The organism is Dyadobacter arcticus (assembly GCF_011762185.1).
GTDB lineage: Bacteria > Bacteroidota > Bacteroidia > Cytophagales > Spirosomataceae > Dyadobacter > Dyadobacter arcticus.
Genome location: NZ_JAASQJ010000003.1, coordinates 230,686 through 692,058, shown reverse-complemented (window position 1 = coordinate 692,058; position 461,373 = coordinate 230,686). Strand labels below are relative to the sequence as shown.

397 protein-coding genes, 2 tRNA genes and 1 pseudogene (1 of these 400 only partly in view) are annotated in these 461,373 nt (G+C 44.2%); 183 read left to right on the top strand and 217 right to left on the bottom strand.

The annotated features are described in order from the left end of the window. Window positions 1–79: 79 nt before the first annotated feature. The 6 genes from FHS68_RS16410 to FHS68_RS16385 all read right to left on the bottom strand — a co-directional run bounded on the left by FHS68_RS16410 (window position 80) and on the right by FHS68_RS16385 (window position 6,202). Complete coding sequence (locus FHS68_RS16410; RefSeq protein ID WP_167272020.1) at window positions 80–1,363, bottom strand: citrate synthase; 1,284 nt, start codon at window positions 1,361–1,363, stop codon at window positions 80–82. 310 nt (window positions 1,364–1,673) lie between these two features. Then, the gene (locus tag FHS68_RS16405; protein WP_167272012.1) at window positions 1,674–2,132 is read right to left on the bottom strand and encodes a hypothetical protein; all 459 of its coding nucleotides are present in this window, start codon (window positions 2,130–2,132) and stop codon (window positions 1,674–1,676) included. 35 nt (window positions 2,133–2,167) lie between these two features. Next, window positions 2,168–3,136, bottom strand: coding sequence for a tRNA (adenosine(37)-N6)-dimethylallyltransferase MiaA (miaA, locus tag FHS68_RS16400; protein ID WP_167272010.1), 969 nt, complete (start codon window positions 3,134–3,136; stop codon window positions 2,168–2,170). Next, window positions 3,133–3,957, bottom strand: a complete 825-nt coding sequence (locus tag FHS68_RS16395) for a hypothetical protein (protein WP_167272008.1) — start codon at window positions 3,955–3,957, stop codon at window positions 3,133–3,135. The genes miaA and FHS68_RS16395 overlap by 4 nt, the downstream gene beginning before the upstream one ends. A 93-nt stretch (window positions 3,958–4,050) precedes the next feature. Next, complete coding sequence (locus FHS68_RS16390) at window positions 4,051–4,887, bottom strand: bifunctional helix-turn-helix domain-containing protein/methylated-DNA--[protein]-cysteine S-methyltransferase (protein WP_167272006.1); 837 nt, start codon at window positions 4,885–4,887, stop codon at window positions 4,051–4,053. A gap of 331 nt (window positions 4,888–5,218) precedes the next feature. Then, window positions 5,219–6,202, bottom strand: a complete 984-nt coding sequence (locus tag FHS68_RS16385; protein ID WP_167273333.1) for a Gfo/Idh/MocA family protein — start codon at window positions 6,200–6,202, stop codon at window positions 5,219–5,221. 95 nt (window positions 6,203–6,297) lie between these two features. Between FHS68_RS16385 and FHS68_RS16380 the strand changes: the two genes are divergently transcribed. Genes FHS68_RS16380 through FHS68_RS16370 form a run of 3 tightly spaced genes read left to right on the top strand, consistent with a single transcriptional unit; the run spans window position 6,298 to window position 8,726 of the window. Next, window positions 6,298–6,522 (top strand): VF530 family protein, encoded by a 225-nt coding sequence (locus tag FHS68_RS16380; RefSeq protein WP_167273331.1) that lies wholly within the window; start codon window positions 6,298–6,300, stop codon window positions 6,520–6,522. A 41-nt stretch (window positions 6,523–6,563) separates the two neighbouring features. Beyond that, complete coding sequence (locus FHS68_RS16375) at window positions 6,564–7,454, top strand: DnaJ C-terminal domain-containing protein (RefSeq protein WP_167272004.1); 891 nt, start codon at window positions 6,564–6,566, stop codon at window positions 7,452–7,454. A gap of 36 nt (window positions 7,455–7,490) precedes the next feature. Beyond that, entirely contained in the window at window positions 7,491–8,726 is a 1,236-nt protein-coding gene (locus FHS68_RS16370) for a DEAD/DEAH box helicase (RefSeq protein ID WP_167272002.1), read from the top strand. A gap of 57 nt (window positions 8,727–8,783) precedes the next feature. On the opposite strand, the gene FHS68_RS16365 is transcribed toward FHS68_RS16370, so the two are convergent. Both FHS68_RS16365 and FHS68_RS16360 read right to left on the bottom strand, forming a co-directional pair. Beyond that, window positions 8,784–9,248, bottom strand: coding sequence for a CHRD domain-containing protein (locus tag FHS68_RS16365; RefSeq protein WP_167272000.1), 465 nt, complete (start codon window positions 9,246–9,248; stop codon window positions 8,784–8,786). A 76-nt stretch (window positions 9,249–9,324) separates the two neighbouring features. Further along, complete coding sequence (locus FHS68_RS16360; RefSeq protein ID WP_229211929.1) at window positions 9,325–10,059, bottom strand: SH3 domain-containing protein; 735 nt, start codon at window positions 10,057–10,059, stop codon at window positions 9,325–9,327. 217 nt (window positions 10,060–10,276) lie between these two features. On the opposite strand from FHS68_RS16360, the gene FHS68_RS16355 reads away from it, so the two are divergent. Beyond that, window positions 10,277–10,349 (top strand) — tRNA-Lys (locus FHS68_RS16355). A gap of 138 nt (window positions 10,350–10,487) precedes the next feature. Here the strand turns inward: FHS68_RS16355 and FHS68_RS16350 are convergent. Genes FHS68_RS16350 through FHS68_RS16335 form a run of 4 tightly spaced genes read right to left on the bottom strand, consistent with a single transcriptional unit; the run spans window position 10,488 to window position 13,922 of the window. Further along, window positions 10,488–11,138, bottom strand: a complete 651-nt coding sequence (locus tag FHS68_RS16350) for a DNA-3-methyladenine glycosylase family protein (RefSeq protein WP_208408331.1) — start codon at window positions 11,136–11,138, stop codon at window positions 10,488–10,490. A 28-nt stretch (window positions 11,139–11,166) separates the two neighbouring features. Then, complete coding sequence (locus FHS68_RS16345) at window positions 11,167–11,655, bottom strand: methylated-DNA--[protein]-cysteine S-methyltransferase (RefSeq protein WP_167271998.1); 489 nt, start codon at window positions 11,653–11,655, stop codon at window positions 11,167–11,169. Between the two features lie 47 nt (window positions 11,656–11,702). After that, entirely contained in the window at window positions 11,703–12,176 is a 474-nt protein-coding gene (locus tag FHS68_RS16340) for a DUF1440 domain-containing protein (protein ID WP_167271997.1), read from the bottom strand. A gap of 27 nt (window positions 12,177–12,203) precedes the next feature. After that, window positions 12,204–13,922, bottom strand: a complete 1,719-nt coding sequence (locus tag FHS68_RS16335) for a tetratricopeptide repeat protein (protein WP_167271995.1) — start codon at window positions 13,920–13,922, stop codon at window positions 12,204–12,206. Between the two features lie 252 nt (window positions 13,923–14,174). On the opposite strand from FHS68_RS16335, the gene FHS68_RS16330 reads away from it, so the two are divergent. Further along, on the top strand, window positions 14,175–17,279 hold the full coding sequence (locus FHS68_RS16330; protein ID WP_167271993.1) for a PAS domain-containing protein: 3,105 nt from the start codon (window positions 14,175–14,177) through the stop codon (window positions 17,277–17,279). 5 nt (window positions 17,280–17,284) lie between these two features. Here the strand turns inward: FHS68_RS16330 and FHS68_RS16325 are convergent, their stop codons facing one another. After that, window positions 17,285–17,893, bottom strand: coding sequence for a hypothetical protein (locus FHS68_RS16325; RefSeq protein ID WP_167271991.1), 609 nt, complete (start codon window positions 17,891–17,893; stop codon window positions 17,285–17,287). After that, window positions 17,890–18,696: a metallophosphoesterase family protein gene (locus FHS68_RS16320; protein WP_229211928.1), complete on the bottom strand. Its 807-nt coding sequence runs from the start codon at window positions 18,694–18,696 to the stop codon at window positions 17,890–17,892. Before FHS68_RS16320 ends, FHS68_RS16325 begins: the two co-directional genes overlap by 4 nt. A gap of 168 nt (window positions 18,697–18,864) precedes the next feature. Here FHS68_RS16320 and FHS68_RS16315 point away from each other — a divergent pair, with 168 nt between their 5' ends. Further along, the gene (locus FHS68_RS16315) at window positions 18,865–19,314 is read left to right on the top strand and encodes a hypothetical protein (protein WP_167271989.1); all 450 of its coding nucleotides are present in this window, start codon (window positions 18,865–18,867) and stop codon (window positions 19,312–19,314) included. A 53-nt stretch (window positions 19,315–19,367) separates the two neighbouring features. Here the strand turns inward: FHS68_RS16315 and FHS68_RS16310 are convergent, their stop codons facing one another. After that, complete coding sequence (locus tag FHS68_RS16310) at window positions 19,368–19,952, bottom strand: hypothetical protein (protein ID WP_167271987.1); 585 nt, start codon at window positions 19,950–19,952, stop codon at window positions 19,368–19,370. Between the two features lie 170 nt (window positions 19,953–20,122). Between FHS68_RS16310 and FHS68_RS16305 the strand changes: the two genes are divergently transcribed. From FHS68_RS16305 to FHS68_RS16280, 6 genes are all read left to right on the top strand, one after another. After that, window positions 20,123–20,737 carry a TetR/AcrR family transcriptional regulator gene (locus FHS68_RS16305; protein WP_167271985.1) on the top strand — a complete coding sequence of 205 codons (615 nt, stop codon included), beginning with the start codon at window positions 20,123–20,125 and terminating at the stop codon, window positions 20,735–20,737. A 51-nt stretch (window positions 20,738–20,788) separates the two neighbouring features. Beyond that, on the top strand, window positions 20,789–22,153 hold the full coding sequence (locus tag FHS68_RS16300) for a TolC family protein (RefSeq protein ID WP_229211927.1): 1,365 nt from the start codon (window positions 20,789–20,791) through the stop codon (window positions 22,151–22,153). A 7-nt stretch (window positions 22,154–22,160) separates the two neighbouring features. Then, on the top strand, window positions 22,161–23,198 hold the full coding sequence (locus FHS68_RS16295; RefSeq protein WP_167271983.1) for an efflux RND transporter periplasmic adaptor subunit: 1,038 nt from the start codon (window positions 22,161–22,163) through the stop codon (window positions 23,196–23,198). 18 nt (window positions 23,199–23,216) lie between these two features. Then, the gene (locus FHS68_RS16290) at window positions 23,217–26,306 is read left to right on the top strand and encodes an efflux RND transporter permease subunit (protein ID WP_167271981.1); all 3,090 of its coding nucleotides are present in this window, start codon (window positions 23,217–23,219) and stop codon (window positions 26,304–26,306) included. A gap of 307 nt (window positions 26,307–26,613) precedes the next feature. Next, window positions 26,614–27,252 (top strand): bifunctional 4-hydroxy-2-oxoglutarate aldolase/2-dehydro-3-deoxy-phosphogluconate aldolase, encoded by a 639-nt coding sequence (locus FHS68_RS16285; protein WP_167271979.1) that lies wholly within the window; start codon window positions 26,614–26,616, stop codon window positions 27,250–27,252. After that, complete coding sequence (locus FHS68_RS16280) at window positions 27,252–28,547, top strand: MFS transporter (RefSeq protein WP_167271977.1); 1,296 nt, start codon at window positions 27,252–27,254, stop codon at window positions 28,545–28,547. Before FHS68_RS16285 ends, FHS68_RS16280 begins: the two co-directional genes overlap by 1 nt. Window positions 28,548–28,549: 2 nt before the next feature. On the opposite strand, the gene FHS68_RS16275 is transcribed toward FHS68_RS16280, so the two are convergent. Then, window positions 28,550–29,317, bottom strand: a complete 768-nt coding sequence (locus FHS68_RS16275; RefSeq protein ID WP_167271975.1) for a class I SAM-dependent methyltransferase — start codon at window positions 29,315–29,317, stop codon at window positions 28,550–28,552. A 60-nt stretch (window positions 29,318–29,377) separates the two neighbouring features. Here FHS68_RS16275 and FHS68_RS16270 point away from each other — a divergent pair, with 60 nt between their 5' ends. Continuing rightward, window positions 29,378–29,827 (top strand): GNAT family N-acetyltransferase, encoded by a 450-nt coding sequence (locus tag FHS68_RS16270; protein ID WP_167271973.1) that lies wholly within the window; start codon window positions 29,378–29,380, stop codon window positions 29,825–29,827. 75 nt (window positions 29,828–29,902) lie between these two features. Here FHS68_RS16270 and FHS68_RS16265 read toward each other — a convergent pair whose 3' ends face one another. Continuing rightward, window positions 29,903–30,217 carry a helix-turn-helix domain-containing protein gene (locus FHS68_RS16265; RefSeq protein WP_167271971.1) on the bottom strand — a complete coding sequence of 105 codons (315 nt, stop codon included), beginning with the start codon at window positions 30,215–30,217 and terminating at the stop codon, window positions 29,903–29,905. A 200-nt stretch (window positions 30,218–30,417) separates the two neighbouring features. On the opposite strand from FHS68_RS16265, the gene FHS68_RS16260 reads away from it, so the two are divergent. Further along, entirely contained in the window at window positions 30,418–30,870 is a 453-nt protein-coding gene (locus FHS68_RS16260; RefSeq protein WP_167271969.1) for a DUF1569 domain-containing protein, read from the top strand. Window positions 30,871–30,876: 6 nt separating this feature from the next. Here FHS68_RS16260 and FHS68_RS16255 read toward each other — a convergent pair whose 3' ends face one another. Together FHS68_RS16255 and FHS68_RS16250 are read right to left on the bottom strand one after the other, a co-directional pair. Next, on the bottom strand, window positions 30,877–31,716 hold the full coding sequence (locus FHS68_RS16255; protein ID WP_167271967.1) for a hypothetical protein: 840 nt from the start codon (window positions 31,714–31,716) through the stop codon (window positions 30,877–30,879). Window positions 31,717–31,790: 74 nt separating this feature from the next. Then, a complete protein-coding gene (locus tag FHS68_RS16250) occupies window positions 31,791–32,198 on the bottom strand; it encodes a DUF1801 domain-containing protein (RefSeq protein ID WP_167271965.1) in 408 nt (135 codons plus the stop codon). Window positions 32,199–32,317: 119 nt separating this feature from the next. On the opposite strand from FHS68_RS16250, the gene FHS68_RS16245 reads away from it, so the two are divergent. Further along, window positions 32,318–32,773 carry a nuclear transport factor 2 family protein gene (locus FHS68_RS16245; protein WP_208408330.1) on the top strand — a complete coding sequence of 152 codons (456 nt, stop codon included), beginning with the start codon at window positions 32,318–32,320 and terminating at the stop codon, window positions 32,771–32,773. Window positions 32,774–33,141: 368 nt separating this feature from the next. Here the strand turns inward: FHS68_RS16245 and FHS68_RS16240 are convergent, their stop codons facing one another. From FHS68_RS16240 to FHS68_RS16215, 6 genes are all read right to left on the bottom strand, one after another. Continuing rightward, window positions 33,142–34,860 carry a tetratricopeptide repeat protein gene (locus tag FHS68_RS16240; protein ID WP_167271963.1) on the bottom strand — a complete coding sequence of 573 codons (1,719 nt, stop codon included), beginning with the start codon at window positions 34,858–34,860 and terminating at the stop codon, window positions 33,142–33,144. A 407-nt stretch (window positions 34,861–35,267) separates the two neighbouring features. Next, window positions 35,268–35,519 carry a hypothetical protein gene (locus FHS68_RS16235; RefSeq protein ID WP_167271961.1) on the bottom strand — a complete coding sequence of 84 codons (252 nt, stop codon included), beginning with the start codon at window positions 35,517–35,519 and terminating at the stop codon, window positions 35,268–35,270. 254 nt (window positions 35,520–35,773) lie between these two features. Further along, window positions 35,774–36,844, bottom strand: coding sequence for a dipeptidase (locus FHS68_RS16230; protein ID WP_167271959.1), 1,071 nt, complete (start codon window positions 36,842–36,844; stop codon window positions 35,774–35,776). A gap of 23 nt (window positions 36,845–36,867) precedes the next feature. Beyond that, the gene (locus tag FHS68_RS16225; protein ID WP_167271957.1) at window positions 36,868–37,980 is read right to left on the bottom strand and encodes a D-TA family PLP-dependent enzyme; all 1,113 of its coding nucleotides are present in this window, start codon (window positions 37,978–37,980) and stop codon (window positions 36,868–36,870) included. A gap of 68 nt (window positions 37,981–38,048) precedes the next feature. Then, entirely contained in the window at window positions 38,049–38,525 is a 477-nt protein-coding gene (locus FHS68_RS16220; RefSeq protein ID WP_167273318.1) for a RidA family protein, read from the bottom strand. A gap of 105 nt (window positions 38,526–38,630) precedes the next feature. After that, window positions 38,631–39,935 carry a GntT/GntP/DsdX family permease gene (locus FHS68_RS16215; RefSeq protein WP_167271955.1) on the bottom strand — a complete coding sequence of 435 codons (1,305 nt, stop codon included), beginning with the start codon at window positions 39,933–39,935 and terminating at the stop codon, window positions 38,631–38,633. A 281-nt stretch (window positions 39,936–40,216) separates the two neighbouring features. On the opposite strand from FHS68_RS16215, the gene gyrA reads away from it, so the two are divergent. Together gyrA and FHS68_RS16205 are read left to right on the top strand one after the other, a co-directional pair. Beyond that, window positions 40,217–42,862, top strand: coding sequence for a DNA gyrase subunit A (gene gyrA, locus FHS68_RS16210; RefSeq protein WP_167271954.1), 2,646 nt, complete (start codon window positions 40,217–40,219; stop codon window positions 42,860–42,862). 72 nt (window positions 42,863–42,934) lie between these two features. Then, a complete protein-coding gene (locus FHS68_RS16205; RefSeq protein WP_167271952.1) occupies window positions 42,935–44,410 on the top strand; it encodes a tetratricopeptide repeat protein in 1,476 nt (491 codons plus the stop codon). Between the two features lie 32 nt (window positions 44,411–44,442). Here FHS68_RS16205 and FHS68_RS16200 read toward each other — a convergent pair whose 3' ends face one another. The 9 genes from FHS68_RS16200 to FHS68_RS16160 all read right to left on the bottom strand — a co-directional run bounded on the left by FHS68_RS16200 (window position 44,443) and on the right by FHS68_RS16160 (window position 64,386). After that, window positions 44,443–45,789, bottom strand: a complete 1,347-nt coding sequence (locus FHS68_RS16200) for a hypothetical protein (RefSeq protein ID WP_167271950.1) — start codon at window positions 45,787–45,789, stop codon at window positions 44,443–44,445. A 248-nt stretch (window positions 45,790–46,037) separates the two neighbouring features. Next, window positions 46,038–46,907, bottom strand: coding sequence for a hydroxypyruvate isomerase family protein (locus FHS68_RS16195; protein ID WP_167271948.1), 870 nt, complete (start codon window positions 46,905–46,907; stop codon window positions 46,038–46,040). A gap of 132 nt (window positions 46,908–47,039) precedes the next feature. Beyond that, window positions 47,040–49,739, bottom strand: coding sequence for a c-type cytochrome (locus tag FHS68_RS16190; protein ID WP_167271946.1), 2,700 nt, complete (start codon window positions 49,737–49,739; stop codon window positions 47,040–47,042). Between the two features lie 519 nt (window positions 49,740–50,258). Further along, on the bottom strand, window positions 50,259–51,767 hold the full coding sequence (locus FHS68_RS16185) for a RagB/SusD family nutrient uptake outer membrane protein (RefSeq protein WP_167271944.1): 1,509 nt from the start codon (window positions 51,765–51,767) through the stop codon (window positions 50,259–50,261). 39 nt (window positions 51,768–51,806) lie between these two features. Then, window positions 51,807–55,010, bottom strand: coding sequence for a SusC/RagA family TonB-linked outer membrane protein (locus FHS68_RS16180; RefSeq protein ID WP_167271942.1), 3,204 nt, complete (start codon window positions 55,008–55,010; stop codon window positions 51,807–51,809). 384 nt (window positions 55,011–55,394) lie between these two features. Further along, a complete protein-coding gene (locus tag FHS68_RS16175; protein WP_167271940.1) occupies window positions 55,395–56,822 on the bottom strand; it encodes a DUF1501 domain-containing protein in 1,428 nt (475 codons plus the stop codon). 161 nt (window positions 56,823–56,983) lie between these two features. Beyond that, entirely contained in the window at window positions 56,984–59,284 is a 2,301-nt protein-coding gene (locus tag FHS68_RS16170; protein WP_167273316.1) for a DUF1549 domain-containing protein, read from the bottom strand. A gap of 346 nt (window positions 59,285–59,630) precedes the next feature. Further along, window positions 59,631–61,139: a RagB/SusD family nutrient uptake outer membrane protein gene (locus FHS68_RS16165; RefSeq protein ID WP_167271938.1), complete on the bottom strand. Its 1,509-nt coding sequence runs from the start codon at window positions 61,137–61,139 to the stop codon at window positions 59,631–59,633. Window positions 61,140–61,152: 13 nt separating this feature from the next. Beyond that, a complete protein-coding gene (locus FHS68_RS16160) occupies window positions 61,153–64,386 on the bottom strand; it encodes a SusC/RagA family TonB-linked outer membrane protein (RefSeq protein WP_229211926.1) in 3,234 nt (1,077 codons plus the stop codon). Window positions 64,387–64,653: 267 nt separating this feature from the next. Between FHS68_RS16160 and FHS68_RS16155 the strand changes: the two genes are divergently transcribed. Then, on the top strand, window positions 64,654–66,561 hold the full coding sequence (locus tag FHS68_RS16155; RefSeq protein ID WP_167271936.1) for a T9SS type B sorting domain-containing protein: 1,908 nt from the start codon (window positions 64,654–64,656) through the stop codon (window positions 66,559–66,561). A gap of 36 nt (window positions 66,562–66,597) precedes the next feature. Here FHS68_RS16155 and FHS68_RS16150 read toward each other — a convergent pair whose 3' ends face one another. Then, window positions 66,598–66,978, bottom strand: coding sequence for a helix-turn-helix transcriptional regulator (locus FHS68_RS16150; RefSeq protein ID WP_167271935.1), 381 nt, complete (start codon window positions 66,976–66,978; stop codon window positions 66,598–66,600). A gap of 185 nt (window positions 66,979–67,163) precedes the next feature. Beyond that, window positions 67,164–67,979, bottom strand: a complete 816-nt coding sequence (locus FHS68_RS16145; RefSeq protein WP_167271933.1) for a 2,3,4,5-tetrahydropyridine-2,6-dicarboxylate N-succinyltransferase — start codon at window positions 67,977–67,979, stop codon at window positions 67,164–67,166. A 391-nt stretch (window positions 67,980–68,370) separates the two neighbouring features. Here FHS68_RS16145 and gap point away from each other — a divergent pair, with 391 nt between their 5' ends. Continuing rightward, window positions 68,371–69,384, top strand: coding sequence for a type I glyceraldehyde-3-phosphate dehydrogenase (gene gap / locus FHS68_RS16140; RefSeq protein WP_167271931.1), 1,014 nt, complete (start codon window positions 68,371–68,373; stop codon window positions 69,382–69,384). 54 nt (window positions 69,385–69,438) lie between these two features. Here the strand turns inward: gap and trmB are convergent, their stop codons facing one another. The 7 genes from trmB to FHS68_RS16105 all read right to left on the bottom strand — a co-directional run bounded on the left by trmB (window position 69,439) and on the right by FHS68_RS16105 (window position 78,667). Next, complete coding sequence (gene trmB / locus FHS68_RS16135; RefSeq protein ID WP_167271929.1) at window positions 69,439–70,098, bottom strand: tRNA (guanosine(46)-N7)-methyltransferase TrmB; 660 nt, start codon at window positions 70,096–70,098, stop codon at window positions 69,439–69,441. A gap of 6 nt (window positions 70,099–70,104) precedes the next feature. Next, window positions 70,105–71,409, bottom strand: a complete 1,305-nt coding sequence (locus FHS68_RS16130) for a bifunctional folylpolyglutamate synthase/dihydrofolate synthase (protein ID WP_167271928.1) — start codon at window positions 71,407–71,409, stop codon at window positions 70,105–70,107. A gap of 6 nt (window positions 71,410–71,415) precedes the next feature. Next, window positions 71,416–72,342 carry a hypothetical protein gene (locus tag FHS68_RS16125; RefSeq protein WP_167271926.1) on the bottom strand — a complete coding sequence of 309 codons (927 nt, stop codon included), beginning with the start codon at window positions 72,340–72,342 and terminating at the stop codon, window positions 71,416–71,418. A gap of 99 nt (window positions 72,343–72,441) precedes the next feature. Continuing rightward, on the bottom strand, window positions 72,442–73,509 hold the full coding sequence (locus FHS68_RS16120) for an HU domain-containing protein (RefSeq protein ID WP_167271924.1): 1,068 nt from the start codon (window positions 73,507–73,509) through the stop codon (window positions 72,442–72,444). A gap of 30 nt (window positions 73,510–73,539) precedes the next feature. Then, a complete protein-coding gene (locus tag FHS68_RS16115; RefSeq protein WP_167271922.1) occupies window positions 73,540–75,210 on the bottom strand; it encodes a TonB-dependent receptor in 1,671 nt (556 codons plus the stop codon). A 38-nt stretch (window positions 75,211–75,248) separates the two neighbouring features. Beyond that, window positions 75,249–78,254, bottom strand: a complete 3,006-nt coding sequence (locus FHS68_RS16110) for a tetratricopeptide repeat protein (RefSeq protein WP_229211925.1) — start codon at window positions 78,252–78,254, stop codon at window positions 75,249–75,251. Window positions 78,255–78,415: 161 nt separating this feature from the next. Then, the gene (locus FHS68_RS16105) at window positions 78,416–78,667 is read right to left on the bottom strand and encodes a hypothetical protein (RefSeq protein ID WP_167271920.1); all 252 of its coding nucleotides are present in this window, start codon (window positions 78,665–78,667) and stop codon (window positions 78,416–78,418) included. Between the two features lie 16 nt (window positions 78,668–78,683). On the opposite strand from FHS68_RS16105, the gene FHS68_RS16100 reads away from it, so the two are divergent. After that, window positions 78,684–79,721: a tetratricopeptide repeat protein gene (locus tag FHS68_RS16100; protein ID WP_229211924.1), complete on the top strand. Its 1,038-nt coding sequence runs from the start codon at window positions 78,684–78,686 to the stop codon at window positions 79,719–79,721. On the opposite strand, the gene menD is transcribed toward FHS68_RS16100, so the two are convergent. The 6 genes from menD to FHS68_RS16070 all read right to left on the bottom strand — a co-directional run bounded on the left by menD (window position 79,718) and on the right by FHS68_RS16070 (window position 86,955). Beyond that, window positions 79,718–81,436, bottom strand: a complete 1,719-nt coding sequence (gene menD / locus FHS68_RS16095) for a 2-succinyl-5-enolpyruvyl-6-hydroxy-3-cyclohexene-1-carboxylic-acid synthase (RefSeq protein ID WP_167271917.1) — start codon at window positions 81,434–81,436, stop codon at window positions 79,718–79,720. The two genes, FHS68_RS16100 and menD, sit on opposite strands and share 4 nt — an antisense overlap. 86 nt (window positions 81,437–81,522) lie before the next feature. Then, window positions 81,523–82,386, bottom strand: a complete 864-nt coding sequence (locus tag FHS68_RS16090; RefSeq protein WP_131957614.1) for a sigma-70 family RNA polymerase sigma factor — start codon at window positions 82,384–82,386, stop codon at window positions 81,523–81,525. Window positions 82,387–82,449: 63 nt separating this feature from the next. Then, window positions 82,450–84,585, bottom strand: coding sequence for a polyribonucleotide nucleotidyltransferase (pnp, locus tag FHS68_RS16085; protein WP_167271915.1), 2,136 nt, complete (start codon window positions 84,583–84,585; stop codon window positions 82,450–82,452). 105 nt (window positions 84,586–84,690) lie between these two features. After that, window positions 84,691–84,966 (bottom strand): 30S ribosomal protein S15, encoded by a 276-nt coding sequence (gene rpsO / locus FHS68_RS16080; RefSeq protein ID WP_167271913.1) that lies wholly within the window; start codon window positions 84,964–84,966, stop codon window positions 84,691–84,693. Window positions 84,967–85,069: 103 nt separating this feature from the next. Then, a complete protein-coding gene (locus FHS68_RS16075) occupies window positions 85,070–86,563 on the bottom strand; it encodes an LptF/LptG family permease (RefSeq protein ID WP_167271911.1) in 1,494 nt (497 codons plus the stop codon). Next, the gene (locus FHS68_RS16070; RefSeq protein ID WP_167271909.1) at window positions 86,563–86,955 is read right to left on the bottom strand and encodes an START-like domain-containing protein; all 393 of its coding nucleotides are present in this window, start codon (window positions 86,953–86,955) and stop codon (window positions 86,563–86,565) included. The genes FHS68_RS16075 and FHS68_RS16070 overlap by 1 nt, the downstream gene beginning before the upstream one ends. Window positions 86,956–87,153: 198 nt before the next feature. On the opposite strand from FHS68_RS16070, the gene FHS68_RS16065 reads away from it, so the two are divergent. The 4 genes from FHS68_RS16065 (at window position 87,154) to FHS68_RS16050 (ending at window position 90,191) form a co-directional block, all read left to right on the top strand. Beyond that, a tRNA-Met gene (locus FHS68_RS16065) sits at window positions 87,154–87,227 on the top strand. 122 nt (window positions 87,228–87,349) lie between these two features. After that, window positions 87,350–89,128 (top strand): ABC transporter ATP-binding protein, encoded by a 1,779-nt coding sequence (locus FHS68_RS16060; protein ID WP_167271907.1) that lies wholly within the window; start codon window positions 87,350–87,352, stop codon window positions 89,126–89,128. Window positions 89,129–89,218: 90 nt separating this feature from the next. Further along, window positions 89,219–89,920, top strand: coding sequence for a 2OG-Fe(II) oxygenase (locus FHS68_RS16055; RefSeq protein ID WP_167271906.1), 702 nt, complete (start codon window positions 89,219–89,221; stop codon window positions 89,918–89,920). 7 nt (window positions 89,921–89,927) lie between these two features. Beyond that, window positions 89,928–90,191 carry an Ada metal-binding domain-containing protein gene (locus FHS68_RS16050; RefSeq protein WP_167271904.1) on the top strand — a complete coding sequence of 88 codons (264 nt, stop codon included), beginning with the start codon at window positions 89,928–89,930 and terminating at the stop codon, window positions 90,189–90,191. On the opposite strand, the gene FHS68_RS16045 is transcribed toward FHS68_RS16050, so the two are convergent. The 3 genes from FHS68_RS16045 to FHS68_RS16035 are packed head-to-tail and all read right to left on the bottom strand — an operon-like array spanning window position 90,183 to window position 92,849. Then, complete coding sequence (locus FHS68_RS16045) at window positions 90,183–91,091, bottom strand: DNA-3-methyladenine glycosylase family protein (protein ID WP_167271902.1); 909 nt, start codon at window positions 91,089–91,091, stop codon at window positions 90,183–90,185. The genes FHS68_RS16050 and FHS68_RS16045 overlap by 9 nt on opposite strands. A 57-nt stretch (window positions 91,092–91,148) precedes the next feature. Then, window positions 91,149–92,168 carry a DNA polymerase III subunit delta gene (gene holA / locus FHS68_RS16040; RefSeq protein WP_167271899.1) on the bottom strand — a complete coding sequence of 340 codons (1,020 nt, stop codon included), beginning with the start codon at window positions 92,166–92,168 and terminating at the stop codon, window positions 91,149–91,151. Window positions 92,169–92,219: 51 nt separating this feature from the next. Next, entirely contained in the window at window positions 92,220–92,849 is a 630-nt protein-coding gene (locus tag FHS68_RS16035) for an acyl carrier protein phosphodiesterase (RefSeq protein WP_167271897.1), read from the bottom strand. Between the two features lie 98 nt (window positions 92,850–92,947). Here FHS68_RS16035 and FHS68_RS16030 point away from each other — a divergent pair, with 98 nt between their 5' ends. Then, window positions 92,948–93,463: an FKBP-type peptidyl-prolyl cis-trans isomerase gene (locus FHS68_RS16030; RefSeq protein WP_167271895.1), complete on the top strand. Its 516-nt coding sequence runs from the start codon at window positions 92,948–92,950 to the stop codon at window positions 93,461–93,463. A gap of 89 nt (window positions 93,464–93,552) precedes the next feature. Here FHS68_RS16030 and FHS68_RS16025 read toward each other — a convergent pair whose 3' ends face one another. Beyond that, window positions 93,553–94,032: a deoxycytidylate deaminase gene (locus FHS68_RS16025; RefSeq protein WP_167271894.1), complete on the bottom strand. Its 480-nt coding sequence runs from the start codon at window positions 94,030–94,032 to the stop codon at window positions 93,553–93,555. A 68-nt stretch (window positions 94,033–94,100) separates the two neighbouring features. On the opposite strand from FHS68_RS16025, the gene FHS68_RS16020 reads away from it, so the two are divergent. Further along, entirely contained in the window at window positions 94,101–95,183 is a 1,083-nt protein-coding gene (locus tag FHS68_RS16020) for a DUF922 domain-containing protein (RefSeq protein ID WP_167271892.1), read from the top strand. A 2-nt stretch (window positions 95,184–95,185) separates the two neighbouring features. Here the strand turns inward: FHS68_RS16020 and FHS68_RS16015 are convergent, their stop codons facing one another. The 3 genes from FHS68_RS16015 to FHS68_RS16005 are packed head-to-tail and all read right to left on the bottom strand — an operon-like array spanning window position 95,186 to window position 99,203. Then, a complete protein-coding gene (locus tag FHS68_RS16015) occupies window positions 95,186–96,982 on the bottom strand; it encodes a ComEC/Rec2 family competence protein (RefSeq protein WP_167271890.1) in 1,797 nt (598 codons plus the stop codon). Window positions 96,983–96,985: 3 nt separating this feature from the next. Beyond that, window positions 96,986–98,275, bottom strand: a complete 1,290-nt coding sequence (locus FHS68_RS16010) for a M43 family zinc metalloprotease (RefSeq protein WP_229211923.1) — start codon at window positions 98,273–98,275, stop codon at window positions 96,986–96,988. Then, window positions 98,256–99,203, bottom strand: a complete 948-nt coding sequence (locus FHS68_RS16005; RefSeq protein WP_167271888.1) for a PhoH family protein — start codon at window positions 99,201–99,203, stop codon at window positions 98,256–98,258. Before FHS68_RS16005 ends, FHS68_RS16010 begins: the two co-directional genes overlap by 20 nt. A gap of 247 nt (window positions 99,204–99,450) precedes the next feature. On the opposite strand from FHS68_RS16005, the gene dnaB reads away from it, so the two are divergent. After that, a complete protein-coding gene (gene dnaB / locus FHS68_RS16000) occupies window positions 99,451–101,067 on the top strand; it encodes a replicative DNA helicase (protein ID WP_167271886.1) in 1,617 nt (538 codons plus the stop codon). Window positions 101,068–101,120: 53 nt separating this feature from the next. On the opposite strand, the gene rlmD is transcribed toward dnaB, so the two are convergent. Continuing rightward, window positions 101,121–102,518: a 23S rRNA (uracil(1939)-C(5))-methyltransferase RlmD gene (gene rlmD, locus FHS68_RS15995; RefSeq protein WP_167273304.1), complete on the bottom strand. Its 1,398-nt coding sequence runs from the start codon at window positions 102,516–102,518 to the stop codon at window positions 101,121–101,123. A 63-nt stretch (window positions 102,519–102,581) separates the two neighbouring features. On the opposite strand from rlmD, the gene FHS68_RS15990 reads away from it, so the two are divergent. Continuing rightward, window positions 102,582–104,789, top strand: a complete 2,208-nt coding sequence (locus FHS68_RS15990; RefSeq protein ID WP_167271884.1) for a T9SS type B sorting domain-containing protein — start codon at window positions 102,582–102,584, stop codon at window positions 104,787–104,789. Between the two features lie 578 nt (window positions 104,790–105,367). Here the strand turns inward: FHS68_RS15990 and FHS68_RS15985 are convergent. Continuing rightward, the gene (locus tag FHS68_RS15985; protein WP_167271882.1) at window positions 105,368–105,823 is read right to left on the bottom strand and encodes an SRPBCC family protein; all 456 of its coding nucleotides are present in this window, start codon (window positions 105,821–105,823) and stop codon (window positions 105,368–105,370) included. Window positions 105,824–105,930: 107 nt separating this feature from the next. On the opposite strand from FHS68_RS15985, the gene FHS68_RS15980 reads away from it, so the two are divergent. Next, a complete protein-coding gene (locus FHS68_RS15980; protein ID WP_167271880.1) occupies window positions 105,931–106,377 on the top strand; it encodes an SRPBCC family protein in 447 nt (148 codons plus the stop codon). Between the two features lie 48 nt (window positions 106,378–106,425). Here the strand turns inward: FHS68_RS15980 and FHS68_RS15975 are convergent, their stop codons facing one another. Then, entirely contained in the window at window positions 106,426–108,543 is a 2,118-nt protein-coding gene (locus FHS68_RS15975) for a Tex family protein (RefSeq protein WP_167271878.1), read from the bottom strand. Window positions 108,544–108,641: 98 nt separating this feature from the next. Between FHS68_RS15975 and FHS68_RS15970 the strand changes: the two genes are divergently transcribed. The 3 genes from FHS68_RS15970 to FHS68_RS15960 all read left to right on the top strand — a co-directional run bounded on the left by FHS68_RS15970 (window position 108,642) and on the right by FHS68_RS15960 (window position 110,898). Continuing rightward, window positions 108,642–109,334 carry an MBL fold metallo-hydrolase gene (locus tag FHS68_RS15970; protein ID WP_167271870.1) on the top strand — a complete coding sequence of 231 codons (693 nt, stop codon included), beginning with the start codon at window positions 108,642–108,644 and terminating at the stop codon, window positions 109,332–109,334. A 132-nt stretch (window positions 109,335–109,466) separates the two neighbouring features. Further along, window positions 109,467–110,372 carry a helix-turn-helix transcriptional regulator gene (locus FHS68_RS15965; RefSeq protein ID WP_167271869.1) on the top strand — a complete coding sequence of 302 codons (906 nt, stop codon included), beginning with the start codon at window positions 109,467–109,469 and terminating at the stop codon, window positions 110,370–110,372. A 70-nt stretch (window positions 110,373–110,442) separates the two neighbouring features. Next, complete coding sequence (locus FHS68_RS15960; RefSeq protein WP_167271867.1) at window positions 110,443–110,898, top strand: SRPBCC domain-containing protein; 456 nt, start codon at window positions 110,443–110,445, stop codon at window positions 110,896–110,898. An 8-nt stretch (window positions 110,899–110,906) separates the two neighbouring features. Here FHS68_RS15960 and FHS68_RS15955 read toward each other — a convergent pair whose 3' ends face one another. From FHS68_RS15955 to FHS68_RS15945, 3 genes are all read right to left on the bottom strand, one after another. Further along, entirely contained in the window at window positions 110,907–111,140 is a 234-nt protein-coding gene (locus FHS68_RS15955) for a hypothetical protein (protein WP_167271865.1), read from the bottom strand. Between the two features lie 64 nt (window positions 111,141–111,204). After that, on the bottom strand, window positions 111,205–112,431 hold the full coding sequence (locus tag FHS68_RS15950; protein ID WP_167271863.1) for an RsmB/NOP family class I SAM-dependent RNA methyltransferase: 1,227 nt from the start codon (window positions 112,429–112,431) through the stop codon (window positions 111,205–111,207). Between the two features lie 14 nt (window positions 112,432–112,445). Continuing rightward, window positions 112,446–113,675: a GAF domain-containing sensor histidine kinase gene (locus tag FHS68_RS15945; RefSeq protein ID WP_310588583.1), complete on the bottom strand. Its 1,230-nt coding sequence runs from the start codon at window positions 113,673–113,675 to the stop codon at window positions 112,446–112,448. Window positions 113,676–114,136: 461 nt separating this feature from the next. Between FHS68_RS15945 and FHS68_RS15940 the strand changes: the two genes are divergently transcribed. The 5 genes from FHS68_RS15940 (at window position 114,137) to FHS68_RS15920 (ending at window position 118,680) form a co-directional block, all read left to right on the top strand. Next, window positions 114,137–114,538, top strand: coding sequence for a DUF2147 domain-containing protein (locus FHS68_RS15940; protein WP_229211922.1), 402 nt, complete (start codon window positions 114,137–114,139; stop codon window positions 114,536–114,538). Between the two features lie 94 nt (window positions 114,539–114,632). Then, the gene (locus tag FHS68_RS15935; RefSeq protein ID WP_167271859.1) at window positions 114,633–115,646 is read left to right on the top strand and encodes an LLM class flavin-dependent oxidoreductase; all 1,014 of its coding nucleotides are present in this window, start codon (window positions 114,633–114,635) and stop codon (window positions 115,644–115,646) included. A gap of 35 nt (window positions 115,647–115,681) precedes the next feature. Then, window positions 115,682–116,626, top strand: a complete 945-nt coding sequence (locus tag FHS68_RS15930) for a helix-turn-helix transcriptional regulator (RefSeq protein WP_167271857.1) — start codon at window positions 115,682–115,684, stop codon at window positions 116,624–116,626. A gap of 115 nt (window positions 116,627–116,741) precedes the next feature. Then, a complete protein-coding gene (locus FHS68_RS15925) occupies window positions 116,742–117,287 on the top strand; it encodes an NADPH-dependent FMN reductase (RefSeq protein ID WP_208408329.1) in 546 nt (181 codons plus the stop codon). A 106-nt stretch (window positions 117,288–117,393) separates the two neighbouring features. Continuing rightward, window positions 117,394–118,680, top strand: a complete 1,287-nt coding sequence (locus FHS68_RS15920; protein ID WP_167271855.1) for an O-acetylhomoserine aminocarboxypropyltransferase/cysteine synthase family protein — start codon at window positions 117,394–117,396, stop codon at window positions 118,678–118,680. Window positions 118,681–118,848: 168 nt separating this feature from the next. Here FHS68_RS15920 and FHS68_RS15915 read toward each other — a convergent pair whose 3' ends face one another. Beyond that, window positions 118,849–120,993: a S9 family peptidase gene (locus tag FHS68_RS15915; RefSeq protein ID WP_167271854.1), complete on the bottom strand. Its 2,145-nt coding sequence runs from the start codon at window positions 120,991–120,993 to the stop codon at window positions 118,849–118,851. A 330-nt stretch (window positions 120,994–121,323) separates the two neighbouring features. Here FHS68_RS15915 and polA point away from each other — a divergent pair, with 330 nt between their 5' ends. Beyond that, complete coding sequence (gene polA / locus FHS68_RS15910) at window positions 121,324–124,203, top strand: DNA polymerase I (protein WP_167271852.1); 2,880 nt, start codon at window positions 121,324–121,326, stop codon at window positions 124,201–124,203. 244 nt (window positions 124,204–124,447) lie between these two features. Here the strand turns inward: polA and FHS68_RS15905 are convergent, their stop codons facing one another. After that, entirely contained in the window at window positions 124,448–126,043 is a 1,596-nt protein-coding gene (locus tag FHS68_RS15905; protein WP_167271850.1) for a SusD/RagB family nutrient-binding outer membrane lipoprotein, read from the bottom strand. Between the two features lie 52 nt (window positions 126,044–126,095). Next, window positions 126,096–129,287 carry a SusC/RagA family TonB-linked outer membrane protein gene (locus tag FHS68_RS15900; RefSeq protein ID WP_208408361.1) on the bottom strand — a complete coding sequence of 1,064 codons (3,192 nt, stop codon included), beginning with the start codon at window positions 129,285–129,287 and terminating at the stop codon, window positions 126,096–126,098. 699 nt (window positions 129,288–129,986) lie between these two features. On the opposite strand from FHS68_RS15900, the gene FHS68_RS15895 reads away from it, so the two are divergent. The 10 genes from FHS68_RS15895 to FHS68_RS15850 all read left to right on the top strand — a co-directional run bounded on the left by FHS68_RS15895 (window position 129,987) and on the right by FHS68_RS15850 (window position 144,750). Beyond that, complete coding sequence (locus FHS68_RS15895) at window positions 129,987–130,214, top strand: response regulator transcription factor (protein WP_167271845.1); 228 nt, start codon at window positions 129,987–129,989, stop codon at window positions 130,212–130,214. 52 nt (window positions 130,215–130,266) lie between these two features. Further along, window positions 130,267–130,908, top strand: a complete 642-nt coding sequence (locus FHS68_RS15890) for a hypothetical protein (RefSeq protein ID WP_167271843.1) — start codon at window positions 130,267–130,269, stop codon at window positions 130,906–130,908. Window positions 130,909–131,081: 173 nt separating this feature from the next. Next, the gene (locus FHS68_RS15885) at window positions 131,082–132,809 is read left to right on the top strand and encodes a 3-keto-alpha-glucoside-1,2-lyase-like domain-containing protein (protein WP_167271841.1); all 1,728 of its coding nucleotides are present in this window, start codon (window positions 131,082–131,084) and stop codon (window positions 132,807–132,809) included. 40 nt (window positions 132,810–132,849) lie between these two features. Beyond that, window positions 132,850–134,844: a plastocyanin/azurin family copper-binding protein gene (locus tag FHS68_RS15880; protein WP_167271839.1), complete on the top strand. Its 1,995-nt coding sequence runs from the start codon at window positions 132,850–132,852 to the stop codon at window positions 134,842–134,844. Between the two features lie 205 nt (window positions 134,845–135,049). Continuing rightward, window positions 135,050–135,619: an RNA polymerase sigma factor gene (locus FHS68_RS15875; protein ID WP_310588582.1), complete on the top strand. Its 570-nt coding sequence runs from the start codon at window positions 135,050–135,052 to the stop codon at window positions 135,617–135,619. A 130-nt stretch (window positions 135,620–135,749) separates the two neighbouring features. Beyond that, window positions 135,750–136,847, top strand: a complete 1,098-nt coding sequence (locus tag FHS68_RS15870; RefSeq protein ID WP_167271835.1) for a FecR family protein — start codon at window positions 135,750–135,752, stop codon at window positions 136,845–136,847. 108 nt (window positions 136,848–136,955) lie between these two features. Next, the gene (locus FHS68_RS15865) at window positions 136,956–140,414 is read left to right on the top strand and encodes a SusC/RagA family TonB-linked outer membrane protein (RefSeq protein ID WP_167271833.1); all 3,459 of its coding nucleotides are present in this window, start codon (window positions 136,956–136,958) and stop codon (window positions 140,412–140,414) included. A 136-nt stretch (window positions 140,415–140,550) separates the two neighbouring features. Continuing rightward, window positions 140,551–142,083, top strand: coding sequence for a SusD/RagB family nutrient-binding outer membrane lipoprotein (locus tag FHS68_RS15860; protein ID WP_167271832.1), 1,533 nt, complete (start codon window positions 140,551–140,553; stop codon window positions 142,081–142,083). Between the two features lie 27 nt (window positions 142,084–142,110). Then, window positions 142,111–143,043, top strand: coding sequence for an RraA family protein (locus tag FHS68_RS15855; RefSeq protein WP_167271830.1), 933 nt, complete (start codon window positions 142,111–142,113; stop codon window positions 143,041–143,043). Window positions 143,044–143,265: 222 nt separating this feature from the next. Further along, window positions 143,266–144,750, top strand: a complete 1,485-nt coding sequence (locus tag FHS68_RS15850; RefSeq protein ID WP_167271828.1) for a mandelate racemase/muconate lactonizing enzyme family protein — start codon at window positions 143,266–143,268, stop codon at window positions 144,748–144,750. A gap of 63 nt (window positions 144,751–144,813) precedes the next feature. Here FHS68_RS15850 and FHS68_RS15845 read toward each other — a convergent pair whose 3' ends face one another. Continuing rightward, window positions 144,814–145,452, bottom strand: a complete 639-nt coding sequence (locus FHS68_RS15845; RefSeq protein ID WP_167271827.1) for a hypothetical protein — start codon at window positions 145,450–145,452, stop codon at window positions 144,814–144,816. A gap of 165 nt (window positions 145,453–145,617) precedes the next feature. Here FHS68_RS15845 and FHS68_RS15840 point away from each other — a divergent pair, with 165 nt between their 5' ends. Further along, complete coding sequence (locus tag FHS68_RS15840) at window positions 145,618–147,891, top strand: cation:proton antiporter (protein WP_167271825.1); 2,274 nt, start codon at window positions 145,618–145,620, stop codon at window positions 147,889–147,891. 37 nt (window positions 147,892–147,928) lie between these two features. After that, window positions 147,929–151,183 carry a cyclic nucleotide-binding domain-containing protein gene (locus tag FHS68_RS15835; protein WP_167271823.1) on the top strand — a complete coding sequence of 1,085 codons (3,255 nt, stop codon included), beginning with the start codon at window positions 147,929–147,931 and terminating at the stop codon, window positions 151,181–151,183. Here FHS68_RS15835 and FHS68_RS15830 read toward each other — a convergent pair. The 7 genes from FHS68_RS15830 to FHS68_RS15800 all read right to left on the bottom strand — a co-directional run bounded on the left by FHS68_RS15830 (window position 151,172) and on the right by FHS68_RS15800 (window position 157,050). Then, window positions 151,172–151,744 (bottom strand): HD domain-containing protein, encoded by a 573-nt coding sequence (locus FHS68_RS15830; RefSeq protein WP_167271821.1) that lies wholly within the window; start codon window positions 151,742–151,744, stop codon window positions 151,172–151,174. The two genes, FHS68_RS15835 and FHS68_RS15830, sit on opposite strands and share 12 nt — an antisense overlap. Window positions 151,745–151,746: 2 nt before the next feature. Next, entirely contained in the window at window positions 151,747–152,793 is a 1,047-nt protein-coding gene (locus FHS68_RS15825) for an adenylate/guanylate cyclase domain-containing response regulator (protein WP_167271819.1), read from the bottom strand. Then, entirely contained in the window at window positions 152,790–153,164 is a 375-nt protein-coding gene (locus FHS68_RS15820; protein WP_167271817.1) for a response regulator, read from the bottom strand. The genes FHS68_RS15825 and FHS68_RS15820 overlap by 4 nt, the downstream gene beginning before the upstream one ends. Before the next feature lie 35 nt (window positions 153,165–153,199). Further along, on the bottom strand, window positions 153,200–154,576 hold the full coding sequence (locus FHS68_RS15815) for a sensor histidine kinase (protein WP_167271815.1): 1,377 nt from the start codon (window positions 154,574–154,576) through the stop codon (window positions 153,200–153,202). A 160-nt stretch (window positions 154,577–154,736) separates the two neighbouring features. Next, window positions 154,737–155,591: an oxidoreductase gene (locus FHS68_RS15810; protein ID WP_167271813.1), complete on the bottom strand. Its 855-nt coding sequence runs from the start codon at window positions 155,589–155,591 to the stop codon at window positions 154,737–154,739. An 85-nt stretch (window positions 155,592–155,676) separates the two neighbouring features. Then, a complete protein-coding gene (locus FHS68_RS15805; RefSeq protein WP_167271811.1) occupies window positions 155,677–156,579 on the bottom strand; it encodes a helix-turn-helix domain-containing protein in 903 nt (300 codons plus the stop codon). A gap of 39 nt (window positions 156,580–156,618) precedes the next feature. Next, complete coding sequence (locus FHS68_RS15800; protein WP_167271810.1) at window positions 156,619–157,050, bottom strand: hypothetical protein; 432 nt, start codon at window positions 157,048–157,050, stop codon at window positions 156,619–156,621. Window positions 157,051–157,225: 175 nt separating this feature from the next. On the opposite strand from FHS68_RS15800, the gene FHS68_RS15795 reads away from it, so the two are divergent. Further along, window positions 157,226–159,736 (top strand): glycoside hydrolase family 95 protein, encoded by a 2,511-nt coding sequence (locus tag FHS68_RS15795; protein WP_167271801.1) that lies wholly within the window; start codon window positions 157,226–157,228, stop codon window positions 159,734–159,736. Here the strand turns inward: FHS68_RS15795 and FHS68_RS15790 are convergent. Both FHS68_RS15790 and FHS68_RS15785 read right to left on the bottom strand, forming a co-directional pair. Then, window positions 159,720–160,388 (bottom strand): hypothetical protein, encoded by a 669-nt coding sequence (locus tag FHS68_RS15790; protein ID WP_167271799.1) that lies wholly within the window; start codon window positions 160,386–160,388, stop codon window positions 159,720–159,722. The genes FHS68_RS15795 and FHS68_RS15790 overlap by 17 nt on opposite strands. Before the next feature lie 76 nt (window positions 160,389–160,464). Then, window positions 160,465–161,034, bottom strand: coding sequence for a Crp/Fnr family transcriptional regulator (locus FHS68_RS15785; protein ID WP_167271797.1), 570 nt, complete (start codon window positions 161,032–161,034; stop codon window positions 160,465–160,467). A gap of 221 nt (window positions 161,035–161,255) precedes the next feature. On the opposite strand from FHS68_RS15785, the gene FHS68_RS15780 reads away from it, so the two are divergent. From FHS68_RS15780 to FHS68_RS15760, 5 genes are all read left to right on the top strand, one after another. Next, window positions 161,256–163,688 carry an ABC transporter permease gene (locus FHS68_RS15780; protein WP_167271795.1) on the top strand — a complete coding sequence of 811 codons (2,433 nt, stop codon included), beginning with the start codon at window positions 161,256–161,258 and terminating at the stop codon, window positions 163,686–163,688. Between the two features lie 126 nt (window positions 163,689–163,814). Further along, a complete protein-coding gene (locus FHS68_RS15775; protein WP_167273296.1) occupies window positions 163,815–164,339 on the top strand; it encodes an RNA polymerase sigma factor in 525 nt (174 codons plus the stop codon). Continuing rightward, complete coding sequence (locus tag FHS68_RS15770) at window positions 164,326–165,165, top strand: HEAT repeat domain-containing protein (RefSeq protein ID WP_167271793.1); 840 nt, start codon at window positions 164,326–164,328, stop codon at window positions 165,163–165,165. Before FHS68_RS15775 ends, FHS68_RS15770 begins: the two co-directional genes overlap by 14 nt. A gap of 24 nt (window positions 165,166–165,189) precedes the next feature. Beyond that, the gene (locus FHS68_RS15765; protein ID WP_167271791.1) at window positions 165,190–166,053 is read left to right on the top strand and encodes a DUF4097 family beta strand repeat-containing protein; all 864 of its coding nucleotides are present in this window, start codon (window positions 165,190–165,192) and stop codon (window positions 166,051–166,053) included. Between the two features lie 5 nt (window positions 166,054–166,058). Then, complete coding sequence (locus tag FHS68_RS15760; protein WP_167271789.1) at window positions 166,059–166,895, top strand: DUF4097 family beta strand repeat-containing protein; 837 nt, start codon at window positions 166,059–166,061, stop codon at window positions 166,893–166,895. 2 nt (window positions 166,896–166,897) lie between these two features. Here FHS68_RS15760 and FHS68_RS15755 read toward each other — a convergent pair whose 3' ends face one another. The 15 genes from FHS68_RS15755 to hisS form a co-directional block, all read right to left on the bottom strand. Next, window positions 166,898–167,332 carry a MarR family winged helix-turn-helix transcriptional regulator gene (locus FHS68_RS15755; protein WP_229211921.1) on the bottom strand — a complete coding sequence of 145 codons (435 nt, stop codon included), beginning with the start codon at window positions 167,330–167,332 and terminating at the stop codon, window positions 166,898–166,900. A 138-nt stretch (window positions 167,333–167,470) separates the two neighbouring features. Next, complete coding sequence (locus FHS68_RS15750; RefSeq protein WP_229211920.1) at window positions 167,471–168,184, bottom strand: CBS domain-containing protein; 714 nt, start codon at window positions 168,182–168,184, stop codon at window positions 167,471–167,473. A 220-nt stretch (window positions 168,185–168,404) separates the two neighbouring features. After that, window positions 168,405–169,172, bottom strand: coding sequence for a hypothetical protein (locus tag FHS68_RS15745; RefSeq protein ID WP_167271787.1), 768 nt, complete (start codon window positions 169,170–169,172; stop codon window positions 168,405–168,407). Between the two features lie 87 nt (window positions 169,173–169,259). Beyond that, window positions 169,260–171,188 carry a response regulator gene (locus FHS68_RS15740; protein ID WP_167271785.1) on the bottom strand — a complete coding sequence of 643 codons (1,929 nt, stop codon included), beginning with the start codon at window positions 171,186–171,188 and terminating at the stop codon, window positions 169,260–169,262. Between the two features lie 2 nt (window positions 171,189–171,190). Further along, the gene (locus FHS68_RS15735; protein WP_167271783.1) at window positions 171,191–171,784 is read right to left on the bottom strand and encodes a chemotaxis protein CheB; all 594 of its coding nucleotides are present in this window, start codon (window positions 171,782–171,784) and stop codon (window positions 171,191–171,193) included. Then, entirely contained in the window at window positions 171,781–172,596 is an 816-nt protein-coding gene (locus tag FHS68_RS15730; RefSeq protein ID WP_167271781.1) for a CheR family methyltransferase, read from the bottom strand. Before FHS68_RS15730 ends, FHS68_RS15735 begins: the two co-directional genes overlap by 4 nt. Before the next feature lies 1 nt (window position 172,597). Beyond that, complete coding sequence (locus tag FHS68_RS15725; protein WP_167271779.1) at window positions 172,598–176,020, bottom strand: response regulator; 3,423 nt, start codon at window positions 176,018–176,020, stop codon at window positions 172,598–172,600. Window positions 176,021–176,170: 150 nt separating this feature from the next. Beyond that, entirely contained in the window at window positions 176,171–179,485 is a 3,315-nt protein-coding gene (locus tag FHS68_RS26670; protein WP_167271777.1) for a UvrD-helicase domain-containing protein, read from the bottom strand. 95 nt (window positions 179,486–179,580) lie between these two features. Further along, window positions 179,581–180,102 carry a hypothetical protein gene (locus FHS68_RS15715; protein ID WP_167271775.1) on the bottom strand — a complete coding sequence of 174 codons (522 nt, stop codon included), beginning with the start codon at window positions 180,100–180,102 and terminating at the stop codon, window positions 179,581–179,583. 49 nt (window positions 180,103–180,151) lie between these two features. Then, window positions 180,152–181,225: a histidinol-phosphate transaminase gene (hisC, locus tag FHS68_RS15710; protein WP_167271773.1), complete on the bottom strand. Its 1,074-nt coding sequence runs from the start codon at window positions 181,223–181,225 to the stop codon at window positions 180,152–180,154. A gap of 33 nt (window positions 181,226–181,258) precedes the next feature. Further along, window positions 181,259–181,696 carry an RES family NAD+ phosphorylase gene (locus tag FHS68_RS15705; RefSeq protein WP_167271771.1) on the bottom strand — a complete coding sequence of 146 codons (438 nt, stop codon included), beginning with the start codon at window positions 181,694–181,696 and terminating at the stop codon, window positions 181,259–181,261. A 17-nt stretch (window positions 181,697–181,713) separates the two neighbouring features. After that, window positions 181,714–182,142 (bottom strand): Xre family toxin-antitoxin system antitoxin, encoded by a 429-nt coding sequence (locus tag FHS68_RS15700; RefSeq protein ID WP_167271769.1) that lies wholly within the window; start codon window positions 182,140–182,142, stop codon window positions 181,714–181,716. 66 nt (window positions 182,143–182,208) lie between these two features. Continuing rightward, on the bottom strand, window positions 182,209–183,477 hold the full coding sequence (gene hisD, locus FHS68_RS15695) for a histidinol dehydrogenase (RefSeq protein WP_167271767.1): 1,269 nt from the start codon (window positions 183,475–183,477) through the stop codon (window positions 182,209–182,211). A 3-nt stretch (window positions 183,478–183,480) separates the two neighbouring features. Then, window positions 183,481–184,347, bottom strand: coding sequence for an ATP phosphoribosyltransferase (hisG, locus tag FHS68_RS15690; RefSeq protein WP_167271765.1), 867 nt, complete (start codon window positions 184,345–184,347; stop codon window positions 183,481–183,483). Window positions 184,348–184,398: 51 nt separating this feature from the next. Then, complete coding sequence (hisS, locus tag FHS68_RS15685) at window positions 184,399–185,769, bottom strand: histidine--tRNA ligase (protein WP_167271763.1); 1,371 nt, start codon at window positions 185,767–185,769, stop codon at window positions 184,399–184,401. Window positions 185,770–185,913: 144 nt separating this feature from the next. On the opposite strand from hisS, the gene FHS68_RS15680 reads away from it, so the two are divergent. Then, window positions 185,914–186,066: a hypothetical protein gene (locus FHS68_RS15680; RefSeq protein ID WP_166444435.1), complete on the top strand. Its 153-nt coding sequence runs from the start codon at window positions 185,914–185,916 to the stop codon at window positions 186,064–186,066. A gap of 35 nt (window positions 186,067–186,101) precedes the next feature. On the opposite strand, the gene FHS68_RS15675 is transcribed toward FHS68_RS15680, so the two are convergent. Next, window positions 186,102–186,425, bottom strand: a complete 324-nt coding sequence (locus FHS68_RS15675; protein ID WP_229211919.1) for a hypothetical protein — start codon at window positions 186,423–186,425, stop codon at window positions 186,102–186,104. A gap of 108 nt (window positions 186,426–186,533) precedes the next feature. On the opposite strand from FHS68_RS15675, the gene FHS68_RS15670 reads away from it, so the two are divergent. Beyond that, on the top strand, window positions 186,534–187,304 hold the full coding sequence (locus FHS68_RS15670) for a class I SAM-dependent methyltransferase (RefSeq protein WP_167271760.1): 771 nt from the start codon (window positions 186,534–186,536) through the stop codon (window positions 187,302–187,304). A 99-nt stretch (window positions 187,305–187,403) separates the two neighbouring features. On the opposite strand, the gene FHS68_RS15665 is transcribed toward FHS68_RS15670, so the two are convergent. The 5 genes from FHS68_RS15665 to pyrG all read right to left on the bottom strand — a co-directional run bounded on the left by FHS68_RS15665 (window position 187,404) and on the right by pyrG (window position 195,135). Then, complete coding sequence (locus tag FHS68_RS15665) at window positions 187,404–188,414, bottom strand: glycosyltransferase family 2 protein (protein WP_167271758.1); 1,011 nt, start codon at window positions 188,412–188,414, stop codon at window positions 187,404–187,406. A 10-nt stretch (window positions 188,415–188,424) separates the two neighbouring features. Then, window positions 188,425–189,720, bottom strand: a complete 1,296-nt coding sequence (gene hemL, locus FHS68_RS15660) for a glutamate-1-semialdehyde 2,1-aminomutase (RefSeq protein ID WP_167271756.1) — start codon at window positions 189,718–189,720, stop codon at window positions 188,425–188,427. A gap of 19 nt (window positions 189,721–189,739) precedes the next feature. After that, window positions 189,740–191,452 (bottom strand): ABC transporter substrate-binding protein, encoded by a 1,713-nt coding sequence (locus FHS68_RS15655; protein WP_167271754.1) that lies wholly within the window; start codon window positions 191,450–191,452, stop codon window positions 189,740–189,742. Window positions 191,453–191,570: 118 nt separating this feature from the next. Next, window positions 191,571–193,391, bottom strand: a complete 1,821-nt coding sequence (yidC, locus tag FHS68_RS15650) for a membrane protein insertase YidC (RefSeq protein WP_167271752.1) — start codon at window positions 193,389–193,391, stop codon at window positions 191,571–191,573. Between the two features lie 79 nt (window positions 193,392–193,470). After that, window positions 193,471–195,135 (bottom strand): CTP synthase, encoded by a 1,665-nt coding sequence (pyrG, locus tag FHS68_RS15645; protein WP_167271750.1) that lies wholly within the window; start codon window positions 195,133–195,135, stop codon window positions 193,471–193,473. 194 nt (window positions 195,136–195,329) lie between these two features. On the opposite strand from pyrG, the gene FHS68_RS15640 reads away from it, so the two are divergent. After that, the gene (locus FHS68_RS15640; protein WP_208408328.1) at window positions 195,330–196,226 is read left to right on the top strand and encodes a PIG-L deacetylase family protein; all 897 of its coding nucleotides are present in this window, start codon (window positions 195,330–195,332) and stop codon (window positions 196,224–196,226) included. A 119-nt stretch (window positions 196,227–196,345) separates the two neighbouring features. Here the strand turns inward: FHS68_RS15640 and nspC are convergent, their stop codons facing one another. Beyond that, a complete protein-coding gene (gene nspC, locus FHS68_RS15635; protein WP_167271748.1) occupies window positions 196,346–197,503 on the bottom strand; it encodes a carboxynorspermidine decarboxylase in 1,158 nt (385 codons plus the stop codon). A gap of 110 nt (window positions 197,504–197,613) precedes the next feature. Between nspC and FHS68_RS15630 the strand changes: the two genes are divergently transcribed. Together FHS68_RS15630 and FHS68_RS15625 are read left to right on the top strand one after the other, a co-directional pair. Beyond that, entirely contained in the window at window positions 197,614–198,201 is a 588-nt protein-coding gene (locus FHS68_RS15630; RefSeq protein ID WP_167271746.1) for a 3'-5' exonuclease, read from the top strand. Further along, window positions 198,198–199,079, top strand: a complete 882-nt coding sequence (locus FHS68_RS15625) for a bestrophin family protein (RefSeq protein ID WP_167271744.1) — start codon at window positions 198,198–198,200, stop codon at window positions 199,077–199,079. Before FHS68_RS15630 ends, FHS68_RS15625 begins: the two co-directional genes overlap by 4 nt. Window positions 199,080–199,167: 88 nt before the next feature. Here the strand turns inward: FHS68_RS15625 and FHS68_RS15620 are convergent, their stop codons facing one another. After that, window positions 199,168–199,782, bottom strand: a complete 615-nt coding sequence (locus FHS68_RS15620; RefSeq protein ID WP_229211918.1) for a DUF6134 family protein — start codon at window positions 199,780–199,782, stop codon at window positions 199,168–199,170. A gap of 245 nt (window positions 199,783–200,027) precedes the next feature. Further along, on the bottom strand, window positions 200,028–201,584 hold the full coding sequence (locus FHS68_RS15615; protein WP_229211917.1) for a serine hydrolase domain-containing protein: 1,557 nt from the start codon (window positions 201,582–201,584) through the stop codon (window positions 200,028–200,030). A gap of 290 nt (window positions 201,585–201,874) precedes the next feature. Here FHS68_RS15615 and FHS68_RS15610 point away from each other — a divergent pair, with 290 nt between their 5' ends. After that, window positions 201,875–203,038 carry an MFS transporter gene (locus FHS68_RS15610; RefSeq protein WP_167271742.1) on the top strand — a complete coding sequence of 388 codons (1,164 nt, stop codon included), beginning with the start codon at window positions 201,875–201,877 and terminating at the stop codon, window positions 203,036–203,038. Window positions 203,039–203,141: 103 nt separating this feature from the next. Here FHS68_RS15610 and FHS68_RS15605 read toward each other — a convergent pair whose 3' ends face one another. Beyond that, a complete protein-coding gene (locus FHS68_RS15605) occupies window positions 203,142–204,062 on the bottom strand; it encodes a sugar phosphate isomerase/epimerase family protein (RefSeq protein WP_167271740.1) in 921 nt (306 codons plus the stop codon). A 190-nt stretch (window positions 204,063–204,252) separates the two neighbouring features. Here FHS68_RS15605 and FHS68_RS15600 point away from each other — a divergent pair, with 190 nt between their 5' ends. From FHS68_RS15600 to FHS68_RS15530, 15 genes are all read left to right on the top strand, one after another. Then, a complete protein-coding gene (locus FHS68_RS15600; protein WP_167271738.1) occupies window positions 204,253–204,930 on the top strand; it encodes a hypothetical protein in 678 nt (225 codons plus the stop codon). Window positions 204,931–204,947: 17 nt separating this feature from the next. Next, complete coding sequence (locus FHS68_RS15595; RefSeq protein WP_167271736.1) at window positions 204,948–205,961, top strand: hypothetical protein; 1,014 nt, start codon at window positions 204,948–204,950, stop codon at window positions 205,959–205,961. A gap of 49 nt (window positions 205,962–206,010) precedes the next feature. Further along, on the top strand, window positions 206,011–207,033 hold the full coding sequence (locus FHS68_RS15590) for a hypothetical protein (protein WP_167271735.1): 1,023 nt from the start codon (window positions 206,011–206,013) through the stop codon (window positions 207,031–207,033). Between the two features lie 76 nt (window positions 207,034–207,109). Further along, window positions 207,110–207,610: a hypothetical protein gene (locus FHS68_RS15585; protein ID WP_167271733.1), complete on the top strand. Its 501-nt coding sequence runs from the start codon at window positions 207,110–207,112 to the stop codon at window positions 207,608–207,610. Further along, window positions 207,592–208,254 (top strand): hypothetical protein, encoded by a 663-nt coding sequence (locus FHS68_RS15580; RefSeq protein ID WP_167271731.1) that lies wholly within the window; start codon window positions 207,592–207,594, stop codon window positions 208,252–208,254. Before FHS68_RS15585 ends, FHS68_RS15580 begins: the two co-directional genes overlap by 19 nt. A 35-nt stretch (window positions 208,255–208,289) precedes the next feature. Continuing rightward, entirely contained in the window at window positions 208,290–208,472 is a 183-nt protein-coding gene (locus FHS68_RS15575) for a hypothetical protein (RefSeq protein WP_167271729.1), read from the top strand. 68 nt (window positions 208,473–208,540) lie between these two features. Further along, complete coding sequence (locus FHS68_RS15570; protein ID WP_167271727.1) at window positions 208,541–210,016, top strand: HsdM family class I SAM-dependent methyltransferase; 1,476 nt, start codon at window positions 208,541–208,543, stop codon at window positions 210,014–210,016. An 89-nt stretch (window positions 210,017–210,105) separates the two neighbouring features. After that, complete coding sequence (locus FHS68_RS15565) at window positions 210,106–212,544, top strand: sensor histidine kinase (RefSeq protein WP_167271725.1); 2,439 nt, start codon at window positions 210,106–210,108, stop codon at window positions 212,542–212,544. Between the two features lie 12 nt (window positions 212,545–212,556). Next, window positions 212,557–213,198: a hypothetical protein gene (locus FHS68_RS15560; RefSeq protein WP_167271723.1), complete on the top strand. Its 642-nt coding sequence runs from the start codon at window positions 212,557–212,559 to the stop codon at window positions 213,196–213,198. Beyond that, window positions 213,179–213,739, top strand: coding sequence for an HNH endonuclease (locus FHS68_RS15555; RefSeq protein ID WP_167271721.1), 561 nt, complete (start codon window positions 213,179–213,181; stop codon window positions 213,737–213,739). Before FHS68_RS15560 ends, FHS68_RS15555 begins: the two co-directional genes overlap by 20 nt. A 351-nt stretch (window positions 213,740–214,090) precedes the next feature. Further along, the gene (locus FHS68_RS15550) at window positions 214,091–214,678 is read left to right on the top strand and encodes a TetR/AcrR family transcriptional regulator (protein ID WP_208408327.1); all 588 of its coding nucleotides are present in this window, start codon (window positions 214,091–214,093) and stop codon (window positions 214,676–214,678) included. Between the two features lie 44 nt (window positions 214,679–214,722). Continuing rightward, window positions 214,723–214,962, top strand: a complete 240-nt coding sequence (locus FHS68_RS15545; protein ID WP_167271719.1) for a hypothetical protein — start codon at window positions 214,723–214,725, stop codon at window positions 214,960–214,962. A gap of 17 nt (window positions 214,963–214,979) precedes the next feature. After that, entirely contained in the window at window positions 214,980–216,236 is a 1,257-nt protein-coding gene (locus FHS68_RS15540) for an MFS transporter (protein WP_167271717.1), read from the top strand. A 300-nt stretch (window positions 216,237–216,536) separates the two neighbouring features. Then, the gene (locus FHS68_RS15535) at window positions 216,537–217,301 is read left to right on the top strand and encodes a ParA family protein (RefSeq protein ID WP_167271715.1); all 765 of its coding nucleotides are present in this window, start codon (window positions 216,537–216,539) and stop codon (window positions 217,299–217,301) included. Window positions 217,302–217,305: 4 nt separating this feature from the next. Then, complete coding sequence (locus tag FHS68_RS15530; RefSeq protein WP_167271713.1) at window positions 217,306–217,605, top strand: hypothetical protein; 300 nt, start codon at window positions 217,306–217,308, stop codon at window positions 217,603–217,605. Here the strand turns inward: FHS68_RS15530 and FHS68_RS15525 are convergent. Genes FHS68_RS15525 through FHS68_RS15505 form a run of 5 tightly spaced genes read right to left on the bottom strand, consistent with a single transcriptional unit; the run spans window position 217,595 to window position 220,994 of the window. Then, entirely contained in the window at window positions 217,595–219,406 is a 1,812-nt protein-coding gene (locus FHS68_RS15525; protein ID WP_167271711.1) for a M64 family metallopeptidase, read from the bottom strand. The two genes, FHS68_RS15530 and FHS68_RS15525, sit on opposite strands and share 11 nt — an antisense overlap. Then, on the bottom strand, window positions 219,403–219,903 hold the full coding sequence (locus FHS68_RS15520; RefSeq protein WP_167271709.1) for a hypothetical protein: 501 nt from the start codon (window positions 219,901–219,903) through the stop codon (window positions 219,403–219,405). The genes FHS68_RS15525 and FHS68_RS15520 overlap by 4 nt, the downstream gene beginning before the upstream one ends. 28 nt (window positions 219,904–219,931) lie before the next feature. Continuing rightward, window positions 219,932–220,399: a DUF1572 family protein gene (locus tag FHS68_RS15515; protein ID WP_167271708.1), complete on the bottom strand. Its 468-nt coding sequence runs from the start codon at window positions 220,397–220,399 to the stop codon at window positions 219,932–219,934. Between the two features lie 32 nt (window positions 220,400–220,431). Continuing rightward, window positions 220,432–220,752: a type II toxin-antitoxin system PemK/MazF family toxin gene (locus FHS68_RS15510; protein WP_208408326.1), complete on the bottom strand. Its 321-nt coding sequence runs from the start codon at window positions 220,750–220,752 to the stop codon at window positions 220,432–220,434. After that, window positions 220,746–220,994: an AbrB/MazE/SpoVT family DNA-binding domain-containing protein gene (locus FHS68_RS15505; RefSeq protein WP_167271706.1), complete on the bottom strand. Its 249-nt coding sequence runs from the start codon at window positions 220,992–220,994 to the stop codon at window positions 220,746–220,748. The genes FHS68_RS15510 and FHS68_RS15505 overlap by 7 nt, the downstream gene beginning before the upstream one ends. A gap of 197 nt (window positions 220,995–221,191) precedes the next feature. Between FHS68_RS15505 and FHS68_RS15500 the strand changes: the two genes are divergently transcribed. Together FHS68_RS15500 and FHS68_RS15495 are read left to right on the top strand one after the other, a co-directional pair. Then, entirely contained in the window at window positions 221,192–223,222 is a 2,031-nt protein-coding gene (locus FHS68_RS15500) for a heavy metal translocating P-type ATPase (protein WP_167271704.1), read from the top strand. 22 nt (window positions 223,223–223,244) lie between these two features. Continuing rightward, window positions 223,245–223,790, top strand: coding sequence for a pyridoxamine 5'-phosphate oxidase family protein (locus tag FHS68_RS15495; protein ID WP_167271702.1), 546 nt, complete (start codon window positions 223,245–223,247; stop codon window positions 223,788–223,790). 8 nt (window positions 223,791–223,798) lie between these two features. Here the strand turns inward: FHS68_RS15495 and FHS68_RS15490 are convergent, their stop codons facing one another. After that, a complete protein-coding gene (locus FHS68_RS15490) occupies window positions 223,799–223,939 on the bottom strand; it encodes a hypothetical protein (RefSeq protein ID WP_167271700.1) in 141 nt (46 codons plus the stop codon). A gap of 4 nt (window positions 223,940–223,943) precedes the next feature. Next, window positions 223,944–224,222 carry a hypothetical protein gene (locus FHS68_RS15485; protein ID WP_167271698.1) on the bottom strand — a complete coding sequence of 93 codons (279 nt, stop codon included), beginning with the start codon at window positions 224,220–224,222 and terminating at the stop codon, window positions 223,944–223,946. A 118-nt stretch (window positions 224,223–224,340) separates the two neighbouring features. On the opposite strand from FHS68_RS15485, the gene FHS68_RS15480 reads away from it, so the two are divergent. Next, window positions 224,341–224,730 carry a helix-turn-helix transcriptional regulator gene (locus tag FHS68_RS15480; RefSeq protein ID WP_167271696.1) on the top strand — a complete coding sequence of 130 codons (390 nt, stop codon included), beginning with the start codon at window positions 224,341–224,343 and terminating at the stop codon, window positions 224,728–224,730. Here FHS68_RS15480 and FHS68_RS15475 read toward each other — a convergent pair. Together FHS68_RS15475 and pdxR are read right to left on the bottom strand one after the other, a co-directional pair. Then, window positions 224,701–225,915 carry an MFS transporter gene (locus FHS68_RS15475; RefSeq protein ID WP_167271695.1) on the bottom strand — a complete coding sequence of 405 codons (1,215 nt, stop codon included), beginning with the start codon at window positions 225,913–225,915 and terminating at the stop codon, window positions 224,701–224,703. The two genes, FHS68_RS15480 and FHS68_RS15475, sit on opposite strands and share 30 nt — an antisense overlap. Window positions 225,916–225,943: 28 nt before the next feature. Further along, a complete protein-coding gene (gene pdxR / locus FHS68_RS15470) occupies window positions 225,944–227,407 on the bottom strand; it encodes a MocR-like pyridoxine biosynthesis transcription factor PdxR (RefSeq protein ID WP_167271693.1) in 1,464 nt (487 codons plus the stop codon). An 82-nt stretch (window positions 227,408–227,489) separates the two neighbouring features. Between pdxR and FHS68_RS15465 the strand changes: the two genes are divergently transcribed. The 7 genes from FHS68_RS15465 (at window position 227,490) to FHS68_RS15435 (ending at window position 231,768) form a co-directional block, all read left to right on the top strand. Further along, window positions 227,490–228,119, top strand: coding sequence for a pyridoxamine 5'-phosphate oxidase family protein (locus tag FHS68_RS15465; protein WP_167271691.1), 630 nt, complete (start codon window positions 227,490–227,492; stop codon window positions 228,117–228,119). Window positions 228,120–228,198: 79 nt separating this feature from the next. Then, a complete protein-coding gene (locus tag FHS68_RS15460) occupies window positions 228,199–228,432 on the top strand; it encodes a hypothetical protein (RefSeq protein ID WP_208408325.1) in 234 nt (77 codons plus the stop codon). A 122-nt stretch (window positions 228,433–228,554) separates the two neighbouring features. After that, a complete protein-coding gene (locus FHS68_RS15455; protein WP_167271689.1) occupies window positions 228,555–228,902 on the top strand; it encodes a hypothetical protein in 348 nt (115 codons plus the stop codon). A 4-nt stretch (window positions 228,903–228,906) separates the two neighbouring features. Then, a complete protein-coding gene (locus FHS68_RS15450; RefSeq protein ID WP_167271687.1) occupies window positions 228,907–229,128 on the top strand; it encodes a hypothetical protein in 222 nt (73 codons plus the stop codon). A gap of 53 nt (window positions 229,129–229,181) precedes the next feature. Continuing rightward, a complete protein-coding gene (locus FHS68_RS15445; protein WP_167271685.1) occupies window positions 229,182–229,403 on the top strand; it encodes a hypothetical protein in 222 nt (73 codons plus the stop codon). Further along, window positions 229,387–229,605 (top strand): cytochrome c peroxidase, encoded by a 219-nt coding sequence (locus FHS68_RS26780; RefSeq protein ID WP_167271683.1) that lies wholly within the window; start codon window positions 229,387–229,389, stop codon window positions 229,603–229,605. The genes FHS68_RS15445 and FHS68_RS26780 overlap by 17 nt, the downstream gene beginning before the upstream one ends. A gap of 69 nt (window positions 229,606–229,674) precedes the next feature. Then, entirely contained in the window at window positions 229,675–231,768 is a 2,094-nt protein-coding gene (locus tag FHS68_RS15435) for a metallophosphoesterase (RefSeq protein ID WP_167271681.1), read from the top strand. Between the two features lie 79 nt (window positions 231,769–231,847). On the opposite strand, the gene FHS68_RS15430 is transcribed toward FHS68_RS15435, so the two are convergent. Further along, complete coding sequence (locus FHS68_RS15430; protein WP_167271679.1) at window positions 231,848–235,474, bottom strand: FG-GAP-like repeat-containing protein; 3,627 nt, start codon at window positions 235,472–235,474, stop codon at window positions 231,848–231,850. Between the two features lie 44 nt (window positions 235,475–235,518). Then, window positions 235,519–235,935, bottom strand: coding sequence for a hypothetical protein (locus FHS68_RS15425; RefSeq protein ID WP_167271677.1), 417 nt, complete (start codon window positions 235,933–235,935; stop codon window positions 235,519–235,521). 201 nt (window positions 235,936–236,136) lie between these two features. On the opposite strand from FHS68_RS15425, the gene FHS68_RS15420 reads away from it, so the two are divergent. Then, window positions 236,137–236,403, top strand: coding sequence for a hypothetical protein (locus FHS68_RS15420; RefSeq protein ID WP_167271675.1), 267 nt, complete (start codon window positions 236,137–236,139; stop codon window positions 236,401–236,403). On the opposite strand, the gene FHS68_RS15415 is transcribed toward FHS68_RS15420, so the two are convergent. Genes FHS68_RS15415 through FHS68_RS15405 form a run of 3 tightly spaced genes read right to left on the bottom strand, consistent with a single transcriptional unit; the run spans window position 236,400 to window position 238,124 of the window. After that, entirely contained in the window at window positions 236,400–236,675 is a 276-nt protein-coding gene (locus tag FHS68_RS15415; RefSeq protein ID WP_167271673.1) for a hypothetical protein, read from the bottom strand. The genes FHS68_RS15420 and FHS68_RS15415 overlap by 4 nt on opposite strands. Before the next feature lie 56 nt (window positions 236,676–236,731). Beyond that, a complete protein-coding gene (locus FHS68_RS15410) occupies window positions 236,732–237,259 on the bottom strand; it encodes a YceI family protein (protein ID WP_167271672.1) in 528 nt (175 codons plus the stop codon). Window positions 237,260–237,284: 25 nt separating this feature from the next. Beyond that, the gene (locus FHS68_RS15405) at window positions 237,285–238,124 is read right to left on the bottom strand and encodes a sulfurtransferase (RefSeq protein WP_167271670.1); all 840 of its coding nucleotides are present in this window, start codon (window positions 238,122–238,124) and stop codon (window positions 237,285–237,287) included. Window positions 238,125–238,470: 346 nt separating this feature from the next. Here FHS68_RS15405 and FHS68_RS15400 point away from each other — a divergent pair, with 346 nt between their 5' ends. Both FHS68_RS15400 and FHS68_RS15395 read left to right on the top strand, forming a co-directional pair. Next, window positions 238,471–238,707 (top strand): DUF4926 domain-containing protein, encoded by a 237-nt coding sequence (locus FHS68_RS15400; protein WP_167271668.1) that lies wholly within the window; start codon window positions 238,471–238,473, stop codon window positions 238,705–238,707. Window positions 238,708–238,744: 37 nt separating this feature from the next. Then, window positions 238,745–239,545 (top strand): GNAT family N-acetyltransferase, encoded by an 801-nt coding sequence (locus tag FHS68_RS15395; protein WP_167271666.1) that lies wholly within the window; start codon window positions 238,745–238,747, stop codon window positions 239,543–239,545. On the opposite strand, the gene FHS68_RS15390 is transcribed toward FHS68_RS15395, so the two are convergent. Next, complete coding sequence (locus FHS68_RS15390) at window positions 239,546–240,295, bottom strand: TlpA family protein disulfide reductase (protein ID WP_167271664.1); 750 nt, start codon at window positions 240,293–240,295, stop codon at window positions 239,546–239,548. Between the two features lie 141 nt (window positions 240,296–240,436). On the opposite strand from FHS68_RS15390, the gene FHS68_RS15385 reads away from it, so the two are divergent. From FHS68_RS15385 to FHS68_RS15375, 3 genes are all read left to right on the top strand, one after another. Then, window positions 240,437–241,693: a putative DNA modification/repair radical SAM protein gene (locus FHS68_RS15385; protein ID WP_167271662.1), complete on the top strand. Its 1,257-nt coding sequence runs from the start codon at window positions 240,437–240,439 to the stop codon at window positions 241,691–241,693. Beyond that, window positions 241,693–242,463 carry a TIGR03915 family putative DNA repair protein gene (locus FHS68_RS15380; RefSeq protein WP_167271660.1) on the top strand — a complete coding sequence of 257 codons (771 nt, stop codon included), beginning with the start codon at window positions 241,693–241,695 and terminating at the stop codon, window positions 242,461–242,463. Before FHS68_RS15385 ends, FHS68_RS15380 begins: the two co-directional genes overlap by 1 nt. Before the next feature lie 204 nt (window positions 242,464–242,667). Next, the gene (locus FHS68_RS15375) at window positions 242,668–246,762 is read left to right on the top strand and encodes a T9SS type A sorting domain-containing protein (RefSeq protein ID WP_167271658.1); all 4,095 of its coding nucleotides are present in this window, start codon (window positions 242,668–242,670) and stop codon (window positions 246,760–246,762) included. A gap of 77 nt (window positions 246,763–246,839) precedes the next feature. Here the strand turns inward: FHS68_RS15375 and FHS68_RS15370 are convergent, their stop codons facing one another. Beyond that, window positions 246,840–248,666, bottom strand: coding sequence for a M61 family metallopeptidase (locus tag FHS68_RS15370; protein WP_167271656.1), 1,827 nt, complete (start codon window positions 248,664–248,666; stop codon window positions 246,840–246,842). Window positions 248,667–248,803: 137 nt separating this feature from the next. Between FHS68_RS15370 and FHS68_RS15365 the strand changes: the two genes are divergently transcribed. Then, window positions 248,804–249,490 (top strand): 3-keto-disaccharide hydrolase, encoded by a 687-nt coding sequence (locus tag FHS68_RS15365; RefSeq protein ID WP_167271654.1) that lies wholly within the window; start codon window positions 248,804–248,806, stop codon window positions 249,488–249,490. Next, entirely contained in the window at window positions 249,490–250,002 is a 513-nt protein-coding gene (lspA, locus tag FHS68_RS15360) for a signal peptidase II (protein ID WP_167271652.1), read from the top strand. The genes FHS68_RS15365 and lspA overlap by 1 nt, the downstream gene beginning before the upstream one ends. A 77-nt stretch (window positions 250,003–250,079) precedes the next feature. Here lspA and FHS68_RS15355 read toward each other — a convergent pair whose 3' ends face one another. After that, the gene (locus FHS68_RS15355) at window positions 250,080–252,347 is read right to left on the bottom strand and encodes an aconitate hydratase (RefSeq protein WP_167271650.1); all 2,268 of its coding nucleotides are present in this window, start codon (window positions 252,345–252,347) and stop codon (window positions 250,080–250,082) included. Between the two features lie 334 nt (window positions 252,348–252,681). Here FHS68_RS15355 and topA point away from each other — a divergent pair, with 334 nt between their 5' ends. The 4 genes from topA to FHS68_RS15335 all read left to right on the top strand — a co-directional run bounded on the left by topA (window position 252,682) and on the right by FHS68_RS15335 (window position 257,807). After that, a complete protein-coding gene (gene topA / locus FHS68_RS15350) occupies window positions 252,682–255,075 on the top strand; it encodes a type I DNA topoisomerase (protein WP_167271648.1) in 2,394 nt (797 codons plus the stop codon). A gap of 29 nt (window positions 255,076–255,104) precedes the next feature. After that, window positions 255,105–255,797, top strand: a complete 693-nt coding sequence (locus FHS68_RS15345) for an SIR2 family NAD-dependent protein deacylase (protein ID WP_167271646.1) — start codon at window positions 255,105–255,107, stop codon at window positions 255,795–255,797. Then, window positions 255,797–256,678, top strand: a complete 882-nt coding sequence (locus FHS68_RS15340) for a bifunctional 5,10-methylenetetrahydrofolate dehydrogenase/5,10-methenyltetrahydrofolate cyclohydrolase (RefSeq protein ID WP_167271644.1) — start codon at window positions 255,797–255,799, stop codon at window positions 256,676–256,678. The genes FHS68_RS15345 and FHS68_RS15340 overlap by 1 nt, the downstream gene beginning before the upstream one ends. Window positions 256,679–256,751: 73 nt before the next feature. Continuing rightward, window positions 256,752–257,807: a helix-turn-helix domain-containing protein gene (locus FHS68_RS15335; RefSeq protein WP_167271642.1), complete on the top strand. Its 1,056-nt coding sequence runs from the start codon at window positions 256,752–256,754 to the stop codon at window positions 257,805–257,807. Window positions 257,808–257,814: 7 nt separating this feature from the next. On the opposite strand, the gene FHS68_RS15330 is transcribed toward FHS68_RS15335, so the two are convergent. Both FHS68_RS15330 and FHS68_RS15325 read right to left on the bottom strand, forming a co-directional pair. Continuing rightward, the gene (locus tag FHS68_RS15330) at window positions 257,815–258,594 is read right to left on the bottom strand and encodes a hypothetical protein (RefSeq protein ID WP_167271640.1); all 780 of its coding nucleotides are present in this window, start codon (window positions 258,592–258,594) and stop codon (window positions 257,815–257,817) included. Further along, window positions 258,595–259,656 carry an AMP-binding protein gene (locus FHS68_RS15325; protein ID WP_167271638.1) on the bottom strand — a complete coding sequence of 354 codons (1,062 nt, stop codon included), beginning with the start codon at window positions 259,654–259,656 and terminating at the stop codon, window positions 258,595–258,597. It abuts the gene before it with no gap. Window positions 259,657–259,801: 145 nt separating this feature from the next. Here FHS68_RS15325 and menB point away from each other — a divergent pair, with 145 nt between their 5' ends. The 14 genes from menB (at window position 259,802) to FHS68_RS15255 (ending at window position 274,705) form a co-directional block, all read left to right on the top strand. Next, the gene (gene menB, locus FHS68_RS15320; protein WP_167271635.1) at window positions 259,802–260,626 is read left to right on the top strand and encodes a 1,4-dihydroxy-2-naphthoyl-CoA synthase; all 825 of its coding nucleotides are present in this window, start codon (window positions 259,802–259,804) and stop codon (window positions 260,624–260,626) included. 51 nt (window positions 260,627–260,677) lie between these two features. Next, complete coding sequence (locus FHS68_RS15315) at window positions 260,678–261,091, top strand: EVE domain-containing protein (RefSeq protein WP_167271634.1); 414 nt, start codon at window positions 260,678–260,680, stop codon at window positions 261,089–261,091. A 10-nt stretch (window positions 261,092–261,101) separates the two neighbouring features. After that, window positions 261,102–262,655, top strand: coding sequence for a hypothetical protein (locus FHS68_RS15310; protein WP_229211915.1), 1,554 nt, complete (start codon window positions 261,102–261,104; stop codon window positions 262,653–262,655). Window positions 262,656–262,812: 157 nt separating this feature from the next. After that, on the top strand, window positions 262,813–263,700 hold the full coding sequence (locus FHS68_RS15305) for a class I SAM-dependent methyltransferase (protein ID WP_167271629.1): 888 nt from the start codon (window positions 262,813–262,815) through the stop codon (window positions 263,698–263,700). A gap of 31 nt (window positions 263,701–263,731) precedes the next feature. After that, window positions 263,732–264,931 (top strand): tetratricopeptide repeat protein, encoded by a 1,200-nt coding sequence (locus FHS68_RS15300; protein WP_167271627.1) that lies wholly within the window; start codon window positions 263,732–263,734, stop codon window positions 264,929–264,931. 42 nt (window positions 264,932–264,973) lie between these two features. Continuing rightward, window positions 264,974–266,917 carry a threonine--tRNA ligase gene (gene thrS, locus FHS68_RS15295; protein ID WP_167271625.1) on the top strand — a complete coding sequence of 648 codons (1,944 nt, stop codon included), beginning with the start codon at window positions 264,974–264,976 and terminating at the stop codon, window positions 266,915–266,917. A gap of 110 nt (window positions 266,918–267,027) precedes the next feature. Next, on the top strand, window positions 267,028–267,576 hold the full coding sequence (gene infC / locus FHS68_RS15290) for a translation initiation factor IF-3 (protein ID WP_167271623.1): 549 nt from the start codon (window positions 267,028–267,030) through the stop codon (window positions 267,574–267,576). Between the two features lie 138 nt (window positions 267,577–267,714). Beyond that, the gene (gene rpmI, locus FHS68_RS15285) at window positions 267,715–267,909 is read left to right on the top strand and encodes a 50S ribosomal protein L35 (RefSeq protein WP_167271621.1); all 195 of its coding nucleotides are present in this window, start codon (window positions 267,715–267,717) and stop codon (window positions 267,907–267,909) included. 103 nt (window positions 267,910–268,012) lie between these two features. Continuing rightward, a complete protein-coding gene (gene rplT, locus FHS68_RS15280) occupies window positions 268,013–268,357 on the top strand; it encodes a 50S ribosomal protein L20 (protein WP_167271619.1) in 345 nt (114 codons plus the stop codon). A gap of 42 nt (window positions 268,358–268,399) precedes the next feature. After that, window positions 268,400–270,937, top strand: a complete 2,538-nt coding sequence (locus FHS68_RS15275; protein WP_167271617.1) for a phosphocholine-specific phospholipase C — start codon at window positions 268,400–268,402, stop codon at window positions 270,935–270,937. Window positions 270,938–271,098: 161 nt separating this feature from the next. After that, complete coding sequence (gene dnaK, locus FHS68_RS15270; RefSeq protein WP_167271615.1) at window positions 271,099–273,021, top strand: molecular chaperone DnaK; 1,923 nt, start codon at window positions 271,099–271,101, stop codon at window positions 273,019–273,021. Between the two features lie 185 nt (window positions 273,022–273,206). Then, on the top strand, window positions 273,207–273,425 hold the full coding sequence (locus FHS68_RS15265) for a hypothetical protein (protein WP_167271613.1): 219 nt from the start codon (window positions 273,207–273,209) through the stop codon (window positions 273,423–273,425). After that, window positions 273,422–274,246 (top strand): SDR family oxidoreductase, encoded by an 825-nt coding sequence (locus tag FHS68_RS15260; protein ID WP_167271611.1) that lies wholly within the window; start codon window positions 273,422–273,424, stop codon window positions 274,244–274,246. The genes FHS68_RS15265 and FHS68_RS15260 overlap by 4 nt, the downstream gene beginning before the upstream one ends. A gap of 84 nt (window positions 274,247–274,330) precedes the next feature. Next, window positions 274,331–274,705: a VanZ family protein gene (locus tag FHS68_RS15255; RefSeq protein ID WP_167271609.1), complete on the top strand. Its 375-nt coding sequence runs from the start codon at window positions 274,331–274,333 to the stop codon at window positions 274,703–274,705. Here FHS68_RS15255 and pgi read toward each other — a convergent pair. Next, window positions 274,684–276,333, bottom strand: coding sequence for a glucose-6-phosphate isomerase (gene pgi, locus FHS68_RS15250; RefSeq protein ID WP_167271607.1), 1,650 nt, complete (start codon window positions 276,331–276,333; stop codon window positions 274,684–274,686). The genes FHS68_RS15255 and pgi overlap by 22 nt on opposite strands. 142 nt (window positions 276,334–276,475) lie before the next feature. Then, window positions 276,476–277,672 carry a DUF5009 domain-containing protein gene (locus FHS68_RS15245; protein ID WP_167271605.1) on the bottom strand — a complete coding sequence of 399 codons (1,197 nt, stop codon included), beginning with the start codon at window positions 277,670–277,672 and terminating at the stop codon, window positions 276,476–276,478. Window positions 277,673–277,878: 206 nt separating this feature from the next. Here FHS68_RS15245 and FHS68_RS15240 point away from each other — a divergent pair, with 206 nt between their 5' ends. Next, entirely contained in the window at window positions 277,879–279,693 is a 1,815-nt protein-coding gene (locus tag FHS68_RS15240) for a glycosyltransferase (RefSeq protein WP_167271604.1), read from the top strand. A gap of 7 nt (window positions 279,694–279,700) precedes the next feature. Here the strand turns inward: FHS68_RS15240 and FHS68_RS15235 are convergent, their stop codons facing one another. The 20 genes from FHS68_RS15235 to FHS68_RS15140 all read right to left on the bottom strand — a co-directional run bounded on the left by FHS68_RS15235 (window position 279,701) and on the right by FHS68_RS15140 (window position 307,214). Beyond that, entirely contained in the window at window positions 279,701–280,882 is a 1,182-nt protein-coding gene (locus FHS68_RS15235; protein ID WP_167271602.1) for a PP2C family protein-serine/threonine phosphatase, read from the bottom strand. Window positions 280,883–280,924: 42 nt separating this feature from the next. After that, a complete protein-coding gene (locus FHS68_RS15230) occupies window positions 280,925–281,755 on the bottom strand; it encodes a sensor histidine kinase (protein WP_167271600.1) in 831 nt (276 codons plus the stop codon). 34 nt (window positions 281,756–281,789) lie between these two features. Continuing rightward, on the bottom strand, window positions 281,790–285,524 hold the full coding sequence (locus FHS68_RS15225) for a sensor histidine kinase (protein ID WP_167271598.1): 3,735 nt from the start codon (window positions 285,522–285,524) through the stop codon (window positions 281,790–281,792). Further along, entirely contained in the window at window positions 285,496–288,315 is a 2,820-nt protein-coding gene (locus tag FHS68_RS15220) for a HEAT repeat domain-containing protein (protein WP_167271596.1), read from the bottom strand. The genes FHS68_RS15225 and FHS68_RS15220 overlap by 29 nt, the downstream gene beginning before the upstream one ends. A 23-nt stretch (window positions 288,316–288,338) precedes the next feature. Then, window positions 288,339–288,896 carry a GNAT family N-acetyltransferase gene (locus FHS68_RS15215; protein ID WP_167271594.1) on the bottom strand — a complete coding sequence of 186 codons (558 nt, stop codon included), beginning with the start codon at window positions 288,894–288,896 and terminating at the stop codon, window positions 288,339–288,341. Window positions 288,897–288,943: 47 nt separating this feature from the next. Further along, the gene (locus FHS68_RS15210) at window positions 288,944–291,571 is read right to left on the bottom strand and encodes a TonB-dependent receptor plug domain-containing protein (protein WP_167271592.1); all 2,628 of its coding nucleotides are present in this window, start codon (window positions 291,569–291,571) and stop codon (window positions 288,944–288,946) included. Between the two features lie 4 nt (window positions 291,572–291,575). Beyond that, complete coding sequence (locus FHS68_RS15205) at window positions 291,576–294,743, bottom strand: WD40 repeat domain-containing protein (protein ID WP_167271590.1); 3,168 nt, start codon at window positions 294,741–294,743, stop codon at window positions 291,576–291,578. 5 nt (window positions 294,744–294,748) lie between these two features. Further along, the gene (locus FHS68_RS15200) at window positions 294,749–295,174 is read right to left on the bottom strand and encodes an ATP-binding protein (RefSeq protein WP_167271588.1); all 426 of its coding nucleotides are present in this window, start codon (window positions 295,172–295,174) and stop codon (window positions 294,749–294,751) included. Between the two features lie 11 nt (window positions 295,175–295,185). Next, window positions 295,186–295,506, bottom strand: a complete 321-nt coding sequence (locus FHS68_RS15195; RefSeq protein WP_167271587.1) for an anti-sigma factor antagonist — start codon at window positions 295,504–295,506, stop codon at window positions 295,186–295,188. 266 nt (window positions 295,507–295,772) lie between these two features. After that, on the bottom strand, window positions 295,773–297,893 hold the full coding sequence (gene glgX, locus FHS68_RS15190; RefSeq protein ID WP_167271585.1) for a glycogen debranching protein GlgX: 2,121 nt from the start codon (window positions 297,891–297,893) through the stop codon (window positions 295,773–295,775). Between the two features lie 3 nt (window positions 297,894–297,896). Continuing rightward, window positions 297,897–298,235, bottom strand: a complete 339-nt coding sequence (locus tag FHS68_RS15185) for an STAS domain-containing protein (protein ID WP_167271584.1) — start codon at window positions 298,233–298,235, stop codon at window positions 297,897–297,899. A 43-nt stretch (window positions 298,236–298,278) separates the two neighbouring features. Then, window positions 298,279–300,105: an AGE family epimerase/isomerase gene (locus FHS68_RS15180; protein ID WP_167271582.1), complete on the bottom strand. Its 1,827-nt coding sequence runs from the start codon at window positions 300,103–300,105 to the stop codon at window positions 298,279–298,281. Window positions 300,106–300,262: 157 nt separating this feature from the next. Then, window positions 300,263–300,688, bottom strand: coding sequence for a VOC family protein (locus FHS68_RS15175; RefSeq protein ID WP_167271580.1), 426 nt, complete (start codon window positions 300,686–300,688; stop codon window positions 300,263–300,265). Window position 300,689: 1 nt separating this feature from the next. Then, entirely contained in the window at window positions 300,690–301,265 is a 576-nt protein-coding gene (locus FHS68_RS15170; RefSeq protein ID WP_167271578.1) for a DJ-1/PfpI family protein, read from the bottom strand. A gap of 26 nt (window positions 301,266–301,291) precedes the next feature. Then, complete coding sequence (locus FHS68_RS15165) at window positions 301,292–301,684, bottom strand: nuclear transport factor 2 family protein (RefSeq protein WP_167271576.1); 393 nt, start codon at window positions 301,682–301,684, stop codon at window positions 301,292–301,294. Between the two features lie 30 nt (window positions 301,685–301,714). Then, a complete protein-coding gene (locus FHS68_RS15160) occupies window positions 301,715–302,140 on the bottom strand; it encodes a hypothetical protein (RefSeq protein WP_167271574.1) in 426 nt (141 codons plus the stop codon). 33 nt (window positions 302,141–302,173) lie between these two features. After that, the gene (locus tag FHS68_RS15155) at window positions 302,174–303,730 is read right to left on the bottom strand and encodes a GMC family oxidoreductase (protein ID WP_167271573.1); all 1,557 of its coding nucleotides are present in this window, start codon (window positions 303,728–303,730) and stop codon (window positions 302,174–302,176) included. 26 nt (window positions 303,731–303,756) lie between these two features. Continuing rightward, entirely contained in the window at window positions 303,757–305,493 is a 1,737-nt protein-coding gene (locus FHS68_RS15150; protein WP_208408324.1) for a thiamine pyrophosphate-binding protein, read from the bottom strand. Beyond that, window positions 305,456–306,283: a type 1 glutamine amidotransferase domain-containing protein gene (locus FHS68_RS15145; protein ID WP_167271570.1), complete on the bottom strand. Its 828-nt coding sequence runs from the start codon at window positions 306,281–306,283 to the stop codon at window positions 305,456–305,458. The genes FHS68_RS15150 and FHS68_RS15145 overlap by 38 nt, the downstream gene beginning before the upstream one ends. Before the next feature lie 67 nt (window positions 306,284–306,350). Next, window positions 306,351–307,214 carry an ester cyclase gene (locus FHS68_RS15140; protein WP_167271569.1) on the bottom strand — a complete coding sequence of 288 codons (864 nt, stop codon included), beginning with the start codon at window positions 307,212–307,214 and terminating at the stop codon, window positions 306,351–306,353. Window positions 307,215–307,560: 346 nt separating this feature from the next. Here FHS68_RS15140 and FHS68_RS15135 point away from each other — a divergent pair, with 346 nt between their 5' ends. From FHS68_RS15135 to FHS68_RS15115, 5 genes are all read left to right on the top strand, one after another. After that, window positions 307,561–308,514, top strand: coding sequence for a GAF domain-containing protein (locus FHS68_RS15135; protein WP_167271567.1), 954 nt, complete (start codon window positions 307,561–307,563; stop codon window positions 308,512–308,514). Further along, window positions 308,511–309,557, top strand: coding sequence for a sensor histidine kinase (locus FHS68_RS15130; RefSeq protein ID WP_167271565.1), 1,047 nt, complete (start codon window positions 308,511–308,513; stop codon window positions 309,555–309,557). Before FHS68_RS15135 ends, FHS68_RS15130 begins: the two co-directional genes overlap by 4 nt. Continuing rightward, window positions 309,554–310,327, top strand: coding sequence for a LytR/AlgR family response regulator transcription factor (locus tag FHS68_RS15125; RefSeq protein WP_167271563.1), 774 nt, complete (start codon window positions 309,554–309,556; stop codon window positions 310,325–310,327). The genes FHS68_RS15130 and FHS68_RS15125 overlap by 4 nt, the downstream gene beginning before the upstream one ends. 134 nt (window positions 310,328–310,461) lie before the next feature. Continuing rightward, window positions 310,462–311,445 carry a bestrophin family protein gene (locus tag FHS68_RS15120; RefSeq protein WP_167271561.1) on the top strand — a complete coding sequence of 328 codons (984 nt, stop codon included), beginning with the start codon at window positions 310,462–310,464 and terminating at the stop codon, window positions 311,443–311,445. Between the two features lie 5 nt (window positions 311,446–311,450). Then, window positions 311,451–312,191, top strand: a complete 741-nt coding sequence (locus tag FHS68_RS15115; RefSeq protein WP_167271559.1) for an LCIB family protein — start codon at window positions 311,451–311,453, stop codon at window positions 312,189–312,191. Here the strand turns inward: FHS68_RS15115 and FHS68_RS15110 are convergent. From FHS68_RS15110 to rluF, 3 genes are all read right to left on the bottom strand, one after another. Beyond that, window positions 312,167–314,356: an alpha-galactosidase gene (locus tag FHS68_RS15110; protein ID WP_167271557.1), complete on the bottom strand. Its 2,190-nt coding sequence runs from the start codon at window positions 314,354–314,356 to the stop codon at window positions 312,167–312,169. The genes FHS68_RS15115 and FHS68_RS15110 overlap by 25 nt on opposite strands. 69 nt (window positions 314,357–314,425) lie before the next feature. Then, complete coding sequence (locus FHS68_RS15105) at window positions 314,426–315,130, bottom strand: hypothetical protein (RefSeq protein WP_167271555.1); 705 nt, start codon at window positions 315,128–315,130, stop codon at window positions 314,426–314,428. A gap of 149 nt (window positions 315,131–315,279) precedes the next feature. Beyond that, on the bottom strand, window positions 315,280–316,026 hold the full coding sequence (rluF, locus tag FHS68_RS15100) for a 23S rRNA pseudouridine(2604) synthase RluF (RefSeq protein WP_167271552.1): 747 nt from the start codon (window positions 316,024–316,026) through the stop codon (window positions 315,280–315,282). A gap of 105 nt (window positions 316,027–316,131) precedes the next feature. Here rluF and FHS68_RS15095 point away from each other — a divergent pair, with 105 nt between their 5' ends. Further along, entirely contained in the window at window positions 316,132–317,430 is a 1,299-nt protein-coding gene (locus FHS68_RS15095) for an acetylxylan esterase (protein ID WP_167271551.1), read from the top strand. 29 nt (window positions 317,431–317,459) lie between these two features. Then, window positions 317,460–318,764, top strand: coding sequence for a Gfo/Idh/MocA family protein (locus FHS68_RS15090; RefSeq protein WP_167271549.1), 1,305 nt, complete (start codon window positions 317,460–317,462; stop codon window positions 318,762–318,764). Between the two features lie 284 nt (window positions 318,765–319,048). Here the strand turns inward: FHS68_RS15090 and FHS68_RS15085 are convergent, their stop codons facing one another. Both FHS68_RS15085 and FHS68_RS15080 read right to left on the bottom strand, forming a co-directional pair. After that, window positions 319,049–319,405, bottom strand: a complete 357-nt coding sequence (locus FHS68_RS15085; protein WP_167271547.1) for a hypothetical protein — start codon at window positions 319,403–319,405, stop codon at window positions 319,049–319,051. Between the two features lie 168 nt (window positions 319,406–319,573). Continuing rightward, a complete protein-coding gene (locus FHS68_RS15080) occupies window positions 319,574–319,900 on the bottom strand; it encodes a tetratricopeptide repeat protein (protein ID WP_167271545.1) in 327 nt (108 codons plus the stop codon). 96 nt (window positions 319,901–319,996) lie between these two features. Between FHS68_RS15080 and FHS68_RS15075 the strand changes: the two genes are divergently transcribed. From FHS68_RS15075 to FHS68_RS14985, 19 genes are all read left to right on the top strand, one after another. Further along, window positions 319,997–320,734, top strand: coding sequence for an electron transfer flavoprotein subunit beta/FixA family protein (locus tag FHS68_RS15075; protein WP_167271542.1), 738 nt, complete (start codon window positions 319,997–319,999; stop codon window positions 320,732–320,734). Between the two features lie 37 nt (window positions 320,735–320,771). Next, window positions 320,772–321,746 carry an electron transfer flavoprotein subunit alpha/FixB family protein gene (locus tag FHS68_RS15070; protein WP_167271540.1) on the top strand — a complete coding sequence of 325 codons (975 nt, stop codon included), beginning with the start codon at window positions 320,772–320,774 and terminating at the stop codon, window positions 321,744–321,746. Window positions 321,747–321,975: 229 nt separating this feature from the next. Then, window positions 321,976–322,569, top strand: a complete 594-nt coding sequence (locus FHS68_RS15065) for a bifunctional nuclease family protein (protein ID WP_167271538.1) — start codon at window positions 321,976–321,978, stop codon at window positions 322,567–322,569. Window positions 322,570–322,698: 129 nt separating this feature from the next. After that, on the top strand, window positions 322,699–323,577 hold the full coding sequence (locus FHS68_RS15060; protein WP_167271524.1) for a cell division protein FtsX: 879 nt from the start codon (window positions 322,699–322,701) through the stop codon (window positions 323,575–323,577). 46 nt (window positions 323,578–323,623) lie between these two features. Next, on the top strand, window positions 323,624–323,839 hold the full coding sequence (locus FHS68_RS15055; RefSeq protein WP_167271522.1) for a DUF3098 domain-containing protein: 216 nt from the start codon (window positions 323,624–323,626) through the stop codon (window positions 323,837–323,839). Beyond that, window positions 323,836–324,615 (top strand): undecaprenyl-diphosphate phosphatase, encoded by a 780-nt coding sequence (locus FHS68_RS15050; protein ID WP_167271520.1) that lies wholly within the window; start codon window positions 323,836–323,838, stop codon window positions 324,613–324,615. Before FHS68_RS15055 ends, FHS68_RS15050 begins: the two co-directional genes overlap by 4 nt. Before the next feature lie 34 nt (window positions 324,616–324,649). Further along, complete coding sequence (gene truB / locus FHS68_RS15045) at window positions 324,650–325,345, top strand: tRNA pseudouridine(55) synthase TruB (RefSeq protein WP_167271518.1); 696 nt, start codon at window positions 324,650–324,652, stop codon at window positions 325,343–325,345. Window positions 325,346–325,348: 3 nt separating this feature from the next. After that, on the top strand, window positions 325,349–326,275 hold the full coding sequence (locus tag FHS68_RS15040; protein WP_167271516.1) for a bifunctional riboflavin kinase/FAD synthetase: 927 nt from the start codon (window positions 325,349–325,351) through the stop codon (window positions 326,273–326,275). Window positions 326,276–326,350: 75 nt separating this feature from the next. Beyond that, window positions 326,351–327,733 carry a mercuric reductase gene (locus FHS68_RS15035; protein ID WP_167271514.1) on the top strand — a complete coding sequence of 461 codons (1,383 nt, stop codon included), beginning with the start codon at window positions 326,351–326,353 and terminating at the stop codon, window positions 327,731–327,733. 18 nt (window positions 327,734–327,751) lie between these two features. Beyond that, window positions 327,752–328,708, top strand: a complete 957-nt coding sequence (locus tag FHS68_RS15030) for an ABC transporter ATP-binding protein (protein WP_167271512.1) — start codon at window positions 327,752–327,754, stop codon at window positions 328,706–328,708. After that, window positions 328,708–330,285, top strand: coding sequence for an ABC transporter permease/substrate-binding protein (locus tag FHS68_RS15025; RefSeq protein WP_167271510.1), 1,578 nt, complete (start codon window positions 328,708–328,710; stop codon window positions 330,283–330,285). The genes FHS68_RS15030 and FHS68_RS15025 overlap by 1 nt, the downstream gene beginning before the upstream one ends. Beyond that, window positions 330,266–331,423: an ergothioneine biosynthesis protein EgtB gene (gene egtB, locus FHS68_RS15020; protein WP_167271508.1), complete on the top strand. Its 1,158-nt coding sequence runs from the start codon at window positions 330,266–330,268 to the stop codon at window positions 331,421–331,423. Before FHS68_RS15025 ends, egtB begins: the two co-directional genes overlap by 20 nt. A 17-nt stretch (window positions 331,424–331,440) precedes the next feature. After that, window positions 331,441–332,382 (top strand): L-histidine N(alpha)-methyltransferase, encoded by a 942-nt coding sequence (locus tag FHS68_RS15015; protein WP_167271506.1) that lies wholly within the window; start codon window positions 331,441–331,443, stop codon window positions 332,380–332,382. 136 nt (window positions 332,383–332,518) lie between these two features. Continuing rightward, entirely contained in the window at window positions 332,519–333,040 is a 522-nt protein-coding gene (locus tag FHS68_RS15010) for a DinB family protein (RefSeq protein WP_167271504.1), read from the top strand. 171 nt (window positions 333,041–333,211) lie between these two features. Then, a complete protein-coding gene (locus FHS68_RS15005; protein WP_167271502.1) occupies window positions 333,212–333,742 on the top strand; it encodes a hypothetical protein in 531 nt (176 codons plus the stop codon). Window positions 333,743–333,901: 159 nt separating this feature from the next. Continuing rightward, window positions 333,902–335,236, top strand: a complete 1,335-nt coding sequence (locus FHS68_RS15000; protein WP_167271500.1) for an MFS transporter — start codon at window positions 333,902–333,904, stop codon at window positions 335,234–335,236. A gap of 39 nt (window positions 335,237–335,275) precedes the next feature. Further along, a complete protein-coding gene (locus FHS68_RS14995; RefSeq protein WP_167271498.1) occupies window positions 335,276–335,656 on the top strand; it encodes a VOC family protein in 381 nt (126 codons plus the stop codon). 29 nt (window positions 335,657–335,685) lie between these two features. Further along, window positions 335,686–336,180: a DinB family protein gene (locus FHS68_RS14990; protein WP_167271496.1), complete on the top strand. Its 495-nt coding sequence runs from the start codon at window positions 335,686–335,688 to the stop codon at window positions 336,178–336,180. 26 nt (window positions 336,181–336,206) lie between these two features. Then, complete coding sequence (locus FHS68_RS14985) at window positions 336,207–336,785, top strand: dihydrofolate reductase family protein (protein WP_167271495.1); 579 nt, start codon at window positions 336,207–336,209, stop codon at window positions 336,783–336,785. Window positions 336,786–336,855: 70 nt separating this feature from the next. Here FHS68_RS14985 and FHS68_RS14980 read toward each other — a convergent pair whose 3' ends face one another. Together FHS68_RS14980 and FHS68_RS14975 are read right to left on the bottom strand one after the other, a co-directional pair. Continuing rightward, on the bottom strand, window positions 336,856–338,871 hold the full coding sequence (locus FHS68_RS14980; protein ID WP_167271493.1) for a tetratricopeptide repeat-containing sensor histidine kinase: 2,016 nt from the start codon (window positions 338,869–338,871) through the stop codon (window positions 336,856–336,858). An 8-nt stretch (window positions 338,872–338,879) separates the two neighbouring features. Further along, a complete protein-coding gene (locus FHS68_RS14975) occupies window positions 338,880–339,593 on the bottom strand; it encodes a LytR/AlgR family response regulator transcription factor (RefSeq protein ID WP_167271491.1) in 714 nt (237 codons plus the stop codon). Window positions 339,594–339,763: 170 nt separating this feature from the next. Between FHS68_RS14975 and FHS68_RS14970 the strand changes: the two genes are divergently transcribed. Together FHS68_RS14970 and FHS68_RS14965 are read left to right on the top strand one after the other, a co-directional pair. Beyond that, complete coding sequence (locus FHS68_RS14970) at window positions 339,764–340,615, top strand: hypothetical protein (protein WP_167271489.1); 852 nt, start codon at window positions 339,764–339,766, stop codon at window positions 340,613–340,615. After that, entirely contained in the window at window positions 340,612–342,168 is a 1,557-nt protein-coding gene (locus tag FHS68_RS14965; protein WP_167271487.1) for a right-handed parallel beta-helix repeat-containing protein, read from the top strand. The genes FHS68_RS14970 and FHS68_RS14965 overlap by 4 nt, the downstream gene beginning before the upstream one ends. Window positions 342,169–342,343: 175 nt before the next feature. Here the strand turns inward: FHS68_RS14965 and FHS68_RS14960 are convergent, their stop codons facing one another. Further along, entirely contained in the window at window positions 342,344–342,886 is a 543-nt protein-coding gene (locus FHS68_RS14960) for an REP-associated tyrosine transposase (RefSeq protein ID WP_167271485.1), read from the bottom strand. Window positions 342,887–343,132: 246 nt separating this feature from the next. Between FHS68_RS14960 and FHS68_RS14955 the strand changes: the two genes are divergently transcribed. The 6 genes from FHS68_RS14955 to FHS68_RS14930 are packed head-to-tail and all read left to right on the top strand — an operon-like array spanning window position 343,133 to window position 345,873. After that, window positions 343,133–343,585, top strand: coding sequence for a DUF1579 family protein (locus tag FHS68_RS14955; protein ID WP_167271483.1), 453 nt, complete (start codon window positions 343,133–343,135; stop codon window positions 343,583–343,585). 12 nt (window positions 343,586–343,597) lie between these two features. Next, on the top strand, window positions 343,598–343,873 hold the full coding sequence (locus tag FHS68_RS14950; protein ID WP_208408323.1) for a hypothetical protein: 276 nt from the start codon (window positions 343,598–343,600) through the stop codon (window positions 343,871–343,873). Between the two features lie 49 nt (window positions 343,874–343,922). Next, entirely contained in the window at window positions 343,923–344,303 is a 381-nt protein-coding gene (locus tag FHS68_RS14945) for a DoxX family protein (protein ID WP_167271481.1), read from the top strand. 44 nt (window positions 344,304–344,347) lie between these two features. Continuing rightward, a complete protein-coding gene (locus FHS68_RS14940; protein ID WP_167271479.1) occupies window positions 344,348–344,794 on the top strand; it encodes an SRPBCC family protein in 447 nt (148 codons plus the stop codon). Window positions 344,795–344,814: 20 nt separating this feature from the next. Continuing rightward, on the top strand, window positions 344,815–345,336 hold the full coding sequence (locus tag FHS68_RS14935) for a DinB family protein (protein ID WP_167271477.1): 522 nt from the start codon (window positions 344,815–344,817) through the stop codon (window positions 345,334–345,336). Window positions 345,337–345,387: 51 nt separating this feature from the next. Further along, on the top strand, window positions 345,388–345,873 hold the full coding sequence (locus FHS68_RS14930) for a TlpA family protein disulfide reductase (RefSeq protein WP_167271475.1): 486 nt from the start codon (window positions 345,388–345,390) through the stop codon (window positions 345,871–345,873). Window positions 345,874–345,888: 15 nt separating this feature from the next. Here the strand turns inward: FHS68_RS14930 and FHS68_RS14925 are convergent. Together FHS68_RS14925 and FHS68_RS14920 are read right to left on the bottom strand one after the other, a co-directional pair. Then, window positions 345,889–347,293, bottom strand: a pseudogene (locus tag FHS68_RS14925) (enolase C-terminal domain-like protein). Window positions 347,294–347,471: 178 nt separating this feature from the next. Then, complete coding sequence (locus FHS68_RS14920; protein ID WP_167271473.1) at window positions 347,472–348,647, bottom strand: hypothetical protein; 1,176 nt, start codon at window positions 348,645–348,647, stop codon at window positions 347,472–347,474. A 120-nt stretch (window positions 348,648–348,767) separates the two neighbouring features. Here FHS68_RS14920 and FHS68_RS14915 point away from each other — a divergent pair, with 120 nt between their 5' ends. From FHS68_RS14915 to FHS68_RS14870, 10 genes are all read left to right on the top strand, one after another. Beyond that, on the top strand, window positions 348,768–349,487 hold the full coding sequence (locus FHS68_RS14915; RefSeq protein ID WP_167271471.1) for a DUF5020 family protein: 720 nt from the start codon (window positions 348,768–348,770) through the stop codon (window positions 349,485–349,487). A gap of 100 nt (window positions 349,488–349,587) precedes the next feature. After that, entirely contained in the window at window positions 349,588–350,748 is a 1,161-nt protein-coding gene (locus FHS68_RS14910) for an alpha/beta hydrolase (protein WP_167271469.1), read from the top strand. 103 nt (window positions 350,749–350,851) lie between these two features. Further along, complete coding sequence (locus FHS68_RS14905; protein WP_208408322.1) at window positions 350,852–351,535, top strand: DinB family protein; 684 nt, start codon at window positions 350,852–350,854, stop codon at window positions 351,533–351,535. Window positions 351,536–351,539: 4 nt separating this feature from the next. After that, the gene (locus FHS68_RS14900) at window positions 351,540–352,394 is read left to right on the top strand and encodes a polysaccharide deacetylase family protein (RefSeq protein WP_167271467.1); all 855 of its coding nucleotides are present in this window, start codon (window positions 351,540–351,542) and stop codon (window positions 352,392–352,394) included. A gap of 92 nt (window positions 352,395–352,486) precedes the next feature. Continuing rightward, window positions 352,487–355,051: a TonB-dependent receptor gene (locus tag FHS68_RS14895; RefSeq protein ID WP_167271466.1), complete on the top strand. Its 2,565-nt coding sequence runs from the start codon at window positions 352,487–352,489 to the stop codon at window positions 355,049–355,051. A gap of 59 nt (window positions 355,052–355,110) precedes the next feature. Further along, on the top strand, window positions 355,111–355,827 hold the full coding sequence (locus FHS68_RS14890) for an outer membrane lipoprotein-sorting protein (protein WP_167271464.1): 717 nt from the start codon (window positions 355,111–355,113) through the stop codon (window positions 355,825–355,827). 267 nt (window positions 355,828–356,094) lie between these two features. Further along, window positions 356,095–356,742, top strand: a complete 648-nt coding sequence (locus tag FHS68_RS14885; RefSeq protein WP_167271462.1) for a response regulator transcription factor — start codon at window positions 356,095–356,097, stop codon at window positions 356,740–356,742. Window positions 356,743–356,804: 62 nt separating this feature from the next. Then, window positions 356,805–357,164 (top strand): BlaI/MecI/CopY family transcriptional regulator, encoded by a 360-nt coding sequence (locus FHS68_RS14880; protein WP_167271460.1) that lies wholly within the window; start codon window positions 356,805–356,807, stop codon window positions 357,162–357,164. A 22-nt stretch (window positions 357,165–357,186) separates the two neighbouring features. Beyond that, complete coding sequence (locus FHS68_RS14875; RefSeq protein WP_167271458.1) at window positions 357,187–359,142, top strand: M56 family metallopeptidase; 1,956 nt, start codon at window positions 357,187–357,189, stop codon at window positions 359,140–359,142. Between the two features lie 116 nt (window positions 359,143–359,258). Continuing rightward, window positions 359,259–360,908: an ArnT family glycosyltransferase gene (locus FHS68_RS14870; protein WP_167271456.1), complete on the top strand. Its 1,650-nt coding sequence runs from the start codon at window positions 359,259–359,261 to the stop codon at window positions 360,906–360,908. Window positions 360,909–360,917: 9 nt separating this feature from the next. Here the strand turns inward: FHS68_RS14870 and FHS68_RS14865 are convergent, their stop codons facing one another. Further along, window positions 360,918–361,799, bottom strand: a complete 882-nt coding sequence (locus FHS68_RS14865) for a mechanosensitive ion channel family protein (protein WP_229211914.1) — start codon at window positions 361,797–361,799, stop codon at window positions 360,918–360,920. Window positions 361,800–361,840: 41 nt separating this feature from the next. Here FHS68_RS14865 and FHS68_RS14860 point away from each other — a divergent pair, with 41 nt between their 5' ends. Continuing rightward, a complete protein-coding gene (locus FHS68_RS14860) occupies window positions 361,841–362,491 on the top strand; it encodes a hypothetical protein (RefSeq protein WP_229211913.1) in 651 nt (216 codons plus the stop codon). A 106-nt stretch (window positions 362,492–362,597) separates the two neighbouring features. Here FHS68_RS14860 and FHS68_RS14855 read toward each other — a convergent pair whose 3' ends face one another. The 5 genes from FHS68_RS14855 to FHS68_RS14835 all read right to left on the bottom strand — a co-directional run bounded on the left by FHS68_RS14855 (window position 362,598) and on the right by FHS68_RS14835 (window position 368,096). Next, entirely contained in the window at window positions 362,598–364,835 is a 2,238-nt protein-coding gene (locus tag FHS68_RS14855; RefSeq protein WP_167271454.1) for a xanthine dehydrogenase family protein molybdopterin-binding subunit, read from the bottom strand. 14 nt (window positions 364,836–364,849) lie between these two features. After that, the gene (locus FHS68_RS14850) at window positions 364,850–365,869 is read right to left on the bottom strand and encodes an FAD binding domain-containing protein (protein ID WP_167271452.1); all 1,020 of its coding nucleotides are present in this window, start codon (window positions 365,867–365,869) and stop codon (window positions 364,850–364,852) included. Further along, a complete protein-coding gene (locus FHS68_RS14845) occupies window positions 365,862–366,383 on the bottom strand; it encodes a (2Fe-2S)-binding protein (protein WP_208408358.1) in 522 nt (173 codons plus the stop codon). Before FHS68_RS14845 ends, FHS68_RS14850 begins: the two co-directional genes overlap by 8 nt. A gap of 436 nt (window positions 366,384–366,819) precedes the next feature. Next, window positions 366,820–367,290 (bottom strand): hypothetical protein, encoded by a 471-nt coding sequence (locus tag FHS68_RS14840; protein ID WP_167271449.1) that lies wholly within the window; start codon window positions 367,288–367,290, stop codon window positions 366,820–366,822. A gap of 350 nt (window positions 367,291–367,640) precedes the next feature. Then, window positions 367,641–368,096, bottom strand: a complete 456-nt coding sequence (locus tag FHS68_RS14835) for an NUDIX hydrolase (RefSeq protein ID WP_167271447.1) — start codon at window positions 368,094–368,096, stop codon at window positions 367,641–367,643. Window positions 368,097–368,339: 243 nt separating this feature from the next. On the opposite strand from FHS68_RS14835, the gene FHS68_RS14830 reads away from it, so the two are divergent. Beyond that, window positions 368,340–371,105, top strand: a complete 2,766-nt coding sequence (locus FHS68_RS14830) for a PQQ-dependent sugar dehydrogenase (protein WP_374757523.1) — start codon at window positions 368,340–368,342, stop codon at window positions 371,103–371,105. A gap of 11 nt (window positions 371,106–371,116) precedes the next feature. Here FHS68_RS14830 and FHS68_RS14825 read toward each other — a convergent pair whose 3' ends face one another. The 3 genes from FHS68_RS14825 to FHS68_RS14815 form a co-directional block, all read right to left on the bottom strand. Further along, the gene (locus tag FHS68_RS14825) at window positions 371,117–372,268 is read right to left on the bottom strand and encodes a metallophosphoesterase family protein (RefSeq protein ID WP_167271443.1); all 1,152 of its coding nucleotides are present in this window, start codon (window positions 372,266–372,268) and stop codon (window positions 371,117–371,119) included. Between the two features lie 196 nt (window positions 372,269–372,464). Further along, window positions 372,465–373,538 (bottom strand): sulfatase-like hydrolase/transferase, encoded by a 1,074-nt coding sequence (locus tag FHS68_RS14820; protein WP_208408321.1) that lies wholly within the window; start codon window positions 373,536–373,538, stop codon window positions 372,465–372,467. Window positions 373,539–373,666: 128 nt separating this feature from the next. Then, complete coding sequence (locus tag FHS68_RS14815; RefSeq protein WP_167271439.1) at window positions 373,667–374,086, bottom strand: VOC family protein; 420 nt, start codon at window positions 374,084–374,086, stop codon at window positions 373,667–373,669. Window positions 374,087–374,248: 162 nt separating this feature from the next. On the opposite strand from FHS68_RS14815, the gene FHS68_RS14810 reads away from it, so the two are divergent. Both FHS68_RS14810 and FHS68_RS14805 read left to right on the top strand, forming a co-directional pair. Then, entirely contained in the window at window positions 374,249–375,220 is a 972-nt protein-coding gene (locus tag FHS68_RS14810) for a GlxA family transcriptional regulator (protein WP_167271437.1), read from the top strand. 137 nt (window positions 375,221–375,357) lie between these two features. Next, entirely contained in the window at window positions 375,358–375,810 is a 453-nt protein-coding gene (locus FHS68_RS14805; protein WP_167271435.1) for a DUF4468 domain-containing protein, read from the top strand. Between the two features lie 23 nt (window positions 375,811–375,833). On the opposite strand, the gene FHS68_RS26435 is transcribed toward FHS68_RS14805, so the two are convergent. Genes FHS68_RS26435 through FHS68_RS14770 form a run of 6 tightly spaced genes read right to left on the bottom strand, consistent with a single transcriptional unit; the run spans window position 375,834 to window position 383,840 of the window. Then, window positions 375,834–377,783, bottom strand: coding sequence for a substrate-binding domain-containing protein (locus FHS68_RS26435; protein ID WP_229211912.1), 1,950 nt, complete (start codon window positions 377,781–377,783; stop codon window positions 375,834–375,836). 10 nt (window positions 377,784–377,793) lie between these two features. Then, the gene (locus tag FHS68_RS14790) at window positions 377,794–379,263 is read right to left on the bottom strand and encodes a sugar ABC transporter ATP-binding protein (RefSeq protein ID WP_167271433.1); all 1,470 of its coding nucleotides are present in this window, start codon (window positions 379,261–379,263) and stop codon (window positions 377,794–377,796) included. A 39-nt stretch (window positions 379,264–379,302) separates the two neighbouring features. Then, window positions 379,303–380,136: a phosphogluconate dehydrogenase C-terminal domain-containing protein gene (locus tag FHS68_RS14785; RefSeq protein WP_167271431.1), complete on the bottom strand. Its 834-nt coding sequence runs from the start codon at window positions 380,134–380,136 to the stop codon at window positions 379,303–379,305. Window positions 380,137–380,148: 12 nt separating this feature from the next. Next, window positions 380,149–380,976 carry a sugar phosphate isomerase/epimerase family protein gene (locus tag FHS68_RS14780; RefSeq protein WP_167271429.1) on the bottom strand — a complete coding sequence of 276 codons (828 nt, stop codon included), beginning with the start codon at window positions 380,974–380,976 and terminating at the stop codon, window positions 380,149–380,151. Beyond that, window positions 380,957–382,471 (bottom strand): D-apionate lactonase family protein, encoded by a 1,515-nt coding sequence (locus FHS68_RS14775; protein ID WP_167271427.1) that lies wholly within the window; start codon window positions 382,469–382,471, stop codon window positions 380,957–380,959. The genes FHS68_RS14780 and FHS68_RS14775 overlap by 20 nt, the downstream gene beginning before the upstream one ends. A gap of 1 nt (window position 382,472) precedes the next feature. Next, window positions 382,473–383,840: a glycoside hydrolase family 140 protein gene (locus FHS68_RS14770; protein ID WP_167271425.1), complete on the bottom strand. Its 1,368-nt coding sequence runs from the start codon at window positions 383,838–383,840 to the stop codon at window positions 382,473–382,475. Between the two features lie 138 nt (window positions 383,841–383,978). Between FHS68_RS14770 and FHS68_RS14765 the strand changes: the two genes are divergently transcribed. The 3 genes from FHS68_RS14765 (at window position 383,979) to FHS68_RS14755 (ending at window position 387,659) form a co-directional block, all read left to right on the top strand. Next, entirely contained in the window at window positions 383,979–384,857 is an 879-nt protein-coding gene (locus tag FHS68_RS14765) for an AraC family transcriptional regulator (protein ID WP_167271423.1), read from the top strand. A 194-nt stretch (window positions 384,858–385,051) separates the two neighbouring features. Beyond that, window positions 385,052–386,002, top strand: a complete 951-nt coding sequence (locus tag FHS68_RS14760) for a nucleotide-diphospho-sugar transferase (protein ID WP_167271421.1) — start codon at window positions 385,052–385,054, stop codon at window positions 386,000–386,002. 97 nt (window positions 386,003–386,099) lie between these two features. Then, complete coding sequence (locus tag FHS68_RS14755; RefSeq protein WP_167271419.1) at window positions 386,100–387,659, top strand: M81 family metallopeptidase; 1,560 nt, start codon at window positions 386,100–386,102, stop codon at window positions 387,657–387,659. A gap of 4 nt (window positions 387,660–387,663) precedes the next feature. Here the strand turns inward: FHS68_RS14755 and FHS68_RS14750 are convergent, their stop codons facing one another. The 13 genes from FHS68_RS14750 to FHS68_RS14690 all read right to left on the bottom strand — a co-directional run bounded on the left by FHS68_RS14750 (window position 387,664) and on the right by FHS68_RS14690 (window position 400,071). Beyond that, window positions 387,664–389,322 carry a PQQ-dependent sugar dehydrogenase gene (locus FHS68_RS14750; RefSeq protein ID WP_167271417.1) on the bottom strand — a complete coding sequence of 553 codons (1,659 nt, stop codon included), beginning with the start codon at window positions 389,320–389,322 and terminating at the stop codon, window positions 387,664–387,666. A gap of 3 nt (window positions 389,323–389,325) precedes the next feature. Further along, window positions 389,326–390,006, bottom strand: coding sequence for an aspartate/glutamate racemase family protein (locus FHS68_RS14745; RefSeq protein ID WP_167271415.1), 681 nt, complete (start codon window positions 390,004–390,006; stop codon window positions 389,326–389,328). 8 nt (window positions 390,007–390,014) lie between these two features. Then, window positions 390,015–390,362, bottom strand: a complete 348-nt coding sequence (locus FHS68_RS14740; protein ID WP_167271413.1) for an MmcQ/YjbR family DNA-binding protein — start codon at window positions 390,360–390,362, stop codon at window positions 390,015–390,017. After that, window positions 390,359–390,829: a helix-hairpin-helix domain-containing protein gene (locus tag FHS68_RS14735; protein WP_167271411.1), complete on the bottom strand. Its 471-nt coding sequence runs from the start codon at window positions 390,827–390,829 to the stop codon at window positions 390,359–390,361. The genes FHS68_RS14740 and FHS68_RS14735 overlap by 4 nt, the downstream gene beginning before the upstream one ends. 73 nt (window positions 390,830–390,902) lie before the next feature. After that, window positions 390,903–392,612 carry an alpha/beta hydrolase gene (locus FHS68_RS14730; RefSeq protein ID WP_167271409.1) on the bottom strand — a complete coding sequence of 570 codons (1,710 nt, stop codon included), beginning with the start codon at window positions 392,610–392,612 and terminating at the stop codon, window positions 390,903–390,905. Window positions 392,613–392,745: 133 nt separating this feature from the next. Beyond that, window positions 392,746–393,564, bottom strand: coding sequence for an EcsC family protein (locus tag FHS68_RS14725; RefSeq protein WP_167271408.1), 819 nt, complete (start codon window positions 393,562–393,564; stop codon window positions 392,746–392,748). A 21-nt stretch (window positions 393,565–393,585) separates the two neighbouring features. Next, window positions 393,586–394,080: a GNAT family N-acetyltransferase gene (locus tag FHS68_RS14720; RefSeq protein ID WP_167271407.1), complete on the bottom strand. Its 495-nt coding sequence runs from the start codon at window positions 394,078–394,080 to the stop codon at window positions 393,586–393,588. Continuing rightward, the gene (locus FHS68_RS14715) at window positions 394,077–394,289 is read right to left on the bottom strand and encodes a hypothetical protein (protein WP_167271405.1); all 213 of its coding nucleotides are present in this window, start codon (window positions 394,287–394,289) and stop codon (window positions 394,077–394,079) included. Before FHS68_RS14715 ends, FHS68_RS14720 begins: the two co-directional genes overlap by 4 nt. 48 nt (window positions 394,290–394,337) lie before the next feature. Next, window positions 394,338–394,904, bottom strand: a complete 567-nt coding sequence (locus tag FHS68_RS14710; RefSeq protein WP_167271403.1) for a putative glycolipid-binding domain-containing protein — start codon at window positions 394,902–394,904, stop codon at window positions 394,338–394,340. A 62-nt stretch (window positions 394,905–394,966) separates the two neighbouring features. Beyond that, window positions 394,967–395,731 (bottom strand): methyltransferase domain-containing protein, encoded by a 765-nt coding sequence (locus FHS68_RS14705; protein WP_167271401.1) that lies wholly within the window; start codon window positions 395,729–395,731, stop codon window positions 394,967–394,969. 11 nt (window positions 395,732–395,742) lie between these two features. Continuing rightward, window positions 395,743–396,180 carry a YMGG-like glycine zipper-containing protein gene (locus FHS68_RS14700; RefSeq protein ID WP_229211911.1) on the bottom strand — a complete coding sequence of 146 codons (438 nt, stop codon included), beginning with the start codon at window positions 396,178–396,180 and terminating at the stop codon, window positions 395,743–395,745. A gap of 52 nt (window positions 396,181–396,232) precedes the next feature. Then, the gene (locus FHS68_RS14695) at window positions 396,233–397,300 is read right to left on the bottom strand and encodes an NAD(P)H-dependent flavin oxidoreductase (RefSeq protein WP_167271399.1); all 1,068 of its coding nucleotides are present in this window, start codon (window positions 397,298–397,300) and stop codon (window positions 396,233–396,235) included. A 527-nt stretch (window positions 397,301–397,827) separates the two neighbouring features. Continuing rightward, window positions 397,828–400,071: a transferrin receptor-like dimerization domain-containing protein gene (locus FHS68_RS14690; RefSeq protein ID WP_167271397.1), complete on the bottom strand. Its 2,244-nt coding sequence runs from the start codon at window positions 400,069–400,071 to the stop codon at window positions 397,828–397,830. A gap of 148 nt (window positions 400,072–400,219) precedes the next feature. On the opposite strand from FHS68_RS14690, the gene FHS68_RS14685 reads away from it, so the two are divergent. Next, window positions 400,220–400,810, top strand: coding sequence for a helix-turn-helix domain-containing protein (locus FHS68_RS14685; protein WP_167271395.1), 591 nt, complete (start codon window positions 400,220–400,222; stop codon window positions 400,808–400,810). On the opposite strand, the gene FHS68_RS14680 is transcribed toward FHS68_RS14685, so the two are convergent. The 3 genes from FHS68_RS14680 to FHS68_RS14670 form a co-directional block, all read right to left on the bottom strand. After that, a complete protein-coding gene (locus FHS68_RS14680) occupies window positions 400,800–402,041 on the bottom strand; it encodes an alpha/beta hydrolase-fold protein (RefSeq protein WP_167271393.1) in 1,242 nt (413 codons plus the stop codon). The two genes, FHS68_RS14685 and FHS68_RS14680, sit on opposite strands and share 11 nt — an antisense overlap. A gap of 201 nt (window positions 402,042–402,242) precedes the next feature. Beyond that, window positions 402,243–402,851, bottom strand: coding sequence for a dihydrofolate reductase family protein (locus FHS68_RS14675; RefSeq protein WP_167271391.1), 609 nt, complete (start codon window positions 402,849–402,851; stop codon window positions 402,243–402,245). Window positions 402,852–403,091: 240 nt separating this feature from the next. After that, on the bottom strand, window positions 403,092–404,795 hold the full coding sequence (locus tag FHS68_RS14670) for a tetratricopeptide repeat protein (protein WP_167271389.1): 1,704 nt from the start codon (window positions 404,793–404,795) through the stop codon (window positions 403,092–403,094). Between the two features lie 383 nt (window positions 404,796–405,178). On the opposite strand from FHS68_RS14670, the gene FHS68_RS14665 reads away from it, so the two are divergent. Then, window positions 405,179–405,709: a hypothetical protein gene (locus FHS68_RS14665; protein WP_167271387.1), complete on the top strand. Its 531-nt coding sequence runs from the start codon at window positions 405,179–405,181 to the stop codon at window positions 405,707–405,709. A gap of 494 nt (window positions 405,710–406,203) precedes the next feature. Here the strand turns inward: FHS68_RS14665 and FHS68_RS14660 are convergent, their stop codons facing one another. Continuing rightward, the gene (locus tag FHS68_RS14660) at window positions 406,204–406,488 is read right to left on the bottom strand and encodes a SymE family type I addiction module toxin (protein ID WP_167271385.1); all 285 of its coding nucleotides are present in this window, start codon (window positions 406,486–406,488) and stop codon (window positions 406,204–406,206) included. Between the two features lie 160 nt (window positions 406,489–406,648). Here FHS68_RS14660 and FHS68_RS14655 point away from each other — a divergent pair, with 160 nt between their 5' ends. The 6 genes from FHS68_RS14655 (at window position 406,649) to FHS68_RS14630 (ending at window position 411,916) form a co-directional block, all read left to right on the top strand. Beyond that, on the top strand, window positions 406,649–406,852 hold the full coding sequence (locus tag FHS68_RS14655) for a helix-turn-helix transcriptional regulator (RefSeq protein ID WP_167273259.1): 204 nt from the start codon (window positions 406,649–406,651) through the stop codon (window positions 406,850–406,852). Between the two features lie 72 nt (window positions 406,853–406,924). After that, window positions 406,925–407,392, top strand: coding sequence for a hypothetical protein (locus FHS68_RS14650; protein ID WP_167271384.1), 468 nt, complete (start codon window positions 406,925–406,927; stop codon window positions 407,390–407,392). A gap of 11 nt (window positions 407,393–407,403) precedes the next feature. Then, window positions 407,404–407,895, top strand: coding sequence for a HEPN domain-containing protein (locus tag FHS68_RS14645; protein ID WP_167271383.1), 492 nt, complete (start codon window positions 407,404–407,406; stop codon window positions 407,893–407,895). Between the two features lie 146 nt (window positions 407,896–408,041). Then, window positions 408,042–410,687, top strand: a complete 2,646-nt coding sequence (locus FHS68_RS14640; protein ID WP_167271382.1) for an Eco57I restriction-modification methylase domain-containing protein — start codon at window positions 408,042–408,044, stop codon at window positions 410,685–410,687. Between the two features lie 6 nt (window positions 410,688–410,693). Continuing rightward, entirely contained in the window at window positions 410,694–411,269 is a 576-nt protein-coding gene (locus FHS68_RS14635) for a hypothetical protein (RefSeq protein ID WP_167271381.1), read from the top strand. Window positions 411,270–411,544: 275 nt separating this feature from the next. Continuing rightward, window positions 411,545–411,916 carry a hypothetical protein gene (locus FHS68_RS14630; protein WP_167271380.1) on the top strand — a complete coding sequence of 124 codons (372 nt, stop codon included), beginning with the start codon at window positions 411,545–411,547 and terminating at the stop codon, window positions 411,914–411,916. Window positions 411,917–412,051: 135 nt separating this feature from the next. Here FHS68_RS14630 and FHS68_RS14625 read toward each other — a convergent pair whose 3' ends face one another. From FHS68_RS14625 to FHS68_RS14595, 7 genes are all read right to left on the bottom strand, one after another. Next, entirely contained in the window at window positions 412,052–412,378 is a 327-nt protein-coding gene (locus FHS68_RS14625; protein ID WP_167271379.1) for a nucleotidyltransferase domain-containing protein, read from the bottom strand. A 2-nt stretch (window positions 412,379–412,380) separates the two neighbouring features. Continuing rightward, a complete protein-coding gene (locus FHS68_RS14620; RefSeq protein ID WP_167271378.1) occupies window positions 412,381–412,803 on the bottom strand; it encodes a nucleotidyltransferase substrate binding protein in 423 nt (140 codons plus the stop codon). A gap of 49 nt (window positions 412,804–412,852) precedes the next feature. Then, complete coding sequence (locus FHS68_RS14615; RefSeq protein WP_167271377.1) at window positions 412,853–413,218, bottom strand: DUF1304 domain-containing protein; 366 nt, start codon at window positions 413,216–413,218, stop codon at window positions 412,853–412,855. A 15-nt stretch (window positions 413,219–413,233) separates the two neighbouring features. Beyond that, entirely contained in the window at window positions 413,234–413,782 is a 549-nt protein-coding gene (locus FHS68_RS14610; RefSeq protein WP_167271376.1) for a hypothetical protein, read from the bottom strand. A 141-nt stretch (window positions 413,783–413,923) separates the two neighbouring features. Then, window positions 413,924–414,097 carry a DUF1059 domain-containing protein gene (locus FHS68_RS14605; RefSeq protein ID WP_167271374.1) on the bottom strand — a complete coding sequence of 58 codons (174 nt, stop codon included), beginning with the start codon at window positions 414,095–414,097 and terminating at the stop codon, window positions 413,924–413,926. Window positions 414,098–414,117: 20 nt separating this feature from the next. Next, window positions 414,118–414,576, bottom strand: coding sequence for a DsrE family protein (locus FHS68_RS14600; protein WP_229211910.1), 459 nt, complete (start codon window positions 414,574–414,576; stop codon window positions 414,118–414,120). A gap of 89 nt (window positions 414,577–414,665) precedes the next feature. Then, window positions 414,666–415,415: a ThuA domain-containing protein gene (locus FHS68_RS14595; protein WP_167271372.1), complete on the bottom strand. Its 750-nt coding sequence runs from the start codon at window positions 415,413–415,415 to the stop codon at window positions 414,666–414,668. A 219-nt stretch (window positions 415,416–415,634) separates the two neighbouring features. Between FHS68_RS14595 and FHS68_RS14590 the strand changes: the two genes are divergently transcribed. After that, complete coding sequence (locus FHS68_RS14590) at window positions 415,635–416,756, top strand: Fic family protein (RefSeq protein WP_167271370.1); 1,122 nt, start codon at window positions 415,635–415,637, stop codon at window positions 416,754–416,756. A gap of 9 nt (window positions 416,757–416,765) precedes the next feature. On the opposite strand, the gene FHS68_RS14585 is transcribed toward FHS68_RS14590, so the two are convergent. Continuing rightward, on the bottom strand, window positions 416,766–417,128 hold the full coding sequence (locus FHS68_RS14585; protein ID WP_167271368.1) for a winged helix-turn-helix transcriptional regulator: 363 nt from the start codon (window positions 417,126–417,128) through the stop codon (window positions 416,766–416,768). A gap of 77 nt (window positions 417,129–417,205) precedes the next feature. Between FHS68_RS14585 and FHS68_RS14580 the strand changes: the two genes are divergently transcribed. Beyond that, the gene (locus FHS68_RS14580) at window positions 417,206–418,099 is read left to right on the top strand and encodes an NAD(P)H-binding protein (RefSeq protein WP_167271367.1); all 894 of its coding nucleotides are present in this window, start codon (window positions 417,206–417,208) and stop codon (window positions 418,097–418,099) included. Window positions 418,100–418,186: 87 nt separating this feature from the next. On the opposite strand, the gene FHS68_RS14575 is transcribed toward FHS68_RS14580, so the two are convergent. The 3 genes from FHS68_RS14575 to FHS68_RS14565 all read right to left on the bottom strand — a co-directional run bounded on the left by FHS68_RS14575 (window position 418,187) and on the right by FHS68_RS14565 (window position 424,270). Beyond that, entirely contained in the window at window positions 418,187–421,648 is a 3,462-nt protein-coding gene (locus FHS68_RS14575; protein ID WP_167271365.1) for a PVC-type heme-binding CxxCH protein, read from the bottom strand. A gap of 11 nt (window positions 421,649–421,659) precedes the next feature. Beyond that, entirely contained in the window at window positions 421,660–422,901 is a 1,242-nt protein-coding gene (locus tag FHS68_RS14570) for a GDSL-type esterase/lipase family protein (RefSeq protein WP_167271363.1), read from the bottom strand. An 85-nt stretch (window positions 422,902–422,986) separates the two neighbouring features. Then, window positions 422,987–424,270, bottom strand: a complete 1,284-nt coding sequence (locus tag FHS68_RS14565; RefSeq protein ID WP_167271361.1) for an MFS transporter — start codon at window positions 424,268–424,270, stop codon at window positions 422,987–422,989. Between the two features lie 160 nt (window positions 424,271–424,430). Between FHS68_RS14565 and FHS68_RS14560 the strand changes: the two genes are divergently transcribed. Further along, window positions 424,431–425,162, top strand: a complete 732-nt coding sequence (locus tag FHS68_RS14560; protein WP_167271359.1) for a 3-keto-disaccharide hydrolase — start codon at window positions 424,431–424,433, stop codon at window positions 425,160–425,162. Between the two features lie 45 nt (window positions 425,163–425,207). Here FHS68_RS14560 and FHS68_RS14555 read toward each other — a convergent pair whose 3' ends face one another. The 8 genes from FHS68_RS14555 to FHS68_RS14520 form a co-directional block, all read right to left on the bottom strand. Beyond that, window positions 425,208–426,284: an alkene reductase gene (locus tag FHS68_RS14555; protein ID WP_167271357.1), complete on the bottom strand. Its 1,077-nt coding sequence runs from the start codon at window positions 426,282–426,284 to the stop codon at window positions 425,208–425,210. An 81-nt stretch (window positions 426,285–426,365) separates the two neighbouring features. After that, the gene (locus FHS68_RS14550; protein WP_167271355.1) at window positions 426,366–427,349 is read right to left on the bottom strand and encodes a helix-turn-helix transcriptional regulator; all 984 of its coding nucleotides are present in this window, start codon (window positions 427,347–427,349) and stop codon (window positions 426,366–426,368) included. A 17-nt stretch (window positions 427,350–427,366) separates the two neighbouring features. After that, window positions 427,367–427,843 (bottom strand): ankyrin repeat domain-containing protein, encoded by a 477-nt coding sequence (locus tag FHS68_RS14545; protein ID WP_167271353.1) that lies wholly within the window; start codon window positions 427,841–427,843, stop codon window positions 427,367–427,369. 235 nt (window positions 427,844–428,078) lie between these two features. After that, on the bottom strand, window positions 428,079–430,439 hold the full coding sequence (locus FHS68_RS14540; RefSeq protein ID WP_167271352.1) for an ABC transporter permease: 2,361 nt from the start codon (window positions 430,437–430,439) through the stop codon (window positions 428,079–428,081). A 254-nt stretch (window positions 430,440–430,693) separates the two neighbouring features. Next, a complete protein-coding gene (locus FHS68_RS14535; RefSeq protein WP_167271350.1) occupies window positions 430,694–433,798 on the bottom strand; it encodes a sensor histidine kinase in 3,105 nt (1,034 codons plus the stop codon). Window positions 433,799–433,839: 41 nt separating this feature from the next. Next, on the bottom strand, window positions 433,840–434,454 hold the full coding sequence (locus tag FHS68_RS14530) for a LuxR C-terminal-related transcriptional regulator (protein ID WP_167271348.1): 615 nt from the start codon (window positions 434,452–434,454) through the stop codon (window positions 433,840–433,842). A 153-nt stretch (window positions 434,455–434,607) separates the two neighbouring features. Beyond that, the gene (locus FHS68_RS14525; RefSeq protein WP_167271346.1) at window positions 434,608–436,986 is read right to left on the bottom strand and encodes a T9SS type A sorting domain-containing protein; all 2,379 of its coding nucleotides are present in this window, start codon (window positions 436,984–436,986) and stop codon (window positions 434,608–434,610) included. Between the two features lie 135 nt (window positions 436,987–437,121). Continuing rightward, complete coding sequence (locus tag FHS68_RS14520; protein ID WP_167271344.1) at window positions 437,122–439,083, bottom strand: Ig-like domain-containing protein; 1,962 nt, start codon at window positions 439,081–439,083, stop codon at window positions 437,122–437,124. Between the two features lie 107 nt (window positions 439,084–439,190). Between FHS68_RS14520 and FHS68_RS14515 the strand changes: the two genes are divergently transcribed. Then, window positions 439,191–439,478, top strand: coding sequence for a hypothetical protein (locus tag FHS68_RS14515; RefSeq protein WP_167271342.1), 288 nt, complete (start codon window positions 439,191–439,193; stop codon window positions 439,476–439,478). On the opposite strand, the gene FHS68_RS14510 is transcribed toward FHS68_RS14515, so the two are convergent. Then, window positions 439,475–440,215 (bottom strand): DUF4440 domain-containing protein, encoded by a 741-nt coding sequence (locus FHS68_RS14510; protein ID WP_167271340.1) that lies wholly within the window; start codon window positions 440,213–440,215, stop codon window positions 439,475–439,477. The genes FHS68_RS14515 and FHS68_RS14510 overlap by 4 nt on opposite strands. Before the next feature lie 246 nt (window positions 440,216–440,461). On the opposite strand from FHS68_RS14510, the gene FHS68_RS14505 reads away from it, so the two are divergent. Further along, entirely contained in the window at window positions 440,462–444,307 is a 3,846-nt protein-coding gene (locus tag FHS68_RS14505) for a PVC-type heme-binding CxxCH protein (protein ID WP_167271338.1), read from the top strand. A gap of 16 nt (window positions 444,308–444,323) precedes the next feature. Here the strand turns inward: FHS68_RS14505 and FHS68_RS14500 are convergent, their stop codons facing one another. From FHS68_RS14500 to FHS68_RS14490, 3 genes are all read right to left on the bottom strand, one after another. Next, on the bottom strand, window positions 444,324–444,761 hold the full coding sequence (locus tag FHS68_RS14500) for a hypothetical protein (protein WP_167271336.1): 438 nt from the start codon (window positions 444,759–444,761) through the stop codon (window positions 444,324–444,326). 156 nt (window positions 444,762–444,917) lie between these two features. Next, window positions 444,918–445,649: a LytR/AlgR family response regulator transcription factor gene (locus FHS68_RS14495; RefSeq protein ID WP_167271335.1), complete on the bottom strand. Its 732-nt coding sequence runs from the start codon at window positions 445,647–445,649 to the stop codon at window positions 444,918–444,920. Next, a complete protein-coding gene (locus tag FHS68_RS14490; protein WP_167271333.1) occupies window positions 445,633–446,682 on the bottom strand; it encodes a sensor histidine kinase in 1,050 nt (349 codons plus the stop codon). Before FHS68_RS14490 ends, FHS68_RS14495 begins: the two co-directional genes overlap by 17 nt. Before the next feature lie 147 nt (window positions 446,683–446,829). Here FHS68_RS14490 and FHS68_RS14485 point away from each other — a divergent pair, with 147 nt between their 5' ends. The 4 genes from FHS68_RS14485 (at window position 446,830) to FHS68_RS14465 (ending at window position 450,884) form a co-directional block, all read left to right on the top strand. Next, a complete protein-coding gene (locus FHS68_RS14485; RefSeq protein WP_167271331.1) occupies window positions 446,830–447,375 on the top strand; it encodes a hypothetical protein in 546 nt (181 codons plus the stop codon). A 514-nt stretch (window positions 447,376–447,889) separates the two neighbouring features. Continuing rightward, window positions 447,890–448,903, top strand: a complete 1,014-nt coding sequence (locus tag FHS68_RS14475; protein WP_167271328.1) for an aldo/keto reductase — start codon at window positions 447,890–447,892, stop codon at window positions 448,901–448,903. A gap of 131 nt (window positions 448,904–449,034) precedes the next feature. Beyond that, window positions 449,035–449,898 (top strand): phytanoyl-CoA dioxygenase family protein, encoded by an 864-nt coding sequence (locus FHS68_RS14470; protein WP_229211909.1) that lies wholly within the window; start codon window positions 449,035–449,037, stop codon window positions 449,896–449,898. A gap of 2 nt (window positions 449,899–449,900) precedes the next feature. Beyond that, window positions 449,901–450,884, top strand: a complete 984-nt coding sequence (locus FHS68_RS14465; RefSeq protein ID WP_167271326.1) for a glycosyltransferase family 2 protein — start codon at window positions 449,901–449,903, stop codon at window positions 450,882–450,884. A gap of 35 nt (window positions 450,885–450,919) precedes the next feature. Here the strand turns inward: FHS68_RS14465 and FHS68_RS14460 are convergent, their stop codons facing one another. The 11 genes from FHS68_RS14460 to FHS68_RS14410 all read right to left on the bottom strand — a co-directional run bounded on the left by FHS68_RS14460 (window position 450,920) and on the right by FHS68_RS14410 (window position 460,943). Continuing rightward, complete coding sequence (locus tag FHS68_RS14460) at window positions 450,920–452,176, bottom strand: hypothetical protein (protein WP_167271324.1); 1,257 nt, start codon at window positions 452,174–452,176, stop codon at window positions 450,920–450,922. Beyond that, a complete protein-coding gene (locus FHS68_RS14455) occupies window positions 452,163–452,747 on the bottom strand; it encodes an RNA polymerase sigma factor (protein ID WP_167271322.1) in 585 nt (194 codons plus the stop codon). The genes FHS68_RS14460 and FHS68_RS14455 overlap by 14 nt, the downstream gene beginning before the upstream one ends. Window positions 452,748–452,753: 6 nt before the next feature. Continuing rightward, a complete protein-coding gene (locus FHS68_RS14450; RefSeq protein ID WP_167271320.1) occupies window positions 452,754–453,707 on the bottom strand; it encodes a hypothetical protein in 954 nt (317 codons plus the stop codon). Window positions 453,708–453,710: 3 nt separating this feature from the next. Continuing rightward, window positions 453,711–454,325, bottom strand: a complete 615-nt coding sequence (locus FHS68_RS14445; RefSeq protein ID WP_167271318.1) for a hypothetical protein — start codon at window positions 454,323–454,325, stop codon at window positions 453,711–453,713. Window positions 454,326–454,430: 105 nt separating this feature from the next. Beyond that, a complete protein-coding gene (locus tag FHS68_RS14440; protein WP_167271316.1) occupies window positions 454,431–454,916 on the bottom strand; it encodes a cytidine deaminase in 486 nt (161 codons plus the stop codon). A 42-nt stretch (window positions 454,917–454,958) separates the two neighbouring features. Further along, window positions 454,959–455,318, bottom strand: coding sequence for a helix-turn-helix transcriptional regulator (locus FHS68_RS14435; protein WP_167271314.1), 360 nt, complete (start codon window positions 455,316–455,318; stop codon window positions 454,959–454,961). A gap of 145 nt (window positions 455,319–455,463) precedes the next feature. Beyond that, on the bottom strand, window positions 455,464–456,231 hold the full coding sequence (locus FHS68_RS14430) for a LytR/AlgR family response regulator transcription factor (protein ID WP_167271313.1): 768 nt from the start codon (window positions 456,229–456,231) through the stop codon (window positions 455,464–455,466). Beyond that, complete coding sequence (locus FHS68_RS14425) at window positions 456,228–457,343, bottom strand: sensor histidine kinase (RefSeq protein WP_167271311.1); 1,116 nt, start codon at window positions 457,341–457,343, stop codon at window positions 456,228–456,230. The genes FHS68_RS14430 and FHS68_RS14425 overlap by 4 nt, the downstream gene beginning before the upstream one ends. A gap of 102 nt (window positions 457,344–457,445) precedes the next feature. After that, window positions 457,446–458,912, bottom strand: a complete 1,467-nt coding sequence (locus tag FHS68_RS14420) for a Gfo/Idh/MocA family oxidoreductase (protein ID WP_167271309.1) — start codon at window positions 458,910–458,912, stop codon at window positions 457,446–457,448. 222 nt (window positions 458,913–459,134) lie between these two features. Further along, complete coding sequence (locus FHS68_RS14415) at window positions 459,135–459,704, bottom strand: DNA-3-methyladenine glycosylase I (protein ID WP_167271307.1); 570 nt, start codon at window positions 459,702–459,704, stop codon at window positions 459,135–459,137. A 60-nt stretch (window positions 459,705–459,764) separates the two neighbouring features. Next, window positions 459,765–460,943 carry an acyltransferase family protein gene (locus tag FHS68_RS14410; RefSeq protein WP_167271305.1) on the bottom strand — a complete coding sequence of 393 codons (1,179 nt, stop codon included), beginning with the start codon at window positions 460,941–460,943 and terminating at the stop codon, window positions 459,765–459,767. 110 nt (window positions 460,944–461,053) lie between these two features. Here FHS68_RS14410 and FHS68_RS14405 point away from each other — a divergent pair, with 110 nt between their 5' ends. Beyond that, window positions 461,054–461,373 carry the 5' portion of an RNA polymerase sigma factor gene (locus FHS68_RS14405; RefSeq protein WP_167271303.1) on the top strand. 280 nt of this gene lie beyond the right edge of the window, so only the first 320 of its 600 coding nucleotides appear in the window; it begins with the start codon at window positions 461,054–461,056; the stop codon falls past the right edge of the window.

The following is a 461,373-nucleotide window of genomic DNA, read 5'->3' as shown; positions in this document are numbered from 1 at the left end:
TTGTATCGACCTTCGACTTCGCTCAAGAGGACAAAGTAACCTTACAGGAAGAAAAAGATACCTGCTGAGGAAGACAGTGCTATCGCTCGCTTATCGAAACGAAATCTCTTTTGGGGGCGCCTACGTAAACTTGACGGGGGCGACCGATTGGTTCTTTATTAGCCCGCATCTCCTTCCATTGGGCTATCCAACCCGGTAGCCTGCCGATTGCAAACATGACGGTGAACATATTGGTAGGGATTCCCAAAGCACGATAAATGATACCAGAATAGAAATCCACATTCGGATAAAGCTTGCGGTTAACAAAATATTCATCTTCCAATGCAGCTTTTTCCAGTTTCTGAGCGATTTCCAGAACCGGATCATTGATACCCAACTTATTTAAAACATCGTCAGCAGCCTTTTTGATGATCCGCGCTCTTGGATCAAAATTCTTGTAAACACGGTGCCCAAAGCCGAACAAACGGAAACCGCTGCTCTTGTCTTTGGCCATATCAATGTATTTCTGCGTATCGCCACCATCATTCTTAATTGCTTCGAGCATTTCAATCACTTCCTGATTGGCCCCACCATGAAGCGGCCCCCACAATGCACTGATTCCCGAAGAAATAGAAGAATAAATGTTGGCATGAGAGGAACCTACCAGCCTGACCGTCGAGGTGGAGCAGTTTTGTTCATGATCTGCGTGCAAAATCAGCAATTTGTTAAGCGCCGCTGAAACAACCGGATCTACATTGTATTTCGCAACGGGAAGCGAGAACATCATGTTCAGGAAATTGGAACAATAATCGAGGTCATTCTGCGGATAATTTACCGGATGTCCCTGTGATTTTTTGTAAGACCATGTCGCTATTGTCGGCAGCTTGGAAAGCAAACGGATGATGTGCAGTTGTATAACTTCCTCTGTATTAGACTCTGATGTTTCCGGGTAAAACGAGCTCATGGCACTCACCAGCGATGAAAGAACACCCATTGGATGCGCATTGACCGGAAATCCTTCAAAAATTTTCCGCATATCCTCATTGACTAGGGTATGGGTTCTTATGGCATGCTCAAATTCGGCAAACTGCTTTTCGGTAGGAAGTTCTCCATAGATCAAAAGGTAAGCTACTTCAAGAAATGAAGCTTTTTCGGCCAGATCTTCAATCGAATAGCCCCTGTAATTTAGTATACCTTCTTCACCATCTAAGAATGTTATAGCACTTTTGGTAGCGCCTGTGTTTTTGTAACCTGCATCAATTGTAATGTATCCCGTCTGGTCACGTAATTTTGCAATATCTATCGCCTTTTCATGTTCACTTCCTTCAATAATGGGGAACTCGTACTTTTGACCATCAAGGATTAATTCAGCTGTTTGGGACATATAAATCAAGAATAAATTTAAAAAGGTTAAAGCCAAGATAGGCGCAAATCAGGCCAATTCAATGCAAAGATTTCCGCGGTTGCTGATTTACTTATCCAACAAATTAATTTTGTGTTAATACGGCCAGAATCAACCTTTTTTCGAGCCGACACAAGTCGCAATATCCTAAAAAAAGCGTGTACTTTCTATTAAAATCAGTGTTTTATTTGTGAAAATTCCCGACTTAAACAATAATATTTCACAATAAGATCAAATAATAATAAAATTCTACTGTCATGAAAAGTTGGCCAAATGGCAAGCTTAGACTTGCTTATAGAGGCTTTTTCTCATTGTTTTTCGGTGTATCAAATGCAGCTTGTGGCTCATGCCCGACCATGATCTTTTTGAAGAAATACCTGGCATACATTCCCTGCAAAATCACAGGAAGTAAATGTGCGCCATAGATAAAGGCCTTTCCTGTGATCCGGTATGAAAATGTCGAAAACGTGATATAGACATAGATGAACCAGCTCAACGCAATCAGTGCCAGTGAAAGATATACGGCCAACGCATTCTTCTTGGATAAAAAACGATAGGCCAGCTCGCAAATCAGTAGCGATATGGAAACCACCAATGCTACAGTCAATAAAGCGCTCGGGAAATTTTTGATGTAGGAATGCTTATACACAAGCACACCAATTCTCCCGATTAAATTAGGATGAGCCAATAAATACGCATCCGTTACACTTAAAATCAAAAGCAGCAGTATACTGCTCAATTTCCTGTTCATTGGTTGTATGGCGTTTTTTTACCTTTTATTCTTTGCTATATACCCGCCAATTTGCTTTTAAATTCCCTGTACCTATCCAAAATGAGTCTAATTTTTTCTTCCTGACTCATTTCTTCCGACAGCCAGTTAATGTGAAATCCGTCTTTTTCCATTTTTCGGAAAAAAGTCATCTGCCGTTTAGCAAACCGGTGAATTTCGGTTTCCAGCTTGATTTTCATGGAATTGTAGCCTATTTCTCCTGTGAGATATTGGGTTATATATTTGTATTCCAAGCCGTAGTAAACTAATTGTTCTTTGGATAATCCGCGATTTAGAAGCCGTTGCACCTCTTCCACCATGCCATTTTGCAGTCTTTGATTTAAACGATGAGTGATCCGGTCCCTCCTCACTTCGACATTAGGATTTAAGCCAAAAATAATCGCATCATAATCAGAAGACTGTTCAGACAATGAGAACTGCTCGTCTGGGTTTGCAATCAGGAAATCAGCAATTTCAATGGCCCTTATCAATCTTTTTCTTGTTGAAATATCCGCAACGCGATAATAAGCCGTCTCCGCTGACCGAAATTTTGCAACGAGGGCTTCATTAGGTAAAGTTTCGAGGTCATTTCTAAGTGGGTCATCCACAGGGATTGAAGCATATGCATGACCTTTTAGCAGCGAATAAATATAAAATCCAGTCCCGCCGCACACGATAGGAACATGGTTCACGGAAATAATTTGCTGACAAACCTTTTCAAAATCGTGCTGGAAATCGTTGACATTATATCGGCCGCCCGCATCCAGAATGTTGATCAAATGATAAGGGATAGTTATCCCTTCGACGGTATATTCATTCAGGTCCTTGCCAGTTCCGATATCCATATCTCGGTAAACCTGCCGTGAGTCTGCGCTTAAGATTTCACCATTAATTCTCAATGCAACCTGAACAGCGAGCTGCGTTTTCCCGGAAGCCGTAGGGCCGAGGATGATCAACAATGGAGATTTTTTTGACTGTTCGTTCATTGAAGTGCGTCCATAACTTTGACATACTTTATGCTTCCCATATTGTAAATCAAGGTATACGGCTTAGTCAGCGGAAAGGTATTAGTCGATCCATCTGACCTGGACGATCTGGTCATGGTTTCGTCATCTAGTAAGAATGGCTCTGGTTGCTTAATACCCCTTACTTCAAAGCCTAATTTGGAATAACTTTCCCCACCTGACCATTCCAAATCGGCATAAGTCATGATATCGCCAGGATGACGGTCGTTTATAAATGCATGCATTAACTTATCCAAGCCACCGACAACATTTGTATGCAAAAGGCTGGCAGAACGAATGAGTTCATAAGATTTGTAATCCTTACCTTCTTGCTGAAAAATGCGTGGATAACTGAATGTAGCGGCTGCGACCAGCAATTCCTCGGCTTCTTCATCAATTTCAAAGCCTGACTGCAATACCCGAAAATAACGCCTAGGCAAAAACAGTCCAAACTTGAATTTAGACGTTATGGCGCCATTTAAATGATTGTTTTCTAAAAAGCGGGAGGCAATATTTAAATCAATACGCCGGGCGGTGGTGAGCCTGCCCGGGATTCTCTGAGAAACTCCAAGTAAAAACATTAACCTGGATTGTACAATCCTTTGCTTATTACTCCAACAATCTTCCCAAAGCAGAGCGCATTTATTTCCAACATTCCTTTGGTTTGCGACTTCTTCAAAACATTTGGAAAGCTCGGCCAGTGAGCCGTGTTTTCGCCAATCGTCTAGTCTGACTAGGATTAAGACAAGGGCAGAATTTTCGCTTTTGTAAACGATAACCCTGCCCGAAAATCCATTTTCCATGTTTGAAAGTTTACATTGAAATCCCATGTCGGAAAACCAAATGCAAAGCTCCTCAGGAAATAATGATTCTAATTTCAATTTTGAATTATTTTTCTATTGACGTGCCGCTTCCCATCCGATCAATGCCTTTTTTCTCAGACTCCCCCAGCGGTACTCTCCAAGCACTCCTTCTTTCCGGATCACCCTATGGCAAGGAATAAGGTAAGCAATGGGATTGTCGCCGACTGCACTTCCTACTGCCCTTACGGCGCCAGGATTGCCAATGCTACGGGCGATTTGCTGGTAAGTGGTAACGGCGCCTTTTGGAATGTTAAGCAATGCTTCCCAAACTTTCAACTGAAAATTGGTGCCCTGGACAAGAAGCGGTAATTTTTCGAGAGAGTTTTCGGCAGGCTGAAAAATACGCCCAATATAAATTTTCGTTGCCGCTTGATTCGGAGCAATGTTGGCGTAATGCCATTTTTTTGCCAATTGAATGAGCTGTTCGTCTTTGGAATCCTCGTCTATAAAGGCCATCGCACATATTCCACGTTCAGTTACTGCGATAAAGCAACCGCCAAATGGAGTGTCATGAATGCCATAGTTAATATCCAGTCCCTTGCCCGAACTTTTAAATTCCTGAGGCGTAACTGCCTCAATAGAGGTAAAATGGTCATACACGCGGCTTTGGCTCGAAAGCCCGGCTAGCTCAGCAAGTTCCACCAGATTGGAGGATTCCTTAATTTTCTCTTTGAGGTAACCTGCGGTAATGTACTGAAGAAATTTTTTCGGGCTCACCCCGGCCCATTCAGTGAAAACGCGTTGAAAGTGAAACTGGCTGATGCTCACCTCTTCGGCCACTTCAACAAGTGAAGGCTGTTCTTTTGCATTAGCGACGATAAATTCGATCGCTTTGGCAATTTTCCCGTAATTATAAGTTTGCTGGTCCATATGGATTAATGATTTGTTGAACAAATTTGGCCCATATTTTGAAGGACTTCAACCTGAAACTTGCTGGACATCATCAAGCTTTCCATTTTAAGCCCTACTAACGAAAAGAGCTTCCTGTTATGAGGAAGCTCCTTGCTATCGGATTAGTAATCCTTTTTTCCATCTTTTTTTGCCTTTTTGTCGGCGCGCTTTTCTTTCAGGGATTTCTCAGGATCCTTTTTGGTGCTCCCTTTGTCAAGATTTTTACCTTTAGCCATGACTACTGCGTTTTAAGATTAGATTTTTACAAATAACTGAAATAGTAAGAAAATTTGTATCCGAAAATACTGAATTATTGCTTTTGCGTGATCCAGTCCATGATGTGATTGGCCCGGGCGCCTGTCTCGCCGCTGCTCGGACACTTGCCTTCGCCACGTAATTCCTTCACGATCGAATCTATAAGTTGCTGCTGCACATGTTTCGGATATGGAATGTTAAAAACCTCGGTTCCTTCGGCAGTTTCAACAATAATGTCAAATTTCTCAAAGAATGAAAAGGTGATCCTGCCTTTCGATCCAATGATCTGGGCCTTATCTTCCCGCTGTTCCTTATTAATGGTGTAGCACCAGCTTCCCTTGCCAACCACGCCTGATTCAAATTCAAAATTGGCCATTACGATGTCATCAGCCGCATAAAATCCTGCCTGGTTTCTTGCAATACCACTGGCATATTTGATTGGGCCAAGAACAAATTCAAGAAAATCAAACTGGTGCGAGGCGAGGTCATGAAAATGCCCGCCGCCCGAGATCTCGGGATCTACCCGCCAGCGTGGCTTCGGATTTTCACCAACTTCTTCATCATAAGGCTGCCATTGCAAGCAAATGTCCACGAACCGAATTTCGCCAATGACCTTTTGATCAATCAACTCTTTCACTTTTAAAAAATAGTCGAGCGACCTCCGATAGAAAGCTACAAAAACCGGGACGCCCGTTCTCTTGCTTTCCGCGTTGATCCGATCGCATTCAGCGCCATTCCTTCCCATTGGTTTCTCAATATATACCGGCTTTCCGGCGGCCATTGCTTTAAAGGCGAGACTTTCATGCGCGTCGGGCGGTGTCGCGATGTATATTGCATTGACATCAGGATCATTGATGAGTTTGTCAGCATCTGAATACCATTCGGGAACACCGTGGCGCGAGGCATAGTCGGCAGCAAGATTCGCATTCCGGCGCATCACAGCGAGCAACTCAGAATTGTCGACAATGTCGAATGCGGGGCCGCTTTTTACTTCGGTTACATTACCGCAGCCGATGATCCCCCATTTTATTTGATCCATCATAAGGTGGTAAGATTTGAACTAAACAATCAGCTTAATAATTATTTAAGAGAGAAAATCTACTTTAAATGGATAGCAAGATTTTGAACCAAGATATGGAAACGCAGCCCAACAACCCACTTCACGGAAAGACACTGGAAGCAATCCTCAATGAATTGGTATCTTATTATGGTTGGGAGCAAATGAGTTATCACGTAAATGTTAATAGTTTCCAAAATGAGTCCAGCGTCCAATCCAGTCTTAAATTTTTAAGGAAAACACCTTGGGCAAGAAAGAAAGTGGAGGACCTTTATATCAAGATGCAGGAACGGAAACAGTAACTTGAAAAAATAAATATCTACATTAATTCAGTTGAAACATTATGCCTTTTGTAGATTATTATCAAATATTAGGTCTTGATAAAACCGCCGACGACAAGGCCATCAAAAATGCTTACCGCAAGCTGGCCAGGAAATATCATCCCGATCTTAACCCAAACGACAAAGAAGCGGAGAAAAAATTTCAGGAACTCAACGAGGCAAATGAGGTTTTGAGCGATCCCGAAAAACGGAAAAAATATGATCAATACGGGAAGGATTGGCAGCATAGTGAAGAGTTTGAAAGAGCACGTCAGTCACGGGGGAATGCGGGCCGTCAGGATGGACAATGGCATTCAGGAAGTGGCGGAGACGGTTTTTCCGATTTTTTTGAATCTATGTTTGGTTCTTCCAGTGGTTTTGGAGGGGGTGGTGGACGCCAGGCTAGATTCCGCGGGCAGGATTACCAGGCTGAGGCGCAACTTTCTTTGCGCGATGCATTCGAAACCCATAAACAAACACTTTCGGTCAATGGTAAGAACATAAGGATAACCGTTCCTGCGGGAATCGAAAATGGCCAAACCATCAAAATTCCTGGTCATGGCGGTAAAGGATCGAATGGCGGAACCGATGGCGATTTATACCTGACCTTCAACATTCAGCCGGATGAAAAATTCAGAAGATCTGGCAATGATCTTCACTTCAAAGCTGACCTGGACCTTTATACTGCTGTTTTGGGAGGCGAATTGATTGTTGAGACCCTTGGCGGTAAGGTTAAACTGAATGTTAATTCCGAAACTCAGAATGGAAGTGTCGTCAGATTAAAAGGTAAGGGATTTCCTGTATATAAAAAAGAAGGCGTGTTTGGAGACCTGTATGTTACATTCGATGTAAAAATCCCAACCAACCTCAGTGAAAGGCAAAGGGAATTGTTTTCAGAATTATCTAAATCGTAATCGGCGGGCATAACTGCATTTGCTAAATACCTTAACATGAAATTTGACGATTATCACATTGCCCCGGAAATCAAAAGGAGCCTTGAAGATTTCGGGTTCAAACGTCCTACTGATATACAGTTCAAAGCGATTCCAGCCATTATGAAGGGGGAAGATGTGCTTGCGATCGCGCAGACTGGTACCGGAAAAACGGCAGCCTTCGCAATTCCAGTCATTGATAAATTACATAAACAGAAATCGTCGAGCCGCTCCGAAGGTATAAAGTGTCTCGTAATGGTGCCTACCAGGGAGCTGGCAATACAGATTACAGAAGTTTTTAATAAAATAGCTGAACATACCAGGGTAAAGACATTCAGTATTTTTGGAGGTGTGGAACAGGAACCGCAAATTGAAAGGCTTGAAAAAGGCATTGATGTGCTTGTTTCAACGCCAGGCCGCATGTTCGATCTAGTGAGCCAGGGTCACATTAACTTCAACAGCATTGAAATCCTGATCCTCGATGAAGCCGACCATATGCTGGACTTGGGCTTTATTAAGGATATTCAGGATTTGATCAAATTCCTTCCCAAGAACCGGCAAACGTTGTTTTTTTCAGCGACCATCAATGAAAAGATCAAGAAGCTGGCTTATTCTCTGGTCAGGAATGCGATCAGGATACAAATTTCACCTAATAATCCGGTGGCCAGGAATATTACACATTCCGTCGCTTTTATCGGAATGGATGACAAGCGGTTCTTTCTGGAAAGGGTTATTAAGGAAAACCCTGACAGTAAAATTTTAGTATTTGTTCGAACAAAAGTGCGTGCGGAAAGAGTGTTTAATGCGCTTGAAAGAATGGAAATTAAGAGCTCTACTATTCATGGAGACAAGGAGCAGGCCGACAGGCTTATTGCGATGAATGAGTTTAAAAAAGGAGATGTGAAGGTGCTTATTGCAACGGACGTCAGCGCTAGGGGAATCGATATTCCGGGTGTGGACTATGTTGTTAACTACGATTTGCCAGAGCAACCTGAGAATTACGTCCATAGAGTCGGCCGGACAGGCAGAGGGACGCAAAAAGGCCTGGCTGTTTCGTTTTGCAGCCCCGAGGAAAAACCATTGCTGGAAGAAATTCAGCAATACTTAGACAAACCAATTGATGTCCTGAAAATAACGGGTACGGAATATTCACAAACACTCGATTTTACTGCCGTCACCACCGATGATATAAAATCCTTGATGCAGGAGGTGGAGGATTATGAGAATTTCAAAAAGAAGAAGAAAAAAAAATAGCATTAAAAAAGGGTTGCAGAAACTTTTCTGCAACCCTTTTTTAATGCTATTGACATATTAATCCTCAAATTCATCAGCCAGGATTTGGCCACGAATTTCGCCATAAATGTTTTCTGCTGTTGGAATATTCACATAAAACTGACCAATTATAAGCATTGTTTGCTGCTCTGTGTTCAGTCTCTGAGTTCCCTGAACCTGATTTCCAGCTGGCTTATCAGCAAGAGTAAACAAAATTGGACCTGCTTCCCAAACCGGATTTGCACTGTTGAGGGTAACAGACGTCGGCACAATATTCTGATAAGTAATGTTGTATTTAAGCTCCATGGTCGCTTTGTTGTACTCAAAAATTCCGGTACCCTGACCAGCCGACGTCGCCTTTGGAACAGTGGGGCCACTATTAATGACTGCCGAGAATTTGACGATGTCATCTTTGTGAGGTCCTTTTTCTGAACAGGAAGAAACAAATCCTAACATTACAACTCCCGCGATCAATAGTAAAAAACGTTTCATTGGCTTTTTCATACAGCGTTTAATTTAAAATTTAATCCTTAAATATACATACAAACTGATGCGTTGCAAAAATGATACCACGCTGAACCTATATATTCCAAAGGTCGCTTTTCCGGATATAAACGATTCTGTTGTTCCAGAGAACCCGATTCCAATGATCCACTGAACCTACTATGATGAGTTTGTGCCCTTTGCCAATCTGCTCTACCACCGATGACGCCGAAGAAGGCTCATTCCTCAAAAAAGTATTTTCGTTTACAATAATACAAGTCTGGTAGAGAGACGGAACATTCAGGATAGCCAGTAGCAACAACAGATAAACGACAATGGAAACCTTATGTACCTGCAAAATCGGCTCTCGTCTCCTCGCTTTTGTCACCATTATTACTACGATGTATGTACCCAAAGTTAGAAGCAAGATTGGAATGTAGTCGCCGTATCTTCGATAAAATATGATAAAATAATTGTAGTCATCGAACTCATAGCCCGTTAGATTCTGCTCCTCAGCCAGTTTGTCCATTTTTTCAAATAACCGCCTGGAAGGATTAATAAGCGCAAGTTTGCTGAGGTAATAGAGACAATCGGTATAATTATTGGTCTTCTCAGCAAGGAAGGCGAGTTTTAGGAGAACGCTCTGGCTGTTTTTTTCTTCACGGTTGAAGTTTTTTTTGTAGAGGATCAGCGATTCCGGATACTTCGCCATAGCGAACAGAGAATCAGCTGTTTTTAACTCCTTTTTATTAACGGAATAAGCTGGCTGAAAAGCAAAAACCGACCCTAACACGATCCAGAGCAACAGGTATTTCTTTTTCAGGGCTTGCATTATACTATTAAGAATTCTACTTTTGCATCGCAATTACGGAAAAGGCCCCGGTTAATCCAATAAATTGCTCTTTTCTAAAATCAACGACAGCCAAAGAAAGGATTCCATAACTCAGCTGGTAGAGCAATACACCGCGAGGCGTCCGCTTTTAATGTATGGGTCCTGGGTTGGCATAAAGGGGAAACACTGAGGTTGAACATAAAAAAATAATAAATAAGATTCCGTAGCTCAGCTGGTAGAGCAATACACTTTTAATGTATGGGTCCTGGGTTCGAATCCCAGCGGGATCACTTGAAGAAATAGCAAAAAAGATCAGAAGCCTGCTAATCTATCGATTTGCAGGCTTTTTTGTTTTCCCGATTATCCCAAAAGATTCAATTTTTACAAATTTTGGTGAGTAATTGTATGATGTCGTCTAAACTTTGAAGTCAAATGAATTTTCTCGAAAGTTTTGTCCGAAGCGGCGAAGAGAGATAATAGTGCCACAAAATCATCGTAGCCACGGTGCGGTTCGGTTTCCATTTCACCGTTATTTCCATAAGCGCTTCACGTGTAATGTCCTTTGGAAGGGTTTTGGCTCTTTTGAGGGCATTCACCGCCGCCAGGTCGCCAATCGGGAAGATATCGGACCTTTGCAGCACAAACATGAGATAGATATCCGTCGTCCAGTTGCCAATTCCTTTCAGTGCTGTAAGCCGGGCGCGGATCTCGTCGTCAGCCATTTTCTCAAAGCTTTCCAAGTCCAGCGTTCGGTTTGCGAGTGCAAGGGCGAGTGCCCGGATGTAGACGGCTTTCTGCCGACTTACGTAACATGCTCTTAATTCTTCATCATTCAGCGAAAGGATATTTTCAGGAATTAAGTCGATTGTTTTTTTCCTCAACTTATTTAAGGCTGAAAGCGCAGAAGCCAGCGAAACCTGCTGTTCCAGAATAATGTGGACGAGTGTCTCGAAAGTGTTGGGCCTGGTCCACATGGGCGGGTAGCCATGCGCTTTGATAATCGCCGACAAATCATTGTCTAAGGCTGCCAGCTGATCGCAGATTTGATGAAAATTCGAGGAGGAGAAGGTTTGAAGCACTATTAGAAAAGAAGCGAGTTTGATTTTGTTACCACAAAGAAAGCTGACTTGGGACGCTCTCGATGTTCAAAAGAATTGTCTTATTTGCAATGCCTCCTCCAAAACCGACCAGCTTCCCGGTAGCACCGATTACCCTGTGGCAGGGCGCTATGATTGCGATCGGATTTTTGTTGGCAGCACCTCCCACCGCCCGGACTGCGTCGGGATTTTCGATTTGCCGGGCAATATCCCCGTAAGTTCTTGTTTCGCCAAAGGGGATTGTAAGCAATGCTTCCCAAACCTTTTTTTGGAATTCGGTACCTTCAAAATCGAGTGGGAGGGAAAACGATTTTCGGTTTTTTGAAAAATACTCTCCCAATTGCTTTTCCGCTTCCAAAATGATCGGGTGATCGTGATTTTCCGATCCAACAAGCTGCTGACCAACTCTTTCCCAGCGAACAGCATTTAAACCTTTTTCACTGGCAATCAATGTTAATCTGCCAACTGGTGAGTCTATTGTCTTGAAATAATATTCCATTTCTTGTTTAATCGTAAGGCAATTAATTACCAAAAATCACAAATCATTTACCGCCGGTTCGCTGAAATAATGTAGGAAATAGGAATACCCACGGCAACGATCAGGATCGACATTCCAATGAGCGAAGATCGCGGATCGGGGAATGGCATTTTAGGAAATGTGATCCGTAACACGCCAACGTTCATGACGAGCCAGACAAAAATCCCATACAAAATACCGCATACCAACTTTTGTTTTCGAAGCATTCTCAGATAGGGAAAAATGCGATAGTAAAATGTTGAAAAAAGAAACGCAATGAAGAAATGTAGCAGCAAACCCGTAAGAACCATTGGTACTCCACCGGAATAAGCTTCTTTTCCGAAAATGCCGCTGGCAATGGACATGCAGATGCGGGACGGAGTAGTTTGCTCCATGATGATGGAATAAATTAATATGGCAGCCAGAATATCCAGGGCACCTGCTATGATTGTGGCCGACGCGATCGTCTTGAATGCGGAACTAGAAGACCTGATCGTACTCATGGCTATATAGAAAGAATAAATGACCAGCTATTTCATCCAGACGGATGATGACGGAATCTCATCTGCATGTGCGAAGGATTCCTGGAATTTTGTTTTGTAACCGGCTGCCTGTTTTGTTTTTCTTTGCGCTACTAGGCTGTTGTACAATCCTAATCCCGACCACCCATTTCCTGGATTATAAACAAGGTCTAGCCTGTATACTTTCTCTGCGAGCGCTGGTTTACCCGCCTTTAATAAATAAGCGCCCAGGAACTGGCGGGTAGGTACGGGCCAATCTTTTGGCTCGGTATAAATGAGCTTATCTTCCAGTTCAACCGCTTTTTCCAAGCTTGCAATGGCTTTAATATGTTGTTTTTGAGAAAATAGAATAGCTCCTTCCAACGTTTTTTCGGCAATTTTCGCAATCTGCACGGGTGAATTGAATGGTATCCGCCGTTTAGTTAGGATAGGATCTTTCGATTTCAATCGGAGTCGTTCCAGATTCGCTGAGGCAGAATCAATCTGATCCGTATTTAGAAATGCAAGCCCTTTTGCAAAATCCGACAGCAGGCTCGCATAAGTCCAGCGACTGTCGATACGAATGCTATCCCGCAATATCTCTTCCCATTTTCCATGGCGGACCAGCGTCATTACTGGTAGCATATACAAATACTGGTCGTAAGTTGTTTCATAAGTGGGCATCACGCTTTTGCGTGTACGTAATGCATAGCGCATGGCTTCCTTATACATTCCCCCGGTAAGAGCGCAATAGGTCTGAACCGCAAAATAGTGTGGTGAAGCTTTGGCAAGAGATAAATTTTTGGCGAGCAGATCATAATATTTCAGATTATCGTCCGCCAGATTGTTCACTTCAACCCCTTTCGCATACAACCCGTTTCTTTCATATTCGTGGCTCGACATATGTACCATGTGCGCAACACCCGGAAGCAGGTCGCGCAATGTTTCCGCACTTCCCAATGCCACTTCCGGATGTTGCGATGCCTCGGTCAGGTGAATGTAATAGTGAAGCGCAGCAGGATGTTTCGGATTTCTTTCAAGGACTTTTTTGCAAACATCAACCAGTTCCGCTGTCCATGCTTTCGGCGTGCCGTTCTTGTTCCAAAAATCCCAGGCATGTATCAGCATGTTAGCGTCGACGTATAAAATATGGATGTCATCATTGCCGGGCTCGGCAACCATTGCATTTTTTAGTTTCTCTGCATAAGCTATATTAAGGGACTCTCTCTGCGAATCCGTCGCATCATTTGAATAACGGCTGTTCATTGCATCAATCAGCAATTTTTCCTTTGGGGTAGTACGTGCTATCTTACCATTCATTTCTTTCAAAACCGACACCAGTTCTGCCGGTTTGGTGTAGCTGTGCGCAGCATTGTAGTAGGGTCCCATTGCCAGGGCTTGTCCCCAAAAGGCCATCGCATTTTCGGGATCAAATCGAGCGGATTCCTTGAACGAAGCGACCGCTTCCTTGAAGTGATAGCCGTAATACATGCTTAGGCCCTGATCAAAGAAGAACTGGGAGCTATCAGTTTTGGTAGAAACAGGGTAGGAGTGATGTCCCCATCCAGGCAGAGGTACTATAAATTTTCCGTCAGCTGCGGGCTGGATTTCTGAATTATAGACGGGTCCGCACACTGCAATATCTGCAATTGTAGTTTTGGAAGATTTTCGACCAATGGGCTTTAGAAAAAGTACGGTCAGACCAAAAAGAAATATGAGGAATGCGACGGAAATGAAGGCAACTTTCATTGTAGACAAATTGATTTGGGACCGGAGATAATAACCGGAACAACCAGGTCGAAAAGAGATTAATTTAAATATAGCAATTATTACTTAATCCCTGAATGACCGGGAGCATTGTTTTAGGTTTGTGTAAATTTTAGCCTATCTGTTTTCTGTCAAATGATTTCAGTAAGCTGTATATTAAAGAAATCTCAAAAAAATTATAACTAAATTAGCAATCGTCCTACCACAGAAAATGTCGTCATATGACTTACGTTTATGGCATTCAGTCAGGAACTACACAACACACTTTGGTGTACATTGGTCAATGATATGAGTCAGAATTATATCAATCAGGTTTTCAAGGCATTACCGGCTCCTAGTGTAATATTGTTGGCAGATTCTCCAAAGTTTACGATCAAGGATGCGAATGATGCTTATTTTTCTTTTACCGGCGAGACTGGCGAATCACTGATCGGAAAGGGTTTTTTTGAAGCATTCCCGGATTTGCCTACGCCCAGAACCGATGTATGGGGTTCGCTTCTGGAAAAGGTATTACAAGAAGGGCATAGTAACCAAACTCCTGTTTTTCGCTTTCTTCCCAACTCTCTGAAAGGAAAAACTTCGAAAGAGCATTTTTATATAGCTACAAATACGCCAATCTTCGATGGTGACGGCGAAATTGAGTTTATTGTCAGGTCTATTGCAGATGTCACCCACATTGCAGCTGACGGTGAAAATGGTAGTAATTTTGGCGCCGAAAAATTTCTTGACGAAACACAGCGGGTCGCAAAAGTCGGGGGCTGGGATGCAGACCTTCTCACAGGAGTAGTTACGTGGTCGGAAGTTGTGAAAGAAATATATGAGGTAGGACCTGATTATCAGCCGGATATTGAATTTCCAGAAAGTTTTTATAAAGAAGGGCTAGACAGGGACCGCTTTGTGTGGGCCGTACAAGAAACAATCGCCCATGGGGCCATCATTGATCTCGAACTGATCGCTATTACTGCAAAAGGGAATGAGAAGTGGATCCGGATTACAGGTCGGGCCGAATTTAACGGCGGCGTTTGCACGCGTGTTTACGGGGCCGTACAGGATATCCATGATCGTAAAATGGTAGAAGAGGAGCTGATTGCTTCCCACAACAAATTGGAATCGCTGATACAAACGATCGATGGGATTGTTTGGGAAGTAGATATAACTACTTTCGGATTTTATTTTGTAAGCGATCAGGTCGGGAATATTCTGGGCTATGAACCACAGCAGTGGTTAGATGATCCGGAATTCTGGAAAACCCAGATCCATCCCGAAGACCGGGAAAAAGTACCAGGGTTTTGCCAGAGACTGGCAGGTGAGGGCAGAAATAGCACGTTTGTTTACCGGATGTTTCATGCAGATGGGGATATTGTATGGATCAGGGACCAGGTCACTGTAATCCGTGAAAATGGTAAACCTGTTCTACTGCGGGGATTGATGCTGGACATCACGGAAACGAAGCGATTGGAAGATATGGAGCATCTTGAGAAAACGGTGCTCGAACTTAATTCAAGCAGCGAATCATCCCTGCAGACTATCCTAATCAAATACCTCACCGGCATTGAGCAAATTTTCCCTCAGATGAAATGCTCCATACTCGGGCTCAAAAATAACAGACTCCGGAATTGGGCGGCGCCCTCATTGCCTGAAACATACACGAGCGCAATTGAAAATCGGGAAATCGGTGATAATGAAGGCTCCTGCGGCACTGCTGCCTTCCGCAAAGAGAAGGTAGTAGTAAGTGATATCGGCACCGATCCAAGGTGGGCTAATTACAAGGAGTTAGCTTTGAAACATGATTTAAGGGCCTGCTGGTCACACCCGATTATCATTCTAGATGATGTTGTAGTGGCGACATTTGCGGTTTACTATAAAAAGATAAAATTTCCTGAAGAGGAAGAAATCAAGATCATCGACCGCGCTGTTGCCATTCTCAAGGTGATCCTGGAAAGCAGACAAATTGCCGAAATGGCCAGCGAAACAACACTGGTGATGGCCCAGGGGCAGGAGTTGGCAAGATTTGGGAACTGGCAATGGGATGTCGCAAGCAATGTGGTAACCTGGTCGGATACATTGTTTACGATATATGGGGTGAGCCGGAACGAATTTACACCAACTTTCGAAGGGTATCTCTCAAAAGTTAGTGGCAGTGACCGTGAGCGCGTCGCGGCAGGCATTCAAAATGCATTGGAGAACAGGAGCGATTTTGGATTTGAAGAAACGATCATCCACTCATCAGGAGAAGAACGATATTTGCGTACCTGGGGAAAAACGACAGTCAACGAACAAGGTGAGCCGGTCAAAATGATAGGAGCCTGTCTCGATATAACAGATAGCAAGAAAATCCAGAAAGAGCTATTGGCTAGTGAATCGCGGTTGCGCAGCCTCGTTGATTCCCAAACCAATTATGTGATCAGGACTGATTTGATGGGTAATTACACCTATTATAACAATAAGTTCGAAGAGGATTTTGGCTGGTTTTATGGCTACCGGAATTTTATGGGCGTCAACTGTATGCAGATCGTCCGGCATGATGATCGCAAGCGTGTAATGGAAACAGTGGCCTTCTGCTTAAATAACCCAAACACGGTATGTCCACTTGAAATTGAGCACATTAGCCCGGATGATGAACGGAAGTCGGGTTATTGGCATTTTATTGCGCTGCCGGATGCCAATGGAAAAGCAACGGAAATTCAGTGCATAGGTGTGGATGTTTCTGATCGTAAACGGGCGGTGGATGCATTGAAGAAAAGCAACGAACGTTATGAGTTGCTCAACAAAGCTACCAATGACGCCATTTATGACTGGGACCTTATCCGTGACCGCATTCAATGGGGAGACGGGTTCTACCGGCTTTTTGGATTTGATATCGGGACGGACAGATATCCGATGGAGAATTGGGCAAAGCATATTCATCCCGCAGATAAGGAGAGGATAGAACAAGACCTTTTGATGCAGCTAGGAGATTACAGCCAGAGTAAATGGACCGCTAAATACAGGTTTCGTAAAGCCGACGGGCATTATGCGTTTATCGAGGAAACGGGCTACATCAGGAGGAACCGCGTTGGCAACGCAGTGCGGATGATTGGCGTATTACGTGACGTCACAGATCGCCTGAGGCATATCAGTGAAATTGAGGAACGCAACCAGAAGCTCCAGGAAATCGCATGGCTTCAATCGCATGTGATCAGGGCGCCGCTGGCCAGGTTAATGGGGCTTGTGGATCTGATAAGGAATTACGAAAATTCAGAGGAGGAGAAAGTTGAATTGCTAGACCATATCATGACATCGGCTAACGATTTAGACGAAATTATCAGGAATATTTCTTCCAAAGCGGCGCAGGTATGACCCGTCTAAAAACCATATTTTACACCTAACGACAAGTTTACAATGTCGCTGACATCCAGGTAACCGCGGTTTTGTACGTAGCTTATCAACATCAGGTCATAAGTGCCCAGTTCATAATAAAACTCAAATCCTCGTTTCCGATCTTTGACAATGAAGTTTTTCCCTAATTTCCCACCAATATATGCGGCAGGCCTGAATGTCGTTGCCCACCAATAATAACCTTTTGGATAGTATGCCGGCCACTTAGTGTCAAACTGAGGTCCGAAGGTATAACTCAGATAGAAGCCCAGGGAAAATGGCGCGACATAGTAGCTTTCCCGCCTTAGTGGTATCCGCCAGGGCGAATAAGTCGTTTTTCCAGTTATCGTAATCAGCGCATCTCCTCCGAATTTTTGTGGTAAAAACCCAAAAAGCACATCCGTTTCCAATGTTTCGTTTTTTGAAAGGTACCCAGGCCCGCCCGACAGAAATCCAATGCCGCCCGCAAACTGTAATTTGAGATGGTCTGGAAGATACCATTTGCGGCTTTGCTGAAAAGCTTCAGCGCGCTGGGCAAAAGCCGCAGACGGGATCAGCAAAATCAGGAACAGTAAAAACTTATGCGAATTTTTCAAAACTCAATTTTTTCTAAATAATACCCGTCTTTCCAAACCCTCACTACCCAGTATCCACGGGCACCCATGCTTGTTGTGACGTAATAATGCACGCCATCATTGTAAAACTCGCCATTATTGAAACTGTGTTTATGACCATATAAACTCATTTTCACATTCGGATTTGAGCCCAGTAAATCTGAGAAATCCTTTTCTAACTTTTTATCAAAATCACCGTCAAATGGAGGTACGTGCCCAATTACAATAATATTCTTATTCTCCGGATTATTGCTGAGTTGTGATTTCAGCCAGGAGAGATTAGGTACAGTCCCATCAAATGCATATTCACGGGAGTTGGTATTAATGAACACAAACCTGTGATTGCCGTAGTCAAAGGAATAATCCAGCGAGCCATACATTTTGCGATAGGAAATCGGGCCGTTTGCAACAATATCGTGGTTGCCAATCACGGTCAGATACGGTGAATTCAGTTTCACCATGATCTCGTTAACCCATTTGAATTCCTGGTTGATACCAAAATCGGAAATGTCGCCTGCGTGGAGCACGAATGCGATGTCTTTTTGGCTATTCGCACTTTTAACAAAATCGGCCGATTCGTCATACCAACGTTGGGTGTCACCCATAAGGATAAATTTCAGCGTGTCACGCAATGGGATAGCCTGAATTTTTTTGATATTCATCTCACTCAGGTTGCGCTCATCTCTATCCAGATTGATTTCATTGGGATTGTATAGAATGAAACTATCGCAGGAGAGCGTTAGAGTGGCCAGACATGATAGGGCTAGGCTTATATATTTTTTCAATTCAGGATATTTTAAGTAAACGAGAGTATAAGGGCCAGGCGGCTTTTAGGATTTAACCCGCAAATTCGAGCTAAAATTCCAACTTGAACGGATTGTTGTTGACCGAACAAAACGGCACGGTTTTTGCAATGTGAATGTTTGATTATTACCTCTAAATTATTGTCAGTTATGAAAATCAAAGCAGTTGTAGGTGCACTAGGTCTCCTGCTAATTACCTTCTCACTGTCAGCCCAGGTTGTTTCGAAGGATTCTATAAATATTTTGAAGGATCAGAAAGAGGCATTGGAGTTGAGCAAAAAGTTGAATGAGCGTAAGTTGGAACTTGCGAAACTGGAAAATGAGCTGCAAAGCAAATCGGATGAGGCTGCGAAGGCGGCTGAGGATGCGCAGAGGTCAGCGGATCAGAATAGAGACGCCGCAGAGAAACTAGACGACGACGCTCAAAGCAGGAAATTGGCCAAAAGGGCAAGTAAAAGTGCAGGTTCGGCTCACAGAGACTCGAAGAGGGCCAGGAGAGCGGCTGACAACCTTGAAGATCTGAGAAAGGATATCGAATCTTTACGAGAAAAGATCAGCAGCGACGAGGCTAAACTCGCTACGCTGCCCGGCGGCAATTAATTTTAGTAAGGGGCTTTCGCAAGCCCCTTTTTTTTGTGTCAAAAAGCTATTTTTTAAGCTTCCCGAACATGCTGAGGCAGTCTGTTAGCAAACCAAAGGAGCAAAGTAGCATTAAAAACGAGCGTAAAGGGGATGACGGAAATATTTTTGAAAAACAGAATAATTGCCCATTCAGAAGAATCCGCAGAAAGGAGGCCATCCCGCTTCAACGTAAGATAAAGGCAGGTTTCATATGCAATGTGATCAATCATCAGGTTGATCAGGAAAGAAATAAACAGAAAAGCAGCCATATTAAGAGTTACTGCCACCCACTCTGTCTTAAGTTTCGCCCAAGCTGATTTCCAGTTTTTGCTTGTGCCGGTTTCAAATGAAAATACTGAAACGAATCTGGTAATCCCTTTTTTCACATTTGTTAAACCCAGACTAAATAGAAAAATAAGGATTCTGGCAGTCTGGATTGTGATTTCAAGGAAAGTATCCAGCCACGGAGCAATTGCTCCGAATGCACGGAGCTGCGCTGCCCGTCCGAGTCCTGCAATCAATCCGAGAATAAGGATTATAAGAAAATGCTTTCTGACGAATCGCAAGGAATTTAATGTCGAGTCGAATTTTTGCGTAACCCGAAGTAAAGTGTTCATAGAGGAATAAAGTTGGAAGTGTAGAAAAATTAATTTCTACTAAAATACGCTTGTAGAAGGCTATTGAAAGACTTATGTGATAAATGGTGCATTCTTTTTTGCCGTTCATCATTTAAAATTTGCATATACTAAACAGTGTTTATTATATTCACATCGTATTTAATATCATCATGGCAATTAAAGAAAGAAAAGAGCGGGAGAAACAAGACATGAGAAACCTGATTATTGAGTCAGCAACTCAGTTATTTCTGAAGCACGGTTACGATAAGACGTCCATTCGTAACATGGCCGATGACATCGAATACAGTCCCGCTACGATCTACCTTTATTTTAAAGACAAGGATGAGATTTTTTATGTGATCCATGAGAACGGTTTTGCGCTTCTGGATACAGAGTTACGAAAGAACGATGCGATCAAAAACCCATTTGAACGTCTGGGTGCAATTGGGCGGACTTACATGAAATTTGCATTTGATAATCCGGATTATTACGACCTGATGTTTATCATGCGTGCGCCATTATCGCAGATTAAAAGTGAGGCGGAATGGAAAGCGGGTGAATGTGCTTTTGGATACGTTACCCAAACCATCGGTGAATGTCTTGAACAAAAGTTGATCAAACCGGCGGACGTGTTGCTAATTTCTATTTCGGTCTGGTCATTTGTTCATGGTTTGGTTTCATTGTATCTCCGCGGCCGGATGTGTATTGTGCCTATGCCCGACGATGTCATTGAAGCAATGCTGGACAGTGCGGTTACTAATTATCTGATTGGTCTTAAAGCCTAAAAAAATTTGCTGTTTGATAAACAGTGTTCACTAAATAAACATTGAATTGCCATGAATTGGATTTCCAAGAATATGCTCCGGCATGTCCTGTTCACGATGCTGTTGTCTGGGCTGGCATTTAAAGTCAGCGCACAGGAAGCTGCTTTACAGAAATACATTGAGCAAGGCCTGAAAAATAATCAGGGGCTGCGTCAGCAGGGGTTCATCCTGGAAAAGAATATCTATGCATTGAAAGAAGCGAAATCATTTTTCCTTCCCGAAGTCAATTTTAATACTACTTATCTGGATTCCAGGGGTGGCCGGAAGATCAGCATCCCGATCGGGGATTTGCTTAACCCCGTGTACTCTTCACTCAACCAACTGACCAATTCTTCTGCTTTTCCACAGGTAGAGAATGTAAATCAGACCTTCAACCCGAATAATTATTACGACGCAAAATTCAGGACTTCATTGCCACTTTATAATGCTGAAATCACATACAATACCGGTATTCGCAAAGAACAGATCAATTTCCAGCAAGCCGAAGTGGATGTGTATAAAAGGGAACTAGTAAAGGAAATTAAGGTTGCCTATTATGCTTGTTTACAATCGGACGAAGCGATCCATATCCTCGAAAGCGCTGTGTCGCTGGCTACTGAAAATTTAAAATTTAATCAGTTGCTCGTTAAAAATGATAAGGCAATCCGGACGGTGGTCAGCCGCTCGGAAAATGAATTGATTGGGTTACAGGCCAAATTGGATGATTCAAAAAATCAGGCAGCCACTGCTATTGCTTATCTTAATTTCCTATTAAACAGCCCACTGGATACCAAAATCGACCTGCAAAAAAGCGGGGAAGTCCTTATCGATGCTGATTCTCTGGCTACGGGACGGAGAGAGGAATTGGTAAAACTCGAATCACTTTACAAGATCAATGCACTTTCGGGGCAATTAGCCAGAGCTGCGGCATTACCAAAATTGGCGACGTTTATAGACCTGGGAACGCAGGGTGATTTTATCAAATTCAATAACGATACCCGTTATTACCTCTTTGGCCTAACACTCGATTGGCGGATTTTTGCAGGAAACCGGGGACAGTACAAGGCGAAGCAGGCTATGCTGGAAGGCCAGGCAACGGGTGAGCAGATTAGCCAGGTGGAGCAGCAATTACAATTGCAGACGCAAACCTCGTCGAACCGCCTGAAATCAGCCTTTCAAATTTACCAGGCATCAAAAAGCCAGACTGCATTGTCGCAGCAATATTACCAGGACCAGCAGAAATTGTATCGAGAAGGACAACTGCTTTATATAGAGCTGCTGGATGCGCAGAACCGCTTAATCAATGATCAGCTTCAACAAAGTATTTCTTATCTAAATGTACAAACCCGCTCCGCTGAGCTGGAACGGGCAAAAGCGAGCTATGTATTCTCAAACTAAAAATGAAATGAAAACTACCATTCAAATTGGCATATCCATTCTCTTGCTGGCCGTTACGCTCGGCTGCAAGGAGGAGAAAAAGAAAGCGGAGGTCACGGATAACACGATTCCTGTGAAAATTATCAGCTCTTCGTCCCTTAATCAGGCGCAGGCAGTTGAAACTTCAGGTTTGCTGGGTTCTGAAAATGAGGCCCGACTTTCCTTCAAGGTTGGCGGGATTATTAAGGATATCTTGGTCAAAGAAGGAGATAAGGTTCGGCGGGGTCAAGTCCTGGCGACTTTGAACACCACGGAAGTCAATGCCCAAATGGGGCAGGCAGAGGAAAATTTTCTGAAAGCAAAACGGGACGCCCAGCGGATCCAAAATCTTTACAGGGACAGTGTCGCGACCAAGGAGCAAGTAGAAAACAGCATCACCACATTGAACCTGGCCGAAAAGCAATTGGACATTGTGAAATTTAATCTCTCTCAATCCAAGATTATTTCCACGACAGACGGAGTGGTGATCCAAAAATTGCAGAATGCAGGCGAACAGGTGCAGGGAGGGACTGCGGTTTTATTCATCAGCGGAACGGGAAACCAAGATTGGGTTATCAAATGCGGTCTTACAGACAAAGACTGGGCGCGATTGAAAGGCGGTGAAAAGGCCGACATTACCTTTGATGCTTATCCTCAGACTTTTACAGGAAATGTTAAAACGCTGGCGCAGGGAAGCGACGCGGTGTCTGGACTTTACCAGGCCGAAATTCACCTGAACAAACATGGTGCAAAACTGGCAAATGGCCTTTTTGCCAAGGTGAGTATTTACCCAAAAGAAAAAAGCAGTATGGTATCTATTCCGGTCGATGCATTGATTGAGGGGGAGAATGACAGTGCTTTTGTATTTGTTGCCCAAAACAATAAAGCGGTTCGGAAGTCTGTAAAAATAGCTTATCTGGAAGGCGATAAGGCATTTATACTTTCGGGTGTAGCAAGCGGGGCACAGGTAATCCGGGAAGGTTCCGCCTACCTGGCGGATGGTGCGTCAATCAAAATAGTTCAGTAACATTCAACAGACGAAATCATGAAATTACCTGAATTCGCAGTAAAGAATTATCAGTTTACCCTGGTCGTTTTCCTGGCCGTTCTTGCAATGGGCATCTATTCGCTTTTCACAATGCCGCGCAGTGAGGACCCCGACATTCATCCGCCCCAATTTTCTGTCATTGTGATCTACCCAGGCACCAGCCCGAAGGATATGGAGCAGTTGATCGTGGATCCGATGGAGAAGAAAATGAATGAGCTTGACGATATGAAGCACGTTATTACGGATATCCGCGACGGCCTGGCCGTGATGCAGATCCAATATAAGTACAGCTCCGATCCCGACGACAAGTACCAGGAAGTAGTCCGGGAAATTAACAGCCTGCGTCCGCAGCTTCCGGCAGACGTGGCAGATATTCGCATCAATAAGCAGATCCCTTCTGATGTGAGTATCTATCAATACGCATTGATCAGCGAAAATGCGACTTATACCCAATTGAAGAAGTATTCCAAGGACTTTAAGGAACGTCTTGAGAAAGTAAAAACACTAAAAAGGGTAGAATTCTCGGGTATTCCAGAGCGACAGGTTAAAGTAAACCTGAACCTGCACAAGATTGCGCAGCAGAAACTTACACAGGACCAGGTCATTGGCGCATTGCAAAGTGAAAATGTCAACATTCCCGGTGGAAGCATTAGTATGGCTACCAAAAAGCTGAACATTAAGACGAGCGGCAACTACCGCACATTGGATGAGGTCGCCAATACCGTGGTCTCTGCGTCGGGTGGTAAAGTGGTGTATCTCAAAGACGTAGCTGATGTGAAGCTGGGTTATGAAGATGAAACCCATATTACCCGCCTCAATGGTTACCGTTGCAGTTTTGTCAATGTTAGCCAAAAGGAAGGCGAGAACATTATAGCCGTGCAGGGCCAGGTTGAACCGATTGTTGCAAAGTTTGAAAAAGAACTTCCGTCTAACATTGAGCTTGTAAAAGTTTTTGATCAGGCAAAAAGTGTGGATACACGTCTGTCGCATTTCGCCCGGGACTTCGGGATCGCCATCTTGTTGGTACTGCTTACTTTATTACCATTGGGCACCCGTGCATCGGTTGTGGTGATGATTTCCATTCCGCTCTCGTTGGCCATCGGGCTCACATTGATGAACCTGCTTGGTTACAATATTAATCAATTAAGCATAGTTGGAATGATCGTTGCATTGGGTATTTTGGTCGATGACAGCATTGTGGTGGTCGAAAATATTGAACGTTACCTGCGAATGGGATACAGCCGGGTGGAAGCTTCCATTAAAGCGTCTTCGCAAATTAGCCTAGCGGTTGTGGGCTGCACGATTCTGCTGATTTTTGCCTTTCTACCACTGGTCTTCCTCCCGGAAGGTGCGGGAGATTTTATCCGGAGTTTGCCTCTTTCAGTGATCACAACTGTTTTTGCTTCTATGCTGGTTTCGCTGACGGTTGTTCCGTTTTTATCAAGTGTAATTTTGAAACCCCATATGAATGCGGAAGGTAACTTTCTTTTGAGGGGAATGAAGAAGGTCATTCACACCACATATGGCAGCTTGCTGGACAAGGCTTTGAAACGGCCAGCCATCACATTACTCGTGGCAGGTGCCATCTTTGTCGGATCGCTGGCATTGGTACCATTAATTGGAAACAGCCTTTTCCCCAAATCTGAAAAGCCAATGTTCCTGGTGGATATTGAGACGCCACAGGGCACCAATCTTAAAAAAACCAATCAGGTTGCACGTTATGTGGAAGGGGTTTTGAAAAAAGAACCATTAATTACTTCTTTCTCAACCAACGTTGGCAAGGGAAACCCGCGGGTTTATTATAATGTGATCCAACGCAATGAAAGTGAGAATTTTGCAGAGATTTTCGTACAGGTAGAAGGTTTGGAAACCGACGAAAAAGTGGAGGTTATTGAAAGGTTAAGAAAAAAATTGGAACGATATCCGGGCGCAGAGATCAAGGTAAAGGATTTTGAACAAGGGCCTCTGATCGAAGCCCCACTGGCTTATCGCGTTTATGGTGAAGACCTCGACGATTTACGTAAAACAGCTTTTCGGGTGGCGGATTTGTTAGCTAAGACCGAAGGAACCATTTATGTGAACAATCCGCTCCTGGTTCAGCCGACCGATCTCAGGGTGCATGTCAACAAAGAAAAGGCCGGAAGTCTGGGGATTTCCGCGTCTGAAATTGACCGAACCGTTCGCCTTGGCGCCGCAGGATTGAATGTGGCCACTTACAGAGAAGATGTTGGCAAGGCCGACAATTACGATGTGAATGTTTCGGTGTCAAGAAACGCAGCGATTCAAGATTACAGCGTTTTTGACAAGCTATATGTGCCGTCCGCAAGTGGTGTGAGCATTCCGCTCAAAAGCATTGCCAGCATTGAGCTCGAAAGCTCACCAAACCAAATCAGGCATTATGACAAAGACCGATATGTGACAGTTTCTGCATTCGTGAAGCCCGAATACAACGTGCAGCGCCTGAATGAAGAGATTACCAATAAATTGAATGTTTTTAAGTTCGAAAAAGGCCAAACCTTCACCGTCGCAGGCGAAAAGGAAAGTCAGGAAGAGAGTTTCGGTGGACTTGGGCTAATCATCCTTGTGACCGTATTTGGGTTTTTGGGAGTATTAATCTTGGAATTCAAAACTTTCAAAAGCATCCTGATTGTTCTTTCGGTAATTCCACTTGGGATTGTAGGTGGATTATTGATGCTGTTCCTTACTGGCGAAACATTGTCATTTACTGCAACAATTGGATTTATTGCATTGGTTGGGATTGAAGTTAAAAACTCATTGCTGGTCGTGGATTTCACCAATCAACTCCGTGAGCAAGGCAAAGGAATTGAAGAGGCCATTATCGAAGCAGGGGAGATCCGTTTCGTGCCGATTTTGCTTACTTCGCTTACTGCAATCGGTGGCTTGCTGCCGCTGGTGATTGAATATAGCGCATTGTATTCGCCGCTTGCATTGGTTCTAATCGGCGGTCTGATCAGCTCAACATTACTTTCGAGGCTGGTAACACCGGTGATGTACAAGCTTTTGCCGCCCTCAATTCAGAGTTCGGCAAAAGAACAAGTCGTTCTGGAACCAGAGTTAGCACATTGAGCAGTGACACATTACGGGGTTGGTTTAGATGGGTCCAATACGCGCCCGGGACAAAATGATCTTAAACATGCGTATGGTGGGTTGAGAAGTAAAATTTGAATTACTAAATCCTTTTAATTCCTGAATCTTTAACATTTTTCAATTTAACTAATGAAGATGAAAGAAACTGGGATTTGAAGCGGTGCCAATATCCGATTACCACCAAATCCAACTGGCAGGTACGGAAATTCGATGGGACATTAATCAGACCATAAGTCAAGATACCCGTTTTTGAAAATCAGAGCTTAACATCGAATAAAGTCGCACCATGAGTCAAAATAGGTTTTCGGAAGCGCTTTTCAGCAAGGCGCCGCTGGTAGGGATCATCCGGAATGTAGCATTGGAAGATTTAAAGCAGATCCTGCCGATTTACCGGGAAGCGGGGTTAACGACCGTAGAAATCACAATGAATACAGCGGGTGCTACGGAGATGATCAGGTATGCAATTGAAAATGAGGGTAAGGGATTAAATATTGGCGCCGGAACGGTTTGTACGAAGGATGATCTGGAAGCTGCGCTGGAGGCAGGTGCACAATTTATCGTCACGCCCGTCATCAATAAAAGGGTTATTAAATCTTGTGTAAAAAAGAACATACCCATTTTCCCAGGCGCATTTACGCCAACTGAAATCTACAATGCTTGGACACTGGGAGCTACTATGGTGAAGATTTACCCGGCAACTTCCCTGGGTCCCGGATACATCAAAGATCTGAAAGCGCCAATGAATCAGCTCAAACTGCTTCCAACCGGAGGCGTGGGATTGGAAAATATGTCTGAATTCCTTGAAGCGGGTGCAAATGGGCTTGGTATTGGCGGACAGCTTTTTGACAAGAAATTGATCGAGGATAAAAATTGGGAGGGTTTGAAAAACCACTTCCGGCAATTCGTTCAAAAACTCTCCTTTTAATGGGCAAAACCAAAAATTACCGTTGGCTGATTGTGGTCCTGTTATTTACTGCAACTACCATAAATTATTTGGATCGCCAGATTATCGGTCTTTTAAAACCCATCCTGGAAAAAGAGTTTGTCTGGACAGAAACTGATTTTGCACGCATCGTAATGGCATTTACAGCAGCATATGCGCTGGGATTACTTTTTTTCGGGTGGCTAATCGACAAAATTGGTACAAAAGCGGGATATTCTTTTACCATTGTTTTTTGGAGTATTGCTGGAATGCTTCATGCGGTTGCGAGAAGCGCATTTGGCTTTGGATTGGCACGTGTTGGCCTTGGACTGGGAGAGGCTGGAAATTATCCGGCTGCAGTGAAAACGGTGGCAGAATGGTTCCCAAGAAAGGAGCGTGCGCTTGCCACCGGGCTATTTAATGCCGGAACGAGTGTAGGCGTTGTGGTTGCTTTAATTCTTGTTCCCTGGATATTAACCGGTTATGGCTGGCAGGAAGTGTTTTGGATTACCGGTGCATTGGGTTTTGTGTGGCTGCTACTCTGGATTATATTTTATGATATTCCTGCAAAACAAAAAAGATTGAGTGCGGAAGAACTGCATTACATTACCAGCGGGCAGGATCAGGACGAGAACGAAGCCGAGAAACAGCCTATCAAATGGGCGAAGCTTTTTACATTCCCACAAACCTGGGCCTATATTACCGGAAAAGGCCTTATTGATCCGATTTACTGGTTTTTTCTGTTTTGGTTACCATCTTATTTCGCTTCAACATTCAACCTTGACCTCAAAAAACCAAGTCTTGAATTAATGCTTATTTACACCGCGACAACAGTTGGAAGTATTGGCGGAGGTTATCTTTCGTCCTGGCTGATCAAAAAAGGCTGGCCGACATTGCGGGCGAGAAAAACAGTTTTGCTGGCCTTTGCATTTCTTGAATTATCAGTGATCCTTATCCAATTTGCAGGTGACGTTTGGGTTGCAGTCGGTTTAATCAGTCTTGCGGTAGCATTGCATCAGGCCTGGGCGACCAATGTTTTTACATTGCCATCCGACCTTTTCCCAAAACAGGCAGTGAGTTCCGTTGTCGGGATTGGCGGGATGGCTGGTGCGGTAGGAGGGATACTATTCCCGATCCTGATTGGAAGCTTGCTGGATACTTATAAGGCCGCCGGAAATCTTGCTGGCGGCTATAACATCATTTTCACCATTTGCGGATTTACATATCTCGTCGCCTGGCTGATCATCCATTTGCTCACAAGAACGCCAAAAGTTGTAGAATTGAACGAAGTGCAATAAGATTATACAAACCCTCCATCATTCTCTTCGAAGCTGTGTTTTGTTTTTGGGTTGAAATAATTCCTGATTGAATCCCAAAAAGTTTCTTTTTTTAATTCCTCTGGTACGTACGGGATGATTGTCATGTTTCCGACTTGCTTGTGGAAAGGCTTCTTGCGCAATTCTTTTTCAAAAACCACCACGCTGTCGTAAAATGTAATGCTGTAAATGTGTCGGGTGATTTCATCGAATGCGATGGCATCTTTTTCGTGAATATGGCTTTCATAGAGCGTATCCACCAGATGTTTGGCGTGTTCTATGAATGTACCTGGCGTTTTCAATCCGCCGTAAAACTCCGTCCAGTAGGAGGTATGTGTGTCTTCTACAATATATAATCCTCCCTCTTTTACTTTGAGATATAATGCTTCAAACGAGGTAAGTTGCTGATTCATCGTATGTCCACCGTCGTCAATGATAATGTCGAGCTCAGGCAGTTCTTTGCTCACCCGTTCCAAAAAGCCTTTGTCACTTTGAGATCCAATAAATATTGTCGTATTTTCTTCTTCCAGTTTCTTGCAGTCAGGATTGATGTCGATGGCATAAATGTGTGCATGGTCACCAAAATACTTTTTCCAAAGTTGCATCGACCCGCCATGAGAAATGCCGATTTCCAGCATATTGACCTTTTGACCGCGATATTTTGCAAAATGCTTTTCATAGATATCAAAGTAATGGTCCCATTTGTGAATAAGGTTTCCTTCATGGTTGTAAAATAGCTCCCTGATGGTCATGACTGGTAATTTTGTTAGGAATTTTAAATGGCAAGAAAAAGCATACATCCTTTAACTACAATGAGCAATATAATAAGAACTGACTTTGACCATCCTGATTTTGTTTCGCTGGTAAAAGAATTGGATGCTTATCTCGCAATTACAGACGGGGACGAACACGCTTTTTACTCCCAATATAATAAGATCGACAAGATCAGGTATGTTGTTGTCTTTTACGAAGAGGGAGACCCGCTTGGCTGTGGCGCTTTAAAACCTTTCGATGCAAAGGCAATTGAAGTCAAGCGAATGTTTGTTTCCGTTGCCGGAAGAAATAAGGGAGTCGCTTCTCAAATGCTTATTGAACTAGAAAATTGGGCGAAGGAACTGGGTTACGAGCGGTGTGTGCTGGAAACCGGCAAAAGGCAGTATGAGGCGATTGCGCTTTATCACAAAAATGGTTATCAGGTCACTCCTAATTATGGGCAGTATATTGGCGTGGAAAATAGCGTCTGTTTTGAAAAGCTCGTATAGCCTTACCTATCACTCAATCCGATACATTACAAGCCAACGACAAAGTTTAACTAGTACTCAAAATACTCAAAAACCCTATTTCTCGATACTAACACTCACATGAGGCAACTCAATATGTAGTTGGACCTTCGCCTTCAAGGCTGCAAAAACCCGCATTAGAGTGTCGATGGTAACATTGCCTGCATTACTTTCCAGTCGGGAGATCTGCGCCTTCTGAACGCCAATCAATTTCCCAAGTTCCTCTTGGGTGAGCTGCCGTTCCAGACGCGTCTGCTTGATGGCTTTGCCAACCAGGTCGATTTGCAAGTTATATTCAAATTTATCGCGGGCAGGCGTGCCAATTTTGCCAATCATTTCGTCCTGGACTTCATCAAGTGTGAAAGTTTTCATCTTTATTCCGGTTAGTTTCTGGATCATTGTTACCCCGCTTTAAAAGTACAGATAGTTTCGTTACAAAGAAACTGTCATCTCATTTTTTTTACAATTTTCTAAATTTTTGCAACGGTTCAAGAAGCAGTCGGGCGTCCACCATGATTGAGTGAATGGATCTTTTCATAACTTACTATTTAGTAACAAACCTAATTCGACCTATGGAAAACATCTTCCTCGCTGAAACATCTGAGAAATTAATCAGTCGCATCAACAAATTAACGCCGACCACCCAATCGCTTTGGGGGAAAATGAATGCACCTCAGATGCTGGCCCACTTGAATGTGGCATATGAAATGGCATTTGAGGATAAGCACCAAAAACCCAATGCATTCATGAGATTGATTTTGAAGCTGTTTGTAAAAGATACTGTTTGCGGTGACAAGCCTTATAAAAAGAATGGCCAGACTGCACCAGCATTTTTGATCACAACACCGAGGGACTTTGAAACCGAAAAAAGCCGACTCATTGGTTACCTCATAAAATCTGTCGAACTGGGCCCTGCTTATTTCGATGGTAAGGAATCACTTTCATTTGGGAAACTTACGGTAGCTGAATGGAATGTAATGTTTAACAAACATCTCGAACATCACCTGACCCAATTTGGCGTTTAACGAGATTTAATAAATAAATTCAATGGTATATGCCTGGGATAGAGGCAAATCAGCCTTGACACTGACCTTTTCCGGATATCCATTCGCGAAATATTCGTAGGTATAATTAATGTGAAACGGTACGCCATCAGGTCCGATCCGGGTTTCGCGGACAATGTTGTTGGGGCTGAAAGCACTGACAGACATTTGCCCCTGCCAGTCTATGCCCATTTTAAAGAACGGATTGGGATGATCATCGTAATCAAACTTAACTAGCCCGCTTTTTCCGTTTTGGTCATAAATAGTACCCAGGCTCTCCCTGATATTGTGTTGTGCATCCCTGCTGAAAACCGCATGATAATTAATTTGCGGAGCACTTTTCTTGGTTTGAGATTCTCTGATCACAAAGCCATTTCCATCGAAAGTATAATCCTTGTAGCTGATTTGTGGGTAAGTGAAGTATTCTTCAACAATGTTTCTTACCGAATCATTGGCAGCGGGGCTGAATTTAAGATTATAAGTAGGCTTGAAATCGGTAGAAACCCAACCACCTTCCGGCGAAACAAAGGCGGACACCATTTCAAAAGATTCTGGGATACCCGCATTTCTTTTGAAGCTTCCTGTACCATAATGAGCAGGAACAGCGAAAGTCGCATACCTTTTTTCCTGACTAAAGTAATCGCCTTCGTAAATGTATTCGGCCAGCAAACGTCCGTTGTAAAGCAGTTTCCGAAGTTTGACGTCCACACTTACCCTGCCAAATGGGGCCTGCTGTTTATCGAGAAATGAGAGATCAGGATCTGCATCTTTCTCGTTTTTACAAGCAAGAAAGGATATGACTGCAAACAGGTAGAGTAATTTTTTCACAGCCAGCCGGTTAAAATAATTCATAGGTAAGATATAAATATAAAATGATATACGAAAGGTTACAAGATTGCATTTTACTTCTCCATTACGCCCACAATCTCCTTCAAAATCCTTTCTAACTCAGGTTTTTTCGCTTCAACATCTGCCATATTTTCAAAATACGTCATACGCCTGTCTTTGTAAGTTCCTTCCAATAACGGTGACTTGATATCGACAATGGCGATGTGGTGGAATATCAAATGCACCTTGTTCGTCATGCGCGGATTGAAGGTCAGGAAGTCTGCAGAGGTGTAATAGCTGGGCGCATTCCATTTTACACGTTCTGAAATTTCGGGGTGTACATTTTTAATAATGATCCGTAATGCCTCTATTTCAGCTTTTAACGGATGGTCCAGATGGTCCATGAAAATTGAAACCTGCTCGGCGTCAGTGAGTTTCGGTGCGCGCGTTTTAGGGACGGATTTATTCTTTTGCTCGGCCATGGTGGTTTTTTGAGGTAAATTGCTTTAACCTAATGTTGTGTCTGATAAGTAAAGAAGAGCCAGTGTTTATTTTTAATCCTGAATGCAGTTTTTAACCTTATTAAAACTAAATGAAAAACATGAAATCAAGACTCCGGCTAAGAAAGACATTTTCTTTGATATTCACTTTCCTAATGATTACCCAAATGAGCATGGCGCAGACCAAAGAAGAAACAGAAGTTGCAAAAGCAGTTGAATCATTAAAGGCGCTGCTTGTCGAACCTACCCAAAAAGGATTAGAAGAAATTTCTTCGAAAGACCTAAGTTACGGCCATTCCAACGGTTTGGTAGAAGACCAAAAAACGTTCGTGGAGTCGCTGATGAGCCTGAAATATGACTTTGTGACAATGGATCTTACCGAACAAACTATTAAGGTCATCGGCAATTCTGCCATCGTTCGGCATATTTTGACAGCAAAAACGAATGACGCCGGGAAAGGGCCGGGAACTGCCAACATCAAGGTTCTGCAGGTTTGGCAAAAGCAGGGTAGCAAATGGGTTTTAATTGCCCGCCAGGCTGTCAAAATTGTTGCATGATTGTAAAAACGGTCGGCCCGACTAGCGGGCCGACTTTAATTCAATTGCTGATAGGAAAGGAGAATTAACGAATTGTGAGTTGTTGGGAAAAGGCCGGGTTATATTTTTCTTTTTTTGAATCGTGCCCAAGTCTGCTATTGTTCCATCTGAAGTACGTGAGAAAAAGCAGAATGATAAGAAGTAACGACTGCAAAAGGAAATACTTGGATTTTACGAGTCTCATATTTTCAACGGGCTAGGTCATCGGTATCAAATGTAGAAATAGCTATGTAAAATGAAGAAATAATGGCATTTCAAAAACATTCCAATTTGTTATAACGCTGACAATGAAACCCTTAATTGGTAAAACGGATCAATAAAGATTTTGGTTAGATAGAGCCTACCACATCTTTCAGATCCGCTTCCTCGGGAAGATTAAGCTTTTTACGCAGCCGGTGGCGGATTACCCTTACACTCTGAACAGAAATGCCCAGTGTACTGGCCATTTCCTTATAGCTGAGATTTAGTTTTGCCAATGCCATAAAACGGATCTCCGCCGGGGTAAGTCCTGGCAGTTTTTCTTTCAGGCGTGACAAATATCCTTTGTGAATTTTTTCAAAAAGGCCGCGGAAATACTCCCACTGATCATCCGTTAAAATCGTAATTCTCTGCAGTTCCTGAACCGCATCATCATTAGGACTAATGCCATATCGGGTACTAAGTTCTTCCACGAGCTGATTCTTTTCGGAAATACTGCGGGTGAATTCTTCCAGCTGAATGCCGGCAAAAGCAAGTTCTTGTTCCGCTCTTTTCAACTGATCGTTTACAATACGCTCTTTTTCACGGGCCTTGTAGTAATAGGTTTTGTAAAAATAGAGCGCTACAAATATGAGCAGTACAATTAAGATCAGGAGGATGTTTCTTTCCAGCGTTTTGATTTGCCTTTCGGCCCACATGTGTTCCATGTCTGCCCGATGTTCCTGCAATTTTGACCTTTCGGTAGCCCGGAGCATTTGGATTGAATTGAATTCTTTGGCAAATGTGTCTCGCATTTTATTTGCCGAATCCAAATACACATTTGTAAGCGCTATGTTTCCCTGAGCGGCATACACTTTACCATACACTTGGAAAAGCTGCTCTAATGGTTTCAATATCCTTGACCGCTGCACAAATTCCCGGGCTTTTTTCATCGCAGATTCAGAATCCGGAAGCCTGTTTTGTCTGAAATAAATATCGCTCAGCAAGGTCATCGATCTGGCTGCCTGATCAAAGTCGGAAATAATAACGGCTTGGTGAGTATTTCCCAATAGCAGCGGTATTGCTTTTTCATAATCTCCTCTTAAATATGCCGTCTGCCCCAGGTCTCCCTGAGCAATGCCTTTCCACACGTCGTAGTCACCGATTCCAACGTTATGCAGTATCTTATTGAAGTAATAATCCGCTGAGTCAAGCATTCCTTCTTTGACATAACTTAGCCCTATTGTGTTCATGGCAGTGTTATGTACGCCACGATGTTCAAAAATCACTTCTGCATTCAATGCTTGCCTTGAATAATTGATGGCGTTCTTATAGTCTGCAAAGAAATAATACGCTTCACCCATTTGCGCCAGGGTTACTGATTTTTCAGGGAATTCTTTTCCAGTCGTTTTTTGAAGCAAAGGGTAAATTTTGAAATACTCTTCAAAACCCTTTTCATAATTTTTGGTCACATACCAGTAGTAATGCCTGAGCAGAATCCTTGCGCGTATTTGTATTTGAAGATTGTCTTCCTTTTCGGCCTTTGAAATAAGCCGGCTGATTTCCATCAGCACTTTTCGTCTTGGGATACTTAATATTTCAGCGGTGAGGAGGGCGTGAATATAATCGGCTTCAAGTATTAAGTCATCATCTCCGGCCTTTTCGGCGACAGTTTTGAGTCGTGCAATCGATTGAAAAGCCGATGCAGTGTCGGTTCCGAGTACGTTTAAGGTAATGTAAGTCCTGATTTGCTGATAACGTGCCGCGTGCGGTTTGTTGATCCAATTATCAAATTGCGCTTGTCCCGTGTGGCAGAGCAGGGTCAGAAAGGTAAAAATTAAAATAGGATGCCTCTGAACGAGTCTCTTCATTTGAGCAAAAAGAAGGGGATACGAAATTAGATAATGATATGAAAAAGGAAAGTTACACTAAAACCGGATTCAAAAAAATGGCGGTCATTTCTGACCGCCCGCAACCCACAACAAAGAGTGGCACAGCATTAATCTGCGATTACATGATTGTAGTCCTTGACTAATCTAAGGTTTACAAAAAACCCGTATTTGTGTTCATCCATCACATTATTTTACGGAAAACAGCAAAGTAATTTGCTTGCAAAGTCATTTCTGATGCTCTGCCCGGCCGGACCTTGGCGGAGCGGCTGATTCCTGTAATATGATGAAAGAGGTTGCCGACACTAAGCTAATATAAAACCGGACTATCGTCAAAGCATGAAGGAATCCATGACCACATTTATTTGCTTTGAAAAGGTGTGATCCTTTCAGGTTAGGGAGAAATTTCCTGTCTCATCAAGATTCTCAAGCTTGATAAAATGACAGACATAACCTGCCGATCGCAACGTGGCCTGGATTAAACTAAAATCCGATAATTCTGAGGTGAGTGTGAGCAGGTATTCCTGAAAATCGTAAGCCCAGTGTTTAACATTTAATTGCTTCAGGCAGTCATGTAATTTCTGAAAGGACTTATTATTTTTGATGCGCGTCCGAAATGAAATCTTGTATGTTTTGCTCATTGTTTTAATCTGAAAATAATAGGTAATCAAAAGCCTGGGGTACCGTTCGATTCATGCGCCGTAACATTTTCTGAATACAACACTTATTGATAACAGCTACAAATAAGCAGTCGAAATTGTTGCAAACCACCTAAAATAAAAAAAAGCTTCGCAATGCTGGGCGCAATTTGCAAAGCTTTTCTGATATTGTTTTTATTATAATATTAAGAAAATATTAGATTTAATAAATCTAGCCGAATTTATCGCTAACAGGTTCAGTCCCAGTTTATTTCCAAAAAATTAATCCAGTTGCGCCACATTATTTGCTCAATATCTTCCTTGGAATAGCCACGACCTGCAAGTAATGTAGTGATGCTTTGAAGATCAGCAATCGAATCCAGATCTCCAGGAGACTGTTCCTTTCCGTATGCACCGTCAAGGTCAGAACCGATCCCTACATGATTTGCATTGCCTGCTAGCTGACAAATGTGATCGATATGATTTACGATATGTTCAATTTTTAGTCCGGTGCTTTCAGGTGTCGACTTACCTCGGATCCAGCCTGGAATCATCATCCACGCATCAAACGCCATTCCGATTACCGCATTTCTTTCCAATAAGACTTTAATCATTTCATCGGAAAACTGACGGTTATGCGGCGTAATCGCCCGTGCCAGATTGTGGCTCGCCCAAACTGGCCCTTTGAAAATATCCAATGCTTCCCAGAATGCGGTATCGCACAAATGTGTTGCGTCCAGGATCATGTCCAAAGCATCCATTTCCGTGAGAAGGTCTTTGCCTTTCTGCGTTAATGGCGCGTCGGAATCAGTTCCGTAGGCGTAGACCCCAGGCCCATAATGCGCCGGTCCGATCGCCCGCAGACCATATCCGTATGCGATTTCAAGGTTGTTGAGGCTGATCAAAGAGTCCGCACCTTCCAGGCTCAGAATATATCCAATGGGCAAATTTTCAGTCGAATCAGCGGTTTGCCAGAGGTGCATGTGGTATTGCAAAGCGGCAAGATTAGTGATCTGTACCATTTCGCCCGCATCCTCCATGGCTTTGTACCAGGCAATCTGTGCTTGTGTTTGTGCCCAGGCCTGAGCCTGCGAATGCCAGCCGGGGATTTGACTATCTGGCTTTACGAACCTGGCTATTTGCGTAGCAACGCACATTCCAATTTTACCTTTTCGCATCTCAGGAAAACTTACAACTCCTTTACCACGGTCGGGCTTGTCAGTCATACCTTTTTCGCGTTCACGAATCGCCATGAGATCTTGTGTCAGATCGCGGTTCCATTCCACAGCATTCATGGAAAGGTCCAGGTGGGCATCAAATAGGAACATTGATGATCGATTAAGAATTTAAGTTAGATTGTGATTCTCCGGCTGCGAGCTGTAATTTTCCATTCGGCAACGATATTGCCATTCTCGATGACGGTTGCAAAGTCGTGCAAGGCAACGGTGGGACAAACGTGGTAGGGTATCGCATAAAGAACATGCCCGATCTCAATAGAATCCCAGATGTCGCTGGATACTTCCAAAACACCATGTTCTTCGCTCTGGCTCAATACCGTATATCCATGAAGGTTCAACAATTTCAATCGATTTTCAATTGGATTTTCTGCTGCGATCGCTTTGTGCCCGAGATCAATAGTCACCATTCCGTGTGTCGGCTTGGAAATCACGCGAGTTAAGATTACCGCTGCATGTTCAAAAGGTTGTCCATCGAAACGGTCGCCGTATCCCCAGTCCCAAAGCACATTGGTACCAGGGCTCAGGTAAACATTTGGCCGCATGGCATGAACTGTGAAAGATGGCGATCCTCCGGCAATAACCATTGGTTCACTTCCGATGTCGTTTCTCACTAAATCGAATAGTGGAAGTACCTTGTCAAATGCTTCATCCACGGCCAATTTTCTCTCGGTAAATTCCCCATTTCGAATGTGACCGTCATATACATGGATGCCCGTAACCGTTACATGCGACAATCCGGTCAGATTTCTGTAAAGAGAAAGTATGGTTTCGTCCGTAATGTGCCCTGATCGGTTCATGCCATTGTTAACATCCAAAAATACTGTAGATATCATGCCATTATCCAACGACGCGGCATTTAAGTCGCTGGCGGATTTCTCGTTATCGATTAGGGAAGAAAAGACGACATAGGGATATATTTCCCTTAATTTGAAAAGGCGGGTAATGTTGGGGCCAACCATCTGGTAGGCAAGCAATATCCATTTCGCACCTGACGCAGCAAGCATTTCGGCTTCGGCAATGGTGGCGCATTTGTATTTGCTTATCCCTTGTTCGAGTTGAATTCTGACGATTTCGGAGGTCTTATGAGTTTTCACATGGGGGATCAGCCGATCGGCGTCACCTGCAATGTTGATCATATTCCGGATATTATTTTCAATGCGTTCTTTGTAAAAGAGCAAAGAGGGCGATATCACCGCCTCCGGATTTTTAAGCTGAAACCAGGGCATAGGTGGAATGTTGAATGGGTGAGTTAATTTTGAATGAGTCAATGAGTGAATTCATTTTATTCACTCATTCACTTTTCTTCCAGCTCAAACATCGCCTCAATTTCTACTGGAATATTGTCGGGTAGAGAACCCATTCCAACGGCGCTTCTGACGCCTATGCCATTTTCTTCACCCCAAATTTTTGAAAACAATTCACTGCATCCGTTGATAATGAACGGGTGTTTTTCAAAGTCAGCCGTGCAATTGACCATTCCTAAAACTTTAATTACACGCTTCACACGGTTAAGGCTCCCGAGATTGGCTTTTAATGTTGCCAGAATAGCAAGTCCAACCTGACGGGCTGCCAACTTTCCCTGGTCGGCATCCATATCTTTTCCGATGCGGCCTTTGATCAATGTACCATCCTCCTGTACAGTACCGTGCCCGGACACGTACACCCAGCGCTTGTCGACAATGAGAAGTGGCTTGTAAACGCCCAACGGCTTTGGCGCGGGAGGTAGGGTAAGCCCAAGTTGGGCAAAGTTTGATTCAGGAGTGTTATCCATCATGTTCGAGAATGTTGGCGTGAGCCAGCGAGATTAGATTGAAAAATTCCGGACAGGCTTTGTGAAAAGTCGTCAACAAGGCGGCAGAATATAGATTTGATTAACTCAGATGAACAAATTTAGCACTAAAACGCCGATCAATCCCATGATAGACACAATTGTTTCCATTACCGACCAGGTAAGCAGCGTGTCTTTAATGCTCAGGTTGAAGTATTCTTTAAATAGCCAGAAGCCACCATCATTAAGGTGAGAGAACATCAAACTTCCTGATCCAATGGCGAGTACTAGCAATTCGGGAGGTACCGCCGAATTCACAAGCAGCGGTGAAAGTATGCCTACCGTCGTTAGGCCAGCAACGGTTGCAGAACCAACGCAAACCCGGATCACGGCAGCAATGCCCCAGCTTAGTAACAAGGGCGAAATGTCAATTCCTTTCAGGCTTTCGGCGATGAAGGTGCTTACGCCACTGGCGGTCATAATTTCTTTGAAGACACCGGCACCCGCAATGATCAGCAGAATAACGGAAACTCCCTTGAACGCTTCTTCCATGGATTTACTAACCTTTTTCATACTCATACCACGAAGAATTCCAAGGACATAAGCCGCAAAAAGAACAGAAACGAGCATTCCGAAGTAGGGTTCTGCAAGCAATCCTATTATTTTATTTGAAGGATAAACGCGTTTGACACCTGACATGGTAGTTAGCAAAAAGACGGGTAGGAGGGCTGTAACCACACTTATTCCCAGTCCGGGAAGTTCGTTGGTAGGTCTGGGTTTTACATTAAAAAGATCTTCATCTGGCTTGGGCTGAAACCTTTTTAATGTCCTTCCGAAAAGGGGCCCGGCAACTGCGATGGCAGGAAGGGAGACAATGATCCCGTAAAAAAGTGTTTTTCCAAGATCTGCATTTAATTGGCTGGCTATGGCTGCTGGGGAGGGGTGCGGCGGCAGATATCCATGCGCAACCGATAAAGCAGACAGCATAGGGACTCCTACATATAGAAGCGGGAGGCGCGCTGTTGCACTGATCATGAATATGAGCGGGATTACAATGACAAAACCTGCATTATAAAACAATGGAATTCCAATAATGAAACCAGCGAGCGCCATTCCCCATTGAATATATTTTTGACCAAAAAGTCCGATTAGTGCATCCGTAATTCGTTGGGCGGCACCGCTATCTGCCACCATTTTACCCAACATTGCCCCAAAACCTACAATTAATACCAGGTCGCCAAGCGTTCCTCCGACGCCTTTCTGAATCGCTTTACTTACCGTTTCCACATCCAGACCGCTAGCCAAACCAAGTCCGATTGATACGAGCAGGAAGGAAATGAACGTGTCAATTTTTAGCCAGGCAATGAGGACAATGAGGGTAAGAATGGCGATAAATGTTAGTAATAAGGGCATAGGTGATTTGGTGAAAAAGTAAGCTTAACGTTATAAGCTGGAAGGAACAAAAATTTAATGATGCATGCGAATTTAGTTTTCCATGGCCGGTTTTTGCGTTAAAAGTCGCGATATCACACACATATGCGCCGAATGCAAAATAGGACTCAGTATAGTTTGTTAGAGTGCTTTAAAATCGCGAAATTTGACCTTTTGTTACTGATAATATTGTACTAATTTTTTGGGTAGTTGAATAATTTCAATCTCTCGCTTAACAATTTCTGATTCTTTTCTAACACTTTATGGCAGAATCTTCTGGTGAAAATATAATCCCAATTAATATTGAGGATGAAATGCGCGGTGCGTACATCGATTACTCGATGTCAGTTATTATTTCCCGCGCTTTACCCGACGTTCGCGATGGTTTGAAACCTGTACACAGACGCGTGCTTTATGGAATGTCGGACCTTGGCGTTAACTACAACAGGTCCCATAAAAAATCCGCTCGTATAGTAGGGGAGGTTTTGGGTAAATATCACCCGCATGGTGATGCTTCGGTTTACAATACGATGGTCCGTATGGCCCAGCCGTGGTCATTGCGATATCCGCTCGTCGACGGACAAGGTAACTTTGGTTCTGTTGACGGTGACAATCCGGCGGCGATGCGGTACACCGAAGCAAGACTGAAAAGAATTGCGGACGAATTGCTTAATGATCTGGGAAAAGATACCGTCGATTTCCAGCCGAACTTTGACGATTCGCTAAGCGAGCCAACCGTTCTTCCCGCGAAATTCCCCAATTTACTAGTAAATGGCTCTTCAGGAATTGCGGTAGGTATGGCCACAAACATGGCCCCGCACAATCTAACAGAGGTTGTAAACGGTGTTCTGGCTTACATTGATGACAATGAGATTACAATCCCGCAATTGATGGAGCACGTAAAGGCGCCAGATTTTCCGACGGGTGGAATAATCTATGGATACCAGGGCGTGAGGTCTGCAATGGAAACCGGTCGCGGTAGCATTATCATGCGTTCCAAAACGAATTTTGAAGTTTCCAAAACAGGCCGGGAACAGATAATAGTTACCGAAATACCTTACATGACCAATAAGGCGGCAATGATTGAACGCATTGCCGGTTTGATTAATGATAAAAAGCTGGATGGTATCTCGGACATCCGTGATGAATCGGATAGGGATGGTATGCGGATCGTTTTTGACCTCAAAAAAGATGCGATCCCTAACATTGTACTGAACCACCTTTTCAAATACACCCCACTACAATCTTCTTTTGGTGTAAACAATGTGGCACTTGTGAAAGGCAGGCCAGTCATGTTGAATTTGAAAGACCTTATTAAACATTATGTAGATCACCGGATTGTAGTCATTACCCGCAGGACTGAGTATGAACTCCGGGAAGCAGAAAAACGCGCACACATTCTGGAAGGGTTGCTGATCGCATTGGATAATCTGGATGCCGTAATCTCACTGATCCGTAATGCACGTGATCCGGAAACGGCGAAAACAGGTCTGATCGAGCAATTCGCGTTATCCGAAATTCAGGCGAAAGCGATCCTTGAATTAAGGTTGCAACGTTTGACAGGTCTTGAAAGAGACAAGATTATCAAGGAATATGAGGAAATCATGGTATTGATTACCGATTTAAGGGATATCCTCGCCAATGAATTCCGGAAGTATGACATCATTAAGACGGAGTTGACGGAGATTCGTGATAGATATGGTGATGAGCGCAGGACTGTAATTGAATTTGCAGCTGAACAGTTTAGCGATGAGGATATGATCGCGGATGACGAAATGCTAATTACCATTTCGAACGAAGGTTATATTAAAAGAACACCACTAATCGAATATCGCACACAAACAAGGGGTGGGGTAGGCTCACGCGGCGTAAAAACCAAGGATACCGATTTTACGGAGCATTTGTTTTCAGCAACAATGCTGAACTACCTTTTGATTTTCACAGAAAACGGTAAGTTGTTCTGGATGAAGGTTTATGAGGTTCCTGAGGGAAGCAAAACATCCAAAGGTCGCCCGATCCAGAATCTGATCAGTCTGGAAAGCGGAGATTCAATTCGTTCCGTAATTAACGTCAGGACTTTGACAAATGAGGATTATATCAACAATAATTACCTCATAATGTGCACGCAACAGGGCACAATCAAGAAGACTTTGCTGGAAGCTTACTCTCGTCCACGTACGAATGGTATCATTGCAATTTCCATTAACGAGGGTGACCGCCTGCTGAATGTAGCTTTGACCAATGGTGATAATGATATCGTGATTGCTTCAAGTGCAGGTCGCGCGGTTCGCTTCAACGAAAAAGGCGTCAGGCCAATGGGCAGGACGGCAGCCGGGGTTCGAGGCATCAATCTCACCGATCCGGGCAATAAAGTGATCGGAATGGTTTGTATCAACAGAGAAGATGCACAATTGCTGGTAGTATCCGAGAATGGATTTGGAAAGCGTTCAAATATAGATAGTTACCGCATTACCAAACGCGGTGGTAAGGGAGTATCTACCATGAATGCGACCGACAAAGTGGGTAAACTGGTCGCAATCCGCGAAGTTACTGAGCAGGACGATCTGATGATCATCACCAGAAATGGTATTGCGATTAGAATGAGTGTATTGGATATCAGACTTGCAGGACGGAATACGCAGGGTGTGAAATTGATCCGCCTTAACAATTCAGATGAAATAACTTCTGTAACAAGAATTTTGAAAGATCCCGACGAAAAAGCAGAGGAACTGGATGAGGACGGAAATGTGATTATCAAGACAGTTGCAACCGTGATTAGTGGAACGGACGAGGACATTCTGATTACCGATGGATTGGATGAAACGGAGGAGCCGGATGCTGACGAGGATGAGGACATAATCGATGATGAAGAAGATGAAAATGATCCTTTGGATGAGCCAGAGGCATGATTTTTGTAAAAATTATATTAATTGGTTTATATTTAGGACTCTAACAATCAATCACAACCAAAGTAAAAATTTATGAAAAAACTGTTTTTTGCATCTGCCCTCAGCCTTTTCAGCCTTGCGTCATTCGCGCAGGATGCTGCAAAGGAGGACCCTGCTGCTAAGCTATTGGTAGATGGATTCCGGAAAGACAAAGAAAAAAGCGATAAAGATGTCACAGATCCGAAGAGTAGTGCAAAAGCTGCATTTTGGATGGAAAGAGCGAAATTGTATGAAAACATCGCTTCTCAGGCATCACAGGTAGATTCAAGTGCAGCAAAGACTGCATATGAAGCCTATAAAAAAGTTGTTGAACTTGACAAAACCAAAAAAGGGGAGCCAGGCAAGTCTGCCAAGGAAGCCCAAACCAGTTTGGATGGAGGAGAAGGAACAAACCTTTTCAATGCATTTGTGAGACAAGGTGCTGAGAAGTACCAGGCGAAAAACCTCGCAGGAGCATTAGAAATGTTTACCATAGCTCAGGAAATCAACAAAAAAGATACCCTGGCATCGCTATATGGTGGAATTGCAGCTCAGCAGCTTGATAAAAAGGATATTGCAAGAGATCAGTTCGAAAAGTATGCGACTAACGGTGGAAAAGATCCAAGTGTATTCTATGGTTTAGCGCAACTTTACCGTGCTGAAAATAATTTTGATAAAGCCATTGAAACTTTGAATAAGGGATTGACTCAATCACCTAACAATAAGGATCTTAAAGCTGAAATCGTTAACATACTGTTAGCTTCGGGAAAAGAAGATCAGGCCATTAAAGAATTGGAAGCATTGGCAACCGCAGACCCAAAGAATACGCAGAATATGGTTAACCTGGCTATTTTGTATGACAATATGCAAAGGACCGCTGCTGATAGTATAAAGCAGATTAAGGTTAAAATGGGCACGGGAACAAACGCATCTTCCAGCATTACCAAAAATATCGAAAGTGAAAAAGGTAAAATCGAGGTTTATGATGGCGAAGTTAAGCGTATTGGAGCTTTGATCAAGAAGCAGCCTAAAAACGCAGATCTGAAACGCCAGCTTTCGGAGGTTAATGCCAAAAAGAAAGAAAGTCTCGCAGCCATTACTAAAATGCAGGGTGAAATTACCGCTGCTCAGGAAGCTGCGAAAGGAAATGATGTAGCTGGTATGGAAAAAAGCCTGGCGACATTGAAAGCAAAACAGACTGAGGCTAGTGGAAAAGCAATAACCAATTACAAGAAGGTTTTGGAAGTGGATGCGGCTAACTACGATGCACTTTTTAATCTAGGCGTATTCTATTTCAACGAGGCTGTTTTATTGAAAGGTGAAGTTGATAACATGAATATGACTGAATATCAGCAACGTGGTAAAGAAATAGAAGGCCGTGTTTGTGGAAAATTCAAGAAAGCCAAGCCTTACTTCGAAAAAGCAATACAAGCGAAGGATGAAGCCGAAGCGAAAGAAACACTTACAACTGTAAACGGTGTTTTGGAGCAATTTACAAGTAAAGGTGTAGCTTGTGTAGACGAGCCATAATTCGATATTCATGATGAGAAACGGCGCTGGATTTATTTGGCGCCGTTTTTTTGTTTGCGGATGTAATTGCTCATAGGTTTTGGTAGTATTTCGCGGATCGTAGGATTATCCAGCAAACTCTGCAAGCGAACAGGGTCAGGGAAGGGGATTTCCCATTTTTTGGTTTGAAGGAATTTCTTATCACTAGTTTTTAAATACATACAAACGTTCCTGGTTTGTATCACCGACAATCGGTGGTTGCGTCTGATATCATGCATATCCGCGCCAATGCGGGCAGCATGTCCAAAAAATAGCATAACAAAAAATATTAGCGCGACCCAGCGCAAATGATATTGTTTCAAATGTTCGATGGCCCGACAGGCAAACCATGCATTGCTTATAAGACCTAATGTAAAAAGTTCGGTATATCGCGAGGCAACCTCCGTCAGTTCCTGACCACGGCCAAAACCAATAGCCAATGCCTGTAAAAATGACCAGACAAAACATCCGGTCATTACTAAATCGATGCGGGTCATTTTTTTAGGAATTCCAAGGACTGGGATCATCAAGGTGGCAGGTAACCAAAGGATCAAGGCAGCCCATTGGGTACTCATAAACGGCCAGCTTAGAATGTAGCCGGTTGCATTAATAATCTCGAAAATATTTCTTACGCGGTAAATCTGATTCGCTGGAATTTGCGGAATGAGCAGATAGCCCCCAATGGCAATGACTATTAAAGTGATGGAAATCAGAATATTGCGGGATCTGTAATCAGGCTTTTCATACAGGTGAATAATGTAAACGCAGCAGACGGCAATGGGTGTAAGCAATCCTGAGCCCATGGTGAAGACACTCAAAACGCATAGGAAAAGTATCGCAGTGATCGCGTAAACGTTTTCGTGCTTGTAAGCCGCCAGTATAAGCGCGAATAAAGTGAAGAGTATCAAGAAGTAGAACTGACTTTGAAAACCTATCAATAAATTCTCAAATGAGAACGGAAGGGCAAACTGAGCAAGAATAACCGGAATGATAAAAAGTCTGATTTTGGTAGACGAGGTATCCCGAAAGAATAGCCACATCAACAAAGCGGGGATTGCTGATGCAAGTAAAATATTGACGCGCGCTTCGGTGAGATTATTCCATTCGCCAGTGACCAGAAAAATAAGCAGCGATAATATCCGGGTTGGAAATATGCGGTGTTCATTGTGTGGTTGCCAGAGATCCAAGAGTTTTAAACGATTCTCAATCCAAGCACGTAATAGCAAATCTCCTTCGCCGTCCCATTGATCCCAGTACGGTAAAGCGACTGCGTATTTTTCAACGTAATAAAATCGGCACGCAATTACGATCAGGAAGACAGGTAGGGTAAGACTCCATCGTTGAGTATAGCTTAGTTTCATAGCGCGAAGGCCTTGATAATCTATTTAACATAATATAAATTATAGAACAAAAATCTAACATTTGTCTGGGGCTTAGATTTGTGCATATCCGTATAACATTACAGAAATTATCTTTTGTTGAAACCTAAGAGCTTGCAGCTAGACCCAATATGCTTCTATATGGCTGAAAATCAAAAAATTGGATGAATAAAAACTTTTCACAGTTTTATATCATCCAATTTTTATTATGCTTGGTATTGCAGAATCTCTTAGGCAATATCACAAATCTGAACACCCTGTTTCAATGAAGCCAGCGGATCGCGTTTCGGAATAAACTCCTGAGCCACAAATCCTTTGAAGCCTGTTTCCACAATTGCTTTCATGATTGCGGGATAGTATAATTCCTGGCTTTCATCAATTTCGTTCCTACCGGGTACGCCACCTGTATGATAATGGCCAATATACTTATGGTACTGACGAATGTTCGCAATCACGTCGCCCTCCATAATTTGCATGTGATAAATGTCATACAACAATTTGAATTTCTCAGAACCAACCATTTCACAAAGTCCAGCGCCCCAGGCTGTGTGATCGCACATATAGTCTTTGTGATTGACCTTGCTGTTCAATAACTCCATAATTACGGTAACCCCATACTTTTCTGCAGATGGCATTAGTCTACGTAATCCAACGGCGCAGTTGCGCATCCCATCGTAATCCGACATTCCTCTCCGGTTTCCTGAAAAGCAAATGACCGTGGTGTAACCCGCCTCTTTTAATTTTGGAAAAATGTCCTCGTAACTTTTGACCAACTCGTCGTGCAATGCCGGATCATTGAATCCTTTTTCTATTCCCATGCCTGCGCCATTTGGCAAGGCACAAGTCAAGCCATACTTTTTTAGGGTTGGCCAATCTTCCGGTCCAAGCAATTCTACGGATGCAATTCCCATTTGCTTGCATTCCTGAGCGAATGTATCCAATGGAATTTTGCCGTAACACCATTTGCAAACTGAATGGTTAATTTTACCATTCAGCTTGGGACCGAGCACTTTCTTATTGGCAGCAAAAACATCTGACAAAGAAAGAACTCCGGCTGTTCCAGTTGCTATATTTTTTAATGCAGAGCGTCTGTTTGCCATAATTGATTTTGTTAAAGTGATTTCGATTTGGATCTCGTAGCAGAAATCCCATGTAAAAAAGAAGTGATGCCGCTTCCGCAGCATCACTATCTTAAGCCTAATAAACCATAATCTACTCGAAAATTGGATTATCTATTTGCCGCCTTTCTGTGTTTTGGCACCATCTGTGTAGATCGGATTCTGTTTATTTCCGCCAGACATCAAATATGCGACAAGATCTCTCAATTCATTGGGATTCAGACCATTAATCAATCCTGGAAGCATTACCGAAACGGTCGACATCTTAGTGGACGAAACTTCCTTCTTTGCTATTTTACGAACGGTTTTGGAATCAAACGGATTTTGCGCGATGAAATAAGTATTAGCATCTTCATTGATTTGACGTCCTACGATTGATTCACCAGTTTTCAGCGTGTAAGCCACCGATGCAAACTGATCAGACACTGTTTTGTCGGGGATGATGATCGATTCGAGCATATCCTTCACAGAGAAACGTGTTCCCAATTGCGTGAGATCCGGACCAACATCTGAGCCTTCGCCTTGAATCATATGGCAGCGATTACAGAGTACAGCCGAGAAAATCATCTTTCCTTTGTCAAAATCACGGTTTGCGAGACTATCCTGAACCTGTGCTACCGCATCTTCCACTTTCCACCCCCGGCCAGGGCCTTTTGGAGAATAAAGTTTAACAAGGTCATTTCCACTTCCTGTAAGTAACTCAGAACCAGAAAGTTTGTTATAATATTCCACCTTATCCTTTGGGACATTTTTCAAAGCCATTTGACGTGCCTTGTCAATAAATCCGATGTAACTACGGCCACCCTGGTAACTGAATGCCTTATGGAACCATTTGAAATACTGTTCGCTCAATTGCGGAGTCCATCCGGTTTTTGCGCTGCTCAGCATGATTGCATAATACATTTGCTGGGCAGGCGGCATTTTTTCAAGTAAGCCAGCCAGGTCTAATCCATATTGCGGGTTGCGCAAAATCAGGTCCGCCGAAGCAGTCACCATTTCATTATCCTTATCGTCAAATTTCTCATTTTTTTGGATCAGCGCAAGTGTCTTTTCAACCACTTTCGGAGCTTCGAGCGTTATGAGGATTTTACTTAAGAAACGGTTTTGTAATGCGTTCGACGACGGATATTTTGGATTCAGGTAAGCGATTAATGCTTGTTTGGTAGCTGCGTCTGGTTGCCCTGTTCTGTAAAGAGTTACTTCAACTGCGCGCAAAAGTGCTTGCTTTTGCAGATCGTCCAGCTTAGCATAATCGATTTTCGTCAATCCTGTCAGGATAGGCCCTCCTACTTTCGTAGAGTCTCCCTCACGTGCCAATGCAATCGACGAATAGATAAGCGTTTGTGGGTCTTTTTCGGCATAAACCTTACTTTCCCATTCTGCAACAGGTTGGTGCTCAATGGCTAAGCGAGCCGCAAAACGCAAGAAACGATCGGGGCTTTTAAGATATGGCCAGGAAGTTTCAACCGCTTTTGGATCTTTCTTCGCATGGAATTTTTCCAAATCGGTCCGTTGCTTATGCTCGGTAGTCAATGTTGGTTTAACCACATTGGCGCCAGCCGGAATGTTTTTATAATCACCATAATACACACGATATAAGTCGGATTCCAAACGACGACCGCCAGTCAGGAAATAGAGTGCACCATCAGGACCAATCGCACCATCGGTTAGAGGAAGCGGCGCGCCGGAAAGAAATTCCTCATGATCAGCAGTGTAAGTTGAACCGCTTGGTTTCAGGTGCAAGCCGTGTACAATACCAAAACTCCAATCGAATGCAAGCAATGTGTTTTTGTATTTGGCTGGAAACCTTGCGTCTTTCAGGTAAATAAGGTTTGTTGGCGATCCCTGGCCAATGTTCATAACGGGCGAAAGGAAATCAGCAAATGCTGGTGAAGTGTTGGCTGAACCAGTTCTCCATCCATAATCTCCGCCGCTGGTGGCGTGGCAAACGCGGGTTGGACGATACCATGGTGTACCGAAATCCCACTCCATATCCGAATCATAGGCGAAAAGGTCGCCAGCTTCATTGAAAGCGATATCATATGGGTTACGATAACCGGCGCTTACCAGTTCCCAGTTTTTTCCGTCAGGATCGGTATGCGCAATCCAGCCACCTGGTGCATGCCTGTCATTGGCGTGACCTCGTGGATCTTTGATAAATGGAAAGAGGTTGTCATTTTTCCAGTTTGTCATCAGACGATAGCTGTCCATTTTTGGAAGATCGGTGAAGTTACCGGCTACGACGTAAAGCGATTGCTGGTCAGGAGAAAGGATAATGCTGTGCGGGCCATGTTCCCCCTCCCCTTTCATCCCCTTAATAAGCGTAATTTTGTCGTACTGGTCGTTTTTGTCCGTATCCTGTAACCGATACAAGCCGCTGCCTTTTGGAAAACGGGCATTTTCACGGTTGTTGATCATGACATACAGGCTGTTAAATGCGTAAAGTAAACCGTGCGCGTAACCCATTGCCACTTTTGCTGTATCCCCTTCAACTTTTAATGTTTCAACAGTTGGCTTTTCTGTTGAACCGATGGCTGGAAGAACAAGACGGAAAAGCCCGCCGTACTGATCAGAAGTGATCATTCGACCCTTATCATCAAAGGTCATTGAAACCCAGGAACCGTTTTTCTCTTCGGAAGGGCTGTACAAATGCTCCGCCTTAAAACCTTCAGGTAATTTGATCTTGTCGACCTTGGAGCCCGGAGGGCGGTGTTTGGCAGTTCGGTTACTTAACATAACTCCGCAAAAAACGCTCACGGCGAGTAATACCGCAAGTGCCATTGGAAGTTTTAACCATTGTTTTTTTGTATACATTTTACAGCTCAGAGTTTAAGTAATTATAAATAAATGATGAATAAAATTGTCGTTTTCCAAATATAACTATGCTGCTGCTATCTTAAATAAAACTAACAAAAACTTTAAATAATCTGATAATAGCAATATTAGGGGTTATGCGCGATGAGACCATCCTGTTGTGTCGGGTATGAGCGGCTTGAAGAAAAGAAGAAAGGTGCGCCAAGCCGAAGCCTGATGCACCTTTTAAATGTTGAATGATTGAATGATTGAATGATTGAATGAGTGAATGAGTGAATGAGTGAATGATTGAATGATTGAATGAGTGAATGAGTGAATGAGTGAATGAGTGAATGATTGAATGAGTGAAACTTTTGAATCGATTTACTGAATGCCCAATTTAATCATCCACTCATTCACTCATTCAAAATTTTTCATTCACTCATTCACTCACTCACTCATTCAAAATTTTTCATTAACTCATTCAGTCGTTCAAAATTTTTCATTCACTCATTCACTCATTCAGTCATTCAAAATTCATTAAAAACTCGGCGTTAAAGCGGACTCAATAGCCGGCAGACCATAATAATCGTCCAGGACGGTGAATGCGTTTGGCGGTGGGACGGCTCCTTTTGGAAAATAATAGGCTGCTGGATTAGCTTTTACTTTTGCTCCATAGGCTCCAATGATCTCCTTCACACGTCCCGTCCGGGTAAGGTCGAACCAGCGTTTGTTTTCAAATGCCAGCTCAACCCGTCTTTCTTTGAAAATGGCTTCCCGCATATCGGCTTGCGAAGCGGCTTTGGTAGCCGCAAGCCCTGCACGCGCACGAACCTGATTGATATATGTACCTGCTTCTGCTGGTTTACCCTGTTCGTTTAAAGCTTCTGCAAGGACTAACAATACCTCTGCAAAGCGATAAACCGGCCAGTTTTGACCAGTATTACCATGTAACGCGTGCGTCCGGGCGTATTTTTTGATGTAAGGATACTTTTTGTTTTCTGCCAGACTTTGGCTTAGCGTTACATAACCAATGGAAATGTCTTTCCTTTTATCCCCGGCTTCATAGGCTGCAATCAAATCCGGTGTCGGAATGTTGTTGCTTTCCTGCGAAGTTGGCTGTGTATTAGAAGTACCGGTAATTGGCCTCAATTCATCGATGGTGATTGGAGAGGGTATAAAACGGTAAACGAAACCACCATTATAACCTGCCGAGCCCTCCATGTACTGGATCTCGAAAACTGACTCAGCATTGTTTTTGTTAGCTGACGTAAAAGAAAATGCATTATCATAATCAGGTATCAAACTATATCCGTCGTTAGTGATGACGTCTTTCATCAAAGGTTCTACCAGCGCCCATTTTTTCTGGGTTAGATAAAGATTTGCCAGCAACGTTTTGGCAGCGCCCGATGTGGCACGACCTGCTTCCTGTTTTGCTTTGTTCAACAAAAGCGTACTGGCTTCCTTGGCATCTTTTTCAATCTGCGCGTAGAGTTCCTCTGTTGATGCAAGCGGCAATGCTGCATCTTCACGTCCTGTGACAGGTATTAAATGCAAAGGAACTTTACCAAACAACCTCACAAGCTCGAAGTACGCGAACCCTCTTAGGAACAACGCTTGACCCTTTAAGTTGTTCTTGGAGGCTTCTGCAAAATCAATCGCGTCAATTGATGTCAAAATCTGATTTGCTCGGGCAATGATCTGATAGTTAAGTCGGTATGCTACCAGCACATTGTCGTTTGCAGTCACTCCGCCGGAAGTTGGAACGGCGAAGTCGGCAACGTTCTCCGTCGGGTCGACCGCACCATATAGCGTGTTTCGCGCATAATAGGTGTTATCGGAATGCATTTCTTCCAATACCCAAGCCCGCTCATTGAAATACTGGCGAAGCGGGACATATGCGGCGTTTACAGCTTGTTGAAAATCAGCTTCTTTGACAAAAAAGGTAGCTGAACTCAGCGCTGTCTCAGGTATTACGGTCAGGAATTCTTCTTTGCAACCGGTCAGGGCAATTGCCAAAAGCCAGGTCGCTATATATTTTGTTTTCATTTGATCAGAATTAATAATGAATTTAGTTAACGTTATGGCTTAAAAGTTCAGGTTAACACCCAGTGTAAAGGTACGTGGAACCGGATAATTGGAAAGGTCAACACCCTGGCTCAAGTTACCACCGTCGCCGTCGCCGTTACCCTGTGCGCTGGTTTCCGGATTAGGTCCACCCCAGTATTTTGTGAATACATACACTTGTTGTGCAGAAGCGTACAGACGGGCGGATTTGAAAAATTTGTTCGCAATTCCTACGTTGTAGCCCAATGTAATGTTCTTAATGGTGAAAAAGGAAGCATTGGCCAGGAAGTGTGAACTGTTCCAGTCGCGTTCAACCCCTGTGTAGTTACCACCGTTGTTAGATGCTCCATACATACCGTTTCCTGTAGAAATAACCTCAGTTGCTACACCCGCAGCGTTGTTTTTTACTCGGAAGCGATCCTTTACTCCTGCCACCATATTAAATACAGCATCGAGGTTGGCAGTACTGTAAAGGTGACGAACCCAAAGCTGGTTTCCCTGTGAGCCTGATCCTGTGATTGACATATCCCAGTTCCCGTAGCTAAAGTTGTTGGTCAAACCATAAATGAATTTAGGGAATGGGCTGCCAATAACTGTACGGTCGTCAGCGTCACCACCATAGGTAATTTTACCATCTCCATTTACGTCTTTCAATTTAATAGTTCCTATAGCCGAACGACCTGGAATGATTGGTGAACTCGCGAGGTCTTCTGAATTCATATAGAAACCCTCTTTTACCATACCATAGAATTGACCAAAAGGCTGGCCTACCTGCGTAATGTGGAATGAACCATATACACGGTCAATGCCTGGTGCCAGTTCCAACACTTTATTTCTATTAAACGAGATATTGGCGTTTGTAGTCCATTTCAGCTTACCATCTAAATTTCGGGTGGTAAGCGAAAACTCATGGCCCCAGAATTTAATTTCGCCAATGTTGTCATTAAAATTGCCGAATCCGGCTTCCTGTGGGATCTGTACCGCGTAAAGCAAATTGGTTGTCCGTTTGGTATAGTAGTCATAAACGAATGTGATCCGGTCGTTAAACAGACCTAGGTCTAAGCCAAAATCAAATTGCTTTGTCGTTTCCCAACCCAGGTTATTATTGGACAGCGAGGTTACCACTGCACCGGTTGCAACATTGCTTCCGAACACCGCGTTGGTAGTGTTGTTTACAAGCGCATACTGTGTGTAGTTACCAATGTTGTTATTACCGATCACACCAAAACTTGCGCGAAGTTTTGCAAACGAAACTTTTGGCATACTTTTCACAAACTCTTCATCCGAGATGACCCACCCGGCAGAAACTGACGGGAATGTACCCCAGCGATTTTCTGAGCCAAAGCGGGAAGAACCATCGCTACGAACCGCAGCAGTCAGCAAATATTTACCTTTGTAGTTGTATGATAAACGGGAAAGGTATGACACCAGCGACCATTCGTTTATACCATTTGCAGTGTTACCGCCATTCCTGTCAATGTTCAGAGCTCCCTGGATTGTTGGCAGGCGGTCATCTGCGTATGTATTTGCAGTGATCCTCGCGAATTCCTGACGAAACCTTTGTTGTGTAAAACCAGCCAATAACTCGAAACTGTGGTCACCCAAGGTCTTACTGTAGGTTGCAGTATTTTCATTCAGCCAGCCAATGTTCTCAAGACTTTGACGGATTGAAACAGCCGTTGTCGGAATTGGGGTGTTGATACTGCTCGTAGCAGTGGACGGGTTGAAGAAGAAAAACTTGTTGTTTTCGTATTCAACATTCAGGGTCGCCTTAAGTACGAGCCCTTTCAACGGCGTTACCTGTAGATAGGTGTTGCCTAATAATTTGGTTTGCTTTTGTTCGTTGACAAGCTCTTCCGCAGCCCGAAGCCAGTTTGGGTATGCGAAGATATTGCCCGTGCTTCCAGGGAATTGATTAAACTTAGTCAGCTCACCATTTGCATCGCGTATCGGCATTACAGGCCATGTATGCAGGGCATTGAAAAGGATACCCGTTCCACGATCACCGTCCGTTCTTGGCGTATTGTCATACACATATTGTGGGGCGAGGTTGAAGCCGACCTTTACCTTTTTATTTACATCATACTCCGAGTTCATCCGAAGTGAGTAACGTTTGTACTTGTTATTCAGCACAACACCCTCCTGATTAAAAATCCCCGCAATAAGCGACGTGCGAAGGTTTTCTTTATTTGAAGTAACTGTCAGGTTATAGCTTTGAATGGGGGCCTTTCTCAATAGTGAACCATACCAGTCATTGTTTTTTCCGTCGTATGAGGAAGGATTTTGGAACTCTACCGGCACTTGCTGGTTCTGATCTTCGTAGTATTCTTTTTTAAACTGTGCAAATTCAGTTGCATTCAGCATCGCCAAACGCCCTCTTTCAGGAACTTTCTGGATACCATAGAAAGCATTCAGGCTCACACTAGTTTCACCTGCTTTACCGCGTTTGGTGGTAATCAGTACTACCCCATTCGCTGCCCTTGAGCCGTACAGAGATGTTGATGAAGCATCTTTAAGAACCGTAATGTCTTCGATTTCGTCCGGATTTATAGCTCCGATGCTTCCCGTGATAGGAAAACCGTCTACAACATATAAAGGATCACTACCTGCTGTAACAGACAATTGTCCGCGGATACGGACCGACATTCCTTGCCCGGGCTTGCCCGTAGTCTGATTGATTTGAACGCCTGCGAGCCGTCCCTGTAATTTTTGAGTTACCTGCGAAACCGGCACATCCTTAATGTCGGCGGCGCTTACTGTTTGCACGGCACCTGTAATTTCTCTTTTTAATTGGCTACCGTAGCCCACAACTACCACTTCTGACAGTGCTTTCGCGTCAGTTGCCAGTTTAATGTCGATAACATCACTGTTGCCCAATGTTATTTCCTGGCTCAAAAAACCAACTGAAGAAAAAATCAGGATACCGCCCTGATCCGGGGCGGTAATCGCATAAGCACCTTCCGAATCGGAAACGGTACCCGTTGTGGATCCCTTAAGAACGATACTCACGCCCGGAATTTTTTCTCCGGAATCGTCGGTCACTTTTCCTTTAATGGTCCGGTCAACAGCAACTGCGTAGTTGCTTTCCGTTAAAAAGTTCGGCGCAGTATGGTTGTCAGCCATAGCATTAAGCCCACATGCAGCCCCAATGAGCACCTGGCCCAGCGATAACTTCAGCATGGCACTCAATTTGCCGCAATTAGAAGATTGTCGAAATTGATTCATACGATTTGGTTTGGATTTAAAATTTAGCAGATATTGACTTTGGGGTCTAGGAACAGTAGTATTTGAAATATTTTAATTTTTATTGTTTAAATCTTATTTTAATTTTGCCACACTGCAGCGATAGTTTGCAGGGATAACTGATAAATTATAAATAGTTGGTGATTATAAATTGAAATACTTTAAGAAATAAATATCCTTTGTTTCTTAAAAGGACAAGATTTAGTTCTTAAAGTAATATTTTATGCAATACTAAAAGGAATAGCATAACGGACTGTCCTGCTCTGTCTGGTTTTGTGAAATATTTAATTGCCATGACTTTTTAGGATTAAAGGCATAAAAAAAACACCCGACAGCGATGCAGGGTGCTTTTTTATGGGTAAGGGTTTAGGATAATAGTTCTGCGACTTCTTTACCCTTTCCATCGGGTGTAGTATAAAACGGTCGTTTTTCGACATCATAATGCGTATCGCCGGCGATGCCCATTGCATGATAAATGGTTTGATGAACCTGGTCGATTTTGATTGGGTTTTCAATGGTTTTACACGGACGTTCGTCAGCCGTTTTACCGTAAACAAATCCTTTTTTTACACCACCGCCAAACATCAGCATCGAACCTGCATCAGTAAAATGGCGGTGCATTCCGTAAAACTTTAGTTCAGACAAAATATCTGGCTGGTCCACTTGTTCCAACACCTTATTATCCGGTTTTCCTTCTACCATCATATCCCGGCTGAATTCACTAGCAAGTACAACCATCGTCCTGTCGAGCAAACCTTTCTGATCCAAATCCTTGATTAGCTGAGCAATGGGCCCATCGATTTGCTTTTTCATATCACCGAGGCGGGTAAAACCATTTTCATGGGTATCCCAGCCTTTGAAAGGTTCATATTCGGTGGTTACGCTGATAAATCTTGCGCCTTGTTCCGTTAAACGACGTGCCAGCAAACAGCCTAAGCCGAACTTTCCGGTGTTATAGGTATCGTAGCTTTCTTTGGGCTCAGTACTCAGGTCAAATGCTTTTGACTCTGGGGAGTTAAGCAAAGCATATGCTTGCTCCATGGATCGTTTAAGAGATTCGCGCTGGTAATCACTGCCAAATTCGCCTACCGGACTATTATTAATTAACTCGTTGTAAAGATGATTTCTCCTCTCAAACCTTTTCGCATCCATTCCAACCGGCGGCCGTACGCTCTCCAGACCTTGGGTAGGATCAGGAATAAAGAATGGACCGAATTCATTGCCAAGAAAACCGGCTGTGTGGAAGGCTTTCAGCTCTTCTGCCTCCCCTACCGTGAACCGTTGCCCAATGTCAATAAATGCTGGAATTACCGGATTTTTCGGTCCGAGTTCTTTGGCGATCCAGGAACCCAAGTGTGGTGCTGCTACTGTTTGAGGTGGTTCATAACAAGTATGCCAATGATATTGATGCCGCGAATGCAGGATGTGACCCATATTGGCAGCAACATAAGATCGAATCAATGTGCCTTTGTCCATCACTTTGCCAATAGACTGCAATCCTTCTGAGAAATGGATACCATCCAAAACCGTAGGCATAGACTTGAAAGTACTTAGCACTCTGTTGCCTTCCATGCCTTTCTCAAAAGGCGTGTAGCGCTTGGGATCGAATGTTTCGGTATGTGCCATTCCGCCTGCCATCCACAACAAAATAACAGTATCAGCCGAAGATTCAGGTCCTGAAATCTGCTTGCAGCCGGAAAGTAAGCCGGATACTGGCGCTCCTGCGGCGAGCGCTGCCATGGTCGCTGCGCTTGCCCGTTGTAAAAATTCTCTTCTATTCCAGTTCGTGTTCATCTAACTTATATTTAAATGACTGATTTCGAAACAAACATCAATCATTACTTTACTAATTATACTTTTTATATTAATCAATCAAAATTAAAAGGATAATAATCTTGGTAATATTATATGTTCAGATAATTTAGAATGGCACATATGTTGCTATCACAGTCCTGTTAATATATCAGCTGAAATTCGGGAACCAGGGCGATAGCCCACATCAAATCCTGGATACCTTCATCGCTCGGGCTCGACCCCAAAATTCTTTTTGCAACTGCTATTTCCTTCGGCAATGGTGCCCGCCCAAGTGACTTTTTATACAACGCGGTTACCAGCAGTTCGGAAGTTGGATATTTTGCCCGCCATTGCTTCGATCCTGTTTTAAGCGTTTCGGTAAACTTATTCCCATTAGTCAGTTCCAGTGCCTGCAGCAAATTGGCTTGCGAAGTTCGGCTGGTACTCACAGTTTCCCGGTTCGGCCTTCCCAATGATGTAAGGAAGGGATCGTTTTTAACAAAACCTGCGCGGGCAAATGGCAATTTCTTTTGCATGCCATCAGGCAACAATTTTGTAACTACCGCCGAGTCGGCATACACTGGATTGAAGGCAACGCTTATGGCATCTGTGAATTGTTCTGCGGTTAGCCTGCGCCGGACCATACCGGAAAATTTGTATTCATTGGCCATGATATCACCTGCTTCTTTTACCGAAGAAGAAGGCAGCTGATAAGTATTGGAAGTAACAATCGTGTAAATAAGCTTCTTCATATCATATCCGTTTGCTACGAAATCGGAAGCAAGCCAATCGAGCAGATCTTCGCTCCATGGAATGTTATCCATCATATCCACAGGCTCGACAATCCCACGGCCCATTAATTGAGCCCAAACCCGATTCACCAAGGTCCTGTAAAGACGGCCGTCTTTTGGCTGTACCAGGAAATCAGCCAGCTGGCGAAGTCGTTTTTCAGTGCTTTGGTCGATGCTGATTTCTCCAAGTTCGGGGAACAGCATTTTTGTTCCGGCTATTTTTCCTGTCGGTTTATCACAACGGTTAATTTCCAATAGGGTGTCTGCAAAAATATTTGCAAAAGCATATGAATCTTCCAGCTTCCAATCACTGATAAAGCTGTCGTGGCATGAAGCACATTTAAGGTTGAGGCCCAGCAAAACTTGTGAAACGTTTTGAGCTGCCTGCATTTCGGTGCGCTGACTCGAATTGATCGTGCCTCTCCATTTAATTCCTTTTATAAACCCTGAAGATTCCTGACTGGGGCTTATCAATTCCTTGACAAACCAATTGTAGGGCTTGTTTACCTGCAACGATTTGTAAAGCCATTTGGTAATGTCAAACCTTCCGCCCGTGATATAACCGGTTCCTGAATAATCATTTCTCAATGCATCATTCCAGAATGACATCCAATGCTGCGCATAGTCGTCGTTTCTATCCAACAATTCCTTTGCAAGAAGTTCGCGTTTATCCGGACGCGGGTCTGATACAAATGATTCTACTTTTTCAGGAGGCGGAAGCAAGCCAATGATATCCAGATATACCCGACGAATGTATGTACGGTCATCTACCACCGGCTTCCAGCTAGCTTTATTCTTAACAAAATAGGTATTTACAATCAGGTCAATGGGTTTTTTGAGGTTACCGGTTGGAGCGGGAACCTGGGGCATGCGTGGTTCAAGCGCGGCTACGCGGTAAATACTTTTCTCTTTATCAGGCCATACTGCCCCTTTTTCAATCCAATACTGAAGCACTTTGATTTCACGCTCGGTCAACCGCTTACCTTTGGTCGGCATGGCTTCTTTATCGGTTTTGGGAAGCGAAACTCTTCTGATTATTTCACTCTGGTCCGGATGTCCTTTGACGATTATAGAACCGCTTTCACCACCCTTCATAATCCCTTCCTTAGTATTTAATCTTAAATCGCCTTTGCTTTTGGCTTCTCCATGGCAATTGTAGCAATTATGCGCCAATATGGTCCGGACTTCAACATTCAGATCCTGAATCTGCTGATCGTTTAATTCTCCTGTATTATTTGCAATGAAATCCACTTCTGTCGTAGCGGCTTCCAGCTTCTGCGCGGAAGGCAGCACACTGGAAATGTAATCGTCGCCATGGGTTAGCATGGCACCGTAATGCCCTGCAAACGTAACGCCGAAAACCGTTAGGAATAAGAATGATCGATATACTTTGAGGTAGTGCTTTTGAAAGGAGAAAGCTGCGATTACAGATAAAACCATTGTTGTAATCCCAGCCCAGCGGTGTATTTCAAGGCTGTCGCCGCCGTAATCGCCCTGGCTGGCAAGCAGCCAACCAAATATTACTGCAAAAACGGCGCTGCCGGCTCCAATCCAAATCAGGATTTGGATGCCGGCACGCAGCTTATTGGATTTTCCTCGCCAATCTATAATTTCTAAAATAAGCGCGACGCACAAAAGCCCGATCGGAAAATGTACCAGCAACGGATGCAGCCGCCCTAAAAATTGCCAAAGCCAGAAAGTGTCGTTTGCTTGGAGTAACACAATGTAAAAATTAGGGGTTTAGAAATATTCAGCAGTTACCTGAATGATGAATTTGAAGAAATAATATCGGTAAAACTATATTAATGTGGTAACGAACTACGATACTTAAAGTTACAAATCTTACCAGAATGTACCAAGGTTAGACATTAAGGTTAAAATGGAGAGCCTGGCTGCACGTTTGTGTAAGATTGTAAAGAAAAATGATCACCAATTTGTCGTGTTGAGCGCAGTCGAAACATGTTTGCCGTTCGACGGCAACGACCTTCGACTACGCTCAGGCTGACAATAGTTTTAATCAGTACCCAGGATTTTGAGTCAATTTGGCATTGATCAGGATCTGCGGGGCTGGTATGGGCAGAAAATATTCATTTTCAGTATACACATAATCCGTAGAGTTGAATGGCACATTACCGCGGTCAATTGTCGGCTTGGCCCTTTCCTTGGCGCCGTGCGCGTTCATGAATGCTGCCCATTGGGCTGGCGTCATTGTTCTTTTCAAGTCAAACCACCTTTGGTTTTCAAAAGCAAGTTCGAGTCTGCGTTCTTTTAATACCGCGGTTCTGAATGTAGTCTTGTCCAATCCCGAAAGTGCTGTAAGTCCTGCTCGTTTGCGGATTTGATTCAGATAATCCAATGCTTCAGCTGTTGGGCCAGTCTGCTCATTGATCGCTTCTGCCAGCATGAGCAGCACATCTGCATAACGCAGCACAGGCCAGTTGGTGTTGGTACGCTGCACAATGGTATGGGCGTAATTGTATTTGTTCACATAAGGAACCGGATATACTTTTCCGTCCAGTGTGAAACTCGGTTTCAGCGAAATGTCTTTACGTAAATCGCCTTTTTCATATGTTTCAATGATATCATTCGTTGGAGCATTCCTTCCGCCGTTACCACCAGCTGCATAACCGGTTACCGCACCTTTGGATACCCGGGGAGCAAATACATATTCAAATGAGCTTTGTTCGCCAAGATCATTATCACCCTGGTATTGTATCTCAAAAATGGATTCAACACCATTCTTTTTGGCCGGGGAAGGGTCGAAATTGTCTGCGTAATTTGCATTCAACGCATATCCCAATGTGGTAACCTCCTTCAATGTGGTCGCTGTTTCAGCATACTTTTTATTAACCAGGTATGATTTACCCAATAAACTAAGCGCAGCACCCTTGGTAGCGCGTCCTTTGTCCGCCGCATTGGTATACTTGGCTGGCAATAAGGCTGCTGCTTCTTTCAGGTCTTTTTCTACTTGCGCCCAAACCTCTGTTTGCGGAGAACGCACGAGGTCAAAAGCAGGATCGGGCGTCGCAAGCGTGGAGGTTACAATCACCACATCCCCGAAATACTGAACAAGATTGAAATAAAGATAGCCGCGCAAAAATTTGAGCTGACCTTCTATTTCTTTTTTCGGTGCATCGTCCAGCGTCGCTTCCTGCATTTTCTCGAGAGTCAGGTTCAGGTTGTAAAGCGTCGCATAGTAACTGTTCCAAAGGTTCGCGATTTCACCATTACCCGAATTGACGGTTGAAAATTCGAATGCTTCCCAACCACCTGCTCCCCCTCTGTCGGAAGGGTTCAAGTCAATAGTGGTATTATCCGTTTGGAATTCCCCGAAGAGGTACGCCGAGTTAGTTATCCCCTGAATTTGCCCGTAAACACCGTTAAGTGCCTGTTTGACTTGCGCTTCATTCTTATAAAATACATCCACACCTACTTTGGTGGGATCGGTCTGGTTGAGGAAATCTTCGCCGCAGGAAGATTGCAACAGGCCGGTAATAATAATTCCTAGTATGGTTATTTTTTTCATTTCTATCGAAAGATTAGAAGTTAACTTTTAAACCGGCAGAGAACGTTCTTGGAACAGGGTACGACTCATCGTCGTTGTTCAGTTCTGTTCCGCCTCTTACACCGGCGTCCGGGTTGTTTCCTGGATATTTGGTCACAAGAAGCAAGTTGGCTGCATTGACAAAGATCCGAGCATCCGACAGGATTCCGTCGACTTTTGGAAGTGTATAGCCAATGGTTACATTTTTGATCCACATATGGGTTCCGTCGTATACATAACGCTCGCTGCTTTCGCGTGACCATTTGAAATAATCAGTTCCTCCCTGTGAGTTTTTCGCATTCGGGTTTGGACCAGGATTTTCAGCGGATCTCCAGCGGTCTTTCGCCTTTTCAAGGACATTGAACACACCGTCCATATTCATTGTGGATGCTTCGATATTTCTGTAAATATCATATTTATAGGCACCCATCATCAACACGCTGACGTCAAATCTCTTGTAGTCTGCTGCAACCGTCCATGCCCAGTTAAACTTAGGGTTAGGGTTACCAATTTCGGTCATATCCTTGGTATCGTAGGATACAATTCCGTCCGGGCCGCCATTGGCTGCTCCGTGCAAATCAGCAAATTTCATCGCACCAGGAACTGCGCCTTCTTGCAATGGGGCTGCATCAATCTCGGCCTGGGTATTGAAGATGCCCAGTTTTTTGTAACCGAAAATCATACCGATCGGACGTCCAACCTGCTGGATGTTATATCCACCGTATTGACTACCCTGGAGAATGAAGTCGTTCTGGCCTCTGATGGCTAGCACTTTATTGCGGTTGAAAGTAATGTTGGCATTAGTCCTGAAATTGATCTGTCCAACCTTGATCCGGTAGGTAGCTGCCAATTCAACGCCCTGGTTCTGCACTTTACCTAAATTTTTAAGGGTTGAAGTAAAGCCTGAAACAGCTGGAATGCTATAACCCAACAACATATCATCGGTGATCTTCTTATAGTATTCGGCTGTGAACACCAGTTTGTTATTGAATAGAGCCAAATCCATACCGACATTGGTTTGATTTGATTTCTCCCAGGTCAGCTCAGAATTGGCAAAACGGGTTACTGTTTTACCAGACGCCAGCGTATTATTGAACACATAATTATTCAAACCCAGGAAAGCCAAACTCGCGTAGTTTCCATCGTCACCTGAATTCTGGCCTACTCCGAAATTGTTGTTTGCACTCACCGCATAGCTATTGTTACCGGTCATACCCCAGCTTGCGCGAAGTTTAAGGTCCGTTAACCAAGGTGTTTTTGGAATAAATGCTTCTTCCGAAAGTCTCCAGCCCACAGATGCAGCCGGGAAGTTGCCAAATTGGTGCCCCTCACTAAACCGGGAGCTTCCTTCGCGACGCATGGATGCTGATAGCAAATATTTGTCTTTAAAAGAGTAGTTCAAACGGGCCATGTAAGCAATCATCGTCCAGGTTCTTTCGATAGAGTTGGATGAACGAATGGTTGCATTACCCAAATACGGCGCCAAATCATCAGGGAATGTATTACCTGATCCATAAAGACCTTTTACGGTTTCCTGTTGCGCAGTGTAACCTAGCAAAGCGTCAAAATGGTGATCTTCTCCAATATTCAGGTCATACGTCAGCAATTGGTCCGCAGAATAGTTACGCAGTTCTTCCGAGTCGTCCCTCGCTGAGGCAATGCGCGGAGGTGCACCATTACTGCCGGTTGCAATGGCAAGCCCGATGGTGGAGGGTACGAATTCCTTGTAAGTATTGTAGTTCAATTTGGCATTGAGAGATGACCTGAACTTTAAGCCTGGAAGGATCTTAATTTCAATGTAGCCACTGGAAATCACATCGGCGATGTTCCGATTTCTTTTGACGTTTTTTAGCAGGTACAATGGATTTGGAAAACCGAATATGTCTCCCACACCATTATAATAAGGAATTAAATCCCCTTTTTCATCATAAGCAGGGTAACGTGGATCACTGATCAATGTTAAACCCACCTGTGCATTGCGGCCGTCGGTGCTGGACAAGCTGGAACGGGAATAGCTTCCGGCCATGTTGAGGCCCATGGTGATGAATTTGTTCACATCACCCATCAGGTTGGTACGTATTGAAGCACGATCGTAGTCTGTGTACTTCAATGCACCATCCTCTTTGTAGTAACCCGCAGAAATAACCGATTTGATCGGGCCTTTTCCTGAGGATAGCGAAAGGTTGATGTCCTTGTATGGCGCATTGTTATGCAGGATAAGATCAAACCAGTTTGTAGAATATTTTGTGTTTTCTGGATTGCGGAAGTCAACGGGAATCTCCTCGTTGGTTGGGTTTCTTTTGTTAGCAAGGAGGAACCTGCCAATAAAAACTTCCTTTTTAAACTGCGCGAAATCCTGGCCATTCAACACTTTGGTTTTTCTGGCTTCCGGAACATTCTGAACCCCATAATCGATGGAGATATTCAGGTTCGTCTTTCCTTCTTTGGCAGATTTAGTTGTAATCAAAACCACACCATTAGAACCTCTCGCACCATAGATAGCGGTTGATGCAGCATCTTTCAAGACTGAGATTGTTTCAATGTCATTCGGATTGAGGTTTTGACCCACCGAAATACCAACCGGAAATCCGTCGATAACATATAAGGGATCGCTGCCTGCTCCCAGAGAGCTGATACCTCTTACTTTCACTTCAAATTGCTGACCCGGAGTTCCGCTCTTTTGCTTGATAATCACACCTGGTGCCTGTCCCTGGATCATACGGGTTACGTTGGACTTAGGAACCTCACCAATATCATCGATATTGATAACTGAAAGCGCTGAAGTAATGTCGCGCTTGCGCTGAGTACCATAACCTACGACAACTACTTCTTCCAGAGCTTTGGTATCAACCACTAATTGCTGGTCGATCGTCGACTGGTTACCGACTGTAACTTCCTTAGACAAATATCCCACAAATGAAAAAACCAGCACATTTGTGCCAGATTCAGGGATATTGATGGTGTACAAACCCTCGGGATCCGTGACGGTTCCCGTGCTGGAACCCTTTAAAATCACACTTACACCTGGTAAAGCAAGACCTTTATCGTCGGTAAGCTTCCCCTTCACAGGACGGTCGACGGTTATTGCCATCGAACGATCGGACTTGCCATTTTTTGCACCTGCCTGTGCGATGTCGGTGCAGATGCCGCTCAAAAGCACCGCCCCAATCATCAGTCTTCCAAGTGATTGGGGGCCAGTGTTGAGTTTTAATAGTCGAGGTAGATTCATACGCTAAGGAATTGATTTTGGTGGAACATAAATAATGAGTCGTTCTATTCAATTAGTACAATTAATGATTTGAATTGTACTTAATTTAGCAATAATATCCGTAAAAACAAGGCTTACTATCCTGTTCTGTCCGGTAAAAAGCCAAAAAGTGTATGAAACAAACAATTAATATAATTTCATAAGAAATAAAGTTTTGGAGCCAAAATCCTGCATTTAGGATGCCATTTATTAATTTTAGAAAATGTGTGGTTGCTAGCGATTTATTATATGAGCCGAGGTTTAGTTCGCATTTTGTTCTTTTTAACACTGTTAATTTGCTGCACGCCGAAAGCAAATGCGAACCATATCGTTGGTGGGGAGTTGAAAATGAGGCCAAATGGAAATATCAACACCTTTGAAGTTACACTTATCCAGTTCTGGGACGAAAATAATATTGTTGATGCCACGCCTACTTCTTCTGGTAACAGAGATGCCTTTGCAGTTCTCTTCATTTATCAAAAGAGCGATAATAGGCTAATTGATAGCGTTAGGGTCAACTACATTAATTCTGAGACCATTGCTTACCAAAATAAAGCCTGTGCGGTAGTCAGATCACTGAACACTACAATTGGGACATATAGAGGCCTCATCACGCTCAATACTAATAAATTTAATGCGGCTGCCGGCTACTACATGGTATGGGAACGATGCTGTCGGAACAGTGACATTAATAACATCATTGACCCGGGAAATAGTGGGATGGTATTCTATATTGAGTTTCCGCCCCTTCAAATCAGGAATAGTTCTCCGGAATTTGTCCCGCCAAATGGTCAATACATTTGTAGCAACCGCCCTTTCAGCATGAATATGAGTGCTACTGACGCAGATGGCGATGAATTGAGGTATTCTTTGGTAACGCCGCTCCGAGGTAATACTGACGCGCAGCGGCCAACCGGCAACAGTGCTTCAAAACGAGGTTATCCAACTGTTAATTGGGAATCCGGGGTTACGCTGGCTAATGTCATATCCGGAAGTGATCCTTTAAAGATAAGCAGTTCAGGAATTTTGACGGTCACCGCGGATCGGCTTGGCTTATATGTTCTGACCGTGCAATGTGAGGAAATGCGAAATGGGAAGCGGATCGGGCTGGTTCGAAGAGATTTTCAGCTACTTGTCATCGATTGCAATGACGATCAGCCGGAGCAGCCCGTTATCAAGCTGCTTTCTAAACCTGTTACCGAAGTGTCATTCTGCCCGGAAAGCCCGATTCAGCTGGAAACCGAAATTTCAGCAGATTGGTCTTATCAATGGCAGTTGAATGGATTGAACATTCCGGGCGAAACCAATCCAACGATCACGGTAAAGGATTCCGGCCAATATTCGGTGGTGAAGAGCTATACTAAAAAATGTTCAAGGGATACAAGTTCTCAGACGGTTTATGCGCACTATGCTGATCCGATCCTCGCATTGATTTCAGCAGATAAGGATACATTGTGCAGAGGTGAATCCATGAAGCTGCTCGCAAATGATGGTTCCCTTAAAACCGGCGAATTGATTGTATGGAGCAAAGATAATGCAGTGGTTGGTGAAAAAAGTGCAATACTATCTGTAAGCGAACCGGGAAGCTACGTGATCGAAATCACAAACCAGACGATGGGATGTGCTGGGAAAGATACCATTATAATTGGATCAGAGGCCTTTACACTTTCTCTGCCTGATAGAAAAGGCGTCCTTGAAGGTTCCAGAACAACACTAACACCGACTATCAATCCACCCAATCTGGCCTATACCTATGCATGGTCTCCACCTCATGGCATTCAGTCAGCAATTACCGAAAAGAATGCGATTGTGGCCCCAGCACAGGAAACAGTTTATACATTGACAGTTACCTCGTCCAATGGATGTGTGGAGGAAGCTTCGACGATTGTATTTGTGGTTGATAAAATGCACATCCCCAACACGTTTTCTCCCAATGGCGACGGGCACAACGATACTTTTCAAATTTATAACGCAAAGGATCAGATCGTCGAAATGCGGATCTTCAACCGCTGGGGCGAAGTAATCTTTCAGTCGAGTGGCTACAATCAGCCGTGGGATGGAACCTACAAAACAACTCCTGTTCCCGCTGGAAGTTACCCTTACGTCATCAAAACTGCTGAAAGAGACTTAAACGGAACTATCCAAGTCCTAAAATAGAGGGGTAAATATCTTACTCACAATCAATTTAAATTATTATTTCCCCGGCCGGAATTCCTGGAAAGTGCCATCTGAGTAGAAAATCAATATTTTTTCCACTGATTTTTCATCTGGTTGTTTCTGCAGCTCTTTCATTGCCTTGCTTTTTGGCTGTATACTTTCAGAAATGTTCTTGCTTCGTATTTCAACCTGGTGGTCAGCGTGGTAGGTTGGAAGCGGCTCATCGTCCAATATCCACTTCAAGCCTAACTCGGGGAAACGCTTAACGATCTTCTGGACGATGTCCAGGCTGGGTTTGTTTCTGCCAGCAAGAATGTGCGAAATACTAGATCGCTGTATCCCAATTTCATCCGCAAAAATGGAAGGAGTAATGTTTTTATCGGTTAGGATCTGCTTTATCTTATCGCTGAGGTCCATATTATGGTTTAAGAAGTTAATAAACAAATGTAAATCAATGATTTTATTTATAAAAGGCAATTATAAATTTAATACTATAACTTACTAATATATTAAACCAAATTATTTACAAATGTATACTAGTATTGGCAGCAAAAAAAACGGCACTGAAAGCACCGTATTTCTGGGTGAGAATCTGGTTTAAGCTACACAGCGACGTGATTTTCTCTCAATGCCTCATTCAGCGAAGTTTTCAGATCAGTGCTTGGCTTTCTTTTACCTATAATGAGTGCACAGGGAACGTGATAAACGCCAGCAGCAAACTCTTTTGGAAGCGTTCCAGGTATAACGACCGAATCCTCAGGTACGAAACCCTTGTATTCCACTGGTTCCGAACCGGTCACATCGATGATCTTGGAACTGCCTGTAATAGTTACGCCAGCGCCTAAAACAGCCCTTTTGCCAATGTGGGCACCTTCCACTACAATACAGCGGGATCCTATAAATGCGCCATCTTCAATGATAACCGGTGACGCTTGAACGGGTTCAAGCACGCCTCCAATTCCTACGCCACCGCTGAGGTGTACATTTTTACCGATCTGGGCGCAGCTGCCCACAGTGGCCCAGGTATCAACCATTGTACCCTCGTCTATATATGCCCCAATGTTCACATAGGACGGCATCAGAACGACCCCTTTCGAAATGAATGCTCCATATCTCGCCACAGCGGGTGGCACAACGCGTACCCCAAGTTTGTCGTAACCACTCTTTAACTTCATCTTATCATGGTACTCAAAGATGCCAGCTTCGCTCACCTGCATCTGCTGGATAGGGAAATAGAGGATGATGGCCTTTTTTAAAGCCTCGTTTACCGTCCAGGTTCCGTCCTCTTTTTGTTCGGCTACCCTAATCCTGCCTTTATCAAGCTCTTCAATGATCTCTCTGATGTAATTTTTAGCTGATTCTTCTTTTAAAAGTTCTCTGTCGTTCCAGTACGACTCGATTTGCTGGGTAAAAGTCATGTTCGAGTATTTGATTAATTAAAACTATTTAAGTTCCTCTATTACATTATGTTGCGTCATAAATGCGTATTAAATTCTGAGATCACGCTGATAATGAAACGGCTCTGAGAATGAGAGCAGATCGATTGCAAATATAGGGTAAAAGGGTTTAATAGGATACTAAGAAGGATGCAATCGAGGTAAACAAGAGGAAAAGTACAATCAATAAGTAATACTATTTAAATTAGTAAATCACAGGCAAATAATGCTAATTTAAATCGTAAAATAGACAAAATTACTAATTAAACTAGTAATGTTATGTTAGCCCTTGTTCCCTGATTTTTTAGACTCTTTTCTTTATATCGGTCGTCATTTTTGTTAATATTGCGCCAAATAACCAATCAAAAGAGATATGTCTAAAGTTAAAGTAGCAATCAACGGATTTGGCCGCATCGGTCGCCTTGTCTATCGCCAGATTTATAATATGGAAGGAATTGATATCGTAGCCATCAATGATCTGACAAGTCCAAAAGTCCTGGCCCATTTGCTGAAATATGATACAGCACAAGGTCGTTTCGATGCTGACGTAAAATCAACCGACAATTCAATTGTAGTAAATGGTGAAAATATCGTCATCTACGCTCAACGTGACCCTGCGCAAATTCCCTGGGGCTCTCATGATGTGGACGTAGTTCTCGAGTGTACCGGCTTCTTTACCAGTCAGGAATCTGCAAGTGCGCACATTAAAGCAGGCGCAAAAAAAGTAGTCATCTCTGCCCCAGCGACCGGAGATCTAAAAACGATCGTCTTTAACGTGAACCACGATATTCTGGACGGCTCTGAGACTATTATCAGCGGCGCTTCCTGTACAACCAACTGTCTGGCCCCAATGGCGCAGGTATTGGAAGAGCAATTTGGTATCGTGAATGGCCTAATGACTACCATTCATGCTTATACGAATGACCAGAACACACAGGATTCACCCCATGCAAAAGGGGATTTGAGGAGAGCAAGGGCGGCTGCTCAAAACATCGTTCCAAATAGCACAGGCGCTGCCAAAGCAATTGGCCTTGTACTTCCATCACTGAAAGGAAAATTGGATGGCTCCGCTCAGCGTGTTCCTACATTGACCGGTTCACTTACTGAATTGACCGTCATTCTTGGAAAGGAAACGAGCGTTGAAGAAATCAATGCAGCCATGAAAGCTGCTTCAAATGAAAGCTACGGTTACACTGAGGACGAAATCGTAAGTAGCGATATCATTGGTATCAATTTCGGATCACTCTTCGACGCAACTCAGACAAGGGTACAAAAAGTGGGCGGTACTCAGATCGTAAGAACTGTTAGCTGGTACGACAATGAGATGTCTTACGTATCACAATTGGTAAGGACCGTATATTATTTTGCAAGCCTTATTGGAAAATAAAAAGGATTAAACTACAAAACGCCCTGCTCATCGACGATGAACAGGGCGTTTTCTTTATAAAAGCTTTGCTTTAATATACTTTATTGAATAGCCTTTTTTAGTGAAGATATGCTCATAATGTGTTTGGACACCATGATGCTCGCCGACTAAATGCGATTGGTATAAATCAGCGGTATGTTCAACGACGCAAAACCGGCCCGACTTTCCAAGCATGTCCAGGCTATAATCATACAAGAAATCGCTATCTGTTTTCAAATGAAACATCCCGCCAGGTCTGATGAAATCCGCATACATGTTCAGAAAATCCGGATTGGTCAGCCGTTTATTTTCGTCGCGGTCTCTGACTTGCGGATCCGGATGGACCAGCCAGATTTCACTTAATTCGTGCTGTTCAAAGAATTCTCGGGCATATCGAATCCCTGCCCGGAGAAATCCTACATTGCTCAAACCCATCTCGCTGGCTACGGCACTTCCCCTTGCTATCCGGTCGCCCTTAATGTCCATCCCGATAAAATTCTTGTCTGAAAACACTTTACCGAGACCGATGGAGTATTCGCCTTTTCCGCACGCCAATTCTAATATGATTGGATTGGGATTGTTGAAAAACGATTCGTTCCAATTGCCCCGGATCTGGCTATATAAAGGTTTTCCAGCCTCGATCACATTTTCTGCGTCCCCGTTGAAGCGGTAATAATGCATTTTCCTTCTCGTCATTCGATTTTACAATAGTTGTTCAAGATCCGCCACAACGAAAGTGCTGCCGCCCACATATATGGCATCGTTCACTGTTGAGTCTGTTATTGCCCGTTTCAAAGCTTCATTTACGTTTTCATACGTTTCGCCCTCTAAACCATTAGCCAATGCAAATTCTGTCAGTTCTGACGCCATTAATGCCCGGGCGTTGGACGGCTGGCAGAAATAATAGAACGCATTCTTAGGAAACAACTTTAAGATGCCGGAAATGTCCTTATCCCCGACAAACCCAATCACAAAACGCCGCTGAGAGGCAGGAATCGTCAGAAATTGTTTAATGGTGTCCGTTAATCCGGAAATGTTATGTGCCGTATCGCAATAAACTGTGGGTGATACCTGCAAGAGTTGCCAGCGTCCCAGCAGGCCCGTCAGCTTAGTTACAGAAGATAATGCCTGATAAACAGCAGATGTTGGGATTTGGTAACCTCTTGATTTAAGTACCTCTATCGCGCAAAGTACCCCGCATATATTTTTTCTTTGATATGCCCCGCCAAGATCCAAATTTAAGTCCGGCCACGAAATATCTTTGCTACGCCTGGCTTCGACATTCAATTTCATCAGCCCTTTATGGATGCCGAGATCCGTCACTTCATATAGGTCGGATGCAAAGGTTAGCGAAGCATTCAGTTCAATAGCTTTCTCAATAAAAACATTGGCAATATCAGTGCTTTGAAGCTCACTAATGATTACGGGAATACCTTGTTTAATAATGCCAGCCTTCTCGCCAGCTATTTCGGCAAGCGTTTCACCTAAGAATTGTGTGTGGTCGAGGCTAATGTTTGTAATGAGGGATAAAACCGGGGTGACGATGTTCGTCGAGTCCAGTCTGCCGCCCATACCAACCTCAATGACAGCAACATCGACTTCCAAAACTTGAAAATACGACAATGCCATCGCCACTGTAACCTCAAAGAATGAAGGATTCAGTTTTTCAATGTTAGATTGCTGATCGGCGGTAAAGTCCACAATAAACCTTTCACTAACTTTCTGACCGTCCACCCTTATACGTTCCCTAAAATCCTTCAGATGAGGGGAAGTATATAACCCTACTTTGTAGCCTGCGGTTTGTAAAATAGCAGCAATCATATGCGATGTACTGCCTTTTCCATTGGTACCGGCAACATGAATGGTGGGATATTGTTCCTGAGGGTTGCCAAGCGATTCGCAAAGGTCTCTAATAGTTTGAAGGCCCGGCTTAAAAGCTCGGGCCCCTATATTCTGAAAAACCGGAAGTTTGCTGTACAGGTAATCAATGGTATCCTGGTAATCCATTACTGATTATCGAGAACGTATTTTAAAGGTAATCGTCCCAATCGATTCATCGGGAACATTGGAAGATTTTGGTATGAATGTCAGGTCCCGAACCGCGCTTTTGTATTTGTTGACCACAGCGTAATCAGTTACGGTGGTACTTTGTGTCACAATGCTTTTCACCCGGCCATTTTTGTCCACAGTGATTTTGAATGTAATATCACCGGTAGCATCCGAATTATCATCCACAACAGGCCTGCGAGACCAGCTCCATCCGGATAAGCTTAGCCCGACAGCTGTGCCACCACCGCCTCCTTCTCCTTTATATGTTTTGGCAAATAAGCTACCTGTTTTTGATCCTTTATCTCCTACTCCTTCCGCGTCGTCACCATTGTTGTTCCCGCCAACCCCGGTTTTGGTTCCGTTGGTGCCATTGCTCCCCGATTTGCTTCCGGAAGATTTGGTGAATAACGCATCTTTGTTAACTGCTTTTTCCGGTGCAGGTTTGCTAACCGGTGCCGAAGCATTTTCACTTCCATTGGATTTTTTTACATCCGTCTTCTCTGGCGCTTCAACGGGACTTTCCTCCTTTGCGGCGATTACCGGTTTCTCAGCAACTGTTTTTGCGGGTTTGGGCGATTCTATTTTCGGTGGCGTGGGTGGTGTCGGTTTAGGCGTCGCAACGGATTTTACTTTCTTTACTTCGTCGGCATCGGCCTTCATATTCTCGGCTACCTTGCTATTATTTGGCTTATTGAACGTCTGTACATCGCCTTTACCCACCTTGCTCGTTCCATAATTCACTTCAACAAAAAGCTCCATAGGCTCCACTTTGGCCAGGTTGCTATTCAATTTGATAATGAAAAACAAACCCAGCATGGCAGCAGTTATTCCAAAGGACCAGGCCCAGGAAATAGCAATTCTTTGTCGGTCTTCTGCCTGTAATGTGATCATTTGATTGTCTTAAAATTTCTTTCGAAACGTAAAATTAGCAAAATTCGTATTCAACAAAAAAGGAAGCAATACCGCTTCCTCTCAATTTGCACAGTATTATTATCTTTTCTTGAATACCCAACCCTCTTCGCCAATTACGCGTTTTAGCTTGGCAGAGGCACGATAGGCTTCGGTTTCATTGTCATATCCGCCAACAGCAACTTTCACCTTCTTATTGAATTTGTCTCCGGGCAGGATCCTGGCCTCTGACAATCCCTTTTTTTGCAACTGGGCCAATAAAACCTTGGCTTGCCGCGGCCCTTTAAAAGCACCTGCAATCACATAGAACCTAGAACCAGCAGGAGCTTCTGACACTAACGGCTTGGCTGCTGGTATTTTTGCTGGCGCAGATTCAATCGGTTTCGCAATAGCCACAGAATCAGTAAATACTGAGTCTATTTTGACAGGAGTTGCTTTAACAATTGGCTCTTGCTTTACAAATACCTTCTCGGCAACCGGCGCTTTCTTCTTCAAAGCTATTTGCTCCCTCGTAAAAACCTCGGTAAATGGATTCAGTGTACTCCTGATCTCACTTTCAGTAGAATTTACCAAGAAAAAGCTAAGGCTACATAGCAAGCCTGTAAATACTGCGGCCGCTGCCCATCTCATCCATCTAAGCGGCTTCCGGTTGTTTTCTTCCAGTTCGAGTACTTCTACCTCTTCATTATTGGAATAGTCAGCTGACAAATTGGTTGATACTTCCTGCAGGTTTAACTCTTTTACTTTAATTTTTTCAAAACCATACCATTCATCCTTAAAGTATTTATCAGTGTTAGGCTCGAACTGCAACTTACCTTCTACATTCTTGCTGAACTCGCCGATGCCTGTAATGCTTGCTTTACCATTAAACTCCAAACCAGACCTGAGCTTTTCAGTATAGGCTTTGACATAGTCCACAGCTTCCGAATGCGTCCAGCTTTTTTCTCTTGAAATGTAATTGGCAAGAAGACCGTCATCTAACTTCAAAAATTCGTTAAATGCCAATCGCTTTGCCGGTGGGGTAAAGTAGCCAGACTTGGCATCGAAAGAAGCAGGTATCTGATGCGATAGCAGCGCTCCGAATCCTGGAATAATTACGAATTCATATTCGCCAATAAGTTTTCGGATGACCGTTTCAACTGCTACCATGAATCGTTATTTGGAGTTAACTGAGCGAAGTTAAAAAGAAAACGATAATCCTCCAATAAAGTTAAGGCCTTGCTGCGGGTAGTATTGATAGCGCTGATACTCCTTTCCCAACACATTATTGATGGCTACAAAAGCGGAGAAATTCCTGGTTAACAGATAGTCAATCTTCAAGTTAAGGTCTGTAATTATGGGTAATTTGGTGACTACTCCGGATTGAAAATTCTTTGCTTTCATGCCTCTTAACATATAGAAATCAGCTGTTACAAATAATTTTTTACTGATCGATAATGCGTTAAACCAGTTTAATGTCAGATCTGGTCTATGCCAGGCTTCCTCCACACTCTCAACTGAGTAATCGAAGAAATTCCCTTTAAGTGACGTCTTAAACAAGTCGTTAAAGTTGTAGCCTGCCTGCGCGGAAATGGTTAATACCTTGGTTTTTCCCGAATCGTAAATGATAGAAAATCTGGATGTATCCACCAATGAATTATTAAAATTGTAGAAGTTCCTGTAACTCGTATAAGCCACTTTACCCTCGTAATTAAACCCACTCGAAGTTTCACCTTTCACACCGGCACTATATTCAGCTGTTTTCTCTGTGTTCGCAATGATCACATTAGGGCCAAGCCACTGGTTTTCACTCAACATGCTTTTCAATGTATTTCTAACAATATCGCCATTCCATCCCGCGAAAATGTGCAGGCCTGTAAACGGAGTGACATCAACGTTGACTGCCGGAAATGCTTTGGTTTTGTTAATGTTAAGCTCACTGTCCGTTTCATTGACCACATTCATCCCTGCCGACACCGAAAAGACATCGGTAACATATTTAAATGTAGGCTTTACTCTGAACAAATTCCGGTTGTAAGTCAATCGGTCAACCCGTTGCGAAACGAATGCGTCTGCGTCCAGCAATGCGTAAAAGGTTTCAGAGATCGGGACGGAAGCAGTTAGTTTAGTTCCCCAATCCAGTTCCGTTGCACTGTACCGGTCTCTTAAAGTGCTTAAACTGGTTTTTACCGAATAATCCACCAGCACAGAAGCATCTGTATTTTCAAAACCCAGATTGACACCAAACTGATTAATCGTCTGCCTGATCGTATCCCTGTCAACCATCACACCTTCCGGTTGCGGTTGGTATCCATAGAAATAGTAGTTTTTACGATCGTAATCCAATGCGGCCTCCACTTTATACTTATTGCGGATGTACTTGCCTGCAAACTTCATATTTGTGCCTGCATTGGCTGAATTCTTCCCATCGACCGGACCGTTTGCCGCCGACAAATGTTTCAATTGTGCGGTAAATGCCAGGTCTTCTGAGGGACGACCGCCTACAAAGAGTTCTCCCAAAAATCTGCCGTAATTCCCTCCTCCTACCTTCACAAAGTTGTTTAAGATGTCCGGCTTATCCTTTCTGTCTTTTTCGTCGGACGATACACCCACAGCTGGGGTTAATTTAGGCGAACTGATGTCAATCTCAGGGTCGACAAATTCATAGGAGACCTTTTTCTTTCCAGTTTCACCTTGTACCGGCTGGACCTTGTCAAAAACCCGGTTGGCCGGGGCAAATTCAATGCTTTTTTCCTTTACAATTTCATAGGTCTGACTTTCAATCTCTCCCTTTTGTGCAAAGGCAAATTGCGATGAGAAGCCAAGGGTTAATATAAACAATGAGAAACGCATTGTGTTGGAATTAATCATGAGTAGTAAGATTTTCTGTTTACCTGAACCGGGTTGAGTCATTTCAAATTTTCGATCTGGGTAAGTTTTTCTTTTGCCAGTTCAACCGCCTCTTTATCGTCGGAATTCTCGATAATTGAATTCAATGTAGCTTTTGCCTGACCCATCTCATTCATACCGACGTACACCTCAGCCAAAAGGATAAAAGAACGCGCCCGCCAATAATCATATCCCTCAAACGACTTACCCATCTCAATAATGGCCGTCTCAGCTTCTTTATACTTCTTTTCCTTATTAAGAATGGTTGCAACCCAATAACTGGCCTCTGCACCGTACTCGTCTTTGGACGAAGCAATGATTTTTTTAAATTCATCGGAAGCCTTTTTGAGATCGCCTCGTTCATAAGGAACTTTACCCATATAAAGCTGAGCCTTACCTACACCGCCAGGTACCACATTGCCTACATTGATGACCTCCTTCGCATAATATAGCGTGGAGTCGTAGCTTTTCAGCGTGTAATAAGTATCCATAAGGCCGATCCATGCCTGCGTCTGTTCCTTTTTACTTTCAGCATTTCTTAAAAGCACCCTAAAATTGGTCACCGCATTGTTAAAGTTTCCGCGGCCTATTTCGAGTTCGGCCGATCTCTGCGCAGACACTGGTACAAATGTTGACCTGTTCTCCTGAACCACTTTACTATATGCTTGCAGCGCTTCATTCACTTTACCAAGCTTATCATAAGAAGACGCAATGAAATAATTAGCGTCATACTGATGCTTGCTGGCAGGATAACTGCTGATGAATTGTTTCAGTGAATTAATTGCGTTCTCGTATTTTTCGGCATAATAGAGATTGCGAACATTGTCAAACTCTACTTCTTCCAGCTTTTCATTTCCTGGATTGTTTTTACGAACAACACCCAAAACTTGCGTAAACTCTTCGGGACGCCCCACGGCAGTATAACTCTCCTGAATCCCTTCAAGGGCACTACTAGCAGACGGGGAGTCGGAATACTCTGTTAATATTTTACGGAAATCGACAATCGCCTGCTCATAAACCTGCAGGTTATAATAGGATTGTGCCCTTCGTAACAATGCTGCGGGAATAAGGTAACTTTTTGGCTTTTCGTTGACCATTCTGGTGAACCCCTTCACAGCCGCCGAATAGCTCTGACTTTGGAAATCCATATCAGCGAGCTGAAAATAGGCATCGTCCAAAAATCTCGAAGCAGGAAACGAACTGATTAATAATTCAAATTGCCTTTTGGCTTCCACCTCCCTGTTCATATAGACATAAGCACGGGCTTTCTGAAAAAGAGCGTAATCCTTGTCCACTTTACCCTTTGCCGCAACTTGTTCATAAGTACGAATAGCTTCGCTATAATTTTTGGCAGCAAGATAACAATCGGCCAAACGCGAATATGCGTCCTCGACCATTTGGGCATCCATGCCTTCAATGTTGGCTGTAAATTCTTTAAAGTAGGTGAGCGCCTGTCCGTATTTTTTCTGGTTGTAATAAATATACCCCAATGCATACAAACTCTTCCTTGCATAAATCCCGGATTTAGTATTTTTCGAAATTTGAAGATATTGGGCAGCGGCTTCATCTACACGTTTAAGTCCATATGTAGATTCTGCTTTATAGTAAGATGCTGAATTGTACAATTGCTCATCAAGCGGGAATTTTATCGACTTTTCAAACATGCCGATCGCCGGCTCGAATCTCCCCTGATTGAAATCGGTTACTCCCTGGTTGTATGTTAGCCTCTGATAGGTACCATTAATTTTAGCATTTCTATTTTTTAGCCCTTCTATATATTTGATTGCACCTGCGCTATTATTAGAACTCGCATATCCATCTGCTACTAATTCGGTAGCTTCCTCGGTGTGCTTGCTCTGCGGATACCTTGCCATGAAAGTATTGAACTCCTTAATGGCCTCATTGTTATTACCCGTTTCTAGTTGAACCTTTGCATGGTTGTATGCCGCTTCTTCCTGAACCGTCTTATTAAAATCCAGTTGTGACGCGTTACCGAATGATGTTAAAGCATTGCTTAAACTATTCGTCTTTAAGTAACTGATTCCCAACAGATAAGACGAGTATTGCGAAATAGAATCCTTGCCTGCACCAACCGGTTTTAGAGCCGCAATTGTGCCTTCGAAGTTCTCAGTTCTGAATTGGGAGTGACCATAATGCAATGCTACAGCCGGCGGCATAACCCCTGGTTTCATCCTTTTATACCGCTCGTAAGCCTTAACAGCTCCAGGAAAATCCCCTTTTTCGTAGTATACCTCTGCTACATATAAGGCAACATCATCCAGTTTAGTATTTCCCCTTTGCTGCGTCAGGATCTTCTCTCCGTACTGACCTAGCTCGTCATATTTTTTTAACTGATAAAGGGAAGAAATGATCCAATTGGGTGCTTCATTCTTATAGTAAGGATGATCTTCAATCCGGCGGAAATCCTCATATGCCGCATCAAAGTTGTTTTTCTGATAGTTGATCACCCCTGCAAAGAAGGATGCGTCAGCTGCATTTGGGAAAGACGTCTCATTCTTTACCTGATTAAACAAGGGCAGAGCCAGGTCGGGTTGTTTGGTATTATAATAGGACATGGCTAGTTGGTAAGTACTTTCGAGTGAGCTCGAAACCTGTACCGCCTTTTCCAGGTATGTTATCGCCTTTTCATAATTGCCGGATTCGTAATAATAGCTTCCCAGATCTCCATATATCTGTTGTGCCTTAGGATGTTCCGCATGATTTTTCACAAAACGGTCTACCTGAACCTCTGCCTCGGGATAGTTTAAATAGAGGCCGGTAACGGCAACGTAATATTCTGCTGTAACTTTATTATAATCGCTTGTGCTGAGCAGTTTGTCCTGCGTATTAAGAAACTCGCCAAATTCCTGTCTTGCTGCAACATAATTGGACTTTTCATAATATTCAAGACCATTTCGGAAGTGTGCTTCCGGCTCAGTAATACTTAGTGTATTTTGAGCCAAAACGGAAGACGCGCCAACAAATAAAAGCATTCCGAACGTGGAGGCGCCGTGTTTTAATACCATAGAAACGGAGTTGGTGGATTTTTGAATTAAATTATTGTGGTAAAGCATATTCTTATCAAAGAGAATTTGGGTGTGCACTTACCGCTCAAAATGATTTGCTATCTAACGAAAAGTGAACTAAATACGTATACGTTCCAAGATCGCATAACCCCGGATAACCGCTAAAATAGCACATTATTACGTTTTAGGGCTTCGAAAAAATCGTTGTGCATCTCATCAAATCTACCTTGGACTGCACTTATAAATGTCTCATCAATGCATCTCTCCAATTCATTTGTATCAGTCACCTCATAATCATCAATTTTAAAAGTCTGCTCATACATGCCCGACTCTACTTTGATAATATATTTGCTGTTCCATTGATAAAGACCAATCTTTAAATGCACATTGGGGATATCCTTAATGTATCTCATTTTTGATAAACATAAATTGAAAACAACCTCTGCATTCAATCAACTCACAATACTAATTTTGTTAGTACTCGGTTTGGCGTGTTCGAGCCAAAGTAAAAAGGATGCAGCTGATTTTTTCCTGAAAGGCAATCAAGCATTAAAGCAAAAGAACTATGCCGAGGCATTGCGTTTCTATGACGAAGCAATTGCCAAAAATGCAGATTTTTCCGACGCCTATCTAAATAAGGGGATATGTTTGTTGAAATTGGATCAGGCAGAAGATGCCTATGAGATTTTGTCACAAGCAATCAAAATCGATCCTTCCCTTGCCCAGGCAAATCTCGTGCGTGCAGAAGCTGCCCTCAGTTTGAGCAAATTGAATGAAGCAAAAGTGGACTTAGACCTTATTCAGAAGCGTTATACCGATTCTACTTACTTTCATTTGTTACAGGGAAACCTTTATGTAGCAAAAGGAAGTCCTGACCAGGCAGTAGCAGCATTTGATCAGGCATTGACTCTGGACAAAGGAAACATTGAGGCATATGTGAACAGAGGCGCAGTTTATTACAGCCTATCTTCTTTTCCAGCAGCCAAAATCGACTTCCTAAATGCTTTGCAACTAGATCCTAATCAGCCGCAAGCGTTAAACAATCTCGGCTTAATTTATCTACGCGAGCGAAACTGGAAAGAAGCCCTCGATCATTTTGACAAGGTGCTAAATCTAGATCCTTCGGATGCTTTTGCTTTGAATAATAAAGGCTATGCATTACTTCAGACAGGATCCTCTGAAAAGGCAAAAGAACTCATCGAAAGATCCTTGGAAAAACGGCCTGAAAATGGCTATGCATTGCGCAACCTGGGAATATACTACCAGCAAAAAGGGCAACTCGAATTAGCCATAAACATGTTCATTAAAGCGATTGACATTGCCGAGCCTGTGGAAATGCTCTACGGGCTTGCTGGTCAGGCATATTTCCAACAAAAAAAGTTAGCCGAAGCGTGTAAAATATGGAAGCAGGGTATAATTCTTAAAGACTCTGTTTCCATGGCCTCCGCCGCAAAATACTGCCATTAATCGCGAGAGTTTGCGAATTGTTTTAGGTCTTTCCAGACCCTTTCGTTTTCGAGAGGATCAGTGAAAATCTCCAAAAGACTTATCTCACCACTCTCTAAAAAAGACTCTGCAACATTTTCAAGTGTTTCTAAATCAGAAGCTGAAAAATAGGCAATGTTTGAATCCTCACAGGTTCGTCTGGCAGAAAATGAGTGGCGTGTTTCAAAAAGTTCCTCCATTTCTGGTAACCTGCCAGGCCCGTCGATCATTCGGAAAATATTTCCTCCCGCATTGTTGAGCACTAGAATCTTTAATGTCGGTGGAAGTGTCTTTGTAAGCAAACCATTTCGGTCATATAGGAAAGCGACGTCACCAACAATCAATAATGTAGGTACCTTATTCACTCTTGCTGCTCCGATCGCAGTGCTGACGCAACCGTCAATTCCGCTCGTCCCGCGGTTTGCAAAAACTTCTGTGATATGTTCGGGAACAGTCAGCACATTGACGTATCTGACAGACATACTATTTGCCAAATGTAACTGAAACTCCCTTTTTATACATCTAAAAACAATTTCTAGCGATGTTAAATCTGTTAACGTTGTTAATTTTCCTAAATAACTCTGTTTGGATGCCTCCATTCTCGTATTGCTTCTATGCCACCTGGCTGCGTAGTTAGAATCATTTTCCGGATCACTATTTTGTACAAACAATTGATAATCAATCTTTTCAAAAATATTCTCAAAGAAGTAATCTGCCATAACTGGTATCTGCCTGGTCATAGATTGGGCTGGATCTGCCAAAAAATTGTCAATTCCCACGTGCCAATGGTTTAGCGCTACATTTCCCCTAAAGAATTGCTTCAATTCCTTTGAGATGAATGATAAACCGACTGTAATGAGCAGGTCTGGCTTCAAATCAGCCGTATTTCCCGCCCCTAAAAATAGATCGTGATTTGCAATGAAAATGCGCCCGGGCAAATTGGATATCCGATCCGCAACTACTGGTATGTGCCATTCTTCGGAAATCCGGGTCATCGCCTGAATCAGTTTTTCTTTCAATCTGCCCTGCCCTACTGCAATCAGTATTCTTCTGGAATCTTCCCATTCATCCATTAATGTGTTCCAATCTTCTGTTGAAAGAACTGCCTCGGTCTGACTTCGCCGCACAATCCGCACCTGATCCGACGCGCTAAATGATTCTGTTTCTGTGGGGTAAAACGGCTCTCTAATCGGTACATTGATATGAACCGGCCCGAATGGTCGGGCAGAAGCAATGTTAAGCGCCTCATTGACGATCCTGTTGATAGCCCAAGGCACATCTTTATGCTGGTAATCGGGCGAAAGTTCAAAAGATCGTTTCACATGCTTACCGTATATCTCTGATTGATAGATGGTTTGACCGTCGTATTGATGCTGCCATTCCTTTGGTCTATCTGCGGTGAGAACCAGCAAAGGAATTTGTTGAAAGAAAGCTTCTGCGATAGCAGGCGCGAAATTGTAGGCTGCGCTACCGGAGGTGCATATAAGCACGACAGGGGTATTGATTTGCTGGGCAATTCCGAGCGCGATAAAGCCAGCTGGGCGTTCATCCATACAAACGTGCATTTCAAAGCCTCCATGCCTCGAAAATGCTAGGGTTAACGCGGCGCTTCTTGACCCAGGCGAGACAACCACATGCCTTACGCCATGTTCGTAACAAATTGTCGCAATGTCAATGATCGGTTGTAAAATCGCCATATCGAAAATGAAAATAGCCTCATAAGGAGGCTATTAATCGTTTATTCAAAGTAATTAGTAATTAATCTTTTGCAAGACTTATCTGATTAACCCAGATAGGTTTTAAGCGCTTTGCTTCTGGATACATGACGCAACCTTCTGATCGCCTTTTCTTTGATCTGACGGACACGTTCACGAGTAAGGTTAAACTTTTCTCCTATTTCTTCCAAAGTCATTGCGTGCTCGCCATTCAAGCCGAAATACAATGCGATGACATCTGCTTCACGTTGTGTCAAGGTGCAAAGTGCTCTCTGAACTTCCTTACGCAATGATTCATTGACTAATCCGGAATCTGGCTTATCCTCCAAATCATTTTCTAATACATCCAAAAGGCTGTTTTCCTCCCCCTGAACAAACGGAGCATCCATAGATACGTGGCGTCCGGAAATCTTCATCGTATCAACCACTTCAGAAGAAGATATTTCAAGCACTTCCGCTAGTTCCTCTGGTGAAGGTTCACGCTCAAATTTTTGCTCTAATTCAGAAAAAGTTTTGGATATCTTATTCAGCGAACCTACCCGGTTCAACGGTAAACGTACAATACGCGATTGTTCTGCAAGTGCCTGAAGAATGGACTGACGAATCCACCAAACAGCATAAGAAATGAACTTAAATCCTCTTGTCTCGTCAAAACGCTGTGCTGCTTTAATCAAACCAAGATTTCCTTCATTGATCAAATCACCCAAGGATAGACCCTGATTCTGATACTGCTTTGCAACGGAAACGACAAAACGAAGATTTGCTTTGGTTAATCTTTCAAGGGCCAGCTGATCACCATCCCTGATTTTTTGAGCTAAGGTCACCTCCTCATCCGGCGTTAACAAATCTACCTTACCGATTTCCTGCAAATATTTATCTAATGACTGACTCTCACGGTTGGTAATTTGCTTACTGATCTTTAGCTGTCTCATCTATATCTGTATTAAGTATGTAATTGGCGACATTCAATTGTCTCTATTTATGGAAACACGGTTTTACTCATTTTTGTTCTCAGGTTTTGGAAGTAAAACCTTGCGTGACAGGCGATACTTACCGGTTTTCTTATCAATTTCAACCAGTTTCACCTGAACGTCTTCCCCTACCTCTAAAACTCCATCCATTTTCTCTAACCGCTCCCACTTAATCTCAGATATATGCAGCAATCCGTCCTTGCCTGGCAGGAATTCAACAAATGCTCCGAATGGCATAATGGACTTAACCTTACCAGAATATATTTCGCCGATTTCCGGAACCAGGATAATCCCCCGGATCCGGGCCACAGCCTTATCCATTGAAGTCTTGTCTGCTGAGAATATACTTACAAACCCAGCTCCATCTTTTTCCTCAATAGAAACCGTCGCCCCAGACTCTTTTTGAATGTCCTGAACCACTTTTCCGCCAGGTCCAATCACAGCGCCGATCATCTCACGATCAATCTTGATAACAATAGCACGTGGCGTATGAGGTTTAAGATCAGCCCGGCTTTGCTGCATGGTTTTGTTCATTTCACCAAGAATATGAAGTCTGCCAGCTTTTGCCTGCATTAACGCCTCGCTAAGCACCTCAAAAGAAAGTCCGTTTACCTTCATATCCATCTGGCATGCGGTGATTCCCGCAGCGGTACCGGTAACTTTGAAGTCCATATCTCCCAAATGATCTTCGTCACCAAGAATATCTGAAAGTACCGCATACTTGCCGGTAGCTTCATCAGAAATAAGGCCCATTGCAATTCCGGAAACCGGTGCTTTAATTTTCAAACCTGAATCCATTAAAGCAAGCGAACCGGCGCAAACAGTAGCCATAGATGACGAACCATTGGATTCAAGAATATCAGACACAATACGGATTGTGTATGGGTTATCTTCGGCAACTGGCAATACCTTTTTCAATGCACGTAATGCCAAATTGCCGTGACCTACTTCCCGACGGCCAGGGCCGCGATTTGGTTTTACTTCACCGGTCGAAAATCCGGGAAAGTTATAATGCAGCATGAATTTGCTGTACCCGTATTTTAAAGTGGTATCTACAATCTGTTCATCGTTTTTCGTACCCAATGTTACCGTAGTCAACGATTGCGTTTCTCCTCTTGTAAACAGCGCTGAACCGTGTGCATTTGGCAGAAAATCAATTTCTGATGCGATTGGCCGCACTTCATCAAGACGACGTCCGTCCAAACGTATTCTTTCATCCAGTACCAGGCGACGGGAAGCTTCCCAAACCAGGTCATTGAAATAACGTTTTGAAAGACTTTTGTTCAATTCCTCATCCTCACCAATAGAAGCAATGAATTCGTCCCAAACCGCCTTAAAACCATCTTTTCTTACGGTTTTGTTAGTTGACCCAATTTGAGTTACCGCATATATTTTATCGTAGCAGAAAGACCTAACGCGGGTTTCCAGCTCAACATCTGAATCATCTCCAACGTATTCTCTTTTTTCAGTTTTACCAACGGCTGCCTCGAATTCTTTAAGTGCAAGACATTGATCTTTAATGACCGCATGAGCAATTTTTAGGGCTTCAATCACTTCTTCTTCCGAAACTTCGCTCATTTCTCCTTCTACCATCGCAATATCATCGTAGGTAGCACCCACCATCAAATCCAGTGTTGCTTTTTCAAGTTCAGCAGAACCTGGATTGATGACATACGTACCATCAATTTTCGCTACGCGAACCTCTGAAACCGGGCCAGCAAAAGGAATGTCCGACGCTGCTAACGCAGCAGATGCAGCAAGCGCTGCAAGCGCATCAGGTAAAGCAGCAGAATCTGCGGAAATTAAAAGGATGTTAACTTGAACCTCAGCATGATAATCATCCGGGAATAATGGGCGCAGAACGCGGTCCACTAAACGGCTGGTCAAAACTTCATGATCGGATAGTTTGCCTTCACGACGTTGGAAACTTCCTGGAATACGTCCGGCGGAAGCGAATTTCTCTTGATAGTCAACCGATAAGGGTAAAAAATCAAGGCCTTCTTTGATATCTTTATTAGCAACCACTGTAGCCAGGAGCATGGTATTGCCCATTCTTACTACGACCGATCCGTCGGCTTGCTTCGCTAATTTACCTGTTTCAATAGTGATTTCCCTGCCATCCGGTAGGGTTATAGTCTTAGTAACTATATTAAAGAGCATAAAGTGTTTTGATTTTTGTAGCTGTGACACGTCATCCTGACGTCTGTTAATTTTACGCAAAAAATCAGGGAACCGTCACAAAATATGAAGTTCCCTGATTTTAGATTACTTACGTATGTTCAATTCGAGAATAATCGCGCGATAGCGGCTAATGTCGTTTTTGAATAGATAATCCAACAATCTTCTGCGCTTTCCGACCATTTTAAGAAGGCCAAGCCTTGTGTCATTATCCTTTTTGTGCGTTTTTAAGTGCTCGTTCAAATAATTGATACGGTACGTAAATAGAGCAATTTGTGATTCAGCAGATCCAGTGTCCCCGCTTTCTTTTTTAAACCCTTTTGATTGGAAGATCTCGCTCTTCTTTTCCGCGGTTAAATACATGATTGTAACAACAGATTAATTTTTATAAAGTAATTACAGCACCCTGCCATAAATAAGGCTGCAAAATTAAGGTTTTTATACCTATTTTAAAAATATAATTTTATTATGATTGGATAAGGCGGGATTTCCCAAATCTACTTGCCCACTGTTCCCTGATGCGTTTGATATACATTTGATATACATCCTTTTCAAACAAACGAGAGTCGCTTCGGGCTTTGTCAATGAAATACAAACCTGCCAATAATAAAACGGTATTGGCCATCCATGCCCCAACAGGTACAATTAGCAATCCTTCTTTTACCCATTTATCGCCCTGGTTAGTCAAAACATAAAGCAGGATAAAAAACAGGATGGAAACCAGGACAGGAACACCAAAACCTCCTTTTTTAATGATAGCACCCAATGGCGCACCAATCAGGAACATGATCAGGCAGGATAACGCCTGGGTGTATTTATGGTGTTTTTCCAATTCATACTTATTCGCATCTTTCAATTTCGTCTGTAAATAATCTGTCTGCGATTTGGTATAACTGAGCATGCTATTGGAAGCACTTTGTGTATTCTGAATGATCTCCTTTTTCACACTATCCGAAACCGGCTTATTTAGCAGTGAATCAATCCACTTCCCACTCTTAATCGTTTTATCCGTTCCTTCCCGATAATTATAAGAGTAGTATTGTTGACTTCCGGCTACCAGGTTCTTTTTGGTTTCCAGAAATGATTTGCGAAGTGAGTCCGCGGTGGATGTCAAGTCACTGATGTTCTTCATGAACTCATGGTATTTGAACTGTCCTTCATCCGTCCTTTTCATTCCGAAGGAGGATAGGCTTTCGGTTAACCTATAATGATTGAATGAGTTGCGGCTGAAATTGGAATAGCTGGGCGTTGTACCCAGCGGCGTCGAAATGTAAACCGGTCTTGAATTGGATGAGTTGGATTCATCCGTATATCTGGTCCCGTTGTAAAGTTCAATTACTAGATAACGGTTTTCATTGATTGCAAACATTCGGCCGGAATCTGCCAGAATAATTTCCGTATTGCCTAATTCATAAGATCGGTTGTTATGCTTGTAGATAACCATTCCAATCAACTTACCATTCTCCTGTTTCTTGTCAACCTTTATACTGTAACCAGGTAAGTCATTGTAAAAAATGCCTTCCTTAATCTTCAAAGTGGCTTTTGTAGTCTTTATATCATACAAAAGGCTGTAACCCTTGAGATTGGCCCAGGGTGAGACACGATCATTAAAATAGAAGGAAAAAACGCTGATAAACAATGCAACAACGAAGAGCGGCAGCATGGCCCGAACAATTGAAATGCCCGCGCTTTTGAGGGCAGTCAGTTCAAAAAACTCGCCCAGATTGCCAAAAGCCATTAATGAAGATAATAATGTGGCAAGCGGAAGGGCGGTGGGAACGGTAATGAGGCTGAAGAAGAAGAATAATTGTGCGTAATCGGTGAGCCCCAGGTCTTTGGAAACAAAATCATCAATGTAAAAGATCATGATTCTCATTAAAAAAACGAAGACCACAACCGACATTGTTATAATAAATGGACCCCAAAAGGAGGTCAAAATAAGCTTATCAAGCTTTTTCATCAACTACCTACAATTTCTTTTAAATTATCCATAAATCCATCCCACAACGACGCCAGCTCGTCCTGATCCTTATTGGAAGAGTAATCGATTACCCTTAAAAAGGTCGTTTGGGTTAACTCGCTTACTTCAAGTTTCAGTTCCACATGGTTATTATCGAGATTATCATCACTTGTATTTTCAAAATCAAAACGTACCCCTTTATTAATCCTTAAACCAGTCTGTCTGGCAATATGGCTGTCGCCATCCCATTGAAAATCGAATCGGTGATCGGGCAGCACGGTAACTTTTTCGGCAAACCATTGTTCCAAACCGGAAGGTGTGGATATATATGGAAATAGTACTTTTGGGGAGGACCGCAATTCAAATTCGGTAGTAAACTTATATTTTTCCATATGAATTAAAATAAAAAAGATTGACCCATCCGCTCCTGCCTTATCCGCCGATTTAAAAGCTGTAATATAGCATAATTCGGGAATATATGTCCTTAAAGTTAAATTTGCTTCTTTTTTGACTATTGCCTGTTTTGGTCTTGAAAATTATAAAACGGGTTGTGCGATAATTTTATTTAATATACTTTTGCACCACAATACGGCGGGGTAGCTCAGATGGTTAGAGCGTAGGATTCATAACCCTAAGGTCGGCAGTTCGATCCTGCTCCCCGCTACCCGGTTACAGACATCCAGATGGGTGTCTTTTTTGTTACAGCCCATTTTGTGCTTTCAGAGAATTAAATTCTCAAACTTTCGGTTTATCCTTCCAGGTACTCCACCGATTCACCAGAACTGTATGAAATTATTACTACAATATCTCAGCCGGTATAAGGCGCTGATATTATTGGCGTTATTACTAGCAGCCATTAACCAGGTTTTCTCACTTCTAAATCCCTACATTCTCGGTAATTACCTTATTGATCCCTACGCCAATAAAGCGAAGGAATTCAGGGACAATGGCATGAGCGATGCGTTTTTCAGAGGTGTGCTTATTGCATTGCTGATGATTATTGGCACAGCAATGGTTTCCAGGATTGCGAAAGCATTTCAGGATTATGTCGTGAATGTGGTCATCCAGAAATTTGGCGCGAGCCTTTACACGGATGGGCTCAGACATGCGCTAAGATTACCTTTTCAGGATTTTGAAGATCAGCGGAGCGGGGAAACATTGTCTGTTCTGCAAAAGGTAAGGGCTGACTGTGAAAAGTTCATTACCAATTTCGTTAATGTGCTCTTCGCCACCATTGTAGGCATTGTTTTCGTTGTGATCGTTGCGTTCAAATTAAGCCCGATGCTCCCGCTCATTTACCTGGTTGGGTCCATTGTGCTGGCTATCCTGACCAGCATCCTGAGCCGCAAGATTAAGGTGATCCAGAAAACCATTGTGAAGGAAACGACTGCATTGGCCGGATCGACAACTGAATCCCTGAGGAATATTGAACTGGTTAAAAGTTTGGGATTAACACAGCAGGAGATCGGTCGGTTGAACACGACGACTTTTAAAATATTGAAACTGGAATTACGTAAAGTAAAAAGCATACGCTCCATCAGCTTTATACAGGGAACGTTTGTCAACTTCCTGCAGCAATGCATCATGTTCGCATTGATCTTTTTCGTTTTCCGCGACAAGATTACGGTGGGGCAAATGATGATGATGCAATTCTATTCCTTCTTCATTTTTGGGCCATTGCAAGAACTCGGCAATGTGATCCTTTCATACAGAGAGGCGGAGGCTTCACTCAACAATCTTCAGACATTACTGGCAAGACCAGTGGAACGGAAGCCCGACAAACCGGAAATGATCGGCGAGATCGAAGCATTGAAATTCGATCACGTTAAATTTCAACATCAAACTGCCAGCAGGCCTGCCCTGGAAGACATTTCATTTCAGGTCGAGCGAGGCGAATCCATTGCATTTGTAGGCCCCTCTGGTTCTGGCAAAACCACTTTGGTGAAACTGCTGGTGGGATTATACAATCCGATTGAAGGTCATGTTTTTTACAATGGTATCAATGGCGACAACATTGATTTTGATGAAATAAGGAATAAAATCGGCTTTGTAACCCAGGATACGCAACTGTTTTCAGGTACGATTAAGGAAAACCTGCTTTTCGTAAATCCCGTCGCTACCGACGAGATGATCAATGACGTACTTATGAAAGCGGCCTGCTATAACCTTCTTTCCAGAGCTGAAAATGGCATTGAAACTGTTATCGGTGAAGGAGGATTGAAGCTTTCCGGTGGTGAACGTCAGCGGCTTTCTATTGCCAGGGCATTGCTGCGTAACCCGAACCTGATCATTTTTGACGAAGCCACATCCGCTTTGGATTCACTTACAGAAGAGGAAATTTCAAATACCATTCGCAACATTACCGATCAGCGTCAGCACATTACCGTGATGATCGCCCACCGTCTTTCAACCATTATGCATGCGGACCGTATCTACGTTTTGGAAAAAGGAAAAATCGTGGAAACAGGAAGCCACCATGATCTCTTGGATGAAAAAGGGCTTTACTATGCCATGTGGCGTCAGCAAATCGGTGAACGCAAGACTGAGTCTGTCTTTTCTGCCTGATCTCCGCAAGAATCAGGTTTCCTGTCGGGTGTCCAGTCATTTATTTTGTATTCAGATCAGTGATTTGGGATACAAAATAAACGATTTACAATGGATAGGATCAGCAACCTTGATTGGCAGGCAATTCAAGAAAATCTTCACGAAAAAGGGTACGCACTTCTCAAAAATATTTTGGAGGCCAGTGAATGTGAAGCACTTGTTGGTCAATATGATAATCCGCTCAGCTATCGCAAAACGATTAGTATGGAGCGTTACCGTTTTGGTTTGGGTGAATACAAATATTTCAATTATCCATTACCTGCTATCATTCAGGAACTTCGGGAAGAATTTTATCCAAAACTCGCTCCTGTGGCCAATAAATGGATGGAAGTGCTCAACATTCCGCTAAGATATCCCGAGCATTTCGAGGAATTCCAATTGATCTGCAAATCTCAAAACCAGACAAAACCCACAATACTCATCTTAAAATACGGTCAGGGCGGACATAATACCTTGCATCAGGATTTATACGGGGAGGTTTATTTCCCCATTCAAATGGTGATTTTTTTGAATGAACCTGGTCAAGATTATGACGGAGGCGAGTTTGTACTCACGCAACAAACACCCAGGGCCCAATCCAAAGCAATTGTTTTGAATCCCCGCAAAGGCGATATTCTGCTTTTTACAACGAATTTTCGACCGGTCAAAGGTTCTAAAGGATATTATCGGGCCAATATGAAACACGGTGTAAGCGAAGTACACCGAGGCAGCCGTTATACGCTCGGCATTATTTTTCATGACGCCCTTAGCTAATCCAAAAATGATCCTCCACTCAGAATTAGGCCCGGAATCTTACAGAACCAGCAAGAAGTTGAAAAGCTTGATTGACAATAGATTGATAAAATTTGGAGGAAATAAAAACCTGAAAATCTACGGTACATTATCCTGCAAATCAGGTAAGCGGATGAAAGTCAAGAACCGGGTTTTCTTTGCATCTGAGCATGAAGCCATGGTAGCAGGATACCGGCCTTGCGGGCATTGTATGAAGGATGATTACAAAAAATGGAAGGGCAATTCAGGCTAAATCTTTCACCGCCAGACTTCGCCAAAGATAAAACACCAGGTAACTTTCCCAACCCTGATATTGGTCAAAAAGCGCCTGTATCTTACCTGCTTCCCCTCGATCTTTAATAATATCGTGGTTTGAAAGCGCATTCAAAAGCCCGACATCTCCATGAGGGATACCACCCGGCTCTCTCAGACATTTCATCAGCACGTAATTTGCAGTCCAGATACCTATTCCCTTATGATCGGTTAATGCTTTTTTTCGGGAGTCAAAATCGGGCAAATCGAGCAAAAACTTTTTGCTGAGTGCGCCATTTGCAAAAGCATTCGCTATTCCAATGATGTACTCAGCCTTTTTTTGCGAAAACTGTATTGCTTTCAATTCGTCAACATTCGCGGCACTTAATATCTCTGCGGCTGGAAATACATGGTATACATCCCCATCCTGCTCAGTTTCAATGCCAAATCTCTCAACCAGCCGCCGCTTCAATTTATACGCAAAGGATAAGTTAATTTGCTGCCCGATAATACACCAGCAGATCGCCTCAAACAGATTCGAAATCCCAATCAACCGCAGACCTTTGTATGCCTCCGTCATGTAAGCAAATCGTCCATCCGCAATGAGCAGATCATAAAACGGTTGAATGCTATGTCGCATATCAAACCATTCGAACACGTAATCCGTCAAATAAGCTTTGTTTTCCGCGGATGCCCTTCCTTGCAATATAGTAACTTCCAAAAAAGCAGCTTTTTCCCTGATCCTTATTAAAATGACCTCCCCTCCTATTTCCAGGGTTTTGAAAATTGCATTTCCCTTGATCACATGCAGGCAATCATCATAGTTCCTGTTCAGAAACCAAAGACATTCGTCGAAGCTGAAAAGGGCTGGAATTGGTATTAAAATTCTTTCATTATTCATAACCAAAAATATTACAGCTCTATGGCAGCTAAAACCCGGATCTTGCTGTGCGAGACCTTAATGGAGAATTTTAAACACTAATTCTCTCAATAGTTCACCTTCAGGGATACTCACCCCATCCAAACCTTTGAGCCGGCCGTCGCATTCTCGCAAATAATGAATGATGTTCGTGACTTTGGCAAGCGGATAGTTTCGGCAGGCCAGCAGGTAATCTTTAACGAAATATGGATTCACACCCAGCTCAGTCGCCAGGTTCCGTTCGCTCTTATCCTTACTGGCATGTGTCAGCAACAATTTGGAGAAAAAACCATAGAGGATGATCAATATGGGTGAAACCGGATTTTCTTTGGAATTGGATGAAAAATAGGTCGCGATCTGATTGGCTTTGAAAACGTCCCGGTGCATCAGCGCTTTTTGAAACTCAAAAACATTGTATTCCTTGCTGATACCCACAAACCGTTCTACCGCGTTCGCATCAATCCCTTCATCTACCCGTAAATTGACCATGATCTTGCGGATTTCATTGGCAAGCCTTTTCAGATCATTCCCAATGTTATCAACAAGCATCTGCACGGCCTTTGGACTGATTTTCACCCCTTCATGCTGACAAAAAGAAGAAACCCACTCAGGTAACTTGTTGTCATACATCTTTTTAGATTGAACAACAGCACCTTTTAAGCTGATAGCTTTCAGATAGGCTTTCCGTTCATCTGCATTGGCATGAAAACAAAATACGAGCACGGTACTCAGCAATGGATTCAATGCATAATCTTCCAACCGCGTCTGCTGTTCTTTCTGCTCGATCCCAACCAGCTTATTCGCGTCTTTTACAATAACAAGCTGACGTTCAGACATAAATGGAAATCGCTTGGCATAACCCAATGCACCCGTCAAATCAATGTCTTTTCCATACAATACAAATTGATTAAACCCTTTTTCAGAATCCGGAACGACCCTTTTTTCAAGCTCGTCCGCAATCGAATCGATATAATAAGGCTCGTCGCCGTGCAGAAAATAAATGGGGCGGAAGGTTTTACCCTTTATCTCTTTCAGAATGCTGTCCGGGGTTTGAGCCATTATTGAATGTGGGGTCTTGGATAATTCTGGAGGTCACTTGAATTTCCAAATTTACAGCGGGGCGCCGACTTTAAATATCCCGGATCCGTTTTCTGCAATAAAAAGAGCGGATCTCATTTGGAGTTCGGGAAAGAACTTCTGAAACTTTTGGTAGTAGAAATCCTCATTTGCGCGCAAGTCATTGACTGCGTTGCTGATAGGTGCCAAAAATTTCGCCCTCCGCGATAAACGCTGAAATGTCAGGTCAATTCCTTCAAATGTCGCGTAGCTTGTGAGCCAATCCTGCCGTATCATAGACCTTACCATAGGTATCATATCTTGCGGAACTAGATAGTCATTTTTTTCGATCACGGCGTACTTAGCATGAACGTAGGCAGATAGGGAGTCTTTACTGAAATCACTGAAATGGCTGGCCAGGAAATAGTCGAAATAAATGTCCATAACGATCCCGGCCAATTTTCCCAGCGACAATGCTGCCAGATGCTTTGCCTCCTGAACTTCGGGATGCGTATCTGTAAATGAATCTATAAATCGGTGCAGCTTCAAGCCCAAAACATAGTCCTGGTTCCAATCAACAGTTTTTTCCTCGGTCAAACGTCCTTTTATAAAATCACCAACATAATTTCCCATGAGCACGCCTTCCCGCTCTCCTGACAGCAAAATATGGGCTAAAAAATTCATTCGAATAACATTTTGGCAAAAATCTTGTAGGTTTGTTTTACCCTATCCTTTATGGAACAATTATTTTATAACAACATTGTTTTTAATCAAACTAACAAATGAAAGTTGAAAAAAATAACGTCATTTCGTTGATATATAGCCTCACAATTCCAGATTCGGAAGGCCAAACTGACGTCGTGGAAGTAGTAACGGAAGAGGATCCTATGTATTTTATCCAGGGCATCAGCGGACTTCCCGAAGGTTTTGAAAATCAAATAGAAGGACTTTCAGCAGGAGATACTTTTGAGTTTGTCGTCGCTCCGGAAGAAGGATATGGAGAATATGACGAAGATGCTGTGGTGGACCTTCCAAAATCGGTTTTCCAGATGGAGGATGTGAACCAGGAAGAGTTGCTTCAAATCGGAAATATCATTCCTATGACCAATGAAGACGGTGAAAGAATGCACGGACAGGTGATAGAAATCAAAGATGATCTGGTGATTATGAATTTCAACCATCCGTTAGCAGGCAAGGAAATGCATTTTTCCGGCCAGATCATTTCCGTCCGCCCCGCCACCGCCGAAGAAATCAGCCACGGACATGTGCATGGGGCTGGTGGGGTGCATCATTATTAATTTTGACCGGGTCGCCGGGCGATGAGTGAATTTTGAATGAGTGAATGACTGAATGCAAATTTTATTCACTCATTCACTCATTGAATCATTCACTCATTTACCCTATACTGCTCCACCTCCACGCCAAAACGCTTAAGAAATTCCACCCCCTCTTCTACCGCGATTCCTTTGTAAGCGGCGTAGGAGTTTAGAAAAATTACCTTTTTGATTTTCATTGTGTAAATCACCCTGGCGCAGGCAATGCAAGGGGCCAATGTCACAAAAAGTGTTGCTCCCTCGATGTTGGAGCCATTTTTAACTGCAAATAGAATCGCGTTTTGCTCCGCGTGTAATGCCAGTGAGCAGCTTCCCTTTGAATCCCTCGGACATCCTACTCCCGGAAATTCTTCATCACAATTATGGGTTTTTGCAGGAGGACCATTGTAGCCTATCGAAATAATCCTGGTATCCTTTGTTAGCACCGCGCCGACCTGTGCTTTGATGCAATGTGAACGCATGGCAAGATTTTTTGCCAGATCCATATAAATGGCACCAAATTCAGGGCGCATATTCGTTGTAGGTAATGTCATTCGTGATATAATAGAAATTTTTACAAACTTAGATAAATGCCGTTGCATTAAACAACGGATTGCAGCGTATGGTTAGATGCTTTTTGCTCAGTTTGTTGCTCCTCTGCTTAATCTATCCCGCTTTTTCGCAGCAGGAAAGGATTGTGCTGAATCTTTATAAGGAGCCTGCCGGGCTGTTCAAAAATTACAAATTTTTTATCCAGGAAGTTGAAGATAAGCGAATTTTGCCAGGAGCAAATCTCGGGAAAGTAATCGCTTTTGGAAAAGAAATTCCAGTCACTTTACCCGGCCGGGCCGATAAAGAACTATTTGACTACTGGTCATTCTCCGCTCCGAAAAAAGACCTGAATGCGCTACCGATCTTCATTACCATTAAAGAATTATCATTAAATGAAAAACGGGTTGCTCCCAACAAAGTAACGGGCGACGTAAAACTCCACGTCCGTTTTCGCTGGTATCGCGACATGCAGCCAGTGGAATTGACCAATTATCAAACTTCCGCTACCTATACCCGCCCGGAGCGCGATTACGATTATCAAAAACTCGTCAAGCAGTTGCTGGATCAATCATTAACACATTTCCAAAAATGGATGACGTTGAATGCCGGAAAAAATCCAGCCCTGGCGCGTGGCCTACAATTGATTTTCACAGAAATAACTGATCCTAAGGAGGATACGGTTTTCTATTCACCAAAGAGGCCGCTGATCTGGGACGATTTCAAGGTGAGAAATGGCAAACCAGGAAGTAAATATGCAGCTGCTGTATTTACCAGTTTTGGCTATGAAGGAAAATCCTATCCAAAAGATGATCACCTGGTGCTGGAAATTGGTTTAAAGGTTTTTATGGTCAAAAGCATGTCCTGGGGCCGCCTTGAGTCACGCAATGCTGGTACTCTAAGACACGAGCAGATTCATTTTGACATTACCAGACTGGTGGTCGAAAAATTCAAGGATAGACTTCGGAAAGCCGAACTCACGATTGAAGATTACGACAGCGAAATCCAATACCAGTTCTTGGAAGCTTTCCGCGAAATGAACCAGGACCAGGAACGATACGATGGAGAAACGGGCCACGGACTTAATGCAGGTGCCCAAGCCGCCTGGGACAAAAAAGTAGCCGCCCAGATTGCGGCGGTTTACGAAGTCCAATAACTTCACAATTTGTCTTCCGCGGTGATGAATTTGATTTCGCCGGCCTCCTGGCTGATCAAGTAATTTTTTAGATAGAAATCATAAGCCTGTTTGTCCATGGGGAATCCGTTGTCGCAGGCAACATACACCACATTGTCGCGCTTGAAACTGTACACAGAATGCTTTGGAACATTGTGTACCACAATGCTGGGCGTCATGTAAATGTGAACGCTTTGTGAAACAGAAAAGCTCGCGAAAAGGAATGCGATCACAAATGAACATTTGAGATAAACATATTCCCTCCGTTCGTATGCTAACCAGCTCGCCAGCATCAAGAAATATAAAAGCAAAATCTCTATAAGCCCTAAATGCAGATTTTCAACAAGATAACCGGGCAGGCGACCGGGAATTGTTGCAGAAAGATCCGTAAGCCTTGCCGACCAATCCACTACCGAATTGATCAACCATTGCAGCCAGGTGATATTAAGCGTACTCACTGCCAGCATGATCATTGACGCGGGCAATAAGATATTTGTAAAAGCAATAACAAACGGATTAATAAGCCAGAAATAGCTTGGGAATTGATGAAAGTAATAAAGGCTTAAAGGAAATGTTGCTAGCTGGGCAGCAAAAGATAGCGCGGTAATTTGCCAGACGAATTTGCTGACCCTGTTCGAGGGAGACAAAATGCTGAGAATAGGCTTGTAAAAGAGAAAAATTCCGCTCATTGCAAGATAGGAAAGCTGGAAGCCTACATCATAAACCACGGAAGGATCTGATAGCAGTATCAGCAACGCTGAAAATGCCAGCGTGTTCATGGCATTATTCTTCTTGCCAAAAACTTCCGCCACCACAAAAATAATGCACATAATCGTCGCCCGCTGCACTGAGGGTGCGAGACCGGTTATGAGGGCGTAAAATCCAAGCAATAGAATTATCGTACATAAGTAAAACAGGTTTCCAAATCTGAACCGCTTCATCCAGCTTAGTACATGGCTTATGATCAAGAAAATAATGGCCACGTGCATACCCGATACCGACAGAATATGAACTGTGCCTGACGCCACGTAATGATTGATCTGCTCCGCACCCAGGTCATCCCGCCTACCGAGGAACATTGCTTTCACCAACCCATAAGACTGGTCATTTACAATCTGCCGACGAAACTCCTGATCAGCCCATTCAGAAATTTTCAAACTCCATAAGGTCAGATTGTAATTGCTGGGTTGAAGAGATACTGTCTGAAAATCACCTTTTCGAAGATAATCAACCCATAAAATCCCTTTATTTTTGAGATAGCGGCGATAATCGAACTGTTCCGGATTGGTTGCTTCCATTGGTAAGTCCAAATTGCCTTTTACAATGATCTGCTGTCCCGGCTTGGGAATATCCTGTATATCAGCATCAATGTTGATTAATGTTCGGGCAGTCACATTTTTCCATTTGCCACGCGCAAGTCGTGTTCTATTGATGTCCACTTCGACACGATATGTGCTTTTCCGCTTTTCCGGAAGATTGGAAACCGTAGCCTGGTAATGTGTATGATATTGCTGGTCAAATTGCTGGATTTCAGCATTGTTTCTTTCTTCAACTGCGATTTTACCATAAGTGCCGAGACAAACCAGAAGCGCCGAGAAGCAAAATCCAAAAAGCACTTTTTTTCGGATCAGATAGGCTAGAATGCAGGAAGCAAACAATAAAAAGGCAATGAGGATGATTGCCTCCGAAGAGATTGAAACCAAAGAAAGAAGCCAGTCACCTGCTATAATACCAGCGAGGTATAGCAGAGCGATACCGACAAACGGTGCGCGTGGAAACATACATTACCTTACAAGAAAACTCTTGGTTATCGTTTGACTAGCGCTCGAAACCTTATAGTAGTACAAGCCGCTTGGGAAATTTTTAACGTCGAGCATTGTGCGGTTAACAGCTTCATCCACAACCTTTTGGCCGCGCTGATTAAAGACTGTTACGGTAAAGACTTCAAAATTGGGCGTGAAAATATTTGTGAAAAGAGTCCCCTGAACGGGATTAGGATAAAGATCGACGATCACATTATCGCCGGTGATCCTGGAAAATTCAACCAGTTTAGCCCTTCGCGGACTCAATTCCAGTACGGCATGCATTCGCTCTTTCTGATCATTTGTAAAAACGCTCATGCAAGCGTCCGGAGAGTAATCCATGTAATTTTCAATCATATTTCTGCTTACAGTACCTCTGCATTCCGAGAAAACCGGCGTGCAGGAAACATCTGTCGTTTCATTTTTGGTATTTGCAGTCGGAGTATCATTGCAATAATCGGTTCCGCAAGTCCGGTCGCCCCAAATGTGGATTAGACCGAGCCAATGGCCTACCTCATGGGTCGTTGTCCTGCCCAGGTTGTAAATTTTGGTTGTAATTACCTCCGAATCCCTCCCGAAGTACCGGTAATCAATGATCACTCCATCGGTAAGCGCATCCAGCGCCTCGTCTTCGGAAGTAGCAAGTCCGCTGGTTTTCGTGTTGATTTCAGTCACCACCGGGAATTGGGAAGTTCCAAGATAACGGTCGGTAAGCCTGCAAACCCAGATATTAAGGTAACGATTGGTAAACCAAGCCGGTGAGATCCTAGCTAGCTCGTCAGCATCGGCGATCGGGCTGAACTGGGCGGTTTCATTGAAAGTACGGAGCACGGTAACCAGCTTAAATCTGATTCCGGTATCCACGCCAAGCGAATCCGTGTAAAAGCCTTTGTAGCCCGAGGTATTGCCATAATCCTCATTTAATACATCAATTTGGCTCTGAATTTGCTCCTCGGAGATATTGATGTTTCCGGCTCCGCCAATGGCCATATCTTCCTTACTATGAACGACATGTACAACCACAGGGATGGTGATAATGTCGTCAGCAGATGCTCTCAGACTTGTTCGGTTAAGGGCGATATGGTTCCGGATCAGTTCTTCGGCATTGATGCGTGCATTTAGCAATCTTGGATTTTTTGAAAGTCTAAGCGAGTCGCGCTGCGTTTCTGCGCAGCGAATCATCAGGTCATCCGGATTTTGCGACGCGGCTAACGTCGCAAAACCTGCGATCAACATCCATGTAAGCAGAAACTTATTGCTCAGATTTTTCATACGCTGCAAGAATGTCCCTAACCAAACGGTGCCTCACCACGTCGGATCCATCCAATTCAACAAAACTAATTCCTTTGATTCCTTTTAAGACATGCAATGAATCGATCAACCCTGACCTGAGGTTTTTCGGAAGGTCTATCTGCGATTTATCGCCCGTAATGATCGCCTTCGAACTTGGCCCCATCCTGGTCAGGAACATCTTCATTTGCATTGGGGTTGTATTTTGCGCTTCATCCAGCAGGATAAATGCATTATTTAGCGTCCGTCCACGCATGTATGCCAGTGGCGCGATCTCAATGACCCTGCTTTCCAGATATAATTTAAGTTTTTCCGGAGCGATCATATCATCCAATGCATCATATATAGGCCGCAGATATGGATCAATCTTTTCTTTCAAGTCACCAGGTAAAAATCCCAGGTTCTCCCCTGCTTCAACAGCCGGACGGGTAATGATAATTTTCCGTACTTCTTTATTTTTCAAAGCCCTGACGGCGATTGCCACCGCTGTATAGGTCTTTCCGGTACCAGCCGGCCCTACAGCAAATACGAGATCAAATTTCTCTGCCTGCTCCACCAACAGTTTCTGGTTCTTGGTTTTTGCTTTAACCACCAGGCCCTTGTTTCCGTAAACGATAACGTCATCATCATTTTCCCCATTGGCGACGGGCCCCTTTACCAAACCATTCAAATAGCCCTTTACATTGTCGTTGGTGATTTTCCCGTAACGCTGGTAATGTGCCAGGAGGGATTCCATAATGTCCGTGATACGGATGATTTCGGGGGCAGTACCCTGGATGCGGATCTCGTTACCGCGAGAAATGATTTTACTTTCGGGGAAAGCGGCGGCAACTTCTTTAATATTCGAATTGTGAATACCCAAAAAATCCACCATTGATACGTCTTCGAGCGTGATGATTTTTTCCAGCAAATGAATTAAAGTTTAGTGTTTCTATATTTCTTGTAAAATTTAGTAATAATAACCAACATTTATAAAAGATAGATTTAGATTTTTCAATAAGCGGGGTAAATCTATCAGTGGAAAATTAACATCTTCTGATCAACTGTTTCATTATCAGACGCACAGCAAAAAGTCCTCATTTTTGAAAATATTTATTGTTCCAAGATCGTCGCTCTTCCTTTTCCGAACGCCCTTCAATGCTTAACTTTGTCTTAATATGGAAAACGACAAGGCACCCAATTACTCCACAAAGACAGGAACAAAAACTGGTAACAATCAAAAGAGGCCATACGGTACTCGAACACCAGCTATCGAACAGACTTTCAGCAAGTTACCTCCTCAGGCGATTGATCTGGAAGAGGCTGTTCTGGGTGCTTTAATGATCGAAAAGGATGCTCTAACCGCAGTTGCAGATATCCTCCGGCCCGATACTTTTTACAAGGAAGCGCACGTCCGTATATACACTGCGATCATTACTCTTTTTGCGGATTCTGAACCGATCGACATGCTTACCGTCACCTCCAAATTGCGGAGCATGGGCGAGCTTGAACTGATTGGAGGCGCCTCTTATATTATGGAATTGACCAGTAAAGTCAATTCTGCCGCTAACATTGAATTCCACGCCCGGATCCTGTCCCAGGCGTTCATAAAGAGGGAGCTTATTAAGATTGCTTCGGAAATCCAGCGCGAGGCTTTTGAAGATACAACGGACGTTTTCAAGCTTCTTGATAAGACCGAACAAGCCATGTTCGAGATCTCCGAATCCAATATCAAGAAAAATTATGCGGATATGGGTTCCCTGATGCGTCAGGCATTGGCTGAACTTGATTTGAAAAAGAATAATAAAGATGGGCTTACCGGTGTGCCGTCCGGTTTCAGCGCGCTGGACAGATTAACTTCCGGCTGGCAAAAAACCGAATTAATGATCCTCGCCGCCCGCCCGGGTATGGGAAAAACCGCTTTTGTGGTTTCCTCACTCCGAAATGCGGCGGTTGATTTTAATATGCCGGTAGCTATTTTTTCACTTGAAATGTCGTCCGTGCAGCTTGTCAATCGATTAATTTCTGCTGAGGCCGAAATTGACAGCGAGAAAATCAGGAAAGGAAGCCTGGCACCGCACGAATGGGAGCAATTGCACCATCGGATTCACCGGCTGACCAATGCACCCATTTTTATCGATGACACCCCCGCCCTCTCCATTCTCGAATTACGCGCCAAAAGTCGTCGGTTAAAAGCCCAGCACGACATTCAGATGATTGTGATTGACTACCTTCAGTTAATGACAGGAGATACAGGCGGAAAAGGAGCGGGAAACAGGGAGCAGGAAATTGCGATGATTTCCAGGTCTCTCAAAAATCTCGCAAAAGAACTGGACATACCAGTGATTGCTCTGTCACAGCTTAGTCGTGCCGTAGAAACCCGCGGTGGTGAAAAACGTCCCCAGCTATCCGATTTAAGGGAATCTGGATCTATTGAGCAGGATGCAGATATGGTCATGTTCCTCTACCGTCCCGAGTATTATAACATTACCGAAGATGAAGCAGGGAATTCCACCGCAGGGATCGGAGAAGTAATCGTAGCCAAAAACCGTGCAGGTTCCTTGGATACCGTTCAATTGAGGTTTATTGGAAAATATACCAAGTTCACTGACCTGGATTCAGGTTTCAATACCGTTCCTTTTTCGGGCGACCGACCAATTCCTACCCCAAACAACCCCATTTCATCATTTGAAAGTCAGGGTAAGCCCAATCCGGCCAGCGGAACGCTCAGGAGCAGGGCTAATGATTTAAGTAATTTTGATTATAAGGGGCCTGACAGCGAGCCACCTTTTTAGACTTCGACTGCGCTCAGTCTGACAATGCCTTGTCAGACTGAGCGCAGTCGAAGTCACTTCCTTACCAGCAAAGCCACATTCTCAACATGATGTGTATTGGGAAACATATCTACCGGCTGAACTCTTGTAACTTCATATTGTTCAGACATTAACGCCAAATCCCGCGCCTGCGTGGCTGAGTTGCAACTCACGTAAACGACGCGGTTTGCACCCGCTTTCAAAATTGTTTCCACAACAGGAAGATCCATTCCGGCACGGGGTGGGTCGGTGATGATCACATCCGGTTTGCCGTGTGTTTTCAGAAAATTTTCATTCATAATGCTCCGCATATCGCCTGCAAAAAAGGAAGTATTGGTAATGCCGTTCAATTCTGAATTCCTGCGAGCGTCTTGGACAGCCGCCTCTACATATTCAATCCCAATCACCTTTCTCGCCCGGCGGGCTACAAAATTCGCGATAGTACCGGTTCCAGTGTATAAATCATACACATATTCATTGCCCGTCAAGCCTGCGTATTCCCGGGCTACATTGAAAAGCTGGTAAGCCTGCTCTGAATTGGTCTGGTAAAACGATTTCGGCCCGACCAGGAATGTCAGGTCTTCCATCGTTTCACGAATAAATGGTTCGCCCGCATAATGCACAACATCCTGGTCCTGGTAAGAATCATTGCCTTTTAAATTCACAATATAATTAAGCGACGTAATTTCCTCATGCGTTTGATGCAGATACTCCATTACCTCCGCAATGTGCTCGTCGTGTTGCTGACCGAATTGCACAATCACCATCACATCGCCCGTATTGGCCGTGCGGACAACCAGATTTCTTAAAACACCCACATTAAAGCGAACATCATAATGTGGTATCCCTTTCAAATCGCCAAAATGGTGCAATGAATTGCGAATGGTATTGGAAGGGTCGGATTGTAAATGGCAGTGGTCTACGGTGAAGATCTTGTCAAACCTTTTTGGAACGTGGAAGCCCAGCGCGTTCTTGGAAAACGCCTGGCCCGAATCCATTTGCTCTTTGGTTAGCCAGCGCCAGTTTGAAAAAGTAAATTCCAACTTATTGCGATAATATTTCGTCCTGGGAGCAGCCAGAATCTGGTTTATCTCAACATGCCTGATCTTTCCAATCCTTTCAAAATGATCAATAACCTGCTGCCTTTTGAATTTAAGCTGGTGCTCGTAAGCGATATGCTGCCACCGGCAACCACCGCAAACCGTATGATGAATACAATACGGATCCGTACGTAAAGGGGATAATGTGTGAATTTTCGTGACGACTGCTTCCTTTAATTTTTTCTTGGTTTTTACAACTTGCAGGTCGACGATGTCACCGGGGGCTACGTTCCCTTCCACGAAAATCACACCGTCTTCTGATTTAAAAATACACTTGCCTTCTGCGGCAAAATCGGTAATTTCAACGTACTCGTATATGTTATTGTTAGGCATATTTCTCATTTCATTTACTAATTCCAATATCCTATCGGATTAATTTTACAGCTCCATTTTCTCATGAAAAAACGGTTCATCTGCTTTATTTTGATGCTGTTTGCCATTACCCAGGCCCAAGCTACACACATTGTCGGCGGCCAGCTCTTCATCACCGAAAATCCAAATAGCGCTTATAACTACAACATCGGTCTTACCATGTACTTTGATGCATTAAATGGTAATCCCGGGGCCGAGGATCCGAGTGTTAACATATACGTGTTTCGAAAAAGGGACAACGCGGCGGTCGGCTGGCTTGAAGCCCCAAAAATAGAACGAAAATCGGTCACGTACGCAAATCCGCTTTGCGGAATATCCACGCTGCAAACTTATATGATTACTTACAGCGCCACGGTGAGGCTCGATGCGGCTAGCTTTGACGATGCCCAGGGCTACTATATGGTGTGGGACAGATGCTGCCGGAATGGAACGATTACCAACATCAAAGCGCCCGGTGATGCAGGTAGCCTATTTTATCTTGAATTTCCTCCATTGGTAAAAAACAATGTGAGCTTCAAAAACTCTTCGCCTGTTTTTCCGGCGATCAAAGGTGATTATGCCTGCGTGAACTCTCCGTTTTTTTTCGACTTTGGTGGCGACGATGCAGATGGAGACAGCCTGACCTACACCATTGTAACGCCCATGCAGGGATTTTCGGACAAAGCCAATCCAAGTATTCCGGGCCGGGGCTCTTCCAATTATCCACGCCTTGATTGGATCGATGGCATCAACGTCGCCAATGTTATCCCCGGTCCACAGCCGCTTCGGGTTAACGCTTCTACGGGAATGCTCTCGGTCACTCCGGGAAGCGTGGGGCTTTATGTTTTTGCAGTTCAGGTAGACGAATATCGAAATGGCGTTAAAATCGGCTCGGTTACGCGCGACTTTCAATTGAAGGTTGTAGACTGTCCTAAAATGGAAGCACCGAAATTGTTGTTCAAACCAAAGGGAAAAACAACATACTATGCTGAAAATGAAATTATTACAATCAAAAAAGGCGACCCTAATTGTTTTGAGGTTATTGTCACCGATCCTACCATTTTTCAGCTGATCAAAGTCAATGGAAAGGCAGTAAACAGTTCGAAAGATTATTTCACATTGTTGCCCGCTGAATTTCGTACCAGCATTGTAAATGATACCATGCGGTTTCAAATTTGTCTGGATGAATGTTTTGTGACGTATGACAACCGGCCAATCAAAATTGAATTGATCGCCGAAGATGAAAGCTGTCCGATTCCACTGACCGATACGCTAAATATTTTCATCCGACGGGAAAACAGCGGTAACAATGCACCAAAAGTTACAACATCTTTGCCGGGCGACTATGTACATGTGACCGCAGGTATGCCCGTAACATTCATCGTATATGGGAAAGACGCGGACAAGGATAACCTCATATTGTCCGGACGTGGGCGAGATTTCAATATGGGCGATATGGGCATGAATTTCGCTTCAGTAAATGGCGTTGAAGCCGTGCAGCAGAATTTCACCTGGACGCCTCCCTGCAATGCTAAAAAAGGCGATACCCTGGCTGTCGATTTCAAACTGGAAGATATGCGATGCGAAGGTAACCCGCTGCCTGTGTCCAAACCTGTGTTCTTTATCGTAGACCAATCCCCGAACAACCCGCCTACTGTTCACACTTCGCTGACTATTCCGGAAATAACCTATACCATTGGAAGTCCTCAAGGCATTTCCTTTGATGTTCTTGGCGCAGATCCGGACACCAATACGATTTCATTATCTGCGGCTGGGCGTGGCTTCGATATGGGAGATGTGGGAATGATCTTTGAAGGAAAATCGGGGATCAAAACCGTGACTTCCCCCTACTCCTGGAATCCTGAATGCGCGCTGTTAAACGGCGAAGCCGAACAGGCTTTCCTTGTTGATTTCATCACGATGGATAAGAGCTGCGCTTCTGCAAGCGACACCACAACGGTTAAGCTAATTGTCAAAGAAAATGGTGAACAACCTTTTCCTGAATTCCCCAACGTGATCACCCCCAATGCGGATGGTAAAAACGATTGCTTCGTATTTCAGGAATTACCGCAAGACCAATGCGATGATCGCTTCAAAGACATTACGATTTTTAATCGCTGGGGTAAACAAGTTTATTATTCAAAAATCCGCCCTAACGATTGGTGCCCTACCAATATTTCCGGAGGCTACTATTACTACCTGATCCAATATACCCGGCGGTCTTACAAAGGAGGTTTGACGGTGTTGAAATGAGTATTAGGTTTGTTAATAATACCAGACTTTCGATAAAATTAGATAGTATCAAAAGGTTTATGCTTTTAGTATTTTGAATACTTTCTACTTTAATTGAAAGTATTCCAAGAAATATTAATATGAAATGAAAGTGAAATATCGAAATAACTATTTGCATGATACTTTTAATTCGCTCTGTAAAAACAATAAGCTGTTTATGCAGACTATTATCAAAAGTTCGTAAATAATTTTCCGTAAAATACATTTAATATTTTTTGATTTGTTTAAATGTATAATAAGTAAGAGATTATCCGACATTTGTTACATACCATAAGTGTTACACTTTAAGTACTTGTGATAAGCGCTGAAAGCAAGTTTAGTTATATACTTTGAAAACTTTCTTTAAAAGAGCATCGTGTAAAAAGAATAGTACTTAATAAAAGGTTATTACATTTATTAAGTACTATTTTTTTAGTATAACACATTGATTTACAGTAAAATGAAAGATTTGAGTATTTGCCTAGCTGAGCATAACTGCTTATTCTTTCAACCTGTTTACGTTTCTCGCTAGCTCTATAAATCTCAGGTTAACATAATTGCTAGCCAGGAAACCGCGCGGTGAGTACCTTTTTACGATAATCAAATATTCCCTGCACTTCACCTTGCACAAATAAGGCGTCTACCCAATTGCCAAGAAAGCCAAATGGAATCTTATAATGCAGGATATCCTCCATGAATGTTCCGTTTTCAACAGCTGTAAACCGGTGTTGATGGTGCCAGAATGCATACGGTCCAAATCGCTGTTCATCCACAAAGTATTGTTTATCGACAACATGCGTAATTTCTGTACACCACTTCAACGGGATTCCCAGCACAGGCTTGACGATGTAACGAATGATTTGGCCCGCATACATTTTGTCAGCGCGACTTTTGGAAGTAACTACAAAATCCATATGTGGCGGTGTTATTTCTTTAAGGTTTGCCGGATCGGAGAAAAAGGTCCAGGCTTCATCCAAAGAAATGGGAAGCGTCTGGGTATAATATAATTCTTGCATGAATGAGTTTGTTTCTATCGTCTGTTAAATATTCGAGCCAGCGTCGTGACATTGTCCTGATTGGCACGATTTTCTCTGTTTTCCTGACAGACTAATTTTTAGAGCTGATGAACCGAAAACTGATTGCAACTACATCCATATCGATCTACGCAAGTCCACCTGATGTCTGGAAAGCATTAATCGATCCTGAAATCGTCAAACAATATATGCATGGAGCTATTGTCAGCTCTGATTGGCAAATAGGAAGTCCGATTACATTCAATGGAGAGTGGGATGGAAAAGCTTATGAAGACAAAGGCACAATCCTGGAAATAATTCCGGAAAGGGTCCTTGGATTTAGTTTTTGGAGCCCGCTTTTTGGTACCGATGATTTTGAGGATAATTATATGCACGTGACTTACCACATCTCCGAGTTTGATGACGAAACGACTCTCACCATTACGCAGGATAATTTGGAAACCGATGAAGATGTCGTGAAAGCGGAAGATAACTGGATGAAAGTCGGGAGAAATATTAAGAACATCCTGGAAGAAAAAGCCAAGCACGTTTTGTAAATATCAAATGTCGCCCTTTGGCCGGACGCTACGCTCAGGGTGGCATTTTTACAATTTCATACTCAGTGCAATTCGCTTTCTTGCCAAATCAACCTCGGTAACTCTTACCTGAACCTGTTGCTGAAGTTTGACCACCTCATTGAGATCTTTTACAAATTTGTCGGCGAGTTGAGAAACGTGAACCAGGCCATCCTGCTTTACACCGATATCCACGAATGCACCAAAGGCAGTAATGTTAGTTACTAATCCTGGTAGTATCATCCCCACCTTTAAATCCTCCGGCTTTCGCACCGAACTTTCAAACTCAAACTTTTTCATTTCTGTTCTTGGGTCCCGAGAGGGTTTTTCAAGTTCAGACAGAATGTCTTTTAATGTTGGAAGACCGACTACATCCGAAATGTACTTCTCGGGCCTGACTGCCTTTCGCAACTCCGCCTTTTGCATCAAATCCTTTACGGACGAACCTGCATCCTTGGCCATCCGCTCCACCAAGTCATAGCGTTCGGGATGTACTGCGCTGTTATCCAAAGGGTTAGATCCATTTTCAATCCTCAAAAAGCCGGCAGCCTGTTCAAAGGCTTTCGAACCGAGCCTGGGCACTTTTAACAATTGTTGACGTGTTTTAAAATTTCCGTTTTTAGTCCGAAAATCCACGATATTCTGCGCCAGAGCGGGTCCCAGGCCCGATACATAGCGCAATAAGTGCTTGCTCGCAGTGTTGAGATTTACGCCTACGGAATTTACACAGCTTTCCACGACTATATCCAAAGCATTTCGCAGTGAATTTTGGTCCACATCGTGCTGGTACTGACCAACTCCAATAGATTTTGGGTCAATTTTAACCAACTCGGCCAGCGGGTCCATCAACCTGCGACCAATAGAAACCGATCCCCGGACAGTAACATCTTTATCCGGAAATTCCTCGCGCGCCACATCCGAAGCTGAATAAATGGAAGCACCTTGTTCACTTACCATGAACAGCCCGATATCATTCGACTGCCCCGACCCTTCCAAAACCTTCTTCACAAAGTCTTCGGTTTCCCGTCCTGCAGTACCATTACCCACGCCAATTGCTTCGATTTTAAATTTTTTGATCAGTTCCGCCAGTTTAGTCTGCGCTTCATTGGCCCTATCGAAAGGATAAATCACCAGATCCGCCAAAAGATTTCCCTGGCTATCCAAAACCACTACTTTGCAACCCGTCCGGTAACCCGGATCAATGGCAAGGACATTTTTCTGTCCGAGCGGAGATGCCAGAAGAAGCTGACGCAAATTTTCCGTAAAGACCTGGATAGCAGCGATATCCGCTTTTTCCTTGGACAAATTACTGAATTCAGTTTCGATAGAGGGTTTTAATAATCGCTTGTAAGCGTCCCCAATGGCTTCTTCCATCTGATCCTTACAAGCCGTTGGGCCCTTCAAGAATAGCCTGTCCAATGATTCCAGCGCCTGGTCTTCATCGGGCGAAATATCGACGCTCAGAAAACCTTCCTCTTCCCCCCTTCTGATCGCCAAAAGTCGATGCGACGGAATACGGGAAAGTGGCTCAGAAAAATCGAAATAATCGCGGTATTTGCTTCCCTCTGCCTCTTTTTTCTTCTTAACCTTGGCCGTAATGATCGCTCCACGCTGGAAAGTGTTCCTGATCCGCGTCCTAGCCTCCTGATTTTCGTTGATCCACTCCGCAATGATGTCACGCGCTCCTTGCAGCGCATCACTCACCGACACTACCTGATCCGTCAGGTACGACGCCGCCCTACCTTCCGGATCGGTCTCTATACCCGTGAAAATCAGCTGTGCAAGAGGTTCCAAGCCCTTTTCGACGGCAATGCTGGCGCGGGTTTTTCTTTTTTGTTTGTAAGGCAGATAAAGGTCTTCCAACTCCGTGAGTGAAAAGACACCTTCAATTTTTCTCTTCAAATCAGGCGTCATTTTGCCCTGATCCTCAATGCTTTTCAAAATCGCCTCTCTCCGCTTCTCTACTTCCTGCTGTCTATTCCAGGATTCCTTTATAGCCCCGATCTGCACTTCATCCAACCCGCCCGTTGCCTCTTTTCGGTAGCGGGAGATAAACGGAAGCGTTGCACCTTCCTCGAATAATTGAATCGTGTTCCGGACTTGCTTCTCGGAAATGCTGGTTTGCTGCGCAATGAAGTTGTAATTCATAAAGGGTAGCGGCTATTAATGCCAACAAATAAAACGGGTTTTTGTAGCTTTAAAAACTAAATTCCGTTCAACCTTCGAATCTAAATCCCGGACCTGACATGAAACAAGTATCCGAACACGTTTACCAAATTTCGTTGGGTGAAGTAAATGCCTTTGTCATTGAAGATAATGGCCTGACATTGGTTGATACCGGCAGTAAAAATAGTAAGGACAAAATTTTTTCGGCCATCAAGAGGGCTGGGAAAAATCCCGACGACATCAATAAGATCATCCTGACAAATGCCCATCCTGATCACAGCGGCAGTGCCGCCGATATTAAAGGAACATTGGGAATACCCATTTATGCACATTCCGAGGATGCTGCATTGGTTGAAAAAGGAATTGGCGGCAGGTTACCGCACCATCCGTCGCCAGGAATTATCAACTGGATCATATACAACGCATTGATAAAACGCAGTCCCAATGAAACGGAGCCATGTACCATTGCTTACCGCATTTCGGATAACGACATACTGCCAATCGCTGGAGGTATTCAGGTCATTCACACGCCCGGACATTCCAAAGGGCATGTTGCGCTTCTTGTAAAAAGCGACAGCGTTCTGATTGCGGGCGATATTTGCGCTAATTTGATTGGACTTGATTACTGTACTATTTACGAAGACCGTCAGCTAGGGATAAAAAGTGTTTTAAAAGCGGCTGATTTTGAGTTTGATATCGCGGTGTTCGGGCATGGAAGTCCACTGAAAGGTTCTGCCAATGCAAAGTTGAAACAGAAATTTGCCAACTTATGACAATCATTCCCCAACAATTCCTCCCTAATTTCAATGTTCTCAAAACAGAATGTTTCGCATTGTTCCTCGATACCCGACCGAACGGAACCGGCAAAAACATATAGCCCAATATGCAAAGATTTTAGAATACAAATGGAGGAAAGGATATCAAGGCAATTCGAGAAAGGTAAAATGACTGGCGTCATCTGGCAATGCGACGGAATCCGCATTGGACACAGCATTTCTACATTCACTGAGCTGACCAGTTTCGCCTCAAAAAGTGCCAGTTCCGACGTTGTCCGCATGCATTTTGGTGTAAAAGGTGATTACATGTTTTCTTACAAACAGCTTAACACGACTTTCGACCTGGTTGGTGGACACCATAACATCATGTATTCCAAAGAGTTTGATATGGTGGTTTACAACAAAACCCTGGAATTGGAAACTTTTGGCGTGCAATTTCCTAAGGACATTTTTATACAATTCACCCAGAACGCCAGCGAGGGTTTGAAACGTTTTTCAGATCAGATCATCGCAGGAAAAAGCGCCATTCTTTCAAATAACTGGGGCGCGATAGATTCAAACATCCAGCAAGTTCTCAACCAGATTATTCATTGTAAGTACTCCGATCAGCTGAAAAAGCTGTTTTTATTGTCAAAAAGCATTGAATTGCTGGTCTTATGCGCTGATGGCTGCGGGTATTCGGAAAATAAAACAGAGCTTTTTATAAAAAGCAAAGCAGATAAAGAGAAGATCATTGCCGTGAGGGACCTGATCAACGAGCGGGTGCATTGTCCGCCTAACCTGTCCGAAATATCCCGTTATGTGGGTTTAAACGAGTACAAACTGAAAAAGGGGTTTAAGGAAACATTCAATAACACCGTTTTCGGATACCTGACGGACCAAAGGCTTACCCTAGCGCGTCAGTACCTGCTTGATAGCCAACAAACTGCCGCAGAAATTGCATTACAGCTGGGTTATGCAACGCCTCAGCACTTTAATAATGCATTTAAGAAAAAGTTTGGGATTACACCCTATTCGGTTAGAAATAATCCGTAATACGCAACCTTGACCCGGATGGAACAGGCTAAGTTTACATCATCATTCTAACATCAAACGCTACAAACCTATGGCAGAGCCACTTATTATCAGAAACAGTATTACAATCGCCGCCCCGGTTGAAAAAGTATGGGACGCACTAGTCAATCCCGAGCAGACCAAGCAATATATGTTCGGTTGTGAAACTGTATCCGATTGGAAACCAGGAAGCGAATTGCTTTGGAAAGGTGAATATGAGGGAAAAGAAATGGTCTTTGTGAAAGGTGAAATCATTGAAATAGATCCCCCTAAATCACTGATATACACAACCATAGATCCAAATTCTGATATCGACGATACTTCCGAAAACTACCTCAAAGTCACGTATGAACTTATTCCCGATGGAGAAAGCACAGTTTTTAATGTTTCGCAGGGAGATTACAGTACTGTGGCAAACGGAGAAAATAGATATCAGGATTCTTATAACAACGGCGAAGGCTGGAATCCCATTTTGGTTGAGATCAAAAAATTGGTAGAATCAAACTAGCAAGTGTTTCAGGGATTTTCCGCCTCTATTTCCCCCACTTCCCTCTCATCAATGTCCTCAGCCGGGATGTCGTCATCCATATTTGTACCCGTACTCACCTCTGGCGCGTCCGTTCCTGGGACAATTGGTGTCGGGTTCATGGGTGCTTGCTGGCCCGGCTCGGGATAACTTGGTGAAGGAGGCTGGGTGCCAGGCATTTCGGCAACCAAAATTGCGGATAAGTCTATGATTTTGAATTCCATGTGATGAAAAGTTAATTCAACTCATTAGAATAAAAATCGTACCGAATATGGATTCGACCAGATATTATTTCTTCCTTTCGAGCAAAGCCATGTAAAATCCATCGAAACCCACTTCTGAAACGGAAGTGCGGTACTCGGAAATAAACTTCCAGTCCTTGCGTCGCGATTTCATAAACTTCTTCACTTGTTCTTCGGATTCAGAAGGCAGGATACTACACGTAGCATATACCATTTTGCCCCCTTTTTTCACCATGCCCGAATAAGTGCTCAGGATGTTCCATTGCACATTGCGGATATTGGTAAGAAAGTCGGGTTTCAATTTCCACTTGGTATCGGGATTTCTCTTCAAAACACCTAAACCAGAACATGGGACGTCCAATAATAGCCGGTCCGCAGTTTCGGAAAGGGTTGTAATGATTTCCTCGGACTCGATATGCATCGTTTCAAGATTGGTAACACCATTTCGCAAGGCTCTTTTCTTCAATTCACCCAGTTTCGGGTCATCAATGTCCATTGAGAGTACCGACCCGGAATTTTGAAGTAGTGCAGCTATATGCAGACTTTTACCACCTGCGCCCGCACAGGCATCTATTATGCTCATACCAGGATTGATATCCAGGTAAGGCGCGATCATTTGTGATCCTGCATCCTGAATTTCAAAGAATCCCTGCTTAAATGCATCATTATTATGCATGTTCTGACGCTTTTTCAGTATCAAGGCGTTGGAGTTCTGAGCTACCTCCATCAGATTTTCAGCCCCCAAAATGCCTTTCACTTCGTCTGCACTACTTTTCAGTGTGTTAACCCTCAGTACGATAGGTGCTGGCCTATTCAATGCAACCAACTGCTCCGACCATTGACTTCCTAATTCGCTTTCGCCGAGATCGTCCAGCCAATCCGGAAGAGACTGCGCAATTTTTCTGATTAGCAGTCCCTCCTGATATCGTTCCTCGACGCTGTCTGCATTGATTCCTTCAAATTCAGGCCACTCGGGAAGTATTTCGAAGTTTTCACCGTGAATATGATGCGTTTTAATGATCATCCACACACCTGCAATTCTCCACAAATCTTCGCTATAAGAAGCTTTTTCTACCTCAGCAGCATATTTTACCAGCCGCCACCACCGCACGATCTCGTAGGTGTTTTCTGCTATGAAAGCCCGGTCGCGCGCGCCCCACTTCTTATTGGATTTCAATAGCTGTTCAACAATACGGTCCGCCTGGCGGTGTTTGACAAAAATTTCCTGAAGCGCCTCCACGATGGCAGCGACAAGCCCTTTATACAATTTCAATGCTATATTTTTTTCTAATGAAATTTCTGAGGCAAATCTATCTCAAAAGTAGCACCATTTCCCAATGTGGAACTAACTACCATTTTGCCATCCAGATTTCCAACAAGATGCTTCACCAGGGCCAAGCCAAAACCATAACCCTGCTCACCGTCGGTTCCATCTGTGGATGAGGCAGTTCCGGCTGAAATAGCACGAATGTTCTCTTTACTCATTCCCACTCCGCTGTCTGAAACGACAATCCGAAGGTTTGGCCCGCCCGCATCGAGCATGAGGCTCAGATCTACATGAACCCTACCGGAGTCAGGGGTAAATTTCATTGCATTAGAGATCAGGTTACCTGTGATCTGCAAAAGCTTATTCTTCGAAAATGAGATCATTTCGGTCGGCGTACTGATCCTTACCTGGAAGTCAATTCCCTTATGTCTAGCCTGCGGACTATAAAGCTTATCTAATTTGTTCTTAAAAACGCTGAGATTAAAGCCCGAACTTTCTGTTAAAGCCACTGCTGTTGAACCGGAAGACTCTTTTTTATGCGAGCTTAAAATTTCGTCCGCGAGATCCAGGATCGAATTTCCGCTTTTATAGATTAGATTAATAAATTCCAGGACTTCATCCATCTGATTCGTCTCGCCCTGGTCACGTATAATTTGTGCAAGACCGATAATGCCGCCCAGAGGCCCTCTGATATCATGCGCCACCTTCTTTTGCGTCTGCTTGGCCTCAATTAGCTTGGCTTTCAGGCTTTCCATAACCCTTTGCGTTTTTAGCCGGCTGACAATTTCGTCTGCAATAATCTTCATCAGTTCAATCTTTTCAGGATCGAGCGTAATGTGTTCATTATCAAGAACGCAAAGTGCACCAATATTCAAGCCGTTTCCGGCACGGAGCGGAATTCCATAATAGTATCGGGCATTTGGCTCACCGGTAACGTAAAATTTATCTTTAAACCGGTCGTCCGAACTCAGGTCAGCAACTTCAAAATGGTCGGTTTCCATGATCGTGTATTGGCATACCGAATCCTCGCGCAACATTTGATCCAGATCTAAGCCATAGTTCGATATAGTCCATTGGGTGAGAGAATCGATCAGGTTAACAAGCGAAATCCGTGTTCCGGTGACCTTTGCAGCAAGTTTCGCAAGGTCTTTAAAAGTTTCCTGATGGTCGGAGTAATCGATATCATATTCGGAGAGGCTTAGAAGCCTTTCCATTTCATTAGCAGGTACTGTTGGCACTAGACTGGTCACAAATAGAGTGGTTGATAGATAGATTTTGAACGCAAATAAATTTAAACTAACAATTAATTCTATACAAAACCTTAAACTTAGTTAAATAGTTTTTCTAGTAACGCCATCGAAATTAAAATCTTGAAATAATTCTGTTTCCTTATCCGATATCATTTGTATATTGTATTAGCATAACTTAAACACATTTAGCACTTATTGAAGCGTCAATAAAATCATAAATAATCCTAACGATGTAAAATTTCGATTCTAACATTGTTATTTATAATAACATCGTAATAAGTACTGATTTGAGCGCCGAGATTAGCCTTTTAATCTAAATCAGCCTTATAATAACATTTTTACAATTAAATTCAAATTTGAACATTTTCGAGAATCAAAATTTAGTCGGTATCACGGACACCATTAAAATCAGGATGTACAAAATTATTTTTACAATATTTTTTACCTTTTGCTACTCATTATTGGCAGCGCAAATTTCCTCATCAGATGCCATTCTTGGCGAGTGGATGAATGAAGAAAAGGATACCAAAATAGAAATCTATAAAGTTGGCACCGAATATTTCGGAAAGTTACTTTGGTCAGAAGATATGCTTGAAGCCGACGGGATTACCTCTAAAAAAGACACGCAGAACACGAATGAGAAGCTACGCGGCCGTAACCTGTATAATGTCAATATACTTCACGATTTCGTCTATACAGAAACTGCCTGGGACAATGGAAAAATGTATGATCCTAAAAGCGGTAAAACCTACAACTGCATCCTGAAATTGCGTGAAAAGCTACTGGAAATACGAAGTTATGTTGGTATTCCGCTATTTGGCCGGTCTACCTATTGGCAACGTTCCCCAAAGGATCCTCTATAAATCGGTTACTATCCTGAAAGAAAGCACATTTCCCGACTGAGAAGGAATACAAAGTGCAAGTGGGTTGTTATCCTTCAAACAGGTTTTCAATTCAATGAATCATATCAAATTAGGCGTACTGGACCAATCCATTGTAAGACAGGGATCAACAGTTCAGGAGGCCATTCAGGAGACAATCGAAACTGCCAAACTGGCTGAAGAACTGGGTTATAGCAGGTTTTGGGTATCAGAACATCACAATTCCACATTTATAGCAGGCTCAACGCCGGAAGTACTGATGGTGAAGCTGGCCGATTCGACCAGTCATATCCGGATTGGCTCCGGGGGCATTATGCTTCCCAACCACAGCGCATTAAAAGTCGCGGAGAATTTCAGAATGTTGGAAACATTGTTTCCAGGGCGAATAGACCTCGGAATGGGCCGGGCTCCCGGCACTGACAGGATCACATCGTCATTGTTAAACCCGTCAAACGATTTTAGCGAAACAAGCTATTTGCGTCAGCTGGAACATTTACAGCACTTTTTTAGAGATACTGCTGGAACCGAGCGCGGCTTTATATATGCAACACCTCAGTCGCCGACTATCCCCGAGCAGTGGATTTTAAGTTCGAGTGGAGGAAGCAGCAACATCGCTGCCCGATTTGGAATGGGATTAGCAGTCGCGAAATTCATCAATGGATTTGTCAGACCCGATGTTGTGGAAACATATCGCAGGAATTTCAGGCCTTCGGATCAGAATGAACATCCGCATGCGATCCTTTCGGTGTTTGTGTTATGTGGAGAAACCGAGGAAAAAGCGGCTGAGATGCGTAAAATGATGGATTACATTCTGGTTGAATTTGAAAAAGGGAAATTTGGTCCATTCCCCGACGCGCAAACCGTCAAGAATTATCGCTTTACGGTTGGTGAGCTGGAACGCATTCGGTATAACAGCGGTCGTATTATCTCTGGTACGCAAGACTCTGTAAAAGAACAACTTACTGATCTTGCTAACGCATTCGAACTAGATGAAATCATCATTTCGACCATGGCAGACTCTGCTGAAAACAGGGTCAGGTCATTTCAATTGATTTCCGAAGCATTTAATTTGAGAGAACCGGTTCTTTAAGATTATTTTTGCGCAGGACATTTTACCCGCCAAAAATGAATCGTTTCGACCGTATTACCGCCATCCTGATCCAATTGCAATCCCGCAAAATTGTGAAGGCGCAAGATCTGGCAGAACGGTTTGAAATCAGTTTGAGAACAGTATATCGGGACATCAGTTCCCTGGCAGAAGCTGGTGTACCAATTATTGGGGAGGCAGGCGTAGGTTATTCGATCATGGATGGCTATCGTCTGCCTCCTGTTATGTTTACCAAAGAAGAGGCGCGAACATTTATTACGGCAGAAAAACTGATGGAAAAATTCACGGATCTTTCCACGCAGTCGCAGTATCAGTCCGCCATGTTTAAGATAAAGGCGGTTTTGCGGAGTACTGAAAAGTCAATGGTGGAAAATCTTGAAAGCCACATTGAGATCCGTCATAATAATAATCTTTTCCATAAATCCAACAGCAATACCCTGGACGTTTTGCTCAAAAGCATCTCGGAAAAAAAGATCACGAAGATCAATTATGCTGCCGTGAGTGCGCACGATCCGATGGAGAGGATTATTGAACCCGTCGGCGTTTACCATGAAAATAATTATTGGTATACCATCGCTTTTTGCCATTTAAGGAACGATTACCGCAATTTCCGCTCCGACCGAATCCTTCATTGCGAAATGACCGAGCAACCTTTCAAGCAAAAACATGCCCCGCTTAAAGATTTCATGCATGACACCTGGGAGGCGGAAAATATGCGCCTGATCCGCATCAAACTCGAAAAAAGGGTCGCAAGATATATCCGCGAACAGAGGAATTTTTATGGTTTCGTTTCCGAAGTTACCAAGGGCGATTATATTGAAATGTCCTTCCTAAGCCCATCGCTGGAAGGTTTCGCTCGATGGTTTCTGATGATTGCCCCCAACTCCTTCATCCTGGAACCTGAATCCCTGAAATTGACCGTTAAAAACTTGTTAGGCCAGATTGCGGAAAATTTGCAGTAATCGTGGCGCCGGAGGTTTTGATGGAAGCATTGGCAAAACTTTGATGTGCTTATAACGCAACCTGAAACGCCACCACGAATTACCAAAAATTAGGCCTGCATCGTAAATTGCAGGTATGAAAAAGATCAACATTCTTGGAATATCCGGCAGCCTGCGTGCTGACTCCACCAATACCATCATTTTAGCATCTATCGGCGAACTGTTTCCGGAACATGTATCATTTAAGATTTTTCAGGGCCTGGACAAAATCCCACATTTCAGTCCGGGCCTTGATGATACTGAGGGTGTGAAGAAATTCAAAGACGCGATCCAGCATGCGGCAGCAGTCATTATCTGCACACCAGAATATGCATATGGCGTACCCGGAACATTGAAAAATGCATTGGATTGGACCGTTGGTACCGGCGACCTGAATCAAAAACCGGTTGCTGCGATCAGTGCTTCCCCGCTAAATTTGGGTGGTGATAAAGCCCTCGCCTCCCTCCTGCTCACCCTGACTGCATTGGGAACCAACCGAAACGAATCCTCCGCGCTTTCCATCGCCAATGTGAAGCGCAAAATAGAATCGGGTAAGGTAACAGATCCAGAAACGATCGCTGCATTGCAGGCACAATGTGATAACCTGTTGAAACTCATTGCAGAATCAGCAGCTGACTTCTAAAAAAATTCTATTTATTATTCGGCAAGCAAAAGACTACCGTAGTGATATACCGTGTATTTATAATTTGATACATTTGGGCTTTATCCACCTATAAACGTTCTTAAAAATGAGATTTGAAACCTTACAACTCCACGCGGGACAAGAGCCCGATCCAGTCACGAATTCACGTGCCGTACCCATTTATCAAACCACCTCTTATGTTTTCAATAATGCCGAGCACGCGGCCAATTTGTTTGCATTGAAAGAATTCGGAAACATTTACACAAGGGTCATGAATCCGACGAATGATGTTTTCGAAAAAAGAATTGCTGCTTTGGAAGGCGGTGTGGCTGCATTGGCCACTGCATCAGGGCATTCTGCGCAGTTTTTGGCAATTAATAACATTACTACGGTTGGGGATAACTTTATAACCACCTCGTTCCTGTACGGAGGTTCCTTCAACCAGTTTAAAAATTCCTTCAAAAACATCGGCGTCGAAGCTCGCTTTGCGGATGGCGACGATGTGAGCAGTTTTGAAAAGCTGATTGATGACAAAACAAAGGCTATATATCTTGAAACGATCGGTAACCCAAGCTACAGCGTGCCCGATTTTGAAGCATTCTCCGCTTTGGCCACAAAGTACGACCTTCCATTGATCGTTGATAATACATTTGGGGCAGCAGGAGCCATTTTTGCGCCCATTAAACACGGTGCGCACGTTGTTGTGCAATCAGCCACCAAATGGATCGGCGGACACGGCACTTCCATTGGCGGTGTCATCGTGGATGCAGGAACTTACAACTGGGGAAATGGCAAATTTGCGCAATTCACGGATCCGGCTCCCAGCTATCATGGATTGGTTTACAATGATGTATTTGGCATCGGCGGACCGTTCGGGAACATTCAGTTTATCATCCGCGCCCGCGTAGAAGGATTAAGAGATTGGGGACCTTGCCTATCTCCATTCAATTCGTTTTTGTTTTTGCAAGGAATAGAAACCCTTACGCTCCGTGTTGAACGTATTGCCGAAAATGCATTAAAACTGGCGCAATGGCTTGAAAATCATCCAGGTGTAGAAAGTGTAAACTACATTGGTTTAGAAGGTAATCAATATCACCAATTGGCTAAAAAGTACCTTTCAAGAGGATTTGGTGGTGTTTTATCATTTACATTAAAAGGCGATAAATCAACCGCGGAAAAGTTTGTGGACAACCTGAAGCTGATCAGTAACCTGGCTAATGTTGGCGATGCAAAGACATTAATCATTCATCCCGCATCCACCACCCACTCACAGCTTTCCGAAACCGAGCAAATCTCAGCCGGCGTTCATCCCACACAACTGCGGATTTCCGTTGGTATAGAGCACATTGATGACATCATCGCTGATATTGAAGGATCGATGGGTTTGTTGTAGCATTGTTGTTCGGGTTGTTCGGGCGGTTAGAAATTGTTCGGAGTTGTCAGGCGTGGTCAGAAATTGTTTCGGGGTTGTCCGATCTTATAATGAATGACAACACCTGACAAAAAATGACCATCCCGAACAACCCTGACAATACCGAACTACTAAGAACCAAATCCCCCCTCACTTCTCGATTCCCTCTAACGCAAACATGAAGGCATACCGCAGGGCGACTTCTTTGAGATAATCAAACCGTCCTGATGAACCGCCGTGGCCGGCGTCCATGTTGGTTTGAAGTAACAGCACATTTTTGTCTGTTTTATGCGTCCTGAGCCTTGCTACCCATTTGGCTGGCTCGAAATACTGGACCTGACTGTCGTGCAGGCCAGTGGTAACAAGCATATTGCCGTAATCCTTTTTCTCTACGTTGTCGTAAGGTGAATAAGATTTCAGGTACATGTACGAATCTTTGTTTTTTGGATTACCCCATTCGTCAAACTCATTGGTAGTCAATGGTATACTCTCGTCAAGCATTGTCGTTACCACATCCACAAAAGGTACATCCGCAACGATTCCACGCCACAGGTCGGGCCGGAGATTGGAGATAGCGCCCATTAATAAGCCCCCTGCACTGCCGCCCTCGGCGAACAAATGGGCCGATGATGTATATTTTTCTTTAATCAAAAACTCTGCGCAATCGATAAAATCGAAAAACGTGTTTTTCTTTTTAAACATCTTTCCATCCTCGTACCACTGACGGCCCATTTCCTGTCCGCCACGAATGTGCGCGATGGCGAAAATAAACCCGCGGTCCAGCAAACTTAACCTTGCGCTGCTGAAACCGGCATCCATACTGTAACCGTAAGAACCATACGCATACAGCAACATCGGCGTTTCAGCACTTTTAACAGTTCCTTTTTTATAAACCAGCGAAATCGGCACCTTAACCCCATCCCTGGACGTAGCATACAACCGTTCGGTGACATATTGCTCCGAATCATAACCGCCAAGCACTTCCTGTCTCTTTTTGAGGTCCTTTTTCTTCAATTCCATGTCATAATCGTAAACCGAATTTGGCGTGGTCAGCGAAGTGTATGCATATCTTAACGTTTTGCTGTCATATTCAGGATTCGCTGATGGATAGGCCGCATAAGCAGGTTCACCGAAGTCTACATAATGTTCCGCTTTTGTGTTGACATTTCTGATCCTGAGTTGCAGGAGCCCGTTTTTACGCTCGGTAACCACCAAAAAATCCCTGAAAACATCAATATCTTCAACCAGGACATCTTTTCGCGCCGGGATTACGTCTTTCCAATTATCGACACCGGTACTGCCGACCGGCGTTTCCATCAGTTTAAAATTCAGCGCATCCTTATTGGTTACGATCAGGAATTTGTCGCCCTGATGGTCGATGTCGTACTTGACATCCTTTATTCTTGGCTGAAAAACCCTGAATTCTCCATCCGGTTTATCGGCATCCAGTATACGATGCTCGGAAGACATGGTAGCGGACGAAGAAATGACAATGTATTTATCAGATTTCGTCTTCCCTACCCCGATGTAATTGCTTTTATCCGTCTCGGCGTACACCACCACATCGCTTTTGGCATCGGTACCCAATATGTGCCGCTTTATTTTTTCGCTTAAAAGCGTTTTTCGGTTCGTCAAAGGGTAAAACAAGGTTTTGCTGTCATTACCCCACTCATAACCAGGATCGGTCGGAAAAATGGCGTCTTTGAAATTCTCGCCCGTTTCCAGGTTCTTGATGTACATGGTATACTCCCGTCTCGAAACAGTGTCCACGCCGTACACTAGCAATTTGTTGTCGGGGCTTACATTGAACCCATTTGCGCTATAATACGAATGTCCTTCCGCCAGTTTGTCCACATCCAGCAATATTTCCTCAGCTGCATCCAATGTGCCCTTTTTCCGACAATACTTATAATATTGTTTCCCCTCCTCACTCCTGGTGTAGTACCAATACCCATTTGAAAAAACTGGAACCGATTCGTCTTTTTCTTTAATCCGCCCTTTCATTTCGGAGAAGAGGTCCGCCTGAAACTTCTTGGTAGCCGCCATCATCGTATCTGTATAAGCATTCTCTGCTTTCAGATAATCGACAACTTTCGTGCTATCAGGCCCTTTGCTAAAAAAATCGGCCATCCAGTAATACTCATCATTACGCTTATCGCCATGCATTCCGGTCTCATGGTCTTGCTTTTCAGCCACAGGAGGCGTCGCTTCCGGCCATTGATATGCTTCTTTCACTTCTTTATTTTGATTACAAGAAAAAACTAAAACAGCTAAAACCAGTAAAATAATTCTCATAACGCATAGATTAATTAAATGGTTAATAAGTAAAGATCTTTTTATAATTATCGATACTGTTAAAATAAATTGAAAGCATCAAACTATTAATAATACTGAAAAATACAATATGAAATAAAAGTATAAAATGTAAATAAAGTATAAAAAGACCCAAACTGTCAATAAACTCACTACTTTCATTATGACCAGCAAGCCCTCCCCTTTCTCCCTTTCCTCCCTCCTCCCTGACCCTTCCCCTTTTCCCCCAAAAAGCAATCTACAAAAATCCCTCCGCAATCCCTTTCAGTCGTTTACAAACGTTATATTTGGAATTCGATAATCACTTACCTCATGGATAAACCCGTTCACAAACTATTTCTTCTTGACGCAATGGCGTTGATATATCGTGCGCATTTTGCGTTTATCAAAGCTCCCCGCATTACTTCAAGAGGCTTAAATACAAGTGCCGTTTTCGGATTTACAAATACACTTCTCGAAGTTTTACAAAAAGAAAAGCCCACACACCTCGGTGTCGCCTTTGACACTGCTGCTCCTACGTTCCGGCACGTACAATATGAAGCGTATAAAGCCCAGCGGCAGGAACAGCCTGAGGACATCTCGGTTGCTATCCCATTGGTGAAACGTTTGCTGAAGGCGATGTGCATTCCGGTATTGGAGCTGGATGGTTACGAAGCGGACGATATCATTGGTACCGTTGCCAAAGAAGCATCCCGGGAAGGGTTTGAGGTGTTTATGATGACACCTGACAAAGATTATGGACAGCTGGTGGAGCAACATGTGTATATGTACAAGCCCGCTTTTTTAGGAAATGGAGCAGAGAAACTGGGGATAACCGAGATATTGGCGAAGTGGCAGATCAAACGGATCGACCAGGTGATTGATATGCTGGGATTGATGGGCGATGCGGTTGATAACATTCCGGGTATACCGGGCGTAGGTGAAAAAACCGCCCAAAAGCTGATTCAACAGTACGATACCATCGAAAACCTGATCACGCACGCGGACGAAATCAAAGGAAAACTGGGCGAAAAAATCCGTGAAAATTTTGATAAAGCAATCCTGAGCAAGCAGCTTGCGACAATCGATTGCCAGGTACCGGTTCCATTCGACGCAGAAGACCTCACGATGTGCGGCCCCAATGTGGATCTGGTCGTTGAGCTTTTTGATGAATTGGAATTCAAAACTTTGAAACAGCGGGTACTTGGCATCAGTCAGACTGGACAGCTCGCTCCCACAGCAAGACCGGCCACACCCGCCAAAGAGAAAAAAGGCCAGCTGGACCTTTTTGGCAACCCAACAGAAGAGCTTGGAAAACAACCGGCGATCATCAGCGAAGGTATTGCGGACGATGACGCGCCGGAACAGGCCTATGAAGACCTGAAAATACCAACTACTAAACGGACGATTGATAATACTTTCCATCGCTACCATACCGTCGATACGCCGGAGCTGATGAAAGGCCTGGCCTATTATCTGAATCTGCAGGACGCATTTTGCTTTGACACGGAAACCACTTCGCTCGATACCATTGAAGCGGAATTGGTGGGACTTTCATTTTCTTATCTGGCGGGGGAAGCATTTTACATTCCAGTACCTGACGACCGGGAGAAAGCGCTCGAAATCCTGGAAAATTTCAGGGAAGTCTTTGAGAATGAAAACATTGAAAAGATTGGTCAGAACATTAAGTATGACTTATTAGTACTCAAATCGTATGGTTTAGAAGTTCGCGGGAAAATGAGTGATACCATGCTGGCACATTACCTGCTGGAACCTGATAAACGGCACGGTATGGACATTCTAGCCTCCTCGTATCTAAACTACGAGCCAGTTTCTATTACTTCGTTAATTGGGAAAAAAGGGGTTAAACAAGGTACCATGCGCGACGTATCCATTCCGGAAATCACGCAATATGCAGGCGAGGATGCTGACATTACGTTGCAACTCAATACCATTTTTTCAAAAGAACTTCCAAAGGTCAATGCTTCCAAGCTTTTTCACGGTGTGGAGATGCCATTGCTGAAAGTATTGGCAGCCATGGAAAACACCGGTGTGCGATTGGACATTGGCACATTGCATGAAATGTCAGGCGTCCTGGAATCGGATTTACGGATCACCGAGTCGGAGATTTATGCGATTGCAGGTCAATCGTTCAATATCAGCTCGCCGAAGCAGTTGGGTGAGGTGCTTTTTGACAAAATGAAACTCATTGAGAAGCCGAAAAAAACGAAAACCGGACAATATGCTACCGGTGAAGACATTCTTTCCGAATTGGAAAATAATCATGCGATTGCCCGTAAAATACTCGATTACAGAGAATTACAAAAATTGAAATCGACTTATGTCGATGCGCTTCCGCTCCTGGTAAGCCGACGCACTGGCCGGATACATACATCTTACAACCAGGCCGTGGCCGCGACAGGACGCTTGAGTTCTACCAATCCCAACCTGCAAAACATCCCTATCCGGACGCCGCGAGGCCGCGAAATACGTAAAGCATTTGTGCCGGACACGGACGATTTTCAGATCCTTTCTGCCGATTATTCTCAAATCGAATTACGGATCATGGCGGCATTCAGCGGCGATGCGAGTATGTCGGAAGCATTTAACCAGGGACGCGACATTCACGCCACAACTGCCAGTAAGGTTTTCAAAGTGCCGCTGGAAGAAGTTACTTCGGATATGAGAAGAAAGTCTAAAATGGTCAATTTCGGGATCATTTACGGTATTTCCGCTTTTGGATTGGCCCAAAGACTGGGTATCCCAAGAAGCGAGGCGGCTGAAATCATCCGCGCCTATTTTGAGGAGTTTTCTGCTGTGAAAGGTTATATGGATCAGGTTATCAATAAAGCGCGCGAAACAGAATATGTGGAAACCATTTTGGGAAGACGCAGGTATCTGCCGGATATCAATTCAAGAAACCAGACTAACCGCGGATATGCCGAACGAAATGCAATCAACGCGCCAATCCAGGGGTCAGCCGCAGATATGATCAAAGTAGCTATGATCAACATTCATGATTTTATGGCCAAAGAAAAACTGAAATCCCGCATGATCCTGCAAGTGCATGATGAGCTTGTATTCGACGCCCACCGCGACGAAATTCCTTTGCTGAAAGAAAAAGTAGATGAGCTGATGCGAACTGCCATTCCCATGGCCGTAAGAATGGAAACGGGGATCGGCATCGGCGCTAATTGGCTGGAAGCGCATTAAGAAGAGGGAAATGGGTAGGAATAGTTCGGAGTAGTTCGAAATGGGTAGGGATAGTTCGAAATGGTTCGGAATAGTTCGGGATAGTTCGAGATAGTTAAGAAGGTCTGTATGACAACAAATGCCCAACTCACCGAACAACTCCTTACAACACCAAACAACGCTGAACAATTACGAACAACTCCGAACAACAAAAACAAAGGGTCGGCAACTCAACGTTGCCGACCCTTTTTTCAATGCGAAACTATTATTTCGTCAACCAAAGTGCCTGATTGATATCGTCTTTGCCTGCAAATTGGCTTTGGATCGCTGCGTTATAGTTGGCTTGGTTTGTTGTCCTTTCAGACAGCGGGTATTGCCAACGCAATGCGATACGGCCTGAATTTCCAGTTCCTACACCCGTCATAAATTTAGGAAAACCTGTGCGGCGATAGTTAAAATAAGCTTCCATACCCGAATTCATGAAGAACGCCAGGTATTTCTGGGTAACAATTTGCTCCAACCCGGCAGCAGTGTTTCCGGCATACTTAACCAGTGGCTGCGCATAGTACTCGTCGAAGTTGAAATTGATCGTGTAAGTAGCAAAATCTGCTGCTGCGCGGCCGCCCGTCTTCGAATAGGTCATGGTCAAAGCGCCTGTTTTGACACCATAAAATTCCTGGGAAGCTTTGATTCCTTTTTTGTACCAGTCTTCCGCGCTGCCCGCTGCCCAGCCTCTGTTGATCCCCTCTGCAATATTGAAGCACAGCTCAGGATAACCGATAATAAATGCATTTTCACCTGTATAAGTGCTGTAATAACGCGACCTGCTTTGGAACGAATACTCTCCCGGCGCGAAGCCTGCGCCATTGTCCTTTCCAGCCTTATTTGACATATCTGACAAATCTTCTCCTGAACTTGCCGCCACAAATGCCGAGAAATCAGAAGGTAACTTACCAGCTTTGAGCTGTGCTCCCGCAGGCTCCGCAGTAACCATCACCCGTGGGTCTTTCCTGGCTGTCAACAGTCCAACATAGGTTTGTGCCATATTTTGACGGGTGGCGTCGAAACCGAAGTTGTCGGGATTTGAAGGATATTTGTTAAAGTTGTTAGACTTAAATTCAAGATTGTCCGCCATTCCCTCCATGATAGGATACTTGGTTGGGTTACCCAGAATTTCAGCAAATTGAGCTTTTACATTCATCCCCGCTTCCGCATCTTTTTTGCTCAAACGGATCAAGATCCTCATCCGAAGACTGTTGACCACTTTCTGCCATTTCCTGAGGTCTTCGCCAAGGTAGAAGTCACCTTGAACCCTGGTATCGCTTTTGGCGATCAATGCAGTCATATCAGCATTGGACTCATCCAGCCATTTCAGGATTTGAATGTATACATCCTTCTGCGTGTCATACTTCGGTGCAACGTTTTCAAGACCTAGTAATGCTTCCGACAAAGGAAGATCCCCGGCGCGCACTGACATTTGATCGTAAAAGAAGGCACGGAAGAATTTACCCAAAGCCGAATAAACGTTAAGATCCGTTCCCAAAGATTTTTTAGCTTCCTCTTCCATCTTCACCACATTCTTCAATGTTGGAAAATGATTATCGAAAGTTGACCAGCTGTACTCATTGTTACCGTAGTAATTATAATTGATCGCGTAAAACTGGTTCCAGCGCATTTCTTCGCTAAAAGGAGTTCCAGTATTATTGTACATATCAAACTCAATCCCTTGCAGCACAAGATAGGCTGGCGCAGTAGTGGCATGGTTTGGATCCTTTTCGAGCTCCTCAAAGCTCTGTTCACAACTTGTCAGGCTTAAAACCCCTGCTGTGAAAATTCCGAGTATTATTTTATTTACTTTCATTCCTTTCGATGTTGAAATTTTAGACTTTAAACTACTTTTCAAACCCCTCTCGTTAAAAGCTAAGATTTACGTTAACCCCATATCTGCGAACAGAAGGTGTCTGCAAACCTGATCCGCCGCCAGAAACATACTGATTAAGGTCAATGTCTTTCTTTTCGGCAAAATAAAGCAGGTTACGACCTACGAACGATACAGATGCAGTGCGGATAAATTTGCTTCTTTCCAACCAACTTGCCGGGAAAGAATATCCAATAACCACTTCACGAAGCATTCCGAACGAGCGGCTCATTAAGTTACCGTCATCCGAATTGTAGTAGCGGCTTACCCAATCCTGAACAAATTGCTTTGTCTCATTATTCTTAAATTTCAGAGACGACAGGTTAGTGATGTTTCCATCAGCATCAAAATTAAGTGGTGTACCGTCCACAACCTGAACTCCTTCTCCAAGGTAGGTTTTAACCATCTGGTCGCCTGTTTTGCCACTGATGAATTCGCGGTAATCGTTTTCACGAGCAACACCCATTTCTCCCTCGATCAAACCAATGTGACGTCCACCACGGAATGTTTGTCTCTGAACATAATTAGAGATTACCCCGCCAATACGGCCATCAAATTGAAAACTCAGGTTGATGTTTTTGTAAGAGAATTTGTTGTTGATCCCGAAAACGAACTTAGGATTCACATGACCCAAAAAGCGGGCCGTATTGGTGTAAATCGGCCTACCAGAAGCGTCATTGATAATTTGTCCTTCAGCAGTCCTTGCAAACGCACTTCCATAGAACTTATCTATCCGGTCACCCACTCTGAAAAAAGTATTCAGTTTATCCTGGCCAGGATAAATATCTGTCAGCTTCTCTTTGAAAGTTGAGTAGTTGGCAACGATGTCCCAGTTGAAACCCTTTTCTGTTCTTACAGGCGATCCGGTCAAAGAAACCTCCCATCCTGTTTTTTGGGTTTTGATACCATTTACAAGCGCCGAACTGTAACCTGTGGTTGTCGAGATAGGCAGCGAGAAAATACGCGGGCCTTCGTTGGACACAAAATAGGTAACATCTAACCCAAGGCGATTTTGCATGATACGCAAATCAAGGCCAACCTCAGTTTGTGAAGTCGTACTTGGCTTGATATCAGGATTATTAAGCGTGTTTGTAAAATAAGCCGCAGGTGTATTATTGTAAGCAAAAGGTGTTGAATAAACGGCTGCATTCTGATAGGTAGGCCCATCATAAGGAGAACTGTATTGTTCTCCGTAACCAACCGGATAACTGGTTGAAGGCGTAGCACCGATCGTCGATTGCGTCAAACCATCTTTCACATTAGCATAGGAACCTCTTAGTTTCAAAAATGAGATTACCTCCGGTAAGTTCATGTAATCTGAAAGTACCGTCGAAGCGGCAACAGAAGGATAAAAGAAAGTATTGCTACCAGAAGGCAACGTCGAAAGCTTATCCATCCTTCCAGTTGTGGAAAGTGTGAAGAAATCTTTAAACGTGAAATCCGCAGAGTAATAAGCAGAAGCAACGCGCATGGCCGATACAAAATTGGAATTTTGAACCGGGTTTGCTGAGTTATTGAAGTTGTAAAGGCCTGGAACGTTCAGATAGTTAGTCGATCCGAAAGACGAGTTGTACTCAAAGCTACGAATGTTACCACCACCCCAAATCTTGGCATTTAAACCAGGAAGAATGTCCTTATCGAACTTAATAAGAATGTCCGTATTGTTTTCAAACAAGTTCCTGCGGTCTTCACGATAATCTCCCCTGCGCTCGTCGCGGCCATATGAACCCGCTGAGTAAGGCATTTTCTCGCTGCGGAACAGGTTCCATGTTGTCACCTGAGTACGTAATGTAGCTTCCAGGAAATCGGTAAACTGATAGGACATAGCAGCCTGACCGATGATGTCCGTTTTCTGGTGCCCTCTGAGCCATTCATAGCTCATGAAGTAAGGGTTATTGTAACGCTGATATTCGGAGTAAATCTGCTGAACACCTTCCTTACCTGGCTGCCAGTAATTCTTCATATCATCAATATCCCAGTCTGCACCTGCCCATAACACGATATTGTAAATGATCGAGTTTGGACCATAATTAACATCAGGAATGTTTGGCGTATACTGACGATTGTATTGAAGCGAAGAAGTGAATTTCAGTTTTTTAGAGAAATTGTAATCCGCTACAACATTGAAGTTCGTAATGTTAAGCTTAGTGTTTGGCACAATACCATTTTGGTGGGTATGTGACGTTGAAAAGCGGACATTATATTTCTCACCGGTAGCAGCAATTGCTATGTTGTTTGTCGACAACAATCCAGGCTGCAAAAAGCGGCTTAAATTGTCTTTACCGCGTGCAACCCATGGAGTTCCAGACCGTACGCCAGTTGCCGGATCAACCGGGCTGTCGTATTGAGGGATCAATTGTCCTTCGAACTTCGGTCCCCAGCCACCATCATAATCACCGTCGTTCAGGCCACCGCCTTTTCCGTCTACAAAAGCATAGCGACCGTGGTCACCCGGTCCATACAAATCCTGAACTTTCGGAATAGCATAAAACCCATTGTCAATCATGGTTGAAGAGTTAAAATCAACCGAGAACCCGCGCTTATCTTTCGATCCGCGTTTGGTAGTGATCAATATTGCTCCGTTTTTACCACGAAAACCGTAAAGTGCTGATGCTGACGCACCCTTCAGAACTGAATAAGTATCAATGTCATCCGGGCTAACATTCCATGTATCAGAGTTAACAGGAACCCCGTCAACTACAAAAAGAACGTCTGTGTTACCGCGAAGCATGATATTCGGCCTCCTCAACATTTCCTGTTGGATACCGACAGTCAAACCAGCCACTTTACCAGCCAATGCATTGATTGCATTCGGCTCCCTGGCTTTTACAGTTGAGTTCCCATCCACAGTCTGGATAGCAACCCCGATTCTGCGAATGTCTTTTTTGATACCTAAGGCGGTAACAACCACTTCATTAAGCTGGCGAAGATCCGTTGTCAGGGACACGTCAATCGTGCTACGTCCGTTCACTTTTACCTGCTGGGTTGAAAATCCTAAAAATGAAAAGATCAGTTCGGATGTGTTGTCGGTTATATCAATCCTGTACTTCCCATCGGTGTCCGTAATGGTACCGTTGGTAGTACCTTTGGCGATAACACTAACGCCCGGAATCGGTGCACTGTCTTCTTGTCCTGTCACCTGGCCCGTAATAACTGTCTGGGCCCAGGCAAATTGTGATAGAAGCATCAAACCCAGGAGGAAACAAGCCTGGCTACTTCGCCTGAACGTATCCAGCCGAGAGTGTGAGTAAAAAGGTCTAATCATGAGCGAGAACGTTTATTAGTTAAAAAATTAGGGAAAGACTTCTATAAATAACCTGTCCAATCAGAATACAAAAATCCGGTTTAATCAGATTAACTGTGTTAAGTATTTATTAACAATCTATGAACAAATCTGGCTGCGCACGAAAGACGACACGGACCGATTTTAGATTTCGTTAAAGATATTACGGACTCATGCGTCCTACCCTTTCCCCATTGATTATCCCCAAGCCCACTTTCAACGCCCGGCCTAGTGTCAATAAATTGAAGAGCAAAAAATACGACCAAGTCGCTGGCTATCGACCTAACTATAAGTGTTTTATGGTTACATTTCAGAATAAAACTTTCCAGATTACCATTTAATATTGGAATTGGCATAGTCGACAGATTTCAGACACCCCCAGAGATTTTCTGAAATAAGAAAAGCCTGGTAAACAGATTTGACGTATCATGTTTACCGGTTGTTACTATGGGAATGCAGCCGATAAGAAGTACTGCCGTTTTTAATGGTGCTAAACATTTACCTACACGCGCGAAGGATTTTTCGAAAAATTAATGTGACTTTTTGATCATCCGTACGTCTCAATGTAAATGTCTCGAAAAAGGATAAACTTACAGGAGACCAATGTTCACAGAACGGGAAACTCAGATTATATTGCTGACGGCCAAAGGCCACAAGTCAGCCGCCATTGCGCAAGCGCTTTTTATTACCAGGGAAACCCTCAAATCCCACAAGAAAAACATAATTCGAAAGGTCAGGCGTGTCGCGAAAAGCGAATTGTCTCTTTTGGAATTTGCAATTGATTACGCTGAGAAAGCGAAAATATCCCCCCAATCGGGGGATTTACATTGATTATGACATCAAGTAGATTTGTTCATTATTAACAATAAACTTTGATACCCGTATGAAAAAGTTCACACTAGTAGCATTAGTAGTAAGTCTCTTCCTGGTAGCGGTAATCGTTTCCTGTGAAAAGAGTACAAAGGACCCCAATACGCCTTCTTTCCTTCTCGACGCGAACAATCTGGCTGATCAAACAGGAGGATTTTACGCCAAAGTTCGCCAGGTCAATGTCGAAAAAGGAATAGAAAATAGTCAAAAGAAGTTGAAGTTAACATGGTCAGATGGCGACATAAAGCCTTATATCGTCAATATCTTCTTCGAGGAACAGGATTGGGAAGATTTTAATCTCGTTTCGGGGCAATATGAAATTCTGTTTTTGAAGCACGCGCTTATCATTAATGATCCTATTAAAAGTATAAAACATGAGTTTGTGGTACCGAATGAGTCCTTAAACGATATGCAATCGAAATTGCCCGCTAATTATATTTCCACTTCAGCTATTCGCGCAATCGGTATTTCGGTTTACGGAAACCACGCAGCACTAAGAGGTAAGCCTGCTTTGAAACCGGAGAACTGTGCGAATTCGGGCGGCACAGGCACTAGTTCCTGCTCCAATGCCTGTTGCTCAATTACATGTTTGTCAGGTTATTATGCAACCTGCGGAAACACTTGTAACTGCACCAAAATTCCAAAAGGCACCTGACACAATTTCAATCAAACTTCAAAACGCCTGAAAAGCTGCTCCAATGATCAGCCTTTCAGGCGTTTTTTATGCCCCAATACTTTGAAAATTAATTATAAAATTTCAGGATATATTAGTAGAAAAAAATGCGAACTTCGCTTTTTAATTGTAAACAATACACTTAATATATTCCAATGCGTCGACACATTGTAAAAGTCTGCCTCCTTTTTCTCAGCAGCCCTATTTTTGTTTTGGGGCAAACGGTGAAGGGCAATTATTCCCCTCTATCGCTTAAAGATTTGAGTTCGTTTCAAAGCAGCAGTTCCAACTGGTCCGTTCAGGGCAATGTTGTAATTCACCCAACCGGACTTACAAAAACCAAAATGTTAGCAGGTGAAGGCGTTTTGATTGGTAATGCAGGCAGCGCAATCACAACCAAGCTAAAAGCGAGCGATCTCAGGCTATTTCTGGAATTTATGGTTTCACCAGGTGCCGAAGGAAGCGTTGTTTTACCTGGAGGCCAGAAAGTACGCCTCTCCGACAGCAGCAAACAAAAAATGGCCAATGCATTAACCTCTGGCTATATTGGACAGTTTCCAACCCAAAATGCTTCCAAATCGCCTGGCCTCTGGCAAACGCTTGAACTGGCGTACGATGCATCTGTTCCGCACATTCCGAACTCCGCGCGTTTGAATTCACTTGCGTTGAATGGCGTAACGATATTGGAAACGATCTACCTGCCCAATTCAAAACCAGCAAACGAAGGACAATCACTTTCACTGGAAGTCACCAAAGGAACCATTGCATTCCGTAATATCGGATACCAATTGCTGGCCAACAGCAAGCCATTGACATTAAACAATCTGACGTACAAGGTTTATTCTGATAAGTGGGATAGCAAAGAATACAGCAAACTCGACCATGAAGGACAATCAGGCATCCTGACCCAGGAAGTTACCAACGGCATGCGGGAATTTCATTTGGTTTATGAAGGCGATATAAACGTGAGCGAAGCTGGTGATTACCTCTTTACCACTATCTACTCCGGCCCAGTCCTGACCCTGGATGTCGACGGAAAAAATGTATTGACCAACGGCGAAAGCACATCACAGGAAAGCCATACCGGCTCCGTAAACCTTACCCAGGGAAAGCATCCATTTAAACTTTATTATTCCAGGTTTCCGTGGAGACAACCTGCATTGGGTTTGCGTGTAGAAAAATCCGGTGTTCGTCCATACGACCTGCATGTTCTGTCGTCACTACCGGAGCCAGAACCGAAGCCTTACATTAGCGTAACGCCAGACATGCGGCCCGAAATGGTACGTTCATTTGTTTTGATCCCAGGCGAAAAATACAAGCGTACCCATTGCATTTCAGTGGGAAGCCCGGATGGCTGGAACTACACGGTCGATCTTAACCGTGGCGCATTGTTGCAAGCATGGCGAGGGCAATTTGCCGATGTTACCGAAATGTGGTATGAACGCGGAGAGCCGCAGATATTAGCACCAGCCGGCCTTAATGTCCATATTTCGGGAAGAAGCAGCTTTGCAGCTTTGGAAAATGACAAGACAGCCTGGCCGGACTCATCCAACATTAATTTCTTAGGTTATAAGATCCAGGCGCAGGGTTATCCTGTGTTCAGATATGCTGTGGGCGGCACTACCATTACCGACGAAATGGTTTCCGCTGGCAACACATTCACCAGGACAGTTAAAGTTGACGGAGCTGCAACTTCGCCATTGTATTCATTGCTGGCCAGCGGAAAACGAATTGTGGAGATAGAAAAAGGGCTTTATCAGGTGGACGACCGGTTTTATGTGATGGTTGATAAAAAGGCAAAACCACTGATCAGACCGTCGGGAGAAACCAGCGAGCTCGTCCTGCCCATTTCGGGAACCACAAGCTATTCCATGTTCTGGTAATCTGCCTCAAATTATTGTTTAGTTATTCCGATTCAATTCAATGAAAAATATCCTTTTAATTTCTCTTGTTTCCCTGGGTTGCGTCAGCGCATTTGCTCAGTCTAAACCAAACAAAGAAGATGACTTTTACCGGATCGTTACGATCCCGATCCCGGAAAATATAAAAATGGAAGTGGGCGGTATGTCTGTTCTGCCTGATGGCAGGCTGGCGACGTCTACACGCCGCGGCGAAGTATGGATGATCGGTAACCCTTATTTGAAAGGTGACGGAAAACCTTCATTTCACCGGTTTGCATCCGGCTTGCACGAGCCTTTGGGCCTGTTGAACAGAGGTAAAGATTTCCTGATCTCGCAGCGCGGCGAGGTAACCCGGCTGGTGGATACTGATAATGATGGTATGGCCGATGTGTACGATTCCTTTGCTAAATGGCCGCTTTCCGGAAACTATCACCAATATTCATATGGACCGGTTGCCATGCCCAACGGTGAGTTACTGGTAACCCTCAATCTAGACTGGATTGGACGTGGTGCGAGCCAATCGAAATGGCGGGGCTGGATGTTAAAACTGGGCGAAGATGGCAAACTTACCCCTTATGCAACCGGGCTTCGCTCCCCTTCTGGTTTCGGTTCTTATAAAGGCGATATTTTTTATACTGAAAACCAGGGCGACTGGGTGGGTTCAGGGCGTATGACGCATTTGGAAAAAGGTGATTTTGCCGGAAACCCAGCTGGTTTGAGGTGGAGTAAAGAGGAAGGTTCACCAGTTAAATTAAGTCCGCAAGATGTTCCCAACACAGGAGAACCGATTTATGACGTGGCCAAAAGAGTACCTGGCATCAAGCCTCCCGCCGTTTGGTTTCCCCATACATTGGTCGGTATTTCTACTTCCGATTTTAAAGAAGACGTTACTGCCGGTGCTTTCGGCCCTTTTGCTGGGCAAATGTTTGTGGGTGATCAGGGACATAGCATTATTACCCGGGTAGATCTTGAAAAAGTGAACGGCGTTTGGCAGGGAACAGTTTTTCCTTTCCGAGAAGGCTTTATGTCCGGTATCCTGCGGCTCGAATGGGGATTGGACGGTTCGCTCTTTGTGGGACAGACAAGTCGCGGCTGGTCGGCGACTGGTAAAGAAGAGTTTGGAATTCAGCGTTTGGTGTGGACTGGTAAAATGCCTTTTGAAATGAAAACAATAAGGTCTATGCCAGATGGTTTTGAAATAACCTTTACTAGTGCTGTCGACAAAAAGGCCGCTGCGGATCAGGAATCATATAAACTCAACAGTTTTACTTATAAATACCACCAAACCTACGGCAGCCCGATCGTCAATACCTTGGAAATACCGCTTAAAGGAATTGTGGTATCCGAGGATGGAATGCGGGTTCGGTTGGTTATGGATCCTGTTGCAATCCGCAAAGGATATATTCATGAGATCAAGGCAGAGGGAGTGAAAGCTGCGGATGGAAATTCGCTTTTGCATGCAACTGGTTATTATACGATCAATGAAATTGCAGCTGGAACGCCCGTTAGCAGCGCGCAATTTACCACAACGGTGAAAGCCACAGCCGACCACAGCAACCACACCACTCCTGCCGTAACAGAGGCCGCCAATTCAGCGCCTTCTGCCAAAAGGGTAACCGATATGCCAGCCAGCTGGACCAATGGTCCTGATCAGGTAGTGACCATTGGGACGGTACCTGGTCTCAAATTTGATATTTCGGAAATTCAGGTAAAAGCTGGCAGCCGGATCAAGGTTGTTTTCAATAACAACGACGATATGCTGCATAACCTGGTGATTACCAAACCGGGAACTGCCGATGCGGTGGGCGAAGCGGGTCTCAATCTGGGACTGAAAGGTTCAGAACTTAACTATGTACCCAAGTCCAATGATGTGCTTTTCCATAGTAACATTGTCGAGCCTGAAAAATCAGAATCCATTTATTTCGTAGCGCCCAAGCAGGCTGGTACTTACCAATATGTATGCACGTTCCCCGGCCATTACCTATTGATGCAGGGGAAATTGAAAGTGGTTAAGTAACTCAAACATACGCAAGGCCCTGGCGGTAATTACATACCGTCGGGCCATTTTTTTCTTGCAAATTCCTGAAATAATTAGACTTGTAATGCAAGGAGATTAAAACTTCATTTTGCTTTGATTAGCATAATTCGTTGATAAAATAAAATAAAGCCATTATTAAGATTTGAGCCAGAGAGCATATATATCACAGCGAATCGACATCCATGTGGACCTCTGGCAGAGGTTCAGGGCTGGTGATTCTGCGGCGCTCGGCCAATTGGCGCATGTACATTACCGCGCACTTTACAACTATGCCACCCGCTTCACCTCCGACTCCGACTTCATCCGTGACAGCATCCAGGAATTGTACCTGGATCTTTGGGAGCGCCGCAGTTATCTATCGGAAACGGCTTTTGTGAAATCCTACCTTCTTAAAGCCCTCAGACATAAGCTCATTAAGGAAAGCATTCGGCTAAAACGTTTCCAGGAACCACAGTCTGCATTTTTCGATCCTGAAAACACAGATCCTTCTATTGAAACCAATATCATTGAAGATGAAAATGTCCGCTACCAGAACGGTCGACTGAAACAAATTATCACACTCCTTTCGAAAAGACAACAGGAAATCATCTATCTGCGGTTTTACCAAAACCTCGACAACGAAGATATTGCGCAGGTAATGGGCCTGGGTCGTCAGAGCGTGTCCAATCTGCTTTATCGTACTTTAAAAGAAATCAAAGGAATATGGATTCCCGTGGAATTTTTCTGGGGAATGATGTTGCTGGTAAACCTCTGATAGGGTGCTTCTGCTGTCTCCAATCTGTTACGAGGTAAAAAATATTTTTATTTTTTTGGTTATATGACTGCTGTAATCTGACATACATACAAAATAGCATACTTAACCCTTCCTTTGCCTCCTTTAATTCATGACTAACTACCGGACTCATAGTGTGGAAGAGCTGGCGACGGACGATATGTTCCGGCGATGGGTTATGGATCCTACACCGGAGATTTCGAACTTCTGGAAACAATGGAATAAAGAAAACCCGGATAGATCTGGTACCGTGGGGCAGGCCAGGGAATTGGTACTGGCCGTGAAAGACATTTACGCCGATGAATTGTGCGAAGAAAAGCTGCAATTCGAAATTGATGAAATTACACGACTTGCAGAGAAGCATAAACAAAGCACACAGCCCAAGGTATTTTATTGGTCGGCGTTATGGAAATCGGCTGCGGTAGTACTAATGGTTTCAGGACTGGCTCTGCTCTACTTTACTTCAAGATCTCCGGAAAAACCCTCTGAACTGGCAGTTCAGACAACAGACCAGCCGCTATCCATGCAGGTGCGGATTAATAATTCTAAAAAGGAAATGACCGTTTTGCTAAGTGATAACAGTGTGGCAACTCTGTCAAGCGGAAGCAGGATCACCTACCCCAAAACATTCGATTCCAGGGAGCGCAGGGTGTACCTGACAGGTGAAGCCTTCTTTGATGTGACTAAAAATTCCAAACAACCCTTCCTGGTTTATACCAATGAAACCGTAACGAAAGTACTTGGAACAAGCTTTCGCGTGAAGGCTTTTGACGGGGACAATACGGTTCTGGTCGTAGTGAAAACTGGCCGTGTGTCTGTTTATCCGAAAAAGGAGTATGAAACGGCATTGGATCCGGCAGGTTTAACAGCCGGTGTTGTATTGAATCCCAATCAGCAGGCTGTTTTCCTAAGAAATGAGAACCGTCTGGAAAAAGGGGTGGTATCCCAGCCTGAGCTGCTATCCGAATCTGTTGTTCAAAAAGACCAGATTTTTGATGATAAGCCGGTAACCGAAGTATTTCAGGATTTGGAAAAAGTATACGGCATTGTGATCGTGTTTAATTCCGAAATCCTAGCCAATTGCGCGATCAACGCCCAGTTTAACGACGAAAACTTGAGACAGCGGATGAATGCGATCTGCCAGGCGATCGGTGCAAGCTATGATATGGTGGATGGTCAGATTGTAATAAATTCAAAAGGATGTATTTAAGAAACACTTTCTTGCCTATGAACTAAAAAAACGTAATCAACCGCATCTCTTTCAATGCAAAAGGATTTAGTCCCACCATTTCAAGTACAGAATTAACCAATCAAACGTATGAACAAACATCGACACCTTTTGAGGCAACATTATTGGGCTTTTCAAATATCATTTTACCAATTATTAATTGCCTTTATTTTGGGAGCCGCAGCTACTGCCAATGCAAATGGAGCACAGGATATCTTGAATCAGAGAATAACCATTCAGGTTAACAATCAGGAAATCAAGACCGTTCTTGCCAAACTTAACAAGCTCACACAGGTTCGTTTTACCTACAACTCATCGCTCATCCGATCGCAGGAGAAAGTATCGGTTAATGCGGTGGAACGTCCGCTTGCAGATGTATTGGACGAAATTTTCCGCCCAATTAACATTACCTACAAAATCGAGGGAAAACAGGTAATACTGGTAAAAAATACGTCAGAACCAGGCAGTTCAATGGTAGTACCTAACTTGGTACCTTCCCTGATCGACCGCACCATCAGCGGCAAAGTGTCCGACGAAAAAGGCCAGCCGCTGCCGGGTGTAAGCATTGTCGTCAAAGAAACCAAGGTCGGTACCGCTACCAACACAGAAGGTACCTATCAATTGACCGTCCCCGATGCGGGCGGCGTTCTTGTTTTTTCTTATGTGGGTTATAGTCCCGAGGAAGTGGTTCTGGGAAGCCAGTCCACTTATGATCTCAGCATGAAACCCGACGTCAGAAACCTGGAAATGGTGGTGGTAACTGCATTAGGTATCAAAAGGGATGCTAAAAAGCTGGGATATTCCACAGCAACGATCAATACAGAAGAAATTACAACAAATAGAACGACTAACCTCGGAAACAGCTTACAAGGAAAAGTAGCAGGTTTGAATGTAACGCCACCTGCGAGCGGCCCGGGCGGGTCCACAAAAATCCGTATACGCGGACAATCTTCATTCGGCGGCAATAACTCCCCGCTGATCATTGTCAATGGTATTCCGATCAACAATAGCAGTGTATCTGCGGGCGGCTCGGCAGGTAATGGAACAGGTAACCCTACCGGCGGATCGTCCGACGCAGGCGACGGTCTTCAAAGCATCAATCAGGATGATATCGAGTCGATGACAGTGTTGAAAGGCGCGGCAGCAGCGGCATTGTATGGTTTTCGCGCGAAGGATGGCGCCATCATCATTACCACCAAAAGCGGCAGCAGAACGACCGGCCTTGGCGTTGAAATCAACTCAAATTTTCAGGCGCAGGAAGCACTGGACTACACCGATTTCCAATACGAATATGGTCAGGGCGAATTTGGAAAACGGCCTACCAACACCGCGGAAGCGCAGGGTTCCGGTGTATTTGCCTTTGGCGAAAAGCTTGACGGCAAACCAACGCCTCAATTCGACGGCAGTACCCAGCCATATTCGGCCAACAAAGACCGCATTAAGGACTTTTATCGTACCGGAACAAGTTTCACCAACTCGGTGGCGCTTTCAGGAGGCAATGAAAAAGGCAATTTCCGCCTCTCATTTGCTAATACCGATGCCAATGCAATCATTCCCAATTCGGCATACCATAAAAGGATCTTTAATCTGGGGCTTAACTATAAGTTTTCGGAAAAGCTTTCAGCGCAGCTGAATACCAATTATTCGAACGAGTACAACAAAAATCCACCGCAGATTGGTATCCAGGATATGAATGCGAACACGACCATTTATACGATGGCAACCAGTATCGATGCCGATTGGCTGAAAAACCGGAAAGACGCAAATGGGAATGAAATGCCGCTATCGCGCTTTACAAACCGTAACAATCCTTATTGGGTAGCCTACGATCGTTTCGAGAATGTGCGCCGTGACAGGATATTTGGTAATACCTCGGTTCGCTACGATTTTACCAAATGGCTGTTTGTGCAGGGCCGTGCCGGGCAGGATTACTACACCCGGCCATATAATTACAACCGTCCGACCGGCACCAGGTCCATCGGTGCAGTGACAACCGGATTCAATGGCTACTACTACCAGGATATTGCGACTTTTCGCGAAAGGAACCTGGACATTCTGATCGGTGGAAACCGCACATTCGGCGATTTTGGGATTGATATCACATTGGGTGGCAACCAGATGCTGCAGATCAGCGACAATGTATCTACCGCGGTGACCAACTTCTATGTACGTGACCTTTACACCATTACGAATGGTCAGGTTAAGAATCCAAATTACGGTTATAGCAAGAAAAAAGTTAACTCCATTTACGGGGCTGCTGAGTTTTCTTACAAAAACTTTTTGTTTGTCAATGTTACTGGCAGAAACGACTGGTTTTCAACGCTTAACCCGGAATCCAACAGTTATCTCTATCCTTCGGTGAGCGGAAGCTTTGTGTTCAGTCAGGCATTTGCCAACGCGCCCAACTGGCTGACCTATGGTAAATTACGTGCCGCTTATGCAGAAGTGGGTGGTGATACCGATCCTTACTCCAATAATCTTTACTATGGTATCAATGCCAATCCTTTCAACGGAACCGCTTTGGGGAACCTGCCATCGGCTGTCAGTCCAAATGCCAATCTCAGACCATTGAAAGTAAAGGAAACGGAGGTGGGTATTGAAATGAAAACGTTTGATAACCGCCTTAACCTGGACCTCTCATTGTACCGGAAAAATACCGTGGATGAAATCCTGAACGTAGATATTTCAAATACCTCAGGATTTAGTCAAACCAAAGTGAACGTAGGGAAATTGCGTAACCAGGGTGTTGAATTCCTATTAACAATTGTACCGGTAAAAACCGGGGGGATAACCTGGGAAACAAGCTTTAATGGAAGCTACAATATTAGTAAGGTTCTTGAACTGGCAGCAGGTCAGCAAAGATTTGATGTAGGTACCGGCGAATTTTTCGGGATAGTGTCCCATGAGGTAGGCAAACCATTGGCCTCTCTGCGTGGATTTGATTATAAAAGAGATACCCAAGGTCGCATCATCACTTCCGGAGGCCTTCCACAGCAAGGTAACCTGATGACTTACGGCAGCGCTATCCCAAAATGGGTTGGAGCCTGGGTAAACACTATCAATGTGAAAGGTGTCCGCATCGGGACACAGATAGACTTTAAAGCAGGAAACAAGGTCCTTTCGAATTCCAACCTAAATTTCTTGCGTGAAGGATTGTCTAAACCATCTTTGGTTGGCAGAGAAGGTGGCGTTTTATTGGAAGGTGTCGCTGCCGATGGTTCTCCCAATGCAACCCGCGTGGAAGCTCAACAATTTTATACATCTTATCGAAGCACAGGCCTGGCTTCTCCCTTTGTTTATAATGGCGCATTTGTGCGTTGGAGAAGCATTACAGTGGGTTACGATCTTTCCCGGTTCGTTAGAGACAAGACATTTGTCAAAGGCCTGACAATTTCCGCGATGTGTAACAATGTGCTGATGATCAAGAAATACATCGATAACCTCGACCCCGAAGCACAAGTTTCCGCATCAGACAATTTGCAAGGAATTGAAACCCATACACTTCCAACTACGAGGAGCTATGGGGTTAATTTGAATCTTAAATTATAATCTAAAGGAGTAGAGGGAAGAAAGGGAGGAAAGGGAGAATAGAAAGGACTCACTTATTCCGTTGCACGTCGGCACTCATTCACTCATTCAGTCATTCAGTCATTCAATCATTCAGTCATTCAATCATTCATTCATTATGAGAAAAATATTCATATATGTTACGGCTTTTAGCATCTTGGCGGCAGCCAGCTCCTGTGATAAGGGGTTTGAGGATGTTAACAAAAACCCTGTTCTGGCTACGAGCGTTGATCCGATTTATCTGTTTTCCAATGCTGAATTCACATCGGCTATTGCTACTCAGTTCTATCAAATGCAGATTGTCCAGCAAATCAACTCACCTTATACCGGTGTAATGGAAGGCGGCAATCACAATACGGTTTATGATCCGAATTCCAATGCTAATTTCAACTCATTGTATCTGCAAAACGGCCCGGTGAACCTGCTAACCACGGTTATCGCCCAAACCAAAGACAATCCCGCGCGTGCTAACCTGTACAATATGTCCCGGATCTGGAAGGCATATGTATTTATGGTGTTGGTGGATACTTATGGTGATGTACCCTATTTTGAAGCTGGAAAAGCTTTTTTGGAAGGTATTAATTTACCAAAATATGATGATCAGAAGCTGATTTACGACGACATCCTGAAAGAACTTGTGGAGGGAACAAAAGCCCTGGATGCTACAAAACCCATTGAAGGCGGAGATCTGTTTTTCAAGGGAAACATTGCCCAATGGAAAAAACTGGGTAACTCACTTTTGCTAAGAGCTGCCATGCGCTATTCGAAAGTGGACCAGGCCAAGGCAAAACAATATGTAACCACTGCGGTCGATCCGGCAAATGGCGGGTTACAAAGCGCCAATGCGGACAATGCGTTAATTGCGTTTAACAGCACTTTCAACCATCCGCTGGCCAATTATTTTCAGGGAACTGAAAGAGCTAATGTGTATTTGGGAAAAGCATTTGTCGATTATCTGAAAACCTCGGCTGATCCAAGACTAAAAGTAATCGCGGTAAAATACGAAACACCCGCCAATCCAATAGCGACAGCAGGAGCGGAAGATACGACACCAGCCAGCCAGGAGGGCATGCCTTACGGATACAATGAATCTACTGTTACCAGTGCGCCCGGATTTCCAGGCAAGATTGGTTCCGCATTCAAGTATTCGCAAATCAACCGCAAAACACTGGGCAAAATCGATGCACCTGAGTTCTTTATCACGTATTCCCAAACTTCCCTGCTTTTGGCAGAAGCAGTTCAGCGCGGTTGGGCTACGGGAGATGTAAAGGCACTCTATGAGGCTGGTGTAAAGGCACATATGGCCCAAATGGCTACTTACGATGTGCTGGCAACGGTTCCTGCTGCAAATCAAGATGCTTATCTGGCTGCAAATCCTTTCACTCCCGCGAAAGCATTGGAACAAATCAACAACCAATACTGGATTTCATCCTTCCTGAACGGGTCGGAAGCCTGGGCCAATTTCCGCAGAAGCGGCTTTCCTATCCTGCCAATAAACACTTATCCCGGCAAAGACCCTTCCGTGAAAGACTTTGTAAGACGACTGGTATATCCGGTCAGGGAAAAGTCTGTCAATGAAGCCAATTACAAAGAAGCGGTGGCCCGAATGGGTGCTGATGAGTTAGGAACACCTGTTTTTTGGGATAAATAAAAATCCATAACCCTTAATTTTCCTTTTATGCTTAAACTAAAATTGTTTGCGGGAGCGCTTGTGCTATTGGGAATTGCTGCCAATGCACAATCCATCTCCCCCACTCCTGATCAGATTAAAGCCTACACTTCCGGCTGGAAAGGGGAACGTTCCGCGGACGGACGGCCCCGAGTTTCGGATGCAATCCTGGCACGTCTGAAAAACATTTCAATGGAAGAAGCTTGGGGTGTATTAAGGAACAAAGGCTATCACAACCAGTTTGAAGGAGAATGGCAGCTCATTCACAACGACAGCACCATGACTGGCCGGGTGGTAACCGCTCAGTATGTGCCTCTCCGCCCTGATTTGGCAGATCTCGTGAAAGAAATGGGTAAAAAGGAAGGTCGCGTTCAAACCGGCGGCACCAACTCCTGGCCGATTGATGTGTTGAAAGAAGGCGACGTGTATGTGGCTGATGGCTATGGAAAAATTGCAGACGGAACGCTGATTGGCGATAATCTTGGAAATTCCATTTATGCCAAATCCAAGCGTGGGGTGATATTTTACGGTTCTGTGAGGGATGTAGAAGGATTGAGTGAAATCAAGGGTTTCAATGCCTGGATGAAAGGGCAGGATCCTTCTTACATTCAGCAAATGATGCTTTCCAATATTAATACACCCATTCGCATCGGACGCGCGACCGTGTTGCCTGGCGATGTAGTATTGGCCAAAAAGTATGGCACCGTCTTCATTCCGGCCCATTTGGTAGAAGATCTGGTACTTACCTCCGAGGTTACTGCGATGCGCGACGAATTCGGTCACCTGCGCCTGCGTGAGGGAAAGTACACGCCCGGCGAAATCGACACAAAATGGTCAGACGCAATCCAGAAAGACTTCCTGAACTGGGTAAACAACTACCCCGGCAAGCTGCCAATGTCTAAGAAGGAATTGGATGATTATTTGAAGGAGCGGAATTATTAGTATTTCCGCCTGAGCGGACGGGGCCGCCCGGCGGTCGAAGGTCGTAATGATTGGTTTGTCAGCCTGAGCGCAGTCCAAGGACGTTACAGGCTAGCAGCAACGACCTTCGACTGCGCTCAGGCTGACAATCGCGATAGCCCGACGCAATCGCAACCGCCCGGAGGAAACACGACAGCCCGAAGCTGACGGCAAAAAACATCCCTTAACCATAAAAACAACAATATGAAAAGCATCCTACAAAACATCATTGCCTCCAACAAGCAAGTTGAGCAAGCGGAAAAAGCGGCTACTGCTGCTGAACTGAACAATCCGGCTACAAAGGACAGCCGCAGAAACTTTTTGCGAAAAACTGCCGTGGGCGGTATGGCACTGGGCGGGTTTATGTCCATGTCCACCGAGGATACCATTGCGCAGGCGACTTCCAAAGTGAACCGCGCCTCGAAACCATCCGAATTGAAAATCACCGATCTAAGGTATTGTATTGTCCAAAATGTCGGTCGTACGCCTATCATCCGGATTGATACCAATCAAGGAATTTACGGTTTGGGTGAAGTTCGCGACGGTGCCGACGAGCGTTATGCATTATTCCTGAAAAGTCATATTCTGGGCCAAAATCCTTGCAATGTGGAAATGCTTTTCAAATCCATTAAGCAATTCGGTTTTCATGGTCGTCAGGCTGGCGGTGTTTGCGGCGTTGAAATGGCACTTTGGGACCTTTGCGGAAAAGCATACGGCGTTCCCTGCTGGCAATTATTGGGTGGCCGTTATCGGGATAAGGTAAGGTTATATGCCGATACACCGGAATCGGATGACCTCAATGAGTTTAAACAAAAAATCAAGTTCCGCACAGAAGACCAGGGTTACACCTGGTTGAAAATGGATGTTTCCATCGGAATGTTGCGGAAAAATGAGAACAGCGTGGTCAATAACAAAGTGTGGGGCGGAGGTTTCTCTCAATGGGCTGGCGATTATAACTCTTATGCGAATACCAAACACCCCTTCACTGCGATCCAGATTACGCCAAAAGGATTAGATGAAATGGCGAAAGTCGTTGAGGATGTCCGCAGTGTGGTAGGTTACGAAATTCCGCTTTCCACCGACCATTACGGCCATTTTGACCTGAATAATGGTATCCGTTTGGGCAAAGCGCTGGACAAATACCGCCTTGCCTGGTTCGAAGACATGGTTCCCTGGGAATATACCGATCAATGGAAAACCATTTCCGACGCGCTGGAAACGCCGACATTGACCGGCGAGGACATTTATCTTAAAGAGGGATTTAAAGACCTGATCATGAAACGCGCCGTTGACATTATCCACCCGGATCTTGCCTCTTCCGGCGGGTTACTGGAAACCAAACGCATCGGTGACTTTGCCGAAGACCATGGTATCGCCATGGCTATGCACTTTGCAGGAACACCTGTGAGCTTTATGGCGAATGTGCATTGCGCCGCCGCCACGCAAAACTTCCTGGCTTTGGAACACCATTCCGTGGATGTACCCTGGTGGGAAAGTCTGGTAAAAACAACCGATGGTCGGAAGCTGATCGATAAAGGATATGCGCCGGTACCATTGGAAGCGCCAGGCCTGGGCATTGAGCTGGTGGATGAGGAAGTAAAAAAACACCTCAACCCAAAAGACAAAACCTTCTTCGCCCCCACCCCGGACTGGAACGAAAAACGCTCCCACGACCGGCTTTGGAGCTGATTTATTTTTCGCAGACTTGGTAAGTCTTTAAGACTTGCCAAGTCTGACCAACCCGTCCCGCTGCTATTCATCCTCGATTATTAGGTGATCAATCGCTTTTTTATACTGCGTTTGATCGTGGAATTGTATAAAACCTTCTTTTCCACCAAACCAGTCAAGCAGTTCCTTCCGTTTCAAATTAGTTTCCTTTTCCCACAAAAAGCTGCGGTAGGAACTCCAAGGATATGTTTTGTAACATTTACCGATAAATCCATGGTGGTCCAACTGATGATGAACGTAATAAACCATCCTCGTAAAATAGCCATCGCTGTCAATCAACTTTCTTCTGAAAGTTTTCTGAAATAAACTTCCGTTCCGGCCTTGCTGGACATTAATACTTTTGGAATAACTCATAAAGAAACGTCTGAATAACTCGCTGACTATTTCCTCAGCCGTGTACTTTGCAATGTCCTCCGCATTAGGAAATGAGCTTTCCCGGGCCACAAAATCCTTTTTATCCTTCACATAAATCAACAGGTGAAAATGATTGGGCAGCAAACAATATGCATAAGTATCTATACAGCCTGATAGATATTCGTGATACTTTCTCAGGAAATGAATGTAGTTTTTATCCTGAAAAAATAGATTAGTCTCGCCACTGCCGCGGTTGTAAACATGATAAAAGCAATTTTCTTCCAGCGGTATGTGAATAGATTTGGACATAGAATTACAGTTTACCTATTAGACGTAGGTTTCGAAAAAAAGTAACGGTTAAAAATGGTATGGGACTTGCCAAATCTTGGAGACTTTGTAACTCCAACTACCTTTTTAAACTTGCCAAGCCGCGGTTAATTGAGTATTTTGCATTCTTCACTCTTACAGGTAACTATGAAGAACCTGCGCAACGTACTCTTTTATATAGTTACAATAGGTGTTTTTTCTGCCCTGCTTTACTTGTTTATTTACCAGGGAACCCAGCTTGAAACCATTGACAAACAGGTCACTATCGCTGCCAATACGGCTACACCCTGGGAACAGTTTCTGGATACATTCGGGCATAATTTAAGCCATCCGCTTGCTACCCTGCTTCTCCAGATTATTACCATCATCGTCGCCGCCCGTTTCCTGGGATGGGTGTGCAAATCGATTGGGCAACCGACGGTAATTGGCGAAATCGCTGCGGGGATCCTGCTGGGGCCATCGTTATTGGGCATGTTTTATCCCGAATTTTCAGATTTTCTGTTTCCAGCCAAATCGCTTGGAAACCTTCAGTTCCTAAGCCAGATCGGGTTAATCCTTTTTATGTTCATCATAGGAATGGAACTGGATCTCAAAACGCTGAAATCCAAAGCGCAGGAGGCCGTGGTGATCAGTCACGCCAGCATTATCCTGCCATTCGCATTGGGTGTAGGGCTTGCATTATATATATACCAACGCTTTGCCCCCGCCGGCATCAGCTTTGTTTCGTTCTCCCTTTTTATTGGTATAGCATTGAGTATCACCGCTTTTCCTGTACTGGCACGCATTGTACAGGAACGAGGACTGTCCCGTACCAAGCTGGGAACAATGGTGATAACCTGCGCCGCGACAGACGACATTACTGCCTGGTGCATCCTGGCAGCGGTTATCGCGATTGTCAAGGCTGGCTCTTTTGTCAGCTCCATTTACACAATCATTCTTGCGGGAGCATATGTCATGATAATGCTGAAAGTGCTGAAACCAATCCTCAAAAGGATTGGCGACCATTATTCTTATCGCGAAGGCCTCACCAAACCGGTTGTGGCCTTATTTTTTGTGATCCTACTGGTATCCTCTTATTGTACTGAGGCAATTGGCATCCATGCACTTTTCGGTGCATTTATGGCGGGGGTTGTGATGCCAGCCAATCAGAAATTCAGGAATATTTTTATTGAAAAAGTGGAAGACGTCTCCATGGTGCTTCTGCTTCCATTATTCTTCGTTTTTACGGGTTTAAGAACACAAATCGGGCTTTTAAACGATCCCTATCTCTGGCAGGTGACCGGACTGATTATCCTCGCTGCGGTAACCGGTAAATTTGCCGGCAGTGCGATCGCGGCGCGCTTTGTAAAGCAATCGTGGCGGGATAGCCTTATTATCGGCTCGTTAATGAACACGCGTGGGTTAATGGAATTGGTGGTACTCAATATTGGCTACGACATTGGCGTGCTATCTCCCGAAATCTTTGCCATGATGGTGATCATGGCGCTGGCCACCACCTGCATGACCGGCCCGGCCCTCGACTTGATCGATAAATTCTATCCCCGCAAAAAATGGGAAGAGCTGCGGGGTGAAACGGAGCCATCACGGTTCTCGGTGTTGATCGCTTTTGCAAGTCCGCAAGGTGGGCGGAAAATGTTAAGGCTTTCCAACAACATGATCCACAAACATTCTGACCAGCAACACATTACAGCATTGCACCTTTCACCGAGCAGTTACCTCAACCAGGTTAATACTGAAGAATATCAATTCGAGACCTTCCGGCCAATAACGGAAGAGGCGCAGGCCCTCGACCTTTCGTTTACGTCCTTGTTCAGACCATCGCATAACATCGAGCACGATATCATTGAAACGGCGAACAATGGCGAATACGATATGCTGATGATTGGTATCGGTCGCTCCGTTTTTGAAGGAACATTTTTGGGTAAAATACTAGGTTTCACTTCTAAAATAACCAGTCGTGAGAGGCTTTTTGACACCATTACCGGTAAAGAAAAGCTATTCCACGCGGATGTTTTCGACGAGCGGACTACGCACATTATCAAGTCCGTTAAAGTGCCGGTTGGTATCCTGATCGAAAAGAATCTCAATAAAATTGAAAATATTTTCATACCCATTTTTTCCCAAAAAGATGAATTTCTATTGGAATACACCCAGAAGCTGGTCGAAGCCGGTGAATTGAACGTCACCATCATGGACCCTTCCGAAATGGTGGTGCAGCACGCCGAAGTCCACGAAACGCTGACTGCCATGCAGGAAATGGCACCAGAAAAAGTTGGGCTGCATTTTGAAAAAGCATTGGATAAGGCGTTTTTACAACAGCAAGACCTGATGCTGATCAGCCTGGACAGCTGGCAGAAAGCAGTAAGGTCACATAGCATCTGGTTGTCCCATTCCCCATCGGTGTTGATTATACGCGGCTAAATATTTATTTTACATAGCGACGCTAGCATTCCAACGTATGATATCCTTTTTTAAGAATAATAGATTTACCAGTTCGATTAATCCCCAAACAATCCTTTTCTTTTTTCACAACTTCTTTATCAATGTTGGCACCACCCTTGTTTACGTCTCCGCCAACGTTCTTCTACTCGAAAATCATCCTGAATACTCCCTACCCATCGCATACATCTCTGCTGCATTGGCCGTGATGGCCGCGGGGAAATTATATGAGCACTTTGAACATCATTTAGTATTAAAACGGCTCAGCCTGGGATCCATGCTCTCATCCCTCCTCATGGTTGTGGTGGTGATGGGTTTACTTTGGCTGGGGCACGGCATTGCAACGGCGGTTGCCATTATGGTAGGTTACCGCATCATTTATCTGCTTATTAACCTGGAATTCTGGGGTTTATCTGCATTGGTTTTTGATGTAAGGCAGAGTAAAAGGTTATTCAGCGTGATCGGTTCGGGGGATATGCCTGCCAAAGCATTGGGCGCGGTGCTGGCGGTACTGATCCATTCTCCGTCCGTATTAATGATCCTGCTGATCATTTCCCTGGCCTTTTTCGCGTTGGCTTTTTACACCCAGGTACTCACATTTCGCTACACCGAAATCCCAAATCCGCATCATTCACGGCCACGCCAGGTAATTGGCGCTTCGGATTCCCGGTTCGTTCAAAAATATTTTGGCGGTAACAAGCTGTTGACTTCGCTTTGTCTGGGTATGGTCGCCATTGCGGCCACAGCTACCTGGATCGAATATCATTTCTTTGTGAATGTCAAATACAAGTTCCACAGCCAGCACGATGTAATCGGCTTTGTAGGAACATTGCTCGCGGCAACTTATATCATTGCGACATTTGTTAAGGTAATTTTTTCAGGTAAAACGGTAGAGCGTTTCGGCGTAAAAGTGACGCTTTATCTGCTTCCTTTTACGACTATATTTATTTCTCTTGGACTGCTGATCTCCTCTTATTTCAAGAAAGATGAGCCATCGCTGCTGGTTTACTATTGCGCCGCCTATTTGCTTTTTGAGCTGGTCAGGAGAACGATTTTTGACTCTGTTTTTCTTGTTTTGTTTCAGCCTTTGTCAACCAAGATGCGTTTGAAAGGCCATACGCTTGCAAAAGGCCTGTTTGAACCCATCGGAATGCTCATCGCTGGTGTACTGTTATGGATCGTCTACACGCGGCAGCTGAGCAACATTAGTCTAACTTTTGACCTGTCTCTGCTATTTGCCATCGCAGCCTTGGTTGTATTCCGGAAAGCTTACGGACATTACATTCAGGAGTTAAAAAACGCCATCAGCAAACGCTTCATCCGAAGTGGTGAAATGGCCTCTCCTGCCGAAGCGTTACCTATTATCACTGAAAACCTCAAAAGCGATCGCAAAGAAGAAGTCCTTAACGCCATCGACTGGCTTTCCAGGAACAAGATTGGGCTTTTCAAGAAAAATGTGGACCTGCTGTTGCAATATCCGTCTATCCCGGTCAGGTTAAAAACACTGCAGACCTTGGCCCAGATTCAAAAACCTGAACTTTCTGATACGTTCCTTAAATACATTGAAGCTGAGCCCGATACGGCCTGCCAGACCTTGGCCGTACGCATTGCCTGCTCCGCTTCCCGCCTCTCCGACGAGCAACTAGCAAGGTTTCTTGCGCACGACGATCTGGATATTGTGAAAGGATCTATTTTTGGATGTTTTGAATCAGGAAAAGCGTTGCCGCTAATCCATGGAACGATACGCAAACTATTTACCTCCCCGCTTGACGAGGCGCAGCTTGTCGCTCTGGATTGTGTGAAAACTGTTGGGATCAATAGTTATGAGGAGCAGGTCAAAAGCTGTCTGAAAAACGGCTCCGAACAAGTAAGGAATTATGCGCTGGAAGTTGCCGCAGGCGTAGGCTCCGCCCAGTTGCTGCGTGAGTTAAAGCCCATGCTGAGCGGCACATTATCCCGCTCCACCATCACTGCGTTGATCCAGTCCGGTGATTCGGGCATCCGGATCGTTGAAGAATGGCTGCAGACCGACCGGTCCGGTGAACGCATCCAAACAATAATTAAGGTTGCTGAAAAGAACAAACACGAATTTATACTTCAAATACTTTTCGACCTTATCAAAAATATCTATCAATATAACCTTTCAAAAAGACCAGATAGTATTATTAATATCGAAGGTATTGATACTTTTACGCATACCGCTGCTTTAAAAGCATTAACTAATTATTCACTAGTTGCTGATTATAAAGAGGTTATATCAGAATTTGTAGAAGAAGAACTTACCCACGCGTCGAGGCTTTTGAATGGAATGGATGAAACCGGGTCAGATCAGGTGTGGAATGATACGCTGGAATACGAGCTTGACCTGACCAGCCGGAGACTATTTTACCTTTTCATGATGCAATATGACAAGGATGCCGTTCAAAACGCCTGGAAGGGAATCCGCCATGCGGGGAAAGAAAAACGGGCCAATTCTCTTGAAATGATCGAGAGCCTTTTGCCCCGGATCCTTTATCCATCACTCCACGCTTTATTTGAAGATATTCCAATCCAGAGAAAGCGGGAAGCGCTGCGCCAGTACATGACAGACCAGGATTCTGGCGTCTCTGTGATCTCCTACATTTTGACACAAAAAGAAAAATCATTCACAACCTGGACTATTGCACTGGCGATAAGAAATATGTCCGTTAGCGAGGATAACCTGACATCGCTGGAAACACTTGCGAATCATCCCTCACTTTTGGTAAGAGAATCTGTCCAGGAAAAATATGCTACCCTTTCGCTTGATGCGGACCTAAAATTTACACTCAGAATCCCTATGAAACATGCAGAAGCAACCCAGCAAATTTCCGAAATGGAAAGGGTTATCGTTCTAAAAAATACGCAGCTTTTCTCGCAGACTCCCGAAAATGTATTAAGCTCAATTGCTCCTATTATGCGTGAAGTTTCATACAGCGACGGCCAGGAAATTTTTGCAAAAGGAGACCTGGGCGACTCCATGTACATTATCTACACAGGACAGGTTGGAATTTACGATGGCAAAAAACAGCTTGCACTGTTCGACAAAGGTGAGATATTTGGGGAATTGGCATTGCTGGATACGGAGCCACGCTCTGCAACGACCGTCGCTGAAACCGATGTGCTCGTTTTCCGGATCGATCAGGAAGATTTCTTTGAGCTGATGGAGGAAAGAGATGAAATTCTGCGCAATGTGCTGCGCATCCTATGCCAGCGTATCCGGGTACAAAACGAAAAAATGCGTTTACTGTCTTAAAGCAGCCAAATGCTTCGTTTTCAGCTCATTTCTTCGGGCGCGTTCTGATTTGGTCCAATAAAAATGATCCCCGATAAACCGAATCTGGATCTGGTTCCAAACATTGACATCCGTCACAATCTCCCTTGCCTTCAACTCTTCAAAAAGTGTTGCCGCAATAGGCTCGAAATCATCCCGGCCAAGGTAATCCAGGTCTGCGTCGCTAATGATGCGTTCCAAATGGGTTTGAGGGTCTTGCGGAATTCTTGTCGCCATGATCATCCCGCAAATGGTTGAAATTTCTTCCGGCGAATAGTCAAAATCAGGCAGCACTTCCTTCGCGATCCGGCAACTCTCATCTTCGTGGCCCTTGTAGGTATTCATAAACCCGCAATCATGAAAAAGTGCGGCTGTTTTGATCAAACAGAGCGATTCCTGATCTGTTACAGCTTCCAATGCCGCCAGTTCGAGTGCAGTTTGGACTACGTCGAGGGTGTGATGCACACCATGATAATAAAGATTGCTATCCAGCCTGCTCCTTAGCTCTTCGAGGATATAACTTTGAACTTGTTCAATTTGCATGGCTATTCCACTACTTCGTATATCATAACCGGATTGGATTTGTTTTTGAGACTTACCTCTCCAACCGGGTTACATTTGAATGCTTCCTTAATCTGTTGGTAACCCGATTCTGCAACCACAACTTGTCCGGGTTTTGCAATAGATTGTAAGCGCTGGGCAACATTGACTACGTCGCCTATGACTGTGTAATCCAGCCTTTTTAGCGCAGCAGACCCAATATTCCCTGAAACCATTTCGCCGGAATTGATACCGATGGAAACGTTGGGATGATAACCAGACTGATTGGATAACTCTTCTTTGAAACTATTGATGTGATTTCTTACGGCAAGCGAAGACTCTACCGCTCGATCCAAATGGTATTCGCCGCGAAAAACGGCCATAACGGCATCTCCCATGAATTTATCGACCAGTCCACCCTGCGCGATAATCTCCTTCACCATCACATCAAAATACTTATTGATCAGCTTCACAACGAGATCCGGCGGCTCCTTTTCGGAGATGGACGTAAAGCCGCACATATCCATAAAAACAACACTACCATTTATTGTCTCGCTCGTCATCAGCGATTTTTCGAAAGTTTCCTGTGTCATAAATTGCAAAACGGACGAGTCGACATACATGCGGAGGATATCATTCTCCCTCACTGCCTTCAAGGTTTCTTTCAACGAAGCCACGTAGATTAAGGTCTTCTCCATGGTAACTTCAAGATCCTTAAAATCAATGGGTTTGGTCAGAAAATCAAAAGCACCACGGTTCATCGCCATACGGATATTGTCCATATCGCCATAAGCCGATACAATCACTGATTTCAGGATCGGGCTGAGCTCCCCTATCCTCACTAATAGTGTCAGCCCGTCCATTTCGGGCATATTAATATCGCTGAGCACCATATCGACGTCGGGGTTCTCACCGATTACTTCCAACGCCTTAATGCCATTTTCAGCAAATAGAAACTCATACTCCTGCTCCCGGATCTGCCTTCGGAACTTTTGCTTAATTAACAGCTGTAAATCCGCTTCATCGTCCACTACCAATATTTTGGCTTTCATAAAATCTCTATCAATTTCTCTTTCAATTCGACAAAATTGACTGGTTTGGTTAAAAAATCGTTTGCTCCGAATTCCATCGCCTGATCGTGGTTGGCACTATCACCATAAGCCGTGATCATCATGACTTGCGGCGGCGCTTGCGGATGGTCCTTCCGGATAGTTTTCAGCAGCTCAATGCCACTCATACCCGGCATGTTGATATCCGACAAGATCATGACCACCTCCGAATGATGGTCAGCCAGATAAGCCAAGGCCTGTTCCCCGGAGAATGAGAATGAAAATTCAAACTGCCCACTGCGGATCTCGCGCCTGAACTTCTGCTCAAAAAGCGATTTGACATCTTCCTCGTCGTCTACAACTAATATTTTCATCTTTCCTTTAACATTTAGAGTGGTACGTTAATTATTTACTCCAGGCTTTCAGTAATCGGAATTGTAATTTTAAATTCGGTTTGTTCACCAGGAACGGACTCCACATCCAGCACACCTCCATGTCCACCCGTGATGATGTCGTAACTCATTGACAGCCCAAGACCGGTCCCCTGTCCGGTAGGTTTTGTTGTAAAAAACGGCTGGAAGATCTTGGCGATCACATGGTCCGGCATACCCGTTCCGTTATCCGTAACCCTGATATACAGTTTGTTATCAAATTTTCTGGTGCTGATTTTTACTTCCGGCTTATAATTCGTCGAAGGGTCCTTCTCGGTCAGCATCCGCTTCTTTTCAGCCACAGCATAGAACGCATTGGTAAAAAGATTGAGAAAAACCCGTCCCAGATCCTGTGGAAGCACATTTACTTTGCCAACAGACGGATCAAAATCGGTTAACAGTGCCGAATTAAATTCCTTATCCTTTGCTCGCAAGCCATGATAAGCCAGCCGCATATATTCATCTGCCAAAGCGTTGATTTCCACAGGTTCCTTTTCACCAGAGGATATTCTCGAATGCTGCAGCATTCCTTTTACAATGCTGTCAGCCCTTTTGCCGTGGTGTGTGATTTTTTGCTGATTTTGGCTCAAATCGCCAATGATTTCTTTGATATAATCCTTATCAGAATCAGGCAGATCGGTTTTATCAATCTCTTCTTCCAGTTCCTGACACAGCTCCACCGAAACCTCCGAGAAGTTGTTAACGAAATTGAGGGGATTTTGAATTTCATGGGCAATCCCAGCGGTTAATTCACCAAGGGAAGCCATTTTCTCACTCTGAATTAACTGGTTCTGTGTCGATTTCAGTTCCTCAATGGTCTTCTGAAGTTCCTCTTTTTGAAGCGTCAGCTCCTGCGTACGCTCCGCGACGAGATATTCCAATGATTCCTTTTGCGCTTTGCTGGCCAGTTCATCCCTAAGCCGGTCCTCCCGCTCCTTTAAAAGTACTTTTTGCTGTTTCCGGGCGTAAAACCAGAGAACAAAACACAGGGCAAAGGCAAAAAAACCAGCTATATGCAAATAATCGCCCCATTCTTTATAGAAAGCCGGCGCGACCATTTCCAGAATGTCCGTGATCACAGAAATGACCAGGTAAGGAATGACGCCCTGGATTAACGTCCGGAAAGGCTTCATTTCCTCCCTTAAATAACAATAAACCAGTAAAGCACTCAGAAATACATACCAAAGCCAGTTGTACCACTCAGGCTCATCGGCAATGTAGTAGACAGAAAGCAGGGCAATTGAAGCATATCTTGAATAAAGCAGGATTTTGTCTAGCTCCGGATGCTGCGTCTTGGTTTGTATAGCTGAACGAATGTATTGGACCAGGAACAGTGCAATCAGAAAATATCCCATGCAGGTTTAGAAATTCGCTTATGTTAATTTGAAGCTTCCAATTAATTAACAAAGTAAAGATTTTACTTTACAAAATCTCCTCTGCAGCATATATGGCCGATTTTGCCCCTCAATGGTGCGAATCGTCAGATCTGGTGGCAGATTACAAAGCCATGATCGATTAAACTTTTTCTACCTCGAAACCAGTCGAAATAGTCACTTCTTTCCAGTTTTCAAGTTCCTTACCTACAGCTTCAATTTTTGCTTGCGCGAGATCATAGGCATCCTGGCCGAGGAAAAGGTTCAGTGGTGGATTTGCTTCAGAAGCAATGCGGATCAGCACGTCAGCAGCTTTCGCAGGATCACCCGGCTGATTGCCATTAATGTCTTGCTGATGCGCATTCTGCACTTCCCTTACCTCCTTATACTCGGCGATTTCGTTCTTTGGCGTGCCCAACGAGCCGGAAGTCAGGAAATTGGTCCGGAAATAACCCGGCTCAACCACGGTTACTTTGATGCCGAATGATTTCACTTCGGCAGCCAGCGATTCGGTGAGGCCTACCACCGCAAATTTGGTAGCACAATAAATCGCGAAGCCTGGAAAGTCGCCGGTAAAACCGCCAATCGAGGATATATTAAAGATATGTCCGGACTTTTGTTCCCGAAGATATGGCATTGCCTTTCTGATCACATTCAATGTTCCAAAGACATTTACCTCAAAATTTTCCCTGGTTTCGGAGTCAGTCAGCTCTTCAATGCTGCCGGTCAGTCCATATCCGGCATTGTTGACAACGATATCAATGTTACCAAATGTTGCGACTGTCTTTTCAATAGCCTGCTGGACACTGGATTCGTTTTTGAGATCTACTTGCAAAGGAAGAAACAGATCTGTCTGTCCACTCACGGCCTGATGAAGATCAGTCATATTCCTTGAAGTGGCGGCAACTTTTAAACCATTTGCCAGTAATTTTTGAACTAAAACGAGTCCCAGGCCTTTGGATGCGCCTGTCACAAACCATACTTTTTGATTTTCCATTTTTTCTGTTGATTAATTAACACAACAAAATTAAGATAGAAGTACCTGGCGGCGATTACGTGGTTCAAACAGATGCTTGCAACATTCAAACAATCCGGAAGGCGGAAGGTGTTTGGCTGGTTTGTTTTTTGAAGAAATTATTAAAATGTGCAGGTTCTTCAAAACCAAGACTATAACTGATCTCTGAAATGTTCCATTTGGTGTGTTTCAGCAATGCTTTCGCTTCGCTGGCAATCCGCTCTGCAATGTGCGCGGTAGTGGTTTTCCCCGTTGTCTCCCTGATTGCCCGGTTTAAATGATTGACATGAACAGACAGATGTTGGGCAAAATCATTGGCAGACCGTAATGCAAATCTTTGAGATGGTGATTCAATTGGAAACTGGCGTTCGAGTAACTCGGTAAAAATTGAGGTGATCCGGGAATTTGCATTGGGATGCTGATAGAGGGATTCGGTAGGCTGCATTTTCAATGCATAGTGAATGAGTTCCATCACATAATTCCGGATGAGATCGTACTTAAACTGGTAATCTGAATCGATTTCGGCCAGCATTTTCTGAAAGATCTGGCTAACATGTTCGTCCTGAGAGTCTGTCAGAATATAGGATGGTTTGCCACCCGTCGCGAACATAGGGAGCTCATTGATGCTGCCCCGCATTCTTTCCTGAAAAAAGGCCTCTTTAAAAATACAGAAATAGCCGGTTGTGCCGCCGCAACTTGATTCCCAGTTATATGGAACCTGCGGATTAAAGAACATCAAAGCAGGGCCATCTACTTCCAGACTTTTATCCGCGTAATGATAAATGTTTTTGCCTTTCAAAAGAGAAATCTTATAAAAATCCCTCCTGCTATATTGAACCGGCACCGCGCTGGCCCCGGAATGGTTTCCTAGTGAAAAAACATTGAAGTGACCAATGTCCTGTTTCAGGTTTTCAGGAAGCCAATTGAACTTATGCTGATAGAATTCTTCGAGTGTTTCAATGTTTGCCATGAGGTGAAGTTACGAAATTCAAATAGGAAGCTACCACGCTTAGGTTCTCGCAGTGTAAATTTCATTTTTTATCAACTTGACATTGTTAAGCTGAGGTATTGCCAAAACCTTGTCTCTCGGGACAACTCCCCGTGAAATCCAATTTTGAACCCTGCTGACTTTTAGATTATGCAAACGGGAATAATCTGAAATGGTGACCCAATCGTGTAAGTCATATTCTGCGCCCGCAACCACAATTTTGACATCATCCAATTTTTGAATCTCATATATCGCGTCTTTTATTTCCTTTATTGCCTGCCTTGCGGCTTCCTTGATACTTTTCCAAAAAGGCTCCATTTGATTTCTATCTTCTTCTGATAGCGCGTAGTACCAATTGGAAAATTCGGATCTGATGGCTGGCACTTCCGATTCATCAGCAGTTTGTATTGCTGACAAATAGTCATCCAACTTCTGTTTAATATCTACATTCATGGTATTTTCAAAATCATTTTTCGTTGTGTGATAGAAAATAAAGCTATGAATTATATACTAATTACACAAAATAATATGTAAACATACTTTACAAAAAATCGCCTCCTGTATTTATGAAGTAAAAAAAGGTTTTAAAATCCTTGTTATACCTGAAATTGAAAACCACAAAAGCTCTATGAAATTGATTATTCTTGTCGCCTGCCATTTACTAATATTCCAAACTGCTTTTGCTCAAAGCAATTTGAAATTTTGGTACAAACAGCCTGCGCGAAACTGGAATGAAGCGTTGCCGATTGGAAACGGGCGGATTGGGGCGATGGTTTTTGGACGGGTTAATGAAGAACTGATTCAGTTGAATGAGGAGACATTATGGTCGGGCGGGCCGGTGAATAACAACCCTAACCCACAGGCTTACAAATATTTACCAGAAGTAAGGAAAGCTTTGGCCAATGAAGATTACAAACTTGCGGAGGAACTAACAAAGAAAATTCAGGGCGTTTTTACCGAATCCTATGAACCGCTGGGCGATTTGCTGATTAAACAGCCGTTGGCCGGCCAACCAACGAACTACCGCCGCGAGCTCGACATATCCAACGCCATTACATCCACCAGTTTTACGATCAATGGAGTCGATTACAGCAGGGAATTTTTCGTTTCTGGTGCGGACCAGTTGATGGTCGTCAAATTAACAGCCAGCAAAAAGGGTGCTTTGAATTTTACGGCAACCACTCAGAGTCAGCTTGTTTATCAGAATGTCGTGATTGAAAAAGATCAGATTGGCATGAAAGGACAAGCGCCTGCACATACCGACCCAAGTTATATGCAGACCATGGAATTGCCGATCGTGTACAATGATCCATCCCAATGCAAGGGAATGCGTTTCGAGCTGCGGGTTAAGGTGCAAAAATCGGATGGAACGGTGACGGCTGATGCTGCCGGCCTGCACATAAGCGGCGCCACAGAAGCAGTTTTGATTTTGTCTGCAGCTACCAGTTACAATGGATATGATAAATGTCCCGACAAGGAAGGAAAGGATGAAAATAAACTGTCAGAAAGCTACTTAACCCCTGCTGTTTCGAAAAGTTTTGACATTCTTAAAAATAGCCATATCGCTGATTATCAGAAGTATTTTAACAGAACAAGCCTTGTTTTAAATGGTAATCCAAAAAGCGAATTGCCGATGGACGAACGCCTGAAAAACTATGCACAAGGCACAAAAGACCCGGCGCTGGAATCGCTTTACTTCCAATTTGGACGTTATCTTCTTATTTCCAGCTCGCGGCCCGGCGGTATTCCTGCCAATTTGCAGGGAATCTGGAACCATGAGCTAAGGCCACCGTGGAGCAGTAATTTCACAACCAACATTAATACGCAAATGAATTATTGGATGGTCGAAACCGCCAATCTTTCGGAATTGCATACGCCACTACTCGATTTAATTAGTCGGATGGAGGTAACGGGCACAGAAACGGCCAAAAACTTCTATGGAGCAAAAGGCTGGACTATCCATCATAATTCGGACATATGGGCCACATCCAATCCAGTTAGCGGCAGTCCTTCCTGGGCAAACTGGCCAATGGGCGGCGCCTGGCTTTCGCAACATTTGTGGGAACATTACCAGTTTACCGGTGACAAGGAATATTTGGCGAAAACTGCATATCCGCTTATGAAAAGAGCCGCGCTGTTTTGTTTGGATTGGCTGATTGAGGATAAAAACGGTAAGCTCGTCACAGCACCGGCTACTTCTCCGGAAAATATTTTTATTACTGAAAGAGGCTTCAAAGGATCGGTTTCGGTAGCAACTACCATGGATATGTCCATTATCTGGGACCTTTTTACCAAGCTGATTGAAGCTTCCGACCGACTCGGCGAGGATTCAGAATTCAGGCAACTTTTAGTTGAAAAGCGGAGCAGGCTATTTCCGCTTCAAATTGGTAAAAAAGGGAATTTGCAGGAATGGTACAAAGACTGGGAAGACACTGAGCCGGAACATCGTCACATTTCCCATTTATTCGGACTTTTTCCAGGCCGACAGATTTCGCCACTCTACACGCCTGAATTTGCAAATGCGACCAGAAAAACAATGGAATTACGTGGCGACGGCGGTACGGGATGGAGCAAAGGCTGGAAAATCAATATATGGGCAAGGTTATTAGATGGTAATCATGCTTATAAATTGATTAGGGAACAGTTAAAACTTACGGGTGTTGAAGGAACAGACTACGCAAATGGCGGTGGTACCTATCCCAATCTGCTGGATGCTCATCCTCCCTTTCAGATCGACGGTAATTTCGGAGGTACTTCGGGAATTGCAGAAATGATACTCCAAAGCCACGATGGCCTTCTGAACGTAATCCCTGCAATTCCCGACAACTGGACCTCCGGCGAAATGAAAGGAATGAAAGCCCGAGGCGGATTTGAAGTAGATGCTACCTGGAACGCAGGCCTGATCACCCAACTTACGGTAAGATCCAAACTAGGAGGAAATTGCCGCATCGCCGTCCCTAACTCAATCAAATCTTCCGGAAAATTAACATTGAAACCGGCCAAAGGAGAAAATGCCAATGCATTCTATAAAAAGGCCCAATCCAGCGAACTCAACACCCTAATTGTTAAAAAAGGAAGCCTGGCCTATGACTTTATGACCGAGCAAGGCGGGGTGTATGTTTTTAAGGCTGGGAAGTAACCATTACCCTATTTCTATCAACCACGTGCGCCAGCCATAGCACGATCACTTGCAGAATGGCAAAGGAAACGAAGAGTACGGGAATGGAATCTTCCGGTGGCGGGCCGAACATGTTGTAAAGGTTTGATGCGATGAAAAATATGACCAGCGTCCATAAAGTCCATGTGCCCTTGTTATTCAGCGCTTTGGAATTTTTGACATAGATATAAAGACCTCCAAAGAAAATTACACTTTCAATCAAAAGCGTCAGCGGCATCGAATTCCACAAACCTAACCCTACTTTTTCTGAACCAAACGGTGTGATTGGCAAATCGGGAATGTGGACGACGAAATCGAGAAACCAATGGCTCAGGACGGCAAGTCCTACGATAACAGAACTTCTCAGGTCTTTTTTCAAAAGCCAGTATACCAATGCAAATAACAAACCCCATACCACACCCATTATCAAACTGTGGGTATACGGATAATGCACAAATTCAAATGGGGTTACCTCAGAGATTCCGGGGTGTACCTTGACTTTCTCAACATTGAACAACAACATAAACGGCCACAGAATATCGACGAATTCGACTGCGACAAAAAGCGTAAGTAGCGAAACCTTTGGAGCGACTTTCTTAGCACCGAATGCTAAACCATAATGACCTAAAAACATATAAATTACTTGTTGAGTGATGACTTAACAAAAGTATCAACCGGCATTTCAAAGCCACTTGATCTAGATCAAGAAATCAAATCAGCTGTTTTCGCCTTATCCTGCTGATGGTTTCCGGTGTCATTCCAAGCATGGAGGCAATATATTGAAGCGGCACCTGATTGAACAGTTCGCGGTTATTTTCAAATAAGATATTGTAGCGTTGCTCGGCGGTCATTGATAAAAAAGAAAAAACGCGGTCTTCCAAGGTTGTGAAGCAATGTGCGATGAAAAGCTTTTCTGTAACCGGCCATTTTGGTATAAAATCACCAAGACGATCGTAATCTGCTTTATCAATAGTGTAAAGGGCAGTATCTGCAAGTGCCTGGATGTTCCAGCGGGATGGATTGCCAAATACCAGGCTTGACAGGTCGGCTATGAAATATCCTTTTGTCGAAATCCATTGCGTTACCTCCCTATATTCTAGCTCCACGAAAACCCGCAACATACCCGACTGGATGAAACTCAGCTTATTACAGGTTTTGCCGCTTTTCAGATAATAACCTCCTTTTTGAATCATTTCGGGCTTAAAGAATGAGGCTACCTTGTTCAGGTCGGTTTGATTGAAGTCAAAATAGGTTTGGAGATATTGTTCTAAGTCTGTCATCAATGAAAGTGTTAACGCATAAATTTAGTAAAGCGGCGGCCGATTTCGTACGAAAAGTGTTCGGAAGTGAACATTCGTGGCTAAGAAAATTTCCTAAACACCCGAGAATCACAACATTTGCAAACTGGCATACCTTTTATACCAAGAACTATGTTATACAAAGTACCGCCTGTTAGCCATCAAAATAAACCAAGTTTTTCCCTTTTACATTTACCTTAATCATGATTAGAAATTACTTTAAAATCGCCTGGCGGACCTTACTCAGAAACCGCGCCTTTTCCGCCATCAATATTGTCGGCCTGGGAATGGGACTGGCTTCCTGCATGCTCATCAGCCTTTATGTACTCGATGAATTGAGTTTTGACAGGTATAATGAAAAAGCCGACCGCATTGTTCGTGTCGTATTTAAAGGTGTGATGCAGGGAGGAAAATTCAATGAGGCGCACGTCATGCCGCCAACTGCCGCTGCATTAAAAGCCGATTATCCCGAAGTTCAGGACGCGACCCGCCTGCGGCAGGGCGGTTCACCATTGGTATTATTGGGTGAAAAACTCTTCACCGATGACCGTCTGGCATATGTAGACTCGAATTTTTTCCAACTCTTCACATTACCACTTATCGAAGGCCAGGCAAAAAGCGCGTTATTGAACCCGAATACAGTTGTTATTTCAGAGACGCTCGCTCGGAAATATTTTAGGGAAAATGACGCAATGGGAAAAGTTTTGACATTCAAGGGCACGGACAATATGTATAAAGTGACCGGGGTGATGAAAGATATACCTGCCAATTCCCATTTCCATTACGATATGCTGGCGTCCATGTCCTCGCTGGATGAAGCAAAATCGCAATCGTGGATGATATCTGAGTTTTTCACCTACCTCCTGCTTCCCAAAGATTACGATTACAAACGCCTTGAACAAAAGCTTCCGCAGACGGTCAGCAAATACATGGGTCCGCAATTAAAGCAGGCAATGGGCGTAACATTGGCTGAGTTTCGCAAAAAGGGAAACGACATAGGCTTGTATCTTCAGCCTTTAACTGACATTCACCTACACTCTGACTTTGAATATGATCTGGGCGGCAACGGAAATTTAAAATACGTCTACATTTTTAGCGCTGTTGCAGTAATTATGCTGCTGATTGCGTGCATTAATTTCATGAACCTCTCTACCGCCGGTTCGTCCAAGCGCGCCAGAGAAGTCGGTGTTCGAAAGGTAATGGGTTCGGAAAAAATAGAATTGGTCAGCCAGTTTTTGATGGAATCGCTTCTGCTAACCGGCATTGCTTTGATACTTGCAACTGTTATATGCCTGATCTGTCTTCCGTTGTTCAATAATTTATCAGGCAAAGAACTTTCATTGCGATTGGATGCGTTACCTGGCCTCATTCCTGGCGTCCTGTTATTTGGCTTGTTCGTGGGCATATTTGCCGGCAGCTACCCTGCATTTTTCCTTTCTTCTTTCAAGCCCATTTCAGTTTTAAAAGGTGGCAGCGCGACCATCAAACTGGGATCTTCGGGCAGGAATATTGGATTGAGAAGCAGTTTGGTTGTTTTCCAATTCTTTATTTCAATCACCTTAATGGTCGGCACCACGGTGGTTTACCAACAATTGAAATTTATCCAGAACAAAAAATTGGGTTATAATAAAGAGCAGATCATGATTGTACCCGGGTGGGCTTTGGGCAAAAATTTTCCGGCGTTTCGGGATGAAATCATGGGAGACGCCCGGGTTGATAAAGTGAGCATGTCTGGTTATGTTCCCGCGGGAGCTTCGGACAACAATAATTTCATGGTAACAACAGGGAACAATGTCGATCAGTTTGTGAAGACGCTTCGTTACGAGGTGGATTACAATTACATCCCAACCCTGGGTATGGAAATTACGGAGGGCCGCAATTTTTCCAAAGCCTACGGTACCGATTCACTGGGAATTATTGTGAATGAAACGGCTGCAAAAGCAATGGGATGGACTGATGGGGCGCTTGATAAGACGGTTTCCCGCAGGGACAACGAAGGTCAGCAAGTCACTTTTCGTGTGATAGGTGTTGTCAAAGACTTTCACTTTCGCTCCATGCATGAAAAAATAGCACCACTTGTAATGACACTTAGTGAAGGCAGCGGTTCCATCATTATTAAAACCAGGACCAAAGAAGTGGCTGGGCTGCTCAAATCCATGAAAACGCATTGGGAAAGCTTCAAGCCGGACCTGCCTTTCACCTATTCTTTCCTGGATGAACGCTTTAATGAAACCTACAAAGCGGAACAGAAAACCGGCAAAATATTAGGCTTATTCGCAGGATTGACCATTTTCGTCGCATGTCTGGGTTTATTCGGACTGGCAACTTTTACTGCCGAGCAGCGTACAAAGGAAATTGGGGTTAGAAAGGTATTAGGTGCCTCGGTTGCTGGAATCGTGGCTTTGCTTTCGAAGGATTTCTTGAAACTGGTGGGTATTGCAATGGTCGTTGCCGTTCCAGCAGCCTGGTACATGATGGACAAGTGGTTACAGGATTTCGAATACCGGATCACAATTTCCTGGTGGATGTTCGCAATAGCCGGAATGCTTTCCATCGCAGTAGCACTCTTTACAGTTTCATTCCAATCCATCAAAGCCGCATTGATGAACCCTGTCAAATCGCTGCGGTCAGAATAATATGAATGTAAAAACAGAAGAAATATTTTCTTATTTATTGTAACCTTTCCCAATACCCCGAGTTATCACAACAGAATCAAACAAAAAAGGCTAAACCATTTGAACGCGCTCACAGACAATTCGCTGATGCTCCGGGTTAAAGCCGGCGACCTGGACAAAATGGGCTTGCTGTTTGAACGGTACAACCGGCCACTGTTTGCATTCTTTTACCATATGACGCATACAACCCACGCCAGTGAAGATCTTGTTCAGAATGTGTTTTACCGGATGCTCAAATACAAACATACCTTCACAGGAGAAGGCGAATTCAGGACCTGGATGTATTATCTCGCCAGGAATGTGCTGAATGATTCGGTGAAGCAGAACAAGACGGCCAATCATTATGATGTGAATGAAATGGCGGACAAGATCGGCGGCGGCACATTGGCGGATGAAGGTTTGGAAAAACAACAGGACAAGGATTTTCTGCACAAAGCAATGGCAGGATTGAGTGAAGAATATCGGGAAGTGCTTATCCTGAGCCGGTTTCAGGACTTGAAATACAACGAAATAGCGAAAGTGCTGAACGTTAATGAAGGGACGGTAAAAGTGCGGGTACACCGGGCACTGGGTGAGTTAAAAAAAAAGTTTTTTACCAATGAAAGGAGATAACGCAATGGGCTGTGAACATAACAAGGAAAAGTTGACAGACTGTCTGAATAACAGGCTCAGCAAAGGAGAACGATTGGAGGTTGACAACCATTTGACCGAATGCATTGCCTGCCAGGAAGAATTCGCGATGGATAAGCAGCTTTGGGATAGTCTTGGAAAAATGAGAATCCCCGAGCCGGAAGAAGCGATGCGCACTAATTTTTACCAAATGCTGGATCAGTTTAAAAAAGCTGAAAAAGCCGACGAATCCTTTTCATGGCAACATATCATCGAAAAAATAAAGGATTTTGTGTTACCTCAGTGGTCAATCCAGCTTGCATTCAGCCTTTTGCTCGTTGGGCTTGGTCTGGTGATTGGACGTAAGACAGGGAAAGACAATGTGAAAGCAACCGATTACCAACAGAAAATTGAGACCCTTGCCTCGGAAGTGGAAGAGATGAAAAGCACCATGATGCTTTCGCTGATCGAGAATCCTTCGGCCACTGAGAGGCTTCGGGCTGTAGGTTACACAACTGAGATCGTCAATGCCGATGAGCGTGTAATAAATGCGCTTTTTACGACCTTAAACAACGACGATAATGTGAACGTGAGGCTGGTTACGCTCGAAGCACTTACGCAATACACAAGCGATGCTGCGGTGCGGGAAGGACTTGTGAAATCGCTGCTTGTCCAGGATTCGCCGATGGTTCAAGTCGCATTGGCGGATGTGATGGTTAAGATGCAGGAAAAACGCTCCATTAAAGCACTCAGGACCTTGCTGAAAAAAGAAGGGCTCAATGATCTGGTGAAGAACAAAATTGAGCAGTCGATCAAGGATTTATCTTAGAAAACCATCATCCATTTATTAGCTATGAAATATCTTGCAATCCCCTTACTGGCGGGAGCAGTGTTCTGCTGCACCCAGGCCCCGGCACAAAAGCTGGAATTCAAAGAGCATATCAGCAAACAATTCACTTTAACTCAAAACGCGTCTGCCAATACTTTGGCGATTTATAACGTCAATGGCTTTATCAAAGTGGAGGGCTATAATGGGGACAAAGTTTTGCTCGAAATTGACAAAACCATTTCAGCAAAAACCCAGGAAATTTTGGAAACAGGCAAGCAGGAATTCAAAATTGATTTTGAACAAACGGCGGATAGTATCACGGCCTACATTACCAACCCTTTTGATTCCCGTCCGGATCGCAATAATAAAAACTGGAATGGTCCGAAAATTCATTATCACTATGAACTGAATTTCACGGTAAAAGTCCCCTACTCTCTGAATTTGCATGTTTCAACGGTTAATGGCGGTGATGTGACGGTGAACGATGTCACTGGTTCACTTGGCGTTTACAATGTTAACGGCGCTATTAAGCTGGTAAATGCAAAGGGTGCAGCCAATGTACGGACGGTCAACGGGAATGTGGACGCCAATTACCTGACACTCCCGCCCGGCGAATCTGATTTCAAAACGCTTAATGGCGATATCAAGATCAGCTACCCCGCAGCGCTGTCGGTGGATTGCCAGTTCAAGACCTTCAACGGGAATTTTTATACCGATTTTACAGAAGTAGAATCTTTGCCCGTGAAAGTGATCAAGAATGAGGAAAAGAAAGACAATAAGACGGTTTACAAGCTCAGTACCGACACCCGGATCCGCATTGGAAAAGGCGGCGCTGTCTACAAATTCGAAACATTTAACGGAAATATTTATCTTAAAAAACAATCATAAACACAATGAAGACCAATTCAATTTTATCCCTCGCCTTATCCACTGCCCTCACATTGAGCCCGATTATGCTGTGGGCACAAACTGAATCCAAAGAGACATTGACCATACCATTGACAGATCCTGCCAAACCCGGAACTTTAAATGTGGGCTTGATCGCAGGAAGTATCCACATCACCGGAACTACTGGAAACCAGGTGATCATTGATGCATCGGCTAAAAACGAAGAAAAGAAAGATAAGCCCAGTGATGCCCAGGCTGGCGGAATGAAGCGAATTTCCCCCGGGAATGCCGCACTGGACATTACCGTAACCGAGCAAAACAATACAGTGAAAGTGAATTCAAGGGCTAGCATGAACGCCGTAAATCTGAACATTAAGGTGCCCCAGAAGTTTACGCTGGTCGTCAGCACCATAAACGAGGGAGATATTACCGTTGAAAACGTAGATGGCGAATTGGAAATTAAAAACGTGAACGGTGATATTAAACTCACTAATGTATCCGGCTCGGCGGTTGCCAATACCATTAACGGAACATTGAAAGCTGTTTTCAAAACCGTCAACACGACATCACCAATGGCATTCTCAACGCTCAATGGCAATGTGGATATAACCCTGCCTGGTACAGCCAAATTTGATGTGAAAATCAAATCCGACCGAGGCGAAATTTACAGCGACTTTGATGTGGACGTGGACAAAAGCCAGCCGCAGGCTACCCGTTCAGCCAAGGACGGTATGTATAAAGTTTCTATTGAGGACTGGGTAAAAGGCAAGGTCAACGGCGGCGGCGGGGAGATCATGATGAAAAATATGAATGGGAACATTTATGTGCGGAAAGCGAAGTAGCATTACTTAATTGTCGCGCCCAATTCCTGTAACATTTTCGAAAAATCATCCAGTTTTTTTGTCTTCACCACTGTTAAAATCTGCTCGGTTACCTCTTCTGCGGTGGCCGAGCTTTCGTTTAAAATCTTCTTCCCGGCATTCGCCAGCTTTACATAACTCACACGGGCATCCCGGCTGTTGGCTTCCCGTTTTACCAATCCCAATTTCTCAAGAGGCGTCAGCATTCTCGTAATTCCTGACGCCGTCAGGCCGATTTTTTCGGCGAGATCAACCCGTCTCAGTTTCTCATCCGTCGCTTCCCCGAGGTGATACAGGATCATAAATTCGTTCAGACTGATGCCGTGGCTGCTCAGTTTTGTATCGAACCGCTTGAATATCAGCGATTGGACCATGGTCAGGTTTAAAAAGAATTTCAATGCAGGCGTTGTGTTTGACATAAGTTTGAATGATGCTTGATCTTTACTTGATATATACTTGACTATTCAAGTATTATACAAATATATATCATTTGTATTTAATTAGATAACAATCATTTATGAAAATTTGGATTTAAAATAATGTTTCACGTGGCACTTCTACCCTGAATGCGAGCGCAATAGCTGGCGGTAGCTGTTCAGTATCCCAGATTTGGAAATGAAGCCTACAAATTCACCCGAAATCTTGACCACCGGCAGGTTCCAAGCCCCAGTTTCATCGAATTTTTTGACCACGCTCACCACGGTATCGAGGTCACTGATCACATTAGGCGGTTGCTTCATGAGGCCTTTGACGCTCAGCATATCATACACATCCGGATTGAAAAGCAGCGGGCGCACATCGTCCATGGAGATGATCCCGACGAGCTTCCTGTTTTCATCAATAACCGAGATCATATTGCGCTTGCCGGTCCGGAACATTTCGGCCAGTTCGGTACGCGACGCATTTACATTGATCACCTGAATGTCCTTGTCGATCAGGTCCAGGATATGCAGCAGGGATAGCAGGTTGCGGTCGTGCTCGCGGGTAAATATTTTCCCCTCCTCAGCCAGTTTTCGGAGATCGGGCGAAATAGGAGAAAACCATTTGACAGTTAAAAAGAAGATGACCGAAACGAGCATTAACGGAATAAAAAGATCATATCCGGAAGTGGAGAATGCTTTTAACAAACATATCACTGCCACGAAAACCAATACCACCCATTCGCGATAACTAATAAATCGAAAAAAGCTATTGTCAACAACAGCCTGGATTTTCCCGTCCGTAATCGCCTTGATGGTATCGTAACCTTCGCCAAACAGGGGCGGGTACAAGACACACAGAACAGCTGTACCGCGTAAAGTCCTTTCTGAATTTTAGGAAATTGTATAATTTTTTGAGCTGGTTTCTATTCACAATATCCTGATCTTTAAACCTTTACTTGAAATTGACTGAAGACTATCAATGCTTACTTATCGCTTTCGATGCAAGATAGTCTAAAACAAAAAACCCGTTGAAAACTCAACGGGCTTTTTGCAATTGATAAAGGCTGGTCTAATTAGCTCGTGCAAGCTGGACTTCCAGCTTAATATCTACATTGCGGTCGTTTTGATTGTACCGGGAACCGTAGCCGCTGCCAGAACCGATCCCTACGCCCATTCCGCCGCCCATTCCAATTCCGCCACCGAGGCCAATCCCAATGCGCGGACTAAATCCGGATTGCGAAGATTGACCATCTACTTTAATGCTTACCCCAAGCATGCCGGTTTCTCTAACGTTAACCGCCATCAGGCTGAAAGGAATTGCGATTTGTTCAGTCAGTTCCCCGTTTCTGTCCATTTCAATGTGCGACTTGATGCTTCCGTCGGGTTCAACGAGATTTATAAAATGCTGCCCTTTCACATCTTTCCAAACTGCTTCTTTATTGTAAGAATCCAAAAGCAGATCAAGACCAAGGCTGTTTGGAAGATCGGTATCAATCCTTTTCAGGGCTCTTCTATCCTCCTTCATTACCACTGGAAAAAGAAGAGAATACCCTTCCTTTTTCTGGCCCTCCGGACTGAAAGCAACTTTCAATCCGCTGTTAAGAATGTTCTGGATTGTATTGGGATCTTTGGTTTTTAATGTGATATATACATATTGCTCATCATTGATGATGCCGTACCTAAGCCTCGATTTTTGGTCCTGCTGATCCGGCTTGACGCCATCTGCATATGAAAAAGGCGCATTCCATTTTGATTCGTAGGTCATTGTTTTGGACGAGCTGCATGCGGCGAGGGTAGCCACGAGCAGTAATGTCCAACTGTTTTTTATACTTTTCATTTTGTCAGTTGATAACGATTACAATTACTTTTAATAACGAAATCCGTTAGTTAAAGATTACGACAAAAAGGAATAATTCGTTGCATGCTAGTGCAATGCAGTCACGCCCAGGAGTGAATCTATCTTCCTGTGCAGCTTTTCTGGCTCAAATGGTTTTGATAATGTGTCGTTCATTCCCGATGCCAGCGCTTGCTCTATTTCTTCGGGTAACACGGTTGCCGAGAGTGATAGGATGGGCGTTATGATTTTCAATTGGGTCCTGGCAATTTGCGCAGCCTGAAAACCGTCCATTTCCGGCATACGTGTATCCATTATGATCAGGTCAAAACGCTGCTCTTTTAAAGCGGCCACAGCTTCCTTACCGTTGTTTACTACACGCGCTTCCAAAGCCCAGGCTTTGAGATATTTTTTTAGTAAAAGTGCATTGATCGGGTTATCCTCTGCAACTAGAACCGTCTTCCCCGTGAAAGGAGGCAGATCCTGAAAAGAAATGGGAGTCCGTATAACATCGGCCGTTTCATTCGCATCCATGAGTAATAATGTGAAGAAAAACTGGCTGCCATCGTTGTATTTGCTATTTACTTCCAATTCGCTGCCCATTAATCGCACCAGCTTTTGGGAAATAGTAAGTCCTAATCCCGTACCGCCATATTGTAAAGAAGTATTTTCCGATGCCTGACCGTACTCTGAAAAGATATTCGCTATCTGATCTTCCGACATTCCTATACCCGTATCCTCAACACTAAACCTGACACTATGGCCCGCGTCGGTTTCGCCCAGGTGGTCTATTTTTAACATAACCTTCCCTGATTGGGTAAATTTTAATGCATTACCAATCAAATTTAATAGTATCTGATTAAGCCGCATGCCGTCCACTAGTACGCAATCAGGTACGGAATCCATGACCACAAGCTCAAAGCCAAGCTTTTTTTCATCCGCTTTAAACTTCATCAGATCGATAATACCTTTTCCCAACACCCGCAGATCTGTGGAGGATGGAATGATCGAAAACTTGCCTTCGTCTATTTTGGAGATATCGAGAATGTCATTTAAAATATTCAGCAGCGATCCAGACGATTGCCTCAGCATCTCGATCAGTTCTTTCTGAGAATTATCCAGTTGCGTAGCCGCAAGCAAATTTCCAAGGCCAATAATGCCATTAAGTGGCGTACGGATTTCGTGGCTCATATTGGCAAGAAAAGCCTCCTTCACTTTTCGCGACTTTTCCGCCTGCGATTGCGCGTCGATCAATGCGCGTTCGTGGGCTTTTCTTTTCTCCACATCATGCAAATTGACGAACAAGAGCCTGTTTTTATACATAATCCGCAATTCGAGCCAAACCGGCTGGCGCAGGCGTCCGTAAAACTGGTCTTCTACAACAATCGTTTCTCCACCGGTAAAGCTACGTTTGATCAGCACCTCTCTCAATTCTGAATTTACGGGATCTACCAGCAGGTCCAGCATGGTATTTCCCATTAATGCCGAAGGCTGCAATCCGAGAATTGTTTCAACAGATGGATTGATAGACAATATGTTACCCGATTCAGGTTCAACAGTCGCAATAATATCCGGTGAATTGAGAATAATGGTCGCGTAGTTTTCGAGCAACTTGTTCTTATCCCTGATCTCTTTTTGGCTGCGGGCCAGTTTGATCAGCGAATCGACCTTTGCATTGGTGATATACGGATCAAGTGGTTTGTATAAATAATCAATCGCGCCTGTTTTCAGCCCTCTCACGGCGTAGGTTGTCTCTTTGGAAATGGCCGTCACAAAGACGATCAGTATCTCTTTGGTTTTGGGGTTTGTTACCAGTGTTTCTGCAAACTCAAACCCATCCATTCCGGGCATCTGGACATCCACCAGTGCGACGGCAATATCGTTTTCCCAAACAATGCGCAATGCTTCATTGGGCGAGGTTGTTGCAAAAATGTCGATATCCTCCCTGCTGAGAATTGCTTTCAGAGAGATCAGATTCTCCTCCCGGTCGTCCAGCAATAAAAGTTTTGTATTTTCCATAGCTACATTGCGTGTGAATAAAGTATGTCCTGGACTACCTTGATGAGAGTGCTTTTGTAAATAATTGTATGCTTGTCATATTGCTGCAATGCCGCTTCCGGCATCCTCGGCGATTCTGCGTCCTTGGGATTCAGCACATAAGTTGCAAAGCCTTTTTGAGCTAATACCTTCACTCCAAATGCGCCATCGGCACTGGATCCTGAGAGTAGCAGTGCAGCTTTAACCGGGATTCCCGAAAATGCCGCGGAAATAAATGTGGCATCAATGCAGGGTCTTGAAAAAAAAACCTTTTCAGATAAATCATAATAAAACCTGCCGTCCGGCCCGATCAACAAATGGTAATCTGGAAAAGCGAAATACACGGTGTTTGTTTCAATGGTATCCAAGTGGTGCGGTTCACTCATAAACACATTCGTTCTATTCCTAAATAGCTCTGGCAAAACGGATGTGCTACTTTTTCCTCTATGCAAAACAAAAACAATCGCAAACGACAATGGTTGAACAAGCAGTTTCAAAATCTCCTCAAAAATCACAAAGCTACCGGACGAGCCGCCAATCAAAACCAGGCTTAGCGAATCATCTTTTTTTATATTCATTGTATTTTTTGGTAGATATTCAGCGTGCTGTCAATAATTTTGAAATTTTGTTCAATGCCTGAGTAACGCAGTGTTTCCCGCTTCCCGAGGCAGAGAAAACCCAGCATGCTGAGACTATCATAAAGTAACCGGAATACGTTTTGTCGTAATTCCAATGTAAAATAGATCATCACGTTGCGGCAGCTGATGAATTGGAATTCATTAAATACCCCGTCGCCGGTCAGATCGTGAAGGGAGAAGACAATTTTTTTTCTAATCTCCGGTGATATAACAGCCATATTATAAGCAACATGATAATAATCTGACAGGGAGTTTTTTCCAGCCGCCAATAAATAATTTTCGGAGAAAGTCCGTGTGTTGCCCAAAGTGAAAACGCCTTCGCGCGCGGCAGTCAAAACCTTATTATTCAAATCGGTCGCATAAATGATTGAGCGTTCGAGATAACCTGCTTCTTTCAACAATATAGCCATTGAAAATGCCTCCTCCCCGGATGCACAACCAGCTACCCAGAAACGCAAGGCGGGATAAGATTCGAGATAGCTGAACACATCTGTCTTGACCTTCATGAAAAAATCCGGATCCCTGAACATTTCGGAATAGTTGACCGTCAATTCCTGAATCAGGTCGTAGACTATTCCACCGCCCGGTTCAATATGTAAAAGCAGATCTTTCACATTCATGGTATGTTGCGTCAGATACCGGCTTGCCCTTCTTAACAAAGATGGTCGCGCATATCCTGAAAAATCAAAACCTGATATCTCGTGGATCCTGCCAATTAATGTCTCTAACTCAGAATATTCGATTAAAACCATATCAGGCAGCGTGTAACCAAACTTTAATGAGCGACAGTAACTTGTCTATGTCCACCGGTTTTGAAATGTAGTCATTCGCACCAGCGGCCATGCATTGCTCCCGGTCGCCCTGCATTGCTTTTGCAGTTACCGCAATGATGGGCAGTTTGGCCCATTTGCCTTGTTCACGAATTTTGCGGGTCGCTTCGATCCCATCCATTTCCGGCATCATCACATCCATCAGTACCAGTTCAATGCCAGAGCCGTCTTCCAGTTTCTGAATTGCCTCCTTACCATTCGTAGCGATTTCAATCTTAAATCCTGAATCCTCCAGCACCGCGCTCAACGCGAAAATATTCCGCATATCGTCGTCCACGATCAGGATTTTCCGGCCAAGGAAAACCTTGTCGGCATGTACGACAGGGTTACTGAATGATTCCTTTTTATGTTCTGGTTTCGGTGTATTAGGCTGGATTTTTTTTAGGAATAACTTCACCTCATCCAGCAAACGTTCATTGGATTTCTTGGTTTTGATCACCACGGGATGTGCATATTTCATGACGCGGCTCAGATCCGCTTGGGTGAGATCTTCTGCTGTATTGACGACGACCGGTAATGCGCTCCAATCGGGATTTTTCTTGATTTTGTCGAGCAGTTCAAGACCATTCATATCGGCCAATCTAATATCCAGGATAATACCGTCGACGGCGTCCTTTTGAAGAATGCTAAGTGCTTCTTCCGCGGAAAAAGCATATAAAACCACAATGTTATTGGATGTCAGGAATTCGCCGAGATACTTGCTTTGGTAGGTATCGTCCTCCACTAGAAGGATCCTTTGCTTTTCAAGATCTTTGCCTTCCAGTTTCAAAAGGTTAAAAATATGCTCCGCCGATTTTTGGTCAACCGGCTTTTGGGTAAAGCCGATTGCGCCTTCTTTTAATATATCAATATCAAAATAGTCCGCCGAGGAAACCGTGTGTACTGGGATTAACCGTGTTTTTGCATCCAATTTCAATTCCTTCAAAACATCGTCCCCGGAAATATCCGGCAGGTTCATATCCAGAATGATCGCGGTTGGATTAAATGTTCTCACCAGTTCGAGCGCAATCTTGCCATTTGAAGCAAGCCGCACTTCAAAGCCGCTATCCTGGGCTTTCGCTGCCATGTCAGCGGCAAATATTTCATCGTCCTCAATGAGCAGTAAACGGTTTTCTTTCAGCATTTCAGCAGTCAATGACGCAACCACTATCTTTTCCTTTTTTATTTCCTGCCCATTCAGATTGCCCACTGCCGTTTCTCCATTTTCGGCCTGCGCTGGAATTCTCAATGTGAAAACAGAACCCTTGCCCGGCTCGCTGGTCAACGAAATGGAGCCTTTAAAAAGGTTTGCCAGTTCACGGCTAATGGACAGGCCTAATCCGGTACCGCCATATTTGCGGCTGGTGGACCCGTCAGCTTGCTGAAACGCTTCAAAAATGGCCTTTTGTTTTTCAATAGGAATACCAATGCCGGTATCAGCCACTTTAAAATAAACACTTCCCGCCTCCTGCCCAATTCGAAGTGATACTGTGCCCGGCGCGGATGTGAACTTAATAGCATTGGAAAGCAGGTTTCGGATCACCTGAAGAAGCCGGACATGGTCGACAAACAAAGTTTCCGGACACGACTGATCTTTTCCTAATACCAAAGTCAATCCTTTATTCTCTGCTACTTTCTGAAATGTGTTTCTAATCTCCGATAATGTGAGTTCAGTGGCAACATGTTCGTGCACAAGTTCCAGCTTGCCCGACTCCACTTTTGCGAGATCGAGGATATCATTGATCAATGTCAACAAATCATTTCCCGAATTGAAGATTACGGATGCATAACGCTGCTCCTCTTCATTCAATCTCGCGCCTTTGTTTTCGCCAAGGATACGGGATAAAATCAGGATGCTATTCAGCGGGGTACGCAATTCATGGCTCATATTGGCCAGGAATTCACTTTTAAACTTCCCGCTTCTTTCGAGTTCATCCGCTTTAATCTGGATCTGGTCACGGGCGGCTTCAATGGTACCTTTCTGCTCTTCAAGCATGAAGGCCTTTTCCTCCAATTCGGTGTTAATCTGTTTCAATTCCTCTTGCTGCAGACGCAGTTCTTCTTCCGAAACCTGCAACAATGAGCTTTGACGTGTCAATTCCTCATTCGTAACCCGCAATTCCTCTTGCTGGCTTTCAAGTTCTTCGGCCTGTAATTGGGTTTTTTCAAGCAATTCATTCGCAACCTGGCGGGCACGGGAAGCCATAATGCCCACCGCCACATTATCCGATACCAAATCCAGCAGCTTCCGGACGCGGTCGCCCGGCTCTTTCAGAAATCCGGTTTCGATCAATGCCGTGATGTTACCGCCGAAAGAAATGGTCTTGATCCAAACCACCGCCGGATCCGTGCTCCCCGTCGCTGTTTCAATGGAAAAATAGCCGGGATTAACATTCAATTTTTTGAATTCGACTTTATCCTTAACAATTTGACCTAAAATACCTTCGCCCGATTTTATCGTTCCAAGCTGCTTCTTCGTGTTCAAACCATGGCTTGCCGAAATTTCTAATAAGTCCCCAAATCTGGAAACCAGGTACATAACCGCCACGTCCGCACCCAAAATTTCCACCAATTTTGCAATGAGTCTTTCAGATAATTCGGGCAATGTGGGCTCTCCTCTTATCGATGTGGAAACTTCTATTGCAGCATTGAGAATCCAGTTTTTCTCCTGGTCCTCTACGGCCAATTGTTCCAGCTGTTTATTGGCCCGTATCGTTTCATTTTCCGAAGCGATCTGCGCGTTATAGGTTTTTCTGATAAAATAATAGAGCAATAAGATTACTAAAAGAAATGCCGAAGAACCCATCAAAATGTACTGCTTTGCCTGAGACGAACTAACGGTCGCATTCTGTTCACGTTCGATCAGCAGTCCTTCCTCTGTATTTTCAATACGCCTGAAATTGAATTCGATCAGCGAAGACAGGTTTTTCCCTGCCAAAACGATAGTCCTAATGGTATCATTGGAATAATTTCCTGCTTTGAGAATCTCATACTGACGGTTCATCAGTTCAACCCGAGATTGCAGAAGCAGCGACAATGAATCGGTACGGGCTGCCTGTACTTTATTGTCATTCACCAGTTTACGCAACACATCCACTTCTGAAAGTATCTTGTTGCTGGCTTGGACATAATTATTCTCAAACGTGGGGTTATTGGTGATAGCGAAACCCCGTACGTTGGATTCGGCGGTAAGCAAATGATTTTTGACCGAAGAGGAAACCCGCATCACTTCCCTGGTGTGATTCACCCAGCCGGTATTTTCCAATTGCACCTTTATTGCATTGTAAGATGTGAATCCGACGACCAGTACAAGAAAAATGGAAAAGCTAATGCCTATGAAAACTTGTTGCTGGAAAGATATTCGCATAAACGGTTGAAAAGCAGAGTAGAAATATGTCTATGCAGACATAGAAGCATGATGATTCTAAAAATAATCATTTAAGCCGATTTTCAGTTAAAATAGCCGAAGCTTTTTTCTTTCAACGTTATAAAATATAAAATTACTTCTACTTAATCTTTAAACAACCCATTCTACTGCTTCGTCTTCAAGCGTTACCAGGACACCACGGGATTTCTTTCCCGATGTCTCGTAGGCCCTGATTAGTTTCCTTAAATGTCTTCGCGGTTCATCGGAACTGTTTCCGCCGATGAATGACATAAATATGTATTCCCCGTCGGGAACATGAACGAGCCTGTCTATATGCAACAGCTTTCCGCCAGGAATGAGTAATTCCTTATTAATCTGAATGTTATTATCATTGTTGTAAAGAATTCGAAGGGAGGCATCGTCCAGGAGGCTTTGGGCTGAAATCTCGATTTCCCTGGTTTCCTTACTAGTGAAAATGCCTTCTCCAACCAGTTTGTCCAACGCGTCTGGCAAGTCTGAAACGGTTTTCAGTCTCGTGAGCAGGTAACGCATCTTTTGCAAACGATCGTGTCTGGGTTCAAAAGTCTGCACGTCAAAAATACGGTCGGCCATTCGTCGCAGGCGAAGTGATTGCGTACGATCATTACTCAAGATATTATTCAATACAAATGGCAGTGACTCAGACTTCACCAGCGCATGTGCAGGTAGGCTATCAGCATTTGAAATGATATAGCGGGTTTCATCCTCGCTCCATGCCGGTTCAAAGTTTTCCTGATTAAGATAATCCCTCAGCCAGTTGCTCACCTGCTGCCCCGATTCCCACCTTCTCTCCCGCTTTGCAAGAATGTAGAGGCGCTGGACCGAGCGGGTGAATGCTACATATAGCAAATTAAGGTTTTCGACAAGAATCCTCGTGCGTTCATCGTAGTATTGGGTCGCAATAGCTGTATTCTCAAGATCTTTGACCACCGAAACCATTGAACTTCTCAACTTTTTAGAATCAGCATTGTCGCTCAACTCCAATGTAAGTTCTTCATAATCAATGTCGTCCAGGTCAACCCAAAGCCGGTCCAGTTTGGCATTCGGTGTTACCTTCCAATGCGCATAAGGAACAATTACTACGGGATATTCAAGCCCTTTTGCTTTGTGGATGGTGGTAATCCGTATCGCGTTGGTTTCGGCAGGAATGGTGATGGAAAGCTTATGCCTGGCCGACTCCCAATAAATAAGGAAATCGCCCAAATGATTGGTCTTTCGATTGCCGAATTCCAGTACCACATCTAAAAACCGGAACAAATATTCATTTTCAAAATGATTATCCAGCAATCCGAAGTGCTGCATCAGGTACTCGCTCAGTTCAAACACAGAAAGCTGCCGCATGCGAAAAGAACTCAGGTCAACAGTCCACTTTTTGAAATACTCTAGGAAAGTATCCAATCCTCTCTCCTCGCACAAAATGCGTATCTGCTCATACTCAGTCGGCGCCGGATTTTTTTTTCGGATCACATGATGAAAAAGATAAGCCGCCTCATACCGTGCGAGCCGATGATCCGAGCTGTGCAAAACTTTCATGAAAGAAATGATGAAATGCACGGCTCGTGAATAGCCCAGTGACAATGCGTCGTCTGAAATGAGCGGAAATCCGGCTTCTTTCAAAGAACTTGCCAGGGACGTTGCCTCCTTCCTTTTTCGGCACAAAATCGCAATGTCACGCCAGTTATATCCCGAAGATTTTAGTTCGGTAACCAGTTCCAGCGACCTCCTTACAATGTGGTCCGGCGTATTTTCATCATTGCCTTCGTCGCTATCATCATTCATTTCCAGAAATTCCAGCTCCACATGCCCGCCCTGGTGAACGCCTTCCGGGATCTCCTGTTGGAAATTCTGATCGTAAACTTCTCTGATCATTGGATATTCGTCGCCCAATGTGTCTGCCACAAAAGCAAAAAACCGGTTATTAAAATTCGTGATTTCCCGATAACTCCTGCGATTGACTTTGAGGTGATTTACATGCAGATATTGATCCAGGCTGGTCAATCGCTCCTCATGGAAAGAATTTTTCCCAAATAAAGACGCGAGCTGCATAACCTGACTTTGCGCCAATTGCAGGATAAGGTCCATATCCCCGCCGCGAAACCGATAGATAGACTGTTTTGCGTCGCCGACAATAAGATTGAAAAACCCGCCGGACAATGAGTTTTCTATCAGTGGCAGCAAATTGGCAAATTGTAGCTTTGAGGTGTCCTGAAATTCGTCTACCAGGATGTGGTTATACCGCTCGCCCAAACGCTCAAAAATAAAAGGTACTGGCTCGCGGGCTACGATTTCGACGATTTTACGATTAAAATCAGAAATGTGAACCTGGTTATTTTGCTTTAAAAGCGCATCAAACTCCTTCCTGATCTCTCCCAGCAAAGACAAATGATAAATGTGTCGTTGTAACTGGCTATATAATGTGACCTTCTCGGTTTCCACCAGACGAATGTTTTCAATTTGATGGAAATAGTTTTCAAGGTCTGTGCGGACTTTTTCAATCTCATCCCGAATTAGAAGAGCTGTTTTCGCGCCATACCAAACGCCTTCGCCAATGGTTTTGTAGACATATGAATTGGGTTCTGTCCAAAATTTCTTCCCTTCGGCCCGGTCCCTGAAGTAGCCATAAATGCCTCTTCCGCTTTGGTGAAAATCTTTTTCGGCCAGAAAAGTGGATTGGATTAGTTCCAGCGCATTTTTTGAATGCCTTAATATCAATGCTTCCCGTTCTCTTACGAAAGCGCTCATCTGGCCCCGGATTGCGATCCAATCTTCCATTTTCAAGTCTTCGACCCGTTTCATCTGCAGGTAACTCTGCTCACTCAGCAATGTACCGGAAGTCTCCCTGATTTGCATGGGCAATGCGCCCCAGCTTTTTCCATCCTCCGCATTCTCCCGGTAATACCGCTCCACAATCTCCGTCAGAATCTCTTCGCCCTCCTGCCCTATTCTGGCCAGCAAACGGTCTACCGCTTCGTCCAATAAATCGCCATCCAGCTGCGTCTCAAAAATAAACGGAATGCCAAGTTCATCCGTAAAGCTGCTAATGAGCCTTTGGGTAAACTTATCAATGGTCATGACCGAAAAATCGGAGTAGCGGTGCAGGATCTGCCTGAATAACACCTGCGCCCTGTCGGCAATCAGACGGCAGGCTTCTCTAAAAAGATTAGCGTCCTCAATTGTATCTGGGTACAGCTCATTGACCACATCTTTGAGCATGGAATTTGGCTTATCAATTTCGAAAGCTGAAAAGGTGCGCAACATCAACAAAATGCGGTCCTTCATTTCATTCGCAGCCGCATTGGTAAAAGTCACCGCAAGAATATGCTTAAAATAAGTCTCAGAGTTAGAGCTCAATGCAAGTTTGAGATACTCCTTGGTAAGCGTGTAGGTTTTACCGGATCCTGCCGATGAACTGTATACTTTGAACACCTGAAATTAAAATTGGGAAGAAAAAAGAGATTCAATATACATAGAAAAAGCAGGTTCGCACCTGCTTTTTGTTCTGCTATGACTGCAAAATTAGCCTACAAATTAAACCGTATCCCCGCCGAAATGTTTGGGCTTAAATAAAATGGTCTTGGCAGAAGTTCAACGTAAGTGCCACCTTCCAGGAAAACTGATATGCGATTATCAGGAATGTAGTATTCAAATCCTCCCAAAACGGAACCTCCGAGGGAGATGTCTTTTTCATAGTTACCATTCAATCGTTTTGGATATGACCTCCTGCTGTTGATTTGTCCTCCTAAACCATAGTATACATGAACGGTTTCGGAGTTGAAAACAGGGGTATGCCATAAATAATGCGCTTGAATAGAAACGCCCGCATTCTTGTAAATTCCTTCGTCTCCCCTGTAGTCCCGGTCGTTTGAAAGTATACCTCCGTAAGTGCCTATTGTGACATCCAGCGCGTGAATGTTATTAAAATATTTCCGGATATTAATTCCTGTGGGTTCTCCCAGCTTAAAACCTACCGCCCAATTATCATATTGAGCTTGTACAATTCCAAAACAAAACGTCCAAATAATGGTTAAGGCTAATTTCTTCATGAGTAATGAGTATCGAGGAATTTTTCTTTTTGAGTATACAAAAATGATGCTACACAATAACGCTGGTCTGCTGGTATTTCTTTAATGAATCAATTAAAACTTCGTTTTCCTGCTTTGTACCTACCGTTATTCTCAAACAACCCTGGCAAAGCTGTACGCGAGAGCGATCCCTTACAATGATTTGCGCCCCGATCAGATAATCCATCACAGCCTTCGCATCTTCGAATTGTACCAAAAGAAAATTGGCGTCTGACGGATAAACTTTAATCACCAACGATAAATCCTCCAACATGGTACATAAGGAAGACCTTTCATGAAGGATGTCGGCAACCATTGCCGTTTTTGTTTCAATGTGTTCCAAACCTTCCAATAGTGCCTTTTGGGCTGGCAAGCTAATGTTATAAGGTGGTTTTATTTTATTCAGAATACGTATCAATTCTGGCGAAGCAAAACACATCCCGACCCTCAAACCCGCTAGTCCCCATGCTTTGGAAAATGTTTGCAGCACAACCAAATTCGGATAATTATCCAGTTGACCGATCCATGAAGGTGCCTTCGTGAAATCAATGTATGCTTCATCGACTACAACCAGACCATTGAAATTTTCCAAAAGGGTTTGAATTGCATCATTTTGCATAACATTTCCCGTCGGATTGTTTGGCGAGCATATCCAGATAATTTTCGTCTGAGGCATTATCGCATTGAGCACTGCTTCGGTATCAATCGAAAAATCAGGCGTTAACAAAACCTTATCGATTTTCGCATCGTGGATATTGGCACTTACCTCATACATTCCATAAGTCGGCGGCATAATGATCACATGGTCCTGCCCGGGCGTGCAGGTAGCCCGGATCAACAAATCGATTGGTTCATCGCTTCCGTTTCCCAGAAAAATGCGTTCAGCATTAATGTGTTTGAGAGGGCTGATCTTTTGCTTGATCTCAGCCTGATATGGATCCGGATAACGATTATAATTTTCGGCAGTAACCGAGCCGTATGGATTCTCATTCGCATCCAGAAAAATTCCTACGTGGCCAGTGTATTCATCTCTTGCCGAAGAGTATGGTGCAAGAGAAATAATATGTGGCCTTAAAATTTTATTTAGATCAAAATTGGAAGTCATGCTTATTGTGCGGCACCAGGGCTGCGTATTAGGTTATTTAGAGAGAATGAAAAGTCGCTTATCAAATGAAAAAGGCTCCACATCCACTATTTTTATGGAACTGGCATTTGCATGCAGCGGGTTAATCAGAAAATTATGTTCTGATTTGATAACCACCGAAGGTACCCGGAACAGAAGTGTTCGCCCTTCGCTGAGCCATTCGTCTCCGGTGTCTTTGGTCCACTGCTGATCCTCCTGCCAATTCTCCACTGCATAGGGTGCCTGGGTTGATACCATAGCATCCGGGACAAAAAGTACAACGATGACGTAATTGGGAGGAGGGGTTGTTTTATTCCAATGAACGAGTACTTCCAGCATCGCCAGCGATCGGTGAGAGGAAGTGTAAAGCATATAATTCCTCGGGGAATTCCATCTGCCACCGTGATAAAAAGCACCAATCCCGCTAAGGTCTTCCTGAAATTCGGAACGCATTATCCTGAAAAGCTCCATTAAGCAAATATCCCGTGTTCAATACGCCCCAGTTCGGTTTTGATCAGCTCGATGCCTGCATGTGTCGTGAGAAAATTGACAGGTTTCTCCTGGCCAAGAGCAGGAATGATATTGTTGAGCCAATCCAGGAAATAAGGCTTTCCCAACACCCGCACACCTATTGAAAAAAGATCAGCAAGTGCAATCAGATGATCAGAAACTACATTGCTCAGAAGATCCACATCATTATAGCGCTGCAAATTTCGGGAAGTAACCGGCAGCAGAGAGATCACATCCTTAATGTCCATGCCAAGTGAATCGGCAAGATGTTGGATTGATGCTTTGGGAATACCATTTTGAGCAAGGTATGCCAGGTCAAAATCATTTTTTACAGTATGTTTGAGGATACCATAACCTCCCAAACGCTCATTAACCATTCGTGCTGACATGTCCGACTTTTGTTACCAAGAAAAATGTCCTGAAATTTATGACATTTTTCTTGGATAAAAAAATTTTCATAAAAGACTTTTAAGCCTTATCGTCACCGCTTTCTTATGCGCGTCAAGTAATTCAGCTTCTGCCATTGTTTCTACCGTTGGTCCAATGTTCTTAATCCCTTCTTGTGTAATATGTTGCACAGTAATTTTCTTCACAAAGCTATCAACCGAAACGCCGCTGTATGCCCTTGCATAACCATTGGTGGGCAATGTGTGATTGGTGCCGGAGGCGTAATCCCCACAGGATTCGGGGGTGTAATTTCCAAGAAAGATAGAGCCTGCATTCACAATTTTCTCTGAAACAATTTCAGCATTAGCAACACTTAAAATTAAATGCTCAGCCGCATATTCGTTCAAAAGATCAATCGCTTCCTCTTCCGATTCTACCAGGATTGCTTTGCTATTTCCAATGGATTGCGCGGCAAGATCGCGCCTGGGCAGCTTGTCCATTTGAGAAGATAATGTAAGGTTTACGGACGAAAGCAGTTTTTTGCTTGTAGAAACGAGCAGCACCTGACTATCAGGACCATGCTCAGCTTGCGACAAAAGATCGGCTGCAATGAAAGCAGGAATCGCAGTATCGTCTGCATAAACAGCCACCTCAGATGGTCCGGCGGGCATATCTATTGCAATGCCTTCCTTACTTACAAGCATTTTGGCTGCGGTAACGTATTGGTTACCAGGACCAAATATCTTGTAGACTTTGGGAACGCTTTCAGTTCCATAAGCCATAGCCGCAATCGCTTGCGCACCACCAATCCTAAACGCTTTGGTCACGCCCACGAGCTTTGCAGCGTATAAAATAGCAGGATGATCAGACGGTGTGCAGAGAACGATCTCTTTGCATCCGGCAATCTTGGCCGGGATACCCAGCATCAGCACGGTGCTAAATAAGGGAGCGGATCCACCGGGAATATAAATGCCAACTTTCTCAATCCCTACACTTTGTCTCCAGCAAGTAACACCGGGCATGGTCTCGATTTTTTCTGCAGGTTGCAATTGTGCTACATGAAATTTATGGATATTCCTGTAAGCCTGGCCAATTGCCTCTTTCAGTTCAGAACTCAGTTTCTCAGCAGCCTCAGCAATAGCAGATTGAGAAAAAGCAAGTTCAACAAGATCGGTATGATCAAATTTCCGGGCATATTCCCTGATTGCGGCGTCCCCACTGCTCTTAACCTGTTCTAAAATGGGGAGTACCTTACCTTCAATATCCTGAGCTTCGAGAACAGGCCTGGCTAGTAATGCGGGCCATTGACTTCTTTCCGGAAATGGAATGATGTTCATAAATCACAAAATCATTTTTTCGATCGGTATCACCAGAATGCCCTCCGCGCCAGCCTGACGGATCTTTTCAATATTTTCCCAAAAATCATTCTCATTAATGACGGAATGCAAAGAACACCAGCCTTCTGTTGTGAGCGGTAAAATAGTCGGAGAACGCATCCCGGGTAGAAATTTCGAAATATTTTCGACAGCATCGGTCGGACAATTGAGCAGGATATACTTATTATTTTTAGCTGCCTGTACAGATTTAATCCTGAAAAGAAGCTGATCCAGCAAATCTTTCTGCACATCCGACAACTGCTTACTCGCAATCATCACAGCCTCAGAACGAAAAATAGTCTCTACCTCCTTCAAACCATTGCTAAGCAACGTGCTCCCAGAACTCACAATGTCGCAAACCGCATCGGCAAGGCCAATACTTGGTGCAATCTCAACGGAGCCGCTGATCTCATGAATTTGTGCGGTAACCTGGTTTGCTTCCAGATATTTTCCAAGTAACCTTGGATAAGTAGTAGCAATGCTTTTGCCTTCCAAATCCTGTACCCCCGCATAATTATGTTCCCGCAATACGCCAATAGAGAGTCTGCATTTAGAAAAACCAAGTCGGTGAACGGTATCTACATTTCTATTGGACTCTTCAGAAACATTCTCACCCACAATCCCCAGATGAGCCACGCCATCCTCTACATAACCCGGAATATCATCATCCCTTAAAAAAAGAATTTCAGCTGGAAAATTCGTAGCATCAGTTTTCAACTTCCCGGCGCCGTTATCAAAACGGATTCCGCACTCTTTGATCAACTTAAGCGAATCCTCACTCAGTCTTCCCGATTTTTGTATCGCAATTCTTAATATATTCTTATTAGTCATTGAATGTCAAGCCCTTATGCGGCTATTTAGCAGTAAAAATGTAAAGTCAGGTTAAATATCGACGTTCGTCAGCTTGAATAAAATCTCCTCTAAATTAAGTTTTTGCTGCTCCCCAGTTTTCATATTTTTCAATGTCAGAAGGCCGGATTGCATTTCTTCCGAACCGATCAGAATGACAAAGTGAATATTTTTGCGGTCGGCGTAATCGAGTTGCTTTTTCAGTTTTACCTGGTCGGGGTAAATTTCTGAGTTAATGCCTGCATTTCGGAGTTTCGGCAACATCGATAAGCCAAATGTAAAAGCTTCTTCGTCAAAGTTGGAAATCATCACCTTCGTACCGTTTATCTGACTTTCCTTGAAAAGATCGAGCTCTTCCATCACATCATAAATACGATCAACCCCAAGCGAGATACCCACTCCGGAAATGCCTGGAACTCCAAATGTACCCGTGAGATTATCATAACGGCCCCCGCCGGAAATACTGCCGATTTGAACATTATTGGCCTTCACTTCGAAAATAGCACCAGTATAATATGATAGTCCTCTGGCAAGCGTTACATCAAATTCAATTTTCGCATTTTCAAGGCCTAGAACTTTTACCATCGCCCAAACTTCTTCTAACTCCTGGATTCCCTTCAAAGCGATTTCAGAATCAGAAAGCCAGCTCCTCAATTCCGTAAATGGCTCATTTTCAATTGAAAGGTTAAAAACAGGTTCCAACTGGGAAATACTCTCACTAGAAAATCCTCTTTCCAGTAATTCCTCAACCACCTTATCTTTTCCAATTTTATCAAGTTTATCAATGGCGACGCAAAGCGAGCCCTCTAATCCATGCGCGCCGATCATTTCTGCAATTCCGCTAAGGATTTTCCTATTATTGATTTTTACAGTAAAATCGGTAATGCCCAAAGCAGGCAGTATATCGTGGAGCAGCGTGACGATCTCAGCTTCACAAAGTAGCGAGTCAGTTCCTACCACATCTGCATCGCATTGGTAAAATTCGCGATAACGTCCCTTTTGGGGTCGGTCTGCGCGCCAGACCGGTTGTATCTGATATCTTTTAAATGGCATTGCCAATGTCCCCCGGTTCATGGCGACGTATCTTGCAAAAGGGACGGTTAGATCATAGCGAAGTCCCTTTTCCGAAATTTTGGTGGTTAAAGGTTTATAACCTTCTTTCCAATCCTCATCCGAAAGTTTGCCGCTGAAATCACCTGAATTAAGCAGTTTAAATAGCAGCTGATCACCCTCATCCCCATACTTTCCCATCAAGACAGAAAGGTTTTCAAATGCAGGTGTTTCGAGGGGCAAAAATCCGTAGCGTTGAAATGATCGGCGGATCGTGTCAAAAATAAAGGTTCGTTTCGCCATTTGTTCCGGACCGAAATCGCGGGTGCCACGGGCAAGGGATGGTTTACTCATTATCGTAATTCAATCAAAAATGGTGGCTCAATAGCCAGCTGACCCGTAAAGTTAGGGCTGCTAATGTATTATTTGTGATTATTGTCTGCATTATTTATGCGAAAATGATTAATTTTGCGGCTCTTTCACAAAACAATAATTACAATGGGAGTTACGGAATTAAAACGTAAGGGTCGTAGAAACAAGGCAGTAGCTAATAATCGTACTGCAAAAATCAAAGATCTTTTACGCAAACCAGAAGTTCGCAACGTTGATGTTGAGGCAATAAAGGCTCAGTTTGAAGCTAATAAGAAGTAAATACGCCTCTCCGGAATGTTATTCAACTAGTCCTGTCAATCTGTTTTGGTAGGGCTTTTTGTTTTTTTACCCGATTTGGATTTAGCCGAGGACTTCGTATTGATTTTACGGATCAGCTGACGCATGCTTCTGCGTGTTTCACGCCGAATATGCAGAAGAATACGGAAACGGAGTGCTTCGCCAAACATAATCAAACCACCATTGATCAATGCCAGGCTATAAAGTCCCAACACAACCCATACCTGCGTAGGCTCCCCAACCCGGCGCTCGTGGGCCGCCTGGCTAAGCACTGTCAGACCGAAACTAAAAAGCAACAAGCCGAATGGGGCCAGAATCATCCATTTGGTACGCGTTGACATTCTTTTTATCAGTCTTTTGCCAGGTGGTTTCGTGTCAATTGAGGGAATCATTTACTTGATATTTCCGGATGATGATCCTAAATTATTAATTTTTAGTTAATAGATTTAATGAAATCCATCATTAGTTTAGTCTTACGACACATCCCCCGCCCCTATCTCCAATTGGTAGGTCACTGGGTTGCCCGCATGCTCAGCATATTTTACATTGGTAATAAAGTCGAATGCCCCGTTTGTGAGAGCCATTACAGGAAGTTCCTGCCTTATGGACGAAACACATCGAGCCGCGAAAATGCCCTTTGTCCAAATTGCCTTTCCCTTGAACGGCATCGTTTAATGGGACTTTATCTGAGAAGAAAAACAAACTTTTACTCAGCCAATCTCAAAGTTTTACACGTCGCACCGGAATATTGCTTCATCGACCGGTTTGAACAAATGAAAAACCTAGACTATATCACTGCTGATATAGAATCCCCTCTGGCTAAAGTAAAAATGGACATCCACGAAATCCCGTTCCCCGACAATACATTCGATGTTGCTTTTTGCAATCACGTGATGGAACATGTGGACGATTATATCCTCGCAATGAGTGAGTTGCATCGTGTACTGAAACCAGGCGGATGGGCATTAATCCAATCCCCGCAGGATATGAAATACGATGTTACCTATGAGGACGCTTCAATTATTGACCCGAAAGAGCGTGAAAAGCACTTTCTGCAAAATGATCACCTGCGTCTTTTTGGTAAAAATTATGGGGCTGAATTGGAGAAGGGTGGCTTCAATGTGCTGGAAGATCGTTTTGTAATGGATGAACTTTCAGCTGCCGAGGTTAAGAAATATTCGTTACCTGGTGAAGAAATTGTTTACTTCTGCCGGAAGTAGGTCGGGACAGACTTACCAAGTCTTACTCCGGGCTTGGACAGACTTACCAAGTCTTACCCCACTTCACCTACCAGCACAGACTTGGCAAGTCTCGCCATCCTACGAAGGATACTCAATCGCAGCGCCGGTCTCCCGGTGCGACTTTTTTTCAAAAAGTCGTTTAAAACCCTCCTGCAAAAATCCGGTACCGTAGCCAAATAGCTGCACAAAAGCTGCTCCAATGCTTAAAAATGCCACTTCTAAATTCTTCGTTTGCCTTAATGCATCTATAAATAGGAGCAGCACATAGATAGCCACTCCGACGATCCCGAGAAAGAAAAATGGCTTGAAAATAAAAAACCAGAACGGAATGCTACATACGCCGATTGTAAATAGCAGCGGGAATGTATGGACCAGTTTCAGTTCGTCAGGATAAAATCGCGCAATGTTGATTCTTGCCCGCCCAAAGAATTTTAGCTGTTTAAAAAACGGAAGGAATTTTGTCCGCCGTTTATGGTAAATAAACGCCTCGGGAATCAAGGCTGAGCGAAAACCTGACCGAATAGCGCCGATACTGAAAAGGATATCCTCCCCCATCCGACTGGTCAGAAATCCACCGGTCTTTTCCCAAACTTCCCTGGAAAGTCCCATATTGAAGCTTCTGGGATGGAATGTTCCGCCCATATTGTTTTTCTTGCCTCGTATGCCGCCCGTAGTAAAGAGCGAAGTCATGGAGTAGCTGATTGCTTTTTGGATGGGTGTGAAAGACGAATGATCCGTGTCCGGGCCTCCATACAAATCCACATAATCTGTGGTCAGTCTTTGCTCCACAATCTGTAGGTAATCCGGCTCTATCAGCGCGTCCGAATCAAAAAGAATGAAATAGTCGCCCTCTGCACGTTCAAATCCATAATTTCTTGCGAAACCTTGGCCACCATTTTCCTTAACGAAATATCTGATATGTAATCTATCCTCAAAAGCGTGTACGACTTCATCTGCTTTGATACTGGATCCATCTTCAACAATAATTACTTCAAAATTCTGAAAAGTTTGATTTACCAGACATTCCAGCAGCTCCTGCAACTCGCCGGGGCGGTTGTATACAGGGATGATGATGGAATAGAAGTGCATTGGGTCCAATTTACAGACTTTGAATTTCTTTGAGGGAATCTTCGTTGGCTTGGATTATTTTATTTAAATGATCGTCGGTTAGCGCTGTGGACAGAAACATCGCTTCGAATTGAGATGGGCCCATGTAAATTCCGCGGTTTAGCATTGCATGAAAGTATTTCCCAAATAAAACCAGATCTGAGGATTTCGCGGATGAGAGATCTGTTACCGGCTGATCTGTAAAAAATAGCGTATACATAGACCCAATGTGGTTCAATGTGTAATTGAGCCCAAGCTTTTCCTGCGAATTCTTAAATCCAGTTACTAATTTGTTCCCTGAATTTTCTAGTTGGGAGTAAACTTCCGGATGCTCGTTTAGATAATTTAGCATGGTAAGTCCTGCTGCCATTGCGATTGGATTTCCAGATAATGTTCCTGCCTGATAGACTGGTCCCGCGGGTGAAACCCAGTTCATTATTTCTGCACGGCCACCATAAGCGCCAACCGGCATTCCGCCGCCTATAATTTTTCCTAACGTTGTAAGATCTGGCGTTATTCCGAATCTTTCCTGCGCTCCTCCCTTTGCCAAACGAAATCCTGTCATCACCTCATCCAAAATGAGCACAGTACCTTCCTCATCACAAATCCTGCGCAATCCGGCTAAAAACCCTTCTGCTGGCAACACACACCCCATATTTCCGACAACCGGTTCAAGGATCAGTGCTGCAATTTGCTCTTTATTTGCATCGACCAGCTGTTGAACAGCGGCCAGATCATTAAACGGAGCCGTTAACGTATCATGAGCTACTCCTTTGGTAACGCCCGGGCTATCCGGTGTTCCAAATGTAGCTGCACCACTTCCGGCAGCAATTAAGAAGCTGTCGCCATGCCCGTGGTAACAACCTTCAAACTTAATGATCTTGTCTCTCCCGGTAAATCCTCTCGCAACCCGGATCGCGGACATAGTCGCTTCCGTGCCTGAATTGACCATTCGCACTTTCTCAATGGAAGGTACCATGCTGACAATCAGTTCGGCCATTTCCACCTCTTTCCGTGTAGGTGCGCCAAACGAGAAAGAATGTTGAATGGCATCGGAAACGGCCTGCTGGATCAATTCATTCGCATGTCCCAGGATCATTGGCCCCCAGGAATTGATCAGCTCTATGTATTCGTTTCCGTCTTCGTCGTACACATAAGCGCCTTTGGCCGATTTGATGAAAATAGGGGTTCCTCCTACCGCCCTGAACGCCCTTACCGGCGAATTGACACCTCCTGGTATATAATGTTGTGCTTTTTCAAAAAGGTTCTGACTCGTGGAAGTATTCATGGTGAGTTGTCAAAAAGTATTACCTGTCAACGGGCACCCATTTGGAACCATTGAATTTCAAAACAGGCGTAATCTGGTTTTCATTAGCCTTGGTATAGTCAAAACCCGCAAGAAGATATTCTTCTTCACCATATTTTCTGGATTGCAGGCCATTGGAAAACCTATCCTTGTATTTGGATAGCATTCGTCCGAAAAACAAAAGCTGGTCGTATCCCTGATACGAATATACGGTAGGGAATGTGCTGGTTTTATTCCAATAGTCTTTCTGAAACAATCGGATACTTTCCTTCTCTCTGTCAACATAATCCGCGTTGATCAAATACAGCCTCGACCCATATTTTGTAACCCGCGATTGCTGACTATTGAAACTTGTAGAAGTAGCGAGAACTGGAATAGTCGTCAGTTTACGTCCATTTAGCACCTGCATGAGACTCGCTCCTGACGAACCATCAGTAGAAAACAAGGCAATGTGCGACGGCTTTACTGTTTCGTAACTTGAAATATTGCTTTCGATCCATTCTCGGTCGCCTAGTATTTTAACCATTCCGATAATTTTTCCACCCTTACTCTTCCATTCATTCGCATAAGAGGCTGCCATCAGGGAGTCCTTTGCCGTATTTCCATAAAATACGGCGGCTGAAAGTCCGGAACCTTGCGTTCTCATCCATTGTGCTGCCCTTTGCGTCTGATAGGTAATGGAAGGATGACCCAGGTAAATATTTGAGGCTGATTTCAACAAGCCGATATCCGTAGAAAGCGGGTTCAGCATGATTGCTCCCGATTGCGAAATGTAATTGGCAGTAACATCGAAAGTGCTACTATACAGCGGGCCAATCACCATATCCGATAACTGAAAGTTCTTGTTATCCACAATGCTCTCCATGCTTTTTGCATCGGTGCCTACATCGTAAGCCCAGAGGTTCACATTAATACCCTCAGAAAGCAATTGCTCTTTTGCCATGGTAAGACCCTGGTAATAATCATAAGCAAACTGATTGCTCCTGTGTTTGGATGTACTGAATTCGTCTAACCTGAATGGTAATAGCACAGAAATGTCCAGATAACCCTTGGTCCATTGCGTATCGGCTTTCGGCGTGCTGCGCTTCGGCGTTTCCTCTGAAACAGCCTTTTCCTTTTTAGTGAATTTGAACTGCTTCTCGAGTTGATCAGCAATCTGAATATCTGATTGGGGTGATGTGGTAGAACCTTGAATATTCTGGAATAACACCAGGGCAATCTCCCGGTCGGAGCCGTATTGCCGTTGAAGTTCCTTCAACTTTCCAAGATCCTTTATTGAGGATAAATGGTGGTATTTTAATGCCTGAACATCCTTAGCAAACGATGAATCCTTAATTCTCAGCAGATTTTCCAATCCTTCATTGAATTGCCCATTTTCCAGGCCAATCGTCCCCAGCAAATAGTAGACATCATTGATTTTGTTCCAGCCGGGATAGCGGCTCTGCAATTGCAGAAGCATTTGTCTGCTATCTTTCAAACGCTTTAATTGATACGCCGAAAGCGCGTAATAATACTGGGCGTAAGGCGAGTAAGTTGTTTTAACATTAATGCTGGTCAGCGGAAACAATTTGTCCATTGCCATAGCATAGCGGCCTTGTTTGTAGTCGTTAACAGCCGCCCTGTACCTGCTTTCGGTTTGTGCTACATTTTGCCCAAATACAGAATAATCCAGGCCTAAGTAGGTAAACAAAATCAAGAAAATGATAAATCTCATCAGGCTTGTGTGGGTCAAAGTTGGTTTGATCAGTAAGATACAAAAACCATTCTAGGAGAAAAAAACGGGCAACATTCCGGTTTGGAACATTGCCCTTATATTACGATTACACCAAATTTTACTTCTTTTTAGAACGCTTCTCTAACTCCGCTTGCTTCTTTTTGGCCTCGTCTGCTGCCTGTAATGACTTTTCGAGATACTTCTGGAATTTATTCTGCTTCTTTTCCCCATTCGCATTTTTCTTGCGATTATCTTCCAGAATTGCCCTGATCTTATCTTCATTTACAAACCTTTTGATCAGCAATTGCTGTGCGATGGTTACGACATTGGACACAAAATAGTAGAAGGTAAGACCGGCAGGAAACGAATTCAAAACGAACATAAACATCAATGGCATGATATAACCAAGCATTTTCATGTTCACAGGCCCTGGCTGCGTCGGGGTTACCTGATTGTTATAATAAGCATATCCAATACTCGAAGCGGTCATCAGGATAGTAAATAAGCTGATGTGATTGCCAATTCCCAATGGAATGGTGACGGGCAGCTTGATAAATGAATCGTAAGTAGAAAGGTCACTTGCCCACAAAAACGATTGCTGCCTTAATTCTATGAGGTTTGGAAAAAGGAAAAATAATGAGAACAAAATAGGCATGGTCGCCAGAACCGGGATACATCCGCTCAATGGGCTGACTCCTACTTGCTGATAAAGTTTCATCTGATCCTGCTGCTGCTTTGCCATATCATCCGGATTTTGAGCGCGGATCTGTTCAAGCTCGGGAGACAGCAATTTCATTTTTGCCATGCTGATGTACGACTTGTAAGTCAGAGGCGTCAGCAATGTCTTAACGAATAATACCAGCAAAATAATCAGCAGACCATAATTGCCCACAAATTTTTCAAGGAAGTTGAAAAGTGGAACCAGGAAAAACTTGTTAATCGGTTTCAAAAAGGCATATCCCAGATATACATTCTGATCAAAATTCTCGGCCTTAACCTTATCAACTAAATGGTATTCATTCGGTCCAAGGAAAAACTGATACTTGGCGTCTCCTTTTTGAATCGCCGACATGGGGATTCCGGCAGTTACGTGCATCGTTTTCACAATGGTTGAATCATTCGGATTTACGTCGGCGCGAAGACTGACGTTCGTAAGCGCATGTTTTGCAGCAATCAATCCTGACAGAAAATATTTATGCTTGATAGTAAACCATTTAACCGGGTCAGCCGTCTTTTCTTCTTCATTTGAAGTCGCGCTGGTGGGTAGGCTAAGCAGCTCATCCGTGTAATAATTGATGGTTACTACCTCCCGATTTTTACTCATATCATTTTCTAATTGCAACAAATCATTGTTCCAATTGAATTGTACGGCTTTGTCAGCAAGTCCCGAACCGTTTGATTTAATGCCATAATCGATCACATAACCCGTCCCGTGAACAACATAGGTTTGTTCAACAACCTGATTGTTTTTTAAGGTGGTTTGATATGTAACAATGGCTGAATCCTTTCCTGTAAGGGTTTGATTTTCTGATGTTGTTGAAAAAAATTGATCTGTGAGGTTTACATCTCCGGTCTGTGTAGGAAAAATGATCCGGAAGCTATTGTGATTTTCAGCAATCAGATAAAGAGGCTTCTGATCGTAGGTTTTATATTTTTTCAACAAAACCTCTTTCATTACCCCTCCTTTATTTGTAAAAACAACACGGGTATCTGCTGTTTCTATAACCAGCTCTTTTGGCGCAATTTGCGGAACAGAATCATTGGATTGGGAGGGTGCTTGGATAGAATCCGGGACAATTGTAGAAGCGACAGACGCTTTTGAAGTATCTTGTACTACTTGCTCCTCAGGTGTTGGTTCCACAGGTTTCGGAACCAGTATCTGGTAGCCTATCAGCATTAGCATAATAAGTACTAAGCCGATTATAAAATTTTTATCCATTATTTACTTAAATGATTGAATTAAAACGCCCGGTTTGGGACGGCAAAGGTAATAAGATTTATTTAAAGGTATTTTGTGCTTAGTGGATTAGAGGATTCAACGACTCGACCGTCTTTCTTTCCAAAGAATAAGTGAGCGCGGCACGTACAAAATTTACAAAAAGCGGGTGCGGGTTCATCACAGTACTCTTCAACTCAGGGTGGAACTGAACACCAATGTAGAATGGATGGCTTGGTAATTCCATCATCTCAACAAGATCGTTTTCGGTGTTAATACCAGTTGCAATCAGCCCTTTTTCTTCAAAATCCTTCAAATACTTGTTGTTGAACTCATACCGGTGACGGTGACGCTCACTGATGTTCGTCTTACCATAAATGCTGTGGGCCAGTGTATCTTTCTTAATGCGACAGGCATAAGCACCCAAACGCATGGTACCTCCCTTATTGGAAACATCCTTCTGATCTTTCATCAGGTGGATTACGGGATGATCAGTATCATGATGCATTTCAACAGAATGCGCATTTTCCCAGCCGATCACATTCCTGGCATACTCGATCACTGCCATCTGCATTCCAAGACAAATCCCGAAAAAAGGAATGTTGTTCTCGCGCACATATTGAATAGCAGAAATTTTTCCATCAATGCCACGCTCGCCAAAGCCAGGTGCAACTAATACGCCGTCCAGGTTTTCAAGCTTTTCAACCACATTATCCGAAGTAAGGCTTTCTGAATGGATCCACTCAATGTTTACTTTGCATTCATTGGCTGCACCGGCATGGATGAAAGACTCCACAATGGACTTGTAAGCATCATGCAATTCGACATACTTCCCAACCAATCCGATCCGGATAGAATCCATCGGATTTTTTAATCTTGATAAAAAGGTTTTCCAGGAATCCAGGTCTACATCTTTATCATTATAAATATCCAGCATATACAATGCGCGCTGGTCCAGTCGCTCTTTCAACATCAGCAAAGGAACTGCATAAATCGTGTCTGCGTCCATGGCTTCTATCACCGAATTCACCTGCACATTGCAAAACAGCGCGATCTTTTTACGAATATCATAGGGTAGCGGATGCTCAGAACGACAAACCAGAATGTCAGGCTGAATACCCGATTCCTGCAACATTCGCACGGAATGCTGAGTAGGTTTGGTTTTAAGTTCACCCGCGGAGTTCAAATAAGGAATTAGTGTGAGGTGGATCACCAGTGTATCATGTTCCTCCATCTCAAATTTTACTTGCCGCACCGCTTCAAGGAAAGGCAGGGATTCAATATCTCCCACGCATCCACCGATTTCTGTGATTACGATGTCATAATCGCCTGTTTGACCAAGCAGAAGCATATTTCTTTTAAGTTCATCGGTAATGTGAGGAATAACCTGGACCGTTTTTCCTAGGAAGTCGCCGCGACGTTCGGCTGTGATAACATTATGGTAAACCCTGCCTGTTGTGACGTTGTTAGCCTGTGAAGTGCGAACGTTTAAAAACCGTTCATAATGCCCAAGATCCAAGTCCGTCTCAGCTCCATCATCCGTCACATAGCATTCTCCATGCTCATAAGGGTTCATGGTACCAGGATCAATATTTAAATAAGGATCAAACTTTTGAATCGTAACGGAAAGTCCTCTGGCTTGCAGTAGTTTAGCTAATGAGGAGGCAATTATTCCCTTGCCAAGTGAAGATGTAACACCGCCCGTAACGAAAATGTACTTCGCGGTCTTTTGTGCTTTGGAAGCCATAAGACGTTGCTTTTTTTCTATGATTACGGGATACAAAGATACAGGAATGTTGGAGGAATCTTAGCGGACGCTATTTAATATTTGCCGCCAGGCGGTTAAGGCATTGTCACTCTGTTCCGTTAACGGTCGCAAATAATCCCGACAAATTCATAAATTCCCTTTTTGCAGCTATTCCAAACCTTCAAACCCGCAAAATGATGAAAAAACTTCTGTTCCAGTTTCTTTTGGCCGCCGGCATGTCAGGTGCATTTGCCCAAAACAACCCGCAGCCGCTAAAAGCACCTCTTAAAATAATTGTATTTGGCGCTCACCCCGATGATTGCGACTTGGGCGCTGGCGGTATTGCGTCTATTTATTCCTCCATGGGCCACAAAGTCAAATTCGTCTCGCTTACCAACGGTGACGCGGGGCATCAGGATATTGGGGGCGGCGAGCTTGCCGTGCGCAGGCTGAAAGAAACCAAAGAAGTTGCCAAAAGGCTCGGCATTGAATACGATGTCCTCGACAATCACGACGGCGAACTCTTCCCCACCCTCGAAAATCGGCTAGCAGTGATCCGTAAAATCCGGGAATGGAACGCAGACGTGGTTATCGCTCCAAGAACAAACGATTACCATCCCGATCATCGCAATACAGGTGTAGTGGTACAAGACGCAGCATACCTGGTTATTGTGCCCAACATTCTTAGTAGTGTGCCTCCACTCACCAAAAACCCTGTTTTTCTCTACTTCCGCGATCGTTTCCAACGTCCTAACCCATTCCGCCCAGATATTGCCATTGACATTACTACCGCACTTGCTAAAAAAGTTGAGGGATTGGATGCTCATGTTTCCCAATTTTACGAGTGGCTTCCGTGGACAAATCAGGATCTTGCTAATGTTCCCAAAGACCTTATCGAACGAAAAAAATGGCTCGCAACCTCTATGGAAAGGCGTTCCTCAGTCACTCCGGAAATCAAACTGGCATTGGAAAAGTGGTATGGAAAAGACAAGGCCGAGCAGATCAGATTCGTCGAGGTATTCGAGATTTGTGAGTATGGAAAACAACCGACACCTGAGGATATAAGAAGATTATTTCCAATGCTGCCATAATCTCAAAAGTGTGAGGATGATAGCAAAAACAGAGGCCGGATGTTGAAACAAAATTATAATGTTTTCAACATCCGGCCTTTTCTCATTTTCACGCCTTTCTCGGAATAGTTACAAAATCACTAAGATAACCGTTCCTTGAAACTCTCATACCCAAAGGAGCGAACAAGCTGAAAATCGCCACCCATTTTCCATATACCGATGGAAGGTAAATTAACACCGTTAAATGTACTGGTCTTCACCATCGTATAATGAATCATGTCCTCAAATATAATTTTATCGCCAATTTGCAGCGGCCGATCGAATGAATAATCCCCTATAAAATCGCCTGCCAGGCACGTCATTCCACCCATTCTGTAAGTCGGCTTATTCTCTGCTGCCTCATGATGTGAGCCAACTATGGAAGGCTTGTATGGCATCTCCAATGTGTCAGGCATATGGGCTGCAAACGAGGTGTCAAGTATCGCAACATTCACGCCCTGACTATCCATCACATCCAGTACAGTAGTAACCAATTCACCGGTGCGCCAGGCTATGGCAGAACCTGGTTCCAGTATCACCTCCAAATTGTACTTCTCTTTGATATTACTAACTAAAATAATTAGTTTTTTAATATCATACCCTTTTCTTGTCATCAAGTGCCCTCCTCCCATGTTCAGCCATTTGGCCTGATGGAGCAAGCCTTCAAAGCGAGACTCCAAAGCTTCCAGCGTTCGTTCCAGGGTATCAGATCCATTTTCGCAGAGCGTATGGAAATGAATTCCGTCGATTCCTTCTGGCAGCTGGTCGGGCAGCTTGTCCCTGGTGACACCCAGCCTGCTTCCGGGGACGCAGGGATTATACATATCTGTGGTAACTTCTGAATATTGAGGATTAACCCTTATCCCACAGGAAAGCTTGTGCTCCGCATTTGCAGCTTTAAAATCCTCCACTCTTCCCTTAAACCGCTCCCACTGGCTCAGCGAATTAAATGTAATGTGGCTGCTCCGTATCAGGATCTCGTCAAATTCCTGATCAAGATAAGCCGGCATGTAAGTGTGGGCCTGGTAGCCCATGAAATCGTTGATCAGCTTAACCTCATTTAACGAACTGGCAGTGGCCCCGCTCAGGTATTCTTTTACGATCGGGAAAACGCTGTACATGGAAAATCCCTTCAATGCGAGAATAATCTTGCAGCCCGCAGCTTGTTGTACGGAATCGATGAGTTGCAGGTTCTTACGGAGAAGCTCTTCTTCCAGTACGAAACATGGGGATGGTATTTGACTATAATTGATAGGCATTTGTTATAAATGAATGTGGTGGATCAGCTTGAATGTAATGTTTCTCTAATTTTGTACGCAAAAGTATAAGTTTGAGTTTCCAAAACGACCATTTTTTCCCAATCCATTCCATGGCCTTCCTTGTATTAGATATTGAAATGACCGGGCCGGAACCTGGCTGGAATGAAATCATCCAGATCGGGGCAGAAATTTTCGATGATAACTGGCGCACGTTGGGGACCTATTTGCAAAACGTTTACCCCGAGAATGAAGAGGCGTTTTCAGTCAAATCCGAGGAAGTACATGGTCTTTCCATGACCGACCTGGAAGACGCTCCAATGATATATGACGTGCTGCTCGAATTCGAAAAGTGGATCAAAAAGCTCAATGTCGGCAAACAAGGGCTGTCTAATGTGATTATCTGCGGCCAAAGTGTCATTAATGATATTAATTTTTTGCGATTTGCCTATCGGAGCGAGAAGATGAAATGGTCGTTCTCCAACAAGTTGCTAGACCTTCACACTGTCTCCTACCTGTTCTTTCAGATCCTGGAAAAGAACGGAAAAGCTGTCCCTCGTTCACTCAGCCTGGGTTCCGTTGCAAGCTATTTTGGTTTTGAGCGGGAAGAAGACACACACAATGCCTTGGAAGACGCCCGGCTTACCGCTAAATGTTTTAAAGAATTTTTCAAGCTTATTGATCAGGTAAAGCTTATATGATAGACTATAATCCAAAAGAATGGTTCCGCTATATTTTCTATTTTCAAAAGGCAGATACCGTCCGCAAACTAACCCCGCTGATCATTACCATTGGCGTTTATACCGGGGTAGTAGCTTATCTCATTCTGATATATTGGAAAGTCGGCGCAAATACTGACCTTAAAAATGTATCGCTCATGCACTCCCTGCTTGGGTTTGTGATTTCAATGTTGTTGGTATTCCGTACCAATACGGCCTACGATAGATGGTGGGAAGGCCGCAAGCAATGGGGCTCGCTGATGAATAGCAGCCGAAATTTATCCATCAAGATAAACGGGCTTTTAGGAAACGCCCATTTTGAGGAGCGGCTGTTTTTCCAGAGAATGATCCCGAATTACGCATTTGCATTAAAAAATCACCTGCGGAACCAATACCTGCCAGAGGAATTTGAAGACTCAGAACTTTTCAAAAAAACCTCCATTAAATCGCAGGAGCATATTCCCAGTCAAATTGCCTCCGCCATTTTTGCCAAAGTGATTGAATTGCAGAAAGCAGGAATACTCCTTCCAGAGCACATCATTTTGCTAAACAGCGAACTAGAATCATTTACAGACGTTTGCGGCGCTTGTGAACGCATCAAAAATACCCCCATCCCACTTTCCTACAGTTCTTTTATCAAGAAATTTATTTTCACTTATTGCCTTACGATGCCGATAGGCTATGTTTTCAGCCTTCATTTTCTGGTTATTCCTTTTGTGATGTTTGTGTTCTACATCCTGGCCAGCCTGGAAGTCATTGCGGAGGAAATCGAAGATCCGTTTGGGGACGATAGCAATGATTTACCCATCGAGCGGATATGTAAAGGGATTAAGTCTTCGGCCAATGCTTTACTAGGATAGTATATCCGACAGCGGATTGAGCATATCACTATTCAACGAAAAACCGGCTCAGGCCGGTTTTTCGTTGAAGAAGCTTTAGTTATTTTATTTAAAGCCTCTTGCCGCCGGCCAGAACAATTCGAAGTTTAAAACCTGCTAAATCCGTTTTCACTTCCTGGCAAAGGCCATTTTTGTAGGAATATATTCCTTGCTTACCATCGGGAAGTAAGACACCATATTTTCCCTCAGAAAGCTTTTTTACACTGCACATCTTGCCGTAACGCTCCGAATAAACCTCATGAATGTTGATAGGTTCTTTATAATACAGTCCCGTAATGGTGCTGTTGATCGGTGAATTCAATTCCAGCTTCGGCTTGTCCTCAGCGTCCTCACCTGAGAAGAAAACTTCGTAAAGTGATTTTGTGCTGCTTTTTGTCAAAGTTTTTTCTTTCAGATCACCATTGACATGGTGCGAACAAGTTGCAGAAACCAGCTTCCCCTGTACATAGTTGGTTTGCGTGCTATACTTCCCTTTATAAAACATGATTTTGAAGTCGGATTCAATGCGGTGTGTTTCCATATTGTCTTTTCCTTTATCATCAAAAACTTTCAGCGAACCAATGGTACGACCTGCGACAATCACATCATACACATGTTGACCCTCTGCCAACGAATAGCAGAAAAAGAAGGCAATAACAGCAAAACCCGAAACTCTCATCCTCATAAGGTGTGGCCAGAATAGCGTGCAATTTTTATATAACAGTATAACTTTTATTCCTATTGCCCCTCTATGATGATTATCGGTACTTTGGCCAGTTGGATAAGCCAGACTAAAATTGAAAGAATAAAACTGGGGACTGAATGACACGGTTTACATCCCAATACATCGCATCAAATGCTTTGCGATAAGACACATCCAGACTTTCAGACAATCCAGAAAATAGTCCCTCTTTCCACTTTCAAACTTTGTTATTTGGCCAAAGAAAAATCAAGCTGTTGGATCAATGCAGGATTTTCGGGGGACAATGTGAAATATACCTTAATGTCACCATTGCTTCCTTTCAGCAGAAAAGTACCGCGCAATTGGTTTTCAGCCATCATATCCGTAGATCCGGTGATTGCTCCCGTTTTAGCCAGCAGTACATCCAACTCTTTTTTCCTATGCAATACCGACCGATCAGGAAAGAAATTTTCAGCGAAAATGCCGCTCTGCTCCACATTTTTCCAATCTGGAAGCAACTTGACCAGTTCCTGTTTTCTTTGCTTTAATATATTTGAAACCCCTATTGGAAGCGGTTTCAACCCAGCAAGCGCAATGATGGTATCCAATACAGCCGTGTTGATTGTCGCCATTCCTGCGTAAGTTCGATTGGCGTGGGCAATGATGCCAATGCCATATTCCGGTAAAATTTGCCATTGGCTTCCAAAACCTGGTAAGCCGCCTGTGTGCCCGATCCCAGTTCTGCCTTCACAATCCCTGCTCCACCGCAAACCATACCCATAGGCAGTTGTCATTGCGCAGATCCGGCCGCTGGGATATTTGAAATTCCCCATGATGCTATTAAAATTCCAGGGCATTTGCATTTCCCGCACGTCGCTTCTCAAAATCGGGCCGGTTTCCGGGGCCGAACTGGGTGGCCAGGCTGACAAATGGAAACCTACATATTTGCTGAAATCGTCGATGGATGTGATTAATCCGCCCATGGCGCCGTAAGTACCGTCGTGTTCCAATTCCTCCTCTTTCCAAACGTCATCCTCGTAGCGATAACCATGGGCAAGCAATGGTTTTGGTGCTTCGGTATACTCCCAGATTGTACTGTTCATGCCCAGCGGCTTGAAAATCGTTTCATTGATATATTGCTGATAAGGCTTTCCCGACACATTTCCGATGATCTTACCAAGCATTGCAAAACCCAGATTGGCATATTCATAGGTAACTCCAGGAACATTAGAGAACGAAATCCCTTTCTTAATCAGGTTAATCAGATCTTCATCATTGGTATCGAGCTGGCGGTCGCCCCATGGGTTATCTTCCGGAAAACCAGCCGCATGCGTCAGCAAATGCCTGATCGTTATCGGAGGCGCATCCTTCGTGAGCCCGGGCATATTTTTCAATTCGGGTATATATAAGTAGGCAGGATCGTCAATCCTGAGCTTTCCCTCTTTTTTTAAAGCCATAATGCCCATTGCGGTCACGCTCTTGGACATCGACGCAATACGGAAAAGTGATTGGGGAGTCGCTTTGGTTGAGGTTGCAATTTCCGAAAACCCCTGCCCACCGGAAAGTAATAACTTCCCGTCTACGACCAGCCCAAATGCAAGTCCGGGGAAATGATTCTTTTCGGCATATTCCTTATACAGCTTCTCAATAACCGGCAGTGTGGCTTTTATTTTCTCAATTCTCTCGGCTGATGAAATGGGCTGGGCTTGCATTGCAAGGCTGGTCAACAGCAATAAAAATGTAAAAGTCAATCTCAGCATGAGGCCAGTAAGATTAGGTGAACGGATGAATTTAAATAATCCCATCTGATTATACTACTATTTGCCGTAATATCGTCACAACAAGCTTCAACAAACTATTCTTAAAATCCACTTTCTAGTTTTTGTACAACACATACTTTTTAATTTTATTTAAAAAGTATGTGTATTCTGAAACTATTCGACGTTCAATACGTTAAATTTGCATTGAGAAGAAGGTTTTCTCATTATCAGTCTGCGGATCTGATTTTCTTCTCAAATATTAAATATTAAAAAAATTACATTAGAAATATATTTTTAATCAGTGGTTATAAGAAGGCCACCAAATTTTCACTCCTATGAATTATTCAATTTTCGCCCCATCCGACTCCCGAAAGTACCTTCGCCTCGCGGTAGCAGCATTCTTTTTTGTGCAGGGATTGAGCTTCGCGGCCTGGGCCAGCCGGATTCCGGATATTAAAAATATGCTTCACCTGACCGAGGGTGGATTGGGTACCGTTTTGCTCGCCTTGCCTATTGGTTTAATGGCCAGCTTACCAATATCAGGTTGGATGGTTACCCATTATGGCAGCAAAAAGATGGTCCTGATTGGTGCTATCCTTTATGCCACTACTTTAATGTTCATCGGATTTGTGACCAGAACTGAACAGCTCGTTATTGCGCTCTTTGCCTTCGGGCTATGGGGAAACCTCACAAACATTGCGATCAATACCCAGGCAGTCGCAGTAGAACAAGTTTACGGGAAATCGATTATGGCGTCCTTCCACGGATTGTGGAGCCTGGCCGGATTTGTCAGCGCAATGATTGGTTCATTTTTCATTTCGACCAGTATTCCTCCTCATATTCACTTTATTATCATTGCATTGGCTGCCTTCGCGATCACTTTTTCCGCCTACAAGCATACGATGCCCGACGGTGATAAAAATGGAGGCGAAGCACAGCCCATGTTCGTTAAACCCGACCGCGACCTCTTAACACTAGGTCTGATCGGCTTTTGTGCAATGGTTTGCGAAGGCGCCATGTTCGACTGGAGTGGCGTTTATTTTCAGGAAGTTGTAGAGGTTCCGGCAACCCTGACCACATTGGGATATGTTGCTTTTATGGGTACCATGACTGGTGGACGTTTCGCAGGTGACTGGCTTGCAAACCGCTTAGGACGCATGAAAATGTTGCAGATCAGCGGTACACTGATGGGAACTGGGCTTGCAATTGCGGTTATTTTCCCGAACATTATTTCCGCCACGCTTGGCTTCTTACTTGTAGGATTTGGCGTTTCTTCGGTCGTTCCGCTGGTTTATAGCGCGGCCGGACGATCCAGAACAATGTCAGCCGGTATGGCATTAGCGGCCGTTTCTTCCATTAGTTTCGTCGGTTTTCTGATCGGTCCTCCGTTGATTGGGATCGTTGCACAGTTTGCTGATCTTCGCTGGTCATTTGCAATTGTTGGGGTACTGGCTTCACTAACTGCTTTCCTGTCAACAAAAGCACGTTTGATCCAATAATAAGCATCCTACTTAATGCAAAGAGGGAAGCTATTTCGGCTTCCCTCTTTGCATTAATGCTCAATCAAGAAGTGAATAAGCCGATTATCCGATTCTAAACTCCCTAGCTAAGAAACTGTTTTAAATAGTTTCTGCTGGTGAGAATAGCGCTTTGTACATCCGCGATACTGCCTTCGTAGGCCTTATCCTCTACCTCAATCACAACAGGACCCCGATACCGCACGTCTGTTAAGGCTGCAAAGAATGCACGCCAGTTAACATCTCCCAATCCAGGCAATTTTGGTGAATGATATTCCAGCGGATTGGCCATGATGCCTACCCTATTAAGTTTATTTTTGTAAACTTTCGCGTCCTTTAAATGTATATGATGCAATCGTGATTTATAATTATAAATTGGATAAGTTTCATCCATCATTTGCCAGATCATATGGGACGGATCGTAATTTAAGCCGAATATCGGGCTTGGGATAATCTCAAACATTCTGTCCCAAACCGCAGGGCTGATCGCCAGGTTTTTACCCCCTGGCCATTCATCATCCGTGAAAAACATTGGGCAATTCTCAATCCCAATCTTAATGTCATTCTCCTCGGCAACTTTCACTATCGAAGGCCAGACGTCTGCAAAAAGCGCCAGATTATCCTTAATACTTTTGGCAGGATCGCGTCCTATGAATGTGGTAACCACCGGAATACCCAGTTTGGCAGCACCCCTTATTACTTGTTTAATGTGTTCAATAAAATATTCGGAACGGCTCGGGTCCGGATCGAGCGGGTTTGGGTAATAGCCTAATGCGGAGACAAATATATTTGCTTCCTTTAATACGTATTTGATGGACGCTACCTTTTCACTGCTCAGGCTGTTAACATCAATGTGTGTGACCCCTGCATATCTGCGGCTGTCGGCATTGTCAGCAGGCCAGCACATCATTTCCACGCACGAAAAACCGTTATTTGATGCAAATTGAACGACATGATCAAACCCGAAATCCGAAAGAATTGCACTGTTAAAACCTAATTGGAGCATAAGATTTGCTTTTTGAGGCAAACTTCTGTAAAAATCTTCCGGCATTCAACAATTGTCCCAAATTCCATCCAAATTTTCCGAGGCTTCATCAATTCAGGTCACCATTGGTAATTATCACCGGGTACTAAATCCTTTTAATTTTAGTAATATTGACCTGAAAACCAAATGAATCTTAACACTTTAGACAATTATGGCAGACTCAGAACCGGGTATTGGCAAAAAAATACTCAGCTTTTTCATAAAGGAAAATGACGAAACGGCTAAACCGGCCGCAGTCACCAATCCGACTTCCGAACAGCCAAAGCCATACGTGGCAACCACTGTCCCTAACGTGGCAGGAACCGCTAATGTGGACCGGAAATTTGTGGAGCATTTTGTAAGCCTCCTGGAAAAAGCAAACCTGCCCGGACCCGATTATTTTGAATACAAGCAGGCGCTTCAAAACATGGAAGGGCTTGGACTGGGCGAAGAAAAGCAGTTTCAGGCTGCCTGGGCCAGCTTCAAAGCGATGGGTGGGGTTAAAGATCATAGCATTTTGAAAACTTCTGCCGACCAGTACCTGGCTATTTTGGACAAGGACCGGGTGTCGTTTCTGACAGATGTGGAAAAAGCCATTAAGGACCGGGTGGGTTCTTTGCAGGAAGAGCAAAGAAAGCTGGAAGATGCCAATACAGCCTTTGCGCAGCAAATTGCTGACATACAGAAAAAAATGGATGAAAATAAAAACCGTCTGGGCCAGATTTCTGGTGAAGTGACGGAGCAAAGTGCGAAAATCAATGCTAATAAAGATAGCTTTGAGACCACTTACATGAGTTTTGTAGATCAGATCAAATCGGACCTGAATAAAATAAATCAACATTTAAAATAACCTAACACTTCGAAACAATGGCAACACCAGATTTCTCTCAAATCGGCGGCTCACAAGATGACGTATCCAAGCGTTCGTATTGGAGCAAACCCGAAGGCATCACCTCCCTTCTTTTCCTGGGAGGGTTAGGCGCGGTTGGACTATATTTTTGGAATAGAATAGCTGCATTTCTGATCGAAGTAACTAAAAATACATTGTATCTCGGATTCCTGATGGCAGCACTGGCGCTGGTTATCTTTTTGGTTACCAGCAAGGATGTCCGTACCGCTGTTTTCTTTCTTTTCAAAACATTGATGCGCAACATTACAGGCCTGATCATCAAGCTGGACCCGATCGCAATCATGAAGATCTACATCGATGACCTGAAAGAAAAGCGTGAAAAAATGCAGGGGCAGATTAACACCCTGGCAGGCCAATTAGTGAAGCTCAACAAAAATATCAATGAAAATAATGAGCAAATCAAGCAGAAATTTGCAGAAGCTAATAAGGCAAGCACCATGCTGGACCGCCCCGGAATGAAGGAAACAGCTTCATTGGCGACAATCGAAGGGGCCGGATTGCAGGAAATGAACGAAAAACTTTTTCCTTTGCAGCGGAACATGAAAACGGTGCTGGAATTCATGGAAAAAGTGAACAAAAGCGCCGACTATATTATTAAGGAAACCGAGATTAAGGTCAAACTGAAAGAAGCGGAATATCGGATCGTGAAAGAAAGCTCCAATGCTTTGCGTACCGCTGTCAGCATTTTCAAAGGTAATCCTGACAAGAAGTTCTATTTCGACGAGTCGATGGAATACATTCAGGACGATATGAGCCAGAAATTGGGCGAGATGAAACGTGCAATGGACCTTTCCCTGGACTTTATCAATGGAGTGGATGTACAAAACGGCTTGTTATCTGACAAAGGACAGGCAATGTTGGAAGCTTATAATTCCAATCAGTTCAAATTCATCCAGTTGGATGCACCGCAAACCTCGAACCGGCCAATAGAAGCGCCCAAAGATTCCAGTTATAAGGGACTTTTAGACTAGATTTCTTTTGTTAATTCATTTTACATTGTTCAATATTTAATCCATACCAATGAAAAGACTAACTGTTGCTGGCCGCCTCATCATTACGGCCATTATTTTAGGGGCCTTGTTTTTAGGCTACAAATATTTGGGCGGTGAAAAAGCCCTGAATCAGATGTCCCAGGAGCAGGCAAAAAATGCTGAAACGGACACAGGCAGCGTGGCTGGTGCAGAATCCTCGGCCAATGAAACTACCCCTTCCAACCCAGAAGCGACAACTTCTGAAGCTTCCTCGTTCAGTTATACACCTCCGGCCCCTGTTGACGGTAAGTTGAAAGGTGTGGTCGAGCTCGGCGCCAGCGGATTCAACTCTTTTATCATTAAAGTTGACGCCCAAAAGCGGTGGGATCTTGAAAAATCGGAGTTCGGAAATAGCTTAGTAACCGAAAATATGGCTACCGACGAAGATATCAGGATCGGGCTAAAAAAGTATATCGGAAATATGCTGGATTACGGTGTGGGCAGCAAGGATATTCACTTCGTAGTGAGCTCGGGCGCTGCGAAGGCAGATGTTACCTTAAAGATCACAAAGGCCCTGAAATCACTGGGATATGTGGTGAACCAGGTAACGCCAGAACAGGAAGGTCAGCTGGCATTGAAATCCGTTTTACCAGCTGAATATGCCGATAAATCATTCGTAGCAGACATAGGCTCGGGAAATACCAAGATATCCTGGATGGGCGACGGTAAAGCAGACGCTTTGGAAACCTATGGCGCTAAATACTACCAGGACAAAACAGACGATTCGAAGGTATATGAAGAAGTCAGTGCCAAAGCAAAGCAAATCCCTGCGGATCTTAGAAGAACGTGTTTTATCATTGGAGGTGTTCCTTTTGAAATGGCCAAGGAAGTGCGTAAGGGAAAAGAACGTTACACAACCCTGAGCGCCCCACTTGCATATTCTAAATTAACAAATGCGAAAACCAAAGCAGGGGTTAACATTTATAAAGCATTGACAGATGCCACAGGTTGCAAACAATTTGTATTTGACTGGGATGCCAACTTTACAATTGGCTTTTTATTAGGTCTGTAAAAAATTTCTGAACGCGAAAAAGGGAAGCAGTACTTTCCTTTTTCGCGTTCTTGTTTTCCTATCCTCGCTTTTGAAAATGACGTTATCCCAATTCTTCAATGCAATTTCACAAAACCCCTGGCCTTCGGTGGTTTACTTTCTTATCCTACCATTTACAGCCTGGGTAGTAGGAATGGCAGCGGATGGAAGTCGTGATGTTAAATTCTGGAGTTACATTTATGCAATCCTGGTCTACGCGGTTTGCATTCCCGGCATCTTCGCTGTCACACTCAATATCTACCTTTTTCTCTTCGAACGCCAGAGCATTTGGCAAGCAAACATAGTATTACAATTTTTGCCGATCATCTCCATGGGAATTACGCTCATTTTGATCAAAAGCAAAATCCCTTTTTCCCTTATCCCCGGTTTTGGCAAATTATCTGGTTTTCTCACATTGATCGCCGCGCTTATCGGCATCATGTGGTTTTTTGACAGAATCCACTTAGTAGCATTGACTTACGTTCCCTTCACCGTTATTTTAGTCGGATTTGTGCTCACTTTGCTTGCCATCAGATTTGCATGGAGCAAACTGTTTTGAACAACGGGTGGTACATACAAATCTCAGTGAGCGATGAACAGAAGCTTTTTGCGCGCGAATTGGTCGAACATGCACTTCGTCACCACCTCGTATCCAATATTTGGGACCGCCACGACGACAAGCTTTCCCAAACCCGAATGATGCGTTTCACCGGCAGCCTTGGTGAAATTGTTTTTGCAGACTGCTATCACCTGCCCCGCCCTACCCGATCCTTCGGGGCTGTCGACGGCCAGGATTGGGGGCAAGATTTCCTGATCCAGTCCGAGGAACAAACTTTTTCTGTGGACATCAAATCCATGAAACGCAAGTCCGGAATGTTGGCGGGTGACTACGTAATAAACATCCCTTCCTCCCAACTTCACAAACCCAATTCCAAGACCTCCCATTATTTCTGCATTTCATTCCATCAGTCAGAAACGGAAGGTACCGTCGCTTCATTGATCGGTATCATCGATAAGTTTGCCTTGGAAAAAGGGACGATCGGGCAGCTTTACAAATTTGGGACGAAACGTGTCAGGGCAGATGGGAGTAGTTTTACTTTTTATGAAAGTACTTATGAAGTTTTATTTGGAGATATCGATCCGCCGGTGGTTACTGACTATGTCAAAAAGCTCAAAGGGTTTCGTATTTGTGAATTGAAATGATTAAACTTGGTAACTAATCACAAATGCCGTAAGCTATGAAGCAAAAGAAAGTAGAAACGAGGCTCTTGATCGCTAATGAGCTGATGGGATGCGCAAAAGACGGCCCACTATCAAACATGACAGATGAAGAAATAAAATACGAACGTTACAAGGATTTTATGAAAAAAAATGGCTGGCTTTTCGAACCTTACTTTGAACAAGGCCAGAGTCATGAATAATCCGGCTCTGGCTATTTAGTTCCTTTTTATGGTCGAAGAATAGTTGTCAATTTAATACTTGAATCCAATTGAATAGCCTACAAATACAAGTTTTCCAAGAGAAAAAACTGTTTGGCCGAGTCTACACCCCTGATTATATAGTTACGAAAATACTGGACGACATAGAATTCAGCGGCTTGGTACCGGAGAAGACAATAGTAGATCCCGCATGTGGTGATGGTCAATTTTTAAAGCAAATCGTAGAACGAATACTCGCCAATACTAGGCCTAGCAGACTTAAAGAGGCACTAGAAAACGTATATGGATGGGACATTGATAAAGAGGCTGTACAAAAATGCAGAATTCTCTTAAACCGCCTAATTAAACAATATGATGTTCATGTTGAGTGGAACATAAGCGTCGGTAACTCTCTTGACCATCTCTTACACCATAGATTTGACTACGTTGTTGGAAATCCGCCGTATATTCGCATACAGAACTTGGCACCAGAAGTTAGACAATTTCTAAAAATAAACTACGATTTTTGTGTTAAAGGTTCAACAGACATTTATATCGCGTTTTTTGAACTTGCTTCCAGACTCTTGACAGACCAAGGAAAGTGCGGCTACATCACTCCTAACTCATATTTCGTTTCTGACAACGCTTATTTATTACGCTTGTATTTCGAGACAAAACGAAACTTACTTCAAATAACAAACTTCAAAGACGAGCTGATTTTTGGAGATGCTTCGACATATTCGGCAATTACGATTTTTGATGCGAGGCCGCACGAAAATTTTTTGTATCAGGAATTTAACGGTCATAGCTATCTAGGGAAACGGATTGCATTCAATCACTTAAACGGGCGAAAATTTTGGTTCCTTACGCTATCAAATAAATTCTTAGAAGTTAAAATAGGGCAAAGGTTAGGTGATATTTGCCAGATCTCTGTTGGCATTGCAACATTAGCCGATTGGGCCTACATTGTTAAGATAATCGGCAAACCAGAGCCAACGATAATAAAAGTCCAGAACAAACATGGAAATATATTTAGCATTGAGAAGGACATTTTAAAGCCAATTATCAAGGCTTCAAGATTGAAACCCTCAGACAATTCTATTTCGGAGTACATAATATACCCATACCAAAAAAATCAAAACAACAGAACTGAGATAATCCCAGAAGATATTTTCAAAGCACGTTTTCCATTTTCCTACACATATTTGACTAGCATACGCACCTTGCTTGACCAAAGAGACAAAAAAAAACCGAATCCGGTTGCTTGGTATGCATTTGGAAGGAGTCAGAGCATGGACACTTCTATTGGAGAAAAAATTGTATTCTCACCAATGAAAAAAAAACCTAATTTTATTATTTCAAAAAACCCGGAAGCATTGGTCTACTCAGGATATTATATTAAGTATGCTGGAAATTTCGAATGGCTAGTCGAAATTCTAAATTCTGTCGAAATGGAAGATTACATAAATGTTACAGGAAGGTATTTTGGTCATGGGTGGCGAGGACTTACGAAGCGCATTTTAGAAGACTTTATAATACCCTTGTAAAATTGTCAAATTACAAAAAGTACTCTTGAGAATTACTGTATTATGGAATCTTGATGGGTATGTGGCAATGTTCTAAACAATTCCATCAAATGAGTGCAAAAGCGCAGCTATACGAACTCAAAAGTTTGTTAGAAATTGAAACCTCTAAGCTACCAAAGGACGAACAATCGATTCTAGATCTCTCTTCACGAATTAAAGACCTTGAATCAACTCAGATCCCATTCACCGTTTCGGCAAGAACTGCTCGATTAATAGGACAGGAGAATTTTTCAAACGCAGAGGGAGCTATAATAGAATTAGTTAAAAATAGTTACGATGCGGAAGCCTCTGTTTGCGTTGTAATAATTGATCCATTAAACAACCAAATCAGAATCCTAGACAATGGCGATGGAATGTCGAAGGAGACGATTAGAGAAAGCTGGATGACAATTGGAACCGATGACAAGAAAACAAATTTCAGAACTCGAAGTCGAATTAAAACAGGAGCAAAAGGAATCGGACGTTTTGCTCTCGACAGACTAGGCAACTCAAGCATCCTTATTACGAAAACACTAACGTCGGACTGCGTGTCTTGGAATGTCGATTGGGATCAATTTGATACCACGGGTGCGATTATCTCGGATATTAAAGCAACCGTTGAAGTTGGAGTAGCCGCTTTCTCCGATGAACTTAATAGCATCCAATCGAGTCTAGAAATTAACCAGACATTTATTGAGCATTGGACTGATAGTAAAGGAACACTAATATCGATTGATAATCTTAGAGATATTTGGGACAAGAAGGCTGTTCAATCATTGTATTCCAATCTCGAGATTTTAGTACCGCCTCTAGAAACTAATATTTTTGAAATCTTTCTTTACAGCACGCTGGAACCAGCAGCCTATGGAAGGATTCTTCCTACTATATGTGACGATTATGACTACAAATTAAATGCTTATGTTAGTGACGAGCAAGACGTTTCAATAACAGTATTTCGAAATGAACTAAACTATTCTGAACTTTTAAGAAATGACTTTTTCAATAAATCAAAATTGAATCAGCTCCGATATCTACAAAATTCATTTCAAGACGGTCATTTCCTCATTAATACTAATTTGACAAATCTGCTAGCCGGCTTCAAAGAAGTTGATGTCAACAATAACCTCGAAAAAATTGGTTCCTTTTCTTTTTCATTCTATTTTATGAAAAGAGGCGGGGGACAGGAAAAGGATGAGGAGATGAGTAAATATCCATATAAGTCCGTTAACTACAGTTCACGAACTTCTTGGTTAGACAAATTCGGCGGTATAAAAATTTTCAGAGACAATTTTAGAGTGCGTCCCTACGGCGAACCAAAAAGCAGTTCTTTTGACTGGCTAGATCTTGGGAAACGCGCTCTTAGTAATCCTACTGTAACTCGGCCGGGGTATAGGGTTAGGCCTCAACAAGTCTACGGAGTTGTAAACATTTCGAGAATAGGAAATATAAATTTCGAAGACAAATCAAGTAGAGAAGGTCTTCAAGAAAATGATGCTTTTATTCTTTTCAAGGAAATATTGAAGTCAATAATTGAGGTTTTTGAAAATGACAGGAACCAAATTATGATGACCTTAAAACGAATATACGATGAGAATAACAAAAAACGTAAAGCGCAAGAAGATGCTGAAAAAATTATATGGGACAAGAAATCAAAGTTAGAAACAGCAAGCATAGAGACAGAGAGTCAAGAAAAGGAAACGTTGATTACTGCAATACAAGCATATAAAGAAGATATTGAGGAACTCCAAGATGAGCAAAAAATATTACGAGTTTTGGCGAGTGCTGGATTAATTGTAACATCTTTTGCACATGAATTTAGAAACCATACTGATACTATATTGCCACGAACGGAGGAGCTGAGAAAGGTCCTTTTACAAAGTATTGATCCTGAAAAGCTAAAAGTCCTACCTCAATTCTTTGATCCATATTTGATGCTTGCTGATATGAGGAAACAGGATGAAAGGCTGAAATCATGGCTTGACTTTTCTATATCTTCTGTCCGAAAAGATAAGCGATCACGGCGTATAATTAACATGGTTACCTACATTGAAGCTTTGGAAAAAATATGGAATCCACTATTGTCAAGAAGACACACCACTCTGAAAATAGATAAAGGGAATTTTATTGAAGTAAATTTTAAGGGGTATGAAATCGACTTAGATGGTATATTTAATAATTTGATCACAAATTCGGTAGACGCGTTTAAAAGGAATGATGCAGGTGACGACAGACAGATCAAATTGAGCTTTTCCTTCGATCCCAATAATCTCAAAGGAATTAGCGCCATATATGAAGATTTTGGACCGGGATTATTGGAAGAAATATCAGATCCGAACAAAATCTTTCAGCCTTTTTATACCACTAAAAGGGATGAAAAGACTGGTGAAGCAATAGGTACCGGATTAGGGATGTGGATTGTTAAATCGACAATTGATGAATACAGTGGTGATCTCGAAATACTTAGACCACGCCCTGGCTTCAAGATAAAAATAACCTTGCCTCACTACTAACTCAATTTAGTTATGACGAAATATAAAGTCGCTTACGTTGACGAGTCTGATATTGATGTGCGTCGGTTCCAGAGATTTTCCTACAACCATTTTGACGTAACTATAATCCCACCACTTCCTTTACTAGAAGACACGAGTGATCTTGTAATTGAAAGTCATGTTGATGCACTAGTTGCTGATTTTGATCTATCTGAGCAGAATTCAGCCATTCACTATAACGGCACAGATTTGGTAAGTTCTATTTTAGGCAAGATGGAAGGTTTTCCAGTTTTTATATTGACTTCTTTTGAAGATGATGCCATTAGCAAGGGGGAGGACGTTAACATTGTTTATGAAAAAAAGGAAATGGATCAGGGTGAAAAACTTCTTGATCGAATAAGAATTCAAATAGATAAATATAAGCATAAACTTGAAAGAGACGAAAATAGGCTATTAGAACTCTTACTGGACGGTCAGAACAGAAATCTGAATGCCTTCGAAATAGAAGAGATAGCTGAACTAGATCAAAGAATTGAAAAGGCTCTTGATGGTGAAAGTAGAATCCCAAACGAATTAAGGCAATCAAAAGACACTAGGAAACTTTCTGAACTATTAACAAAAGTCGATATGCTAGCACAAAAATTACGTAAATCTCATGATTCAGATAGCATTTAGAAATGCCTTCCCAAAGAGAAACTATACGGGCGTCGAGTATAGCGACTATAGACGATATAAAGAGCACTTAGCAAAAGATTTCGGTGAAAAATGTGGCTACACAAACTGTGGTCACTTTTGGTTTGGAGGAAAGAGGACTTTTCAGATCGACCATTTTAAGCCAATAAGTCATCATCCTGAATTAAAGACTAAATATCACAATCTAGTTTATTCCTGTTCCTATGTTAATAGAGCAAAAAGCAATGATTTAGGCGATTTCCTTGACCCATGTGATGTAGATTATAATTTACACTTTTACCGAGACGAGCAAGGTTTTATATTTCCGAAAGGTGATTCAGAAACTGCAAAATATATGTATAAAAAACTGAAGTTATATCTCAGGAGATATAGCATAATCTGGATGCTTGAACAATTGGATGAAAAGATGAGTGAACTTCGAGTATTGATAGAGTCAACTAGTGACTTAGAGGCCAAGGACTTGTTTATTCAAATTAGCTTCAAATACATGGATTACAAAGCATATTTAAAGGCGGTACATTAGAAGCTATTCTACTCATTATAATGAGAATTTCTGCTGTTGCGCCTAGTTAAAGGCACGGTACACCTTGTTTGGCTTTGCGAAAAGATAAGGCCACTCGTACTCAATACATTCTGAACAGATTATTCAAAACTTTGGCAAGTTACTTAAAGTAAAACCAATCCTCGATCGTCGTAATCATAAAACCTAAACAGTTTAGCTTGGGCGTACATTCCGTATGGAGCCAGGGTTCTGGACAGTCATTTCTGACGGAGCAAAACAGTTTCGATAATTATAGCAAAGAATACGATTTCCTTGAGCTACCGCCTTATAAATAAACGAACGTTCATTTATATTTGTAAAAAGAGAGCACAGTTGAGGACTAGGGACATCAATAAGGAAGCGCTGATCCGGGAAAAAGCCATAGAAATCATTGTCAACGATGGATTTGACGGGCTGAGCATGCATAAGCTGGCTAAATCTGCCGGTGTATCGGTTGCTACTATTTATATCTATTTCAAAGACCGTGAGGATTTGATACAACAGCTGTATAGCGAAGAAACCAAGAAAATGTCGGATGCTACATTGCGCAACTTCGACCCGGAGTCTCATTTTGATGAAGGGTTGAAAGTGCAATGGATGAATCGGATGACGTATTGTTTGGAAAATCCATATAGCATAACTTTCATGGAACAGTTAAAACATTCACCATTGGTCGACCGGTCAACCATTGATATGCGTTTCCTGCACGCAATGTCCAGGTTCGTGCATAAAGCCATTGAACGGAACGAAATAGTGCCTTTACCTGTCGAAATTTACTGGTCTATTGCGTTTGCTCCTTTATACCAACTGGTGAAATTTCATATTTCCAAAAGTTCAATGCCTGGCCGACCGCCGTTCATATTCGATGAGCCAAAAATTAACCAAACGCTCGAATTGGTTTTAAAAGCCTTAAAACCGTAGGAATTAAAATAACAAAGATTTGTTCTCATCTAACTTGAACCGCCATGAAAGATAACTACACCACAGCAGAATTTGTACTGATTTTCAGGACCAATATCAACAGAAAAAAACACGTACGATCGGTTTCACATTTGCTTGATTCGAGAAAGGAAATTATCAGATGGAACGTGGACCTATCTGATATTGACAATGTATTGCGGATCGAAGCAACCCATCCAGACTGTACGCCTGTGATACAACTCGTAACTCAGGCAGGATACGCGTGTGAAGAATTAACAGACTAAAACCCAACTTAACCAGTATGTCAGAACAAAAAACAGCTACTTTTTCGGGCTATGAAAAATTCATCATTGCCATTCTTGCCACCCTCCAGTTCACGGTTGTGCTGGATTTTATGGTACTTTCTCCCTTAGGGTACATCCTTTTGGACAAGCTTTCGATCAGTACAAGTCAATTTGGGCTTGTCGTTTCCGCATATGCATTTAGCGCGGGAGCAGCGGGGTTGCTTACAGCCGGTTTTGCCGACAAATTCGACCGCAAAAAGCTGCTATTGTTTTTTTATTGTGGCTTTATTGTGGGAACATTTCTTTGTGGGATAGCCCCCACTTACCATTTTTTGCTGATGGCAAGAATCTTCACCGGGTTATTTGGCGGTGTAATTGGGTCCATTAGCTTTGCGATCATCACGGATCTATTTCCCATTCAGGTACGTGGTCGCGTGATGGGATTTGTGCAAATGGCTTTCGCAAGCAGCCAGGTTTTGGGCATACCGATCGGACTTTATCTTGCCAAAGAATTCAGCTGGCATGCGCCATTTCTGATGATCGTCGGGCTGAGCATTGTTGTCGGATTTTTTATCCTCACTTATATGAAACCCATTAATGCGCATTTAAAACTTCAGACCGGTGGAAATGCCTTCGCACATCTTGGGAAAACATTGGCAAGACCCGAATACCTTCAGGCATTTGCGGCAACTACCTTATTGGCGACCGGCGGTTTTATGTTAATGCCTTTTGGTACAGCTTATGGTGTAAATAATTTAGGAATCAGAGAGGCACAGCTTCCCACGCTCTACATGATTACCGGTATAAGTATGCTGGTATTTAGTCCGCTCATTGGAAAAATTAGCGACAAGATTGGCAAGTACAAAGTATTCCTTGCCGGCTCTATCATCACCTGCGTCATGACGCTCATCTACTGTAACCTGAGCGTAACTCCTCTTTGGATTATCATCATCTTAAATGTGTCGCTTTTTGTAGGGATCACAGCTAGAATGATCTCAGCCTCCGCGCTGATGACAGCAGTACCCGAAGCGAAGGACCGTGGCGCATTCATGGGAATTAATTCATCTATTCAGCAGATCGCCGGAGGAATAGCATCGCTGCTGGCTGGTTTCATCGTTTCTGAGACCAGCACTGGTTTCCTCGAAAATTATCCAACATTGGGAAATGTAGTGATATTCGCAGTAATTATTACTGCATTATTAATGTATCGGATCCACAAATATGTAACTGCAAAACTTGCAGCTTCCCCTGCCCCACAAAATACTGCTGTTTAAAATCTCTTCTTCTTATAGTCCCCGGGTTGAAGCCCAGGGCAATTGAATTGCCAGAATAGTGAGCAAAGCTCAACTATTTTGGCAATGTTGTTTTTAATGGATTGACTTTGAATACATTAAGGATTTTCTGAAAATAAAATCATTTTATACTTATTATTCTTTTAAAAAGTTTTATACATTTACGAAGACAAAAACTTTTGTGGCTTTCTATTATAAATATTAGTGATAAAAATATTTTATGTTTATTTACGTACGGAACGTAGGATAAACCATTACTTTTTATACATATAATATTTGTCAATGAAAATCATCAGTATTGTCAACAACAAAGGCGGTGTAGGAAAGACTACTTCTGCCCAAAGCATTGCTGCCGGTCTCAGCAAATTTGCCAATGCAAGAGTGCTCGTTATCGACCTTGATGCGCAAGCCAGTCTAACCAAAAGTTTTGGAATCACACATGCCGGACTAAAAAAAGACAGCGGCTCGTTTATCACAGGCGAATACGAATTTGATGAGATTGTGAAGCATGTTGGCGACATTGATTTACTGCCCGGATCGGCGGAGATGATCCACAGAGAAGACACCATTAAGTCTGCGCCTATCTTTCCTTTCAATCTAAAGATTGCCTTGGAAAAAGTGAAAGACCGGTATGATTTCGTTATCATCGATTGCCCGCCGGCATTATATGGAAACACTCGTTTGGCATTGGTATCCTGTCATCAGTACTATGTTCCATTACAAGCTGAATTTTTGAGTTATGAAGGTCTTCGCAACTTTTTGGTTTACTCGGCGGAGATCAAAAAAATAAGTCCGAGTACAAATTTGGGAGGCGTTTTTGCAACACGCTATAACCCGAAGATCCGGAAAAAGATCAGCCACGAACTGGTTGCCGCCACCCGGGAACAACTTGGTGAAGTATTCATGGCTTCGTACATTCGCGATAACATTGCATTGTCGGAAGCACAGGCCAACGGGATGACGATTTTTGATTACGCACCCGACAGCAATGGCGCTGAGGATTATTATAAGTTAACAAAAGAAATACTGGAACGAATAAATAACTGACACTATGGCGAAGGAAAGGAAGTTTGAATTTGCACCCCTGCCCCTGGTTACCGATGTAGAGGATGAGCCAGCTACCAAACCAGGAGATATCCAGGATGGAGCGCCCACCAAGGTAACCTTTGATTGTGATTACATTTCGATGGAAAACATGAAAGATTATGGTTATTGGGAGGGCCTGACGCAAAAAGACATCATTTTAGAATCCTTGAAGCTATATTTTCAGGATAAAGAAATCAGGCCGCGCCCTGACAAGATCCGAAACCGGACGAAAGTCGGCCGCAAGCCAAAATCAGCTAACGATTAACCAGTATTTTTCCCGAAACCTCCTTTTTACCGTTTGTAAATCGATACAGATACATGCCAATCGGAAAATCCAGCTTTATCTCTGTCTCCTTTTCAAATAATGTTACCGCACGCTTTTTGCCGGTCATATCATAAATAGTAAAGGCTGACTCGCCCGGGAGCTTTGTCTTTACCTTTACATATTCCTTCGCGGGATTTGGTGACACCTGCACCCATTCATTGGGCTCATTTACTACTGCCAAAATTGGATCCACCTTTACCTCCGTGGTCGCGATTGCCGAACAGCCGTTAAGATCCGTGACAGTAACTTCATATTGTCCTGCCTGGCTAATCGTTGCATTGGGAATTAACGCAATCTGCGTATGAGCACTGAAATCTCCTGGCCCCTTCCAGCTGTAACCAATGCCGCCTTTTCCGTTTACTTCAATAGTAGATCCTACAAAATAAGGACCCGTATTGGACGCTGTTGCATCCGGAGGTGGAAGTACGCTAATTGTTGATTTGATTATTGAATCTTTTTTCCCTTCGACCTTACATGTTGCTTCGTACGTTGAAGTCTGGCTAGGCCTGAAAGTAATGCTATTGCCATTCTCACCGGTTGACCAGCTTACGGCACCAGGGCAACCTGTGGCTGTTAATCTTACCTCCCGCCCTACACAAACACTATCTGCCGATGGTCGCACCCTGAAAACTTTCGGAGCATTTGATTCCAGATTCCATTCGGTCTTCCAGGACCGCTGTTCCCTGGTGCTATCTCTGCGACTAAGGAGCGTCGAGTCAAAAACTGTTGCGGTAAGTGTTGCATAATCCCCGACATCATCACCCGTAACGGTAACATGATCTGGTCCGCTGGCAAAAGGCTTGTTGTTGAGCATCCATTCCACGTGAAGGGAGTTAGGCTCTGGCTTGACAAGGTCCAGCTTAAATTCTTTTCCTGTTCCCACCGCGATAATTCCCTCTGCATCAGGCTCCACCCTTTCAACCGGATTGACCAGTGACAAAATCATCTCGGTAGTCGCCTCCCGGCAAACTGCGCAAAATTGCTGATTTAATAATTGCATCAGGCACGAGCTCTCAGTTGGCTTGAACCATTTGGACGCCTCCGAATCTGTCCCATGTTTATGAATGCCTATACCATTGGAATTGAGCCAATTCCGCCATCGGATCGTTGCCGGATTGTTGTCCGCAGACATATTGGGCGACTCCCATCCATAACCCACACCTGCCCAGTATTCGTCATTCAAATGCGCAAAAGTGTGCCCGATTTCGTGTGCGCCAATCAGGTCGGCCAGCTCGTGCAAAGTATGCACAGCGATGGATCCGCCGGAACCGCCGTAAAATTTTGTATTAACCAAAACGACTGCCAGGTCGTACTGCGGAAGGTTGGTTGACAGTACATTGAAAACCATTGTATAATCTATGGTTACCAATCTGTGGATGGATGATCCAAAAGTTGCATTGTAAAACGTGTTCTTATCCCCAATTGGCTGATCCTTATAAACATCAGGGGCGGTTCCAGGATTGTCTGCGCCGCTTTCTTTGGATGGGGTTGATATGGAAAAGAAATTGAAATAGCTTTTGTAGATATCATAAGGCGCATAGGACAGAAAGAAATCCGCAAACTTTGCCGCCTCAGCCTTGAATTTCGGCATTTCGGCCTCTGTAAATCCGTCCCCTAGAATGACCACATTAATGCGATTGTCTTGCGAGCCTGTTTTATAAATAGTATCAACAGGAAATGTCTGGGCGAAGCTTCCGCAAATAGAATACAGAAAAAATAGTGTGGTAAATATTTTTTTCATGGTTTCAGATTAAGTGTATAAATTTTGACTGATCCGCGATCGGGGGTAATGCTATATAACTCGATCCGATCCATGTTCCTGTCTTCCTGAAATCGTACATGGAGAATCCCTTCTTTTGCAATAACAGATTGCTTGATGATCGTACCATCGTGGCCCGGAACTTCCACAGATCTGTACAACGGATGTTCAAAAGCCATCCCGACCTCTATACGGCCGGTTTTGTATCGTGGAACTACTTCAATATAGTGAGGAGAATGGACCGGCGCATTTAGATTCTTTGTCCGGCCGGCACCCGAAGCAGCTTTGACCAGGCGAACTCTTTCATTTTTGCCCGGTCCCAGTTCCGTGATCTTGAAATTGAGAAAAATAATGTGATCCTTGGCGTCTTTACTGTAACCGAAAATTTCATTGATTGTCAAAAGGGACTCACCGGAACTACAATTCAGGAAGTTTACGCCTACGAGCATTAACAATAAACAATTCCGGAGTGTGTGCATGTGATGAAGTAATTATGTTGCCGTAAAATTACATTTCTTTTGAAGCTTTGGAAATCCACCTTCTGTGATAATTGATTTGTCCTGTATGATATGACAGGTGCGCAAGTAAATGAGGCAGGATCAGATCAGTGCGCTGCTCGGTAAACATGTCCAGTACTTCTCTTGGATATTCTTGTCCCAAATCCTGGTCAGTTAGGTCGCCAAGTGTTTCTGGAATAATTTTTAGCAGTAAATCTATTTCTTCCAATAATTGGGATTTAGAAAAAACACGTTCTGCAAACTCTGCATCACGGTTACGTACATACGCGATGCTGCCGAGGGTAAGACCAATGTAAGTTCTGAGGTTACCTACCAAATGCTGTCCGAGGTTTCCGCCCGGGTTAATGGTTCCCGGCAACTGCACCCATAAAGACTCCTCACTTGGGTAAGCCTCGATTTCAACACGAAGTTTCTTTAAATCCCTTGTGTACAGGATTATCAACAATTCTTTATTCATGGCTAATGGGATGATAATTCGTGAAATTTTTTTTAAGCGAAAAATTCATTTATGACTTTCAAAACAGTTCCCGATGTTTCCTCATCAAGTATGCCGATCTTTTTAATAAGTCGAACCTTATCTACCGCACGCATTTGGTCGATGGCTATTTGCCCGGCTTTCCCATCAACCTGGCAATTTATTCTGGTGGGATAACTTTTGAATGTGGAAGTAAGCGGAGCAACAATGACTGTGTTGATAAATTTGTTGACGTCATCCGGAGATATAACTAAACAAGGTCGTATCTTTTTAATCTCACTTCCCACGATGGGATTCAAGTTGACATAGTAAATTTCAAATCGCTTTACTACCATGTCCAGTCTGAATCATCAAATTCATTGGAAATATTGCCCATCAGATCTTCATTTGAATCGGGCCCAGCTATCTGAAATTGTTTTGCCCAACCTTCCCGTGGTTTGTGAGTTACCGGTTCAATAACAATAGCATTTCCCTTCACTTCTACATTCACCATATCCTTGATATCACATTGGTCCATCATTGTTTTGGATAGAATTACTCCCTGGGAATTTCCAATCCGTCTAACACGTACTAGCATAGCAATAAAGTTATAATAATGTTATAACAACTCACAGATCTTTTAAACCATTTTTGTGAAAAATAAATTTCTATTGGTAATCTGACCTCAGGGATACTCCTTGCAACATCATTGCAAGTAATTGATTTTCAGCACTTGTAACCCTGTTGCACGCTATTGTGGGTTACATTTGTGCATGTTGAATCTTGATTTATAAAATGGAAGATAAAAGGAAAACCGCTCCCAAAGTTGATGACTGCTGCTCCCATGGAGAAGCAACGCACGCTGCACATGCTCACAACCATTCCCTAAAAGAAAATCACAAACATAGTCAAGATCATGATCACGACAATCACGATCACGACGACCACGCGCATGACCATGGCTCAGAGGGTGAAGCAGGAATTTTGAGAAGCAAATGGATGCTCTGGCTTAGCCTAGGCATTCTGGCGGCATTTTTGATTGCCACTTTTATATCAAAAATTGAGGTTAACCTATACCTCGAAATCGCATGGATGGTCGCGGCTTACCTGTTGGCTGGCAATAAAACCATCGCAATGGCATTCAGAAAAGCCAGTCGCGGTGACTTTTTCAACGAATTTACATTAATGACAATCGCCACTTTCGGCGCATTTTACATCGGTGAATTTAGTGAAGGTGTGGCAGTGATGATTTTTTATGAGATCGGCGAATTGTTCCAGGACCTGGCCGTGAGCCGTTCCAAACGATCCATCAAAGCATTACTGGACGTGCGTCCCGAAAGTGTGACAGTAATCCGCGACCATCAGGACATTCAGATCGCCCCTGCGTTGGTTCAGATTGGGGAAACTATTTTGGTAAAAGCAGGTGAAAAAGTTGCATTGGATGGCGTATTAACATCCTTATCGGGAACCTTCAATACCGCGGCATTAACGGGCGAATCCCGTCCCGACGAGATCAAGCAGCATGAGGCCGTACTTGCAGGAATGATCAACACCGAGAAAACGGTTGAAATTGAGGTAAGATCATTGTTTAAAGATTCAAAACTTTCCAGGATCCTTGAAATGGTGCAGGAAGCGACGGCCCGCAAAGCTCCTACACAGCTGATGATCAGCAAACTGGCTAAGATTTATACCCCAATCGTTTTCTTGTTGGCCGTTCTGATCATCCTCGGTCCAATGCTGTTCGTTGAACATTACGATTTTAATCAATGGCTTTACCGCGGGATGGTTTTCCTGGTTATAGCCTGTCCATGCGCCTTAACGATCTCTATACCCTTGGGTTATTTCGGCGGGATCGGATTGGCGTCCAGAAACGGTATCCTGATCAAAGGAGCGAATTTTCTAGACGTGATGACAAAAATCGACACAGTTGTTTCAGATAAAACGGGAACCCTTACCAAAGGCGTTTTCAAAGTGCAGAAAGTCGAAACCAGTTTGGAACCCAATGAATTTCTGACATTAACCGCATCGCTGGAAAGTTACTCAACGCACCCGGTTGCTAAAGCAGTCGTTGGACACGCCCAGGAATTAACATTAGCAAAGCCACAAGAAGTTGAAGAAATTTCCGGACACGGATTAAAAGGCATTGTACATGGAAAAAGAATGCTTGCGGGTAATCTTAAACTGCTCGAAAAATTCGACATCGGTTATCCCGCATCATTATCCGAAATTCCCGAAACCATCGTAGCAGTAAGTGTAAATGAACAGTTTGCAGGTTACATTACCATTGCCGACGAGGTGAAAGAAGATGCTGCTCAGGTTGTTACTGACCTCAAAAACATGGGAATAGAAACCATCATGCTATCCGGGGATAAAACCGAAGTCGTTTCTCAGGTTGCAAAGCAGCTAAACATTACCAAAAGTTATGGCAACTTGCTGCCTGAAGATAAGGTAAATCTGGTCCAAAAATTAAAAGACGAAGGCAAACGAATTGCCTTCGTCGGTGACGGTGTTAACGATGCGCCCGTGATTGCCCTGGCCGACGCCGGCATTGCGATGGGCGCCCTCGGCTCCGATGCGACCATCGAAACAGCAGACATCGTCATTCAAAACGACCAGCCATCCAAAATTGTGTCAGCCATTAACGCCGGTAAAATCACCCGGTCCATTGTATACCAAAACATTTCCCTCGCAATGGGCGTCAAACTGGCCGTAATGATACTTGGCGCAGGCGGCATTGCAACCCTTTGGGAAGCCGTTTTTGCCGACGTCGGTGTTGCGCTACTGGCAATACTCAACGCATTCCGGATCCAGGGAAAAAAAATTTAGGAGCCATTATTCAAAAAACAAAATGAGCAAGAGAATCGGATCAATCACGCCAGAACTTCAACTTTTTATGGAGGCGCAAAAAATCTATTTTGTCGCTACTGCCGCCAGCGCTGGAACAATAAACCTATCTCCCAAAGGAATGGACTCTTTTAGAATCCTTAGTCCGAACCGGGTGATGTGGCTTAATGTGACTGGCAGCGGAAACGAAACCGCCGCACATTTACTTGAGAACGACCGGATTACCGTCATGTTCTGTGCATTTGAAGGCAAACCCCTCATTCTGAGGTTGTACGGACAAGGAAAGGCTTATCATCCAAGAGACGAAGCCTGGAACGATTACATTTCACTTTTCCCGAAACTCGAAGGCGCCAGGCAGCTCATTGATATCGCCGTTCATACCGTTCAGACCTCCTGCGGAATGGCCGTTCCTTTCATGGATTATAACCATGAACGTGATGAACTGAACAAATGGGCGCACAAAAAAGGCGACCACGGGATCAGGGAATACTGGGAACAGAAAAACATAAAAAGCCTTGACGGTCTGGAAACCGGAATCAGCCCATTCTAATAATCGTTTTAATCCTGATGCATGAATTTAATCACCATACAGATTAAAAAGAAGACGATAAATAGCAGGAAAACATTTCCAAAACTGGCGAATAGCCGCACTGCTCCCTCACCCGTGATGAACAATGCGAAATCGGAGAAGTATTTCATCGCGCTAAACAATTGGAACGGATGAAAGTCCTGCCGCTTTTTCTAGCGCGATCGTCACACGTTCAATGCGATCGACATTGCCACGGCTGCTATCGGAAACAGCCTGTGCAACTGAGGTAAGGTAATCTTGCCCAAGTTTGGTATTAAAAAATGGGTCTTTCTCAGCCAGGACACTGCGCCAGTTTTTTCCTACAATTTTTCTTGAACGGATAAACCTGACTAGAAGGCGTTCCTGGATAGATAACCCGCCGTACTCTGATACTCGTGCATGTAGCTCTCGCATATATGAATTGGATAAGTGTGCATGTTTTTTGTAATTTGCGTATTACGGAAACTACTCTATACAAATATATAGTTTAGTTTTAACAAAATCAAATATAACTAGTTTTTAACTACACACGATGTCAATCACAGGCCAAAGAATAAGAAAATATCGCGAACTGATGGGATGGAATCAGGAAACACTTGCCAAAAATATTGAGAAGGCAAGTAAGCAAACTATCTCGCATTGGGAAACCGGCAGGCATGATCCTTCCCTCTCAGAAGTTAGAAAACTGGCGGAAGTTCTTAATACCACTGTGGCCCAGCTTGTTGGCGAAGCACCCATGTTTGAAGAGCCGAGAGAAAATTATATCATGGTCAAAAAGGATGACCTGATCGAATTACAGAGAAAAGCGCTGGACGCGGAAGAAGAGCGGGTCAAAAGCCTGACAGAGCAACTTGAAAAAGCGCTTGGATCCGACGAAAATGAAGCAACTGAATTATCCCAGCCCGACATTACGTCTGAATAGCATCCGGAACCCGGCAGCACAGGCAAAGCTTAAAATAACCAGAGAAAGCCAAAGCAAATCGTAGCTCCATTTTGCTGCCAGGTAACCTCCAACAGCCGGGCCAATGATTTGCGCGACGGATTGAGAAACGGAATAAGCCGCCGAATACTTTCCCCTGTTCAATTCACTGGCCCGGTTCATCACAAATGTGCTGATATAAGGTATCGCCAGCATTTCGCCAATCGTGAAAAGCAGCACTGCTGCACCAGCAAGGACAATCGGAAATCCTAGCGGCAGTACCAATGCCATAAAAGCCAGACCGCAAAAAACCACTCCGGAAACAATATAAAATGAATTGGGGCGTCGGTTTGCCAGCCTTTGTAGCAGGACCATTTCGAAAACCGCAATAATCAACCCGTTCATACCCAGCAAAATACCGATGGTAGACTCCCCTATCCGCATTACTTCCTTCCAATAAACAGGCGCCAGCCTGAAAAGAAGGATAAAGCAAACCATATAGACTGTCACCATAGACAGGAATTTCACAAAAAAAGCATCTCTCCACGGCGACATTCCAACGACTTCCTCTGTGACATTCATTGAACTCTGTCTGATCATTCGTCCTTTCGATAATAACCCCAGGATCAGCAATCCCGCAGCCACATAAATGACGCCATCGACCCAGAACAGCAAATGATAATTGATGGAAGCCAGAATCCCGCCGACGGATGTACCGAATCCAAAGCCAACGTTTGTAGCTAACCGGTTAAGTGCATACGACCTGGTCAGATTGGCTGGTGAGGAATAAGCTGCAATGGCTGTGGAGTTGGCCGGCTTGAATGCTTCTACAAAAAAACTGAGCACAATAATGAGTGCACAAAGTCCCATGAAATTATTTACCAAACCAAAAAGCACGAAAAAAATGCCGCTCAGGATGAGACTGAAAATTTGGACCGGACGAAAACCCCACTTATCCGTAAAATAGCCTCCCGCCATTGCGCCGAAAACAGAGCCAACCCCAAAAAGCGTGATCATTAACCCCGCGTCGGCAATGCTGCGATGCAGATTTTGGGTAATGTACATACTCATGAATGGCACGGCCATATATCCACACCGGTTAACAAGTACGACCAAGCTTAACAACCAGGTTTCGCGGCTTAAACCACTAAATGAAAGACGGTAACTATTAAAAACTTTTTGAATCATAAGAAATTCGCTTTCGCGGGCACAAATCTCACAACAAATCTTTAATGATGCCTACACTTTCTTCCAGTTCGCTCAAATCCGAAGAAGCAAATCCTAATCGTATGGAGTCCTTCCCTTCCCCGGGCCGTTTAAGCAAACTACCGTCCGAAAAGTATAAATCTTTCTGTAACGCCCTGGCAGCCAGCTTCTCTATGTCAATGCTCGGATCGAACCGGGCCCAAACCGCCATACCGCCATCCGGGATTTCAAATTCGACTTTATCTCCCAATTGCGTTTTTAACAGGTCACAAAAAACATCCCGCCGCTGCTTATAAACCCGAACAGATTTACGCAAATGCCTTTGTACCACGCCCGTCTGCAATAATTCAGCGATTGCATTTTCCAACATTTGATCCCCTTGTCGGTCAATAATGCGTCTGAAAAGGGCAAGATGCGTGATCGCATCTTCCGGACCGACAAGATAACCGACCCTGAATGCGGGCGAAATGGTCTTGCTAAACGATCCGCAATACAACACCATTCCGGCTTTGTCAGCACCCGCGACTGGCAATAAAGGCTTACTCAGATAATGGAAATCATAATCGTAATCATCCTCGAATATGATGAAACCATATTTCTCGGCCAGTTTCAGCAGACTGATGCGCCTGTCGGCACGAAGTGCAACGGTAGTAGGATAATGATGGTGCGAAGTGACATAGACGAGCCTGACGGGTTGCTGCTGGCAAAGTTTTTCAAGTTCATCAACAATCATCCCATGCTCATCCACAGGAATCTGGGCTATGTGTGCGCCTGCCCGTATAAAATTCATATTGGCCCCGAACCAGCCGGGAGAGTCCACAGCAACATGGTCACCCGGCTTTAAAAGGCCCGTGCTCACTAAATGGATTCCCATAATGACGCCCCTGACAATCAGTACGTTATCTGCTGTGATTTTCAAACCTCTCGTTTCGTTGAGGTGAGATGCCAGTTCCTGCCTGAGCCATGCTGCACCCTTGGTATCACCATAACCCAGCCTTATATAAGGATTTCCATGCAGCAACTGGCTTCGGTAAGCCCTGGAAAGTTCCTCCACCGGCGCCAGTCGGGGGTCCGGGAATCCATCATCAAGATGCAGTCTGGTACCGGACTTTAAAACAGCCCGGTTTAAGTGCTGCGATTTCTCAAAACTGAACCCTGCTTTTTTCAAAGCACTGTCAGCCTTCACTTGGTTTTCAGGGCCTTGCCTTCTTATTGCGGGAAGATTGTTAGCGACAAATGTTCCATTTCCGGTGTGGCTTTCCAGCCAGCCTTGCGCTAAAAGCTCGTCGTAAGCCTGAACAACCATTCTTCTGTGTACCTTAATCGATGAAGCCAATTGCCTCGTACTCAGCAACCGATAACCCGGTTGAAGCGTACCATCTTTGATAAGCGTCATCAATTGGTTTGCAATCTGCAGGTAAACCGGCTGCCGCTCCGATTTAGCCACCGCTAACAAAGCAGAAAGTATCTGCATTTGATTGGACTACTAAAATTTTAAATATTGGATCATAATTAGAGTCCAATTAACCAATAATTTTGAAGAAAAACAAAGAGCCATGCAAACGCATCCCCCAAATCTTATTCCAAGCCGTTTGGCGAAACGGTCACATTATGACCACGAAACCATTTGCTCCATCCTGGACGAAGCACTTTTTTGCACGATCAGCTACTCGGTAGATAACCGTCCGTTTTCCATCCCCACCTCTTTTGTCCGTTACGAAGACAAAATTTATATTCATGGTTCGGTGGGAAGTCATTTTATAAGGGAAATTGAAAAAGGCATTACGGTTTGCATTTCGATCATGCTGACGGATGAATTGGTGGTAGCTAAATCCGCATTCAGCCATTCCGTTAATTATCGTTCGGTTACGATTTTTTCCCAGGCTGAAAAAATGGAAGATATCGAAACCAAAAAGGCTGCCTTTGAATGGCTGACCAATAAAATTGTCCCCAATAGCTGGGAATATTTGCGGCCTATGACGGAGAGTGAAGTAAAAAAAACAACCGCGCTTGCTTTCTCATTTGAAGAAGCAGTTGCCAAAACCCGGTCTGGAATGCCTAATGATGAGAAAGAGGACCTTGAATTACCGATCTGGTCGGGACTAATTCCTATCCCAACACAACGGCTTGCCCCTGTTGCCGACGAATGGAGCAAAAATATTCCGCTGCCCCAACATTTAATATAAGGTCATGCAACCTTCCAATTAAATCCGTCATCTTTCGGTCAAACCCAGGATACCAGATTTAATTCAAATTTTGCACCTCATGACAGGAAAGGAACTTTTTGACCGTTATCAATTGGCTGCCCTGGCGAAGGGCTTAGGTTCCCAGGAGTTTCATTACGGGAACATTTTGTATCAGGCATTGAGGCTGGAGGGTGAGGAAAAGATTTTTAACTTGCTTGAAAAGGCAGAAAATACAGGAAAACGCATTGCTCTCGGTTATTCCGCTATTTCCCAGGACAGCCGCACTGATCCAGATATGGCGGTTTTAATTTGAGAGCAATTTTATAGATATATGAGGCCGTTCCGTAACCCGGAGCGGCTTTTGTGTTTTAAGTGTTTAATTTTAGTGAGAACCTCGCCATTGTTTTCTTTTCCGGATATACTACCTGAGAAACTATGAAAGCAACTTTTTGGGGCAGAAGATTATTTATAAGCACGATCCTTGTAGTCGTCATAAGTGCACTCGTGGTTGCGGCAATCAAAGATGCTGAAAGCGTACACCTTCCCTATCTTGTTGCCGTTTTTTCTGCCATTTCTATCGGATTCGCTGAACCACAGAAAGGCTGGATGCTGGCCATTATGCAATGTGCCCTTATTATGGCTGGATATTTTCTTTTCACCCAAAGACCTGAAAGTAAAGCGCAACAAGAGTTAGAAAATTTCAGTTTATACGGCTCGATTATCCTCACTTTCGCAGCGAGTTTCCTAGGCGGTTTCTTACGGCGTGCATTCAATATGAAGTGATGATATGAGGGGTGTTTATAAATCAATCCTGCTGGCGTTTACATTGATATGCTTCCTGGGAGCTGCTTCGTCCCGTAACAAAATGCCTGACATCAGATCTGAAAGTATCGCCCAATTTCAAGTCAATGCCAAAATACTGGTTAGCAGCATTCATGATTTTGAAACTGCAATACATCAGATTGAAAATGCCAATCCTGAATCTATAAAAACAGCAGAAACACACTGACAAAATCCATCACATACCTCAACGAACATCCTGATTTTGATTCTTTTGACCGGATGAATTTCCTGGTCAGTCATGCGCTGCCATTACAACAGCATTTGGGGGTTTTAATAAAAAAATTGAATCTCGAAACCAATGAATACGGTGTCCTCAATTACAATGCGGCACATATTTTCAGTCCCAGTCCATTCAATGTAAAAGCATTTCCTGGCTACAAAGGTGCTTCTCAGCAAAAGGTAAAGTTGGGCAATACAGTCGCAATTGTGCATAAACAATAAGGATAAAGGTTATTTCAACTCATTTCGAAATGCCTTTCATAAAAAGCCCAACGACAAGATTAAAAAAGCGGAGATATACAAGGCAATTGCCGCATACATCCGCACACTGAACCCGCAGAACTCACGGTTTGACCAATATATCAATGGAAAAAGTAAAACGCTTACTGAAAATGAGATCGGTTTACCGAATATTCATCGATAACATACCCTTGGTAATTCATTATTCAGAAGCCAGAAAAATACATCAATTTGGAATCTCAAACGATACTACATGAAAACACTTTACAGCTTCGCACTACTTCTTATTTGCCTCGGCAATGTCTCGGCCCTTCCTAATTTTATCCCATCATTGCTTCGCGGCCCGTATTTACAGGCTGCCACACCGGTGAGCATTGTGATCCGCTGGCGGACGGACGAACTCAGCGACAGCAAGGTTAGCTTTGGTCCTGCCGCGAATAATTTAAATAAAACCGTTTCCGACAATGCGCTGGTTACCGATCATGAAATCAAATTAACAGGATTGAGCCCTAAAACCAGGTATTATTATTCCATTCAGTCCTCGGTCGTCATTTTGCAGAGTGGAAATAATAATTACTTCGAAACCCCTCCACCGGCAGGCACTGCTGGCAAATACAGGATTGGCGTATTGGGAGATTGCGGGAATAATTCGGTAAATCAACTGAATTCGAGAAATCAGCTCATCAGCTATCTCGGAAACAACTACATGAACGCATTCATATTACTGGGCGACAATGCTTATGCGAACGGCACGGATGTGGAGTATCAGGCCAATTTCTTTAATATTTATAAAGATAATTTTCTCAAAAAAAGTCCCCTATATCCGTCCCCTGGCAACCATGATTATGCGGATAATGCAACCCGGCAAAATGATCACAACATTGATTATTACGACAATTTCACCATGCCCAAGCAGGGCGAAGCGGGTGGCGTTGCATCCGGTACCGAATCCTATTATTCTTTCGATTACGGTAATATCCATTTTCTTTCACTTGATTCTTATGGAAAAGAAGACAACTCGACGCGACTTTATGATACATTGGGAAAACAGGTAACCTGGATCAAACAGGACCTTGCGGCCAATACCAATAAAGACTGGATTGTCGCCTACTGGCATCATCCGCCGTACACAAAAGGGTCCCATAACTCAGATACCGAATCCCAATTAGTCAAGATCAGGGAAAATTTTATCCGGATACTGGAACGCTACGGCGTCGATCTGATCTTGTGCGGCCACAGCCACGATTATGAGCGTTCAAAATTAATGAAGGGGCATTACGGAACAGAAAATACATTCAATGCACAAGTTCATAATTTGAGTAATTCAACCGGTAAATATGATGGGATTGGAGAATCCTGTCCATATGTAAAAAGCACGATTAAAAAACAGGGAACAGTATATGTCGTGGCCGGATCTGCGGGTCAATTGGGTGGAATGCAGGCTGGGTATCCCCACGATGGTCTGCCGTTTTCAGACGCTACTAACGGCGGGGCAATGTTGTTGGAAGTGGAAGGAAATCGGCTGGATGCAAAGTGGATTTGCGCAGATGGCGTGATCCGAGACCAGTTTACAATGGAAAAGAATGTAAATCAACGAACGTCTATTAATATGGTCGCAGGAAGTAGCACTATCCTAAATGCTTCATTTATTGGTAGTTATAATTGGAACACCGGGGCTCAAACCAAATCCATCCAAGTATCTCCGTCGGTTGACACCGATTACATTGTTAGAGATAACCTCAATTGTATCGCCGATACTTTCAATGTAAAAGTAAGTCCGGCACTTCCTGTGAAACTGATTTCATTCAACGGAGTGGCCGACGAAAGCAATGTGGTTAACCTGAATTGGGAAACAACCTTTGAAGAGCGCTCTTCATTTTTCGCGCTGGAACGGTCTCTGGATGGGCGGGTTTTTCGCGAAGTTTCACAGATCCCCGCAATAGGAAATGCAAGTAGTAATCAGCATTACACCTTTGCGGACACCACATCTACCAATCTTCATTCCCAAACGCTTTACTACCGGCTCAAACAAGTTGATCAGGATGGAAGCTATGAATATTCCCGTATGATCTCGGTAAGGCTTAATGTCCTTTTATCTTCATTTGATGTAAAGCTTGTTCCAAACCCATCGTACGGAAACGACTTCACAATAGAAGTAACAAAAGGAAAAAATCTGCAAGGTAAGCTGGCAATTTATACTGCCGCCGGAATGACATTACATGAGGAAGATTTTGTGTTAATGAATAGCAAACATCTTACTTTTCCCAACAAACTTCCATCAGGTATATTTCTTGTGAAGATTTCAGTTGAAGGCGAGGTGATTACGAAGAGGCTGGTAGTTGAGTGAGTCGGGTTTTGACGAAAGAAAGGGCCTCTCCGCAGTTTTTTAGGAAAGGCCCTTCTTGACATTTGCTAATTACGGTACTCTATCTATTCACAACCACTTTCTGAGATTTCTGCGAACCGTCCGATTGAGTAATTACAAGAACATAAACACCAGATGGCAAACCCTTTACATCAACTTCATTGGCAGCCCCTGCAGACTTATAAACCGACTTTCCCATGGTTGTCAAAAGCTGCAAACCTTTGATATGCTCTGAATCATTTTGATGCACAAACAACCTATCGGATACCGGATTTGGATAGACTTTGATTTGATAATCTGACGGAGCTTTTGAAGTTACCTTTTGCCTAATCGTCTCAACCATTGCCTCCTCCGGCACTGGCGCAATACTGGTTCCAACCAGATATGCTGGCAAGTAACGCCAAGGCCCATACGTTTGTCCCGTCAGTGCGAGAGTCGGATCATACTTAACCCTGACACACACTTTTGTCGATGGCCCTTGCTTCATAATCACATTTTTCAGCTCTGTACCCAACAACCCGAGACTAGTGTAAGCATTCTGCGAACCACTGGACTGGGTACTGTTGGTAATGGCGTTGTTGCCACCTTTTGAAAAGCCCTGTCCTTTTGGTTTCGTTTCCCACACGAGCTTGCCTCTATTATTTCCAAGAAACGATTTCGCATAAAGCCCAGCCCCGAAATCCGGCTTGGAAGATTGGGTTTGGTTAATGATTGTGGTTAGGTTGGAATTGTAGAGGCGAAGGTTGTTTTTGAGGATGGTGCCGGTGTTGCCGTAGTAGAAAAAAGCCGCACCTTCATCACTTTGGCCATTATAATAATACGGGGCACCAACAATAAGGTCACTTAAACCATCGCCATTTACATCCCCTGCCGATGAAACAGACCAGCCAAATGCTGCTTCATTCTGGTTAACTCCTAAAATGTGTTTTGACGCTAAGTTAAGCCCAGAAAGAGACCCGTAATAAATGTAAGCCGCACCTTCTTCAGTTTGATTATTGTTTCCAAATCCTGGTGACCCGATAATAATATCACTGTAACCATCACCATTTGCATCGCCAATACTTGCAACGGAACTCCCGAAATTTGCATTTGAAATATTGCTTTCAATCTGAAGGGACGGATTAGATGTTACTCCCAGAGGCGAACCATGGTAAACAAAAACAGCACCCTCTCCAATTTCTGGATTTTCGTATTTTGATGCGCCCACAATTAGGTCGCCATATCCATCACCATTCACATCGCCAGCAGCCGACACATCATTTCCGAAAAAAGCGTAGCTCTGATCCATTTTAAGTTTTGTAAACGTGTTCTTATCAATCCCTGTTGGGGAGCCTTTGAAAACGAAGGCCGCTCCTTGGGGAATCTGACTTGACTCGTAATTTGTATATTGCATAGCACCGACAACTATATCGTCAAATCCATCATTATTAATATCACCGGCACCTGATACTGAAGCGCCCATTTCTGAATAAGACTGACCACTTTCAATTCGAATTGTATTAAGTATATTTATTCCATCCGGAGAACCTAAATAAACAAAAGCTGCTCCTTCCTTATACTGATTATGCTTATACCAAATTGCGCCTGCTATTATATCTGAGAAACTATCTCCGTTTACATCGCCTGCTCCTGCAATTGAAAATCCTAACTGAGCTCCTTTCTGATTACTTTCTATAATTTTAGCAACTTCACTATTAATCCCCAAGGCTGATCCATAGAATACATATACCGCGCCTTCGTCTTCTTCATTATTTCCATAATAAGGAGCTCCAACAATCACATCACCATAACCATCTCCATTTATGTCACCTGCACCAGAAACTGATGAACCAAAATGTGCAAAAGGCACATTGCTTCCTAATTTTGTAGGTTGGATAAAATTTAATCCATTAGGGGAACCGTAATAAATAAATGCTGCGCCAGAATTAATTTGGCCATTATCAAAATTAAAGGCGCCGATTACTACGTCACCAAAGCCATCACCATTAACGTCGCCTGCACTAGCAGTAGAAAAGCCAAACGACGCATTTTGCTGGTTAACTTCCAAAGTATGTGCAGCAAGAGACATTACTCCTGATGCCATCCCATGCCACACAAATGCCGCCCCTTCATCATTCTCCCCCTTATCAAACATCGGTGCGCCAACGATAATATCACTATAACCGTCCCCGTTGACATCACCGGCACTGGCAATACTGAAACTCATGCGCCCCTCTGTCTGGTCCCCATCTAATACCGAAGATGCATTACCGCCAAGTCCCTGGGCAGAACCCTGGTATATTGCACCGACACCTTCATTGGTTTGTCCTTTATCGTATTGATATGCACCGATCACCACATCCGCGTAGCCATCGCCGTTCACATCGCCTGCCGAAGCAAGGGCATGTCCCATTTGTCCACCAACCTGGTTACTTTCCAATTTCAGCACTATTTGAGGAGATAGTCCTGCCGCTGAACCATTATATACAAAAACACCTCCCTCATTGGTCTGTCCATTGTCGTATAAGGGCGCACCAACGATCACATCGCTATAACCGTCGCCATTCACATCACCAGCGCCTGATACCGACCAACCAAGTAGTGCACCGGCCTGGTTACACTCAAAAATTGATACGGCATTAATGTTGACTCCGAGAGCAGAGCCGTGATATACAAACACCACTCCTTCGTCGATCTGACCTTTGTCATATAGAGGTGCTGATACGATCACATCACTATACCCGTCCCCATTTACGTCCCCTGCGCCCCGTACCGAGTAACCCATCTGGGCATTTACTTGATCACTTTCCATCACCGAAGTTGCCGCATTAGCTATGCCCTGCGCCGAGCCGTGATAAATTGCCGCGACCCCTTCGTTGATTTGTCCTTTATCGTATTGGTACGCACCAATGATCACGTCCGAATATCCATCCGCATTCACGTCCCCGGCTAGTGCCAACGCCTGTCCCATTTGACCGCCTGTCTGGTTGCCCTCCAGGATTTTGCCGGGCTGGTTATTAAGGCCACCAGCAGAACCATAATAGGCAAAAACTGCCCCTTCGTCAATTTGACCATTGTCGTAAAACGGCACTCCCACCACCACATCGCCGTATCCATCTTTATTAATGTCCCCCGCATTGGATACTGCCCATCCAAGTGAAGCGCCCGCCTGGTTACCCTCCAAAATCAAACTAGCAATGCTGCCTATACCGGTTGACGAGCCGTGGTAAACGAACACCGCACCTTCATCAGCCTGCCCCTGATCATACATTGGGGCGCTTACCAATACGTCGCTGTAACCGTCCCCGTTCACATCACCAGCGCTGCTCACCGAATAACCAAACTGTGCATTTGCCTGATTACTTTCCAAAACCGTATTCGCATTGCCTGGATTGCCATTGGCGATAATCGGATCGATCGTTACTGGATAGGTTGCATTTTTGACATCGACACTGATCAAAATCTGTTCATTTTGATAGCCAAGATGGGCTGTCAGGTTTCTTCCGTCAGCATCCCAGCATTTGAGGCCATTGTATACCAATTGCTTTTCAATGCTGCCATCCTCATTTTCAGTATAAAAATGCAGTTCGTTGGATTGGAGATCATTCACCTTCAAACCTTTGGCGGAAAGTCGCACCTGCAATTGCTCGGTATTTGCGGGCGCGTCGTTGACGATAAAATTTTGCCTGACACCTGAATCGTCATTCATGTACTGCTCGGTAAAACCTTTCGAGCGGAGCTCCAACTTATTGCCTATCTGATCGATTTCAGCTTTGGACTGCGGAACGTATAACTTATTGCCGTCCGCAAAATGCCTTCATTGATGAGTTGTAATTTAAAATTGTGGCCTGCGGAGTCTATGCGGTTTTGGACCGTCAGCTTTCCCGGCTCGTAGTAAGCCCGAAGATTTTGCTTGCGGTTGGGGCTTTGGAGCGAATGCTTCTTCTCGTCGTAGGAAATATGGTATTCCCGCTTTTCCAGACCTTGTTGTAGTTGGGATACTGTGCTTTCCGGAATGTTGGTTGGATCTGCACCTTTAACCGGACTTTTTGTAACTGTTGAATGCCGATCCGCTTTGAGATCCGGCGCATTGCTTTTGTGTTCACACGTAGCGACGGATAGCGTAACTGCCGTAACCATCAAGACTACCAGCTTGTAAGTTTGTCTCATGTAATTAGTTATTTGGGTAAATAAATGATTGACCAAAAGCCCTAGGGCTTTATTGGCAAATCTTAATAATTACAGAGGCAAGCATACGAACCAATTATCACGAGGCCAATTCATTGATTAAAAGGCAGGTGATATTTATTTTCTGACATTAACACCTTGGCTTAATTTTTTCCGGAACCATTCAAACCAGATAAACATAGCATGTCCTTAAATTCAGAAAAACGAAGAGAACTGGAAGAGAAGATCCTTTCTAAACGTCAACAGATAGATTTTGAAAAAACGAATATTGATCAGATCACGGAGTTTTCGGGCGAGAACAACGAGAATCCGGATGTGATGGAGGAAATTAAAAATTATGACGATCCTGCAGACAATGTCGTGGATAGCGCAGAAATAAAATCGCTGAAAATCGCAGAAAATGAGTTGAATGAACTGCTCATCCAATTGAAAGGTTTGGATCAACACTAAAACGCTTGAACTTCCAGTTCAAGCGTTTCCTTAGTTCGTTTCAATTCTGAAATAACAGCATTCCAATCATTATTATGATTGTTGAACGGATCGTAGTTGACGGGTAAGCTACCTATAATAAGAAACGAGTCGCCAGACTTTTTTCTCATCACTGAAATGAGGCCTTGCACATTAAATACATCCAGGATTTTGTGGGCTGTAGTGTAGTTATAACTGTGGGTAGTGCAAAAGATCAGTGACCCGTCTTTGTAATGGCATTCGATATTTTTCATGGCTGGCATCGCGTTGTTTGAGCGCGATTAAAAAATATCATACCAGAAGAACGATCTCACAATCCTTGCACTGGAACGTATACTTCTACACTTGTGGAATCCGAATCTTTGCCGGTCGACTTACCGATTCCGAAATCTCCTCTGTTGACGTTGAAGGTTCCGTAAAACAACGATTGTGTCTCATTTTTTTGAAAAGAAAAAGGAATGGATAATTGCTTTTTGATACCTCGCAGCTCCAATTCACCGTGTACCACATAGCTTGTATCCAATTTTTCGACCTTAGAAGAAATGAAATGAATAACTGGAAATTTCTCCGCGTCAAACCATTTATCACTTTTCGCATGCTTGTTTTTCAGATCAATGCCAGTATTAATGGAAGCAACATCCACGGTAACATCAAATTTTGCGGTAGAAAGATTTTCAGGATCAAAACTGATTGCTCCGGCTAATTTTTCAAAAGAGCCACGTGCATATTTTCCATCAAACTTAATGGTATACCCACTGACTATTTCCCAGTCTTTCAGGACAAAGAAAGCAAAAGAGCTTAAAATGATGAAAAGGATGAGCGCTAGGTATTTCGTCATGAATTGATCCGATCAGGCCCAATTTTTAGTTATTTCCTATTGCAATCGGTTTATCATTTCTCGACCACTCGCTCCACGAGCCGACATAAAGTGAAGCTCCTTCCAATCCGGCAGCCTGTAGAGCAAGCAATGTATGACAGGCTGTCACCCCGGAGCCGCAATGCACAATAATATTTTCAGGGGAGCGGTCACCCAATGCTTCCTTGTATTTGGCGGCAAGCTCTTCGACCGAAAGAAATTCGCCGTTTTCATCGAGATTGGAAGTATATGGAATGTTTACGGCGCCGGGTATATGTCCTGCAACCAAATCAATCGGCTCACTTTCACCAATATAGCGATAATTCTCTCGAACATCTATCACCATATAATCGGCATCTGCTGAAAGTTTCGAAACATTTTCAATGTCCTTAACAGGCAACATCCAGTCCGAAATCGGATAATCTATCGCAACTGGCGCGGCTGGAATTTCTTGGGTAATGGGTAGCCCGGCAGCTGAAATCGAATCAAGTCCGCCACTAACTACATATACTTTTTCATGTCCTGCCGCTTTGAGCATCCACCAGAATCTTGCTGCGGCATTGGCCCCTTTTTTATCATCATAGGCAACCACCGTGGACTCTGGTGCGATCCCGAGTTCCCCAAGAAAAAGCCCAAACTCCGCGGGTTCCGGCAACGGATGTCTTCCTCCATCGGCTGCATTATCCGCTTTCTCGGAAAGATTTGTTTCCAGATCTACATATGATGCGTTTTCCAGGTGCCCGGCGCTGTAACGTTCAAAAGCGTCCACTCCTCCCCTTGCATCTACAATGACCGGATTTTCGTCTTCAATGATCGTTTTTAGCTGTTGCGCAGTGATGATATTCATTTTCAGAAGCTTTTATTTTTTGATTTATAAAGAAAGTGACTTTTCGTGAGATATGACGTCTAACTAATAACCCGCATTCGGATTATTTGTCGCTCGAGGCGATCATTTCCAAATGCATCCGAAATCCGTTATGTAATAAGACGAACAGATATGCCTACTAAACCTTGGCCATTCAGAAGGCAGGCACAAAGCCATATTTTTTAGTAAATTTGGTTATTCAGTGTTCAACAGTTCCGAATTGCTGCTCTCCCTTTACCAATTGGCTTGTGTAGGAGAGATTGGTTTTTTGATTCACATGACGAACACCAGATTCCAAGATTAATCACAGTTATACCTGCTAACAATTATGATTGAAGAATTTGACAAGGTAATTCTCAAAGAAAATATTGATGCAGCAGGGCTGAAAGTCGGCGATATTGGGACGGTTGTGATGAAACATCTGGGTGAATCCGGCTATGAAGTGGAATTTACTACGCTCGACGGAGAAACGATTGCTATCGAAACCCTTTCCTCAATTCAAATTAGATCTGTAAAAAAGGGTGAGATAGCCCATGTCCGAAAGGTTCAGGTAATTAGTCGTTAGCTGTAAGCTATTAGGAGAATTTTAAGAATTAAGCTGAATGATTTGCACTGAATTCACCACTGACGATTTGAGGCATCTGCCCGCTTTACAACCGCCAACCTGGGGCAACCTCGTTCCCCGTTTCGAATATTTTATCCGGTCTATCTACTGCAAACCGCTCAAAATCATTGAGAATGAACAAATGGTAGCCATTGGAACGACAATGATGCATAAGGATACGGCCTGGCTTGCCTGCATCGTGACACATCCCGAACATCGCAAGAAAGGATTAGGTAACTTAATGACGGTGAGCCTGATCAATGATATTGACCGGCAGAAATTTCCGACTATCTATCTGGATGCCACCGAGTTTGGTTTTCCGGTCTACGTTAAGCTGGGTTTTACATTGGAAAATGTATATGGTCATTTTATAAAAGAAGGATCAGCATTGGACAATACCATTTCCGGAAAAATCATCCCGTTTTCCCGCGCTTACAGAGAACAAGTATACCACGTAGATCGGGAGGTTTCAGGGGAAGATCGGCGGGGCGTATTGGGTGATTTCATTTCCTCCTCTATGATTTATGTCGATCAGTCTAGGGTGCTGGGCTATTATATCCCCGATTGGGGAGATAACCCTATTATCGCTATCGATGATACAGCTGGGCTGGAACTGATGAAATTGAGGATAAAGGATAACGATTCTGCGATTTTACCTTTGGAAAATACACTGGCGATCGAGTTGCTCGAAAAAAATGGCTTCCGACAAGCAAGATTTTCCAGAAGAATGTACCTGGGGCCGGAGCGACCCTGGAAACAGGATAAAATTTTTAATCGGATTAGCGGACAGCTGGGATAATTACCTTAGCATCAGTTCGCTGATCTGCGAAAATTCCGTATGCGAGGCCATCGCTTTTATAATGCCTTTTTTGTCAACCAAAATAAAATAAGGTGTTTCGCTGATTTTGTATCGATGGTTAAATCCGTAAGATTCGGGCACGGGGATAAATCCGCAATTGCGTTTCGGGATCGCTTCCATGCATTCTTCTTCGGTATTTAATGTCGTTCCCAACGAAACGATCTCCACGCCGCGGTGTTTGTTTTCTTCAATAAAACTGGAAATCACCTTGGTACTTGCAAAAGTGTAAAGCGGTTTTTCATACTTTACCCAAAATCCCAGCAGAATATATTTGCCCTTCAATTTTTCTGAGATATATTCTTTTCCGTCCAAACCCTTCATCACAAACGGAGGCAACGGTTCCCCAACTTCCGGCATTAGGTCTGCATTATGCATGACCGATCCGTTATCCTGGATTTGCAGCTGGCTCCTTTTAATTAATTCAAACGAGGATGGTTTGCCGTACTTATCAAATATTGGCTGGGTTTTGAATACGCCTGGATTGCTTCTCAGAATCTGATCATAAGTCTCATAGCTGATCCTTTTCCCCGTGGCATGCTCAATTATGATGGTTTCCCTATTAATTACAAACTGCTGACTGATCTTTCCGTTATAGCGGGTCACTTTTTCTTCTGAAGATTGACAATTTGCGTTGAGGGTTAAGATTGTGAATATGAGCGATATAAAAATCTCAATCTTACTAATTCTCATCTGGAACACTTTTAATGTAAAAAATGATTGTTTCAGTATCAAATTTATGATATTTTAGAACACAAATAGGGCGTTGTGACGTTGTAATAACTGTATAACGAGCCAAAATATTTCAGGTGAAATTAACTAAGTTGAATTTATATGTTTGACAGGATTCGGGAAAAGTTGGGGATTTTGGCAGATGCTGCCAAATATGATGTGTCCTGTTCTTCCAGTGGCAGCAATAGAAAAAATGAAAACAAAGGTTTGGGCGATGCGCACGGAACTGGAATTTGTCACACCTATACCGAAGATGGGAGATGTGTTTCCCTTCTCAAAATCCTGCTTACCAATCACTGCATTTTCGATTGCGCCTTTTGTGTCTCCCGCCGTAGCAATGACATCAAGCGGGCTGCATTCACTGTTGAAGAAGTTGTAGAATTGACAATGAATTTCTACCGACGAAATTACATTGAAGGTCTTTTCCTGAGTTCCGGTATTTTTAAAAATGCCGATTATACCATGGAAAGGTTGGTCCGGATTGTTAAAAAGCTTCGAAATGAGGAGCGTTTCAATGGTTATATCCATTTAAAGACTATTCCCGGCGCGAGTGAAGAATTGCTGAAAGAAGCTGGATTATATGCCGACAGGATGAGCATTAACTTGGAAATGCCGACCGAGACGGGGTTGAAGTTGTTAGCGCCTGAAAAGTCACATGCAGAAGTCAAGAAACCGCTACAATACATTCAGGAAAGCATTACCCAATTCTCTGACGAAAAAGCGCTGATTAAAAGTGTCCCGAAATTCGTTCCTGCGGGCCAGAGTACCCAGATCGTGATCGGCGCGACGCCAGATACTGATCAGGAAATCATGCATACCGCCAATGCCTTCTATAAAAGCTTTTCTTTAAAACGGGTTTATTATTCAGGCTACATTCCGATCAGTTATGATGAACGATTACCGATCATTGGAACTCAGCCGCCATTGATCCGGGAAAACCGACTTTACCAGGCCGATTGGTTATTGCGTTTTTATGGATTCAATGTGCAGGAAATCCTGAACGATACTTATCCGAACCTGGAAGTTGATGTAGATCCAAAGTTAAGTTGGGCGCTTCGGAATCTTGATCAGTTCCCTGTGGATGTCAATACGGCCGATTATCGGATGATCCTGCGAGTCCCTGGCATTGGCGTCGCGTCCGCGCTGAAAATCGTACAAGCGCGAAAATTCGGCAGGCTTTATCAGGATAACTTGAAAAAAATCGGCCTTTCCTTTAACAAAGCCAAGCATTTTATCCGCTACGCCGACAGTCCGGTGCAATTAAAAGACCATGAAGCAGGTCATATCAAAGGGGTTATTCTGGCGGACGGCCAAAGCAAATACCTCAAAAATCCATTCAATCAACTTTCACTGTTTTAATGGAAACGTATCTTTTCGACGGAACATTGGAGGGTTTGCTTACTTCTGTTTTCTATTTCTATCAGAGAAAAACGAAATCCATAAAATTGGTCAGTAAGGAACATTATCTGCCGGATGTATTCAATAATTGTTTTACAGTGGTTAGTGAGGACGAAAAAGCCAGGAGAGTTTGGAATGGCTTGAAGAAAAAGCTGGGTAAAGAATGGATGCTGCATTTTTATAAAGCCTTTTTATCTGAGCAGCCGGACATATTTCAGGATTTATTTGAATTCGCCCGATACATTATTGATAATGCGGAGGGAGCGGAAGAAAATTACGGAAATAAGTATGTATTGGCGATCTCACAAATGAGCCATAAGGTCCATCGGGAAAAACACAGAATGGAAGCTTTCATCCGCTTTCAAAAAACATCCGATGACATTTTCTACGCCCACATTGAGCCTGATTATAATGTACTCCCCCTCTTAATCGAACATTTCCAAAATCGGTATGCCGACCAAAAATGGATCATTTATGATTTAAAAAGGAAGTACGGTCTGTTTTACGACCTCGATAAAGTAGAAGAAATTGCTTTTGATTTTTCTTCCGAAATGTCGTCTAACCTAAATGCATTGCCGGAGCAATTTCTCGATCCACAGGAAGAGCTGTATTCCGTTCTTTGGAAAGACTACTTCCGCAGCACCAATATCCCTTCCCGAAAAAATATGAAACTTCACATCCGCCATGTGCCACGGCGATACTGGAAATACTTGTCTGAAAAGCAAGGTTGAAAGGTTTCGATCACCTAATAACCTCAAATGTCGACCAATTCTTATTCAGCGGATAAATTTAATTGCTTGACGGTTACATAAGATTGGTCAAATATTATAATTTTACGGCACCTCCCGATTTAGTACCCCTCCCGATCATTTCCTGATAATATCGTTTCTTGAAAATGGAATCTTACTTCATCATGCATTCTAACCAACTGTCTTATGCGTTCAACTTTTACATTCCTATTGCTAGTTTTCACTTCGATTTCTGGCTTTGCTCAAATTGACATTAAGTTTCCACCTTCAAGAATGGTTTTTCAAAGAAACACGGAGGGTAATGCTAATGTTTTCATCACAGGTACATACACTGCAGCAATTGACAAAGTTGAGGCTCGTTTGAAAAACCGCCCAGGGGAACCAGGCGTTGAGGTAAATTGGACGCAAATATCCGGATCAGTAAGCGGCAATGTCTTTTCAGGATCCGTCATCGCGACCGGTGGTCGCTATGATCTCGAAGTTCGGGGCATGAAAGATGGAAAGCAGGTTGGCGCAACAGCAAATGTAGAAAAAGTAGGTGTAGGCGAAGTTTTTTTGATTGTTGGGCATTCAAATGCCGAAGCCGCAAATAGTCCAATGACTGGGGCAGGCAGTGATTTGGTTAATTCGATCAACATTAGAAGTGATGATGCATTGCACGAAAAATATTTACGTAGCGGCAAACCCGAAGACCTGCCAGCGTTACTGCCAAGTCAACTATGTCAAACTTGTGGAATAGCACCAATGGCGGGGTATCCATGGTTATGGTCAAAACTTGGTGATTTGCTTGTAAGTCCAGGCGCATTGAATGTTCCTGTACTATTTTACAGTGCAGCTTTTGGCGGAAGTAGCATGGATCAAACTTACAAAGCAGCATATGATATTCCCTTCGACCATGGATTTATTAACTTCAACATTAGGATGCCTTATGTCAACATCAGAAACACCCTAAGTAAATACGCTCCCCAAACCGGCTTAAGGGCAATCTTGTCCATGCACGGCGTTAATGACCAAGATACCGATGGGGAAGGATTTAAATTCAGAAATCAGAAAGTCATCGAAAAGACAAGGGAGGAATCCTTCTTCTCAAAACTTGCCTGGATGGTTGCTACTTCATGTTATAATAAAGGAGTTAATCTCTCAATCACAAGCGGCCAGGAATCCTTGATTGCAACAGTTCCTAATGTTTTTCGAGGGGCAAACCTAAATTCAATCGATGATTCAGGGCGGTATGACGGACTTCATTTCAATGAGAATGGTCAACAAAGGGCAGCAGAGCTTTGGAGGGACGCGATTACGAATGTTTCTACGAATATTCTAAAAAATGCGGAGCCATTAATGGCCAAAGTTCCTCCACTTCCGGTCCCTCCGGTTTCTGCTAATTGCGATTTCAATATCGCCGCAAGCCCTTCCAATGCAACCCCAACATGCTCGGCGTCTTTCAATCTCACCGCTGAATGTTCCGGCGCCGATTGTGCCGCGGTAACTTACCAATGGAGCGGAAACGGTATTAATCTGTCAGGGAAATCGGTGAATGTGAACGCACCAACTGCCAATGGATCATTCAGCTATACGGTAACAGCGTCCAAAGCTGGGTGCAATCCAAAAACAGCGTCTGCTTCCATAACCGTTACCTCCTGCCAGCCTCCAACAACCGGCCAGCCGATCAGCATTTGCCTGGAAGCGGAAAATTCAAATGGTAGCGGGCCCATAAGCGGTGATCCGAATGCATCGGGCGGACTTACGCGTGGTGACCAGAATAACTATAACCATTATGTTGATTATGCCGTTAACGGCGTACCTTCCTCGGGCCAATATCAACTCAAACTCCTGTATTTCGCCAGTAGTAACGCCAGAGCTACAATCTCATCCAATGGAAATACCATCATTTCTTCGGTAACCTTTCCTGCCACCGGTTCATGGAACATCGTTAACCGGGAAGAAACAATCAATGTGACGCTCAGCCAAGGTAATAATGTGATACGTATTCAGGGCTTACCGGGCGTTTCCCTTCGCCAGGACCGTATTTGCGTAACCGGACAAGGTTCAGGAAACCCTCAACCTGTAACCTGCAATTTCGCGATTGCACCTTCTGCAAACGCACAGTCTTATAAACCAAATGTGTCCATGACGTTGAACGCCAACTGCTCCGGTGCTGATTGTGCAAGTGTTTCTTATAAATGGACAGGAAATGGAGCAAATGTTTCTGGTTCTTCTGCAAATATCAATGCACCTGCAACACCGGGAGATTACACTTATACATTATCTGCTTCCAAAGCAGGCTGCGCTGATAAAACGTCAAATGTGATTGTTCATATCGTGGCTGACGGCCCTACCCCGGCAACGTGTGATTTCAATGTTAGCGCAAACCCTTCGAATGCTACCCCAGCCTGCTCGGCTTCTTTCAGTCTCACAGCTGAATGTTCCGGCGCCGATTGTAACGCGATAACTTACCAATGGAGCGGAAACGGTATTAATCTTTCAGGGAAATCGGTGAATGTGAATGCACCAGCTGCGAATGGCTCATTCAGCTATACGGTAACTGCTTCCAAAGCAGGATGCAACCCAAAAACAGCGTCTGCATCCATTAACGTTAATTCCTGCCAGCCTCCAACGACCGGCCAACCGATCAGCGTTTGCCTGGAAGCGGAGAATTCAAACGGTAATGGGCCAATAAGCGGTGATCCGAATGCATCGGGAGGACTTACGCGTGGTGACCAGAATAACTATAATCACTATGTTGATTATTCTGTCAATGGCGTTCCTTCGGCCGGGACTTACAAGCTTAAAATCCTGTATTATGCAAATGACAACGCCCGTGTCGCTATTTCATCCAATGGGAATACCATTATTTCTTCAGTTACATTGCCTGCCACCAGTTCTTGGAACATCGTTAACCGGGAAGAAACGATCAATGTGACACTCAGCCAGGGTAACAATGTTATACGCATTCAGGGCTTACCGGGCGCCCCTGTCCGCCAGGACCGGATTTGCGTGACGGGACAAGGTTCAGGCAATCCCCAACCGATAACCTGCAATTACGCGATTGCACCCTCCGCCAACGCACAGTCCTACAAGCCTCAGCAAACAATCGCATTAGCAGCTAATTGCTCTGGTGCTGATTGTGGAGGTGCCACATTTAAATGGACCGGGAATACAATTAACTACACTGGTGCAAATGTGAGCATCAATGCGCCAGTTACTCCGGGAGACTATACTTACACGTTAACTGCTTCGAAAGCAGGTTGCGCAGACAAAACGTCGAATTTGGTGGTCCGCGTAGTTGCTGATGATCCTACCCCTGCAACCTGCAATTTCAATGTTACGGCTAGTCGGTCCAATGCCACACCAGCCTGCTCTGCTACTTTCAGCCTGACAGCCGATTGCTCGGGCGCTGATTGTGCTGCAGTCGCTTATCAGTGGAGCGGAAACGGCATTAACCTTTCAGGAAAATCGGTGAATGCGAATGCACCGGCTGCGAATGGCTCATTCAGCTATACCGTAACTGCTTCCAAAGCAGGTTGCAGCCCAAAAACAGCGTCTGCTGCCATTACTGTTACCTCCTGCCAGCCGCCAACGACCGGCCAGCCGATCAGCATTTGCCAAGAAGCCGAAAATTCCAATGGTAACGGACCAATAAGCAGTGATCCGAATGCATCCGGAGGACGTACGCGTGGTGACCAGAACAATTATAACCATTATGTTGATTATGCCGTTAATGGCGTCCCATCCGCGGGAAATTATCAGCTCAAACTCGTGTATTATTCAAATGAAGACGCCTTTATCAGCATTTCTTCCAATGGAAATGTCATTAAGCCATCTGTGAAGTTACCGTCAACCCATTCCTGGAACATTGTTAACAGGGAAGAAACAATCAATGTTACCCTAAGCCAGGGCAACAACATCGTGCGGATCCAGGGACTTCCAGGCTTCGCAGTTCGTCAGGACAAAATCTGCGTGACGGGCAATGGTCAAACAAACATAAGAACGGCTGCGCCGGAGTTAGCGGTGAAGGATGGCAATACTTTTAAAGAAGCGCTCCGCGTATTTCCGAACCCGTCTTCTTCCGATTTCGAGGTCAATTTCAATATCTCAACGGGAAATGAGACGACTATTAATGTTACCGATTTACATGGTAAAAACTGGTTCACCCAGAAACTAAAAGGCAAGGGTGACCATCATGAGAAAATCCGTATCAGTGACGCTCCGGCTGGTATCTACCTTTTACAAATCAAAAACGGCAACCAGATCGAGACGAAAAAATTGCTGCTTATAAAGTGAGTTGCGAATTGACTTGAAGAAAAAAAAGCGAGGCCGGACTTGAAAATCCGGCCTCGCTTCCGTTAACAGTCACTCAACTATTTTACCTTACTACCAAGCCAATCCTTTCTAAACTTTTTCATCTCATCGCTGACCGGCAGATTTGCATTTTCATTTAAAACGACTAAAAGTCTTGGGTTTTCAATTAGGGTCATCTCGGCAGATTTGGCATTTCCACGGTGCACATAATCGACGGTTACTTTTTCACCTGGCTTATGTGATTTAAGAATTGCCATTAATTCCGCTTGTGACCCTAGCGTTTTTCCGTCAACCTTCAAAATTTGATCATCAATATCTAAACCTGCTGCATAAAGCGGAGAACCCATGATCGTGTTGCTCAAAATCGTAAGCTCCGATCCTTCCTTGTAACGCATATCGCCAATCCAAGCCTGACCTTCAAACTGTTTTTTTAAAGCTAGGCCTGCCATCTGAAGCAATGGGGCATAGTCAAATGATTCGTGACCATTGATATACTTTTTAAAAAAATCTTCGGCAAACGGTTTATCCTTTGAATACATTTCCAGAATAGCTTGTAAATCAGGTACCTGATAAGCTACTTCCGTTTTGCCATGTTTTTGCCAAAGCAATTTCATAAATCCATCCAGGGTCATCCCCTTCCTCCGAAGTTCGAGATCAAGCGCCAATGCAATGGAGGCACCATATGGATAGTAAGAAGTGTAAGTATTTGGATAATTCGTTTTATCGATCGCCACACCAGCATCTACAAAAACCGCCTGGCAACTTGCCTGAACAGGCGAAATGCGTCTGGCGCCAGCGGTGTTTTCTTTGGTGTTTACCAAATCAGTCAGTTCATTGCAGTAACCCTCAGGTGAGTCAAAACCGGCGCGCTCTATTAATAACTCGCCGTAGTATTGCGTAAATCCCTCTGCAAACCACAATTCAAAACTCATATTGCTTTTCTCAAAATTAAAAGGTTCCAGCGTCTTCGGCCTGATCCGCTCTACATTCCAGGTGTGGAAAAATTCGTGAGAAAAAACGCCCAGGAGATTATTGGAAGCATTAAAAGTGACTGGAATGGAAATCATTGTACTGTTTCGGTGTTCCATACCATCCCCTTTGACATACGGATTAATACTGGCAAGAAAAGTGTAGTTCCCCGTTTCAAATACCGGAAATTCGCCAAAAACCGTCTGAGCTTCCTGCGTGATCCGCTTCACTTTTAATGCAAAACTGTCAGCCAGTGAATCATTTGCAGTCACTTCAAGTGCAATACGGAATTGCGATTTTTTCTGTCCGGGATTGTCTAATGCCCATTCCTTAACAATCAACTTGCCAATCTTTACAGGCGAATCCATGAAATATTGAAGATCAGGTGCAGTGAAAATATTTGCTTTATTGGTTGCTTTAAGCTGCGTAGCAATGATCCATTTGGAATTTTCAGGCAAATTGAATTTTACTTCCATCGGCGCTTTTTGTAACTCCCTAACCCACATAAAAGTGGCGGGCATATTCAAATGCACACTATTTTGATCCAATCCGGCGTAGGTACCGTCGGCATGGTTTGCGTAAAGCGTGTACTGCACTTTGGCAAAACCATTGATTCCTGAAACTTTGTAAATGTCTCCATCCGTCCGTTCGATTGGCAGCGGGTTGCCCGATTTGTCCGAGGCACTCACATCGTAAATATTTTTACCATATTCATGCGTGGCATAACGCCCGGGAGAAGACCTGCTCATCCGAAAGGTCAGCTCTTTTTGAGACGCCTCAGTAACCGTAATTGCGATGCTGGCTTCATGATGCGCAAGATTTGGAAATGAAACTTCATAACTTATTTTCTGACCATTTACGTAATTACTGACAGTTGCAAAAACCGAAAGTAAAAGCAGTCTTTTAAATAACATCATTGAAAACTTTGGATAAGGTACAGGTTCAATTTAGAGCATATCTTTTATATTTCACGCCACAGCATCCGTATTAAGGTTATTATTACTTAATTTTTCCAATTGAAATACTATTAAACTCAAAATAGTCTCGGTATAAAATGAAAAAGCTGATTCTGCTAGCCTGCCTCAACCTCCTGAGTATTCAATATGCTCAAAGCCAATCCAAATCGCTATTCAATAGAAAAGACTTGAAAGGCTGGCACGTGGATGTTCCTGAAATGGACAAAGATGCGACCGTCAAAAGTCCATTTTTAGTCAGGAATGGGTTATTGGTAAGTCTGGGGTCACCGGGAGGACATTTGATCACAGATACAGAATACAACAATTTCCGCTGGACGTTCCAATACCGGTTTGCCGGAAAACCTGGCAATTGCGGCGCGCTGGTTTTCGTTTCAACTTCCAGGGCGCTTTACGATATGTTCCCAAAATCAATTGAAGTGCAAATGATGAACCAAAATGCAGGAGATTTTTGGTGTATCCAGGAAGATATTACAGTTCCTGACATGGAGAAAAGGCGAGGCCCGAAAGAAAAATGGGGTGTAAACGGCGACAAGCTACGTAGGGTCCCAAATCTGACAGATGGAACAGAGAAGCCACTTGGCGAATGGAATTCAATGGTAATTGAATGTGTTAAGAATACTATTAAAGTCTGGCTCAATGGAGAACTGGTTAATTATGGCTACAATGCCACTGCTGAAACCGGACAATTGGCCTTACAATCCGAAGGCTCCGAGGTTGAGTTTAAGGAAATTAAAGTGACCCCTATCAAAGAATTATCAAAGTAATGTCAAAATTTAAATCCGACCGGGTTTTTAGAAACGGGGTGATTATTCTGATCCTCCTCGCAAATTTTGGATGCGATCAGATATCCAAAAAAGTGGTCAGGCAAAACATTGGGTTTTATGAGACCAGAAGCGTGATCGAAGATTACTTTACGCTAACTTATGTTGAGAATTCAGGGGCATTCCTGAGCATTGGCAGCGGTCTTCCCGAAACTGCTAAAATCCTTATCCTTTCCATTATTCCGTTAATCGCGCTATTTTTCGGCGTAGCATACATCCTTATCAAAAAGAACCTGACATTGTTAAGCGCGCTTGCCCTGAGCTTCGCAATCGGAGGCGGCATTGGAAATATTTATGATCGCCTGGTACACGGTTCTGTAACCGATTTCATGCATCTCAATTTCGGTTTTTTCCAAACCGGAATCTTCAACATGGCGGACGTTTCAATTATGACAGGAATGTTCATTTTTCTGATACAATCGTATAGCAGGCAGAAGGCGAGGATGATACGGTGAGTGGTGCGATAAGCTGAAGGCCTTAAAAGCAAAAAACTCCTAATTAGGAGTTTTTTGCTTTTAAGGTTGCGCTTAATCTACGCTCCTACTGACCTCCGAATGATATTCAACGCTGAACCAGCTTTGAACCATTCGATTTGCTGGCTATTGTAAGTATGATTTACAGAGAATTCCTCACTTACACCATCGATATGATGTAAAACAATGGTCAGAGGTACTCCCTCTGCAAAGGTTTTCAAACCCACAATGTCAATTGTATCGTCTTCCTGAATCTTATCGTAATCAGCGTTATTGGCGAAAGTAAGTGCCAGCATTCCCTGCTTTTTCAGGTTGGTCTCATGGATACGTGCGAACGATTTGGTCAGGATCGCGCGCACTCCCAGGAAGCGTGGCTCCATGGCTGCATGCTCACGGGAAGACCCTTCCCCATAATTCTCATCGCCCACCACGATCGTCCCAATTCCATGCGCCTTATAGTCACGCTGGACTGCAGGCACTTCGCTGTATTGATTGCTCAATTGATTTTTTACGGTATTGGTTTTCTCATTATAAAAATTAACCGCACCGATCAACATATTGTTCGAGATATTGTCAAGGTGTCCGCGGTATTTCAACCATGGGCCAGCCATTGAAATATGGTCAGTTGTACATTTTCCTTTTGCTTTGATAAGCAGTTTCAAACCATTCAGGTCTGTTCCTTCCCATTCAGCAAACGGTGCGAGCAATTGCAGACGATCTGAGGTAGGGCTTACCAGGACCTGTACCTGGCTTGGATCTGTCGCAGGAGCCTGGTAACCAGCATCTTCCACTGCAAATCCTAGTGTAGGCAATTCAAGGCCGCTCGGTTCGTCAAGCATTACTTCTTCTCCATTTACATTCACCAATTTATCAAAACGCGGGTCGAATGTAAGCCTTCCTGCAATGGCCATTGCGGTCACAATTTCAGGGGAAGCTACAAATGAATGGGTGTTCGGATTACCATCAGCGCGTTTCGAGAAATTACGATTAAAAGATGTAATGATTGAGTTTTTCTCCCCTTTTTCAGCGCCATGACGTGCCCATTGACCTATACACGGTCCGCAAGCATTTGCCAAAACCACTCCTCCGATTTGTGCGAAAGTATCCAGGAAGCCATCACGCTCAACTGTGTACCTAACCAGCTCAGAACCTGGGGTAATGGTATATTCTGAACTTACTTTCAATTTTTTATCAACCGCCTGCTGCGCAAGTGAAGCTGCGCGGCTTACGTCTTCGTAAGATGAATTGGTGCAAGATCCAATCAAACCCACCGAAAGAACTTCCGGCCAGCCATTTTCTCTAACCGCAGTTGCGAATTTGGATAGTGGCCATGCCAAATCCGGTGTGAAAGGACCATTAACATGCGGCTCCAGCCCTGAAAGGTCTAATTCTATCAATTGATCAAAGTAGGTGGCCGGATCAGCGTATACTTCATTATCAGAACGAAGATATTCCTTCACCTGGTCGGCAGCATCTGCAATGTCAGCACGTTCGGTGGTTCTCAAGTATGCGGCGCTTCTTTCGTCATATGCAAAAATGGAGGTAGTAGCCCCAATTTCAGCGCCCATATTACAGATTGTCGCTTTTCCTGTCGCAGAGATACTTTCCGCACCTTCCCCAAAATACTCAACAATATATCCGGTTCCGCCTTTGACAGTCAATTGGCCCGCAACCCAAAGGATTACGTCTTTCGCAGCTGTCCAGCCACTTAGTTTACCAGTAAGCTTTACTCCTATCAATCTTGGCATTTTCAATTCCCAGGCAAGTCCTGACATTACGTCGCTCGCATCGGCACCGCCGACACCGATCGCAACCATTCCAAGTCCGCCCGCATTGGGAGTATGTGAATCGGTACCGATCATCATACCGCCTGGAAATGCATAATTTTCAAGTACTACCTGATGAATGATACCCGCTCCTGCTTTCCAGAAACCTAATCCGTATTTATTGGAAACAGAAGAAAGGAATGCGTAAACTTCCCTATTTTTATCAACAGCATTTTTCAAATCCTGTGTCGCACCTACTTCTGCCTGGATCAGGTGATCGCAATGCACAGTAGAAGGAACTGCAACTTGTGGCCTTCCGGCCTGCATGAATTGCAAAAGGGCCATTTGAGCAGTAGCATCCTGCATGGCAACACGGTCAGGAGCAAAGTCAACGTATGATTTACCGCGTTCGTAAACTTGCGAAGGCGTTCCTTCCCATAAATGAGAGTATAAAATCTTCTCTGCCAAGGTCAAAGGCCGCCCTTCTATTTTACGAGCAGCTTCAACTCTTTCCTGCATGCGGGCATAAACACCCTTAATCATGTCTAAGTCAAAAGCCATAGTAATTAGCTATAATTGGATTATTTATTGTCATTAAAACACGCGAAAGTACGAATTTACCCAATATACGAAGGGAATCCGCCAGATTTTCACAACTATTTAGCATCATTATATATACCGACACATTCAAATAACCCGACGCCAATTTTTTTTGTTCTGCTGGCCCGGATATTTAAGGTATTATTTAAAATCTATCAATTGCAAACAAGCAATTGCAAACAAGCCGAGTCCCAACTTGTGGAACCGGCCTTTTTTGTCCCGCTTTGATTTTTTGCTTTATTGTACCCTATATTTGAACATTCGTAGTGCCCCAAATTCCCTTAAATTTAAAGTTATGTCAAAAAATCTGGTGATCGTAGAGTCACCGGCGAAGGCCAAAACCATTGAAAGTTATCTAGGTCAGGATTTCACGGTAAAGTCGAGTTTTGGCCACGTCCGCGACCTTCCTGAACATGATATGGGCGTTGATGTTGAACATGGTTTCCAGCCGTCTTACGAAATTTCCTCTGATAAAGTAAAGGTTATTTCTGAGTTGAAAAAGCTGGCCAAAGATGCAGAAGTGTGGCTGGCGACGGATGATGACCGCGAAGGAGAGGCAATTTCATGGCACTTGAAAGAAGCACTTGGGCTACCTGATGATACCAAACGCATTGTATTTCGTGAAATCACCAAAACGGCTTTACAAAACGCGATTGCTAAGCCGAGAATTATCGATGTTGACCTGGTGGACGCCCAGCAAGCACGCCGGATTCTTGACCGCCTGGTTGGATATGAACTATCACCTGTACTCTGGAAGAAAATCAGGATTGGGAAATCCAACCTTTCTGCCGGCCGCGTGCAATCGGTAGCGGTTCGCATTGTGGTAGAAAGAGAAAGGGAAATTGACGCATTCAGAAGCAAAAGCAGCTTTAAGGTAACCGCCCGCTTTGATCTTGGCAACGGAAAAGTGCTGAATGCCGAATTGGCAAAAAATTTCTCCAATGAAGATGATGCATTAAAGTTTCTTGAGAAATGCGTCGGAGCTCAGTTCTCCATTAAAAATCTTGAAGTAAAACCGGCTAAAAAAACACCTGCACCACCATTCACAACTTCTACATTACAACAAGAGGCATCCAGAAAATTGAGTTTTTCTGTATTGCAAACCATGTCCGTTGCCCAGCGTTTGTACGAGGCAGGAAAAATATCCTATATGCGTACCGACTCCACCAATCTTTCCGAGGAAGCATTGGAAAAGGCCAGGGTGCAGATTACCAGCGAGTACGGTCAGGATTATTATAATAAGAGGGTTTTTAAAACAAAAAACGAATCGGCTCAGGAGGCCCACGAAGCCATTCGCCCAACCGACTTTTCGACACTTTCGGGAAGCAGTGACCGTAATGAGCAGCGTTTGTATGAACTGATCTGGAAACGGGCCATCGCATCGCAAATGTCCGACGCCCAATTGGAACGCACTATCGCAACCATCGGGATTTCGACTACTTTGGAAGAATTGATTGCACAGGGTGAGGTGATCAAGTTTGAAGGGTTTTTAAAAGTTTATCTGGAATCGAGCGACGAGGAGGGAGACGAGGAGCAAAAAGGAATGCTTCCTCCTTTAAATATCAGCCAGATCCTGAAACTTGCCGATATGAAAGCGACAGAACGTTTCACCCGTAACCCACCCCGCTATACGGAAGCGAGTTTGGTTAAAAAATTGGAAGAAATGGGCATTGGTCGCCCGTCCACTTACGCGCCCACAATTTCTACAATACTTAAAAGAGAATATATCATTAAGGAAGATCGTGAGGGATTTGAAAGGGATTTCAAGGAATTCACCTTGGCCGCCGATCAGATTAAGAGCAAGGTTAACAAAGAAATTTACGGCTCCGAAAAATCGAAATTGTTTCCTACCAGCACAGGAATGGTTGTTAATGACTTCCTGGTAAGTCATTTCAATGATATTATCGATTACTCGTTTACTGCTAATGTTGAAAAAGACTTTGACAACATTGCTGATGGCCAGTTGGCCTGGCGGCAGATGATCAAAGATTTTTATACGCCATTTCAGAAAAAAGTAGCCGAGGCAAAAGAGCAGGCAATCGACCGCAGCCTTACTTCCCGTGATTTGGGCGAAGATCCATCGACTGGCAAAAAAGTATCTGTCAGGATTGGAAAGTACGGCCCATATGTTCAGATAGGCGATGCTGAGGATGAGGATAAACCAAAGTTTGCTAGTTTGATGAAGGGTCAGCTGATGGAAAGCATTACGCTGGACGAAGCGTTTGAACTTTTCAAACTGCCCCGTGAGGTTGGTTTATATGAGGAAAAAGAATTGATTGTAAACATTGGGAAATTTGGCCCATATGTGAAGCATGACGGAAAATATTTTTCTTTATTGAAAACCGATGACCCGATGGCGGTTACGGAAGATCGGCTGATCGAGATCATCATTCAAAAGCGGATGCAGGATAGCAGTCGTACAATAAAGGAATTCAGTGAGGATGCAGATGCTAAGGTTTTGAATGGTAAGTACGGGCCATACATCGCATTTGGGAAAAAGAATGTGAAAATTCCAAAAGGCACTGATCCGGCAGCATTAACCTATGAGGAGATTGTAAAGCTTGCTGCTGAAACGCCTGACAAACCTGCGGGAAGAGGAGGATTCAAGAAAGCAGCGCCCAAAGCTGCGGCTGAGAAGAACCCAGCGGCAAAAAAGCCTGCGGCGAGAAAGGTTGTTAAGAAAGCATAGGCAAGAAAAAACCTCAAAACACACATAATATGAAAAAACTAGTAGTGCTCTCCGGAGCAGGAATTAGTGCGGAAAGTGGCATCAGTACCTTTCGCGACAATGGCGGTTTATGGGACAATTACCGCATTGAAGATGTGGCGACATTTGAGGGCTGGGTTAAAGATCAGGAACTTGTCCTGGATTTCTACAACCAGCGCCGTAAACAAGCTGACAGTGTCAAGCCCAATGCGGCACATTATGCATTGGTTGAGTTGGAAAAACATTTCGATGTTGCGATCATCACCCAGAATGTCGATAACCTGCATGAAGTGGCTGGTTCTTCCAAAGTGATCCATCTCCACGGCGAACTATTCAAATCCCGCAGCACAAAAAATCCCGATTTAGTTTACGAAATGACCTCCTGGGAATTAAAGACCGGTGATTTGTGCGAACTGGGCAGCCAGCTTCGTCCACATATCGTATGGTTTGGCGAAGAAGTGCCCATGATGGAAGTGGCCGTCGAGGTAGCGGAAGAAGCAGATATTTTCATTGTAATTGGTACTTCCCTGGCAGTATATCCCGCGGCAGGACTTGTACATTACGTAGGTGCGGGCAAACCAATCTATATAATTGATCCGGCACAACCCGAAATTAACCTGAAAAAGAACATGACATTCATTCAGGAAAAAGCAACGACCGGAATGGAAACATTGATTAAAAAATACTTATTACCAGATAACTAATGCAATTACTGGACGGGAAAGCGATTTCATCCCAAATCAAAGCTGAAATAAAAGAGGAAGTAGAACAATGGATTGCTGGTGGCGGTAAAAAACCACATCTGGCCGCGATTCTTGTCGGTCAGGACGGCGCAAGTGAAACTTATGTTGCCTCGAAAATCAGAAGCTGTGAGGAGATCGGCTTCACTTCTACCCTACTTCGCTTCGAGCCAGACATTACCGAAGCAGCATTACTCGAAGCCGTACAATCTCTCAATAATGATCCTGATGTCGACGGATTTATTGTACAGCTGCCGTTGCCTAAACATATCACTGAAAACACGGTTATGGAAGCCGTTGATCCGGCGAAAGATGTCGACGGATTTCATCCGGTTAATGTTGGGAAAATGTGCAAAGGGCTTCCTTCCTACATTTCAGCAACCCCATTCGGTATACTCGAAATGCTAATCCGTGCCAAAATTGAGACCAATGGAAAGCATTGCGTGGTCATCGGCCGTAGCCAGATCGTGGGCTTACCGATGAGCATTCTGATGCAGCGCAACGAATATCCAGGCAATTGCACGGTTACGATAACGCATAGTAAAACCCAAAATTTAAAGGAGATTTGTCAAACCGCCGACATCCTCATTGTCGCATTGGGAAGACCCGAATTCGTAACAGCTGATTATGTGAAAGAAGGCGCAGTCGTGATTGACGTAGGCATTTCCCGGGTGGCAGATGATACAAAGAAAAGCGGATTCTCAATCAGAGGGGACGTTAACTTCAATGACGTCGCTCCGAAGACAAGCTATATCACCCCCGTTCCTGGCGGAGTAGGTTTGATGACGATCTGCGGATTGCTTACCAATACATTTAAGGCGGCCAGGAAAGAGATTTATAAATAGTACGATAGCCTGCTTTTGCTTTTTTGCTAAAAGATTTGTCAATTAGCAAGAACTTTTGTAAAGCGGCTGTACCATGAGCATTGTAAGCAACAACATTAAATACCTGAGAAGGCTTAACGGTCTGACCCAGGAACAGTTTGCAAGGAAAATTGCCATTAAGCGCTCACTGCTTGGCGCTTATGAGGAAGCCCGGGCCAATCCTAACCTTACTAATCTCAAAAACATGGCGGCCGCCTTCGGGATTACCGTCGATAATTTGCTAAAAAATGATCTCAGAAAACTAAGGGAAACACCGGATTTGTCATTGCCCTTGTCGGCTCCCAGGCCGATGACAGTTTCGCATTCCGGTAATCTGACACCGCCTGTTCCTGCCCGCACCCCTACATTTGCCGAACCTCAGCCTCTATCAAAAATTATTGAAAACTATCAGCAACCTGAGCCAGCGATTCGAATGGTTTCCCGGCAGGTGAATTTTAAACCGATCAATGGAGATCTGCAATCGCAGCAGACACCACCCGTCAGACAAGTCACCAATGTTCCTTCGCCATTACCACAACCTGCGATGAACCAGCCTTCGGCACAAATCCCGGTTTTCAATAATCAATATCAACCCAATCAATTCAATAATCAGCCCGAGGAACGGTCAACCAACTATCCGACGATCCAATGGGTTGCCAACAACCTGCAGTTCGATTATTTGTCAAACTTCCAAAATCCTTCTTACCTGACCAATTTACCCTCATTTCAATTGCCTAATTTGCCGTCGGGCTATTACAGGGCTTTCGAAAGCAGCGAGGATTTTACTTATCCGGGTGCATTGCTGGTCGGCACTTTTATCCGCAACTGGTACGATATCAAAGACGGAATGCAATATGTATTTGTGCTGCGCGGCCAGGGATTTGTTTGTCGGAAAGCATATAACCAGGTAAAAGAGGCTGGAATTCTATTGCTTACTTCTGATAATCCCTCGGTTTCTGCCTTGGAAGTTCCGTTGCAGGAGGTTCTGGAAGTTTGGGAAGTGAAGGCATTTATCAGCACCCAAATGCCCACTTCGCAGCCGTCACTCGAACGGGTTTCCCAATTGATTGATGAATTGCAGATGGAACTTGGCCAATATAAGCAGCGGTAGCAAAACGCTAAATTTTACCGTCAAGCGTACTGAATAATGCCTCAATTTTAGCAATGTCTTTGCTCTTAGAGGTTGTTTCAAGCACGGCAACTCCCAGCTGATACCAGAGTCCATCCCCTGCTGTAATGTACTTTCCTTTTTTGGATGGTTTTGCCTCAAAAGCGTTATCTGTAACAAATTCTGCCTTGTAAACCGTGTCCATGATTTTTTGCAATTGTGACCATTCCAATCTCCGCGCTACTCCTTTGTTTTTACTGATGGTAAATGATTTTAAGGCAAAAGATGCTTTCAGGTCCAGAATTGTTTGTTTATCCGCACCAATGTCTAAGAAAGTCAGTTCAAAAGGTTTTTCCCTTCCGCCTGTTTCGAAAATGGCCTGCATAAATTCTTGCAAAACGTAAGACCATCTTTCTTTATCAACCGGGTAAATGTTGACCCGCTGACCATTTTCTTCCAGTTCTATTTCAATAAAATCCTCAAACTCACTTTCTTCCCTTTTTCGGACCAATTTGGAAGAATTAAGAATTGCACGAAACTCTCCAATCCAGATTGCCGGCACCTGGCCATTCCATTTATAATCGTCATCAACCGAAAAACCCTCATCCATCAAATCGTCTTCCGAGAGGTCCTCACGATCCAAGTAGGTAATCCCAAAGTCAACATTCATCTGCTGCTCAGATTCAATATCCATTTTTAATGTGTAAAAATGAGCATAGGGCGCAGGTACTACCGAAGCGGTTTGAAAAAGAATGGTATACTGGCCTGGGATTTGAAGATTTTTGTCCATTTATGATTTTAGCAACTGTTGAATTGTGCCGCGTTTGTCCAACTTGTCCGTCGGTGTTTTGAGAAACTGGCTTACAAAGTAAATATGTTTCGGCGTTTCATAGGCTGAAGCCCGCCTTCTTATTTCCTCCAAAATGTCTTTTTGTGATATATTCGCAATGCTACCCTGGATGATCAGGATCAAACGCTGACCAAGTTTTTCGTCAGTTTCAAACCAAGTAAAGAAGGGATTTGACAATTTAAGATCATAAAATACCTCTTCAACAATGGTATCCAGATTATCCAGTACTATTTTCACTCCCCCGGAATTGATCACGTTATCCGCCCGCCCAATCCACTTGAAAGAATTTCCTGAAATTTCAACCAGATCGTTGGTCTGAACAATCTGATGATCCGTAACCTGCCCCGATACGAACAAGCAGCCGCGGCTGTCAGTACCAAAAGCAATGTCAGGGAGAAAAGTATAGTTTTCTTCTGAAACGGGTCCATTAAGTCGGCGCAATGCAACATGAGAAACTGTTTCGGTCATCCCATAACTCTGAAAAACCGGAATTTGCAAATCCATTAGACTTCGCTTCAAGGAAACGCTTACCGGAGCTCCACCTAGCAGAATTTTACCCAAACCATTAACTTGTGCTTTTGTAACAGGATTTTCAAGAATGTGGATCATTTGCAGCGGGACCATCGCGACAAAATCGAATTCAGGAACATTTTCGGGACCCAGGAGCGGGTTAGCAACAGGTTCAATGATGGTTAATTGCCAATCCAGCTCCAATCCTCTTACTAACATCATCAGTCCGGCAATGTAACCAACATTCAGGCAAACCAATGCCCGGGTACCTTTTTCCAAATGCAATGCCTTACCAGTCATTCTGGCGCTTGCCGATAATTGTTTTCGGGAAATAAGAATAGGTTTCGGCGGCCCGGTAGAGCCGGAGGTCTTCAACAGAAATTCACCCTGCCCATTTATCCAAGCCAACATGAAATCGTAGGCCTGGGCAAAATAAGGATGATCCGGCCTCTTCTGCGTTTTGATCAGGGTAATGCTCGTAATCCAATTCATTTCAATTTGCTACGATAACGCGGGATTTGAGGCCGTGTCAGCCCACGCCGACAGTACGGAAAGTTATTCATTTGTTTTTGAAGGAAACCCAAACAATGAGTAATTTCGTGGATTCAAGCTTTTGAATTTTACTTTTCTCTGAATTATGTCCAGTTTAATCCAATGGGAAACCATTAAGGAATACGAAGAAATTCTCTTTACACTTCATGAAGGAATTGCCAAAATAAGCATCAACCGTCCCCATAAGCACAATGCATTTACGCCCCAAACCGTGACTGAAATGATCGACGCGATGCAAATATGTCGCGAAGACGTCAGGATTGATGTGATCATTTTGACTGGCGAAGGGGGAAAAGCCTTCTGTTCCGGCGGCGATCAGTCGGTACGGGGCCATGGCGGTTATATTGGACAAGATCATGTCCCGCGTTTGAATGTGCTTGATCTTCAGAGAATGATCCGGTCTATTCCAAAAGCTGTTATTGCGATGGTAGCGGGCTGGGCTATTGGCGGTGGTCATGTGCTGCACGTGATATGTGATTTGTCGATTGCGGCCGAAAATGCGCGGTTCGGACAAACTGGCCCGAAAGTCGGCAGTTTTGACGGCGGTTTTGGCGCATCTTATCTGGCAAGAGTTGTGGGTCAGAAAAAAGCCCGGGAGATATGGTTCCTCTGTGATCAATATGACGCCCAGGAAGCATTGCAAATGGGTTTGGTCAATAAAGTTGTTCCGCTTGAAGATCTTGAAAAAACCACTGTCGAGTGGTGCAAAAAAATACAGGAAAAAAGTCCTTTGTCAATCCGGATGCTGAAAAGCTCTTTCAATGCTGAATTGGATGGGCAAGCCGGAATTCAGGAATTGGCCGGAAATGCTACCCTGCTCTATTATCTGAGTGAGGAAGCGAAAGAAGGGCAGAATTCGTTTCTTGAAAAAAGAAAACCTGATTTTAGTAAATTCCCTAAATTTCCCTGAGCATTCCTTTCTTGTTTTCCAATAACCCAAACTTATTTAACCAATAAATCCATGAACCATTGGCTTTTAAAAACAGAACCTAGCTCTTACTCCTGGGATAGCCTTGTAAAAGAAAAAGAAGGCATGTGGGATGGCGTACGCAGTTACGCAGCCCGAAATAATCTGATGGCCATGAAAGTGGGCGATCCTGTCCTGTTTTATCATAGTAACGAAGGAAAAGAAGTGGTTGGCCTGGCGAAAGTAGCAAAAGAACATTACCCTGATCCCACTGCAAAAGACGGCGATTGGGTCGTTGTCAATGTCGTGCCCGTCGAGCTTTTCCCGAAAACCGTGACATTAGCGCAGATCAAAGCCGATAAGCGGTTATCTGATATGGCCCTTGTTAAACTGTCAAGATTATCAGTTGTCCCGGTAAAACCAGAAGAATTTGACATCATTGTTGCATTAGCCCATGATTCCGAATAATTGTCCCGGTTTGCAAGCGAAATTTCTGCTGTTAGCACTTATTCTGTTGACATTAGAAGTGACAGGCCAGGGTGTAAAACGGATCGAACTGCCTTTATCCGGGAACATGGCTTACCAGACGGTACCACTTGGAGAACAGGGTGTTTTATTAATATCCAAGCCGGACAGAGGGACTTTTAATGTTCAAAAATTTGATACAAATCTCGACAGGGTCTGGACGATTGACGGGCCGATAGAATCAAACCTGGACTACATTGCCTCTTCTTACGATGGGCAGGCTGTTTTCCTTCTTTTTAGCAAATACCGAAGTTCGTTATATCAAATTGTCAAGGTAAATGTAGGCCCTGGATTTGTAGAGACTTTTACCATCAATACATTGGACCGTTTTGAAATTACGGACTTTAAAACATTGGGTTATGCCGTTTTTATGGCGGGAATGGTCCGCAATGAGCCGGTTCTAATATATACCCAACTTACTACTTCTCAAACCAAAATATTACCCTCGGCGATCAAAGGCTCCAATGCGATTCAGACAGTTGAAGTCGATACGGCGCATCATTTAGTCAATGTAAGTTTTGCGGTAAAAAAAGGCCGGCAAACCAAGATTGTGGCCAGATCGTACGAAGAAACGGGTGAGCTTTACACGCAGGTTTCAGTAGACCCGGAAGATGATTATTCACTTCTGAGCGGTCGGTTGCAGGTATTAAACGATTCGGTACGCATTGTAATTGGAACATATGGATACCGGAATATGCAAAGCAGCAACAATGCGGCTTCCCAGGGACTTTATATCAGTAAAATAGTGGGTGACGAGCCCGCATTTACGCGATACCACAGCTTTACAGATTTCAAGAATTTCTTCAATTTCTTGAATGAGCGCCAGCAGGAAAAAATAGAAAAGAAGATTCGGAAGAAGAAAGAAAGTGGCGATGATCTGAAACTCAACTATCGTTTGCTGGTTCATGATATTGTTCCAAAAAGCAATAATTTCCTGTTGGTCGCCGAGGTGTTTTATCCTGAATATCGCTATCAGAACCAAAGTATGATGGGCGGCCTGGGTTATGGAGGAATCCTCGGTTATCCTTTTGGAATGGGGCTTTATAACCCTTATTTGTGGAATCCAATGTATGGCGGCCGCGGTTACAATCAACAGGTTTTTGACGGGTTCACCTACACTCATGCCATTGTCGCTGACGTGGATCAGAACGGAAAATTGCTTTGGGACAACAGCCTCAGTTTCGACAATGTAAAAAGTATGGAACTACGGGAAAAAATAAAGGTGCAAACATTCTCCAATGGTAATTCCAGACTGGTTTACAGCCACAACGGCGCCATCAGAAGCAAGATCATCAAAGGCAACCAGGTGATCGACAGCGATCGTGTCATACCTAACGAAACCAATGTGGAAGGTGATAAAGTACGAAAAACCAGTACCGATGACATCGATTACTGGTACGGAAACTTCTACCTCGCCTGGGGCGACCAACGCATCAGCAACGCCGCCGGCGACCCGCAGACGAGGGGCAGAAGGAATGTGTTTTATTTGAACAAGATTGGGTATTGAAAAGCTTTTTAGCTTTTAGCTTTTAGCTTTTAGCTTTTAGCTTTTCAAGAACCTTTGCCGAAATTAAGTTTACCAGAAGTGCAGAATGACTGCATCAACTATCAAAAAAGCCAATAGCTAAACGCTAACAGCTAATAGCTAATAGCTCAAAAAAACCATGCTTCTTCTCACCCCAGAAACCCATTCTGATTACCAACTCATTGATACAGGCGGTTATGAAAAACTGGAACGATTCGGGCAGTATGTGCTGTCACGTCCCGAGCCGCAGGCGATCTGGGATAAGTCTCTTTCAGAACAGGAATGGGAAGAACGGGCAAATGCTGTTTTTAAGAAAGACAAAAATTCCCAGGAAAAAGGACAATGGGTTTCGAAGCCTAATATGCCTGACAAATGGGTTTTTCAGTATCGTAATAAGGATATGCATCTTCGTGCAAAACTGATTTTGTCTTCATTTAAGCATGTAGGTGTGTTTCCAGAGCAAGCCACCAACTGGGATTATATTTCCAAAACATTAAGGCAGATTCCGGAAGAAAAACCAACGGTCCTCAACCTTTTCGCTTACACCGGTATTGCTTCGTTGGCTGCCAAAGTTGCGGGTGCCGATGTTACCCATGTGGATTCAATCAAACAGGTGATCAGCTGGTCGAGGGAGAATATGCAGATGAGCGGTCTCGATAACATCCGATGGGTTGTGGAGGACGCCATGAAATTTGTACAGCGGGAGGTGCGTCGGGGCAATAAGTACAATGGCATCATTCTCGATCCCCCAGCTTATGGCCGCGGCCCCGATGGGGAAAAATGGCTGCTGGAAGAAAGCCTCAATGAAATCCTGCGACTTTGCGCATTGCTTTTGAAAGAGGAAAATTTCTTTTTTATCATTAACTTATATTCTCTTGGATTCTCGGCATTAATCGTTGAGAACCTGATCAAGGCCCATTTTGGAACTGAGATCAAACATGAATTTGGCGAGTTGTTTATCGCCGATACATTTGGCAAAAAGCTTCCCTTGGGCGTATTTTCCCGGTTTTCAGATCGGGATGTTTAGAATACATGCAGATTGTCCAACTTTACGGCACATGAAGTCAAATTTTTTCCGTCCCATTTTACTATTATCACTGATTGTCTTTGGCTGGGTAAACCAATCCTGTCAGAGCGATGCCAGAAATGCGACGCGCATCCCGCCTGTGATCAAAAAATCCCGGGTACAATGGGAAAACGATGCGTTGCTTTCGTTGACTGACCTTATTAACCGCGGGATAGATTCAGATCTCAACTATTTCAAGAGAGCGCGGATATATTTTGAGCGTGAGCAGTATACCGAAGCGCTGGACGATATCAATGAATCGATTTACGAGCAGGATAATGTCAGCGAATACTTTTTATTGAGGGGTAAGATTAATCGGGAATTGGGAAAATTCGATCCTGCTCTGGAAGACGCACAAAGAGCGGAAGCATTACAGCAAAGCAGTCCGGAATTATACGTATTAATGGCCGACATCCTCCAAGCACAAGGGCAGTTTAGGGAAGCAGCCGGTTATCTGAATCAGGCCATGAAAATGGCACCTTATGATGGCGGAGCTTATTATGTGAAAGGAATGTTGCAGGCGAGACAAGGCGATTCTCTGGCCAGTTTGTCCAGTTTAAATTATGCGATGAATGTTAACCCTAAATTGTTAAGGGCTTATGAGCAAAGCATTATCATTTTACGAAAACTAAAAAACACCGATCAGGCGCTGATTGTAAATGATAAGGCTATCAAACGCTTCCCAAATGAAGCTTCTTTATATTTTGAAAGAGGTGAAATTTATAATGTGCTTTCCAAACCAGATACTGCGCTGATCAACTACGAAAAGGCTGCTGCGATCAACCCCAGCTATAATGAAGCGCAATTTCAGATCGCCACGATCGGGATCCATTTAAGGCAATTTTACAAAGCCCTGCCCGCATTGGAAAAGCTTTTAAAAAAGAAACCTCAATCAAAGGAAATCAATAACATGATTGGTTTTTGTTATGAAAAAACGGAGGATTTCGAGAAAGCAAAAGGATATTATACTACTGCGCTCACATTGAGCCCTGGCGATCAGGACGCAAGATATGGCTTGTACAGGATCAGGCAGCACGAAAATGAGGGGATTTACCAAACCTACGACCGGGAAGAAAATACCAGACCGGATTATAAATTGCTTGACACTTCGCGCGTAAAAATTAGCATTATAAAGCCTCGTGGAACCACAAATATCCGTATTGACTCAACACGAAAGGCTAAAATTGAATAGATTTGTACCTGATAGAAATATAGTCACAGAATTAAATTTTGAATGAAAGACGAGTCTCAAGTAAAAATTACCCTGCCCGATGGAAGTGAGCGTTATTACCCAATTGGAGTAACCGCGCTCGAAATCGCATTAAGTATCAGTGAAGGACTTGCGCGTAATGTAATCGCTGCAAAAGTCAATAGTGAAATTTGGGATCCTACCAGACCAATAACGCAGGATTCGCTCGTAAAGCTGCTGACATGGAATGACGAAGACGGAAAATCAACATTCTGGCATTCCTCTGCCCACTTACTTGCGGAAGCATTGGAAGCGCTTTATCCTGGTGTAAAATTCGGTACGGGGCCTTCCATCGAAAAAGGTTTTTACTATGATGTTGATTTGGGTGAAAAATCGCTTTCACAAGAAGATTTCCCCAAAATAGAGGCGAAAATGCTAGAACTCGCCCGTCAAAAAAATGAGTATATCCGCAAGCCCATCAGCAAAGCGGATGCTCTGGAATTGTTTACCAAAAAAGGTGACGAGTACAAACTAGAACTGATCGACGGACTGGAAGACGGTTCGATTACATTATATGAACAGGGTGGTTTCACCGATCTTTGCCGTGGCCCGCATATTCCCAATACCAGTTTTATCAAAGCTGCAAAGCTGACCAACATTGGCGGCGCATACTGGCGTAATAAGCAGGAAAACAAAATGCTTACCCGCATTTACGGGATTACTTTTCCAAAGCAAAAAGAGCTGGAAGAATATGTAACCTTGATGGAGGAAGCTAAAAAACGCGATCACCGTAAGCTGGGAAAAGAACTGGAACTGTTTGCGTTTTCCGAAAGGGTTGGGCAAGGATTGCCGTTGTGGTTGCCAAAAGGTGCGATGTTGCGAGAGAGACTTCAGGCTTTTCTGAGCAAGGCGCAAGCCCGGGCCGGTTACACGCCAGTGGTTACCCCACATATCGGAAGCAAAGAATTGTATGTTACCTCGGGACATTGGGATAAGTATGGAAAAGATTCTTTTCAGCCAATCAGGACACCGAATCCAGGTGAGGAGTATTTGCTAAAACCGATGAATTGCCCGCACCATTGCGAGATATACCGGACTTCTCCCCGCTCCTACAAAGACTTACCATTGCGTTTCTCTGAGTTCGGAACCGTTTATCGGTACGAGCAAAGCGGAGAACTACATGGATTGACCCGTGTTCGTGGGTTTACGCAGGATGACGCACATATTTTCTGTCGTCCCGATCAAGTTAAGGAGGAATTTATTCGAGTTATAGACTTGGTTTTATATGTTTTTAATTCCCTTGGCTTTGACGATTACAGCGCGCAGATTTCGCTGCGTGATCCAAATGACAAGCAAAAATATATTGGTAAGGATGAAGATTGGGAAAAAGCTGAAAGTGCTATTATCGAAGCGGCGGCCGAACGTGGATTGAGTACGGTTACTGAATTAGGCGAGGCAGCTTTTTACGGACCAAAGCTTGACTTTATGGTTCGGGATGCGTTAGGCAGAAAGTGGCAGCTTGGAACCATCCAGGTTGATTACCAGATGCCGCAGCGTTTTGGCCTGGAATATACAGGCTCGGACAATCAAAAACATCGTCCGGTTATGATCCACCGCGCCCCTTTTGGATCGATGGAAAGGTTTATTGCAATCCTGATTGAAAACACCGCCGGACAATTCCCATTGTGGTTATCACCGGATCAGATTGCCATCCTTCCAATTTCTGAAAAGTTTGCAGATTATGCAGAGGAAGTTTTTTTCCGGTTGCAGGATGATGATATCAGAGGATTTATTGATCACAGGGACGAAAAAATTGGTCGCAAGATCCGTGATGCTGAGGTTAGTAAGGTACCATTCATGCTCATTGTTGGTGAAAAAGAAATGGCAGAAGGGAAATTATCGGTACGCCGCAAAGGTGAAGGCGACTTGGGTAGCATGACCATTGACGAATTTGCAGGCTTTTTCAAAAAAGAAGCAAGCATAATTTGATGTTTTTTATATTTTTATTATAATTCTATCAGCAAGGCACTATTTTTGTTGCCCAAGTGTTAATTTTTTCGATTTTCACTTAAAACCAAAACAACACCAAACCAAACTATATGGCATTAAGACCCCCTAGTGGACGGTTAAGAGTTCCCGAAGAACCTTATAAAATAAACGATCGAATTACAGCAAAAGAAGTACGCCTGGTTGGAGAAAATATTGAACCAGGAATAGTTGATATCATCACAGCCAAGGCAATCGCTAAGGCACAAAGCCTTGATCTTGTTGAAATTGCACCCACAGCAGTTCCGCCTGTTTGTAAAGTTGTGGACTACTCAAAGTTCAAATACGAGCAAAAGAAAAAGCAAAAAGAAATAAAAGCGAAGGCTCAGAAAGTTGTCATCAAAGAGATCCGTTTCGGTCCAAACACCGACGACCACGATTTCGACTTCAAACTAAAACATGCGCAAAACTTCCTTAAAGAAGGATCAAAAGTAAAGGCATATGTCCATTTTGTTGGGCGTACCATTGTGTTTAAGGAAAGAGGAGTAAATCTTTTGAACAAATTCTCTGAGGCACTTACAGAATTTGGTAAGCTTGAAATGGAGCCCAAGCTGGAAGGAAAGAGAATGACGATCATTCTCGCCCCATCATTGAAAAAATAATCGTAAGGAGTTTTAACTCCTCTTCAATATAGAAATCGTGTTTCTGACATTCGTTGGGAACACGATTTTCATTTAATAAACATTTTGGCTAATTTTGCGCGCTGTTTTATATTTTAACAACTATTTTATTTTTGAATCATGCCTAAGATGAAAACCGTTTCCGGCGCAAAAAAGCGTTTCGCGTTGACCGGCACCGGAAAAATTAAGCGCAAACACGCTTTCCACAGTCACATCCTGACCAAAAAATCGAACAAACGGAAACGTGGTTTGGTTAAAACCGGTCTGATTGATGAGTCTAATCACAAGCAGGTAATGGCAATGCTTGGTAAATAATCCAAAGCCATTAAAAGTTAGTTACCACTTTGGTTTTTTGTTCAACCCGATAAAAGGCTTTTCAAGACTCAGTAGAGCGCCAATTGTCAAAAACAGTTAATTTATGCCACGTTCAGTAAATCACGTTGCGTCGCGTGCAAGACGTAAAAAAGTTTTAAAATTAGCGAAAGGCTATTTCGGCCGTCGCAAGAATGTATGGACAGTCGCTAAAAACGCAGTAGAACGCGGTTTGGCTTACGCATACAAAGGCCGTAAACAAAAGAAACGCAACTTCCGCGCCCTTTGGATTCAAAGGATCAATGCCGGAACTCGTATACACGGATTATCTTATTCCGCCTTTATTGGCAAACTCAGTGCAAAAGGCATAGAGCTCAACAGGAAGGTGCTTGCCGATTTGGCGATGAACCATCCGGATGCTTTCAAAGCAATCGTTGATCAGGTTAAGTAAAACAGCAATCCCGCCTCTCCGGCGGGATTTTTTTTATATCCTATGGACTCCAGAAGGGAATTTATAAAGAAAGCAAGCATGCTCACGGGCGCAGCCGGATTGTTCAGCGCGCTGCCGGCTTCCATTCAAAAAGCATTCGCTATTGATCCTAAAAAAGGCAGTACCTATCTGGATGCCGAACACGTGGTAATTCTAATGCAGGAAAACCGCTCTTTCGATCATTCCTTCGGTTCACTTCGCGGGGTAAGAGGTTTTAATGATCCGAGGGCGATGACCCAGCCGAATAAAAATTTGGTTTGGCTACAAACCAATGCTGCGGGAGAAACGCACGTTCCTTTTCGGCTTAATATGCGTGAATCCAATGCGACCTGGATGGGATCATTGCCGCACTCATGGCCGAATCAAGTGGATGCCCGAAATGATGGAAAATTTGATAAGTGGCTGATCGCCAAACAGGCTGGCCACAAGGATTATGCAAAAATGCCTTTAACCCAGGGATACTATAACCGCGAAGACATTCCTTTTTATTATGCGATGGCTGATGCTTTCACTGTCTGCGATCAGAATTTTTGCTCAGCACTTACGGGTACCACTCCAAACAGGCTGTATTTGTGGACTGGTACAATCAGGGAAAATCCGGATCCCACACATTATGCCAATGTGCGGAATGAAAATGTATCAGATACGCATGAGGCCACCTGGACAACTTTCCCTGAAAGATTGGAAGACAATGGTGTTTCGTGGAAAATATATCAGAATGAACTTAGCATTTTGACCGGTTTTACCGATGACGAAGATTCCTGGCTGGCTAATTTCACCGATAACCCAATCGAATGGTTTAGCCAATATCAGATCCGTTTTCATACCGGTTACCAAACCTATCTGAAAGCAAGACTCAAAGAATTGCCAGGCGAAATTCAAGATACCAAAGCACAGCTCGCGGCAATTTCTGCTGGTATAGAGAAGGATGTTCTTCTAAAGTCGCTCTCCAACAAAGAGGCTTTGCTTAAAACGGCCACAGAAGAGATCGTGAGATGGAGTCCGGAGAATTTTGAAAAGCTTTCTCAGAGAAGCAAAAATATCCATCAGAAAGCATTCACAACCAATAAAAAAGATCCTGACTATCGCAAGATCACGACAGTCAAATACATGGATGGCGACATCGAGCATGAAGCCAAAGCGCCGATGGGCGATATCCTTCATCAATTTCGCTCGGATGTTAAGACCGGGAGCCTGCCGACTGTTTCCTGGCTGGTCGCACCCTCCAACTTTTCGGACCACCCCGGTTCTCCCTGGTATGGCGCCTGGTATGTTTCCGAGGCCATGGATATATTGACTTCTGATCCGGAGGTTTGGAAAAAGACGATTTTCATTTTGTGTTATGATGAAAATGATGGCTATTTCGATCACGTGCCGCCATTTTCCGTGCCCAATCCGTATAAAGAAGATTCAGGTGCGGTTTCAGCTGGCATCGATTGCAAAACGGAATGGGTCACATTGGAACAGGATATGACTAAAAAATCAAAAAAAGAGAGCCGGGAAAGCGCAATTGGACTAGGGTATCGTGTTCCGCTCATTGTTGCCTCTCCCTGGAACCGTGGTGGAAATGTCTGCTCGGAGGTATTTGACCATACCTCTATCCTACAGTTTCTGGAAAAATTTGTAAGCCATAAAACGGGCAAGGAAATCAAGGAAACGAACATTAGTGAATGGAGACGAACAATTTGTGGCGATCTGACCTCTACCTTTACTCCCTATAATGGTGAAAAATTGCCGCTGCCAACATTCCTTGCCAGGGACGAATTTATGGAAGGCATTTACAATGCTAAATTCAAAAAGCTCCCGAATGGTTATAAGACTTTGACAGATACTGAAATTCAGCAAGTCAATAAGAATCCCTTACTTTCTCCGGTAATGCCAAAACAAGAGAAAGGAACCCGGAAGGCTTGCCCAATCTCCTATGAATTACAAGCGGACGGCTCGCTGAACTCTGACAAAAATGCATTTCAAATCAAGCTCCAAGCCAGAAATGGCATGTTCAAGGACAAAGCTGCTGGCGCACCCTTCATGGTTTATGCGCCTGGCAGATATAAAAATGAGATGATGAAGGTTTGGAATTACGCTGTTAAAGCGGGCGACTCTTTGCCTGCGACGTGGAATCTAACCGATTTTGAAGATCAGAAATACCATTTGATTGTCTATGGCCCAAATGGATTCATGAGAGAATACAAAGGGTCGAAAATTGGATCCGGTGTTAAAGTTGGCAGCAGCTATTCTACAGATAAGAATAAAAACTCACTAGGCATTTTAGTGGTCGAGCTTGCGAGTCCTGATAGTAATAAAAAGCAGACCGTTTTGATCAGAGATAACGCATATGGAGCTGCTGATCAAGTTATTAATCTTGATAATTCCATGGGCGGCAAAGCCATCGTTCCTTTGCAGCTTGAAAAAAATTCGAACTGGTATGATTTCTCAGTTATCATTCAGGACGAGCCGGATTTTCTAAGCCGCTATGCCGGCCATGTCGAAACAGGATACCTCAGCGAAAGTGACCCCTACATGGGGCAAATGATCAGTTAAGTATTTGTAATAAGTAAGCTTGAATACTCCTGACACTTTGTCACTCAAATTTTCTATTAAATATACTGGTACGAGGTTTTTAACGAATCTTGAAGTGTTCGGACATGTCCGACGACTAATAGATACAGAATCAAATTATACATAACTTTTAATATAGAACAATGGGAAAAATTATTGGCATAGACTTAGGAACAACGAACTCCTGCGTGGCTGTCATGGAGGGTAATGAGCCAGTTGTAATCGCTAACAGCGAAGGCGCACGAACTACTCCTTCCGTGGTTGCATTCATGGATAATGGTGAACGCAAAATCGGAGCACCGGCCAAACGTCAGGCGATCACTAATCCCAAGCATACTATCAGCTCCATAAAAAGATTTATGGGCAAAAAATATGATGACGTTGCCAGCGAACAAAAAACAGTCGCTTACACCGTAGATAAAGGCCCAAACAATACACCTCGTATACCAATCGGTGACAGGTTATATACTCCACAGGAAGTATCTGCATTTATTTTGCAGAAAATGAGACAAACTGCCGAAGATTATCTTGGTCAGGAAGTAACTGAGGCGGTGATCACCGTTCCAGCGTACTTCAATGATGCAGAACGTCAGGCGACAAAAGAAGCTGGCCAGATTGCTGGTCTTGATGTAAAACGTATTATCAACGAGCCTACTGCCGCAGCTTTGGCTTACGGTCTTGATAAACAGCATCTTGACATGAAAATTGCTGTTTTTGACTTAGGTGGTGGTACCTTCGATGTTTCAATACTTGAATTGGGTGACGGCGTTTTCGAAGTAAAATCTACTGATGGTGATACCCATTTAGGTGGTGACGACTTTGATCAGGTGATCATCAACTGGCTTGCAGACGAATTCCAGAAAGACGAAGCTGTTGACCTGAGAAGAGATCCAATGGCATTGCAACGTCTAAAAGAGGCTGCTGAAAAGGCAAAAGTGGAACTTTCAAGCTCAGCACAAACTGAGATCAACCTACCTTACATTTTCCCGGTTGATGGCATTCCAAAACACCTTGTACGCACATTGACGCGTGCGAAATTTGAGCAGCTTGCGGATACATTGTTCCAAAGAATGATGGAGCCTTGCAAAAAAGCAATGAAAAACGCGGGTTATACAAATAACGATATTAACGAAGTTATTTTAGTTGGTGGATCTACGCGTATTCCTCGTGTACAGGAAGAAGTGGAAAAATTCTTTGGCAGAAAACCTTCCAAAGGCGTTAACCCGGATGAAGCTGTGGCAATCGGCGCTGCAATTCAAGGTGGTGTTTTAACAGGTGAAGTGAAAGACGTTCTTCTTTTAGACGTAATTCCTTTGTCCTTGGGTATTGAAACGTTGGGTGGTGTGTTTACCAAATTAATTGAGTCTAATACAACGATTCCTTCTAAAAAAACAGAGACATTCTCGACTGCCGCGGATAATCAGCCCTCGGTTGAGATCCACGTTTTGCAAGGTGAACGTCCAATGGCAACTCAAAACCGGACACTTGGTAAGTTCCATTTGTCCGATATTCCACCTGCACAACGCGGTACACCACAAATCGAAGTAACTTTTGATGTGGATGCAAATGGTATCCTGCATGTGTCTGCAAAAGACAAAGGGACCAATAAAGAGCAAAAGATCCGCATTGAAGCTTCCAGCGGTTTAACCGATGCTGAAATCACCAGAATGCGTGAAGAAGCAAAAGCGAACGAAGCGGCTGATAAAGCCGAACGCGAAAAAGTTGAAAAGATAAATGGCGCGGATAGCTTGATATTCTCGACTGATAAACAGTTGAAAGAGTTTGGTGACAAACTTTCAGAAAGTAATAAATCTGCCATTGAGAGCGCATTAGCTGAGCTAAAAGCGGCTCATCAGAGTCAGGATTTGTCAGGAATCGATTCAGCAATGGAAAAACTGAATAGTGCATGGCAGGCTGCATCTCAGGAAATGTACGCACAGGGAGGTGAGCCTCAGCCTGGGGGCGCCCAGCCGGGCGGGGCGACTGGTAATCCAGGTGCCGGTGCAGCAGATGCTGGTAATGCTACTGATGAAGTGACGGATGTAAATTTTGAAGAAGTCAAATAAGGTCTTCGTTTTAAAAATCCCTGTCTGAAAAGATGGGGATTTTTTTATGCTTCATTCCATATAACCTCATTGAAAAATATTTAATAAAATAATTCCAGCTAAGTCCCGTTCTGGCATCAAATTTTAACAAAGCAAACTACACAAGTCATCAGTCACCAAACCTGTCGCTCAAATTCAATCTAAATATGGACACAAGGATCGCGTTACCAGAGTTAATGTATTTATCTCCTACCACCCGCGAAAAAGCGGTCACCATTGCGCAGGAGCTTTTGAGATCCCAAAACAATCTATCCCCACGCGAAGCAGTGTCCAAAGCAATCCTTATTGCAAAAAACTGGGCCGTTAAGAATGTTAACAGACGGGTTTGGAAAAAATTGAAGTCGTTTGAAAACGAGATGATATGACCGGTCCTGAGTTGAAATTCAAAGATCAGGTTGTTATTGTAACCGGTTCAAGTTCCGGCATTGGTAAAGCCTGTGCGATCTACTTCGCAAATCAAGGTGCGCATGTAGTAGTTAATTACAGTTCCAATGCGGAAGAGGGTCAGAATACATTGAATGAAATTCTGAACAAGGGCGGAAGCGCAATTCTTGTTCAGGCCGATGTAAGTCGGGAAGATGATGTACTGGCACTTTTCCGGGAAACAATTTCCAAATTCGGCAGACTCGATGTGCTCGTAAGCAACGCAGGCCTGCAAAAAGATTCACCATTTCTCGAGATGTCTTTGCAACAATGGCAGAAAGTTATTGATGTAAATCTGACAGGAATGTTTCTTTGCTGCCGTGCTGCCGCAAGGCAGTTTATTGAACAGGAGAAGAATGCCACTGAGACGTCTCATAGTGAGTTGTCAATTGGTAAAATCGTGATGATGAGTTCCGTACATGACGTGATTCCCTGGGCAGGACACGTCAACTATGCAGCTTCGAAAGGCGGTATCATGATGTTCATGAAATCCATTTCACAGGAACTCGCACCACATAAAATCCGCGTCAACTCAGTGAGCCCTGGCGCGATCAAAACGCCGATTAATAAAGAAGTGTGGTCTGATCCCGAAAAATATAAGGGGTTGATGAACCTGATTCCATACAAGCGTATCGGTACACCGCAGGACGTCGCAAAAGCGGTGGGCTGGCTTGCCTCAGACGAATCCGATTATGTAAACGGTGAAACACTATATATCGATGGAGGAATGACATTATATCCTGAATTTGCCGACAACGGTTGATGAAATAAACTTCATTATCAATTAAGCAGGGCGCCTCAATAACATTGGGACGCCTTTAACTTAGTAAAAAATTAAAAAATAGCTTTGATCCGATCATTGATTATTCTCCTTTCAAAACGTCCGTGGCTTGGCTGGTTTTGGACCTTACTTATTCTTGCTGCCTGCACCTGGCCAGGAAAAGACATTCCCGCCGCGCCCATCGTAGGATTTGATAAATTTGTCCATACCGGACTCTTCACAATTTGGATAATACTTTGGCTGCTGATTTATCCTCAAAAGACCGCGCTGCTCGTGACGCTGGGCATGGCGTATGGTTTAGGGTTGGAATTTTACCAGCAGCTTCTGCCATTTGACCGCACTTTTGATTGGTGGGATGCGGTGGCAGACGCTGCTGGTGTGATACTTGGCTTTTTGTTTACAACTTTCGTACTTAACCGTTATCGCCAACGCTTATACTGATTGATCAGGCCATTCGTAGAGCTGTCGTGATTATTTACAGGCCAGTCATTCTGCAATTCCGGATAGATTTTGTTCGCTAATTGCTTACCAAGCTCCACACCCCACTGATCGAAACTGTAAATGTTCCAGATCACGCCCTGCACGAAAATCTTGTGTTCGTACATGGCGATCAGGCTCCCCAGAACTTTGGGAGTTATTTTTTTTACCAGAATAGAGTTGGTAGGCCTGTTTCCTGAAAATATTTTAAAAGGCGCAATGGCGTCAATCTCTTCCGGCTTTTTCCCGGATGTCTTTAATTCCGCACGTACATCCTCGTCACTTTTACCATTCATTAAGGCTTCCGTTTGCGCGAAGAAGTTGGATAAAAGCATTTTATGATGATCTCCAATGGGGTTGTGGCTAATAGCAGGCGCAATGAAATCACAGGGAATCAGTTTTGTTCCCTGGTGAATGAGCTGATAAAAAGCATGCTGTCCGTTGGTGCCCGGTTCGCCCCAAATGACTGGGCCTGTCTGATAATTCACAGGCTTACCATTACGTCCCATGCTTTTTCCGTTGCTTTCCATATCTCCCTGCTGAAAATAAGCTGCAAAACGGTGCATATATTGATCGTATGGCAGGATAGCCTGCGTTTGTGCATCAAAAAAATCATTGTACCAAACGCCCAGCAATCCTAGTATCACAGGAATGTTGCGGTCCAGCTTGGTAGTCCTGAAATGCTTATCCATCTCGTGCGCTCCCGAGAGCAGCTGCTCGAAATTTTGAAACCCAATGGAACAAGCGATTGACAATCCGATTGCCGACCATAGCGAGTACCTGCCTCCTACCCAATCCCAGAAACCAAACATATTATCCGGATCGATCCCGAATTTTTCCACCTCTGGCTGATTCGTCGAAATTGCCACGAAGTGCTTTTTCACAAACTTCTGATCTACTGCCTTTTCTAGAAACCAGCTTCGCGCACTGTGTGCATTAGCCATGGTTTCCTGGGTTGTAAATGTTTTGGAAGCGATCATGAACAATGTCGTTTCCGGATTCAGCAATTTGACAGTCTCCGCAATGTGCGTACCATCAACATTAGAAACAAAATGGACACTTAATCCATCCTTACCGTAGGCTTTTAAGGCTTCGGTAACCATTACAGGGCCCAAATCACTGCCGCCGATCCCGATATTAACGATATCCGTAATTTCCTTTCCAGAATATCCTTTCCAGGATCCTGACCTTACTTTTCCCGAAAACTCCTTCATTTTAGCCAATACCTCATTTACATCAGGCATCACATCCTTTCCATCCACCAATACCGGCTCATTGGAACGGTTACGAAGGGCAGTGTGCAACACAGCGCGTGCTTCTGTGGCATTAATCTTTTCCCCCTTAAACATTTGTTCGATTGCACCGGACAACCCAGCTTCTTCGGCCAGTTGAATCAGGTAAGAGCGGGTACGGGAAGTGATCCGGTTTTTGGAATAATCAACTAATATGTCACCAAAACGAATGGAGAATTTTTTGGAGCGTTCCGGGTCTTCTTCAAAAAGCGCTTTGATATGCTTTTGAGATAGCGTTTTATAATGGGATTTCAGCTTTTTATAGGAAGGTAATTGATCAAAAGGCACGTTCGGTAGCATTTCTTGTTGTGTTATGGTAAAAAAATCAACCTGGAACTCGCAAAAATATGACTTTACAGCACTTAAACGACTTTTCCGTCTTTATCCTGCGTCACATACTACCATATAAAGACGAAGAGTCGCCAATTTACCACCCAACTATTCAAATCTTCAGTTTAATCCCGATCCTATTTATAAAACCGGTAACAATGATTACGAGAAATGAAAAACACATGGACTTCACTAATCCTATTACGCCAGTCCGAAAATACATTGGCAAGCTAATGCCCAGCAATGTAATGACCGCATACCACACATATGGGACAAGGTAACAGGTAAGGGTAGAAGTTCCAGCAGGCTTTAACACATTCGCCCAGCTTTTGATTTTTTGTAAATCGACCAGCCAAAAGAGGAATGCAAAGGCAAAAAAGCTGATTCCACTGCAAATGCCAACCCAGGCCGGCGTAGCTCTGATTTTGGAAATACCCCAAAAAGGACGTGTCCCTAAACCATAGAAAAAGCAGATAAGGCCCAAAACAGCTAAAATCAAGAGGTAACCATAGCCTACAGCATTCTTCCTGCTATATAATCTGTAGATAACCGATGCGGTGACGCCGCCCATTGTAAACGCGGGCATAGAACCGCTTCCAACAATCCAGACGTATTTTCTGATGGGATCAAGAAAGGATAGCATGTTCGCAAAATCTGCCAGGTTAAATAAAATCAGGAACAACCAGCCCGCAATGATTCCGACAAGATTGTCGCCGGCAAAAAGATAAATGATAGCACAGATCAGATACGACCAGCCAATGAGCCCCAGGATACCATACCAGTGCGTCCCCATTCCGGAGGGGTTTTCAGGATCTCCACCTTTATAAATGACAGCGAGCCCGGCCAGAATAATATAACCCACAATTTTCAGACTGGTGTATTTCAAATCACTGCTTTTGGGGTAGACATTCCAAATCAGAAAAAAGGCAAAAACCATGAGAAGTGACCAGACGTGTTTGCTGATAACCATTCCGGGATTCAGCGCACTTTCGAGATTGACCAAAAAGATACCCATCAACAGCAGCGCAAATGTGCGTTCCGCAATGTGAAAGAGAATGATCCCATTCCCATCCCCTTTTGTTTGCCGGTGAGCAATCGCAAATGGGATAGATAGACCTACAATAAATAGAAATCCAGGAAAAACCACGTCCGAGACACCCATTGCATCGTCCTTGCCTTTGCTGTGTTCCAGCCACCAGGGAACGCCTTCCAGCGTCCAGAGATCATTTACAAAAATCATCATGAACATGGTCACCGCCCTGAAAATGTCGATCGCGTCCAGACGAAGTGAAGGAGATGTTTTGTCCATTTTTTATGAAAAGGGTTATAAATCCGAATATAATCTATTGTCCATAACATTACAATTCCAGGCAAGAGAACGCCTCAGTGCTAACTTTGGCTGTTTTACATCCCAATTTTTCTGTTTTGCATTCTATATCTCCTATTGACTTTCAGTCCAACCTATTTTTAATTGAAAAATGCTGCTTAACGTTATTTAATTTATCCTCTTGCCAGTTGAGACCGGACACGCTTCTTTTCGAGATTGCCTGGGAAGTCTGTAACCAGATTGGTGGGATATTCACGTACGTAAAGTCGAGAATACCAACCATGCTGGATAATTATGGTGAAGATTATATGTTAATCGGACCATATATTCCGGAAAAAGCAAAACTTGATTTCAGGGCTATTCGTGATCCCGAGGATTCGCCGCTGGCCGATGCTATACAACATGTCCGGAACCTGGGCCATGAAGTACATTATGGCTACTGGCTATTGGAAGAAGCAAGGCCCAAAGTGCTGCTGATCAAGCCGACTTTACATAAGCATCAAAGCGATGAAGTGAAAACCAGGTTGTGGAACCGGCATCAAATCTCTTCCATTGATGCGGACCCGATGGTTGATCAGGTAATTGCATTTGGAGAAATAATAAGGATCTTTCTAACCGAACTGGTAAGTCGAATCGACATTAACCAGGACGTGCTGGCACATTACCACGAATGGATGTCCGCAACAAGCCTGATTGAATTGGTTGCTGACAAGGTTAGGCTTGCGACGGTCTTTACCACCCACGGTACTATGTTAGGAAGATATCTGGCTCCCAATGAAAGGCAGTTTTATCTAAACCTACCGACCTATAACTGGGCTGAAAAGGCAAAGGAATATGGTATTGAAGGAAAGGTGATGATCGAGAGAATTGCAGCAAAGTCAGCACATGTATTTGTAACAAGCAGCTCGCTGATTGCGAGGGAATGTGAAGTGTTTTTAGACAGATCGCCTGACAGCATTATTCGTAGTGGAATTAGCAGAAAGCCGGGCTTTGGCCACGAAGTTTTTGAAAAACACCTGGAAAAGCGTTCCAAAATTGACGCCTTCGTAAAGGCGCTGATCTCCCCGAGTTATCATGTCAAAATAGATAAGACGCTCTACTTTTTCACGTCCGGGCGTTATGAATATCGCAACAAAGGTTTTGATATTACCCTTGAAGCAATTGCCAGGCTTAATTATGAGCTGACGAGGGTAAAATCAGACGTGACCGTTGTTTTTTTTATTATTTCAAAACAACCGTTCACTCATATTCGTCCAGAGGTATTGGAAGCGAAACAGCGATACCAGGATCTTCAAAAAATTTGCAAAAGGATCAGTGCCAAACTGGGCCCGCGTATATACACCAATGTTACCGGCGAAAAAAGCCTTCGCCTACCTGATCTGAATGAGTTGGTCGACGACGAACTGAAACTTACCTGGCGTCAGGCAATCGCGCTTTTCAAAAGGGAAGGGCTTCCGCCGGTGACGACGCATCAACTGCGTCAGGAGGATGAGATAACCAATTTCTTAATGCAGGCTGGTTTGAATAACAATGAAAATGACCGCGTGAAAGTCATTTACCATCCCGATTTCATCGACCGCGCCACATCATTATTTTCCATGGACTACCTGGAATTTGTAAGAGGCTGCCACCTTGGGGTCTTTCCGTCCTCATATGAACCCTGGGGATACGCACCTATGGAAACCGTAATGCATGGCACACCAGTCATTACAAGCGATTTATCCGGATTCGGCCAATACATCAGAAGTGCCTTGGACCCGGAAGATAGCGACGAAGTCAAAGTTCTGAATCGTCGCTATCGGTCCGATGAAGAAACCATTCATCAGCTCACTGAGATATTGCGCAGCTTCGTAGAAGCGTTTGACAATCAGCAATATATACCCAGGTCAAGCCTGTCCAAACATTTGATGGATTCGCTCTGCTGGACCGAGCTGCAGCGGTATTATAAAGAAATTTACCGGCTCGCCATGATTCGTTATCAGCCTGTGGCTGATTTGTATTAGGCTGGTTTTAACTCCCCAAATACCGCAGCGACAGCATCGTTATATCATCAAACTGATTGGCGGCGCCGATGAATTCGATCAGGCTAGCCAGCGTCGCTTCATTCATTTCCTTTGCGGTTTCCTTGGTTGAGCCGTCGCCTGTGGTGAAGAAATCCTGTAAGTAATGCAGGCCATATCTTGCACCGGCCAGGTTGTTTGCATCAGTCACGCCATCTGTATATAATACAAATTTGTCGCCTGGGTTCAACGTAACGGAATGTGATTCGAATTCGAAGGCGCTATCGAAACAAAGTGCCATTCCGCCTTGCTTTTTTATCAGCTCAGTCTGCCCGTCGGCGCGGATAATAATAGGCGGTTCGTGACCTGCGTCTACATACTCAATGACTCCCGTCTTCACATTCATAATGCATACAAAGGCAGTTATGAACATAAATGATGAATTGTCTTCACTCAGGAATTGATTCACAATTTTTACTTTCTCGCAAATATTATCGCTATTTCGATTCGAAAATTGACTTTTGAAGATCGCCTTACCAATTGCCATGAACAGCGCAGCTGGAATCCCCTTATCCGAGACGTCGCCGATCATGAAAAACAAATGCTCGGAATCCATCATAAAATAATCATACAAATCACCACCTACCACTTTCGCAGGATGAATGAATGCATGGAGATCAACCCCGGCTTTTCCAATATTCGCCGGTACTGTTTTTGGCAGCATAGAACTCTGGATTTCCTTCGCCACACTCAGATCATTCTGGATGGCAATCAGCTGCTCCCGGCCTCTTTCCAGGCTCGACAACATTTCGATGTGATCTACCGTCTTCGATATGGTAATCTCAAGATCTTCAAAATTTACCGGCTTGGTGATAAAGTCAAAAGCACCCCGGTTCATGGCGGTACGAATGTTGTCCATATCCCCATAAGCCGATACCATGATTGATTTCAGCAATGGATTTTGCTTTTCATTGATTTTGGAAAGAAAAGTCAACCCATCCATGCCGGGCATGTTGATATCCGAAAGGATCAGAGTAATATCTTCCGTTTCCTCCAATTTTTGCAACGCCTCTATCCCATTGTTCGCAAACACAAACTCGTACTTTTTATCCCTGATCTGTTTTCTGAACAATTGGAGAATCAGCATCTCCATATCCTGTTCATCATCCACACTTAATATCCTGATAGCCATTATCTCAAATAATTTGATTGATTTTATGATTTCTTTTTTTTCCTAAGCAGGAATCTGTATCCTAAACTCAGTTCTTACACCCAGCTCCGACGTTACGCCGATTTTACCTTTATGCGTGTCGACAATGCTGGAATAGGTAAGTGATAACCCCAACCCAGTGCCTTTACCCTGCGGCTTAGTGGTAAAAAATGGCTGGAAAAGTTTGGAAACAACTTCTTCAGGAATGCCGATGCCGTTATCCCAGACCCTGATGTCAATTTCATCATTTAATCTGCTTGTAGAAATGCCAATCACGGGATCGTATTTATCCAAACCCTGCTTTCGCTTCTCATTCACCGCATAGCAGGCGTTGTTGACCAGGTTCACGATCACCCGTCCAAATTCTCCCTGGGCGATTTGTACCTTGCCCACATTTGGATCAAGGTTATACTGGAGCGTAACATTAAACTCTTTGTCTTCCCCCCTCACACTTTGATAAGCCAGCTTGCTATATTCTTCCAGAAGCTGGTTCAGATCGGTAGGTTCCATGACTGCGCCGTCCGACCGTGTTTGCGCCAGCATGCCCTGTATGATCCGTTCGATGCGCTTACCATTTTCATTGATTTTCAGTAAGTTCTGAGATAGCGTGTTCAGCAGATCTTTTTCATCCGCCAGATCATCTTCCTTCAGATCAACCAATTGCTTCCCGGCGATCTCCCTAATTTCTTCCACGAGGCCCTGCGAAAGCCTTGAAAAATTGTTCACAAAACTGACGGGGTTTTTAATTTCATGCAGGATACCAGCACTCAACTGACCAATTTCGGCCAGTTTGTTCAGCTCAATGATTTTTTGCTGATACACTTCAATGTCTTTGTCGGTTGTTTCCGGTCCCATGTGCATGGTCATTTAAATGGTAAAGGTTTGGCGGCTATTTGACGACCGGAAGTATAATATCAACCTCGGTAAATTCCCCTTCCTTGGAATTGACCAACATTCTTCCTTTATGAAATTCAATGATATCCTTGCTCATATACAACCCGAGCCCCGTACCCTTTGAGGTGGGTTTAGTTGTAAAAAATGGGTTAAATAACTGCTCTGTTTCTTTCAGTGCAATGCCTTTTCCGTTATCCTTTATACGGATGCAAATGTTTCCGTCGAGCGGTTTCGTGGATACAATGACCTCAGGTTCAAATGCTTTGTCCAATTTTGCCTTCTCGGCCAAGGCGTAACATGCGTTGCTGATTACATTTGTAAGTACCTGCGTGAATTCATACGGCAGTAAACTCACTTTCACAGGATTCGTATCCAATGCAAAGCTTAGTTTCACTTTTGCATCTTTGTATTCATTCAGAACTTCCTGGATTGCCGACTTCGATTTGGATTCCAGGAATGGATTCAGATCAGTTACAAAAAACTCCGTTGATTTGCCCTTTAACAGCTTTTGCATGTCCTTGACAATCCGCGTCGTGCTGTTTCCATGTTCATATATTTTTTCAAGATTCTTATGAAGCATATCAAAGCCACTGTCCAGATCGTCCTTTTCATCCTCCGAAAGCCCATCCTGATGCTTGTCCGTCACTTCAGTTATCTCTTTCAACAACTTTCCGGACGATTGGGAGAAATTGTTAATGTAGTTCAATGGGTTCAGGATCCGGTCTACAATTCCTTTGGTAAGGCTGCCGACCGAGGCTAGCCTCTCCTGTCTGATGAGTTCCTCCTGGGTAGATTTTAGATTAGAAAGTGTGTTTTCAAGATCTTCCAGAATGTTGGTTTTAATGTAAGCTCCAATCAAATGTTCTTTCAAATTTTTAACCATCGTGAAATCCCGGTCCCTGAAAGCATTTTCCCTATCCATATTTTCCAGGGTAATGTAGCTTTTTACGTCTCCCTCCACCCGGATCAGAATGGTGATCAGCGATCTTGGCGTAAATACTTCATCAATCGAATCATTCACATTTTGCGCACGGAAATTATTTTTTAAGAAAATATCTTCATAAACCTCCTCACCCCTGTCCGCATATCGTTGCCGGGCCTGCTTTGCGGTCAGCCTCACATCCTCCACATTTGCATTTTTAACAGCACCCGCTAACGCGATAAACTGGTAATTATCAGTCGATTTATTGTATATAAGGGCAGACGCACCATCTACGTTCTGAAATTCACAAAGGCGGTCGAGAACGAGCTGAAACAACTTTTGAGTGTTAACTTCCCCATTGATAGCCTTTACAAACTCATCAATCCTTTCCAGCTGGTCATTTGTAGCCGACAGTTCTTCCGACTGATGTTCCAGCTCTTCTTTTTGGTTGACAACCTCTTCGGTACGTTCCAGGATCATAGTTTCTAGCTGCCGTTTTTCGCGAATGATCCTACGCAGGCGCCAGCGTACCAAAAAGTAAATGATGACGGCAAAAGTCAGGACATACAGCGCGATCATGAACCAGTGCCTGTACCAGGGGGTCAGGATCGTAAGCGGGAAAACGGCTTCCTGTAACACATTTTTGTAAACATCGCGCGCCCGCACTTTGAAAACATATTTACCCGATGGAAGCCCGTTATATTCTTTCCTCGACAATGGGCCCCAATCGGACCAGCCGCTATCGTAATTTTCAAGCAGATACTGGTATTCGGTCACCTGATTGCTGTGGAAACTGGGCAATGCAAATTCAAAAATCACATTGTTTTGCTTGTAAGGAAGCGTAACCGCATCCGTAATGACACTATCCGGATTAAATGGAATCATGCCTTTTTGCGTCGCTATGCTTCGGAGGAGCACCGGATATTTATACACATATTGCTGAGGTATCTGCATATCAAGCCGGTAAAGCCCCTGATCACCACCCAGCCAGGTACTCCCATTTTCGTCCGGATAAATTACTCCGAATGGTATTTCGGCAATAGGTAGCAAAGGCGTTTCAATAACATCAAAACCGGTTGTGGCCCTTTTTCGGAAGAATGTTGCTGATTTTTTATCTCCCCGCGTCGTCCATATATTTCCTTTATTATCTTCCCTTATCCTATCAAACCAAGCTTTTTCGCCGTGCAGCCAATCCGCCCTTAAAAATCTGTCTGTCTGTGGTTGGTATTCAAAAAGGCCATCCTTATTGGAAGCGATCAGCTTTTTATCATAAAATGCCAGCTTATTATATAGCGGGCTAAGTATTCCCTGAGCCTCCGAAAATCGCTTAACAGCTCCGGTCGACGGATCTAGTTTCAGGATTCCATCGGATAGTGTTTCCAGCCATAATGTCCCGGCAGGAAATTCGGTAGCACCTACAATTTGTTCATTGACATTTTTAAACCTGCCGGGAATCCAGCTGTTTCCACTTTTTCTAAACACTGCCAGTCCGTCCTCGAGGCCAACATACAATTCCGTCCCAGATTGCGAAGCTGTAACGCTCAGAGAAAAATCATTAGTAACATTTGTCAATGCACCGTTATTCGTCCACTCAAACAAACCCTTATTGGAAGATATATAGAGCCTGCCGCCCGCCTCATCAAAGCCAAGACAACTGCCGGGAAAGTTTCGGACCCGAATCACCCGGTTGTTTTCAATGTAATATAAGCCATACAGTGTCCCGACCATGAGCCTGCCCTGAAAACGCATGATGGAAGTTACAGCCCCTTTCAGGCCGCCAGCTGCATCGAAAACGGAGATCGGCGACGATAGATCGAACCTGGCGATACCGTCGTTCAATGCAAGCCATAGATTATGGTCGCGGTCATTGAACATTGCGCTAACCTGACTGTCACCAATGCTGCTATCGGGATCAACTGGATAATAAATATCACCTGAATCGGTCATAATCAGTATCCCACCGAATGCCGTACTTATTGCCACACGCCCGTCCTCCATCCGGACAGCAGCAGTAACCTTATCGCGGATCAGTGTCGGATTGGCATTGCCGGAAACCGCCTCAATACGATTGTTGCGTAAACGAAAAGCGCCTTGACTGGTCGTCAGCAGCAATGCTGAGTTACCGTTGAGCGGGACCACAGCTGCCAGGTCGAGCAGGACTGGTACATCCGCATTTTGTTCAATTTTCGACACCTGGCCGTTGTCCATTGCGAGCATGCCTTTGTTTCTCGCGTAAACAATGATGCGGTTTTTATATGGAAAGGCTGATTGGATCCGAAGATCGTGACGGCTGATTTTAACACTCCTACCATTCCAGAAGAAATTAGTCCGATCGGTAACAAACCAGGCACCTCCCGCAACCGGAACAATCCGAATTACCTGGGTAGGTTTTTCTTTCAGCCCCGACGAAAGGCTAACAAACCTGTGTACGCCAAGTGAATCGTATTTGAGGTAGCCAAATTCACCATTGGCTCCCACCAGCACCCTATTCTTTGAATCCGTCACCAAAGCCGAAACACGCGTGACATTCTCGGTTTGAATGGTATTCCAGGAAACACCATCATATTCAAGTACCCCTGCAAAATTGGCAAAATACATTACACCAGATTTGTCCTGCGTAATCGCAAAATTCTGGTCATGCGCATGATATTCCGATGATTGGAACATGCTCGCCATAGGCCGCCCCACTTCTGGTTCAGCGGCGATGACATCGCTACGCCGCAAGCGCTGCGCCCAACCGGGACTTAACCCTGCCAGCATGCTAAGCAAAAGTAAAAAACTACCGAACCTCCGCACTTTCAGTCCCATTTTGGGTAATATTAAGATCTCTTAAAAGATAATTTTCAATGATATAGAACTCCGTGTTTTCCAACACATTAGGAATCATCGCCGCTCCCGTTTCCTTTAATTCTTCAATCGTCCTGAGTTCCCCCGCACCGATTACTCCCGCTTTTGAGAAAAACAATTTTCCATAAGTAATCAGGATAGACAGGTCGGGCGCATTCGTGTGCTTGCGCAGGTCAATAACCTCACCCTCCTCATCCTGAAAATAGGCCGAATTGAGCTGGATCTTTTGGAGTTCGCCGTTGAGCAGTTGACTCAATGCTGTGGTTTCCCGTAACCTCCGCAGCTTACAAATCAACAGGTCTTCCTCAGTAGCAAGCCATTCGAGCGGTTTCATGATCTGAAGATGGAATTGGTCCCCATTTCGTGACATAACTTCAAACAATGCGCGGAATCTTGCAGGATTTACGATCCTCAAAATGTAAAAGGCCGTTTGCGAAATAACCTTGGAGCGCGAAACAGCATTGGACACCAGCACAGCTGTCACATTTTCAGACGGAAAGTGCCTCAATTCTCTGATCGCCACGGCCTTAGTCCATCTGGAAATTCGGGTATAGTCCTTGTTAATAATGTCTGTCAGCCTTTCTTCAACAGAAAGCTCGGTCTGCGCGAAGATTTCGCTATAACGATTGCGCATTTCATCGAGCGAATCGCTGTCGAGATAGGGCAGTATTTTGTTTTTTACGTTTTCCGGCAGCAAAAGATCTGCTATTTCGGTAAGATAATCCCTTGCATCAGTCGCCTGATCACCTTTAAGCAATCGAACCACTCTGAACCTTGAGCCATACACCACCTCGAGAACCGCAAAGGCTTTGAGAATGATCCTTTCCTTTTCCCGTTCCAGGTTCAGGATCAATTGCGTTTCTGGCCCATAATCATCTGTAACGTCGTACTGCACAGCCAGTAGCCATGCAAATGTTCTCAAATGTTCGTCCAGCTCATTCAGCAAATAAATCCGTTCGGTACTGTTACAGCAATAGCTTAAATTTTTTAATGCCGCCACCACTTTATCCTTTACAAAACGGTTCGGATGTTCGAGGTTGCGTCTCAGGAACCGCACGGCCTCTTCACCTCCAATATTTTGAACAATTTTGAGCAAATGAAGCTGACGGTACCGGTTTTCACTATTGCTAATAAATGATTTCTCAATGTATTTCAATAAAGGAATTCCGGATTTTGACAAAGCCTCAAAAGTGATTGAATAATAACGGTCTGCGTCCAATTGCTCCATCAGATATGGCCAGAGCTCAGGCCTTCTCAGCTCTCCTGCTGTGTAGATTGCAGCGCTCCGAACTTCAATACTCGAATCCTGTAATAGTGGGATGAGGTATTTATAGGAAGAAAAACGATTGGAGGCACCCAGTCCAATTGTCGCTTCGATCCGTTCCGCTTCATTTTGAGAAAAGATCTGGTTTACCAGTTCGTCAAATGTCTTTTCACCGGGTTGGTAATGAGGTGCATAAAGGTCCGTTTTCGAAGGTTTGGCCGGGAACCGGAAAACTTTTTCCCTTACCATCTTTTTATACGAGTTCTGGCCCATAAAGGCTACAAGTGCCCAGCCGACTGCTACGATCAGAAATAGGATTGATAGCGGAAGCGCTTCCAGATGGGCCAGATTTACGAGTACAAAAAGGAGTAACCCGGCTGTCAACCCGCCCATGGCCTTGGCGCGCCCCTCAATTCTTCCCTGTATATTCAAGCGAAACCTGGCCTGGATTGGCTGATAAAGAACCTGATACGCTGGTTCACTAATGGCCTTGCGGATCGCGCTCATGAAAAACCTTGACAGCGCGACACAAGCAAAGAAGATAGCCGCAGTATCATATCCTAAACCATAAATAACCGAGACCGCAAAGCTGAAAACCAGGCTGATTGGAAGCGCCAAAAGTCCTATTCGCAGCCCGTACTTGCTGATCAGCTTATTGTACAGGAATGTTTTGATGAAAAATTCAAGAATGGCGCAGATACCAAAAAATACACCCAGAAAACTTGCCAGCGATTCCTTGTTGGGGAATATATTTCTTGACTCTGTGAAAAAAATATATTCCACATAAAACAATGCAAAAACCGGTAAAAGCGCCAATAAAAAGATATTCCGGTAGTAAGTTCGGTTCACAGCATTCTCTGGTGCCTGTTCCGAAGAGGTACGGCCCGCTTCATTCACCGAATGTTCCGCAGTAACATATTTTTTGTGGATTTGCCTGAGTAGAAACGCGCAGACAATCAAAAAGGCCACGGCAATGATCAGCAGGAAATCGATCGGGAATATTTTAAGTAAAGCAGGAACGGCCAGGTACATGATCACCGAAGAAAACACATCGCCCGTGTTGATCAGGGAGGATAATCTCTTGGATTGCTGGAAGTTGAACAACTTCACCACCACCGCCCAGAATGTTACCCCATTGACCAGGACGAAAACGCGGTTCCATATAAAGAGGACAAAGAAAACCCACCGACTGCCTGTAAAATGATAAGTGAGCAAAAAAGCAGCAATGGAGACGATCAGGAAAATGAGCATATTTTCTGCCAGCTTGTCGAATGGCAGTTTCTTTTGCAGCCGCGTGACGCCAATGCCAACCAAATAGATGAAAATTCCACCCACGACATACACCTGTGGCACAATAAGCCTATCGAAACTGACCAGGAATGACGACGCGACAACGGTATAGAACAATGCGGTGGCACCACCCATAAAAAACGAGTAGGACATCAGCAAAGCAACGAGTCCTTCCTCGTCCTTTCTGATGTTGAGCATCCGCGATATGTTTCTAAACTTTCTCAATCTTGTTTTCCCAGTTCTTTAATCATAAAATAAATCTGACGCTCCGGCATCTGAAACAACGGCCTGATCTTGCCGAGATAAATAAAACCGAGATCTTCTAATGGTTTGATCCTGGATTCCACAGGTTGTGCGATGATCATTTTAATACCCTGTTCTGCTGCGAAATTGATCCTTGCCTCATCCAGTAATGCTGAAAATCCATTTCCACGATATTGCGGCGCCACCACAAGTCTGTTCAATGACGCATATGGGCCTTTGCAAAATCCGTCCAGCAGCGATGCGTCAAACAGATCGGCATGGGGAACGGAGCTGTATTCCTTGTGGAAACTCAGTCTCGCGGCTGCGACTATTTCTTTGTTATGAATGATTACCCAATGGTGCGCGCGCAGGTCATCCTCGTCCAGCCAGGCTTTATGGGAAAAAAAATCCGGGCTGATTCCCTGCTCTTCTTTCCAGGCTAATACCCGAAGCGCCCCCATTTCGTCCAGCCGTTCGGGATAGTCCAGCTTCACCAGCAGAAATTCTGCATCCCTGATTTCAAACCTTGTTTCCATGAAGCGAGGAGTATTTAATTTCACTGTATTCATATTCAATGTCATCCTTATTTCCGGTTTGTATCGATGAGCAATCCTATGGAAAAAACCCTTCTCTCCTGCGGATATCTTGAAGCGGAAGTGACTCCCTCCGCCGCACGGATCCCGGGAACAAAATACTCTTTATTCAGAATGTTGGACACCTGGAATTGCAGGCTCACCAAATTCAATAGGTTATGATAAGTTATCGCAGAGTTCAGCAGGTAAATGGAAGCAAAATGGGTGATGGGATTGCTGCTGCCGGATGTTCCAACACCCGATTTCCGGTCGCTGATATAGTTATTGGTAATGCTGACACTAAGATTTTTAACAGGCTCATACACGGCGCCCAGGTTGGCCGACCATGGTGCAATGTCACTGACCGGCACTTTCTGTCCTTCCACCTTGCTCAGATCCCTTGGGTTACTATAAGTGAAATTTCCCCAAATATTTAGGTTTTTAATGTCGTAGCGCGCCTCCGACTGCAATCCGATGATCCGCTGCTTGCCCAAAGCCTGAAACTGGTTAGTAGGCACTCCGGCTGGGGTTACCGCGGAGGCCAAACCAACTGCATTGCTATAATTGGCGATATAGCCCGCGACATTCAGCGACAATGCTTTGCTAAACCTCACCGAAATGCTGCCTTCCAGGTTCTTTACGCGTTCGGGCTGCAATGTTGGATTGTTAAGAAGCCTTTCGCGGTTTGTTGCATATTTTTGGAGATAGGAAGCGTCCTTAAAAGCTTCGGTATAAATCCCTTTGAATACAAATTTCTGGATGGAATAAATCAGGCTAAGTCTTGGATTGAATACAAAACCATATCCTCCATTCGACCGTATCTGGTTGTGATCCAGCCTTGAAGCCAGTACCATTTTCAATCTCTCGGTCCAGTTGTAAGTCCCCTGACTGAAAATACCAATGTCGAAAACCCTGAAATTGTCCCCACCCGCCAAAGTTGAATCAGGACGTCCGAACTCATCGGCTCCCTGGACTGAAGAGGTGATATAATTGGCCTGGATGATACTGTTACGGATTTCCAGACCGCTGTTAATGTCCAATTTTGGTAAAGGCGTCCATAAAACCCGGAATTCGTTACGAAGTTGGTTCGAAACACGATACCAGTAAGGCACGGAAAGCGTCGGTTTGCGTTGATTGAGCAAATCGATCACGCCATAACTTCCATTGAAATATGCCCTGTATGTTGGCAGATTGGTTGCTCCATTCAGTTCATGCAAACGGTAGGATGTAAGGTTCAAAATCTGGACTTTTTCCGAAATGAATTTATTGTAGGTCAATGAAAAAGCCTTATTGTTAGCAACCCACCGTGAAAGCTCCGGCGTGACGATCCGCGATCTGTTGGTATACCATGGTGTGGCGCCCTCATCTGTTTTCCAGCTCATCAGCGAGATCATAAAGTCTTTGAATTCGACTTTTGCGCGGATGAAAAAATTTCTTGAATCATCATTATACCCCACCTGATCACCATTGACATTGGCCTGAAAAAGGTTTGCATTGTCCAGTTCTGCCGCTCTTGCTTTACCTGCATCGGTCAGGCTCAGTTTATTAGCTGCCCCATTCGCGTCATAGCCGATCTGATAGAGATCACTGTTTGGAAAAAGGGTCGTGAGCTTGTTGTTGGTAATGTAAGTTTGCGCCGCAGCGCCGTTGATATTTTGCTGGGTCGGATAATTTGCAATCGTCCGCGGGTCGTAGTTCCATTCCGGGTAATGGCTGTTATTCATTTCATTGGAAGAAAAATAACGGGAAGTGATAGATACTGCAATGTCTTTGGTACGGGCCGTAATCACCCCGTCGATCAGCTTGGTATTCAGGGACCCGTAACGCAGCTGGCCTGTTCCGGAAAAATCGACCTTCTTTCCTTCCGGCATTTCTCTTTCAAGAAACCTTTTGGTAATGAGGTTAATAACACCCATAAATGCATTGGCGCCATACATGGTCGAGGCTGGCCCGTAGATTACTTCCACCCTTTCAATGTCCGACAATGCATACTGTCGCGAAATCGGAATATTGTCGGAGTTGAGGTCGTTTTCTTCCACCCCGTCCACAAGTAGGATCGTCCGGTCATTGGAAGTGGAGCGGTAGCCGCGTTGATAAAAGGTTACATAGGAGGGCCCGTTCCCGCGGATCACATCAAATCCGGGAATATCATTCAGCATTTGGGTCAAATCCTTATAACCTCTTTTCACAATATCAGAATGGCTCAAAACCGTCACGGTAGCGGGAACTTGCAACAGGTTTTCGGCCTTTTTGGAAACTGAGGTGATCTGAACGATCCGGTCCATCAGGTCTTTTTGCTGGGCTACCAAGTCTTTAAATTGAGCCAATGCCGAAAATTCAGGTTCGTAGTTCTGGTTTGCTACCAACAAGCTTCTGACCGCCGCAGCTGCCTGGGGAAGTGAATCCATGGCCAGGTAGGTCAAAGCAATAATCTTATAGCCTTGAACCTGTGCTGTGGGTGAAAATTTGGTTTTCAGGCATGGATGTAATATTTGAAATACCTCATCGAAATTACCAGTACGGTACTTTCTGTCTGCTTCCGGCACGATCACTGAGGCATCGCAATCGTCCTGCGCGAAAGCCTGCTGGCCAGTTATGGCAAGCATTGTTATCAAAATAATGAGTACAGATTTTTTCATATGCTTATCTAATATTTCGGGACAATTTTTCATAGGGAATATCCTTTCCAATGTATTGGTCCCACTCCTCTTCCGTAAGTTCTCGTTTTGCTTTTTTGGAAACCTCAGAAAAAAGTTCCGAAGAGTTAATATCCCAGATCCTCACCGTTTTGTCCGCTCCGGTTGCAAGCAATTTATTCCCGTCGTGTGTAAACCTGATGTCCATAACCCAGTAATCAAAATCGCTGAGGACTACCGGCTGTTGTTTTGAAATATCTTCCCGCGTGCTCCAAACCCTGATCTTCCAGTCATAGCAGGCTGTTGCGATCCGGCTACCATCCGGCGTAAATGCAATTTTGGTTATGCCCGAAGTATGCGTTCCCTGGGTGCCGTTCAGGGAATTCATAACCGGCTGATCATTCACCATTCGAACGGAATAGAGCATTCCCGAACTGGTTCCGAAATACAGATGCTTCTCGTCCGGTGTCATAGCAAGGGACGATAATCTGCCTCTAAGGTTATTAAAGTTAAATTCCGTCGGTTTCGCCTCAGGTTTTTCAAGGTCGACCCGCACTATCTTTCCCGTACCCGTCCCCAAAAACATATAATGACTTTCCGGCATCATTTCGACACATGCTATCTCGGCCCCCAGGTTGATGTTTTTGATCACTTCCAGCTTTTTGTCGCTGATATCCCAAATCCTGAACTGACCCGTGGAACTGACCGAAACAAGCCTAGGCTTTTTATCGATGAGCCGAACGGCCATTGAAAAGACAATCCCATCGTGCCCTACCAAGGTCTTCGTCGGCAAGCTGCCAGGTGCAAAGTTGTCCCACCGCACAATCTGCCCATTGGAAGAGCCTGTAAACACAGCCTTTCCGTCCGGCATAAACGCCATTGAACGGATACTTTTGAACGTCTGCTTCGGATTACGAAAAACAATGGGTTTGGTCGTGGGGGTACGGTAGTTCCATAAACTTATGATTCCATCATCGCCGGCAGTGGCAAACAGCGAATTCCCAGCCTGTGATTCGGCTACCACTCGTACTATATCATTATGTGCAATCAGCGTCGCCTTCGCACCTGCTGCTTTGGAAAGTGCATTAAAAATGTCAGGATTCTCACGTTCTCCCCCGTTTTTAACATTAAAATCGTAGGCTTTCAATGCCAGTAACGCTCCAAGTTCATCTCCTGCCGTCATTTGATAAGATTGAATAGCAATAAAACGTGCTACGGCTTTTGAACGCTGTTTCAAGGCATCATTCCGCGAACCCTCCGCCTCTTTCTGCGCCGATTGCGCATATACTTTTTGCCGGTCCGACTCCTTCTGAGCACTTACTGCATACTCTTTTTGAACCTCTGTTTCCTTCTGCGATTGCACAGCTGCCCTCCTGGCATTATCTGCCTGCACTCTCTGTTCCTCTGCTACTTCGCGGGCTAATTTTGCCGCAATGCTTTCATTTACAGCCTTTTCCTGTTCCCTTACTGCAATACTTCTTTGCTCTTCCGTCAAAGTTTTCTGCAATTCGGCAAAGGTACCTTGCTGCTCCGCAATTTTCTTTTGAGAAATGGCTTCACGGGTCTGATCTTCTGCCCTTTTCCTTTCTTCCAGGGCAAGGCTTTCTTTTTCAAGGGCCGTTTTTTCACTTTGCTGCGCCTGGGTCCTCAGTACCAGCGCGACAATTAGGAATAATAGTGAAACCAGTGAACTGATACCGAGAACCGAAGCAAAGATCCGGGCCTTGCGGAGTTCTCTCTTCTGACGGTCTTCTTTTTGCCTTACTTCTAGTTCATATTGCTTTTTACTATATTCCAGGAAATTGGTGGCCCGCTCAAAAAATGGATCATAACGTTGCGCCCATTCCAATGTCGGCTCACTTTCTTTCAGCCATTTCAACCCCATTTGCAATTCGGGGTTAATCCACAAACCGGTGCGGCCTTCCTGATAAAGCATTGCTGAATAACTCAGCTGCTTATATAATTTGGCCGATTCCAGTTCCTCTTCAATCCACTTCCGGCAGCGGTCCCAGAATGTAAGTACTTTTTCAACCGAGACATCAATAATCGAATCATGGTCGATTTTGGTGCCTGGCTTTGGGGTCAGAATAGATACGCCATTTTCCCTGAAAACCATGATCACGTCAATGAGCAGGTAATCTGGAATGCCGGTAATCTGGATGATTTCGCGAAGGATTGTGGGATGTAATGATGAAGTATCACTTGGCCCCAGAACGATCAGGGATTTAAAGAGCTTTGCGGCTGCATTTCGCCTTTTCTCATCCAGTCGCTGCGTGTAAATCTCTTCCGCGTGCTGGGTGATGGAAGTCTGCATTGTTCCAATCGCCTCATAATCAGCACGGGAAACAGGAGATGAGAAGGGTTTTGTCGACCGCCACCTGTCCCAGGTACGCATCAGCGCATGCTGTAAAATCGGGAGAAAATCAGGATTATCGGAAAGTTCTTTGAGCAATCCGGTAACCAATTCGGGTTCGATCGCAGCGCCGGAAGATTCAACAGGGCCCACAATAACCTGCCTCACCTCGTCCGTATTCATCTTGGGCAAGAGGTAATATCCTCTGTTAATCACCTCGGTAAGCCCATTGAATTCAGTACAATGGTCGAGATAATCCGATCGCATGGTGATTACCGCATGGATTGGAAACTCACGCTGATTAACCAGCGTCAACAGAAGGTTCACAAACGCCTGTGTCCGATTTCTACTCGAAGGATCATCAGCAAGCTCGTACCTGAAAAGCTCCTCGAACTGATCTATGACGAGCAGGACTTTTCGCTCACGAACAGCAGAAAGCAATGCGACGGCAGCTTTCGGGTCCTTATAAAGCTCGCCTTCCACCGTCGTCGGATCACGGTTTTCCCAAACTGGATCGTCGTGTCGCAGCACCGATTTTAATGCCGTCACAAAATTTCGGACCGGATTTCCACCCGGCCTGAATATCACCACCTCCCAGCGGTTACCCCCTTCGCTTTGTTCCAGGGATGGAATAAGACCCGCTTTGATCAGCGAAGACTTACCACTTCCCGACGAACCGATCAAGGCCAGGAACCGTCCTTCCAGTAATTTGTTTTTCAGCTCCCGGATGTGTGAATCTCTTCCGAAAAACAAAGAATGATCTTCGTATTCGTAGCTTCGGAGGCCGGGAAATGGATTGGACAGCGTAGAAGTATCAATCATACTTTTCAGGTCGCAGCAATTTTCATCACAAACTTATTACGGTTCTTCCCTTCAGAATATTGGTAAGAGAATTCATCTACTCCATTGATAGTCAGGAAAATACCTAACCCCCCAATCTCCCGGTCTTCGAGCGACTTGGAGAAATAATCGGAATCAGGCAGCTCCTTGCCCAGCGGATCGAACTTGGCACCCTCATCTACCAGAATTACAACAAGCTCCTGACCGGTGATTTCGCTCAAGACAACCACTTCAGCCTCCATACCAGCAGCCTGATAGCCATATAAAATGATATTGGTCGCAATTTCATCAATAGCCAGTTTGAGGTTGTAAGTTGGTTTTTTAGCCAGCCCTGCCTGCTGAGCGAGTTCACCAATGTATTCCCGAAGAGAATCCAAAGAATCAACAATCCCAGGAAAACTTTTCGATTCCATGATGACGGATGTTAAACAGGAAATTGATCAACAATGGTCACGCTGTGCTGGAGACCCGTTTTTTCAAGGGTATCTACAATCAGCTCCTGTGGTTTGACGATATAGATAGAAAGTTTAGGGCCAATTTTTTGTTTGGAGTAAATCAGAACCCTTAAACCCGCGGATGACATGAAGTTAAGTTCCTCCATATCAAGTACCAACGAATCAATTTCCTTACCGGCAATTTTTTCAATCTCCGTTTGAAAGACCCTCGCCGACAACGAATCCAATTCGCCATGCAACGTCAGCTTCGCAACCTTATCCTCAACTACTGATTCTATTTGAAATGCCATGATTTTGATGTTTTTGAATTTTTTTGAATTTTTTTATAGTTGGCCGTAGTCTGTGACCGCCCGGCGGCCCGATAAGGCCTTGCGTCATTCGGTCTCCAGACCGGTATCATACTGCTTGTTTCCGGTCCGGAGACCGGTGTCCGCAAAAGCGTAGTTGAAAAACTACGCTTAACCCTTCCTTTTCTCCTTTAACCTTTTCACCCTTAACCTCTTCACCTCTTGACCTTTCTCCCCTTCCAACCGTCCTCCCTTTCCTCCCCCTATTGTCATTTCCCAATCAAAATCACCGTCGCCCTACCTCCAACCAAAAACCTTCCCTGGTCATCCATACGCGGCTCGTTTCCGATTGCGTAGATGTCTTCGCCGGAAGGCATATCTGTGTTTACGGCCAGGTGCCAGCTTTGTCCATTGGGTAATGTGGGGAGTTCGTAAAACAGGGCATCATAATGGGAATTCAGTGCGATGTAAATTGAATCGTCTAGGATGGTACCGCTTTTGGCATGGGCTCCGTCGAGCATCACTGCCAGGCAACGGCTGGATGGGGCGAAGTCGGGTTGCCAGGCCTGTGTTCCATGGAAACTGATATCCGGATAACCGCTTCCGACGTAATCCCTGTGCTGAAAATGCGTCCTGCTTCTCAGTACCGGATGCGCACGTCGGAATTTGGTAATGTGCTTGGCGAAATTGTAGATGTCCGAATTTTTATCCAGAAGGCCCCAATCGACCCAGTTCAGCTCGTTGTCGTGGCAGTAGGTATTGTTGTTACCTGATTTCGTCACGCCCATTTCATCACCCGACAGGATCATTGGTACGCCCTGACTGACCATCAAAATAGCCAATGCATTCTTTACCTGCTTGTGACGGAGTTGATTAATGAACGGATCATCTGTTTCACCTTCCACGCCACAATTCCATGAATGATTATCATTACCGCCATCATTATTATTTTCTCCGTTCGCTTCGTTGTGCTTTTCATTGTAAGCAAAGAGGTCATAAAGCGTGAAACCGTCGTGACAGGAAATAAAATTGATACTGGCAGTTGGTCCGCGGTAATGGTACAGATCCGGCCAACCTTGAATGCATTGGGCGATTTCGCCTACCAAACCTTGGTCCCCTTTTAAGAATTTGCGCGTGGCATCACGGTATTTCCCGTTCCATTCGGCCCAGCGACCATAAGCGGGAAAAGAGCCTACCTGATACAGTCCACCAGCATCCCAGGCCTCGGCAACGAGCTTGCATTTCGCGAGGATCGGGTCGTAGGCAAGTGATTCAAGCAATGGCGGGTTACTGAGCGGCGCACCGTTTTGGTCTCGTCCGAGAATTGCCGCAAGGTCAAAACGGAAGCCGTCGATGTGGTAATCGGCCGCCCAGTAGCGCAGACAGTCCAGCACCATGTTTCGCACCACCGGGTTGTTACAGTTCAATGTATTTCCAGTCCCGGAAAAGTTAAAGTAATAACCTTCCGGCGTCAGCATATAATAGGTTTTGTTGTCAATTCCCCTGAAAGAAATGGTATGTCCGCGGTGGTCGCCTTCTGCAGTGTGATTGAAAACCACGTCCAGCATTACTTCGATACCGTTTTTATGCAATTCCTTGATCAGCGTTTTCAGCTCGTCCACCTGCATTCCAAACTTCCCCGTAGCGGCATAACCTGATTTAGGCGAAAAGAAATTGACTGTGTTGTATCCCCAGAAATTGACGATCAGACCACCAGTAACCGGATTTTCCTTGCTGTTTTCCCATTCATCAAATTCATAGATCGGCATCAGTTCCACGCAATTGACACCCAGGTCTTTCAGATATGCAATCTTACTGCGGATCGCTGCGAACGTTCCAGGATTTTTGACATTTGAGGAAGGATGTTGTGTAAAACCCCGCACGTGCATTTCGTAGATCACCAGGTCTTCGATGGGTGTTTCCAGCGGGTGGTCATTTTCCCAGTCAAAATCCTCAAAAACAAGTCTGGAACGGTAGGGATAAATATTATCCCAATTGGGCTTTGCAAGCCAGCTATCGCGTCCGCCAATTGCTTTTGCATATGGGTCACTCAGGATAATGCTTTTGTCGAAACGATGGCCTTCTTCCGGTTTGAACGGCCCATCCATGCGGTAGCCGTATTCCAGCCTTTCATAATCGAGATCAAAAACGATCATGGAATACACATTGCCGGTCCGGAACTCCTCAGGGAAACGAATTTCTGCAAATGGTTCGGCTTCGCCTCTTTCAAACAGCACCAATGTGCAGTCAATGGCTTCGCTGGAATAAATGCTGAAATTGATCCCGTTTGGCACCATCGTCGCGCCGAAAGGCAACACATGGCCGCGTCTGAATTTTATCCCCTGTTGTTCGTGGGTAGGGTAATAGTCTATTCTGATATCTGTTGCCATGGGCTAATCCTGTTTAAGAATGACTATTGCTTCGTCCAGCTTTTCAACAATGGTAAAAAAGTTGATAAAACCGGTCGTGGACATTACATCCTGGATATCTTCCGACACCCCAACCAAAATCACTTTTCCGTTTTGCCCCTTGATGTTTCTGTAAACCATCAGCAATACACGCAACCCGGCACTCGACATAAACTCAACTTCCGTCAGATCTATGGCGATCTTATGGCTTTTTTCCGTAGCCGCCCTGGCATTTCTTTCGAATTCAGGCGCCGTTTTGCTGTCGATATCACCGGTTACCTCAACAACCGTCACTTCTTCGTGGTCCGTAATTGTTACTTTCATAGGTTTGAGCTTTTTTAGCTTTTAGCGGTTAGCTTCGTTACGGTCAGTTAGTTGCAGGGCTGATCAGGACTTTGACACGGATGCGTTCTTCTGTTTCCGGCAATTTCACGGTAAGTCCGTAGGCGTCGAAGTCAGTGTATGGCTGATCGTCTATCCAAACTTCGCTGATGAAAATGCTTCCTTGTGGAAGGATATCCGGAGAAACACGCAAAATGTTGTCTTTCCAGCCATTTGCATAAGGCTTGAAGTAGAAATAGGTAGGCTGTTTTGTGATCAATAAATTGATATAAACTGCCGACAAATAGCACAATTCGGTACTGTGATAAGCGCTCATGGAGTGGCTTCCTTTGAAACGCTCGGTACCTAGCAGGTACGGCATTCCATTGCCCAGCACATTGAAATAAACACCACCATCATCATTATCCAGGAAGAATGCATTGTAAAATGCAGCTGCTTCGCGGGCTTGTTTTTCATATTCTTTATCTCCCAAAACACCGTACATGATCAGGTAGGCAAGAATTGCCTGCTCCTGCTGCCACCAAGCCTTGCGGTCGTGCCATACAAATTGGTGCTTGTCCCCTGTTTTTTGTACGCGTTCTACCACATCATACCATCCGCCACGTTGCTGATCCGATCCCGCCGCTGGCATTAATTCGGCTATTTTCTTGGCAAATGCCAGGTATTCATCTTTCGGGGTCAATGATTGCTGACGGATCAGGTTCCAGGCGATTTTTAGGTTGTGGCCTACTACCGCACGGTTTTGCTGCCATCCCCAGGTTTGGTCTTTACTCCAATCTTCAAAAAATTTCTCCTGAACAAACGGGCTGTTTTCGTAATCCGGGAAATATTTGGTAATCGTATCAAAGGTATATTCCAGGAAATCAGCATGTTTCTGCTCGCCACTCGCCAGATATAAGTTGATCAGGTAAGCAGGCGCGTGGTCACCCACAGAGTTCCAGTTTTTACGCGCCTTATTATGTGCCAGCGATTCCTCGTGCGCATCCAATGTGATCGGGTGCAAGTGGGAATAATAACCGATTCCATTTGGGTCTTTGAAATATTTTTCAAAAAGATCAATGGTTTTATCAATGTCGTCGCGTATGCGTTGGTCACCTGTGATACGGTACGTTTGGGTAGGTCCGGCCAACGCGTAGATCTGCTCGTACATAGGAAGCGAATCCAGGTCGTCACCAAATTCCGAAGTCAGCAATTTGGTTTCTTTTTGTCCTTCCACCTTTAAGCCGTGGTACCAATAAACGAGGTCATCGTCCTGATCGTAGAAGCGCATGTGGTCCCGGAGGTATTCGGTTCCAAGCTCGGCGCCTTCCAGGAATTCGTCCTTCCCCGTTAAAAGGTAAGCCGATGCAAAACCGTAAACCATACGGGAAATGGTATCAGTTTCCTGCAGGTAATCCCCTTTTTTGGAGCCTCCCAAATGCAGCATGGTGCGGTAATTCTTATAGTTAATTTCTTCCTTTGGATAATCAAACTGCCATTTCAGATAGCTGGATGCAATGGAGCTGATTTGCGTGATCCACCAGTTTTGCTCTTCATGGCGGTACACTTTTGGTTCTTTACCCGGAAAAATTAACTGCTGTGCTTCAAAAGTAACCTCTTCAGCGCCAGCATTGGGATAAAATGTCCCGTAAGCATAAACGTACTGACCATTTGTCGCCAGGAAAGCACTTACATCGCCCGGATCCTGCCAGCCTTCGGTGAGGTTCTGCACGCTGCGGGCATAAGTAGACGCGATCAGGTTGATTTTGAAAGGTCTATTGTCGGAAGTTTCTAATGTAAACCAACGCTCCTGGGCATTATATCCTGTGATATAGCCAGCGATCGTATCGGAAAAAGTGAAATTTATATTCATGCTTTAATCGTTAAGGTGTTTTTTTTGTATACAATCATTTGATAGAAAGTTAGGAGCCTGTTGTCATGCTGAGCGCAGTCGAAGCACGCTTCTGGTTCGACATTGTCACTTTTGCATTGTGCTTCTTGCACTTCGACTGCCCGGCGGCCCGGTCCGCTCAGTGTGACAAACCATCCTGATCCTTGTACCCCTGCGTAATTTCAATGATATTCCCCTCCGGATCTTTCAGCCAGACGGTTTTCCAGCCTTGGATCACGTCATCGAAATGCAACGGGCCGAGGGTAATCACCGCGTCGTCGCCCATCGAGGCAATTTTTGCGTCAACGTCATCAACTGAAAAAGCAATATGGCGCAACCCCGGATAATGTGGGCCGTCCGCTTCCGACATCGGATATGGACGTTCTTCCTCCGGCGGAAATACTTCGAAATAGAAATTGTTGCCGTTTTTCAGGAAAACAAGCTCTGCGTCGTCTCCAAGACTAATTGTCCTGGCCCTTTGGAAACCAAAATGCCTGGAATAAAAAGACTCAAACTCTGCAAGATTTTTGACTGTAAGTGCCAGATGAAAGAATGTCGTTTCCATATCAGTTCTGGTTAGCAGCAAGGGTTTCAATAATTTTTTTGGCAAACAAATGCGCATGTCCTCCCGATCTGCCCGTGATCAGGTCGCCATCTACAACCACATCCTCATTGGTATAAATTGCTCCATAGGCCTTTGCGTCTCCGATCAGGTTGTTATGACAAACCAATTTTCTACCTCTAACCAATTCAGTAGCAGGTGCTACCAGCCACAAACCATGGCAAATGATGCCTTTCAAAATTCCGGGTTCTGCAAAAACACGTTTCAGAAACGTTGTAGCAGGCGGGATTTTTTCGACATCCTCGGTATAGCGTAGCCGGTCCGAAACCATGCCGGATGGAACGATCATGGCATCATAAGTCCGCAATTCTTCATCGCTCATGTTTTCGAAAGTTTCCCAGCAATCCATCGGCGCGCGGTATTCGTGACCCAGAAATGTGAGCTTATCCTGGCCCCAAAGCCTGCTCAGGAAGTGAATTTCTGCCCCTTCTTCGGGGAAGCGGAATTTGTAATAGAAGATCTCATTTTCAAAATAGTCGGCTTCCAAAAGTACACCGATCTTTTTTCCTGACAGTTTCATGGTATTGGAGGTTAGGAATGAAAAATTTAGGCCAAAGTCCCGTCGGGATGTTGTACCATTCCTGCAAAATGAATGGCAATCCGGCCGTTTTCCAGGACCCAGCTGTCGGCAAAGCGCATTTCACTTTGCTCACCTCCTACCGTCATGGTAATCTGTTCGGTGATCATCAGCGTTTCGGGGTCTTCCGTTTCTGCCCAGAAAATAATTTCAGTTTCCAGGCCATCAATTCCCAAGATTCCCTGCATATGCTCGTTCACCTGGTCGCGTCCCTTATACACAACTGGTGATTTGGAAAAGCTGCTGATGAGCGTCGCATCGTCGGTATATTGGTCTAAAAGCGCATCGATATTCTTGTCCAGAATGTGCTGAATGTGCTCTTTGTACATCTTACCTAACTTGGTATCAGGTACGTTTTTCATAATCTTAGAGATAAGGAGGTTAAAGAATTGTTATAGTGTCGCCGAACCTTCGTGGTATTCCAATCCATCCACGATGTATTTGGTAATGACCACTTTACCTGCATCATTTAATTTCACTTCCCAGGTTTGGAAAGCATCGCATTTAATGCGTTTGCTGAATGGTTCGGGTGCATTCCACATGCTTGCTTCCCATTGCACCACCACTTTCACCACGGCTTTATCGCCATCGATTTCCGACTCGACGCTTTTCACGGTATGGACTTCGTCAAAAAAGATCCTGATCACCCTTTGAAACCAGCCTTCAAATCCGGCATAACCGTATATTGTTACCTCTGGAAATACCATTTCCAGTTCTGCATCGGCCAGCAGCGGCAAAACTTCAACCATCGGAACATGGACATCCAATTTTTTATACCAGTCTTCTGCCAGTCCTTTTATTGCTTCCTGCGTTAACATTGTGTTTGAGTTAAGGTTAATATTTTATTTAAATCAAAGTGCGACCGACCGGCTGGTATGAATATGGCTTTCTTCCAAAATTATATCGGCCGCTTTTTCTCCGATCATAAAACAGGCAGCAACTGTATTTCCGCTGGTAACTGTGGGCATTACCGATGCATCTGCTACTCTCAAATTCTGGATCCCGCGAACGCGTAACATTGGATCCACCACCGACATATCGTCCTGGCCCATTTTGCACGTTCCTGCCGGATGCCATATCGTGGTACATTGGCTGCGTATGAATCCCAGCAGATCTGCACCTTCACCAGGCACCATTTCGCCTCCATTTAGTTCCAGAAATTTATTGGTATTGGCCAGTTTCCGAACCAATGCAATGGCTTTTGAAAGTACTTCCACATCAGCTTCTTCATTCAGATAGTTGGGGTTAACCAATGGTGCATCCAGCGGATCTTTCGAACGCAGGGTCACTTCTCCCCTACTTTTTGGCTGAACCAAAATCGGCAGAAAAATACAAACCGGCCCCCCCAGATCAGGTAATATGGGTGCAAGCGGTTGTGGTAAGCTCGGTGTGAAGTTGATCTGCAAATCCACCAAGCCGCCTTCTCCTTTGGTACAAACAAAAAGTGCATTGCCCGTCAGCAGCGTCGTATTTGGCATTGCAATGTTCGACCTGAAAATCATAGGTAACTGCAAATGGTCCTGCAAATTTTTACCCACACCTGGTAAATCGGCATTAACCGGAATATTCAATATTTCCAGTTCACTGGCAGGCCCAATACCCGACAAAAGCAGCAATTTTGGTGATGCCAATGCACCGGATGAAACGATTACTTCCTTCTGGGCCAACGCATGCCAGGTACTTCCATCTGTATCAAATTCAATTCCAAATGCTTTTTTATTCTGGATTAAAACCCTTGAAACCTTTGCGTTAATAATGATTGTCAGGTTTGCGCGATCCCTGATCGGATCTAGAAATGCGGAAACACCATTATCGCGGCTATTGTCTTTATTAATGTGAAATTGAAGCAATCCAGCCCCGTTTTCTTGTCTTTCACCATTATAGTCCCAGTATGGTCCGTCATAGCCAAGTTCGGTCGCGCCTACCAGGAAATGTTCCGAGCGCATTACATTATCCGGACAATCTCGGATACTTAATTCTCCACCAGTCTCATGATAGGCAGATTCTCCATTTTCAAAATTTTCAGACTTTTTAAAATAAGGCAAAACATCATTATAAGACCATCCAGTGGCACCTGACGCTTCCCATTCATCAAAATTTCCTGGATTTCCGCGGACATACATCATGGCATTCAGGGAGGTACTGCCACCCATCACTTTGCCTTGATTGATCACAATTTGCCTTCCTCCCAATCCTTCCTGAGGGGTCGTTTCCAGTTTCCAATCCATGTCTGAACCCCAAAGGCTTACAAAACCGCCCGGATCCTTAATGGCGGGAACGTCATCATTTCCGCCAGCTTCGATGAGCAAAACACGGTTTTTTGAATCTGCACTCAGACGATTCGCCAATACACTGCCGGAAGCCCCGGCCCCAACAATGATGTAGTCATATATCTGATTATTTAACATTTCTTATTGCCGGGGTTTATTTACAGTCAATGCGAACAGTTCACTTTCACCCACTCCGACCGATGGTCGCCTTCCAGCACCAAATCGATTAAAAATGGTTTATCGTCAGCCAGCATTCTCTCGATCGCAGGCAAGATTTCTTCTTCTTTTTCTACCCGCACCGCGTCCATTCCCATGGATTGCGCCATGATGTCAAATCGGATAGCAGGATATGAAAGATCAAATGGCAATGGATACTCGTGGCTGGGCATTGCTCTTTCCTTCCAGTACTGGTCGATATTCAGTTGCAAAAGCTTATATGAACCGTTATTGCAAACGACAAACTTCGCACCCGTCTGGTGTCTTACCGCCGACCATAACGTTTGAATGGTATACATACTTCCGCCATCACCCGAGAATCCGATCACTGTTTTGTCGGGATGCGCTATTTTCGCGCCAATTGCTCCTGGAAATCCTACGCCCAATGAGCCTCCACGGGTCGTAAAATACTGCCCGGCAGCCTGCGGCGGAATGTATCTGCTCAAAGCAGGAGAACTGGTCAGCGCCTCATCGAAAATGATGGTTTGCTCCTGATTAACCTTCCCGGCCAATACGCTGCTGAATTGCGCCATGTTCAAAGGATTTTTCCCCTGATGCTTTTCATCGATTTCTTTCTCACGTCTGATCTTCGCAATTTTTGCGTTACCGATATCCTCTATACGCTGGATCACGATCGACATCTGTTCAGGCGAAATCATTGCTTCAATGGCTTCGGCAAGTTCAGCCAATGATAACTTGGGATCGCTGACAACACCCAGGTCTACCCGGTGGTTTTTTGCAATTTCGTATGCATTCAGATCATAATGGATCACTTTTGCGCCGGGCGCGTAAATGTCGTCCAGGTTTGGGAAAACCTCAGGTAGCATATAAGTCCCCACGATCAGGTTAACGTCGCCTTTGGAAGTGATCGGATGGCTGAACGAGCCGAACATATGACCGGTAGTTCCCTGGTAAAGCGGATGCGTATTGTCCATCACGACATCACCAAATTCCACGCCATACACTTCGGCACCTAATAATTCTGCTACTTTGGTCAATTCGTCAATTGCGCCGGAATAGGCAATGCCGTCGCCTACAAAAATCATTGGTTTCTCGGCACTCAGCAGCATTTCCGCCGACTGCCTGATCAGATCTGGCGCGGGCAAAACCCTGGTGGAAGGAATGCAGCTTGGGAATACCGGCTCGTCATTGATCTCGTCCAGGATATCCATGGGCAGGCAGACATAAACCGGACCCATAGGCGGTGTGGTCGCAATTTTCACTGCCCGACGCATTGTCCGCAGCAATGATTTGGAACTGGTCGCCATCGTCGAAAATTTGGTAACAGGCGCCATCATCGCTACCAGGTCGTTGGCCATCTGCGCATCCATGTTCATATACTGCACACCCGCATCCGACCCGATGACAACAAGCGGCGCATGTCCTCTTTTTGCCTGATACACAGCACCTACCGCATTACCAATGCCTGGAGAACTATGCAACTGCACGAGTGTTGGCTTCTGCGTTGCCCGTGCATAACCATCGCCCATCATTACGGCAATGGTTTCCTGTAAGCTCAGAATGTACTTCATTTCGGGATATTCGGCCAATGCGTCCAGGAATCCCTGTTCCACTGTGCCCGGATTCCCAAACATGAAGTCCATGCCATCGGCAAGAAATTGTTCGATAATCTTCTGGTTTCCGGTTTTACCAGCCATAACGTGTGAGGCCTTGGTCCAATACATTCACGAACTGCTCTCCAAATTCAAAGGAGCATTGCAATGAACGTGCTGTGATAAATGGGTAGTCAACAATCACTGAGGTTTCTTTTCCAAAATTTCCATGGAATTGTCCCTCAGGACCTACTGCGTCGGAAAGGATATATTCCAGGACATACGGTGGTGCGCCCATGTTCAGGTCGGTGTGCAGGAAGCCGGTACCGTCGTGGTAATCGTATTCAATGCAATGTCCTGTTACGTGTTTTCCTCTGATGATCGGTCTGCGTTCGTTGAAATCCCTGGCGAAAACCAGAGGAGCAACGCCATAGCAAATCCCGGCGACCGGCATATTCTTTTTGTAAAAACCTAAAATAAGATCGTGAACGCGCTGATTGTTAACCATATCGACGATCGGTCCGCTGCCACCTACCAGGAGAATAGCTGCATATTCTTCCGTTAATTTCTCCTGCGCAATTTTCAGGTCTGCGTAGTATTTTTCAAAAGCCCTTAAAAAATCGGGCGTAGAAAAGAATGGGCGCTCCGGAATGATTTCCGAAAGGTTCATCCGGGTTTCCAGACGATTTGATGCTTCAAAGGCAATCACTTTTTCAGCTGCCAGCGGTGTTGTCACGCACACGCCGAGGGGAGGGTCTACATAGGTTGTATCGTAACTAGGCGGCAATGCTTCCGCTTTTTTGCCTTTCGGCGTGATGAATTCGACGGTGTAACCGGCTTCTTCCAATTTTTCAAGCGGGCCTACCAGCTCAATGCCCCAATATCCATATTCTGATAAAACGGCGAGTACTTTTTTAGACATAAGATTTCAGGTTTCTTTCGGGATAAAAAGGATATGATAAAGAGGAGGATTTAATTTCTAAGAATGATCAGGCGGGAATTGCGCCCAGCTGTTTCATAAGGCCAAAGTCATTTTCGTTGACGTGGACGGAAGCGATCCTGCCATTTTTGATCGTGAAAATGTCAATGCCGTAATCTTTCACGTGGTTTCCAGTTGCAGCTACACCCAAAAATTCTCCAAGGTGTGTTCCTTCAATGTTCCAGCGCGCTGCTACCTTATTCGCCTCGGCAGTCTGACGCATTACGTTAAACTTGATGTCGGGAAAAGCGTTGCGGAGATAGGATACGAAACTTTTGAATGCGGGGTAACCTGCAATCGGTTCGGGTTGTGTGGGGATAATAAAGGCAAATCCAGGGTCGAGGATTTCTTCAATGACTTCCAATTTGCCCTGGCTCATGATTTCGTCAAAATAACGGGAGGCAAGCCGTTGGTTATGTTCAAGGTCCTGAACGTCGGAAGATGGCTCAGATGGCAATACGCCAAGTTGCAGTAACAGGCCCAAAGTATCTTCATGTCCGATCGACTCGACGATCTTTCCATTCTTGATGGTATGCCAGGTCATACCGTCGACTTCGAAAAACTTGCCGGATGCCTGAACGTTCCCTTTAACGGTTAATAGCGGACCGCCGGTATGCGTGCCGCCGCCCCTCCACCGGGTAATCACCCAATCACCGCCAGCCATCATTTCTTGTGGATTAATGTAAAAGTCAGGGAATGCACTGTGCACCATACGGATCAATCCTACAAAACCTTCGGGACCGTAAAATGGCTCAGGGTGGGTAGGCAATGTAAATACAAAGTCGTCTGAAAGGATCTCACGAGCAACCTGCTCATTCATTCCATTCATGATTTGATAAAAATACCTTCGGGAGAGTGCCTTATTTGCATTCATTTGAATGGATTTACTAATGGGAAGGATGGTTTAGTACTGATCGGATTCCGCCTTTTATGTCGTTTCCTTTTCAAATATCTCCACAAGCACGGCCCGGCCAATTCAAATCATTATTGAAACTGAAAAAAAGAATGGTGAAGCGGTTAATTGTATACCTTAAACCGACAATGGTTTGGTGAACCTGAGCATGTGTACCCTAAAATTTGCCAACCATCTAGTGATACCGAATAATCATTTGGAAAAGAGAAAAAACAGAGGTTAATCAATAGTATTATTACTACTTTTTCTATGTATAATTGCAATACTACTAAATACCCTCTGGATAATTACTTAAAGATACTTTTCAATGAAACCGTTGAGCCTCTTGATTGTAGCTATCCGAAAGGAATGGCTTAATCTTTTAGAAGATTCCTTGAAATATGCAGGCTATCATTTTCAGATTAAACAGGTTGAATCGAAGCAATCTGCAATCAAAGCATTTTATGAGTCGAAATACGACTTGCTGATTTCCAACTGCATACTCCCCGATGGTACCATTACGGATCTTGCCAATGTACTGGGCAGCCAGCTTCCCTGCCTCATCATGTCGGAACGACATTGCCCGGTAACAGCCGACAAGGTTTTGGCCGTGAATGAAACAACTTACTATATCCATTGCTCCAATAAATTGGGATGGATCCCGGCATTGGAAAACACGCTGGCTGTGTGGCGAAGTAATGCACAGCAAAAGATCAATGCGCAATTGCAAAGCAATGACCACTTTCACAAAAAAGTGCTTGCAAGATGTCAGGACATTATCGCTACCGAACCTGAGGAAGAATCAATTACCCTCATATTTGAACTATTGCTTGACGTATTGGACCAGAGCAGGGTTTCCCTGTGCGTTCCCTATATCCTTTCCGATGGCAGCCTTGAAATTGTCATAGAAAAAGAGGTGATTGGCCCGGGCGTTTCGCTCAAACATTCATTTTCGCAAAATCCACTCGAAATACCCTATTTTAATCGCTGGAAAGCGATGTTAGAAAAGGGAAGAGTAGTCGTTGAACTGGCTTCGGACCTGCATTCTAATGAGAAACAGTGGCTGTCTCGTCATGATATACAATCAATGGTAGCGGTTCCGATCCGCATACAAGGCGAATGGGTGGCTTATATTGCCCTGGAAGATACCATGAACGGCAAAGAATGGTCAGTAGCAGAAATTGAATTGCTTGTTTCGGTCGCTGATCTGATCAAAAAAGAATTCCATCCTACCAAAAAATCGGCCCGGCTTGATCCCGCATTCCTAACAAGCCCGGCATGAGCCCAGAGCTGAATTACCGGAACGGGATGTCGTTGGGTTGGCGTCTCTGTTTTATACTAAGTCTTTTTGCTACCATTCCGAGGCTGATCTTCGTCTGGCCGTCTATATTTGAGCATGCCGAAATTGGTACGGGGATCCTCGATATCTGCATCCAATTTATCATCAGTTTCGAATTTGCGTGGATGTTTATGTACATCTGCCTGCATTATACCTATCAAATGCCAAGCTGGTTCAACCGGCAAAATGCCTGGACTCAGGGCGGGCTGATGATCGCGCTTTTTTTTGCGATCAATGAAATTCTTTTTCAGCTTAAACTGGCCCTCGACGATAATAACAACGATATGCTGGTATTTCGCGTCGTATATTACCTCTACCATATCCTGCTTTTGCTCGCCATCCTTGGCTTTCGGAATTTTTTGCTGACCACACAGGAAAACCATCGGATCGGTCTTGAAAACGAGCAGTTGAAAAGGGAACAGCTAAAAGCCCAGCTGGAAGCATTAAGAAACCAGCTGAACCCGCATTTTCTTTTTAATGCACTCAACATTCTCAATATTTCCATCGCCACAAATCCCGACTTGGCACAGCGCATCGTGCTCGATCTGTCAGACATTCTTCGCTATAACCTCAAAGTCCAAAACCAAAGCCTGATCCTGCTTACCGACGAATTGGCGGCAGCAAGGGCTTACCTGGACCTTTATAAAGCGCGTTTCGGCGAAAAAATCGCATTCAACTTTATCGATGCCGAAACCAGCAAGCAATGGTATATTATTCCTTTGTCACTGCAGCTTCTCATTGAGAATGCTATCAAACACAATGTCATCAGTTCCCAGCATGTACTTTTTATTGAAGTAAAATTGAATGAGGAAGAAAAGCAGGTGATCGTGATGAACACCCTTAACAAAAAATTGAATGTTGTAGGAACGGGCATCGGCTTGCAGAATCTGGACAAACGCTACAAGATCCAAACCGGGCAAAAGCCACTTTTAATCGAAGATGAACAACAATTTATAGTTAAAGTACCCTTGATTGAAGCTCCATGACAAGAATTCTGATCATAGAAGACGAACAGCCTGCCGGGGAATATCTGACGCAGCTTATCCAGAAAGTGGACCCAAAAACGGAAATATTGGACGTGCTGGAAAGTGTGCAAACCGCCGTGGAATGGCTCAGCAATTACCCGGTGCCTGACCTGATTTTCCTGGATGTGCAATTGGGCGATGGTACTTGTTTTCAGGTATTTGAGCAAATATCCATTGGCTGTCCCGTGATTTTTACAACGGCGCATGACGAATATGCATTAAGGGCATTCAAGCTCAACAGCATTGACTATCTGCTGAAACCAATCCGCCAGGAATCGCTGAAATTCAGTTTGGACAAATACTATCAACTGAATGAGGAGAATGCAATCAATAAAGTGAAATACCTTGAAGAGCTGATGCATACCCAGATCCTGAACCGAAAAAGTCCCCGCAGAAGCTTCCTGGTGCCGTATCGTGACAAACTTATCCCATTGAAAGACGCAGATTTTGCCTGGCTGACGATCCGCAACGGGATGGTGGTGGCGACATTGCACGATGATAGGAACTTTGTCATCGACAAATCTTTGGAAGAACTTGAAAACCAGCTCGATACAGGCAATTTTTTCAGGGCAAACCGCCAGTTTATCATATCCAGGCAATGCATTACCGAGATTGAATTGTATTTCAATGGCCGGCTTCTGGTGAGGACGTCCCCGGCTTCAACCAACCAGATCCTGATCAGCAAGGAACGGGTACCGGTTTTTAAGAAATGGTTTGAAGAGCAGGCTTAACAAGTTTAGGCCCCTGCTTTCAACCCCTGATTTGTCCGCTTTATTTCTGAAATTTTCAGGTTCATGCCTACCGGATTGAAATCCTGGTCAAAAATGAGAAAATTGGACTTTCGTTTTAATTCTGTTTTGCCAATATGTATACCGCCCGTGAGATTAAGCTCAGCATCGTCTGGTCTTTTGCCTGGAAAATAATCCTGTTTTTCTTCATCTACTCTCTGTTTTTGTGTTGCATCAGCTTCTTTTCGGGCATAACCCTCGGAATTTCATTTGTACCCATCGGATTAATCGGTACGGCCGTTGCATTTTATGTGGGTTTTAAAAACAATTCATCTTACGAAAGGTTATGGGAGGCGCGCAGGATCTGGGGCTCGATTGTAAACGCAAGCCGCACCTGGGGCACTTTCGCCTGCAGTTATGTCCACTCCGAAGATCACCATGCATTGAAAACGCAGCTCATCCACCGGCACATTGCCTACGTAAATGCGGTACGGTTGCAACTCCGGGCGAAAAGCGTTTGGAATGACGCCAATTCTACCGCCCATGCAGTGGTGAAAGAACATCTGGTTGAAACAGAAGAAGGATTGAAGGAAATGCTGAACCGGCTATTGCCGGCCGATGAAGCAGCTTATGTTTTATCCAAAAAAAATCCGGCAACGCACGTAATGAAAATGCAGGGTAAACAATTGGACGATATTTTCATGAGAGGGGAAATCAGAGAACGCTTCTATTTTCAGATGATGAATGTGGTACAGGAATTCTACAGTCAGCAGGGCGCCGCGGAAAGGATTAAGAATTTTCCTTTTCCGAGACAATACGCGTATTTCAGCAAGGTATTCGTGTGGCTTTTCGTCCTGATCCTGCCTTTCGGACTGATTAATGAATTTGCAAAACTGGGCCCGGGATATTTGTGGTTTGCCATTCCAAGTTATATTGTGATCGCCTGGGTATTTTACACCATGGAAGTCGTGGGCGATACCAGTGAAAATCCTTTTGAAAATGCGATCAACGACATTCCGATGACTGCTATTTGCCGCACGATTGAAATTGATCTGCGTGAAATGCTGGATGAAGGGTCAATTCCCGCGCCTGTTGCTGCTGTCAACAATATATTAATGTAAGCCTTATGCTCGAAAAAGTACAAAAACACTTCCCAAACGCAGTCCCTTCCAGCGATTTTGTCTTAAATATTTACAAATCGCTGACTCCCTACGAACTGACGCCCGATAAGATCATGCTCGCGCATTCGATCTGTTCGGACGATGTGAATGCAATTGAATATCCGGAGGAAGGCAGGCAAATGCTCGGCCCGTTCAATATGGGCGGATTGAACGGCTATCCTTTTACCGGACTTACCGGAATGTCGGCATTTGCGCACCACGTTCCGGACGAAGGCGCCGCCATGATTTTTTATGCCCCGCATATCGGTGTAAGCGAAAGTGGTGAGCTCGGCAAGATCATCCGTGTTGGCCAGGAAGAAGAATCAAGCTGCTGCGGCGCGGCCGTTCTGGCACTTAGTCGTCTGAAAAACAATGAGATAGTACCGGGTGAAAAACCTGCGGACGATTACCAGCAACATTGTCTTCAGGAATTTTTGTACGAACAAAAGGACCGCGTACTCAATTCACCCAAGCCCATTAAAGAAGCCACGGAGGTTATCCTTGAACAATCAGGACAACTGATCGACCGGCTGATCGAAAAAACGAGCTTTTCCGGAAAATATCTGTTCGTGATTGGTGCAGTCATTATCAATACCGACTGGCATTTCGGCTCATTCCTTGAACTTCGCAGGTTTGAAGAATGGGACATTCAAACCCGGAAGAAAATCAGGGACATCCAACATTACTCCATCACCAGCCAGGTGTAACCCTTCGCCGGAATATTCACGGTGAGGGTTACATCGTAATTCCGGTCGACCTTATACGTTTTGGCCGCACCTTCCTTTTCGCGAATTTTGAGCATGTCATGTTTGCCCGAATAATAGACTGGCAGTTTGATGATTCTGGAAATGGCATCATTCAAGGGATTGTAAAGCATAACCAGTCCTTTCTCTTTCAGATTAGGGTTTACATGCATAATCCCGTCCCAATCGCGACCGTCAGCCCTTCGCAAATGGAGCAGATCTGAATTCAGGATATCCCGGTATTTTTTGTACCAACTGATCACTTCAGAAACTTTATTACGTGTTTCGTCAGTATCATATAACCTCGGCCCCCGGTAACATGCCTGGATTCCAGCGCCATAGTATTGCATCATCAACTGTTCGTACGCATCAAGGTGTTCTGAAAGTGGTTCGAGGATTGCGTCGTCGGTTCCGCCCTGGTATTTGGTTAAGGGTACAAATCCCCAAACCATGGAAGGCGTTTCATTCCAGGTTGCATCAAATATGTTCTGCCGGTTCAGGATCTTCTGTTGATCTCGTGAGAGTGAAAAATTGACTTCCCGGTAACCTAATGCCACTTTATGGGTACCGTCAAGAAAGTACCAATCCGGCGCATTGACATAAATACCATTTTCATTGCACCAGCGATAAAGCCCTTTTTGCAACTCCATTTGCCGCCATTGTGAGTCATGCAGACCTGCGTGGCCCGGATGAGTGGTGGAAGCGCAAACGTCTCCGGGATAAGGCCCGTCATTTTCAAAAATATTAAAACCCGTAAATGTCATGAAGTATTTGAGCTTGTCCAGATAGGCCAATCCCCATTTGCTGCCCATGCATGGCGCATTTCCAAAGAAAGCCCCGCCAGGTTTGCCTGTTTTTGCATCGATCACATCGTCTTCATCGCTGATGCGCCTGGAACTGAATAAAGAATAACTGCCGATGAAAATCTGCTTGCTATGCGCGTAATCGGCTAGTTCTTTCCATTTTTTCACGTTGGCCATGGTTGTATCTTCCATTTTGCAATGACTTCCAAAACTCAGGATCAATGCTTCGTAACCCGTTGCGGCACATTGGTCGATAGCAGTACGGACTTCCTGATCGTTTTTGCTTACCAAATGCATGAATATCGGGTTGCTGGTTGTCCAGGGAGCAATCGTGCGATACATTTTACGGATCGCCAGCCCCTTTCGCTCCCGATCGTAACTATCCTGCAAAAGTTCATAAGTTCTTATAGATTCCAGCGATTCCCCTTTTTTCAGGATCATGCCCATATCTCTGGCGGGATGCACTTCGAGCAAACAAGGTGTCTGAAAGTCGTAGTTAACCTGTGAAGTATAAGTAGGATCCGTTTTCCAATTGGTAGCCTGGTCACTCAGTGAATACCGCATGGAGTTATTAAAAGCAAAATTGTTTTCGACGTAAAGTCCATTGGGTTTTGCCATTTTTGCTGGACTTCCTACTACCGCACTCTCCTCCTCTGTAACCGCCAGAATTTCATTAACGATCTGATCGACCGTCAATAAGCCTGCCGTATTATTCTGGACTGTCACCCATTTGCTAATTAATGGTAGGCCGTCGTAGATGGAATAATGCACGGCTATCTGCAAGCCCTGCAAAACCGGCAATGTGGATTTATAATTGAATGTGATCGTTTTGCCCGTCGCCTGATTTTTATTGCCGGTCCACATAGCAGTTTTCCAGTTCAGGTAAGGCTTGATTTCATCGATTTGAAAATCAATGTAATGGAAGGCGCTGTCCAAAGATTTCAGCCCGTCCACCCATTCAGCAAGCAGGTAACCGTTTTCCTTTTGACCATATAACCCTCCAATGCTGTAATTGCGACCATTAATGACGACGCGCGCCTCCGGCTTCACAGCCCTGAGCAATTGCTGCCCATTGGAAAGGTTCGTAAAATCCGTACAGGCCAGATCAGGCACCAGTCTGAACGTTCTTTTTAGCAAACCATTAGTCAATACCAGGTTCTTACCATCCGCTGACTTATAGATCAGCGCTTTTTCCCTGACCGGCGTGATCAGCCAGTCAGCTTGCGGTTTCTTACCGGCTTGCGGATTCCAGACAGGTATATTTTGAGCAAATAAATTTGAAAGGGTACTTAATGTGAAGAAAATAAGGATTGCTGTTGGTTTCATGGGTCAGGATAGAAACCGGAAGATAATGCACTTAGGCTTCCCTAACCAAATTTTAGGCGGCAGGCTTACCTAAAATGTAGCGCAAAATTCAAGCGTGCGGATGAGGTCAGCCACTTTTTCAAGGTTAATATCATTTTCCTTCAAAAAACTGCTGATTTCACTTTTATTGGATGGAAATATTTTCATCAAACCAGGACGGTTTGCAGGGTAAAACCTTTTGTTGGCATCAATTAAAAAATATGACGCACGCCGGCCCAGAACCACTTTGTCCCGTCCTTCCAGAAATTGAAACTGGCCGTTTGCATTTGTATACGAAGAATAGCTTGCAATAGAAGACGTGGAAGAATATTGATCATAAGACGCATACTTTTCATTTCCCATTCTGATCAGAACCAGTTTCTTGCCCAGCTTCACTTTCCCATATTCGCCTGTTACCTGAATGTGCCCGTTACCTTTGAGGAAATAGTAAAGTTTGTCTGAAACAAGAATCCGGTCGATATAGGCTGTTTCGGTTAGAAGCATTGTATCCTTATTTGGCGCTATGAACATTACCTCGCCGTGAATGTAGCTGTAATTGAACTTGGCTTTGGAACTTCGGCCTCCCCGGAAAAAAGCCTCTCCATCCATGAATTGTTCGTACTGATACCGATCGGCATAAGGCATGATCTTCGCTAAATCGCTTCCGTTCTTGACCTTGTACACCTCTGCTTTTTCCTGTGCGAAGGCGGCATTGGAAACTATTAGCGAAAACAAAATGCCTGTCAGGACTTTCATTGCAGCTTCGTTAGGAAATGTCTGTCAATATTTCATCATAAATTTAGACAAATACGGGATATATTTTTTCTTTCTTTTCTCAATTACCGTCGGCTGAAGCCGACGGTAATTGAGAAAATCAGGCTTAAGCTGACGGCAATTAAGAAAACTTATTCCTCCCAGGCTGCGAGCTGAGACCCTTCTTCTGTTTTTATTGAATTTTCAACTGCCGCATTGATTTCCAGCATTTCAGTTTCTGTTAAATCCCGCCATTTTCCCACCGGCAGGTCTCTTAAAGAAACATTCATGATCCGCACCCGCCTTAGCTTGGTCACATTGTAACCCAGATATTCACACATTCGCCGGATTTGCCTGTTCAGGCCCTGGGTGAGGATGATCGTGAAAATATGACTACCGTCTTTTCTTACAAAACATTTTTTGGTAATGATATCCAGGACAGGAACGCCTGAAGACATTTTCTGCACAAATTCCGGGGAGATCGGTTTATCGACCGCTACCACATATTCCTTTTCATGGTTATTTCCCGCACGGAGTATTTTATTGACAATGTCGCCATCGCTGGTCAAAAATATCAATCCTTCCGATGGCTTATCCAGGCGTCCAATTGGGAATATGCGTTCGGGATGGCGGATATAGTCAATAATATTCCCCTTCACATTTCTTTCCGTGGTACAGGTTATGCCGATGGGCTTGTTGAAAGCGATATACACGGCCGCTTTCTTTCGTTTCAGCGGTTTTCCGTCAACCCTTACGTCGTCTGCTGCCGAGGCCTTGTCTCCTAGAACTGCTTTTCGCCCGTTAAGCGTCACACGGCCCAATTCCACCAGCTTGTCGGCCTCCCGTCTAGAACAGAAGCCTGTTTCACTGATAAATTTATTGATGCGTGTTAACTCCATTTAAATCGTAAAAATTATTCTTTAAAATCAAAGATTCAGCCCTTTCGCCCCTTTAACTATCGGTAACATATTTATTTAAAAGTAAGATAGAATAATTGCGTCTATATGAAAAATCGTTTTCTGCTCAGTCAGTTCCTTTTCTGGGTCACCATCATATCCATTCATGCCCAGCCTGTAAGGCGACCGGTTGAAGTAATCGTCAGCACCGACCATGATGACTGGACTTATAAAACAGGCGAAAAAGTGCAGTTCACGGTACAGGTTTTAAGAAATGGAAATCTTGTAAAAAATGCTGCATTGCGCTACGAGATCGGTTTGGAAAAACTCGACCCAACCATTAAAGAGACAAAAACTGCCGCAGATGGTAAGCTGACCATTGATGGAGGAACGCTCAAAACACCTGGTTTTTTAAGATGCATTGTCTGGGTAAATGTCGACGGCGGCGAGTTCCGCGGACTGGCAACAGCCGGATTCGAACCATTGAAAATCCAGCCAACTGTACCAAACCCGGAGGATTTTGACACATTCTGGGACAATGCAAAAAAGGAATTGGCAGCCGTGCCGATGGACGCTAAAATGACCTTGATCCCTGAGCGCTGCACCGAGAAAACCAATGTATATCATCTCAATCTTCAAAACAATAAGCCAAATGTGCGGGTTTACGGCATCCTGAGCATTCCGAAAAAAGAAGGAAAATATCCAGCGTTACTTCGCGTGCCTGGTGCGGGCGTGCGGCCCTATTATGGCGATGTGGTAACTGCTGATAAAGATATTATCACATTGGAAATAGGCATCCACGGCATTCCAGTAACAATGGACCTATCGGTATATACGGATCTTGGACAAGGGGTTTTAAATGGTTATCCGGCTTATAATATGGACGATAAGGACCGTTTCTATTTTAAAAGAGTGTATCTGGGCTGTATAAGAGCCAATGATTTTTTGGTTAGCCTTTCGCAATTTGATGGCAAAAATCTGGCGGTAACCGGGGGCAGCCAAGGCGGCGCCTTATCGATCATCACGGCCGGTCTGGATCCGCGTGTAAAATGGCTTGGCGCATTTTATCCTGCATTGAGCGATGTGACAGGGTATCTGCAGGGACGCGCAGGGGGCTGGCCGCATTACTTTGATAAAAATGGGGTGAAGGTCAACAATACCAAGGAAAAACTGAATACAGTATCTTATTACGATGTGGTGAATTTTGCGAGAAGGGTGAAAGTGCCTGGTTTGTACATTTGGGGCTTTAATGATGAAACCTGCCCTCCTACTTCCATGTACGCTGTATACAATGTCACCACGGCTCCCAAGGAATTGAAGTTATACCTGGATACAGGCCACTGGACTTATCAGGAAGAAAAAGATATGATGAACAACTGGCTGATTGAAAAGCTGAAAAGCAAATAACCTGTAACCCAAGATATTCTGATCATTTTATGGACCGTCGAACATTTATTGAGAAATCGGCATTAACCGGTGCTGCCTTTTCTGCGTTGCCCTTATTAACAGCATTAAAAAGGGCCGCACCCTACCGCACCGCATTGGTTGGAGCTGGCTGGTGGGGTACCAATATCCTGCGCTGCGCCATGCAGGCAGGCGAATCCAAACTGGTTGCCCTTGTCGATGTAGATGAAAATCAGCTTAAAACCTGCTCCGACGTAATGTCAAAGCTTTCGCCTGATAAACCGAAGCTGTACCGCGATTACCGTGAAATGCTCGCCAAAGAAAAGCCTGAGATTGTCATTGTGGCCACGCCCGATCATTGGCACCCGTTATGCTGCATTGCGGCCATAGAAGCAGGCGCACATGTGTATGTGGAAAAGCCGATTTCACATACTATAAAAGAAGGCCGCGCGATGGTCAACGCCACGCGTAAACATGGCAAAATCGTGCAGGTAGGTACGCACAGAAGGGTTTCGCCTCATAATATTTCAGGTCAGGAATTCCTAAAATCCGGAAAGGCTGGTAAGATTGGAATGGCGCGCGCATTTGTACATTATGGTGGCGGACCGGGCCAAAAAACGCCCGACGCAGAAGTGCCTCAAGGGTTGGATTGGGATTTTTACTGCGGGCCTGCGGCATTGGTACCCTATAATAAAACGATTCACCCGAGAGGCTTCCGGGGTTATCTCAATTTTGCAAACGGAACTTTGGGCGATTGGGGTATTCACTGGCTCGACCAGGTACTTTGGTGGTCGGAGCAGAAATATCCCAAGAAGATCTATTCAACAGGTGGTCGCGCAATCAGGCAGGATAATACCGATGCCCCTGATCATCAGGTAGCTGTGTATGATTTCGATGGTTTTACGCTGGAATGGGAACATCGGAACTTCGCAGCAAACAACGCCGAGAAAACGCATCCGCAGCAGGCAGTTGGCGTTTACTTCTACGGCACGGAGGGAACATTTCACATGGGCTGGCTCGATGGATGGACATTCTATCCAACTGATCCCAAAAAACCCGTCATACACCAGGACGCCCAGCTAAATAAGCCTGATGACCAGAACATTGCGCCGTTATGGGCTAATTTTCTGGAATCAATTAAAACCAACAAACCACCAATCTGCGAAATCGAAGTCGGCCAAAAATCGACCAATGTTGCTTTGCTGGGAATGCTATCTTACAAACTTGGAAGAAGCATTGTCTGGGATGGCGAAAAAGAAACAATCGAAGGAGATCCCGAGGCCAATAAGTTGCTGAGCAGGGAGTATCGGGGGGAATGGAAGTATCCGGCGGTTTAGGAAGGGGCAGGGTGGTCAATTGTTGTCATTTATTGTCAGGAGTGGTCATTGGTAGTGTTTGTGCGGGATAGTTCGCGGTTATTCGGAATGGTTAGGAGTTGTTCAGAGTGGTTCGGGGGTTGTTTGGAATTGTAATTTTTGAATGGGTACAAAAAAGGTCAGGAGCTGTTAATCGACGATCAACAACTCCTGACTATTCATGACAATATCTGACTACAAACGACAATACCCTAACAACTTCGAACCCTATTCCGAACAACAACATCCGAAAAGCCCCCGCGTTCTTAGTCAATCTTAACGACTTCGGCCGGGATGTTATATTGTTCAATCACCTCACGGGTAAATCTGACGTGACCGCGCGGGGCCATTAGATACAATTTAGCGCCCTTCATTCCGGCAAGTTCGCTCAACAATTTCCATTTGGAAATGTTACCGCGCAACTGGTCCGTTTTCATTGAAACTTCCAGATAATGTCTGTTGAACATATTTACGCCCGTCACATCCGGGGTAAATTTGAGGTTGTCGGCAGCTCTTTCGTAGGATTTGGGAACTTCGTATCCCTCAAGGTTAGCCTGAATTTCCTTAAACCCATGAGCCTTTGCCCACTTTACTACAAGCGGAATAAATGATTCCCTTTCCATAAATGATGAATATTTTTTGTCCCCGTCAACAACGAACTCACTCTAAAAAAATCAAGCTTAACTGAGCAGAGGATTTAAGTTTTGCCTGAAACAGGCTGGCAAGTCGTGTAAATATGATGGAAAGGTACAGGATTTTGTGCTAATGAGCAAATATCGGGCATAAATCGGTTAGTCGTCCAGCTCATCCAGGAATGCATTATACGCCCTCATCAATTCCTGCTGCGTCTTCACATTACCCTGCAAACGTGCCAGTTCAATACCTCTCTGATAAATCCTTTCCGCCTTTTCTATTTTCTCCTGCTCGGCAAAAAAAGCCCCTGCATGATAATATGTGGCCAGGTAATCAGGATGTTTATTTAAAAGGATGTCAAAAAAATCCGCCGCTTTTCCTTGATTAATCTTCGCATAGGCGATGGCGAGGGCATAAATGTTGAAGGGATCGTCGGGATCTTCTTCGTAAAAAGTCACTAACGTTGAGAGGAAAGAACTGTCCATTTTGAAAATTATTATGCTTGCATACTGTTTGTATTTCTTTTAATTTGCCCGAACAAAGTTAGTCCCATAAACTCAAAAATACGTAACCAAATCATCATGAAAATACTGGTTTGTATATCCAATGTCCCCGATACGACTGCCAAAATCACCTTCACCGACAACGAGACAAAGCTTAACAAAAACGGCGTACAATTCATCATCGGGCCATACGACGACTATGCCCTTGCCCGGGGTGTTGAATTGAAAGAGCAGTTCGGCGGATCGCTGACGGTGCTTCACGTAGGAGAAGCTGATGCAGATCCCCAAATCAGAAAAGCATTGGCCATTGGCGCGGATGATGCCATAAGGATCAATGCGGAATCTTTGGATTCCTACTACACAGCAGTTCAGATCGCCGAGGTAGCAAAGCAAAATAGCTATGACCTTATTCTGATGGGCCGCGAATCCATCGACTATAACAGCGGCGTTGTACATGGACTTGTGGGGGAAATGCTGGACATTCCCTCCTATTCGCCGGTTATGAAACTGGATATTGAAGGCAGCGAGGTAACGATCACCCGTGAAATTGATGGCGGTAAGGAAATCTTGAAAGCACCGTTGCCGCTGGTTCTGGGATGTCAGGAGCCAATCGCTGAATGGAAAATCCCTAATATGCGCGGGATTATGACGGCCCGGACGAAACCTTTGAATGTAGTAGAGCCTGTCAGCATGGAAGCGTTGACAGCTCCTGAAAAATATGCATTACCTGCGCCGAAAGGAGCCTGCAAAATGATTCCCGCCAGCGAGGCTGAAACCCTGATCCGTCTTTTGCAAACCGAAGCAAAGGTTCTTTAAACAGGTATCCCATCAAAAACCTTAGAATAGCAATCATATGTCAGTCCTTATATATGCTGAACTGGACAACGGTTCGATCAAGAAAACATCTCTGGAAACAATAGCTTATGGCGTAAAGGTGGCAGCAGCAACTGGTGATCATGCCGTTGTGTTGGCTATCGGTTCTGCCGAAAAAAGGGAGCTTGAAAAAGCCGGGCATTATGGCGCGTCCAAAGTGCTGCATGCGTCGGAAGAAAAGTTAAAACATGAAAATAGTTTGGCTTATGCCGATACGCTTGTCCAGGCTGCTCAGCAAGAAGGCAGCAAAGTGATTATTTTATCCAAATCCGGCCTGGGCGACGCCGTTGCGGCCCGTGCGGCGGCAAAAATGAAGGCCGGCATCGTTTCGGGCGTGACCGCATTGCCCGAGATTGGCGAAACGTTTAAGGTTACCCGGAGTATTTTTACAGGTAAAGCATTCGCGGTCACCGAAATAAAATCTGATATCAAAATTCTGGTAGTCAGAAAGAATGCAATTGAATTGGATGAGTCATCGGTGGCGACGGTGCAGGCTGTTGTTGAACAATTCGCGCCGAAACTCGCAGATGAAGCTTTTAAGGCAACTGTGGTCAACGTGGAAAAAGCCAGTTCCGAATTATCCTTGACCGAAGCGGCGGTTATCGTATCCGGCGGGCGTGGAATGAAAGGCCCGGAGCACTGGCAACCGCTCATTGATTTTGCCAAAGCCCTCGGTGCGGCCACAGGTTGTTCCAAACCTGTTTCAGATCTCGACTGGCGTCCGCATCATGAGCATATAGGCCAGACCGGCATTAAGGTAGCGCCCAACTTGTACATTGCCTGCGGAATTTCGGGGGCAATTCAGCATCTGGCGGGCGTGAATGGTTCGAAGTGCATTGTGGTAATTAATAAAGATCCGGAAGCACCCTTTTTCAAGGCAGCCGACTATGGGATTGTCGGCGATGTTTTTGAAATCCTGCCCAGACTGACCGAGGCGGCAAAAACTTTAAAATAGGCGCATATTGCCCATTTTAATTATTATCAGAATTATTTCCTAAGATTAAACTGATAAAAATGGCTTCTAAATCAGTTATTTAACCCGATTTGTTTTCCCGAAGCAATTACCGAGGCAAATGTTAACCCGTACTGCATTTTTTTATGCAGTACGGGTTATTTATTTTTGCAACTTTGTTCAAGGCATTACTCACCACAACCGTTGCTCATTCTTGCGGATTTAGTTAAACGTGAAAAAAATTAAGTTAGAAATTCTGGGACTTTCACCCAGCCAATCTCAGGCAGGTTCTTTTGCATTGGTGCTGGGAGAAGAGTTAGGCAATCGCCGCTTACCGATCATCATTGGTGTGTTCGAGGCGCAGGCAATTGCTGTTCAGATTGAGAATATTATACCCAACAGGCCAATGACGCATGATCTGTTCAAATCATTTGCCGACGGAATGAATTATACATTAAAAGAAATCGTCATTTCGGATCTCAAAGAGGGCATTTTTTACGCCAAAATTGTTTGCACGGACACGCTAAGAGAAGTGGAAATTGACGCAAGACCTTCCGACGCCATCGCAATTGGTTTGCGATTCGCCATTCCGATTTATACCTATGAAGCCATTTTGTCCGAAGCTGGGATAGTATCGAGCTCGCTGACGGACGAAGAAGACGAGGACGATGATGCTGTCCGCGAAACGATTAAAGCATCCGGCTCCAAAGATCAGCTCCGCGACCTTCCTTTTGACGAATTACAAAAAATGCTCGACGACGCACTTTCCAAAGAAGATTATGAGAAGGCAGCGAAGATCCGGGATGAGATGGGAAGAAGAAATTGAAAACATTCCTCTTTAAGTTAAAAATAGTTAAGGATTAGCCCAAATCGGCCTTTTTGAATTTTTAATCCTTATTTTTGCCACATACCGTTCCCGCAACTTCAATTAACATAAGCGAAATCTTACGCTGTTATGGCCAAAAAAAAGAAGATTGGAAGTTACCCCAATGCAATGATTGTGATGAGCCTGACCGCCGCATTATTTTTAATTGGTTTTTGCGGTTTACTCGTTATCCAATCCAAAAAACTGGTTTCCGTTATTCGCCAGAACATTGAGGTAAGGGTATTTTTGGATAAAGAAGGAACAAAATCTGCCCAGGATTCCATCCTGAATGTTATACAAGGGAAGCCGTTTGTGCTGAGCTCCACCGAAGTGAAACCCATCACATTCGTTTCCAAAGAAGAAGCTGCCAAAGAATTTATAGAAGGTACCAAGGAGGATTTCGCCACTTTTTTAGGGGAAAATCCACTGCGAGACAGTTACCGTGTCAAAATCAATGATGATTATTTTGAAGAAGCTAAGTTACAGCAGATCAAAAAAGAATTGGAACAGATCGGGGGCGTGTATGAGGTTGTTTACCAGGAGGATCTGGCCGACAACATTAATAGGAATGTTACTAAAATCTACACTGTGTTGGCCAGTTTTGCGCTTGTCATGCTCATTATCATTGTGTTGCTGGTCAACAATACGATCAAGCTCGCCATTTATTCCCAGCGTTTCCTGATCAGAAGTATGCAGCTTGTGGGCGCTACCAATGGATTTATTCAAAAGCCGTATGTGATTAGAGGTGCGATCCAGGGTCTTGTAGGTGGACTTTTGGCAGCCCTGATGCTACTTGGTTTGCAGCAACTTGCCGTGCGTAATGTCGAAGGTCTAGCGATGTTGCAGGAATATAATAAAATCATTCTTCTAGTCATCTCGGTACTTTCACTGGGAGTTCTTATTGGTGTAACGAGCACTTATCAATCACTGGCGCGTTATCTCAGAATGGCATTGGATGATTTGTATTAATCTTTATCCTGATTTTAAGCATTTAGAAATATTAAATAAAAAAGTGATGAACAGCAAAAAAGAAGAACTTCCTTTCTCTTCGGCAAATTACACCATGATGTTAATTGGAATTGCCTTGATCCTGGCCGGTTTTTTGATCATGACCCTGGATACCACCGAATTTGGGTTTGGCTTTTTGGGGCTGACGCTCGGCCCGGTTGTTACCGTTTTGGGCTTCATCGTTGAATTCTGGGCGATCTTACGCAAACCTGCTAATTCATGAGTATCTGGCAGGCCATTATTTTAGCAATTGTTGAAGGAATTACCGAATTTTTGCCCGTCTCTTCTACTGGCCATATGATCATCGCTTCCTCTTTCATGGGGATCAGTCATCTGGAATTCACTAAAATGTTTACTGTAAACATCCAGTTTGGAGCCATCCTTTCCGTATTGGTACTTTATTGGAAACGTTTCTTTCAAACCACCGATTTCTATTTCAAGCTTGCAGTAGCATTTCTCCCGGCTGCCATTATCGGCTTTTTGCTAAATGATTTTATTGACGCATTGCTGGAAAATGTCATTGTGGTTGCGGTTTCGCTGTTGATTGGAGGTATCATTCTTCTTTTTATTGACAGAATCGCAAATGACAAAACCGAAGAAAAGGAAATTACCTATTGGACCGCTTTGAAGATTGGGTTTTTTCAATGCATTGCAATGATCCCTGGCGTTTCCCGCTCGGCATCAACCATCATTGGCGGAATGCTTCAGGGATTGTCGAGAAAGCAAGCGGCTGAATTCTCATTTTTTCTTGCAGTACCCACAATGGCTGCTGCGGGTGGATATAAGTTGCTGAAAACCTATGATAGCATCAAGCAGGAAGACATTCAGACGCTTTTAATCGGTAATCTGGTTGCATTTGTCGTTGCCATGCTGGCGATTAAGTTTTTTATTAGTTTTTTGACCAAATATGGTTTCAAAGTCTTTGGTTACTACCGCATTATCCTTGGATTGATCCTGCTGAGCCTTCTGGCGTCTGGATATAAGCTGGATATCGTCTGATCCCCGCCGCAGATTTTTACTAACATTTCCGCGATTGACTAACGAAAATAACATACCGGACGAAGGCGAGGTCATTCTGATTGACAAGCCTTTGACCTGGACTTCCTTTGATGTAGCCAATAAGCTTAAAAGAGCTTGCAAATTCAAGAAAATAGGCCACGCCGGAACCCTTGACCCGCTTGCTACCGGACTTCTTATTCTTTGCACTGGAAAGAAAACAAAGCAGATCGATACTTACCAGGCCCAGGAAAAGGAATATACGGGCACTTTCATCCTGGGTAAAACAACTCCGTCGGTTGACCTGGAAACTGAATTTGACGCCGAATATCCAACCGAACACATTACCCCAAAAACCCTTGAAAATGCCCGTCTGCAATTATCGGGCAGCATTGAGCAGGTACCTCCAATTTACTCGGCGGTACGTGTGGACGGCGAGCGGCTTTACAAAAAAGCAAGACGCGGGGAGGTTGCCGAAATCAAAAAAAGGAATGTCGAGGTTTACCTTTTTGAGATTGACAGCCAGAATTTTCCCTCCATCGATTTTAGGATCATTTGTTCAAAAGGTACTTATATTCGCAGCATGGTTCGTGATTTCGGCCAGTTGGCCGGGAGCGGCGCCTATCTGAGCGCATTATGCAGAACAAGGATTGGCGCCTTCGAACTCAAAAATGCTTGGAATCTCACCGAGTTCATTTATCAGAAAAGAATAGCATTGCAGTTAGAAGTTTGACGAATGAACATATACCATAGCCTGGATTCCTTTGATAAGCTGGAAAATGGCGTCGTAACCAGTGGCACTTTTGATGGTGTACATTTGGGGCATCAAAAAATACTATCACGTCTCATTGAAATCAGCGAACAATCGGGAGGGGAATCGGTGGTGCTGACTTTCTGGCCGCATCCGAGAATGGTGGTATCCGAAGACAGCCAGGCACTTCAGTTACTGTCCACAATCGATGAAAAGATCGAGATGTTTTCGAAGTTAGGTATACACCATTTGGCGATCATACCATTTACCCGCGCTTTTTCAGAACTATCTTCCGATGAATTTATTCAGCAAATCCTGGTCGATAAGATTGGCACCAGGAAGCTGGTGATCGGTTACGACCACCGCTTTGGCCGGAACCGGGAGGGCAGTTTTGAATTTCTGCAAAACAATGGATCAAAATTTGGTTTTGAAGTGGAAGAGATTTCGCGGGCGGACATTGAACATATGGCAATCAGTTCCTCGCGGATCCGTAAGTCGCTGGTCACCGGACACATCCATGAAGCGAATGAATTGCTTGGACGGCCCTATACGCTTGCAGGGACTGTGGTGAAAGGCAAGCAACTCGGCCGGACCATTGGCTTTCCCACGGCCAATCTGCACTTGCATGAATCGTATAAGCTTGTACCCATGAACGGGGTATACATCATTCATGCCGTGCACAATGGTAACCGATACAAAGGCATGCTGAACATAGGCGTCCGCCCAACCCTGGATGGTACCATGCGCACGATTGAAGCACATTTGTTCGATTTTGACCAGGAAATTTATGGAGAGGATTTGCAATTAGAGCTGCTTCACTATCAGCGGCCTGAACAGAAATTTGACGGATTGGATATGCTAGTAAAGCAAATCAATGTGGATAAAGAAAATACCCTGCGTTACTTTTCTTAGGGGATATCGATCTCAAAAATGCAGAGCGTGACCTTACCGGCACGCTTTTATTGTTTTATCAACAAATTCAACACCATGAAATATTACGACGCAATCGTTATTGGGGCTGGCCAGGCAGGAACTCCGCTGGCTAAAAAATTGGCTGGCTCAGGATTAAAAACCGCATTAATTGAAAAACGTTGGCTTGGCGGTACCTGCGTCAACGACGGTTGCTCCCCTACCAAAACCATGATCGCTTCTGCAAAAGCAGCCTGGTCAGTCGAACATAACAAGAGCCTTGGCGTGGATTCCGGAAACGCAAAAATTGATTTTCGAAAAATTCTTGAAAGGAAAAATGATGTCGTCAAAAAAATGAGGAGTGGCCTGGAAAAAGGTGTTTCAGAAACCGAAAACCTGGACTTAATTGAAGGCGAAGCAAGCTTTACATCTGAAAAAGAGATTATCATAACCTTGAAGACTGGTGGCACAGAGGTAGCGAGCGCTGAAATGTTTTTCATCAACACAGGTGAAAAACCATCTATTCCTGACATTGATGGCATAAGCGATATTGACTATCTGACCAGCACAACCATTATGGATCTGGAAGAAATTCCGGAGCATTTGCTGGTATTGGGTAGCGGTTACATTGGGATGGAATTTGGGCAAATGTTCAGGCGGTTTGGAAGTAAGGTAACGATTCTCGAACCCTCCAAACGTATTCTTAAAAGAGAGGACAATGATATCGCTGAGGAAATCACAAAAATCCTCGGCGCAGAAGATGTCATCATTGAGACTGAAACCAAAGCCGTCGCTTTTGAAAAAAAATCAGGTCATATTCTGGTAACTATTGAAAAGAAGGGTGAAAAAAGCAGTCTCTCCTGTTCCCATATTCTGGTGGCAACCGGCCGAAAACCACAATCAGAAGCATTGAACCTAAATGCTGCGGGTATTGAAACGGATGAAAAAGGGTATATCAAAGTCAATGACAGGCTGGAAACTTCTGCCAAAGATATTTATGCAATGGGAGACGTGAAAGGAGGCCCCGCATTTACGCACATTTCCTATGATGATTATAGAATACTCGTGGAAAACATCATTGAGAAGGGAAATGCGAGTATCAAAAACCGCATTTTACCTTACTGTATGTTCATTGATCCGCAGTTGGGCAGGGTTGGGATCACGGAGCAAGAGGCCAAGAAACAGGGACTGGACATTAAAGTGGCTGTTTTAAAAAACGAAAGCGTTGCCAGGTGCATCGAAACCGGCGATGAACGCGGCATAATGAAAGCTGTTATTGATGCAAAAACGGGTAAAATTTTAGGTGCCTCCGTACTTGCGGAAGCAGGCGGCGAAGTGGTTACCATTTTGCAAATGGTAATGATGGGCGGAATTACTTATGAACAAATAAAAGATTGTGTGATCGCGCACCCCACCTATGCCGAATCGCTGAATAACCTTTTCATGACGCTGGACCAATAAACCGATTTCAATATTTGTATGATCGTTGCCGAAAAACTCAGTAAGAATTTCAATGATATACAGGCAGTTGCTGACATTTCCTTTACGGTAAAAGAAGGTGAAACGATGGTCCTGCTCGGCACCAGCGGTTGCGGAAAGACCACGACATTAAAAATGATCAACCGGCTTATTGAGGCTACTTCCGGCAGCATTTCGATCAACGGGCAAGACATTTTTCAGCAACAACCCGAAATATTAAGACGTACAATCGGATACGTTTCCCAGAACAATGGCCTTTTCCCTCATTATACAGTTTCCGAGAATATAGCAGTCGTCCCTCGCTTATTGGGATGGGATAAGGTGAAAATCCGTGAACATGCAGAAAAATTGCTGGATCAACTGAAACTCCCAGTGGCGGAATTTGGCGATAAATATCCTGATGAATTAAGCGGCGGACAAAAGCAGCGGGTTACTGTTGCACGGGCGCTGATCTCGGATTCGCCGGTACTATTAATGGACGAACCATTTGGCGCATTGGACCCAGTCACACGCGCAGCCGTCCGCAAAGAATTCGTGAACCTGCCCGAACTGAAAAAGAAGACGATCATTCTCGTGACGCATGATGTGCAGGAGGCTTTTGAAATGGGTGACCGGATCTGCCTGATGGATAAGGGCCGGATTGTGCAATCAGGCGACGCCAAAGACCTATTATTTCGTCCTGCCAATGACTTCGTACGTTCTTTCTTCGAAAATCAGCGATTATATCTTGAACTGACGGCTCTGAAATTTGAAGATATATGGCATTTGCTGCCCGTTTCAGATAGCATGCCTGATAATGTATTGGAAAGCAATCAGAGTTTGTGGCAAGGGATGGAGTTGCTTTCACAGCGTAACGTAAAGGAGATAGCTATAAAGAATCTGCAAAACGGCGAAGTCAGAATTGGAACCCAATCATCGATTCAAACTGCCTTCAATCAGATAAAAAATAACATTTAATGGAGACCAGTCAAAGCTTATGGGGTTTTATGGCGCAACAGTCGGATAAGCTGTGGAGCCAGACCCTCGCGCACATTGGGCTCACCTGCATTTCACTTTTAATCGCGGTAATTATTGGATTACCTCTTGGCATTTGGATTGCCCAGAAACGTAAGGCGGCCTGGTTTATCTTGGGATTTGCCGGAATCCTACAAACCATTCCCAGCATTGCATTGCTTGGTTTTATGATACCATTGTTGGGAATTGGCGCATTGCCTGCAATTACCGCACTTTTTATGTACGCATTGCTTCCAATCATCCGAAACACTTACACGGGAATCATTGGTGTGGATGCGGCTATTACCGAATCGGCACGGGCAATGGGAATGAATAAATGGCAGGTACTTTTTCGCGTGGAATTGCCTTTGGCGATGCCTGTGATTCTTGCGGGGATTCGAACCGCAACGGTGATTAATGTGGGTGTGGCCACATTGGCGGCTTACATCGCTGCGGGTGGCTTGGGTGAATTTATTTTTGGAGGTATTGCATTGAATAACACCAATATGATCCTGGCTGGCGCGATTCCTGCTGCATTACTGGCTATCTTTTTTGATTTTCTACTTTCCCGGATACAGAAGGCCAATGTAAAACGAATGCGCAAAGTGTCAGTGATTTTACCTGCGCTACTTTTAATCCTTTCATCTTTTTACATTATTCCTCATACCAAAAATCAAATACTCGGCGGCTTCACGCCGGAGTTTATGGGTCGCGAGGACGGTTATTTGGGTTTGAAATCAAAGTATAATTTAGATATTCCAACTGTTGTGATCAGCGATGCGGTAATGTATAAGGCCGCTTTTGAAAACAAGATTGACGTGATCAGCGGGTATAGCACCGATGGGAGATTGAAGGCCTATAACCTGATTACGCTGAAAGACGATAAACATATTTTCCCGCCTTATTTTGCCTCTGCTGTTATCCGGGAGGATATTCTAAAAAAATTTCCCGAACTCCAACCGACATTGGAATTGCTTTCCGGGCAAATTAATGACTCGGTGATGACGGATTTAAACTATCGGGTAGACTACCTCAAACAAAGCCCTGAGAAAGTGGCGCATGATTTTCTTTTGTCCAAAGGGCTTTACAAAAAGCCTCTAAATGGAAATAAGGGTACTATTAGGCTTGGTTCGAAGATTTTCGCAGAGCAGTACATCCTTATCCAGATGTTTAAAGAATTGATTGAAGGGAATACCCAATTAAAAACAGTCAGCCAAACCGGTCTCGGCGGGACAAAAATTTGCTTTGATGCTTTGACAAACGGTGAAATTGATATGTATCCTGAATATACCGGAACTGGATTGCTGGTTTTGCTTAAACCTTCCTCAGCAGTGATGGAAGGGCTGGCTGGTGATCGGGAGAAAGTGTTTGAATATGTAAAAGCTCAATTTCTAACCCAATATAAACTGCGATGGCTCAAACCGATCGGATTTAATAACGCATATGCGTTGATGATGCGAAAAACGCAGGCACAATCCTTGAATATTAAGACGATTAGTGATTTAAAAATACATTCATCTAATGAAAACCAGCAGCATTAGGGAAGCTTATAACAGTGTTAGAAAATATTCCGAGCTTATTTGCGCCCCACTTGAAACAGAAGATTATGTACCGCAGCCAGTTCCATTTGTAAGTCCTCCGAAATGGCACCTAGCTCATTCAACATGGTTTTTTGAAACATTTATCCTTAAAAATTTCCTGCCCAATTATCAGGTTTACGATCCCGATTTCAACTACCTTTTCAACAGTTATTATAACAATGTCGGAGAACGCACCCTCCGAACTGACAGGGGAAATGTTACGCGGCCAACGACGAAAGCTGTGTATGCATACCGCCAACATGTGGATCGATGTATGGATGAGCTTTTGGAAAAACTGGACGATCCACAGGCGCTGACATTGGTAGAATTAGGGCTTCATCATGAACAACAGCATCAGGAATTGTTGGTAACTGATATCAAATACATTCTGGGTCACAACCCGTTATTTCCTGTTTACAAATCCGGCCATAATCTGGTAGATTCCACCAATACCGAGTCCGGCTTTTTGAAAATCCAGGAGGGCGTATATGATGTTGGGTTTGCAAGTGATGGCTTTTGTTTTGATAATGAGCTTGGTGCCCATAAAGTCTATCTGCATGAATTTGAGATCAGCAAAGCGCTGGTAACCAATGAGGAATATCTGGAATTCATGGAAGCTGGTGGCTACCAGGATTTTAACCTTTGGCTCGATGAAGGCTGGTCATGGGTGAATGAACATGCGGTGAATTCGCCCATGTATTGGCATAAAATAAATGGTGTTTGGCATTATTACACGCTGGATGGATTGCAAAAAGTGAATCCTAATGCAATGCTTAGCCACATCAGCTTTTTTGAAGCCTCTGCTTTTGCCCAATGGAAACAAATGCGACTGCCGACGGAATTTGAGTGGGAGATTGCGGCTGTCAACCTGGATTGGGGGAAACGGTGGGAATGGACAAACAGTGCCTATCTGCCTTATCCTGGCTTTACCAAAGCGCCCGGTGCGGTGGGTGAATACAATGGTAAATTCATGATCAACCAAATGATACTGCGCGGCGCGTCCGTGGGAACTTCTCCCGGTCACAGCCGGAAAACGTACCGAAACTTTTTTCATGCCCGGGAGCGCTGGCAATTCACTGGCATCAGGTTGGCTAAGTAATTGATATTAAATAGTTTATGACAGACACTACATTTGCAAAGGATATTCACAAAGGCTTAACTGCTCCGCTGAAACACATTTCCTCTAAATATTTTTACGACGATATCGGCAGCGGCATCTTTCAGGATATCATGAAAATGCCGGAGTACTACCCTACCGCCTGCGAGTTTGAAATTTTATCGCTTCAGGGATGTCGGATTATCGAAAGATTGGGTTTTGATAAACCTTTCAACATTGTGGAATTTGGCGCGGGTGACGGGATCAAGACGCGGCAGTTACTCAAACAGCTCGTCGAAATAGGGGCTAACTTCACCTATGTGCCGATTGACATTTCAAAAAAAGCCATTGAGGAGCTGGTTTCGGGCATGCTTAAACATCTTCCCAAAATCAAAATCAATCCAATGATCGGCAATTACTTTTCCATGATGGAAGAGCTTTCGCATACATCGGTGCCGGCCTTATACCTTTTCCTGGGCGGAAATATTGGCAATTATGAGGCAAATGAAGTCAACAATCTTTTGAAGGACTTCCGGGGCAGCATGAAAAAGGGCGATAAGCTGCTGACCGGCTTTGACCTGCAAAAAAATCCGGCTACCATCCGTTGCGCCTACGACGATCCTAAGGGAATCACCAAATCATTTAATATCAATCTTTTACACCGCATTAACCGTGAACTCGGCGGGAATTTCAAGACCAATCAGTTTGATTTTTATTCCCATTATAATCCTTTAAATGGTGAAGTAAGGAGTTATCTGATCAGCCTTGTGCCTCAAAATGTTTTTGTGAAGGAAAATCAGCAGTCTTATTCTTTTGAACGAAATGAGGTGATCTGGACTGAGCTTTCGAAGAAATATACATTACGTGAAATCGAAAATGCTGCTGAAAACAATGGATTCACGGTTATGGAGCATTTCATGGATTGTAAAGCTTTTTTTACTGATAGTTTGTGGGAGGTTTGAAAAAAGGGAGGACGGGGAGGAAAGGAAAAGGGAGGGGGATAAAATTTTGATTCTTTGAAAAGCTGCTGACATACTGCTGTCATTACCGTGTGTTTAGTTTGTCATGTTATCAAACTTTAAACAAAAAACCTTTGACATGGAAACTAACAGCAATCAGACTGACGAGATCGAAACTTCTGCAAATGTTATTTCGCAGGAAGCATTACTTGACCACTGGCAGGGGCATCGCCGACTTACCCGTAAGGCTATTGAAGCATTTCCTGAAGATCAGTTTTATGGTTTTTCTATTGGTGGTATGCGGACTTTCGCGCAGCTTTCCATGGAAATGATCGGACTTGCAGCGCCCGGAATTCGCGGAGTAGCCTTTGGCGAATGGACATTCAGCGATCCGGAATTGAACTCCTCCACCCCGCCGCCTCCGACCAAGGCCGAAGTTCTGAAACTTTGGGACCTTGTTACCGAATATATCGATCATCTTTGGCCTCAAATCACCGCAGAACGTTTTCAGAAAACCGAGGCAGCATTTGGCATGTACGAGAACCAAAACTTTGCCACAATTCTGTATCTAGTTGATAATGAGATACATCACCGCGCTCAGGGATATGTGTACCTGCGGGCGCTGGGCATAGAGCCGCCAGCATTCTGGGACCGTTACTAAAATCTATTTGCTATGAAAGGACAATCCCCGACCCAAAAAAGATTATGCAAATCTGCAGGTTGCATTTCTGGTCGGGGAAATTGTTTTTATCCAATGTTATTTGTGGAATAATTTTAGTAGCTACCTTCGTAATCGGTAATATTATCGGTTACACACAAAATTTAGCATGAGATGAAATCCACAAACATTAAATTCATAAGCGCTCTATTATTCTCGACAATGGTCTTTTTTACATCAGTAGACCAGGTTAACGCGCAGATCCGACGCCCTGCTCCAACCGGACAAGTTCCGAAAACGACAACAGGACAACAAACAAACCCTTACGCGGGTTATAACCCGAAACCAACTGGACAAATAGCGCCAGCGCCGACACCTGCTGCCCCGGGTGTCCAGCAAAACCAAACGACTGACCCAAACGTTCAGGATCAGCAAGTCATTCAGGACCCGGCTTTTACACAACCAGTTCAGACTGAACAGACAGAACAAGTCATCACTACGCAGGAGACGCAAACAGTACCTGCCCAGCAAACGCAGCCAATTGTTAATAACCAGGGCCAGCAAACCAATGTTGCAGTTCCTGCCCAGCAGACGACAACAACTACAAGGCAAACGCAACAAAATACCAATCAGCCCCGGACGACAACACAGCCTGTGCAGCAGCAGCAAGCAACTCCGGCGACGCCACAGCGTATGAAGCCCTAGCTAATTCCTTAGACATATAATGTAATGCAGGCATCCTAAAAGGGTTGCTTGCATTTTTTTTGCCCCTGCTGGCACAATCCCACCCTTTAATTGGCGCATACTACCACCTTATTAGCGATCTTCATGTATTAATTTTGTGATATGGAAATGGAAAAAACCATGAAAACATTTTACGCTGTTCTGGCAAACTCGCTTGCGGCGTCACTTACCAACAATTTCGTGTGGTTTGCGGTTACGTTTTGGGTGTACCTGGAAACCAAATCGGTGATTGCTACATCAGTCATGGCGGGGGTGTATCTCGCAACCGTGGCATTTTCAGGATTTTTTCTTGGGTCCATTGTAGACCGATATAAAAAGAAGACCTCGATGATGATCTCAGGGGTACTTACATTGCTGTTCTACACGATTGCCTTAGTCATTTACCTGATCACACCCGATGAGATTTTCAGACATGATGACAGCGTTAGTTTGTGGACACTTGTTATTTTGTGCCTTTTTGGAGCCATAACAGGTAATATCCGGTCAATAGCACTTTCAACAGTGGTAACCATTCTGGTTGAGGAAGATGTGCGGGACAAAGCCAATGGAATGGTAGGTACAGTAAACGGGGTTGCTTTCCTGATATCCTCCATTTTCAGCGGCCTCGTGATCGGCTTCTTGGGAATTTTATGGATGTTAATTCTCGCATCGGGCCTTACCATTCTCGTCCTGCTCCACCTGCTGACCATTACCATTCCTGAAAAAGGCATTGTCCATACCGAGTCGCATTTTGACAGTATCGACATTCGTGGTACCATTAGAGTAGTGGGCATGGTGCCGGGTCTCTTTGGGCTGATCTTCTTTAACACATTCAACAATTTCCTTGGCGGTGTTTTCATGTCCTTAATGGATGCTTACGGGCTTTCAATGGTGTCCGTGCAAACCTGGGGGATTTTGTGGGGGGTGCTTAGCCTCGGTTTTATCATTGGCGGAATAGTAGTAGCCAAAAAAGGATTGGGAAAAATGCCGTTGCGCACCCTTTTCTTATCCAACATTGTGATGTGGTGCATAACCATCATTTTCCCAATCCAGGCTTCCATTGTGTTACTGGGCGCAGGAATGTTCGCCTACTTATGCCTGATCCCGGTCGTAGAAGCAACAGAACAGACTATTCTTCAAAAAGTAATACCCCACGAAAGGCAGGGCCGGGTTTTTGGTTTTGCGCAAAGTGTCGAGCAAGCCGCGTCGCCTATGACGGCATTTATGATTGGTCCGATCGCGAAGTTTATTTTCATTCCCTTCATGACCACTGGCGCTGGGGCAAACCTGATTGGTTCCTGGTTTGGAACGGGTACAGACCGTGGTTTGGCACTTTTATTCATTGTAACTGGCATTGTCGGGCTGCTCGTGACCTTATTGGCCATGCAGTCGGGCGCTTATCAAAAGCTTTCCAACATATACAGGAAAGCGAAACCGGAACTAGACGTGAGTGTTGTTCCGGCGTCCGGATCTTAACAAGCATTTTCATTTATCAACAACTAAACAATAGAAACCATGTTCAAACAAACAGAAGCATTCAGTGGATTTTCGGTAGATAATCTTAAAGAAGCAAAAGCATTTTACGGTGATATCCTCGGACTGGATGTGACCGACGAGATGGAGGAAATGGTACTTGGCCTACACCTTGCTGGAGGCCATAACATTATGATTTATGAAAAACCGAATCACGAGCCTGCCACATTCACAATCCTGAATTTCAAAGTAGCGGACATTGAGAAAACGGTTCAGGAATTGAAAGATAAAGGAGTCAAATTTGAAAGCTACGATTCGCCAGAACTTCAAACGGACGATGATAACATTTCCAGGGGCGAAGGTCCCGTCATTGCCTGGTTTACAGATCCAGCCGGGAATATTCTGTCTGTAATTGAGGCATAAGCGTAGTATTCAACTAAAACAAGCAAATCATGGAAAATCCAACGAGCAGCAAGCTATATGCGGTCATTTCTCTTTATGACATGCAAACTGACTTTTTCAAAAGAGCCCTGGAAGGGATTTCAGATAATGACATTCATAACAGGCTGAATACTAAGGCAAACCACATCGCGTGGCTCACGGGTAGCTTGGTAGAGCAGCGTTTTGAGCTGGCGCGCCAATTTCAGATTGAAGGGACACAACAAGCCGACGATCTTTTTAAAGATAATAAGGGTGTCCAGGATAATGTGACCTATCCATTATTGGAAGCTTTCAAAAAAGATTGGGACATTATCACTCCTCAGCTAAAAAACGCCTTAATCTCTGCGACGGATGAGCAACTTGATGAGAAGGTTGAAATGGCTCCTGACATGAGCTTTCCGCTTTACGACTTTGTTACATTCGTCATATACCGTGAAGCCAACATTATCGGCCAGATCGCGCTTTGGAGAAGATTGCTGGATTATCCGGCGATGAGTTACATGTGACACAATAGCTTTCCTGAGCATTGTATATGCAAAAAGTAATATTGACGATGTCGATGTCCGTGGACGGATACATAGCAGGCCCGAATATCAGTCAGGAAACGCCAATGGGTGAAGGTGGTATGCGTTTGCACGACTGGCTTTTCAATTCAAAAGATGAGCGGGATGCGCAGGCGATCGCTGAACATGTCGCATCATGCGGGGCGGTGATTGTAGGTGGATTTACCTATGAAATTGCAATTGAAGGGGCTTGGGCTAGTTCCTCCCCCTTCAATATGCCCGCTTTTGTAGTAACGCACCGCATTCCCAAACGGCGGGTGGACGGGTTTGTCTATGTCATTGACGGACAAGAAGATGCATTGCATCAGGCAAAAGAGATTGCAGGCGAGAAGAATGTGTGGGTTATGGGTGGTGCCAGAGCGGGCCAGGCTTTAATCAGTGCATCTCTGATTGATGAAGTTCACATTCAATTAATATCTGTGTTGCTTGGTGGCGGCACGAGGTTATTTGAACAATCAGGAAAGGGGCACATTGAACTGGAAAGATTAAAAACAGTCGAAACCGAGACGGCCACCCATTTATATTTCCGGGTTTTAAAAGATAAGTGACATTGCTTTATTTTCTTGCAGCCCTAAGCCAGACCGGATGTATGAAAATGTTCCAGCAACTCTAAATAGCTCACTCTGCAAAGGTCAACCTGAAAACGGTACCGCTGCCAACATCGGATGCGACGGAAATTTTGCAGGAAATTGCTTTGGCAAGATCTCGGATCAGGTGCAAGCCCAATCCCGTTTTTATACCGATCGAAGCCTGATCGGTGTAAAGCGCGTCCAATTGTTCGCTGGAAGCTCCCGGCCCGTTATCAGTGATTCCTAAAATAATCTGATCGTTCTCCATCTTGGCTTCCCAGCGGATATATGCGTCTGGCGTTGTTTTTAAGGCCTTCACCGCATTGCTGGTAAGGTTTTGCATGATGGTTTTCAAATAATCCTCATCCGTAACAACCGTCAGCTTTAAGGGATTCTCGAATGTGAACGTAACTCCGGTAGTACCGGCAAAGAATTTTTGGATGTATTCAAAAACCCCGGAAACCTGAACTGGTCGTGCCTGCGGCTTGAATTGCTGCATCTGACTTTTACTCCATAAAAGCATGGATTCCATCGTTTCCAGCAAGGTTTCTGCCGAATCGCCGATTCTTTTCTGATGCGCCTCGACGGTTTGCGCCGTCATCAGGCCAGGCGCCTCCTTTTGCAAATTCAGAAAGTTAACTAGGTTAGCTACCGGGCTCCGCAGATCGTGACTGATAATGGCGAAAAAACGCGCCTTCACCTGATTGGCTTCGTCGAGTTCATTATTAAGGTGCAGCAGTTGAACATTCGTGCGTTTTCGTGTTCTGCTTTGCCAAAATAACAAACCTCCTATCACCGCGAGCAACGCAACTCCGGCTATCAAGGCGATGCGCTGGTTTTTCTGTGTTTCAAATTCCAGCTTATTGATTTCCAATTGTTTATCACGCACAGCGATCTCGCGCTCGCCCGTCATTTCAGCAATTTTATTCTTGCTCTCTTGTGAAAAAAGCGAATCCTGTACGGACTGATACTTTCTGAAATTCAAATAGGCGTTCTTGTAATCTCCTTTCAAAGCCTGCAGTTCGGCCAAGACGCCCGTAAAATAAAACTGGTTATCTATGTCATCGACCTCCTTACTTATTGCAATCGCCTTGTTGAGGTAATGCTCTGCCTTGGCAATCAAATAGGCTTTTGGATAAGGCGACTTTCCCAATGAATCGTTCCGAAACAGATTTAGGTATGTGTTCCCTAGATTGCCAAGATTGGTTACGCCATCGGCCGGATTGAATTCATTCCAAAGTGTTTCCGCAATGCGGCCGTACTCTATTTTATTTTTGAAATCCGCCGAAAGTGACGATAAATTGGTATACGCTTTTGCAAGGCCCTCCTTGTTTCCGACCTGCCCGTGCATGGCAATCGCCTGTTTATAATAACTTTTAGCTTTTTCAGTCTGCTTCATTTCCGTGTAAATGGAGGCTATGCTTGAATAAGAATTGGCTACTTCGCGCGTCGCATTGCTTCTGTCGGTATTAGCTTGCTTTTTTCTGATATTTAGCCCTTTGAACGCATAGCTTAGTGCTTTGGAAAAATTTTTTTGACCAAAATAAACCTGAGAGATATTGTCATAGCCCACTGCGATCATATAGTTATCGCCTAGTTTCTCCGCCTCGGTCATTGCTTTCAAATAATATTCGATGGCTTTTGGGAAATTGAAATTCAGGTTTTGCTCGGCAACCCCCATATTGTTAAGGGTCGATGCGATATTCCTGCCATCGCTCTCTTTTTGCTGGATCGCTAAGGCACGCTGATTATACAACAAACAGGAATCGTAATTTCCTTTGTCACCATAGGCCCGGGCGATAGCCGCGGAAAATGCTCCAATGCCCTTATTCCAATGCATACGGTTTGCGTGTGCAAGGCCAAGTTTCGAATATTGGAGGGCTTTATCCGTATCTGTAAAGAAATACTCTTGCGCAATTCTGTTGTAATGCCTGGCTTTTAATGTATCGTCAACCGTTTTTGGGATTCGACTGACCAATGAATCAATCAGGTCCTGACCTTGCTTTTGCGAAAATGCCGGTGAGACAGAAATAAGCAGGCAAAAAATGAGCAGCCGGACCGTCATAATTAGGGTTATTTCAAATTAAGAAGCGCATCCTTAAAAGTTCGCCCGACCGGTAACGAATAGTCGCGAACGTAAACCTGCTGTGGCGTTACGCGATCTATGAAATGCCGCTGTACTGCATAACTCCGATGAATCCGAAGGAAAGATTGAAAGGCCGATTCAAGCAGCAAATTGCCAATCGAACTCAGAACACTATATTTTTTGGTCGTGGTGACAATGCGTGTATAATCCTTTAACGCTTCCAGATATACGATCTCGTGCAGATTAAGCTTGATCTGCTGATGCCCGTCCTTGATAAAGATTGTATTGCCGCTACCTAAACTGTATTCAAACAGCTCCGCTTTCCTTTTCAGCTCAAAATAATTCCGGACACGGTGCATGCAATGCTCAAATCTTTCTGATTTGATGGGTTTTACCAGAAAGTCAAATGCTTCCACTTCAAAACCTTCGGCAGCGTAATCAGGGAAAGAGGTGATGAAAACACAAACGGGGACCTGCATCATGGTAGCCCTGAAATCTAGTCCATTCAAGCCGGGCATGTCAATATCTGTAAGCAACACATCCACCGATTCTTTCCCCAACTTCAACGCTGCTTCCTCTGCCGACGAAAATACGCCTGTAATGTTAAGGAAAGGATATTTTCGTGCGTACATCTGCGTTGTCAACCGATCTATTTCATCGTCATCGATGATTACGCAATTGTAAGCGTCGGGAGCATTCATCAAGGGGGGAAATTGAGTAAGTTATGATACCAAATTTAACAGACTTTCCAGTAAAATCCTGAAAAGTTTAGTCACTGGTCTATTTAAAATGTCGTTGGTCTATCAGCCATTGGCCGCAGCCACAAGCAGGGATAGTTTTGGATATCTGAAACCGCAATCGAACTATTTCCATGAAAAAACTCATTCTATCTGCACTTTTACTTTGTTTTCTCGGCTGCTCTAAGTCGGCAAATGAAGATCCCACCCCCAATGTCCCCGAAGGACCATCCGGCCCCGCAACAGGTACTGATCCCGGCAAAGGACAGCCTGGCATCGTTGGAACAGATGGAATTACCGCCTGGGAACAGCTTTCCTCGTCTGAAAAAGATAGGATCAAAGGCTGGAACACCATATTCATGCATCAGTCTGTGGGCGCCGACCTGGAAGATGGTTCATCGGCCAACGGCTTTCGCTTCGAGTATTTCGACATGAACGAAAAGCCCAATAAGGGATTGAGTGGCAATGTTTTTAGCGCATCGAATGGTATGCCAATGGACAAAATTGCAGAGTTCAAAAAGAATGCATTGGCCCACGCATCTATCATTAAAATCGCCATTTTTAAATTCGGATATGCGGACATCACCGACGATAATGTGAATGAGGTAAAAGTAGCATACAAGACAATGATCGATGATTTACGAAATCAGATTCCGGGCCTAAGGTTCGTGCATGTCACGCCGCCATTGGTTTACATTGCAACCAAAGACGAAGGCAACGCAGCCAAAATGAATATGGCCCAATGGATGAAAGATACATTCAAAGACAAGGACGTGATTTTTGATCTCGAAGCCATTGAATCTAATAACGGAAGCTGCAAATTGGGCTCAGTTTGGACAATTTGCGACGAATATCGTTCTACCGCTTCATGTCCCAGTAAAGGTCAAGGCGTGGATGCGCCCGAAGGACAGGGACATCTTTGTGAAAAAGCTGCAACCCGCATCAGCAAGGCATTTTTAATGAGTATATACAATATTGGCAAATGAAAGTATCACTGTTCTCTTGGATAATCCTGCTCCTTTTTCTTACCACTGGCTGTAAGGACAAAGCGATAGAAACGGATGAATGCTCTTCCGACGCAACCGCCTGCGGATGTCCACAAGCGCCGCCCGGATGCGGCACCGATGAAGACGATGAAGAACCTGGTACATTAACCGGAAAAGTCTACGTTTCGCCCAATGGCAATGACCAGAATGATGGTAGCGAAGCAAAGCCGTTTAAGACAATCCAGGCAGCAGCTGATCAAGCCGATCCCGACAAAGGCATTGAGATCATATTGCGCAATGGAACCTATGAAAGCAAGGAAATAAAATTCAGGACCTCGCATATCAAAATGCATTCCTACCCTGGTGAATGGGCTGTGATTAAAGCAGTTACAAATGTGGAAGACATTGCCAGCTGCCTATGGTTTCGCGAACCAGGGACAACAGATATCACATTGGAAAACCTGGAAATTATTGGCGGCTATTACTACGGCATTAAATTTGAAAGCGACTGGGACGACGATCGCTCTGTCCCCTACGATAAGAAAAAGGGTATCTCCAACGTTAAAATCCTGAATTGCAAAATCCATGATACTGGCCGCGATTGCATCAAAATTACGCCCGGATGCAAGGATATTGATATTCTAAATTGCGAAATTTATCGTTCAGGCGTCGGGCCCGCCAACGTGGAAGCCCAGAATGCGGAAGGAATCGACAATGTCAACGCCGATCGCATGGTTGTCCGTAATTGCTACTTCCACGACATTGCCACAAATGCACTTTATGCAAAAGGTGGGGCCAAAGACTGCATTTTTGAACAAAACCTGATCATGAATTGCGGAGAAGGCGGCCTGGTCGCTGGTTATCTCGATACCGACAGCGAATGGTTCAATACCACGACGAACCCTGACTACTACGAAAGTATTAATGTGATCATCCGCAATAATATCGTGGTGAATACCAAGCGTGAGGGATTGGGTTTGTATGCCGCGTCAGGTGCCCAGGTTTATAATAATACGCTGGTTAATGTGGCCAGCGCAGAAGGAAGTTCCGCGTTAATGATATCGAGAGGGGAAATTTACGGCACGCCAAGTGGCGATAGACATCCCGGTTGCCGCAATATTAGGGTAGGTAATAATATTTTTGTCCAAACAGCCGCCGCAGCCGGAAGAATGGCACGGCTGCGGGGAAAACTGACAGGTACCAATGAGATCGGCAACAATATTTATTACAAGCCAGGCACCATGCAGTATAGGATTGATACTAGCGAAGATGATTACGCGGAGTTTGAAGATTTCGCCAACTGGAAAGCGAATTCGGGTTTCGACAGCAATAGCTTGAACTCCGACCCTAAGCTGAATGCGCAGTTTCATCTCTCTTCTGGCAGTTTGGGAATTGGGATGGGGAAAGTGTTGGGTGAACTGGTCTTGAAAGATTATGATGGTGCTGCCAGAACTGGCGGTATTGATATTGGGGCTGATCAGTTTGATAATGGGGCGGTTTTGGCGGTGCCGCCGTCGTTTTTGGTAGGGACGAAAGGGACTGGGGGGAATTGAAGGTTAGTTGGTGGCGTTGTGCTAGCCGGTCTGGAGACCGGGTGACGCAGGGTCGTAGTTGAAAAACTACGACCAACGATACTGTTGACCGTAGTTTTTCAACTACGGTCGTGAGAACAGCGGTCTCCAGACCGCACTAGCACAATGTCACCGGCCAATAGCCAACCTTCCACCGCTAAACAAACTCAATCTCCATCAGCGCATCCAAATTCGCATAATTCCGCGCGCTCGAATACAGATAATCCTCCGCATTTTCAACCCAGCCCGCTCTAACCGGATTGAGATGTATATAATTCAGTTTCTGTTGAATAAACCTGGGCGAAAACAATTCAACCGCATGGTTCTCGTGCGTCCAAAATTGATTGACGCTATTCCTTGCATTCTTCCTCGCCGAAAATTCAAACCGTTTCAGCATCCAATCCGCACGGCTTTCCAGGATATCTGGAATGGTTTCAATGATCTTCCTCGCAGTAAATTTTTTAAAATCTCTGATCACATCCGATAGGTTATCGTCTCCAGCACGCCAGATCACGTGCATGTGATTCGTCATAATTACATAGGCGTAGACTTTCAATTTCTTCCTTTGCCTGCAAAATATCATGCTGTCGATGATGATATCCCTATATACTTTTCGCGAGAGAATATCCACCCAATCAATAATCTGGAAAGTCAAAAAATGCGGTGCGGATTGATCCTGGATTTTGTATGCTGTACTCATCGTTTATTTACTTAGACGTAACTATCTCCGTAAAGTCACTGATTTGCAAGGCTGATTATTGAAATTTACTTTGGCAAAGATTAATCATTTTCTCCAGGCGAATAACACGCCTTTTTTGTCACAATCCCCCCCTCAAAATGTCGCAAATCCCGTCCGTTTTTTTGGTTTTATCCTGGTTAGTTTGTAGTGTTGAAGATGTGTGTTCCGACGCACATTTGTAATGGTTATCAGCAAACTAAAAAAGCCATGGACGATCAGAACCAAGCTAAAAAACCGGGACCAGAACTTCGTCGTTTGAATGCATTTGCAGGGAAATGGAACACCTCGGGTACCTTACAAGCCATGCCCGGAGACCCACCTGTCTATTTCCACGGGACAGACACTTATGAGTGGCTGCCCGGCGGGTTTTTTCTTTTGCATACCGTTGATGTGATGATGGGGAATGAAAGGAAACAAAGCATTGAAGTGATAGGCTATGATCCCTTGAGCGAGTTATATCCAATGCAGCATTTTGACGATCAGGGGGAATCTGGCATTATGCACGGTCGCTTAGAAGGGGATCAATGGACCATTCTTTCTTCTGAGCTCCGATTCAATGGAATATTCAGCGCAGATATGAAAACGCTTACGGGAGTCTGGGAACAATGCATGGAAGACTCCTGGACACATTTAATGGAAATCGCTTTGACAAAACCTTAAACACGACCGTATATGACCGAAGTTTTTAAGACGAATGTTGCGTTGCAAAACCAGGCACGCCTGCTTATAGATCTTATCCAGCGAACATTTATTGGCTGCTCCGCTACTTTCGATCTGGAAGATTGTGATAAGGTGTTATGTGTGAATTCCAGGGAAGAAGTATGCGCGGCAAGCCTGATCCGGTTGATGAGGGAGTTCGGATATCATGCGGAAGTGATGAAAGATGATGCTCACGTTATGTCAATGAACCAATTGGTAAACCATCGTATAGTCTTTACCGGCATTTAATTTATCTTATTTAATATTTAATCATATCTAACCTAATCACTTACCAAAAATGAAAAAAACAAAAATAATTTACTGGATATTAACCGGCCTGCTTTCCGTCATGTTGGGTATCGGTTCGGTTTATGACGCGATTTCGGCACCGGAAGCTGTGGAGCACGTCACAAGGATTGGTTATCCAACTTATCTGGTTCCTTTTCTCGGTGTGATGAAAATCCTGGGAATCATTGCGATCCTTATCCCCGGTTATCCAAGAATAAAGGAATGGGCGTATGCTGGCCTCGCTTATGATATGTTTGGAGCACTTTACTCACATGTTGCTTTTGGCGATGGCGTGCAAATGTGGGGTGGGTTAATTGTAGGCCTCGTATTACTGGGAGCTTCTTATTTCTATTACCATAAGAAAGAGTCCGAAGTATCTCTTGCGATATAAAATATTTACGCTTAAACATTACAAACTATAAACAATATCGAAAAATGGAAAATATGCTGATTAAAAAATCTGTCGACATCAATGCTTCCCAGGAAAAAGTGTGGAGCGTGTTGACCACCGATGAATACACCCGACAATGGTTTGCTGAATTTGGAGAAGGTAATTTTGCGATCACCGACTGGAAAGAAGGAAGCAAAGCCATTTTCATAGACGATACCAAAAGTGGTCTGGCAGGCGTAGTCGCCTCTAATATTCCTGGCCAGGAGTTGATCGTACAATACAATGGCGTGGTAACGGACGGATTGGAAGATTACGATAGTGAGCTAGCCCAAAGTGTCAAGGGTTATAAGGAATGTTATTGGCTGACAAAAATTGATTCTGGGTCCCGTCTCGACATTGAATGCGATATGGGCAGCGAATTTTTTGATTATATGTCCGGAGCTTGGGATAAAGCATTGGTAAGAATAAAGGCATTATCTGAAAACGATTGATCATCAACAAACTAAAAATCATGCAAACCAACGAAATTGTCAAAATGCTGGATGAGACGACGGCCGGTTTCTCGCATACGCTTGCTCAATTTGAACCTGAACAAGTGAATACGGTTCCCTTCGAAGGCAGCTGGACTGCCGGACAGGTTGTAGAACACATCCTTAAATCTGAAACCGGACTACCGGATGTATTAATGGGTAAAACAGCCGATACAAAACGTGCGGCCGATGAAAAAGTCCCGATGATCGAAGGAATTTTTCTGGATTTCAGCACCAAACTGCAATCACCGGACTTTATCATCCCATCAGACGGGCCTCATGATCAGAAGACGCTTTTGCAGGCTTTTCAAAAAGAGCGGCACGAGGTTACCAAGCTGGCAGCAACGGAAGACCTGACCCTCACCTGCACGAGCTTCCCGCTTCCGCAGATGGGCGAGTTAACGCGGCTGGAATGGCTGATATTCATCATCAGTCATTCCAAAAGACACACGCACCAATTGCAGAATATTTTGAAAAAAGTAAATGAAAAAGTAGCTGGATAGCATTTCTGATTGATATCTTGCGTTTAATTATTAAACAAATACGCATTTAATATGAACCGCAAGCTCTTCGTCCTGCTTTTAATTCTTGGCCCACTATTCAATTGCTTTGCTCAATCGACGACCGGAACTAACAAAATAGCTCCGTTTTCCATAAGGCTTACTAACGGCCAGCTTTATAATTATTCTCAGCTTGTACCAGGTCCGGTGGTGCTTATCTATTTTTCGCCAGACTGCGACCATTGCCAGGATTTCACCAAGGATCTGGTCAAGAATTATAATGTTGTTGCCAATAAACAGGTGGTGATGGTCACTTTCCAGGCAATGGATATGTTAAAACCTTTTGTGACCCAATATGGCCTTGCATCTCGCTCCAACTTCAAAGTAGGAACAGAGGGGAATTCGGCGATTGTTCAGAAGTATTATCAGATCCGTTCATTCCCATACATAGCCATTTACGACAAGAAGGGGAATCTTGTAAAAACATATGAAGGCACGCAGCCACACGAGAAAATTTTTGAGACGTTGAGGCAATTGTAGGTTAATAGTCGCATATTAACCCTTAAATAGCCCTTCATAATGAGCAGACGGTGCCAGTATTCCTCCGCTGGCGCTGTAAAATGATTTATCGGTTAAATACACTCCTTTTTGCGTCTTGATCCACGTCGCGTCTGACATCGGGTGGTAAGTCATCAGCCGGTCCCAATTTTTGTAGTATTGATGACCGTTTGTTTCCTGCAAGCCGACGGACATTCCGGGAAAAGGCTGCAAACGGGCGGCAACATTCTTGTTCCAATCAACCAGAATCGGGTTTACAGTCAGATCGGCGCAAAAACAGGGTATCTTTTTTTCATATGCAAGCTGCGTAATCTTCATCGTCATACTAAGCGTCTTGGCAATGGCTTTTACAGCAATAGCAGAATAACCTAGCTCAATGCGATGTGCTGCATCTTCAACGGTGTGTGCACTTTCGTCAGCTGCAACCCGAACGCCCAGATCACCGACACTAGCCTCATTGCTTTCTTCAAAAGGCTCTTCAATGACTGCTATCTGGTCAAAAGCGCCTATTTTCCTGGCATGGTCGAGGAAACGCAGGAGGGTGTCCTTCTTTTCATAACGGCCATTCATGTCAAAATAATAAGGTATTTTCCCGTTCTGGGTATATGGTGTTTCGTAATGACCGATTGTTTTATGCAGGGATGTGAGAAAAGCAATGTCCTTCTCGATCATTTGCTGTTGTGTCCCCGCAGCACCCGTTTTTAATTTTAAAATAAAATAGCCCTCATCCGCGGCCTGCTTTATTCTTTCGGCCGTAGTTCCCACGCTGAAAGAAGGAATGCTGGCCACCTTTTCATGACGATAAGATAAGCCAGGCTTATAAGCCGCCGGTATCATTTCATCGAATTGGGTAATATTGTTCTCCTGCGCATATAAGAGCCAGGCTGCATTATCTACACAAACCAGGGCATTCAGGGCAAACGTTTTACGCAGGTCAGGATTTCCGGTTATTTTTTTACCATAAGCCAGCACTTCCGGAAGCATATCTTCCAATAATTGGACAGGATCGGTGAATGTTGTACCCCGCAGCATTTGCAGCGCCCGCTCGCTCATGGCATACATCAATGCATTTCCCGCACTTTCAGAATGTGCCGCAAAAACCTTCGAATCAGACCAAAAGCACGCCCTGCGTTCCCAGCCCCACTTTCCGGATACCCGATTCCGATTCCAGCATCGCAATGCTTTGCCAACTATCCGTAATGGCGCTCCCCTTGAATCGGTAAGGATTCAGCGGCTCCCTTTCAAAATTGGAATCAACATTGGTGATCTTTATTTTTTTCATGGTTGGAGAAAAAGGCAATTGAAAACCTGTCAAATCAGCCCCAGCGCCAGCTAACGTAACCAATCCGGCCTTTTGCAGGAACGAACGCCGGCCAATATGTTCATGACTTTCCGTCGACATCGTATTGTTCGTTTATTTTCAGCTTATCTATGCATTAAAGAGCCTGGCGCCTCATTCCTAATTGTATTGCCCTCTGTCCCTCCGACTGAAGCATTTCCGATCAATGATGAAAACGCGGCTCCAGATAAGCCTATCAGGAAAAGGGCGGTGGCATTATATTGGGGATTTGAACAAAATCCTAATTGCAATCGAGTTTTTTCATGCCGAAAAAATCAATACGCACCGGCTTGACAGGTGTTTCCGGCACAAAACCTTTCAGCGCGAATACACCTGCGTACTTGGGCGAGAAGTCTATTTCTTTCTCCAATATCTCTTTCAAAGCGAAAAGGCTTGGAGACCCGGAAGCATGCAGCAGCCGGAAGCGTGAACCCGTTTTCTCAATCCTTAACGCCGATTTGGCCAGATTTTGGCGGATAATCTGCTGATTGGCGGGTTGATTGGTGAAAAGTGTCATGTGGGTTAGCTCTTCCGGTTTTCTTACAGGATCGCCGTCATCATAAACGGCCTGGATAATAATTTCACCCGGCTTGACATATCCTCCGAAAAAATCATTGTAAGCCAGGCTTAATCTCAAATTTTTACTGTTTGGTAAAGTATCTTCCGTGAGCAGAATACCCGCTTGCTGCCAGTTATGTTCAGGAATAAAATCAGTAAAAAGGACTTCGGTACTAAAACATTCAGATACTGTTTCCCGAAACAAAAAATTATTGATATGTGCTTTTTGATTGCCGGAGATGTAATTGTCGCCTTCCTGTGTAAAAAGCGTCAAATGCCCGGGCTTGAAATTTCTTTTTCCCCAATAAACAGGCTCCCTATCACGCAATATCCAGCCATGGGCTGAGAGGGAATCTTCGCTCAGCTGATTAAAATCCTCATTGAAATCTGCTGTCTTTTGAGAAAATATATAAAAAGAAAAGACTGCTGCAATGGCCAGGATTGAGATTGTCATCAGCAATATTTTTGGGTAAGTAGGTGTTGTAGCGGGTTTTTCAATGGACCTGAGACCGGTTAAGTTTCGGGAATTTTCAAGATGGGTAAACCAATAAGGATAGTGTGATTCATTCTTTTTTCTAAGCAATTCATCCGTTTTGGGCGCGGCATTCACGAATCGGGCAAGCGTATCCAATGTTGCCAGGGACGGATTTTCCTTCTTGGCGCTTCCCGGTTCTAGAATATACAAAGAGTAATTTTTAATGCTTTTCCAGCCAACGATCAATCCCGTTTGTTCCTGAATGGCATTCGAAAAATGTTTGCTTTCTGCTTCGCTGAGTTGCACGGAAGGAGGGCTACCAAAACATCTTCTAAATGCTTTCGTGTACAAATCGATAAACGCCTTCTCTTCGGTAATGTTCATAAAAGCTTTTAAATCAGTCAGATTTCACGTTTCCGCAATTTTTACGCCGGAATTACGGCATTCCAAGTTTCATGAAAAGACATTTGGCCCATCAATTCATCATTAAGATCCGGCTAAAATATGAAACGTTTTTCTTTGATTTTTCTCTGTCTTTGGAGCATTGCGTCAAACGCCCAGGATATCCAGCTGCATTATGACCTGAGGCATTCGGTCGATCCAAAGTTGAACCGGAAGAATTTTCCAATGATCTGTTTTCAGTATTTCAAAAACCTCGATACTGTTTCGACCGGATCATTTCTTTTCAAAGCCCAATCGTTTCTGAGCGGCGATCAGCATAATATGGGCGAGGTTTTCATGCAGGTATCACAAACCATCAAATTCTGGAAGCCCAAGGTGTATCTTGCATTGCAGTATTCAGGTGGCCTTGGGATCGCTTCGCCCTCCTTCGGATATCATATCGGTAATCGCTATGGTATTGGAATCAGTTACCCTTTTGTTTGGAAAAAAGCATTTTTCAACGCCGCTGCTTCGTATCGCTTTAATCCGTTTAAAACTGCTACGCATGATGCGCAAGCCACATTTTACTTGGGTCGGGGCTTGTTGAATTACCGGATTTTTATGGAAGGCAGTTTCACGGCGTTTACTGAAAATCACAATCCTGGAATCTCAGATCCCGCCCCGAGAGGCAAAAAGTTTGCTTTTTACGGCGACCCGCAGGTCTGGTTTAAAATAAAGAAGGGCTTTTCAGTGGGTTCAAGGATTAGCGTTTACTATAACATCTTGGGAAATCCGGGCGCTTTCCAGGCATATCCGACCATTGGAAGTAAGTACAATTTCTAGCATTGTTGCATCAAATCGCCATTAACTTCCCAATTTTTAATCCATAACCCTCCCAATCCCGTAGGTTTTAATCAAAATCATCAACATAACCATTGAAATCATGCGCACAACATTTTTGAAGCAACCGGATTTTATCAGCCGCGTCTGCAAGGCAACCATCGCAACGGCGATCGGTTGTTTGTTATTGACAGCCTGCGGCAGCAAAACCGAAACTGGCTCTGACAAAGATTCTTTGGTGACAGAAACGGACACAGCTTCTGCTCCAAAAACCTTGAAACCAACTGCTGCTGCTCCTGCATGGGCCCCGGATATCAAGCCGGAAATGCAGGCGGTCATTGAAAAACTGGTTAACTATAAGGACAAACCCATTCCACAGCTGACTGCCGCGGAAGCCAGAAAAAACCATACGCCCACAGACGCGGTGATGGAACTGATCAGTGAAAACAACATCCCCATGCCCGAAGCAATGGTAGATACTATGGGTAAAATGGTCCCAGTGAAAGGAGATAGCATTCCGGTCCGTATTTATACACCAAAAAGTGGCAATGCGCCTTTCCCGGTTATCGTATATTATCACGGCGGCGGATTTGTGATTGCTGACCTGGACGTGTACGATGCCTCAGCAAAGAGCCTGGCTGAACAAACCGGTGCGGTTGTAGTATCTGCGGCGTACCGTCTGGCCCCAGAACATAAATTCCCAACCGCTCATGACGACGCATATGCAGCTTACTTATGGACTGTCAAAAATGTGGTTAGCTTGAAAGGAGATCCAAAGAAAATAGCAGTTGCGGGCGAAAGTGCCGGTGGTAACCTGGCCGCCAATGTAAGCATTATGGCCCGGGATAAAGGTGCTGCTCTACCGATCCACCAATTGCTGGTTTACCCGGTAGCCGGTTCAGATATGACCACGGAATCGTATCAAAAATATGCTTCCGCTAAGCCATTGGACAAACCGATGATGGAATGGTTTGTGAAAAATTACCTGCACAATATGGGTGAAGGCAAAGATCCAAGAATTAATCTGGTAGCTGCCAATTTGAAAGGTCTTCCGCCAACGACTATTGTAATGGCTGAGATTGACCCACTTCAAAGAGATGGAGAAATGCTTGGCGAGAAGTTAAAATCAGCTGGTGTGAAGGTTTCTTCTAAAACCTATCCTGGTGTTACACACGAATTTTTTGGTATGGGACTTGTCGTTCCGGAAGCGAAAGATGCGATGGCTTACGCAGCCGACGAGCTGAAAATGGCATTCAAGAAATAACATACCTTTTTTCAGTAAGATCCGGAAATGCAGGAATAGTGTTCCTGTTTTTCCGGATTTTTTTTTGATATTGGCAGCATATAAAAAATTAACTAAATATGCTATGAAAAATCCCAATTCAGAATCACTGAACAGAAGAAATTTTATTCGTGCTGGCGCCGTCTCCACATTAGGTGTTGTTGCATTAAGCGCGGTTACCTCTGATGTTTTATCGGCTAAGCCTCTTACCCAGGTAGTTCCGGCAAAAGAAGGCATATTCATGATCGGGCCAATGGAAGGTTATTCCCCACAAATTGGCACGCTGGTTTCGATGCTGAATTACAATAGGTCAACTATTATTAATTCTGTCAAATCAATGAGCATGGAACAGCTCGATTTCCTGCTTGATCCTCATGCCAACACCATCGGAGCATTGGTTATGCACCTTGGCGCCACTGAAAAATACTATCAGGCCAATACATTTGAAGGCCGTCAGGAAATGAATGCAGAAGAGAAAAAAATATGGGGAGCTGCAATGGAACTTGGTGATGAGGGCCGGAAAAATATCAAAGGCAACAATGCACAGTATTATATCGATATGATCACCGAAGTGCGGGAGAAAACGCTGAAAGAACTGAAAAGTAAGGATGATAAATGGCTGCTCGCAATTGATCCGGAATGGTCGAAGGAAGAATCTCTTAATACTTACTGGAAGTGGTTTCACGTTTGCGAGCACGAATCCAATCACCGCGGACAGATCGCATTTTTGAAAAGCAGACTTCCGGGAGCAAAACCAGGTAAAGAATAAGATAATGGTGAAGAGAGCCTTACTTCCTTTTCTTTTTTTGCTGGTTAGCTTTACCTGTTTCGGACAGCAAAAAGCGCCGCGCCTGATTGTGCGCGGCGACGACATGGGTTACTCACATTCGGGCAACCTTGCATTGATAAAGAGTTCAAAAGAAGGCATCCAAACTTCCATTGAGGTCATTGTCCCTTCACCCTGGTTTCCCGAGGCTGTGAAGATGCTGGCTGAAAATCCGGGTCTGGATGTGGGCATTCACCTTGCGATCACCAGCGAATGGGACAATGTCAAATGGAGGCCGTTGACGGATTGCCCCAGTATCAGGGATGCGGATGGTTATTTTTATCCAATGGTCCGGGCCAATAAGAACTACCCTAAACGGGCGATCCTGGAAAACGACTGGAAACTGGCTGACATTGAAAAGGAATTTAGAGCACAGATTGAAATGGCATTGAAAAAGATTCCCCAAATCAGTCATGTCTCGTCGCATATGGGTTGTACGGGCCTGCACCCCGACGTTCTCGCCTTGACAAAACGATTGGCAAAGGAATACAAGATCCCCATCGACCCGGAGCCAGCTGACCTGAAATATGCCAGCTACGATGGCCCGAAAAAGACCCCGGAAGAAAAAATAAATAGCTTTATCAGCATGCTCGGAAAGCTGGAATCGGGCAAAACTTATCTGTTCGTGGACCATCCGGGATTGAACGATGCGGAATTGAAGGCGATCAGCCACATTGGTTATGAAGATGTGGCCTCAGACCGCCAAGGTGTAACGGATCTTTTTACCAGTAAAAAAGTCAAAGACGCCGTTAAAGAAGAAGGTATTGTTTTAATCGGATATAAAGATCTGGCAAGACAATAGGCACATCCATCCCGTTTATTTTGGCGTTTGTCATAAATTTCTTTCTCACGCGGGACTTAAATGGCATTTTTATGGTATCATATTTAAAAACCATGAAAATGTTTAAACTTCTGCTCACTGCTACTATTGTTCTGGCTTCCTTTCTGACACCCGCTTTTGCCCAATTTCCCTCGGGCGGCGCGTCAAAGCCAAAAGCGCTACCTGGTACTGCGGGCGACCAGACCCCGAAAGGTTCTTCTAAAATTTCAGGATCTGTTGTCGACTCAGCTTCTTCAAATGCCATTGAATTTGTGAGCATTGCACTTTACAACAAAGCAAACGGACAAGCCATCGACGGTACCGTTGCCGACGAAAAAGGTAAGTTCGCCCTGACCAAAGTCGCCGCAGGAGATTACAAAGTGTTGGTTTCGTTCATTGGTTACGGCAACAAAACCATCGACAACATCAAATTAGCCAAAGGCCAGGAATTGGATCTGGGAGTAGTCACATTGGCATCGAATACGAAAACCTTAAACGAGGTAACCGTTACCGGCCAGGCCGCGCTCATAGAAGAAAAAGTGGACAGGCTGGTTTATAATGCGGATAAAGACATTACCGCGAAAGGTGGCGATGCTACTGACATTCTTCGCAAAGTTCCCCTTTTAACTGTCGACCTGGATGGTAATGTGTCTCTTCGCGGCAGCCAGAACATCCGGGTATTAATCAACAATAAGCCTAGTACCATCATCGCGAACAGCGTTGCAGATGCTTTAAAGCAAATACCAGCAGATCAGATCAAAACGGTGGAAGTAATTACGAGTCCTTCGGCGAAATACGATGCGGAAGGTTCCGGTGGTATCATCAACATTATTACTAAAAAGAACAGTTTGCAAGGACTTAACCTGAATGTGGATGCAGGTGTCGGAAACCGTGGTTCTATGTTGTCGCTGAATGGTGGTTACCGCAAAGGAAAGGCTGGATTTACAATTGGTGGATTTGGCCGTGGGATTTATAATACCATTACCAAAACATCATTGGAACAAACCAGTACCGTAAGTGATGTTACCACAAGAACGCTTCAAACCGGTGACGGAAGCAGCCGCGGACTTTTTGGAAACTATAACCTTGGCTTTGACTACGATCTTGCCAAAAATCAAAGTCTGACAGCAGGTGTGAAATATGGTGTCCGGAATTTTAGCAACCAGCAGGACCTGATGACCAGACTGACCCGAACCGGTTCCACAGATATTATCTCTACCCGCGATGTGGATGCAAGAAACCTCTCGGGAACGGTGGATGTGAATATTGATTATCTCCATACGTTCAAGCCTCAGCAGGAATGGAGTGTTTCCACATTGTACAGCCGCAATGACCTTACCAATGATTTTGATGCCAATTTGCTGAACGGAAGTAACCAGCTTACAAACCGCCAACGTAACCTGAACAAAAACGTGAATACGGAATTTACTTTACAAACTGATTATCAGACACCTATCAAGAAAAACCAATTGCTTGAATTTGGTGGAAAAGCAATTTTTCGTGAGGTAACGAGTGCGTACAGCTTCCTGATTGCAGAGCCGACCGGAGATTTCCGGCCTGAAACAGATCAGCCAGCGGGTGACCTTACTTATCATCAGAACATTGCAGCCGGTTACACCTCATATACTTATACAACCAAAAAGCGCTACACATTTAAAGGAGGCTTGCGTTACGAGCATACCTTCATTGATGCCAGCACCAATGAGGGTACTGTCGGTGTAGGTAATTATGGCGTTCTGGTACCCAGTGTGAATGCTTCCAAAACATTCAAAGGAACTACGTTAAAACTGGGTTATAACCGCAGAATCCAACGTCCGGGTTTACAGCAATTGAACCCGAATTTTAACTCAGCCAACCCGCAGAACATTACAATCGGTAATCCGGAACTGAGACCTGAGTTGACCAATAACTTTGAACTGGGTTTGAGCAAGACCATCAAAAAGACGTTCGTGAATGCAACTTTCTTCGGCAGGGTTACCAATAACGCGATCAGCCAGATCCGTCAGCCTTCAGATACATTGGCTGGTGCCATTGTTACGACTTATGAAAATATTGGAAAACAGCATGCATATGGTGTTAACCTCTTTGCCAATGTCGCTGCCACGACCAAGATCAATGTTGGGATTTTTGCCAATGCCTTTTATACCACATTGACAGGGCTTACGACAGGTCAAAACGGTCTTTCACAAGAAATTAATAATAATGGTTTCAATGTGAGTGGTGGTATTTTCTCTCAGGCGACATTTGCGCATGGCTGGGGCGCGCAGGCATTTGGTTTTATGCAGGGAAACCAAGTCCAGCTGCAGGGGATGCAAGGAGGGTTTGGATTTTATACCATTGGTGTGAAAAAGGAATTTAATAACAAAAAAGGAAGCGTTGGACTCGCCGCTGAAAACTTCCTGAGCAAACGTTTCAACATTCACACCGAATTGACTTCGCTGCAATTCAACCAGGTGAATGATGTCTACCTCTACAACCGCGGAATTCGTCTGACATTCACGTACAAAATTGGCAAAATGACTATGGACGCACCGAAAAGAAAAGCCAAGTCTGTTAATAATGATGACGTGAAAAGCGAAGGTGGCGGACAACAATCCGGCGGTGGCGCACCGGCGAGCGGAGGAAGTGCTCCCCGGTAGTAAATTTGAATGAATGTCTTTGATACGCAAAACCAATCTAACGCATATAAATCTTACTTATGAAAACGAGCAGAATATTGTTAACGATGGCAGCGGCCCTGATGGCAGCTGGATCCTATGCCCAAACTGTCGACGAAATTGTCGAAAAGCATGTAGCTGCTTTGGGTGGGATCGATAAGATAAAAGCGGTGAATACATTAGTGATCGAACGCTCTCTGGCGGTTCAAGGGATGGAAATTCCGAATAAAACCATTTTGGTAGTCGGCAAATCCGTCCGTACCGAATCCACTGTGATGGGCAATTCAATGGTACAAGTCGTGAGTGATTCGAAGGGCTGGATGATCAGACCTACCATGATGGGCGGTACTGGTGAGCCGGAAGATATGCCGGCAGATCAGGTGAAACAACAAATCGCCTCGCTCGACCCATTTGGCGGCTTGGTTGATTATAAAGAAAAAGGTAACCAGCTGGAATTGGTAGGAAAAGAAAAATTAGACAAAAAGGACGTTTTTCACCTCAAACTAACCACCAAAGACGGACAGGTAATGGACCAGTTTGTTGACGCAAATACTTTTCTGGTGAGTAAAGTAAAAGCCACCATGAACGGACAGGAAGGCGAAATTGACCTCTCGGACTATAAGGAGGTGAATGGCGTGAAAATCCCAAATACGATGGAGATTGTCAATCCACAAATGGGGACCATGTCCTTCATTACCAATAAAGTAACAGTGAATGAACCAGTAGACGAGGCCATCTTCAAAAGACCGGTTAAGTAGTCTGTTAGATATCCTATTTTGTAGAGCGTTACCTGCGGGTAGCGCTTTTTTTATATCGAAAAAGTGCAGTTATGGCTGCATCCGGTTTAGTTATGAAGAGAGGATGTGTAAAATAGATAGCCTGAGTAGTAAGATATCATATTGTTCTAATAAAATATTACGCAGTTTGGTAAGAATTACTACGTAGAAATTTAATAACTTAGTTTTATGTCCTATTTTTGACTTAACGGCGACATAAACCTGACTGAACCCCAAATCTCCTCAGCAATGAAGCAAATTCTACTGGTTGAAGACCATGCAATTGTAAGGCTGGCTACCAAGTTCCTGATTATGGACTTGTTGCACCCCGTTAACGTTTATGAAGCCGGTACTTTTGGGGAGACTTTAGCGCAGGTTGCCGCTCATCACCTTGATCTGATAATCCTGGACATCAGCATTCCGGACGGAGAGGGTTTTAACATGATTCCAAAGATCCGGGAAGTCCAGCCGAAAGTATTGATTCTCGTATTTACAAGTCTTGAGGAACAGATATATGCTCTCCACTACATCAAGGCAGGTGCGAATGGGTTCTTATCCAAAAATTCCTCCCAGAACGAGATCAAACGCGCGGTACTCTCGATGTTTGAATCTGGAAATTATATCAGCGCAGCTGTTCAGCAGCAATTGCTTCGGAATACATTAGAAAGCAAAACCGATGGCGAAAATCCACTTGAGCACCTTTCACAAAGAGAGCTGGAAGTGATGGATATGCTGCTTGACGGTTTCTGGACAAAGGAAATCGCTATTTATCTCAACCTCACCGAAAGTTCTGTAAGCACCTACAAAGCCCGTATTTTCGACAAGCTGCACGTTTCTACCCTTATTGGTATGTTCAAAAAGGTCCAGTTCTACAAAGGACAGAACGCCGACGTTTAAAAAAATCACCAATCTAACTTTTCATTACGAAATATTCGTAAATTTACGAAAACATCGTAACAATGGAAAAGTTATCTGCTCAGGAAGAAGAAGCCATGCTCGCCATCTGGAAAACAGGTGAAGGCAGCATCAAGACATTTATGGCTGCCATGTCGCCACCCGGCCCGCCTTATACCACCCTCGCCTCGACTGTTAAAAATCTTGAAAAGAAGGGTTATATCCTTGGCAGGTTGATCGGAAACGTCTACCTGTACTCCCCAGCCGTGACGGAAGAAGCTTACAAACAGAAGTTTATTGGAAATGTTGTGAAAGACTATTTCGAAAACTCCTACCAATCATTGGTTAGCTTTTTCGTCGAGAAAAACAATATTTCCACCGATGAATTGAAAGAGATAATCCGGTTGATTGAGAGTAAAAAATAACCAATCCTTACCCATCTTTTCTATGCTGCCATTCATAGCATATCTCATCAAACTGTCGCTAGGCCTCACGACTGTCAGCCTGTTTTATCACCTAGTGCTGAGGCGTCTCACCTTTTACGACTGGAACCGCTGGTACCTGCTTATTTACTCGTTACTGGCGTTTTGTATTCCGTTTATCGATGTCAGTTCATCCGTTTCACAGCTTTCAACAGCCCATCATTTTCAATTCATAGAAAGGATTCCAAGCATTCATTATGTTCCAGAAACGCCGGCAGTTGCTACCAACGTTGAACCTATTCGCTCGTTTGACACCGAAGAGATCATCTGTTACCTGGTTCTTTTCGGCATTGCGATCATGATTGGAAGGTTTTTAATGCATATCAATTTCTATGCAAGACTTCGCCGCAATGCCCAACTGGTTTCTGATGAAGAAATCAAGCTATATCACCTGGCAAAAAATGTGAGCCCTTTTTCATTTGGAAATTCCATCTTCTACAATCCCGACCTGCACAAACCGGAAGAATTGAAAGACATTATCCTGCATGAATATGTGCACGTCCGGCAGAAACATACATTGGACGTCATATGGAGCGAGTTGCTGTGCATTGTCAACTGGTTTAATCCATTCGCCTGGCTCATCCGCCACGCAATCCGCCAAAATCTGGAATTCATTGCAGACAGAAAAGTCCTTGAAAATCATGCAGATATCCGGCAATATCAATATCTGTTACTCAAAGTGGCGGGCGTTCCGGAATATAAGATTGTAAACCCATTCGGTTTTTCATCCATCAAACAGCGGATTATTATGATGAATAAAACCAAAAGCCCGAAGTTTTTTCTTACGCTTTTCCTTTTTACTGTCCCGTTGCTTGTGTTCCTCCTGGCAGCATTTCGAAGTGACTTGGCGCAGCTTATCTCGAAAGATCCGCATCGTACGACTTATGGCTATGGCAATCAGTCAAAACGACCAACCAGACTTCCTAAAAAGGCGGTTTTTATAGCGGGAATTATTCTCGATGCCCGGACCAGCAAGCCTGTTTCTGGCTACCCACTGACCATTTCATTTGAAGACAAAGATTTAAAAACAGTTCTGACGGACAAGAATGGCTACTATTATGTGGAAATGCCGGCAATCGCCGCCGACACGGGCGCACCTTATGGTCAGATCGTCTATTTCGCGTCCTTTGGGGTCAAAGAATTTATAGAATACGCCTATCCGGAATCTTACAGTGCCGACCTTCAGGGATGGAGTGGCTTCGGTGTTACCTTTCTTCCTACACGTTCAGACAGAAAGAATGGCTTTAAAATTGATTTTTATGGTGTCCCAAAATCCCTTTTCTTCAATCAATATAAATCTGGCGATATCAAAGGCGGGATAAGCGCTCTCCTGAATAAAGAAATGGGTGTGTTTATCACGGAACACAATCTCAAAATAGATTTCAAAAAAGCTTATCCCTGGCCGAAAGATGTGTTTACTAAGTTTAAAAACGGCTATTTCGACAGAAACAAAGAATTGATCGGTTATGATGATCTTACGCAATTCTACCTGAATGGAAACAAAGCGACCTATCAGGCTATCAATAAGGCATTTGAAAATTATCCCTACGTCATTGACCAAGCGCACAGTTTCAAAAATCGGGCAAGAAATGGCTTGTGTGCAGAGGTTTTCTATGTCACATTCCCAATGCACAAACCCGCCCCGCCTGCTGCATTGTTAAAAGGTAATGTGGAGGAAAAAAATGCCAGTACGTTCGATTTGGCCACATTGAAAAGGGAACCTTATCTGCTGGACGGTTTCCGGCAGGTTTATGGGATTGGAAGCAATCTGATGCCGCTGAAAAATGAGCTTAGGAAGGTGGTTTTGTTCAAAGGACAACTCGCCCGCTACTACGATCCCGACCGCGATAGGATCTGGTGGATAGAAACCAGGCCGGAAACAGAAGTTTTTGAGAGGCCTGATTTGGCTTTGTTTAAATAAGAAAAGGTTAGGCAAGTGTAGCATTCCGGCCAAAAATCCGACGGTTGAAAAACTTATAGCCGCCGTCAGCCGTTGTCTTTTCACCTGCCTCCACATATCAAAATCTGTCGCGGATTATGAATGACCCTTTTCTACCACGTTATTTTCCCTGGCTGCTTTTCATTGGAATTCTATTAAATATACCAGGATTATGGCTCGATATCATTGAACCCGACGGCGCGCTCTACGCGACCATTGCCAAGCACATTGTTCTGCATAACGACTGGATCAATCTTTTCGGGGATGGTCATGACTGGCTCGATAAGCCCCACTTCCCGTTTTGGATGGCCGCAATCAGCTACAAAATTTTCGGAATCACAGGTTTCGCCTACAAATTGCCCGCCTTTATATTCTGGCTGGTCAGTTTGAGATATACTTATTTACTTGGCAGGGATCTCTACAATGTATCCATTGCCCAGGTCGCGGTATTGATTTATGCAGTTGCATTCCACAGTACCTTGGCAAATTTCGACGTACGGGCCGAACCCTATCTCACCGCCTGCATTGTAGCCGCCTGCTGGCACATGCTATCCGTTTACAAGAACAAGCATTGGATCCATATTATTGCCGCCGCACTGTTTATAGCCTGCGCGATCATGACGAAGGGCATTTTTGTGCTGATTACCATTGGCGGCGGCTGGGTTATTTTCTGGTTGGTAACAAGGCAGTTCAGGCAATTTCTCAACTACCGCTGGTGGGTTATGCTGGGTTTAAGCTTTATTTTCATCCTGCCTGAATTGTATAGTTTGTATGTTCAATTTGACCTCCACCCCGAAAAAGTGGTTTTTGGCCGAACCCATGTTTCAGGCATCCGTTTCTTCTTTTGGGATAGCCAGTTTGGGAGATTTTTCAATACGGGCCCTATTAAGGGAAAAGGCAATGTGAGTTTCTTCCTGCATACCACATTGTGGGCCTTTTTGCCCTGGTCGGTCGGGCTTGTCGGTGGCGTTATTTACTTGTTGAGATTTGATAAGGATAAGGACCCGTTGCGTTGGGTTATTTACGGGAGCGCCCTGATAACATTTCTCCTCTTTTCCTTGTCAAAGTTTCAACTGCCTCATTACCTGGTGATTGAATTCCCATATTTCTCACTTATTACGGCTTTTTTCTTCTTTCAGCTCGCCAATGTTTCGAAATTGAACGTTTGGGTCGCCATCCAAACGGCGCTGCTGATCGTGTCGCTGACCTTGGTCGCCGGCCTGATATATATGATGGGAATCGAAAATGGGTTGATTGCAATTCTCATCGCATTCATGATTGTGACCGCTTCTTTCTTCATCCATTACCAAAACCAATTACAGCAAATCCTTATCAAAGGTTATGCGATGGCAGCCATTTTATACATATTTCTTTTCATTTTCTTTTACCCGCTTTTGCTTCAATACCAATCCGGACGACAGGCCGCCAGATTAATTCCAAATCAAAATAAAGTCTTACCCGTCGCAGAATATGGCTCCTTTTCATACAGCCTTGAATTTTACGCCCCCGGCGATGTCATGCTAATTAAAGACGGAAATTCTTTTCAAAACTTCATTAACAACGCTCCGTGCTATTTATATACGAATGCTTTTGTGGCTGACAGTCTCATCCGCGCAGGTGTGAACGCGGAAGTGAAAGCCACGCCAGCACATTTTCATGTGACGAGGCTGAAATATGCATTTCTAAACAGTAAAACCAGGGCTTCGGTTTTGGAACCGCGTTATTTGCTGTTTATCAAAGCCAACTAGATGTAACAATTATGGTAGGTCGAGACCAGGTAATTTTAAACCGGAGGTTTTCAGGCTTTCCATGATTTTTTCCTGAATTTCCATTTTCGTATTAACAAAGCTGTGCGCATCCAGCCATACATTTACCATCACCTTGTAGCCATCGGACTCTATAGAAGATATCCCAATACTCCTTTCGGGGACTTTCAGGGCATTTTGAGCACCATCCAGGACATGATTCAGCGTTTTCCTGACCGCCTTAAAATCAATGTTATTACTGAATCTTAATTCTACATCCAACCTGCGGCTACCGGATGCGCTGATGTTGATAATCACTTCATTCGATAATTTACTATTTGGGATGACCACCATACGATTGTCAAAAGTGTTGACGATCGTATAAAAAATTTTGATCGCCGTAACAGTTCCTTCCTGACCTTGCGCCATAATATTATCTCCAACCTGAAAAGGTTTCAGGATCAAAATCAGGACGCCGCTGGCGAAGTTTTGCAGTGTTCCTGAAAGTGCCAGCCCCGCCGCCACACCAATGGCACCAATCAAAGCCGCAAAAACGGTCATTTGAATGCCTACCATCTGCATGACAGTCACAATCAGCAGAATTCGCAAGCTGACAATCGCGAGGCTTAACAGGAATGGAGCGAGCGACGGATCTATGTTTTTTCTGAACATATGTGCAGTCAGCCACCTCGAAAGAATTTTGATCAGCCAGAGACCAATAACCAGGACGGTAATGCCCAAAATAACCCCCGGGCCAGTCCTCAGTATCCAGGCATAGGCCTGATTATAAAATTGTGTCAGCTTCATTCTTAAAAAAGGGTATTGATTGAATAGCAGGATTGGAAAAATCCGTTCCACCATTCTATCGAACCCAAGCATGCGCCTACGTGGCATATTTTTTGAAATACTGATCCTATACGTCAAATGCAAACCAATTGATCCACAAAAATCAAATAGAACCTGAATTTATTAATCCGACCATGGAAGACGATCACAGAAAAAAGGGAAGAATAGGCCGATACATTGTTTACCTTTTACTGGCAATAGCAACGGTTGGCCTTGGCATACACTTTCTTACACCCAAGCCAATCGATAATGCCTCCAACCAGAATATGAGCCTGTTTATCAGCAATAAGATTACGGATATTGACCAAAAATTGACCAAAAGCGATGAAATAATTGACATTGCAACAAATCTATCCTGGCATAAATCCAACACCGCGTTATACAACGAGGTCAAAGCAAGCAAGGACAAGGCGATAGGTGGACAGCGGGAAGTGCTGAAACAGAAAATGGTCAAAATCCAGGCGCGGGAATTTCCAGCATTGCGAGACGCATATGTGAGCTCAAAGAAGGATGTATTGGGTCAGGAACATATCAATGTGTCTTTGTCAGGTGAAAAGAAGGACGTACTGACCTTTACGGGCGGAATGTTTGCCCCGAAGAAAGCGCAAAAAGAATTTACCAAAAGCATTGAAGAGATTGTCAGCGACCTGAGATTCAAAAAAATTGTTTACAAATGGTCTGACGATAAAAACAGCTTCGCCGACTACAAGATCGATTCAAAAAACGATACGGAGATATAAAAAGAGCCGGAAGTAACTTGGATCACCTTTAAATGACATGACATTGTTCAGCACCCATTCATAAGCCTTTTAAGAACTCATTTAATAAAGCACATACTACGAAACGCTACAAAAGATTATCAAAATGAATCGGCAAGTGGTTAATTCTTTTCCCGGTAGCGTGACATATTGCGTTTGAAATCGCAGGAGGCATTCCTATTAAACCAATCTCCCCTACTCCCTTCGCGCCCAATGCATTGACGATATCATCCTTCTCTTCCACAAAAATCACATCCAGGTCATGTATATCCGCGTGAACAGGAATATGGTACTCACCCAGATTCTGGTTCATGTATTTGCCAAAATGATGGTCACTGATGGTCTCTTCACGCAAAGCTTTACTAATGCCCCATACCATCCCACCCAGGATCTGGCTTCGGGCGGTTTTCGGATTGATAATTGTACCGGCTGCGACTGCAGTAACTGCGCGGGTTACATTGATGACCCCTAATTCTTCATCTACCTCTACTTCAACGAAAGCTGCACTATGGGCCGCCCTCGAATACTTTTTCAATTTCAAAACATTGGGTACTGAAAATTTGATGACCTTAACAGGGTTCCCGTCGTTCGCCGCAACGATGTCAACAAAAGAAATGGATGTTAGCGGATCGTTTTTTAATGCAATCCGGCCATTTTCAAACAATACATCGTCAAGTTCCAGTTTTTTGAATACACCGTCGCCGACTTTTCCTGCGATCCTAAGTAACTTTTTTCGCAATGCCTTTCCAGCGGTCTTAATGGCAGACCCAACCGTCGAAACAGTGAAAGAACCGCCCTGAACTGGCGCAAAAGGCTTTTTGCTATCACCGTAAGAAAATGTAACATCCTGAATTGGGAGACCCAGTTCATCTGCCGCAATCTGCGCCATCACCGTCAGGGTACCTGTGCCAATGTCGGTAACCGCGCTGTTCACATGTAATTTACCATCGGTGGTCATGATTGCCTCGGCCCTGGCTGGCAACGTATTCGCTTCCCAGATACCCGTCGCCATACCATAGCCCACAAGTTTGTTGCCTCTGCGCATACTCCGTGGCTCAGGGTTTCTATGTTCCCAGCCAAACCTTGCGGCGCCTTGTACATAGCATGCTCTCAGCTCCTTGCTGCTGTACGGTCGGTTCAGGCTCTCGTCCTTTTCAGCGTAATTGATGAGCCGCAATTGCAAAGGATCGATTTTCAATTGGTACGACAATTCGTCCATCGTACTTTCGATCGCATGCATGCCGGTAACGCCGCCAGGCGCACGCATATCCAGCGGACTGAACACGTCCAATTCCACCAATTTATATTGCATCAAAGTGTTATCGGCCGGATACAGCATATGTGACCAGTTCACGACCACCTCAGTGTAATCCTCAAAACGTGACGTTTCCCCAATCGCGGCGTGGTTCATAGCGGTTACCCTGCCATTTGCATCTGCACCAAACCGGGTCCGTTGAATGGTTGGCGGGCGATGTCCGAAAGTAAACATCTGACTGCGGTCAAGCGTCACCAAAACGGGTCTTTTAAGTTCCAATGCCGCCATGACCGACAAAAACAATTGGTACTGAGGCCGAAGTCCGGAGCCAAATGCACCGCCTACATAGGGAGCGATTACCCGCACATTTTTATATTTCAACCCAAAGATATTTGCTACATAAAGCTGGCTGTTTACCGTACCCTGCGTCTTGTCATAGATTGTTACCTTGCCAGCGCCTTCGTAAACCGTTGTCGTCGCAAATAGTTCCAGCGGATTGTGATGTTCAGTTCCATGATAATATTCCGCAGAAACCTGCACCAATGACTCACTAAATGCCTTTTCGAAATTCCCCTTGGGCCTTGGTGGCGGTGGTTTGAGCATGGTAGCCATTCCAATTTTTGGCGTACGCGCATTGGAAAGATTGGCATTCAGATCAGTATCAAATGCTTCCTGCTCGTACTCCACCTCCACAAGTGTGGCAGCATAGCGCGCAAGTTCAAAAGTCTCCGCAACAACCAATCCAATCGGCTGACCATTATAGATAATCTTGTTATCCTGCAATGGCCGGAACGGAGAACCCGGAGGCGCATCCATATCTGCATATTGCAGGTTGAACCAGGCCAGCGATGGGCGTTTCACGTGGCTAAATATCTGAATGACGCCCGGTAGGGACATAGCCTTGGTAGTGTCAATCCGTTGGATTTTTCCTTTGGTAACGGTGCTGTTGATCACGTAGCCATAAACTAGTCCAGGAATTGAATAGTCGGCAGCATATTGGGCTCTGCCAGTCACTTTCAGCTGTCCTTCGAGACGACTGACCGGCTGACCGACTGATGGTAAAAGAGACATATGTTGAAGAAGTTTTAAACCGACGGTTGTGCGCCAGGTAATTGTGTCGCAGGATTGAGTGCCATCATACAATTGCGTACAATAGCTCTTTTTGCGAGTTCTATCTTGAATTCGTTGTGCCGGTAACCGGTTGCACCTTTTAAAATCATTTCAGCCGCCTGTCGGAAATTTGATTGATTTGCAGGTTTTCCCCTCAAAAAATCTTCCGCTTCCTCGACCCGCCAGGGCTTATGAGCAACACCGCCTAATGCAATGCGTGCTTCCCGGATCACATCACCGTCCAGATCCAGACCACTGGCGACTGAAACCAGGGCAAAAGCATAGGAATTTCGGTCACGCAGTTTGAGATAAGAATAATTTTTTGAAAATCCCTTGGCAGGAAGATCAATGCTGGTAATGATCTCATCCTGACCAATGTTGTTATCCAAATGCGGCGTATCTCCCGGCAAACGATGAAAATCGGCAAAGGGAATGCTCCTCGAACCTTCCGGACCTTCCACATTGACGATTGCTTCCAATGCGGCGAGTGCGATGCACATATCAGATGGGAAGACGGCAATGCAGCTTTCGCTGGTACCCAAAATTGCCATAATACGATTGTATCCAGCTATTGCAGCGCAACCTGAACCTGGCTCCCGTTTATTGCAGGGCACATTGGCATCATAAAAATAGTAGCAGCGCGTGCGCTGCAAAAGGTTTCCTCCATTGGTCGCCATATTCCTGATCTGAGCGGAAGCTCCCGCCAGTATCGCCCTCGAAAGAAGCGGATAGCGTCGCTCGATCAGCGGGTTGTAAGCCGTTTGCGCATTGGTTGCAAAAGCACTCAATCGCAAACCGCCATTCTCCATTTCAATGATATCCTTATTCTCCTGGACGCGGTTCACATCCACCAGCGTGTCGGCGCGGGTCAGATTGTACTTCATCAGATCAATCAGGTTGGTGCCGCCGGCAATGTATTTCACATTAAACCCTGCGGTCGACTGATCGATAGCGGCTTGCACGCTTGCAGCTTTTATATAGCTAAAATTATTCATGGGACATTTGCGCTTTAACCTCCATAATGGCATCAATAATGTTGGTATTGGCGCCGCAGCGGCACAGGTTACCGCTCATGAGCTCCTTTACCTCGTCACGCGTTTTTGCTTTTCCTTCCTGGAACATACCTATCGCGCTGCAAATCTGGCCAGGCGTGCAGTACCCGCATTGAAATGCGTCATGTTCAATAAACGCTTTTTGTAATGGATGCAGAACTCCTTCGTGCGCAATGCCTTCGATGGTGGTAATGTCTGAACCATCTTTCATGACGGCCAAGGTGAGACAACTTAAAATCCTATCGCCGTCACAGATTACCGTACAGGCGCCGCATTGCCCGTGATCGCACCCTTTTTTTGTTCCGGTAAGTCCTGCATAATCCCTCAGACCATCCAGCAAGCTGACCCAGGGCAGCACTTCGAGCTGTACGGGCGCATTGTTGATGTGTAGTGTAATTGGTCGCGGCGTGAAATCGGTACTGCTTTCAGTCTGCTTGTATGGATAATCTGTGATCATCATTCGTGTTGAGTTATAAGGCGCACCATAATTATAATAACTGTGCCACCGGTTTTCTGGTAATCAATGATTTTTTACAAGAGTTTCTTTTATGTTATCGGGACATTTGTTTAAACAAAGCACGATAATATGAAAACAATTTGCATTGCGGTGGGGTTGCTATTGGTCAACGCAGCGTATTCCCAGCCTGTAAAAAAATCAAAACAAAACATGGAGGTTAACATGATTGATCAGGAGAATAATAGCAGTTGTCGGAAATGTATTTGAAATGGCGCTTAACAAGCAAAATTGGTCCTTGCTGACCGATTTTATTTCCGACGAATATGGCGGTCCAATAATAATAAAACAAAAAACCAATCCGATTATGCGATCAGATTGGTTTTTCAATAAAATGAATTTGAATGCAAACTACTTCGTCATTTCGAAAGTATTCAGCTTATTCTGCGGCAACGGCACCTTTGGGCTTACGGCCCCGTGGCTTACCTGTATACGCAGGTTTTGGCTCAGAATTCCCTAGTTCAAGTTCAAAACCAACTACACCTTCTTCGTAGTTAAATAATGTCACTGTGAAGGTATATTTGATCTGCTCAAAATCCACGCCACTTCTTTTAAGGATCACATCCAATGGGATCGAATAGCCTCGCCCGCTTTTGCTAAGTGAGAAAGTACCGGCTTCGTCAGTACTTGGAATAAGGTAAAGAAATTTTAAAGTTCTTTTTCCTTGTTGCGTACCAATTTTGAAACGGGTTGATAATGGTTCTATGCCTAATTCTTCCAATGTTTTTGGAGGAAGGACCAACTTACCGGTTCCGGAAATATAGCCGGTTGGCTTTGGCTGCTCTTTTAGTTTCTTGGTAACGGTGACATTTTCTTCTGGTGTGAAGAATTTAATTGCGCTTGCTTTCATATCCATATAATGGGTTATTGTTAATTTTTGATTTGCAAAAATAACAAGGAACTTAACTTATAAAAATATTTCCATTAATTAAAAATATAATCATTGTTAACTAAGAGAATATTGAGGCACGAAAACATTTAATAAAAATCGAAAACACATTTATTTAGATAATATGATAACAAAAAAGATATAGGTAACCGGTATTTGCCTTCCTCTACTTTTTGTGCTTTTGTCTAATTTACTTTTCAATCCGATCTCTAATTTCTTCCTTTGAATTTCATTTAAAAAACTGACAGCAAGCAATTTGAATAAACACCTAATTACACTTTAATATGGAATGATGGCCGAATTGTCGCTAATTATCTGACTATCTTTTCAAGTTCATCCAAAAAAGCCGATTGCCTTTCATTGATTTTTTTCCTGGCTATATCAAGGGTAAACCATTCTGCACGGTCCACTTCGGGAAAGGTTTGTAATTTGCCCGAGCGCGGCGGCCATTCCATTTCGAATGTATTGCTTACCAGTGTCAGAGGATCCATATCTCCTTCAAATGCCCAGGCTTTTACTTCCTTTCCACTTCGCAATTTAATCGGCGACAAAGGGATAAAATCCCCGTCTATGTCTGTTCCTGTTTCTTCGCGAAATTCTCTTTTGGCTGCATCCAATGCATCTTCCTCTGACGTATAAATTCCCTTTGGTATCGACCAGTTTCCCAGGTCTTTTTTTGCGAAGAATGGCCCGCCGGGATGCACAAGCAGAACTTCAATCAAATCGGTATTTCGATACATTAATATTCCTGCGCTTTGAATAGGCATAAGTGTAGGTAGGTGTTTTTTTAATTCTGATGACGAATTTCATTCTGTTGCAATAAGAATGCCCAGGTAGCGAGGAAAAGTAGGGAACTGACCAAGGGATTGGAAAATGAGCAAGTAACCATTTTTTCTCAAAATATTATTAAATTACAAGAGTACTCTAGTTTACTTCTTATGATAACCCGTTCCGTTGTGCGTTCCACCTTTTTTCGCATTATTAAATCCCCCGTCCAGTTGCTGGGGCTGATGTTACTCGCCGCATTTACTGTCCAGGACGACCCCTCGAAACCCGATGAGAGCAGGTTTACGCCCATCGTCGTTTCAGATAACCTCGACGAGCCTATGGTTTTCGAAGTCCTGCCTGACGGCTCGGTTTACATTGCCGAAAGAAAAGGGGCTTTGAAAAAATATAACCCTGCTACCAAATCAACCGATCTGATTGCGACAATTCCCGTCAACACCAAATACACGAGCGCCGAAGGTGTTGCCAGGGAAGCAGAAGAAGGTTTAATGGGACTTACAATGGATCCTAATTACGAAAAAAACCACTGGATTTACCTTTACTATGCCGATCCCACTGAGAAAAAGCATGTGCTGGCCCGTTGGGAGATGCGTGATGACCAGCTTGTAGAAAGCACCAAAAAGACGGTGCTGGAAGTGACAACCCAGCGCGAAGTTTGCTGCCATACGGGCGGCGGAATGACCTGGGACAAGGCGGGTAACCTTTACCTGACCGTTGGCAATAACACGGGAAACCAGAAAGCAGCCCAAACCGACGAACGCGCAGGCAGGGCGAGCTGGGATGACCAGGGACACGCAGGAAATACAAATGACTTAAGAGGAAAAATATTAAGGATACATCCCGAAGCGGATGGCACCTATACTATACCGGAAGGCAACCTTTATCCAAAAGGAACGGCGAAAACAAGGCCTGAGATTTATTCAATGGGCCATAGAAACCCATGGCGGATTTCTGTCGACAGTAAAACAGGCTATTTGTATTGGGGTGAGGTGGGACCGGATGCCAGCGAAGATTCGGAGATCGGGCCGCGGGGTTACGATGAAATGAACCAGGCAAGAAAACCGGGGAATTTTGGCTGGCCTTGGTTTGTAGGTGATAATCAAGCCTTTCCGGTTTACGATTATGCTGAAAATAAACCTTTGGCCAAGAAAGATCCGAAAAATCCGATCAATACCTCTCCAAATAACACAGGACTGAAAGAGCTTTTCCCAACAGCGCCTAACTTTATTTATTATCCATACGGCATTTCCGAAAAATTTCCACTCGTTGGTTCTGGTTCGCGAAGTGCAACCGGCGGGCCTGTTTACCACCGGTCCGATTTCAAGGCTCCAAAACGTCCTTGGCCGGCCTATTATGAAAACAAATGGATAGCTGCCGACTTTTCGAGAGGCTGGATCATGGCGATTTCCATGAATGCAGATGGCGATTATCAATCGATGGAACGCGTCATGCCAACCTATCATCCAGTACAGCCGATCGACATTAAATTCGGTCCGTCTGGTGATTTGTACGTATTGGAATATGGCAGTAACTGGTTCAGAAAAAGCGAAAACTCTCGTCTGGTGAGGATTGAATACAATGGTGGAAACCGGAAACCGATTGTGATGGCATCTACCGACAAAAAAGGCGGAACGGTACCATTCCAGGCGAAATTATCTGCCGATGGAACAAAAGATTTTGATGGTGATGCATTAAAATACAATTGGAAAATTGTCGGCCCGGGTACTGGTCCTAAGACATTCAACACTGCCAATCCTTCGGTTACCTTTGACAAGCCGGGTGTTTACACGGCCAGTCTTACCGTCACAGATGCAAAAGGTGCAGCAAACAGCCAATCGCTCAAAATTGTTGCGGGTAATGAGCCTCCAAAAGTCTCGGTCAATCTCGAAGGCAACAAAACCTTCTTTTTTGCCAATAAACCCATCCCTTACTCTATTGATGTTAGCGACCAGGAAGACGGCAGCCTTTCGGACGGAAAGATCAAAGCTGACCAGGTAGCCGTGAGCATCGATTATGCTTCGGAAGGATTTGATTATGCGGAAGTCATCCAAAGCCAGCGCAGCGTTGACGCCTCCACCCAATTCGCGGTTGCCCAGGTATTGATCAACAAAAGCGATTGCAAGGTTTGCCATCAGCCGAACACCAAATCCGTTGGCCCTTCATTTGCGGATGTTTCCAACAAATACAAGGGGAAGCCAGGGGTAACCGAAATGCTTGTGAAAAAAGTATTGGAAGGCGGTTCGGGCGTTTGGGGCGAAGTTGCCATGGCTGCCCACCCGGCATTGCCAGTCGCAGATGCTGAAACCATCGTAAAATACATTCTGAATAGCACCGATAAAACGTTGAGCACACTTCCCATCAAAGGCTCTTACATCCCAAAAATCCCGGAAAAAGATAATGGTAAAGGTTCGGTGTTGATCCGTGCAGCATTTACGGATAGGGCTGTCAGCGGCAGCAAGGCTGTTCCTGCCCAGACTTCGGAGGAAATGATTATACTGCGCAGCCCTGAGCTGAATGCAGCCGAAGCAGACATTGTGAAAGGCGCGGAATTGAAGGCATTGGGTACCTCGGGCCTTGGATTCGCCGTCATTCCGTTTTCAAACAGCCTGTTGGTTTTCAATGAAATAGACTTGACGGGCATTCAAAAAATAGAGGTGAACGCCGTAGCGCAAAAAAGGGAAGGTGCAGCCGGGGGAACCATTGAAATACACCTTGACTCACCAACCGGTACCATCGTGGGAACTCAAAAGGTAGACATTGCACCGGAAGTGGATATGGCCAAACTGATGGCAGAAATAGAAAGCCAGAACAAGAGTGCCAAGCCGGGAGAAGCGCCAAAAGCGCCGCCAAGAAGGCCAACCAGGGCGCCTGTTTTCATCGACATTCAGGAAACCAAAGGAAAGCACGATCTGTATTTTGTATTTAAAAATGATTCTGCCGAAGCAATACAGCCGTTGCTTTCATTCTCGAAGATCAAGTTTATACAGTGAAAACAGTGCCGTTATTGCACTTCCAAAGTAAATTCATCTGCCAGCACGGCTTTCATGCCCGGATCGATCCGCTTTTCGTGGGGTAGCGTATAAAATTCGACCTTAATTGTGACACCATTGCCCGTCTTTTCGATCAATACTTTCAAAAAGCCGTGTTTGGTGTCACAATAGTTTTGTAGCTCTACGTGATTGAAAAGTGCATTATTGGCGGTGAAACTGCTATCGTAAGTACTCGCAACAGGATGTAACTCGTCATAACCACCTCCTCCGGCGACTACAAAAGGAAGGATCTTTCTAGCGTGGGTTCCATCCGGGCTTTCACTTCGATAACGTTTCGCAAAGCGCTGGTAATTGTGAACATGACCGCTGAAAACCATATCAGGTCTTATACTAATTTGCTCAAAAACACCTTCCAGGAACCGGATCATCGGCAGGCTTGACCCGTGATTAACATCTGCAGAGTAAGGTGCATGATGCATGCAAAGCAGTACCGCTTTTCCCGGCCTTTCCTTATCAGCATTTCGTAACTCCTCCATCAGCCACTGACGTTGCTCTGGCGTGATGACCCCAAACTTGGTCACATTGCAATACAAGCCAATGATGTTTGCAACCGGCGTCACCAATGTCCAATAAACATTCGGCTGGGTCATGCTTTTTCGCTCGGCATTGCCGCTGAACGAAACCGTTTTGGAAGTTGTGTCGCAAAAAACGGCTCTGAATGCATCCAGGCTCTTGTAGGACACGCGGCTATCGGGATTAATGTCACTGTCGTGGTTCCCCGGAATCGCGAATATCGGTCCAGGGTATTTTTGGTAAGGCTCGAAAAACTGTCTTTTGTATTGCGAAGCCTCACCATAATTGTAAACGATATCTCCCAAATGGTACAAAAACTGAGGTTCAAAACCAGTACCCTCGGTTTTTTCATATTGCCTGATCATTTCCGACACCACCAATTTTTGATAGTCCGGGTTGCGGATGCTGCCTGTATCTCCAAGCATATGAAATGCCAGTTTATTTTGGTCTGGTACAGACTGAATTGTTTCCAGATTCAAATGAAAAGGATATGGGCCTGATGGAGCTGGAAGCGGCTGGAATTTATAGGCATCATCTGCCTGGTTTTTCTTTAAAACGGGTGTAGTGTATTTCGGGCCAAAAAATGACATTGTTGAGTAGATATGATCAGATAGGCAACCGCGAAAAATGAATATAGGTTTTGCAAAAAGGTAATAATGAAAAAATAACCTACGCCCAGCCGATTTCGTGATCGCTGATTTTGGTTGGGAATGTCGCTTTGATCAGATCAGAAGCTTTTGAGCTAAATACCGTTTTTTTCTTCGATGATCATTCTGCCTGCCGGATCTAGTGTAACACGGAAGGTAATGGCTCGGCAACGGGATGGTTTGCGGTGAATGTAAAGCCTAGCGTTTGAGCCATCGTTTGGGCAAACTGGTCCTGGTAGATCTGCGTTTTGCTTTTTATTTCCCCTGTGGCAGGCGTGTCCGGACCGATTACAGCGAGCCAGGTTTCGTTTGAGCCGGGAGCCGACGTGCCGTGGCTGGTCCATTTATCGATTGTGCCCCTTCCATGATCCGGATAAATGAAAAATGTGGTGTTATCCTTATAAAATTCATCGGCTTGCATAGTTTTCCAAAGGTTTCCGATCATCGCGTCCATATAATGCGCCGCGTCGAGGTAGGAACTATAAAGACCCGCATGCCCAAGCTCGTCCGTATCGCCGAAATCAATGTGTATCACTTTCGGGTGATTGGCTGCAATGTAGGTTTTCGTCATTGCGTAAGTCGTAACGTCGAAGCGAATGTCGGCGCCAAAGTATTCAGGTAATAGGAATTGCAGTTCGTCCGCCAGTTTCTGGGCCTCGGTCATTTTTGCATCTTTCAGCGTTTCACCTGGCACATTTACCAGCATTCCATTCCTCTCACGGTTTAGTATTCTGGATAACGCTCCCCAGGAGCCGAAAGAGATCACCTTTCCTTCGTAGCCTTTTTGTTTATTCAAAAATTCAAGGACATTCTCATTTGGATTATTAGGGTATTCATTGCTATTGATCTTCGGGTCGTAGAAACCACACAGCGATTCGCTTCTGCCTGGGTATGAAAACCAAAACTTATTTTTGACATTCACCAAATTGCCCTGGGTTCTGTTCCCATAAAGCTGCCCTTTGGATGCGACTGTATTCCAGAAAAAAGGCATCAGTTTTGAACGTCTTTCCAATGCTGTGGTCGCCCAATACTTTTTTGCCAGGGTAGCAGAATCCTGGTTCCGAAATTTTTTATTGAAAAAAAGCGATGAATCCGCACCCTGAAAAATCTCCTGCCATCTGTAACCATCAATGGAAATAAGCACCAGATTTTTGGTTTTTTTCTGCTGAGCATTGCCATTGAGGCTGAATGTCAGAAGCAATATTAACGCCAAGCAGAGTCTAATCCTTTTGGAGAAAAGTAAAGTACAGTTTACCATTTGCGTATTGATTTTCTTTGAAATTATGAATGGATAGTCAAAAATAAACCATTCGGAGGAAAACCAATTTAAGCAAATGTTAATTAGTATTTAACTTTTTGGTCGGAGGAGTTCCCAGCTGTAAAGATCCATTGAACCTCGAATCTATCCCTCAGCGTCGCCCATTGCGCCTTTTCCGACAATGGATTAGTTACCTCTCCGCTTCTGGAAAGCCTTGTAAATACATTTTGAAGATCGTCATTCTGTGCAATGCTGATTAGCAGTGAAATGCTATTTCCGTTCAGCAAACCTTCATCACCAGGCATGTCGGACGCGAAAAGCCGGATGTGCTCGGATACCAGGCTTGCGTGCAGTACGAGTTGCTTCATTTCAATGGGCAGATTCTTACCATAAGGCGCTTCACCTAAATATTTGAAATGCAACTCCCCGCCAAAGCAGGACTGGTAAAAGCGCATGGCCTCCTTGCAGTTTCCATTAAAGGTAAGGAAGGGGTAAATCGCCATTTTATTTTGATTTGTCTCTTTGTGCTTGAATCGGCAATGAATGCCGACGCTACAAAATTGGTATAGAGATGTCAAAATTAGCGGGTGTAATAACGCCTTTGTAAGGGGGTGAAAATGCCAATTTTATTTTTCTATATTTGAGAATTCTAAATCCCTTTTGAAATGAAACACATTTCAGTGTACGTTCCGCAAAGCGCCTACATGGAGGCGATTACACCTGCTTACCGTCTGTTCACAGCCGCCAATGACCTGGCAAATACTATTGGGCAAAAACCCATGTTTGAGGTAGAGTTTGTTGGACTAAGCAAAGATATCAAGGCCCAGGCAGGCGAATATACGGTCCATGTCGATCGCTTGCTGAGTGAAGTGGAGGATACCGACCTGGTGCTAATCCCAGCATTGTGCGGCGACCTGAGGACTGCAGTAGATCTCAACCGGCCAGCAATTCCCTGGATGTTACAGATGCACGCACGCGGCTCCGAAATATCCTCCCTCTGCCTGGGTGCTTTCCTGCTTGGTGCGACGGGCTTATTAGACGGAAAGAAATGCTCTACCCATTGGGCATATTATGATGAATTTCGTGCTCAATATCCTCAGATAGAGGTAGTGGACGGATCGATCATTACCGACGAAGGGAAAATTTATTCAAGCGGTGGCGCCAATTCTATCTGGAACTTACTCATTTATCTCCTCGAAAAATATACGAGCCGCGACCTTGCCATTCTGGCTGCCAAGTTCTTTGCCATTGACATTGACCGTGATAATCAAAGGGCTTTTACCATTTTCCGGGGTCAGAAGGGACATCCTGATAATGAAATCCGGGGTATCCAGGATTACATTGAAAATAACTATGCTGAAAAATTAAGCATTCTGGAGTTGGCGGATATTGCCAGTGTAAGTCGCAGAAGTTTTGAGAGGCGGTTTAAAAGCGCGACCAATAATACTATCAATGAATATGTGCGGCGGGTGCGGGTGGAGGCGGCCAAGAGAAGCTTCGAAATGTCCCGAAAAAATGTTACGGAGGTGATGTTTGACGTGGGATATACCGATACCAAGGCATTCAGGGACGTTTTCAAAAAAGTGACAGGGCTAACACCCGTCGATTACAGGAATAAATACAGCAAGGAGGCATAATACCAGATTATAATTGTTTTCACCGCTCGATAATTTTATTCATACAAATCTGGCGAGCATGCGGACATTTGAACATTGAAGTCAACTTAAAGCCCGCCGAAATGTTAAAATCGTCCATTATCACCCTCATTTGCCTCATGTCAGTCACTGCATTCGCATCCCATGTTCCTGACGAAAAAGTTTACTCCGAAACTGTTGATTGCGGAAGCGTTTCCCAACTCGATTTATTCAGACGGGTCCGCATTGCCGTTTCTCAACTTGGCCCTGATAACAAAACATTAATTGCGGACAAAGAAACGGGCGACTTTGTGAGCCAGGGTTACCTCGCAATTAACGTCCAGCGGACTGAAAATTCGCCTGGCGGCAGCTACCAGTTTCGGTATGTACTTACTGTTGAAAGTGTTAACAGAAAATACCGCGCATCCATAACAAGTATTGAATTTATGGACAACGGCAGATCAATTCCGATGAAAAATTTTAATCCAAAAGCAGAAAAAGGACTTGAAGCGCTTGGTAATGAGCTGGATAGCAGGTTGAGAGGAATATTGGCAGAATTGCAGCTTCGTGTGAAGGACTACAAGCCATTCTGATCAATCAGCATTGACATTCAAACCTACTTTTTCAAAAATTGCCCAACGTTCTCTTTGGTGATTTTGATTAATCCGGTATTCACGGTTGTAGGTAGATTGGTGATCCCGGCTTTTGAATCGTTAGTTGATAATTTATTGGTTTTGTGCACCATATCGTATAAAAACTGAGCACCATACCAGGTAAAAAGCTCGCGTTTCTGACCAGCCAATAATTGAATGATCCCTTCATTCACAAGGTTCAGATGCTCGGGCTCCCAATCGACGGTTGTGATTTTTATTTTCCCTGCTTTCCCTGCCTCTTTTACGGAAAGCGCTATCCCAGGACCTGAATTAGAATCAAAACCGCAGAGTCCGGCCAGATCCGGATGCGCGGAAATGAGGTCGGCAGTGATCTTTGCGGCTTCTTCTACATTGGCCTTGTCATCATACTTCCCGACCACTTCTATACCCGGGTATTTTTTGAAAACATCAAGCAGACCGCGAAAACCGTCTTCCATATTAGAAAGCCCCAGAATTCCCATATACGCGATTTTCCCCTTTCCACTGGTCAATTTCACCATTTCATTTCCCTGCATTTGTCCGATTTCGTACCAATTTGTGCCGAGGAATGCATGCCTTTTTGAGTTCGGAATGTCAGAATCGTAAACGACGGTGGGGATCCCGGCGTCCACGGCCTTATTAATTGCACCAGCAATCGCGGGGTCGGTACCATTGATCAGTAAACCCGTCGGACGGGTACCAATTACTTCTTCAATGGTGTTGATCTGCGCTGGTACATCCCAATCTGAAGGACCTAAAATGGAAACTTTCACATGATTTGCCTTGCCCCAGCGGATAAATGCAGCCTGATCGTGATTGACATACATGGGCATAGAAACTGCGGTGGTAACCATCACATATTCTTCATTTTCAAAGGTTTGAGTAGTATCAAAAGCTATTTTTTCTGAGGAAGCATTCTCTTCTCGTGGCGGAAGCTCACAACTCATGACGGTGAGTGACAATAGAAACAATGCTGTCCATTTCTTTACATTGCCGCCGAAATTTCCCCTTTGCAAAATCCTGTCAATCCATACGGCCAGAATGAGGATGATACCCAGGATAATTTCCTGCCAGTAACCGGATACCCTCGCAATGATCATAATATTAGCGATCAGGCCCATTAATATGGCACCCAATAATGCGCCCTGTATCTTTCCAGTCCCTCCCTGTAAGCTGGCGCCACCGAGAATTACCGCCGTAATAACGCGCAATTCGAGGTTCCGACCGGATGTGGGCAACGCTGCGCCTAATCTCGAAGCTAGTAGAATTCCGGCAAAACCTGCCAGAAGGGAAATCAGCATAAAGGAAAAAAGCCTCATTTTTTTGACATTAATGCCCGAAAGTTCTGCGGCTTTGTCATTTCCGCCTATAAAATAATATCGTTTTAGAAAAGTAGTATTGCGCGTCAGAAAGGCTACCGCAATGACAATGAGCAACATATACCAGATCGGCATTTGGATTCCCAGCAGTCTGGATTGTGAAATGGCATTGAACCAGTAAGGCAATCCCTGGATTCCCGCCCCGCTGACCAGTAAAGCCAAACCTCGCACAATACCCATCATTGCCAGCGTCTGGATCATCGGATTGATACCCTGATATGCAATGAGATAGCCATTGATCCCACCGATAGAAAGTGAGGCAAGCAGGCTGATCAGCAATGCAACCGGAACGGGAACATGCATGAAAAACATGAGATAGGCGGCCAAACAGCTCGAAAACGCGACAACCGAGCCAACGGAAAGGTCAAAAGCGCCGGAAATCATCAGCAACATCATGCCCACCGCCACAATGGTATCGATGGAAAGATTAAGGAAAATCTGGCTGAAATTCTGAAATGTCGGAAACTGGTCGGGATAAATAATGGAGGCTGCAACCGCTATCACGCCGATGGTCAAAGTGAGGGTATAAATTCGTTCTGAAAAGATCTTTTTCATATTTTTCGGTTCACATTGCCCATTTCAAAATTTCCTCCTCACTGGTATCGGCAGTTTTCAGCTCCTTCTGGATCATGCCATCTTTTACCACCAATATGCGATCAGAAATTGCCAGTACTTCCTGCAATTCACTGGAAATAAGCAAGATGGACATCCCTTCTACCGCCAGCTTCTGGATCATTTCATAAATTTCAAACTTTGCCCCAATGTCGATTCCGTGGGTAGGCTCGTCGATAATGAGTAGGTCAGGATTGGTAGATAACCATTTTGCTAGCACCACTTTTTGCTGGTTACCGCCACTTAATGCGGCAACAGGTTGCCGGACAGAGTGGCTCACGATCCTAAGCTTTTCTTTATAGGTTTCTGCACGTTTAACAACTTCGGTAGAATTTGTAAAAAAAGGTTGTTCGTCGTTGAAATTGACTGAATTGATGTTTTCGGCAATGGACATACCTGCAAATAGGCCCAGCGCCTTACGTTCTTCGGGCACAAATGCAATTTTGTATTTTACAGCGTCAGCAGGACTATTGATATCAACGACCCGGTTTTTAACCCGTATTTCCCCTGCCTGTTTTCGCATGGCTCCAAAAATCGTTTTGGCGATTTCAGTCCTCCCCGCTCCTACCAGTCCCGCCAGCGCTAGGATCTCGCCCTGGTAAATTTTAAAAGAGATATCACGTATTTTTTGATTGGATAAACCCCTTACTTCCAGCACAACTTCCTTTCCCACATTGGAATTTCGAGCCATTTTTTTGATCTCCCTCCCTATCATCATGGCAATCAGCGACTCCCTAGTCAACACCTCCATTTTGAACACGCCAACCCATTTTCCGTCTTTCAAAACCGTTACCCGATCCGCGATTTCAAATATTTCATCCAAACGGTGGGAGATATAAATGATCGAAGTTCCTCCTGCTTTCAAGCCTACAATGATCCGGAATAGCGTTTGCGCATCATTTCCGGATATCGAGGCGGTAGGTTCGTCGAGGATCAAAACCGATGGATTTTGCGACAATGCCTTTGCAATTTCCACCATTTGTTTTTGCCCTGCCGAAAGTTCTGAAACCTTCGTCTGTGGTTGAAAAAGATGATCAACCCCTAATTTTTGCAGTAAAATGGCTGTTTCCTGGTAAAGCAGCGTGTAGTTAATGAAGCCAGATCTTGTCTCGGGAAAACGGTTTACGAAAATGTTCTCCGCAACATTCTGATTATCAAAAAGACTAAGGTGCTGATAAACAATGGCTATGCCATGAACATTGGCATCCATTTGGTTTTTAAAGTTGACCATGCTGCCCTCCATCCGAATCTCACCGCTGTCGGGGCTGAGATTACCCGACAGTATGTTCATCAATGTACTTTTCCCTGCGCCATTTTCGCCGCAAATGGCATGTACCTCTCCTTCCATCAGATCAAAGCTGATGTTCTGCACCGCTTTAACCGGCCCAAAAGATTTCGAAATAGCATGCAGTTCGAGGCGCATCGCAATAAAATTTGCCAGCTTGAACGATGAGAAACGATATTAGTGATTGGTAATGGCCTTAACCTGTTCCTTGATATCGTCGAGTTCAAATATTTTCTGCCAGCCTTCCTTAAAAATCAATGGTTTGGCGCGTTTTGAAATTTTATAAGCAGCATCCGAAAAGGTGCCATTCACTTCTTTGAACAAAACGGCGATCTGGATTCGCAAGTGGCCTAATACAAAATCCCTGGCCGCATCCGCTGGCACACCCAGCTCCACAATTCTATCAAAACCCTCTTTCACGACTTCCATACAGGTTTGCGCAAGCGTTTCGACCATGGCGGGTTCCAGCGTGGCCATTTGTTCCAATGTAATGCGGTACACTTTGTCAATGGGCTGGTACATATCCGTCGCAACCTGTTTGCCCAATTCAAAATGCTCCTCACTGCCATGCATTAAGGCTACCACAATGGATTGCTTTGCAGAAATACCACCATAAAAATCACGAAAAGCTTCTTCCGTTGGCTCCCAATTGAACACGGAAGGATGGCAGGGATGGGCTATAACATAACCCAGGTCGTCGCGGTGAAAAACGACACCATCGAGCGGCGCAGCGGGATCGAGCGTAAGAACCGTTGCACCAGCTTTCATCAGCGGGATAATGTCTGCAGAAAGCTTACCTAAAATAATATCCGGCAGCGCCAAAATAACAATATCTGCATCCGCAACGCCCGCTCCCGGCTCACTTACCATAACCCCTCTTCTGGCAAGATTTGCTATTCCCGCCTCACTCACTTCGAGATAAGATACCTGATATTCAGGCATTTTCAGGAAATTATCAGTCAACCGGCAACCCATTTTGCCCCCTGCACCCACTAATGCGATCTTTGCCATTCGAATGTGATTTTATAACGATTGTTTCTGTTTGAGTAATACTGATTTCACGTAAGCAACACCTAATGCTGCCCAATGTTTTTCCTTGCGGCAAGTGTCTTCAATGTTCATTTCGGGAGGTACCCATTGTTCAAGAATGGCGCTCTGGCAGCGGCCGTATTTTTCTAATTTTTCCAAAAGCAAGGGCAGGTCTGTCATTCCTGTTCCCGCAATTTCTCCCATTACAAAAAAACCCATTTTATGAGCTAACCGACTGATTGTGAAATCTTTAATATGCAGGTTCACTGTGTATGATGCCAGAATCCCGGTTACGTGGCCAAGACCTTCTCCTGCCCCGATGGAATTCACACAATCGAGGCAGATTCCGACTTGATCATCCCCTATTGCCTCCATCATATCAGCCAGCTGCTTTGCCTTAAACCGATCATGATTTTCAATGCCAAGGGTAATGTTATACTTTTTTAATTCGGGTAAAAAGTCTTTTATAATTGCGCTAACTTCAATCAGATCAGGCTTATAATCATCTCCATCAATCACAAAGCGCAATAAGGGCGCATTGAAAAACCGGCAGAGCTCGATGTAGGTTTGCAAATGCGCCGCAGTTAGTCTTCTTGCGCCCAGTTCTAGTCTGATCTGGTTTTTAATCAGCAATTGTTTTAAATCTGCTTTTCGCGACTCATTAAATGTGTGTACAGGAAGGTTATCTCCAATTTGCAGGCACTGCAACCCGAAGTCAATGGTGTAGTCGACCAAATCCAATTCATTCATAGCATTTGCGGGAATCGCTTTTTCCACTCCGATATTCCAGCCGTATGTGTAGCTACTTATTCCGGTCAGCATAATTTCTGATCTCTTGGTACACAGGATACTCATTTCCCATCTCATCCATCAATCCCAGTTCACCAAACGCCCTGTAAAGTGTAACAGAAGCTACATCGGTTTCTTCCAGATTCTTTAAAAGCAATGCTGTCCAATCAGCCAGAAAAGCTATTTTTTGTCTTGGATCCGTTTGTTTATCACGAGGCAGATTTACTTGTTGCTTGTCTGTTGCGTACGGATTAAACCTGCGTTTGAGCATTACCGGCGAAAAGTGGACGGGCTTTTTGTACATATTATGCAAGCTTTCAACCATATATTTCACAGTTGCCGCATTTTCGATAATGGTGAGATCATCGGATGCATGTTCCTGTGGATCAAAGGATAAGGTGATAAAATCGGCCATTCCCGGCTCAAACCTATACCTGTTCAATTCTGTAAAATTATATTTGGTCCCTATCCCAATCTTCGCGTTTCCCAGCTGACTTTTTATCTCGGGAATATGATCAATCACTTCCTGGCTTGTTACCAATTCATCTTTGCTAAACAATGTCAGCGATTTCAACTGCAAAAAATTGCCACTCAAGAAGCTGACAAAAACGTCAAAATCATTTTGAAAATCACTACCTAATTCCAGCGCTGCCGCCACTTTGATTCCTAACATGGCTGCCTGGCTTGCCCGTGCAAGAAACTTTTCCCGCCAGCCGTTTTCGGAGAAATCAATTTCAACATGAAAATGATCAAAACGCATTGCCTTCAACTTCTCAAAACACTCCTTTGAAATATCCTGAGCCGCTGGTGCAGAGGTCCCAATTTTGAATTGAGTGTTAGGGATAACATTCTTTTGCGGCACTTTTTCCGATTGCATTTCAAAAAGGCTGGCTTTGAAGGTCACCTTCTGGAGAATGGTGTCCCCGACATTGATCTTTCTCGGAAAAGGAATGTGTAAGGGTGTACAATAGGTTTTATAAGAAGCGTCGCCCCAATTCCGCTGGTCTTCAGTTTCGAAAGTGTCACCCTGCATTTCCAGCCTGAACTCATTTTCACCCACTTTCCACTGCATTGAATTGATATCAATAAAAGGCTGATGCGGCGCGATCCATTTCGGAAAAGTATAAACCTTCTCCTCATTATCGGAGTGCAGAACGGTCACAGGTTCGCCTGCGACGTTCTCAATAGGGTGCAGAATGCAAAAGCCCGCGCGGTTTGTATGGAAATCCTGCAAAGCCTTTCCTACTATTTCAAACCGTATCTCATTATACTCCAAACCCTGGATCCTGACATGCCATTGAAAAAAAACTTCATCTTTTTCAATATAAGAAACGACGTAAGTGATCCTGAAAGATGTCCCGTCCGAAGTGATCTCCTCCTCCGAAATCACAGGCTCCCAGTTTTCCCAATTGGCATTGCGCACCGCGAAATAGATCATGCGCAGCACCTCGGTATCCCCTACTTTGAAATACCTCAAAAACCCATTTCCATAACTGACCTCGATATTACCAGCCTTAAAAACCTCCATATCAAGGTTTTGGATAATTTTTAGATGCATCGTCCAATACCAGGACCCAGTCCTTGCCATACCCAGCCTCAGGAGGTGTGAATTTGGCCACAGCCTTATTATCAAACGGTCCGGCGTCCTTGATTTTTCCATTACGCGGATCAAACCAGAATGCATTGATCTGATTACCAGCAACTTTACCTGGGTTAACCGAAAATGGCTTTCCTGACGCAGTGTAAATGAAAATATAATCCTTACCCCTTGAAGCCTGGATCCGGTCATGAGATGCGAGGTCAGCCTCCACAATAATGGACTGGTCGGGAACGCGGTCGATGATCGGCCGCGATTCTAGCAGCCTGCGAACATATTTCATTTCATTGGCCCCCGGCAAATCCAGCGCCTGTTGCCAGAAAATATGCGGCCCGTTCACGGCTTCACGGTTTGGCGAATACATTTGCCAGATATCGTGACAGCCATAAGTATGTCCGAACGCACCTGCAAACAGATCCAGATAAGCCGCTTTCCTGACATCATACGCACTCGACGTCCCATTTTCCTTTGCATTAAAACAAACCGGATGGTCCTCATAAATAGGCTCTCCATCCAGCACGGGCTTGATCAGCTGGCGATCGTAAGACCTTTTAATATTATCGTAAACCGGTGAATCGCGACAATGCCCGGTCTGAAACATATTGAAATCAAACCATGCATCATCATGAAACCATTCACTAGATCCCTCCTTATTGGGTTGCGGATGATAGGTCATCAGCACTTTATCGTTTCCGCCAGCACCTGCTTCAATCCCTCCCGCCATAGCCCGCCACACTTCCACATCACGCGTACCAGGTCTCGGATTACGGTCGCCACCCAGTACCCATATGATGTTCTTCTTGCTCTTATACCTGTTTCCCAGCCATTTACCATAAGTAGCAGCATTAGCTTCATTAAAAACCTCCGGCCCTTTTCCCCAGGTCGATTTAAAAACCTTGTCACCCCAGGTAGGCAGAAATGCGATGGTCAGCCCATATTCGGCAGCCTTATCAATGATATAATCAACATGCTTGTAATAAGCTTCATTGGGTTTGGTAGGGTCATTATCGGTAAAGGGCCTGTCTCCATAAGTGTTTGGAACTTCAAGCCCATCAAATTCCGCCAGCGCCACTGCCTGAATGACCGTAAAGCCCTGCGCTGCCCTCTTTTTGAGGTAATAATCTGCATCCTCACGGTCGAGGCGGTGAAACAATTCCCAGGCTGTATCTCCAAGCCAGAAGAAAGGCTTGCCTTCTTTCATAAGAAACCTTTTGTTGGCGCTGACCGTAAATGTCTGGGCCGCAGCACCAAAACCGGCGAGCAGCGCAATGAGAGCAAAACAGATCCTGGGAAATCTCATGGTTTTTTTAAATTATTTATTTTTATAATGACAAATGTAAACGAATGAAATATGGGATCGTCTCATCTACATTGCCCTATATTGATGCTATATTCGCAAAAATAGATTTTGATCTGACAATTATAGGGAAGATAGCACATGGCTAATCCACGGAAACCACATTTACTGAAAATCATCCCTCCGGTCGACGCATCCTTTATCCTCAAAGGCGACCCGATTCCGTGGAATAATCCGTGGCATTACCATCCCGAGCTTGAACTGATTTGCTGCATCAAAGGAAAGGGCACCAATTTCGTGGGGAATGATATCCGGAGCATTGAGGAAGGCGAAATTCTCCTTCTGGGCAGTAATTTACCACATACCCGTCAGCGAGATCGCAAATTTTATGAGCAAAATTCCGAAGAAACACCCGAGTCGGTGATCGTACAGTTCAATGAAGATTTTTTAGGAAAAGACTTCTTCAATACCATGGAATTTCAGCATGTGCGGGAATTGAAAAGCAGGGCGGCAAGAGGCATCAAGTTTACCGGGCCGGTTGCAGAAAATATTATTGAAAAACTATTTTTCATGATCCGTGCGGATAAAACACAGCGAATTATCAGTCTGCTAATGGTGCTGGATACGCTTGCAAAAGCTGAAAACTACGAATTTCTGAATGCAACCGGCTATGTAAGTGACGCGCATCTCAAAAATGCGCAAAAGATCAACCGCGTTTATGAATACACGATCACAAACTTCCGCAAACCCATCGAGCTAGCTGAAATTGCAGCATTGACAAGCCTCTCCGTTTCAGCTTTTTGCAGGTATTTCAAAACCAGGACCCGAAAAAGCTACTTTCAGTATTTGACGGAAGTTCGTATCGGATACGCATGCAGGCTGCTGTCAGAGGGACGTTTCGACATTGGGCAGGTTGCGTATGAAAGTGGTTTTAATAATCTCTCCAATTTTAATAAGCAATTTAAAAAATTGATGCAAAGTACACCCAGCGAATATTACAACCAGACGGTGAATAAGTAGCTGGATGAAATAGCAAATCTTATTCTTCTTACAGAAACTCAATGACCCCATGTTAGTCGACATTGGCCCCAAAAAGTCATTGTTCTCATAAATGTCTTATACCTTCGATACATTAAAAATAATTGCACTGACACACACTTATAAGTTTGGTTAAGAATACTCGTGGCAAGTAAATAGGATATTAAACAAACTGAATGGATAAAAAGCTTTTTGACATACCTATCTTGCTGATCACCTTCAACAAGCCCGAGATTACGTGTCATGTATTTGAGCAGATCAGGAAGATAAAGCCGTCAAAATTGTTCCTTTTTTCAGATGCACCTGCAACAGAAGATTCGCATGAGGCTGAACTGGTTGAGACATGCCGGTACCTGCTTGACGATTCGCAAATCAACTGGCCTTGCAAAGTGGAACGTTGGTTTCCGGAAACTAAAATTGGAAACGCCATAGGGATTCCATCTGCCATCACCTGGGCATTTGAAACCTGCGACAAATTAATTATCCTCGAAGACGATTGCCTGCCTCATCCGACCTTCTTTGCCTTCTGCAAGTTCATGCTGGACAAATATGAATCCAATGACCGTGTCATGCATATATCCGGAACGCATCGGCACGAAAAATCAAAGATTAATCACGCCGACCATTTTTTTAGCCGGGTTGGAAATTTATGTGGATGGGCAACCTGGAAAAGGGCTTGGAATAAATATGATTTCTGGATGGAGCTTCTTCCAGAAATGAAAAGTGAGAAGAAAATACAGAAGATATTTGGAGATGCAGAAGTTGCTAAATATTGGCACGATCGTTTTGACACCGTATATGAAGAAAAGAAAAAACATACCTGGGAATATCAGTGGCAATACACATTATTTCAAAATGACGGACTAGCGGTAGTTCCAAATGTAAATCTTGTAAGTAATATCGGAATTGACGATAATGAATCCGAACAACTCCAAAACAGTTACAATTTTAATGAAACCAAAGCCTGGAAAAATTTGAATACCGATGCAACGTTATCAATTGATAATGCTTACGAAATTCATTATGCGCAACGGGTCTTTTACAAAAAGAAGACATTCGGAGCCCGCATTGTAGATAAGGTCAGACGAATACTGACAGCGGTTTTTTCCCTTGGCGCATCTTTATAGATCCTCTGCAATTTCCCAGTATATTCTTGTCTTTTAAGAAACCTCGACCTATATTCATTAAAATAGAGGTCTAATGAGGTTCCTTAAAATATTAGGTATGAAAACTACACTTTTGCTGGTCGTTTCTTTTTGTCTGGCGGCTTTTCGGCCAACTCTTTCACAAGATAAAAAGACGCTCCCCAGGATCGCCATTGCTGGGCTGGGCATTGAATCCAGCACTTTTTCACCTGCACTTACTACCGAAGAAGCCTTTCATGCGAAGTATGGCGATGAGGTATATACCTCCTACCCTTTTATGGCTGCTGATTCGGGCATCAGGGCCAAAGCGACCTGGCTTCCGGCACTGGTTGGCAAGTCGCTCCCGGGAGGCGCTGTGACCAGGGAGGCCTACGAATCGCTGGTGAAGCAAACATTGGACTTACTCAAAAAGAATGGTCAGTACGATGGATTGTTTTTTGACATTCATGGTGCGATGAGTGTGGTGGGACTCGAAGATCCGGAGGGCGATTTCATTGTGCGGATTCGTGAGGTTATTGGAAAAAAGACGCTTGTATCCACTTCCATGGATCTCCACGGCAATGTTTCCTGGCGGCTTGCACAGCATACCGACCTCATTACCTGCTACCGCATGGCGCCGCACGAGGATGCCATGCAGACAAAAAAACGGGCAGTAACCAATTTGCTTTCCAGGATTGAAAGTGGCAAAGGAAAACCTGCGTTCAAGGCTTACATTCCAATACCTGTGTTGTTGCCCGGTGAAAAAACGAGCACACGGATCGAACCGGCAAAAACCATTTATGCTGCCGTCGCGCCTGCTTCGCTGCAAAAAGGAGTGATCGATGCCGCCATGTGGGTGGGATATGCATGGGCCGACGAGCCGCGCAACCATGCGGTTGTGATGGTGACCGGCGACGATAAAGCGGTGGTTACCAGCACAGCAGAAAAGCTGGCGAATAGTTTTTGGAAGGTAAGAAAGGACTTTGCATTTGTTGCGCCCACCGGTAACTTAAAAGAAAGTCTGGACAAAGCGGTTAAGAGCGACAAGCACCCCTACTTCATCAGTGATTCTGGCGATAACCCCACTGCGGGAGGCGCGGGAGATGTTACCTGGACATTGACGGAAATCCTGGCCAGACCAGAATTCAAAACCGAGCGTGGACCTTCGCTTATTTATGCATCAATCCCTGGCCCTGAGTTGGTAGAAAAGGCGATTGCAGTTGGCGTCGGTGGAAAAGTGGATGCCTTGGCAGGTGCCAAAGTTGATTCGCGCTTTGCCCCTCCTATTCGTTTAACCGGGATCGTTAAATCCATCGAACACGGCGACCGAAACGCAGAAACGGAAGTGGTGGTGCAGGTGGGCAGCGTTCAGGTTATCGTTACTAAAAAACGCAAACCGTATCATAAAGAGGCGGATTTCACGAGATTAGGGCTTAATCCACGCAAATCGGACATTGTGGTGGTGAAAATAGGATACCTCGAACCTGAGCTTTATAATATGCGGGCAGATTGGATCCTTTCGCTCACACCCGGCGGGGTAGATCAGAACCTGGAAAGGCTTGATTACAAGAGAATTAAGAGACCGATGTTTCCATTCGATAAAGACATGAAAGACCCGGACCTGAAAGCCCAGATCGTGCCGTCGTCGGAAAGTATGTAGCCCGTTACTTCTTAACCATTTTTTTGCTCTCGTAATAACCCGTTCCAGCATCCGAAACTTTGAGAATGTAAATGCCATCCATAAAATTTTTGAGATCAAGCTGCATGGCCGCTTCTGAAAACGCTTTTCGGGAAAGTAGTATCCGTCCTGCCGAATTGTAGACTTCTATATGATATCCACTTTTCAGTCCACTTACCGTAAATAGTTTGGAAGAAGGATTGGGGAAAACGGTAATCTTATTGTCAGGACAGTTTAATGTTCCCCTTACCAGCTTGCTATACTGGAAACTTCCATCCTGATCGATCATTTTAAGCCGATAATAATTGGTATTGAAGTAGGGCTGAACGTCTTCATAATAGTAAACTTTCTCCGTGCCAGATGCCTGGATAGTTGTAATTGATTCAAATTTCTTCCCGTCCTTGCTGCGTTGTAAATCAAATTGCTTGAAATTACTTTCAAAGGAGGTTTTCCATTCCAATTGCATATTGCATCCATGGAGTTTTTGCGTCAGATAAGCCAGCGTAACTGGCAGCGGATCATCCGGATAAACGATTTTGGACAATGTGCCGTTAGACAGCGAAAGTGCATAAAGTTCGCCACTCTGATCTTCGCCAAATGAAATCAGCGACGGCTGGGTGAGATTGGCTGGGAAGCTTGCTGTACCCGCCGGACTAAGCAGCCCGATCTTGCCAGACTGATAATCGCCGAAGAAGTAATAACCTTTCATGGACGGATATTTACTTCCACGATAAACATAACCTCCCATGACCGACGCACTATTTCCGCCATTATTATTGAATCCGGGATAAGTGTATTTTGGAGCTGTATATGTGGTGCCTGTCGCGCAATGTGAAGTGTTATAAGTTTGGTTGGCTTCGAGGCAATTCCAGCCAAAATTCGAAATTGTTGGTGCGAACGGATACGTCAAGTAATTCACTTCCTCCCAGGCATCCTGACCGTTATCGCCGATCCATAGATCGCCGGTAGATCGGTCGAAACTGAAACGCCAGGGGTTTCTCAGGCCTAAGGCGAAGATTTTAGTGAGAATATTTTCGGCGGGGGCCGGGCTATTTACATTCAGTTTGAGCATTTTACCAAAGATCTTGGTCATATTCTGGGAATTGTTCTTGGGGTCGCCAATGTCTCCCCTACTCCCTGGTCCATTATCTCCCGTTGAAACATACAAGAAACCATCTTTGCCAAAAGCAAGGTCACCACCACGGTGACCGCCCAATACATCCTCGTATGGAATTGTGAGGATTTTCAGCTCGGAGGCAGCATCCGCCAGGTCGGGATTGGAAGCGGAGCGACTAAATCTTGACAATTGAACTTCCGAACTGCTTTTTAAGACATATAACACATATAAATATCCGGATATCTGATAGTCAGGCGCGAATGCAATGCTATAAATCCCTGCGTAAACGGGGTCGTTGATTTTGCTGCTAATATCCAGAAAGGGTTGCGGGAGCACCGCACCATTCTTTACAACTTTAATCCTGCCACCTATTTCCGCTACAAACAGCCTGGCGTCGTAAGCATGAACCACACGCACAGGCCGCGTAAACCCTGAAACGAACATCTCAATTACAGGAACCGGCTGCGCCATTAAAAACCCGGCCTCCACGATCAGCATTAAACATAATAAAGCGTAAATTTTCTTCATATCTCAACTTAATGCGTAGGCTACCACTGCCTGTGAATGAATTTTTGTGGTATCGAAAACCGGCACGGAAACATCCTTCTGGGTAATGATCATTGGAATTTCTGTACAACCCAGAATAATCCCCTCTGCACCATTTTTGATTAGTTCATCAATGATTTCTAAATATGCTTTCTTGGTTTCTGCTGTAAAAATCCCTCTTCCTAATTCCTCTTTCAAGGTTTGTTGAATAAAAATCCTAGTCTCCTGGTTTTCAGGTATTAAAGGCTCTATACCCTGATTTCTCAACCCATTTTTATAAAAATCCATCTCCATGGTGTAAATGGTGCCCAGCAACCCCACCCTTTTCAATCCCTGCTCTTTCACCTCATTTGCCGTAGCTGTTACAACATGAATGATCGGCAATCCCGTTTTTTCTTCCAACATTTCAGCCATTCCATGCGCTGTATTCGCACACAGCACAATCGCTTCAGCACCACTTTTTTTCAGACTTTCGCAGGCCCCATAAAGAATATCAAAAGATTTATCCCAGCTAACCGACTGTATATCGCCAAAATTCAGGGAGTAGATTACGCACTCCGCAAAATTCAATCCGCCGAGTTTTTCATTGATTCCTTCATTAATATATCTGTAATAATCAATGGTCGAGACCCAGCTCATTCCGCCTACCAAACCAACTTTCTTCATACACTCTTCTATTTCAACGACTTTTTTATGCTGTTTTTCGATTTTTTTGACGACACTTCGCAAAATGCGATGGTCAAAGCATCCATTAATACTTCATTTCCAATTTTACTTAATTCGATTAATGTCCACCCTTGCTTGCCCCACTTATTTGGGACCGGATAAATGATGGTACTATCAGCCAGGCAAAACAAATCCTGGTCAGTCTCATTCAATTTCAGACATGCCCGCCCGACTTTCTCATCCAAAGTAGCAAATATCTTCTTCCCCACCCGGAATGAATTCTTTTCAAAATGGGCCGACTCCGTCGCCTCCTCAAAAGACAAAGCCATCTCCCGGAATTGTTCATTGCCGATCATGAGGATTGAAACTTGTATTCCAATGTTTCATGCCATGCTTTGATAGGCCTGTCCAACGGATAACCGTTTTCAAGACGGTATTTTTTCCTTTCTTCGGTAAAATCCCACCAGGTTTTAGTCATGTCTTTTGTATTGGCAAAATTCACGATCAGCCTGAATTGGTCTTCAACACAGGGATCTATCCAGTAACCTTTTTTCTGTTCATATTCGTCAGTCAGCTTTGCCCCATCTTTATTTTTTAGTTCGTCAATTGAATAGTAACCCAGGAATACCAGATCGCCTGCGAATTTTATCCCAATCGATGGAACAGTCTGAAATTCTGCCAACGCATAAATTTGGCTTGCTCTTTCAGCGGTCGAGTTAAGCAACACTTCCAGTTCATCTGGCGCATAGTCGAGGATTTCCGCAATTCTGACTTTGCTTTTTTTGAGATTTGTTTTTTCAATATCGGTTAATGGGAGCTTCATATATATTCATTTTCATCTGATAAGGCATTAAATGGCCTATGTTATCATATAATTAAAAAGGGACAGGTAACCGTCAATACTTCCAGCTGGTCAGATCGGCACCTTTTGGAACTCTGGACTTCATTTCCTCGGCCCATTTGGTAATAAACATTTGATGGTAGCGCAGTCGGCTGATGTAATTTGGCTGGCTGTGGTCGCCATTCCAGCAATGCTCCGCCCGGTCGCCATAGTCCACTTCGCAGCCGCAAGCCGGGTTTTTCAGTTTTTTCAAAACATCCTCTGCGCTGTAAACTGCATTGTTGAGATAGTAATTATCCATATCACCAACGTACACATGGATCTTGCCTTTCAGTTTTTCACCAATTTTTGGCCAATCCCTTTGAATAATGTGGGTTAGGTCAAAATGCTCTTTCCAGTAAGCAGCAATGTCTTTGTTAATTACACCCGTTTTTTTGTCCCAGATCCGGGCTGGGTAACCATCTTTGCCAACAGGTGAAAACACGGCTTCCCAGATATCCCACTGTTCGCCGCTGCGGCTTTTGTCGCCCAGTACCAGTTCGAGCTGGTTAAGTTCTTTCAATGTACTGCTGATGTGGCCAAGGTAATTGGTCATGCCCGGCCTGGGCGTTTCTTTGAAATCACTTTCGAGATAATAGGCATTCTTGTCTTTGTAAAGATCCACAACGGTATAATGATCAAAGCTGATCGGATCGGGGCAGGCGGCGTAACAGCCATTGTATTCATCCGGATAAAAAACCTGCGCGGCCAATGCTTCCCAGCCGCCCGTTGAACCGCCGTACATAAACCTCGCCCAGCCTTTACCGATTCCCCTGAAACGCTTTTCGATTTCCGGAATCAGCTCATACGTGATCGCATCGCCATATGGGCCGATGTTAGCAGAGTTAACAGCGTAAGAATCATCATAAAATTGGTTGGCGTGCTGGATTTCAATGGCGATTACGCGTGGGAAATTTGGGCCTGTCCACAGTTTATAAAAGTTATAATTTTCCTGCTGCGTAATCTTGTTGTAACCAGTAATGTGAAACCTTTCACTGGTATCCGGCTTCAATTTTTCGTCGGCAGGTATCGTACGCCAATCGCCGAAATCAGCAGGAAAATGGCCGTGGTATACTGCCAGCGGATATTTTACATCCGGATGTTTGTCCCAGCCCTGAGGCAGGAGGATATGTGCTCCCAGGTACATCGGCCTGCCCCAAAACTCCGTCAACAGCTTGCTTTGGATCTTGATATGTTTCACATAATCAGTGTCTTGGGGCTCTTTAATGGGCGGCATGGTCCTATTAAGGGAAACAAAATAGGGTTTGTCCGAATAAGGATCGTACTTGATCAATTGGGGCGTAGACAGCAGGTTACCCGGCGCCGTATTCCAATGCTGGCCTTCCCCTCTATCCATGGGCAACTTCAAAACGTGCCCGTCTTTTCGTTTAAATGTCTCGTAAATATGCAAAACCACCTGCACCGTGTAATTTCCGGGAGGGATTTCATTCAAAGTTTGTTTAGGATAACCCTCCGAATTGGCCTGGATCATTTGGGTGGTTCCCGGTTTCCAATTCTCTACATCCACTCCAAAAATCAGTTGGGTAGATGGACCGCCATTAATCTGAAACCTCGGCTCGGCTTTGGTATTGTTGGAAAGCATCAGGAGCAATCTTCCGTCCAATGGTTTTTTGCTTAAAGAATCGGGAAGCAAAACTGCAAATGCCTGTCCGTGGGCGGATCCAATACATGCGGCATAAAGTAATACAAGGAGAAGTTTCTTCATATTCTAAAGTTGGGTTTGCTATTTAGGATTGGAAGGATATAATTGTGTGAATGCATTAAATACCGCCAGGTGGGTGACCGTTGCATGGTCTTCATTTGGAAGATAATCAAAATGAACGGTAATAGTAAGGCTCTTAGAATTTTTGATTTTTTCGGCTCATGCTGGATTGCAATAAACCATCATAACAAGCTTTCACAGCATCCTTACCATAAATCCTTTCCAGTTTCCTGACCGTAAAATGCCCTCTCGCCATATCCTGGAAATGATTGATAAAAATGGTATTAATGATAACGCCTCCCGCCGCTCCAATGGCCGGAATTGCCTGTGCAGCAACCTTTTCTGAAATCTGGATGCCAAATCTCTGCGCGATACTGGAAATAAATTTGATAAGCGCCGGAGAACTTTTATCCGACAACGTTTTGGTAACATAACCCACCACCTCGGAAACCGAAGTGACCAGGGATAACCTGACAGCGTAATAACCACTTTCAGAATTATCATCGGCAATGCTTGTCCCACCCAATGCAAATACCTCCATACAAGCCAATTTCGTCTCATAATCAGCAATGGACTCGCCCTGTGACCTGGCAATATCCGCAATAGATCGCAGCATAATGGTCGTTGAAACGGGTAACTCAACCGCCAACGCGGCAAAACCAAAAAAGCCGCCCACACCACCCGTCACCGCAACGCCTACCTTATGCCATGCATTGGAAGCTTTGCCTCCCTGCTTATTTTTCATTGTAAAAATGGCCGCGTCCGAAGCTTTGAGCAAAGCCGTTCTGGTAATGACCCCAATTTTTTCATTCCAGTTTTTAGGAAGCAAATCAAGCGCCTTTTGAATAGGCATCCCAATAAAATCCGTGATTTTCGCAGCAATACCCGGATATTCTAGCAACATCATCGCCGCCCGCAACTCCTCCCGATGTGCATCGGTTATTTCGACTTGCATGGTCCTATTTCAAAAATGTTATCAATTACTTCTGCTCGCCAAAACCACGGAGGTTTCAACCTGACGCTCGGGAATAGACCAGTATTTCCTCAGAAGCATATTTTTCTCTTCCTCAGACACTAAATGGAACCCATGTTTTACATAAAATCTTATGGCCCAATGTGCATTTGCCCAAGTGCCTATCAGTACGGGGGTTGTGGCAATGTCGTTCAGGTGAGCGAGTAATTTGCCACCAATTCCTTTTTGACGCACCGCTGTCCTTATGTAAGCATGGCGGATCAGTGTAACGTCACTTTTCAGCTGAATACCCATAACGCCCTGAATTTCACCATCCTCGACATAGCACCAAAAGTCAACCCCTTCCTTAATTTGATCTTCCAACTCTTGAAAAGCCATATAAGGTTCATGCCATCGGTCGGCCGGTATGATACCACGGTATGCGGATGCTCCGTCGTTGATAATCTCATAAATGTCTTTCAAATCCTGGGGCTCGCTCTTGCGGATTACCTTGATCATTTCCCCAAAAACCAGAGAATGTGTGTACAATCAGAGCACACAAAGCAGGTTGCAGACCGATTGGCCCAATCCAGATTGAAGAATGTTGCGACGGGCGTATTCAATTGCGCATCGCGTGTCCAGAATAACTTATTAGTGCAAACAGGGCAAGTCAACGAATTCCCTTTAATTTCAACCGGTTGCGGCTCATCTTCTGAAAAAAGGCTCATGGTTAATTGGTTTGATATGTCTCCAATAAAGATAATTTTTTCGAATTATTACTCCGTCACGATCGCGGCCGTTCGCACAAATAAAGATGGGTAATCGACAACAAATCCCTGGGAATCAATAGTAATATCGGCCTCAAAATCATTGGGGACATTTTCATAATGGTACTGCGTATCCGAAAGTCGGGAGTATTTTTGATAGACAGCAGTAAATTTCCCTTCGAGCAAATCGAGATAGAGGACTTTGATCTGATGTTGCTCGCCGATTTTTAGATCAAGCCTTTTGATAGGAAGTGTATTGGTAAATGGCGTCAATGGAATGTCGATATCAATGCAATCCTGGAATTGGACTTGCTCTTTTCCATTCCAAGTCCAGCGGCCATTCCCATTGCTTTCAAATTTGATGTCCCGTTCCTGGCCATTAATCCAGTATTTTATTTCAAGATAAATGGTTTCCCAATTTGAGTTAGTTATAATCTGATACTGCACACGATAAAGTTCCTCGCTATATTTCCCAACAATTGCAGCGCTTATTTCGGAACCCGTCTCCGTCGTTTTTACAGAGCAATTTTCCAGAGAATAGTATTCACGGCCGGTCCACAGGATGTTTGTTTGCATTCTCTTTCAATGTTGATTTTTTCCAAAAACAATCGCACATATTTTCTGCGCCGAAAATGCTATCAAAATGTAGCTTCCAGAACAATCCGTTTGAATGGATAAAAAACGGGCGACTTCTCAAATTGGCCGTTTAGTATTTTCTTATAGGCTTCGATAAAAGCCTCTTGCATCTCACCTTCAAGCCTTTCCGTGAACGGAATCAAAGCAGTACCCGAAACCCAATCAAACAATGCGCTGGAATCTTTTAAAATGAGGGGATATATCTTTTCAAAAACCGTCATCTCACGGCTTCCATTTTCGTAAAGAATTTTTGCATAATGGTCAATGTCCAGAACGGGGGAAGTTCGTGTCCAATTTTGCAGAGCGGACTTGAATGGCTCTTTTGCGGCCAATTCATTCAACATCCGATTAGAGATATTATGATTTTGGGCGGGCATTTGGATTACCAACTGCCCGCCCGGTTTGAGCATTGAAATAATTTTTGGAAACACCAATTCATGGTTTTCAACCCATTGAACTGCCGCATTTGAAAAAACCAGATCGTATTTTTCATCAAGCTGAATTTGCTCTTCAATAGATCGGCGCTCAAATCTGAGATGATGATTCACAAACGCTTTCGAATCATTCAGCATTTCCTCTGAGGAATCTATGCCTAAAACCACTGAATCAGGCAATGCCTCCGCCAGTTTTCTGGTTAGTTCACCAGTACCGCAGCCAAGGTCGATCACATTCATTCCTGACTTTACCTTAACCAATGTTAGCAGATCATAAAACGGTGTAAAACGCTCTGATTTAAATTGATTGTAGGTTTCCGGATTCCAGGCCATTCAATGACGGTCTATTGTTTTTCCTTTTTCTTTTTAGAATTGTCAACAATCGCACCCGTTCCCGCGCCCACTCCGGCTCCGATCAGACTTCCAATCAACGCGCCTTCTCCACGTTTTTTGTTTACAATTGCACCAGTAATTGCGCCGGTACCTGCTCCCACTACTGCGCCTTTCGCGGTATGGTTCCATTTTTTCTTCTTGGCAGTGGTTACGGTTGCATTGTTGCCAGCTTCCGCAATTTGCTGTTTTTCTTCCCTAATTTCTTCTTTTTCACGCTCGGCCATTACAGCATTCATCGAATCGACAATTGCTTGCTTTTCAATGACCACTTTCATCGAATCTATTGTTTTCTGTTGCGCTTTGAAAGCGGTTTCCTGTGTCTTTTGGTTGCTATTACAGCCACTTAATATTGCAGCTATTAAGCAGGTTGAAACTAATAATTTCATCATTTTAGATGGATGGTTATGCGGGAAATTATTCCAAAACCATGCCACTAATGTCTTATTTATCCATCTCAGCTACCAAAAATGTCATCAATTCGAGGGCATCTCTGTATTTTATGAGTGAAGCTGACTGCCCTGCCCAATAGGCTTTAAATGCTGTATTTCTATCGGCGGCGGCGGGATAAGCCTTCAAAGATCCCATGAATTTGCTTTGCAAAGGATAGGGCGCCATTGCATCGAAGTGATCTTTTAATTCTTCAGTCAGCCTGTTGCGAATGCCTCTGGCTAGTCGGCCTGTGAAAACTTTGGTCAGCGTGGTGTACCTGGCTTCCGGCGAAAACAATGTTTCGCGGTGATCCTCACTCGCATTGGATTGGCTGGTGGCCAGGAACGCAGTTCCGATCTGAACCGCGTCGGCGCCCAATGCGAACGCAGCTTTCATTCCCCTCACATCTGAGATACCGCCAGCCGCAATCACCGGAATGTTAACATGATCTGCAACCTGGGGAATCAACGAAAAAGTGCCTGTGAGCGAATCCTCGGAAGATCTAAGGAACGACACCCGATGCCCACCCGCTTCAAACCCAGTGGCTACCACCGCATCGACACCAGCATTTTCCAATGCAATGGCTTCATCCACGGTTGTCGCTGCTCCTACTGTTTTAATGCCTAATTGCCTGCATTTTCCAAGGATATCTTCGGACGGTATCCCGTATACAAAACTAAAAACCGGAGGTTTTGCTTCAAAAATTGCGTCGATCTGATCCTCAAACCTTGGCCCGAGATTGGTTGGCATGGGAGGGATCGGCAATCCTAACTCATCAAAGTACGGTTTAAAAAGTGTCGTAAGTTTGGAATACTCGTCATCCTCAAATTCTGCCAATCGCTTGTCGCGATCATAAACCCAAAGATTAATATTGAAAGGCTTATCCGTGGCTTTCCTAAGTTCCGAGCATGTTTTGACAATGTCTTCCGCTGAAAGCGGCTGACAGCCAAATGACCCCAACCCGCCCACATTGGAAACAGTACTAGCCAATGCGACAGACGACATCCCGCCTCCGAAAGGGCCTTGCACGATCGGATATCTGATCTTTAAAAGTTCGGTTGCTTTTGTTTGATTCCACATGTTGGTTTCTGCAAATAAGGTAATACGATGGCCTTGTGTCCGGGTGTCACCAAATGTAGCATCAATTGAAGACCAAAAGCAACAGCACAATGCCTACAATTATGAAAAATTCAGGGGCTATGGGGGCTGGATTGGAGTGTATTTTGTTTAGATTAAAGTGTGGGGTTTGTTAACCTGCCGAACGCCCAATCATCTTGGATGATTTCCTACTTATACCCTTCAATACGCATTAGCGACCTTGTAGATAATGCCTTTGTTCGCCTCGATTACGGTCAGGAAAGTTGTGGCATCTCGGGTCTGGGGCAAATCCGATCTTTTGATGCACAAAAGAGCCAGAGGCTCGACCGATCCTATAACCACGGATTTCAATCCGTGCAGCCAAAAAAATCGCAGGCGGACCGCCATAACGATTGGGCCTGCAACTATCTACTAACCTGCTTTTGCTGGACTCTCCGGATTGAAATCCGGAGTCAGGAAATTGGTCGAGCCTCTGGCTCTGTTTGAGGTTGCCTGAAAATCCGATGCCGTTACTTAACCAGCCCAACTGCCTTGTCAATCTCTCCTGTGAAATTCTTCAAAGCCTCCGTCACCCTAGTAATCCCGATCTCCGCATCAGGCCAATTCTTCTGCTCGATCGATTCGCGGATCATCGGCAAGGTTTTCACACCATAACCTGTATAAAAACCCGGGGCATATATCTGGTGCTTGTACCAAGGCCGTTTGGGTAAACCCTCCTGATTGATCAGGTAACGTTCTGTTTTGTAAAGAATTTGGTTCAGTTGGGTTAGTTTATCGGCGGGAAGACTTCCTGCTTTGTCCAATAAGGCGGTGAATGTATTTGCACTTTCCTCCAACTTTGACAATGCGTTTTCCAGCGGCGCGAAATTGAGATATGGGGCGACGACCATTGCCTTGATCGTTTGTTTTGGTTCTTTCGGATCAGCAACTGCTTCAAACCGGCCTTCTGAAAGCAGCTTGTTGTGATCTTCGGCCGTGGTGCGTGCCGTTTCCAGTTGCTTTTTTACATCCGTCGCATACATCTGAACGGTATTTGAGAAGTTGCCAAATTCAAAAGGCAGAATTTCCGCATTTGCAAACCGCAGTATCGAGCGACCGCAGGTTTTTGCCAGCGCTACCCCATAAGCAAAATCGCCGTCTTTGAAACGGATATAATCATCGTAAGAATCAAAAATCGAATGGTAATCCCCACCGCCGTCTTCACCGCCAAAGCCCAGATTAAGTGACGCAATCCCCAAATGCTGAATAAACGGCGTATAATCCGAACCGGAACCCAATGCGACAATTCGGAGATCGGAGCGGCTGCGCGCTTCTTGTTTCGCTGTCGGATTACCATAGACGATCATTTCAGAACGCAGCCTATCAATCACACTCGTCCCTTTTTCAGGGTCAATTACATCGCGGCCAACCTGGTTAATAAATTTTTCGAGCGTGTGCGAACCACCCGCGCCAAAGTAGCCGCGACCGTTTCCGTCCGTATTTACGTACACTACTGCCTTTTCTTTCAAAATATCCTGATACTTTTCCACCCATTCGGTCGATCCCAATAACCCTGGTTCTTCGCCGTCCCACCAGCAATAAACAATGGTTCTTTTCAGTTTCCAGCCTGTTTTTACCAATTCACCCAATGCCCTCGCCTCTTCCAACTCTGACACTGCACCGCTAACAGGATCCGCGGCGCCAAAAACCCAGGCATCGTGGTGGTTACCGCGCAGAACCCATTGATCGGGAAATTCGCTGCCCTTCAATGTTGCGATCACATTGTAGCAAGGCACAATGTCGAAGTTGAATTCGAGTTTCAAATGCACTTTCGCAGGACCGGGGCCAATGTGGTAGGTAATCGGCAATGCGCCACGCCAGGCAGCAGGCGCAACTTGTCCGCCCAATGCTTTCAATAGCGGCAATGCATCAGAGTAAGAAATGGGCAGAACCGGGATTTTCATCATGGAAGGTGCTTCCGCAACGGTCAGGCGTTTTTTATCACCGCTGGCGTAGAAACCATTGGTCAACGGATCGCCCGGGGCTTGCGGAAGATCCACTACCGAGCCACGCTGTGCACCCGTTTCATTTTTGTAAGGACCTTTGGGATAAACATCTCCCTGGAAGTAACCGTCTTCTTTTGGATCTGAGTAAATGATACAGCCGATTGCCCCATGCTCGTAAGCGACTTTCGGCTTGATACCCCGCCACGAGTTACCATATTTGGCAATCACAATTTTACCTTTTACATCAATACCCATCTTCGCAAGCTCCTCATAATCATCGGGTATGCCATAATTCACAAACACCAGCTCAGCAGTTACGTCCCCATTTGCAGAATAGGCATGATAAGGCGGCAACACATCTTTCGTTTGCGCCGAAGTAGCATCTTCCTTGAATGGCTTTTCCATCAGCGACGCTTTGAATTTTGTTGGTTCCGTTAATTCGACAATTCTCACTTTCGGAGTAGGGAACAAGACATGAACGGTGTCGATTATCGTCTCAAATCCCCAGGAAGTGAGCTTATCTTTGATGAAAAGTGCATTTTTCAAACCATATGCGGAACCCAACTGATGCGGGTAGGCTGTCATCAGCTTCATCCATTCCTGCAAATTTTTGGATTGCAATTGCTTGTCGAATGCAGCTTCGAGGTCCATTTCTTTTTTGGCTGATTCGGCACTGAAACCCATGAGTTGCTGGGCCTGGCCTGGAGAAGCTAGCGCAAGGGAAAAAAAGAAAATGTAAGAAGTCGTTTTGCGGAAAATGTGTCGCATCGTAGTGGAGTGAATGATTTGTGGTAGAAAGGATTTATCCAATATAACCATTTATCCAAATCAGACGCCCAAATCCGCAGTAAAGTCGCAAAAACGCCGCTATCAATGCTCACTTTTCATACTAAATTTGTATAAAAACTACTTCGCAATGAACAAACTAACCATTTCTGACCAAATCCGTACATTACGTAAAAGCAAAGGCCTTTCGCAGGAAAATTTAGCCGAAAACGCGGGTATTAATCTGCGAACATTGCAAAGAATTGAAGCAGGGAATGCCGAACCGCGCGGGGAAACATTGCGGCTTCTGGCTCGTGCCCTCGACGTTCCTATTGAATCACTATCGGAACTGATCGAGGAACCGCAGATTTCAGAGGAAGAGGATTTAGGATTTTTGAAACTAATGAACCTTTCAGCATTATCCTTCTGGTTCATTCCTTTCGGAAACATTCTGATTCCGCTTGGGTTCTGGATTTATAGAAAGAACACATTAAAAGGCGTCAGGGAATTAGGGAAACGTATTTTAAATTTTCAAATCACCTGGTCGATTGTTACTTATGGAGCGGCCAGTTTCATCATATTTGCCGGATTCACGCAAAGCTTCTGGGTTAACCCTCTAACAATGCTGCCGGTCATGTTGCTGCTTTATTTTGCCAACACCATTTTCATCATTAACACAAATAGAAAAATAATTCGTGGCGAAGAGGATGTTTATTCAACCAGTTTGAAGATTATTCAGTGATACCCTCCTTCTTCAAGTCTTCCAACTTCTTCTTAGTTTCCGGATTATCATGAATCGAAAGCGCCTTTTCAAACTGTGCGATTGCATTGGTCTTGTCCTTCTTTGCAATAAAATAATCCCCAAAAGAATCATACACATTCCAACTCCCTGGATAATTGGCGATGTTCATTTTGAAAAAACTTTCCGCTTTCGTCAGGTGCTTGCTTTGCATTGCGCCGTAACCCATTGAATTGATCACGGCTTCCGGAGGTATCACCTTGTAACCCAATTGTTTGGACACATTGGCATAATGCTGTACAAATCTGTTTCCCAAAACAGTCGTGCTGTCCTGGAAATCCTTATCCGTTAGCTTAAAATCGTAGAAATCAAAAATGAAACGGAGCCCGTCGTATTCTGTAATCAGCGGGACAGAGCTGTGGGAATCGTCGGGATAGTACTTGCTTTTGTATCGCAAACCATTTTGCGGATTGGTTTTCGCATATTTGTCCAGCTCTAAAATCGAGCGGATATGGCTGTTATTCGATATAGTATCCTTTGGCAATTTGGCCAGTGTCATTCCCTCACTCATCGTATTGGCGATTCCCAGGTACATGGAAGTCCCTACAAATTTCTGCCCGCTTAATGCTTTCTTATTCACTTTCAAGAAGTTCATATGGTCATACCACATACTAGGGTCAATGCAGACATAGCTATTAAAAAGCTTCGGCCGGTTAATCAGCGCATTCATCACCGCCAACCCGCCGAACGAATGACCGATTAGCATTTTATATGGCTCTGTCGGGTAAAGAGAGTCGATATGCGGGATCAGTTCTTTTTCGATAAATGAAAGAAAATTGTTTCCTCCGCCCGTGTTTTTTGAAAAAGTGCTATCCATAAAAGGCAGGTCAACAGTCACATGCGTCGGCGTTAGGTCGCGCGTCCGGTCCGTATTGGGGATCGCCACCACGATCATTTCTGGAACCAGCGAATTACCATTCACTGCACTAAGTTGCTCGATCATTCCCACCACCGAACTAAAATGCGCATCCCCATCCAGCAAATACACCACCGGATATCGCGTCTTCGCATACAACCCATCCCCGCCAGTAGGCACATGAACCATCACCTTCCGATTCTCACCTAATATTTTGGAATAAACGCTGTCGATTTTACCAATTGAAATGGTGCTTTTGTCCTGGGCAATTGCCCAGTAGGAGGTTGTTAATAGAAGGAAGAGGAAGAGGTTTTTCATTTGAAACGGTTAGGTATATATCAGATTTTTATATAAGAAAATACTTCGAAAAGCTACTTATGAAATCGTCGCACGACGCCATTCCACTTTGTCACACTGAGCGGACGGGGCCGCCCGGCGGTCGAAGTGCTGGAAGCACTATGCAAAAAGGCATCGTTCCTAGCCAGTAACGTGCTCGAAGCACGTTGCAATCGAAGCGCGCTACTCCTCCCCAGCTCGCCCAATCAGCACCTCCCCATTCGCCTCATAGCTTGCACAAATCAGCCCGGTAGACGCTACCGCATGTTTAATCAATTTAAAGCCGCCCGGCATCGTCCCGCCAGCAAATAGCTTTTTTCCTTTACCCAACACCACCGGATAGATCCAAAGATTCATCTGATCGACAAGACCATGCTCGAAAAGGGATTGGATAAAATCGGCGCTGCCCCACATATGCAAGTCGTTCCCGTCGCCGGCTTTCAGGGCTTTTACCTGTTCGATGGTATCGCCGTTCAACAGAACAGTGCCTTCCCAACTGGACTCAGTCCGCGTCTTCGTGGCAACATATTTTTTGATCGCGTTGAATTTGTCTGCGATCGGGCCGGCTTGAAACGGCCAGTATGGCTCCCAAATGTCAAAAGTGACGCGACCCAGCAACAGATCATAATCCTCCTGAATGGCGTCTATGATCGTCTTTCCTGATATATCGTCCCCATATTTCGCGCTCCATCCGCCGAGCTCAAAGCCACCGGTTGTATCCTCGTCTGGCCCGCCTGGTCCCTGTATCACACCATCCAAACTCAAATGTTCATTGATGATAATCCGTCTCATAATGTTAAAAGGTTAAAGGTTAAAGGTTTGAGATTTATTATTTGACATTACAAATCTAAGCACCCTCAAAGAAACCGAAGGGAGGAGAAAACGACATTCCCAAGGGCCAATTGCGCCAAATAGCTGTCCGCACCCCAAACAATAGCGAACCATCCCAAACCACCCCGAACCATTCCAAACCACCCCGAACCAAAAAACAACAAATGACCATTAATGACCACAAATGACCAACCCCTGCCACTATTTCGCCACCACAAAAACCCCCTTATCCCCAAACTTTCCAACTTCCTTCAATTTTGCCTCGCATTCCTTCGCTTTGGTTGCCTCACCCTTCTTGGCATAAACCTTCGCCAGCCCTGCCAACCCAATCCCGCTGCCCGGAAACCGTTTCAGAACATTTTCGTAAACCGCTACCGACTTATCCAATTTACCCGCTTTCTCATAGGCACTAGCCAAACTGATCGCAACAGGGCGGGGATAGGCAGGCGGTTCTCTGTAACCCAATGAGATCTCTCCTTTTTGAGATTTTTCGAGGAGCCTGATTGCTTCATCGTATTTTCCCTGGGCGCTTTTCACGCAGCCCTGGAGTTCCAGAGATGCAATATTAAGCCACTCCTGATACCACTCCTGCATGGTACTATCCTTGCCCGCCTGCCACGCATTGCGCCACAAAAACGCATCCAAACTATTGGAATGCTTGATTGCCTCATCCGTTTTTCCGTTCGCGATCGCGTCCATGCCTTTTACAAAATGCAGCACCCCATCGCGAAAATTCATATTGGAAGCATTGAAAACCGTGTCTTTGTCCACGATCAGTTCCAGTTGGGCGGCGGCTTTGTCCCAATGTCCAAAAGCCATTTCCATGCGCGCCGGTGCCATGATACCCTGACCGAAAAAAGTACCATCGTAAATTTTCTTCCGCTCTTTCATGATGGGCATTTTCTTCAACTTTTCAGCATAAAAGAGGCCTTCTTTATATCGTCCGTCGTGTGCGCAATTTGCTATTAAGTAGTTGATATTGTGAATGTAATTCCAATTATCCACTTCCAGGATACCCTCATTTTTCATGTAAGCCGAATCCGTTTTCACTGCCGCCACAAATGCATCGTGCGCTTTTTTGTACTGCCCTACCCGGTTGTAAATGTGTCCCGGCATATGTACAATGTGGCCGGATGCGGGTGCCAGCGATGCAAGCACATCAGCACTCGCGACTGCCTGCTCCGGACAGCAATTTTCCATTTGGTGTATCCAATAATGATGAAACGCATGGTTTTGAGGGTCGAGGCGCTGGACGTCTTTTAGCAAAAACTCGCTATAAATTGTGCCGTCGCGTGGATTGAGATCGTTATCGTAACCACTCATTTTGCCCAAGGCAAGCATTAACTTGGCGTCGATATCGTCCGGAAATTTGTGTACGATCACCTCGTACTTTTTCAGCAATTCGGGATAGCCCTTGTCTTTCAGCGAATCGCCGAGAAGCGCCATTTCGGCATAAAGTTTTTCATGATCGTTCGCTTTTTTAATCAGCTTTTTGATTTGCTTCACCGCCAATTTCCGTTGCTCGATGAGTACGCTATCTTCTTTTGAACCAGGCACTTGCAGCAGCCCGAAGTAAGGCATCACCGCGTTAGAATCATTTCGTATTGCTTCTTTGAATGCCCGGTATGCTTCCAGGTCCCAGAAATCATGGAGCAAGTTCAGGCCCTGGTTGAAGTAAGCCTGTGTTTTCTCCGAAGTCGTCTCAATTTTCATCGCCGACTTCCCAACGCCCGGCATTAATTTTGGTGGGGGCAAATTATGAATATAAACAGTTTTCGCCCGCGAAGCCTGCATATGGGCCAAATGACTATGACCGGCATTGTCGTCGTCGACATGATGGTCGTGCTGCGAAAAAAGCTTCGTTGAAACGATTAGAAAGCAAAATAAAAAGGAGATGTTCTTCATTTTTAAAAATTAGTTGAGGTACGTTTAGTCAGTTTCCTAAATTAATGTATTTCAACTGATTTCGTATTTCTTCTTAGTTATTGGTTTTTCACGCTTCGGTCGCCCGGTCTCGCTTCGACTGCGCTTAGCATGACAGACACAGACGTTGTCATGCTGAACGGAGTCGAAGCACGCCACTTGTCCGCACAATGCAGAAAAAAGAATGCTGCCTGGCCCGTAGCTTGCTTCGACTGCGCTCAGCATGACAAACAACATTCATCTATTTAAAACGCCCCTCGTCGATTCCCCCTTGCCGCCGCCCTCACTTGCATTTAGCTTTGAAAATCAAAACCAGCCACAACCGGCCAGGACCAAAATTTTCAAACTCTAAATTCACTTTTACCATGAAAAAAATCGCTTTTTACGCATTTATCCTTACTTGCGGGTTACTGAACATGGGTGCAGGCTGCGCCAAAGAATCCGAAAAAACACCAGAGCCGAAGCTCGAATACCCCTCTCTGATCGGCAAGTGGAAATTATTCGTGGGTTTTAGCTTCGGGAAGAAGAGCCTGGACGAACCCTGGAAACAGGTTTTCCAAATGAAAAGAGGCTCGGTCTCCTGGGAGTTTCTTGCAGATGGACGCATGCTATCTTACACGAACACCGCTAATCCCGAGGTTGAAGCAGGCAATTGGACCCTGGAAATCAAGAATATGGATGGCAAGGATATCGCACTCGGCTTTTTTAAAATCTATACACCATTCACCCGCGCCAATCCGGGTTCCGAATTCATAGAGCCCGACGGTTCCATTGCATATCACCTCAAAACCGTCACAGAAGACGGTGTAACTTTTCTCTACCTCACTACAAAAGCGTACGAAAGTTATCCTTACAAATATGCGTACAACGAATATCGCTTTGAGCCTGAAAAATGAGGATTTATTTTTTTGTTTTAACTATTTGGCCCATCTAAATGATTAGCACTTTGCATCGCGTCCTCCGGCTCTCTTACTTTTTGTCTTGGTACAAAAAAGTAACCGCGCGGCGTCCGCAAAAAAATCAAGGCGAAAAAAAGCTTCATCCGCACATGCCCTACGCACACCCCGCTTTTTCGCCAGCCCAACGCACTTTATAAACGCAGGCCTTTGCACGCGTCAGTTTTCATTAAAAGCCGATCAAGTAACTCTTCATTTGGAATACAACTGCATTAATGAATTGTGCCAAGAAAATGTGTGCGTAGGGCTGGCAAAAAAGCGGGGTGTGCGTTGGCCCTGAGCGCGGAAGCATTTTTTTGCCTTGATTTTTTGGCGGCCGCCGCGCGGTTCTTTTGTATCAAGACAAAAGAACAACCGCCGGAGGCAGGTGCCTCCATTATCCACCAAAGCCAGTAACAGGCCAAAAAACAGTTATTAGAAAAAACAGGCAAGCGCTACCTTTCATCAACCCCAACAAAAACAACCTTCCCAGAAGAACGCTTCTTCCGAACCGGCGCTGGTTCGGGTACAACCGGCGGTACCAACGTAATCTCCAATTTATGTGGAGAATACTTTACCGTTACCTCCTCCCCACATTCAAAACCCAAATCTTGCAGCCACTTCCCGGCAAGCCTGATCTCCGGGAAAAACACGGCCCTGAAATTTTCCCGCGAGTAATACTTTTCGCAAATTTTTAGCTGCTTTTCGCCGGAGATTGGTAAATTTTCTTTGTGTGTCATAGTTTACAATTTAGAATACAATAGTACCATAAATAGTAATATTTACAAATTAAATATACACAATATTACTATTTACATACACTAAAAGTTCTTTTAAAGTTGTGAATTTTTTATATTTTATTTACACGAAACAGCTATAAATGAGCATATCGTGGCAAAAATGCGCCTTAATAGGATAAAACTTGTTCTCGTAGAAAAGGAGAAATCTGGCAAAGATTTAGCCAAACATTTGGGCAAGACCGAAACCACCGTCTCGCGTTGGAGCCGCAACGAAATCCAGCCCACTTTGCAGATGCTTTATAAGATTTCTGTTTTTTTGAAGGTTGATATTCGGGAGTTGTTGGTTAGTACGGCGGGGCAATGAAAATCTGCTGAGTAATCTTGTTATATTCGCAAACCCTTCCAATCGCAAGACCAAACTAAAACACAACTACACATGCAAAACCTCACAGAAGAAAAGAACAAAACCGATCTTTGGTTCGACGATTTTGTTTCCTCCATTCGCGTCGACCAACTTGCATTGGAAACCGGCGTTGCCAGTGAAGAACAAAAGCATCTTTACGAAACCCTCATCAACGGCAACATTCAGGATATGATGGACACCGGCATGAAAACCGCGCAGCAATACTATATTCAAAACATGCTCGTGGACTACATTCACTTGTTGAAGAAATTTGAAGAAGCTCCATTTTTAAAACTTGCAGTAAGCTTTCACAATTCAGAGTTATTGGTCTGGGCCGAAATCGAAGATGACGCCGAAGACGTTGAAGGAGAGTTAATTATGGCAGAAGCAAAGATCAATGCAAAGTATCACAGACATGGTTTCGATATGACGACGACCATTGTTGAGAAATGCGATATGCTTCCGGTACCAAGCCATTATAACTTTTTGTTCGGCAAATAATAAACACACTATTGGCACATATTGAAGACCACCTCCGTCAGGCAACCAGAAATCTAAAATTTCTCGAAAACATTAATCAGCTCGTCACAGATTCACTGGACTGGCAGGTTACCACGTGTTTTTACACTGCCCTCCATCTCATCAATGCGCATTTGGCCAATTTTGGGATGCAATACAAAACCCACCACGACGTCGATGACGCCATCAATCCGGAACATCGCCTTTCGCCCTGCAAAATCAGCGAAGACACCTATAAGGCATACAAAATGCTTTACAACCTCTCCCGACGGTCGCGCTATCTGGTGATGGTAACCAATAACCGCGTGGTCGACACTGGCAAAACTGAACTCACCTATTGCAAACACCAAGCCCGCGCACTTCGGCATTTGAATACTGTTCTGGAATTTTATTGCGGGCAGTATGATGCGAAGATTTCTTCGGTGAAGATTAAATGTGAGGAGTTGAGTGGGGCTGAAAATCTTAAATATTACTCACTCGTGTAGTTCTGAAAAAGTAACCTTTGACAACAACTCATCGTCAATCAGTTGCAAAAAACATGATCGGAATGGCTCAGATTTCCAATTGATCATAGCGGATTATAAACTATCTTGCTATTCTTAAATGACATCTGAAAACCCGCAAGTGACCAATGTATAGCCTTTATGACATTATAAATGGACTAACAACTGATTCTCCAACGATGGTAGATAAACCGACTTTATTGAGTCGATTTGCCAACTTATTAGGTTGGACGCCCAGTTATCATCTGTTTCCCGGCAAAGAGGTAGATTTTGCTAATATACATTTGGTAGTGGAGCACGGATTAGAAAATACCGCAATTCTTACATTTCTAAAAACTCCATATTCGCTACTAACAAATGAGAATAGAAATTTCCTCTTAAATATCTCATATAATAACCTAGTTGACTGGCATATTCATGTTGAAAAGGACAAGATCACTTATGTTTACAATCGCTTAAACTCATCTAAAAACGTTATCGACGAATTTTATTTCAAACGAGATGACTATGATCAACTTAGAAGTGAAGCATTCGACAAAATAATTGGTAGAAAACCGAACCCTAATATACCCGCTCTTGACGATGCGCTAATTAATACAGTTTCATACTGGAAACGCTCCATTTCTTCTGAGCTAGAAAAGGAAGATATAAATGAACCATTGTCAAGCTTGTTCAATTCGATAATGTTTGTTCGAGCCGTAGAGGATAATTTACGAAGGTATAATAAAGAGGATTCGGTTAGCCGGATTCTGTCCTGGGCCTGGAACGAATTGAAAACGAATACAGATGTCGGAATATCTGAAATCATTGAGCTAGCTTTAAACACACTAGGATCTTATGACTTCCCTGACTACCTAGTGGACTTTGATCAATTGCGTAAACTCAAATCGTTAAGCAAGCAATCAATTTCATATCTTATTGGAGATTTTTATGAGAATAAGCACGCAAGTCTGTATCATTACGATTTTTCCATCATCTCAATGCACGCTTTGAGCAGGATTTATGAAAGATATGTTTCACTTTTGAAAGTTGAAGCCGATTATCAACTATTCTTATTTCCTTCATTTAAAAACTTAGCAAAAGAGGAAATAAACAAAGCATTTGGATCGATATATACCCCTCAATACATAGCGAGATTTTTTGCTCAATATCTAAAACAACATCTTACTCCAACCGAATTTAAGCGTATAAAAATTGCCGAGCCCGCGGTTGGATCTGGAATTTTCCTTCGATCACTTCTAGAAATTAAGTGCGATCCACGACAGGAAGGTATAACAGATGAAGAAATTGTAAACGCTTTCGGAGACCTATTAGGTGTTGACGTTGATCCGAATGCTACCAAAGCGACAGAACTATCCCTTGCGTTATTGCAACTCGTTTTGGTCAATACATTTCCGATGACTTTGAATATTCAGACAAGAGAAAGTATAGAATATTTTAGTGAAAATCCGGAACTAAATGGCACGTTCGATGTGGTTTTATCCAATCCGCCCTTTATCCCCATATCCTCGCAAAGCGATGCGATGAAAGAAAGGATAAGTAAATTAATGGATGACCTTGGAGTCGGTAGAACCGACACCTATATTGCCTTTTTAAAGATTAGTATTGACCTTTTAAAACCAGGTGGGTATGGATTGTTCGTCTTACCTCATAGCTTCCTAGCGTCATCAAGTGGCGTTAAACTAAGGCAATTTATAAGCGAGACCTGTTCAATTAAATGCTTAGTTGACCTTTCTGCTATTGAAGTATTTGAAAACACTGGGATTTACGTAATACTGTTGATAATTCAAAAAGACTCGAAACAGCATTTTCTATCTCAATACACCACAGTGGTTAAATGTAGAGATTTCGTCGGAAAAGCGCTAGTGTCAGCTATAAATGAAAGGGAAGAGGAAACCGATTTTTACAGTGTATACAACGTTGATAGAGAACATTTCCATTCAAAGCAATGGTTCATATTACCTTCAAGTGAGATAAAGATCCAGCAGAAGCTAAAAAAATTCCCTGAACTAAAGGAGTTCGTGGAGATTACCCAGGGATTTGTTACAGGTAATGATGAAGTATTTTTATTTGCGAAGGCAGAAATACCATCAGGAGAGGAAGCGATATTTGTTCCATATTTACGAGATAAAGAAATCAGCTCCTTCAATTTTGATAAGGAGACTAGCATATATTTATTTTATCCTTTTTTGGGAAATAAAAAAATTGAAGAATCTGAGATGTCAGAATTGTTTCCGCAGACGTGGGGTTATTTGAACAAACACAAAGAGAAATTATCTTCTAACAAATCTCTAAGAGGGGGTACTTGGTGGAAACCTCTTTGGCCTCGATCACCTGAAAAAATGATGAGGAGCAAAATTGTCACGCCACATTTAACAATAACGCCAAAATTTGCGATTGATTTAGAAGGAAAATTTGCAGTTTCCCATTCACCTTTTTTGATTCCGAAATCTAAAAATGTTTCGGGAGAAGATTTGCTACTTTACTTAGTTGGCATTCTAAACTCCGCTCCGTGCTATTGGTACATTTCAAACCATTCTCATAAATACAATCATGGTTATAATCGACTAGAGGTAAGCACACTAAAAAGTACGCCAATACCAGATCCGTCCCTAGTGCCTTCATCATTAATGAATAAGTTGCTCAACCTAGTTAAAGAGCGTTCTCAAACTTCAACATTTCAAGGTAGAGAATTGGAAAGAAAAATCAATTCAATAGTTGCCGAATTATATGGACTTAATCAAGAAGATCAATCTGTCTTAGGCATTCAATAAAGGTAAATGAATGGTCAGCCTCGAATACAGGTTTCATTAGACGAACTCAAAAAGGATAGAGTTCGCAACATAAATGCTTTATTTAAAACCTTGGCAAAACGTCAAGGTAAAATTGTTGTGAACTTAACTTCTTCGAACAATACACTAATCTTTGGAGTTTCAGATAATAGCGAAAATGGGTCTGATTTTTTGAATTGGAGATTTAAAACTAAGACTGAAAATTATTCAGCACTTTATTACGAACGCTGGATTCCATACGAGGCTGACATTTATTATCTGGATCGTATGTATTTTCATATTTACAAAACCGATGTAAGCGAAACGAGGGCTATTGAATACGTTTGCTTGCATTGTGATGCGAATGAACCCGACGATGCACAGCATGCTCGCTTCAAGCAGAGCCCTCATCTCCATTTCTCAACCGCAGAGCAACCGCTACCGCATTCACACATTGCCTTAAATAATGGCAATCTTAATCAAATTTTAAGCTCTCTCGCTTCACTTCACCAGGCTATAAAGCAAGCAGTTGATATGATATATTGGCAAATACTTATTCCAATTAAAGATCTACAACCGAAATAGTGAGAGTTAAGTGATGAACCCGATTTAATAGGGGTCTGAAGATATATTAATCCATACAAGTAAATTGTACTATCCCATGAAACGCCTTCCCTATCAGAAGATTCTCCCCCATCCCCCCATTTTCAGTAAACTATTGACAACCAAGATACGTTAAGTAAATTGAAGGCAATTAAACACATTTAAAAAACTGTAAATATTTCCCTCATTTCATAACTATTTTAATACCACCGAAAAGCCCCTCACAGAAACACGGGGCATCGAAAACAGAAATTACCATGATACAAATACAAAAACACACAAAACAGGATAAGTCGAAAAGCCAGTCTCAGGAGTTTACAGAGAACCGTTACTCAGTACTATATACGCTTAAAGGCCAGTACCAACACGTGGGATGTTCCTCCCAGGAAGAGGCGCAATACGTGCTGGGCACCCTCATGACCGACGGCAACCGCATCCCCATCGGCATCTACGACTCCAAAACCGACACCTTCGAATTCGAACTCATCGGCCAATACTTCCACGCCCAAGACCCCGTCACCGCCCAGCAGGAACGCCTGCACGAAATCCTGACGGTTTCACGGGTATTAAGAAGAAGAGATGGCAGCTGGCATCCCGAAGTACTGGGAAGAGCTAGTTTTTTTGCTTGATAGCATCGTGAACCTGCCCTAAATCCCTGAAGGGACTTTTCGTATTACTTCTGGGAAAAGTTAGGCTCTTTTGGGGTTTGGGGCAAAAGAAGGCAAATGCCACGAAGGCGAAAATGTATCAACTATTTTACAGACTCACACTTCACCGACCAATACCGAAGCATTTGTATACAGCACTTCGTACTGCCGCTCGATATTTTGGTGAAAGCCCAAGGGAAGCCGCGTCCAATCACGCAGTTCGACAAGAATTGGAATATTGCTTTGCCGGATCTTGTCAGTTAGGTCAGTCAAAATATCCAGCGACAGCGGCATTAAATACGTTGTGCGGACAACAAGATCCAGATCGCTGCCATCGTGCGCCGTACCATTCACCCGGCTGCCATAAGCCCAGACTTCAATAGGAGCATTCGCAGAAGAGAAGATTTCTGAAAGTGTTTGTTTGTCTTTGGTTCTGAGAAGCATGGTTATTGAACGTTTTGTTGACGGATAACTTCGGCAAGTGCAGTAGCATCCTCCATAAACTGCGGCAGCAATCTTAAAGTTTCCTCAGCAAAATTCACGCCGTAGTCGTGCGCTGTATTATTTCTGTTATCGCGGTAACGAAGCCATCGCTCACAACTTTCGTCGGTAATAAGGCTTCGCAAAACAGCGTGCCGGAATATGTCTTTGAAATATAGTTGATCAACAGCTTGCGGGGAATGGAAGTACGGTTTCAATGCTTTTCGAAGCAATTTTCCGCTTTGTTCCAGAATGATCTCAAATTCCTTAATACTGGCCGATCTGTACATATCGTAATCGATATTTTCCGGATCCGATTTTAGTAACAAACCATACGCTTTTGCGAGCGTGTGAACGCACCTTTCATAGTATGTGGTATCAATCTTCATAGTGTTTGCTTTTTCCAAAGTAAACGAAAATACAACAAAGTTGTAAACCTCACCTGAAATGCAATAACACCAGCGCCACAATCGCCGGCAGCGCCTGCACGTAAAATATCTTCCTGCTAGCCGTCGCAGCTCCGTAAATCCCGGCCACGATAATGCAGGTCAGAAAGAAAATTGCTACGTGAAATCTCCAATGATGCTCCTCTATGAAAAACGTCCAGATCAGACCGGCAGCAAGAAATCCGTTGTAAAGTCCCTGATTGGCGGCCAGTACCTTAGTCGGCTTGAATAATTCCGGCGCGAGCGAACCTTTGAATACTTCTTTGCCCTTCGTCTCCCAGGCGAACATTTCGAGATACATGATGTAAAGGTGTTCGACAGCCACAAGGCCGACGAGGATTTTGCCGAGGAGTTCCATATTTGCTAGGTTAGGTTATTTAATGCTATCAATGGGTATCCTTGTTTTGGAGTCCCAAAGGCTTGTGACATTTACGATTTTCCATCCGTCGGCCTGCTTTTCCATGATCCGCGTATCCTGGCTGATTAAGAAAAACTTGTTTTCCTGATCCGTATTATACTGCTTCCAGATCAAATAAGCGGCATTTTCTCCGAAAAATTTGACTTGCGGAGTTTCTCTTTTGAACTGGGGATGGACGACGTTCTTCCCATTCTTATAGTACTTTTCGATATATGATTTGCCTTGCTGATTAATCTTATCCCAACCAATCGCAGCATCGTATGAGCCTGCATCATTATTCCACTCCTGCATCGCATACTTTTCGTGAACCCAGTTGCTGGCCCAGCACTCATAATTGCCGTCGAAAAAGCATTTGGTTTCGTTGTCGATCACTTTCATGATGGCGGCAGTTTCGGCCTTTTCATCGAAAGATGATTGCTGCGTCTGCTTGTCGGATTTCTGCTCTTTGGGTTGGCAGGAGAAAAGCAATGTCGATGCGAAGAGAAATAGAAGAGATGTTTTCATCACGAGTTGGTTGCCGTTCGTTGATAAGAAAAAATTTTAGGAACAATGACTTCGGCGTTTTACAGCGCTTGGTATGCACGTCCTCCGTCGAAGCTATGATACCAAGCTATTGGGTGTTCAGCTCCTATGCCAGTTCCCTAATCAGTTTTCATCTTTAATCAGGGTCTGCAATTGACCCGCCAGTTCAGGCGTGACCTGCACGCCGTGAACTTCCTGCGCATGCGCCGCGGCTAGGTTCAGTACTTCTTCGTCTGTGGCGGCTTTGATAACCCCTTCACAATCAAATCCCGCATCGCGGCAATGTAGCGTTTTCATAATTTTTAAGTTTTATATGATCAATAGGTAAATACGCGGTCGCTCTCGGTTGCAAGCTTCACCAGCACCGTCGGTAATGCAAATTCGGCAGGCTTGCCTTTCAGGTCTTCTTCCGTCACACCTCTTGCCTTAGAGGAGTTGCCAGACAGATAAAACCGTCCGTTCTGTTTGACTATGGCGTCATAATGCTCACGGAGTTTCCCGGTACCCAATCCAGTAAGCGTGTTAAGCGTGGATTCCTGCAAAAGTTTCACCGCGTCGCCGGCGAGAAAGATGGATACGGAATGCCCTTCTTCAAGGGCGGTTTTGGCTACCAGAAATGCCAGCGCAGCCACGGTGGGATTTTCCGTGGACTGTGTAACGTGGATCAAAAATTTCATTTTGGGAGTATTAGAAGGATTGGAAACTGACTGGGCACAGACAACCGTAGCTGTAAATACTAAAAAAAGGTATACGAAGATCAGGAGTGTTCTTTTCATAAGGATGTATTTTGTATATGTTGAAAATTATTTGAAATGGCGTCTTGCAACAGTATCAAAAGTTAATAACCACGCCGAACAATACTAAGCTACTTCAACCCCTTCCCAGTTGCTGCCCAATAAATCCCGCCATACAAATGATCCAGATAGGATTGATCCGAATAAACCAACCCAATGTGTCCCAGGCCAGTGTAAAATGCCCGGCCGCCATCGTAGGTATGATACCAGGCGATGGGATGTTCAGCTCCCATGCCCGTTCCCTGGTTGGTTTTGGGGTCGTAGGTTTTCTCGTCCAACGTGATCAGGATTTTGAGGTCGTCGGCATTGTAAGGTTTTTTGTACTCATACCATTCGTCGGTCCAAAGCAGACGTTTTGGGAAACGTTCCATACCTGGAAAGTTGCTGTCCTTTACATCCAGAAAGGCAGTTTGCTGCGCTGGGTGCGTCTTGAAATACATTCCGGCCAATTTACCATACCAGGCCCAGTCATATTCCGTGTCGGCTGCCGAGTGAATACCAACCCAGCCTTTTCCACTTTTAATGTATTTCTCAAAAGCCGCCTGCTGCTCCGCATTGAGGATATCGCCCGTCGTATTAAGGAAAATAACGACCTGATAATTTGCCAGGCCTTTTTCGCTAAAAACATCTGCATTTTCCTGCCAGTCGACGGAGAAATTATGCCTTGAAGCGAGATTCCTGATGCCCGTTACCCCTTCGTGAATGGAAACGTGGTGAAATCCGGCGGTTTTGGTGAAAAGTAAGGCTTTGAATTGTTGCGCATTGGAAATGGCTGCGCATCCAAGAATGATAAAAAGAGAAAGTAAGTTTTTACGCACCATATTTTGATTGGGTTAATCTTGACACTTTGATTAGAAATACAGATATAGTGAAATTATACTGCTTTGCTTTCCTTAACTACACGAATTGATGACTTTATAAACATTAAATATCTATAAGTTTTAAGGTTAGTTTCTCTAAATCCGATACCTTTGATGCCAAAACACTAGCTAACATTACAATTAAACACATTTTAATGTTAGCTAAAAATATGACATCAAATGCCTTACGCCTTCAACCCTGACCGCAATGTTCCCTGGAATAACTTGCCTGACCTTCCAATCTCAGAAGATTTGTTCAGGACGGTGGATGTTTTTGAACAACTCGCCAACGCAAAAGCTTCCTTAGGACGATTACAGGGAAGAAGTATCGCAATTCCTAATCAGGGAATGCTTATCAATACGATCAGCCTGCAAGAGGCGAAAGCATCCAGCGCAATCGAGAACATTTTTACAACGGACGATGAGCTTTATAAAGCATTCAGCGAATATCAGGCAGATCGATCGGTGGGGCCTCCGAAAGAAATCCTCATGTATCGGGAAGCACTCTGGTTTGGCTATGAATATCTAAAAAAGAGAAAACACTTTGACCACCATTATTTTAACCGCATTTATCAGCAGGTTAACCAGACCAACGACAGTATCCGACCGCCATTTATTCAGACCTATATTCGTCAGGGCGGTACAGGGCCAAATTCAGGTAAGGCTATATACACGCCTCCTCGGGGCACAGGCATTTTGGAAGCTAAGCTCGAAAATCTTGCTAATTACTTAAATGATGATCAAACCTTTAACGTAGATCCGGTCATTAAAATGGCTATTGCGCATTTTCAATTTGAAGCAATACACCCCTTCCGGGATGGGAATGGACGAACCGGTAGGATCATGAATATTCATTATCTCACCCACAAAGGTTTACTCGACTACCCGATCCTTTTTTTGAGCCGCTTTATTATGGACAATAAGGAAGATTATTACAGCGGCTTAATGGGTGTTAGTCAACGCGGTGACTGGAAAACCTGGCTATTGTTTATGCTAAAAGCAGTGGAAGTTACTGCAGATCTGACCTACAATAAAATTAACGATATCCTGAGCGCGAAAGAAGCTATACTACATGCTATTGTCTCCGACACGGACATTGTGCGACCCGACTCGATAGTCAATGTGATTTTTACACAGCCTTTTACCAGGGTCAAATACTTCACTGATCAGCGCATGTATGCTGAAAATACTGTCAAAAAATACCTGAACAGGCTGGTAGAAATGGGCATACTGGAACGGCGCAGTATGCAGGGTAACCACTATTATCTAAATCTGGAATTATACAGGATCCTGGCAGAATAATGGGCTCTATCAAGCAGCATTCCTCTTCATATCCTTGAAAGCCCAGGATGCCATTGCATTAATAACCAGTTCCAATTCCCTGCCCGATTCTGTCAATGAATAAGTGACATAAGGGGGCACAATAGGTCTGGCTTCGCGGGTCAGCAAACTATCGTTTTCCAATTGCTTCAAATGCTGAATCAGCATTTTCTCCGTGATATGCGGCATTGCCTTTTTTATTTCGGAGTAGCGTTTGCTGCCAGAGAGTAAGTGGTACAAAATGATTGGTTTCCAATGTCCGCCTATTTTACTCATCACATAGGTAACCGGACATTCCTGCATCACAATCTCACGATTTGCATTGTAAGTCGAGCTTTCTTTGATCTTCGTCATGATACATACTTTCGGGTAAGTACTTGTCTAAAAGTAAGTACAAATATAGCTTTGCATCATCATTTAACAAAAATATCATGAAATATATCATCACAGGATCATTAGGAAACATTAGCAGACCGGTAACGGAAAATCTGGTACATGCTGGACAAGACGTAACTGTAATTAGTAGTAATGCTAACAAAAAGGAAGAAATTGAATCACTCGGTGCCAAGGCAGCCATCGGCAGCTTATCGGATCTGGCTTTCCTAAAAAATGCATTTAAAGAAGCTGAGATCGCTTATTTAATGATGCCAAATGATTTTACTGTAACCGACTATCCTGCGTTTCAACGTCAAGTTGCCGATAATTACATTGAAGCGATTAAAGAAAGCAGCATTACCCACATTGTTTTGCTAAGCAGCATCGGCGCACATTTGCGCAAAGGTGCCGGGCCGATTGACGGACTGGGTTACCTGGAAGATCAGATTCTTACCATGCCAAATGTACATGCCAAATTTTTGCGTCCTTCACTCTTTTACTCAAATCTATACAGTCTGGCCGGAATGATCCAAAACGCCGGAATCGCAGGAAATAACTATGGGGACACCGATCAAAAGCTGGTGCTGGTGCATACCTCGGACATTGCCATTGTAGCCACCGAACATTTGCTGAATCCAACTTTCACTGGCAAAACGGTAAGTTACATTTCGAGCGATGAGAAGTATCCGCAAGAGATCGCAACTGCGCTGGGAAAGGCGCTTGGAAAAGAAAACACACCCTGGATCACATTCACGGACGAACAGGCACGGGAAGGAATGCTGGGAGCAGGGCTACCTGCGGGTTTTGCAGAGCTCTATATTCAGATGGGCCAAGTTATGAAAAACGGCACGTTGCTGGAAGATTACTGGAAAAATCGGCCTGAGAAATTAGGGAAATACAAGTTTGAGGATTTTGTAAAAGAATTTGCCGAGGCATTTGCTGAGGCATGATTTAGGTGAAAAAACAGATTTGGTTGACAATCTTCAATTAATTTATATGCTTGTCAACCAAATTTTTTTTGAGCTTTGTTGGAGTTCCTATCTCCCCATTCTCAACCTGGTCTGCGCCCCACCGGCCACATCCTTCAACTCTACTTTCAAACTGCCATCCTTTACAATTCCTCTATCAATTTTAAGCGTAATGGGCTGAATTCCTTGCGGTAATGCTGTATTAAAATTTCCATCTGTTGCGGTAAGCGACTTATTTCCTGCAAATACAGTCACCCCGGTTGGCGTATTCAATGCGAACGTAACATTTCCTTTAGTCAGGACTTCAATCTCAAAGCGTACAATACTAAACGGCTTATTTGCAGAAGATTCCATTTCTGGAAGCTCACCGATAGGTAATTCGCCAGACACTTTACTGTAAATAGGCTGAGCCGAAATTTTAGCTCCTTTACTAATGTTGATTACCCCTTCGCCAAGCATCTTTGCCGCAGTTTGTTTATCAGCAGTAATAGATTCCCAACGACGCACATATCTCGTATTCGGCACCCTGAAATCCCCTGATTCTCCAAGTTTGGTCAGGAATCCCACCAAATTAATAAATTCAGTTTGATCAAGACTAGCCGTAAGTCCAGGAGGCATCAGCGAGCCAGGCACCTTTTCCATAACCTGAACTTGGCTTTTCGCAATAGAAACCTCCTTACCGGTCACATCCCGGATCACAACTTCAGACGCTCCGTCAGAAGCCAGATATCCCAACATTTCGGAGCCATCCTTTTTCACAACACGTTTTAAGTCATAACCTTCTTTGATCGATTCGCTCGGATACAGAAGGGATTTTATAATGGTACTGGCAGGAGAGCTTGTCCCAAGACTACTTAGATCGGGACCGATCAAGCCTCCTGCCCCACCTAATGCATGGCAGTTTGTGCAGCTCGATTCGGCTTTGCGGAATATCAGCTCACCTTTTGCGGGGTCGCCTTTTTCACTCACCAATTTCGCCAGGCCTTCAATCTGCTGGTCATTTAAGTCCTGAGGCATCTTCTGGGTTGGTAACGTTCCACCGGATGCTTCCAGGGCGCTAACGAGGATCTTCATTTCGTCAATGTTTTGTCTGGTCCAGCCGCCGCGGGAACGAACAAGCTGCCTGCCAGTTTTTGCAGCAGCTTCTGGTACTTTTTTGGCGGCAATAGCTTCGCCCAATGCTGCTGCGCCTGGGTTCGTAGAAATGAATGCGACAAAAAGCTCAGTCAGATCAGTTCCCGCGGGTAGCGTACGAATGAGTTCAGATGCAATGCTGGCTGCGGCCTTTGGATCCACAGCCGCAAGCTGTGCAGCTGCGATCACCCGTACTTCCGGCGTGTTTTTAAGACCGGTCAAATCCGTCATCAGTTTTTGCGCTTTGGCTTTGTCAACCGCCGCCAATGCACCCAATGCAGCTTTTTTGGTTTCGGGAGTTCCTGTTTGAATCAGTTCGGTGAGTCGTCCGTTAAGCTGATCCAATTTCCACAAACCCGTAAGACGGATCGCGGCGAGGCTTACTGCCTCATCATTGCTGTCTATAAAAGTGGCAATGCGTTCCGGGTTTTTGTCCGGCCTAACGTTTCTTTGCCTTGCAGCGTCTTCCAGTGCAGACAGCTGGGCAGCTATGTTTTTGTCTTTGTTTTGTAATGTCAAATCCAGCAACATGCTGAGATCAGCAGGCTTGCCTGTGGCCGCAACGGAAGTCATTACGTCTTTCTGGTAATCTTCAGGAACCTCGCCTTTTTGATATAACTGAACCAATAAGCTCGCAGCATCTGCACTGGTGGCCGATTTCAATGCATAAGCCGTTTTCTTGGCATCTCCCAAAAATCCAGGTTCCGATTTCAGTTTGACCAGCCAGATTGGTTCCAGTTCGCGGACCGTCTGCCACAATGCAAAATCCAGAAATTCATCCATTTGGGCATCCAGGGCACCCAATGCCATTTTCGCTGCTTCCGCAGTTTTGGTTTTTCTCAATGCGACGACCGCTTCCAGGCGAACTTGCGGATGTTCGTCTTTCACTGCTTTTGCCAAAAGCTCAGGTACATTTTTGAGTTTTGGATACCATAGTTCCAACGCACGCAATGCTGCTGCACGGGCATTATGGCTTTTTGCGCCCAAAAGATTTAAAAGAACCGATTCATTGAAGGTTTCCATGGTCTGGTAAACCCACAATGCTTCCAGCAAATTGTGTTCGTAATTGGCATCACCTTTATCCAATGCTGCCACCCATTTCTGCAATGCAGGAATCACTTCTTTGGCCCCTTTCGATTTCAAAACCTGCTTTGCCTGCAGGCGTGTCCACTCCTCGGGTAGTTTCAAAGATTCCAGTAACTCGGCTGTGCTGGCTTTTGCCAATTGTGGTTTTTTAACAAGCGGACGGTTTTTAGCTACAATCCGCCAGATACGCCCATGCTGCTGATCGCGCCGGGGATCGTAAAAATCCACTTCACCGTGTTGAATGATAGGGTTATACCAGTCGGCGACGTAAATAGCGCCATCCGGGCCAACATTGATATCTACCGGCCGAAATGCAACATTATCTGTCCACATCAGGTCATCGGCTTGCTTTGAAGCATATCCAGCGCCTTGTTCTTCCAGCTTGAAACTATTGATCCGGTTGGCGCGAAAATCATTGGTAATCATCCTTCCCTGCCATGCTTCCGGTAAATGTTTGCCCGAAACCACATCCAATCCGCTGTGTTTTGGCTGACCTGGATTCAGCCCGCGCATAATGCGTGCAGCACCAGGCGCGGTTACAAATGTTGCTCCCGGAAAACCGTAATTAATCCCTTCCCCTCCTGCCCCATCGGTCAGGAATGACTGGCCCCATCGATCGAACTGCAGACCCCATGGATTCACAAGACCGCGCGCATAAACCTCCATATCCAGGTTGCGGGTATTGAGCGCCCAGGTTCCGCCGCCTTCCAGCCGTTTGATTCCAAATGGCGTTTCGACGTGGCTATAAATGTAAATAGACTGGTTGAAATACATTCTTCCCTCCGGTCCCCAGCGAAAAGTATGGATCAAATGGTGGGTATCCCCGGTGCCGAAACCATTGAGCACACGGCGTTTCTTATCGGCTTTTCCATCACCGTCCGTATCCGAAAAATGCAGGATTTCAGTTGAATTGGCAACGTAAACACCACCGTCTCCTGGTAAGATACCAGTTGGCTGAATCAACCCCTCCGCGAAAACGACGGACTTATCAGCCTTACCATCACCGTCAGTATCTTCCAGCACAAAGATTTTATCGTTGGCCAATTCACCTGTTTTCAAATGGGGGTAAACGGTACTGCTGACCACCCATAACCGCCCTTCGGCATCCCAATTCATCTGGATCGGTTTGGCAACCATTGGATCAGAGGCAAAAAGGGTAACTTCGAAGCCCTCCGCGACTTTGAATGAGGCAAGTTCCTTCTCAACGCTCGGGTCAGGGTCTTCCTTCCTGTTTTGAACATTGTTGGAAGAAGTAGTAAGGAGAACAAAAGGCAGCATGAGCGCCCCAAATAACAATTTGTATGGTTTCATATTTTAATCGCTTAATCGAGTTTTTTTAACTCATACACCACTTCCTTCGCTTCGCTGTTCAGTATAATCTGCCCTTCCAACCATTTAATCAGCAAGTTCTGATCTTCCAGTCCTTTCACATGGCGACCTTGCTCATATCTGCGAAAACCGACGATATAGGTCTGATTTAAAGGGCGATATTGGAAAAAGTGCAGCTCGTTCTTTTTGAGGATCATGTTCCGGATTTCTTCTGATTGGGTAAATTGAGGCCCTTGTTTGATCTCGACACCACTTTCCCATTCGTTCGCAGAAGCGGAGGTTACATCATTATTTTCTGATGTTAACGTGTAGTAACCTTTTTTCAGTCCAGTAATCCGCATAATCCTGGCGTTATCCACAATCCAGCTGGCAGATTTTGGTGAAGGAAGCGGCAGATATTTATTGTCGACAATGAATTTGGCGATCATCAAATCATTATCCGAAGCTACAATGCGTGCATTGGAGGCTTCCGGCTTGCTTTTTGAAACAGTAACTGCCGTGGTAGCCTTTGCCGCGTCCAGGCCCAATGCCTTTTCCAAAGTGGTAGCTAAATAGTAATAGCCCAGCTCATTCAAATGCACTGTATTTTCGATGATCGCCTCTTTTTTACTGGTATTGAGGATTGGATTGTAGATATCCACAAACTGCTTGTTCCGCTCGCGAGCTACTTCTGAAATGACTTTGGAGTAAAGTTCAAGATCTGCATTGCGGTAGTCGACATGTTGCGAAGTATCACTGGACACAACCGGAATGGTAGAAAGTAAGACGGTTTTGGCGCCTAACTGGTCAATTTTATCAATCAGTTTATTTAATCCTTCTTTAAAATGAGCAACGCCCGCTTGTCCATCCTGCGCTTCTACACCTCCGTAACCCAGAAAAACAACTGTCGGCTGTGTCTTGGTGATATCTTCCATTAGATGTTCGTATGGCGTCGGCGGGTTGGTATAAGTGCTTCTTGCCTCGCCCCACACATTATCGCCCGTCCAACCCAGGTTTCGGAATGTGATGCCTTTTTCCGAAAATCGGGTGGTGAGCATTGTTTCGAGATAACCGTATTGGAAGTCATTTTCGAAAATGGAGCTACCCAGAAAAACGACGCGGTCGCCATCTTTGAGTTCAAATTTGGATGGATCGGCAGGCTTGGCAGCAGCCTGGCCCCATGCAGATCCCCCGGCCAGGCAAAAGAATAATAAAAAAATGTAACCGGTGGAAACCGGCACTTTCAAACTTGTCATGCACTTTGGGTTTAGGTATTGAAATATAAAGAACCTTGATAGCGGAAATTAACCATTTGTCGGCAAAACGTCACCGGATTTGAAATCAATGGTCGAAGCTTTTGATCTCCGCCGGCTTGGAGGTGGCCCGGAAGGTGACTGGAATTACAATGATTGTGATGACGGTCGCAAGCACCAGCGCAACTGACATAAGGGTATAAGATGCGTTGAAATTTCCGGTTTTTGTATTGAGATACCCAACCAGGTAAGAGCCTGCAAATGAACCTAATGCGCCGAGACTATTGATCAACCCAATCGCCCCGCCCGCAACATTCTTTGGTAATAGTTCCGCTATAGCTGCAAAAAACGGACCGTATGGAGTATAAAGTGCGCCTCCGGCTACTACCAGCAATGCGTAAGAAAGCCAGAATTTATCCGGCCCCAGCCACACGGTACCATAAAGACAAATAGCGGCGATCAGAAGAAAAGGCCAGATGAAAATTTTCCGGTTTCCGGTTTTGTCCGAGAAATAAGAGGCGGAAAGCATGCCTATAACTGCAAAGAGATAAGGAACGGACGATAACCAGCCGGTATTAACCATACTCATATTCGGCGCGGCCTTGATAATAGAGGGCAACCACATCACAAATCCATAAACGCCGACGCTCCAAAGCAAATATTGAAGACAAAGCAAAATGACTTTGGTAGATTTGAATGCCTCCGCATAGTTTTTGACAGGTTTGATGCCTGCCTGTTCTTCGAGCAACTTATTTTCAACAGCCGCTTTTTCCTCATCAGTCAGCCAGTTCGCATTCCTTGGCCGCTCGTCGATCAATCGCCACCAGATAAATGCCCAGATGATCCCCGGCGCACCCTGTAAAATAAACATCCACCGCCACCCCATCGATTCGATCAAATAACCCGAAAGAACAGACATCCAGAGCACCGTAACAGGGTTTCCCAGGATCAGAAAAGTATTGGCGCGTGAGCGTTCTTCTTTGGTAAACCATTGACTCAGAAGGATCAGCATCGCAGGCATTACCGCGCTTTCCACCACGCCCAGCATAAACCGAATGACAATCAATGTGGTGGTATCATTAACCATACCTGTGGCAGCGGCCAGCGCTCCCCAAAGGATCAACGAAATGAAAATCAGCTTCTTAGCTGTGCGTGTTGCGGCATAATGCGCTCCTGGGATCTGGAAAAAGAAGTAGCCCAGAAAGAATAATGAACTTAGTAAAGTGGAAGTATTGGGTGTAATGTTGAGATCTTTGGCCATTCCTCCCGCCACTGCGAATCCGAAATTGGCCCTGTCGAGGTACGCAAGGCTATATGTAACAAAAACAACGGGAATAATGCGGAACCATCTCTTCTGGGCCAGTGGCTTCATGGGTTGGAATTTGGGTATTAAGGAACGCGATAACTATCCATAAAAACCCTGGACAGGGCATTTCTACCGTAACACAAATCACCAACGGAAAAACGAGAAGAACTAAAAAAGGTAAATTTCCCCACCAACTTTCTTTATTTTAAAACCAATCACTACCATCATGAAATACCCGCAGAAGATACATTGGATAGTCATTTGCCTGCTTATCGCTTCTACAACAGCTTTTTCTTTTTTGAAAAAAGATGTGACCTGTTTGCCCGACGAATGGACAACGCTTTTCGATGGGAAAACCGTGAAAGGCTGGCATAGCTATAACCAGACTGCTGCTGTTGGATGGATGATCGAGGATGGCGCGCTTACGTCAGACGGTTCCGGTGGCGACCTGGTTACAGATAAAGAATATGGCGACTTTGACCTGGAATTTGAATTCAAAATCCCGAAAGGAAGCAATGGAGGCATATTATATAAGGTTTTGGAACAGCCTGACATCAAACGCACCGTATTTTCTGGTCCTGAATATCAGATTATCGATGACCAGAATTATGTTGTCAAAAATGAAAAAGGCGAACAGATCGCCTTAAAGCCGGTTCAATTAACGGGTGCAAACTACGACATCAACCCTCCATCCGACCCTACTGCGTTCAAAGCGGCCGGAAACTGGAATACGGGCAGGATCTTAGTAAAAAATAATCGGGTAATGCATTACCTCAATGGAAGGCAAGTGGCTGATTATCAGTATGGCGACGAAACCTGGAAAGCAAAAGTTGCGGAGAGCAAATACAAGGATTGGCCTTACGCCACACCTCACCACAAAGGCAAGATTGCATTGCAAAGCCACAATGTGAAGGAGAAAGTGTGGTTTAAAAATATCCGGATCAAAGAATTAGACTAGGAAAATTCAAATGCCGTCCCATTTACTGGCGGACGGCATTTGAGTTTAAGCAAGTACCTCCAAAGTTGGGTAATCGATATAACCTTCTTCACCAGCCGAGAAAAACGTATTTGGGTCCATTTCATTCAGTTCTGCGCCCAGTTCGATTCTTTTTACAAAATCTGGATTTGCCAGAAAGGGTCTTCCAAAGGCCACCAGGTCCGCAACACCTTCGCCCAATAATGTTTCCGCCGATTCGGGAGTCAGGTCATTACACAGGATGATGGTTCCTGTAAAATTTTGACGTATGGCTTCAAGCGTTTCCCGCTTTGTTTCTGCATTCAGGCTGATATGAATGTAGGCAATGCCGATCTCATTCAACTTCTTGGCGAGATAGCTGTAAGTTTCGTGTACCTCGTTTACGTCGTAGGCAGTCTGATCGCTGACAGTTGAATACGGAGAAAAGCGGATACCAACTTTGTCCTTACCTATCGCCGCGGCTATTTTTTCAGCAATCTCTAATGTAGCTTTCGATCGGTTTTCAATCGAGCCACCATATTGGTCTGTACGGTTATTGATATGCGGATTCAGGAATTGCTCCAAGAGATACCCATTGGCGTTATGCAACTCAATGCCATCAAAGCCAGCTTCAACTGCATTTTGCGCGGCTTTCACAAAACCTGCAATTACCTCCTGAACCCCTGATTCTGTCAACGCCTCAGGTTGGGAATTATCAACCATACCCTCCTGATCAGTCCACATTTTACCTGCTGCACGCACATCCGAAACGCCCACGACCCTTGCCCCTTCCGGCAGGTTGTCGGTATGTGCGATCCGGCCTGTATGCATAAGCTGGATGAAAATCTTGCTGTCACCCGCATGCACTGCCGAAGTTACCTTCTTCCATCCTTCGGTTTGCTCAGCATTGAAAATGCCTGGAATGCGTGAGTATCCTAAACCGTCCGGTGCCGGAGAAGTACCCTCAGTGATGATCAAACCAGCTCCTGTTCGTTGCCCATAATACTTGGCCATCAGATCATTAGGAACATTGCCGATTGCCCTCGATCGGGTCATCGGTGCCATGACAATGTGGTTTTTTAATTGGAAATTATCCTGTTTGTATTCGCTCAATATCTTGCTCATCTCACCTTGCTATTTAAATGATATAGCAAAATTAGAGATCACTATTTGAACAAAATAACCTTAAATGGCGCAAAAATAGTCTTATCCGACAGATTGAAACTTCTTGGGCGTTTGTCCGTGATGCTTAGCAAACAACCTGCTGAAATGACTGAGATTTGAGAAGCCAAGCTGATACCCAACCTCAGAGACAGGCACCCTTGAGTGTTTGAGCATGGTTGCGGCTTCGTTCATGCGGGCAGTTTGATAATAATTGTAAATGCTGTCTCCAAATACCTGGCGGAAAAGCATTTTTAACTTAGTTTCACTCATGTGTGCAAGTTTTGCCATATCCCTCAGATGCGGCGGCTCGCTCAAATTTGCCAGTAAAAAATCGCGGACAACCATTAATCTGCTAACATCCAGGTTATTAAGACTGCATTCTGTTTTGTAGTCGCGTTTCAGCAATTTATCGAATAACATATAGAACAACTCCTGCACCTTGACTTTATAAAACATTTTTTTAAGCGCGCTCATTTTGTCGTTATCTGCAATGACCCGGAGCGTTTTCTCAAAATCCTGCGACATCGCGACATGGTACAGAAAGGTGCTGCTGCCATTCGTAACGGTCCGGATTAGTTGGCTCGGTTCGTCGAGACTGAGCAATTCGGCCAGCAATGCAGCTTTGATGCCCACAACCGTAAAATGTATTTCCCGGTCAGCCGGAAATCTGATCTCTGAATTCAGGTCGTTGGATGAAACTTCGATCGAAGAGCTATTGATTTTTGTACAGGTAAAACTCTTCTCGCGATTGGATAATTGATTGTTGGGGAGTGTCGAGCTGTAAAAAATGATTGTGATGAGGTCGGTAATTTCTTCCGGGGCTTTTCTTCGCAGTACAAATTCCTCTTTGAAGGTATAATGATGGATCAGCAGCTTGAAATGCTCATTGATATCTACTTTCCTGATGCTTCCGGAGCCCATTTCCTCTGGAATGTCCAGCCTATCGCCTGTTACCGGCACGCCGAATTGCTCTGAAAAGCTGGTCAGAAAATTGAAACCCGGTTTTGTTGTAAATTCAAATGTCATGATGATAAACTTGCGATTTAGGGACTCACCAGCAATTCTACTGCTTCTTCATTTCCCTGCTGCCTGGCCAGATCCAATACCGATAAACCTCTTGCATCCAGCAGGTCAGGCGATGCGCCGTGACTTAGCAAAAGTTTAACCATTTCATTTCGTCCAAACATAGCGGCAAACATCAACGCCGTGCCTCCGTTTCCGTGCTGCATATCGAGGTCTGCTCCATTGCCAATCAGTAATTCAGCGATTTCGGGATAGCCTTTGAAGCTGGCGCCCATTAACGCGGTATTGCCACCAAAATCGAAAGCATTTACGTCGGCCCCGTTTTCTAAAAGTAGCTTTGCAGCTTCAATCTTATTATTGTAACAGGCAATGATCAGTGGCGTGTAACCCTTTTCGTCCTGCGCATTCACATCTGTTCCCTGAATTAGTAATTCCTGAATGACCTCCGTATTGCCCACGCGCGCGGCGTGTATCAGTACATGATTATAGTTTTCCATTAATATTAAATTTCATAATGACCGGTATAGTCCTTTTTTTGATTACAGCTGATTTGGACATTCTAAAACCGTTCCAAACCATTTCAGATCGCTACAAATCCAGATTTTGGTGAGATCCCTAAAAGGAACATGACGCGAAAGTTATTCTAAAAGGTTCCATTCAAGACCTCAAAATTGATACCCTGAAAGGAATGACCTGGGGACCTGGCGGCGACACGTTGAATGAAATTGCCATTTATTGGCTCCGCAAACTTTTGACAGGATTGGCCGATGCTGCTTTTAAACTCTGAAAACTGATCGTCAACAATGCCGTTATGACCGCTAGCAAACCAGCGCCGGCAAACATCCACCATTTGATTTCAATTTTATAAGCAAAATTTTCCAGCCATTTATTCAGTGCAAACCAGGCGATAGGCGACGCGATTAATATGGAAATGACGACCAATTTCATAAAATCGCGCGATAGCAATGAGGTAATGCTGAGTACCGTTGCGCCAAGCACTTTTCTGATGCCAATTTCCTTCGTTCGCTGCTCGGCCGTAAACGATACAAGCCCCAGTAATCCCAGACAGGAAATGACAATGGCAATCCCTGCGAAGAAATTGAGCAATTGGGCCGTTTTCTGCTCGCTTTTATAAAACCGATCGTAATCTTCTTCCAGAAAACTGAATTCAAACGGGTATTCAGGCGAATACTTTTTCCATAATTTTTCTGCCGCCAACAAAGCATTTTTAGCTGATTTTCCGGTCGTGCGAACGCTCACCAGCTTATTGCTTTCCGGTGAATTGAATACCACCAGCGGACGAATGGGCTCATGAATGCTGGTAATGTTAAAATCTTTTACTACTCCAATAATGGTGCCTTCCGTTCCATGTCTTTTGAACCGCTTACCAATCGGATTTCGGATACCGGCCTGCTTAACAGCAGTTTCATTCAAGATAAAGTGTGTCGAGTCGGCAGCATTTCCATCAAAGTTTCTGCCTGCTGCCAGTTTGATATCAAAATTGGGGATAAATGAAGGATCGACACTGATTTGGGCCATGATCAGCATTCGATTGGCTTCCTTACCATCCCAATCAACACCGCCCGTTGCATTGAAGACATTAACCGGAGAATCGCTGGAAGTACTCACGCTGATCACATCGGATTCGCCCGCCAACTCCCTTTTAAATTGTTGTGAAAAATCTTTCCCATTAAATATGAATACATGTTCGCGGCTTAACCCCGAATCGCGTTCCCGGATGTAGCGAAGCTGCCTGTTAATCACGAATGTGCCACTGATCAGAATGGTAGCCAGCGCAAATTGTAAAACAACCAATCCTTTCCGCAAACCTGCGTCGCCCACACCTGAAGAACGTCCCTGCAATGCCTGGATCGGGCGAAACCGCGCGACGAGCATTGCAGGATAAATCCCTGCCATGACAAAAGTGAACAGCAGCGTGCCGGTCAAAAACTGCCATCCCTGAATTCCCAGCAATGTAAACTGCCCGGCCTTTCCGGTAATGCTGCCGTAAAGTGGCGACATTCCTTTGATCAATAGAATCGCCAGAACCAACGAAATGCTCAATGTCATCAATGATTCGGTCAGCAACTGGCCTGCCAGCTGCATCGACCCCGCACCTACGACCTTTCGCACACCCACCTCCCGCGCCCGCCTGGTCGCTCGGGCAGTGGTGAGGTTGACGTAATTAATGCATCCAATGCTCAGCAGCAGCAACCCGATCACACCCAACATTCTGACCTGGACTGCACCCGAATTTTTCCCGTCCGGCGCGTACAAATGTATCTCAGTGAGTGATTGCAGGCGGTAATCCCCACTATCCTCGCTCTTTTTCCGGACTGCATTTTTGATTGCTGTAAACTGTGCATTTACGGTTTTAACATTCACCCCCGGACTCAGTTTAACAAAGATCTCAAAACCATAATCATCCCAGTTTTCATCCATCGTCCTCCATGAACCGTCTGCTATATACGCCTCTTTCCTGACGCTCATAGGAAACAGCATTTGATGATTGATCGACGAATTGTCTGGAATGTTGGCCATTACTGCGGCGACAGTGAATGTCCTGTTATTTTCTATCGTAGTGAATGTCTTACCAATGGCATTGGTGGCGCCAAAATATTTCATGGCCAGATCAGCCGTCAAGATCACTGAATTGGGGGATGGAAATGGTTTTGCAGGATTTCCGTATAGGATTTTGAATCCATTGAAAAGATTTAGAAAATGCTCATCAATTTGTCCCAGGTTTGCTTTTTCTGTAAATATTTTTCCATTAACACGAAAGGTGCGAAACGGATAATTTTCAACACGTACCGCACTTTCCACGCCCGGAACCGACTTGACGGCTGCAATGGCAAGCGGGGACGGCGCGTACTCAAATGTATTTTCATCTGCACCCGCACCGAAATGAGAATTGATCCGATAAATCCTGTCCGCGTCTGTGTGAAAATTGTCAAAAGTAAGCTCGTCTTTCACCCACCACAAAAGCAGCACGGTCACAGCCAGCACAATCGACAGGCCGCCAATGTTCAGGATTGAATAAAAACCGCCAGCCCTGATATTCCGCCAGCCAATTTTCAGATAGTTTTTCAGCATAACCGCTTCATTGTGTTTTTCAAAAGTCCTTACTCACTTTTACTCCGCCCCGTTGCAGGAAACATCATTTTTTCGCGCATAGTAGATGTCACCCGCCAGGGATTTTTATTGAAGTTTACTGAGATTTACTTAAGTAACCAGCCATGAAAAAACTACTCTTAATTGCTATTGCATTCCTGTTCAACGGCTGCTGGATTGAAAGACGGGATTGATTGATAGGTATTAAATACAAACAAATGCAGCTGAAGATCCGATTAAAGTACTGGAACACTTATCTCAATTCCAGTACCCTTCCCCTTCTCCGAATCGATACGGATCTCCCCTTTCAGCAGTGTGACCCGGTTTTGAATGTTGAGCAATCCATTTCCGGAAACTTTTGCAGATGGTTCAAAACCAGCTCCGTTATCCCGGTAACGCAATATCAGTCTAACTTCCTCATAATCATCCAGATATAGCCACGCATTCTCTGCCCGCGAATGTTTCATTGCATTCTGCAAAAGCTCCTGCACGATACGGAAAAGATTGATCTCTACCTGCTCAGGTAAATGTTCGGGGACATTCATGGAATTAAAAATCACTTTCACTCCATCACCCATATTGACCAGGCCGACCATATCCTCGACCGCATTCACTAAACCCATTTCTTTCAGGTTCCGCGGGTGCATGTCGTGAATCAATCTTCTTATTTCATCGACAGAACCTGCCAGAAGTTTTTCAGCGCGTTCTTTGAGTTCTGCCATCGGAATGTCTGCTTCCCCGAATGATGATAAATACATTTTAAGGAGAGAAAGATTAGCCCCGATCCCATCATGCAACTCACGCGAAAATCGCTGACGCTCCGCTTCCTGCGCCATTAATGATGCCCTGATCTCCGCCTCGCGCCTGCTTAGCTGTTGTGATAAACGATATCTGAACAAGCCGAAAATTCCGCCTGCGAAAAGCAGGATCAATAATGTCCTGAACCACCATGTTCCCCACCAGGGTGGCAGGATCGTGATTTTTATGGAAGCGCCTTTTTTGTTCCAGATGCCATCATTATTACTGCCGATCACCCTGAATGTGTATTCGCCCGGCGGGAGGTTGGTGTAGTTGGCTTCGCGTTTGGAGCCTGCGTGGATCCATCTCTCATCTATGCCATCCATCTTATATTGATATTGGTTTTTATCGCTGTAAGAAAAATTCAGGGCAGTGAATTGAAAAGTGATAAAATTCTGATTATGCAGCAGTTCAAGTTCACCGTTCCGGGGTGAATAGGCGCTATCCGTGACCGTAACATCTGTAATTTTTACTGGCGGAACGAAATTATTAGTCTTTAAATCCTTCGGATTGAAATACGTCACGCCCCTGTTTCCCCCAAAATACAAGGTCCCATCCGGGTGGCTGAAACCATCATTAAAGTAATATTGACTGGAAAAAGCCTCTCTGGAATTATACGACTTTATAATCCCCTTTCCAGGAAGAAACTTTATAAGTTGTCCATCTCCACTTGAAAGCCATAAAAATCCCTGACTGTCCTTTAATATGTTGGATATCGTTTTATCCGGCAGATCTCTTTTCTCCGATGAATAGCGGCTTATAGTCTTTAAATCATCTTTGGATATTTCATAAACACCAGTACCGGCAATGCTAACCCACATACTATTCCTAATTTCCAAAAATTCGGGAAAGTAAGTAAAGTGCCTTGATGTCTGGTTCCATATCCTGACATTTTTGCGAACCGGATCATACTTGTAAATCCCATCTGTGCCAGTACCAAGCCATATATCGCCGCTAATGTCCTGCATTCCAGAGGTTATTGGTTTCTGACTGATATCCCTGAGCGCTGGCAGCGTGTCTGTCTTCCATTTTTTAGTGTTAATATCAAACCTTGAAAGGCCGTCCCAATCCACTGACCAGAGCTCATGCAGAGCTGGCCCTGTTTCATTCTCAGCAGTTGTTACAAGAAGAAGATCGAACATGGCTTCAGTCCGGAACCTTTTTTTTAGAAAAGGGTAAAATGTCAATTTTTGCGTCTGTTGATCGTATTGTGCCACACCTCGTTGATCTCCAAACCAGATGTTGCCATTCCTATCGATTTTGATCGCAGTAATTTCGTTTCCCAAAGGCTCTAAAATCTTGGTTACAGCCCGATCCAGCTTTTTATCTTTTGCAGAAAAACACACCACCCCGTCCGGTGTAGCGATAAACAGTTGTCCTTTTGTCCCAAAAAGTGTGTTAATGATGTTGTTTGGAAGCGATTTTTCAGGATTGCTCGGGTTGTAATTTAGTGCACTGAATTGGTACCGCAACGGATCATACTTTTCCAACCCCGCTGATTGAGGCACTACCCACACAATATCCTGGTCATCTATGTAGATTTTATTAACCTGGTTTTCTGCCAAACCATCGGGATCCTTATTGTTTCTTTTGAGCTGTTGAAGCGTTTCCGCGGACGGATCAAATATAAAAATTCCTTCGTCGAGCGTGCCTGCCCATATCCTGCCAGCTCGGTCCCGGGCGATATGCTGGACATGCGGACATGAAAATTGTTTGAGCAAGTCAAATGTGAATTTCATTTGACCGGGAATTTTCCTGGGCTTTATCAGAAATACCCCATCATCTCTCGTCGCTATCCAGAAACTTCCATCGTTCTCTGGCACTATTGTCAAAAACTTTCCCGGATCTTTGAACTGCATTTTTTTTGAAAATCCTAACCCTGAAACTTTGTTAGTCTTTGGGTCAAAAACAAAAATTTCTTTCTGGCCAAGAATCCAGATCAATCCGTGTTTGTCGACTTGCATATCAGAAAGTTGATCTGATCCAGGAAGCAAAAAAGTACTTGACCGCTTTGTATTCACCTCATATCGATAGATCTTCCCCTGGCTTCCAACTGCCCATATGGCTCCCGATTGATCTTGTTTGATGCTGACAATTGTCTGGTTTGAATCTGGTATCTTAATTTTTTCGACGATCAATTTTTGTGTCACGAATCCGTCTTTCGCAAGCTGGCGCACCTGCTCTCCTTGACATACATATAAATCTTGCGTTGCCCCCAACCATAACCAGCCCCGCGAATCCACGAACATGGAGAAGATATTTGCATTGACCGTCTTGTCCCTGAAAGCAATATCAAAGTATCTGAATTCCTGGCCATCAAAGCGGACCAAACCCTTATTGATGTCAGATATCCATAAAAAACCATCGTACTTTATGGGGCCTTTGAATAAAGATGATTTTAGTCCTTTCTCATCATTAAAATGCTCAAACCGGATTAAGTCCTGCTTCGATCCTGGATTGTACAGCCCCGCTTTCTCTCTTGGCTGCGCTAATGCGCTGATTTGAGATAAGAATAGAAGAATCTGGCATAAGTAAATTTTCATCGTAACTGTCAATCGATTGATAGCGTTGGATATAACGTTTGCTAAATCAAATGCTTCCTCGCATACTGCGCCAACTCCACATTCGTATGCACATTCAGTTTCCGGTAGATATTTTTTCGATGCGTTTCCACAGTACGGGAGCTGATGAATAGTTTTTCGGCGATTGCACTGCTGGTGCTTCCCCGGCAGATCAATGCAATGATTTCGCGCTCGCGATCTGTGAGGCGGATTTCGGAGATTTTATCAGTCTGGCCTTCCAGAAATTTCAGATACGACTTTGGCCAGTAAGTCCCCCCTTCCCTGATTTGCCGGATCGCCCTGAAAACTTCTTCGCGCCCGTCGCTTTTAATGCAATAACCTTTGGCGCCAACCTGAAACATGCGTTCCATCGAGCCAATGTCGTCCAGCATGGAAAGGGCAACTATCCGGATTTCTGAATGGGATTTCTTCACCAGTTTGGCTACTTCAAAGCCAGGTATATCGGGGAGATCGATGTCCAGAAGAATGATATCAACAGGGTTGTCTCCTAAAAATGGGAGAACTTCCTTTCCGGAATGCAGTACACCTGCTACCTTCAGGTCGGTAGTATGTTCGATTAAAAAGCGGATGCCGTCGGTAAAAATCCGGTGATCGTCAACGATAAGCAATTTATTCATAAAGGAGTGTCGTTCTCTAAAAATAGGGCATATTAGCCGATCGACAATGCCTTTTAATAAGTTACATCATCAAAATCCCGATGATGGCAACCAGTATGGCCAGTACTGAAATGACCAGCCATACCCATTCCATTTTTTGGTTTTTATACCACATTATCGTATCACCAGTTTACGATGTTCAACCTCACCATTTTCCAATGTCATTTTTAAAATGTAAAGGCCTGCGGGAATTGCCAGATTTCTCAGTTCCAACTGAACGGTTTTAATCTTGGTTTTTTTCCTGATGATCTCACCATTTGCAGCTAACAACTGATAAGAAACAATGGGTATTTTGCTGGTAATTGAGACTTCATCTGTTGCAGGATTTGGGAATACATTTAATGCATCCGTGCCATTCATACGGACCGAAACAATCTTCGAAAAGGCGAAAGCGCCGTCCAGGTCGACCATTTTCATTTTATAAAGATTCTCTACCGCAGCCGGATTGGCATGAGTGTATGTATAGCGCTGTAAGGTTTTACTTTCGCCAGCCGCATTCACCTGCCCGATCTGGATCCATTGTTTGCCATCGGTACTGTGCTGGATTTCGAAACGGTCGCTATTGGTTTCGTCCGTCGTTTGCCAGTCCAGCTGTACCGCCTGCTCCTGTTTTTTGCCTGAAAAATTTACCAATGTTACCGGCAACGCTTCGGCATTTTCGGCGGTGATGAAAAAACCGGAAAAGCCAACCACGTTAAACGTGATTTCCCATGCGGACAGCGATTCAATCCATTTGATGTCCGTATCGGCCGGATCGATTGGCACGGCCATTGAGCCGGTATAACTTCCAGGAGCACTGGGGGTCGTGGTAGGCGTTCCGTGCCACTGCCAGATACGAAGGTTTTCCTTGTAGTTTTCAAGATCTGCTTCATTGCCCGGAAGTTTTACCGTGCTGGCTGCATTGAAGTTTGTGAATTCTTCCTGGCTGACATAGAGCGTGACTGTTGCGGTTGCGAGTGAAGGATTTGCCACACCAGGCTCCAGATCAAAATGGCGTTGCAGGTAGGGCTGTTTACTATACGTTTGAACTTCTTCGTCAATGGTTACCCTGGCAGTGAAAGCATCGGAACCGTTGCTGATGTTCGGTCCTGTTATCGTACCTATCAACCCGCAGTCGCTGGTTACCAATCGGTTTTCAGTATTATTTTCTATGATAATGTCCTCAGTTTCTCCGCTAGAAGCTATTTCCGGTTGAACTGGGGTCTGAAAAATATAGGCTGCCCCTAAAAGGTAGTTGGGATCGGGATCTCTCTCACTAGGCGCTCCTACGATAATATCCTCATCACGAATGAACACTGATTGTCCGAATACGTCGCCATTTTCACCGTCATCAGGAGCTATTTCTTTCAACAGGGTCCAATCTCCATTATTCTCCCGTTTGTAAATATATGCCAATCCCGTTCCTACGACCCTCGTGCCGCCAGACCCAGTAAGATTGCTAACCTTCGAAACAACCGCATAACCGCCGCTGATAGATACGCTACGACCAAACAGCTCATGATTATGTCCGTATTGCTCCTTGATACTTGCCGCACCAGGGGTGAGCAATTTTCGCACCTCTACCCAATCTCCATTATTTTGCAGTTCAAAAATATGCGCTGAACCTGTGGGAATTACAACAGGCCCGTCATAATAGTAGCCTAATTCTGCGCCCACAATTGCGTAATTATTGTGTAGGCTGACAGAGCCTCCAAAACTTGTACCGAGTTCTGGGTTTGACCGCCTGATTTTTTGCTCCTGAACCCATTGATTTTCGGAATTCTTTTTAAAGAAATAAGCGGAACCTGCTGCATTGCTTGACTCATCAGGGGCAGTATATCTATCTCGGATTGCACCAATCAGCACCCTATCGCCACCTATAGATACTGACCTGCCAAAATATTCTTGCGGGAACCTGTCGTCAGCCACCAGCCTTTGCGCCTGTACCCAGCTTCCGCCCGTTGCTTTGCTAAAAATAGTAGCTGAACCAGCATCTGTTAGGTTATTGGCTCCATTTTGATCAAAATCATCGAAAAAATGCCCGACAACAAAGTTATCTCCGCTTATAGCTACCGAATTGCCGAACCCACTGGTGCCAGTAAATTTCTGGGTAATTCCCCATACTTCACTTGGCTGGCGTTTCACAACGTACACACTATTATCATCGCTTACTACGACCACATCGCCGTCAATTGCCACCGATGTTCCGAATCTTCTTACGTCGCGGGGCGCATTTACCTTTTGGACCAGGATCCAATTACCGTCACAAGCTTTCTTAAAGATATAAGCACCTCCATTTATGAATTCCCCAGGAGCCCCAACATCTCCGGGAGCCCCAACCACAGCATAATCACCACTACTGCTAATAGCTACCGAACTGCCAAAAACAGCATTCTGCTTTCGCTCTCCTGCTACTAATTTCAATTCTTGGTCAAAACTTTGGGCATTGCTATTTGTTGCGCTTAACAACAGAACAATCCACGTAAAAATGATAGTAAGCAATTGTCTTTTCATGATTGTTTTTACAAGTAGTAATTAAGTAATGTCTTTAACTAAGTCACATCATCAAAATCCCAACAATGGCAACGAGTATGGCCAGCACCGAAATGACCAGCCATACCCATTCCATTTTTTGGTTTTTATACCACATTACCTGATCACCAATTTACGATGTTCTACCTGACCATTTTCCAAAGTCATTTTCAAAACATAGATCCCAGCCGGGGCTGCCAGATTTCCCAGTTCCAGCCGAATGGTTTTAACCTGAGTTTTTTCCCTGATAACCTCACCATTCGTTGCTAACAACTGGTAAGAAACAATGGGTACGTTGCTGGTAACGGAGACCACATCCATCGCGGGATTTGGAAAAACATTCAATGCATCCACCCCATTCATCCGGACCGAAACAATCTTCGAAAAAGCAAAAGTGCCGTCAGCATCCACCATTTTCATTTTATATAGGTTCTCTCCTGCGGTGGGATTGGAATGGGTGTATGTATAGCGCTGTAAAGTTTTGCTCTCGCCTGCCGCATTCACCTGTCCGATCTGAATCCACTGTTTACCATCGGTACTGTGCTGGATTTCGAAACGGTCGCTATTGGTTTCATCGGTTGTCTGCCAATTGAGAGCAACATTATTTTCCTGTCTGGCTCCCTGGAAAGCGGTGAGCGTTACGGGCAAGGAAGTCGATCCTACTGCGGTAATAAAGAAGCCCGAGAAACCGCGTGTATTAATGGACACCGCCCACGCATTGTACTCCGTACTCCAGCCGACCGTCGTACAGACAAAGCAATCCTCAATCACGTTATTGGCTGAATAATCACCGGGCCGGGCGGGTTGGGAATTGGGTGTACCATAGGCATGAAGGATACGAATGTTCGCAGCATAACCCTCCGCATCCGATTGGTTCATGGGCAATTTTACAGTGCTGATAACATTAAATGCATCGAACTCCGCCTGTGTGAAATACATTGTAATGCTATAAAAAGGGGCATAACCGGGTGTGAGCTCCTCTGTGGGATGAAAATCGAAGTGCCTCTGCACATAGGGCATTTTATTATAAGTTTGCACGGAGTTATCGAAGGAGACTTTTGCGTTGATGGTGTTGGAATACAGCTCGCTTCCCAAAGGTTCGGAAGCACCAAAAGTGGCGAAAATTTGGCAATTGTCGTCTGTCAGAACTCTGGCACTGGAACCACCAGGGGGGAAATCCTGGCTGCTTGGAACCGTGGTTACTGCTGTTGGCAACGCTAGTGCTACATTTACCTGATTGCTGCCGGTTGAAGTGCAGGAGGCGTCAATGGTGCTTGTTGCGAAATAATTTTTAGTCGAGGTTGGGCTGATTGTGATGCTGGAACCTTCCCCTAACGGGGTGTTTGGGCTTGTACTATACCATTTAATTGTTCCTGAGCCGGTCGCCGTAAGGGTTGTCGATTTGTTTACACATACCGACGCGGATTCCGCTGTGATCGTGGGAGCGGGCGGTAGGACTCCTGAGGGCAGCACCAGCAAAATATTGCTGGCGCTGCTTGTGCAGGTACCATTTGAAAAGGTGACGTAATAACGAAAGGAGGATTCAGAAAAACTGCCGTTTGGCAACGCTGGAATGGCATATTCGTTGCTAGGTCCGCTTTGCACCTGTGATAATTGTGAAACCGAATTTAATCGGTACCATGTGTACGTTCCGACGCCGGCCCCGGATGCAGTAAGCGTGGCCAACCCGTTGCAATAAGTACTCGCAGCAATTGTTGGCGGAGATGGCGCGGTACTAGCTCCTACTGTGACCATAATCGCAGCATATGTACACGAGGTACGGACGCCACGATAATAACGCACACCCGCCTCAACAGGGGTGATTGTAAAACTCGCCGCGCCGGTATTTCCGCTGAAATTGCTGGTACCAACGGATGTCCAGGGTCCTGAATCGGTTGTACCGACCTCCCAGGTGATCGAACCCCCAAATGCGGCAGAGGAGGGTGTTGAAATCGTAAAAGGCTGGCCCAGGCAGGGCGTTACAGTCGTGCTGGAAAGTGACCCGGGGCAGGTCTGACTGTAAGTTAACTGGCATGACAGCGCAAAAGAAATTGCAATGAGAAATAAAGTTCTTTTCATATTCTTAGCTTTAATGAGTTTATTTTGAATGTGTTGTAAAGGTTTGTTACTACAAAATTCACTTGGAAGTGCTCATTAAGCAATACCAAGATCACGGTATATTAAAGATGAGTATCGACAGAGGCGTTTCAGATTTGCCAAAAAGAGCCAGAGGCTCGACCGATCTCCTAACAACGGATTTCAATCCGTTGACCCTTAACAAGCCGAGTTTGGCAAACATTGATCTGCTGGTACGCTCCGTCGGTCTCGTCGCAAACATTGATCTGCTATGCCCCAAGTTGAAACCCGGGGTTGAGATATCTGACGAGCCTCTGGCTCTGGACGTAAGAGTTTTCGATTCAAGCACGAACGCATATAAGTATACGTTTTCGGAGATGCGTTTGTTTGGAAGCTAATTTGCTTTCAGCTTCTGCAAAATTTCTTTCCCGGCACTATTATCCGGATTAAGCTGGATCGATTTTTCGTAATTCTGGATGGCCAGTGTTTTTTCACCCGCAGCGGCGTAACCTTCTCCCAGGCTGTCGTAAGCGTTCCATGAATCAGGGTAGAGCGTCACGTTCAGTTTGAAAATCTCAATTGCTTCTTTCACTTTCTTTTCATTGAGAAAATTATAGCCTGTTGTATTAAACTGGCTTTCCACCAGCGATTGCCGGGTGCTGGAAAATGATAAGGTATCAAAAGACATTACTGCAACAATTTTCCATTTCTGACCTTCCTTAACGAGCGTTCGGTATTCCAATGTACCGCTCGGCCGGAGCGAATCAATACCAGGTGCAGAAAATCGCTGGGTGTAAGATACAGTTGCAAGGTTACCGGACACCTGGATATTGTAGTTTTTCATATCGATAGCCGTGTAGCTGGATGGTTTGGGATTTTCTTTCATCCAGCCTAGGAGCGTCGGCCCAAAATTGTTCCAGCCAACATTGTGGTTATAGAAACCGTTGCCTCCGTAAAAACGGACCGTATTCGCATCCTGCTTATACAGCGATTTCCAGGTAACAGAGTCCTTTTTCATATACGACTCTGATTCGAGCCGCACAATACTTTTAAGCTTTTCTTCTTCACTTTGGGCTTGCACTAGTTTTACAGCGAAAATGAGTAATAGAAATGTTGAGTAGCAGATGTGTTTCATCGTCTTTCGGGGATTTGTTTAAAACAAAGATCAACAAACTGAAATATGGATACAATGCCGTTTAATTGATTTTCAGCTACTTACATTCTTGCATAATTGTCGTATTACTTCGGTTTGCTTTCATTTATCATCATGTCTCTGATTAGCAAAAAGGCTATGTTGTAATCGCCAAAAATCTAAAATTGAAGGATGAACAACACTATTTATTGATTTATTAATAAATTGAATACTTCCTAAATTCTGATCATGATGATTTCTTTTTGCCGTAATGTCCTCACGCTGCTTTGCGTGATGTTGCTATCCGGCCCAACACTCGTCGCACAAGCCCCGAATCCGGGTTTTGCTCCCAAAAAAGGCGACCACATTATCCTTTTGGGCAACACATTCGCAGACCGGATGCGGCACTATGGTTATTTCGAAACTTTACTTCAAAAGAGCTTTCCAGATAAGCAGCTCACCTTGAGAAACATGGGATGGAGTGCCGATGAAGTCGGGTTACAGCCTCGGCCACTTAATTTTCCGGGGTTTGGTGAGAAAACCTCCCGTCTTACCGAGGGTCAGCAAGAGATTAAATTCAAAAGCTTTACGCACGAGCAAGAAAAAATTGTCATGCCGGTAGCCCTCAATTTCAATGGGTTAAACCAGGATTTGACGGATCAGAAAGCAGACATAATCTTCCTCTGTTTTGGAATGAATGAGGCGTTCAAGGGCCCGGCAGGTGTCCCGCAATTTGAAAAAGACCTGCAAAAATTTATCCAAAACCTGCTCGACCATCAATACAACGGGCGCTCCTCCCCGACCCTGGTACTCGTTTCGCCCATCGCACATGAAAATCTGGGCGTACCTTTTCCTAGTGTGGGTGAACACAACAAAAACCTGGAATTGTATACCCAGGTAATGCAAAAAACCGCTGCGTCCCAAAACCTTTATTTCATTGATTTGTTCAAACCATCGCTGGCGGGAATGGGAGCAAAAAGCAAGAAACCGCTTACCATCAACGGCATTCATTTAAATGACGCGGGTTACAGGCTGGCGGCAGAATGGATGGGACAATCGCTGGGTTTTTCGGGAAAAGCCAGTTTCGACTCAGACTACGACAAAAAGCTCCGGGCCGTCATCAAAATGAAAGACGACCATTTCTTTTATCGCTGGCGTGCTGTCAACGGCGAATACATTTACGGACGCCGCAGAGAACCTTTTGGCGTCATCGCATTTCCTCCTGAACTCCGAAAATTAAATCAAATGACGTCTGCTTTGGACTCCGTCATATGGGAAATGGGCAAAAGTAAACGCGTCGCGGCTTATCAAAAAGCATTGGATATCACAGACCGCAGAGGCAAGCCGGTTGATCCAATGCTGGTTACGGACATACCCATGACTGGCCGGCAGGGAGAAGCTGCAAAGGCCGCTGCGCACGAGCATCACGAGCAAACTTGGCCTGCTACCACTGAGAAATTCAAGCTTCCCAAAGGATACGAGATCAGTTTGTTCGCTTCGGAAAAGGATTTCCCGATCGAAAAACCGGTTGCAATGAATTTTGATGCAAAAGGAAGGCTATGGGTAGCAACCATGCCGACTTACCCGCAATATTTTCCGGGCATTCCGGTCCATGACAAAATCGTGATCCTGGAAGATACCAATAGAGACGGCAAGGCGGATAAACATACCGTTTTTGCAGATGACCTTTATCTTCCACTGGGTTTTGAGTTTGGGAATGGGGGAATATTTGTTTCCCAGGAACCCGACATTTTGTTTTTAAAGGATACCAACGGCGATGATAAGGCCGATTTCCGGGAGGTGATATTAAGCGGGTTCGGCTCGGAAGACAGCCACCATGCAACCCATGCATTTACATATGGACAGGACGGTGCATTGTATTTCAATGAGGGGACATTTCTGAATACCCAGGTTGAGACACCTTATGGTCCGGTTCGCTCCTATGCAGGTGCCACCTACCGCTTCGAACCGCGCACGGGCAAGCTTTTTCACTACATTTCCTATCCTTATTATAATCCCTGGGGCAGCATTTTTGACAAATGGGGTACCCATTTCATCGGCGACGCTTCCGACGGCTCCAATTATTTTGCGCCTCCCATGACTGGCAAAGTAACATATCCCGACAAACATCCCAGGATCGACATGTTTACGGAAACCCGTGTCAGGCCCACTGCCGGTATCGAAATTATTTCCAGCCGACAATTTCCTGACGAAGTACAGGGCGATTTTTTGGTCAACAATAACATTGGATTTCAAGGTACCAAGCAGCACCGTATTCTTCATGACAATTCAGGGTCGCCGCTACGGGTCATTCGTGGCAAAGAAATGGAAGCACTATTGCAATCCTCCGATCCGAATTTCCGGCCTATCGACATTGAATTCGGCCCGGATGGAGGCGTTTACATTGCCGATTGGTACAATCCGCTGATTTCCCATGGCGAAAATCCACCCCGCGACCCGGCCAGGGACAAATCACACGGCCGCATCTGGCGCATTACTTACAAGGACCAACCATTATTAAAAGTCACTGATATTTCGGGGCAAAGTATACCGCAGCTACTCGATAATCTGAAAGCCCATGAAGACCGTTTCAGATATAGAACACGATCAGAGTTGAGGGCAAAAAGTGTGGACGAGGTCATTCCTGCATTAAAAAAGTGGGTAGCAAACCTTGATAAATCAAATGCCGAATACGAGCATCATTTGTTGGAAGGATTATGGCTTTACCAGGATTTCGATATGGTTGAAGAAAATCTGTTAAAAACACTTTTAAAAGCCAAGGAGCCACAGGCGCGCGCCGCTGCCACCAAAGTCCTGCGTTTTTGGAGCGAACGATTACCCAATGCATTGGAATTAATGAAGGCAAAGGTCAACGACGATTCGCCGAGGGTGAGGCTGGAAGCCATTGTCGCCATGAGCTTTTTCGAATCCGAGCCAGGCGTCAACGCTGCAATGGACATCTTTAAATATCCGACGGACTATTACCTGGATTACGCCATTCATGAAACATTCCGTCAATTAAAACCGCTCTGGATTACTTCAATTGGAAAAAATAAACTGAACAAAAAAGCAGAGCAAAGTCTGTTGACACTAGTGTCTGATCAGGAAATTGTCAGTTTGCCTGAAACCCAGGAAACTTTGTTTGCAATACTTTCACGCCCTGGCATTGATCCAAAACAGAAACAGGAGGCTGCCGGCAAACTTTCTGAAGTGTTGAAAATCAGCAAAGTGCAAGTGCTTTTGAATGCAATGAGGAAAGAGAAATCCAATTCCAACTCACAAATCGCATTAATCAATCTGCTACTCAGTTCAGATCCAAAGGTATTACGGGGAAATCAGGCCGAATTCGAAGAGATGATTAAAAGCGATACGAGTAAACTAATGAAGGTCGTGGCTCATGCCGCGATGATCGCAGCCGATGAATCTGTTCAGTCCCGTCAGAACCTATTGGGCTCGGACAAGGCAAACTTACTATCTCGAATGCCAGAAATCGCTTATCCCATTTTAATGGATATGACGATCAATAATCCAGGTAAGATGCAGCCAACCAGGGAGTTTCTGGCTTCTCTAAAAACCCTTCCTGGTGAGGTTCAGGATTCGCCGGCGTTTGGTAATGCTATTGTGGAAATGAAGAAACGGGTTAGTCTGCTTCCTGAAAGAGACAGAGGAGAAGTCCTTTCCCTGCTTGAAAGCATGGGTACCATTGAAATTTCGTTGACTACAATTGAGGCAAAAATGGTTTTTGATAAAAAAGAATTGCAGGTTCCGCCTGGCAGGAAAATCTCTCTAATTTTTAGTAATCCGGATGTTATGCCGCATAATGTCGTCGTCGTAAAGCCTGGTACAGAACAAAAAGTCGGCAAAGCCGCCGACGCAATGGCCAATCTGAAAGACGGATTTGAAAAAAACTTTATTCCCAATACCACCGATATCTTGTTCGCGACCCCGCTCGTCAATTCGGGTAAAAGCTTCCGCCTGGATTTCACAGCACCGGCACAACCCGGCGATTATCCGTTTATATGCTCATTCCCAGGACATTGGCGGGTTATGCAGGGGATTTTGAAGGTATCAGATTCTGCGAGTAAGCCGAGATAAGCGCCCGAAATAGAATCTATTCCCCTATTTTCTGCGCGACAAACGCCGCTACCAACCCGCCGACCAGGTACCAAGCTACGGTTAGCACCTTTGTCTGAACCGTTTTGTTGACATGATCGTCATCCAACCCCATAGGCTTGGTTAATGTCAATGCACCAATTCCGGCCGCCAAACCATAAGCAGCGCCTCGAAAGATCAGATTTTTGCTTTTTCCAACTGGCACCATGCTGTAATACATTGAATTGCTGATCAGGTCACCGGCCAGTGTGAGCCCGAATAAATTTTTTCTTGAAGGTGAGCTGATACCCAATGCATTAAGTGATTTGGACAATGCTTCTTCGCCGATCAAATCCACCCGAGGTGCTTTGGAATAGAAACGCTTTGCGGTTTCATGTAAAATATTCAGGGCAACTGCCCCGGCTAGCCCTGCTGATATATTTTTAATCGCTTTCATCGCTTGTTGTTTAGATTGAAGTTACACAGAATATGAAAATATTGTGCCATTATTAAAACAAATGTGGTGACCGTTGCTGAATTCAATAACACCAAATTGATCAAGGCAATCCCCTATCAAGTCGCCTCAAAAAATGGGGCATAAGCTGTAGCCCATTCATTTATTAATGCTTGCAAAAAAATCAACGAACTTTTTCTTGTAAAACCGCCCGATCGGGATTTTGAGGTGGCCGATCTGCACGATGTCGCCTTTGAAGGATGTAATGTTGTGCAGGCTCACAATAAAGGACTTATGAATGCGGATGAAGCTGTTTTCGGGTAGTTTTTGCTCAATGTAGGTGATTCGCTGGTAGGTGACGATCGTTTTTCCAGTCGTAATTACCTTGATATAATCTTTGATGCTTTCGATGTAGAGAATGTCTTTTAAAAAGACTTTTACCATTTCTTTATTCACATTGAAATAGATATACATTTCATCCGCAACCGACGGTTTTTCTGCAATTATTTCCTGGCTGGGCCTGGCAATTAGCTGACTGTATTTGGAAACTGCCTTCAAAAATCGCTCAAATTTCACCGGCTTGACGAGGTAATCCAACACATCCAGTTCGAAACCTTCTACCGCGTATTCCCGGAAGGCAGTGGTTAAGATCACCGTTGGTTTCTGGTGTAGTGATTTGATGAAATCCAACCCATTTAGGCCAGGCATCTGAATGTCCAGGAATAGTAACTCCACTTCGTTCTGCCGGATGAAATTGTAGGCAACCATGGAATTGGTGGTCTGAAAAATAAGATCCAGGGAGTCAATTTGGGCGATATAAGATGCAATAAGCTGCAAAGCCGGAGGCTCATCATCCACGGCCATACACTTGATTTTATGCGCTGGCTCCATTTTGAATTTTGAGTATCACCATAAACGTATTGATCTCAGAAAGCACATTAAATTCATGTTTTCCCGGATATAAAATTTCAAGTCTGCGTTTAACATTCTCAATGCCAATGCCATATCTCCCGGGCTGGATATCAACGGCTTGCAATGGACAGCTATTCTCGATTTTTACCGTAAGTGTTTCATTTCTGATCGAAAAATCGATCCTGATCCAAGAATGATCATTGACCTTCCCGGCACCATGCTTGAATGCATTTTCTACCAAAGGCAACAGCAGCATGGGACTGATGTAAAACTGATCAATTTTCGACAAAATGTTTAGTGAAATATCCAGTCGGTCACCAAAACGGATTTTCTCCAATTCAATGTAATTCTGAATGTATTCCACCTCCTTATCCAGCGAAACTACCTGACTTTTAACTTCATACAAATTGTGATCTAGAAATGAAGAAAGCCGGTGAATCAGGTCCGGAGTACGTGGATCCTGCTGAATCGAAAATGAGTAAATGTTATTAAGAGTATTGAAAATAAAATGTGGATGTACCTGCAATTTCAATAATTCGAGCTCTGACTGAATTTTATCCTTTTGCAAAGCCTGAGTCAGCTTTTGCTGCTCGTAATAGGTCCTAAAAAAGAAGAAAAGCGAGTAAAGCGCCACAATCAAGTACATATTTACAAACTCAATAATGAGTTTGGGTAATGCGAAAAAGGGCATTCTATTTCCCTCCGGATAATATAGAGGATAGGTATAATAATAGTTGAAATAGCGCCTGCCCAAAATTACGATAACCATTGTGGCAATCGTAAATGCCCAAAATAATTCTCTCTTATCTTTTAAATAAAATGCCTTAAAAAAGACGTGAACTGTCAGATAGGCCCCCAGCCAGGTAGCGGGAACAATCACGCAGGCATTGATAAAATACCTTACGTATTCGCTTGTCATGGCGGGAACACTCAACCATTCGTACATGAAGTAAAATGTCCAGAACAGGACACTCAATGTGAGCTGGTTATGGGGCCATTTTGTTTTAAACATTTTATAAAAGAAAGAATACAATGCATAAAACCGACAGCTTGCCGGATTTACTTCAAAGATAATCCCAGGGCGGTCTCACCCTTCGGGCATTTAGCCCAACGACGGTTTCCACACGACATACTCCATTAAGCTGACTCATGATTAATTATGTCCAAAAACGCTGTTATTCAACTAAAAAATGACAATTCAGGTATTTTACCGACTTTTCTTTGTGACATAAGGCAGCTGATGGTCGGCTGGCTCAAACCAAAAACAAACAATGTCATGATCAATCTCTTGAAAAAACTTGGGTTACTTTTTGGCGTGATCACCCTGATGGGCATTCAAACAGTCGTTGCACAACAGTTGGCATCGGACAAAATCACTCCGATGGTTGCGGTTACGCGGGATGGCAAGCTGAAAGTCGCTTATGCAAATCCCGGCAGGAAACGAGTGCTGCTAGAACTGGTTAACAGCAGAAATGAAAAACTTTATCAACTGCGCAGAAGTGACGACAGGTTTGCCCAGCTGCTGAATCTGAACGAGCTGGGTGACGGCGCTTACCGTTTTATTTTAAAGGCAGAGGATCAAAAGCTGGTGTATGAGATTTGGATCGAAACGCAAACCAGATTCAAATTGAAACCCAATGGTAACCCGCAGCAACCCGACAGCAGTTACTATACGCTTCCTGAAATTTTTTCAACAAGGCTTTAATTTTTCTTGAAAACATCTCTCACCTAAAAATTACAAAACAGAAATTTTTCAGTTAATTTTCAATGTAAGCAACTGTTTCCAAGGTTTACGCATGCAATTGGCTGCGGCTGGGAGAATTGATCTGGATGCTCCTGTAAACCAATATATTAACTCATTTTCACTGGATGATTCCAGGAGCAAGAATAGGACAGTCCGGCAGCTTTTGAACCAAACGGGCTGCTGACGACGTAGCGCAATGGTTGAAATTGCAGCTAAATCTTTTAGGCCGGCCGCATTTACCTTCGAGACCGGCGCCTGTTCCGGGAACGATACCAGTTATGAACTCATGTAAATAATTCTTTGAATATAGTCGGGCTTCAAGTAATATTGGCAGCGCTGGGTTATGCAGCGCATGTTGATTTTGGTTGGTATTCATTCCGATTTTCACTGAATATAAATGGCTAGTTGGGTAAAGAATTTTTTAAATAAACCTTCCGCAAAAACGGAACATCCGCAGGGTGAAAATGCCCGGGTCATGAATTACAGGGTCCTCGGGAAATGCGGGCTCCGGGTTTCAGAGGTTTGTCTGGGTACGATGACTTTTGGGACGGAATGGGGCTGGGGAGCAGATAAGGCGACTTCGAAACAAATTTTTGACGCTTTTGTAAACGCGGGCGGAAATTTTTTCGATACCGCTAACCGCTATACCAATGGAACCAGTGAGCAATGGCTGGGGGAATTTATCAAACCTGACCGTCATAGCCACGTTGTCGGTACCAAATACTCGCTAAAAGACCGTGTAGGCGACCTCAACTTTTCAGGAAATCACCGAAAAAATATGAACCGCTCGGTGGAAGAAAGCCTGAAAAGACTGGATACCGATTTTATAGATATTCTCTGGCTGCACAGCTGGGATTTTACCACATCGCCGGAAGAAGTGCTGCGTGGAATGGACGATCTGGTTCGCAGTGGGAAAGTATTGCATTTAGGCATTTCCAATGCTCCTGCCTGGGTAATCAGTCAGGCGAACACACTGGCGGACTGGAAAGGGTTGAACAAATTTGTTGCCATCCAGGTCGAATACAGCCTAATCCAGCGGGCGCCTGAACGCGATCTTTTGCCAATGGCGGAAGAGTTGGGCATTTCGGTAACTGCCTGGGGCGGACTGGGAAACGGGGTGCTTACCGCCAAATACCTGGATGGACAAACGGGCAGGCTAAGGGAAAACAGTCCGCGTTTTTCGGAAAGAAACATTCGCATTGCGACGGAATTAAAAGTACTTTCCCAAGAATTAAATGTGCCGCCTTCCCAAATTGCCCTTGCCTGGATCATGCAGCAACGATCGCCGGTTATCCCCGTGCTAGGTATCCGTAATGAGGGCCAGCTTGCTGATAATCTGGGAAGTCTTCAAATTGTTTTGAGTGAAGACACCCTAAATAGGCTTCATAATGTCTCCTCCATTGAATTGGGGTATCCACATGACCTTCTTGGCTCAACCGGCTCTCATACAGACCTTTATGCAGGTTTGTATAACAATCTGTCATTCTGAGTAGAACAGAATTTTGAAGAAAAAATGAAATATGATTTATATCAGTTTGGAAAAATTCTCATTAAGCAACAATTACAGTACCTTTGACCATCATTTTATCAGCCTTTCAAAACAAAATTGAGAAAATACACATGGATAATATAAGCTTGACAAATGAAATGCACATTAGTGATATTGACCGGAAAAGTCAGTACTTCAGAGATGGATATATTGTAGTGCGCAACTTTTTTACGACGGAAGAAATCAAAGCAATTTTCGACGAGGCCCGTGGCGTTTTTGCATATCAGATCGAGCGCACAACTGGTATGAAGATTGACATTCATAACCAGGATGAATTTGAGGCAGGCATGTATGAATTCTTCCAAAAGGATTTTGATGCATTTGTTAATACGGGAAAACAAGTCCAGCATTTGGTATCCCTTCACAGGCTTGGTACTGATGCCCGTATCACCGAACTTTTGCAATCGATTGGGCTTACCTATCCAATTATCGCAGTACGTCCGGCAATGATGTTCAACAGCCGGCATTTGGCCAAAAAACAGGATTATTGGAAACTGGGTGCACATCAGGACTGGCGCGGTGGGCAAGGATCACTTGACAGCATTGTAATGTGGTTCCCGCTTGTGGATTGCGATACGGCCCTCGGAGGGTTGCAGGTATTGCCGGGAAGCCACAAAAAAGGCCTCTATGCCGGAAGTGACGTGGATTATATCAGCAGCATTGAAGAAGAACTTCCGGAAGATGAATTCGAACAGCTTGAACTAAAAGCCGGTGATATTCTGATCTTCTCGACATTCACAGTTCACCGTTCAGGTACCAATGTAACACCGCACATTCGCTGGACATCACAGTTCCGTTTCAACAATTTAGAAGAAAAGACATTTGTTGATCGTGGATTTCCTTTGCCATATATTTACAAACCTACTCCTGAACTATTATTCCCAGGCTTTCCGAAGCAAGAAGTAGTGGAAGAGGTTTTTAATGAAAATAAGTGATTATGATTCGAGTGAGTGTTTGCGTTATTACCTACAATCATGAAAAGTTCGTAGCGAAAATGTTGGATTCCCTGCTCATGCAGCAAACCACGTTTGACTATGAGATTATTGTAGGTGATGATTGTTCCAAAGACAATACGGCCAGCATACTAAAAGATTACGAACAACGGTATCCTGGCAAAGTAAGGCTATTATTACAACCCAAAAACTTAGGTCTGAACGGCAAATTCAATGCCCTTCAGACCTTTGCCATGGCAAAGGGCGAGTACATTGCTCAATTTGACGGCGACGACTATCTTACCTCACCTCATAAATTACAAAAGCAAGTAGAAATGTTGGATGTAAATCCGCATTATTCAGCGAGTTATCACAATGCGATGGCTATTTACGATGATAACTCTGCTCCTTCGCATCTTGTAAATATTTCCAATAAAAAATCTGAAATTACCGAGGACGATCTGATCGGGGAAGATGAATTAACATTCATTGCGACATCCAGCCTGATGTTCCGCCGTGAGGAATTCGCGCAAAATCCAGACCCGGAGTGGACCAACCTCTCGACCAGCGGTGATATCCCAAGAAATATCATGTTTGCAAGCCGTGGCCCGATCGGGTATATCGACGAGGTGATGTCGGTTTACAGAAAAAACCGCGGCGGCGCCAGTTTTGCAGACAATCATCACAGTTCCGATTTCCTTTTCAACCGGATTCAGCTTTATTCAAACATTAACAGGCATTTCAATTACAAGTACGACGCCCGTTTGAGAAAAAACATTGCCACCTACTATTATAAGCTGCTTTTTGCCAAACAATTTGAAGATAACTATTGGGCGAAGCTAAAATATGCAATGAAATATCTATACCTGGCGAAGCCGGATGGAGAGCGAAAAAAAGAGGTAATTCGAGACTTTATTCTACCGCCACTTCTTCAAAAGGCGTACAGCTTTATTGCGATCGGCACCTACAAGATCCGATCCAAAGCATAATAACACAAAGCCAATCAATATCTGTATCGGCTTTTTCAGGGACGTACCAGCTTCATACCCAAAGAAATACCAACCCGGTAAGGCTGATAAAAGAAAGGGTCTCCCTTTCCGGATAACCGTAATGGACTAAATTCGGCATATGGCCCAACATTGAGCAATACCGTTCGGTTGATTGCAAATTGCCTGCCAAAACCTGCATTGATCCAGCCAATGTCGGGTCCTGCATTCAGTGTGTGCGAATATTGAACGCCTGCGGAAGCGTAGTACTGGCGCAGCGGCGACCGTCGCACCGGCGACCGTCGCTGCGGCGAACGCCGCGGCGGCGAACCTCCCCATTGCACTTCCTTGCTAAGTCCGATTCCCAGAAGTTCAAACTTATTGTCTTCATTCATAATGGTCCCTGGCCGGACAATCTTATAATCCGCCTGTCCGACAGCCTGAACGACATATTCATCGCCAGCGATTTCGTAGGAATAACGTTGCCGGAACGTGCTGTAATGAAGCATCATCTGAAAACCGTTCTTTTCCGCACCAATGCTTACCTTGTATCCCAGACTTTCCAATGCAAATGTGGACGGGAATTTAAAGTTCTGGAAATTCCGGTCTCCGGATTTTGGGACAGTCAGGATCTGGTAGGTTTTTAAGCTTGCCAAGTTCAACAACCAGCTTATTTTCTGTGAATTGGTATGTATTGCAGGCTCTGACTTTAATGCTTCGGTTATTGTAATTGCGGGCAAATTCAAACCTGTCGTTTTAAATGATTCCGGCTGCAATGCCGAGATGCTGCTTATTTGTACTGGTAATGCGGCGATTTCAGCTTGCTCCAAAATCTCTGGCGCGTCTACAATATTCGTCTGTTCGGTCGGCAAGGTTGCGGGCGATAATGCAGGTACGACGGAAGACATCGAAATCTTAGTTGAAGTTGAAGACACAATCGTCCGCGGCTCACTGACAGACTGTTTCACGCTATCATTTTCTTCCAGCTGATTTTTCGTCGTAGCAGCCTGGTTAATGTCGAGGTTCGCAGCTTTTTGCATGACGCTCTTAATACCAGTTTTTGTGGACAACACATCGCTTTTCGTGGTTATCCAATGTTGATCAATCATCACTCCGGCGACAAAAAAGGCAATAAGAGCAATGGTTAATAACAAGTATTTATAATTGCGCGGCTGTTTCAGGCGAGCACGTATCAGGTCATATGAAGATGGGTTGGGCTGATCCCCAAAATCATCAAATTTGCGTTTAAGGGCTGACCGCAACGCCTCATTGAGTTTGTCCTCAGAAGTTTTCATGATGCACGATCCCTTTTTTTTCCAATTTTTTTAAAAGCATATTTCTTCCTCTCATAAACTGAGATCTTGCGGTAGCGACTGACATTGTCAACATTTCGCCGATCTCCACATGTGTGTAACCGTCAATCAGGTGCAGATTGATCACTGTCCTGTATTTATCCGGCAATTCATTGATCATACTCAGCAGCTCCTCCACGTTAAGCTGGTCCATCATTTTCTCATAATCCCCGGAATCTAATTGCAATTCGGTGTAATCCAACGAACTGTGCAGTTCCTGTTCTTTTGTAGTACGGTGATAATAATTGATTGCGGTCCTGATCACGGTCACTTTCACCCAGCTATCTGCTGCTTCCGGTTCTTTTAAATCATTGATATGATTGAAAATACGGATAAACGCCTCCTGAAAAATATCATCTGCCTCTGCTCTTGTCTTCGCATACCGAAGACATACCCCTGTGAGCTTGCTCTTATACCGATCATAAAATACCGTCTGGGCAGCTGGATCATGCTTTTGGCAAGCACGCACCAGCTGGGTCAGATCTTTGTATTTATTAGAGGTAAAAAACTTCATTCCGCTCTAAAAACTGATAAAATATCTTTGATTCAACAAATTTCCGTCCTGATCAAAATACAATTCGCATAACTCTGCGTAATCCTTGTTCCGAAGTCGTAAATAATAACTGGACAGTCCGTCAAACTCACTGCGCCATTTATCCAGTCCCGAGGTATAATATCTGAAACCAACCAGTTCGGGAGAATTATCGAGATGCTGCTGTATCACCGCCGGAAGTGTTTCAATGTTCGTTACCTGGTCATCCGGTATTGGCTGATTGAATTCCCGGCTTGTCCATTTCAGTTTTCCTTTGTCATCAAACAGCATAAAGCCCAGAAAATCAGTGCCGCTTCTTTTAAATTCCACCTGGATCCAATATTGCTTCTCATCGTTCAACCTCACCCGCACCTCCCCGAATCTGAAGGTCAGGCTTTGTGCCGTCAGATACTCCCTCAATGTCTGAGGGAAATTTTCTTGGGTGCTGAACTGGATCTTATATTTATACTTATCAAAAGTTACATTTGTTGGTCTGTAATTCTCGCCCTTATACCTATACCAATTGAACGAGTAGTCCGCGCCGTTGAGCGTGTAAATGAGTCTGTTACGCCTCTCGGCAAAGGGATAGAAATCGATATCCTCCGCATTTTCAGAAAATGTTCCCCCTTTAAATGATGAGGTCAAAAGCAGGTCATTCAGTAATATCGGCACCGAGTCGGGATTGGCCCTGAAAGTTTCCCACATTTTAGTCTTGTCCACCAGGGATGTGTACTTATCTACGCCCGATCCAAATGCTACCTCCCATATCTTACTGGTAATGATTGTTTTAAAGACCAGGTTCTGAGCTTGGGGAAATCTGCCTTTTACTACCTCTACTGCCGCGGCAGGTTCTGCATTCGGGTCAACGGGGTTCAGATCGTTGACCTGATTGCAGGACGTAATCAACAGAACACTTAACACAAAGAGGGCACTGGTTTTCATAAGTCAAAATACGACGACATAATTCTGCTGCTCCATAAATGGGGCACTGTCATATACCCACATCGGTTTCATTTCAATGGTGTAATCTCCATAAATAAAGGTCATGCTAGGTGGTATTATCGCATTTTTCGCTTCTTCATAATTTCTGGTAATATTCAAGTTGCTGGTATCGAGGTAGGCGCTCTTCCCGCTGGCAATGATCGGGAGATCCGAAGGCCCATTTGATTCTACCACAATCGTCTTTTTCGTGTCATCCCAATGATAACTCAGATTTGACGGGCGCGAAAAGCGCATGTTCAGAAAATAGGTCTTTGCCGTGGCCGGGAATTGTGTATTTGGTGTTTTGCTGCCCGTGTAATAGGTTACCGTGCCATGGTTAAATGTCAAAAAAACAGCATTTTGATAAACTTGTATATTTGGATCTTCCAGTACATCGACCGTTGTAGAACCATTTGTTTTGTACGCTTTGGATACATAAAACGGGAAACCAAAGATGAGTGAATCAATTTCATGTTGCGTCAAACCTTCGATTTCCTGCTTTGCAACCTCTTTGCGGGAACAGGAGCTAAATACGACGGCAGCAAATAAAATGAGTGATAAGGGTAATAGCTTTTTCATCAATGCGGGAGTTATGTAGTTGAGAAACAAAAGCTTCGGGGCTTCATAAATACTGACACAAATTTGAAATTCTGTCGTTGCGTTGCGTCTGAAAATAATTGTGCTTTATAAGTTGCTTGCTGAAAATGCCAGCGGAAGAAGGTACGCCGCATTTTCAAGCAGGATGATCTTTCCGGAAGTACTGCTCAAAATAACCTTTATTTTTTCCTGCTGCCTGTCAGTAACTTCCAGCAGGCTTTGGCGGCAAATGCCGCAAGGTGAAAGAATGTTGTCAGGCAAATCAGCGGATGCGCTGCTGTGGTAAGCAATGCCAATTGCGGCGATTTTGACACCTGGATATAGGGATGATGCAGTAGACAATGCGACCCGTTCGGCGCATATCCCGGCTGGGAATGATGCATTTTCCTGATTACTGCCTTTTACGATCTGTCCGTTGGACAGCAAAAGCGCCGCTCCGACGTGAAAGTGCGAATACGGCGCGTATGAAAGCATTGTCGCTTCCCTGGCAGCTGCCAAAAGAGTTTGCAATGACGCTTCCAGATCTAGCTCATTATCAAATAACTGGTAGTCAAAAGAAACCTGTAAATTCATCAGACGCGCTTGGCCTACCGCCTCCAAACCGGATGGACGACGTTATTGCAATCTAATGCGTTTTGCGGATAACTGTAATAAATCCACACCTGTTTTTCTGCATGCAAGGCAAACACCAATTTTTTGAGCGCGGATCGAATCATCTCCATGAAGCATGGCACTGCTTTCATAAACCTCCCTGCGGCACTTTGAGATATAGGTTTTTACAGTTTCACCAGTCGCTTTTATCAAAATCTTGTTCATGTTGTATTCCGACATTCCCAGTTCATCGGATACATCTTTCATGGTGAACTTCCGCCCCTGGCTTACCTGATCGAGAATATTTTTTTGAATACGTATGAGATCTGAATTGATCTGTTTGGGAGATTGCGATTTCTTTTTAATGTTGATGCCGTGTTCCATTCGATGCGATATTTAAATCCTCGTTTGGCTCAAATTAATCTGCAAATGACATTACATAAAATGAAAGATGTTGAATGACCGGTTTTTGCCTGCCAAATGCCTGTTTCACCAGAGGAGGCACAAATTCATTCGAATCAAAATCTAATTATTTGCCCAGCCAATGCTTAAAATCGACAATACGGTCGATGCTGACATAAACATCCTGAGCCGGAGTTGGCGACAACTCCACTTTGAGACGGCCTGCGGATAATGCATTGATGGACCGGATGCTGTTCAGCGAAATAATGAGCGATCGGTTGATCCTGAAAAACAAGGCAGGATCGAGCAATTGAAACAGTTTATCCAGACTATAATCCATCGCCAGATGCTTCCCATCAAAGGTTTTTAGGAAAGTGGCCTTTTGTTCCACCATGAAATAAGAAATGTCGGCGGTTTTAATGCTGAACATTTTGGCACCTGCGGTTGCAAGAAACCGGTCTTTAAATACAACCGGCACATTGTGCGTCTGAAACATGCCAATCAGTGCAGAAAAATCCGGGGTTACCCTTTGCGATTGCAGACTTTTGAATTTGTCCATTGAGGCGGTCAGTTCTGCCGGGTCCACGGGTTTCAAGAGATAAGCTACCCCATTAGCTTTGAATGCACGAATGGCATATTCACTGTATGCTGTTATGAAAATGATTGGAATCGTCAGTTCGAGTTGATCGATAATCTTGAAACCCAGGTCGTCTTCCAGATGCAGGTCAAGGAATATCAGGTCGGGAGTAAGGCGGCTTCGATCTTCCAGCCATTGGATACTTTCTTTTACCGAAGGTATCTTGGCCAAAACCGTAATTCCCGGATCGTATTTATGGATCAGGTTTTGCAATCTGGTGGCGCTAAGTGTCTCATCTTCAATAATCAGCACATTCATCTGATCAGGGGAATTTTCACAACAAACTGGCTGTGTTCGGAAAGAATGGAAACGGGCTTGTTAATCAATAACTTATACCGCTCGATAATGTTTTGCAGCCCAAGCCTCGTGGACGGTTCAGGTAACTGTCTCGCTCGGATCGGATTGCTGACGAACAGAAAATCATCATCACGATGAATGGTAATTACAAGCGGATTGCTGCTTGACATCTGATTATGTTTTACCGCATTTTCAATCAAAAGCTGCAGAGATAAGGGTACAATTGAATAGTGGTCTATCTCATTCGAGGGAATTTGAATGTCAAGCCGTATTTTATCCTCAAACCTTGTTTTAAGCAAAAACATATAAGTTTCCAGGAATTCTATTTCCGTTCTTAATTTAATCAGTTCAAAATCAGATTGTTCAAGAATGTAGCGATATGCTTTTGAAAGCCTGTTCACGAATTCAACCGATTGTTCCGGGTTCGTTTCGATCAATGTTGACAATACACTGAAGTTGTTAAAAAGAAAATGAGGACTTACCTGGTTTTTTAAAGCGCTGAAATGGGCTTTGATGTTTTCCTTCTCAAGGCGTTCCTCATTGAGATGAACCTGTTGCAGCTTCTGATTGGCCCGTTTGTTCGCTGCAAGGTAATATGCGCCCATTAGTGCCATAACCGTAATCGCGGTGTTCGCCCTCCGGCGGTGCAACCTGGCATCGTCCATCACGACAGGCGTAAATTCAAAAGGCTGGTTTTCCCACACTGCTTCCAAAAAGTGCCAAAGGATCCTAAACCCTGCATTAAACATGACAGCCATCCCAAATGCAATGATCAGCGTAAAAAGCTGATTGATAAATCTGAAATCATCCACAAATTCCTCGCCGAAAAATCCCGAAACATATTGTTGAAGCCACTCAATGACGTGGATCCACAATGTAAACAGGCTCACGCTGACTATCAATTCTATCGCCCAGAGCGGCAGCTTGTGAAGCGCGTCGTACAGGCCGATCGACAGGACGTTCATGTATATACGAATGGGCAGATATATCAGGGCGAAGCCAAAACCCAATCGCCATTTTTGAGAGGCAGTCAGTCTGCCTATGGATTTCGTCAATGGCGTTTTCTGGATCATACGCTCAAAAATATGTAAAGAAATTCACATTTTTTTCCAACCTAAAAGCCTCCGGTCGACAAGCATCTCGCAAGTCGGCCGGAGGCTTTATCATAAACTTTTCTAAACGCCCAGGCTCCAGCCTTCGCGATAGTTCCTTCTTACAAACTGGTTAACCTCATCGAAGTTCGTCACCTTCATATTCTGCGCATCCCAAAGCATTTTCATGTTGCTTCCAGGATACGTAAAGCCTTTTCCATCTTCTCTTGCTTTCGGCATATCAGCACCACGGATAGCGAGGTTGGCTCCTAGGATTGCCTCGGTTAATGGGCCTGCCAATTCAAATGGAGAGCTCAATTCCATTTTACCGTAACCTGCTATGCATCCTTCTACCCATTGTGCATAGTGGCCATCAGCGCTTCCGGGCACACGGGCAAACTTTTGTTTTACCTGAACTTCCTGCATGCGGCTCAACGGCAGCAAACGAGGATTAGCCGCATATTCGCTAGCCATCATTTTGCCTTTGGACCCAATAAACAAAATACCGCTGTTCCCATCTCCAAACAATTCATTTGGACCCAACTCTTCGGGACGTTCCGGTTTAATACCGCCATCCATCCAGTGCATGATGACCGGACCTTTGGTTTTAGGTGTTTTAGGGAAAGTCAGCGTGGCGTGGCTAGATGGAGGACAGCTGTCCGGGAAAACCCCTCTTTTACCAAAAGCAGTGAACACGCTTCCGACGCTGGCTTGCATGTCCGTGGCGTATTTTAGTCCCAATACGCGGAAGGGCGCTTCCATCAGGTGGCAGCCCAAATCTCCCAATGCGCCGGTACCGTAATCCCACCAGCCTCTCCAACTTCCCGGAATCAGGTTCTCTACATAATCTTTTTTGGGAGCAGTACCGAGCCACAAATCCCAATCCAGTTCTTTTGGAACGGCTGGCTTGTCAGTCGGCCAGGGGATACCTTGCGGCCAGATCGGACGGTTGGTCCAGATAAAGACCTCATTCACATCTCCGATCGTGCCTGCGTCGTACCATTCATGTAATTGCCTCACGCCGTCACCGGATGAGCCCTGGTTACCCATTTGCGTTACTACTTTGTATTTGGCAGCCGCTTCCGTCAGTTTACGAGCTTCGTATATATCGTGCGTCATCGGTTTCTGCACATATACGTGCTTGCCCAGCTGCATAGCCGCCATAGCGACTACCGCGTGGGTATGGTCAGGTGTTGAGACCGATACTGCATCAAAACTTTTGGATTCTTTGTCAAACAATTCCCGCCAGTCTTTGTAATATTTGGCTTTTGGAAAATTGGTAATACTTGTTGCTGCCCTTCTGTCGTCCACATCGCAAAGGTAGCCGATATCTGCCTTACCGCTCTTGAAAAAATTGGCAAGATCGGATGTTCCTTTTCCACCTGCACCTACCCCTGCAACGGTCAGCCTGTCGCTGGGAGCTAAAAAGCCTTTTCCTCCCAGCACATGGCGGGGAACAATCATGAATCCTGCTGCCGTAGCGGCCGATGCTTTGATAAAATCTCTTCTGGAGGAAGCGGATTTTTCAAAATCTGTAGTCTTTACTTCCATATACCGGTTTGGGTTTAATTGCGTAGCAAGTCTTGTTTAATGTGAATAGTAATTTCTACTTCGTTAAGGAGCCTGCTTTCCTTATTTACTCGAAAAATTACTATTCCGGCTATCAGGAAAAATTAGTTTTTTAGGGGTTAGAGGCCAATCGCATTTTCAAATATGCATCTGGTGTCATAATTGCGAGTGAGCATCTGTATCAATTAATATTCTATTCATTGATCACAAATACTTTTTAGCCAATATATCCCCAGCCCACAACGGCTTTTCACGGAGCACCCGCTGATATACCCCACAATCCGCATCATGCGCCCCTGGCAAATAACCGATACTCATCAGAAACTCATTGACGATTTCTCCGCCAGTAAACCGAAAAGTGTTTTTGAAAAGCTTTACCCATTCATCCTTGGCTCTCGGATAATGCAATTCCAGCCATTTTTCGAAAGATCCGTGTTTCTGTTGAAGCGCCAGAATGGTTTTTGCATTTTCAATCGCAGCGTTGATTTTCAATCGGTTGCGTATGATTCCCGCGTCACCCAGTAACCTTTCTCTGTCTTCCTCGGCATATGCTGCTACTATTTGTATATTAAATTTATCATAAGCTTTTCTGAAACCGGCCTCCTTTCTCAAAATGGTTTCCCAGCTAAGGCCAGCCTGGTTTATTTCCAATACCAGCCTGCAAAACAATTCATTATCATCATGAATCGGAAATCCATATAAATGATCATGATAAGCTTTATGAAGCGCTTTTCTGTCTTCACTCATAAAATTGATGGCAGTGCAATACGACATTTAGAAGAGGGTTGAAATGAAAAATGAAGTACAATAAATAGGACTGAGCCAGGAAATTAGTCAGAGATATTTATTGATCCAACTTACCTTTCGCAAAACGGAACTTACTATCCAGCTCAATACCAGCGCAACAATAAACGTGATCAGGAACTTCAAAAAAGCAGGAAGGTCATAATCTAAAAGCAAAAACTGGGTCCAGGTGACGAAGACATAATGGACTAGGTAGATGAGGTAAGCATTGGCTGCCAAGGAATCCCACCAGGACATGGGCGTTTGCGCGAGTTTCCGAAAAGCAGTAATAAACGCGATACCGCTGAATGTGCAGGACGCCGTGTAAATTGAAAAGTAGATCGTATAGCCAACCACCTCGCTAAGTTTGTCATCTTTTACCATTTGCGTCAGCGAAGGGGGTATTAGGGTCAATACAATGTAGGTGACCAATGCAAGAGTTACCCAAAGCGCCCATTTGTTAATGATTTCGGAGGTAAGTGAAAACAAATTTTCATTAAATCCTGCGCTTCCAATCCAGGTTCCAAGGAGAAAATACCCAAAATAGAGCAGAATGCGGTTTACCTGGAAATCGAAAGGGCCAAAGCCTGTCCATTGATCCGTCCCAATCGCGAAAGACATGGGAACATATAATACCCAGGTTATCAAAAAGATGAAACCTACAAACAGCCACGGCCTGGTTTGGAACCAGGAAAAAAAACGGGATGTATTTCCTGCGATTTTTGGAAAAATAAGATACAAAAGAGCGAACAAAACATTGAATAAAAACAGGACCCAGATAAACCAGGGCGGACCAACCGGCCACATCTCGACATTGAAGAAATCATTGACGTATTTACCAATATCTGCGCTTCCTTTGGCTACATAATAGGAAGGAAAATAGGCGATTAACATTAGGAAAGTACCTCCTAAAATAAAAGGAAGAAAAAGCCGGAAAAAGCGTTCACGGACAAACGTCCACGCTCCTTTCTTTTTAATGCTGGACGAAAGAAACAGGCCGCCGATCAAAAACATCAGCGACATGAAAAATACATCATTAAAATTTTCGAAGATATCCAACCCTACCCATCTTTTGTCATCCACGATGGCATGTGTGGACCGGATATAGGCAATCTTATCAAAACTTGCGAAGGTGGTGTAAGCAAGGCTGGAATGATGGGCCACCACCAAAACGGTAAGTGCCGACCGTAAATAATCCACCCAGATGTTTCGGGATACTATTTTGGTCATAAAAATTAATGATTGAGGAATAAAAGTGTGACTTTAACCGCAAACAAAGCGCCTTATTCAGGAAAATAACTGTTTTTATGTATCTTTCCGTGTATACAGAAATGTAAATAATGACCCTCTTCAGCAAGACTTTCTCAGACTCAGAACTTATTGAAGGGATTCGTGGCACACATGCCCAGCGACGGGTTTTTGAAAACAAGCTTTACGAAAAATATTCCTACATGATCCGTGAGGCAGTCTGGAAGCATAAATTGTCGGAGGATGAATGTTCAATGGTTTATTCGGATACCATTCTCACCGTATTGGAACACATTCATAACGGCCGCTTCAAAGGCAATTCTTCGATCAAAACCTATCTGTATCAGATATTTACAAATAAGTGTGTTGACGTATTACGCAAAAATGCGACTAACAAGCAGCAGGTAATCCT

Excerpts from the sequence above, each read along its gene's own strand:
- FHS68_RS14810 (WP_167271437.1), top strand. The coding sequence starts at position 374,249 with ATGAAACACATTTCAGTGTACGTTCCGCAAAGCGCCTACATGGAGGCG.
- FHS68_RS15265 (WP_167271613.1), top strand. The coding sequence starts at position 273,207 with ATGGACACAAGGATCGCGTTACCAGAGTTAATGTATTTATCTCCTACC.
- FHS68_RS15380 (WP_167271660.1), top strand. The coding sequence starts at position 241,693 with ATGGAAACGTATCTTTTCGACGGAACATTGGAGGGTTTGCTTACTTCT.
- FHS68_RS14780 (WP_167271429.1), bottom strand. The coding sequence starts at position 380,976 with ATGCTGACCGGAATAAGTAGCTACACATACGGCTGGAATATCGGAGTG.
- FHS68_RS15060 (WP_167271524.1), top strand. The coding sequence starts at position 322,699 with ATGGCCAAAAAAAAGAAGATTGGAAGTTACCCCAATGCAATGATTGTG.
- FHS68_RS15180 (WP_167271582.1), bottom strand. The coding sequence starts at position 300,105 with ATGAATATAAATTTCACTTTTTCCGATACGATCGCTGGCTATATCACA.
- FHS68_RS14585 (WP_167271368.1), bottom strand. The coding sequence starts at position 417,128 with ATGACGAAGATCAAAGAAAGCTCGACTTACAATGCAAATCGTGAGATT.
- FHS68_RS15170 (WP_167271578.1), bottom strand. The coding sequence starts at position 301,265 with ATGAAACTGTCAGGAAAAAAGATCGGTGTACTTTTGGAAGCCGACTAT.
- FHS68_RS16150 (WP_167271935.1), bottom strand. The coding sequence starts at position 66,978 with ATGGACCTCAGCGATAAGATAAAGCAGATCCTAACCGATAAAAACATT.
- FHS68_RS16180 (WP_167271942.1), bottom strand. The coding sequence starts at position 55,010 with ATGAATCAATTTCGACAATCTTCTAATTGCGGCAAATTGAGTGCCATG.
- FHS68_RS14955 (WP_167271483.1), top strand. The coding sequence starts at position 343,133 with ATGGACGATCAGAACCAAGCTAAAAAACCGGGACCAGAACTTCGTCGT.
- FHS68_RS15975 (WP_167271878.1), bottom strand. The coding sequence starts at position 108,543 with ATGAATTACAACTTCATTGCGCAGCAAACCAGCATTTCCGAGAAGCAA.
- FHS68_RS14815 (WP_167271439.1), bottom strand. The coding sequence starts at position 374,086 with ATGGCGATTTACCCCTTCCTTACCTTTAATGGAAACTGCAAGGAGGCC.
- FHS68_RS15450 (WP_167271687.1), top strand. The coding sequence starts at position 228,907 with ATGAGGGGTGTTTATAAATCAATCCTGCTGGCGTTTACATTGATATGC.
- FHS68_RS15165 (WP_167271576.1), bottom strand. The coding sequence starts at position 301,684 with ATGAAAAACGTACCTGATACCAAGTTAGGTAAGATGTACAAAGAGCAC.
- FHS68_RS16110 (WP_229211925.1), bottom strand. The coding sequence starts at position 78,254 with ATGGTATTAAAACACGGCGCCTCCACGTTCGGAATGCTTTTATTTGTT.
- FHS68_RS14490 (WP_167271333.1), bottom strand. The coding sequence starts at position 446,682 with ATGTTTAAAACAAAATGGCCCCATAACCAGCTCACATTGAGTGTCCTG.
- FHS68_RS15870 (WP_167271835.1), top strand. The coding sequence starts at position 135,750 with ATGACTAACTACCGGACTCATAGTGTGGAAGAGCTGGCGACGGACGAT.
- FHS68_RS15160 (WP_167271574.1), bottom strand. The coding sequence starts at position 302,140 with ATGTTAACGCAGGAAGCAATAAAAGGACTGGCAGAAGACTGGTATAAA.
- FHS68_RS14985 (WP_167271495.1), top strand. The coding sequence starts at position 336,207 with ATGCAAAAAGTAATATTGACGATGTCGATGTCCGTGGACGGATACATA.
- FHS68_RS15795 (WP_167271801.1), top strand. The coding sequence starts at position 157,226 with ATGAAATTGATTATTCTTGTCGCCTGCCATTTACTAATATTCCAAACT.
- FHS68_RS15155 (WP_167271573.1), bottom strand. The coding sequence starts at position 303,730 with ATGTTAAATAATCAGATATATGACTACATCATTGTTGGGGCCGGGGCT.
- FHS68_RS14880 (WP_167271460.1), top strand. The coding sequence starts at position 356,805 with ATGGAAAAGTTATCTGCTCAGGAAGAAGAAGCCATGCTCGCCATCTGG.
- rpsO (WP_167271913.1), bottom strand. The coding sequence starts at position 84,966 with ATGTATTTAACCGCGGAAAAGAAGAGCGAGATCTTCCAATCAAAAGGG.
- FHS68_RS15145 (WP_167271570.1), bottom strand. The coding sequence starts at position 306,283 with ATGTCTAAAAAAGTACTCGCCGTTTTATCAGAATATGGATATTGGGGC.
- FHS68_RS14595 (WP_167271372.1), bottom strand. The coding sequence starts at position 415,415 with ATGGTGCGTAAAAACTTACTTTCTCTTTTTATCATTCTTGGATGCGCA.
- miaA (WP_167272010.1), bottom strand. The coding sequence starts at position 3,136 with ATGAACGAACAGTCAAAAAAATCTCCATTGTTGATCATCCTCGGCCCT.
- FHS68_RS15770 (WP_167271793.1), top strand. The coding sequence starts at position 164,326 with ATGAAAGGAGATAACGCAATGGGCTGTGAACATAACAAGGAAAAGTTG.
- FHS68_RS15565 (WP_167271725.1), top strand. The coding sequence starts at position 210,106 with ATGAGTGCAAAAGCGCAGCTATACGAACTCAAAAGTTTGTTAGAAATT.
- rpmI (WP_167271621.1), top strand. The coding sequence starts at position 267,715 with ATGCCTAAGATGAAAACCGTTTCCGGCGCAAAAAAGCGTTTCGCGTTG.
- FHS68_RS15185 (WP_167271584.1), bottom strand. The coding sequence starts at position 298,235 with ATGAAAGTAACAATTACGGACCACGAAGAAGTGACGGTTGTTGAGGTA.
- FHS68_RS15920 (WP_167271855.1), top strand. The coding sequence starts at position 117,394 with ATGAGATTTGAAACCTTACAACTCCACGCGGGACAAGAGCCCGATCCA.
- FHS68_RS15445 (WP_167271685.1), top strand. The coding sequence starts at position 229,182 with ATGAATTTCCTGGTCAGTCATGCGCTGCCATTACAACAGCATTTGGGG.
- FHS68_RS15275 (WP_167271617.1), top strand. The coding sequence starts at position 268,400 with ATGGACTCCAGAAGGGAATTTATAAAGAAAGCAAGCATGCTCACGGGC.
- FHS68_RS14640 (WP_167271382.1), top strand. The coding sequence starts at position 408,042 with ATGTATAGCCTTTATGACATTATAAATGGACTAACAACTGATTCTCCA.
- FHS68_RS15925 (WP_208408329.1), top strand. The coding sequence starts at position 116,742 with ATGAAAAAGATCAACATTCTTGGAATATCCGGCAGCCTGCGTGCTGAC.
- FHS68_RS15935 (WP_167271859.1), top strand. The coding sequence starts at position 114,633 with ATGAATCATATCAAATTAGGCGTACTGGACCAATCCATTGTAAGACAG.
- FHS68_RS14870 (WP_167271456.1), top strand. The coding sequence starts at position 359,259 with ATGAATGACCCTTTTCTACCACGTTATTTTCCCTGGCTGCTTTTCATT.
- FHS68_RS14865 (WP_229211914.1), bottom strand. The coding sequence starts at position 361,799 with ATGCCACGTAGGCGCATGCTTGGGTTCGATAGAATGGTGGAACGGATT.
- FHS68_RS15825 (WP_167271819.1), bottom strand. The coding sequence starts at position 152,793 with ATGAAAGCCAAAATATTGGTAGTGGACGATGAAGCGGATTTACAGCTG.
- gyrA (WP_167271954.1), top strand. The coding sequence starts at position 40,217 with ATGGCAGAATCTTCTGGTGAAAATATAATCCCAATTAATATTGAGGAT.
- FHS68_RS16070 (WP_167271909.1), bottom strand. The coding sequence starts at position 86,955 with ATGGAAAAATATAAGTTTACTACCGAATTTGAATTGCGGTCCTCCCCA.
- FHS68_RS15220 (WP_167271596.1), bottom strand. The coding sequence starts at position 288,315 with ATGCTCAACATCAGAAAGGACGAGGAAGGACTCGTTGCTTTGCTGATG.
- trmB (WP_167271929.1), bottom strand. The coding sequence starts at position 70,098 with ATGACGAGAAGGAAAATGCATTATTACCGCTTCAACGGGGACGCAGAA.
- FHS68_RS15765 (WP_167271791.1), top strand. The coding sequence starts at position 165,190 with ATGAAATATCTTGCAATCCCCTTACTGGCGGGAGCAGTGTTCTGCTGC.
- FHS68_RS14545 (WP_167271353.1), bottom strand. The coding sequence starts at position 427,843 with ATGGAAAACTATAATCATGTACTGATACACGCCGCGCGCGTGGGCAAT.
- rplT (WP_167271619.1), top strand. The coding sequence starts at position 268,013 with ATGCCACGTTCAGTAAATCACGTTGCGTCGCGTGCAAGACGTAAAAAA.
- hisD (WP_167271767.1), bottom strand. The coding sequence starts at position 183,477 with ATGAACATCATTCCATTTCCGGAAAGAAGTCAATGGCCCGCATTACTA.
- FHS68_RS16280 (WP_167271977.1), top strand. The coding sequence starts at position 27,252 with ATGGGCAAAACCAAAAATTACCGTTGGCTGATTGTGGTCCTGTTATTT.
- FHS68_RS15585 (WP_167271733.1), top strand. The coding sequence starts at position 207,110 with ATGACGTTATCCCAATTCTTCAATGCAATTTCACAAAACCCCTGGCCT.
- FHS68_RS14825 (WP_167271443.1), bottom strand. The coding sequence starts at position 372,268 with ATGTCATTTTTTGGCCCGAAATACACTACACCCGTTTTAAAGAAAAAC.
- FHS68_RS15810 (WP_167271813.1), bottom strand. The coding sequence starts at position 155,591 with ATGGAAAATCAAAAAGTATGGTTTGTGACAGGCGCATCCAAAGGCCTG.
- FHS68_RS14515 (WP_167271342.1), top strand. The coding sequence starts at position 439,191 with ATGAGTATCGACAGAGGCGTTTCAGATTTGCCAAAAAGAGCCAGAGGC.
- FHS68_RS16125 (WP_167271926.1), bottom strand. The coding sequence starts at position 72,342 with ATGATCACATTACAGGCAGAAGACCGACAAAGAATTGCTATTTCCTGG.
- FHS68_RS16410 (WP_167272020.1), bottom strand. The coding sequence starts at position 1,363 with ATGTCCCAAACAGCTGAATTAATCCTTGATGGTCAAAAGTACGAGTTC.
- menB (WP_167271635.1), top strand. The coding sequence starts at position 259,802 with ATGTCCAGTTTAATCCAATGGGAAACCATTAAGGAATACGAAGAAATT.
- FHS68_RS15970 (WP_167271870.1), top strand. The coding sequence starts at position 108,642 with ATGAAACAAGTATCCGAACACGTTTACCAAATTTCGTTGGGTGAAGTA.
- FHS68_RS16055 (WP_167271906.1), top strand. The coding sequence starts at position 89,219 with ATGGATAGGATCAGCAACCTTGATTGGCAGGCAATTCAAGAAAATCTT.
- FHS68_RS14750 (WP_167271417.1), bottom strand. The coding sequence starts at position 389,322 with ATGAAGAAAATTTACGCTTTATTATGTTTAATGCTGATCGTGGAGGCC.
- FHS68_RS15535 (WP_167271715.1), top strand. The coding sequence starts at position 216,537 with ATGAAAATCATCAGTATTGTCAACAACAAAGGCGGTGTAGGAAAGACT.
- FHS68_RS14885 (WP_167271462.1), top strand. The coding sequence starts at position 356,095 with ATGAAGCAAATTCTACTGGTTGAAGACCATGCAATTGTAAGGCTGGCT.
- FHS68_RS15900 (WP_208408361.1), bottom strand. The coding sequence starts at position 129,287 with ATGCTTCTATCACAATTTGCCTGGGCCCAGACAGTTATTACGGGCCAG.
- FHS68_RS14930 (WP_167271475.1), top strand. The coding sequence starts at position 345,388 with ATGAACCGCAAGCTCTTCGTCCTGCTTTTAATTCTTGGCCCACTATTC.
- FHS68_RS14920 (WP_167271473.1), bottom strand. The coding sequence starts at position 348,647 with ATGAACATTACCGAAGAGAAGGCGTTTATCGATTTGTACACGAAAGCA.
- FHS68_RS14610 (WP_167271376.1), bottom strand. The coding sequence starts at position 413,782 with ATGAAAACATCTCTTCTATTTCTCTTCGCATCGACATTGCTTTTCTCC.
- FHS68_RS15030 (WP_167271512.1), top strand. The coding sequence starts at position 327,752 with ATGATCGTTGCCGAAAAACTCAGTAAGAATTTCAATGATATACAGGCA.
- FHS68_RS14670 (WP_167271389.1), bottom strand. The coding sequence starts at position 404,795 with ATGAAGAACATCTCCTTTTTATTTTGCTTTCTAATCGTTTCAACGAAG.
- FHS68_RS15040 (WP_167271516.1), top strand. The coding sequence starts at position 325,349 with ATGAACATATACCATAGCCTGGATTCCTTTGATAAGCTGGAAAATGGC.
- FHS68_RS15210 (WP_167271592.1), bottom strand. The coding sequence starts at position 291,571 with ATGAAAAAATCTGTACTCATTATTTTGATAACAATGCTTGCCATAACT.
- FHS68_RS14505 (WP_167271338.1), top strand. The coding sequence starts at position 440,462 with ATGATGATTTCTTTTTGCCGTAATGTCCTCACGCTGCTTTGCGTGATG.
- FHS68_RS15575 (WP_167271729.1), top strand. The coding sequence starts at position 208,290 with ATGAAGCAAAAGAAAGTAGAAACGAGGCTCTTGATCGCTAATGAGCTG.
- FHS68_RS15845 (WP_167271827.1), bottom strand. The coding sequence starts at position 145,452 with ATGTCCAAATCTATTCACATACCGCTGGAAGAAAATTGCTTTTATCAT.
- FHS68_RS15865 (WP_167271833.1), top strand. The coding sequence starts at position 136,956 with ATGAACAAACATCGACACCTTTTGAGGCAACATTATTGGGCTTTTCAA.
- FHS68_RS14960 (WP_167271485.1), bottom strand. The coding sequence starts at position 342,886 with ATGAGTACAGCATACAAAATCCAGGATCAATCCGCACCGCATTTTTTG.
- FHS68_RS14765 (WP_167271423.1), top strand. The coding sequence starts at position 383,979 with ATGGCTAATCCACGGAAACCACATTTACTGAAAATCATCCCTCCGGTC.
- FHS68_RS14900 (WP_167271467.1), top strand. The coding sequence starts at position 351,540 with ATGGTGAAGAGAGCCTTACTTCCTTTTCTTTTTTTGCTGGTTAGCTTT.
- FHS68_RS16370 (WP_167272002.1), top strand. The coding sequence starts at position 7,491 with ATGAAATTTGACGATTATCACATTGCCCCGGAAATCAAAAGGAGCCTT.
- FHS68_RS16295 (WP_167271983.1), top strand. The coding sequence starts at position 22,161 with ATGAAAACTACCATTCAAATTGGCATATCCATTCTCTTGCTGGCCGTT.
- FHS68_RS15120 (WP_167271561.1), top strand. The coding sequence starts at position 310,462 with ATGTATACCGCCCGTGAGATTAAGCTCAGCATCGTCTGGTCTTTTGCC.
- FHS68_RS14630 (WP_167271380.1), top strand. The coding sequence starts at position 411,545 with ATGATACAAATACAAAAACACACAAAACAGGATAAGTCGAAAAGCCAG.
- FHS68_RS15010 (WP_167271504.1), top strand. The coding sequence starts at position 332,519 with ATGGAAACTAACAGCAATCAGACTGACGAGATCGAAACTTCTGCAAAT.
- FHS68_RS14450 (WP_167271320.1), bottom strand. The coding sequence starts at position 453,707 with ATGAAAACCAGTGCCCTCTTTGTGTTAAGTGTTCTGTTGATTACGTCC.
- pdxR (WP_167271693.1), bottom strand. The coding sequence starts at position 227,407 with ATGCAGATACTTTCTGCTTTGTTAGCGGTGGCTAAATCGGAGCGGCAG.
- FHS68_RS16385 (WP_167273333.1), bottom strand. The coding sequence starts at position 6,202 with ATGGATCAAATAAAATGGGGGATCATCGGCTGCGGTAATGTAACCGAA.
- FHS68_RS14785 (WP_167271431.1), bottom strand. The coding sequence starts at position 380,136 with ATGGCAAAGATCGCATTAGTGGGTGCAGGGGGCAAAATGGGTTGCCGG.
- FHS68_RS14760 (WP_167271421.1), top strand. The coding sequence starts at position 385,052 with ATGGATAAAAAGCTTTTTGACATACCTATCTTGCTGATCACCTTCAAC.
- FHS68_RS14725 (WP_167271408.1), bottom strand. The coding sequence starts at position 393,564 with ATGCAAGTCGAAATAACCGATGCACATCGGGAGGAGTTGCGGGCGGCG.
- glgX (WP_167271585.1), bottom strand. The coding sequence starts at position 297,893 with ATGGCAACAGATATCAGAATAGACTATTACCCTACCCACGAACAACAG.
- FHS68_RS16030 (WP_167271895.1), top strand. The coding sequence starts at position 92,948 with ATGAAAGTTGAAAAAAATAACGTCATTTCGTTGATATATAGCCTCACA.
- FHS68_RS14570 (WP_167271363.1), bottom strand. The coding sequence starts at position 422,901 with ATGACAAGTTTGAAAGTGCCGGTTTCCACCGGTTACATTTTTTTATTA.
- FHS68_RS16290 (WP_167271981.1), top strand. The coding sequence starts at position 23,217 with ATGAAATTACCTGAATTCGCAGTAAAGAATTATCAGTTTACCCTGGTC.
- FHS68_RS14620 (WP_167271378.1), bottom strand. The coding sequence starts at position 412,803 with ATGAAGATTGATACCACATACTATGAAAGGTGCGTTCACACGCTCGCA.
- FHS68_RS15500 (WP_167271704.1), top strand. The coding sequence starts at position 221,192 with ATGGAAGATAAAAGGAAAACCGCTCCCAAAGTTGATGACTGCTGCTCC.
- FHS68_RS15330 (WP_167271640.1), bottom strand. The coding sequence starts at position 258,594 with ATGGACAAAAATCTTCAAATCCCAGGCCAGTATACCATTCTTTTTCAA.
- FHS68_RS26435 (WP_229211912.1), bottom strand. The coding sequence starts at position 377,783 with ATGAAAAAGATCTTTTCAGAACGAATTTATACCCTCACTTTGACCATC.
- FHS68_RS15340 (WP_167271644.1), top strand. The coding sequence starts at position 255,797 with ATGCAATTACTGGACGGGAAAGCGATTTCATCCCAAATCAAAGCTGAA.
- FHS68_RS14830 (WP_374757523.1), top strand. The coding sequence starts at position 368,340 with ATGTTACTCGCCGCATTTACTGTCCAGGACGACCCCTCGAAACCCGAT.
- FHS68_RS16265 (WP_167271971.1), bottom strand. The coding sequence starts at position 30,217 with ATGAAAACTTTCACACTTGATGAAGTCCAGGACGAAATGATTGGCAAA.
- FHS68_RS15675 (WP_229211919.1), bottom strand. The coding sequence starts at position 186,425 with ATGTCAACGCGTACCAAATGGATGATTCTGGCCCCATTCGGCTTGTTG.
- FHS68_RS15480 (WP_167271696.1), top strand. The coding sequence starts at position 224,341 with ATGTCAATCACAGGCCAAAGAATAAGAAAATATCGCGAACTGATGGGA.
- FHS68_RS15355 (WP_167271650.1), bottom strand. The coding sequence starts at position 252,347 with ATGGCTTTTGACTTAGACATGATTAAGGGTGTTTATGCCCGCATGCAG.
- pgi (WP_167271607.1), bottom strand. The coding sequence starts at position 276,333 with ATGCTACCGAACGTGCCTTTTGATCAATTACCTTCCTATAAAAAGCTG.
- FHS68_RS14970 (WP_167271489.1), top strand. The coding sequence starts at position 339,764 with ATGAAAAAACTCATTCTATCTGCACTTTTACTTTGTTTTCTCGGCTGC.
- FHS68_RS14455 (WP_167271322.1), bottom strand. The coding sequence starts at position 452,747 with ATGAAGTTTTTTACCTCTAATAAATACAAAGATCTGACCCAGCTGGTG.
- FHS68_RS15015 (WP_167271506.1), top strand. The coding sequence starts at position 331,441 with ATGACAGACACTACATTTGCAAAGGATATTCACAAAGGCTTAACTGCT.
- FHS68_RS15510 (WP_208408326.1), bottom strand. The coding sequence starts at position 220,752 with ATGGTAGTAAAGCGATTTGAAATTTACTATGTCAACTTGAATCCCATC.
- FHS68_RS16220 (WP_167273318.1), bottom strand. The coding sequence starts at position 38,525 with ATGGATAACACTCCTGAATCAAACTTTGCCCAACTTGGGCTTACCCTA.
- FHS68_RS16105 (WP_167271920.1), bottom strand. The coding sequence starts at position 78,667 with ATGAGATACATTAAGGATATCCCCAATGTGCATTTAAAGATTGGTCTT.
- FHS68_RS14465 (WP_167271326.1), top strand. The coding sequence starts at position 449,901 with ATGATTCGAGTGAGTGTTTGCGTTATTACCTACAATCATGAAAAGTTC.
- FHS68_RS14905 (WP_208408322.1), top strand. The coding sequence starts at position 350,852 with ATGAAAAATCCCAATTCAGAATCACTGAACAGAAGAAATTTTATTCGT.
- FHS68_RS15205 (WP_167271590.1), bottom strand. The coding sequence starts at position 294,743 with ATGATTGATACTTCTACGCTGTCCAATCCATTTCCCGGCCTCCGAAGC.
- FHS68_RS15400 (WP_167271668.1), top strand. The coding sequence starts at position 238,471 with ATGATTGAAGAATTTGACAAGGTAATTCTCAAAGAAAATATTGATGCA.
- FHS68_RS14435 (WP_167271314.1), bottom strand. The coding sequence starts at position 455,318 with ATGGAACACGGCATCAACATTAAAAAGAAATCGCAATCTCCCAAACAG.
- FHS68_RS16300 (WP_229211927.1), top strand. The coding sequence starts at position 20,789 with ATGAATTGGATTTCCAAGAATATGCTCCGGCATGTCCTGTTCACGATG.
- FHS68_RS15680 (WP_166444435.1), top strand. The coding sequence starts at position 185,914 with ATGGGAGTTACGGAATTAAAACGTAAGGGTCGTAGAAACAAGGCAGTA.
- FHS68_RS14745 (WP_167271415.1), bottom strand. The coding sequence starts at position 390,006 with ATGAAGAAAGTTGGTTTGGTAGGCGGAATGAGCTGGGTCTCGACCATT.
- FHS68_RS16175 (WP_167271940.1), bottom strand. The coding sequence starts at position 56,822 with ATGAACACGAACTGGAATAGAAGAGAATTTTTACAACGGGCAAGCGCA.
- FHS68_RS15115 (WP_167271559.1), top strand. The coding sequence starts at position 311,451 with ATGCTCGAAAAAGTACAAAAACACTTCCCAAACGCAGTCCCTTCCAGC.
- FHS68_RS14550 (WP_167271355.1), bottom strand. The coding sequence starts at position 427,349 with ATGACATTTGAATTTACAACAAAACCGGGTTTCAATTTTCTGACCAGC.
- FHS68_RS14855 (WP_167271454.1), bottom strand. The coding sequence starts at position 364,835 with ATGTCTCTTTTACCATCAGTCGGTCAGCCGGTCAGTCGTCTCGAAGGA.
- FHS68_RS16275 (WP_167271975.1), bottom strand. The coding sequence starts at position 29,317 with ATGACCATCAGGGAGCTATTTTACAACCATGAAGGAAACCTTATTCAC.
- FHS68_RS15855 (WP_167271830.1), top strand. The coding sequence starts at position 142,111 with ATGCTTAAACTAAAATTGTTTGCGGGAGCGCTTGTGCTATTGGGAATT.
- FHS68_RS15215 (WP_167271594.1), bottom strand. The coding sequence starts at position 288,896 with ATGGAAACAAGGTTTGAAATCAGGGATGCAGAATTTCTGCTGGTGAAG.
- FHS68_RS15740 (WP_167271785.1), bottom strand. The coding sequence starts at position 171,188 with ATGGAAAATACAAAACTTTTATTGCTGGACGACCGGGAGGAGAATCTG.
- FHS68_RS15460 (WP_208408325.1), top strand. The coding sequence starts at position 228,199 with ATGACAGGAAAGGAACTTTTTGACCGTTATCAATTGGCTGCCCTGGCG.
- hemL (WP_167271756.1), bottom strand. The coding sequence starts at position 189,720 with ATGAATACTTCCACGAGTCAGAACCTTTTTGAAAAAGCACAACATTAT.
- FHS68_RS14560 (WP_167271359.1), top strand. The coding sequence starts at position 424,431 with ATGAAATACCCGCAGAAGATACATTGGATAGTCATTTGCCTGCTTATC.
- topA (WP_167271648.1), top strand. The coding sequence starts at position 252,682 with ATGTCAAAAAATCTGGTGATCGTAGAGTCACCGGCGAAGGCCAAAACC.
- FHS68_RS14520 (WP_167271344.1), bottom strand. The coding sequence starts at position 439,083 with ATGAAAAGAACTTTATTTCTCATTGCAATTTCTTTTGCGCTGTCATGC.
- FHS68_RS15025 (WP_167271510.1), top strand. The coding sequence starts at position 328,708 with ATGGAGACCAGTCAAAGCTTATGGGGTTTTATGGCGCAACAGTCGGAT.
- FHS68_RS15980 (WP_167271880.1), top strand. The coding sequence starts at position 105,931 with ATGAACCGAAAACTGATTGCAACTACATCCATATCGATCTACGCAAGT.
- FHS68_RS15805 (WP_167271811.1), bottom strand. The coding sequence starts at position 156,579 with ATGGCAAACATTGAAACACTCGAAGAATTCTATCAGCATAAGTTCAAT.
- FHS68_RS15895 (WP_167271845.1), top strand. The coding sequence starts at position 129,987 with ATGTTCACAGAACGGGAAACTCAGATTATATTGCTGACGGCCAAAGGC.
- FHS68_RS14485 (WP_167271331.1), top strand. The coding sequence starts at position 446,830 with ATGTCCAAAAACGCTGTTATTCAACTAAAAAATGACAATTCAGGTATT.
- menD (WP_167271917.1), bottom strand. The coding sequence starts at position 81,436 with ATGGCGATTTTACAACCGATCATTGACATTGCGACAATTTGTTACGAA.
- FHS68_RS14535 (WP_167271350.1), bottom strand. The coding sequence starts at position 433,798 with ATGAAAATTTACTTATGCCAGATTCTTCTATTCTTATCTCAAATCAGC.
- FHS68_RS15410 (WP_167271672.1), bottom strand. The coding sequence starts at position 237,259 with ATGACGAAATACCTAGCGCTCATCCTTTTCATCATTTTAAGCTCTTTT.
- infC (WP_167271623.1), top strand. The coding sequence starts at position 267,028 with ATGGCATTAAGACCCCCTAGTGGACGGTTAAGAGTTCCCGAAGAACCT.
- FHS68_RS16315 (WP_167271989.1), top strand. The coding sequence starts at position 18,865 with ATGAAAATCAAAGCAGTTGTAGGTGCACTAGGTCTCCTGCTAATTACC.
- FHS68_RS15985 (WP_167271882.1), bottom strand. The coding sequence starts at position 105,823 with ATGCAAGAATTATATTATACCCAGACGCTTCCCATTTCTTTGGATGAA.
- FHS68_RS14430 (WP_167271313.1), bottom strand. The coding sequence starts at position 456,231 with ATGAATGTGCTGATTATTGAAGATGAGACACTTAGCGCCACCAGATTG.
- FHS68_RS15655 (WP_167271754.1), bottom strand. The coding sequence starts at position 191,452 with ATGAGATTTATCATTTTCTTGATTTTGTTTACCTACTTAGGCCTGGAT.
- FHS68_RS14660 (WP_167271385.1), bottom strand. The coding sequence starts at position 406,488 with ATGACACACAAAGAAAATTTACCAATCTCCGGCGAAAAGCAGCTAAAA.
- FHS68_RS15595 (WP_167271736.1), top strand. The coding sequence starts at position 204,948 with ATGGCAACACCAGATTTCTCTCAAATCGGCGGCTCACAAGATGACGTA.
- FHS68_RS15815 (WP_167271815.1), bottom strand. The coding sequence starts at position 154,576 with ATGGGATATTTTCTGATTGCACTGTTCCTGGTCCAATACATTCGTTCA.
- FHS68_RS15755 (WP_229211921.1), bottom strand. The coding sequence starts at position 167,332 with ATGTCAAACACAACGCCTGCATTGAAATTCTTTTTAAACCTGACCATG.
- FHS68_RS14965 (WP_167271487.1), top strand. The coding sequence starts at position 340,612 with ATGAAAGTATCACTGTTCTCTTGGATAATCCTGCTCCTTTTTCTTACC.
- FHS68_RS15745 (WP_167271787.1), bottom strand. The coding sequence starts at position 169,172 with ATGAAAAGTATAAAAAACAGTTGGACATTACTGCTCGTGGCTACCCTC.
- FHS68_RS16130 (WP_167271928.1), bottom strand. The coding sequence starts at position 71,409 with ATGGATTACCAGGATACCATTGATTACCTGTACAGCAAACTTCCGGTT.
- FHS68_RS16345 (WP_167271998.1), bottom strand. The coding sequence starts at position 11,655 with ATGGAATATTATTTCAAGACAATAGACTCACCAGTTGGCAGATTAACA.
- FHS68_RS14720 (WP_167271407.1), bottom strand. The coding sequence starts at position 394,080 with ATGATCAAGGTAATCCGCAAGAGCGAGCCCCAGGATTTGAAAGACATT.
- FHS68_RS15560 (WP_167271723.1), top strand. The coding sequence starts at position 212,557 with ATGACGAAATATAAAGTCGCTTACGTTGACGAGTCTGATATTGATGTG.
- FHS68_RS16035 (WP_167271897.1), bottom strand. The coding sequence starts at position 92,849 with ATGAATTTTTTAGCCCATATTTTGCTGTCAGGAGAGCGGGAAGGCGTG.
- FHS68_RS16270 (WP_167271973.1), top strand. The coding sequence starts at position 29,378 with ATGAGCAATATAATAAGAACTGACTTTGACCATCCTGATTTTGTTTCG.
- FHS68_RS15540 (WP_167271717.1), top strand. The coding sequence starts at position 214,980 with ATGTCAGAACAAAAAACAGCTACTTTTTCGGGCTATGAAAAATTCATC.
- FHS68_RS15150 (WP_208408324.1), bottom strand. The coding sequence starts at position 305,493 with ATGTATTGGACCAAGGCCTCACACGTTATGGCTGGTAAAACCGGAAAC.
- FHS68_RS14605 (WP_167271374.1), bottom strand. The coding sequence starts at position 414,097 with ATGAAAACGCTACATTGCCGCGATGCGGGATTTGATTGTGAAGGGGTT.
- FHS68_RS15700 (WP_167271769.1), bottom strand. The coding sequence starts at position 182,142 with ATGTCAGCACGAATGGTTAATGAGCGTTTGGGAGGTTATGGTATCCTC.
- FHS68_RS15300 (WP_167271627.1), top strand. The coding sequence starts at position 263,732 with ATGAAGTCAAATTTTTTCCGTCCCATTTTACTATTATCACTGATTGTC.
- egtB (WP_167271508.1), top strand. The coding sequence starts at position 330,266 with ATGAAAACCAGCAGCATTAGGGAAGCTTATAACAGTGTTAGAAAATAT.
- FHS68_RS15085 (WP_167271547.1), bottom strand. The coding sequence starts at position 319,405 with ATGGAAAGGGAATCATTTATTCCGCTTGTAGTAAAGTGGGCAAAGGCT.
- FHS68_RS14950 (WP_208408323.1), top strand. The coding sequence starts at position 343,598 with ATGACCGAAGTTTTTAAGACGAATGTTGCGTTGCAAAACCAGGCACGC.
- FHS68_RS16145 (WP_167271933.1), bottom strand. The coding sequence starts at position 67,979 with ATGACTTTTACCCAGCAAATCGAGTCGTACTGGAACGACAGAGAACTT.
- FHS68_RS15080 (WP_167271545.1), bottom strand. The coding sequence starts at position 319,900 with ATGGACAGTTCTTTCCTCTCAACGTTAGTGACTTTTTACGAAGAAGAT.
- FHS68_RS15000 (WP_167271500.1), top strand. The coding sequence starts at position 333,902 with ATGAAAACATTTTACGCTGTTCTGGCAAACTCGCTTGCGGCGTCACTT.
- FHS68_RS15840 (WP_167271825.1), top strand. The coding sequence starts at position 145,618 with ATGAAGAACCTGCGCAACGTACTCTTTTATATAGTTACAATAGGTGTT.
- FHS68_RS16240 (WP_167271963.1), bottom strand. The coding sequence starts at position 34,860 with ATGAAGAGACTCGTTCAGAGGCATCCTATTTTAATTTTTACCTTTCTG.
- FHS68_RS15375 (WP_167271658.1), top strand. The coding sequence starts at position 242,668 with ATGCGTTCAACTTTTACATTCCTATTGCTAGTTTTCACTTCGATTTCT.
- FHS68_RS15305 (WP_167271629.1), top strand. The coding sequence starts at position 262,813 with ATGCTTCTTCTCACCCCAGAAACCCATTCTGATTACCAACTCATTGAT.
- FHS68_RS15965 (WP_167271869.1), top strand. The coding sequence starts at position 109,467 with ATGGAGGAAAGGATATCAAGGCAATTCGAGAAAGGTAAAATGACTGGC.
- FHS68_RS15960 (WP_167271867.1), top strand. The coding sequence starts at position 110,443 with ATGGCAGAGCCACTTATTATCAGAAACAGTATTACAATCGCCGCCCCG.
- FHS68_RS15455 (WP_167271689.1), top strand. The coding sequence starts at position 228,555 with ATGAAAGCAACTTTTTGGGGCAGAAGATTATTTATAAGCACGATCCTT.
- lspA (WP_167271652.1), top strand. The coding sequence starts at position 249,490 with ATGTCAAAATTTAAATCCGACCGGGTTTTTAGAAACGGGGTGATTATT.
- FHS68_RS16120 (WP_167271924.1), bottom strand. The coding sequence starts at position 73,509 with ATGGTAGCAGTTGAAACGGTCATCCGAAAACTTATTGGCGAATATGAA.
- FHS68_RS15070 (WP_167271540.1), top strand. The coding sequence starts at position 320,772 with ATGTCAGTCCTTATATATGCTGAACTGGACAACGGTTCGATCAAGAAA.
- FHS68_RS15490 (WP_167271700.1), bottom strand. The coding sequence starts at position 223,939 with ATGAAATACTTCTCCGATTTCGCATTGTTCATCACGGGTGAGGGAGCA.
- FHS68_RS15955 (WP_167271865.1), bottom strand. The coding sequence starts at position 111,140 with ATGGAATTCAAAATCATAGACTTATCCGCAATTTTGGTTGCCGAAATG.
- FHS68_RS15830 (WP_167271821.1), bottom strand. The coding sequence starts at position 151,744 with ATGCAAATTGAACAAGTTCAAAGTTATATCCTCGAAGAGCTAAGGAGC.
- FHS68_RS15105 (WP_167271555.1), bottom strand. The coding sequence starts at position 315,130 with ATGAAAGTCCTGACAGGCATTTTGTTTTCGCTAATAGTTTCCAATGCC.
- FHS68_RS16205 (WP_167271952.1), top strand. The coding sequence starts at position 42,935 with ATGAAAAAACTGTTTTTTGCATCTGCCCTCAGCCTTTTCAGCCTTGCG.
- FHS68_RS16115 (WP_167271922.1), bottom strand. The coding sequence starts at position 75,210 with ATGATTAATTCCAACACAATGCGTTTCTCATTGTTTATATTAACCCTT.
- FHS68_RS15725 (WP_167271779.1), bottom strand. The coding sequence starts at position 176,020 with ATGCGAATATCTTTCCAGCAACAAGTTTTCATAGGCATTAGCTTTTCC.
- FHS68_RS14525 (WP_167271346.1), bottom strand. The coding sequence starts at position 436,986 with ATGAAAAGACAATTGCTTACTATCATTTTTACGTGGATTGTTCTGTTG.
- FHS68_RS16015 (WP_167271890.1), bottom strand. The coding sequence starts at position 96,982 with ATGTTTCCACGCGCACCGTTTGTCGGTATCGCTCTGCTATACCTCGCT.
- FHS68_RS14650 (WP_167271384.1), top strand. The coding sequence starts at position 406,925 with ATGCAAAACCTCACAGAAGAAAAGAACAAAACCGATCTTTGGTTCGAC.
- holA (WP_167271899.1), bottom strand. The coding sequence starts at position 92,168 with ATGGCTCAAACCCCGGACAGCATTCTGAAAGAGATAAAGGGTAAAACC.
- FHS68_RS14890 (WP_167271464.1), top strand. The coding sequence starts at position 355,111 with ATGAAAACGAGCAGAATATTGTTAACGATGGCAGCGGCCCTGATGGCA.
- FHS68_RS14805 (WP_167271435.1), top strand. The coding sequence starts at position 375,358 with ATGTCAGTCACTGCATTCGCATCCCATGTTCCTGACGAAAAAGTTTAC.
- FHS68_RS15125 (WP_167271563.1), top strand. The coding sequence starts at position 309,554 with ATGACAAGAATTCTGATCATAGAAGACGAACAGCCTGCCGGGGAATAT.
- rluF (WP_167271552.1), bottom strand. The coding sequence starts at position 316,026 with ATGGAGTTAACACGCATCAATAAATTTATCAGTGAAACAGGCTTCTGT.
- FHS68_RS15915 (WP_167271854.1), bottom strand. The coding sequence starts at position 120,993 with ATGAGAATTATTTTACTGGTTTTAGCTGTTTTAGTTTTTTCTTGTAAT.
- FHS68_RS14615 (WP_167271377.1), bottom strand. The coding sequence starts at position 413,218 with ATGGAACTCCTCGGCAAAATCCTCGTCGGCCTTGTGGCTGTCGAACAC.
- FHS68_RS15525 (WP_167271711.1), bottom strand. The coding sequence starts at position 219,406 with ATGAAAAAAATATTTACCACACTATTTTTTCTGTATTCTATTTGCGGA.
- FHS68_RS15990 (WP_167271884.1), top strand. The coding sequence starts at position 102,582 with ATGAAAAAACGGTTCATCTGCTTTATTTTGATGCTGTTTGCCATTACC.
- FHS68_RS14995 (WP_167271498.1), top strand. The coding sequence starts at position 335,276 with ATGTTCAAACAAACAGAAGCATTCAGTGGATTTTCGGTAGATAATCTT.
- FHS68_RS15705 (WP_167271771.1), bottom strand. The coding sequence starts at position 181,696 with ATGCGTTCCGAATTTCAGGAAGACCTTAGCGGGATTGGTGCTTTTTAT.
- FHS68_RS14685 (WP_167271395.1), top strand. The coding sequence starts at position 400,220 with ATGAACAAACTAACCATTTCTGACCAAATCCGTACATTACGTAAAAGC.
- FHS68_RS15225 (WP_167271598.1), bottom strand. The coding sequence starts at position 285,524 with ATGGGACTGAAAGTGCGGAGGTTCGGTAGTTTTTTACTTTTGCTTAGC.
- FHS68_RS14420 (WP_167271309.1), bottom strand. The coding sequence starts at position 458,912 with ATGGAAGTAAAGACTACAGATTTTGAAAAATCCGCTTCCTCCAGAAGA.
- FHS68_RS15385 (WP_167271662.1), top strand. The coding sequence starts at position 240,437 with ATGTTTGACAGGATTCGGGAAAAGTTGGGGATTTTGGCAGATGCTGCC.
- FHS68_RS15670 (WP_167271760.1), top strand. The coding sequence starts at position 186,534 with ATGAAATCCATCATTAGTTTAGTCTTACGACACATCCCCCGCCCCTAT.
- FHS68_RS14540 (WP_167271352.1), bottom strand. The coding sequence starts at position 430,439 with ATGCTGAAAAACTATCTGAAAATTGGCTGGCGGAATATCAGGGCTGGC.
- FHS68_RS14500 (WP_167271336.1), bottom strand. The coding sequence starts at position 444,761 with ATGAAAGCGATTAAAAATATATCAGCAGGGCTAGCCGGGGCAGTTGCC.
- FHS68_RS15390 (WP_167271664.1), bottom strand. The coding sequence starts at position 240,295 with ATGAGAATTAGTAAGATTGAGATTTTTATATCGCTCATATTCACAATC.
- FHS68_RS16360 (WP_229211929.1), bottom strand. The coding sequence starts at position 10,059 with ATGCAAGCCCTGAAAAAGAAATACCTGTTGCTCTGGATCGTGTTAGGG.
- FHS68_RS16245 (WP_208408330.1), top strand. The coding sequence starts at position 32,318 with ATGAAATCAAGACTCCGGCTAAGAAAGACATTTTCTTTGATATTCACT.
- FHS68_RS14710 (WP_167271403.1), bottom strand. The coding sequence starts at position 394,904 with ATGCAAACAAACATCCTGTGGACCGGCCGTGAATACTATTCTCTGGAA.
- FHS68_RS16310 (WP_167271987.1), bottom strand. The coding sequence starts at position 19,952 with ATGAACACTTTACTTCGGGTTACGCAAAAATTCGACTCGACATTAAAT.
- FHS68_RS15905 (WP_167271850.1), bottom strand. The coding sequence starts at position 126,043 with ATGAAAGTAAATAAAATAATACTCGGAATTTTCACAGCAGGGGTTTTA.
- FHS68_RS14975 (WP_167271491.1), bottom strand. The coding sequence starts at position 339,593 with ATGAATGCTCCCGACGCTTACAATTGCGTAATCATCGATGACGATGAA.
- FHS68_RS14850 (WP_167271452.1), bottom strand. The coding sequence starts at position 365,869 with ATGAATAATTTTAGCTATATAAAAGCTGCAAGCGTGCAAGCCGCTATC.
- FHS68_RS15630 (WP_167271746.1), top strand. The coding sequence starts at position 197,614 with ATGGCCTTCCTTGTATTAGATATTGAAATGACCGGGCCGGAACCTGGC.
- FHS68_RS15775 (WP_167273296.1), top strand. The coding sequence starts at position 163,815 with ATGCTCCGGGTTAAAGCCGGCGACCTGGACAAAATGGGCTTGCTGTTT.
- FHS68_RS16380 (WP_167273331.1), top strand. The coding sequence starts at position 6,298 with ATGGAAACGCAGCCCAACAACCCACTTCACGGAAAGACACTGGAAGCA.
- FHS68_RS16285 (WP_167271979.1), top strand. The coding sequence starts at position 26,614 with ATGAGTCAAAATAGGTTTTCGGAAGCGCTTTTCAGCAAGGCGCCGCTG.
- FHS68_RS15880 (WP_167271839.1), top strand. The coding sequence starts at position 132,850 with ATGAAAAATATCCTTTTAATTTCTCTTGTTTCCCTGGGTTGCGTCAGC.
- FHS68_RS14895 (WP_167271466.1), top strand. The coding sequence starts at position 352,487 with ATGAAAATGTTTAAACTTCTGCTCACTGCTACTATTGTTCTGGCTTCC.
- FHS68_RS15050 (WP_167271520.1), top strand. The coding sequence starts at position 323,836 with ATGAGTATCTGGCAGGCCATTATTTTAGCAATTGTTGAAGGAATTACC.
- FHS68_RS14845 (WP_208408358.1), bottom strand. The coding sequence starts at position 366,383 with ATGATCACAGATTATCCATACAAGCAGACTGAAAGCAGTACCGATTTC.
- FHS68_RS14635 (WP_167271381.1), top strand. The coding sequence starts at position 410,694 with ATGAATGGTCAGCCTCGAATACAGGTTTCATTAGACGAACTCAAAAAG.
- FHS68_RS15055 (WP_167271522.1), top strand. The coding sequence starts at position 323,624 with ATGAACAGCAAAAAAGAAGAACTTCCTTTCTCTTCGGCAAATTACACC.
- FHS68_RS14680 (WP_167271393.1), bottom strand. The coding sequence starts at position 402,041 with ATGAAAAACCTCTTCCTCTTCCTTCTATTAACAACCTCCTACTGGGCA.
- FHS68_RS15325 (WP_167271638.1), bottom strand. The coding sequence starts at position 259,656 with ATGAATTGGATTACGAGCATTACCCTGATCAAAACGCAGAAGAGGCCG.
- FHS68_RS15485 (WP_167271698.1), bottom strand. The coding sequence starts at position 224,222 with ATGCGAGAGCTACATGCACGAGTATCAGAGTACGGCGGGTTATCTATC.
- FHS68_RS14990 (WP_167271496.1), top strand. The coding sequence starts at position 335,686 with ATGGAAAATCCAACGAGCAGCAAGCTATATGCGGTCATTTCTCTTTAT.
- FHS68_RS16020 (WP_167271892.1), top strand. The coding sequence starts at position 94,101 with ATGGTTAGATGCTTTTTGCTCAGTTTGTTGCTCCTCTGCTTAATCTAT.
- hisC (WP_167271773.1), bottom strand. The coding sequence starts at position 181,225 with ATGACTTCCAATTTTGATCTAAATAAAATTTTAAGGCCACATATTATT.
- FHS68_RS16375 (WP_167272004.1), top strand. The coding sequence starts at position 6,564 with ATGCCTTTTGTAGATTATTATCAAATATTAGGTCTTGATAAAACCGCC.
- FHS68_RS14740 (WP_167271413.1), bottom strand. The coding sequence starts at position 390,362 with ATGATCGGCAATGAACAATTCCGGGAGATGGCTTTGTCTTTTGAGGAG.
- FHS68_RS14840 (WP_167271449.1), bottom strand. The coding sequence starts at position 367,290 with ATGAAAGCAAGCGCAATTAAATTCTTCACACCAGAAGAAAATGTCACC.
- FHS68_RS16025 (WP_167271894.1), bottom strand. The coding sequence starts at position 94,032 with ATGACATTACCTACAACGAATATGCGCCCTGAATTTGGTGCCATTTAT.
- FHS68_RS16155 (WP_167271936.1), top strand. The coding sequence starts at position 64,654 with ATGAGCCGAGGTTTAGTTCGCATTTTGTTCTTTTTAACACTGTTAATT.
- FHS68_RS15515 (WP_167271708.1), bottom strand. The coding sequence starts at position 220,399 with ATGAATAAAGAATTGTTGATAATCCTGTACACAAGGGATTTAAAGAAA.
- FHS68_RS15835 (WP_167271823.1), top strand. The coding sequence starts at position 147,929 with ATGATATCCTTTTTTAAGAATAATAGATTTACCAGTTCGATTAATCCC.
- FHS68_RS14510 (WP_167271340.1), bottom strand. The coding sequence starts at position 440,215 with ATGAAACACATCTGCTACTCAACATTTCTATTACTCATTTTCGCTGTA.
- FHS68_RS15465 (WP_167271691.1), top strand. The coding sequence starts at position 227,490 with ATGCAAACGCATCCCCCAAATCTTATTCCAAGCCGTTTGGCGAAACGG.
- FHS68_RS14980 (WP_167271493.1), bottom strand. The coding sequence starts at position 338,871 with ATGACGGTCCGGCTGCTCATTTTTTGCCTGCTTATTTCTGTCTCACCG.
- FHS68_RS16235 (WP_167271961.1), bottom strand. The coding sequence starts at position 35,519 with ATGAGCAAAACATACAAGATTTCATTTCGGACGCGCATCAAAAATAAT.
- FHS68_RS16045 (WP_167271902.1), bottom strand. The coding sequence starts at position 91,091 with ATGAATAATGAAAGAATTTTAATACCAATTCCAGCCCTTTTCAGCTTC.
- FHS68_RS15610 (WP_167271742.1), top strand. The coding sequence starts at position 201,875 with ATGAATTATTCAATTTTCGCCCCATCCGACTCCCGAAAGTACCTTCGC.
- FHS68_RS15760 (WP_167271789.1), top strand. The coding sequence starts at position 166,059 with ATGAAGACCAATTCAATTTTATCCCTCGCCTTATCCACTGCCCTCACA.
- FHS68_RS15520 (WP_167271709.1), bottom strand. The coding sequence starts at position 219,903 with ATGCACACACTCCGGAATTGTTTATTGTTAATGCTCGTAGGCGTAAAC.
- FHS68_RS14700 (WP_229211911.1), bottom strand. The coding sequence starts at position 396,180 with ATGATGAAATTATTAGTTTCAACCTGCTTAATAGCTGCAATATTAAGT.
- FHS68_RS15885 (WP_167271841.1), top strand. The coding sequence starts at position 131,082 with ATGCGTCGACACATTGTAAAAGTCTGCCTCCTTTTTCTCAGCAGCCCT.
- FHS68_RS16060 (WP_167271907.1), top strand. The coding sequence starts at position 87,350 with ATGAAATTATTACTACAATATCTCAGCCGGTATAAGGCGCTGATATTA.
- FHS68_RS15425 (WP_167271677.1), bottom strand. The coding sequence starts at position 235,935 with ATGAGACAAACTTACAAGCTGGTAGTCTTGATGGTTACGGCAGTTACG.
- FHS68_RS15230 (WP_167271600.1), bottom strand. The coding sequence starts at position 281,755 with ATGGGACCGGAAACAACCGACAAAGACATTGAAGTGTATCAGCAAAAA.
- FHS68_RS16190 (WP_167271946.1), bottom strand. The coding sequence starts at position 49,739 with ATGTATACAAAAAAACAATGGTTAAAACTTCCAATGGCACTTGCGGTA.
- FHS68_RS14410 (WP_167271305.1), bottom strand. The coding sequence starts at position 460,943 with ATGACCAAAATAGTATCCCGAAACATCTGGGTGGATTATTTACGGTCG.
- FHS68_RS15620 (WP_229211918.1), bottom strand. The coding sequence starts at position 199,782 with ATGAGGATGAGAGTTTCGGGTTTTGCTGTTATTGCCTTCTTTTTCTGC.
- FHS68_RS16090 (WP_131957614.1), bottom strand. The coding sequence starts at position 82,386 with ATGAGACAGCTAAAGATCAGTAAGCAAATTACCAACCGTGAGAGTCAG.
- nspC (WP_167271748.1), bottom strand. The coding sequence starts at position 197,503 with ATGCCTATCAATTATAGTCAAATACCATCCCCATGTTTCGTACTGGAA.
- yidC (WP_167271752.1), bottom strand. The coding sequence starts at position 193,391 with ATGGATAAAAATTTTATAATCGGCTTAGTACTTATTATGCTAATGCTG.
- FHS68_RS15850 (WP_167271828.1), top strand. The coding sequence starts at position 143,266 with ATGAAAAGCATCCTACAAAACATCATTGCCTCCAACAAGCAAGTTGAG.
- FHS68_RS16260 (WP_167271969.1), top strand. The coding sequence starts at position 30,418 with ATGGAAAACATCTTCCTCGCTGAAACATCTGAGAAATTAATCAGTCGC.
- FHS68_RS15130 (WP_167271565.1), top strand. The coding sequence starts at position 308,511 with ATGAGCCCAGAGCTGAATTACCGGAACGGGATGTCGTTGGGTTGGCGT.
- dnaK (WP_167271615.1), top strand. The coding sequence starts at position 271,099 with ATGGGAAAAATTATTGGCATAGACTTAGGAACAACGAACTCCTGCGTG.
- FHS68_RS15370 (WP_167271656.1), bottom strand. The coding sequence starts at position 248,666 with ATGATGTTATTTAAAAGACTGCTTTTACTTTCGGTTTTTGCAACTGTC.
- gap (WP_167271931.1), top strand. The coding sequence starts at position 68,371 with ATGTCTAAAGTTAAAGTAGCAATCAACGGATTTGGCCGCATCGGTCGC.
- FHS68_RS15800 (WP_167271810.1), bottom strand. The coding sequence starts at position 157,050 with ATGAATGTAGATATTAAACAGAAGTTGGATGACTATTTGTCAGCAATA.
- FHS68_RS15095 (WP_167271551.1), top strand. The coding sequence starts at position 316,132 with ATGAAAAATCGTTTTCTGCTCAGTCAGTTCCTTTTCTGGGTCACCATC.
- FHS68_RS14770 (WP_167271425.1), bottom strand. The coding sequence starts at position 383,840 with ATGAGATTTCCCAGGATCTGTTTTGCTCTCATTGCGCTGCTCGCCGGT.
- FHS68_RS14940 (WP_167271479.1), top strand. The coding sequence starts at position 344,348 with ATGGAAAATATGCTGATTAAAAAATCTGTCGACATCAATGCTTCCCAG.
- hisG (WP_167271765.1), bottom strand. The coding sequence starts at position 184,347 with ATGACTAATAAGAATATATTAAGAATTGCGATACAAAAATCGGGAAGA.
- FHS68_RS15530 (WP_167271713.1), top strand. The coding sequence starts at position 217,306 with ATGGCGAAGGAAAGGAAGTTTGAATTTGCACCCCTGCCCCTGGTTACC.
- FHS68_RS15415 (WP_167271673.1), bottom strand. The coding sequence starts at position 236,675 with ATGAAAAATATCGAATGCCATTACAAAGACGGGTCACTGATCTTTTGC.
- FHS68_RS14600 (WP_229211910.1), bottom strand. The coding sequence starts at position 414,576 with ATGAAAAGAACACTCCTGATCTTCGTATACCTTTTTTTAGTATTTACA.
- FHS68_RS14665 (WP_167271387.1), top strand. The coding sequence starts at position 405,179 with ATGAAAAAAATCGCTTTTTACGCATTTATCCTTACTTGCGGGTTACTG.
- FHS68_RS16250 (WP_167271965.1), bottom strand. The coding sequence starts at position 32,198 with ATGGCCGAGCAAAAGAATAAATCCGTCCCTAAAACGCGCGCACCGAAA.
- FHS68_RS15365 (WP_167271654.1), top strand. The coding sequence starts at position 248,804 with ATGAAAAAGCTGATTCTGCTAGCCTGCCTCAACCTCCTGAGTATTCAA.
- FHS68_RS16050 (WP_167271904.1), top strand. The coding sequence starts at position 89,928 with ATGATCCTCCACTCAGAATTAGGCCCGGAATCTTACAGAACCAGCAAG.
- pyrG (WP_167271750.1), bottom strand. The coding sequence starts at position 195,135 with ATGGCTTCCAAAGCACAAAAGACCGCGAAGTACATTTTCGTTACGGGC.
- FHS68_RS16075 (WP_167271911.1), bottom strand. The coding sequence starts at position 86,563 with ATGAAAAAGCTTGATAAGCTTATTTTGACCTCCTTTTGGGGTCCATTT.
- FHS68_RS15075 (WP_167271542.1), top strand. The coding sequence starts at position 319,997 with ATGAAAATACTGGTTTGTATATCCAATGTCCCCGATACGACTGCCAAA.
- FHS68_RS15135 (WP_167271567.1), top strand. The coding sequence starts at position 307,561 with ATGAAACCGTTGAGCCTCTTGATTGTAGCTATCCGAAAGGAATGGCTT.
- FHS68_RS14675 (WP_167271391.1), bottom strand. The coding sequence starts at position 402,851 with ATGAGACGGATTATCATCAATGAACATTTGAGTTTGGATGGTGTGATA.
- FHS68_RS15475 (WP_167271695.1), bottom strand. The coding sequence starts at position 225,915 with ATGATTCAAAAAGTTTTTAATAGTTACCGTCTTTCATTTAGTGGTTTA.
- FHS68_RS15730 (WP_167271781.1), bottom strand. The coding sequence starts at position 172,596 with ATGGTTTTAATCGAATATTCTGAGTTAGAGACATTAATTGGCAGGATC.
- FHS68_RS15600 (WP_167271738.1), top strand. The coding sequence starts at position 204,253 with ATGGCAGACTCAGAACCGGGTATTGGCAAAAAAATACTCAGCTTTTTC.
- polA (WP_167271852.1), top strand. The coding sequence starts at position 121,324 with ATGGATAAACCCGTTCACAAACTATTTCTTCTTGACGCAATGGCGTTG.
- FHS68_RS15140 (WP_167271569.1), bottom strand. The coding sequence starts at position 307,214 with ATGAATGCAAATAAGGCACTCTCCCGAAGGTATTTTTATCAAATCATG.
- FHS68_RS14730 (WP_167271409.1), bottom strand. The coding sequence starts at position 392,612 with ATGAAGAAACTTCTCCTTGTATTACTTTATGCCGCATGTATTGGATCC.
- thrS (WP_167271625.1), top strand. The coding sequence starts at position 264,974 with ATGAAAGACGAGTCTCAAGTAAAAATTACCCTGCCCGATGGAAGTGAG.
- FHS68_RS15605 (WP_167271740.1), bottom strand. The coding sequence starts at position 204,062 with ATGCTCCAATTAGGTTTTAACAGTGCAATTCTTTCGGATTTCGGGTTT.
- FHS68_RS15405 (WP_167271670.1), bottom strand. The coding sequence starts at position 238,124 with ATGAATATCATCACTGCGCAACAGCTAAAAACGATCATTGAAGACGAA.
- dnaB (WP_167271886.1), top strand. The coding sequence starts at position 99,451 with ATGGAAAACGACAAGGCACCCAATTACTCCACAAAGACAGGAACAAAA.
- FHS68_RS15175 (WP_167271580.1), bottom strand. The coding sequence starts at position 300,688 with ATGGAAACGACATTCTTTCATCTGGCACTTACAGTCAAAAATCTTGCA.
- FHS68_RS15035 (WP_167271514.1), top strand. The coding sequence starts at position 326,351 with ATGAAATATTACGACGCAATCGTTATTGGGGCTGGCCAGGCAGGAACT.
- FHS68_RS14790 (WP_167271433.1), bottom strand. The coding sequence starts at position 379,263 with ATGCGCCTCGAACTGCATGCTATTTCGAAATCTTTTGGGCCGGTTAAA.
- FHS68_RS14775 (WP_167271427.1), bottom strand. The coding sequence starts at position 382,471 with ATGGAGGTTTTTAAGGCTGGTAATATCGAGGTCAGTTATGGAAATGGG.
- FHS68_RS14415 (WP_167271307.1), bottom strand. The coding sequence starts at position 459,704 with ATGTCGTATTGCACTGCCATCAATTTTATGAGTGAAGACAGAAAAGCG.
- FHS68_RS15860 (WP_167271832.1), top strand. The coding sequence starts at position 140,551 with ATGAGAAAAATATTCATATATGTTACGGCTTTTAGCATCTTGGCGGCA.
- FHS68_RS14945 (WP_167271481.1), top strand. The coding sequence starts at position 343,923 with ATGAAAAAAACAAAAATAATTTACTGGATATTAACCGGCCTGCTTTCC.
- FHS68_RS16185 (WP_167271944.1), bottom strand. The coding sequence starts at position 51,767 with ATGAAAACAAAATATATAGCGACCTGGCTTTTGGCAATTGCCCTGACC.
- FHS68_RS16215 (WP_167271955.1), bottom strand. The coding sequence starts at position 39,935 with ATGCCCTTATTACTAACATTTATCGCCATTCTTACCCTCATTGTCCTC.
- FHS68_RS14715 (WP_167271405.1), bottom strand. The coding sequence starts at position 394,289 with ATGAGCCTTTTTTCAGAAGATGAGCCGCAACCGGTTGAAATTAAAGGG.
- FHS68_RS14835 (WP_167271447.1), bottom strand. The coding sequence starts at position 368,096 with ATGCCTATTCAAAGCGCAGGAATATTAATGTATCGAAATACCGATTTG.
- FHS68_RS14460 (WP_167271324.1), bottom strand. The coding sequence starts at position 452,176 with ATGAAAACTTCTGAGGACAAACTCAATGAGGCGTTGCGGTCAGCCCTT.
- pnp (WP_167271915.1), bottom strand. The coding sequence starts at position 84,585 with ATGCTCTTTAATATAGTTACTAAGACTATAACCCTACCGGATGGCAGG.
- rlmD (WP_167273304.1), bottom strand. The coding sequence starts at position 102,518 with ATGCCTAACAATAACATATACGAGTACGTTGAAATTACCGATTTTGCC.
- FHS68_RS15790 (WP_167271799.1), bottom strand. The coding sequence starts at position 160,388 with ATGTTTTTAGGTCATTATGGTTTAGCATTCGGTGCTAAGAAAGTCGCT.
- FHS68_RS14565 (WP_167271361.1), bottom strand. The coding sequence starts at position 424,270 with ATGAAGCCACTGGCCCAGAAGAGATGGTTCCGCATTATTCCCGTTGTT.
- FHS68_RS15640 (WP_208408328.1), top strand. The coding sequence starts at position 195,330 with ATGATGAAAAAACTTCTGTTCCAGTTTCTTTTGGCCGCCGGCATGTCA.
- FHS68_RS16200 (WP_167271950.1), bottom strand. The coding sequence starts at position 45,789 with ATGAAACTAAGCTATACTCAACGATGGAGTCTTACCCTACCTGTCTTC.
- FHS68_RS15545 (WP_167271719.1), top strand. The coding sequence starts at position 214,723 with ATGAAAGATAACTACACCACAGCAGAATTTGTACTGATTTTCAGGACC.
- FHS68_RS15780 (WP_167271795.1), top strand. The coding sequence starts at position 161,256 with ATGATTAGAAATTACTTTAAAATCGCCTGGCGGACCTTACTCAGAAAC.
- FHS68_RS16195 (WP_167271948.1), bottom strand. The coding sequence starts at position 46,907 with ATGGCAAACAGACGCTCTGCATTAAAAAATATAGCAACTGGAACAGCC.
- FHS68_RS16160 (WP_229211926.1), bottom strand. The coding sequence starts at position 64,386 with ATGAATCTACCTCGACTATTAAAACTCAACACTGGCCCCCAATCACTT.
- FHS68_RS15395 (WP_167271666.1), top strand. The coding sequence starts at position 238,745 with ATGATTTGCACTGAATTCACCACTGACGATTTGAGGCATCTGCCCGCT.
- FHS68_RS16010 (WP_229211923.1), bottom strand. The coding sequence starts at position 98,275 with ATGAAAAATCTGAGCAATAAGTTTCTGCTTACATGGATGTTGATCGCA.
- FHS68_RS14590 (WP_167271370.1), top strand. The coding sequence starts at position 415,635 with ATGCCTTACGCCTTCAACCCTGACCGCAATGTTCCCTGGAATAACTTG.
- FHS68_RS15005 (WP_167271502.1), top strand. The coding sequence starts at position 333,212 with ATGAAATCCACAAACATTAAATTCATAAGCGCTCTATTATTCTCGACA.
- FHS68_RS14445 (WP_167271318.1), bottom strand. The coding sequence starts at position 454,325 with ATGAAAAAGCTATTACCCTTATCACTCATTTTATTTGCTGCCGTCGTA.
- FHS68_RS15590 (WP_167271735.1), top strand. The coding sequence starts at position 206,011 with ATGAAAAGACTAACTGTTGCTGGCCGCCTCATCATTACGGCCATTATT.
- FHS68_RS15235 (WP_167271602.1), bottom strand. The coding sequence starts at position 280,882 with ATGGCTATCAGGATATTAAGTGTGGATGATGAACAGGATATGGAGATG.
- FHS68_RS15260 (WP_167271611.1), top strand. The coding sequence starts at position 273,422 with ATGACCGGTCCTGAGTTGAAATTCAAAGATCAGGTTGTTATTGTAACC.
- FHS68_RS15555 (WP_167271721.1), top strand. The coding sequence starts at position 213,179 with ATGATTCAGATAGCATTTAGAAATGCCTTCCCAAAGAGAAACTATACG.
- FHS68_RS16390 (WP_167272006.1), bottom strand. The coding sequence starts at position 4,887 with ATGGACCAGCAAACTTATAATTACGGGAAAATTGCCAAAGCGATCGAA.
- FHS68_RS16225 (WP_167271957.1), bottom strand. The coding sequence starts at position 37,980 with ATGCCCTGGTTTCAGCTTAAAAATCCGGAGGCGGTGATATCGCCCTCT.
- FHS68_RS15110 (WP_167271557.1), bottom strand. The coding sequence starts at position 314,356 with ATGAAACCAACAGCAATCCTTATTTTCTTCACATTAAGTACCCTTTCA.
- FHS68_RS14735 (WP_167271411.1), bottom strand. The coding sequence starts at position 390,829 with ATGAAGCTCCCATTAACCGATATTGAAAAAACAAATCTCAAAAAAAGC.
- FHS68_RS15665 (WP_167271758.1), bottom strand. The coding sequence starts at position 188,414 with ATGCACTTCTATTCCATCATCATCCCTGTATACAACCGCCCCGGCGAG.
- FHS68_RS14470 (WP_229211909.1), top strand. The coding sequence starts at position 449,035 with ATGGATAATATAAGCTTGACAAATGAAATGCACATTAGTGATATTGAC.
- FHS68_RS14695 (WP_167271399.1), bottom strand. The coding sequence starts at position 397,300 with ATGTGGAATCAAACAAAAGCAACCGAACTTTTAAAGATCAGATATCCG.
- FHS68_RS15715 (WP_167271775.1), bottom strand. The coding sequence starts at position 180,102 with ATGAAGAAATTAGCCTTAACCATTATTTGGACGTTTTGTTTTGGAATT.
- FHS68_RS15420 (WP_167271675.1), top strand. The coding sequence starts at position 236,137 with ATGTCCTTAAATTCAGAAAAACGAAGAGAACTGGAAGAGAAGATCCTT.
- FHS68_RS14580 (WP_167271367.1), top strand. The coding sequence starts at position 417,206 with ATGAAATATATCATCACAGGATCATTAGGAAACATTAGCAGACCGGTA.
- FHS68_RS14655 (WP_167273259.1), top strand. The coding sequence starts at position 406,649 with ATGCGCCTTAATAGGATAAAACTTGTTCTCGTAGAAAAGGAGAAATCT.
- FHS68_RS15315 (WP_167271634.1), top strand. The coding sequence starts at position 260,678 with ATGAACCATTGGCTTTTAAAAACAGAACCTAGCTCTTACTCCTGGGAT.
- FHS68_RS14705 (WP_167271401.1), bottom strand. The coding sequence starts at position 395,731 with ATGGCCTGGAATCCGGAAACCTACAATCAATTTAAATCAGAGCGTTTT.
- FHS68_RS15785 (WP_167271797.1), bottom strand. The coding sequence starts at position 161,034 with ATGACAGACTTAGAACAATATCTCCAAACCTATTTTGACTTCAATCAA.
- FHS68_RS14910 (WP_167271469.1), top strand. The coding sequence starts at position 349,588 with ATGCGCACAACATTTTTGAAGCAACCGGATTTTATCAGCCGCGTCTGC.
- FHS68_RS14915 (WP_167271471.1), top strand. The coding sequence starts at position 348,768 with ATGAAACGTTTTTCTTTGATTTTTCTCTGTCTTTGGAGCATTGCGTCA.
- FHS68_RS14440 (WP_167271316.1), bottom strand. The coding sequence starts at position 454,916 with ATGAATTTACAGGTTTCTTTTGACTACCAGTTATTTGATAATGAGCTA.
- FHS68_RS14875 (WP_167271458.1), top strand. The coding sequence starts at position 357,187 with ATGCTGCCATTCATAGCATATCTCATCAAACTGTCGCTAGGCCTCACG.
- FHS68_RS14755 (WP_167271419.1), top strand. The coding sequence starts at position 386,100 with ATGAAAACTACACTTTTGCTGGTCGTTTCTTTTTGTCTGGCGGCTTTT.
- FHS68_RS14530 (WP_167271348.1), bottom strand. The coding sequence starts at position 434,454 with ATGAATAAATTGCTTATCGTTGACGATCACCGGATTTTTACCGACGGC.
- FHS68_RS14575 (WP_167271365.1), bottom strand. The coding sequence starts at position 421,648 with ATGAAACCATACAAATTGTTATTTGGGGCGCTCATGCTGCCTTTTGTT.
- FHS68_RS16305 (WP_167271985.1), top strand. The coding sequence starts at position 20,123 with ATGGCAATTAAAGAAAGAAAAGAGCGGGAGAAACAAGACATGAGAAAC.
- FHS68_RS15820 (WP_167271817.1), bottom strand. The coding sequence starts at position 153,164 with ATGAAAATATTAGTTGTAGACGACGAGGAAGATGTCAAATCGCTTTTT.
- FHS68_RS16340 (WP_167271997.1), bottom strand. The coding sequence starts at position 12,176 with ATGAGTACGATCAGGTCTTCTAGTTCCGCATTCAAGACGATCGCGTCG.
- FHS68_RS14555 (WP_167271357.1), bottom strand. The coding sequence starts at position 426,284 with ATGAGCAAGATATTGAGCGAATACAAACAGGATAATTTCCAATTAAAA.
- FHS68_RS15435 (WP_167271681.1), top strand. The coding sequence starts at position 229,675 with ATGAAAACACTTTACAGCTTCGCACTACTTCTTATTTGCCTCGGCAAT.
- FHS68_RS15505 (WP_167271706.1), bottom strand. The coding sequence starts at position 220,994 with ATGCTAGTACGTGTTAGACGGATTGGAAATTCCCAGGGAGTAATTCTA.
- FHS68_RS14935 (WP_167271477.1), top strand. The coding sequence starts at position 344,815 with ATGCAAACCAACGAAATTGTCAAAATGCTGGATGAGACGACGGCCGGT.
- FHS68_RS15890 (WP_167271843.1), top strand. The coding sequence starts at position 130,267 with ATGAAAAAGTTCACACTAGTAGCATTAGTAGTAAGTCTCTTCCTGGTA.
- FHS68_RS16365 (WP_167272000.1), bottom strand. The coding sequence starts at position 9,248 with ATGAAAAAGCCAATGAAACGTTTTTTACTATTGATCGCGGGAGTTGTA.
- FHS68_RS16230 (WP_167271959.1), bottom strand. The coding sequence starts at position 36,844 with ATGTTCCTATTTGATGCCCACCTGGACCTTTCCATGAATGCTGTGGAA.
- FHS68_RS15090 (WP_167271549.1), top strand. The coding sequence starts at position 317,460 with ATGGACCGTCGAACATTTATTGAGAAATCGGCATTAACCGGTGCTGCC.
- FHS68_RS16165 (WP_167271938.1), bottom strand. The coding sequence starts at position 61,139 with ATGAAAAAAATAACCATACTAGGAATTATTATTACCGGCCTGTTGCAA.
- FHS68_RS14475 (WP_167271328.1), top strand. The coding sequence starts at position 447,890 with ATGAATTACAGGGTCCTCGGGAAATGCGGGCTCCGGGTTTCAGAGGTT.
- FHS68_RS15735 (WP_167271783.1), bottom strand. The coding sequence starts at position 171,784 with ATGAATATAAAAAAAGATGATTCGCTAAGCCTGGTTTTGATTGGCGGC.
- FHS68_RS15625 (WP_167271744.1), top strand. The coding sequence starts at position 198,198 with ATGATAGACTATAATCCAAAAGAATGGTTCCGCTATATTTTCTATTTT.
- FHS68_RS15200 (WP_167271588.1), bottom strand. The coding sequence starts at position 295,174 with ATGGAATCGAAAAGTTTTCCTGGGATTGTTGATTCTTTGGATTCTCTT.
- FHS68_RS15615 (WP_229211917.1), bottom strand. The coding sequence starts at position 201,584 with ATGGGATTATTTAAATTCATCCGTTCACCTAATCTTACTGGCCTCATG.
- FHS68_RS14425 (WP_167271311.1), bottom strand. The coding sequence starts at position 457,343 with ATGATCCAGAAAACGCCATTGACGAAATCCATAGGCAGACTGACTGCC.
- FHS68_RS14625 (WP_167271379.1), bottom strand. The coding sequence starts at position 412,378 with ATGCTTCTCAGAACCAAAGACAAACAAACACTTTCAGAAATCTTCTCT.
- FHS68_RS15580 (WP_167271731.1), top strand. The coding sequence starts at position 207,592 with ATGGAGCAAACTGTTTTGAACAACGGGTGGTACATACAAATCTCAGTG.
- FHS68_RS15430 (WP_167271679.1), bottom strand. The coding sequence starts at position 235,474 with ATGAATGACGATTCAGGTGTCAGGCAAAATTTTATCGTCAACGACGCG.
- FHS68_RS15335 (WP_167271642.1), top strand. The coding sequence starts at position 256,752 with ATGAGCATTGTAAGCAACAACATTAAATACCTGAGAAGGCTTAACGGT.
- FHS68_RS15245 (WP_167271605.1), bottom strand. The coding sequence starts at position 277,672 with ATGGACAAAACATCTCCTTCACTTCGTCTGGACGCGATCGACATTTTC.
- FHS68_RS16405 (WP_167272012.1), bottom strand. The coding sequence starts at position 2,132 with ATGAACAGGAAATTGAGCAGTATACTGCTGCTTTTGATTTTAAGTGTA.
- FHS68_RS16330 (WP_167271993.1), top strand. The coding sequence starts at position 14,175 with ATGGCATTCAGTCAGGAACTACACAACACACTTTGGTGTACATTGGTC.
- hisS (WP_167271763.1), bottom strand. The coding sequence starts at position 185,769 with ATGAGTAAACCATCCCTTGCCCGTGGCACCCGCGATTTCGGTCCGGAA.
- FHS68_RS15345 (WP_167271646.1), top strand. The coding sequence starts at position 255,105 with ATGAAAAAACTAGTAGTGCTCTCCGGAGCAGGAATTAGTGCGGAAAGT.
- FHS68_RS16335 (WP_167271995.1), bottom strand. The coding sequence starts at position 13,922 with ATGAAAGTTGCCTTCATTTCCGTCGCATTCCTCATATTTCTTTTTGGT.
- FHS68_RS15495 (WP_167271702.1), top strand. The coding sequence starts at position 223,245 with ATGAGCAAGAGAATCGGATCAATCACGCCAGAACTTCAACTTTTTATG.
- FHS68_RS15930 (WP_167271857.1), top strand. The coding sequence starts at position 115,682 with ATGAATCGTTTCGACCGTATTACCGCCATCCTGATCCAATTGCAATCC.
- FHS68_RS16395 (WP_167272008.1), bottom strand. The coding sequence starts at position 3,957 with ATGGAAAATGGATTTTCGGGCAGGGTTATCGTTTACAAAAGCGAAAAT.
- FHS68_RS15195 (WP_167271587.1), bottom strand. The coding sequence starts at position 295,506 with ATGGCATTTCAAATAGAATCAGTAGTTGAGGATAAGGTTGCGAAGCTG.
- FHS68_RS14495 (WP_167271335.1), bottom strand. The coding sequence starts at position 445,649 with ATGGAGCCAGCGCATAAAATCAAGTGTATGGCCGTGGATGATGAGCCT.
- FHS68_RS14690 (WP_167271397.1), bottom strand. The coding sequence starts at position 400,071 with ATGCGACACATTTTCCGCAAAACGACTTCTTACATTTTCTTTTTTTCC.